This window comes from Promicromonospora noduliphila (assembly GCF_056951025.1).
In genome coordinates, this window is record NZ_CM167806.1 from 172,310 (window position 1) to 631,650 (window position 459,341).

General features: G+C 72.7%; 388 protein-coding genes, 5 tRNA genes, 3 pseudogenes and 1 riboswitch (2 of these 397 running past the window's edge). Of the genes and pseudogenes, 233 read left to right on the top strand and 163 right to left on the bottom strand.

The genetic code is table 11. The annotated features are described in order from the left end of the window. The 5 genes in view from AC0QU1_RS00725 to AC0QU1_RS00745 are tightly spaced (at most 56 nt apart) and all read left to right on the top strand, a layout consistent with a single transcriptional unit that may run on beyond the window. Positions 1–1,638, top strand: the 3' portion of a protein-coding gene (locus tag AC0QU1_RS00725; protein WP_483573753.1) for an outer membrane protein assembly factor BamB family protein. The gene continues 168 nt to the left of window position 1, outside the view; only the last 1,638 of its 1,806 coding nucleotides appear in the window; the start codon falls outside the window, past its left edge; its stop codon occupies positions 1,636–1,638. A gap of 30 nt (positions 1,639–1,668) precedes the next feature. Continuing rightward, a complete protein-coding gene (locus AC0QU1_RS00730; protein ID WP_483573754.1) occupies positions 1,669–3,309 on the top strand; it encodes an outer membrane protein assembly factor BamB family protein in 1,641 nt (546 codons plus the stop codon). Positions 3,310–3,351: 42 nt separating this feature from the next. Further along, a complete protein-coding gene (locus tag AC0QU1_RS00735) occupies positions 3,352–5,016 on the top strand; it encodes an outer membrane protein assembly factor BamB family protein (protein ID WP_483573755.1) in 1,665 nt (554 codons plus the stop codon). 47 nt (positions 5,017–5,063) lie between these two features. After that, positions 5,064–5,849 carry a deoxyribonuclease IV gene (locus tag AC0QU1_RS00740; RefSeq protein ID WP_483573756.1) on the top strand — a complete coding sequence of 262 codons (786 nt, stop codon included), beginning with the start codon at positions 5,064–5,066 and terminating at the stop codon, positions 5,847–5,849. Between the two features lie 56 nt (positions 5,850–5,905). After that, positions 5,906–6,769: an NAD-dependent epimerase/dehydratase family protein gene (locus AC0QU1_RS00745; protein ID WP_483573757.1), complete on the top strand. Its 864-nt coding sequence runs from the start codon at positions 5,906–5,908 to the stop codon at positions 6,767–6,769. A 96-nt stretch (positions 6,770–6,865) separates the two neighbouring features. Here the strand turns inward: AC0QU1_RS00745 and AC0QU1_RS00750 are convergent, their stop codons facing one another. Beyond that, a complete protein-coding gene (locus tag AC0QU1_RS00750) occupies positions 6,866–7,456 on the bottom strand; it encodes a TetR/AcrR family transcriptional regulator (RefSeq protein WP_483573758.1) in 591 nt (196 codons plus the stop codon). Between the two features lie 109 nt (positions 7,457–7,565). On the opposite strand from AC0QU1_RS00750, the gene AC0QU1_RS00755 reads away from it, so the two are divergent. Both AC0QU1_RS00755 and AC0QU1_RS00760 read left to right on the top strand, forming a co-directional pair. Beyond that, positions 7,566–8,120: a hypothetical protein gene (locus AC0QU1_RS00755; protein WP_483573759.1), complete on the top strand. Its 555-nt coding sequence runs from the start codon at positions 7,566–7,568 to the stop codon at positions 8,118–8,120. A 1-nt stretch (position 8,121) separates the two neighbouring features. Beyond that, positions 8,122–9,567, top strand: a complete 1,446-nt coding sequence (locus AC0QU1_RS00760) for a dihydrolipoyl dehydrogenase family protein (protein ID WP_483573760.1) — start codon at positions 8,122–8,124, stop codon at positions 9,565–9,567. Positions 9,568–9,670: 103 nt separating this feature from the next. Here AC0QU1_RS00760 and AC0QU1_RS00765 read toward each other — a convergent pair whose 3' ends face one another. After that, a complete protein-coding gene (locus AC0QU1_RS00765) occupies positions 9,671–10,555 on the bottom strand; it encodes a DNA/RNA non-specific endonuclease (RefSeq protein WP_483573761.1) in 885 nt (294 codons plus the stop codon). Between the two features lie 95 nt (positions 10,556–10,650). Between AC0QU1_RS00765 and AC0QU1_RS00770 the strand changes: the two genes are divergently transcribed. Next, positions 10,651–13,338, top strand: coding sequence for a phosphoenolpyruvate carboxylase (locus tag AC0QU1_RS00770; protein ID WP_483573762.1), 2,688 nt, complete (start codon positions 10,651–10,653; stop codon positions 13,336–13,338). 390 nt (positions 13,339–13,728) lie between these two features. Further along, positions 13,729–14,799, top strand: a complete 1,071-nt coding sequence (locus AC0QU1_RS00775) for a sirohydrochlorin chelatase (RefSeq protein WP_483573763.1) — start codon at positions 13,729–13,731, stop codon at positions 14,797–14,799. Between the two features lie 13 nt (positions 14,800–14,812). Here AC0QU1_RS00775 and AC0QU1_RS00780 read toward each other — a convergent pair whose 3' ends face one another. From AC0QU1_RS00780 to AC0QU1_RS00815, 8 genes are all read right to left on the bottom strand, one after another. Next, entirely contained in the window at positions 14,813–15,745 is a 933-nt protein-coding gene (locus AC0QU1_RS00780; protein ID WP_483573764.1) for a 5'-3' exonuclease, read from the bottom strand. Positions 15,746–15,927: 182 nt separating this feature from the next. Beyond that, positions 15,928–16,347, bottom strand: a complete 420-nt coding sequence (locus AC0QU1_RS00785; RefSeq protein WP_483573765.1) for a fluoride efflux transporter FluC — start codon at positions 16,345–16,347, stop codon at positions 15,928–15,930. Between the two features lie 4 nt (positions 16,348–16,351). Then, positions 16,352–16,819, bottom strand: coding sequence for a fluoride efflux transporter FluC (locus AC0QU1_RS00790; protein ID WP_483573766.1), 468 nt, complete (start codon positions 16,817–16,819; stop codon positions 16,352–16,354). A 50-nt stretch (positions 16,820–16,869) separates the two neighbouring features. Beyond that, positions 16,870–17,331 (bottom strand): universal stress protein, encoded by a 462-nt coding sequence (locus AC0QU1_RS00795; RefSeq protein WP_483573767.1) that lies wholly within the window; start codon positions 17,329–17,331, stop codon positions 16,870–16,872. Positions 17,332–17,430: 99 nt separating this feature from the next. Next, on the bottom strand, positions 17,431–18,453 hold the full coding sequence (locus AC0QU1_RS00800; RefSeq protein WP_483573768.1) for a sigma-70 family RNA polymerase sigma factor: 1,023 nt from the start codon (positions 18,451–18,453) through the stop codon (positions 17,431–17,433). A gap of 73 nt (positions 18,454–18,526) precedes the next feature. After that, positions 18,527–20,746 (bottom strand): SpoIIE family protein phosphatase, encoded by a 2,220-nt coding sequence (locus tag AC0QU1_RS00805; protein ID WP_483573769.1) that lies wholly within the window; start codon positions 20,744–20,746, stop codon positions 18,527–18,529. 113 nt (positions 20,747–20,859) lie between these two features. Then, positions 20,860–23,919 (bottom strand): helix-turn-helix transcriptional regulator, encoded by a 3,060-nt coding sequence (locus tag AC0QU1_RS00810; protein WP_483573770.1) that lies wholly within the window; start codon positions 23,917–23,919, stop codon positions 20,860–20,862. 65 nt (positions 23,920–23,984) lie between these two features. Continuing rightward, a complete protein-coding gene (locus tag AC0QU1_RS00815; RefSeq protein WP_483573771.1) occupies positions 23,985–24,203 on the bottom strand; it encodes a hypothetical protein in 219 nt (72 codons plus the stop codon). Positions 24,204–24,622: 419 nt separating this feature from the next. On the opposite strand from AC0QU1_RS00815, the gene AC0QU1_RS00820 reads away from it, so the two are divergent. The 5 genes from AC0QU1_RS00820 (at position 24,623) to AC0QU1_RS00840 (ending at position 29,547) form a co-directional block, all read left to right on the top strand. Then, complete coding sequence (locus tag AC0QU1_RS00820) at positions 24,623–25,243, top strand: hypothetical protein (protein WP_483573772.1); 621 nt, start codon at positions 24,623–24,625, stop codon at positions 25,241–25,243. A gap of 151 nt (positions 25,244–25,394) precedes the next feature. Further along, positions 25,395–25,766: a YciI family protein gene (locus AC0QU1_RS00825; protein WP_483573773.1), complete on the top strand. Its 372-nt coding sequence runs from the start codon at positions 25,395–25,397 to the stop codon at positions 25,764–25,766. Beyond that, positions 25,754–27,007: an RNA polymerase sigma factor gene (locus tag AC0QU1_RS00830; protein ID WP_483573774.1), complete on the top strand. Its 1,254-nt coding sequence runs from the start codon at positions 25,754–25,756 to the stop codon at positions 27,005–27,007. Before AC0QU1_RS00825 ends, AC0QU1_RS00830 begins: the two co-directional genes overlap by 13 nt. A gap of 119 nt (positions 27,008–27,126) precedes the next feature. Then, the gene (locus AC0QU1_RS00835) at positions 27,127–27,312 is read left to right on the top strand and encodes a hypothetical protein (RefSeq protein ID WP_483573775.1); all 186 of its coding nucleotides are present in this window, start codon (positions 27,127–27,129) and stop codon (positions 27,310–27,312) included. A 102-nt stretch (positions 27,313–27,414) separates the two neighbouring features. Beyond that, a complete protein-coding gene (locus AC0QU1_RS00840; protein WP_483573776.1) occupies positions 27,415–29,547 on the top strand; it encodes a penicillin-binding transpeptidase domain-containing protein in 2,133 nt (710 codons plus the stop codon). A 202-nt stretch (positions 29,548–29,749) separates the two neighbouring features. Here AC0QU1_RS00840 and AC0QU1_RS00845 read toward each other — a convergent pair whose 3' ends face one another. From AC0QU1_RS00845 to AC0QU1_RS00880, 8 genes are all read right to left on the bottom strand, one after another. After that, a complete protein-coding gene (locus AC0QU1_RS00845) occupies positions 29,750–30,217 on the bottom strand; it encodes a hypothetical protein (protein WP_483573777.1) in 468 nt (155 codons plus the stop codon). A gap of 210 nt (positions 30,218–30,427) precedes the next feature. After that, entirely contained in the window at positions 30,428–30,814 is a 387-nt protein-coding gene (locus tag AC0QU1_RS00850; protein WP_483573778.1) for an SHOCT domain-containing protein, read from the bottom strand. A 116-nt stretch (positions 30,815–30,930) separates the two neighbouring features. Then, entirely contained in the window at positions 30,931–31,608 is a 678-nt protein-coding gene (locus AC0QU1_RS00855; protein WP_483573779.1) for a response regulator, read from the bottom strand. Then, positions 31,605–33,122: a sensor histidine kinase gene (locus AC0QU1_RS00860; RefSeq protein ID WP_483573780.1), complete on the bottom strand. Its 1,518-nt coding sequence runs from the start codon at positions 33,120–33,122 to the stop codon at positions 31,605–31,607. Before AC0QU1_RS00860 ends, AC0QU1_RS00855 begins: the two co-directional genes overlap by 4 nt. A 180-nt stretch (positions 33,123–33,302) precedes the next feature. Then, positions 33,303–34,541 carry an amidohydrolase gene (locus tag AC0QU1_RS00865; protein ID WP_483573781.1) on the bottom strand — a complete coding sequence of 413 codons (1,239 nt, stop codon included), beginning with the start codon at positions 34,539–34,541 and terminating at the stop codon, positions 33,303–33,305. A gap of 73 nt (positions 34,542–34,614) precedes the next feature. Further along, positions 34,615–34,911, bottom strand: a complete 297-nt coding sequence (locus tag AC0QU1_RS00870; RefSeq protein ID WP_483573782.1) for a DUF4287 domain-containing protein — start codon at positions 34,909–34,911, stop codon at positions 34,615–34,617. Between the two features lie 113 nt (positions 34,912–35,024). Beyond that, on the bottom strand, positions 35,025–35,456 hold the full coding sequence (locus tag AC0QU1_RS00875; RefSeq protein ID WP_483573783.1) for an HIT family protein: 432 nt from the start codon (positions 35,454–35,456) through the stop codon (positions 35,025–35,027). A gap of 54 nt (positions 35,457–35,510) precedes the next feature. After that, positions 35,511–35,984 (bottom strand): group II truncated hemoglobin, encoded by a 474-nt coding sequence (locus AC0QU1_RS00880; protein WP_483616358.1) that lies wholly within the window; start codon positions 35,982–35,984, stop codon positions 35,511–35,513. A gap of 159 nt (positions 35,985–36,143) precedes the next feature. Between AC0QU1_RS00880 and AC0QU1_RS00885 the strand changes: the two genes are divergently transcribed. Beyond that, positions 36,144–38,216, top strand: coding sequence for an NAD(+) synthase (locus AC0QU1_RS00885; RefSeq protein WP_483573785.1), 2,073 nt, complete (start codon positions 36,144–36,146; stop codon positions 38,214–38,216). Positions 38,217–38,284: 68 nt separating this feature from the next. Then, a complete protein-coding gene (locus AC0QU1_RS00890) occupies positions 38,285–39,064 on the top strand; it encodes a copper resistance CopC family protein (RefSeq protein ID WP_483573786.1) in 780 nt (259 codons plus the stop codon). Positions 39,065–39,147: 83 nt separating this feature from the next. On the opposite strand, the gene AC0QU1_RS00895 is transcribed toward AC0QU1_RS00890, so the two are convergent. After that, the gene (locus tag AC0QU1_RS00895; RefSeq protein WP_483573787.1) at positions 39,148–40,593 is read right to left on the bottom strand and encodes an MFS transporter; all 1,446 of its coding nucleotides are present in this window, start codon (positions 40,591–40,593) and stop codon (positions 39,148–39,150) included. Positions 40,594–40,912: 319 nt separating this feature from the next. On the opposite strand from AC0QU1_RS00895, the gene AC0QU1_RS00900 reads away from it, so the two are divergent. Then, positions 40,913–41,194 (top strand): HU family DNA-binding protein, encoded by a 282-nt coding sequence (locus AC0QU1_RS00900; protein ID WP_119140759.1) that lies wholly within the window; start codon positions 40,913–40,915, stop codon positions 41,192–41,194. An 80-nt stretch (positions 41,195–41,274) separates the two neighbouring features. On the opposite strand, the gene AC0QU1_RS00905 is transcribed toward AC0QU1_RS00900, so the two are convergent. The 4 genes from AC0QU1_RS00905 to AC0QU1_RS00920 form a co-directional block, all read right to left on the bottom strand. Further along, a complete protein-coding gene (locus AC0QU1_RS00905) occupies positions 41,275–41,499 on the bottom strand; it encodes a helix-turn-helix domain-containing protein (protein ID WP_483573788.1) in 225 nt (74 codons plus the stop codon). Next, a complete protein-coding gene (locus AC0QU1_RS00910) occupies positions 41,499–41,999 on the bottom strand; it encodes a DUF2975 domain-containing protein (protein ID WP_483573789.1) in 501 nt (166 codons plus the stop codon). Before AC0QU1_RS00910 ends, AC0QU1_RS00905 begins: the two co-directional genes overlap by 1 nt. A gap of 69 nt (positions 42,000–42,068) precedes the next feature. Further along, on the bottom strand, positions 42,069–44,600 hold the full coding sequence (locus AC0QU1_RS00915; protein ID WP_483573790.1) for a flippase-like domain-containing protein: 2,532 nt from the start codon (positions 44,598–44,600) through the stop codon (positions 42,069–42,071). A 107-nt stretch (positions 44,601–44,707) separates the two neighbouring features. Further along, positions 44,708–45,499 carry a CPBP family intramembrane glutamic endopeptidase gene (locus AC0QU1_RS00920; protein ID WP_483573791.1) on the bottom strand — a complete coding sequence of 264 codons (792 nt, stop codon included), beginning with the start codon at positions 45,497–45,499 and terminating at the stop codon, positions 44,708–44,710. Between the two features lie 301 nt (positions 45,500–45,800). Here AC0QU1_RS00920 and AC0QU1_RS00925 point away from each other — a divergent pair, with 301 nt between their 5' ends. From AC0QU1_RS00925 to AC0QU1_RS00950, 6 genes are all read left to right on the top strand, one after another. Then, entirely contained in the window at positions 45,801–46,028 is a 228-nt protein-coding gene (locus tag AC0QU1_RS00925; RefSeq protein WP_483573792.1) for a hypothetical protein, read from the top strand. Position 46,029: 1 nt separating this feature from the next. Then, positions 46,030–46,539, top strand: coding sequence for a hypothetical protein (locus AC0QU1_RS00930; RefSeq protein ID WP_483573793.1), 510 nt, complete (start codon positions 46,030–46,032; stop codon positions 46,537–46,539). An 89-nt stretch (positions 46,540–46,628) separates the two neighbouring features. Next, positions 46,629–47,363 (top strand): hypothetical protein, encoded by a 735-nt coding sequence (locus tag AC0QU1_RS00935; protein WP_483573794.1) that lies wholly within the window; start codon positions 46,629–46,631, stop codon positions 47,361–47,363. Next, entirely contained in the window at positions 47,356–47,658 is a 303-nt protein-coding gene (locus AC0QU1_RS00940) for a transcriptional regulator (protein WP_483573795.1), read from the top strand. Before AC0QU1_RS00935 ends, AC0QU1_RS00940 begins: the two co-directional genes overlap by 8 nt. After that, positions 47,655–48,716 (top strand): ABC transporter ATP-binding protein, encoded by a 1,062-nt coding sequence (locus tag AC0QU1_RS00945; protein ID WP_483573796.1) that lies wholly within the window; start codon positions 47,655–47,657, stop codon positions 48,714–48,716. The genes AC0QU1_RS00940 and AC0QU1_RS00945 overlap by 4 nt, the downstream gene beginning before the upstream one ends. Beyond that, positions 48,713–49,588 carry an ABC transporter permease gene (locus AC0QU1_RS00950; RefSeq protein WP_483573797.1) on the top strand — a complete coding sequence of 292 codons (876 nt, stop codon included), beginning with the start codon at positions 48,713–48,715 and terminating at the stop codon, positions 49,586–49,588. Before AC0QU1_RS00945 ends, AC0QU1_RS00950 begins: the two co-directional genes overlap by 4 nt. 200 nt (positions 49,589–49,788) lie before the next feature. Here AC0QU1_RS00950 and AC0QU1_RS00955 read toward each other — a convergent pair whose 3' ends face one another. The 9 genes and pseudogenes from AC0QU1_RS00955 to hemE form a co-directional block, all read right to left on the bottom strand. Beyond that, a complete protein-coding gene (locus AC0QU1_RS00955) occupies positions 49,789–50,097 on the bottom strand; it encodes a heavy-metal-associated domain-containing protein (RefSeq protein ID WP_483573798.1) in 309 nt (102 codons plus the stop codon). 139 nt (positions 50,098–50,236) lie between these two features. Then, entirely contained in the window at positions 50,237–51,580 is a 1,344-nt protein-coding gene (gene hemL / locus AC0QU1_RS00960; protein WP_483576603.1) for a glutamate-1-semialdehyde 2,1-aminomutase, read from the bottom strand. 68 nt (positions 51,581–51,648) lie between these two features. After that, positions 51,649–52,596, bottom strand: coding sequence for a porphobilinogen synthase (hemB, locus tag AC0QU1_RS00965; RefSeq protein WP_483576604.1), 948 nt, complete (start codon positions 52,594–52,596; stop codon positions 51,649–51,651). Positions 52,597–52,768: 172 nt separating this feature from the next. Continuing rightward, a complete protein-coding gene (locus tag AC0QU1_RS00970) occupies positions 52,769–53,470 on the bottom strand; it encodes a uroporphyrinogen-III synthase (RefSeq protein WP_483576605.1) in 702 nt (233 codons plus the stop codon). Positions 53,471–53,680: 210 nt separating this feature from the next. Beyond that, a pseudogene (locus AC0QU1_RS00975) lies at positions 53,681–53,890 on the bottom strand (hypothetical protein); the annotation flags it as partial. Continuing rightward, entirely contained in the window at positions 53,887–54,987 is a 1,101-nt protein-coding gene (hemC, locus tag AC0QU1_RS00980; protein ID WP_483573799.1) for a hydroxymethylbilane synthase, read from the bottom strand. The pseudogene AC0QU1_RS00975 and the gene hemC, both read right to left, overlap by 4 nt. A gap of 158 nt (positions 54,988–55,145) precedes the next feature. Beyond that, positions 55,146–57,245: a protoporphyrinogen/coproporphyrinogen oxidase gene (locus AC0QU1_RS00985; RefSeq protein WP_483573800.1), complete on the bottom strand. Its 2,100-nt coding sequence runs from the start codon at positions 57,243–57,245 to the stop codon at positions 55,146–55,148. Further along, positions 57,242–57,427 (bottom strand): hypothetical protein, encoded by a 186-nt coding sequence (locus AC0QU1_RS00990; protein ID WP_483573801.1) that lies wholly within the window; start codon positions 57,425–57,427, stop codon positions 57,242–57,244. Before AC0QU1_RS00990 ends, AC0QU1_RS00985 begins: the two co-directional genes overlap by 4 nt. Next, entirely contained in the window at positions 57,424–58,509 is a 1,086-nt protein-coding gene (gene hemE / locus AC0QU1_RS00995; RefSeq protein ID WP_483573802.1) for a uroporphyrinogen decarboxylase, read from the bottom strand. The genes AC0QU1_RS00990 and hemE overlap by 4 nt, the downstream gene beginning before the upstream one ends. Positions 58,510–58,558: 49 nt before the next feature. Here hemE and AC0QU1_RS01000 point away from each other — a divergent pair, with 49 nt between their 5' ends. From AC0QU1_RS01000 to AC0QU1_RS01010, 3 genes are all read left to right on the top strand, one after another. Further along, positions 58,559–60,265, top strand: coding sequence for a glutamyl-tRNA reductase (locus AC0QU1_RS01000; RefSeq protein ID WP_483573803.1), 1,707 nt, complete (start codon positions 58,559–58,561; stop codon positions 60,263–60,265). Between the two features lie 171 nt (positions 60,266–60,436). Further along, on the top strand, positions 60,437–61,918 hold the full coding sequence (locus AC0QU1_RS01005) for a hypothetical protein (protein WP_483573804.1): 1,482 nt from the start codon (positions 60,437–60,439) through the stop codon (positions 61,916–61,918). Between the two features lie 251 nt (positions 61,919–62,169). Continuing rightward, positions 62,170–63,057: a hypothetical protein gene (locus AC0QU1_RS01010; RefSeq protein WP_483573805.1), complete on the top strand. Its 888-nt coding sequence runs from the start codon at positions 62,170–62,172 to the stop codon at positions 63,055–63,057. A 178-nt stretch (positions 63,058–63,235) separates the two neighbouring features. Here AC0QU1_RS01010 and AC0QU1_RS01015 read toward each other — a convergent pair whose 3' ends face one another. Then, positions 63,236–64,681 carry a CoA transferase gene (locus AC0QU1_RS01015; protein WP_483573806.1) on the bottom strand — a complete coding sequence of 482 codons (1,446 nt, stop codon included), beginning with the start codon at positions 64,679–64,681 and terminating at the stop codon, positions 63,236–63,238. 327 nt (positions 64,682–65,008) lie between these two features. On the opposite strand from AC0QU1_RS01015, the gene AC0QU1_RS01020 reads away from it, so the two are divergent. The 7 genes from AC0QU1_RS01020 to AC0QU1_RS01050 all read left to right on the top strand — a co-directional run bounded on the left by AC0QU1_RS01020 (position 65,009) and on the right by AC0QU1_RS01050 (position 75,719). Next, positions 65,009–65,833 (top strand): DUF5926 family protein, encoded by an 825-nt coding sequence (locus AC0QU1_RS01020; RefSeq protein ID WP_483573807.1) that lies wholly within the window; start codon positions 65,009–65,011, stop codon positions 65,831–65,833. A 195-nt stretch (positions 65,834–66,028) separates the two neighbouring features. Further along, complete coding sequence (locus AC0QU1_RS01025) at positions 66,029–66,826, top strand: glycosyltransferase family 2 protein (RefSeq protein ID WP_483573808.1); 798 nt, start codon at positions 66,029–66,031, stop codon at positions 66,824–66,826. A gap of 39 nt (positions 66,827–66,865) precedes the next feature. Next, positions 66,866–67,984 carry a diacylglycerol/lipid kinase family protein gene (locus AC0QU1_RS01030; protein WP_483573809.1) on the top strand — a complete coding sequence of 373 codons (1,119 nt, stop codon included), beginning with the start codon at positions 66,866–66,868 and terminating at the stop codon, positions 67,982–67,984. Between the two features lie 26 nt (positions 67,985–68,010). Further along, complete coding sequence (locus tag AC0QU1_RS01035; protein WP_483573810.1) at positions 68,011–72,540, top strand: hypothetical protein; 4,530 nt, start codon at positions 68,011–68,013, stop codon at positions 72,538–72,540. A 10-nt stretch (positions 72,541–72,550) separates the two neighbouring features. After that, on the top strand, positions 72,551–73,825 hold the full coding sequence (gene serS / locus AC0QU1_RS01040; protein WP_483573811.1) for a serine--tRNA ligase: 1,275 nt from the start codon (positions 72,551–72,553) through the stop codon (positions 73,823–73,825). A gap of 136 nt (positions 73,826–73,961) precedes the next feature. Continuing rightward, a complete protein-coding gene (locus tag AC0QU1_RS01045; RefSeq protein WP_483573812.1) occupies positions 73,962–74,765 on the top strand; it encodes an HAD family hydrolase in 804 nt (267 codons plus the stop codon). Positions 74,766–74,900: 135 nt separating this feature from the next. Further along, positions 74,901–75,719, top strand: a complete 819-nt coding sequence (locus AC0QU1_RS01050; protein WP_483573813.1) for an HAD family hydrolase — start codon at positions 74,901–74,903, stop codon at positions 75,717–75,719. Between the two features lie 116 nt (positions 75,720–75,835). Here the strand turns inward: AC0QU1_RS01050 and map are convergent, their stop codons facing one another. Further along, positions 75,836–76,612 carry a type I methionyl aminopeptidase gene (gene map, locus AC0QU1_RS01055; protein WP_483573814.1) on the bottom strand — a complete coding sequence of 259 codons (777 nt, stop codon included), beginning with the start codon at positions 76,610–76,612 and terminating at the stop codon, positions 75,836–75,838. Between the two features lie 276 nt (positions 76,613–76,888). Between map and AC0QU1_RS01060 the strand changes: the two genes are divergently transcribed. The 3 genes from AC0QU1_RS01060 (at position 76,889) to AC0QU1_RS01070 (ending at position 80,321) form a co-directional block, all read left to right on the top strand. Next, a complete protein-coding gene (locus tag AC0QU1_RS01060) occupies positions 76,889–78,277 on the top strand; it encodes an ABC transporter substrate-binding protein (protein ID WP_483573815.1) in 1,389 nt (462 codons plus the stop codon). A gap of 128 nt (positions 78,278–78,405) precedes the next feature. Beyond that, the gene (locus AC0QU1_RS01065; protein ID WP_483573816.1) at positions 78,406–79,398 is read left to right on the top strand and encodes a carbohydrate ABC transporter permease; all 993 of its coding nucleotides are present in this window, start codon (positions 78,406–78,408) and stop codon (positions 79,396–79,398) included. Next, a complete protein-coding gene (locus AC0QU1_RS01070) occupies positions 79,395–80,321 on the top strand; it encodes a carbohydrate ABC transporter permease (protein ID WP_483573817.1) in 927 nt (308 codons plus the stop codon). The genes AC0QU1_RS01065 and AC0QU1_RS01070 overlap by 4 nt, the downstream gene beginning before the upstream one ends. Before the next feature lie 95 nt (positions 80,322–80,416). Here the strand turns inward: AC0QU1_RS01070 and AC0QU1_RS01075 are convergent, their stop codons facing one another. The 9 genes from AC0QU1_RS01075 to AC0QU1_RS01115 form a co-directional block, all read right to left on the bottom strand. Next, positions 80,417–80,992, bottom strand: a complete 576-nt coding sequence (locus AC0QU1_RS01075) for a methylated-DNA--[protein]-cysteine S-methyltransferase (RefSeq protein ID WP_483573818.1) — start codon at positions 80,990–80,992, stop codon at positions 80,417–80,419. Between the two features lie 69 nt (positions 80,993–81,061). Further along, positions 81,062–82,873: a DNA-3-methyladenine glycosylase 2 family protein gene (locus tag AC0QU1_RS01080; protein ID WP_483573819.1), complete on the bottom strand. Its 1,812-nt coding sequence runs from the start codon at positions 82,871–82,873 to the stop codon at positions 81,062–81,064. 266 nt (positions 82,874–83,139) lie between these two features. Next, the gene (locus AC0QU1_RS01085) at positions 83,140–87,765 is read right to left on the bottom strand and encodes an SCO7613 C-terminal domain-containing membrane protein (protein ID WP_483573820.1); all 4,626 of its coding nucleotides are present in this window, start codon (positions 87,763–87,765) and stop codon (positions 83,140–83,142) included. A 91-nt stretch (positions 87,766–87,856) separates the two neighbouring features. Beyond that, entirely contained in the window at positions 87,857–88,873 is a 1,017-nt protein-coding gene (locus AC0QU1_RS01090; protein ID WP_483573821.1) for an alpha/beta hydrolase, read from the bottom strand. 14 nt (positions 88,874–88,887) lie between these two features. Further along, a complete protein-coding gene (locus AC0QU1_RS01095; protein WP_483573822.1) occupies positions 88,888–89,655 on the bottom strand; it encodes an LppM family (lipo)protein in 768 nt (255 codons plus the stop codon). Further along, positions 89,652–91,118, bottom strand: coding sequence for an MFS transporter (locus AC0QU1_RS01100; protein ID WP_483573823.1), 1,467 nt, complete (start codon positions 91,116–91,118; stop codon positions 89,652–89,654). The genes AC0QU1_RS01095 and AC0QU1_RS01100 overlap by 4 nt, the downstream gene beginning before the upstream one ends. Further along, positions 91,115–91,849 carry a winged helix-turn-helix domain-containing protein gene (locus AC0QU1_RS01105; protein WP_483573824.1) on the bottom strand — a complete coding sequence of 245 codons (735 nt, stop codon included), beginning with the start codon at positions 91,847–91,849 and terminating at the stop codon, positions 91,115–91,117. Before AC0QU1_RS01105 ends, AC0QU1_RS01100 begins: the two co-directional genes overlap by 4 nt. Before the next feature lie 456 nt (positions 91,850–92,305). Continuing rightward, positions 92,306–93,067 carry a sulfite exporter TauE/SafE family protein gene (locus tag AC0QU1_RS01110; protein ID WP_483573825.1) on the bottom strand — a complete coding sequence of 254 codons (762 nt, stop codon included), beginning with the start codon at positions 93,065–93,067 and terminating at the stop codon, positions 92,306–92,308. Further along, positions 93,064–93,813, bottom strand: coding sequence for a FadR/GntR family transcriptional regulator (locus AC0QU1_RS01115; RefSeq protein WP_483573826.1), 750 nt, complete (start codon positions 93,811–93,813; stop codon positions 93,064–93,066). Before AC0QU1_RS01115 ends, AC0QU1_RS01110 begins: the two co-directional genes overlap by 4 nt. Before the next feature lie 107 nt (positions 93,814–93,920). On the opposite strand from AC0QU1_RS01115, the gene AC0QU1_RS01120 reads away from it, so the two are divergent. Genes AC0QU1_RS01120 through AC0QU1_RS01130 form a run of 3 tightly spaced genes read left to right on the top strand, consistent with a single transcriptional unit; the run spans position 93,921 to position 98,049 of the window. Next, positions 93,921–95,243, top strand: coding sequence for an SLC13 family permease (locus tag AC0QU1_RS01120; RefSeq protein ID WP_483573827.1), 1,323 nt, complete (start codon positions 93,921–93,923; stop codon positions 95,241–95,243). Between the two features lie 5 nt (positions 95,244–95,248). Then, a complete protein-coding gene (locus AC0QU1_RS01125; RefSeq protein ID WP_483573828.1) occupies positions 95,249–96,622 on the top strand; it encodes a CaiB/BaiF CoA transferase family protein in 1,374 nt (457 codons plus the stop codon). Continuing rightward, positions 96,619–98,049 carry a carboxyl transferase domain-containing protein gene (locus tag AC0QU1_RS01130; RefSeq protein WP_483573829.1) on the top strand — a complete coding sequence of 477 codons (1,431 nt, stop codon included), beginning with the start codon at positions 96,619–96,621 and terminating at the stop codon, positions 98,047–98,049. The genes AC0QU1_RS01125 and AC0QU1_RS01130 overlap by 4 nt, the downstream gene beginning before the upstream one ends. Positions 98,050–98,066: 17 nt before the next feature. Here AC0QU1_RS01130 and AC0QU1_RS01135 read toward each other — a convergent pair whose 3' ends face one another. The 3 genes and pseudogenes from AC0QU1_RS01135 to cpt all read right to left on the bottom strand — a co-directional run bounded on the left by AC0QU1_RS01135 (position 98,067) and on the right by cpt (position 101,177). Then, entirely contained in the window at positions 98,067–99,137 is a 1,071-nt protein-coding gene (locus tag AC0QU1_RS01135; RefSeq protein ID WP_483569918.1) for an IS110 family RNA-guided transposase, read from the bottom strand. Between the two features lie 699 nt (positions 99,138–99,836). After that, positions 99,837–100,637 (bottom strand): sulfite exporter TauE/SafE family protein, encoded by an 801-nt coding sequence (locus AC0QU1_RS01140; RefSeq protein WP_483573830.1) that lies wholly within the window; start codon positions 100,635–100,637, stop codon positions 99,837–99,839. Continuing rightward, positions 100,621–101,177: pseudogene (cpt, locus tag AC0QU1_RS01145) on the bottom strand (chloramphenicol phosphotransferase CPT). Before cpt ends, AC0QU1_RS01140 begins: the two are co-directional and overlap by 17 nt. 119 nt (positions 101,178–101,296) lie before the next feature. Here cpt and clpB point away from each other — a divergent pair. Continuing rightward, positions 101,297–103,906 (top strand): ATP-dependent chaperone ClpB, encoded by a 2,610-nt coding sequence (gene clpB, locus AC0QU1_RS01150; RefSeq protein ID WP_483573831.1) that lies wholly within the window; start codon positions 101,297–101,299, stop codon positions 103,904–103,906. 300 nt (positions 103,907–104,206) lie between these two features. After that, positions 104,207–105,229: an ArsR/SmtB family transcription factor gene (locus tag AC0QU1_RS01155; RefSeq protein ID WP_483573832.1), complete on the top strand. Its 1,023-nt coding sequence runs from the start codon at positions 104,207–104,209 to the stop codon at positions 105,227–105,229. Here AC0QU1_RS01155 and AC0QU1_RS01160 read toward each other — a convergent pair. Together AC0QU1_RS01160 and AC0QU1_RS01165 are read right to left on the bottom strand one after the other, a co-directional pair. Beyond that, complete coding sequence (locus AC0QU1_RS01160; RefSeq protein WP_483573833.1) at positions 105,207–107,366, bottom strand: septum formation family protein; 2,160 nt, start codon at positions 107,364–107,366, stop codon at positions 105,207–105,209. The two genes, AC0QU1_RS01155 and AC0QU1_RS01160, sit on opposite strands and share 23 nt — an antisense overlap. Before the next feature lie 145 nt (positions 107,367–107,511). Next, positions 107,512–108,351 (bottom strand): exodeoxyribonuclease III, encoded by an 840-nt coding sequence (locus AC0QU1_RS01165; RefSeq protein ID WP_483573834.1) that lies wholly within the window; start codon positions 108,349–108,351, stop codon positions 107,512–107,514. 37 nt (positions 108,352–108,388) lie between these two features. Between AC0QU1_RS01165 and AC0QU1_RS01170 the strand changes: the two genes are divergently transcribed. The 8 genes and pseudogenes from AC0QU1_RS01170 (at position 108,389) to AC0QU1_RS01205 (ending at position 120,246) form a co-directional block, all read left to right on the top strand. Next, complete coding sequence (locus AC0QU1_RS01170; RefSeq protein WP_483573835.1) at positions 108,389–109,909, top strand: ABC transporter substrate-binding protein; 1,521 nt, start codon at positions 108,389–108,391, stop codon at positions 109,907–109,909. A 23-nt stretch (positions 109,910–109,932) separates the two neighbouring features. Beyond that, positions 109,933–110,880 (top strand): ABC transporter permease, encoded by a 948-nt coding sequence (locus AC0QU1_RS01175; protein WP_483573836.1) that lies wholly within the window; start codon positions 109,933–109,935, stop codon positions 110,878–110,880. 278 nt (positions 110,881–111,158) lie between these two features. Beyond that, a pseudogene (locus AC0QU1_RS01180) lies at positions 111,159–111,758 on the top strand (ABC transporter permease); the annotation flags it as partial. A 258-nt stretch (positions 111,759–112,016) separates the two neighbouring features. Then, on the top strand, positions 112,017–113,798 hold the full coding sequence (locus AC0QU1_RS01185) for a dipeptide ABC transporter ATP-binding protein (protein ID WP_483576606.1): 1,782 nt from the start codon (positions 112,017–112,019) through the stop codon (positions 113,796–113,798). A gap of 106 nt (positions 113,799–113,904) precedes the next feature. Beyond that, positions 113,905–117,387 (top strand): S8 family serine peptidase, encoded by a 3,483-nt coding sequence (locus AC0QU1_RS01190; protein WP_483573837.1) that lies wholly within the window; start codon positions 113,905–113,907, stop codon positions 117,385–117,387. A gap of 154 nt (positions 117,388–117,541) precedes the next feature. After that, the gene (locus AC0QU1_RS01195) at positions 117,542–118,360 is read left to right on the top strand and encodes an alpha/beta fold hydrolase (RefSeq protein ID WP_483573838.1); all 819 of its coding nucleotides are present in this window, start codon (positions 117,542–117,544) and stop codon (positions 118,358–118,360) included. A 273-nt stretch (positions 118,361–118,633) separates the two neighbouring features. Further along, positions 118,634–119,638 carry an isopenicillin N synthase family dioxygenase gene (locus AC0QU1_RS01200; RefSeq protein ID WP_483573839.1) on the top strand — a complete coding sequence of 335 codons (1,005 nt, stop codon included), beginning with the start codon at positions 118,634–118,636 and terminating at the stop codon, positions 119,636–119,638. Positions 119,639–119,826: 188 nt separating this feature from the next. Beyond that, on the top strand, positions 119,827–120,246 hold the full coding sequence (locus AC0QU1_RS01205) for a rhodanese-like domain-containing protein (protein ID WP_483573840.1): 420 nt from the start codon (positions 119,827–119,829) through the stop codon (positions 120,244–120,246). Positions 120,247–120,489: 243 nt separating this feature from the next. Here AC0QU1_RS01205 and AC0QU1_RS01210 read toward each other — a convergent pair whose 3' ends face one another. Beyond that, positions 120,490–121,269 carry a response regulator gene (locus AC0QU1_RS01210; protein ID WP_483573841.1) on the bottom strand — a complete coding sequence of 260 codons (780 nt, stop codon included), beginning with the start codon at positions 121,267–121,269 and terminating at the stop codon, positions 120,490–120,492. Continuing rightward, positions 121,266–122,684 carry a sensor histidine kinase gene (locus AC0QU1_RS01215; protein WP_483573842.1) on the bottom strand — a complete coding sequence of 473 codons (1,419 nt, stop codon included), beginning with the start codon at positions 122,682–122,684 and terminating at the stop codon, positions 121,266–121,268. The genes AC0QU1_RS01210 and AC0QU1_RS01215 overlap by 4 nt, the downstream gene beginning before the upstream one ends. A gap of 185 nt (positions 122,685–122,869) precedes the next feature. On the opposite strand from AC0QU1_RS01215, the gene AC0QU1_RS01220 reads away from it, so the two are divergent. Genes AC0QU1_RS01220 through AC0QU1_RS01235 form a run of 4 tightly spaced genes read left to right on the top strand, consistent with a single transcriptional unit; the run spans position 122,870 to position 126,773 of the window. Beyond that, entirely contained in the window at positions 122,870–123,871 is a 1,002-nt protein-coding gene (locus tag AC0QU1_RS01220) for a Bug family tripartite tricarboxylate transporter substrate binding protein (RefSeq protein ID WP_483573843.1), read from the top strand. Further along, on the top strand, positions 123,868–124,473 hold the full coding sequence (locus tag AC0QU1_RS01225) for a tripartite tricarboxylate transporter TctB family protein (RefSeq protein ID WP_483573844.1): 606 nt from the start codon (positions 123,868–123,870) through the stop codon (positions 124,471–124,473). The genes AC0QU1_RS01220 and AC0QU1_RS01225 overlap by 4 nt, the downstream gene beginning before the upstream one ends. Then, a complete protein-coding gene (locus AC0QU1_RS01230) occupies positions 124,466–125,980 on the top strand; it encodes a tripartite tricarboxylate transporter permease (RefSeq protein WP_483573845.1) in 1,515 nt (504 codons plus the stop codon). The genes AC0QU1_RS01225 and AC0QU1_RS01230 overlap by 8 nt, the downstream gene beginning before the upstream one ends. Positions 125,981–125,993: 13 nt before the next feature. Further along, complete coding sequence (locus AC0QU1_RS01235) at positions 125,994–126,773, top strand: SDR family NAD(P)-dependent oxidoreductase (RefSeq protein WP_483573846.1); 780 nt, start codon at positions 125,994–125,996, stop codon at positions 126,771–126,773. Positions 126,774–126,849: 76 nt separating this feature from the next. Here the strand turns inward: AC0QU1_RS01235 and AC0QU1_RS01240 are convergent, their stop codons facing one another. Then, on the bottom strand, positions 126,850–127,899 hold the full coding sequence (locus tag AC0QU1_RS01240) for a magnesium and cobalt transport protein CorA (protein WP_483573847.1): 1,050 nt from the start codon (positions 127,897–127,899) through the stop codon (positions 126,850–126,852). 131 nt (positions 127,900–128,030) lie between these two features. Here AC0QU1_RS01240 and pyrE point away from each other — a divergent pair, with 131 nt between their 5' ends. Further along, entirely contained in the window at positions 128,031–128,606 is a 576-nt protein-coding gene (pyrE, locus tag AC0QU1_RS01245; protein ID WP_483573848.1) for an orotate phosphoribosyltransferase, read from the top strand. Positions 128,607–128,687: 81 nt separating this feature from the next. Further along, entirely contained in the window at positions 128,688–129,416 is a 729-nt protein-coding gene (locus AC0QU1_RS01250) for a type III secretion system chaperone family protein (RefSeq protein ID WP_483573849.1), read from the top strand. Between the two features lie 31 nt (positions 129,417–129,447). Here AC0QU1_RS01250 and AC0QU1_RS01255 read toward each other — a convergent pair whose 3' ends face one another. Next, positions 129,448–130,221, bottom strand: a complete 774-nt coding sequence (locus AC0QU1_RS01255; protein WP_483576607.1) for an HAD-IIA family hydrolase — start codon at positions 130,219–130,221, stop codon at positions 129,448–129,450. 287 nt (positions 130,222–130,508) lie between these two features. Here AC0QU1_RS01255 and AC0QU1_RS01260 point away from each other — a divergent pair, with 287 nt between their 5' ends. The 3 genes from AC0QU1_RS01260 to fbaA all read left to right on the top strand — a co-directional run bounded on the left by AC0QU1_RS01260 (position 130,509) and on the right by fbaA (position 133,920). Further along, the gene (locus tag AC0QU1_RS01260; protein ID WP_483576608.1) at positions 130,509–131,297 is read left to right on the top strand and encodes a TrmH family RNA methyltransferase; all 789 of its coding nucleotides are present in this window, start codon (positions 130,509–130,511) and stop codon (positions 131,295–131,297) included. Positions 131,298–131,358: 61 nt separating this feature from the next. Beyond that, positions 131,359–132,597, top strand: coding sequence for an MFS transporter (locus tag AC0QU1_RS01265; RefSeq protein WP_483573850.1), 1,239 nt, complete (start codon positions 131,359–131,361; stop codon positions 132,595–132,597). Between the two features lie 303 nt (positions 132,598–132,900). After that, a complete protein-coding gene (gene fbaA, locus AC0QU1_RS01270) occupies positions 132,901–133,920 on the top strand; it encodes a class II fructose-bisphosphate aldolase (protein WP_483573851.1) in 1,020 nt (339 codons plus the stop codon). 113 nt (positions 133,921–134,033) lie between these two features. Here fbaA and AC0QU1_RS01275 read toward each other — a convergent pair whose 3' ends face one another. Then, complete coding sequence (locus tag AC0QU1_RS01275; protein WP_483573852.1) at positions 134,034–134,513, bottom strand: STAS domain-containing protein; 480 nt, start codon at positions 134,511–134,513, stop codon at positions 134,034–134,036. 336 nt (positions 134,514–134,849) lie between these two features. On the opposite strand from AC0QU1_RS01275, the gene AC0QU1_RS01280 reads away from it, so the two are divergent. Then, positions 134,850–137,111: a SpoIIE family protein phosphatase gene (locus AC0QU1_RS01280; RefSeq protein WP_483573853.1), complete on the top strand. Its 2,262-nt coding sequence runs from the start codon at positions 134,850–134,852 to the stop codon at positions 137,109–137,111. Between the two features lie 90 nt (positions 137,112–137,201). On the opposite strand, the gene AC0QU1_RS01285 is transcribed toward AC0QU1_RS01280, so the two are convergent. Next, positions 137,202–137,606: an STAS domain-containing protein gene (locus AC0QU1_RS01285; protein WP_483573854.1), complete on the bottom strand. Its 405-nt coding sequence runs from the start codon at positions 137,604–137,606 to the stop codon at positions 137,202–137,204. A 251-nt stretch (positions 137,607–137,857) separates the two neighbouring features. Between AC0QU1_RS01285 and AC0QU1_RS01290 the strand changes: the two genes are divergently transcribed. The 3 genes from AC0QU1_RS01290 to AC0QU1_RS01300 all read left to right on the top strand — a co-directional run bounded on the left by AC0QU1_RS01290 (position 137,858) and on the right by AC0QU1_RS01300 (position 141,399). Beyond that, a complete protein-coding gene (locus AC0QU1_RS01290; RefSeq protein WP_483573855.1) occupies positions 137,858–139,150 on the top strand; it encodes an adenylosuccinate synthase in 1,293 nt (430 codons plus the stop codon). A 32-nt stretch (positions 139,151–139,182) separates the two neighbouring features. Continuing rightward, positions 139,183–140,472: a phosphoribosylamine--glycine ligase gene (purD, locus tag AC0QU1_RS01295; RefSeq protein ID WP_483573856.1), complete on the top strand. Its 1,290-nt coding sequence runs from the start codon at positions 139,183–139,185 to the stop codon at positions 140,470–140,472. Positions 140,473–140,640: 168 nt separating this feature from the next. Then, positions 140,641–141,399, top strand: coding sequence for an alpha/beta hydrolase family protein (locus AC0QU1_RS01300; RefSeq protein WP_483573857.1), 759 nt, complete (start codon positions 140,641–140,643; stop codon positions 141,397–141,399). Between the two features lie 104 nt (positions 141,400–141,503). Here AC0QU1_RS01300 and AC0QU1_RS01305 read toward each other — a convergent pair whose 3' ends face one another. After that, on the bottom strand, positions 141,504–142,196 hold the full coding sequence (locus tag AC0QU1_RS01305) for a DUF8692 domain-containing protein (protein WP_483573858.1): 693 nt from the start codon (positions 142,194–142,196) through the stop codon (positions 141,504–141,506). A 208-nt stretch (positions 142,197–142,404) separates the two neighbouring features. Between AC0QU1_RS01305 and purS the strand changes: the two genes are divergently transcribed. Genes purS through AC0QU1_RS01320 form a run of 3 tightly spaced genes read left to right on the top strand, consistent with a single transcriptional unit; the run spans position 142,405 to position 144,734 of the window. After that, the gene (gene purS / locus AC0QU1_RS01310) at positions 142,405–142,683 is read left to right on the top strand and encodes a phosphoribosylformylglycinamidine synthase subunit PurS (RefSeq protein WP_483573859.1); all 279 of its coding nucleotides are present in this window, start codon (positions 142,405–142,407) and stop codon (positions 142,681–142,683) included. Continuing rightward, positions 142,683–143,432, top strand: a complete 750-nt coding sequence (gene purQ, locus AC0QU1_RS01315) for a phosphoribosylformylglycinamidine synthase subunit PurQ (RefSeq protein WP_483573860.1) — start codon at positions 142,683–142,685, stop codon at positions 143,430–143,432. Before purS ends, purQ begins: the two co-directional genes overlap by 1 nt. Positions 143,433–143,459: 27 nt before the next feature. Beyond that, complete coding sequence (locus AC0QU1_RS01320; protein WP_483573861.1) at positions 143,460–144,734, top strand: GNAT family N-acetyltransferase; 1,275 nt, start codon at positions 143,460–143,462, stop codon at positions 144,732–144,734. Between the two features lie 90 nt (positions 144,735–144,824). Here AC0QU1_RS01320 and AC0QU1_RS01325 read toward each other — a convergent pair whose 3' ends face one another. Beyond that, positions 144,825–145,889 (bottom strand): MBL fold metallo-hydrolase, encoded by a 1,065-nt coding sequence (locus AC0QU1_RS01325; protein WP_483573862.1) that lies wholly within the window; start codon positions 145,887–145,889, stop codon positions 144,825–144,827. 97 nt (positions 145,890–145,986) lie between these two features. Here AC0QU1_RS01325 and AC0QU1_RS01330 point away from each other — a divergent pair, with 97 nt between their 5' ends. Then, the gene (locus AC0QU1_RS01330) at positions 145,987–148,503 is read left to right on the top strand and encodes a glycoside hydrolase family 3 protein (protein ID WP_483573863.1); all 2,517 of its coding nucleotides are present in this window, start codon (positions 145,987–145,989) and stop codon (positions 148,501–148,503) included. 170 nt (positions 148,504–148,673) lie between these two features. Here AC0QU1_RS01330 and AC0QU1_RS01335 read toward each other — a convergent pair whose 3' ends face one another. Continuing rightward, positions 148,674–149,939 carry an O-succinylhomoserine sulfhydrylase gene (locus tag AC0QU1_RS01335; RefSeq protein ID WP_483573864.1) on the bottom strand — a complete coding sequence of 422 codons (1,266 nt, stop codon included), beginning with the start codon at positions 149,937–149,939 and terminating at the stop codon, positions 148,674–148,676. Beyond that, a complete protein-coding gene (locus tag AC0QU1_RS01340; RefSeq protein ID WP_483573865.1) occupies positions 149,936–150,439 on the bottom strand; it encodes a rhodanese-like domain-containing protein in 504 nt (167 codons plus the stop codon). Before AC0QU1_RS01340 ends, AC0QU1_RS01335 begins: the two co-directional genes overlap by 4 nt. Positions 150,440–150,695: 256 nt before the next feature. Then, positions 150,696–150,810, top strand: a riboswitch (SAM riboswitch). 30 nt (positions 150,811–150,840) lie between these two features. Here AC0QU1_RS01340 and AC0QU1_RS01345 point away from each other — a divergent pair. Continuing rightward, positions 150,841–152,277, top strand: a complete 1,437-nt coding sequence (locus tag AC0QU1_RS01345) for an aminotransferase class V-fold PLP-dependent enzyme (RefSeq protein WP_483573866.1) — start codon at positions 150,841–150,843, stop codon at positions 152,275–152,277. Between the two features lie 55 nt (positions 152,278–152,332). Here the strand turns inward: AC0QU1_RS01345 and AC0QU1_RS01350 are convergent, their stop codons facing one another. Next, the gene (locus tag AC0QU1_RS01350; RefSeq protein ID WP_483573867.1) at positions 152,333–152,929 is read right to left on the bottom strand and encodes a hypothetical protein; all 597 of its coding nucleotides are present in this window, start codon (positions 152,927–152,929) and stop codon (positions 152,333–152,335) included. Positions 152,930–153,032: 103 nt separating this feature from the next. Continuing rightward, complete coding sequence (locus AC0QU1_RS01355) at positions 153,033–154,571, bottom strand: amidase (RefSeq protein WP_483573868.1); 1,539 nt, start codon at positions 154,569–154,571, stop codon at positions 153,033–153,035. Between the two features lie 147 nt (positions 154,572–154,718). Between AC0QU1_RS01355 and AC0QU1_RS01360 the strand changes: the two genes are divergently transcribed. Beyond that, entirely contained in the window at positions 154,719–155,570 is an 852-nt protein-coding gene (locus tag AC0QU1_RS01360) for a mechanosensitive ion channel family protein (protein ID WP_483616361.1), read from the top strand. Between the two features lie 354 nt (positions 155,571–155,924). Here the strand turns inward: AC0QU1_RS01360 and AC0QU1_RS01365 are convergent, their stop codons facing one another. Further along, a complete protein-coding gene (locus tag AC0QU1_RS01365) occupies positions 155,925–156,821 on the bottom strand; it encodes an LLM class flavin-dependent oxidoreductase (protein ID WP_483573870.1) in 897 nt (298 codons plus the stop codon). A 27-nt stretch (positions 156,822–156,848) separates the two neighbouring features. Continuing rightward, entirely contained in the window at positions 156,849–157,847 is a 999-nt protein-coding gene (locus tag AC0QU1_RS01370) for a helix-turn-helix domain-containing protein (RefSeq protein WP_483573871.1), read from the bottom strand. A gap of 100 nt (positions 157,848–157,947) precedes the next feature. Here AC0QU1_RS01370 and AC0QU1_RS01375 point away from each other — a divergent pair, with 100 nt between their 5' ends. Continuing rightward, positions 157,948–158,808 carry an alpha/beta hydrolase family protein gene (locus tag AC0QU1_RS01375; protein ID WP_483573872.1) on the top strand — a complete coding sequence of 287 codons (861 nt, stop codon included), beginning with the start codon at positions 157,948–157,950 and terminating at the stop codon, positions 158,806–158,808. Between the two features lie 317 nt (positions 158,809–159,125). On the opposite strand, the gene AC0QU1_RS01380 is transcribed toward AC0QU1_RS01375, so the two are convergent. The 3 genes from AC0QU1_RS01380 to AC0QU1_RS01390 form a co-directional block, all read right to left on the bottom strand. After that, on the bottom strand, positions 159,126–160,268 hold the full coding sequence (locus AC0QU1_RS01380) for a MaoC/PaaZ C-terminal domain-containing protein (RefSeq protein ID WP_483573873.1): 1,143 nt from the start codon (positions 160,266–160,268) through the stop codon (positions 159,126–159,128). A gap of 128 nt (positions 160,269–160,396) precedes the next feature. Beyond that, the gene (locus AC0QU1_RS01385; protein WP_483573874.1) at positions 160,397–161,740 is read right to left on the bottom strand and encodes a 3-oxoacyl-ACP reductase; all 1,344 of its coding nucleotides are present in this window, start codon (positions 161,738–161,740) and stop codon (positions 160,397–160,399) included. 35 nt (positions 161,741–161,775) lie between these two features. Then, on the bottom strand, positions 161,776–163,098 hold the full coding sequence (locus AC0QU1_RS01390) for an acetyl-CoA C-acetyltransferase (RefSeq protein WP_483573875.1): 1,323 nt from the start codon (positions 163,096–163,098) through the stop codon (positions 161,776–161,778). A 165-nt stretch (positions 163,099–163,263) separates the two neighbouring features. Here AC0QU1_RS01390 and AC0QU1_RS01395 point away from each other — a divergent pair, with 165 nt between their 5' ends. Both AC0QU1_RS01395 and AC0QU1_RS01400 read left to right on the top strand, forming a co-directional pair. Then, positions 163,264–163,998 (top strand): TetR/AcrR family transcriptional regulator, encoded by a 735-nt coding sequence (locus AC0QU1_RS01395; protein ID WP_483573876.1) that lies wholly within the window; start codon positions 163,264–163,266, stop codon positions 163,996–163,998. Positions 163,999–164,059: 61 nt separating this feature from the next. After that, positions 164,060–166,174 carry an acyl-CoA dehydrogenase family protein gene (locus AC0QU1_RS01400; protein ID WP_483573877.1) on the top strand — a complete coding sequence of 705 codons (2,115 nt, stop codon included), beginning with the start codon at positions 164,060–164,062 and terminating at the stop codon, positions 166,172–166,174. 13 nt (positions 166,175–166,187) lie between these two features. Here AC0QU1_RS01400 and AC0QU1_RS01405 read toward each other — a convergent pair whose 3' ends face one another. Both AC0QU1_RS01405 and AC0QU1_RS01410 read right to left on the bottom strand, forming a co-directional pair. Further along, the gene (locus AC0QU1_RS01405) at positions 166,188–166,493 is read right to left on the bottom strand and encodes a hypothetical protein (protein WP_483573878.1); all 306 of its coding nucleotides are present in this window, start codon (positions 166,491–166,493) and stop codon (positions 166,188–166,190) included. A 309-nt stretch (positions 166,494–166,802) separates the two neighbouring features. Further along, positions 166,803–167,684 (bottom strand): DUF2599 domain-containing protein, encoded by an 882-nt coding sequence (locus AC0QU1_RS01410; protein WP_483573879.1) that lies wholly within the window; start codon positions 167,682–167,684, stop codon positions 166,803–166,805. A gap of 84 nt (positions 167,685–167,768) precedes the next feature. Between AC0QU1_RS01410 and AC0QU1_RS01415 the strand changes: the two genes are divergently transcribed. Next, positions 167,769–168,419, top strand: a complete 651-nt coding sequence (locus AC0QU1_RS01415; protein ID WP_483573880.1) for a hypothetical protein — start codon at positions 167,769–167,771, stop codon at positions 168,417–168,419. Here the strand turns inward: AC0QU1_RS01415 and AC0QU1_RS01420 are convergent. From AC0QU1_RS01420 to AC0QU1_RS01430, 3 genes are all read right to left on the bottom strand, one after another. Next, positions 168,385–169,560, bottom strand: a complete 1,176-nt coding sequence (locus AC0QU1_RS01420) for a T6SS immunity protein Tdi1 domain-containing protein (protein ID WP_483573881.1) — start codon at positions 169,558–169,560, stop codon at positions 168,385–168,387. The two genes, AC0QU1_RS01415 and AC0QU1_RS01420, sit on opposite strands and share 35 nt — an antisense overlap. A gap of 89 nt (positions 169,561–169,649) precedes the next feature. Continuing rightward, positions 169,650–170,300, bottom strand: coding sequence for a response regulator transcription factor (locus AC0QU1_RS01425; protein WP_483573882.1), 651 nt, complete (start codon positions 170,298–170,300; stop codon positions 169,650–169,652). After that, positions 170,297–171,406 carry a sensor histidine kinase gene (locus tag AC0QU1_RS01430; protein ID WP_483573883.1) on the bottom strand — a complete coding sequence of 370 codons (1,110 nt, stop codon included), beginning with the start codon at positions 171,404–171,406 and terminating at the stop codon, positions 170,297–170,299. The genes AC0QU1_RS01425 and AC0QU1_RS01430 overlap by 4 nt, the downstream gene beginning before the upstream one ends. A 236-nt stretch (positions 171,407–171,642) precedes the next feature. Between AC0QU1_RS01430 and AC0QU1_RS01435 the strand changes: the two genes are divergently transcribed. Further along, complete coding sequence (locus tag AC0QU1_RS01435) at positions 171,643–172,224, top strand: hypothetical protein (protein WP_483573884.1); 582 nt, start codon at positions 171,643–171,645, stop codon at positions 172,222–172,224. Positions 172,225–172,231: 7 nt separating this feature from the next. Further along, the gene (locus AC0QU1_RS01440) at positions 172,232–172,969 is read left to right on the top strand and encodes a phosphotransferase family protein (RefSeq protein WP_483573885.1); all 738 of its coding nucleotides are present in this window, start codon (positions 172,232–172,234) and stop codon (positions 172,967–172,969) included. A gap of 66 nt (positions 172,970–173,035) precedes the next feature. Here the strand turns inward: AC0QU1_RS01440 and AC0QU1_RS01445 are convergent, their stop codons facing one another. Then, positions 173,036–173,956: an EamA family transporter gene (locus tag AC0QU1_RS01445; protein ID WP_483573886.1), complete on the bottom strand. Its 921-nt coding sequence runs from the start codon at positions 173,954–173,956 to the stop codon at positions 173,036–173,038. A 221-nt stretch (positions 173,957–174,177) separates the two neighbouring features. Here AC0QU1_RS01445 and AC0QU1_RS01450 point away from each other — a divergent pair, with 221 nt between their 5' ends. From AC0QU1_RS01450 to purM, 9 genes are all read left to right on the top strand, one after another. Further along, complete coding sequence (locus AC0QU1_RS01450) at positions 174,178–175,053, top strand: glycoside hydrolase family 16 protein (RefSeq protein ID WP_483573887.1); 876 nt, start codon at positions 174,178–174,180, stop codon at positions 175,051–175,053. Between the two features lie 156 nt (positions 175,054–175,209). Continuing rightward, positions 175,210–177,534: a phosphoribosylformylglycinamidine synthase subunit PurL gene (gene purL / locus AC0QU1_RS01455; protein ID WP_483573888.1), complete on the top strand. Its 2,325-nt coding sequence runs from the start codon at positions 175,210–175,212 to the stop codon at positions 177,532–177,534. 120 nt (positions 177,535–177,654) lie between these two features. After that, positions 177,655–178,617: an endonuclease/exonuclease/phosphatase family protein gene (locus AC0QU1_RS01460; protein WP_483573889.1), complete on the top strand. Its 963-nt coding sequence runs from the start codon at positions 177,655–177,657 to the stop codon at positions 178,615–178,617. A gap of 48 nt (positions 178,618–178,665) precedes the next feature. Then, positions 178,666–180,807, top strand: coding sequence for an RNB domain-containing ribonuclease (locus AC0QU1_RS01465; RefSeq protein ID WP_483573890.1), 2,142 nt, complete (start codon positions 178,666–178,668; stop codon positions 180,805–180,807). A 102-nt stretch (positions 180,808–180,909) separates the two neighbouring features. Next, positions 180,910–181,269 (top strand): sterol carrier family protein, encoded by a 360-nt coding sequence (locus tag AC0QU1_RS01470; RefSeq protein WP_483573891.1) that lies wholly within the window; start codon positions 180,910–180,912, stop codon positions 181,267–181,269. 227 nt (positions 181,270–181,496) lie between these two features. Further along, positions 181,497–185,522, top strand: coding sequence for an ExeM/NucH family extracellular endonuclease (locus AC0QU1_RS01475; RefSeq protein ID WP_483573892.1), 4,026 nt, complete (start codon positions 181,497–181,499; stop codon positions 185,520–185,522). Positions 185,523–185,633: 111 nt separating this feature from the next. Next, positions 185,634–185,942, top strand: a complete 309-nt coding sequence (locus AC0QU1_RS01480) for a hypothetical protein (RefSeq protein WP_483573893.1) — start codon at positions 185,634–185,636, stop codon at positions 185,940–185,942. A 74-nt stretch (positions 185,943–186,016) separates the two neighbouring features. Beyond that, positions 186,017–187,564: an amidophosphoribosyltransferase gene (purF, locus tag AC0QU1_RS01485; RefSeq protein WP_483573894.1), complete on the top strand. Its 1,548-nt coding sequence runs from the start codon at positions 186,017–186,019 to the stop codon at positions 187,562–187,564. A gap of 29 nt (positions 187,565–187,593) precedes the next feature. Continuing rightward, positions 187,594–188,703: a phosphoribosylformylglycinamidine cyclo-ligase gene (gene purM, locus AC0QU1_RS01490; RefSeq protein WP_483573895.1), complete on the top strand. Its 1,110-nt coding sequence runs from the start codon at positions 187,594–187,596 to the stop codon at positions 188,701–188,703. Between the two features lie 57 nt (positions 188,704–188,760). Here the strand turns inward: purM and AC0QU1_RS01495 are convergent, their stop codons facing one another. After that, on the bottom strand, positions 188,761–188,973 hold the full coding sequence (locus tag AC0QU1_RS01495; protein ID WP_483573896.1) for a DUF3073 domain-containing protein: 213 nt from the start codon (positions 188,971–188,973) through the stop codon (positions 188,761–188,763). Positions 188,974–189,567: 594 nt separating this feature from the next. Here AC0QU1_RS01495 and AC0QU1_RS01500 point away from each other — a divergent pair. Continuing rightward, complete coding sequence (locus tag AC0QU1_RS01500; RefSeq protein WP_483573897.1) at positions 189,568–189,777, top strand: BldC family transcriptional regulator; 210 nt, start codon at positions 189,568–189,570, stop codon at positions 189,775–189,777. A 65-nt stretch (positions 189,778–189,842) separates the two neighbouring features. Here the strand turns inward: AC0QU1_RS01500 and AC0QU1_RS01505 are convergent, their stop codons facing one another. Next, positions 189,843–190,166 carry a DUF3618 domain-containing protein gene (locus tag AC0QU1_RS01505; protein ID WP_483573898.1) on the bottom strand — a complete coding sequence of 108 codons (324 nt, stop codon included), beginning with the start codon at positions 190,164–190,166 and terminating at the stop codon, positions 189,843–189,845. Beyond that, entirely contained in the window at positions 190,163–190,615 is a 453-nt protein-coding gene (locus AC0QU1_RS01510; RefSeq protein WP_483573899.1) for a phage holin family protein, read from the bottom strand. The genes AC0QU1_RS01505 and AC0QU1_RS01510 overlap by 4 nt, the downstream gene beginning before the upstream one ends. A gap of 843 nt (positions 190,616–191,458) precedes the next feature. Here AC0QU1_RS01510 and AC0QU1_RS01515 point away from each other — a divergent pair. After that, the gene (locus tag AC0QU1_RS01515) at positions 191,459–191,638 is read left to right on the top strand and encodes a hypothetical protein (RefSeq protein WP_483573900.1); all 180 of its coding nucleotides are present in this window, start codon (positions 191,459–191,461) and stop codon (positions 191,636–191,638) included. 226 nt (positions 191,639–191,864) lie between these two features. Here the strand turns inward: AC0QU1_RS01515 and AC0QU1_RS01520 are convergent, their stop codons facing one another. Continuing rightward, entirely contained in the window at positions 191,865–192,506 is a 642-nt protein-coding gene (locus AC0QU1_RS01520) for a 2'-5' RNA ligase family protein (RefSeq protein WP_483573901.1), read from the bottom strand. After that, positions 192,506–193,297, bottom strand: a complete 792-nt coding sequence (locus AC0QU1_RS01525; protein ID WP_483573902.1) for a GntR family transcriptional regulator — start codon at positions 193,295–193,297, stop codon at positions 192,506–192,508. Before AC0QU1_RS01525 ends, AC0QU1_RS01520 begins: the two co-directional genes overlap by 1 nt. Positions 193,298–193,448: 151 nt before the next feature. Here AC0QU1_RS01525 and AC0QU1_RS01530 point away from each other — a divergent pair, with 151 nt between their 5' ends. From AC0QU1_RS01530 to AC0QU1_RS01575, 10 genes are read left to right on the top strand one after another with little or no spacing between them, the layout of a single operon-like run. Further along, positions 193,449–193,826 carry a hypothetical protein gene (locus AC0QU1_RS01530; protein ID WP_483573903.1) on the top strand — a complete coding sequence of 126 codons (378 nt, stop codon included), beginning with the start codon at positions 193,449–193,451 and terminating at the stop codon, positions 193,824–193,826. After that, on the top strand, positions 193,826–194,089 hold the full coding sequence (locus tag AC0QU1_RS01535) for a hypothetical protein (protein ID WP_483573904.1): 264 nt from the start codon (positions 193,826–193,828) through the stop codon (positions 194,087–194,089). Before AC0QU1_RS01530 ends, AC0QU1_RS01535 begins: the two co-directional genes overlap by 1 nt. Beyond that, positions 194,086–194,331 carry a hypothetical protein gene (locus AC0QU1_RS01540; RefSeq protein WP_483573905.1) on the top strand — a complete coding sequence of 82 codons (246 nt, stop codon included), beginning with the start codon at positions 194,086–194,088 and terminating at the stop codon, positions 194,329–194,331. The genes AC0QU1_RS01535 and AC0QU1_RS01540 overlap by 4 nt, the downstream gene beginning before the upstream one ends. A gap of 14 nt (positions 194,332–194,345) precedes the next feature. Beyond that, positions 194,346–194,600 carry a hypothetical protein gene (locus AC0QU1_RS01545; protein WP_483573906.1) on the top strand — a complete coding sequence of 85 codons (255 nt, stop codon included), beginning with the start codon at positions 194,346–194,348 and terminating at the stop codon, positions 194,598–194,600. After that, the gene (locus tag AC0QU1_RS01550) at positions 194,597–196,255 is read left to right on the top strand and encodes an FtsK/SpoIIIE domain-containing protein (RefSeq protein WP_483573907.1); all 1,659 of its coding nucleotides are present in this window, start codon (positions 194,597–194,599) and stop codon (positions 196,253–196,255) included. Before AC0QU1_RS01545 ends, AC0QU1_RS01550 begins: the two co-directional genes overlap by 4 nt. 3 nt (positions 196,256–196,258) lie before the next feature. Beyond that, positions 196,259–197,011 carry a DUF2637 domain-containing protein gene (locus AC0QU1_RS01555; protein ID WP_483573908.1) on the top strand — a complete coding sequence of 251 codons (753 nt, stop codon included), beginning with the start codon at positions 196,259–196,261 and terminating at the stop codon, positions 197,009–197,011. Continuing rightward, a complete protein-coding gene (locus AC0QU1_RS01560) occupies positions 197,008–197,331 on the top strand; it encodes a WhiB family transcriptional regulator (RefSeq protein WP_483573909.1) in 324 nt (107 codons plus the stop codon). The genes AC0QU1_RS01555 and AC0QU1_RS01560 overlap by 4 nt, the downstream gene beginning before the upstream one ends. Next, the gene (locus AC0QU1_RS01565) at positions 197,331–198,929 is read left to right on the top strand and encodes a replication initiator (protein ID WP_483573910.1); all 1,599 of its coding nucleotides are present in this window, start codon (positions 197,331–197,333) and stop codon (positions 198,927–198,929) included. Before AC0QU1_RS01560 ends, AC0QU1_RS01565 begins: the two co-directional genes overlap by 1 nt. Before the next feature lie 13 nt (positions 198,930–198,942). Continuing rightward, complete coding sequence (locus tag AC0QU1_RS01570) at positions 198,943–199,140, top strand: helix-turn-helix domain-containing protein (protein ID WP_483573911.1); 198 nt, start codon at positions 198,943–198,945, stop codon at positions 199,138–199,140. Then, entirely contained in the window at positions 199,137–200,384 is a 1,248-nt protein-coding gene (locus AC0QU1_RS01575) for a site-specific integrase (protein ID WP_483573912.1), read from the top strand. The genes AC0QU1_RS01570 and AC0QU1_RS01575 overlap by 4 nt, the downstream gene beginning before the upstream one ends. Positions 200,385–200,487: 103 nt before the next feature. Here the strand turns inward: AC0QU1_RS01575 and AC0QU1_RS01580 are convergent. The 3 genes from AC0QU1_RS01580 to AC0QU1_RS01590 form a co-directional block, all read right to left on the bottom strand. Beyond that, a tRNA-Phe gene (locus AC0QU1_RS01580) sits at positions 200,488–200,560 on the bottom strand. A 51-nt stretch (positions 200,561–200,611) separates the two neighbouring features. Then, positions 200,612–200,685 (bottom strand) — tRNA-Asp (locus AC0QU1_RS01585). Between the two features lie 142 nt (positions 200,686–200,827). Beyond that, a tRNA-Glu gene (locus AC0QU1_RS01590) sits at positions 200,828–200,900 on the bottom strand. Between the two features lie 202 nt (positions 200,901–201,102). On the opposite strand from AC0QU1_RS01590, the gene AC0QU1_RS01595 reads away from it, so the two are divergent. After that, positions 201,103–201,447, top strand: a complete 345-nt coding sequence (locus AC0QU1_RS01595; RefSeq protein WP_483576609.1) for a metallopeptidase family protein — start codon at positions 201,103–201,105, stop codon at positions 201,445–201,447. A 71-nt stretch (positions 201,448–201,518) separates the two neighbouring features. Here AC0QU1_RS01595 and AC0QU1_RS01600 read toward each other — a convergent pair whose 3' ends face one another. Further along, positions 201,519–202,946 carry a M15 family metallopeptidase gene (locus AC0QU1_RS01600; protein ID WP_483573913.1) on the bottom strand — a complete coding sequence of 476 codons (1,428 nt, stop codon included), beginning with the start codon at positions 202,944–202,946 and terminating at the stop codon, positions 201,519–201,521. Between the two features lie 415 nt (positions 202,947–203,361). Here AC0QU1_RS01600 and AC0QU1_RS01605 point away from each other — a divergent pair, with 415 nt between their 5' ends. After that, positions 203,362–203,973, top strand: a complete 612-nt coding sequence (locus AC0QU1_RS01605) for an antibiotic biosynthesis monooxygenase (RefSeq protein ID WP_483573914.1) — start codon at positions 203,362–203,364, stop codon at positions 203,971–203,973. Positions 203,974–203,979: 6 nt separating this feature from the next. Here AC0QU1_RS01605 and AC0QU1_RS01610 read toward each other — a convergent pair whose 3' ends face one another. Continuing rightward, positions 203,980–204,828 carry a glycerophosphodiester phosphodiesterase gene (locus tag AC0QU1_RS01610; RefSeq protein WP_483573915.1) on the bottom strand — a complete coding sequence of 283 codons (849 nt, stop codon included), beginning with the start codon at positions 204,826–204,828 and terminating at the stop codon, positions 203,980–203,982. Between the two features lie 206 nt (positions 204,829–205,034). Further along, positions 205,035–206,483 carry an FAD-binding protein gene (locus AC0QU1_RS01615; protein WP_483573916.1) on the bottom strand — a complete coding sequence of 483 codons (1,449 nt, stop codon included), beginning with the start codon at positions 206,481–206,483 and terminating at the stop codon, positions 205,035–205,037. Between the two features lie 135 nt (positions 206,484–206,618). On the opposite strand from AC0QU1_RS01615, the gene AC0QU1_RS01620 reads away from it, so the two are divergent. After that, positions 206,619–207,272: a GntR family transcriptional regulator gene (locus AC0QU1_RS01620; RefSeq protein WP_483576610.1), complete on the top strand. Its 654-nt coding sequence runs from the start codon at positions 206,619–206,621 to the stop codon at positions 207,270–207,272. A gap of 110 nt (positions 207,273–207,382) precedes the next feature. On the opposite strand, the gene AC0QU1_RS01625 is transcribed toward AC0QU1_RS01620, so the two are convergent. The 3 genes from AC0QU1_RS01625 to AC0QU1_RS01635 form a co-directional block, all read right to left on the bottom strand. Continuing rightward, positions 207,383–207,766, bottom strand: coding sequence for a hypothetical protein (locus AC0QU1_RS01625; RefSeq protein WP_483573917.1), 384 nt, complete (start codon positions 207,764–207,766; stop codon positions 207,383–207,385). Between the two features lie 71 nt (positions 207,767–207,837). Continuing rightward, complete coding sequence (locus AC0QU1_RS01630) at positions 207,838–208,545, bottom strand: alpha/beta fold hydrolase (RefSeq protein WP_483573918.1); 708 nt, start codon at positions 208,543–208,545, stop codon at positions 207,838–207,840. A 312-nt stretch (positions 208,546–208,857) separates the two neighbouring features. After that, positions 208,858–208,930: transfer RNA gene (locus AC0QU1_RS01635), tRNA-Lys, on the bottom strand. Between the two features lie 225 nt (positions 208,931–209,155). Between AC0QU1_RS01635 and AC0QU1_RS01640 the strand changes: the two genes are divergently transcribed. After that, complete coding sequence (locus AC0QU1_RS01640; protein WP_483573919.1) at positions 209,156–209,440, top strand: iron-sulfur cluster biosynthesis family protein; 285 nt, start codon at positions 209,156–209,158, stop codon at positions 209,438–209,440. Positions 209,441–209,600: 160 nt separating this feature from the next. Here AC0QU1_RS01640 and AC0QU1_RS01645 read toward each other — a convergent pair whose 3' ends face one another. Beyond that, positions 209,601–210,368, bottom strand: a complete 768-nt coding sequence (locus AC0QU1_RS01645; RefSeq protein WP_483573920.1) for a M50 family metallopeptidase — start codon at positions 210,366–210,368, stop codon at positions 209,601–209,603. A gap of 187 nt (positions 210,369–210,555) precedes the next feature. On the opposite strand from AC0QU1_RS01645, the gene AC0QU1_RS01650 reads away from it, so the two are divergent. After that, entirely contained in the window at positions 210,556–212,127 is a 1,572-nt protein-coding gene (locus tag AC0QU1_RS01650; RefSeq protein WP_483573921.1) for a DEAD/DEAH box helicase, read from the top strand. Between the two features lie 298 nt (positions 212,128–212,425). Then, a complete protein-coding gene (gene msrB, locus AC0QU1_RS01655) occupies positions 212,426–212,824 on the top strand; it encodes a peptide-methionine (R)-S-oxide reductase MsrB (protein ID WP_483573922.1) in 399 nt (132 codons plus the stop codon). Positions 212,825–212,872: 48 nt separating this feature from the next. Here msrB and AC0QU1_RS01660 read toward each other — a convergent pair whose 3' ends face one another. From AC0QU1_RS01660 to mshD, 10 genes are all read right to left on the bottom strand, one after another. Next, the gene (locus tag AC0QU1_RS01660; RefSeq protein WP_483573923.1) at positions 212,873–213,451 is read right to left on the bottom strand and encodes a MarR family winged helix-turn-helix transcriptional regulator; all 579 of its coding nucleotides are present in this window, start codon (positions 213,449–213,451) and stop codon (positions 212,873–212,875) included. A 139-nt stretch (positions 213,452–213,590) separates the two neighbouring features. Next, positions 213,591–215,207, bottom strand: coding sequence for an MDR family MFS transporter (locus tag AC0QU1_RS01665; protein WP_483573924.1), 1,617 nt, complete (start codon positions 215,205–215,207; stop codon positions 213,591–213,593). Beyond that, entirely contained in the window at positions 215,204–215,707 is a 504-nt protein-coding gene (locus AC0QU1_RS01670; protein WP_483573925.1) for a MarR family winged helix-turn-helix transcriptional regulator, read from the bottom strand. Before AC0QU1_RS01670 ends, AC0QU1_RS01665 begins: the two co-directional genes overlap by 4 nt. Positions 215,708–215,882: 175 nt before the next feature. Next, positions 215,883–217,325 (bottom strand): sugar porter family MFS transporter, encoded by a 1,443-nt coding sequence (locus tag AC0QU1_RS01675; protein WP_483573926.1) that lies wholly within the window; start codon positions 217,323–217,325, stop codon positions 215,883–215,885. Positions 217,326–217,380: 55 nt separating this feature from the next. After that, positions 217,381–218,385: an inorganic phosphate transporter gene (locus AC0QU1_RS01680; protein WP_483573927.1), complete on the bottom strand. Its 1,005-nt coding sequence runs from the start codon at positions 218,383–218,385 to the stop codon at positions 217,381–217,383. A gap of 1 nt (position 218,386) precedes the next feature. Continuing rightward, the gene (locus tag AC0QU1_RS01685) at positions 218,387–219,004 is read right to left on the bottom strand and encodes a DUF47 domain-containing protein (RefSeq protein ID WP_483573928.1); all 618 of its coding nucleotides are present in this window, start codon (positions 219,002–219,004) and stop codon (positions 218,387–218,389) included. A 337-nt stretch (positions 219,005–219,341) separates the two neighbouring features. Then, the gene (locus AC0QU1_RS01690) at positions 219,342–219,941 is read right to left on the bottom strand and encodes a hypothetical protein (protein ID WP_483573929.1); all 600 of its coding nucleotides are present in this window, start codon (positions 219,939–219,941) and stop codon (positions 219,342–219,344) included. A gap of 82 nt (positions 219,942–220,023) precedes the next feature. After that, a complete protein-coding gene (locus AC0QU1_RS01695; protein ID WP_483616364.1) occupies positions 220,024–221,058 on the bottom strand; it encodes an NUDIX hydrolase in 1,035 nt (344 codons plus the stop codon). Beyond that, positions 221,055–223,553, bottom strand: a complete 2,499-nt coding sequence (locus AC0QU1_RS01700) for an RNA degradosome polyphosphate kinase (protein WP_483616366.1) — start codon at positions 223,551–223,553, stop codon at positions 221,055–221,057. Before AC0QU1_RS01700 ends, AC0QU1_RS01695 begins: the two co-directional genes overlap by 4 nt. A 56-nt stretch (positions 223,554–223,609) precedes the next feature. After that, positions 223,610–224,671 carry a mycothiol synthase gene (gene mshD / locus AC0QU1_RS01705; RefSeq protein WP_483573930.1) on the bottom strand — a complete coding sequence of 354 codons (1,062 nt, stop codon included), beginning with the start codon at positions 224,669–224,671 and terminating at the stop codon, positions 223,610–223,612. 193 nt (positions 224,672–224,864) lie between these two features. Here mshD and AC0QU1_RS01710 point away from each other — a divergent pair, with 193 nt between their 5' ends. Genes AC0QU1_RS01710 through AC0QU1_RS01740 form a run of 7 tightly spaced genes read left to right on the top strand, consistent with a single transcriptional unit; the run spans position 224,865 to position 232,820 of the window. Beyond that, positions 224,865–226,325 carry an amidohydrolase family protein gene (locus AC0QU1_RS01710; protein WP_483573931.1) on the top strand — a complete coding sequence of 487 codons (1,461 nt, stop codon included), beginning with the start codon at positions 224,865–224,867 and terminating at the stop codon, positions 226,323–226,325. A 44-nt stretch (positions 226,326–226,369) separates the two neighbouring features. Further along, complete coding sequence (locus AC0QU1_RS01715; RefSeq protein ID WP_483576613.1) at positions 226,370–227,101, top strand: ABC transporter ATP-binding protein; 732 nt, start codon at positions 226,370–226,372, stop codon at positions 227,099–227,101. Next, a complete protein-coding gene (locus AC0QU1_RS01720; protein ID WP_483573932.1) occupies positions 227,098–227,976 on the top strand; it encodes an ABC transporter permease in 879 nt (292 codons plus the stop codon). Before AC0QU1_RS01715 ends, AC0QU1_RS01720 begins: the two co-directional genes overlap by 4 nt. A gap of 32 nt (positions 227,977–228,008) precedes the next feature. After that, positions 228,009–229,199 carry a substrate-binding domain-containing protein gene (locus AC0QU1_RS01725; protein ID WP_483573933.1) on the top strand — a complete coding sequence of 397 codons (1,191 nt, stop codon included), beginning with the start codon at positions 228,009–228,011 and terminating at the stop codon, positions 229,197–229,199. A gap of 11 nt (positions 229,200–229,210) precedes the next feature. Then, on the top strand, positions 229,211–230,569 hold the full coding sequence (locus tag AC0QU1_RS01730; protein WP_483573934.1) for an FAD-binding oxidoreductase: 1,359 nt from the start codon (positions 229,211–229,213) through the stop codon (positions 230,567–230,569). Continuing rightward, positions 230,569–231,384 (top strand): creatininase family protein, encoded by an 816-nt coding sequence (locus AC0QU1_RS01735; protein ID WP_483573935.1) that lies wholly within the window; start codon positions 230,569–230,571, stop codon positions 231,382–231,384. Before AC0QU1_RS01730 ends, AC0QU1_RS01735 begins: the two co-directional genes overlap by 1 nt. Beyond that, on the top strand, positions 231,381–232,820 hold the full coding sequence (locus AC0QU1_RS01740) for an amidohydrolase family protein (RefSeq protein ID WP_483573936.1): 1,440 nt from the start codon (positions 231,381–231,383) through the stop codon (positions 232,818–232,820). The genes AC0QU1_RS01735 and AC0QU1_RS01740 overlap by 4 nt, the downstream gene beginning before the upstream one ends. Here AC0QU1_RS01740 and AC0QU1_RS01745 read toward each other — a convergent pair. After that, positions 232,789–233,388, bottom strand: a complete 600-nt coding sequence (locus AC0QU1_RS01745; RefSeq protein ID WP_483573937.1) for a helix-turn-helix domain-containing protein — start codon at positions 233,386–233,388, stop codon at positions 232,789–232,791. The genes AC0QU1_RS01740 and AC0QU1_RS01745 overlap by 32 nt on opposite strands. A gap of 136 nt (positions 233,389–233,524) precedes the next feature. On the opposite strand from AC0QU1_RS01745, the gene AC0QU1_RS01750 reads away from it, so the two are divergent. After that, positions 233,525–234,052: a flavin reductase family protein gene (locus tag AC0QU1_RS01750; protein WP_483573938.1), complete on the top strand. Its 528-nt coding sequence runs from the start codon at positions 233,525–233,527 to the stop codon at positions 234,050–234,052. A gap of 46 nt (positions 234,053–234,098) precedes the next feature. Here the strand turns inward: AC0QU1_RS01750 and acs are convergent, their stop codons facing one another. Beyond that, positions 234,099–236,129 carry an acetate--CoA ligase gene (acs, locus tag AC0QU1_RS01755; RefSeq protein ID WP_483573939.1) on the bottom strand — a complete coding sequence of 677 codons (2,031 nt, stop codon included), beginning with the start codon at positions 236,127–236,129 and terminating at the stop codon, positions 234,099–234,101. Positions 236,130–236,309: 180 nt separating this feature from the next. Between acs and AC0QU1_RS01760 the strand changes: the two genes are divergently transcribed. Beyond that, complete coding sequence (locus AC0QU1_RS01760) at positions 236,310–237,398, top strand: NADH:flavin oxidoreductase/NADH oxidase (protein WP_483573940.1); 1,089 nt, start codon at positions 236,310–236,312, stop codon at positions 237,396–237,398. 659 nt (positions 237,399–238,057) lie between these two features. Here AC0QU1_RS01760 and AC0QU1_RS01765 read toward each other — a convergent pair. After that, positions 238,058–238,888, bottom strand: a complete 831-nt coding sequence (locus AC0QU1_RS01765; RefSeq protein WP_483573941.1) for an HAD family hydrolase — start codon at positions 238,886–238,888, stop codon at positions 238,058–238,060. 285 nt (positions 238,889–239,173) lie between these two features. On the opposite strand from AC0QU1_RS01765, the gene AC0QU1_RS01770 reads away from it, so the two are divergent. The 10 genes from AC0QU1_RS01770 (at position 239,174) to AC0QU1_RS01815 (ending at position 246,713) form a co-directional block, all read left to right on the top strand. Then, a complete protein-coding gene (locus AC0QU1_RS01770; RefSeq protein ID WP_483573942.1) occupies positions 239,174–239,962 on the top strand; it encodes a CpaE-like family protein in 789 nt (262 codons plus the stop codon). Next, positions 239,959–241,119 carry a TadA family conjugal transfer-associated ATPase gene (locus tag AC0QU1_RS01775; protein ID WP_483573943.1) on the top strand — a complete coding sequence of 387 codons (1,161 nt, stop codon included), beginning with the start codon at positions 239,959–239,961 and terminating at the stop codon, positions 241,117–241,119. Before AC0QU1_RS01770 ends, AC0QU1_RS01775 begins: the two co-directional genes overlap by 4 nt. Beyond that, positions 241,113–242,258: a type II secretion system F family protein gene (locus tag AC0QU1_RS01780; RefSeq protein WP_483573944.1), complete on the top strand. Its 1,146-nt coding sequence runs from the start codon at positions 241,113–241,115 to the stop codon at positions 242,256–242,258. The genes AC0QU1_RS01775 and AC0QU1_RS01780 overlap by 7 nt, the downstream gene beginning before the upstream one ends. 153 nt (positions 242,259–242,411) lie before the next feature. Next, the gene (locus AC0QU1_RS01785; protein ID WP_483573945.1) at positions 242,412–242,630 is read left to right on the top strand and encodes a DUF4244 domain-containing protein; all 219 of its coding nucleotides are present in this window, start codon (positions 242,412–242,414) and stop codon (positions 242,628–242,630) included. Positions 242,631–242,633: 3 nt separating this feature from the next. Further along, positions 242,634–242,978: a TadE family type IV pilus minor pilin gene (locus AC0QU1_RS01790; RefSeq protein ID WP_483573946.1), complete on the top strand. Its 345-nt coding sequence runs from the start codon at positions 242,634–242,636 to the stop codon at positions 242,976–242,978. Continuing rightward, positions 242,975–243,574: an Rv3654c family TadE-like protein gene (locus AC0QU1_RS01795; protein WP_483573947.1), complete on the top strand. Its 600-nt coding sequence runs from the start codon at positions 242,975–242,977 to the stop codon at positions 243,572–243,574. Before AC0QU1_RS01790 ends, AC0QU1_RS01795 begins: the two co-directional genes overlap by 4 nt. 33 nt (positions 243,575–243,607) lie before the next feature. Continuing rightward, positions 243,608–244,618 (top strand): ABC transporter ATP-binding protein, encoded by a 1,011-nt coding sequence (locus tag AC0QU1_RS01800; protein ID WP_483573948.1) that lies wholly within the window; start codon positions 243,608–243,610, stop codon positions 244,616–244,618. Further along, entirely contained in the window at positions 244,615–245,481 is an 867-nt protein-coding gene (locus tag AC0QU1_RS01805; protein ID WP_483573949.1) for an ABC transporter permease, read from the top strand. The genes AC0QU1_RS01800 and AC0QU1_RS01805 overlap by 4 nt, the downstream gene beginning before the upstream one ends. 3 nt (positions 245,482–245,484) lie before the next feature. Then, positions 245,485–245,718: a helix-turn-helix transcriptional regulator gene (locus AC0QU1_RS01810; protein WP_483573950.1), complete on the top strand. Its 234-nt coding sequence runs from the start codon at positions 245,485–245,487 to the stop codon at positions 245,716–245,718. Between the two features lie 46 nt (positions 245,719–245,764). Continuing rightward, positions 245,765–246,713 (top strand): IS5 family transposase gene (locus AC0QU1_RS01815; RefSeq protein WP_483572811.1). Its coding sequence is split into 2 segments (ribosomal slippage): positions 245,765–246,133 and positions 246,135–246,713, totalling 948 coding nucleotides; the frame shifts between segments, so codons are not numbered across the junction. A gap of 13 nt (positions 246,714–246,726) precedes the next feature. Here AC0QU1_RS01815 and AC0QU1_RS01820 read toward each other — a convergent pair. Further along, on the bottom strand, positions 246,727–249,522 hold the full coding sequence (locus AC0QU1_RS01820) for a DEAD/DEAH box helicase (protein WP_483573951.1): 2,796 nt from the start codon (positions 249,520–249,522) through the stop codon (positions 246,727–246,729). A 108-nt stretch (positions 249,523–249,630) separates the two neighbouring features. Beyond that, the gene (gene ggt, locus AC0QU1_RS01825; protein ID WP_483573952.1) at positions 249,631–251,463 is read right to left on the bottom strand and encodes a gamma-glutamyltransferase; all 1,833 of its coding nucleotides are present in this window, start codon (positions 251,461–251,463) and stop codon (positions 249,631–249,633) included. Positions 251,464–251,737: 274 nt separating this feature from the next. On the opposite strand from ggt, the gene AC0QU1_RS01830 reads away from it, so the two are divergent. Together AC0QU1_RS01830 and AC0QU1_RS01835 are read left to right on the top strand one after the other, a co-directional pair. Further along, complete coding sequence (locus AC0QU1_RS01830; RefSeq protein ID WP_483616368.1) at positions 251,738–252,385, top strand: hypothetical protein; 648 nt, start codon at positions 251,738–251,740, stop codon at positions 252,383–252,385. 268 nt (positions 252,386–252,653) lie between these two features. Beyond that, positions 252,654–253,778 carry a hypothetical protein gene (locus AC0QU1_RS01835; RefSeq protein WP_483573954.1) on the top strand — a complete coding sequence of 375 codons (1,125 nt, stop codon included), beginning with the start codon at positions 252,654–252,656 and terminating at the stop codon, positions 253,776–253,778. 16 nt (positions 253,779–253,794) lie between these two features. On the opposite strand, the gene AC0QU1_RS01840 is transcribed toward AC0QU1_RS01835, so the two are convergent. From AC0QU1_RS01840 to AC0QU1_RS01855, 4 genes are all read right to left on the bottom strand, one after another. Then, the gene (locus tag AC0QU1_RS01840; RefSeq protein ID WP_483573955.1) at positions 253,795–254,343 is read right to left on the bottom strand and encodes a methylated-DNA--[protein]-cysteine S-methyltransferase; all 549 of its coding nucleotides are present in this window, start codon (positions 254,341–254,343) and stop codon (positions 253,795–253,797) included. 77 nt (positions 254,344–254,420) lie between these two features. Then, positions 254,421–254,681 carry a DUF6457 domain-containing protein gene (locus AC0QU1_RS01845; protein ID WP_483573956.1) on the bottom strand — a complete coding sequence of 87 codons (261 nt, stop codon included), beginning with the start codon at positions 254,679–254,681 and terminating at the stop codon, positions 254,421–254,423. 26 nt (positions 254,682–254,707) lie between these two features. Beyond that, positions 254,708–255,382, bottom strand: a complete 675-nt coding sequence (mobA, locus tag AC0QU1_RS01850) for a molybdenum cofactor guanylyltransferase (protein WP_483573957.1) — start codon at positions 255,380–255,382, stop codon at positions 254,708–254,710. After that, on the bottom strand, positions 255,379–256,917 hold the full coding sequence (locus AC0QU1_RS01855) for a molybdopterin molybdotransferase MoeA (RefSeq protein WP_483573958.1): 1,539 nt from the start codon (positions 256,915–256,917) through the stop codon (positions 255,379–255,381). Before AC0QU1_RS01855 ends, mobA begins: the two co-directional genes overlap by 4 nt. A 329-nt stretch (positions 256,918–257,246) precedes the next feature. Between AC0QU1_RS01855 and AC0QU1_RS01860 the strand changes: the two genes are divergently transcribed. The 3 genes from AC0QU1_RS01860 to AC0QU1_RS01870 all read left to right on the top strand — a co-directional run bounded on the left by AC0QU1_RS01860 (position 257,247) and on the right by AC0QU1_RS01870 (position 262,653). After that, positions 257,247–258,590 carry an MFS transporter gene (locus tag AC0QU1_RS01860; protein ID WP_483573959.1) on the top strand — a complete coding sequence of 448 codons (1,344 nt, stop codon included), beginning with the start codon at positions 257,247–257,249 and terminating at the stop codon, positions 258,588–258,590. A gap of 65 nt (positions 258,591–258,655) precedes the next feature. After that, entirely contained in the window at positions 258,656–260,929 is a 2,274-nt protein-coding gene (locus AC0QU1_RS01865; RefSeq protein ID WP_483573960.1) for a molybdopterin oxidoreductase family protein, read from the top strand. Continuing rightward, complete coding sequence (locus tag AC0QU1_RS01870) at positions 260,926–262,653, top strand: FAD-dependent oxidoreductase (protein WP_483573961.1); 1,728 nt, start codon at positions 260,926–260,928, stop codon at positions 262,651–262,653. The genes AC0QU1_RS01865 and AC0QU1_RS01870 overlap by 4 nt, the downstream gene beginning before the upstream one ends. A gap of 175 nt (positions 262,654–262,828) precedes the next feature. Here AC0QU1_RS01870 and AC0QU1_RS01875 read toward each other — a convergent pair whose 3' ends face one another. Next, the gene (locus tag AC0QU1_RS01875) at positions 262,829–263,524 is read right to left on the bottom strand and encodes a class I SAM-dependent methyltransferase (protein WP_483573962.1); all 696 of its coding nucleotides are present in this window, start codon (positions 263,522–263,524) and stop codon (positions 262,829–262,831) included. Positions 263,525–263,888: 364 nt separating this feature from the next. Between AC0QU1_RS01875 and nirB the strand changes: the two genes are divergently transcribed. The 6 genes from nirB to AC0QU1_RS01905 all read left to right on the top strand — a co-directional run bounded on the left by nirB (position 263,889) and on the right by AC0QU1_RS01905 (position 269,979). Further along, complete coding sequence (nirB, locus tag AC0QU1_RS01880; protein WP_483573963.1) at positions 263,889–266,528, top strand: nitrite reductase large subunit NirB; 2,640 nt, start codon at positions 263,889–263,891, stop codon at positions 266,526–266,528. Then, a complete protein-coding gene (locus tag AC0QU1_RS01885; protein WP_483573964.1) occupies positions 266,525–266,974 on the top strand; it encodes a nitrite reductase small subunit NirD in 450 nt (149 codons plus the stop codon). The genes nirB and AC0QU1_RS01885 overlap by 4 nt, the downstream gene beginning before the upstream one ends. Then, on the top strand, positions 266,971–267,816 hold the full coding sequence (cobA, locus tag AC0QU1_RS01890) for a uroporphyrinogen-III C-methyltransferase (protein ID WP_483573965.1): 846 nt from the start codon (positions 266,971–266,973) through the stop codon (positions 267,814–267,816). The genes AC0QU1_RS01885 and cobA overlap by 4 nt, the downstream gene beginning before the upstream one ends. A gap of 52 nt (positions 267,817–267,868) precedes the next feature. Beyond that, entirely contained in the window at positions 267,869–268,960 is a 1,092-nt protein-coding gene (locus AC0QU1_RS01895; protein WP_483576614.1) for a uroporphyrinogen-III synthase, read from the top strand. Positions 268,961–269,041: 81 nt separating this feature from the next. Next, positions 269,042–269,614 carry a helix-turn-helix domain-containing protein gene (locus AC0QU1_RS01900; protein WP_483573966.1) on the top strand — a complete coding sequence of 191 codons (573 nt, stop codon included), beginning with the start codon at positions 269,042–269,044 and terminating at the stop codon, positions 269,612–269,614. Further along, positions 269,611–269,979 carry a HepT-like ribonuclease domain-containing protein gene (locus AC0QU1_RS01905; RefSeq protein ID WP_483573967.1) on the top strand — a complete coding sequence of 123 codons (369 nt, stop codon included), beginning with the start codon at positions 269,611–269,613 and terminating at the stop codon, positions 269,977–269,979. Before AC0QU1_RS01900 ends, AC0QU1_RS01905 begins: the two co-directional genes overlap by 4 nt. 29 nt (positions 269,980–270,008) lie before the next feature. On the opposite strand, the gene AC0QU1_RS01910 is transcribed toward AC0QU1_RS01905, so the two are convergent. Next, positions 270,009–270,506 carry a GyrI-like domain-containing protein gene (locus AC0QU1_RS01910; RefSeq protein ID WP_483573968.1) on the bottom strand — a complete coding sequence of 166 codons (498 nt, stop codon included), beginning with the start codon at positions 270,504–270,506 and terminating at the stop codon, positions 270,009–270,011. A gap of 123 nt (positions 270,507–270,629) precedes the next feature. Between AC0QU1_RS01910 and AC0QU1_RS01915 the strand changes: the two genes are divergently transcribed. The 7 genes from AC0QU1_RS01915 (at position 270,630) to AC0QU1_RS01945 (ending at position 280,592) form a co-directional block, all read left to right on the top strand. After that, on the top strand, positions 270,630–272,450 hold the full coding sequence (locus AC0QU1_RS01915) for an RNA polymerase sigma factor (RefSeq protein ID WP_483573969.1): 1,821 nt from the start codon (positions 270,630–270,632) through the stop codon (positions 272,448–272,450). Between the two features lie 70 nt (positions 272,451–272,520). Further along, complete coding sequence (locus AC0QU1_RS01920; protein WP_483573970.1) at positions 272,521–274,362, top strand: RNA polymerase sigma factor; 1,842 nt, start codon at positions 272,521–272,523, stop codon at positions 274,360–274,362. A gap of 104 nt (positions 274,363–274,466) precedes the next feature. Continuing rightward, complete coding sequence (locus AC0QU1_RS01925) at positions 274,467–276,245, top strand: RNA polymerase sigma factor (protein WP_483573971.1); 1,779 nt, start codon at positions 274,467–274,469, stop codon at positions 276,243–276,245. 183 nt (positions 276,246–276,428) lie between these two features. Beyond that, a complete protein-coding gene (locus AC0QU1_RS01930) occupies positions 276,429–277,019 on the top strand; it encodes a sigma-70 family RNA polymerase sigma factor (RefSeq protein WP_483573972.1) in 591 nt (196 codons plus the stop codon). Next, complete coding sequence (locus tag AC0QU1_RS01935) at positions 277,016–278,776, top strand: hypothetical protein (RefSeq protein ID WP_483573973.1); 1,761 nt, start codon at positions 277,016–277,018, stop codon at positions 278,774–278,776. The genes AC0QU1_RS01930 and AC0QU1_RS01935 overlap by 4 nt, the downstream gene beginning before the upstream one ends. Before the next feature lie 212 nt (positions 278,777–278,988). After that, positions 278,989–279,540, top strand: coding sequence for a sigma-70 family RNA polymerase sigma factor (locus AC0QU1_RS01940; RefSeq protein WP_483573974.1), 552 nt, complete (start codon positions 278,989–278,991; stop codon positions 279,538–279,540). Beyond that, a complete protein-coding gene (locus tag AC0QU1_RS01945; RefSeq protein WP_483573975.1) occupies positions 279,537–280,592 on the top strand; it encodes a hypothetical protein in 1,056 nt (351 codons plus the stop codon). Before AC0QU1_RS01940 ends, AC0QU1_RS01945 begins: the two co-directional genes overlap by 4 nt. 16 nt (positions 280,593–280,608) lie before the next feature. Here the strand turns inward: AC0QU1_RS01945 and AC0QU1_RS01950 are convergent, their stop codons facing one another. Then, positions 280,609–282,024, bottom strand: coding sequence for an oxygenase MpaB family protein (locus AC0QU1_RS01950; RefSeq protein ID WP_483573976.1), 1,416 nt, complete (start codon positions 282,022–282,024; stop codon positions 280,609–280,611). A gap of 203 nt (positions 282,025–282,227) precedes the next feature. Here AC0QU1_RS01950 and AC0QU1_RS01955 point away from each other — a divergent pair, with 203 nt between their 5' ends. From AC0QU1_RS01955 to AC0QU1_RS01980, 6 genes are all read left to right on the top strand, one after another. Further along, the gene (locus tag AC0QU1_RS01955) at positions 282,228–282,824 is read left to right on the top strand and encodes a sigma-70 family RNA polymerase sigma factor (protein ID WP_483573977.1); all 597 of its coding nucleotides are present in this window, start codon (positions 282,228–282,230) and stop codon (positions 282,822–282,824) included. After that, on the top strand, positions 282,821–284,056 hold the full coding sequence (locus AC0QU1_RS01960; RefSeq protein ID WP_483573978.1) for a hypothetical protein: 1,236 nt from the start codon (positions 282,821–282,823) through the stop codon (positions 284,054–284,056). The genes AC0QU1_RS01955 and AC0QU1_RS01960 overlap by 4 nt, the downstream gene beginning before the upstream one ends. Positions 284,057–284,233: 177 nt before the next feature. Beyond that, the gene (locus AC0QU1_RS01965) at positions 284,234–285,559 is read left to right on the top strand and encodes a M18 family aminopeptidase (RefSeq protein WP_483573979.1); all 1,326 of its coding nucleotides are present in this window, start codon (positions 284,234–284,236) and stop codon (positions 285,557–285,559) included. A 406-nt stretch (positions 285,560–285,965) separates the two neighbouring features. Next, entirely contained in the window at positions 285,966–287,483 is a 1,518-nt protein-coding gene (locus tag AC0QU1_RS01970; protein WP_483573980.1) for a helix-turn-helix domain-containing protein, read from the top strand. Further along, positions 287,480–288,232, top strand: coding sequence for an HAD hydrolase-like protein (locus AC0QU1_RS01975; RefSeq protein ID WP_483573981.1), 753 nt, complete (start codon positions 287,480–287,482; stop codon positions 288,230–288,232). The genes AC0QU1_RS01970 and AC0QU1_RS01975 overlap by 4 nt, the downstream gene beginning before the upstream one ends. 186 nt (positions 288,233–288,418) lie before the next feature. Further along, positions 288,419–290,722, top strand: a complete 2,304-nt coding sequence (locus AC0QU1_RS01980) for a sodium-translocating pyrophosphatase (protein ID WP_483573982.1) — start codon at positions 288,419–288,421, stop codon at positions 290,720–290,722. Between the two features lie 181 nt (positions 290,723–290,903). Here the strand turns inward: AC0QU1_RS01980 and AC0QU1_RS01985 are convergent, their stop codons facing one another. Then, positions 290,904–291,485 carry a DinB family protein gene (locus AC0QU1_RS01985; protein WP_483573983.1) on the bottom strand — a complete coding sequence of 194 codons (582 nt, stop codon included), beginning with the start codon at positions 291,483–291,485 and terminating at the stop codon, positions 290,904–290,906. 302 nt (positions 291,486–291,787) lie between these two features. Between AC0QU1_RS01985 and AC0QU1_RS01990 the strand changes: the two genes are divergently transcribed. From AC0QU1_RS01990 to AC0QU1_RS02020, 7 genes are all read left to right on the top strand, one after another. After that, the gene (locus tag AC0QU1_RS01990) at positions 291,788–293,620 is read left to right on the top strand and encodes a M20/M25/M40 family metallo-hydrolase (protein WP_483573984.1); all 1,833 of its coding nucleotides are present in this window, start codon (positions 291,788–291,790) and stop codon (positions 293,618–293,620) included. 118 nt (positions 293,621–293,738) lie between these two features. Next, positions 293,739–294,020 carry a CD225/dispanin family protein gene (locus tag AC0QU1_RS01995; RefSeq protein ID WP_483573985.1) on the top strand — a complete coding sequence of 94 codons (282 nt, stop codon included), beginning with the start codon at positions 293,739–293,741 and terminating at the stop codon, positions 294,018–294,020. 79 nt (positions 294,021–294,099) lie between these two features. Continuing rightward, entirely contained in the window at positions 294,100–295,338 is a 1,239-nt protein-coding gene (locus tag AC0QU1_RS02000) for a hypothetical protein (protein ID WP_483573986.1), read from the top strand. 17 nt (positions 295,339–295,355) lie between these two features. Then, positions 295,356–296,939 carry a DUF7059 domain-containing protein gene (locus tag AC0QU1_RS02005; RefSeq protein WP_483573987.1) on the top strand — a complete coding sequence of 528 codons (1,584 nt, stop codon included), beginning with the start codon at positions 295,356–295,358 and terminating at the stop codon, positions 296,937–296,939. A 142-nt stretch (positions 296,940–297,081) separates the two neighbouring features. Further along, positions 297,082–298,035, top strand: a complete 954-nt coding sequence (locus tag AC0QU1_RS02010; RefSeq protein WP_483573988.1) for a LysR family transcriptional regulator — start codon at positions 297,082–297,084, stop codon at positions 298,033–298,035. A gap of 209 nt (positions 298,036–298,244) precedes the next feature. After that, on the top strand, positions 298,245–299,336 hold the full coding sequence (locus tag AC0QU1_RS02015; protein ID WP_483616370.1) for a S1 family peptidase: 1,092 nt from the start codon (positions 298,245–298,247) through the stop codon (positions 299,334–299,336). A 222-nt stretch (positions 299,337–299,558) separates the two neighbouring features. Next, positions 299,559–301,007 (top strand): S1 family peptidase, encoded by a 1,449-nt coding sequence (locus tag AC0QU1_RS02020; protein ID WP_483573990.1) that lies wholly within the window; start codon positions 299,559–299,561, stop codon positions 301,005–301,007. Between the two features lie 195 nt (positions 301,008–301,202). Here AC0QU1_RS02020 and AC0QU1_RS02025 read toward each other — a convergent pair whose 3' ends face one another. Beyond that, positions 301,203–302,249: a phosphatase PAP2 family protein gene (locus AC0QU1_RS02025; protein ID WP_483573991.1), complete on the bottom strand. Its 1,047-nt coding sequence runs from the start codon at positions 302,247–302,249 to the stop codon at positions 301,203–301,205. 228 nt (positions 302,250–302,477) lie between these two features. Here AC0QU1_RS02025 and topA point away from each other — a divergent pair, with 228 nt between their 5' ends. Then, entirely contained in the window at positions 302,478–305,303 is a 2,826-nt protein-coding gene (topA, locus tag AC0QU1_RS02030; protein WP_483573992.1) for a type I DNA topoisomerase, read from the top strand. Positions 305,304–305,412: 109 nt separating this feature from the next. Here topA and AC0QU1_RS02035 read toward each other — a convergent pair whose 3' ends face one another. After that, a complete protein-coding gene (locus tag AC0QU1_RS02035) occupies positions 305,413–305,814 on the bottom strand; it encodes a pyridoxamine 5'-phosphate oxidase family protein (RefSeq protein ID WP_483573993.1) in 402 nt (133 codons plus the stop codon). Between the two features lie 74 nt (positions 305,815–305,888). Here AC0QU1_RS02035 and tmk point away from each other — a divergent pair, with 74 nt between their 5' ends. From tmk to AC0QU1_RS02065, 6 genes are all read left to right on the top strand, one after another. Next, a complete protein-coding gene (tmk, locus tag AC0QU1_RS02040; RefSeq protein WP_483573994.1) occupies positions 305,889–306,593 on the top strand; it encodes a dTMP kinase in 705 nt (234 codons plus the stop codon). Then, the gene (locus tag AC0QU1_RS02045) at positions 306,590–307,726 is read left to right on the top strand and encodes a DNA polymerase III subunit delta' (RefSeq protein WP_483573995.1); all 1,137 of its coding nucleotides are present in this window, start codon (positions 306,590–306,592) and stop codon (positions 307,724–307,726) included. The genes tmk and AC0QU1_RS02045 overlap by 4 nt, the downstream gene beginning before the upstream one ends. 144 nt (positions 307,727–307,870) lie before the next feature. Next, positions 307,871–309,541 (top strand): enoyl-CoA hydratase-related protein, encoded by a 1,671-nt coding sequence (locus AC0QU1_RS02050; RefSeq protein ID WP_483573996.1) that lies wholly within the window; start codon positions 307,871–307,873, stop codon positions 309,539–309,541. Positions 309,542–309,674: 133 nt separating this feature from the next. Then, on the top strand, positions 309,675–310,370 hold the full coding sequence (locus AC0QU1_RS02055; protein ID WP_483573997.1) for a hypothetical protein: 696 nt from the start codon (positions 309,675–309,677) through the stop codon (positions 310,368–310,370). 63 nt (positions 310,371–310,433) lie between these two features. Continuing rightward, positions 310,434–311,972: an alpha/beta hydrolase gene (locus AC0QU1_RS02060; protein ID WP_483573998.1), complete on the top strand. Its 1,539-nt coding sequence runs from the start codon at positions 310,434–310,436 to the stop codon at positions 311,970–311,972. A 137-nt stretch (positions 311,973–312,109) separates the two neighbouring features. Beyond that, positions 312,110–312,182 (top strand) — tRNA-Thr (locus tag AC0QU1_RS02065). A gap of 95 nt (positions 312,183–312,277) precedes the next feature. Here AC0QU1_RS02065 and AC0QU1_RS02070 read toward each other — a convergent pair. Beyond that, a complete protein-coding gene (locus AC0QU1_RS02070; RefSeq protein WP_483573999.1) occupies positions 312,278–313,123 on the bottom strand; it encodes an SDR family NAD(P)-dependent oxidoreductase in 846 nt (281 codons plus the stop codon). A gap of 112 nt (positions 313,124–313,235) precedes the next feature. Here AC0QU1_RS02070 and AC0QU1_RS02075 point away from each other — a divergent pair, with 112 nt between their 5' ends. Next, positions 313,236–313,850: a TetR/AcrR family transcriptional regulator gene (locus AC0QU1_RS02075; protein WP_483574000.1), complete on the top strand. Its 615-nt coding sequence runs from the start codon at positions 313,236–313,238 to the stop codon at positions 313,848–313,850. 74 nt (positions 313,851–313,924) lie between these two features. Next, positions 313,925–314,614, top strand: a complete 690-nt coding sequence (gene def, locus AC0QU1_RS02080) for a peptide deformylase (protein ID WP_483574001.1) — start codon at positions 313,925–313,927, stop codon at positions 314,612–314,614. Positions 314,615–314,620: 6 nt separating this feature from the next. On the opposite strand, the gene AC0QU1_RS02085 is transcribed toward def, so the two are convergent. The 3 genes from AC0QU1_RS02085 to AC0QU1_RS02095 all read right to left on the bottom strand — a co-directional run bounded on the left by AC0QU1_RS02085 (position 314,621) and on the right by AC0QU1_RS02095 (position 316,831). After that, entirely contained in the window at positions 314,621–315,199 is a 579-nt protein-coding gene (locus AC0QU1_RS02085; RefSeq protein ID WP_483574002.1) for an alpha/beta hydrolase family protein, read from the bottom strand. A 145-nt stretch (positions 315,200–315,344) separates the two neighbouring features. Beyond that, a complete protein-coding gene (locus AC0QU1_RS02090; RefSeq protein ID WP_483574003.1) occupies positions 315,345–316,175 on the bottom strand; it encodes a hypothetical protein in 831 nt (276 codons plus the stop codon). 35 nt (positions 316,176–316,210) lie between these two features. Next, positions 316,211–316,831: a hypothetical protein gene (locus tag AC0QU1_RS02095; RefSeq protein ID WP_483574004.1), complete on the bottom strand. Its 621-nt coding sequence runs from the start codon at positions 316,829–316,831 to the stop codon at positions 316,211–316,213. 294 nt (positions 316,832–317,125) lie between these two features. On the opposite strand from AC0QU1_RS02095, the gene AC0QU1_RS02100 reads away from it, so the two are divergent. Then, positions 317,126–319,687 (top strand): ATP-dependent Clp protease ATP-binding subunit, encoded by a 2,562-nt coding sequence (locus tag AC0QU1_RS02100; RefSeq protein ID WP_483574005.1) that lies wholly within the window; start codon positions 317,126–317,128, stop codon positions 319,685–319,687. Between the two features lie 409 nt (positions 319,688–320,096). Here the strand turns inward: AC0QU1_RS02100 and AC0QU1_RS02105 are convergent, their stop codons facing one another. Further along, positions 320,097–321,140 carry an IclR family transcriptional regulator gene (locus tag AC0QU1_RS02105; protein WP_483574006.1) on the bottom strand — a complete coding sequence of 348 codons (1,044 nt, stop codon included), beginning with the start codon at positions 321,138–321,140 and terminating at the stop codon, positions 320,097–320,099. 81 nt (positions 321,141–321,221) lie between these two features. Here AC0QU1_RS02105 and eda point away from each other — a divergent pair, with 81 nt between their 5' ends. From eda to AC0QU1_RS02120, 3 genes are all read left to right on the top strand, one after another. Next, the gene (gene eda, locus AC0QU1_RS02110; protein WP_483574007.1) at positions 321,222–322,070 is read left to right on the top strand and encodes a bifunctional 4-hydroxy-2-oxoglutarate aldolase/2-dehydro-3-deoxy-phosphogluconate aldolase; all 849 of its coding nucleotides are present in this window, start codon (positions 321,222–321,224) and stop codon (positions 322,068–322,070) included. Then, complete coding sequence (locus AC0QU1_RS02115) at positions 322,067–323,167, top strand: sugar kinase (protein WP_483574008.1); 1,101 nt, start codon at positions 322,067–322,069, stop codon at positions 323,165–323,167. The genes eda and AC0QU1_RS02115 overlap by 4 nt, the downstream gene beginning before the upstream one ends. A gap of 318 nt (positions 323,168–323,485) precedes the next feature. Continuing rightward, the gene (locus AC0QU1_RS02120; RefSeq protein ID WP_483574009.1) at positions 323,486–324,481 is read left to right on the top strand and encodes an NAD-dependent epimerase/dehydratase family protein; all 996 of its coding nucleotides are present in this window, start codon (positions 323,486–323,488) and stop codon (positions 324,479–324,481) included. Between the two features lie 112 nt (positions 324,482–324,593). On the opposite strand, the gene AC0QU1_RS02125 is transcribed toward AC0QU1_RS02120, so the two are convergent. Further along, positions 324,594–325,610, bottom strand: a complete 1,017-nt coding sequence (locus AC0QU1_RS02125; protein ID WP_483574010.1) for a LacI family DNA-binding transcriptional regulator — start codon at positions 325,608–325,610, stop codon at positions 324,594–324,596. Positions 325,611–325,794: 184 nt separating this feature from the next. Between AC0QU1_RS02125 and AC0QU1_RS02130 the strand changes: the two genes are divergently transcribed. From AC0QU1_RS02130 to AC0QU1_RS02160, 7 genes are all read left to right on the top strand, one after another. Then, positions 325,795–326,718, top strand: coding sequence for an ABC transporter permease (locus tag AC0QU1_RS02130; protein ID WP_483574011.1), 924 nt, complete (start codon positions 325,795–325,797; stop codon positions 326,716–326,718). Beyond that, positions 326,712–327,656 carry a carbohydrate ABC transporter permease gene (locus AC0QU1_RS02135; RefSeq protein WP_483574012.1) on the top strand — a complete coding sequence of 315 codons (945 nt, stop codon included), beginning with the start codon at positions 326,712–326,714 and terminating at the stop codon, positions 327,654–327,656. The genes AC0QU1_RS02130 and AC0QU1_RS02135 overlap by 7 nt, the downstream gene beginning before the upstream one ends. A gap of 67 nt (positions 327,657–327,723) precedes the next feature. Beyond that, on the top strand, positions 327,724–329,367 hold the full coding sequence (locus tag AC0QU1_RS02140) for an ABC transporter substrate-binding protein (RefSeq protein ID WP_483574013.1): 1,644 nt from the start codon (positions 327,724–327,726) through the stop codon (positions 329,365–329,367). An 80-nt stretch (positions 329,368–329,447) separates the two neighbouring features. Then, positions 329,448–331,007: a GH39 family glycosyl hydrolase gene (locus tag AC0QU1_RS02145; protein ID WP_483574014.1), complete on the top strand. Its 1,560-nt coding sequence runs from the start codon at positions 329,448–329,450 to the stop codon at positions 331,005–331,007. After that, positions 331,004–333,217, top strand: a complete 2,214-nt coding sequence (locus AC0QU1_RS02150) for a beta-galactosidase (RefSeq protein WP_483574015.1) — start codon at positions 331,004–331,006, stop codon at positions 333,215–333,217. Before AC0QU1_RS02145 ends, AC0QU1_RS02150 begins: the two co-directional genes overlap by 4 nt. Beyond that, entirely contained in the window at positions 333,214–333,921 is a 708-nt protein-coding gene (locus AC0QU1_RS02155) for a DUF624 domain-containing protein (protein ID WP_483574016.1), read from the top strand. Before AC0QU1_RS02150 ends, AC0QU1_RS02155 begins: the two co-directional genes overlap by 4 nt. A 76-nt stretch (positions 333,922–333,997) precedes the next feature. Continuing rightward, on the top strand, positions 333,998–334,918 hold the full coding sequence (locus AC0QU1_RS02160; protein ID WP_483574017.1) for a hypothetical protein: 921 nt from the start codon (positions 333,998–334,000) through the stop codon (positions 334,916–334,918). Positions 334,919–334,986: 68 nt separating this feature from the next. On the opposite strand, the gene AC0QU1_RS02165 is transcribed toward AC0QU1_RS02160, so the two are convergent. From AC0QU1_RS02165 to AC0QU1_RS02180, 4 genes are all read right to left on the bottom strand, one after another. After that, positions 334,987–335,706, bottom strand: a complete 720-nt coding sequence (locus tag AC0QU1_RS02165) for an SDR family NAD(P)-dependent oxidoreductase (protein ID WP_483574018.1) — start codon at positions 335,704–335,706, stop codon at positions 334,987–334,989. 274 nt (positions 335,707–335,980) lie between these two features. Next, positions 335,981–336,856: a cupin domain-containing protein gene (locus tag AC0QU1_RS02170; RefSeq protein ID WP_483574019.1), complete on the bottom strand. Its 876-nt coding sequence runs from the start codon at positions 336,854–336,856 to the stop codon at positions 335,981–335,983. A gap of 22 nt (positions 336,857–336,878) precedes the next feature. Continuing rightward, complete coding sequence (locus AC0QU1_RS02175; RefSeq protein WP_483574020.1) at positions 336,879–337,790, bottom strand: MBL fold metallo-hydrolase; 912 nt, start codon at positions 337,788–337,790, stop codon at positions 336,879–336,881. Between the two features lie 84 nt (positions 337,791–337,874). Then, complete coding sequence (locus AC0QU1_RS02180) at positions 337,875–338,477, bottom strand: TetR/AcrR family transcriptional regulator (protein ID WP_483574021.1); 603 nt, start codon at positions 338,475–338,477, stop codon at positions 337,875–337,877. Positions 338,478–338,664: 187 nt separating this feature from the next. On the opposite strand from AC0QU1_RS02180, the gene AC0QU1_RS02185 reads away from it, so the two are divergent. Together AC0QU1_RS02185 and AC0QU1_RS02190 are read left to right on the top strand one after the other, a co-directional pair. Then, positions 338,665–339,360, top strand: a complete 696-nt coding sequence (locus AC0QU1_RS02185; RefSeq protein WP_483574022.1) for an NADPH-dependent F420 reductase — start codon at positions 338,665–338,667, stop codon at positions 339,358–339,360. 71 nt (positions 339,361–339,431) lie between these two features. Then, positions 339,432–339,917: an ester cyclase gene (locus AC0QU1_RS02190; protein WP_483574023.1), complete on the top strand. Its 486-nt coding sequence runs from the start codon at positions 339,432–339,434 to the stop codon at positions 339,915–339,917. Between the two features lie 85 nt (positions 339,918–340,002). Here the strand turns inward: AC0QU1_RS02190 and AC0QU1_RS02195 are convergent, their stop codons facing one another. Beyond that, on the bottom strand, positions 340,003–340,779 hold the full coding sequence (locus AC0QU1_RS02195; protein WP_483574024.1) for an NAD(P)H-dependent oxidoreductase: 777 nt from the start codon (positions 340,777–340,779) through the stop codon (positions 340,003–340,005). 70 nt (positions 340,780–340,849) lie between these two features. Between AC0QU1_RS02195 and AC0QU1_RS02200 the strand changes: the two genes are divergently transcribed. After that, a complete protein-coding gene (locus AC0QU1_RS02200) occupies positions 340,850–341,836 on the top strand; it encodes a GlxA family transcriptional regulator (RefSeq protein ID WP_483574025.1) in 987 nt (328 codons plus the stop codon). Here the strand turns inward: AC0QU1_RS02200 and AC0QU1_RS02205 are convergent. Continuing rightward, a complete protein-coding gene (locus AC0QU1_RS02205) occupies positions 341,792–342,133 on the bottom strand; it encodes a MerR family transcriptional regulator (RefSeq protein WP_483576615.1) in 342 nt (113 codons plus the stop codon). The genes AC0QU1_RS02200 and AC0QU1_RS02205 overlap by 45 nt on opposite strands. Between AC0QU1_RS02205 and AC0QU1_RS02210 the strand changes: the two genes are divergently transcribed. Both AC0QU1_RS02210 and AC0QU1_RS02215 read left to right on the top strand, forming a co-directional pair. Continuing rightward, positions 342,115–342,729: a serine hydrolase gene (locus AC0QU1_RS02210; protein WP_483574026.1), complete on the top strand. Its 615-nt coding sequence runs from the start codon at positions 342,115–342,117 to the stop codon at positions 342,727–342,729. The genes AC0QU1_RS02205 and AC0QU1_RS02210 overlap by 19 nt on opposite strands. Before the next feature lie 40 nt (positions 342,730–342,769). Next, the gene (locus AC0QU1_RS02215; RefSeq protein ID WP_483574027.1) at positions 342,770–343,276 is read left to right on the top strand and encodes a pyridoxamine 5'-phosphate oxidase family protein; all 507 of its coding nucleotides are present in this window, start codon (positions 342,770–342,772) and stop codon (positions 343,274–343,276) included. Between the two features lie 93 nt (positions 343,277–343,369). Here the strand turns inward: AC0QU1_RS02215 and AC0QU1_RS02220 are convergent, their stop codons facing one another. From AC0QU1_RS02220 to AC0QU1_RS02255, 8 genes are all read right to left on the bottom strand, one after another. Further along, on the bottom strand, positions 343,370–345,472 hold the full coding sequence (locus AC0QU1_RS02220; protein WP_483574028.1) for an acyltransferase family protein: 2,103 nt from the start codon (positions 345,470–345,472) through the stop codon (positions 343,370–343,372). Between the two features lie 118 nt (positions 345,473–345,590). Next, positions 345,591–347,672, bottom strand: coding sequence for an alpha-glucuronidase (locus tag AC0QU1_RS02225; RefSeq protein WP_483574029.1), 2,082 nt, complete (start codon positions 347,670–347,672; stop codon positions 345,591–345,593). 66 nt (positions 347,673–347,738) lie between these two features. Next, complete coding sequence (uxaC, locus tag AC0QU1_RS02230; protein WP_483574030.1) at positions 347,739–349,169, bottom strand: glucuronate isomerase; 1,431 nt, start codon at positions 349,167–349,169, stop codon at positions 347,739–347,741. Positions 349,170–349,243: 74 nt separating this feature from the next. Continuing rightward, complete coding sequence (locus AC0QU1_RS02235; protein WP_483574031.1) at positions 349,244–350,092, bottom strand: ABC transporter permease; 849 nt, start codon at positions 350,090–350,092, stop codon at positions 349,244–349,246. Then, positions 350,089–350,787: an ABC transporter ATP-binding protein gene (locus tag AC0QU1_RS02240; protein WP_483574032.1), complete on the bottom strand. Its 699-nt coding sequence runs from the start codon at positions 350,785–350,787 to the stop codon at positions 350,089–350,091. Before AC0QU1_RS02240 ends, AC0QU1_RS02235 begins: the two co-directional genes overlap by 4 nt. A gap of 115 nt (positions 350,788–350,902) precedes the next feature. Continuing rightward, a complete protein-coding gene (locus tag AC0QU1_RS02245) occupies positions 350,903–351,541 on the bottom strand; it encodes a response regulator (RefSeq protein ID WP_483574033.1) in 639 nt (212 codons plus the stop codon). Further along, complete coding sequence (locus tag AC0QU1_RS02250; protein ID WP_483574034.1) at positions 351,538–352,995, bottom strand: sensor histidine kinase; 1,458 nt, start codon at positions 352,993–352,995, stop codon at positions 351,538–351,540. The genes AC0QU1_RS02245 and AC0QU1_RS02250 overlap by 4 nt, the downstream gene beginning before the upstream one ends. Positions 352,996–353,095: 100 nt before the next feature. Beyond that, positions 353,096–353,314, bottom strand: coding sequence for a type II toxin-antitoxin system Phd/YefM family antitoxin (locus AC0QU1_RS02255; RefSeq protein WP_483574035.1), 219 nt, complete (start codon positions 353,312–353,314; stop codon positions 353,096–353,098). 141 nt (positions 353,315–353,455) lie between these two features. Between AC0QU1_RS02255 and AC0QU1_RS02260 the strand changes: the two genes are divergently transcribed. Genes AC0QU1_RS02260 through AC0QU1_RS02290 form a run of 7 tightly spaced genes read left to right on the top strand, consistent with a single transcriptional unit; the run spans position 353,456 to position 361,277 of the window. After that, on the top strand, positions 353,456–354,460 hold the full coding sequence (locus AC0QU1_RS02260) for a LacI family DNA-binding transcriptional regulator (RefSeq protein ID WP_483574036.1): 1,005 nt from the start codon (positions 353,456–353,458) through the stop codon (positions 354,458–354,460). Between the two features lie 55 nt (positions 354,461–354,515). Further along, positions 354,516–355,745: an extracellular solute-binding protein gene (locus AC0QU1_RS02265; RefSeq protein WP_483574037.1), complete on the top strand. Its 1,230-nt coding sequence runs from the start codon at positions 354,516–354,518 to the stop codon at positions 355,743–355,745. After that, a complete protein-coding gene (locus AC0QU1_RS02270; RefSeq protein WP_483574038.1) occupies positions 355,746–356,864 on the top strand; it encodes an ABC transporter ATP-binding protein in 1,119 nt (372 codons plus the stop codon). Positions 356,865–356,901: 37 nt separating this feature from the next. After that, on the top strand, positions 356,902–357,828 hold the full coding sequence (locus tag AC0QU1_RS02275) for an ABC transporter permease (RefSeq protein WP_483574039.1): 927 nt from the start codon (positions 356,902–356,904) through the stop codon (positions 357,826–357,828). Further along, positions 357,828–358,682, top strand: coding sequence for an ABC transporter permease (locus AC0QU1_RS02280; RefSeq protein ID WP_483574040.1), 855 nt, complete (start codon positions 357,828–357,830; stop codon positions 358,680–358,682). Before AC0QU1_RS02275 ends, AC0QU1_RS02280 begins: the two co-directional genes overlap by 1 nt. Then, the gene (locus AC0QU1_RS02285; RefSeq protein WP_483574041.1) at positions 358,675–360,165 is read left to right on the top strand and encodes a mannitol dehydrogenase family protein; all 1,491 of its coding nucleotides are present in this window, start codon (positions 358,675–358,677) and stop codon (positions 360,163–360,165) included. The genes AC0QU1_RS02280 and AC0QU1_RS02285 overlap by 8 nt, the downstream gene beginning before the upstream one ends. Beyond that, positions 360,162–361,277 (top strand): Gfo/Idh/MocA family protein, encoded by a 1,116-nt coding sequence (locus AC0QU1_RS02290; RefSeq protein WP_483574042.1) that lies wholly within the window; start codon positions 360,162–360,164, stop codon positions 361,275–361,277. Before AC0QU1_RS02285 ends, AC0QU1_RS02290 begins: the two co-directional genes overlap by 4 nt. Positions 361,278–361,328: 51 nt before the next feature. Here AC0QU1_RS02290 and AC0QU1_RS02295 read toward each other — a convergent pair whose 3' ends face one another. Beyond that, entirely contained in the window at positions 361,329–362,348 is a 1,020-nt protein-coding gene (locus tag AC0QU1_RS02295; protein WP_483574043.1) for a LacI family DNA-binding transcriptional regulator, read from the bottom strand. Positions 362,349–362,435: 87 nt separating this feature from the next. Between AC0QU1_RS02295 and AC0QU1_RS02300 the strand changes: the two genes are divergently transcribed. Continuing rightward, on the top strand, positions 362,436–362,819 hold the full coding sequence (locus AC0QU1_RS02300; RefSeq protein ID WP_483574044.1) for an L-rhamnose mutarotase: 384 nt from the start codon (positions 362,436–362,438) through the stop codon (positions 362,817–362,819). A 160-nt stretch (positions 362,820–362,979) separates the two neighbouring features. Here the strand turns inward: AC0QU1_RS02300 and AC0QU1_RS02305 are convergent, their stop codons facing one another. Then, a complete protein-coding gene (locus AC0QU1_RS02305) occupies positions 362,980–364,419 on the bottom strand; it encodes an APC family permease (protein ID WP_483574045.1) in 1,440 nt (479 codons plus the stop codon). A gap of 234 nt (positions 364,420–364,653) precedes the next feature. Here AC0QU1_RS02305 and AC0QU1_RS02310 point away from each other — a divergent pair, with 234 nt between their 5' ends. The 7 genes from AC0QU1_RS02310 (at position 364,654) to AC0QU1_RS02340 (ending at position 374,561) form a co-directional block, all read left to right on the top strand. Further along, positions 364,654–366,240, top strand: coding sequence for a sugar ABC transporter ATP-binding protein (locus AC0QU1_RS02310; protein WP_483574046.1), 1,587 nt, complete (start codon positions 364,654–364,656; stop codon positions 366,238–366,240). Then, positions 366,237–367,385, top strand: coding sequence for an ABC transporter permease (locus AC0QU1_RS02315; protein WP_483574047.1), 1,149 nt, complete (start codon positions 366,237–366,239; stop codon positions 367,383–367,385). The genes AC0QU1_RS02310 and AC0QU1_RS02315 overlap by 4 nt, the downstream gene beginning before the upstream one ends. Then, positions 367,382–368,443 carry an ABC transporter permease gene (locus tag AC0QU1_RS02320; protein WP_483574048.1) on the top strand — a complete coding sequence of 354 codons (1,062 nt, stop codon included), beginning with the start codon at positions 367,382–367,384 and terminating at the stop codon, positions 368,441–368,443. Before AC0QU1_RS02315 ends, AC0QU1_RS02320 begins: the two co-directional genes overlap by 4 nt. Before the next feature lie 11 nt (positions 368,444–368,454). After that, positions 368,455–369,471, top strand: a complete 1,017-nt coding sequence (rhaS, locus tag AC0QU1_RS02325; protein WP_483574049.1) for a rhamnose ABC transporter substrate-binding protein — start codon at positions 368,455–368,457, stop codon at positions 369,469–369,471. Between the two features lie 209 nt (positions 369,472–369,680). Beyond that, positions 369,681–370,856, top strand: coding sequence for an L-rhamnose isomerase (gene rhaI, locus AC0QU1_RS02330; RefSeq protein ID WP_483574050.1), 1,176 nt, complete (start codon positions 369,681–369,683; stop codon positions 370,854–370,856). Further along, positions 370,853–372,937, top strand: a complete 2,085-nt coding sequence (locus AC0QU1_RS02335; RefSeq protein ID WP_483574051.1) for a bifunctional aldolase/short-chain dehydrogenase — start codon at positions 370,853–370,855, stop codon at positions 372,935–372,937. Before rhaI ends, AC0QU1_RS02335 begins: the two co-directional genes overlap by 4 nt. 151 nt (positions 372,938–373,088) lie before the next feature. Beyond that, positions 373,089–374,561 carry a rhamnulokinase gene (locus AC0QU1_RS02340; RefSeq protein WP_483574052.1) on the top strand — a complete coding sequence of 491 codons (1,473 nt, stop codon included), beginning with the start codon at positions 373,089–373,091 and terminating at the stop codon, positions 374,559–374,561. Positions 374,562–374,858: 297 nt separating this feature from the next. Here the strand turns inward: AC0QU1_RS02340 and AC0QU1_RS02345 are convergent, their stop codons facing one another. Together AC0QU1_RS02345 and AC0QU1_RS02350 are read right to left on the bottom strand one after the other, a co-directional pair. Then, positions 374,859–376,259 (bottom strand): substrate-binding domain-containing protein, encoded by a 1,401-nt coding sequence (locus tag AC0QU1_RS02345; RefSeq protein WP_483574053.1) that lies wholly within the window; start codon positions 376,257–376,259, stop codon positions 374,859–374,861. Next, positions 376,256–378,184: a heparinase II/III domain-containing protein gene (locus tag AC0QU1_RS02350; protein ID WP_483574054.1), complete on the bottom strand. Its 1,929-nt coding sequence runs from the start codon at positions 378,182–378,184 to the stop codon at positions 376,256–376,258. The genes AC0QU1_RS02345 and AC0QU1_RS02350 overlap by 4 nt, the downstream gene beginning before the upstream one ends. A 190-nt stretch (positions 378,185–378,374) precedes the next feature. Between AC0QU1_RS02350 and AC0QU1_RS02355 the strand changes: the two genes are divergently transcribed. The 6 genes from AC0QU1_RS02355 to AC0QU1_RS02380 all read left to right on the top strand — a co-directional run bounded on the left by AC0QU1_RS02355 (position 378,375) and on the right by AC0QU1_RS02380 (position 385,638). Then, the gene (locus AC0QU1_RS02355; RefSeq protein ID WP_483574055.1) at positions 378,375–379,397 is read left to right on the top strand and encodes a hydroxyacid dehydrogenase; all 1,023 of its coding nucleotides are present in this window, start codon (positions 378,375–378,377) and stop codon (positions 379,395–379,397) included. Continuing rightward, positions 379,394–381,748 carry a DUF2264 domain-containing protein gene (locus AC0QU1_RS02360; protein ID WP_483574056.1) on the top strand — a complete coding sequence of 785 codons (2,355 nt, stop codon included), beginning with the start codon at positions 379,394–379,396 and terminating at the stop codon, positions 381,746–381,748. The genes AC0QU1_RS02355 and AC0QU1_RS02360 overlap by 4 nt, the downstream gene beginning before the upstream one ends. A 65-nt stretch (positions 381,749–381,813) precedes the next feature. Next, the gene (locus AC0QU1_RS02365) at positions 381,814–383,109 is read left to right on the top strand and encodes an ABC transporter substrate-binding protein (RefSeq protein ID WP_483574057.1); all 1,296 of its coding nucleotides are present in this window, start codon (positions 381,814–381,816) and stop codon (positions 383,107–383,109) included. After that, the gene (locus tag AC0QU1_RS02370; protein ID WP_483574058.1) at positions 383,109–384,062 is read left to right on the top strand and encodes a carbohydrate ABC transporter permease; all 954 of its coding nucleotides are present in this window, start codon (positions 383,109–383,111) and stop codon (positions 384,060–384,062) included. Before AC0QU1_RS02365 ends, AC0QU1_RS02370 begins: the two co-directional genes overlap by 1 nt. Next, positions 384,062–384,901, top strand: a complete 840-nt coding sequence (locus AC0QU1_RS02375; protein ID WP_483574059.1) for a carbohydrate ABC transporter permease — start codon at positions 384,062–384,064, stop codon at positions 384,899–384,901. The genes AC0QU1_RS02370 and AC0QU1_RS02375 overlap by 1 nt, the downstream gene beginning before the upstream one ends. Continuing rightward, the gene (locus AC0QU1_RS02380) at positions 384,898–385,638 is read left to right on the top strand and encodes a ferredoxin-NADPH reductase (protein WP_483574060.1); all 741 of its coding nucleotides are present in this window, start codon (positions 384,898–384,900) and stop codon (positions 385,636–385,638) included. Before AC0QU1_RS02375 ends, AC0QU1_RS02380 begins: the two co-directional genes overlap by 4 nt. Positions 385,639–385,978: 340 nt before the next feature. Here the strand turns inward: AC0QU1_RS02380 and AC0QU1_RS02385 are convergent, their stop codons facing one another. The 7 genes from AC0QU1_RS02385 to AC0QU1_RS02415 form a co-directional block, all read right to left on the bottom strand. Next, positions 385,979–386,875 carry a sugar phosphate isomerase/epimerase family protein gene (locus tag AC0QU1_RS02385; protein WP_483574061.1) on the bottom strand — a complete coding sequence of 299 codons (897 nt, stop codon included), beginning with the start codon at positions 386,873–386,875 and terminating at the stop codon, positions 385,979–385,981. After that, positions 386,872–388,098, bottom strand: coding sequence for a dihydrodipicolinate synthase family protein (locus tag AC0QU1_RS02390; protein WP_483574062.1), 1,227 nt, complete (start codon positions 388,096–388,098; stop codon positions 386,872–386,874). Before AC0QU1_RS02390 ends, AC0QU1_RS02385 begins: the two co-directional genes overlap by 4 nt. Before the next feature lie 79 nt (positions 388,099–388,177). Then, positions 388,178–389,308, bottom strand: coding sequence for a Gfo/Idh/MocA family protein (locus tag AC0QU1_RS02395; protein WP_483576616.1), 1,131 nt, complete (start codon positions 389,306–389,308; stop codon positions 388,178–388,180). 270 nt (positions 389,309–389,578) lie between these two features. Then, complete coding sequence (locus tag AC0QU1_RS02400; protein WP_483574063.1) at positions 389,579–390,856, bottom strand: LacI family DNA-binding transcriptional regulator; 1,278 nt, start codon at positions 390,854–390,856, stop codon at positions 389,579–389,581. A gap of 208 nt (positions 390,857–391,064) precedes the next feature. Next, positions 391,065–392,270: a glycosyltransferase gene (locus tag AC0QU1_RS02405; RefSeq protein WP_483574064.1), complete on the bottom strand. Its 1,206-nt coding sequence runs from the start codon at positions 392,268–392,270 to the stop codon at positions 391,065–391,067. Between the two features lie 70 nt (positions 392,271–392,340). Next, positions 392,341–392,997 (bottom strand): uridine kinase family protein, encoded by a 657-nt coding sequence (locus tag AC0QU1_RS02410; RefSeq protein WP_483574065.1) that lies wholly within the window; start codon positions 392,995–392,997, stop codon positions 392,341–392,343. Between the two features lie 39 nt (positions 392,998–393,036). Beyond that, the gene (locus AC0QU1_RS02415) at positions 393,037–393,861 is read right to left on the bottom strand and encodes a helix-turn-helix domain-containing protein (RefSeq protein WP_483574066.1); all 825 of its coding nucleotides are present in this window, start codon (positions 393,859–393,861) and stop codon (positions 393,037–393,039) included. Between the two features lie 50 nt (positions 393,862–393,911). Between AC0QU1_RS02415 and AC0QU1_RS02420 the strand changes: the two genes are divergently transcribed. Then, entirely contained in the window at positions 393,912–394,325 is a 414-nt protein-coding gene (locus AC0QU1_RS02420; protein ID WP_483574067.1) for a DUF2000 family protein, read from the top strand. A 10-nt stretch (positions 394,326–394,335) separates the two neighbouring features. Here AC0QU1_RS02420 and AC0QU1_RS02425 read toward each other — a convergent pair whose 3' ends face one another. Genes AC0QU1_RS02425 through AC0QU1_RS02435 form a run of 3 tightly spaced genes read right to left on the bottom strand, consistent with a single transcriptional unit; the run spans position 394,336 to position 397,450 of the window. Further along, positions 394,336–395,061, bottom strand: coding sequence for a LutC/YkgG family protein (locus AC0QU1_RS02425; protein WP_483574068.1), 726 nt, complete (start codon positions 395,059–395,061; stop codon positions 394,336–394,338). After that, positions 395,058–396,575 carry a LutB/LldF family L-lactate oxidation iron-sulfur protein gene (locus AC0QU1_RS02430; protein WP_483574069.1) on the bottom strand — a complete coding sequence of 506 codons (1,518 nt, stop codon included), beginning with the start codon at positions 396,573–396,575 and terminating at the stop codon, positions 395,058–395,060. Before AC0QU1_RS02430 ends, AC0QU1_RS02425 begins: the two co-directional genes overlap by 4 nt. Then, complete coding sequence (locus tag AC0QU1_RS02435) at positions 396,572–397,450, bottom strand: (Fe-S)-binding protein (RefSeq protein ID WP_483574070.1); 879 nt, start codon at positions 397,448–397,450, stop codon at positions 396,572–396,574. Before AC0QU1_RS02435 ends, AC0QU1_RS02430 begins: the two co-directional genes overlap by 4 nt. A 72-nt stretch (positions 397,451–397,522) precedes the next feature. Here AC0QU1_RS02435 and AC0QU1_RS02440 point away from each other — a divergent pair, with 72 nt between their 5' ends. After that, entirely contained in the window at positions 397,523–398,221 is a 699-nt protein-coding gene (locus AC0QU1_RS02440) for a FadR/GntR family transcriptional regulator (RefSeq protein WP_483574071.1), read from the top strand. Positions 398,222–398,350: 129 nt separating this feature from the next. On the opposite strand, the gene AC0QU1_RS02445 is transcribed toward AC0QU1_RS02440, so the two are convergent. Then, positions 398,351–398,845, bottom strand: a complete 495-nt coding sequence (locus AC0QU1_RS02445; RefSeq protein ID WP_483574072.1) for a MarR family winged helix-turn-helix transcriptional regulator — start codon at positions 398,843–398,845, stop codon at positions 398,351–398,353. A 117-nt stretch (positions 398,846–398,962) separates the two neighbouring features. Between AC0QU1_RS02445 and AC0QU1_RS02450 the strand changes: the two genes are divergently transcribed. The 4 genes from AC0QU1_RS02450 to AC0QU1_RS02465 all read left to right on the top strand — a co-directional run bounded on the left by AC0QU1_RS02450 (position 398,963) and on the right by AC0QU1_RS02465 (position 404,659). Beyond that, complete coding sequence (locus AC0QU1_RS02450) at positions 398,963–401,284, top strand: LLM class flavin-dependent oxidoreductase (RefSeq protein WP_483574073.1); 2,322 nt, start codon at positions 398,963–398,965, stop codon at positions 401,282–401,284. Positions 401,285–401,410: 126 nt separating this feature from the next. Further along, complete coding sequence (locus AC0QU1_RS02455) at positions 401,411–402,025, top strand: SprT-like domain-containing protein (RefSeq protein ID WP_483574074.1); 615 nt, start codon at positions 401,411–401,413, stop codon at positions 402,023–402,025. Positions 402,026–402,029: 4 nt separating this feature from the next. Beyond that, positions 402,030–403,070: a 3-oxoacyl-[acyl-carrier-protein] synthase III C-terminal domain-containing protein gene (locus AC0QU1_RS02460; protein WP_483574075.1), complete on the top strand. Its 1,041-nt coding sequence runs from the start codon at positions 402,030–402,032 to the stop codon at positions 403,068–403,070. Positions 403,071–403,258: 188 nt separating this feature from the next. Then, entirely contained in the window at positions 403,259–404,659 is a 1,401-nt protein-coding gene (locus AC0QU1_RS02465) for a Gfo/Idh/MocA family protein (RefSeq protein WP_483574076.1), read from the top strand. Positions 404,660–404,874: 215 nt separating this feature from the next. Here AC0QU1_RS02465 and AC0QU1_RS02470 read toward each other — a convergent pair whose 3' ends face one another. Genes AC0QU1_RS02470 through AC0QU1_RS02480 form a run of 3 tightly spaced genes read right to left on the bottom strand, consistent with a single transcriptional unit; the run spans position 404,875 to position 409,661 of the window. Next, on the bottom strand, positions 404,875–406,056 hold the full coding sequence (locus tag AC0QU1_RS02470) for an AEC family transporter (RefSeq protein ID WP_483574077.1): 1,182 nt from the start codon (positions 406,054–406,056) through the stop codon (positions 404,875–404,877). Positions 406,057–406,113: 57 nt separating this feature from the next. Next, positions 406,114–407,514 (bottom strand): Gfo/Idh/MocA family protein, encoded by a 1,401-nt coding sequence (locus AC0QU1_RS02475; RefSeq protein ID WP_483574078.1) that lies wholly within the window; start codon positions 407,512–407,514, stop codon positions 406,114–406,116. Next, positions 407,511–409,661 carry a DUF6807 family protein gene (locus AC0QU1_RS02480; RefSeq protein WP_483616373.1) on the bottom strand — a complete coding sequence of 717 codons (2,151 nt, stop codon included), beginning with the start codon at positions 409,659–409,661 and terminating at the stop codon, positions 407,511–407,513. Before AC0QU1_RS02480 ends, AC0QU1_RS02475 begins: the two co-directional genes overlap by 4 nt. A 268-nt stretch (positions 409,662–409,929) precedes the next feature. On the opposite strand from AC0QU1_RS02480, the gene AC0QU1_RS02485 reads away from it, so the two are divergent. From AC0QU1_RS02485 to AC0QU1_RS02505, 5 genes are all read left to right on the top strand, one after another. After that, the gene (locus tag AC0QU1_RS02485) at positions 409,930–410,853 is read left to right on the top strand and encodes a carbohydrate ABC transporter permease (protein ID WP_483574080.1); all 924 of its coding nucleotides are present in this window, start codon (positions 409,930–409,932) and stop codon (positions 410,851–410,853) included. Further along, positions 410,846–411,811 carry a carbohydrate ABC transporter permease gene (locus AC0QU1_RS02490; RefSeq protein WP_483574081.1) on the top strand — a complete coding sequence of 322 codons (966 nt, stop codon included), beginning with the start codon at positions 410,846–410,848 and terminating at the stop codon, positions 411,809–411,811. Before AC0QU1_RS02485 ends, AC0QU1_RS02490 begins: the two co-directional genes overlap by 8 nt. 49 nt (positions 411,812–411,860) lie before the next feature. Beyond that, positions 411,861–413,210, top strand: coding sequence for an ABC transporter substrate-binding protein (locus AC0QU1_RS02495; protein WP_483574082.1), 1,350 nt, complete (start codon positions 411,861–411,863; stop codon positions 413,208–413,210). A gap of 223 nt (positions 413,211–413,433) precedes the next feature. Further along, positions 413,434–415,011, top strand: a complete 1,578-nt coding sequence (locus AC0QU1_RS02500; RefSeq protein WP_483576617.1) for a UxaA family hydrolase — start codon at positions 413,434–413,436, stop codon at positions 415,009–415,011. A gap of 76 nt (positions 415,012–415,087) precedes the next feature. Continuing rightward, entirely contained in the window at positions 415,088–415,363 is a 276-nt protein-coding gene (locus AC0QU1_RS02505; protein WP_483574083.1) for a hypothetical protein, read from the top strand. A gap of 99 nt (positions 415,364–415,462) precedes the next feature. Here the strand turns inward: AC0QU1_RS02505 and AC0QU1_RS02510 are convergent, their stop codons facing one another. The 3 genes from AC0QU1_RS02510 to AC0QU1_RS02520 all read right to left on the bottom strand — a co-directional run bounded on the left by AC0QU1_RS02510 (position 415,463) and on the right by AC0QU1_RS02520 (position 421,440). Beyond that, positions 415,463–417,724, bottom strand: coding sequence for a pectate lyase-like domain-containing protein (locus AC0QU1_RS02510; RefSeq protein ID WP_483574084.1), 2,262 nt, complete (start codon positions 417,722–417,724; stop codon positions 415,463–415,465). After that, positions 417,721–419,130 (bottom strand): DUF1996 domain-containing protein, encoded by a 1,410-nt coding sequence (locus AC0QU1_RS02515; RefSeq protein ID WP_483574085.1) that lies wholly within the window; start codon positions 419,128–419,130, stop codon positions 417,721–417,723. The genes AC0QU1_RS02510 and AC0QU1_RS02515 overlap by 4 nt, the downstream gene beginning before the upstream one ends. A gap of 66 nt (positions 419,131–419,196) precedes the next feature. After that, positions 419,197–421,440 (bottom strand): discoidin domain-containing protein, encoded by a 2,244-nt coding sequence (locus tag AC0QU1_RS02520; RefSeq protein ID WP_483574086.1) that lies wholly within the window; start codon positions 421,438–421,440, stop codon positions 419,197–419,199. A gap of 311 nt (positions 421,441–421,751) precedes the next feature. On the opposite strand from AC0QU1_RS02520, the gene AC0QU1_RS02525 reads away from it, so the two are divergent. The 4 genes from AC0QU1_RS02525 (at position 421,752) to AC0QU1_RS02540 (ending at position 426,574) form a co-directional block, all read left to right on the top strand. Continuing rightward, positions 421,752–422,798 (top strand): LacI family DNA-binding transcriptional regulator, encoded by a 1,047-nt coding sequence (locus AC0QU1_RS02525; protein WP_483574087.1) that lies wholly within the window; start codon positions 421,752–421,754, stop codon positions 422,796–422,798. A gap of 207 nt (positions 422,799–423,005) precedes the next feature. Continuing rightward, entirely contained in the window at positions 423,006–423,923 is a 918-nt protein-coding gene (locus tag AC0QU1_RS02530; RefSeq protein ID WP_483574088.1) for a glycoside hydrolase family 19 protein, read from the top strand. Positions 423,924–424,071: 148 nt separating this feature from the next. Continuing rightward, the gene (locus tag AC0QU1_RS02535) at positions 424,072–425,127 is read left to right on the top strand and encodes an aldo/keto reductase (protein WP_483574089.1); all 1,056 of its coding nucleotides are present in this window, start codon (positions 424,072–424,074) and stop codon (positions 425,125–425,127) included. 211 nt (positions 425,128–425,338) lie between these two features. Continuing rightward, a complete protein-coding gene (locus tag AC0QU1_RS02540; protein WP_483574090.1) occupies positions 425,339–426,574 on the top strand; it encodes an NAD(P)/FAD-dependent oxidoreductase in 1,236 nt (411 codons plus the stop codon). 117 nt (positions 426,575–426,691) lie between these two features. Here the strand turns inward: AC0QU1_RS02540 and AC0QU1_RS02545 are convergent, their stop codons facing one another. Beyond that, complete coding sequence (locus tag AC0QU1_RS02545; protein ID WP_483574091.1) at positions 426,692–427,444, bottom strand: TetR/AcrR family transcriptional regulator; 753 nt, start codon at positions 427,442–427,444, stop codon at positions 426,692–426,694. Positions 427,445–427,550: 106 nt separating this feature from the next. Here AC0QU1_RS02545 and AC0QU1_RS02550 point away from each other — a divergent pair, with 106 nt between their 5' ends. From AC0QU1_RS02550 to AC0QU1_RS02570, 5 genes are read left to right on the top strand one after another with little or no spacing between them, the layout of a single operon-like run. After that, positions 427,551–428,036, top strand: coding sequence for a nitroreductase family deazaflavin-dependent oxidoreductase (locus tag AC0QU1_RS02550; RefSeq protein ID WP_483574092.1), 486 nt, complete (start codon positions 427,551–427,553; stop codon positions 428,034–428,036). Between the two features lie 4 nt (positions 428,037–428,040). Beyond that, positions 428,041–429,012 (top strand): NAD(P)-dependent alcohol dehydrogenase, encoded by a 972-nt coding sequence (locus AC0QU1_RS02555; RefSeq protein WP_483574093.1) that lies wholly within the window; start codon positions 428,041–428,043, stop codon positions 429,010–429,012. A gap of 35 nt (positions 429,013–429,047) precedes the next feature. After that, positions 429,048–429,716 carry a ThuA domain-containing protein gene (locus tag AC0QU1_RS02560; protein WP_483574094.1) on the top strand — a complete coding sequence of 223 codons (669 nt, stop codon included), beginning with the start codon at positions 429,048–429,050 and terminating at the stop codon, positions 429,714–429,716. Positions 429,717–429,772: 56 nt separating this feature from the next. Further along, positions 429,773–430,006, top strand: coding sequence for a ribbon-helix-helix domain-containing protein (locus tag AC0QU1_RS02565; protein WP_483574095.1), 234 nt, complete (start codon positions 429,773–429,775; stop codon positions 430,004–430,006). Then, positions 429,993–430,343 carry a type II toxin-antitoxin system PemK/MazF family toxin gene (locus tag AC0QU1_RS02570; RefSeq protein WP_483574096.1) on the top strand — a complete coding sequence of 117 codons (351 nt, stop codon included), beginning with the start codon at positions 429,993–429,995 and terminating at the stop codon, positions 430,341–430,343. Before AC0QU1_RS02565 ends, AC0QU1_RS02570 begins: the two co-directional genes overlap by 14 nt. A gap of 198 nt (positions 430,344–430,541) precedes the next feature. On the opposite strand, the gene AC0QU1_RS02575 is transcribed toward AC0QU1_RS02570, so the two are convergent. Next, positions 430,542–431,021: a tRNA (cytidine(34)-2'-O)-methyltransferase gene (locus tag AC0QU1_RS02575; protein ID WP_483576618.1), complete on the bottom strand. Its 480-nt coding sequence runs from the start codon at positions 431,019–431,021 to the stop codon at positions 430,542–430,544. 245 nt (positions 431,022–431,266) lie between these two features. Between AC0QU1_RS02575 and AC0QU1_RS02580 the strand changes: the two genes are divergently transcribed. After that, entirely contained in the window at positions 431,267–431,740 is a 474-nt protein-coding gene (locus AC0QU1_RS02580; protein WP_483574097.1) for a hypothetical protein, read from the top strand. A 204-nt stretch (positions 431,741–431,944) separates the two neighbouring features. On the opposite strand, the gene AC0QU1_RS02585 is transcribed toward AC0QU1_RS02580, so the two are convergent. Continuing rightward, complete coding sequence (locus AC0QU1_RS02585) at positions 431,945–433,879, bottom strand: phosphoenolpyruvate carboxykinase (GTP) (protein ID WP_483574098.1); 1,935 nt, start codon at positions 433,877–433,879, stop codon at positions 431,945–431,947. Between the two features lie 198 nt (positions 433,880–434,077). On the opposite strand from AC0QU1_RS02585, the gene AC0QU1_RS02590 reads away from it, so the two are divergent. The 3 genes from AC0QU1_RS02590 to AC0QU1_RS02600 all read left to right on the top strand — a co-directional run bounded on the left by AC0QU1_RS02590 (position 434,078) and on the right by AC0QU1_RS02600 (position 438,099). Continuing rightward, positions 434,078–435,622: a helix-turn-helix domain-containing protein gene (locus AC0QU1_RS02590; RefSeq protein ID WP_483574099.1), complete on the top strand. Its 1,545-nt coding sequence runs from the start codon at positions 434,078–434,080 to the stop codon at positions 435,620–435,622. A gap of 225 nt (positions 435,623–435,847) precedes the next feature. Then, positions 435,848–436,576, top strand: coding sequence for a hypothetical protein (locus AC0QU1_RS02595; RefSeq protein ID WP_483574100.1), 729 nt, complete (start codon positions 435,848–435,850; stop codon positions 436,574–436,576). 155 nt (positions 436,577–436,731) lie between these two features. Further along, a complete protein-coding gene (locus AC0QU1_RS02600) occupies positions 436,732–438,099 on the top strand; it encodes a phosphoinositide-specific phospholipase C-related protein (protein WP_483574101.1) in 1,368 nt (455 codons plus the stop codon). Positions 438,100–438,286: 187 nt separating this feature from the next. On the opposite strand, the gene AC0QU1_RS02605 is transcribed toward AC0QU1_RS02600, so the two are convergent. Together AC0QU1_RS02605 and AC0QU1_RS02610 are read right to left on the bottom strand one after the other, a co-directional pair. Further along, positions 438,287–439,585 carry an alpha/beta fold hydrolase gene (locus AC0QU1_RS02605; protein WP_483574102.1) on the bottom strand — a complete coding sequence of 433 codons (1,299 nt, stop codon included), beginning with the start codon at positions 439,583–439,585 and terminating at the stop codon, positions 438,287–438,289. Between the two features lie 16 nt (positions 439,586–439,601). Continuing rightward, positions 439,602–440,669 (bottom strand): Fic family protein, encoded by a 1,068-nt coding sequence (locus AC0QU1_RS02610; RefSeq protein ID WP_483574103.1) that lies wholly within the window; start codon positions 440,667–440,669, stop codon positions 439,602–439,604. A 324-nt stretch (positions 440,670–440,993) separates the two neighbouring features. Here AC0QU1_RS02610 and AC0QU1_RS02615 point away from each other — a divergent pair, with 324 nt between their 5' ends. The 3 genes from AC0QU1_RS02615 (at position 440,994) to AC0QU1_RS02625 (ending at position 442,777) form a co-directional block, all read left to right on the top strand. After that, a complete protein-coding gene (locus tag AC0QU1_RS02615; protein ID WP_483574104.1) occupies positions 440,994–441,332 on the top strand; it encodes a nucleotidyltransferase family protein in 339 nt (112 codons plus the stop codon). A 118-nt stretch (positions 441,333–441,450) separates the two neighbouring features. Next, on the top strand, positions 441,451–442,200 hold the full coding sequence (locus tag AC0QU1_RS02620) for a YqeB family protein (RefSeq protein ID WP_483574105.1): 750 nt from the start codon (positions 441,451–441,453) through the stop codon (positions 442,198–442,200). Next, positions 442,184–442,777 carry a TetR/AcrR family transcriptional regulator gene (locus AC0QU1_RS02625; protein ID WP_483574107.1) on the top strand — a complete coding sequence of 198 codons (594 nt, stop codon included), beginning with the start codon at positions 442,184–442,186 and terminating at the stop codon, positions 442,775–442,777. The genes AC0QU1_RS02620 and AC0QU1_RS02625 overlap by 17 nt, the downstream gene beginning before the upstream one ends. Positions 442,778–443,095: 318 nt before the next feature. Here AC0QU1_RS02625 and glpK read toward each other — a convergent pair whose 3' ends face one another. From glpK to AC0QU1_RS02640, 3 genes are all read right to left on the bottom strand, one after another. Next, on the bottom strand, positions 443,096–444,610 hold the full coding sequence (gene glpK / locus AC0QU1_RS02630; RefSeq protein WP_483574108.1) for a glycerol kinase GlpK: 1,515 nt from the start codon (positions 444,608–444,610) through the stop codon (positions 443,096–443,098). A 51-nt stretch (positions 444,611–444,661) separates the two neighbouring features. Beyond that, entirely contained in the window at positions 444,662–445,393 is a 732-nt protein-coding gene (locus AC0QU1_RS02635) for an MIP/aquaporin family protein (protein WP_483574110.1), read from the bottom strand. A 106-nt stretch (positions 445,394–445,499) separates the two neighbouring features. Then, positions 445,500–447,245 carry a glycerol-3-phosphate dehydrogenase/oxidase gene (locus AC0QU1_RS02640; RefSeq protein ID WP_483574111.1) on the bottom strand — a complete coding sequence of 582 codons (1,746 nt, stop codon included), beginning with the start codon at positions 447,243–447,245 and terminating at the stop codon, positions 445,500–445,502. 202 nt (positions 447,246–447,447) lie between these two features. Here AC0QU1_RS02640 and AC0QU1_RS02645 point away from each other — a divergent pair, with 202 nt between their 5' ends. Next, positions 447,448–447,978, top strand: coding sequence for an amino-acid N-acetyltransferase (locus AC0QU1_RS02645; RefSeq protein ID WP_483574112.1), 531 nt, complete (start codon positions 447,448–447,450; stop codon positions 447,976–447,978). 193 nt (positions 447,979–448,171) lie between these two features. Here the strand turns inward: AC0QU1_RS02645 and AC0QU1_RS02650 are convergent, their stop codons facing one another. Then, complete coding sequence (locus AC0QU1_RS02650; RefSeq protein WP_483574114.1) at positions 448,172–449,068, bottom strand: HhH-GPD family protein; 897 nt, start codon at positions 449,066–449,068, stop codon at positions 448,172–448,174. A 287-nt stretch (positions 449,069–449,355) separates the two neighbouring features. Here AC0QU1_RS02650 and AC0QU1_RS02655 point away from each other — a divergent pair, with 287 nt between their 5' ends. Next, the gene (locus tag AC0QU1_RS02655) at positions 449,356–450,186 is read left to right on the top strand and encodes a hypothetical protein (protein ID WP_483574116.1); all 831 of its coding nucleotides are present in this window, start codon (positions 449,356–449,358) and stop codon (positions 450,184–450,186) included. Positions 450,187–450,324: 138 nt separating this feature from the next. Here AC0QU1_RS02655 and disA read toward each other — a convergent pair whose 3' ends face one another. Both disA and radA read right to left on the bottom strand, forming a co-directional pair. Beyond that, entirely contained in the window at positions 450,325–451,407 is a 1,083-nt protein-coding gene (disA, locus tag AC0QU1_RS02660; RefSeq protein ID WP_483574118.1) for a DNA integrity scanning diadenylate cyclase DisA, read from the bottom strand. A 53-nt stretch (positions 451,408–451,460) separates the two neighbouring features. Then, positions 451,461–452,894: a DNA repair protein RadA gene (gene radA, locus AC0QU1_RS02665; RefSeq protein WP_483574120.1), complete on the bottom strand. Its 1,434-nt coding sequence runs from the start codon at positions 452,892–452,894 to the stop codon at positions 451,461–451,463. A 134-nt stretch (positions 452,895–453,028) separates the two neighbouring features. Here radA and AC0QU1_RS02670 point away from each other — a divergent pair, with 134 nt between their 5' ends. From AC0QU1_RS02670 to AC0QU1_RS02700, 7 genes are all read left to right on the top strand, one after another. After that, positions 453,029–453,682 carry a hypothetical protein gene (locus AC0QU1_RS02670; RefSeq protein WP_483574122.1) on the top strand — a complete coding sequence of 218 codons (654 nt, stop codon included), beginning with the start codon at positions 453,029–453,031 and terminating at the stop codon, positions 453,680–453,682. A gap of 74 nt (positions 453,683–453,756) precedes the next feature. Then, a complete protein-coding gene (gene proC, locus AC0QU1_RS02675) occupies positions 453,757–454,524 on the top strand; it encodes a pyrroline-5-carboxylate reductase (RefSeq protein ID WP_483616534.1) in 768 nt (255 codons plus the stop codon). A 46-nt stretch (positions 454,525–454,570) separates the two neighbouring features. Next, complete coding sequence (locus tag AC0QU1_RS02680) at positions 454,571–455,572, top strand: LacI family DNA-binding transcriptional regulator (protein ID WP_483576619.1); 1,002 nt, start codon at positions 454,571–454,573, stop codon at positions 455,570–455,572. A 330-nt stretch (positions 455,573–455,902) separates the two neighbouring features. Next, positions 455,903–456,691, top strand: coding sequence for a carbohydrate ABC transporter permease (locus AC0QU1_RS02685; RefSeq protein WP_483574126.1), 789 nt, complete (start codon positions 455,903–455,905; stop codon positions 456,689–456,691). After that, on the top strand, positions 456,691–457,551 hold the full coding sequence (locus AC0QU1_RS02690) for a carbohydrate ABC transporter permease (protein WP_483574128.1): 861 nt from the start codon (positions 456,691–456,693) through the stop codon (positions 457,549–457,551). Before AC0QU1_RS02685 ends, AC0QU1_RS02690 begins: the two co-directional genes overlap by 1 nt. 52 nt (positions 457,552–457,603) lie before the next feature. Next, entirely contained in the window at positions 457,604–458,947 is a 1,344-nt protein-coding gene (locus tag AC0QU1_RS02695; RefSeq protein ID WP_483574130.1) for an ABC transporter substrate-binding protein, read from the top strand. A 252-nt stretch (positions 458,948–459,199) separates the two neighbouring features. Continuing rightward, positions 459,200–459,341, top strand: the 5' end (the start) of a protein-coding gene (locus AC0QU1_RS02700; protein ID WP_483574131.1) for an RICIN domain-containing protein. Its footprint extends 1,262 nt past the window's final position; 142 of the gene's 1,404 nt are visible here — the first part of the coding sequence; it begins with the start codon at positions 459,200–459,202; the stop codon falls past the right edge of the window.

Genomic DNA, 459,341 nt, shown 5'->3' on the forward strand with positions numbered 1-459,341 from the left:
GCCGCCGGTGGGACCGGCCCCGACGGGACCGGCCCCGACCCGGCGGACGAGCCGGCACCCCGCGAGCCCGGCCGGGTGGCCGTGGCACTCGCGGGTGCGCGCACCGCCGTCGGGCAGACGGCGCGGCGTGGTGCGGCGGCGGCCCGACGGCGGATGCCCACCACCCGCCGGGGCAGGGTGCTGCTGGCCGGCGGGACGGCGGCCGTCGTCGTGCTCGCGGTCGTCGCAGGGGTGCTGGTGAACGCGGAGCTGCGCGAACGCGCGCTCCTCGCGGCCCCCGGTGGCGTGCGGAGCCTCGCCGAGGAGCCCACCGAGCAGTGGTCGATCGACCTCGACAACCCCCTCTCGGCGACCCTGGTGGCGATGCCTGGGGTGCTCGCGATCGCCGGCGACGCCAAGGTCCAGGGCGTGGACCCGGCGTCGGGCGACGTGCGGTGGACCGTGGACGTCGGGGAGAACCCCAACTGCAGCCCGACCACGCGCCTCGGCGTCGGCGGGCCGGGCGCTCAGGAGCCGGCCGACCCGCTGGTCTGCGTCAGCACTGCCGGCGACGGCGGGCAGCAGGTCACCGTCATCGATCCCGACGGGGCGGCGACCACCCGCGAGCTCGACCAGGACGCGATCGTCGCACCGACGGCCGGCGGTGGCCTGCTCACCTTCGAGCTCGTGGGCGGCGACCAGGAGGAACGGCCGGTGGTGGTCGACAAGCTGGGCGCCCCGCACCTGCCGAAGGGTTTCGTGGGGCCGGACCTGGTGGTCCGCGAGGAGCACGCCGCCACGGGGGACGAACGCTGGAGCGAGACCGTCGCCTTCGGGGAGCCGCGGCCCGAGACCTGCGTCTCCTACACCGACGACGACCCGGTGCTCGACGTCGCGGGCTCCCTCGGCTGGGAGCTGCACGACGACGTGATCGAGGTGCAGGGCTGCGGCGTCGCGGCGGCGTTCCTGCTCGACGGCACCCGCCTCGACGACCCGGAGGATCCGGCGGACCCGCCGGCCGACGGCGTGGACACGGCGTCGTTCGCGTCCTTGCCCGACGGCGGCTGGGTGGGTCCGGGTCCGACGCTCAACGACGCCGGGGTGCCCAACGACGTCGTCCACCTGCCGGACGGGGGCACCATCACGCTCGACGGCCAGGCCCTCGTACCGTGGGCCGGCGACGGCCGGGACCCGGGCCTGCTGCTGGAGAGCCTCGGCCGGCGCACCCACGCCTGGTCCACCTCCGGCGACGACGCGGGCGCCGGCCTGTGGTCGGCCCCCGGCCTTGCGGCGACGGTGCTGCTGGCCCGCGTGTACGGCACCGCGGTAGTGATCGACGACCAGGGCGCGGTGCGCGCGATCGACCTCGGCACCGGCGCGGACCGCTGGACCCTCGACCCGGAGGTCCTCGCGTTCGGCGACATGGCCTGGGCCGCGAGCTCGTTCGTCTTCGGGGCCTACACGGACGGCGACACCGTGCTGCTGCCGGTGTCGACCGACCCGGGCGGGGACGCGTCCGGGCTGCGGCTGCTCGCCGTCGACCTCCGGGACGGCTCGGTGCGCTGGGACCTCGAGCAGGACACCCCGTACACGCAGCTCGTGAGCGTCGACGGGTACCTGGCGCAGATCACGCAGCAGGGCGTCGTCGGGCTCGGCTGAGCCCACAGGCCGGGCGAGTAGGCTCCCGCCATGCCACGGCCCGACGAGCAGGAACCCGTTGTCTTCGACCTGGTCGAGGGCGACGGGCCGGATGCGGAAGCGGGCGGCTCGGAGTCCTGGTCGGTGTCGGCCGGCGCCGCCGCGGGCGGTCGGGCCGGCGCCGCCGCGGGCGACCCGGCCGGCCCGCCCGTTCGGCGGCTGCCCCGGCTTCCCCGCCTGTCGCGGCGCACCTGGCTCGTGGCGGCCTCCGTGGTCACCGTCCTTGCCGTGACGGTGGTCGCCGTCGACCTGGTGCGCGACCACCGGCGCGCGGAGCTGATGCGCACCTCGCCGCTCGGGGTGGCCTCGCTCGACGACCCGCCGGCGGAGACCTGGACGGTGCCGTTCGACGTCCCCGCCGAGGGCCTCGGTACCTTCGTGGACCAGCAGCTCGTGATCATGGACGGCCTCCTGGTGCTGCCGCCGGCGAGCGCGCAGAGCTACACCGTCGACCCCTCGACCGGGGCCACCGAGCCGATCGGGTTCGCGGACGTCACGGCCGTTGATCCCGGTTCCGGCGAGGTGGTCTGGCGGGTGGCGGTGGACGAGCGCCCGGTGTGCGGCCCGGCCGGCTACGACGCGTCGACGTCGACCGACGTGCTGGTGTGCGTGCACGGCCCCGACGACGCGCGCGAGGTGCTGACGATCGCGCCCGACGGCGGCACCCGGTCCCGGCCTGCCGACCTGGCCGACGGCGAGCAGATCTTCCCCGGCCCGGACGGCCTGGCCGTGCGGGTGGAGCGGGTCGGGCCGCCCGACGAGTCGGCCGAGTGCGACGCGTCGGGCCCCTGCGTGTCGTCGGTCCTCACCGGGGGGCGCGACGTGCTGGTCACCGCCGAGGACGCCGAGACCGGCGCGGAACGGTGGACGAGCACCGTCGAGTTCGCACCGGTGGACGTGGTCAACTGTCAGCAGTACGACCCCGTCACGGGCGAGGAGGCGGGCGTCGACCTGGACCAGGTCACCGTGTACACGGGGGCCAGGATGATCGACGTGGACGGCTGCGGCGCCCGGGCGACGCTGTCGGCACAGGGCGTGCGGCTCGATCTCGTGGGCCGTTCCGACGGCACGATCGCGTGGGTCACGGAGCTAGGCGGGGGCCGCTTCGCCGTGCACGGGAGCGGCGCCGACACGACCGTCGTCGACGAGGCCGGGGAGACGCTGCACGAGCTGGACGGCTGGGTGCAGACGGGCATGCAGTCGCCGGACGCGCCGGACGACCTGTGGTTCGTCGGCTCTCCGTCGGGTGACAGCGGGGTGGATGCGATGCGCGAGGACGGGTCGGTGGCCTGGACCGACCGGTACAGCCAGCAGGTGCTGCTCGCCGGACGGGACGTCGTGGTCATGGACCGCGGCAACCGGGTGGTGGGTCTCGACCGGACGACCGGCGACCAGCTCTGGGAGTGGAGCAGCGAGGAGACGCTCGGGCTGAGCCGATACCGCACGCTGACCGACGGCGAGACCGCCGCCCTGACGCACCTGTCGCAGGCAAGCCCGGGCGAAGGGCTGATCGTCGCCCTCGACCTGAGCAGCGGCGAGCAGCTCTGGGACGTGCCGACCGCCGGCTCGGTCGTCGCCGTGGACGGGCACCTCGTCGAGGTCTCGCCGGAGGGCCTGACCGGCCGGGGCTGACGCCGGAGCCCGTGTTTCCCGCCCGGGGTTACGCTCAGCCGCATGGCGCGGGACCCGGACGAGGGCGCTGCGTTCGTCTTCGACCTGGTCGACGACGACGCGGCCGACCCCGCCGCGCCGCCCGGCCCGACGGACGCCGACGGCGAGGTACTACCGGAAGGTGACCCGCCGCCATCGGGCGGCCTGGGGCTGGGCTGGCGGAGCGCCGCGCCGGTCGCGGCTGTCCTCGCGATCGCGTTGGGGACCGGGCTCGCGGTCGACGGCGCGCGCGACGCCGCCCGGATGGAGCGGATGCGGGACGTCCTCGGGGGTGTCACCGACCTGGCCTCGCGGCTCGACGTCGTGTGGACCTGGAGCGGCGAGGTGGACGTCGGCGAGGGGACCACCGACGTCGCGGTGCTCGGCGACGAGCTGGTGTTCGAGTCGGAGAGCGGCCTGGTCGCGCTGGACCCGGCGACGGGCGAGGAGGCCTGGACGGTCCCGCTCGGCGTGGACCCGGAGTGCGGGCCGACGGTCTCCCCGGTGTGGGACGACCCGGCGACATCGTCGCTGGTGTGCCTGCAGGGGCGCGGGCCGGAGCGCGAGGTGGTGGTGGTCGGGCCGGGCGGTACGACGTCGGCCCCGCGGCTGCTCGACGCCGCGGACACGGCCGCGTACGGGCCGCCGCACACCGGACCCGACGGGACGGTGCTGAGGGCGATGCGTGTCGGGCCCGTGTCGGCGGTGGACCGCGACGTGCGGTGCACGGACTCGGGAGAGTGCTTCGGGTCGGTCGAGAGCGGGCGCGACCTCGCGCTCCGCGCCGAGGACGCCGTCACGGGCGCGGAGCGCTGGAGCGTGACCGTGCCGTTCCGCTCCACCGACGCCGCGCTGTGTGCCAGCAGGTTCGGCGACGAGTGGGGCAGCTCGGAGAACCACGTCTACCTCAGCGGGCAGCTCGACCCCGACGGCTTCGGCGCCCGGGTCTGGGCCGACCTGGTGAACCTGGAGGGCTGCGGCATCCAGGCGGCGGTCACCCCGGAGGGCGTCCTGCTCGGCGCCGAGCTCGAACCGGGCATCGGCTTCGTGGACGGGCTCACCACGGGCGGCTACCTGGGGACCACCTGGGACGGCGTGGCGCGCACCGTCCTGTACGACGGCGCCGGCGAGACCGTCGACGAGCTGAGCGGGTACGTGATCGCCCCGCGGTCCACGGACGAGGCCGAGGCGGCCACCCTGCTCGCGATCGACGAGCCCAGGCGGCGGCTGACCGCCCACGACGTGGACGGGACGGCGCGCTGGGACGTCGCGCTCCAGTCGGGCGGTCAGGAGTTTCTCGCCCAGGTGGGCGAGACGGTGGTCGTCACGACGGGGGCCGGGACCGTGCGCGGGCTGGACCTGGCCACGGGCGAGCACCGGTGGACCTGGGACGGCTCCGAGAGTGGGCCGGACGCGCCGGGCGGGTACTTCGGGACCGCCTACGTGATCCAGACGTTCACCGACGGCGAGTTCGTGCTGCTGCGCACCGAGGGGGACGACGTCGACGACCGGGGCATGGTGGCGCTCGACGCGGGCTCCGGCGAGGTGATCTGGGAGCAGGCCGGTGCGGGCACCGCCGTCGACCCGCGCGACGGCGACCTGGCCGAGCGGGGCGTGACGGGCGACCTGGTCGCGGTGGACGGGCACCTGCTGGAGGTCACGCAGGTCGGCGTCCGGGGGCTGGGCTGAGCCCGTCGGCCGCCGTCGTGTCGGTGAGCCGTCCTAGGGTGGGGCCCATGGTGAAGATTGGCGCGCATGTCGACCTGACCGACGCGATCGGCGCGGCGAAGACGCTCGGCGCGGACACGGTGCAGGTGTTCCTCAGCGACCCGCAGGCCTGGAAGGTCCCTGACCTGCCCTACGAGGGCGGCGCGGAGGCGCTCCGGGCCGACGTCGCCGCGGCCGGCCTGGACCTCTACGTGCACGCGCCGTACGTGATCAACGTGGCGTCGACCAACAACCGGATCCGCATCCCGAGCCGCAAGCTGCTGCAGCAGATCATGGACGGCGCGAGCGCGGTCGGGGCCAAGGGCGTCGTCGTGCACGGGGGGCACGTCACCGCGAGCGACGAGCCCGCCAAGGGCTTCGACAACTGGCGCAAGGCGATCGACGCCCTGGAGACCGACGTGCCGGTGCTCATCGAGAACACCGCCGGTGGGGACTACTCGATGGCGCGCCGCCTGGAGCGGATCGAGCAGCTCTGGGCCGCCGTCACGGCGGCGGACGGCGGCGACAACGTCGGGTTCACGCTCGACACCTGCCACGCCTGGGCCGGCGGCTTCGACCTCGCGACGGCGGTCGACGACATCCGCGCGATCACGGGTCGCATCGACCTGGTGCACGCCAACGACTCGCGCGACCCTGCCGGGTCGGGCGCCGACCGGCACACCCACTTCGGCGAGGGCATGATCCCCGAGGATCTGCTGGTGGGCGTGATCGCGGCGGCGGGCGCGCCCGTCATCTGCGAGACCAAGGGCGACATGGCGCCGGACATCGCCTGGCTGCGGGAGCGTCTGGGCTGACGTCGGGTGCCGGGCGGCTCTCGGGGGCCCGCCGGAGACCTGGCAGGATCGGACGCATGGCAACGACGCAGCGAGTAGTGGTCACGGGCGCGAGCGGGAAGCTCGGCCGGTTCGTGGTGGAGCACCTGGTGGACTCGGGATACGTGGTGGTCGCGACCGATCGCGTGGCGCCCCCGTCCGGCAGCCCGGGCGACTTCACGGCGGCGGACCTGACCGACCTCGGCCAGGTGATCGAGCTGTTGTCCGGCGTGGACGAGCGGCGCCCTGCCGACGCCGTCGTGCACCTGTCCGCCATCCCCGCCCCCGGCCTGGCGACCAATGCCGCGACCTTCCGCAACAACGTGCCCAGCACGTACAACGTGCTGCGCGCCGCCCAGGTGGTGGGCATCCGGAACGTGGTGACGGCGTCGTCCGAGACGGTGCTGGGCCTGCCGTTCGACGTGCCGCCGCCGTACATCCCGGTGGACGAGGAGTACGACGTGCTGCCGCAGTCCACCTACTCGCTCGGCAAGTCGCTCGAGGAGGAGATGGCCAAGCACTTCACGCGCTGGGACCCGGCGCTGAAGGTGGCCGCGCTGCGGTTCTCCAACGTGATGCAGCCGCAGGACTACGCCAGCTTCCCGTCCTGGCAGGACGACGCGACGGCCCGGCGCTGGAACCTGTGGGGCTACATCGACGGGCGGGACGGCGCGCAGGCGGTGCGCCGCGCGCTGGAGGCCGACTTCACGGGGTTCGAGGCGTTCGTCATCGCCAACGACGACACGGTGATGGTGCGCGATTCTGCCGACCTGGCGGCCGAGGTCTTCCCCGATGTCCCGCTCAAGCGCCCGCTCCAGGGCCGGGAGACGCTCCTGAGCATCGACAAGGCCCGCCGCGTCCTTGGCTACTCCCCGGAACACCACTGGCAGGACGAGGTATAGGGCTCACGCCGCTGAACCCGCCCGCTCGGCGAATGACCATGCACTTGCTGCCAGGCAAGGCAGGATTCTGGCAGCAGGTGCATGGTCATTCGCCGGTCACGCTTCGGCAGGCCGGCGCGCCGCGCTGCCTATGACGGCCCGGCAGCTCCGGAGGAACGAGGCCCCTACCTTGGTGGGGTCGCCGAGGTAGCCGGCGACCATGACGCCGTCGCGGAGCAGCATGAGGTCGTCCGCGACCGCGGCGGGGTCGGCGAGGCCGAGCGGGGCGACGAGCCGCTCGAACGCGCTCACCCACCACGTGCGGTGGGCGTCGACCACCTTGCGGACGGCGCTGCCGGGGTCGGGGTACTCGGCGGCGGCATTGATGAACGGGCAGCCGCGGAAGTCGGGCTCGCACGCCATCATCCCGGTGTGCTCTGACATGAGGCGCAGCGTGGCGTCGACATCGCCGTCGCCGTGGGCGATGGCTGCCTCGACGCCGTCCCGCTCCGCCGCCGCGCGGTGCTCGAGGTAGGCGACGACGAGGTCGTCCTTGCTCTGGAAGTGGCGGTAGAACGTCACCTTCGTGGTGCCCGCGCGCTCGATGACCTTGTCCACGCTCACCGCGCGCAGCCCGTCCGCGTAGAACAGCTCGTTCGCCGCCTCGATGAGGCGGTCCCGTATGGACCCGTGCACGGTCGCGATCATACGTGCCTCCTTTCCGCGTTCCCTTGCGCCCCACAGCCGGCGCTGTGTACTGTCGCCACCGGTAGAGTTACTAGTCATTCTACCTAGACCATTCCGAGAAGGGAACATCATGACGACCACCGCGGAATCCTCCGCAGCCACCGCTACCGCACTGCGGAACCTGTACTTCGTCCGGTTCGGGTTCGCCGTCGTCTGGGCGGCCCTGCTGTTCCTCACGGGCTCCGTGCTCGGGCCGGTCAGCAGCACGCTGCTCGTGCTGTACCCGCTGTTCGACGTCGCGGCGGCCGTCGTCGACTTCCGCACCTCGAAGACGGCGCGCCCCAGCGTCGGCCTGTACCTCAACATGGTGCTCAGCCTGCTCGCCGCCGTCGGCCTGGTCGTCGCGGTGATGTCGGGGGTACCCGCGGTCCTTCGGGTCTGGGGCGTCTGGGCGATCGTCGCCGGAATCGTGCAGCTCGTCGTCGCGATCGGCCGCTACCGGCTCGGCGGGCAGTGGGCGATGATCCTGAGCGGCGGCATCTCCGTGTTCGCAGGCACGGGGTTCTTCATGATGGCCGGCGGTCCGAACGCGATGCTGACCTCGCTCGCCGGGTACGCCACGCTCGGCGGCATCTTCTTCCTCGTCTCGGCCGTGCGCCTGCACCGTGTCGCGAAGGGCCGCTGAGATGACCGGGAACACCTTCGACGTCGTCGTCATCGGCGCGGGCCCGGTCGGCGAGAACGTCGCCGACCGGGTGGTGCAGGGCGGCCTCACGGCCGTGATCGTGGAGCGCGAGCTCGTCGGCGGGGAGTGCTCCTACTGGGCCTGCATGCCCACCAAGGCGCTCCTGCGCGACGCCGCCGCGCTGCGCGCGGTACGCGCCCTGCCCGGTGCGGCCCGCGCGGTCACCGGGGAGCTGGGTGTCGCCGAGGTGCTGCGGCGCCGCGACGCCTTCGCCGCGACCTGGGACGACGGCGGCCAGGTCGCCTGGCTGGACCAGGCCGGCATCTCGCTGTTCCGGGGCGTCGGGCGGATCAGTGCGCCCCGGACCGTCGAGGTGACCGACGCCGAGGGACGCACGACCGTGCTCGAAGCGCGGCACGCCGTCGTGATCGCCACGGGCAGCAGCGCCCGTATCCCGGAGATCCCCGGGCTGGCCGACGCCGCGCCGTGGACCAGCCGCGAGGCCGCGGCCGCGCAGGCCGTCCCCGGACGGCTCGCGGTCATCGGCGGCGGTGTGGTGGGAGCTGAGATGGCCACCGCGTACGCGGCGCTCGGCGCACAGGTCACGATGGTCGCCCGCGACGGGCTGCTGCCCGCCGTCGAACCGTTCGCGAGCGAACGGGTGGCCGAGGCGCTGAAGGCGGCGGGCGTGGCGCTGCACCTGTTCACGGGTCCGCGGCGCGTCGGGCGGGACGACGACGGGACGGTGCACCTCACCCTCGCCGACGGCACCGTGCTGGACGCCGACGAGGTGCTGGTCGCGACCGGCCGCACGCCGAACACCGGCACGGTCGGCCTGGACAGCATCGGGCTGACTCCCGGGGACTGGCTGAGCGTCGACGGGTCCCTGCGGGTGCTCGGCGGCGACGGCGAGCCGGTCGGCGGCGGCTGGCTGTACGCGGCGGGCGACGTCAACCGCCGGGCGCTCCTGACCCACCAGGGCAAGTACCAGGCTCGGGCCGTGGGCGACGCCGTCGTGGCGCGCGCGAACGCCGCCGCCGTCGACGACTCGCCCTGGGGCCGGCACGCGGCGACGGCCGACGAACGCGCCGTGCCGCAGGTGATCTTCACCGATCCGGAGATCGCGAGCGTCGGCCACACCGCCGCCTCCGCTAAGGCGGCGGGGCTGCGCATCCGGTCCGTCGAGTACGACCTCGGCGCCGTCGCGGGTGCCTCGCTGCACGCCGACGGGTACGAGGGACGGGCCGCGATGATTGTCGACGAGGACCGGAAGGTGCTGGTCGGCTTCACCGTGGTCGGGCCAGACGTCGCCGAGCTGCTGCACGCCGCGACGATCGCGATCACCGCCGAGGTGCCGATCGACCGGCTGTGGCACGCCGTCCCGGCCTACCCGACCGTCAGCGAGGTGTGGCTCCGGCTCCTGGAGACGTACGGCCGGGCCGCGTGAGGGCGGTGGCCGGGTTGTGAGGGTCGACGGCTGGGTGGCCTGAGGCGGGCGACCGAGCGAGGCCGTGCCGGCCGCGCGGCGGCCGAGCGGGGACCGCGCCGCCTCAGCGGCCCGGCCCCGGCGGCCCCGGGAGGACGATCTGGTCGCGGGTCCGGATCTCCGTCCAGGCCCGCGCCCGGGGGAGGCGGTGGATGGTGATGTCGGTGGGCCGGGTGCCCGACGGCGCCGGCGGCAGCACCGCGAGCACGTCCGCCCCGGGCAGCGGGCCGAGACCCAGGCGGGTCAGCGCCGCGATGTCGGAGACCGGGACCTGATAGGTCCGGAACGGGCCGAGCGGCGGGATGTCGTCCCTGGCCAGGGCCTGGGCGGTGATCTCGTGGAGGCGGGCGTCCTCGAGCTGCGGGGTCTGGTCCAGCACGAACGCGGTCGCCTGCAGCGCGTCGCCCGGACCCATCCACGCGACGACCTTCCAGAACAGGCGCGGGATGCGCACGCCGCGGTAGAGCGGGTCGTCGTCGGTGAAGACCGGGCCGGTCTGGACCGCGAGGCGGTGGTCGTACGCGGCCGCGTACCTGAGCACGTGGTCCTCGAGCCCGTTCCACAGCTCCTTGGACTGGTTGAACCTGTTCACCTGGGGCGCCGCGTTGGTGTAGGTGAACGTGTCGCGGTTGGCCTGCGCGGCGGTCTCTGCATCACCCCAGACGGGGTCGAGGCGACGCACGAGATGGCCGCGGTCGAGCGGGTTGCGCGCGTAGAGCTCGCTGCCGGACTGCTCGCCGGTCGGGACGCGGCCGTCCAGCCGCCACCGGCCGGAGCGGCGCAGGGCCAGGAGGGCGGCGCCGTCGACGATGCAGGCCGTGGCTGCGGCGAGCCGGCGGCTCGGGTCGAGCAGGACCGAGAAGTGGGTGTAGTCGAGGACGCGTACCTCGACCGGCGAGACGGGGAGCGGGACGGTGAGACCGAGGAACTCGGTGTCGTAGCCGGTCACAGGGAGACAGCCAACCAGAGTCGGGCAGGTCATGGCCAGACCAACAATCGGACACGAGGAACAGGCGATGGCAATATCGCCATAGGCTCTGACCCGTGAGTGAATCAACTCAGACCGTCCGTGGCAACGCCCGGCACGAGGTACCCGACCCGCTCCGCGAGGACGTGCGCCTGCTCGGCGGCCTCCTCGGCAGGATCCTCCGTGAGGACGGCGGCCAGGGCCTGCTGGACGACGTCGAACGTCTCCGCGAGCTGACCATTCGCGCCTACGGTGACCCGTCGCCGCATGCGCTGGACGAGGCGGCCGCCGTGGTGGCGTCCTTCTCCGTGGAGCGCGCCGAACAGGTAGCCCGCGCGTTCACCTGCTACTTCCACCTCGCGAACCTCGCGGAGGAGTACCACCGCGTGCGCGTCCTGCGCTCCCGCGAGGCCGAGACACGAACGGGCCCCGCCGTGCTGGAGGGCACCATCCCGGCCGCGTTCGCCCAGCTCACCGAGGAGGTCGGGCGGGAAGAGGCGCTGCGCAGGCTCGACGAGCTGGAGTTCCGGCCGGTGCTCACCGCGCACCCGACCGAGGCGCGCCGTCGGGCCATCAGCGGGACCATCCGCCGCCTCGCGGACCTCCTGGCGGAGCGGGACACCCGCCGCCTCGGCGGCGTGAGCCTCGTCGAGAACGAGCGGCGCCTCCTGGCCGAGATCGACACCATGTGGCGCACGGCGCCGGTGCGGACCAGCAAGCCGTCCGTGCTCGACGAGGTCAAGACCGTCATGGGCGTGTTCGACGCCGTCCTGGTGGACGTCTTCGGCGAGGTGTACCGGCGGCTCGACGACTGGCTCCTGGCCGACGACGCCGGGCGCGCCACTCCCGTCGCCAAACCGTTCGTGAAGCTCGGGACCTGGATCGGCGGCGACCGCGACGGCAACCCGAACGTCACCGCCGAGGTCACGCGCCAGGCCGCCGCGCTGGCGTCGGACCACGCGCTCAGGGCGCTGGAGCGGCTCGCGGTCGAGACCGGGCGCAAGCTGACGCTGGACGCCGAGGGCACCGCGCCGTCGTCCGAGCTCAACGCGCTGTGGCGCCGGATCCGGCAGCTCTCGGAGGACGTGGCCCGGCGGGCCAAGGAGGCGTCGCCGAACGAGCCGCACCGCGCCGCCATGCTGGCGATCGCGGAGCGGATCGCGGCCACGCGGTCGCGCGACGCCGACCTCGCGTACGCGGACGCGGAGCAGCTCGAGGCGGACCTGCTCGTGGTGCAGGGCTCGCTCGTGGCGGCGGGTGCCGCGCGGGCGGCGTACGGGGACCTGCAGCGCCTGGTCTGGCAGGTGCAGACCTTCGGCTTCCACCTGGCGGAGCTCGAGGTGCGGCAGCACTCGCAGGTGCACGCGGCGGCGCTCGACGAGATCCGCGAGCTGGGGATCGACGGTGCGCTGAGCGACCGCACGCGCGAGGTTCTCGACACCTATCGTGCCCTCGGCGCCATCCAGCGGCGGTTCGGCGAGCGCGCCGCGCGCCGCTACATCGTGTCGTTCACGCAGGCGCCGGAGCACCTGGCCGCCGTGTACGAGCTGGCCGCCCACGCCTTCGCGGACGATCCGGAGGGCGGGCCGGTGATCGACGCGATCCCGCTCTTCGAGACCTTCGCCGACCTGCAGAACTCGGTGCCGATCCTGGACTCCATGCTCGCGCTGCCGGCGGTGCAGAAGCGCCTGGCGGAGAACGGGCGGCGCGTCGAGGTGATGCTCGGCTACTCGGACTCGTCCAAGGACGTCGGCCCGGTCGCGGCGACGCTCGCGCTGCACGACGCGCAGTCGCGCATCGCGGAGTGGGCTCGCGCCAACGACCTGAGGCTCACGCTGTTCCACGGCCGCGGCGGTGCGCTCGGCCGCGGCGGCGGCCCCGCCAACCGGGCGGTGCTCGCCCAGCCGCCGCACTCGGTGGACGGCCGGTTCAAGCTGACCGAGCAGGGTGAGGTCATCCTGGCCCGGTACGGCGACCCGGTCATCGCGTCCCGGCACATCGAGCAAGTCGCGGCGGCGACCCTGCTGGCGTCCGCGCCGTCGGTCGAGGCGGTGAACGAGAAGGCGGCGGCGAAGTTCGCCCCGCTCGCCGAGGCCCTCGACGCCACGTCCCGTGCTCGGTTCCACGAGCTGGTCCGCGCCGACGGGTTCCCGCAGTGGTTCGCGCAGGTCACGCCGCTGGAGGAGGTCGGACTGCTGCCGATCGGGTCGCGCCCGGCCAAGCGCGGCCTCTCGGTGAACTCGCTCGACGACCTGCGCGCCATCCCGTGGGTCTTCTCCTGGTCGCAGGCGCGCATCAACCTCGCCGGCTGGTACGGCCTGGGCACGGCCCTCGCCACCACCGGGGACGTCGAGCTGCTGCGGTCGGCGCGCGCCGAGTGGCCGCTGTTCGCGACCCTGCTCGACAACGTCGAGATGTCGCTCGCCAAGACCGACGAACGGATCGCCGCGCAGTACCTCGCCCTCGGCTCCCGCGACGACCTCGCGGCGATGGTGCTCGACGAGCTCCGGCTGACCCGCGAGTGGGTGCTGAAGATCAGCGGCAACGCGTTCCCCCTGGCGAACAAGCGGGTGCTCGGCCGGGCCGTGCAGCTCCGGTCGCCGTACGTCGACGCCCTGTCGTTGTTGCAGGTCCGCGCGCTGCGCGGCCTGCGCACCGGGTCCGACGGCGGCTCGGCGGTGGACGGCGACTACGCTGCCCGCCTGCAGCACCTGCTGCTCCTGACGGTCAACGGGGTCTCGGCGGGGCTGCAGAACACTGGGTGAGGTGGGCTGGTCTTGGGGTCTTGGGGTCTTGGGGTCTTGGGGTCTTGGGGCCTTGGGTCTCGGGGCCTTGGATGCTTGGTGGTGGTGGGGAGTTCGGTCGGTTGCCCTGGCCTGGGCCGCGAGTTCGGTAGGTTGCTTGGGCCTTCCCGCGAGTTCGGTTCTTTGCATCGAAATCGGTCCATTAATGGACCGATCTCGATGCAACCGACCGACCTCAGCGGAGTCGGGGGTGCAGATGACCGAACTCGCGAGGGTTGTGGGGGTGCCGGGTCGGGGCTTGGTGAGGGGATGCAGGGTCGATGACCGGTGAGGGGTGTCGGGGGCGGTGTCTGGCGGGCGTTTGCGGAGGTGCCTGGGAGGAATGACCCGAAGGACCGGATGGGAGAGACGATGAGCGCGACCTTGATCGGGACGTCCCACGGGACCGACGACCCGGCCGGCCAGGCAGCGGTGCGCGCACTGCTCGACGGCGTCCGGGCCGCGCGACCCGGCCTCGACGTGCGCGAGGCGTTCGTGGACGTGCAGCAGCCGGAGGTCGGCGACGTCCTGGCCGAGGCCGTGCGCGACGCCGGTGCGCCGAAGACTGCTGCCGACGAGGGCGCTGCGAGTACTGCTGCCGACGAGGGCGCTGCGAGTACTGCTGCCGACGAGGGCGCTGCGCGTGCTGGTGCTGGCGGGGCCGCGCTGAGTGGCGGTGAGGCGGCTGTGGGTGCTGCCAACACCGACGCTGCGGTCAGCGGTGCGAGCACTGCTGGCGCTGGTGGGGCCGTCGGCGGTGGGGCCGTCGGCGGTGGGGCCGTCGGTGGTGGGGCCGTCGTGCCGCGGGACGACGCGTCGCACAGCGAGCCGTCCTCGGGCGGGCCGGTCGCCGTCGTCGTGCCGCTGTTGCTGTCTACCGGGTACCACGTGCAGCACGACATCGCGCAGGCCGTTGCCGCCGTCAACTTGTCCGGTCGGGGTGTGGCCGATGAGGGTACTGCCGCCGACGGCGTGGCCGCTGCCGCCGAGCCGCTCGGGCCGCACCCGCTGCTCGTCGACATCCTCGCCGACCGGTATGCCGCGGCCGAGGCGGCGCGCGGCCCCTTCCACTCCGACGACGCCGTGGTGCTCGCCGCCGCCGGCTCCTCGGTGCCGGCCGCCGCGACCGCCGTCGAGGACGTCGCGAGTTCCCTGGCCCAGCGGCTCGGGCGACCCGTGACGCCGTCGTACGGGGCGGGCGCGGAGCCGCGGGTGCCCGACGCGGTGGCGGCCGCGCGGGCGGGTGCGCCCGAGTCGTCCGCCGCGCCGCGGGTGATCGTGGTGTCGTACCTGCTCGCGCCCGGATACTTCCTGGACCGGGTGCTGGAGGCGGGCGCTGACGTCGTGACCGACCCCGTGTGCGGCCCGGCCGGCGCCGCCAAGGCGGACCCCCGCCTGGTCCAGGTCGTGCTGGACCGCTACGACGCGGCGGTCCGAGGCTGAGTCAGTCGTCTGCTCAGGCCCACCCGAACGCCGTCCGTACCCGGTCCACGCTGGACCTCACGCCCCACTGGGCGGTCAGTGCCTCCAGTGCGGCCGGGTCGGCGGGCGCCGTCGGTATCGCCGGGTCGAAGGCGGGCAGGGGCGCGTCCCGCGCTACCTGCACCACGACGGGTGCGACCCGCAAGTAGTCGTCGGCCTCCTGCAGGCGCCGGCGCTGCGTCGTCGTCAGCCCCTTGTCGCCCGCGTCCCGGGCCGCGAGGATCCCGGCCAGCGTGCCGTACTGGGCGAGCAGCTTGGCGGCGGTCTTCTCGCCGACACCCGGCACGCCCGGCAGGCCGTCGCTGGGGTCGCCCCTGAGCGTCGCCATGTCGGCGTAGGCCTGCCCCGACGTGACGCCGTACTTCTCGGCGAGCTTCTTCTCGTTCACCACGTCGGGGTCCCGGACGCCGCGCGCGGGGTACAGCACGCGGACGCCCGCGGCGTCGTCGACGAGCTGGAACAGGTCGCGGTCACCCGTGACGATGTCCACCGGCCCGGCCCCCTGCTCGACGGCGCGCGCGGTCAGGGTGCCGATGACGTCGTCGGCCTCGTAACCGGGCACGCCCACGCGCGCGATGCCGAGCGCCGCCAGCAGGTCGACGATGACCGGTACCTGCGCGAGCAGCGCCTCCGGGACCTCTTCGATGCCGGTGGTGCCCGGCACCTCCTGCTTGACGCGGTGCGCCTTGTAGCTGGGGATCGCCTCGACGCGGAAGGCGGGCCGCCAGTCGTCGTCCCAGCACGCGACCATGCGGTCGGGACCGTGGGTCGTGGCGAGCCACGCGATCGTGTCCAGCAGGCCGCGGACGGCGTTGACGGGCATGCCGGTGGGCGCGCGCAGCGTGTCGGGCACGCCGAAGAACGCGCGGAAGTAGAGCGAGGCGGTGTCGAGGAGCATGAGGCTCATGCAGCGAAGCCTGCCACGGCTCACCGACATCCGGCTCGGGCGCACCGAAGCCCGGCTCGGCCTCGCCGGCGCCAGGCTCGGCATCAGCGCCCGCTCGGCACCTGCGCCCCGGCTCGGCACCAGCGCCCGGCTCGGGCGCACCAGCACCCACTCGGGCGCACCAGCACCCAGCTCCCCGACGATCAGCCCACCAGGCCGTCGACCAGGTTGCCCACGAGATCGCCCACCGCCACGCCCGCCGTCGCCGCCAGCACCGTCAGCAGCAGCGTGCCCAGCGTGTTCGCGAGGGCCAGCCGCATTCGGCCGGACTGGGCCAGCCGCACGGACTCCACGGTGGCTGTGGAAAAGGTGGTGAACCCGCCGCACAGGCCCGTGACCAGGGCGAGTTGCACCAGGAGGGCGGCATCGGTGGGCACGCCGTGCCGGGTGAGCGTGAAGAACAGCGCCGAGAACAGGCCGATGAGGAACGAGCCGGTCGTGTTCACCACGAACGTCCCCCAGGGAAACCCGCCGGCGTGGCGGGCGCGGATCTCGCCGTCGACCATGAACCGGGCGGCGGCGCCCACGCCACCGCCGACGGCCACCACGAGCAGTTCGATCATCCCGTCACCCGCGCTTCCGGCGTCGGTCGTCGCGCGCCGCGATCGCGATGCCGCCGAGGCACGCGGCGGTGCCGCCCACGAGGGTGAGCACCACGTAGAGCAGGGCGAGCCAGCCGAGCCCGTCGGTGAGCAGCCGTTGGGTCTCCAGGGCGAGGGTCGAGTAGGTGGTGTACCCACCGAGCACGCCCGTGCCGATGGCCAGGCGGATCTTGCGCCGCCGGACGGTCTCGCGGCCGCGGCGCGCGAGGGCCTCCAGGAGGTACCCCAGCGCGAGCGCACCCGTGAGGTTCACGACGAGCGTCCCGATCGGGAACCGGAGCAGCGTCTCGCCCACGTTCGGGAACAGGAGGGCCGGGGGCGTCAGCAGCACCGCCGACCAGGACCCCACGAGGTAGCGCGCGACCGAGCCGCAGGCGCCCCCGAGCGCGACGAGCCCGACGTACCGCCAGTCGCGGTGCGGTGCTCGCGTCACGCGGCGTGCCCCCTCCTGAGCGCCGGGCAGGTCTGGGAAGAACCTACCGCTCACGGGGCCGACGTCGTCTCGGGGAGCACCACCACGGGTCGCGGCTGGTTGTGGATGAGCCGCCCGGCGACCGTCCCGCCCACGAGGTTCGTGGTCCAGCCGCGCAGGCCGGCGCGCCGGGCGCCCACGACGATCATCGCGGCCTCCACCTCGTCGGCCACGCGGCCCAGCTCGGCGGCCGGGTCGCCGGCGCCGCGCAGGGCACTCCAGGGCAGGCCGACGTCGGCCATCGCCCGGTTCAGCCCCGCCAGGACGTCCGCCCCGTACGCGTCCGAGGACACGGCGATGTCCGGGTCCACCGACACGGTGAATCCCCGCGAGTCCGAGACCGCTGTCTCGTCGACCCACACGCACACGAGCTCGACCAGGCTGCCACCCAGCGACTGGACGAGCGACGCTGCCCGCCGAGCCAGGTCCGGGTGCTTGTGGTCCACGCCGACCACCACGGATCGCACAGTCACCCTGGTGAGGGTATTGCCAGATGCCCGGTCTCCACCATCCGTCGACCGAGCTTGTGGCTCCGCACCGGGCGGACGCCGCTCACCGGCCGCACCTACGGCTCAGTCGAGGTGGTCGGGCAGGCCGAACCGGGAGAACCACTTCTCCGTGTCGAGGAAGGTGGTGATGCCGGTGATGTGCGTGCCGTCGTTCTCCAGCACCACGATCCCCCACGGAAAGTGACCCCCTTTGGGGTCGGGCCGGTACTGGGCGAAGCCCGGGGTGCCGTTGACGTGGATCGGCACGCAGCGCGAGCCCTCGCACCCGTAGCCGGGCCCGGTCATCCACGCCTGGATGTTCTCGATGCCCTCCAGCCACATCGCGTACGGCGGCATGTTCATCACCGCGTCCTCGCGGAGCAGGTTGGCCAGCGCGGTCATGTCGTACCGCTCGAACGCCGCGACGTAGCGCTCCAGCAGCTCCGTGTCGGCCGTGGACGACTGCTCGGCCGGCTCCGAGGCCCCGGACCGGTCGGGGGTCTTCTCGGCCAGCGTCGCCCGCGCCCGCTGGAGCGCGCTGTTCACCGAGGCCACCGAGGTGTCGAGCAGCGTGGCGACCTCAGCGGCGGGCCAGCGCAGCACCTCGCGCAGGATCAGCACCGCGCGCTGCTTGGCGGGCAGGTGCTGCAGCGCGGCGACGAACGCGAGCCGGACCGACTCCCGCGCGACGGCGGTGTCCGCGGGGTCGCTCGCGCTGGGGAGCACGTGCTCGGTCGGGACCGGCTCGACCCAGGCGTACTCGGGCAGCACCGTCGCGAGGCTCTCCTCGACCGGCTCGACGGCGGCGCCGAGGCCCATGGGCCGCTCACGCTTGGCGCGGCTGGAGCCGAGCTGGTCGAAGCACACGTTGGTGGCGATCCGGTACAGCCAGGTGCGCAGCGAGGAGCGGCCCTCGAACCGCTCGTACGACCGCCACGCGCGTAGGAGGGTCTCCTGCACCGCGTCGTCGGCGTCGAACGCGCCGCCCAGCAGTCGGTAGCAGTATCCGGTGAGCTCGCGGCGGTACGCCTCGAGCTGCTCGGAAAGCTCGGCCCCGGCCAGGTCCTCACCGGTGCTCTGCTTGGGATCTGAAGCTGTCTGTGCCATAGCTCACACCGTACGCGGCACCACTGACACGCCGGGCCGGGATTCGATCCTGCCCGAAGTCGTCGGCCGGAATTCACCCGAGGTCGAGCTCGAACCAGACGGTCTTGCCCGCCCGCCGGCCCTGCCGCCCGCCCGTCCGCCGTCCGCCAGGCCTGTCGCCGGACCGGTCACCAGCCGGAGGCTCGCCGTGCCGGTCCACACCCCACCGGGACGCGAGCCGCTCGAGGAACTGCACCCCGCGCCCGCCGAAGTCGGTGACCGTCGGGTCGCGCAGCTCTGGCTGCGCCGTCGACGAGTCGCGCACGCCCACCCGCAGCCGGTCCAGGTCCACCTCGACCGTGGCGGTGAACGGCGCCTGCCCGTGGTCGACGGCGTTGGTCAGCACCTCCGACGTCAGCAGCATCACCGTGCGGCGCAGGGGCATCGGCACGCCGCAGCTCTCCAGCACGTCGTCGACCCAGATGCGGGCGGGGCCGACGTCGCCGAGCGACGGGGCCAGCTTGCGCTCCGCCGTCGCGGGCCGGCCGAGCGACGGCGGGCCCGACGGGGCCGCCGCCCGCACCCGGACGGCGAGCACGGCGACGTCGTCCCGCTGGTCGTCCGAGGCCAGGCGGCGCACGAGCGTGACGGGCAGCGCGGCGGTCGCGGTGTCACCGAGCGCCGCGAGGGTCTTCTGCAGGCGGTTGAGCCACTGGTCGGCGGTGGTGCCACGCTGCTCGGCGAGCCCGTCCGTGTAGAGCAGGAGGGTGTCGCCGGGGCGCAGCGTGGTGACGTGGTCCGTGCGCTTCACCGTCGGCCGCACGCCCAGCATCATGTCCGGCAGCACCGACAGGCGCTCCACCGTGCCGTCCTCGCGGAGCACGAGCGGCGGCGGGTGGCCCGCCGTCGACCACGTGAGCTGGTAGGCCCCCATGGCCCGTTCGAGCCGGGCCACGACGGCGGTGCCGCTGGCGAGCAGCCCGAGGCCCGAGTTGGCCTTGTCGAGCAGCGACAGCAGGGCCGACGGCGACTCGTCGTGGCTCCACGCGAAGGCGCGCAGCAGGGACCTGAGCTGGCCCATCTTCGCCGCGGCGCGCATGTCGTGGCCGGTCACGTCACCGATCATGAACATGGTCGTCTCGTCGTCCACCGCGACGGCGTCGTACCAGTCGCCGCCGATCTGGTCGGACCGGGTGGCCGGGGAGTACGTGGCCGCCATGTCGAGGTGCGGCACCTCGGGCAGGCGGCTGAGCATCGCGCGCTGCAGCGTCTTGGCGGCCTCGCGGCGCTCCTCCAGCAGGCGCGCGCGCTCCAGGGCGTGGCCCGTGTAGTGGGCGAGCCCGGTCTGGAGCGCGTACGAGTCCTTGTCCGGCCCGCGGTCGCGCTCCCACGCCAGCACGATGACGGCCACGACGGCGCCCGCCGTCACGACGGGCAGGAACGCCCGGGCCCCGACGTCCGGGTCGCAGAGCGGCCTGATCGCCGGGTACGCCGAGAACATCTCCTCGTTCGTCCGGAAGAACAAAGGCCGGCCGGTGCGGGCCGCCTCCGCCAGCGGTCGCTGCTCGTCCAGCTTGGCCTGCCGGAGCCGCTGCGGGAACTGCGGCTCCGCGTGGACGAGGGACCGGTAGGTGATGCCCCGCCCGTCGGCGTCGGCCACGGCGAACGCGCAGTACCGCGCGCCGATCCCCGCCGTGCCGACCTCGACGATGACCTCCTCGACCTGGTCCAGCGTGTTCGCGTTGGCGAAGGCCTCGCTGAGGGAGAGCAGGAACCGGCTGCGCCGGTTCGCGCGGACCGCCGTCTCCTGGATCCGGCGCGCGCGCTCCCGCTCGGCGCGCAGCCGCAGCTCGGCGGTGCAGGCGGCGGCGAGGTCGGCGAGGGAGGCCAGGTCGTCCTCCGACCACTCGCGCGGCTCGTCCACCACGGCGCACAGGGCGCCGACGGCGCGTCCGCGCAGGTCGAAGACGGGGTACCCGGCGAGCGCGACCAGGCCCATCTCCCGGACCAGGTAGTTGTCGTGCAGCACGGGGTCCTGCCGGGCGTCCGACACCACGACCGGCTCGCCGCGCGTGGTGATGACGCTGGTGAGCGTGCCCGGGTGCTGCAGCAGCCGGCTGGACTGCATGGGCTCCGGCACCCCGGAGGCCCCTGCGAGGACCTGTCCCTCGCGGACCACGAAGTAGACGACGGCGGCCGGTACCTTCAGGTGCCGTCGAACCAGACGGGCGAACCGATCGAACGCCTCGTCCGCGGTGGGAGCACCAAGACCGACGTGCTCGAGGTCTCGCAGCGCCTGGAGGTCCGTCGGCATCTACTCAGTATTGCGAGAGAAGGACCGGGGCGCGACAGATGGACCGGATGTGTCCCCTTTGTGCCGGGCGCGTAGCCTGCTTGTTCCGGCGGGTTGCCTGCCGCGCCCGCGGGTCACACCTCGAGCAGCCCTCGCTGGTGCGCGAGGCTGACCGCCTCGGCGCGCCCCGAGGCGCCGAGCTTGGCCAGCAGGTTGGACACGTGCACGCTCACCGTCTTGGTCGAGATGAACAGCCGCTCGCCGATCTGCCGGTTCGACATCCCCTGCGCGACCAGGCTGAGCACCTCCTCCTCGCGCCCGGTGAGGGTGGACACCGTGGCGCGGCGCACCCCGGGCAGGTCGAGCCGCGCCCGCCGGGCCAGCGCGCGGACGGCGTCGGCCAAGGGTTGTGCGCCCATCTCCTCCGCCTCCGAGAGCGCCTCGGCGGCCTCCACCTCCGCGGCCTCCCGCTCGCCGGCGCCGAGCAGGGCCTCGGCCCAGCGGTAGCGCGAGCGTGCCACCTCGTAGCGGTACCCGAAGTCGAACGCGTTCACGGTGTCCTGCCAGCTCGCCGCGGCCGCGCGCCACAGCCCGGCGGACGCCGGCCCGCCGCCCTCCGCGTCTGCCGGCCCTCGGTCCGCCGGTCCCTGGCCTGCCGCCCCCTGGAGCGGGCCGACGACGGCGTGCAGCCGGGCGTTCTCCGCCGCGGCCCGCTGCAGCCAGGCCTGCCCCTCGGGCCCGAGCACCCCGCCGCGCGGGCGGCCCCGCTGTGCGGTCTCCCGGGCGATCGCGAGGAGCGAGTCACCGCGGTCCAGCCGCTCGGCCGCGCGGGCCTCGACGGCCGTGGCGGCGGCCGAACCGGGAGCCCCGGCCCGCCCGGCGGACCGGTCGGCCTCCGCCGCGTCGGCCAGGGCGGCGATCGCGAGCGCAGACAGCCAGATCCGGCCGAGGAACAGCTCGGTCCACACCTCGCCGAGGTGGTCGGTGATCCGCACCGCCAGGGCCGCCGCGTCGTCGTACCGGCCGGCCCACGTGAGGGCGTCGACCAGGCTGCCGCCGCCGATCAGGGCGATCTGGCCGTCGCTGCGCCAGTGCTCGAACAGGGCCTCGCCGCGCGCGATCACGTCGTCGTCGCCGCGGGCCACCGCCGCGTACATCGAGGTGGCCTCCATGACCTGCTGGGACGTCGCTGGGACGCCCTCGGTCGAGCGCGCCCGCAGGTCGCCGTGGAAGTAGAGCATGATCTCCTGCAGGATCCGCAGGTTGATCGCGTGCATGCTCCCGCCCAGGCCGAGCTCCTCGGCCCTGGCGAGTCCGTCCAGCGTCTTCTCGGCCGCGGACTCGAGGTCGCCCGCGTAGAACCGGTTGGCCGCGGAGTTGTACAGGGTGCGCATCTCCGTGAGCACGTCCCCGGCCTCGGCAGCGGCGGTGCGCGCCTCGTCGAGGAGCGTCGCGGCCCGGTCGGGGTCGCCCACGTCGAGGATGGCGAGGGTGGCCAGCGCATCGGCGAGGGCGTCGGGCTGCCCCACCGTGCGCGCCTCCTCGACGGCGCACTCGGCGTGCTCGCGCGCCTCGGCGTCCCGGTCGAGGGTCAGCGTGACGCGGGCCAGCAGGGCGTTCGTCCAGATCCGCTCCGGGCTGCGTTCCGGCAGCATCTCGACGGCGGCCCGCAGGCTCACCACGGCGGCGGCGACGTCCCCGGCCTGGTCGTCCCAGGCCGGCAGGTCGAGGTACCGGCGCACCAGCACGTGCTCGAGCCCGGCCCGGCGCACGGGGTCGGCCACGGCGTCGGCCGCGCGCCGCGTGAGCTTGACCGCGCGCATCGGGTCACCCGCCCGCGCGGCCGCCTCCCCTGCGGCGAGCGCGACGTCGACCCGGTCGCGGCCCAGCCGCTCCTCGGCGTCCGGCACGGAGTCCCACAGGGCCAGCACCTGTTCCCAGTGCCGCAGCTCCTCCTCGGGAGCGAGCAGCCGGCGGGCCCGCAGGGCGGCGTCACGCGATGCGCTCAGCGCCGCGGGCAGGTCGTGTCCCTCGTAGGCGTGGTGGGCGCGTTCGGCCGCGCTGCCGATCGGCATGCCGTCGGGCCCGTCCTGCTCGATCACCGCGAGGTAGGCGCGGTGCACCGCCGAGCGCTCGCCCGGCAGGAGGTCGGCGTACAGGGCCTCGGCCAGCAGCGCGTGCCGGAACTCCAGGTGGGCGCCGGACACCACGAGGACCTGCTGGGTCACGGCCTCGCGCAGCGCGGCGTCGACGTCGAGGGCGCCCCACCGGGCGGCGGCCGCCCGCAGCAGCTCTTCACGCACGCGCCGTCCGGCGACCGCTGCGATGCGCAGCACCTGCTGCACCTCGGGGTCCAGCCGTTCCAGCCGGGTGCGGAGCACCTCGGTGAGCGTCCACGGCAGGCTGGCCGAGCCCGGGCCGGCGTCCAGGAGCTCCTCCGCGAAGAACGCGTTGCCCTCGGACCGGTCCAGCACCTCGGCGAACTCCGGCGGCAGCAGCGGCTTGCCGGCCAGGGCGGTCGTGAACTCGCGCAGCTCGTCCTCGTCGAAGGGCTGCAGGTCTGTGCGCTCGACGTGCTCCAGCCGGGACAGCTCGGCGAGCAGGGGGCGCAGGGGGTGGCGCCGGTCGACGTCGTCCGACCGGTAGGTCACCACGAGCAGCAGGTTCTCGGACCGGGCGCGGGCCGCGAGGAACCGCAGCACGTCGCGCGTCGACGCGTCGGCCCAGTGCGCGTCCTCGACCACCAGCACGAGCGGCCGTCCCGGCTGGCCGGCGACGGCGAGGCTGCGCGCGATGCCCTCGAAGAGCTGCAGCCGCTCGTCATGGTCGGCGTCGCCGCTCCCGCCGGGCTCCAGCAGGCGCCACAGCGCCGGCCGCTCCGCGACGAGCTCCGTGACCCGCGCGGCCGCCTCCGGTCCGGCGGCCCCGGCCTGGAGCTGGGTCAGGGCGTCGGTGAACGGCAGGTACGGGATGCCCACCTGCCCCAGGTCGACACAGTGCACGACGACGGCGCTCGCCCCCGCCCGCTCGGCCTCCTGGGTGACGTGGCCGATCAGCCGCGTCTTGCCCACCCCGGCGTCGCCGCCGACGAGCGCGAGACCGGGACGGCCCGCCGAGGCGCGCCCCACCGCCTGCAGGAGGGAGGCAACCTGCTCCTGCCGGGAGACCAGGGGGATTGTCGTGGACCGTCGCACCTGAACATCGTGCCACCGGTCACTGACACTCCCCCCGGTCTTTTCCGTCTCCGCGCTCACCTCGGTCATGCGAACAGGCCGTGCCGGGTGGCGGGCGCGGGCCGCATCCCCGCTATGCCCTCCTTGATCTGCTCCGCGCGGCTCGCGCGGGCGGAGCGCTTCTCCTGGCCACTGGCGCGGTCCGCACGGTCGGACCCGCTGGTCCGCCGTCCGCCCCACGCCTTCTTGGCCTCTTCCTGCCGGTACTCGATCTCCGCGTCGAGCGCGGGTCCCCACAGCGACATGATTCCTCCGGATGTCCCCGGCGGGCCGTGTGCCCGTCCGGCTGATGAGGAAGACACTCGTCCTGAGGGCAGGGCCTCCGGATCGGGAGGTCGGGCAGTCCTGGGCCGCCGGGTACCTCAGACCCGGTATCTGAGGTAGGCAGGTGGCCGTCTGAGGTGGCCTGAGGCACCCTACGAGCCGCCGTCACGCGCCCGGCGCCCCGCCGTCGCGCGTCCTGCCGTCGTACGGCGCAGACGAGCGAGATACAGGCAGTTCACAGGCTCACTATTGCGATCTGCGTCACAGGAGACGCACACTGGAACAAGCAGCGGACCCAATTCGGGGGTGGATCGTGACCGGAACCGAAGCTGGAACGTACGACATCTTGCCCATGCTCGGCCGTGGGAAGCACCGCAACCCAAAGAAGGGCGCGTGCTTCATGGAGCTCGCCTCCTTCCTCGCGGGCGAGAGGTGGAGCGACCACCCGGCCTGCACGCACCCGCTCATCGCCATGCTGGCTCGCGCGGTGAACGACCTGACGGCGGACCACGCGCGCCCGCAGCTCGCGCCGCTCATCCCGTCGGTCATCGGCCTGACCAGCACCGACCCGCGCTGGGACGTGCGCATCGCCCTCCGCGCAGCGCAGACGGCGCTGCCCGTCTCGCCGGCCGACCGGCAGCAGACGCTCGCCGTCGCGATCCTCGGCTCCGAGCGCATGCTCGACGTCCTGGAGGACCGCCCGGCAGGCACGCTCGCGCCGGAGAGCAAGGACGCGCTCGCGGCCGTGCCGAAGACGGCGGCCTGGGCCGAGCGGTTCTGCGCCGGCACCAGCGTGCGGCCCAAGCGGTTCGTGCGCGACGCCGCGCCGAGCGTGGTCTCCACGGCGGTGCAGGGCATCTCCGAGGCCTTCGTTCCTGACGTCGACGCGCGGCTCCGCGAGCTGCTCTCGTCGACGATCGCCGATGCGCGCCGCTGGGCCGGGATCGCGGACGACGAGGCCCGCGCGCTCGACCCGCTGGCGTGGGGCCCGGTCGTCAAGGCGGCGCCGACGAGCGCCTGACACACCTGGCCGGACAGGGGGAACCGGGTCGGGGCGCACCAGGGGGCGCCCCGGCCCGAGTCATGTCCGGTGCGTTCCGCGGACCTGTCGATCGGACACCCGCGAGATCGTCACCCCGGTGTCAGACAGACACCGACCGGAGGACAGAACCATGCGATACACGATCCTGCTGCACTACCCGGAGATGAAGCCAGAGGACCTCGCCCCGGGCGGCTGGGAAGAGGGGGAGCGCGAGTTCGACGCCTACGCGACGGCGCTCGACCAGGCGGGGGTGCTCATCTCGGCGGAGGTGCTGCAGCCGTCGTCGTCCACGACGACCGTCGCGGTGCGCGACGGCGAGCTGCGTATCCAGGACGGCCCCTTCGCCGACACGAAGGAGCAGCTCGGCGGCACCTTCGTGGTCGACGTGCCGGACCTCGACGCGGCGCTCGCGTGGGCGCAGAAGGCGCCGTCGGTCCAGTGGGGCACCGTGGAGGTGCGCCCGTCCGCCACCCACTTCGAGAACGGCGCGTGGACGCGCTGACCACTCCCGGTGAGGTGCGGGCCGCTGCGGAAGCGGCGGCCCGCACCTCGTACGGCCGCCTGCTCGCCCTGCTCGCGGCGCGCGACGGCGACATCCAGCGTGCGGAGGACGCCCTCGCCGAGGCCTTCGAGCGCGCCCTGCGTCACTGGCCCGACGACGGCGTGCCGCACAACCCCGACGGCTGGCTCCTCACCGTGGCCCGCAACCGGCTGCACGACCTGTACCGCTCCGCCGCGCACCGCACCACGGCCCCCGCCGACGCCGGGCCCGAACCCGCCGTCCTGCCCGAGGAACCCGACCCCGGCGCGATCGGCGACCGCCGCCTGGAGCTCATGTTCGTCTGCGCCCACCCCGCGATCGAGGCGGGCATCCGCACGCCGCTCATGCTGCAGACCGTGCTCGGCGTCGAGGCGCGGGACATCGCCGCTGCGTTCGCTGTCCCCACGCCCACGATGGCGCAGCGCCTGGTCCGGGCCAAGCGCCGGATCCGGGACGCACGCATCCCGTTCCGCATCCCGGGGCGGGAGGAGGTGCCCGACCGGCTGCCGCCCGTGCTGGAGGCCGTGTACGGCGCGTACGCGATCGACTGGCGCGGCGCCGCGCCGGAGGTCCGCGGATCGCTCACCGGTGATGCGCTCACCCTCGCCCTCCTGCTGGCGGACCTGTTGCCGGAGCCGGAGGTGCTCGGCCTGGCCGCACTGCTCTGCTTCTCGTTGGCACGCGCGGACGCACGCGAGGTCGACGGCGCGTTCGTGCCGCTCGACGAGCAGGACGTCGGCCGGTGGGACGCCGCGCTGATCGAGCGCGGCGAGGCGCTGCTCCGCCGCGCGCTCGGCGGGCCGGTGCCCGCCGGCCCGCTCGGCCGGTTCCAGCTCGAGGCGGCGATCCAGTCCGCACACTGCGCGCGGGCCCGCACCGGCCGGACCGACTGGCCGGCGCTCCTCACCCTGCACCGGGCGCTGCTCCGCGTTGCCCCGACGCTCGGCGGCCGGGTAGCGCTCGCGGCGGTGCTCGCCCGGGTCGACGGCGCGGCGGCGGGCCTGGCCGAGCTGGACCAGGTGGCGGCGTCGGACGACCGGGCGGCGGGCCGGTTCCAGCCGCTCTGGGCGACCCGTGCGCACCTGCTTGCCGAGGCCGGGGAGGCCGACGCGGCACGGGCCGCCTATGCCAAGGCGATCTCGCTCACGACCGACCCCGCCCTGCGCGCCTTCCTTGCGGACCGGAGCGCCGCGACCGGGTGAAGTCCGTCACGGTGGTCACAAGAGCCGGGCCGGCACCTCCCTCTCAACGAAACGAGCTCCTGGTTCGTCCTGTGAGCTGAGGGCCCTCGTCCGAGGGGGCCGGCGAACGGGGAACTGCCATGACGACCAGCACAGCGACGATCACCGGCGACGACGTCGGCGCCATCGAGCGCGATCTGCGGCGCATGGAGCTGCTCGTGCGCCGCGAGCACCGGATCCGGGCCGCCGGACGTCCGGCACCGATGGTGTCCTATCTCAAGCTCGCCACGCGCCCGCGTGACCGGTGGCGGCACCCGGATGCGTGACGCCGGGGCGGGGCCGCAGACCCAGGGGGTTCGGCGGCCCCGCCGCATTTCACCCTGGAAATTTCACGTGGCGATCGTGACCAGGCCCTTAGGCTCCTGGGCATGAGCGGATACCCGTCACCTCAGCTTCCGGCGGACGGTCACGCACCGGTGCCGCCACCGCCAGGTGGGTACGCCTCGATACCGCCGGCGGGCGATCCTCCGCCACCTGCCGAGCCTCCCCGCCGGCGCAGGGGGCGGACGGCGCTGATCGTCGTCGCCGTCGTGGTCGTCCTTGCGGCGGCGGGTCTCGGGGCCTGGTACCTGCTCCGGCCGCCGCCCATCCCGTCGCCCGAGCCGGCGGCCGAGGAGCTCGCGGCCGCGCTCCAGGCGGGGACGCCGGCGGACTTTCCGCTCACCATGGAGACGTCGGCCTCGCCGGACGAGCAGTACGCCCTGGTGTTCGAGCAGCTCCTGGCCGCCGTCGGCGAGGAGGAAGAGGGGAGCGTGACGGTCAAGAGCGTCACGCCCATGACGGAGGGTGACGACGGCACCGCCACCGCCACCGCGACGTTCTCCTGGAGCTGGCCCGTCACGCAGGACACACCCTGGGAGTACGAGACGGCCGTGCGGCTCACCTACCCGGGCCCGACGAACGGCGAGCCGGGCGTCTGGCAGGCCGCGTGGGACACCGGCGTCCTGGTGCCCGGCCTGGAGGCGGGCGAGCGGCTCGCCGTCGAGCGTACCGAGCCCGTGCGCGGCGAGATCGTCACGACCAGCGGCGAGACCATCGTGGGCCTCACCCCCGTGCACCACGTGGGCATCGACAAGACCCGCCCGGGCTGGAACACCGCCACGGAGCGGCTCGGGAGCCTGTTCGGCTTCGACCAGGCGACGATCGCCGACATCTCCGCGCAGGTCCAGGCCGCGGGCGACAAGGCGTTCATCGAGGTCATCACGGTCCGCGACAACGACCCGGAGTACGACTTCGACGCCGCCATGGCGATCGACGGCGTCGTCGGCATCCCCGACGAGCTGCCGCTCGCGCCCAGTCGCGACTTCGCACGGGCCGTGCTCGGCACGGTCGGCGAGGCGACGGAGGAGATCATCGCCGAGTCGGAGGGCGCGGTCGAGCAGGGTGACATGGTGGGCCTGTACGGCCTGCAGGCCGACTACGACGAGCAGCTCCGCGGCGTGCCAGGCCTCGCGGTGACGATCGTGCCCGCCGAGGGCGGCGAGGGCCGCGAGGCGTTCACCATTGAGAAGCAGGACGGCGAGCCGCTGGTGACCACCCTCGACCCGGCGACCCAGCTCCGCGCCGAGTCGGCGCTTGCCGACATCGAGGACCTCGCGAGCGCGATCGTCGCGATCAGGCCGTCCACCGGCGAGGTGCTCGCGGCGGCGTCCGGTCCGGGCTCCGAGGGGCTCAACACGGCCACGCTCGGGCAGTACCCGCCGGGTTCGACGTTCAAGATCGCGACGTCGCTCGCGATGCTCCGCGCCGGGACCACACTGGACACGACGCTGGCCTGCACCCCGACGATCAGCATCGAGGGCCGCGAGTTCCGGAACGTGCCCGGGTACCCGCAGTCGGCGATCGGCGACGCCGTGCCGTTCCGGACCGTGTTCGCGAACTCGTGCAACACCGCCTTCATCGCCCAGCACGAGACGATCACCCAGCAGCAGCTCCACGACGCCGCGGCGTCGCTCGGCCTGGGCGTCCAGCCAGAGGCCTTCGGCGCCGCCGGCGTGTTCGGCGACGTGCCGACCGAGGCGGGGGGCACCGAGCACGCGGCGTCGATGATCGGACAGGGTCAGGTGCTGGCCACGCCGCTGGCGATGGCGACCGTCGCCGCGAGCGTCTCCGCCGGGCACACGGTGTCTCCGTACCTCGTCGAGCCGTCGGAGCAGCCGTCGGACGAGTCCTCGGCCGAGCCGTCAGGCGAGCCGTCGGACGGCGAGACGGGCGGCGGGGCCGCCGAGGCGCCGCCGAGCGACCTGACCGCGGAGGAGGCGGCCGCGCTGCGCGAGCTCATGGGCGGCGTGGTGCGGGAGGGCTCGGCCACGGTGCTGCAGGACGTGCCGGGGATCGTCGGCGCCAAGACGGGCACCGCGCAGTTCGGCGACGGCACCAGGGCGCACGTCTGGACGGTCGCGATGACGGACGACCTCGCGGCGGTCGTGTTCATCGAGGAGGGCGAGCTCGCCTCGACGGACGCCGCCCCGGTGATGCGCGAGTTCCTCGCCGGGAGCTGACGTCGGCCTCGCCGTGGACTGACGTCGGCCTCGCCGTGGGCTGACGTCGGCGAGGTGGTCACCCGGGACGGCCGGGGCGCCTCGGCGTGTGGTGCTCCGGCCGGAGTTCTCCGGCCCTCGGCCGACGGCTCTCCGATGGGGGCTCAGCCCCGGAGCGGCAAGGGGGCGAGACTCAGCCCTCAGAGTGGCAAGAGGGCGAGACTCAGCCCTCGAACCCGGCCTCCGTGCACGTGGCCTGGTAGGCGGCGATCGCGTCGGTGACCGCGCTCGGGCGGGCGATGGAGCCGTCGAGCGCCTGGTCGAACGGTGCGCGCACCGCCTCGAGGTGAGCGATGCTGACCTCGTCGGCCTTGCCGATGATCAGGCCGATGTTCCGGCTGATGGAGGTCGCGGCGCCGGTCCGCTCCTCGTCGAGCGGGGCCTGGACGGCCTGTGCGAGCTGCTGGATGTTCGTCACCAGCGGGCCGCTGAAGAACACGTTGCACGCCTCGACGAGGTCGTACTCGCCCGTGCTGATGGGAGCCTCGATGACCGGCGACGGTGCCGCCTGCGGCACCTCCTCGCCGGACGGCGCGAAATCGCTGGCCATGTCCTCGAGAGCCGAGCATCCGGACAGCAGAAGTGCACAGGAGACCACAGCGACGGTCGCCCAGTTCTTGCTGGTGCTCACGATCTACTTCCCTCATGTCAACGGGGCAAAAATGTGCGGATCGGTCGCACTCGCCCGCTCGTCCGCGAGTCTAGCGTCACGGCCGTCGCGGAAGGCCAATCCCCAGGTGGCCATGATGGGGAGTAGTACCCGGCACTGCCGCCCGGGTCGGCACACGTCCGGCGCCCAGACCGCCCGAGGCGGTCTGGGCGCCGGAGCCTCCGGCGAGGGTCAGCGGTCGCCGTCGGTCGGCGGCTGGTCCTGCGGCGTCGGGCTCGCGGGGGGCGCATCAGTCGCTGTCGGCGTGGCACCAGGGTTGGCGCCTGCCGAGCGGAGGACGGCGAGCCGCGAGCGGTACTCGGCCTCGTCGATCTCTCCGCGGGCGAACCGGTTGCCCAGCAGCGTCACCGGGTCGGTGCCCGCCGACGCGTGCGTGGCCCACGGGCCACCCCAGCCGCCGCGCGGACCGCGCCGGGCACGCCGTGCGATCAGGAAGACCACTGTCGCGAACAGCAGGAACCACAGCAGCGGGAAGATGAAGAAGAACGGGCCGGGCCCGCCCCAGCCCCAGCCGTAGTGGGGCCCGTTGGCGAGGACCTCTGTCGTCGCGGTGAGCATGTCGACCTCCAGCATTCGGTTCGGCCGGTCGTTCCGGCCACACCATCAGGCTGCCGTCGTGCGCCGCCGGGGTCGTCACTCCCGCGTACCTGCTGCCCTACACCCGTGGTGCCGAGTCACCCCGTGCCTCCTCCGGCCCACCCGGGCCGCACCAGCCCCGCCTCGTACGCGAGCACCACGAGCTGCGCACGGTCGCGCGAACCGGTCTTCGTGAGGACCCGGGAGACGTGCGTCTTCACCGTCGACTCCGACAGGTACAGCTTGCCCGCGATCTCGTCGTTCGCGAGCCCGCCCGCCACCTCGACGAGCACCTCCCGCTCGCGCGGCGTGAGCTCGGCGAGCGCAGGCGCCGGCCGGACGGCGCGGGTCGCGTCCGCGACCTTGGCCAGCAGCCGCCGCGTCACCGTGGGCGAGAGCAGCGCGTTGCCCGACGCCGCCACGCGCACCGCCCGGACCAGCTCGGCGGGCTCGGTGTCCTTGACCAGGAACCCCGAGGCCCCGGCCCGGATCGCCTCGGTGACGTACTCGTCGAGCTCGAAGGTCGTCACGACCACCACGTGCACGCCGGCCGCCCGGGGCTCCGCGATGATCCGCCGCGTCGCCGCGAGCCCGTCCAGGCCAGGCATGCGGATGTCCATCAGCACCACGTGGGGCAGGTGCTCGAGGGTGAGCGTGACGGCGTCGTCTCCGGTGGCGGCCTCGGCCACGACGCGCATGTCGTCCTCGGAGTCGATCAGGGCGCGGAACCCGCCGCGGACCAGGGCCTGGTCGTCGGCGAGCAGGACGTCGATCATGCGGTCTCCCCGGTCTCCGGTGCGGCAGGTGGCGCGGCAGGCGGTGTGGTGGGCGGTGCGGTCCCGGCCGGTGGGCCCTCGGCGGACGCCGCGACCGGCAGGCTGGCCCGGACCTCCCAGCCTGTCCCGTCCGCGCGCGGGCCCGCGGTGAGCGTTCCCCCGGCGCCCTCGACCCGTTCGCGCATCCCGAGCAGCCCGTAGCCGGGCTCGACCGGCCCTGCGGGCCCCACGCCGTCGTCGGCCACCAGTACCTCGACGCCGTCGCCCCTGGTCACGCGGAGCGTGACCCGGCGGGCCGACGGCGCGTGCCTGCGCACGTTGGTCAGCGACTCCTGGACCACGCGGTGCACCACGCCGGCGAGGTGGTCGGGCAGGTCACCGACCTCAGGGGCCAGCTCGACGGTGACGTCGAGACCGTCGGCGCGGGCCTGGTCGGCCAGCCGGCGCAGGTCGGTGAGGTCCCAGGTCGGGGTGAGCGGCGCGGCGTCGCTCCACCCCAGCGCTGCGCCGGGGCCGACGGCGTCGTGCGACCCGGTCGGGCTCCCCGCCCCGCGGCGTGGACCCGCGGGTGTCCCGGCGGCGACCTCGTCGGACGGCGTGCCCGGCGCCGGCGAGGTGCCCTCGCGGACGATCCCCAGCACCGTGCGCACCTCGGTGAGCGCATCCCGGCTGGTGTCGCGGATGTTGGACAGGGCCTCGCGCGCCTGGCCCGGGTTCTTGTCGAGCAGGTGCAGCCCCACGCCGGCCTGCACGTTGATGGCGGACAGGGAGTGGGCCAGGACGTCGTGCAGCTCGCGCGCGATCCGCAGCCGCTCCGAGGCGACGGCGGTGCGCTCACGCTCGGCGGCCGTCTCCCGCGCCGCTGCCCGTGCGGCGACCCGGCGCGCGATCCGGTCCCGGGCCGCGCTCGCGATCAGCAGCACGACGGCGAGCCAGGCGGCTCCCCCGATAAGCCCTCCGGTGGTCAGGAACCATGAGCCGTCCCCGTCGCTCCAGTAGGGACCGTAGGAGCGTGGGCCGGGGCCCCAGCTCTCGTGCGGGCTCGCGGGCTGGTCGTTCAGGAACCGTTCCACGCGCGGGGCGAGCAGCGCGGCCGCGGCCCCGACACCCCCGGCGAGCAGCGCCGCGCCCGACCAGGCGATCAGCCGGGCCCGTCGCGCGTCGCCGCTGAGCATGACGCCCGCCAGCACGGCGACCGGTCCCAGCAGGACCGGGCCCCACGGGTACCCGGCCAGCAGGAACGTGAGGGTCGCCGCGACGGACAGGACCGTCGCCAGGGCAGGGCGGCGCGGCAGCAGGAACAGCAGCGCGACCGGCGCGACCAGCAGCAGGAGCGTGCCGACCAGGTCCGGCTCGTTCGCCCACGGCTGGCCGCGCGCGGCGCCGGCCGAGCCCAGGCTGGAGACGAGCGCCACGGCGACGGCGAGGAACATGCGCGGCCGCAGGCGGTCGAACGGCCCGGTGACGGGCGGCTCCGCGAGGGCGGCGCTGTTCGGACGGGTGGAGCCCAGCATGCTCGCACGCTACGCCGGGCGGAGGCCGGCCGCGTCGTCCCGGGGTGCCGAAGCGTGTCGCCCCGGGGTGCCGGGCTGGGCGGGCGGGGCTTGAGTGGTCGGCAAAATGTCAGGTGATCGGTAGTCCGAGTTGCCGATCACCTGACATTTTGCCGACCACCAGCCCAGGGGGCGCCCCCCTCAGGCGCTGAAGCGGGTTGCGCGTTCCAGGACGCGGCCCGCGCCGCGGCCGCCGTCGGCGGTGGGGTCCCAGGTGTAGACCTCGGTGCCGGTGATGAAGACGCGCTCGGCACGGGCGGTGGTGTCGAGCGGGTCGCCGGACCAGAGCACGACGTCGCCGTCGAGCCCCTCCCTGATCGCGCCCACCCGCTGGTCCAGGCCCAGGAAGGACGCCGGGTTGGTCGTGATCGCCGCCAGCGCCGTGGCCCAGGGCAGGCCGTCGCGGAGCGCGAACGTCGCCTGGTGCACCAGGAAGTTGATCGGGATGACGGGGTGGTCCGTGGTGATGGCGACGCGCACACCGGCGTCGGCCATCTTGACCAGGTTGCCGATGGAGCGGTCGCGGAGCTCGACCTTGGAGCGGGACGTGAACATCGGGCCGTAGATGACCGGGATGTCCTTCTCGGCGAGGACGTCGGCCACCTTGTGGCCCTCGGTGCCGTGGTTGATGACGAGCCGGTAGCCGAACTCCTCCGACAGCCGGATGGCCGTGGCGATGTCGTCTGCCCGGTGGGTGTGCTGGTCCCAGGCGAGCTCGCCGGCGAGGACCCGGGCCAGCGTCTCCTTGCCGAGGTCACGCTCGAACGGCTTGCCCTCGGCCGCCGCGGCGTCGCGCTTGGCGACGTAGTTCTGCGCGTCGACGAAGGCCTTGCGGATCACGGCGGCGACACCCAGGCGGGTCGACGGGAGCTGCTTCTTGTCCCCGTAGACCCGCTTCGGGTTCTCGCCGAGGGCGCTCTTGACGGACACGGCGTCGCTGACGACCTGTTCGTCCACGGTGCGGCCGCCCCAGGTCTTGATCGCGACGGTCTGGCCGCCGATCGGGTTGCCGGAGCCCGGCTTGATCACCGCCGTCGTCACGCCGCCGGCGAGGGCGTCGCGGAAGCCCTCCTCGTCCACGTGGATGGCGTCGAGCGCGCGAAATGCGGACCCGTCGGGGCCGGTCATCTCGTTGACGTCGTGGCCGGCCCACCCCTCGCCCTCCTCGTGCACGCCCAGGTGGCCGTGCGCCTCGACGAAGCCCGGCAGGAGCCACCTGCCCTGGGCGTCGATGGTCGTGATGCCCTCGGGAACCACGACATGCTGCCCGACGGCGGTGATCACGCCGTCCTCGATCAGGACCGTGCCGCCCTCGACGGGGTCGGTGGCGACGGGCACCACGTGGGCGTTGGTGATGGCGATGCTGGAGCGGGTTGTCATGGGTACATCATTGCCCAGGGTAATGACATTCCGGCACGGGCCCCCTACGGCCGTGGCAGCGGCCCGGGCGGCGTCAGCCCGACGACGCCGGGTTGGTCGCCTTGCCGTCGAGCCACAGGGTGTCGGACTCGTCGCGGTGCGAGCCCGAGGTGCCCACGTGCTTGGTGCTGATCTGCGGCCCCTTGGTGATGACGTGGACAAGGGCCATGCCGTGCCCGCGGCCCAGGCCGTAGTCCTCCTTGAGCCACTCGAGGATCGGAGTCGCCTTCGTGGACGCGTCGAACCCGCGCTCCTCCGCGAGCTTGATCAGCTCGCGTGGGGTGTGTCCCGTCTTGTCCTCGACGGCGTCGAGGTAGCCCTGGAAAGACATGAGCGGTCCTTTCACGTGAGGGTGTGCTGCCGGTCGGCAGCACGGTCCAGGAGGACAGACGCCGGCGGACGGCGGTACTCATCGGTGTGCCGCATCGACCCGACAGGCTCCGGTCAGACGGCCTGACGCAGGAGGTCCGCCGCGGCGGCGATGCGCGCTGGATCGCCCGGCGTCGGTGTCCACGGGAGGCGCAGTCCGTCCCGGTCGGAGTCGTCGAGGTAGCGGGGCACCACGTGGATGTGGAAGTGGAACACGGTCTGCCAGGCGGCCCCGCCTGCGCAGTTCAGGAGATTCACGCCGTCGGCTCCGAGCTGCTTCACGGCCCGGCCCGCGACGCGCTGCGCGGTCAGCGTGCACGCGGTGAGGTCCTCGGGCGCGACGTCGTGCAGGTCGCGGGCGTGCGCCTTCGGGATCACGAGCGCGTGCCCGTCGGACGCGGGGTTGATGTCCATGAAGGTGAGGGTGTGCTCGTCCTCGTCGATCTGGGCCGAGGGCAGCTCGCCTCGAACGATGCGGCAGAAGAGGCAGTCGGGTTCGTTGGCCATGAGCCGGGATGCTAGCGGCGGCACGGCGTCGGTGGCTCCACAAGTGCGCTTCTATCAGGCGTGCAGGCCCTCGCGGCCCCAGCGCGGCGTCGGCCCGGGGTCGCCGAGGTCCGTGCCGACCGGGTCCTGCGAGACCTCCTGCGCGATGGCGGTGCCCCACTCGAAGTAGGCCATGAGCGGGGCATGCAGGTCCGGCGAGTCGGGGAAGGTGTCCTCGACCGCCGCCGACATCAGCTCGAGCCAGCGCTGCCGGTGCTCGTCGCGGATCCCGAGACCGAGATGGCTGCGCAGCAGGGACTGGTGGCCGCCGAGCGACGTCGTGAACTCCGTGGGACCGCCGAACACCTCGCTCAGCCAGACCGCCACGTGCTCGACGTGGCGCGGGCTGAAGTTCGCGAAGACCGGCGCGAGCAGCTCGTCCGCGAGGACCCGCTCGTAGAACGCATCGCTGAGCCGGCGGAGGGTGGGCAGGCCACCCAGGGAGTCGTAGAGCGTGGGCTTTGGCTCCATGCCGGTCAGCCTACTCACGGGCATCCACGGTGCGGCGCCGTCGGTGAATCCAAGAGTGCGCTTCTACCCAGCGATTGGGTCCAGAACTCGCGACTGGATTGGGCCGAATCGCTGGGTAGAAGCGCACTCTCGCGGGACCACGACGAGCACAGAGCGCAGATCCATAGACTCGGGTACGTGGACTTCTACAACGCGTACGCCCAGGGTTTCGCCCGGGTCGCGGCCTGCACCATCCCCGTCGCCGTCGCCGATCCCGCGGCCAACGCCGCCGCGGTCCTCGACCAGGCGCGGCAGCTCCACGACGACGGCGTGGCCGTCGCGGTGTTCCCGGAGCTCTGCCTGAGCGGCTACGCGATCGACGACCTGCTCATGCAGGACACGCTCCTGGAGTCGGTCCTCGACGCCCTCGCCGACCTCAAGGCCGCGAGCGTCGAGCTCATGACGACGCTCGTCGTCGGCGCTCCCCTCCTGGTGGGCAGCCGCCTGCTGAACACCGCCGTCGTCCTGCACCGCGGGCGGATCCTGGGTGTGGCGCCCAAGTCCTACCTGCCGAACTACCGCGAGTTCTACGAGAAGCGGCAGTTCGCGAGCGGCGACGAGCACCGCGGCACCCTCACCCTGCTCGGCGAGGAGGTGCCGATCGGCTCCGACCTCATCTTCCGGGCCGACGACGTCCGCGGGCTGGCGATCCACGTCGAGGTCTGCGAGGACATGTGGGTGCCCGTGCCGCCCAGCGCGCTGGCGGCGCTCGCGGGCGCGAACGTGCTGCTCAACCTGTCGGCGAGCCCGATAACCGTGGCCAGGGCCGAGGACCGCCGGCTGATCGTGCGCAGCGCGAGCTACCGCTGCAACGCCGCCTACGTCTACACGGCGGCGGGCCAGGGCGAGTCCAGTACCGACCTCTCGTGGGACGGCCAGACCATGGTCTACGAGGCGGGTGACCTGCTCGGGGAGACCGAGCGGTTCCCCGACGGTCCGCGCGCCACGGTGGTCGACGTCGACCTGGACCGCCTGCGCCAGGAGCGCCTGCGGCAGGGCACGTTCGACGACAACCGGCGCGGCCTGGGTCTGGCGCCCGGCGGGACGGGCGCCGACGGCCCGGAGTTCCGCGAGGTCACCTTCACCGTGCACCCGCCGCAGGGTGACATCGGCCTCCGCCGCAAGGTGGACCGCTTCCCCTTCGTGCCGGACGACGCCGACCGCCTCGCCCAGGACTGCTACGAGGCCTACAACATCCAGGTGACGGGACTGGAGCAGCGCCTGCGCGCCATCGGGCAGCCGAAGGCGGTGATCGGCATCAGCGGCGGCCTGGACTCGACGCACGCGCTGATCGTCGCGGCCAAGGCGATGGACCGGCTGGGCCGGCCGCGCACCGACATCCACGCGTTCACCATGCCGGGCTTCGCCACGGGCAAGGAGACGAAGGACCGCGCGGTCCGGCTCGCCGAGGCCCTCGGCGTGACGTTCCAGGAGCTCGACATCCGCCCGGCCGCCGAGCAGATGCTTCGCGACCTGGACCACCCGTACTCCGCCGGCGCCGAGCAGTACGACGTCACGTTCGAGAACGTGCAGGCCGGGCTGCGCTACGACTACCTGTTCCGCCTCGCGAACCACCGCGGCGGGATGGTGGTCGGCACGGGCGACCTGTCGGAGCTGGCGCTCGGCTGGTGCACCTACGGCGTGGGCGACCAGATGTCGCACTACGCGGTGAACGCCGGCGTGCCCAAGACGCTGATCCAGCACCTCATCCGGTGGACGGTCGACAGCGGACAGTTCGCGCCGGAGGCGGACAGCCCGGTCAACGCGGTGCTCACCGAGATCGTCGAGCAGGAGATCACGCCCGAGCTGATCCCCGCCCAGGAGGGCGAGACGCCGCAGTCCACCGAGGCGATGGTGGGTCCGTACGCCCTCCAGGACTTCACGCTGTTCCACGTGCTGCGGCGCGGCTACCGGCCGTCCAAGATCGCGTTCCTGGCCTGGCACGCGTGGCGCACGGTGGACGACGGCGACTGGCCCCCCGGCTTCCCGGCCGCGCGCCGGACCGCCTACGACCTGGCGACGATCCGGCGCTGGCTGGACATGTTCGTGCGCCGGTTCTTCGCCTCGCAGTTCAAGCGGTCGGCCCTGCCGAACGGCCCGAAGGTCTCGGCGGGCGGCACGATGTCGCCGCGCGGCGACTGGCGCATGCCCTCGGACGCGACGCCGGCGGCGTGGCTCACGGAGCTCGAGAAGAACGTCCCGGAGGCCTGACCGGCGCTCGCCGTGCGGCCGGTCACCACGCCCCGTCCACCGCGATCCACCAGCGGTAGGGTTTCGTCATGCCTGCTGTCTCCGTTGCCCTGGCCCGGCCCGGGAGCCGTCGCCTCGTCCGCGTGCTCACCGTGTTCGCGGCGGTCCTGACCTTCGCGGCGCTGCTGCTGGCCGCGGGCCCGGCGAGCGCCCACGACCAGCTCCTGTCGTCCGACCCGAAGGACGGCGCCACGCTCGACGAGCAGCCGGCCAGCATCACGCTCACGTTCAGCGCCGCGCCGCTCGACACGGGTATCGAGGTGGCCCTGACCGGCCCGGACGGCACCACCGCCCAGGGCTCCGACATCCGGGTGGACGACGAGGTGGTGACCGCCCAGCTCCCCGCCGACCTGCCCCCGGGCGCGTACGACGTCGCGTGGCACGTGGTCTCGTCCGACGGCCACCCCATCGACGGCGAGTTCAGCTACGAGGTGGCGGGCGAGGCCGAGCCCACCGCCGACCCGAGCGACGAGCCCGAGACGTCCACGCCGGAGGCCGAGCCGACCGACACGGCGGACGCCACCGCTACCGCCACCGACGACGCGGGCGCCGAGGAGCCGAGCACCCCGACCGAGCTGGCCGGAGCCGGGGACGGCGCGGGCCCCAGCGGGCTGGCCATCGGCGGCGGAATCGTCGCTGCGGTGCTGGTCGCGCTGGGTGTCGTGGTGATGATGCGCCGCAAGATCCTGGAGAACGACCGGCTGCGCCAGGCCGACGAGCCCGACTCGGAGGAGCCGGGCACCGGGGCGCCGGGCAACGGCAAGTCCCACAACGAGAACCCGGACGACAAGGACCGGCCGAAGGGCTGAGGCGCGTGTCTTCCGGTCGCCCGGCGCCCGGGCGGCCTGGCAGATGCCGGCCGCTCCGAGCGGCCGGCATCTGCCGGAGCCGGTCAGGGCTGACGAGCCCGCGCGGCCAGGACGACCGTCACCACGGCGGGGGCCAGCAGGATGGCGCCCGCCGTGTTCACCACCTCGAACCCGCCCCAGGCGAGGAGCGGTCCGGCCAGCGCCGCGGAGCCCGCGCCGAAGTAGTTCATCAGCGCGTCGGTGGCGCCCTGCAGCGGCAACTTGACCTCCGGCTCCGCCACGGCCGCCAGCACCGCCGACGACGCGATCACGCACGCCGACCAGCCCAGCCCGAGCAGCACGAGCGCCACCGCCGTGAGCAGCTCCGTGTCGAGGGCCGGACCCGCGGCCCCGTGCCCCGCGTGCGCCTCGGCGTCGGGCGCCACGGCCGCTGCCGTGAACCCGAGGGCCACCGCGGCGCCCTGCAGCACCATCCCGCCGACGGCGACGCGCAGCGCGCCGAACCGGTCGGCCAGCCAGCCGAACACCGGGCTGAGCGCGAACATCCCGAGCACGTGCAGGCTGATCACTATGCCGACGAGCTGCAGCGACATCCCGCCGTGCTGCATGTGCACCGGCGTCATCACCATGACCATGATCATCACGCCGTGCGCCACCGCGGTGGTCACCACGGCGAACCGGGCCCGCGGGTGCGCCCAGGCCCACCGCAGCGCGGTGAGGGCCCCGGTCCGCCGGGGTTCGGCGCGCTGCGCAGCGCCGTCAGGCTCACGTCCGACGGCGGCGCGGGCACCTCGGCTCGCCGCCTCACCCTCGACCCGGCCCGGCGCCTCGTCCGCGACCGGACCTGTCGCCTTGCCCACAGCTCTGCCCACCCCACGGCGGACCGCGACGGCGGCGGCACCGATCGGATCCCGGTACAGCACCGCGAGCAGCAGCGCGGCCAGCAGGTACGCGACTACCGAGAACAGGTACGGCCCGCCGAGGTCCGGCACGCCGATCCCGCTGCCCACCACGGCGCCGGGCGCTGCGAGATTGGGCCCGACGACCGAGCCCACCGTCGTCGACCACAGCACTACCGACATGATGCTGGCGCGCGTGCCCGCCCCGGCGTTGTCGGCGGCGGCGTACCGGGACTGCAGGTTGGCCGCGTTCGCGACGCCGTAGAGCGCGAGGCCGACCAGCAGGACGACGAGCTGGCCCACCACGGCTGCCGTCACGATGAGCAGCGCGCCGACCGTGGACAGGGCGTAGCCGAACGAGAGGGCCCAGCGCCGTCCGCGGAGCTGGGCGAGCGTCGCCAGCGGGATCGAGGCGACCGCCGCGGCGAGCACGCCCACGGCCTGCGCGAGACCCGCCATGGACGTACCGCCGAGGCGCTCCGCGAGCAGCGCGCCCACGGCGGCACCCGACGCGACGCCGACGCCGGCCAGGAGGTTGCTGAACACGAGCACGACGAGGTTGCGGCGGGCGTGCGGGGTGCTCTCGGGGGCCGGCGCGACGGGCTCGGCCGCCGCTTCGGTGGTGCTCACGGCGCCCTCGACGGTGGCTGGAGGGTCAGACGGCGGATTCTCCACGATTTCCTCTCATTGGCGTTGCGCTCCCGGAACGGTAGACCGCTCTGGGTTGCGGAAGTCATCGATTAGTGCGGGGTGACACTGCCCCGGGCGGGGGTGCGCCGTCGTCGTCCACAGGCTCGTACACAGGTTCGCGTCCTCTGAGAGCAGAAAGTTACCCACGACTCGCCGGTCAAGGGCCCGTTCTCCGCGAATTCCTGCCGATCTGCTGGCAGTATGGGGCCTCGTCGTCGGGCGGGTACCGCCGCACGACGTGACCGAAGAAGGGAACCGCATGTCGCTCAACAAGTCCGAGCTCGTCTCGGCCATCGCCAGCAAGGCTGAGATCAACAAGTCCGAGGCCGAGGCCGCGCTCAACGCCTTCCAGGAGGTGCTGATCGAGTCGCTCGCCAAGGGCGAGGCCGTCAAGGTGACGGGCTTCCTCTCGGCCGAGCGCGTCGAGCGCGCCGCCCGCACGGGCCGCAACCCGCGCACCGGCGAGGAGATCTCGATCCCGGCGAACTTCGGTGTCAAGATCAGCGCCGGCTCGCTGCTGAAGAAGGCCGTCGCGAAGTGATGCTTCGCCGCTGATTCTTACAGCGACGCGCAGGCCCGGCTCCCGCATGGGGGCCGGGCCTGCGCGCGTGTGGGGTCCCGCTATGACTGCGTGTCGGGCTCGTCGGGGACCCAGCGCAGGACGTCGCCGGGTTGGCAGCCGAGGGTCTCGCAGATGGCGTTGAGGGTGGAGAAGCGGACTGCCTTGGCGCGGCCGTTCTTCAGGACGGCGACGTTGGCGGGACTGAGGCCGATGGCGTGGGCGAAGTCGCCGACGGACATCTTCCGCTTGGCGAGCTCGACGTCGATGTCGACGACGATGGCCATCAGATCACTCCCTCCATCTCGGTGTGGGTGCTGATGGCGCGCTTGAGCAGGGCGCGAACGACGAGTGCGACGCCGAGCAGGGCGGTCAGGACCAGGCAGCCGAGGCCGGAGAACATCCACAGGCCGAGGTCAGCCATGTCGTTCTCAGGAGGTGTGGGCAGGCCGAAGAAGGTCAGGAAGCCGAACAGCCCGATGACCAGGAGGGTCGCGAACCCGATGGCAGCGATGATCACGGTCATCCAGCGCTGTGAGCCGGGCTCGAAGAAGATGTCCTGGTCGGCGCGCAGGAGGAGCGCCCACAGGGCGACCAGGGTGACCTGCGCGCTGAACAGGAAGGCGATCCCGAGGGCGACCAGGGGAGCGGCGTAGGGCTGGTAGGCGGGGAAGTTGGCGACCTCGTCGGCCGCGGTCTGGGGCAGGATCACGGCTTGGGCGAACAGGGCCAGGACGAGGCCGAGCGTGATCAGGACGGTCAGGAGGATGAAGAGTGTTCGCGGCATGTGTCGATCTTCGCGTCAAATCTATCGATAGTCAATAGATCTCTGTCGATACTCGTGGACCGGTGAGCGCTACAGGTCGCCCTTGCGCTCCAGGTAGCGCATGGCAATCCAGCCCATCGGGACCCGGCCCCAGTACGTGCACAGGCGGTACAGGATCGTCGCGGAGAAGGCGATGGTGGCCGGGACCCCCGCGGCCGACAGGCCAGCGGTCAGTGCGCCCTCGACGCCGCCCAGGCCGCCCGGCGTCGGGATGAGCGCACCGAGCGCGTTGCCCACCAGGTTGACGAGCGCGATGTCGACCAGCGAGAGCGACTGTCCGAAGGCCGCGAGGCAGCACCACAGGGCGACGATGTAGCCGAGCGTCATGATGAGGTTCCCGGCCACGCCGAGGGCGAGGCGGCCCGGGTGGCTGAGCATCTGGGCCAGGCGCGGCCACACCTGGCGCAGCCGGGGCGCGATGAACCCCATGGCCCACCGCCGCACCTTCGGCACCAGCAGCGTGGCGACGACGGCGAGCGCGACGCCCGCCAGCGCCATCAGCACCGCCGGCGACGGCAGCTCCACGAGCGCGCCGGACCCCGTGAAGATCGCCAGCACCACGAGCAGCACCACCGTGACCACGAACTGCGACACCTGCACCAGCGCGACCGTGGCGACCGCCATGGACACCGTCACCCCGCGCTGGGTCAGCAGCCGCAGGTTCAGCGCGGCCGGACCGATCCCGGCGGGCGCCGCGAGGGCGACGAACGAGCCGGCGGCGGCCGTGAGCGTCGCGCGCCCGATCGGCACGCGGGCGGGCGAGAACGCGACGAGGGTGAGGCCCGCGCCGAACCAGGTGAGGACGGCGAGTGCGAACGCCACCGCCACCCACCACGGGTTCGCCTCGCGCACGGCCTGTGCGATCTCGTCGAAGTTGATGGTGGCGACCACCACGGCGATCACGACGATCATCAGCGTGGCGGTGAGCACGGTGCGCGCGCTGAACCGGGAGATGCGCTGCGGCTGGACGCTCGCCTCGGGCAGGCGCTCCACCAAGGCGTCCCGCAGCTCGCCCATGAGGCCCTGCGTCCGGCGCACCTCCTCGCGGGTGGTCCTGGGCAGGGCTATCGACTGGATCAGGGGCCCGAGGGCGGCGATCTCGGCGTCGGGCAGGGCGCGGACGGCGGAGGCGACGGCGCGACGCGGGCCGACCCGCAGCCCGATGAGCGCGAGCATCTGCACCAGGTCGAGGCGTCGCGACAGCGGCGAGGACGCGATGTCGCCCTGCTCCCAGCCCGTGATCCACACGTGCGGGCTCCCGTCGGCGTCCCGGTGCGTGAGCAGGACGTCCTGGGTGAGGGCGCGGTGGGTGAGGCCGCTGGCGTGCGCGCGGCCGAGCTGGTCCCAGGCCTCGGCCAGGACGTCGTCGTGCACCTCGCCGTCGGGCAGGTCGCGGAGCGACATGGCCTGGGAAGCGTGCTCGAGGACGAGCGCTATCGAGTCGCCGAACTCGCCGATCCCCAGGAGCCGGGGCGTGCGGACGCCGGCGGCGGTGGCGGCGTAGGACAGCAGCGCCGTGCGCTCGGCGACGGCCTTGAGCGAGATGGCGGCCCGCCCCTCGATGCCGCGCAGGCGCAGGGCTCGCCACAGGCGCGTGATGAGGCCGACGACCTGGCGGTCGCCGTCGAGCACCACGACGTCGCGGCGGACGTCGTCGGCGCAGTACAGGGCGTAGACGCGGTTGTCGCCGGTGCGGCCGAGGGCGAGCGCGGCCGGGTCGTCGGGCGTGCCCTCCTGGGCGGCTTGGGGGAACGCGACTGCGTGGTCGGACAGGGCGTGCACGCGGGCCAGCGACGTCGGCACGAACCCGGCGCGCCGCACGGCCGTGACCAGGTCGGCCCCGTAGGCCCGCTCGCTGCGGATGCCCGACACGTACTGCACGGCCGAGCCCGCGAGGCGGCCCAGCAGCAGCGCGACGAGCACGCCGGGCAGCGACACCTGCCCGGTGATCAGCACGATGAGCAGGGCGACGAACATCAGGTTCCACGAGATGCGGACGGTGCGGCGGCGGGTCGCCGGCCCGGCGACCGTGAGCATCGCCGTCAGCGCGACGGCGTACTCGGGGATGGTCAGCACGTACCCCGTGCCGCGTTCCCAGACCGACAGGCCGCGCACCAGCTCGTCCGAGCCCAGGTGGCTCACCATGAGCGTGGTCAGCCTGCCGATCAGCAGCCCGACGGCGCCCGCGACGATGGACTCGACGATCTGCCGGCCCAGGCGCCGCACGCCCAGCTCGATCATCACCGCGACCGGGGCGAACAGGCTGACCAGGCCCTGCAGCGCAGCGACCGGCACGAACAGGATCGTGGCCAGCAGGTCGTTGAAGCTCCGGACGTCCTCGGTGACGCCGGTGGTGGTGCCGTGCGCGACGACCGACAGGACCATGACGCCGGCCGTGCCGAGCGCGCACCCGATCATCCAGACCAGCGCCCGCGGGTGCCGCACGCGCTGCTCCGGGGTGTCGAAGACACGGACGAAGCCGGTCTCGTCGACGACGGCTGTCTGCGGTGCGTCGGCGACGTCGGCACCGGCGTCAGCCCGGCCGGTGCGCGAGTTGGACATACTCGGGATTCTATGGCCGTTGAGATGTACTTGACCTGGGAGCCGGCGTGGGCACCCGGATTGTCCGGCTCAGGCCGGGAGCTCCCCGGTTGTGGCCCGCCGCGCCGTCACCGGATGCCGAGGGCCTCGCGCCACTCGGCGGGCACCAGGGCGTAGCCGACGAACGCCACCACGTCGAGCAGCGTGTGTGCGACGACGAGGGGGACGATCCGCCGTCGTCCGCCGGGCTGGAACAGAGGTGACGTGTAGAACCACGAGAAGACCACGCCCATCACCACGTTCCCCAGGAACGGCCCGATACCCTGGTACAGGTGGTACGACCCGCGCAGGAGCGAGCTGGCCACGATGAACCGCACGCGGTTCCAGCCCAGGTCCCGCGTGCGCTCGTACAGGTAGCCGACGGCGATGACCTCCTCGAGCAGGCCGTTCTGGAACGCGCTGAGCAGCAGCACGGGGACGGTCCACCAGTGCGTCCCCAGGGCGCTCGCCTGCACCTCCACGGTGATACCGAGCGCACGCCCCAGGGCGTAGAACGCGAGGCCGGGGATGCCGATGGCGGCGGCGAGCGCGACGCCCCAGCCGACGTCGCGGCCCGGGCGGCTGCCGTCCAGGCCGAGGCTGCGGACGGCGCTGCGGCCGTGCCCGCCGAGCAGGTAGATCGCCAGGGCCACGGGGACCAGCGCGAACCCGATGCTCAGGAGCTGGTAGACGAGGTCGAGGTACGGGCGCTCCGACTGGCTCGCGTTGAGGGTGGCGGTCTGCTCGGCGAGCGGCGTGCCCGCCGTGAGCCGGGCGGCGATGTTGACGAGCGCGTACACCGCGGACTGGCCCAGGCTGAGCCCCAGCACGATCCAGGTCTCGGCGGCGACACGACGGCGGGAGGCGAGTTGCACGGTCACGTCCGGAACCTACCCCGCGTGCCTGGCAGTTCGCCGACCGCCGGTCAGCGGTTCGAGGCGCGCCGCACGAAGTCCGCCAGGTCCGCCGACTGGGCGACGCGACTCCGGGTGCACGTACATCATGTGCCCCGCCGGGTAGACGGGGGTCTGCTCCGTTGCGTATGAGCAACAAACGACTACTAATGATGCGAATCATCTGGAAAGACGGCAATATGCGGTGAGTAGTTCGACACCGCCAAGCAGTCCGCGAGTACGGCCGAACTGTTGGCAAACTCCAACGCGAGGGGTATGTTGCGAATACATGGTCAGTGCTGGGCGCCATCCGAAGAATCCTGTCAACGCGGTGATCTGCGACCTGCCGCAAGGCATCGAGGTAGTGCCGATCCACAACGGGCATCGCTGGGGCATGCTGGAATGCGGGGTGTGTGGCGCGACCGAGGCGATCTGGTCGACGCCGCGCGATGCCGACAACCACGCGCGGCGCCTGCTCAGGTTCGTCGCGCGGCACGTGCACGACGAGGAGGGCTGATATGCCGGTTTACGAGTTCACGATGGTCCTCGACCGAGACCTCTCGGACGGCGACTACGACCGGCTCTTCGAGGCAGGCCTCGATGACAGTTCTCCGGGCTCTGAGGGCGGTCGCGGGTACGTCGCCGTGACAAGGGAGGCGCCCCGTCTCCTGGATGCGATCGTGTCTGCCGTCCACGACGTCGTGCGCGCCGGACTGCGTCCGGTCGCGATCGCGGACGAGGATCTGGTCACGCTCGGGCAGATCGCCGAACGTTCCGGACGCACCCACGAATCCGTTCGGCTCCTAGCCGCGGGCCGCCGAGGGCCCGGTGGGTTCCCTGCTGCTGTGGGTTCGGGCAAGACCTCGCTCTACTCCTGGGCCGAGGTGTCGGACTGGTTCGCCGAGAAGCTCGGCGTCGTCGTCCAGCCGCACGATGCGGACGCGCGCCTGCTCGCCGCCGCGTCGCACATCCTGCGCGCTCGCGCACTGGCGCCGACGGAGGACCTCGCTCTGCTCGCTTCTGCCTGATCGCCCGCCTCGGGGAGATTTCCTTGCATCGTCCGAGTGCGTTCCGGCAGACTGGTTTGCAGTACAAACCAGTCTGAGAGGCAAGCGTCATGGCGAACGATCCGACGTCGGGCACACCGGCGGACCCTGAGCGGCCGGCCGGTCCGGAGGAGCCGGCCCACGCCGGCAGCCCGGCGGGCCTCAACCCGGCGGAGACGCTGCGGATGATCCGGCAGCAGCAGGAGGCGGCACGGGATGCCACCGAGCCCGACGGGCGCCTGCTGTTCGGCGCGTGGGGCCTCGCGTGGCTGCTCGGGTACCTGGCCATGTGGGTGACCGCCCGCGACACGGGGCGCCCGGAGGGCTGGGCCGGCTGGGTGCTCGCCGGGTGCATCGTCGGGGCGATGGTGTTCACGATCGTGCACAGCGTCAGCCGCACCGCCGGCCTGCGCGGCACGAGCGCGCGGATCGGCGCGCTGTACGGGTGGACCTGGTTCCTCTCCTTCACGGCCTTCGCCGTGGTGCTCGGCGCCATGGGCGACGCCGGCGCGTCGCAGGAGGTCCTCGCGGTCGCCGCGAACGGCTTCGCCTGCCTGATCGTCGGCCTCATGTACATCGCGGGCGGCCTGCTGTTCGGCGAGCTGCGCATGTCCGCCGTCGGCGCGTGGATGCTGGTCACCGCGGTGCTCGCCGCGCTCGCCGGGATGCCGACCACCTACCTCGTGATGGCCGTGGCGGGCGGCGGGGGGTTCCTGGCCATGGTCGTGGTGGAGCAGGTGTTCCGAGCTCGGCGCCGATCACCCGGGCCCGCCGAGAGGACGGAGGGCGGTGGCCAGGGTGCCTGAGGATCTCGACCCCGTGATCCACGCCCCCGCCCGGCTCCGGGTCGTCGCCTCGCTCGCGGCGCTGGGCCCTGGGGACGAGGTGGCGTTCCCCAAGCTGCGGAAGCTGCTCGACATGACCGCCGGAAACCTGTCCACCCATCTGCGCAAGCTGGAGGACGCCGGGTACGTGCGGGTCACCAAGACCCACGAGGGCCGGATGCCCGCTACCTACCTGGCCCTCACCGACACCGGCCGCACCGCGTTCGCGGACTACCAGGCGGCACTGATGGACCTTCTGAAGGGAGCACAGCGATGAGTGCGGTAGAGGTCAGCGGGGTGACGCGGCGCTTCGGCGACGTCGTCGCCCTCGACGACGTCTCGCTGGAGGTGGGGCACGGCGAGCTGGTGGGCCTGCTCGGGCCCAACGGGGCCGGCAAGTCCACGCTGCTGTCGCTGGTCAGCGGCCAGCGCCGGCCCGACACCGGGGTGGTGCGCCTGCACGGCCGCGACCCGCGGGACGCGAGGTCGCGGATGGTGCTCGGCCTGACCCCGCAGGAGACGGGGCTGCCCGCCACGCTGCGGGTGCGCGAGGTGGTCGACTTCGTGGGCGGCCACTACCCGAACCCGGTGCCGACCGACGAGCTGCTGGAGCAGTTCGGGCTCGCCGAGCTGGGCAAGCGGCAGACGGGCTCGCTGTCCGGTGGGCAGAAGCGGCGGCTCGCCGTCGCCATGTCACTGGTGGGACGGCCCGGCGTCGTGCTGCTCGACGAGCCCACCACCGGGCTCGACGTGTCCGGCCGCGCCGCGCTGTGGGACGCCATCCGGGCGTACCACGCCGGCGGGGGCACGGTGCTGCTCACCTCGCACTACCTGGAGGAGGTGCAGGCGCTCGCGGAGCGGGTGGTCGTGATCGACCACGGGACCGTCCTGGCCGACGACTCCCTCGAAGCCGTCCTGCGCCGCGTGGGCATGCGCCGCGTGCACGTGAGCACGCGCGCCGCCGACGTGTCGGACGCCCGGGCGGCCTCCGCGTCCGACGTGTCGGACGGGTGGGTGCGGCAGGAGCACCTGGTCGCCGACTCGGACGCCTTCGTCCGCGACCTGGTCGCCTCGGGCACGGAGTTCCGCGACCTGGAGATCCGCGGGGCATCGCTGGAGGAGGCGTTCGGGCAGCTCGTCGGTGGGGCGGACGGCGGGCGGGGCGCTGGGTCTGCGGGCAAGGTCCGGGCTGACGACGTGGGGCGGGAGGCCGGGGCAGCGTCCGACGTCGGGGCGGACGACGCGGCGCGGGAGGCCGGGTCGGCGTCCGAGGTCCGGGCGCAGGCCGCCGAGCCGGAGACACCGCGGCAGACAACGGAAGGAGCGGTGCGATGAGCGCCACCACGAGCACGAGCCTGGGTCCCCACGAAGATCCGCAGCGCGGTGAGGACGCTTCGCGGGGTGGGGCGGTGGGCTGGGCGGCCGGCTCGGATGAGGCGGACGCCGGACGCACCCAGCCCTTCCTCAAGCTGTCCTGGCTGCACCTCAAGTACCAGTTCCTGGAGACGGTCCGGATCCCCATCGCGGTGCTCGGGAACGTGCTGTTCCCCTCACTGTCCATGTTCTTCTTCGTGGTGCCGCAGACGGCGGTGGCGGGCAATCCGGAGCTCGCCACGACCGCCGTCGCCGGCCTCGGGCTGTTCGCCGTGTGCTCGGCGAGCCTCTTCACCTACGGCCTCGGCGTCGCGGAGGACCGGCAGCTCCCGTTCTACCCGTTCCTGCGGTCGCTGCCCGCCGGGCCCGGCCCGCAGATGGTGGCGCGCGTGCTGAACGGCGGGATCTTCTCGCTGTTCGGCCTGGTGCCGCTGATCCTCATCGGCTGGCTGTTCACGGCGGCCACGGTTACCGCGGGGCAGCTCATCGCGGGGGTCGGCACCATCCTGGCCGTGTCGGTGCCGTTCGTGCTGCTCGGCATGGCCATCGGGTACGCGCTGTCGGCCAAGGCGGCGCTGCCGGTGGTGCAGATCATCCTGTTCCCGCTGGCCTTCGCGGGCGGGCTGTTCCTGCCGCCCCAGCTCTTCCCCGGCTGGTTGGACGCCATCTCGCAGGCCACGCCGACTCGTGCCGGCCGCGACCTGCTGGTCCAGGCGGTGACCGGGGCGGACGCCTACTCGCTCGCGCTCCCGGTCCTGGCCGGGTGGACCCTGCTGTTCGCGGTGCTGGCGGTGCTCTCGTACCGCAACGACGAGGGCCGCCGCTTCCGCTGACGGCGGCGCCGAGCGTCCACTGTCGCTTTCGAGACCGAGGTTCTTCGCTGTGAGCCGGCCCCCAGCGCAGAACCTCGGTCTTGAAGGAGAGCAGCCCCCTTCGGCGGGCGGCCCGGTGAGGTCAGGCGGCCCGGTGAGGTCAGGGGGCCCGGTGAGGTCAGGGGGCCCGGTGAGGTCAGGGGGTCCGCTCGGGAAAGAGGTCAGGACGGGATGACCGGGAGCATCCGCTTGGCCTGGCGGGCCGGCGCCTGCGCGGCGGACTCGGCGGCCACAGCGTTCTCCAGCACGTCCAGGCCCACGACGGAGTAGCCGGCCTCGTCGACGGCGTCCCGCAGGGGCGCCTCGGCGAGCGGCAGCTTGGAGATCACGCGGACCAGCGAGGTGTCGCCCGCGCGCAGCTCGACGCTCACGTCCTGGACGTCCGGGACGCCCCGCAGCTCGTTGGTCACGGTGGACACGCAGTGTCCACAGGTCATACCGCTCACGGCCAGCGTGGTCACGGTGGTCATGTCGCCTCCTCGGTCGGTGGGTCAGGCTGAGACTAGTGCGCCGGAGGTGTTCGTGGGAGGTCGCGGTTCGCGGACGGTCGGGTCGGCGGCGCGCACCACGGCAGTGCGGTGACGGCGGCTCGCACTATCGGCGGCTCCGCTATGGCTGCGCGGCGGCAGCGGCCCGCGCCGCGCCGGGGAGCGCGTCCAGGATCCGCGACACCGCGGCGTCGTCGTGCGCGGCGGACACGAACCACGCCTCGAAGACGGACGGCGGCAGGTTGACGCCCGCCGCCAGCATCGCGTGGAACAGGGCCGTGTACCGGAAGGTCTCCTGCGCCTGGGCCTGCGCGTAGTCCCGCACGCCCGACGCGGCCGCCAGCGGCCCGAAGAACACCGAGAACAGCGAGCCGGCGCGCTGCACACGGTGCTCGACGCCCTCGGCGGTCAGCGCCTCGCCGACGGCGTGGGACAGCACCCCCGAGACCTCGTTCACCCGCGCGTACACGGCGTCGTCGGCCAGCCGGAGGGTCGCGAGACCCGAGGCGACCGCTACCGGGTTACCGGACAGCGTGCCGGCCTGGTAGACGGGTCCCAGCGGCGCCAGGTGGTCCATGACCGACGCCGCGCCGCCCAGTGCCGCCACGGGCATGCCGCCGCCGATGACCTTGCCGAACGTGAACAGGTCGGGGGTGTAGCCCTCGCCGCCCTGCGCGCGCAGCGCGGCGTTCTCCAGCCCCCACCAGCCGGATGGGCCCACGCGAAAGCCGGTGAGCACCTCGTCCATGATCAGCAGCGCGCCGTGCGCCGACGTGATCCGCCGGAGCCCCTCGTTGAAGCCCTCGACGGGCGGCACGACGCCCATGTTCGCGGGCGACGCCTCGGTGATCACCGCGGCGATCTGGGAGCCGTGCTGCGCGAACGCGGCCTCGACGGCGGCGAGGTCGTTGTAGGGGAGCACGAGCGTCTCGGCCGCCGCGGCCTCGGTCACGCCCGCCGAACCGGGTAGCGCGAGCGTCGCCACGCCCGAGCCGGCCTCGGCCAGCAGCCCGTCCACGTGCCCGTGGTAGCACCCGGCGAACTTGACGATCAGCGACCGGCCCGTGAACCCCCTGGCCAGGCGGATCGCCGTCATCGTCGCCTCGGTGCCAGTGGACACGAGGCGGACGCGTTCGGCGGCGGGCACCCGGCGTCGGACCTCCTCCGCGAGGTCGACCTCGGCGACCGTCGGGGCACCGAACGACAGGCCGTGTGCCGCGGCCTCCTGCACCGCCGCGACGACCTCTGGATGCGCGTGCCCGAGCAGCGCCGGGCCCCACGAGCCGACGAGGTCCACGTACTCGCGCCCCGCCACGTCGGTGACGTACGGGCCGCGGGCCGAGGCGAGGAACCGCGGGTCGCCGCCCACGCTGCGGTACGCGCGGACGGGCGAGTTCACGCCGCCCGGGATGGCGCCCTGCGCGCGCAGGAACGCCGCGTGGTTCGGCTCGGGGGCCCGCCGCAGGCCCTGGGCCTCTGCCCGGGTCGCGGTCTCGGCGGGCTCGTGCACCGGTTCAGACACCTGATCCATCCTCACTTGATCCACTCGGCGAGCTCGAGCGCCCAGTACGTGAGGATCACGTCGGCGCCCGCCCGCTTGATGCTCGTCACGGACTCCAGGACGGCCCGGTCCCGGTCGATCCAGCCGTTCGCGCCCGCCGCCTCGATCATCGCGTACTCGCCCGACACCTGGTACGCGGCCACGGGCACGTCGCTCCGGTCGGCGACGGCGCGCAGCACGTCCAGGTACGACCCGGCCGGCTTCACCATCACCATGTCCGCGCCCTCCGCGAGGTCCAGGTCGGCCTCGCGCAGACCCTCGCGGGCGTTGGCGACGTCCATCTGGTAGGTCTTGCGGTCGCCCGTGAGCTCCGAGTCGACGGCCTCGCGGAACGGGCCGTAGTACGCGCTCGCGTACTTGGCGCTGTAGGCGAGGATGCTCGTGTCCGTGAGGTCGGCGTCGTCGAGCGCGTCGCGGATCATGGCCACCTGGCCGTCCATCATGCCCGACGGCGAGATCACGTCGGCACCCGCCCGCGCCTGCGCCACCGCCATGGAGGCGTACCGGGCCAGGGTCGCGTCGTTGTCCACGGCCCCTTCGGGGGTCAGGACGCCGCAGTGGCCGTGGTCGGTGAACTCGTCCAGGCAGGTGTCGGCCATGAGGACCGGCGTGGGTGCGCCCGGGGCGAGGCCCTCGTCCAGCGCGGCCCGGGACGCCCGGAGCGCCCGCTGCAGGATCCCGTCCTCGGCGTCGGCCTGCGAACCGTGCGCGTCCTTGACCGCCGGGATGCCGAACAGCATGACACCGCCCAGGCCCGCGTCCCGCGCGGCCCGGACGGCCTCGACCAGGCTCTCCTCGGTGTGCTGCACCTGCCCCGGCATGCTCGCCAGCGGCGCGGGCTCGGTCAGGCCCTCCTTGACGAAGAGCGGCAGCACCAGGTCGGCGGGGTGCAGGCGGGTCTCGGCGACCAGGCGGCGCATGCCCGGCGTGGCGCGCAGACGACGCGGCCGGTACACGATCCCGGTGGTGCTCACGGTGTCCCTACTTTCTGTTGGGCTTGGGCTTGGGCTTGGGCTTCGGTTCGACTTCGGTTCGGTGACGCGCGTGTCGGACGCTGGGTCACCAGGATGACCTGGGCGTGGGACAGGTGCCTCAGGTTCTGACAAGTGCGGTGATCACGGCGTCGGCCAGGGCCGCGTCCGTGGGCCTCTCCGCGACGGCGAGCACCGTGTGCCCGACGGCGTCCGCCGCGCGCGCCGACGGCTCCCCGATCGCGACGACCCGTTGCGGACCGAGCTGGGCCGCGACCTGGCGGGCGGCCGAGTCGGAGGTGACCACGACGACGTCGTACCGCCGTCTGAGCTCCGGGTCCAGCTCGCGTGCGACCGTCCGGTAGGCGGTCACGGTGTCGACCGCCCAGCCCTTGGCCTCGAGGCCGGTACGCAGCGTGTCGGACGCGAGATCCCCGAGCGGGAGCAGCACGCGCGGCGGGAGCGGTTCGTGCGGCGGGAGCAGGTCGCGCGCGGGATCGCCTGGGCCGGCCGTGTCGGATGACTCGCCGGTCCTGTCTGACGACCCGCGGGTCTTGTCGAATGATCCGTCGTTCGTACCGGACGACTCACCGGCCGCGCCGCGATGCAGACCGTCGGGCGCCGCGTCGCGGTCTGGGCCGCCAGGCGTGGCATTGCGAGCCGGCCCGGTGGGCGCGGCGGGGAAGGCTGCGGCGAGTCCGGCGGAGGTTGCCTTCTCCGGAACCAGATCGACCGTGACGCCGTAGTCGGCCAGCGCGCGTCGTGTCGCGGGTCCGACGGCGGCCCACCGGGTAGATGCGGCCCAGCGAGTGGATGCGGACATATCGACGCGGGAACCGACTCTCTCGCGGACGGGTGTTGCACCGAGTAGACCGTGTCTACTTTCGGCAACATAGCTCCGGGAGGAACTCTTTCCGTCGAGAGCTGTCGGAGGCGTCTCCGCCTCCAAGGTCGTCCGGGGCGCTGCATCAGGCGGTGCATCGCCGAGCAGTGCGTCCACGGCGTTCACGCTCGTGATCACCACCCAGGCGTATGTGCCGGCTGCGATCCGCGCCCGGGCGGCGTCGAGCTCTGTCGGGTCCTCGACGGGTGCACGCTCGATCACAGGAGCGGCGACCGGGTCCAGCCCGCGCTCGCGCAGCAGCGCGAGGAGCCCGGCGGCCCGCGCCGGGGCACGCGCGACCAGGACGGACGGCCGCCCGTCCCGGAGACCTTCGACTGTTGGCGGGTCCGGCTCGGTCACGCCTTCTCCGGCACGGTCGCGCTCAGCGGGGCGAGCCGCTCGGCGCCGTCGGCCAGCAGGTTCTCCGCGACGGAGACGCCGAGCGCGCGGGCGGCGTCGTCGAGAAGCTCCGGCGCGACGTCCTGGGAGAGCAGCGCCTCCCCGCTGCGCGACATCTGCTCGGAGCCGTCCACGGCGGCCACGACGGCGCGCAGCTCGAGCACCGTGCCGGACACCGTGGCGTGCGCACCGACCGGGGCCGCGCAGCCGGCCTCGAGCCGCGCCAGCACGGAGCGCTCGGCGAGGACGGCGAGGCGGGTCGGGCGGTGGTCGAGCAGGTGGATGGCCTCGGCGAGGTCGGGCACGCGGGGCTTGGCACCGGCGTCCTTCCACGACGTATCCGCGGTGCGCTGCGATACCCCGCGGGAGTCCTCGGGTTCGGACATGATGTCCGCCGTGCGCACCTCGACGGCCAGCGCGCCCTGCCCGGGTGCGGGGGCGACGACGCCGACGTCGAGCAGCTCGCTGATCACCTCGGTGCGGCCCAGGCGGGCCAGGCCCGCGTAGGCGAGGACGACGGCGTCGAGGTCGGCGTCGGGGCCGAGCGCCCGGTTGAGGCGGGTGCCGACGTTGCCGCGGATGTCGACGACGTCCAGGTCGGGCCGGGCGGCGCGGATCTGCGCGGCCCGGCGGGGCGAACCCGTGCCCACGCGGCCACGTTGCGGGAGCGTCGCGAGGGTGAGCCCGTCGCGCGCGCAGAGGGCGTCGCGCGGGTCCTCGCGCTCGGGCGTCACGAACGTGAGGCCGGATGCGGGTGCGGTCGGGAGATCCTTGAGGGAGTGGACGGCGACGTCGCAGCGGCCGTCGAGCAGCGCCTCGCGCAGGGCCGTCACGAAGACGCCGGTGCCGCCGAGGCTCGCGAGGCTCCCCGTCTTCACGTCGCCCTCTGTCCTGATGTGCACCAGCTCGACTGGGCGGCGGGTCAGCTCCTCCAGGCGCCTGGCGACCAGACCGCTCTGGGTGGTGGCGAGGGCGCTCGCGCGGGTGCCGAGGCGGATCGGCGCGGCGCTGCCCTCGGTGTTTCCGGGGGTGCTGACGGACAGGGGGGCCGGGGTCACCAACCCAGTCTCTACCCGAACCCCCGCCGGGACGAAACCCGGGGACGCCTCACGGGCCGATCTCACAGGGTTGCTGGCGGGTTGTCAGATCGCGGGCGGCCGCCTTCGCGGCGTCCGCCCACGTGCAGCGGCTCCGGCGGGGCTGACCTCCCCTGGTCTCAGGCCGGTTCCTCCAGTCGCTCGGCAGTACGTTGCGCATGCCCGACGATCGCCGCGAGGCCGGTGCCCGCGATCCAGCCGCCGGTGACGTCGAGGCCCGGTTCGGCCCGTACTGCCTCCTCGAACTGCTTGATCGCGGCCCGGTAGGCCGGCGTCGGCGGGGGCAGCGAACCGTCCCAGCGCTGGTGCAGGCTGTCCCGGACGCGGCCGGTCAGGTCTACACCGAGCAGCACCGACGCATCGCGGGCTGCCTCCTCGGCGGTCGGGTCCGGCGTCGGCTCGCCGATGCGGCCGTAGCTGAGACGCACCACGTGCCAGCCTGGTCCGACGGCGTCGCGCACGCGCCGCGCCAGCCACGGCCACTTGGCCGTCGCGTGGGTCAGCGCCTTGGCTCGGACGTTGCTCGGCGATGTGGTTCCCCGGTCGGGGTCGTCCGGGGCGCGCGAGTCGTCCGACGACGTGGTATCCCGGTCGTGGTCGTCAGGGGCTTTGACGCGCCGGTCGTTGGGCGATGTGGTGTGCGGGTCGCGCGAGGGATCGGCGCGGTAATCGCCGAGCGTTGTGGTGCGGGGGTCGCCCGGGGCATCGCCGTCGTGATCGCCGGATGTTGTGGTGTGCGGGCCGCTCGATGTCGTGGTGCGTGCGTTGCCCCGCGTCGGCCCGGGGGCGACCAGCATCCCCGAACCGCGCGGCGCCGCGTCCAGCTCGGGCGCTTCAAGGAGCAGGGTCACCAGGCGGATGTCGGCGCCGCGCTCGGGCGCCGCCGGCGGAACAAGCGCGGGGGATGCGGTTGGCGCAAGTCCGGTCCGCTGCACGTCCGCGGACGCGAGGTCGGTCGTCTGCACGTCCGCGGTCGTGAGGTCGGTCCCTTGCAAGTCTGCGGTCGTGAGGTCGGTCGGTTGCATCGAGATCGGTCCAGCGCTGGACCGATCTCGATGCAACCGACCGACGTCGGCGTTGGCGCCCAGCAAGGGACCGAACTCGGTGCGCGTCGCCAGGACCACGCGCCGGGTGCGGAACACCTGACCGTCCTCCGTGCGCACCAGCCAGTCGCCGTGGGCTCCGCCGAGACCGGCGGCGCCGTCCTCGCCACCTGCGGCCTTCGCTCCGCCACCTGCGGCTTCCGCTCCGCCGCCTGCGGCTTCCGCTCCGCCACCTGCGGCCTTCGCTCCGCCGCCAGCGGCCCTCGCCTCGCCGCCAGCGGCCTTCGCCTCGCTGTCAGCGGCCTTCGCCTCGCTGTCAGCGGCCTTCGCCTCGCTGTCAGCGGCCTTCGCCCCGCCATCAATGGTCTTCGTCTCGCCGCCAGCGGCCCCCGCCCCGGCGACGGCGTTCTCGGTTCCGACCACCTCCGCCCGCAACCGCTCCACGCCAACCACCCGCGTCCCTACCCGCACGTCCAGCCGCTCCACCAGCGCATCCACCAGGGCGTGCACCCCGCCGTCGATCCCGCGCACCGCCGACCCCGGCGGAGCCGCCGCCCGCAGCGACGCCACGGCACGCGAGAGGGATCCGGTCCGCGCGTACGCGTCGAGCAGCCCGGGGGCGACGGCGGCGACGTCGAGCCGGTCGAGCGGCGCCGAGTGCACCCCGGCCGCCACGGGCGTGACCAGCCGGTCCGCCACCCGGGACCCGAGCCGGGACCGCGCGAACGTCCCGAGGTCGGTCGTGTCGACGATCCGGGCCGGCAGCACCCGGTCCAGCGCGCCGCGCAGCACGCCCGGCCAGCCGATCGCGCGCCGCACGTCCGCCGCCCACGGCCGTGAGGGGATGCCCAGCACCCCGGCGGCAGGCAGGGGGAACGCCCGACCGGCCGCATAACCCCAGGCAGAGAGGCCGGCGGGCGACTCGATCGTCAGCCCCAGCTCCTCGGCCAGCCGCTCGACGACCCCGCCCCGCACCGCGAACGACTCGGCCCCGAGGTCCAGGGGAACGTCCGGCAGGGACGCGAACGACCCGCCACGGATCGGCCCGCCCGCCCGGTCGGCGGCCTCCAGCACGACCACGCGCAGCCCCCGCGTCGCGAGCGTATGCGCCGCGACGAGCCCGCCGATCCCGGCCCCGACGACGACGGCGTCGGCCACCTGGGTCTGTCCGCTCACGGAAGCCCGCCGCCCACGACGTCAACCGCCGCCGAGCCGCCCGCCGCCGTCCCGCCCGCCGCGGTCCCGCCCGCCGTCGTCCCGCCCGCCGTCGTCCCGCCCGCCGTCGTGCCGCCCGCCGTCCCGCCGTCCGACGGCGCGCCGGTTCCGGCCCCGCACCGCCAACCGGCCGCCGGCGTCACAACGAGTGCACCAGCTCGACCACGCGGGTCAGCACCGTCGGGTCCGTCTCCGGCGGAACCCCGTGGCCCAGGTTGACCACGTGCCCCGGCGCCTTGAGCCCGCGGGAGACCACGTCCCGCACGTGCGCCTCCAGCACGTCCCACGGCGCGGCCAGCAGAGCGGGGTCGATGTTCCCCTGCAGCGGCACGCCGGGCAGCAGGGCGGCGGCCTCGTCCAGCGGGGTCCGGTAGTCGACGCCCACCGCGTGGTCCGCCACACCAGCCGAGACCAGCACCGAGCGCATGGCGGGCAGCAGGTGCCCGGTCCCGGTGCCGAAGTGGATGGCCGGCACGCCGGCGTCCGCGATGTGGGAGAGCGCCCGCGTGGACGACGGCGCGACGCGCGAGGAGTAGTCCGCGAGCGACAGCGACCCGGCCCACGAGTCGAAGAGCTGCACCGCGCTCGCCCCGGCCTCGACCTGCGCCCGGAGGAACTCCCCGGTGAGGTCGGCGGTCCACGTCACGAGCGCGTCCCACGTCGCGGGGTCGGCGTGCATCAGGGTGCGCGCGGCCAGGTGATCGCGCGAGGGCCGGCCCTCCACGAGGTAGGCGGCCAGCGTGAACGGCGCGCCGCCGAAGCCGATCAGCGGCGTCGGCCCCAGCTCCGCGACGGTCAGGGCCACGGCCTCGCGGATGGGCTCAAGGGCGTCGTCGTCCAGCGTGCGCGACACCAGCTGGGCGACGTCGTCGGGCGTCCGGTACGGCTGGTCCATCACGGGCCCGACCCCGGGCGCGATGTCCACGCCCACCCCGGCCAGCTTGAGCGGCACCACGATGTCCGAGAAGAAGACGGCGGCGTCCACCCCGTGCCGCCGGACCGGCTGCAGCGTGATCTCGGCCGCCAGCTCCGGGCGCAGGCAGGCCTCCAGCATGCCCGTGCCCTCGCGCGCCGCGCGGTACTCGGGCAGGGAGCGGCCGGCCTGGCGCATGAACCAGACGGGCGTGCGACCAGGACGTTCGCCTCGGAGCGCCTGCACGAGGGGTGCGGCAGAGGTCCGTCCGTCGGTGAGCGGGTGAGCGGGGGCGACCGTGGTGGACTTCACGCTTCCCGATTCTGCCCTGCCGGGGAGTGGTGCATAAAGTTGGGGCACTGTGGTTCTCCTCTCCCTCACCGCCAGCCACCGCGAGCTCGACCTCGACGCGCTGGAGCGCCTGTCCACGGGCTCGTCGTCAGTGGGCCGCGTCGTCGTCCGTACGTGCGGCCCGGTCGCGGGCGCCGTGGTGATCTCCACGTGCAACCGCTTCGAGCTCTACCTCGACGTGGACGCGCCGCTGAGCGGCGACAGCGTGCAGCACGCGACGCGGCACGTCGCCGAGCTGGTGGCGCACGCCTCCGGCGTCACGGGGGACGTCGCCGCCCGCAGCTTCACCGTGCGAACCGGGCCGGAGGTGACCGAGCACCTGTTCGCGGTGGCGTCGGGCCTTGACGCGATGGTCGTGGGCGAGCGCGAGATCGCGGGTCAGGTCAAGCGGGCTCTCGCGGAGGCCCGCGAGCAGGAGACCACGTCCAAGACGCTCGAGCTGCTCTTCCAGACGGCGTCGCGCACCTCCAAGCGGGTCGGCACCGACACCGAGCTCGGCGCGGCCGGCCGGTCCGTCGTCGCGCTGGCGCTGGACCTCGCCGAGCGCGAGCTGCCGCCGTGGGACGGCACCCGCGCGGTGCTCATCGGCACCGGCTCGTACGCCGGCGCGTCGGTGGCGGCCCTCCGGGCGCGCGGCTGCGACGACATCCGCGTCTACTCGCAGTCCGGCCGCGCCGCGGCCTTCGCCGAGTCGCACGACGTGCAGCCGGTGGACTCCCTCGTCGAGGCGCTCGCCGACGCCGACCTCGTGGTGAGCTGCAGCGGCGCCCGCGGGCGGGCGCTCGCCGTCCGCACGGACCACGCACTCGCGGCCCGGACGGAACACCCGCTCGCCGTGCGGACTGAACAACCGCTCGCCGTCCGCACGGAGCAGACCGAGCAGCGACGGCCCGGGTACCAGCAGGCAGAGCCGCCCGAGCGGCCGGCAGGACGGCCGCGTCAGCAGGCAGCGCGCACCGATCAGCAGGCAGAGCCGCACCGGACCGAGCAGCGGCCGGAGCCGCACCAGGCCGAGCAGCGACCGGAGCCCCACGACGAGCACTTCGCCGCGATGGTGGCGGGCAACTTCGGCGGCTCGACGACACTCCCGCACCTGACGACCGACGCCGGCCCCGAGGCGAGCCTCGGCCACGTGCTCGACGCCGCCGGGCTGGTCCGCGCCCGCGAGCGCGCGGCGGACCGGGCCGGCGACGAGCCGGAGCCGCGCCCGCTCGTGATCCTCGACCTCGCCCTGCACCGCGACGTCGACCCGCGGGTTGCCGACGTCGAGGGCGTGCTGCTCTTCGACCTCGCCACGCTGAAGGCGCACGCGCCGGCGGTGGCGCGCGACGTCGTCGCGCAGGCCCAGGGCATCGTGGACGCCGCCGCGCGCCGCTTCGAGGAGACGCGCCTTGGCCGGGAGGCCGACGCCGCCGTGGTGGCCCTGCTCGACGAGGCGGAGGTGCGCGTCCTGGCCGAGATCGACGCCGCCGTCGCCCGGCTCACGGACGAGCTGGCCGCGCGCGGCGAGCCGGGTCCCGAGGAGTCGGACGTCGACGTCATCGCCCGCGACGTGCGCAAGCGGGTGCATGCCGAGCTGCACGACAAGATCGTCGCCGTCCGCGCGAAGGCCACCGCCCGGGCGCGGGCGGCCGAGGCCGCGCTGGTCGAGGGCGCCGAGGCCCTGACGATGGAGGCGTCCGTCCAGCGGGACGCCGATCCGTCGGCCCGCCGATAACGTCCGGCGCGGGCCGACGGCGCAAGCCGGACGGACCGGTTTTCTGGGTCCAATTCGGCCATCGTTACACAATCGTAACGAGGGTGATTTTATTCACCCGGGGGTGAAGACTAAGTTCGGTGGCTCAAGGACCGAACGCGCATATGCGCATCTCGAGATGCTGGAGCAACTTTGAAGCACGCAGCACCCAAGAAGAAGACCGCATCGGCGGGCGCGCGGACCATCGCGACCGTCGCCATCGCAACCGCGGCCACGAGCATGGCCGCTCCGGCCATGGCCGCTGAGGCTTCGCCGCTGGACAACCTGGGCGACCTCGGCAAGACCGCCGAGGGCCTCACGCAGGGCCTCCCGGCCCTCTCGTCGACCTCGATCGACCTGAGCGAGCTCACCGACGCCGTCCCCGCCGTCGACGCGGTGACCAAGGAGCTCCCCGCCTCCATCGCCCCCACCACTGCTCTGGCGCCGAACTACCGGCCGGCGCAGTTCGTGTCCGGTGCCGTCCAGGGCGTTGCGCCCCAGGTCGTCTCCGGCGTCGTGGGCGGCGTGACCAACGGTTCCGTCGTCTCCGGCGTGACCGGCACCGCCCAGTCGGCGCTGCACAACGTGCTCGGCGGCAACGTCGTCGGCACGGCCACTGGTGTTGTGGGCACCGCCACCGGCGCTGCCTCCGGTGTTGTCGGCGGCGTGCTGCAGGGTGACGCCCTCGGCAACGTGCTTGGCACCGCCACGGGCGTCGTCGGCACCGCCACCGGCGCTGCCAACGGCGTTGTCGGCACCGCTACCGGTGTTGCCGGCGGTGTGCTCGGCACCGCCACGGGTGTTGTCGGCGGCGTGACCTCCGGCGGCGTCGTGTCCGACGCCACCGACGCCGTGACCGGCACGGCCGACGGCGTTCCGGCCACCGTGGCCGACGTGATCCGCAACGTGCCGAACATCCTGGGCGGCGTGACCGCTCCGGTCGCCGGCCTCACCGCCAACCTGCCGGGTGCGATCGGTGGCGTGGGTGGCGTTCTCAACAGCGTCGTCTCGAACGTTCCCGGCGTGGTCGCTGGCGTTCCGGGCGTCGTGGCCCAGGTCACCACCCCGGCCGCCGGTGCGGTCGAGACGGTCGTGGGCGACGTCGCCGTGGACGGCGTCGTCAAGCCGGTCGCCAACGACGTGGTCCCGGGTGCCGTCGGCTCCGTGACCGGCAACGTCGTTCCGGGTGTCACCGCGACCGTCGGCAACGTGACCGGCTCGGTCGTCCCCGGTGCCGTTGGCACCGTGACGGGCAAGGTTGTTCCGGGCGCCGTGAACGGTGTCGCCAAGCCGGTCGTCGAGGACGTCGTGCTCGACGGCGTGGTCGACGGTGTCGTCAAGGACGGCGTGGTCGACAACGTGGTGAAGCCGGTCGTGAAGGACACCGTCGTGGACGGCGTCGTGAAGCCGGTCGTCGAGGACGTCGTCGTGGAGGGCGTTGCCAAGCCCGTCGTGAAGGACGTCGTCGTGGACGGCGTGGCCAAGCCTGTCGTGGACACCGTCGGCAACACCGTCAAGGGTGTCGCAGGCAGCGCCGTGACGGACACCGTCGGTGGCGTGACCAAGACGGTCGACGGTCTCACCGGCGGCGTCGTGGGTGGTCTCACCGGCGGCCTGCTCGGCGGTCTTTCCTGACCTGACCTCCCCGAGAGGACCCCAGCCTCTTCGGTCTTGACGTAGCGGGGTGGAGTGCCATTGGCGCTCCACCCCGTTTTCGTTCTCTTCCGCTTTGAGAAGGTTCCATTGTTACGCCCGTTGTTATCGAATCGTTACCATCGCATCGGGTTTTTCCGATGCCCCCCTTTTTTCGGCTATTACCGATCCGGTAGCGTCGTCCCGTCCCCCGGGTTCCGGGCCGTTGTAGCCGACACGCTGGAGCAGCTCTCATGAAGCACGCCGCCATCAAGCCATCGTCCGCAGCCAAGTCCACGGCCTCGCGCGTCGTGGCGACGATCGCGCTCGCCACCGCGGCCACCGCCGTCGCCACCCCGGCGATGGCGCACGAGGGCCGCGGCCACGGCGGCTATGACGGGCACTCGGCCGGCTACGGCGGCGGATACGGGCACGGCGGTTCGTACGGCGGGCACGGCGGCGGGTACGGCTCGCACGGCGGTTCGTACGGCGGCGGCGACGACCGCGAGTACGAGGCTCCGCGCTCCTACCAGCCCACCAGCTACACGGAGCCGAACTACGACATGCCGCGGTACGAGTCCCAGCAGGGCGACTGCGACCGCGCCGAGACCAACGGCCACTACGGCGACTGGGACGAGAAGGACCGCGAGAAGGTGCGCGAGGCCATCGAGGACTACGTGAACGAGGCCCGGACGCAGACCCCGGCTCCCGAGCCGGAGGCCGAGCAGCCTGCCGCTCCTGCCGAGCAGACCGCCCCCGCGAAGACCGCACCCGCGGAGAAGGCCGCTCCCGCCCCCGCGGAGACCGAGACTCCCGCACCGGTCGAGGCGGCCGAGCCCCAGCAGCCTGCGGCGTCCGAGCCGCCGCTGGCGGTCCAGGACCCCGGGCAGCAGTGGGAGGGCCCGTCGAGGTCGGCCGACACCTCCGGGGCGGAGCTCACCGCCTTCGTCCCGAACGAGGGTGCGAGCGTCGACGCCATCGAGCAGGAGGCCTCCTCGCTCACCGACGCCACGCTGGACGCCCCGGTCCGGCTCGCCACGACCGGTGCCGAGGCCGCCGCGTTGACGGGTGCGGCGGGTGCCCTGGTCATCGGCGGTGCCGGCGCCCTCCTGCTCGCCCGCCGCGGCCGGGCCCGCGCCTGACCGACCGGGCCTGCGCTCCACGGGTCCGGTCCGCGCCTGACCGTCGGCTTGCGCCTTGCGGGTCGAGTTCGCGCCGTTGCTGATCGCGCCTGACCAGCGGCTCGCGCCTGACAGGTCGGCCGACCCGGCCTGGTTCGCGCCGGACCCTCGCGCCTCACCGACCCGTTCCGCGCCCCGCCTATGTCGCCGCGGTTCCGTCCTGGCGGAGCCAGGACGGCTCGTCGGTACCCCACGGATGCGCGGGGTGCGGGTAGTCGTCGTACCCCGGCAGGGCGGGCCGCGCGGTGGTCACCCGCCCGTGCGTCACGGTCTGGCTGCCCGACGGCGCCGCGGCGGCCGGGTGCACCGGGTCCCGTCCCGGCAGGTCCAGCAGCCAGGCGGCGGTCCGCGCGAGCGACACCGAGACATCGTGGCCCGGCCCGCCGTCCCGAAGGGTGAGCGCGTCGACGATTCCCGCGGCGAGCAGGTACCCCGAGGCGTGGTCGAGCGCCTGGGCCGGTAGCGCACCTGGTGTCCCCTCGTGGCCCTCCAGCAGCGCGATGCCGCTGGCGGCCTGCACTATCGAGTCGAACCCGCGTCGGCCGGCCCACGGCCCGTCGTCGCCCCATGCGGACACCCGCCCGGTCACCACGCCCGGCGGGACCCGGAGCCCGAACACCTTGACGGCTCCGGGCCGGTAGCCGGTCACGAGCACGTCTGCGGCGTCCAGCAGGTCCTGGGCGGTGCGGCGGTCCCTGGCGTCCCTGAGGTCCAGGACGGCGCTGCGCTTGCCCTGGCCCGTGTCGAGGTGCTGCCAGGCGATCTCCGCCGGGTCCGCCGGGTCCACGCGCAGCACGTCCGCACCGAGCAGCGCGAGCGTGCGCGTGGCGACGGGCCCGGCGATGACCCGGGTCAGGTCGAGCACCCGGACGCCGGCCAGGGGGCGCGCCGGGTCCATCACCTCGACGTTGGCCAGGGGCCGTGCCGGGTCCATCACCTCGACGTCGGCCAGGGACGCGCCGCCGAGGGTCGGGTCGATGCCGAGCCGTCCCGAGGCCGCCGCGGCCGGCTGTCCCGAACGTGGTGCGGGGCGCCCTGCCGAGCTCGCGGGGAGCTGCCGTCGTGAGTCCGCAGCAGGTCGTCGTCCTGCGCCCGAAGGGCCGAGCCGCGCCGTCGTCCGCACCACCGGGCCGGCCGCCGCAGCTCGTCCCGGCGCCGACTCCCGCCACTCCCGCTCGGTCCGGACCCGCGCCACGATCGCGCCGGCGTCGGCCGCGAGGTCCTCGAGCTCCTGCGCGGGGAAGTCCGCGATGCGGTGGGCGAAGGCGGGTCGCGCGACGTCGTCGGGCAGGCCGAGGAGGGCCGTCAGGCGCGACCGGTGGTGCGGGTAGTTCGCGTGCGTGCGGACCCAGCCGTCGGCGGCGGGGAAGAAGCCGGAGAGCGGGCCGAACCCGTCGACGGGTCGCCCGTCGAGCGCGAAGACCCGGTCGGAGGCGAAGGCGGCGGCGACCCGGCCCGGGTCGAGCGGGGCTAAATCCGGTCCGGCCGGGTCGAGCCTGGCCCGCGCCACCGCGCGCTGGACGGCGCGGACGGCGTCGAGCGCGAGGTCGAGCACGGGCAGGTGCGCGGCGAGCCAGGGTTCCACCGCCCCATCATCGCCCCGGGCCACCATCGCCCCGGGCCACCAACAGGTTGTCGAGTTCGGTCCGTTGATCGCCCACCTCGGCGAGTTCGGCCCGTTGCATCGAGATCGGTCAATCACTGGACCGATCTCGATGCAACCGACCGACCTCGCGTCAGTGGCTCAGCAACGGGCCGAGCTCGCGCCACACCGTCTCGGCAACCGGCCGAACTCGCGTCACCGGCTCAGCAACCGACCGAACTCGCCCTCACCACACGTCGCCGGACACCGCCCCCGAAACATCACCGGCCGGACAGATCAAGGGAGCATGCGCGTGGATACACTCGCCGCATGGCCAAGAACCCCTCCTCCGAGTTCGTGCTCCGGCCCTTCGAAGGTCTCCCCGGGGAGACCGACTGGGTGGCGATGCGCGAGATCGTCCCGTCAGCGACCGCGACCGCTCGCACCACCGCCGAGTACGGCTCCCGGGAGGTCACCGTGGTGACGCTCCTGCCGGGCGCCTGGACCGCGCTGCACCGCGCCGACGGCTCGATCCTGCTCGCCGTGCAGGGCATCGTCGGGTCGGGCGACGTGAGCCGCGACCTCGCCGCGGCGCTCCTGGAGGCCCTGGAGCTCGAGCCGGGCACCGCCGTCGAACCGGGTGACCTGCCGGGCGAGGGGCCGCGCCTCCAGGACGTGCTCGACCTGAGCGTCCCGTTCGAGGTCACGGTGCACGACACGTTCGACTACTGGCTCGACCCGAGCGCCGAGGTCACGCCGGAGCTCAAGCAGAACCTGGAGGACGCCGCCGACGGCGCGATCCCCACGGTCAAGGTGTCCTCGGTCGAGTCGGCCTACTGGTGCCGCATGACGCGCGAGTTCCTCCGCTGGGCACGACCCGAACCGGAGGACGACGTCATCGACGCGATCTCCCGGCTGCACGCAAAGCGCGAGTCAGGGCTCGCGGGTGGGAAGTTCGTGGGAGCGTTTCGTGCGTCCGGCCTGGTGGTCCCCGTGTGGGAGCTGCCGAAGGGCACAGAGGCGGCCGACCTGGAGGGGCCGGTGACGGAGCTCGGCGACCGGCTCGCGAAAGCACTTTCCATCAAGGAGCCGCTTGATGCGAACGAGCGACGCGCAAGAGCAGGTATCGTCTCCCGGCAGGTCACCCTGCGCTAGACCGGAGCACCCCGGCCGGGCTTCGCAGACGGCCCGGAACGCGTCGGCAGTCACCGCGGATCGCCACGAGCGACCCAGGTTTCGGCAACTAGCGGACCAAGGGAGTAGGATTCCAGGGGTAAACCTTTGCACTCGCCAAGCAAAGGACTATCCGGTCACCCACCACGGCAAATCGACGCTTGAGGCAGGACAGGTGTGAACGCTCTCCCGGTCGCGAAGACCACGCGTCCCGGCAATGCGCAGGCAGGCAAGAACGTCCAGCGGGTGGCGGCAGTCATCCCGGCCAAGGACGAGGCCGACCGCATTGCCGCTACCGTGCGCTCCGCGCGTGCGATCCCACACGTCGACCTCGTGCTCGTGGTCGACGACGGCTCCGAGGACGACACGCAGCACGTGGCGCGCGCCGCCGGCGCCGTCGTCGTGCGCCACTCGCACAATCGCGGCAAGGCCGCCGCGATGGAGACGGGTGCCGCGGTGGTGGCGATGCGCGACGCCGACGGGCGTCCACCGCGCCTGCTCATGTTCATCGACGGCGACCTCGGCGACACCGCCGTGAACACCGCCCCCCTCGTGCGCCCCGTCCGCGAGGGCGTGGCGGACCTCGCGATCGCGCTGCTGCCCAAGCAGGCGGGCGCGGGCGGTCGCGGCATCGTGGTGGGCGCGTCCCGGCGGGCGATCGAGGCGATGACGGGCTGGAGCCCGTCGCAGCCGCTGTCCGGCATGCGCTGCCTCACGCGCGAGGCGTTCGAGGCGGCCACGCCGCTCGCCCGCGGCTGGGGCGTCGAGACCGGCATGACGATCGACCTGCTGCGCAAGGGGTACGTCGCGGTCGAGGTGCCGTGTGATCTGAAGCACCGTCCGTCGGCGAACGACCTCAGGGGCCAGATCCACCGCGCGGCCCAGTACCGCGACGTCCTGCTGGCCGTGAACGCACGCAAGATGCGCGGCGCCGTCGACGCGGTGCGGCACGCGGGCTCGAACGTCCGCAGCTGATGGGCCCGCGCCTGCGGGTCGGCGCCGTACTCTGACCTCGTGGAGTGGCAGGTCTGGCTGGGGATCGTCGCGATCGTCGTCGCGGTGCTCGCGCTCGTCGTCGCCATCGGGGCCTGGTCGCAGCAGGCGTGGATGCGTCGGCGTTCTCCTCGGCGCGCCACCGCGCAGAGCGTCCAGACGGCCCCGCAGGTCGCGGTGATCGTGAACCCGTCGAAGCACAACACCACGGGTCTGCGCGACCGGGTGCTGGCGCACTCGGCGGAGCACGGGCTCCCCGAGCCCCTCTGGTACGAGACCACCGTGGACGACCCGGGCAAGGGACAGGCCCAGCAGGCCCTGGACGACGGCGCGGACATCGTGGTCGCGGCCGGCGGGGACGGGACCGTGCGGGCGGTGGCGGAGACCATGGTCGGCTCGGACAAGCCGATGGGGGTGCTGCCCGTCGGCACGGGCAACCTCCTGGCCCGTAACTTGGAGCTGCCGTTGACCAGCACAGAGGAGGCCCTCGACGTGATCGTGCGCGGCCGCACGCGCGCGATCGACGTCGGCTGGCTGCGGGTGACCGAGTTCGCGGACGAACCGCGCAACGGCGACCACCCCAACCAGCCCGACCACGAGCCCGACACCGAGCGTGAGCACATCTTCCTCGTCATCGCGGGCCTGGGGTTCGACGCCGCGATGGTGGCCACCGCCGACTCCGACCTGAAGAAGAGGGTGGGCTGGCTCGCCTACTTCGTGGCCGGGCTGTCGCACATGCAGGCCCGGCGCATGCGCGCGCACCTGGAGCTCGACGACCAGCCGCCGGTCGACGCCCGCGCCCGCTCCATCATGGTCGGCAACTGCGGCATGCTCCCGGGCGGCGTCACCCTGCTGCCCGACGCCGTGCTCGACGACGGGGTGCTCGACGTGGCCGCGGTCGACGTCCGCGGCGGCGTGTTCGGCTGGGCCCAGCTCACGCTGGAGATCGCCATGCAGGGCGTCGGGGTGCGCAACGACCTGCCGGAGAAGCTGGGCCGCATCGACCACACCAAGGCCCGCCGCGCGCGGATCCGGGTGCAGGGCGGTGAGGAGGCCCAGGTGGACGGCGATCCCCTCGGGCGGGCCGTCGAGATCGACGTGCGCGTCGAGCCGGGCGCGCTGCTGGTTCGTGCCCCTTGACCTCGCAGGCCATCTACCCTGGGCGGGTGAATCCCCGTTCCACCCGAGCACTGACCGGACCCGCGGTGCTGGTCGTGCTCGTCGCGGTCCTGCTGGGCCTGGTCGGCCCGACGACGGCGTCGGCGGCCCCGGGATCTCAGCCTGCCGCCGGGTTCGCGGCCGCCAGTGGTGGTGACCTCGCGTCCGGGTCCCGGCTTGTCGCCGGCGCCGGCGACAGCGCCGGATCTGGGACCGGATCCGAGCCCGCCGTCGGCGCCGCAGCCGGGTCCGGGCTCGCCGACGGCGCCGGGCTTGCGGCCTCGTCCGAGCCCGCCGAGGAGCCGGAACCGGCGGCGGAGCCCGCCCCCGTCGTCGTGGTCGGCGTCGCCGGGCTGCGCTGGACCGACGTGTCCCGCAGCACCACGACCAACCTGTGGCACCTGATCGGCGGCGGCTCCGTCGCCTCGATCAACGTCCGCACCGCGGCCCCGGCGACCTGCCCGCTCGACGCGTGGCTCACGCTCTCCGCGGGCAGCCGGACGGTCTCGGCGGGCAGCGCCGAACGCGCGGACGCGCCCGACGCCGGACGGGAAGGCCGGACGCCGGAGGCGCGCGGGGCGACGTCGTGCACCCCGGTGCCCGAGCCCTCGGCGGGGCAGCCGGTGGGCGACGGCGAGCCGACCACGGCGACGGTGGACGGCTGGGCCCAGCTCCCCGAACGCGAGGAGCGGGACGACGCGACCGCCGGGAGCGCGGCGACCCCGGCGCCCGGCCTCCTCGGCGAGCTGCTGGACGGGGCGGGCGCCTGCTCGACGGCGGTGGGGCCGGGTGCCGCCGTGATGCTCGCCCGCGCGGACGGCACGGTGAGCCGGTACGTCCCGTCCCTCGACGCGCTCCCGGCTGACGGTCCGGCGGGCGGTGGCGACGGCGCGACGGCGCGCGGCGACGTGCTCGCCGAGTGTCCCGTCACCGTGATCGACGCCGGAAGCCTGCCCGAGGGGCCGGACCGCGCGGCGGCGCTGGAGGCCCTTGACGACACCCTCAGCGGCCTGACGGGCGACCTGCCGACCGGGACACGGGTGCTCGTCGCGGGCATCGCTGACACGCCGCTCACGCAGCAGGGGCTGCAGGTCGTCGTCGACTGGGTGGTGGACGTACCCCGGGTGCGCTGGCTGACGTCGGACGCGTCGCGCAGCACCGGGTTCGTCCAGCTCACGGACCTGACGGCCACCGCGGCCGAGGCCGGCGGCGCCCTCCCCGACCCCGAGGCGGAGGAGCCGGGGCAGGGTCCGGCCGCCGAGGAGCCGTCGATCGAGGGCGCGCCGATCGAGGTGGGTGAACCGCGCCGTGCCACGGTCGCCCGCACGGTCGAGAACCGGCAGTACATCAACGTCCTCGCCGACACCATCCCCGCGCAGGTGCCGGCGTTCGCCGGCGCGATAGTCCTGTTCCTGCTGATCGCCGTCCTGGTGCTCGTGCTGCCGCGGCGTGCGGCGCGGCCGCGCCGGGAGCCCGGGCCCTACCGGAGACGGCTGGCGCTTGCCGCCGCGCTGCTCGCCGTGTCCGCGCCGGCGGGGGCGAGCCTGGCGTCGCTGGCCCGCTGGTGGGTGTGGCCGGCACCCGAGTTCGGCCTGGCCCTCTCGCTGACCGTGGCGACGGTCGCCGTCGCGCTCGTGGTGCGCGGCGTGACCGGCCTGCTCCCCCTGGTGCCGTGGCGCGGCGCCGTGGCGGCGGCCGGCGTCACGTGGCTGGTCTTCACCGTCGACGGTCTCACCGGGTTCACGCTGCTCCAGGCCTCGCTGCTGGGCCCGTCGCCGGCCACCGCCGTCCGGTTCTACGGGTTCTCCGACGCCGCCTTCGTGCTCTACGCGGCGGCCGGGCTGGTGCTGGCGGGTGGGCTGGCCGCCTACGTGGTGCGCCGGCGCGGATCGGGCGGCGCCAGGCCCACGCCGGCCGACGGCGCCCGCACGCGCGACACCCAGCCGACGGCCCGGCCGGTGTGGCTCGCCGCGGGTGTCGTGGCCGTCGTCGCGCTGGTGACCACGGCGGTCGACGCCGCGCCGCTCCTCGGGGACCGCCCGCGCGGGCTGGTGCTGCTCGTCCCGTTCGCCCTGGTCGCGGTGCTCGCGGCGCGGCCGGACCTGGTGGCGCGGTTCGACGGCGCCCGGGGGTGGCTGTCGCGGGTGCTTCACGGCGCGTCCTCGGGCGCGTTGCGGGTCAGGGGCCGAGCTGCCGAGTCGGACCGTGTTGCCGGGCTGGGCAGGGCCGAGCCGGTCCGGGGCGTGCCCTCGGCGGTGCTGGGCCTGTCCGGCGCGCTCCTGCTCAGCCTGCTGTTCGCGGCGGCCGCACTCCCGGCGCCCGGCGCCGAGGCGGCCGGCGAGGAGTCGGGTTCCCTCGGCACGGCCGAGCCGGTGGTGCCGCCGGGCGGCAGTCTTGTGGTGATCGGCACGCAGGGCCTGCGCTGGACCGACGTCCAGCCGTCCCCCGACACGGGCCGGGCGCCCGCGCCCACCCTGTACGGCCTGCTCACCGACGGCGCGGACGCCGCGGGCCTCACCCTGCCCAGCGGGCGGGCAGCACGCTGCCCGGACAGCGGCTGGCTCAGCCTGTCGTCGGGCCGCCTCGCCGAGGTGTCCGACGAGCGCGACGCCGACGACCACTGGATCTGCGACGAGATCTCGGTGACCCCGGCCGCCGACGGCGCGGGGGACGCGCCCGAGGACGCCCAGGACGGCGACGCAGCGGCCCAGGGCGACCGCCCCGCCGTCGTCGACCAGTGGGACCGGCTGACCGCGCTGCAGCGCGGCTCCGGCTACGCCGCGCGCCTCGGCACGCTCGGCGATGCCCTGGGCGACGAGTGCACGACGGCGGTCGGCCCGGGTGCGGCGGTGGCGCTCGCCGACGGCGAGGGCGGCGTGGGCCGGTACTACGACCTCGACACGGCCGTCGCGGACGGGTCGGGCGCGTGGGACTGCCCGGTCACCTTCGTGGACGCGGGCTCGGCCCTGCTGGACGTCGCCGAGCGCGCGGACCTGGAGGAGCGACCCGACGGCGATGAGCAGGTCGAGGCCCTGCGCGCCGACCTCGTCTCCGCCGTCGACCTCGCCGTGTGGCGCGTGCTGGACGCGGCTCCCGCCGACGCGACGGTGCTGGTGGTCGACGTCGCCACGGTGCCGGAGCAGCCCCTGGAGCTCGGCCTGGCGATGGTGCGGCCGTCCGCCGCGAACGACGGCCTGCCGCGCTACCTGGCCAGCACGGCGACCCGGACGGAGGGGGTCGCCCGCCTGACGGACGTCCCTGCGACGGTGCTCGACGCCGTCGGCGCGGACCTGCCCGCGGCCATCGACCCGACGCCGCTGCTGCGCGCCGGCGAGCGGCCGGCGTCCGCGTGGCTCACCGCCGACGAGCTGGCGGACCTGACCGCGCGGGACCACGTGCGCCGTGACGCGTACCTCTGGCTCGTGGACGTGCCGTTCTGGCTGGGCCTCGCGCTGGCGGCGGTGTGCTGGTGGGTGCCGCGCCGGCGTCGCGCCCGCGGGCTGGGCGAGGTGCCTGCCCGCTGGCGGCGCGCGGCCGAGGTGGGCGCCACCGCGCTGACCGCGCTCCCGGCCGGCGGTTTCCTCGTCTCCCTGACCGGCTGGTGGCGGTTCGGCCTGCCCGTGCTCGCGATCGTCGGCGCCACCCTGCTCGTGACGGCGGCCGTGACGGGGCTGAGCCTGCTCGCACCGCGGCGACCGCTGTGGGCGGCCCCCGCGGTGGTCGCAGGCATTACGTTCGTCGCGCTCACGGCGGACGCGCTGTTCGGCACCCCGCTCAACCGGGCGGCGCCCCTGGGCTCCGCCCCGACCTTCGGAGCGCGGTTCTACGGGTTCGGCAACCCGACGTTCTCGGTGTACGCGGTCGCGGCGATCGTGCTCGCGGCTGCGCTGGCGCAGCTTCTCGTGCGCCGCGGACGCCGGGTGCTGGCCACCCTCGCCGTGTCCGTCGTCGGCGTGATCGCGATGGCGGTCGACGTCTGGCCCACCCTCGGGGCCGACCTCGGCGGCGGGCTGGTGCTCGTGCCCGCGTTCGTGGTGGTCGCCACGGCGGCGTCCGGGCTGCGGCTCACGTTCTGGCGGTTCGCCGGCGTGGCGGCGGCCGGCGTCGGCGTGGTGGCCGTGGTGGGGATCCTGGACTGGCTGCGCCCGCCGGAGTCGCGCTCGCACCTGGGCCGGTTCGTGGCCCAGGTGGTCGACGGCGAGGCCGTGTCGACGGTGCTGCGCAAGGCCCTGTACGCGCTCGGCTCGATCACCGGCGGGCCCGCCGTGTGGGTCACGGTGCTGCTGCTGGTGCTGGCCGGGCTCGCGCTGTTCGGCCCGCCGGCGTGGCGTGAGCGGCTGACACCGGACTGGTTCGGGCGTGCGCAGGAGCGCTGGGAGTTCCTGCGGCCCGCGCTGGTGGCGATGTGGGTGATGGCCGTGCTGGGCTCCGTGGTCAACGACTTCGGGCTCCGGATCGCGATGATCGCGCTCATCCCGGCGGTGCCGCTGCTCACGATGGTCGCGCTGCGCACGAAATCGCTGGGGCAGCCCCGATAGGCTCTGCCTCGTGATCGATCTCCGACTTCTGCGCGACAACCCCGACGTCGTCCGCGCGAGCCAGGTGGCCCGCGGCGACGACCCCGACCTCGTGGACGCGGCCCTCGACGCCGACGCGCGCCGCCGCTCCTCCCTGACGGAGTTCGAGAACCTGCGCGCGGAACAGAAGTCCCTCGGCAAGCAGGTGGCGCAGGCGCAGGGTGACGAGAAGCAGGCCCTGCTGGCGCGCACCAAGCAGCTCGCCCAGGACGTCAAGAGCCACCAGGCCACGGCGACCGAGGCCGAGCAGGAGCTCGACCGGCTGCTGTACTCCATCGCCAACGTGATCGCCGGCGCGCCGGCGGGCGGCGAGGAGGACTACATCGAGCTCAAGCAGGTCGGCACGCCCCGGGACTTCGCGGCGGAGGGCTTCGAGCCCAAGGACCACCTGGAGCTCGGCGAGGGCCTGCGCGCCATCGACACCAAGCGCGGCGCCAAGGTGTCCGGGGCGCGGTTCTACTTCCTCACCGGTATCGGCGCGCGCCTGGAGCTCGCGCTGCTCAACATGGCGATGGACCAGGCCGTCGAGCAGGGTTTCACGCCCATGATCACGCCCACGCTCGTCAAGCCGGAGACCATGCAGGGCACCGGCTTCCTCGGCGCGCACGCCGACGAGGTCTACCGGCTGGAGAAGGACGACCTGTATCTGGTCGGCACCTCGGAGGTGGCCCTGGCCGGGTACCACAGCGACGAGATCATCGACCTGACCGACGGTCCGCTGCGCTACGCGGGCTGGAGCGCCTGCTACCGCCGCGAGGCGGGCTCGGCGGGCCGCGACACGCGCGGGATCATCCGCGTGCACCAGTTCCACAAGGTCGAGATGTTCAGCTACTGCGCCTCCGAGGACGCCGAGGCCGAGCACCAGCGGCTGCTGGGCTGGGAAGAGGCCATGATGGCCAAGGTCGAGCTGCCCTACCGGGTGATCGACACGGCCGCAGGCGACCTCGGCACGTCGGCGGCCCGGAAGTTCGACTGCGAGGCGTGGCTGCCCACCCAGGACCGTTGGCTCGAGCTCACCTCGACGTCGAACTGCACCACCTTCCAGGCCCGCCGGCTGGGCGTTCGCGAGCGGACGCCGTCGGGCGAGACGCGGAACGTCGCCACGCTGAACGGCACGCTCGGCACCACGCGCTGGATCGTCGCCATCCTGGAGAACCACCAGCAGGCCGACGGCTCGGTGCACGTGCCGACGGGGCTGCGGCCGTACCTGGGCGGGCTCGAGGTGCTGGAGCCGGTCAAGCAGTAGCGCCGTGCGGCCGCCGCAGAGCGGTCGGCAAGGCTTTCGGGGTGATCGGCGGCTCGGGCCGCCGATCACCCGACATTCCGCGGAACTCGTGTGTCTGGTCGACCGATGTTCATGTATCGGTCGGTAGGCTGCGAACGTGCTCCGCGACATCGATCGAAAGCTGGTGGCCCTCGACATCGACGGCACGCTCGTCACCTACGACGAGGTGCTGTCGGACGCGGCACGAGACGCGGTGGCGGCCGTGCGAGCCGCGGGGCACCACGTGGTCCTGGCGTCGGGGCGGTCGCTCATCGCGATGACGCCCGTCGCGGCGGACCTCAAGATCGAGGACTCCTGGATCGTCGCCTCGAACGGCGCCGTCACGGCGCGCCTCGACGCCACCGCCGACACGGGGTACATCCTCGACCGGGTCGAGACGTTCGATCCGGAGCCGGTGCTGCGCATGCTCAAGCAGGTGCTCCCGCATGCACGCTACGCGGTCGAGGATGTCGGCGTAGGCTTCCGGATGACCGAGCTCTTCCCCGAGGGGGAGCTCAACGGGGAGCACCGCGTGGTCGACTTCGAGGACCTGTGGGCCGGCGACGTGACCCGTGTGGTGGTGCGCAGTCCGGGCGAGACCAGCGCGGAGTTCCACGAGATCGCCGCGCGTCTGGGGTTCGACGACGTGACCTACGCCGTCGGCTGGTCCGCGTGGATGGACATCGCACCGCAGGGTGTGACCAAGGCGTCGGCGCTCGAGGGGGTGCGCAGGAAGCTCGGCGTCGCGGCCGAGAACACCGTCGCCGTCGGCGACGGCAGCAACGACATCGACATGCTGCGCTGGGCCGGGTGGGGCGTGGCGATGGGGCACGCGGCCGACAACGTGCGGGCCGCGGCCAACGACGTGACCGGCTCGATCGACGACGACGGCGTGGTGGAAGTGCTCCGTTCGCTGCTCTGAGAGCAGAAGAACCTACGGTCGACACCACAGGTGAAAGTTATTCGTGCAAAGGTATGGATCACTGGCCGGATACCTGTACATTTGGGCGCGATCCGTCGAGGGGTGACGGCGCTCACGGTGCCTTGGGGGAACGTGATGATCCTGGACGACCAACCGGTGTCCATGCGAGTGCGCAATGATGCGCCTCACCTGGTCGCCCTCGACATCGACGGGACCCTGTTGGTCACCGGGCAACGCGTGCCCGAGCCGACGGTTCTGGCCGTGCGGCTCGTGCGCGGCCGGAAGCACCACGTGGTCCTCGCGTCGGGCCGGTCGTTGACGGGAGTCCTGCCCGTGGCCAGGGAGCTCGGGATCACCGACGGCTGGGTGGTCGCCTCCAACGGTGCGGTGACGGCGCGGCTGTGCGATCCCTGTGCCGACGGCTACCGGCTCGAGAACGTGCTGACGTTCGACGTCGCCCCCGTGGTCCAGATGGCGCTGAGCCGGTTCCCCGACGTGCAGGTCGGCGTCGAGGAGATCGGCGTCGGCTACCGCGTGAACCGGCTGTTCGAGCCGCACGAGGTCAACGGCGCCCAGCGGGTGGTCAGCATCGCCGAGCTGGGCGCTATGCCCGCGTCGCGCGCGATCCTCCGCGGCCCGCACGTGCTGGACCTGCTCGGGCCGCTGCGCAGGCACGGCGTCACCGCCACGCCCGCCGGACCCGACTGGATCGACGTGACGCCGCGGCACCTGAGCAAGGCGACGTCGCTGGAGAACATCCGCTCGGCGCTCGGCGTCCCGCGGCACAACACGCTCGCCGTCGGCGACGGCCTGAACGACATCGAGATGCTGAACTGGGCCGCTCGCGCCGTCGCGATGGGGCACGCCCCCGACGAGGTGAAGGCGATCGCCAACGAGACGGTCGGCGACATCAGCCAGCACGGCGTGATCCAGGCGCTGAAGCCGCTGATCTGACGCCGGCCTGGCGCGGGCGCCGGTCGTCAGCGCGCGGTGCCCGTGCGGCGCGCTTCCTCGGGCTCCCCGGGAGTCCGGGCCTCGTCCCTCGGCTCGCACTCCCGGCTCGCCTGTCGTCAGCGCGCGGTCAGGATCAGCGGGCCGTCCTCGGTGATCGCGATCGTGTGCTCGGAGTGCGCGCCGCGCGACCCGTCGACCGACCGCAGCGTCCAGCCGTCGGGGTCGGTGAAGATCTCGTCCGTGGTCTCGAGGAACCACGGCTCCACCGCGATGACCAGGCCCGGCTTGAGCGGGAAGCCGCGTCCGGCGCGCCCGTTGTTCGGCACGTGCGGGTCACCGTGCATGGTGCGGCCCACGCCGTGCCCGCCGAAGTCGGTGTTGATCGAGTAGCCGGCGGCATGTGCGACCTCGGCGATCGCGGCGGAGATGTCGCCGATCCGCCGGCCCGGCTGGGCCGCGGAGATGCCCGCCTCCAGCGCGACCTCGGTGGTGCGGATCAGCTTCGCGTCGGCCTCGGCGCGGCCCGGCGCCGGGTTGCCGACCACGAACGACAGCGCGGAGTCGGAGACCCAGCCGTTCACGGACGCGGCGAAGTCGATCGACAGCAGGTCGCCCTCCCGCAGCGCGTAGTCGTACGGCAGGCCGTGCAGGACGGCGTCGTTCACTGACGTGCAGATGACCTTGCCGAACGGCATGGCGCCGAACGAGGGGTGGTAGTCGATGTAGCAGGACTCCGCGCCCTGGTCGCGAATCATCTTGTGCGCGACCTCGTCGAGCTCGAGCAGGTTCACCCCTACCCCTGCGGCCTCGCGGACGGCGAGCAGCACGTCGGCGACGAAGCGTCCCGCCGGGCGCATCTCCTCGATCTCGCGCGGCGTCCTCAGCTCGATCATGTCCGTCCTTCCGTAGGTGCACCAGTGATCCGGAGGCACAAGCCTACGTCCCGCCGCAGGCAGGCGAGTTGGCCCGTTGCGCGAGCACATCCCTGCCTTTCACCTGACATGGGCGACGGGTTCGATTGCAACGATTTCGTAATGCAAGGCGATGCTGTATGGGCTTGCATTGGACCGAGAACCACGGTTGCGTTGAGGAAGGGCAACCTGGCAGTGTGCCGGGCCGTACCCGCACGTCAGAGGGTCTGAGCCCACGAAGCAGTGGAGGAGCACGACATGACTATCCGGATGGCTGCTCGACGCCGAGGAATCGCCCTCGCGGCGACCGGCGCGAGCCTTGCCCTCGTCCTCGCGGCCTGTGCCGACACGGGCGGCGACGGTGACACCGACGGCGGCGGCGAGGCGACCGGCCCGTACGAGATCGACTGCGCCGCCTACGACGAGTTCGGCGACCTCGAGGGGACCACGGTCAGCGTCTACACCACGATCGTCGAACCAGAGGCGGAGACCCAGACGGCGTCCTACGAGCCGTTCGAGGAGTGCACGGGCGTCACCATCGACTACGAGGCGTCGCGCGAGATGGAGGCCCAGCTTCCCGTGCGCGTCCAGGCGGGCAACCCGCCGGACATCGCGATCCTGCCGCAGCCGGGTCTGCTGCAGACGCTCGTGCGCCAGTACGACGCCGTCCTGCCGGCCCCCGAGCAGGTCGAGGCCAACGTCGACGAGGGCTGGGCCCCGGAGTGGAAGGAGTACGGCACCGTCGACGGCACGTTCTACGCCGCGCCGCTGGGCTCGAACGTGAAGTCGTACGTCTGGTACTCGCCGGCCATGTTCGAGGACGCGGGCTACGAGGTCCCGGAGACCTGGGACGACCTGCTGGCGCTCACCCAGGAGATCGCCGACACCGGCGCCATCCCGTGGTGCGCCGGCGTCGAGTCCGGTGACGCGACCGGCTGGCCGGGCACCGACTTCATCGAGGACATGGTGCTCCGCTCGGCGGGCCCGGACGTCTACGACCAGTGGTACACGCACGAGATCCCGTTCAACGACCCGCAGATCGTCGAGGCGTGGGATATGGCGGGCGAGATCCTCAAGAACCCGGACTACGTGAACGGTGGCCTGGGCGGGGTCGACTCGATCGCGACGGCGCCCTGGACGGACGCCGGCTTCCCGATCCTCGAGGGCTCGTGCTGGATGCACCGTGCCGCGAACTTCTACCAGACGCAGTGGCCCGAGGGCACCGAGGTGGCGCCCGACGGCGACGTCTACGCGTTCTACCTGCCGGCCGAGACCACCGACGAGCGGCCGACCCTCGTGGCCGGCGAGTTCATCGGCGCGTTCACGGACCGCCCAGAGGTGCAGGCCTTCCAGACCTACCTGTCGAGCTCCGACTGGGCCAACGCCAAGGCGGCGGCCACGCCGGCCGGCGGCTGGGTGAGCGCCAACAACGGCCTCGACCCGGAACTGCTCGCCACGGACTTCGACCGGCTGTCGGCCGAGATCCTCGCCGACCCGGCGACGGTGGCGCGGTTCGACGCCTCGGACCTGATGCCGTCCGAGGTCGGTGCCGGAACCTTCTGGGCCGGTATCACCGAATGGTTCGCCTCGGACCTCAGCAGCCAGGAGGTCACGGACGAGATCGAAGCCTCCTGGCCCGAGAACTGACCCGTAGTTCTCGGCCTTGGTGACGCGCGGAGGCGCGGGACCTCGTGTCCCGCGCCTCCGTCGGCCTAGGCTCTGGACATGGTCTGGGCGATGACGGCCGGACCTGACGACCAGGATCTGGAGGATCCATGGACTGGTTTCTGAACGCCGGGGAAGACCCGGTACACAAATTCTTGCTGATGCTCATCGCGATCGCGCTCTTCGTCGTGGTGATGGCCGTGATCCTCTTCGCTGTGGACCGGCGGCGGAGCCCCTCGAAGTGGTTCATCGCGGGCGGGTTCGTCGGCCCGGCGCTGCTGCTCCTGGCAGCAGGTCTGCTCTATCCGGCAGTCGGCACCTTCGTGAACTCTTTCCAGAACCGCAACGGTTCCGCGTTCGTCGGCGTGGACAACTACGTCAGGGCGCTCAGTGAGCCGGCGTTCCTGCTCGTCCTCGGGAACACCGCGCTCTGGGTGCTGGTCGCGCCGATCCTGGCCACGTTCATCGGCCTGGTCTACGCGGTGGTGGTCGACCGCAGCCGGTTCGAGAAGTTCGCGAAGGCCCTCGTGTTCCTGCCCATGGCCATCTCCATGGTGGGCGCGAGCATCATCTGGCGGTTCGTCTACGAGTACAAGCCCGACCAGCCGGGCATCGAGCAGACGGGCCTCCTGAACCAGATCATCGTCTGGTTCAACGGCACGCCGGTGCAGTTCCTGCTCGAGCGGCCCGGAAACACCTTCCTGCTGATGGTCGTGCTCATCTGGATCCAGACGGGCTTCTCGATGACCCTGCTCTCGGCGTCGATCCGCGCCATCCCCAACGACATCGTCGAGGCAGCCCGCCTGGACGGCCTGTCCGGCTGGGGCATGTTCTGGCGCATCACGATCCCGAGCATCCGTCCGGCGCTCGTGGTCGTGCTGACGACGATCGCCATGACCACGCTCAAGGCCTTCGACATCGTCCGCACCATGACCGCGGGCCGGTACGGCACCTCGGTCGTGGCGAACGAGTTCTACGAGCAGAGCTTCCGGCAGAACAACGCCGGCATGGGCGCTGCCCTCGCCGTGCTGCTGTTCGTCATCGTCATACCGGTGATCATCTACAACGTGCGCCAGATGCGCCTGGCCGAGGAGGTCCGATGAGTGCCACAGAGGCGCCTGAGGCGGCCGGTGCGGTTCGGCAGCGGTCGACCGTCGGTGAACGGGCGCGCAAGGCAAGGAAGGCGCTCAGCTCGCCGTGGGCGAGCACGATCGCCATCGTGATCGCGGTCCTGTGGACCATCCCGACGTTCGGGCTGCTGATCACGTCGTTCCGGCCCGAGCTGGACATCCGGCGCAGCGGCTGGTGGACGGTCTTCGGCGACGCGCTCGCCGGCGAGGGCGTGTTCTCGCTGCGCAACTACGAGTCGGCGCTGTTCGACAGCTCGACCAACCTGCTCGACTACTTCGTGAACTCGTTCGTGATCACGCTGCCGTCGGTGTTCATCCCGATCACCATCGCGCTGCTCGCCGCGTACGGGTTCGCGTGGATCGACTTCAAGGGCCGCGACATCCTGTTCGTCGCGGTGTTCGCGCTGCAGATCGTGCCCATCCAGATCACGCTCATCCCCCTGCTGTCCGCGTACGTCGACACGGGGATCAACGGCACGTTCTGGCCCATCTGGCTGTCGCACTCCATGTTCGCGCTGCCGCTGGCGATCTTCCTGCTGCACAACTTCATGCGGGACATCCCGACGTCGCTCGTCGAGGCGGCTCGCGTGGACGGTGCCGGGCACGTGGGGATCTTCTTCCGGGTGATCCTTCCGCTGCTCACCCCCGCTATCGCGGCCTTCGGGATCTTCCAGTTCCTGTGGGTGTGGAACGACCTGCTCGTCGGTCTGGTCATGGGTTCCACCGACACGGCACCGCTCACGGTGCGCGTGGCGGAGATGGCGGGTTCGCGGGGCGGCGACTGGCATGTCCTGTCGGCCGGCGCGTTCATCTCCATCGTGGTGCCGCTGATCGTGTTCCTGTCGCTGCAGCGCTACTTCGTGCGCGGTCTCCTGGCGGGTTCGGTCAAGGGCTGACGTCCCACCCGCGGAAGCAGCTCCCCTTCGAGACCGAGCTTTCTTCGCTTTGAACGCCTCAAAGCGAAGAAAGCTCGGTCTCGAAGCGAAGCGGGCTACCGCGTCGACGCCTCGCGGGCCAGCAGGCTCTCCTTGATCGGCAGCCCGTAGCGGAACCCGCCGAGCGTGCCGTCGAGGCGCAGGATGCGGTGGCACGGCACGAACAGCGCGGCGGCGTTCATCGCGCACGCCCCCGCCGCCGCCCGTACCGCAGCGGGCCGACCGGTGCGCCGGGCGTACTCGCTGTAGGTCAGGCGTTCGCCGGCCTTCACCTCGCGCAGCACGTCCCACGCGTGCGTCCGGTACGGGCCGCTCGCCTGCCGCACGGGCACGCGCCCCGGCGCCCCGTGGTCACCGTCGTAGTAGGCGCGGACGGCGTCGGCCGCCTCCGCGAGCACACCGTCCGACGTCGACGACGGCCGGGCGAGCGGCTCGGCCCCGGCGGCGGGGCGCAGCGTGGGGTGGACGAGGGCGAGGAGGGCGTCGAGGTCGGCGGTCCAGCCGGCGGCGAGGATCGCCTCCGGGCCGGCGGTGGTGTTGTTGCCGGGGGTCTCGTCGCCGGCGGTCTCGGGGACGGCCGAGACGATGATGCTGAACGGGCCGTCGGGGGTGCTCAGGGTCGTGGCGTTCATGATCTTTCCTTCCGTGAGATCGAGTCGTCAGACGTGCGGGTCACTCGGGTGACCCGGAGGTCTGACACGTCAGGCGGCGCGCCAGAGGTGCATCGCGGCGTACGAGCGCCAGGGCGCCCAGGCCGCGCCGCGCTGGGCGAGCTCCTTGAACTGGCGGGGCCGGGGCAGGTCCGCCGAGACCAGGCCGAGGTTGCGTGCGCCGGCGAGCAGTGCGACGTCGCCGTCCATGAGGACGTCCGGGTCGCCGAGCACCCGCAGCGTCACGTAGCCGGCCGTCCACGGGCCGATCCCGGGCCGGGACACGAGGCGTCGCCGCAGGTCGTCGGGGTCGTCGCCGACGCTGAGTGTGAGGGTCCCGTCCGCCAGGTCCCGGCTCGCGTCGATCACCGTCGCCAGGATCCGGGCGGGCAGGCGGAGGTAGGCCCTGGCGCCGCCTGCGCCGTCCTGCGGATCCTCGCCGGTCCTTCGAGGACCGGCGATCTGGCCCGGCGTGGGGAACAGCCGGGTGAGGCCCTCGAACGCCGAGACGTACGGGGTGCCGACGCCCTTGGCGAGGCGCGAGAGGTGCGTTCGGGCGGCGGCGACACTGATCTGCTGGCCCACTATCGCGCGGATCAGGAGCTCCGCCGGGTCCAGCGTGCCGGGGACGCGGATCCCCGGGACCGCACCGACCGACGGCGCGAGCACGGGATCGGCCGCGAGGGCCGAGTCGACGGCGACCGGGTCGGCGTCGAGGTCGAGCAGGCGCCGCACCCGTGCGACGGCGACGGGCGCGTCGGCCAGGTCGGCGAGCTCGAGGTCCAGGTCCACCCGGCCGCTGCCCGGATGGGGCACCCGCACCTCGAACGCGCCGGGGCCGTGCGGCAGCGCCACGGTGCGCGCGTACCGGAGGACCCGCGGCCCGGTGCCGTCCGGTGCCTTCGTTCCTGCTAGCGCGTCCGCGTGTGCTCCGTCGGGGCCGAGGTCTGCCGACTCGACGCCGTCGACCGCGCGGACGGCCAGGAACTCGATGACTCCGCGCGCGTCGAACGGCTCGCGCACGGGAAGAGTGAGGGAGATCCGCACGTGCTGCTCGGCGGCGGCGCCGAGATCGGCACTCGCCTCTGCCTGAGCTCGGTCGGTTGCGTCGAGGTCGGTCGTTTGCGTCGAGATCGGTCCATCGATGGACCGATCTCGACGCAAACGACCGACCTCGCGGGCCGACCCGCCATCGGCACCGGCCGACCCACCACCGACTACGCCGCCACCGACGGGGCCAGCCCCAGCACCGCCAACGCCCGCCCGCGTTCCCCGGCCCGCTCGTCGCGCCCGCGCGCGCAGTTCCGACGGCGTCGCGCCGAAGACCTCGGCCACGGTGTCGTTGAACTGCCGGATCGAGCCGAACCCGGCGGCGAAGGCGACGTCGGCCAGGCGCAGCGAGGTGCCGACCAGGAGCGCGCGTGCCGTCTGCGCCCGCTGCGCCCGGGCCAGCGCCAGGGGCCCGGCGCCGAGCTCGCTCACGAGCAGGCGGTGGAGCTGCCGTTCGGAGTAGCCGAGCCGGGTCGCCAGCCCGGACACCCCCTCGCGGTCGACGACGCCGTCCGCGACCAGGCGCATCGCGCGGCCCGTCAGATCGCGGCGCAGGTCCCACGCCGGGGTGCCGGGGGCCGCCTCGGGCAGGCACCGCTTGCACGCGCGGAAGCCGGCCTCGTGCGCCGCCGCCGACGTCAGGTAGAACTGCACGTTCTCGGCCTTCGGCGTACGCGCGGGGCACGACGGCCGGCAGTAGATACCGGTCGTGCGGACGGCGGTGTAGAACTGCCCGTCGAAGCGGGCGTCGCGTGCCGCGATGGCGCGGTAACGCTCGGCGAACGCGGGGTCACGGAGCTCGACGTCGGTCATGGCCACCATCCTGCGCTCCGTGCGGGCGCGGCGGCTAGCGGGATTCGGACACGGCAGTGAGTGCCCTCAGACGCGTCGGCACACGGGCGTCAGGTGCGCCGGCACACGCCCTCAGGCTCGCTGGCGCCCGGCCGTCAGACTCGCTGGCGGCCCTCAGGCGCGTCGGCATCCGCCCTCGGACGCGCCGTCGCGCGGCCCTCGGGACGCCGCCTCGCACGGCCCTCGGGCGCGGCGTCGCACGGCCCTCGGGCGCGGCGTCGCACGGGTCAGCGCAGGTCCCGGAGATACGCCGCTGCGCCGCCGTAGCCCGCGGTGCGCCGCTCGTCGAGCGTGGCGATGATGAGCAGCACCCCGCCCGCCGCCGCGAGCGTGAGCATCCACGGCACGGCCGAGATCTCCGTCCCGAGCTGCGTGAGGAACACGATCAGCACCTCGACCGGCAGCACCCAGACGCCGATCAGGAACGGCGAGGCGAGCCGGAGCCGCGACCCCACGAGCACCCCGGCCAGCGCCACCCCGACCACGAGCACGGCCCGCCAGGTCTGCGGGTCCGTGAGGGTCGCGAGCACGGAGGGCCCGAGCAGGGCGAGGATGCCCGGCCCGAGCAGTGTCCACGAGCCCGGCCAGCCGACCGGCCAGCCGATCAGGGTGCGCCGCGGGGCCGGGGTGGAATCGGGCCCGCCGACCTTGGTCCACGCCTCCCACTCGCCGAGCGCGAAGCATCCGGCCACCACGAGCCCCACGCCGAGCGGCAGCGAGAACACCTCGACGCGCAGCTCACGCGGGCTCCACGCCGCGATGGCCGCGGCCAGCGCGGCGACCCAGACGGTCCAGGACGGGATGCCGGTGGTCAGCCCGCGCAGGAGCCGTCGCGCGACCAGCACGAGCAGCACCAGCAGCGCGACCTCCAGCGCCCAGAGGGTGGCGATGGCACCCCAGTGGGGCTCTGCGTTCGCCACCGCCCCGACCGTGAGGAACAGCAGCGCCGGCACGTGGCCCGCCGTGACGATCAGCCGCCGCAGGCGGGGCGACGCCGTCCCAGGCCGCACGCGGATCATCGCACCGAGCGAGATGGCCCCCGCCGCCAGCGCCCAGCCCAGGCCCACCGCGAACCGCATCCCTGGCTCACCGAGCGGCGACGCCGCGACCTGCAGCGACTCGATCGTCAGGCCCGCGCTCGCGAGCAGCGCGGCGCCGGCCAGTAGCGCGCGGGCGTCCGCGGTCCAGCCCGCCGAGACGACCGGCCACCTGCGCAGCCCGACGACCGCCAGCATGAGGACGAGCCCCGCCGCCAGCAGGATCCAGCCGCGGGGATCCCCCGGCCCGGAGGCGAGGGCCAGCGTCAGGTCGCTCGGCACCAGGGCGAGCACGACGCCGGCGGCGGCAAGCCGCCAGCCATGCGTCCGGCGGCCCGACGGCGGTGTGGGCTGGGCGGAACCCGTGCCCTCGCCGGACTCCGCCAGGTCAGCAGCAGCCTGATCCTCGCGATCAGTCGTGCGAGCGCTCGCGTGGTTCGTGCGGCCCGCCTTGTCGGCATCCGTACCGTCCCCGTAGCCGGCCAGGCCAGCGCCACCAACGCCGTCCGCCAACGCCGCTTGCCGCGCCAGCAGTGCCCCGACCAGCACCGCCGCCACCGCGGGCGGCAGGGTGTAGGCCTCGACCAGCCGGATGCCGCCGTCGGCCAGCGCGGTCCAGACCGCCGACGTCGCGAGGGCGGCGGCGAGCCACCAGACGCGGGCGCGGCCGGGCTCGCGGGCCACGACGCCCGCGCCTACCGCGAGGAGCAGCAGCACGGCGACGGCGATGTCGGGCCCGGCGGACGGGCGGCCGTAAGCCAGCCCGACGGTGATCGCGCCCGTGACCACCGCGCTCAGCTCAAGGGTGCCGCGCACCCAGGAGCCGACGACGCCGCCGTCCGGCACCCGTGCCGCGAGGAAGCCGGCGACGCGCGGCGCCCCGCCCGCGACGACGGCGACCGCCGCCGCGATGACCGGCAGCAGCACCGGCGAGCCGCTGACCGGCAGCAGCATCGCGCCGGCGCTCACGATCGTGACGGAGGCGGTGGGCAGCACCAGGCCCGCCGCGATCACCCGGACGGCCGGCGCGAGGCCCGTGCGCCGGGTGAGGAGCAGCACCAGCTCCAGGAGGAGCATCGCGGCGGCGGCCCCGGCCGACCACCACGTGCGTTCGCCCACCACCGTGAGCACACCCAGCGCGAACGGCACGGCCGTCACGCCGAGCACGGCGAACCACTCGTCGCGGGTGACCCTGGGGCCGAAGGTCACCGCCACGGCTACCAGGGACGCGACCGCCGAGACGGTGCACACGGCGGCGACCCAGCCGAACCCGAGCCACCCCAGCCACACCCCGCCCACGATCAGCGCATACGCGTACGCCCCGGCCACCAGAGCGGGATGCGTGGCGCGCGGCAGGGCCGCCCGCGCCGCCAGCACCAGCGGCACCACGACGACGGCGCCGGCCAGCACCGTCGGACGGCTCTGCCAGGACCCGAGCGTCAGCAGGGCGACGGCGACACAGGCGCCGGTCAGCGCGGCCCGGCGCCAGGAGGCGCCCTCGGCGGGCCCCATCGGCGCCCCGCCGAGCCAGTCCACGATCCGGGAGGCCTGGCGCACGCCGTCGAACCCGGACCGCACCCCGGAGACGACCGGGCGCAGCGGCCACCAGGACCGCTCCGGGTCGGCGCTCGCGGCGAGCAGCACCGCGGCGAGGGCGGCCAGCAGCGCGAGCGACGTCGCGGCCGGCAGGCTCGGGTGCACGGCGGCCGTGACCGCCAGGCCGGCCGTCACCCAGGGGGACAGGGCCCGCGCGGCCCGGACCACCGGCGCCACCAGGCCCGGCTCCGGGCTCGCCACGGCGCCCAGCCGCGATGCGGCCAGCACCAGCAGCGTCAGCACGACGATCCCGAGCAGGCTGGGGTCGCGCACCTCCGCCATCAGGATCCGGCCGCCCAGCGGGCCGTCGCCCAGGCCCGGCGTCGGGGCGCCTTCGAGCGCCCCGAGCAGCACCTCGAGGACGCGCGGCACCACGCACCACACGGCGGGGACGGACGCGAGCACCGCGACGAGCCAGGCGGCGAGCAGCAGGTCGGCGCGCGTGCCAGGGCCCGGGACGAGGCGGCGCACCCGCCCCGCCACCAGCACGGTCAGCGTCGCGGCGAGCACCGCCCACGCCGCGCCCGCCGCCGCGGGCAGGACCCAGAGGAACGCCGCGCCGTCCCACGGCGCGAGGAACGTGGCTGCCACGGCGCCGAGTGCGCCCGCGGTGAAGGTCCACCAGCGCCGGTGCGTGCCCTGGCGCAGCACGGCGGCCACCACGGCGGTCACCGCGAGCAGGACGGCGGTCTCGGCGTCCCCGGGCAGGGCGGCGAGGACCGCCACCGGCGGGACCAGGAGGGCCGCCCCGACGGCCACCACCACCGCCAGGGCCTGGGTCACCTCGAGCAGCCGCAGCTCGACGCGCAGGCCCGAGCCGACGCGCGGACCGGTGACGCGCGCGACCACCGGCCCACCCAGCGTCGCCAGGGCGACGAGCAGCGCCCCGGCACCGACCGCCCAGGGCCGTGCGACGGCGTCCTCCGGCAGGGCGAGCGCGGCGGGGAACGCCGCGAACGGCGCCATGACCAGGCCCGTCGTCGCCCAGGCGCGCACGGACAGCGTATGACCGAGCGCGACGGCACCGACCGAGACGAGCGCCCACCAGGCGGCGAAGGGCAGCGCGGCGAAGCCGGGCAGGGCCACGGTCGCGCCGAGCGCGGCGGGGACGGCGACGGTGCGGACGACGCCCAGCACCCTCGCCTCCCACCGGAGGGTGCCGCCGAGGCGCGCGCCGGCGCGCCGCAGGACGCCGGTCCCGGCGTGCGCCACGAGGGCCGCCGCGACCAGGGCGAGGATCCAGACCCAGGCGGCCAGGCCGACGTCGGACAGGCCCGCCGCGAGCAGCAGCGGGACGAGCGGCGCCGCGACGGTGCCCGCCGCGACCCAGGAGCGCACCGTGAGCAGGCTGCCCAGGACGACGAGGGCCGGGACGAGCAGGGCGAGCAGGACAGTCCGGGCGAGGAACGGGTTCACGCCGTCGAGCAGCCCCGCCTGCAGCCCGAGCTCCGCGCACACCCAGGCCAGCGCGACGGACAGGGCCGCCACCGCCTCGGCGGACGACCGCAGCCCGGCGCGCCGCATCAGCGCGGCCGCGACCACGGACGCGACGGTGACCAGCAGGGTCGCGACGGTGCGCAGGACGAGCTGGTCCGCGAGCGTGAAGAACACGAAGACCACCGCCGACACGGCGAGCAGCGCCGCGCCGACGCCGGCGAGGATCGGCTGGAGAGCCACCGCGGGACGCAGTGCGGCCGGGCCCGGGACGGCGGAGGGTGCGCCGGCCGGGTCGGGCGACGCGGCCGCCGTCGGGCGCCGGACCGCCGAAGCCGCGGCCGCCGAAGCCGCCGGGCCCGCTCCGGCCAGGCCCACCCCGGCCGAGCCAGCCCCGACCGAGCCAGCCCCGGCCGAGCCAGCCCCGCCACCTTCCGCGGCGCCGACTGCCCCGCCGTCTGCCGGCGCGGCGTCCGTCGCGACGGCGGCCGTCACCCCGTCGCCCACCGGCCGAACCCCGCCCGCCGCGAGCGCGCGGCCGTCGGCCATCCGGGCGAACCGGTCGGCCGCTGGCTGCTCGGCGCGCATCTCGTCGAGGATCCGCTGGCGGTCCCGGATCGCCCGCTCCACGGCGAGCGAGGCCTGGTGCAGCTCGACGCCGCGCCGCCCGCTGAGGTCGAGCGCGCAGCTCCCGCAGACGGCGGCGTGGAGGGGCGCGCCGCACGCCGGGCAGGACTGGGTGTCGGGCAGACGCCGCAGCGCGTGACTTACCCACGTCTCTTCCATGGGAGGAAGCCTGGCGGACCCGGGCAGCCGTAGGGTCTACGGCACGCGACGAATCGGTCACGTTTTCGTGCTAAATGTGTGTTTCGCGGGGTCAGGCCTTCGCGTCCAGCCAGTCGAGCACGGTAGTCAGGTACTTCTCCCGGGCCGGCCTCGGGGAGAGCGCCAGGTCGTGGGCGCCGCCCTCGATGATCGAGATGTCCACCGTGGTGCTCAGCCGCGGGGCGCGGGCATGCATGTGCGCCACGTCGAGGACGGCGTCCGTGCTGAGCATCAGGGCCGCCTCACCGCCGTCGGGCCCGGTCCGGTCGCTGGTGCACACGAGGACAGGGCACCGGACGGGCAGCCCGCGGCCGATCGCGCGGTGGCCACGGCGGACCGCCGCCAGCCATCCGGCGCGGACCGGGAACCCGCCGTGCGGCTTCCAGCGCAGGTCGTACTCCCACTCGCCGCCCGTGGCCCGGTGCAGCGCCCGGCCGTAGTCCTGGCCGGGCCGGTTCACCACCGTCCGGGGCGCGATCCGCCCGAGCACGTACACCGCCTGGGTGGTCACCGTCCGGTCGGACCAGCTCCCCTTCAGGTCGAACCACGGGCTGTTCAGCACGAGGGCCGTCACCCGGTCGGAGCGTGCGTTCGCGTACATCGAGGTGATGAGGCCGCCCGTCGAGTGCCCGAGGAGCACCAGCCCGGTGTGGCCCTCCGCGGCGATGGCGTCCGCAGCGGCGTCGAGGTCCTCCTGGTAGAGCGCCAGGTCGTTGACCATGTTGGCGTCGCCGCCCGCCCTGGTCCACGCGTCGATCGACCGCCCGTGGGCCCGCAGGTCGATGGCGTAGAACGGGTAGCCGCGCGCGGCGACGGCCTCGGCGAGGTGCCGCTGGAAGAAGTAGTCCGTGTACCCGTGCACGTACAGCACGGGCGGGCGGCCTACGCCGGGGCCGCCGTCCGGCACGTAGCGGACCAGGGTGGCCTCGGCGCCCTCGCTCGCCACGGAGCGGCCACGCCGCACCGCGAGCCTCCGCCGGGTGGGCGACGGCCCCGGCAGCCGCAGCGTGCGGGCCTCGAAGCCCGCGCCCAGCACGTCCTCGGTCCAGTCGTTCGCGGTCTCGTCCATGTCGCTCCCGTGCGTCAGGCCTGCGCGTGGTCAGCCGTGGTGCGCTGCCGTCGGCTGACCATATAGGCAACCAGCCCGCCGACCACGACCACCAGGAGCGTGGCGAGGGTGATCGGCGTGCCCCACGCGGAGATGATGCCGTCCGCCTCCTCTGGCACCGCGGTGGGCGCGGCCTCCGCCGTCGCCCGAGCGCTCGGCTCACCCGTCGCACCGGGGCCGACGCCGGCAGCCGTGGCCGGTCCGCGCGCCGACAGCTCCGTCGCCCGCTCGGCGTCGGGATGCCACGTGACCGTGCTGCCGTCGATCTCGCCGTTGGCCTCCGTGACCGGACCGGGGAAGGTGAGAGTGATGGTGGCCTCGACGGAGCCGAGCACGTCCTCCGGCGCGTTCTCGATGCCCTCGATGCGCCGGGACAGGTCGAGCACACCGGAGACCACGTACTCGTCCCCCTCGCGGACCACCTCGAGGTCGCCGCCGCTGATCGCGGCGAGCGTCGCGACGGGTTCGTCCTCGAACAGGTAGCGGGAGCCGGTGTAGCCGTCCTCGGCGTAGGGCTCCTCGGTCACGCTGTCCGGGACGTCGCCGACCGCCTGGTCCTTGTACTCGGCCCAGACGTCGGCGGGGTCGCCGAGCATCCCGGCGGCGTCGTCGGCCATGGCGACGACGAGCGCGCCGTTCGCGGTGCCGTGGTCGGTGAGGGTGGTCTGCAGGTCGAGGCGCACGCACCCCGAGAGCGCCAGGGCGACGAGCACCGCGGCGGCGAGGGCTCGGGCGAAGTTCACCCGGTCAGTGTGCCCGACATGCGTCGCGCGCGACCAGAGAGGAGGCGTTCCCGGCGCAGCGCGGGCAGGAAGCACAGGGCGCCGAGGGTGCTGAACGCGCCGCCGAGCACCATGGCGGCCTGCGTGGACAGCAGGTCGGCCGTCCAGCCGAGGGCCGGGGCGGCCAGCGAGTAGGCGGCGAACGAGAGCATCGACGCCATCGAGAGCACCGTCGACCGGTTCCTGGCCTCGGCCTCGCGGTGCAGCAGCGCCTGGTAGGCGGGCCCGCACGCGCCGTGCAGCCCGTAGGTCACCAGGTACGCGGTGACCAGGCCCACCGGGCCGAGCGCGAGCCCCATCCACACGGCCCCGAGCCCGTTCAGCACGCGCGCGAGGATCGCCGTGCGGGCCACCCCGAGGCGGGGCGTGGCCAGGCCGGTCAGCGCGGCGCCGCCCGCGAACACCGCCCACCCGGCGGCCGCCGCCGGACCGGAGACCGTCGCGGCCTCCTCGGTGCCACCGAGGAGCTCGGCCAGGCGGATCGGCTGGAACGTCTCGAACACCACCATGCCGGCGCCCCAGAACACCTCGACCAGGAGCAGCCAGCGCAGCACCGGGTTGTCCCGCGCCAGCCGCAGGCCGTCGCGGATCACCCCGGGCGCCTGCCGCGCGGACTCGGCCACCCGGGCGGCCACACCTTCGCGGCCCGACGGCGGAAGGGCCGGAGTCGGGCCGGGGCCGGTCGCTGCGGCTGCCTCGACGTGTGTTGCGGTATCGACCGCGGTTGTGGTGCCGGCTGTGGTTGTGGTGCCGGCCGTGGTTCCGGACTCGGGTGTCGGGCGGACGCCGCGTGCGGCCTCGGCCTCGATCCCGGCCGGACGCGCCGCGCCGCGGGGCGTCTCCCGGACCAGAGCCGTCACCGCGACGAGGTGCACCGCCGAGAGCACCGCATAGATCGCGTAGGGGAGCGTGAGCGCGGACCACTGGTCGAACGGGTGCCACCAGACGAGCCCGCCGGAGACCAGGGCACCGGCGGCTATCGACACCCCGAGCACGGTGCTGTGCGCGGCCAGCGGCCGGTCGACGTCGGCCCCCGGCTCGGTGGCGTGCACCGTGTCCACGAACCAGGCCTCCAGCGGGCCGGAGTCGAGCGCCCTGAAGACGCCCGTGACCGCCGCGGCCAAGGCGAACGCCCAGAACGTCTGCGCGGTGAGGAACAGGACGGCCGCCGCCACCTGCAGCACGCCGGCCGCGATGAGCAGCGGACGGCGGCCGAGGGAGTCGGCGAGGCCGCTGGTGGGCAGCTCGAGGACGAACACCGTGAGGCCCGTGAGGGCCAGCGCCGTGAGCGCCTCCGGCACCGACAGGCCGCGCTCGATCGGCAGCAGCGTGGTCACCGTGACCACCAGCCCGACGGGGAACCAGCGGGTCAGGGTCAGCAGCAGGAAGACCTGCCGGGCCCGCCGCGGCGTCAGGGGGGTCATGGTCCGTCGGTCCCGGCGTCGTCGTTTCTGCTGGTGCCGGTCCCGCTGGTGCCGGTCCCGCTGGTGCCGTTTCTGCTGGTGCTGGTCCCGTGATGGTCGCCCTTGGCGTTGTCGTCGGGGCCGATGTCGCCCGGGTTGTCGCCTTCGGCGTCGTCCGCGCCGGGGGCGTCGTCCAGCTCCAGCGGGAAAGCGACCTGCCAGATGCTGACCCGGCGGGCGCCGGGCCCGCCGCCCGCCCGGTCGTACCGGTCGAAGACCTCGTCGATGTCCTTGCGGAGCGCGGTGAGCTGCTCGGGGTTCACCTCGACCCAGCGGTCGCCCAGGCCCGCGGCGTCCTGCCACTCGCGGGGCCAGGCCTCCGCGACGTCGAGCCAGCGGCCGAAGTCGGTGCCGAGCAGGCGCAGGTAGTCGCGCTCCAGCCAGCCGAGCGCTGTCACGGCGTCCTCGTCGTGGGAGAGCTCGGAGGGCGCCCAGCTGTGCGAGCTCGTCGCCGCCCGCCAGAGGCGCTGCTTGCCCGCACCCTCGCCCGTGTCCGCCACGAGGCCCACCGACTCGAGCTTGCGCAGGTGGTAGCTCGTGGCACCCGAGTTGGTGCCGAGCGCCGCGGCCAGCGTGGTCGCCGTCGCCGGACCGCCGCGCCGCAGGGTGCCGAGCAGGCGCGAGCGCAGGGGGTGCGCGAGGACCTTGACGGCCTCCGGGGTGAGACGAAAGTTGTCCTGGGGATCGCTCATGCGTACACGATAACCATGCACACTTGCTATGCACAATAGTTGTGCACGGTTCTTCTGCGGCCGAGCCGCAAACTACCGATCCGGACGGCCACCGAACGGGACGGCCACAGAACGGGACGGCCACAGAACGGGACGGCCACCGAACCGGACGGCCACCGAACCGGACGGCCACCGAACCGGACGGCCACCGAACCGGACGGCCACCGAACCGGACGGCCACCGAACCGAAGGTTTGCCGACCCGGCGGACCTGCCGAACCGGCGGAGCCGCTGAACCGAAAGTTCCTCACACAACAAGCCGCCGAGCCGCAAGCTGCGTGTCGATGCGAGCGCGGATCGACGTGTCCGCTGCGGTTCGGCGGCCAGACGCACCAGGAAGTTTCGGTTCGGCGGTCAGACTCACCGGTAGGTTTCGGTTCGGCGGCCAGACCGACCAGTAGGTTTCGGTTCGGCGTGTTCAGAACAGCATGACGACGGCGGTGACCACGCCCGCGATGACCACCAGGACTCGGAACACCGTCGGCGGCATCCTGCGGCCCACCCGCGCCCCGACGTATCCGCCCACGATCGACCCGGCGGCGAGCAGTCCGATCGCCAGCCAGTCGACGTCGGCGACGAACACGAAGATGACGGTCGCCACGACATTCGCGGCGAGCAGCGACACGGTCCGCAGTGCGTTCACGACGTGCACCGGTAGGTCGGTGCCGAGCCCCAGCACCGCGGCCATCATGACCCCGGCCCCGGCCCCGAAGTAGCCGCCGTACGCGCCGGTCAGCACCGAGAAGACGACGGTCGCCGGGGACATGTGGTGGCGCAGCCGGGTCGGCTCGTCACGGGTGCGGCGCAGCCACCTGCTGATCCACGGCTGTGCGCCGACCAGCAGGCAGGAGATCAGGATCAGCCACGGCACCACCGCCTCGAACACACCCGGCGGGAGCGCCAGCAGCAGGACCGCCCCGGCCACCGACCCGATCGCGCAGGTCACGAGCACGACGCCCGTGACGCGCGGGTGCTCGCGCAGCTCCCGGCGGTAGCCGAACGAGCCGCTCACCCCCGCGGCCACGAGGCCCGCCGTGTTCGACGCGTTCGCGACGACGGGCGGTAGCCCGACGGTGAGCAGCACCGGGAAGCTCAGCAGCGATGCGACGCCGACCGTCGAGGAGAGGATCCCCGCGCCGAGCCCGGCGCCCAGGACGGCGAGCTGCTCCCAGCCGGTCATCGGTCCTGGCCCCGCTCGCGGTCCTGGCCCTGGTCGCGGCCCTGGTCCCGCAGCAGCGCGACGTCGCTCACCATCTCGACGTGCGCGTGCATCGCCGCCGCGGCCGCCTCGGGGTCGCGCGCCCGGATCGCGTCCGTGATCGCGCGGTGCCCGGCCAGGGAGTTGCGTGGCCGGCCGGGCTGCGAGAGCGACTCGATCCGGCTCTCCCGGATCAGGCTCGCGATCTCCCGCATGGTCTGCGCCAGGAGGTCCGAGTGCGCGGCGGCGGTCACCGCGGCGTGGAACTGCTCGTCGGCGTCGACGCCGCGGTCCCCGCCGTCGATCGCCGCCTCCATCGCGTCGAGGGCGGCGTCGATCGCGGCGAGGTCCGCATCCGTGCGGCGCTGCGCGGCGAGCGCGGCGATCTTGGTCTCCAGCGCGTCGCGGATGTCGATGATCTCGGGCAGCCGGTCAGAGTGCGCGCGGATGGCCTCGACGATGCGGCTCTCGCTGTGCTTGCCGGTGAGCACCGTGCCGTCGCCGTGCCGCACCACGACGACGCCGACCACCTCCAGCGCGACGAGGGCCTGGCTGAGGGTCGCGCGGCTCACGCCGAGGCGGGCGGTGAGCTCACGCTCGGGCGGCAGCCGGTCCCCTGCCGTGAGCCCGTTCTGCCGGATCCAGCCGGTGATCTGTTCGGCGACCTGCTCGTAGAGGCGGGTGCGGGCCAACCGGTTCGGCAGTTCGGCGGGAGCCTGTGGGGTCACGAGCCACAGACTACTTGACAGAACAGGCATTGGCTTATTGGCTAGGCCACTGATCCATCGTGCCGCGTCGGTCAAAGGTGATCGCCACGATGGGAAGAGGAGTTGTCATGGGTCCTGAGTGGATCGCGATCATCGCGCTCGTCGCGTTGTTCGTGGCCGGGACGGTGCTGCCGATCAACATGGGCGCGCTCGCCTATGTCGCGGCCTGGTTCGTCGGCGTCTTCGCCCTGCAGATGGATGAGAAAGAGGTGCTCGGCGGCATCAGCGCCGACCTCGTGCTCACCCTCATCGGTGTCACCTACCTGTTCTCCATAGCCAAGAACAACGGCACGGTCGACCTCATCGTGTCCAAGGCCGTCCAGGCGGTCGGGGGCCGGGTGGCGCTCATCCCCTGGGTCATGTTCGCCGTGACCGCGCTGCTCACCGCCATCGGCGCGGCCAGCCCCGCGGCCTGCGCCATCATCGGCCCGGTCGCGCTCGGGTTCGCCCGCCGCTACAACATCAACCCGCTCATGATGGGCATGTTCGTGGTGCACGGCGCCCAGGGCGGCGGGTTCTCCCCGATCAGCATCTACGGCACCATCACCAACTCGGTCATGGCCGACGTCGGCTACGAGGGCACCGAGCTCGGCGTCTTCATCGCGTCGCTCGCCATCAACACGGCGATGGCCGTGATCCTGTTCCTCGCGCTCGGCGGGCGCAGGCTCATGCACGAGCGGGTCGACCCCGCCGACGCGTCCGACCACCTCGTCGACGACCTGCACACGGGCGGCACCTCGGTCACGGTCAGCGGCCAGGGCGCCGGCGTCTCGACCACCACGCGCGGGCTCGGCGTGCGCCGCGACCACGTGCTCACCCTGGTCGCCTTCGCCGCGGTCGCGACGACCGCGCTCGCGTTCGACCAGAACATCGGCTTCGTCTCGATCACCGCGGCGGTCGCCCTGGCGATGCTGTCCCCGCACCAGCACAAGGACGCCGTCAAGCAGATCGCGTGGCCCACCGTGCTGCTGGTGGCCGGCGTGAGCACCTACGCGACCATCCTCACCGAGGCGGGGGCGCCCGAGTACATCGGCACCTGGGCCGCCGGCCTCGGCATCGCCGCCATCGGCGCGCTGGTCCTGTGCTACGTCGGCGGCATCGTCTCGGCGTTCGCGTCGTCGACGGCGCTGCTGCCGGTGATCATCCCCATCGCCGTACCGCTCATCGCCGGTGGCGGCGTGAGCGCCTGGGCCATGGCCGCCGCCCTGGCGGTCTCGTCGACCATCGTCGACGTCAGCCCCTTCTCCACGAACGGAGCCCTGATGCTGGCCAACCGCCCGGACACCATTCCAGAGCAGACCTACTACCGGCAGATCCTCAACTACGCCATCATCGTCACCCTCGCCGGGCCGCTGCTGGTCTGGGGCATCCTCGTGCTGCCGGGCTGGTGACCGCGATGACCGGACCCCTGGACGACGTCGTCGTCGTCGACCTGTCCCGGGCGCTGGCCGGGCCGCACGCCACGATGATGCTGGGCGACCTGGGCGCGCGCGTCGTCAAGGTGGAGGTGCCAGGGCGAGGTGACGACACGCGTGGCTGGGGCCCGCCGTTCGTCGGCGAGGAGGGCGCGCGCGAGTCGACGTACTTCCTGTCGGCGAACCGCAACAAGGAGTCGATAGCGCTCGACCTCAAGGCCGACGGCGACCGCGCGACCCTGCTCGACCTCGTCGACCGCGCCGACGTACTCGTGGAGAACTTCCGGCCGGGAGTGCTGGACCGGCTCGGCCTCGGCGTCGACACGCTGCTGGAGCGCAACCCGCGCCTGGTGGTGCTGTCGATCACGGGGTTCGGGCACGACGGCCCGGAGGGTGGCCGCGCCGGGTACGACCAGATCGCCCAGGGCGAGGCAGGGCTCATGTCCCTGACGGGTTCCGGTCCGGACGACCCGCAGCGCGTCGGGGTGCCGATCGGCGACCTGCTCGCCGGGATCTACGGCGCGTACGGCGTGCTCGCGGCGCTGCACGAGCGGCACACCACCGGCGTCGGGCAGGTCGTACGGACGTCGCTGCTGGCCGCCGTCGCCGGGGTGCACGCGTTCCAGGGCACCCGGTGGACGGTCGCGGGGGAGGTGGGGCACGCGCAGGGCAACCACCACCCTTCCATCGCGCCGTACGGTCTGTTCCGCTGCCGTGACGGCGCAGTCCAGATCGCCGTCGGGTCCGAGGCGCTGTGGCAGCGGTTCTGCCTCGCCTTCGGGCTCGACGCCGAAGCGGAAGGCATGCAGAGCAACGCCCAGCGGGTCGCCCACCGTGAGCGGGTCATCGCGGCGGTCGAGGACGCGTTCGGCCTGCTCGACGCCAATGTCCTGCTGACCCGGCTCGCCGACGCCGGCATCCCGGCGGGCCGGGTGCGGACCCTCGACGAGGTGTACGCCTGGGAGCAGACGGTCAGCCAGGGCCTGCTCGTGGACGTGAACCACACGAGCCTCGGCACGGTCACGCTGCCCGGCCCGCCGCTCCGGTTCTTCGCCGCCGACGGCGCGGAGGTCACCCGGCGCGACCACCGGGCGCCGCCGGTGCTGGACGAGCACGCCGAACGGATCCGGGCGTGGCTGGACGCGGAGCGGTCGGAGAGGGGCGCGCCCGAGGCGGATTCCTCCGCGACGGGTGCGCCGGGGGCCGATGCGCCGGTGGCGGGTGCGCCCGGGACCGACGGACGTGCGACGGGTGCGAGCGCGGCCGCGCCGGGGACGGACGCGGGCACGGCCGGGCCGGACGCAGCCCGTCCTGGGACTGGCGCGGCCCGTCCCGGGACGGACCCGGGCCGATGACCCGCCGCTGGACGGCGCGCGAGCTGCTCGACCTGGTCCTCGATGCGGGCAGCTTCGAGTCCTGGGACGAGCCGGTCGACACCTCCGGGCACCCGGCCGGCTACCGGGAGGTGCTGGCGGCTGCCGCGGAGAAGGCGGGCACCGACGAGTCCGTGCTCACCGGGCGGGGCCGCGTGCGGGGGCGCCCCGTGGTGGTCGTCGTCAACGAGTTCCGGTTCCTCGGCGGCTCGATCGGCCGTGCGGCGGCCCAGCGGATCACCGCCGCCGTCCGGCGCGCGACGGCGGAACGCCTGCCCGTCCTGGCGACGACGGCCTCAGGCGGCACGCGGATGCAGGAGGGCACGCCGGCATTCCTCCGGATGGTCGAGATCTCGCGCGCCGTCATGGCGCACCGCGGCGCCGGGCTGCCCTACCTCGTGTACCTGCGGCACCCCACGACCGGCGGCGTCTACGCCTCGTGGGGCTCGCTCGCGCACCTCACCGTCGCCGAACCGGGGGCGCTCATCGGTTTCCTCGGCCCGCGCGTGGTCGAGGCCCTGACCGGCAAGCCCTTGCCCGACGGCGTCCAGTCCGCCGAGAACCTCGCCGCCAAGGGTGTGCTCGACGGCGTCGTCGCCCCGGAGAACCTGCCGGCGCTGGTGGAGCGGGCGCTCGCGGTGCTCGTGGACCCGCCGACGCCGTCGGCCCTGCCCCGGCGCGAAGGCGAGCCGTCCGGGACGACGTCCGCCTGGGACTCCGTGCTGCGGACCCGGGCCGACGGCCGGGTGGGGGTGCGGGACCTGCTGCGGTACGGGGCGTCGGGGACGGTGCGGCTGTCCGGGACGGACGAGGGCGAGCGGGACGAGTCGATGCTCGTGGCGTTGACCAGGTTGGACGGGCAGCCGTGCGTGGTGGTCGGCCAGGACCGGACGCGCCAGTCGGACCGGACGCCGATGGGGCCGGCGGCGCTGCGCGTGGCGCGCCGCGCGATGGGGCTCGCGGAGGAACTGCGGCTGCCCCTGGTTGCGGTGATCGACACGCCGGGGGCCGAACTGTCGCAGGACGCCGAGGAGGGTGCGGTGGCCGGTGAGATCGCGCGCTGCATGGCCGCGCTCACCCGGATGACCGTGCCGACGCTGTCGGTGATCCTCGGCCAGGGCTGCGGCGGCGGGGCGCTCGCGCTGCTCCCGGCGCGAGTGGTGATCGCCGCCGAGCACGCCTGGCTGTCGCCGCTGCCGCCCGAGGGGGCGAGCGTCATCGTGCACGGGGACACCGCGCACGCGGCGCAGCTGGCGGAAGCCCAGCACATCCGGGCCGTCGACCTGCTCGCGGAGGGCGCGGTACAGCGCGTGGTCCCGGAGTACACCGGCGATACCGCGCGTGACGTAGCGGTGGCGGTGGCGGCGGAGTGCGCGGCGGTACTGCGGGAGATGCGCGCGGCCGGATGATCGGTAAAAGGACGCTCCTATGGTTGGTCAAGCTGTGAGGGGGCGTGTTCGAGGCGGCGGTAGAGGTCGCGGGCGATGTAGCGCTTGAGGCAGCGTTTGATCTCGCGGGGTGTCTTGCCCTCGCTGGTGCGGCGGGTGACGTAGTTGCGGGTGGTTTGGTGGTATCGGGTCTGTGAGACGGCGATGGTGTGCAGGGCGCGGTTGAGCTGCCGGTCGCCGTATCGGTTCAGGCGGTAGCGGGTGGTCACGTGCCCGCTGTTGGCAGGGATCGGTGCGGCTCCGGCGAGCATCGCGAACGCGGCCTCGGAGTAGACGCGGCCCGGGTGGGACCAGGCGCACAGGACCACCGCGGCGGTGATCGGTCCGACGCCGGGCAGGTCCAGCAGGTCCGGCCGCCAGGCACGGACCAGGGCCAGGATCGCTTGGGCGTGCTGGTCGGCCTCGGTGGTCAGGGTCTGGGCGCGGCGGGCCAGGGACCGCAGCACGGTCACGGTGGTGCGGGTCTCGACGTCCCAGGACGAGTGGACGCGCAGAGCGGCGGCGGTGGTGAGCATCTGCGGGACCTTCATCCCGCGGAACTTGTCGCGGATCTGCTCGGGAGCGGCGATGACCAGGCTGAACACCTGCCGTTGGGCGTTAGTGGATGCTTCGACGGCGGAGCGGCGGGCGGCCAGCAGGACCGACAGGGCCTGCCGGTCCCCGCCAGAACGCGGGGTCCCGAGTCGGGTCCGGGACAAGGCCTCTCGGGCGGCGCGGGCTGCGTCCAGCGGGTCGGACTTGGCGCCGTTGCGGCGGGCGGGCCGCTGGGGGCGGTCGAGCTCGACGACGACCTCACCACGGTCGGCCAGGACCCGGGCCAGGCCCGCGCCGTGGCCGCCGGTGCCCTCGATCGCCCACGCTCGCAGAACGCTGTGCTGGTCGGCCAGCTCGACCAGCCGGGCGTAGCCGGTCGAGGTGGTCTGGACGGCCAGCTCGGCCAGGACGCGGCCGGTGCGGGTGTCCATGACGGCGGCGGTGTGCGTGTCCACGTGGGTGTCGACGCCGATCACGACGTCGACGGCTTGACGTAGATCGGTAAGACTGGTCATGCGTTCTCTCCTGCCTGGGACGGGACGCGAGGGTTCCGGTCCGGGGCGGAGAACACGGCAGGACTGTGATGGGACACGCCCGGCGCCGCTAACGCCGGGCGGTCAAGCTCCTGATCAGGCCAGCTGCTCCGACCGGGCCGGGGCCGGCAGCCATGCGTGGACAAGTCCTTTTCAGGGCACGAAGCCAGTCAGTTGAAGAGTCACACGCACAGCCACCAGCCCACAGCCCAGCACCATCAGGCTGCGAAAGCGATCCTCACAGTCAGGTCATCGGCATTCCGAGCTGCCGATCACCTGACCTTTTACCGATCATCCGTGCCGTCAGATCGGGGGGCGCTTGGTCGCGGCCTCTTGCCGGGGGAGCGCCTTGCTCAGGAGGCGGAGCAGCTCTCGGCGGTCTGCCGTGGTGAGCGGGCCGAGCGGTGCACCGGCGATGATCTCGACCAGACGGCTAGCCTGCCGATCCTCGTTCGGGCCACCACAGGGGCTGGCGTCCGCTGGGGGCTGGTCAGCCGTGCGGCTCGACGTCGGCACCCTGCTATGTCCCCTCCGCCCAGGTCGGCAGTTGGCATCGAGATCGGCCCAGCGCTGGACCGATCTCGATGCCAACTGCCGACCTGAGCGAACGGGGCTTAGTGGACTGCCGACCTGGGCGAGCGCGGCTCAGCCAACTGCCGACGTCGTGAGCGTGGTTCGGCTCTAGTGCCGCTGCTTCTCCAGGGCCTTGCGGACCTGTTGGACCAGCGCGAAGACGAGCAGCGCGGCGAACGCGATCGAGGCGACCCGGTCGGGCATCACCACCGACAGGCTGGCCCCGCCGAACGAGAAGCCCGACGCCACCAGGCCGATGATCGCGGCGGTCTTCAGGTGGACCAGCCGGTTGCGGGCGTTGACCCAGGTCCCGGAGATCGCGGTAGGGATCATCGCGACCAGCGACGTGCCCTTGGCGAGCGCGGGCGCGAAGTCGAACAGGGCGGACAGGCCGGGCACCGCGAGCTGCCCGCCGCCGATGCCCAGCAGGCCGGACGCCACACCCATGACGAGCCCGAGCCCGACCATCCCCGCGCCGTCCAGCAGGCTGGGCAGACCTTCCGCGGTGTCCACCTCCGGCGGCTCCCCGAACCCGTCCAGCAGGGACCGCACGATCCCCGCGAGCAGCACTCCGACGAACAGCCAGCGCAGCAGCGCCTCCGGGACCCGGGCGAGCAGCCGCGCACCGACCACCGCACCGATCACCGAGCCCACGACCAGCAGGCCGGCGGCGATCAGGTCGACGGCGTCGTGCATCAGGTACGGGATCGAGCCGACGATCGCCGCCGGGAGGATCGCGGCCAGCGAGTACGCGCTGGCACGGCGCTGGGTCAGGCCGCCGAGCGAGGTCAGGAGCGGCACCATCACGATGCCGCCGCCGAGGCCGAACAGCCCGGAGAAGGTGCCACCGACGATCCCGACGAGGACGGAGCGGGAAGGGGTCAGGGAGTCGTCAGTCTGCGCGGTCACCCCGCGATGATCTCAGGTGTGCGGCGATGGTCCGCGCACAGTCCATCGACTCGGTGAACGTGGTGTCGACCTCCAGGTCGTAGGCCACGCCCTCGTGGACGACGTCGGCCTGCTTGGCGGCCATGCCGGCTACCCGGTCGCCGCGGGCGGCCTCGCGCTCCTCGGCGACCGCCGCACCGCAGTGCACACCCACCCAGAGCGTCGGCACGTCGCCCAGGGCGTCCAGCCAGCGTCGCTGCGATCCCGCGCCGCCGAGGAACACGTCGTCGACCACGATGTGCGCACCGGCGCGCGCCATGGCGACCAGCCCGGTGATCCACGCGTCCTGCAGCGCCATGAACTCGGGGCCGACGTCGACGCCGCCGTCGTCCGCGAACCCGATCCCGTCGCCGCCGGAGTCAGGCGGGCGGGCATGGCGTCGACGAGGGTGTCGACGCTGAGCGAGAGCCAGGCGTCGGGGAGGACGGCCTGCAGGCCGCGCGCGATCGCGGACTTCCCGGAGCTCGAACCGCCGTTGAGAACGATGACCTGGGTGTTCATGCGGTAACGGTACGAGTGTCGGTGAGGCGCGCTACAGTGATATTCCAAGTTGAGCGGAATAGGCTCAACTTTGCGGCGGTTTCATCCCGTGCAGACTTCAGCGCTCTCGGAGGGGCTTCATGGACACCAAGTTCACGACCATGTCGCAGCAGGCGATCGGCGACGCGATCCAGTCGGCGTCGGCCGCAGGCAACCCGCAGCTCGAGCCGGTGCACCTGCTCGCCTCGTTGCTGCAGCAGGAGCGCGGCGTGGCCGTCGGGCTGCTCGACGCGGTCGGGGCGAACGCGCAGGCCATCGGCCAGCGGGTGCGCGCGGCGCTGGTCGCGCTCCCCCAGGCCAGCGGGGCGAGCACGGCGCAGCCGAGCGCGAGCCGCGCGACGGCCACCGTCCTGGACCTGGCGGCGAAGGAGGCACAGGGCCTCGGCGACGAGTACGTCTCGACGGAGCACTTGCTCGTCGCCATCGCGGCGGGCCAGTCGCCCGCTGCCCAGATCCTCGTCGACGCGGGTGCGACCGCCGACGCGCTGCGCGCAGCGCTGCCCGCCGTCCGGGGCTCCGGCCGGGTCACCAGCCCCAACCCCGAGGGCACGTACAAGGCTTTGGAGCAGTACGGCACCGACCTGACGCAGCGCGCCCGTGACGGCAAGCTCGACCCGGTGATCGGCCGCGACTCGGAGATCCGCCGCGTGATCCAGGTGCTGAGCCGCCGCACCAAGAACAACCCGGTGCTCATCGGTGAGCCGGGTGTCGGCAAGACCGCCGTGGTCGAGGGGCTGGCCCAGCGCGTCGTCGCGGGTGACGTGCCCGAGTCGCTCAAGGGCAAGCGCCTCGTGGCGCTCGACCTGGCGAGCATGGTGGCCGGCGCGAAGTACCGCGGTGAGTTCGAGGAGCGCCTCAAGGCGGTCCTGGAGGAGATCACGGCGTCGGACGGCGAGGTGGTCACCTTCATCGACGAGCTGCACACCGTCGTCGGCGCGGGTGCCGGCGGCGACGGCGCCATGGACGCGGGCAACATGCTCAAGCCCATGCTCGCCAGGGGTGAGCTGCGCATGGTGGGCGCCACCACGCTCGACGAGTACCGCGAGCACATCGAGAAGGACCCCGCGCTGGAGCGCCGGTTCCAGCAGGTCTTCGTGGGCGAGCCGTCGGTCGAGGACACGGTGGCGATCCTGCGCGGGCTCAAGGAGCGCTACGAGGCGCACCACAAGGTGACGATCGCTGACTCGGCGCTCGTGGCCGCCGCGTCTCTCTCCGACCGGTACATCTCCGGCCGGCAGCTCCCCGACAAGGCGATCGACCTGGTGGACGAGGCCGCCTCGCGGCTGCGCATGGAGCTCGACTCGTCCCCGATCGAGATCGACGAGTTGCAGCGCGCCGTCACGCGCCTGGAGATGGAGGAGGTCGTGCTGTCCGAGTCCGCGGACGCCGCGTCCAAGGACCGGCTGGAGCGCCTCCGGGCCGACCTGGCGGACCGCCGCGAGGCCCTGGCCGCGCTCACCGCGCGCTGGGAGTCCGAGAAGGCCGGGCACAACCGCGTGGGCGACCTGCGGGCGCGCCTCGACGAGCTGCGCACCGACGCCGAGCGCAAGCTCCGCGAGGGCGACCTGGAGGGCGCCGCGCGCATCCAGTACGGCGAGATCCCGGTGGTCGAGAAGGAGCTGGCCACGGCAGAGCAGGAGGAGTCGGAGGTCGAGAGCCTGCCGTCCCCGGACCAGCCGATGATCGCGGACAAGGTCGGCGCGGACGAGATCGCCGAGGTCGTGGCCGCGTGGACCGGCATCCCCGCAGGGCGGCTGCTGCAGGGCGAGTCCGAGAAGCTGCTGCACATGGAGGAGGTCCTCGGGCGGCGCCTCATCGGGCAGAAGGCGGCCGTGGCTGCGGTGTCCGACGCCGTGCGGCGCACCCGGGCGGGCGTCTCCGACCCCGACCGGCCCACCGGCTCGTTCCTGTTCCTCGGCCCCACGGGCGTGGGCAAGACCGAGCTGGCCAAGGCGCTCGCGGACTTCCTGTTCGACGACGAGCGCGCCATGGTCCGCATCGACATGTCCGAGTACGGGGAGAAGCACTCGGTGTCCCGGCTCGTCGGCGCGCCCCCGGGGTACGTCGGGTACGAGGAGGGCGGCCAGCTCACCGAAGCCGTCCGCCGTCGGCCCTACTCGGTGGTGCTGCTGGACGAGGTGGAGAAGGCGCACCCGGAGGTCTTCGACATCCTGCTCCAGGTGCTCGACGACGGCCGCCTCACCGACGGTCAGGGCCGCACCGTCGACTTCCGCAACACGATCCTGGTGCTGACCTCCAACCTCGGCTCGCAGTTCCTCGTGGAACCGCTGCTGTCGGACGAGGAGCGGCGCGAGTCGGTGATGACGGCCGTGCGGGCCGCGTTCAAGCCGGAGTTCCTCAACCGGCTCGACGACGTGGTGATCTTCGACGCGCTGACGCTCGACGAGCTCGGCAGCATCGTGGACCTGCAGGTGGACGCGTTCGCGGAGCGGCTGGGGGACCGGCGCATCACGCTCGACGTCACCCCGGCGGCCCGCGAGTGGCTCGCCCTGGAGGGCTTCGACCCCGCGTACGGCGCCCGGCCGCTGCGCCGCCTGGTGCAGCGCGAGATCGGCGACCGCCTCGCCCGGCTGCTGCTCGCGGGTGACGTGTCCGACGGCGACACCGTGGTGGTGGACCGGGCGGACGGCGACGGGCTGTCCCTCGTCCGGAAGGTGCTGACCGCGTAGCGGGGTACTCCGCTCGACGTAGGCCTGCCTACGTCGAGCGGCCGACGCGGGACGCTCCCGGCCCTGCGATGCTCGGTCGACGGGGTGACGTCGCGGTCGGGTACCTGCGGGAATGCCCGCATGTGATGGTGTTGTGAAGGTGACCGCCAGTTCGTTCATAACTGGAAACCCCGCACGTCCCTCTGTGTGTGCGGGTGAATCTGTGCGCGGCGTGCCGCGCACCGCTCGGCACGGTCGTGTGGCGCGCGGGGGGCGAGCCGACGGGGCCACGGGGAGAGGCAGACGGTCAAGGAGGGCCCGGTGCTGCGGTTCCACTTCACTTCGGATGATCTAGCCCGGGTCCGCATCGCGGCGGGTCCGGACCCCATGTGGGAGGTGTTGCTCAGCGCTCACGTGGTGAACCAGCCCTCGGGCCCGCTGCTGTTCGGGGCCTGGCGTGAGCGGGTGCTGTCCGGGCTGCCGCCCGCGGCCCGGATGCTGCTGCGGCTGACGCCGCCGCGCGGCTACTCGCCGGACTTCCTGACCCCCGTCACCGGTGCCGACGACTTCGAGACGGGGCTCGACGCCGTGCTGTCCACGTCCAGGAACCAGCTCAGCCGCGACATCTCGCGGCTGCGGCACGGCCAGCCGCCGCACAGCTGGATGCGCGACCTCGCCAACGGCTCGGCCCCCGCCCTGCGCGGGCTCGGCGCCTCGATGAGCGCGTACTACGAGCACGCGATCGGGCCGTACTGGAGCGGGATCCGGGCCGCCGTCGACCTCGACCGGGCGGCGCGCACCCGCGCCTGGGTGGAGGGCGGCACCGAGCACGCGCTGCGCACCCTGCACCCCGCGATCCAGTGGGAGCACCCCGTGCTGTCGGTCTCGACGGCCGCCGAACGGGACGTCGACCTGGCCGGCCGCGGCCTGCTGATCGTCCCGTCGTACTTCTGCACCCGCGCCCCCATCTCGCTGGCTGATCCGGAGCTACCGCCGGTGCTGCTCTACCCGATCAGCCACGAGCAGGCCTCGGCCGACCGGGACGTCGAGGGACGGGCCGACGGCGGCCGCCCCCTCACGGCCCTCCTCGGCCGCACGCGGGCCGCCGTGCTGCGCACGCTCGGCACCGGGGCGACGACCAGCGAGCTGGCGCAGCGGCTGGCGATCTCGCCGGCGTCGGCCTCCGAGCACGCGACGGTGCTGCGCAACGCCGGGCTCATCGCGAGCGGACGCGAGCGCAACACCGTGATCCACGCGCTCACCCCGCTGGGCCGGAGCCTGCTGGACGGCCGCGGCGGGTGGGCGCCGGCCACGCTGACGGTTACTGCAGCAGATCCTGCGTGATCGGTTCCGGCGTGGTCGCCAGGCACAGGCCGACGCGGTCGCCGTCGGCCCACGAGTCCTCGCTGGGGCCCCAGACCACGTAGCTCACGGTGTTGACGACCGGGCTGGTGCGCGCGGTCGGGCCGAGCTGCTTGGTGCCGCAGACCTGCGCGATCCGCTCGTCGACGGCGTCGCGGCCCGGCCAGACGGCGGCGTCGGCGAAGTCGGTGCGGCCCACGACCTGCGCGGTGTGCGGGGCGTCGCAGGGGACGGCGCGCACCGCGGAGATCTCGCCGTCCGGCGGCACGCTCTCCACGCACGACCCGAGCACGAGCTGCAGCGGGTGCACGTCCCGCGGCTCGGCGATCATCGCGTCGATCGGCTCCCACTGCTGCCGGTTGGCCACGTTCACGACGACGGCGACGATCGCGACCACCGCGACCACGGCCAGGACCGCCCCGCCGACCAGGGCGAACCGGCGCCGCTTGGCGGTCTCGTCGGCCGGGGTGGGCGGGCGCCAGCCGGCGTAGGCGGCCTCCGGCGCGTAGTCGTGGACGGCGGGGAACGTGTGGGCCGTGCCGCCGCGTGCGGCCGGGAACGGCGACGGCGGGGGCTGCGGCGCGGACGGCTGGGCCTGCTCCGGCGCTCCCGGCCGGTGCTGCGTGGGCGCCGCGGGCGTGGGGAACGGGTTCGGCGGGGTCGGATCCGGCTGGGTGCGGGTCGTGGGGGACGCGAACAGCTCGGGCGACGCGGTGGGGATGTCCGCGGCCGGTGCTCCGGTGGAGTTCGCGCCCTCGGCGGGTGCCCGGCCGGCGGGTGCGTCCGCGGGCGAAGCCGTTGTCGCTGAGGTGTCCGTTGCGGATGCGCTCGTCGGTGCGTCGGTCTCGGGTGCGGTCGTCGCCGACGCGTTCGCGAGGGAGGCGGCGTCCTCGGTCTGCTGCGGCTCGGTGCCCTGGGGCTCGGTGCCCTGCGGCGTGGCCTCCGCTCCCGGAGTCTCCGCTCCCGGAGTCTCCTGCTCCTCGGGCTGCTTGGCCTCGCTCGCGACGGTCCGCGGCCCCAGCGCCTTCTTGTGCGCCGCGGAGATCGCCGCGAAGGACAGGGCCTTGAAGTCGAGCATGTCGTCGATGCTCGAAGACGCTCCGCCGCCTGAAGACGCTCCGCTGCCCGACGGCGTCGCCGCGGGCGGCTCGCTCGTACCCGCACCTGCTGGCGGTGCGGGCTGGTCGTCGCTGCTCGCGTCCGCCGGTGACTCGGGTTGGCCGGCTGCGTTGGTCTCCCCGGACCGCGCGGGCGTGGGTTCCACGGTGTCCGCTGGCCGGGCGGTGCTCGCCGGTTCGGTAGGCATCGTTGGAGTGGCAGGCGTGGTCGGAGTGGTGGGCGTCGCCGGTCCAGCGGGTGCTGCCGGAGCGGGTGCTGCCGGAGCGGGTGCTGCCGGACCAGGTGTTGAGGCAGGGGGCGCAGGTCGCACGGCCGGCGGGACGATCGCGATCTCTTCTGTGGGCGCCTCGTGACGCTTCGAACGGCCGGGGCGCCCGGGTGCTGTCCCTGGCCGTCCGGCGGCCGTCGGGGACGCCGCCGTCGCAGACGCCGCGTCCGCGGCGGGCTCCTCAGCAGTCGCGGCTCCGGAGTCGGGCTGAGTGGTCCCGGTCGGAGCCGAAGCAGACACCGTGCCGGTGTCGACCTCGTTGACCTCGTCGGCGCTGGCCGCCGTGGCAGCGTCCGCCTCGGGCTCCGGAGCGGACGAGATCGTCGTCGGCCCGTCGTCCTCGATCGAATCCGTCGCCGTCGCGTCCGTCGCCTCTGCGTCCGGCGTCTGCGCAGCGGGCACGCCCGCTGCAGGCGCCTCGGCAGCCGAGTCGGCGGCCTCGCTCACGGGCTCTCCGGCCCCAGGACCGCCTCCGCTCCCGGCACTGCCCCCGCTCTCGGGAGCGGCGTCGCTCTCGGGAACATCGTCGGCGTCCGGCGCCTCCTCGGCGCCCGGAACGTCACCGGCCTGCCCGGACGCCTCCGCGCCCGCCTCGCCGTCGTCCTCGCCAACAGGGCCGCCGGGTGCCGGATCCGGCACCGCCTCGGCCGCGGACGTCTTCGCGGCAGGATCCTCGGCAGAGTCCTCGGCGACTTCGGTGGCGGCCGGGTTCTGGTCGGGCGTCGACGTCATGCAGGTTAACTTACCGACATTCGGCAACGACCTTGCCACCGGGAAGGCGCCCGTTTCGAGTGCACTCGATTTGTGGACAATTTCACCCGCCGATTTCCCCATCTGGAATGGAACCTGCGCGCTGGAGGCCCGGACGCCGGCCGGTTCAGTCGGTCAGGTCGACGATCACGGGGACGTGGTCGGAGGCGCCCTTGCCCTTGCGCTCGTCCCGGTCGATCACGGCGCCCGCCGCGCGGTCCGTGAGCGCGGGCGAGGCCCAGCAGAAGTCGATGCGCAGCCCCTTGTTCCGCGGGAACGCGAGCTGCTGGTAGTCCCAGTAGGTGTAGGTGTGCTCCTCGGAGATGAACTTGCGGGTCAGCTCGGTATACCCGGCCTCGCCGAACGCGTCGAAGGCCGCGCGCTCCGGCGGGGAGACGTGCGTCTTGCCCGCGAAGTCCGCAGGGTCGTACACGTCGGTGTCCAGCGGGATCACGTTCCAGTCGCCCATGAGCGCGACGGCGTCGCCGGTGCCAGCGCCGTCCGTGGGCGCTGCCCAGGTCTCCGCCGCCGTACGCAGGGCGTCCAGCCAGGCGAGCTTGTAGGTGTAGTGCGGGTCGCCCAGCGCGCGTCCGTGCGGCACGTACAGGCTCCACACGCGGACGCCGCCACAGGTCGCGCCGATGGCCCGCGCCTCGATCGGCGGGTCGACGTCGAGCAGCGTCTCCGGGCCGTCGTCGAGCGCCTTCGCGAAGCCGGGCTGGCCGGGGAAGTGGGTGGCGACGTCGGCGAGGCCCACGCGGGACGCGATCGCCACGCCGTTCCACTGCGACAGGCCGAAGTGGGCCACCTCGTACCCGGCGGCCGCGAAGGCCGCCGTCGGGAACTGGTCGTCGCGACACTTGGTCTCCTGGATCGCCAGGACGTCGGCCTGGGACCGGTCGAGAAAGGCGAGCACACGGTCCAGCCGCGTGCGGATCGAGTTCACGTTCCAGGTGACGAGGCGCACAGGCTCAGCCTATGGTCACCCCGACTACCCTGGCCTCGTGCAGATCCTCACCAGGCGCTTCGCCGTCGGCACCGCCGTCGTCCTCACCGCCGGGGTGCTCGCGGCGTGCTCCGCCGGGAGCACGTCCGACGTGGGCACGGCAGGGGCGCGCACGGACGTCGTCGTCGGGCTGACCGGGGAGCCGACCAACCTCGACTTCACGACGACGTCGGGCTCGGCCATCCCGCAGCTCCTGATGAACAACGTGTACGAGGGCCTGGTGACCATCGACCAGGAGGGCGAGGTGCAGCCGCAGCTCGCCGAGTCCTGGGAGATCAACGGGGACCGCACCGTGTACACCTTCACGCTGCACGACGGCGTGACGTTCTCCGACGGCTCGCCCTTCACCGCTGACGACGTCGTGGCGTCGATCGGGCGCGTCCAGGACGACTGGACGCTGAGCCTCAAGTCGAAGATGGACGTGGTCGAGAGCGCGGAGGCCGTCAGCGACACCGAGGTGGCCGTGACGCTGCGGCACCCGAGCAACTCGTGGCTGTTCGACATGGGCACGTCCGTCGGCGCCATGTTCCCCGACGACCTGACCGCCGACCTGGCCACCGAGGCGGTCGGCACCGGGCCCTACACGGTCGAGGAGGTCGTCACCGGCGACCACATCACGCTCGCCGCCCGCGACGACTACTGGGGCGAGGCGCCCGCCATCTCCGACGTCACCGTGCGCTACTTCGCGGACGCGAACGCCCAGGCCAACGCCGTCCGCGCGGGCGACATCGACCTGGCGTACAACCTCCAGGCGCCCGACCTGCTGCCCAGCCTCGAGCAGGACGACGACCTGCGGGTGCTGGACGGCACGTCGACCGGTGAGGTGCTGCTGGCGCTGAACAACGCCGCGCCGCCCTTCGACGACCTGCGGGTGCGCCGCGCCGTCATGTACGCGATCGACCGCCAGGCGGTGCTCGACACGGCCTGGGCCGGGCACGGCGAGCTGATCGGCTCGATGGTGCCGCCCACCGACCCCTACTACGAGGACCTGACCGACGCCTACCCGTACGACCCGGACCGGGCGCGCGAGCTGCTGGCCGAGGCGAGCGCGGAGGACCTGAGCATCACGTTCGACGTGCCGACCCGCCCCTACGCGGAGGCCGTCGCCCAGGTGGTAGTGTCCCAGCTCGCGGACGTCGGCATCGACGCGACGATCGTCCCGGCCGAGTTCCCCGCCGTCTGGCTGGACAAGGTGTTCACCGAGCACGACTACCAGATGTCCGTGATCCTCCACACCGAGGCCAGGGACATGCTGACCATCTTCGGCGATCCCGACTACTACATCGGCTACGACAACCCGCGGGTCGCCGAGGTCGCGGAGGAGGCCGACCAGGGCAGCCCCGACCAGTACGTCGCCGGCATGCAGGAGGTCGCCCGGATGATCGTGGACGACGCCGCGAGCTACCCGCTGTTCCTCTTCCCCAACACGGTGGTGGCCGACGCCGGGCTCGAGGGCATCGCCGCCAACGCCACCACGGAGTCGATGGACCTCACCGGCCTGCGCTGGTCCGACAGCTGACCGGGCGCGACGCCGGAGACCCCGTGGCCAGACACCTCGCCTCGTATGTCGCGCAGCTCGTCGCCACGCTCCTCGTCGCGACGGCGGCGATCTTCGTGCTGCTGCGGGTGCTGCCCGGCGACCCCGCCGTCGTCGCCCTCGGGATCGAGGCCTCCCCCGAGGCGCTCGCGGCCTGGCGGGCCGAGCACGGGACGGACGGGCCGCTGCTCGTGCAGTACCTGGAGTGGGTGGGCGGGCTGCTCACCGGTGACCTCGGCACGAGCTACGTGACGTCGCAGGAGCTCACGCCCCTGGTCGCGGACCGCGTGCAGGTCACGGGCATCCTCGTGCTGCTCGGCATGCTGATCGCCCTGCTGGTGGCGGTGCCGGTGGGCACGCTGGCCGCCGTCTGGCACCGGAACGCGGGCGGTGTGGCTCTGTCCGCGGTGAGCCAGGTGGGGGTGGCCGTGCCGAACTTCCTGGTGGGCGTGCTGCTCGTGTCGCTGTTCGCGGTGCGGCTGGGCTGGCTGCCGTCCGGCGGCTGGACGGCGCCCGTGGACGGGCTCGCGGAGTTCTGGCGGCACGTGCTGCTGCCGGCGGTCGCGCTGGGCTCCGTGCAGGCGGCGATCATCACGCGGTACGTGCGCAGCGCCGTGCTGGAGATCATGCGCGAGGACTTCCTGCGCACCGCCCGCGCCAAGGGCCTCACCTTCACGGCCGCGCTGGTGCGGCACGGGCTGCGCAACGCCGGCGTGCCGATCGTGACGGTGGTGGGCGTGCAGATCGCGTCCATGCTGATCGGCGCCGTGGTGATCGAGCGGGTGTTCGCCGTGCCGGGGCTGGGCAGCCTGCTGCTGGACTCGGTGGGCAACCGCGACCTGCTCGCCGTGCAGTCGATCGTCGCGGTGCTGGTCGTGCTCGTGGTGCTGCTGAACTTCCTGGTCGACCTCGCCTACACGCTGCTGGACCCGCGGCTGAGGAGGGCGTCGTGACCGGTCAGGGTTTGGTGGGCGGGGCCGCCGTTGGAGGGGATGGCGCGCAGCCGGTGCCGGACCTTGGGGCGGGCGCCGCGGACCGCCGTCGGCCCGGTGTGCACCCGCAGCTCGTGCTCGGGGCCGTGCTCGTGGGGCTGGTCGTGGTCACGGCCCTGGTCTCGCTCGTCTGGACGCCCTACGACCCGGAGCACGCGGGCGCCGAGCGCCTCCTGCCGCCGGGAGCGGAGCACTGGTTCGGCACCGACCGGTTCGGCCGCGACGTGTTCTCGCAGGTCATGGCCGGTGCCCAGATCACGCTGCTGGTGGGGGTGGTGGCGGTCGGTATCGCAGCGGTGGCGGGCGTGCCGCTCGGTGTGCTCGCCGGGATGCGCGGCGGGCGGCTGGGCGCGTTCCTGATGCGGGGCAGTGACATCCTGCTCGCGTTCCCGGGCCTGCTGCTCGCGATCGTGCTGGGTGCTGTCTACGGCGCGGGCACGGTGACGGCGATGGTCGCGCTCGGCATCGGCTCGATCCCCGCCTTCGCGCGGGTGGCCCGCAGCGGCACGCTGCAGGTGATGCGGTCCGACTACGTGCTCGCCGCCCGGGCCGCGAACCGCGGGGAGCTCGCGATAGCCGTGCGCCACGTGCTGCCCAACATCGCGGGCACGGTGCTGGTGCAGTGCTCCGTGAACTTCGCGATCGCCGTGCTCGCCGAGGCCGGGCTGTCCTTCCTGGGCCTGGGCACACCCCCGCCGACGCCGTCGTGGGGCCGCATGCTGCAGGACTCGCAGCAGTTCCTCGGCGTCGCCGACCACCTTGCGGTCGCACCCGGGGTTGCGGTGGCGGTCGCGGTGCTCGGGTTCAACCTGCTGGGCGACGGGTTGCGTGATGTTTTTGACCCGCGGCTCGCGGCGGCCGGGGGTGCTACGGAGACGGGTTCTGCTGGGACCGGTTCGGGGGCGTCCGGTTCTGCTGGGTCTGGTTCTGTTGGCGGGCTTGGCTCTGCTGGTGGGCTCGGCTCTGTTGACGGGCCTGGTTCCGCCGCTGAGCCCGGTGCCGCCGCCGAGCCGGCCGAGCCGTCCCCGCCGTCCGCCACGGCCCCGCCGTCCGCCACGGCCCCGCCGTCCGCCGGCACATCGCCGTCCGCGCTCGACGTGCGGAACCTCACCGTCCGCACGGACGGCGGCCGCGCGCTCCTGTCCGACGTCTCGCTGCGCCTCGCCGCGGGCGAGCGCGTCGGCCTGATCGGCGAGTCCGGTTCGGGTAAGACCATGACCGCGCTCGCGGCGCTCGGCCTGCTGCCTGACGGCGTCGCGGCCACCGGACACGTCGGCCTCGCCGGGGTGCCCGGCAACCTCCTGGACCGGGGCGAGCGGGCGCTGGCCCGGCTGCGCGGCCGGGAGATCTCGATGGTGTTCCAGGAGCCGATGACCGCCCTGAACCCGCTGATGCGTGTGGGCCGCCAGGTGGCCGAGACGATGACGGTGCACGGGGCGACGCGCCGGGCGGCCCGCCGACGGGCGGCGGAGCTGCTGGCCGAGGTCGGCCTGCCCGACGGGGCCGCCCGCCGGTACCCGCACGAGCTGTCCGGCGGGCAGCGGCAGCGGGTGGTGCTCGCGATGGCGCTGGCCAACGACCCCGCCGTCCTCGTGGCGGACGAGCCGACGACCGCCCTCGACGTCACCGTCCAGCGCCAGGTGCTCGACCTCATGGTGCGGCTCGTCCGCGACCGGGGCGCCGGGCTGCTGTTCATCACCCACGACCTGGCCGTGGTCTCCCAGGTGTGCGAGCGCGTGGTGGTCCTGCTCGACGGCGCGGTGGTCGAGGAGGGCCCGGTCGCCGAGGTCTTCACCGCCCCGAGCCACCCCTACACAAGCCGCCTCCTGGCGGCGTCGACCCTGCCTCCGATGGTGCCCGAGGCTGTTGACCATGCGGTTGCTGCGGGATCGGGCGCCGTATCGCGCAGCAACCGCATGGTCGACGGCCAGGGTGACCGGGTCGTCATCCGGGTGGAGGGAGTGGCCCGCCGCTATCGGGGGCGGGGGGAGGTGGTGAATGCGTTGCGGGGCGTCTCCCTGGAGGTCCGGGAGGGGCAGCGGTTCGGGATCGTCGGCGAGTCCGGGTCGGGCAAGTCGACGCTGCTGCGCATCGTCGCCGGGCTCGACCGGGCCACGTCGGGCCGTGTCATGAGCGCGGGCGTGGACCTGAGCCCGGGCGTGGGGCAGGACGCGGCGCAGGGCGGCACCGACGGCGCGGGCAGCCAGCGTGGTGCCAACGGATCGCTTGGCGCGGGCGGCGCACGTGGTGCAGGGCCGGGCGGGCCGACGCCGTCGCGCGGGCTGGGTGATCTGCGCGCCGCCCTGCAGGTCGTGTTCCAGGATCCGTACGGCTCGCTCGACCCGCGGATGACCGTGGGGGACATCGTGGCGGAGCCACTCCTCAACCCGGCGAACGTCCGGGAGGACGGGTCGGTTCATCCCACAAGGCGTCCGCGCCTCGCGGGTCTTCGCCGCGGCCCCGAGGCGGCCGCCCGGCGCGAGGCCGTGCGCGAGATGCTGGACGCCGTCGGCCTGCCGCTCGACGCGGCCGACCGGTACCCGCACCAGTTCTCGGGCGGGCAGCGGCAGCGCATAGCGATCGCGCGGTCCCTGGTGTGCCGGCCGCGCATCCTCGTGGCCGACGAGCCGGTCAGCGCGCTCGACGTCTCCGTGCGGCGGCAGGTGCTGGACCTGCTCGCGCGGCTCACCGACGAGTACGCCCTGACGCTGCTGCTGGTGTCGCACGACCTGGGCGTCGTGCGGCACGTCTGCGACCACGTCGCGGTGATGCACGACGGCCTGATCGTGGAGCAGGGTCCGACCGACCGGGTCTACGACGACCCGCAGCACGAGTACACCCGCCGCCTCCGCGAGGCGACCCCGGTGCTGGTGCGCTGAGCAGGGAAGACGCCCCCCGCCGTCGTCCCCAACCCTTCTCCTCGCCTGTTCGTCGGGGCACGTGCGGCGGCACTTGCCGCCGGCTTCCTCACGAAGGAGACAGCAGATGCGCAGCAGAGCAGGCGCAGCAGCAGCGATCGCGGCGGCGATCGCGTTCGGCGCGGGTCTACCGGGGGCTGCGGCCCTGGGCCAGGGCACCGACGGCGCGCCGACCGTCCCCGGGACCGTGTCCGCGGCGGACCCGGGCGGCTCGACCGCCACCGTCACCCTGATCACGGGCGACCGCGTCACGCTCACGCAGGGCGCCGGCGGGCGCAAGGCGGTCACGATCGACGCCGGAGCGGGTCGCGAGGGCGTCGCGTTCCAGCGGCTCGTCGAGGGCGACCGGCTGTACGTGATCCCGACCGACGTGGCGGGCCTCGTGCCGCACCGCCTCGACCGGGCGCTGTTCGACGTCACCGGCCTGGTCGCCGCCGGGTACGACGACGCCGGCCGGGGCACCGTCCCGGTGATCGTGCAGGCGACCGGGGCCAAGGCGGCCCGCTCCGCTACCTCGGGGTCGGCTGGGCCCTCGGGGTCTGCCGCGTCGTCCGAGTCGTCCGCGAGCTCCGCGTCGTCCACGAACCCCGCGCCGTCCGCCGCAACCTGGGCGGCGCTGGGTCTGGAACCGGAGCGGACGCTCGAATCCGCCGACGCCGTCTCGGCGGACCTGGACCCGACCGAGGCCGCCGCACTGCTCGGCTCCCTGCGGGCACCCCGGACCTCGGCCCGCTCGGCCGCGGCCGGCTCGGGCCCGGCAGCGACCGCCTCCGGCGCAGCCGCGCCGTCGGACGTGAAGGTCTGGCTGGACGCCCCTGTCCGCGCGCTGGACGCGGACTCGATGCCGCAGATCGGCGCCCCGACCGCCTGGGAGGCTGGGTACACGGGCGAGGGTGTGACGGTCGCGGTGCTCGACTCGGGGGTCGACGCGACGCACCCGGACCTGGACGACGCCGTCGTCGGCGCCCAGGACTTCACCGGCCTCGGCGACACCGTGGACCGCTTCGGTCACGGCACGCACGTCGCCTCGATCGTCCTGGGCTCCGGCGAGGCCTCGGACGGCGCCAACCGGGGCGTGGCCGCCGGCGCCGACCTGCTGGTCGGCAAGGTCCTGAACGACGACGGCTACGGCGAGACGTCGTGGATCATCGACGGCATGGAGTGGGCGGCCGAGCAGGGCGCCGACATCGTGAACCTGAGCCTCGGCGAGGCGGAGCACTACACGGACGGCACCGACCCGGCCTCCCTCGCCGTCGACACGCTGAGCGCGCGGTGCGGCACGCTCTTCGTCGTCGCGGCGGGCAACGAGGGGTCCAACTACGGCACGGTGACCGCCCCGGGCGCTGCGGACTCGGCCCTGACGGTGGGCGCGGTGGACGACGCCGACGAGATCCCCTACTTCTCCAGCCGCGGACCACGCGCCGTCGACTACGCGATCAAGCCCGACGTCACCGCGCCGGGGGTGGAGATCATCGCGGCCCGGGCCGCTGGCACCAAGCCGGAGGCCGGGGACGGGCCGTACGTCGCGTGGAGCGGTACGTCCATGGCCACACCGCACGTCGCGGGAGCGGCCGCCGTCCTCAAGCAGGCCCGTCCCGAGCTGACCGGACAGCAGCTCAAGGCCGTCCTCATGGGCTCGGCCCGGCACACGAGCGGGACCGTCTGGGACGAGGGCGCCGGGCGCATCTACCTGCCCGCCGCCCTGGAGCAGCCGGTGACCGTCGCACCCGCCGCGCTCTCCCTCGGTGCGTTCGAGTACCCGCAGGAGGGGACCGTGACGCGGACCCTCACCTACGAGAACCCCACCGACGCCGCCGTCACCCTCGACCTCTCGGTCGAGGTGACGGACCAGGACGGCGAACCGCTGCCGGCCGGCGCCGTCACCCTCGGCGCCACCGAGCTGACCGTCCCGGCCCACGACACGGCGACCGTGGACGTCGCCGTCGACCCGACCGTCGGCGAGGTCGAGCGCCGCTACTCCGGCGCGGTCACCGCGACGGGCCCGGCCGAGCAGGAGATCCGTACCCCGCTCGGGTACTACAAGGAGCCGGACCTCGCCGACCTGAACCTGCGCGCCCTCGGCCGCGACGGCGCGCCGCACACGGGCGAGTCCACCGTCCACGTGGTGAACGTCGACGACCCGGAGCTGTTCAGCGAGCAGTTCGAGCTCGCCGACGGTGCGGCGGACCTGCGCGTCCCGCCGGGCAACTACTCGGTCACGGGCTTCCTGTGGAACACGGACGAGGAGTTCGCGGTCTCGGAGGTCACGGCGGCGCTGCGCCCCGAGGTGACGGTCGCCGACGACACCACCGTCGTCCTCGACGCGCGCGAGGCACGCGAGCTGACCGTGCGCACGCAGCGGCCCACCGACCTCCGGTGGCTCGCGCTCGAGACCACCCGGACGCCGGCCGGAGGCGGCGAGCCGTACGGCTTCGGCCTCGCGGTCACGGGGGACGCGACGGCATACGCGACGCCGACGGCCGCACCGGTCAGCGTGGGCAGCTACGACCTGCAGACCCACTTCGTGCTGGCGGAACCCGCGGCGGGTGGTAGCGCGCCGTCGTACACGTACGACCTGCTGTATGCGCAGGACGTGGTGGACACGTTCGACTTCCGTGCCAACGCGGGGAACACCGCGGCGATCACGACGGGCTACGCCACGCTCGGTGCCGGCTACCTGGCCGAGAGCGCGCGGGTCGGCTTCGCGCCGGGCCACCGCTGGGGCTCCGCGCTGTCGGCCCCGGTCGCGACGCCGGACCGGCGCACGGAGTACGTGAGCGCGAACGGCGTCGCGTGGGGCCACGAGGTGTACGCGGGGTCGGCCGAGGAGCCCCAGCAGGGCTACTTCGGCAGCACCGCCCGCGTCTACGAGCCGCGCGCGAAGGCCCGGGCGACCGTCGGCCGCGCGGTGCTGGGCACCCGGCTCGCCGACGGCGCCATCGCCGCCCGCGGGGACACGCTCGCCCTCGGTCTCGCGCCCTGGTGGGACGCCGCCGGGCACCCGTTCGACTCCTTCGGCGGCGACGACACCCGGCTGCGCGTGTGGCGGAACGGGCGGCCCGTCGCCGACAGCACCTACCCGAGCGCGGAGGTCGGGCTGCCGGACGGCGGCGCGGGCTACCGTGTGGTCCTGCAGGCGGCGCGCGCGGCCGCATGGTGGGACCGGTCCACGCGGGTGCGCACCGAGTGGTCGTTCCGCGCGGCGCCGGCGCGGAACCGGCCGGCGCCCGCGCTCGACGTCGCCTACGGCGTGCGGGGCCTCGACCTGCGGAGCTCCGCACCGCGGAGCACCCGGGTCACGCTCTCGGTGGGCCGCCAGGAAGGCAGCAGGACAGCGGGCGGCAAGGTCACCGCCGCGCGCCTCTGGTGGTCCGCGGACGACGGCGCCACCTGGCACCGCACGCCCCTCGCGACCGGGCGTGCCGGGACGTTCGCCGGGACGGTCACGGTGCCCCGCGGCACGGAGCACGTGTCGCTCCGCGTCCAGGCGCGGGACGCCTCCGGGGGGACGGTGCGGCAGACGGTGATCCGCGCCTACGGGGTTCGGTGAGTGCCATGGATCCGCTGAATGTCGGGAGTTCCGTGGGCGGACGCCTAAGGGCTGGCTGAGGTATGTGTCCGATCCACAGGTCGCTCGGGTGACCTGTGGATCGGACCCGTCCGCACGTTGGCGACGCGTGCGCCGGTGTACCCTCCTGCGCGACATGAGCGAGCACACGACCAGCGATGACGGCGGCCTGGGCGCCGACAATCTCTCGGGTCCGGACGGCGCGGCGGGCTCCGACGGCTCCCCTGGTGCCGGCGGCCTCTCGGGTGCTCGCGGTTCCTCGGACACCGACAGATCCTCCGACACCGACGATGTCCCGGGCGCGGACGGCGGTACCCCGCGCCCGCCGTCGGCGCGGGTCCCGGCCGTGCGCGCCGGGAAGCCGCCGATCCGGCTGATCTTCGTGCCGGGCCTGGGCGACCGGATACCGCCGGTGGTGCACCTCCAGCGCGAGGCGCTGCGCACGTGGCGCGCCCTCGGCGTGCGCACGACGATGTTCCGCGTGCGCTGGTCGTCGGGCGCGTCCTTCGAGGAGCGTCTGGACCGGCTCGACGAGATGGTCGAGCGGTTCGAGCAGCGGGGCGAGCGGGTGGCGTTGATGGGCGCGTCGGCGGGGGCCGGTGCGGTGCTCGCGGAGTTCGCCCGACGCCGCTCGATCGTCGCCGTCGTGATCATCGCGGGAAAGTTCCTCGAACCCGAGGACATCATCAAGCCAGTGCTCCTGCGCAACGTACCGTTCGCGCAGTCGATGTCGACGGTGCCCAAGCTGCTGGAGAGCCTCGGCCCCGAGGACCGCGCGAAGATCCTGAGCCTGCGCTCGGCCAGGGACGGCGTGATCGACGACGAGGACACGCTGCTCGAGGGCGCAGTGAACGAGACGATGCGTGTGGTGGGCCACGTGATCGCCATCGGGTACGCCTTGATGTTCCGGGCCCGCCGGGTTGTGCGCTTCCTGCGCGAGGTCATCACGGACTGACCGGACGCCGGGTCCCGGTCCGGGTGCTAACGTGGCGCGCATCGTGAGCGTCTTCACCTGTACCTGCTGTCGCTGAGCGGTCGCCGAAAGGCGATCCCCCGGCGCGATGTCTCGCGCCGCCGACAGCAGCCCCCCGCTCACATCGCATCCACGCGTACGCGCTGACCTGCGCCCGTCCTCCGGGACGGCCGAGGAGGCCGGCGGACTCTTCGACGGATGCCGGGGTCGCCGCCGTCGGCGCACCCACCTGGCACCCATCGAAAGGACCCTCCCATGTCCGGCATCCCCGTCCTTGACCTCTCGCTGCTCGACGGCGACCCCGCCGACCAGGCGCGCTTCCGTGACGAGCTGCGGCGCGCCACGCACGAGGTCGGCTTCTTCTCCCTGGTCGGTCACGGCGTCCCGCGCGACCTGATCGACCGTGCCTACACGACCGCCCGGGAGTTCTTCGCGCTCCCCGAGCACCAGAAGCGCGCGATCGAGAACATCAACAGCCCGCACTTCCGCGGCTGGACGCGCATGGGCGGCGAGCGCACGCTCGGCCGCGTGGACCAGCGCGAGCAGATCGACATCGGCGCCGAACGGCCGGAAGTACCGATCGAGCCGGGCACCCCCGACTACTGGATCCTGGAGGGCCCGAACCTGTGGCCCGAGTCGCTGCCCGCGCTGCGCGAGGTCGCGCGGGAGTGGCTGGACCGGCTCGACGGCGTCGCGACGCGCCTGCTGCGGGCGTGGGCGGAGGCGCTCGGGGCGCCGTCGGACACCTTCGACGCCGTGTTCGAACGGCCCTCGCCGCACCTGAAGATCGCGCGCTATCCGGGCATCGAGGCGACGGCGCCCGCACAGGGCGTCGGCGCGCACAAGGACCTGGGTGTGCTCACCCTGCTCTCGGTCGAGGACGGCAAGGCCGGCCTGCAGGTGGAGAAGGACGGCGCGTGGCTCGACGTCGTCCCGCCCGCCGGCGCGTTCGTGGTGAACATCGGCGAGCTGCTCGAGATCGCGACGAACGGCTACCTCAAGGCCACGCTGCACCGGGTGGTCTCCCCGCCGCCCGGCACCGAGCGCATCTCCATCCCGTACTTCCACGGGCCCGCGCTGGACGCGACCATCCCGACGATCGACCTGCCGCCTGCCCTCGCGGCCGACGCGCCCGGCGTGACGCTGGACCCGGCCAACCCCTTGCACGCGGTGTTCGGCGACAACTGGCTCAAGAGCCGGCTGCGTGCGCACCCCAACGTCGTGGAGGCGCAGCACCCGCGCCTGCTGCAGACCGCGTGACGGGCGGTCTCGGGATAACAGTTGCTCCCGAGGGTGGGTTGCGTGGAGTAGACAATGTTCACCCGACGCAACCCACCCTCGCGAGGGACTTTGCCCCGCCACGGGCTTAGCGCGGCTTACGGATGCTTCAGGAACAGTGCGCCTCCCGGCCCTTGTCCACCGTGCGTCGGCGTCCGCACACTCGGGCCATGACGATCTCCCAGGACACCTCCGCCGCCGTCGCCCACTTCGCCGGGCGGCTCGCCTTCGAGACCGACGTCAGCGACGTCCACACCGCGCTCGCGGCGGGCAGTCCGTTCACCCTGGTCGACGTCCGGTCGCCGGACTCCTGGAACCAGGGGCACATCCCCGGTGCGGTGCACCTGCCCGGCGGCAAGGTGCGCCTGCGGGCGGAGCAGACCATCGACCGGGAGCTGCCCGTCGTCGTGTACTGCTGGGGCCCGGCCTGCAACGGGGCGACCAAGGCGGCGCTCGAGTTCGCGAAGCTCGGCTACCAGGTCAAGGAGATGATCGGCGGCTTCGAGTACTGGGTGCGCGAGGGGTTCGCCTACGAGACGGCCTCCGGCCCCGTCCAGCCCGACGCCGACCCGCTGACCGCCCCGCTCTGAGCCCCACGAGCACGCCACTCGCGCCCATCGGCGAGCCCCGCCACGAGGCCCCGCCCGTGGTGAGTCCACCCGCGACGGGTCCGCTCGCGACGGGTCCGCTCGCGACGGGTCCGCTCGCGACGGGTCCGCTCGGAAAGTCCGCCGCGAGAATGCGATCAGGCATGACTTTGGCCCCGAAAGGGTGCACAACCGCGTTCTCGCGGCGGACCTTGTCGCGGCCCCGTTTGGTCGGGGCGGGGGGTGTTAGGTGGGGCGGTAGCGGTTCTCCGGGCGGCCCGTCGCTCCGTACCGGGGCGTGACCTGGGCGTAGCCCTCGGCGACCAGGTGCTCCAGGTAGCGCCGGGCGCTGACCCGCGACATCCCGACGGCCTCCGCGACCTCGGCCGCCGACGCGTCTGGCGCGAGCGCGCCGTTCGGCCCGACGGCGCCCGTCGGCTCACCGGCAGTCGCCGCACCGCTTGTCGGCCTAGCAGCGCCCGCCGCCGTGCCGCCCGGCTCGCACAGCCTGGCCAGCGCCTCGCGGACCAGGTCGCGGCTCCGCCCGGAGAGTCCCTTGGGCAGCCGGTCGGTGGCGGCGCGCGGACCGGCTAGGAGCTGGTCCACCTCGTCCTGGTCGAGCGTGTCCTGGGCCCGGCGCACGTCCTCGCGGTGCTGCCACACCTCGTCGAGCCGTTCGCGCAGCGCGGCGGAGGTGAACGGCTTGACCAGGTAGGCGAGCACGCCGCCGGCCATGGCCTGCCGCACGCTGTCGAGCTCCCGGGCCGCCGTGGTGGCGACGACGTCGACCGGCGGGCCGGGCAGCATCCGCAGCCGCTGGAGCACGTCGAGTCCGCCGATGTCCGGCAGGTGCAGGTCGAGCAGCACGAGGTCGGGGCGCAGGGCGGCGGCGAGGCGTAGCGCGTCCGCGCCGTTCCGTGCCTCGCCCACCACGACGAACCTGGGGTGGCTCTCCACGAAGCCCCGGTGCACGGTGGCGACCACCGGATCGTCCTCGACGACGAGGGTCCGGGCCGGCTCCGTCATGTCGCCGCACCCCCGCGAGCACCCGCCACACTTCCGCGCGCACCCGCCGCCGCCCGCGCACGTCCGGCCGAGGCGGAGGCAGGCACGGGCAGCTCGACGCTCACCCGCGCCCCGCCGAGGTCGCTGGTCCCCAGCACGATCTCGCCGTCCCGCCGGTCCACGACCCGCCGGACCAGCGCGAGCCCGATGCCCCTGCTGTGCTCCCGGTCGCCGGGCACCTTGGTGGAGAACCCGGCCTTGAACACCTGGTGCTGGAGCTGGGCGGGGATGCCGGGACCGTCGTCGTCCACCTGGAGGTGCAGGTGCGTCCCGTCCGAGCGCAGCAGCACGCGCACCCGGCCGCCCGTGTGGTCCCGATCGCCCCGCTCGCCCGTGTAGTCCGGACGGTCCCGGTGACCCGGCCCGTCCCGCCCCACGGCGTCCACCGCGTTGTCGATCAGGTTCCCGAGCACGATCAGCGCGTCCGTGTGCAGCGCCGAGGCGTCCGGCGTCGTCGGCGCGTCGAGCGCGGAGTCCTCGGCGACGTCGAGCGTGGCGCCGCGTTCGCGGGCCGTGATCGCCTTCACCAGCAGCAGCGCCGCGAGCTCAGGGGACCGCACGCCAGGGGCGACGGCGGAGGCGGTGAGCAGCCCGCCGTAGCCGGACCGCTCGATGAACGCGACGGCCTCCTCGGTGCGGCCGAGCTCCAGCAGGCCGGAGATCACGTGCACGGTGTTGGCGAACTCGTGCGACTGCGAGCGCAGGGCGTCGGTGAGGCCGCGGGTCTCCAGCAGGGTCGCGATGTCCTCGGGTTCGAGCAGGTAGATGCGGCGCCGCACGAGGCGGGTCACCCACGCGGCGCACAGCACGCCGACGACGGCGGCCGCCGCGAGCGCGCCGAGCAGCCAGCCGCGGTCCTCGTTCAGGTCGGCGCGCAGCTCGGACTCGAGGATCCCGACGCTGGCGGTGCCGATCACGGGGGCGGGCGAGGCGTCGTCGGCCGCCTCGCCGAAGACGGGCACCTTGACGCGCCACGACGTGCCGAGCGTGCCGGTCTGCGTGCCCGTCCACACCTGGCCGGAGAGCGGCACGGAGGGGTCGGTCGACACCATCTGCCCGATCTCCTCGGGGTCGGGGTGGGAGTACCGGATGCCGCGCTCGTCGGTGACCACCACGTACGTCACCTCTGACGCCTCGCGGATCACCTCGGCGATCGGCTGGATGGTGGCGGACGGGTCGTCGTCGTCGAACGCGTCGTGGATAGCGGGCAGGCGCGCGACCGACTGCGCCACCCCGGTCATCCGGTCCACGTAGGCCTCGCGGAGCTGGCGTTCCTGCAGGGCGGAGGCCACCAGCCCGGTGGTGCAGACGAGCACGAGCACGATGACGACCTGCAGCACCAGTAGCTGCGCCCGGAGCGTCATCGCTCTTCTCACGAACGTCAGTGTGCACCGGGTTGCGGGCCGTGCGGTAGCCGGGCGGCCGCGTTCAAAACGACCACAACGTTCGTTGCGACCAGAACCGCACGCCGCGGGGCACCGCTCCCTACGCTCGCGCCGAAGTGGACCGAGGACCGGCACAGTGGCCGGCCCGGGTACCCGCATCCGCTCGAGGAGGAGACATGCGCATCATCCGGACCGGGGCCGCCCCCGTCGGAATCGTCCTGGCACTGGCCCTGGCGGGCTGTTCCAGCCTGGAGCCGAGCGGTGGCGGCGGCGACGCTGCGATCGACGAGCTCAGCATCGTGGTCCCCGCGGGCCCCGGCGGCGGCTGGGACCAGACCGGCCGCGCGATGCAGGCCGACCTGCAGGAGGAGGGCCTGGTCGGCACGGCGACGGTCACCAACGTGGACGGCGCGGGCGGCACGGTCGGCCTGGCGAACATCGCCAACGCGACCGACCCGAACACCGTGCTCGTGATGGGCCTGGTCATGGTGGGTGCCGTCGAGACCAACCAGTCGCAGGCCCGCATCGAGGACACCACCCCGATCGCGCGGCTCACCGAGGAGCAGGAGGTCATCGTGGTCCCGGCGGACTCGCCGTACGAGACCATCGACGACCTCGTGGCCGACGTCGAGGAGAACGGCAAGGACGTCGCGATCACCGGCGGGTCGGCGGGCGGCACCGACCACATCCTCGCCGGCATGCTGCTCAAGGCCGCCGGCATGCCCGCAGCGGACATCGCGGACAGCCTGAACTACGTCGCCTACTCCGGCGGCGGCGAGTCCCTGGCGGCCCTGCTCGGCAACAACGTGGACGCCGGCATCTCCGGCGTCAGCGAGTACGCAGAGCAGGTCGAGGCGGGCGAGCTGCGGGCGCTCGCGGTCTCGGGCGGCGAGCGGGTCGACGCCCTCCCCGACACGCCGACCCTCACCGAGGCCGGCTACGACGTCGTGCTCACCAACTGGCGCGGCGTGGTCGCCCCCGGCTCGATCGACGACGCCGAGAAGGAGGCGCTGACCACCGCCGTCACCGAGCTCGCGGAGTCGGAGGCGTGGCAGGCCACGCTCGCGGAGAAGCAGTGGGACGACGCCTTCCTCGCCGGCGACGAGTTCGACTCCTACCTCGAGGGGAACATCGCCGAGATCCAGACGGTGCTCCAGGACATCGGGCTCGTCGAGTGAGCACCGACGGAGTGGCGCCCGAGGCGCCCACCGCACCGGGTGAGCCGACGGCGGAGGCCGGCCCTCCGCCGTCGGACGCCCCGGACCTGGTGGCCGGCGAGCCGCCGCGCCGCAGGTGGGGCGAGCTCGTGCTGGCCCTGGTCACGGCGGGCCTCGGCGCCTACGTGCTGGTGGCCGCCGGGAGCATCACGGTGCCGGGCTCGGCCAACACGCTCGGCCCGCGGGCGTTCCCCTACCTGGTGGGCGGCATGCTCGTCGCGGCGGGGGTCGCGCTGGTCGCGCTGATCCTGAGCGGCCGGGCCGGGCAGGAGGAGGGCGGCGAGGACGTCGACCCGGCCGTCCGGACCGACTGGCTGACCGTGCTCCTGCTCGTTGCCGCCCTGGTGGTGCACGTGTTCACCATCAACGTCATCGGCTGGCCGCTGGCCGCAGCGATCCTGTTCGCGGGCGCCGCCGTCGTGCTCGGCGCGCGCCCGTGGTGGCGCGCCGCCCTGGTCGGGCTCGTGCTGGGCCTGGTCGTCCAAGTGGTCTTCGGCGGGCTGCTGGGGCTGTCGCTCCCGGCCGGCCCGCTCCTGGAAGGGGTGCCGTTCCTCCGTGGATAACTTCTCCGCTTTGCTCGACGGGTTCGCCACCGTCCTGCACCCCGTGTACCTCCTGTGGGCGCTGTTCGGCGTGTTCATCGGGACGGCGGTCGGCGTGCTGCCGGGCATCGGCCCGGCCATGACCATCGCCCTGCTCCTGCCGCTCACCTACTCGCTGGAGCCGACGGCGGCGATCATCGTCTTCGCCGGCATCTACTACGGCGGCATGTACGGCGGGTCGACGACGTCGATCCTGCTGAACACCCCCGGCGAGTCCGCGTCGATAGTGACGGCGATCGAGGGCAACAGGATGGCCCGTGCCGGACGCGGGGCCGCCGCGCTCGCGACCGCCGCCATCGGCTCGTTCGTGGCGGGCACGCTCGCCACGGTGGCGCTGACGTTCCTCGCGCCGGTGATCGCCCGCTGGGCCGTCCAGCTCGGCGAGCCCGACTACTTCGCCCTCATGGTGGTCGCCTTCATCACCGTCGGCGCCCTGCTCGGGTCGTCGGTCCCGCGCGGCCTCGCGTCGCTGTCGCTCGGCCTGTTCTTCGGCCTGGTGGGCACGGACACCCTGACCGGCCAGCAGCGGTTCACCTTCGGCGTGCCCAACCTGGCGGACGGGATCGACGTCGTGATCGTCGCCGTCGGCCTGTTCGCCGTGGGGGAGGCCCTGTACGTGGGCTCGCGGCTGCGGCACGGCCCGGTCCAGGTGATCCCGGTCGAGAAGGGCTGGCGCACCTGGATGAAGCGCGACGACTGGCGCCGCTCCTGGAAGCCGTGGCTGCGCGGCGCCGCCATCGGCTTCCCGGTGGGCACCATCCCCGCCGGCGGGGCCGACGTCGCGACGTTCCTGTCCTACGCCTCCGAGCGCCGGCTCGCCGGGGCCCGGCGCAAGGAGTTCGGCAAGGGTGCGATCGAGGGTGTGGCGGGTCCGGAGGCCGCGAACAACGCGGCGGCGTCCGGCGTGCTGGTCCCGCTGCTCACCCTCGGCCTGCCCACGACGGCGACGGCGGCGATCATCATCGTCGCGTTCCAGTCCTACGGCATCCGGCCCGGCCCGCTCCTGCTGCAGAGCGAGTCCGCGCTGGTGTGGGCCCTGATCGCGAGCCTGTACGTGGGCAACCTGATGCTGGTGGTGCTGAACCTGCCGCTGGTGGGCATGTGGGTCAAGGTGCTGCGCATCCCGCGGCACTACCTGTACGCGGGCATCCTGATGTTCGGCGCGCTCGGCTCGTACGCGCTCAACTTCTCGCCCGTGGACGTGCTGCTCCTGGTGCTGATCGGCTTGGCAGGGTTCTTCATGCGCCGGTACGGCTACCCGGTGGCGCCCCTGGTGGTCGGCATGATCCTCGGCCCGATGGCGGAGGACCGGCTGCGCAGGTCCCTCGCGATCAGCCAGGGCGACCTGAGCTACCTCGTGACCAGCCCGTTCGCCGCCACCGCCTACGCGGCGATCGCGGTGCTGCTGGTCGTCGGCATCTGGCTGCGGCGCCGGGAGCGTGCGGAGGAGGCAGTGGCAGCGCAGTGACTACGCTCGGGAGATGGGCACAGCACTGATCACCGGCGGGTCCGCCGGCCTGGGTCTGGAGTTCGCGCGGCAGCTCGCCGCCGCCAAGCACGACCTGGTGCTGGTCGCGCGCGACGAGGCGCGGCTGAACGAGGTCGCCGCGGAGCTCCGCTCCGCCACGGGTGTGGCGGTGGAGGTGCTCCCGGCGAACCTCGCCGAGCCGGACGGCGTCGCGCGGGTCGCGCGGCGGCTCGCCGTCGTCGGCGGCAGGTCGGAGGACGGCGGCCTGCGGCCCGTCGGGCTGCTCGTCAACAACGCGGGGTTCGCCATGGGAACGAGCTTCGCGAAGAGCCGGATCACCACCGAGCGGCGCGGGATCGACGTCATGGTGAAGGCGGTCGTCGAGCTGACCCACGCCGCCGTCGGCCAGATGCTCGAACGCGACAGGGGCGCGATCCTCAACGTCAGCTCGGTCGCCGCCCTCACCGCCGGCGGCACGTACGCGGCGGCCAAGGCGTACGTGCGGACCTTCACCGAGTCGCTGGCGTCCCAGCTCAGGGGTACCGGCGTCACCGCGACGGTGCTGTCGCCCGGGTTCACGCACACCGAGTTCTTCGCGCGGGCGGGCATCAGCGAGCCGTCGATAGTCCCGGAGTGGGGCTGGCTCGACGCCGAGGACGTCGTCCGGGCCGCCCTCAGGGACGTGCGCCGCGGCGTCGTGCTGTCCACGCCGTCGGTGCGCTACAAGGTGGCGTCCGCGGTGCTGCGCATCGCGCCGCGCTGGGCGGTGCGCGCCGTGGGCTCGTACCGCTGACGGCGTGGGCGGTGCCGGACGACGACGGTGCGGGGCGGACGGCGGCGCGGGGGCGGACGGCGCGTGCGAGCCGCCGTCAGAGCCAGCCGACCCGCTTGAAGATCCAGTAGAAGACCCCGCCCAGCCCGACCATCACGGCCAGCGCGAGCGGGTACCCGAAGGCCCAGTGCAGCTCGGGCATGTGGTCGAAGTTCATGCCGTAGATGGTGCCGACCAGCGTGGGCGCGAACAGGATCGCCGCCCAGGCGGAGATCTTCTTCACCTGCTCGTCCTGCTTGAGGCCCTGCTCCGACATGCGGCGCATCTCCTCGTTCTGCTCCTGGGTGACCAGCGTGGAGTGCACGTTGAGGGCGTTCGTGAGCAGGGCGCGGAACGTGTCGGACGTCTCCGCGTGCTTGACGGCGTGGTCCAGCACGTTGCGCAGGTCGCGGTGCAGTTCGACGTAGCGGGGGTCGTGCGCGGTGCCGGGCTGCCCGGCCTCGTCGTCGTGCACCTGCCGCACGATGTCGACCAGCGGGTGCGTCGCCCGTTGCAGCCCGATCACCTCGCGCGTCACCTCGTAGATCCGCAGGGAGACCTCGGAGTCGCGGGAGAAGAGCTGGTCCTCGACGCGGTCGATGTCGCCGCGCAGCCGCGTCACCACAGGCCGGTAGGTGTCGACCACCTGGTCCAGCAGGGTCGCGAGGATCGCGGCCGGCCCCTGCCGCAGCACCTCGGGGTCGGCCTCGAGCTGGGCGCGCATCGAGGCGAGGTCGGGCGTGGCGGACCGCCGGATCGTGACGACGTAGTCCGGGCCGACCCACGCGTGCACCTCGCCGAACTCGACGCGGTCGACGAGGCCGTCGCCGTCGTCGTCCACGTTCCGCGCCGGATGGAGCACCACGTACAGGACGTCGTCGTACTGCTCGATCTTGGGCCGCTGGTGCGCGTGGATCGCGTCCTCGACGGCGAGGCGGTGCAGCGAGAACTCCTCGGCGACCGCGTGGATCTCCGCGGGTTCCGGCCACGCCAGGTCGACCCAGGCGATCCCGCCCCGCTCGCGGGTGGTCTCGCAGGTCTCCTCGATGCTCACCGGGTTGGCCGTGCGCCGGCCGTCCACGTACACCGCGTTGTCCATGATGCTCACAGCAGAACCCTCTCAGAGGTCGGTGGCAACCCGGGACGGTGCCCTGGACGGCGTCCCGCGCCGATGTCCTGGCTGATGCCGACGTCGCGGGCGCCCGACGGCCCGGCCGGCGTCCGACGTACCCTTGCACCGTGAACGCCGACTTCTCCCCGACCCCGCGCGAGCAGCTCGTCGAGCTCATCAAGGAGCTCGCCGTGGTGCACGGCAAGGTGACCCTGTCGTCCGGCAAGGAGGCCGACTACTACGTCGACCTGCGCCGCATCACGCTGCACCACCGAGCCGCGCCGCTCGTGGGGCACGTGCTCCTGGACCACCTCGAGGAGGTCGGGCTCGGCACGGCGGAGGTCGACGCCGTCGGCGGGCTCACCCTCGGGGCCGACCCGATCGCGGACGCGCTGCTGCACGCCGCGGCCTCGCGCGGCCAGGACCTGGACGCGTTCGTGGTGCGCAAGGCGGCGAAGGCGCACGGTATGCAGCGCCAGATCGAGGGGCCGGACATCGCGGGCCGCAAGGTGGTCGTCGTGGAGGACACGACGACGACGGGCGGGTCGCCGATCGCGGCGATCGAGGCGGCCCGTGCGGCGGGCGCCGAGGTGCTGGGCGTGGCCACGATCGTCGACCGCGCCACGGGCGCGCGGGAGAAGATCGAGGCGCTCGGCGTGCCCTACCACTACCTGTACGACCTGCAGGATCTCGGCCTGGCGTGAGGTCTGATACCGGCATGCGGGGCGTCTCGATATCACTCCCACGTGCAGACTTTTCCGTAGCGCTACGGTATCTTTAATCTCATGGGCACTTTTGTCGCTTTAGTCCTACTTGTCGTCGGCGTGGTCGTGTTCACGATCTTTGCCGTGCGGATGCTGAACCGCGATCGCTCGCAGGACGTCGCCCAGTGGGCCGAGGCGAACGGCTGGGAGTACGTGGGGCAGGACCCCACGCTCGCCCAGCGGTGGAGCGGCAGGCCGTTCGGCAGCGGCGTGGACCGCACGACCCGCGACGTCATCCGCGGGAACGTCGACGGCTACGACATGGTCTCGTTCACCTACACGTGGCGCGCGGGCTCGCCCGGCTCGGAGACGCGCCGTCCCGGCCTGCGCAACTCGGCGCACGTCATCGCGCTCGACGCGCTGCCGGGTGAGCCGGTGGTCGACCTGTCGCCCGAGGGCATCCGCGAGAAGTGGCAGAAGCTCTTCGGCGCCCAGGACGTGCAGATCGACAACCCTGCGTTCGACGGGCAGTGGCTCGTGCGGGCCTCCGACGAGGTGTTCGCGCGCCGCGCCCTGGACGCGCGCCTGGCCAACATCGTGATGCTGCCCGACTTCCACGGCTCCCGGCTGCGGATCGAGGGGCCGTCGGTGCTGCTGTGGCGGCCGGGCCGCACGGATGTCACGACCCTGACCGAGCGGGCCAAGCGCGTGGCCGACGTCGCGCGGATCGTGCTGCCGCTGGAGAAGGGTGGGCCGCGCTTCGAGACCGGCGGCACGATCGACGGGTTCGGGATCCCGGGCCTGACCTGACCGAGCCGCGTCCCTGGGGCCTGAGACCTGGTCAGACCCGGTCGATGATGTCCGCGATCGAGTTCACCACGTGGCTGGGCCGGAACGGGTACTTCTCGACCTCGTCCGCCGACGTCGATCCCGTGAGCACCAGGAACGTCTCCAGGCCTGCCTCCATACCGCCCAGGATGTCCGTGTCCATGCGGTCGCCCACCATGGTGGTGGACTCCGAGTGCGCGCCGATCAGGTTGAGCGCGGACCGGAACAGCACCGGGTTCGGCTTGCCCACGTAGTAGGGCTGCCGTCCCGTCGCCGCCGCGATCATCGCGGCCACCGAGCCCGCGGCCGGCAGCAGCCCCTCCTGCGACGGCCCGGTCACGTCCGGGTTGGTGCAGATGAACCGGGCGCCGTTCACGATCAGCCGGATGGCCTTGGTGATGGCCTCGAACGAGTAGGTGCGGGTCTCGCCGAGCACCACGTAGTCCGGGTCGGACTCGGTGAGCGTGAAGCCCGCCTGGTGCAGCGCCGTCGTCAGGCCTGCCTCGCCGATCGCGTACGCGCTGCCGTTCGGGATCTGGTCCGAGACGAACTGGGCCGTGGCGAGGGCCGACGTCCAGATGTTCTCCTCCGGCACGTCGATCCCGCTGTACGCGAGGCGGGCGCGCAGGTCGCGCGGCGTGAAGATCGAGTTGTTCGTCAGGACGAGGAACGGGAGGTCCTTGTCCCGCAGCGCCTTGACGAACTCGGGGCCGCCGGGGATCGCCGTGCCCTCGTGCACCAGCACGCCGTCCATGTCCGTGAGCCAGGCTTCGGTGGTCCGCTCCATCATGGGCGCCAGCCTAATGTGTCGGCCTGCGGCGATGCGCTGGCGTTGTTGCCTTGGCGTGCGGCGACGAGGGGCCGCACGTGGCTGGGGCAATCCCTTCGAGGGAGTCGGGGGCCCCGAGGGGGGCCTGGGAAAAGCATTCCCTCCCGGGGCTGTGTTACGGAGAGGGGACATTGTTCACTCTCCGTAACACAGCCCCGGGAGCAAGTGTTCTCCCGCAGGCCGCCGGTCGGCACACAATGGCGGGCATGACCTTGTCTGAGCATCCGGAGCCCGAGCCGCCGGAGATGTCTGCCGAGCACGCGGAGATGTCAGCCGAGCACGAGGTCGGTGTCGGGCCCTGGTCCGGTCCCCTGCCCGACGATCCGCGCTACGACCCGGAGCTCCTGGCCGACGGCGACCGCCGGAACGTGGCCGACCGGTACCGGTACTGGTCCGTCGCGGCGATAGTCGCCGACCTGGACACGCGGAGGCACCCGTTCCACGTGGCGATCGAGAACTGGGCGCACGACCTCAACATCGGCTCGGTGGTCCGCACGGCCAACGCGTTCAACGCGGCGGGCGTGCACATCGTGGGCCGACGCCGGTGGAACCGTCGCGGCGCCATGGTCACCGACCGGTACCTGCACGTGACGCACCACCCAGACGCCGATGCACTGGCGGCCTGGGCGGCCAGCGCATCGGCCGCCGAACCACGCACGGCGTCGGGTGCCGAACCAGGCACGGCGTCGGGTGCCGAACCAGGCACGGCGTCGGGTGCCGAACCAGGCACGGCGTCGGGTGCCGAACCAGGCACGGCGTCGGGTGCCAAGCCGGGCACGGTATCGGGCGCCGGCCGTGGCCGCCTTCCGATCATCGGTATCGACAACGTACCCGGGTCCGTGCCGATCGAGGGATACGCGCTCCCGCGCGAGTGCGTCCTGCTGTTCGGCCAGGAGTCGACCGGCCTGACGGCGCAGGCCCAGGCGGCGTGCGACGTCGTGCTGCACATCACGCAGTACGGCTCGACCCGGTCGATCAACGCGGGAGCCGCAGCGGCGATCGCCATGCACGCCTGGGCCACCCAGCACGCGTGAGGCGCCGGCCTGGCCGCGACGGACCGTTGCCTCGGGCCAGCTGCTCCGACAGGATCGTCGAGTGAGCGAACGATCCCTGTGGCGCGACCGGAACTTCGTCGTGTTCTGGGGTACCCAGACGCTCTCCGTGCTGGGCGGCTCGTTCTCGGCGATCGCGTTCCCGCTGCTGATGCTGGAGGCCACCGGGTCGCTGGTGCAGATGGGCCTGCTGACGAGCGTCATGGCGGCGGGCTCCCTCTCGATGGGGCTGGTCGGCGGGGCGATCGTCGACCGGTTCGACCGCCGTCGGCTCCTTGTCGCGTGCGACGTGGCGCGCCTGCTCCTGTTCGCGGCCGTCCCCGTCTGCTGGGCGATCGATCCGCAGGTGTGGCTGCTGTTCGTGGTCGCGGGCGTGGCGTCGGTGTTCGGGCAGCTCTTCCAGATCACCTACATCACGGCGGTGCCCAGCATCGTCGGCAGGGAGCGGGTGGCCGAGGCCAACAGCAAGCTGCAGGCGACGGCCTCGCTGGCCAGCATCGGCGGCCCCGCGCTCGCCGGGCTGGTCGCGGCGGGGTTCGGCGTCACCACTGCGATCGCCATCGACGCCGCGACCTTCGGCATCTCGGCGCTGGGGCTGCTCGCCGTCCGCCTGCCGCGGGTGGCGCCGGACGCTGCGGCGCCGGGCCGGCCGGGCCTCGGGCGGGACCTCCGCACCGGGTTCGTCACGGGCGCGCGGTTCCTGTGGCGGCATCCGGTGCTCCGGGTGCTCACGATCTTCCTGACGATCACCACGTTCTTCACCTATGGCCTGACCGATGTGGTCATCTACCAGGTGCGCAACGGCCTGGGGCAGAGCGAGAACGTCGTGGGGTACGTGATGGCGGCGGCCGGGATCGGCACGTGCGTGGCGGCGGCCATGTCCGCCTGGCTACGCCGGAGGCTCGGGTTCGGCACCTGCTGGCTTGCCGCCATGACCGTGTGCGGTCTTGCCTGCGTGGTCCTGGCCCTGAGCCGCGACGTCGTCGTCATCGGGGCCGCCGTCTTCGCCTTCTGGTTCGGGCTCATGCTGGCGGCCGTTTGCTCGATGTCGCTGCGCCAGCTCGTCACGCCCGACGCGCTGCTCGGCCGCGTCACCGCCGCGTTCTGGACGATCCACTACAGCATGGCGCCCCTCGGCGCCGCTGCGCTGACCGCCGCCGCCGACCGGCTCGGCGCCTCCGGGCCGCTGCTGGCCGTCGCGGTCGTCTACGTGGCGGTGGCCGCCGTCGGCGCCTTCACCCCGATGCGCGACCGGAGCCCGGAGGACCGCCCGGTCGCCTGACGCCGGACGGCGCCGCCCGAGCGGACGGCGCCGCCCGAGCCAGCGACACCGCCCGGGCCGGCGACGCCGCCCAGCGACGTCGCCCAGGCCAACGACGTCGCCCAGGCCGGCGACGTCGCACAGGGGGCGACGCCGCCGTCCGGCGAACGAAAAACGACGAAAAACACAGCGTTCGGGCCGTTCGATTGGCGAACAATCGCACACGGCCGCCTGTGGATCGTGGCAAGATCGAACGTGCATCCCCCGGGCGGCCTGGGACACTCTTGCGACCGCCCGTCTCACCAGTCGTTTGGAGTTTCGCAGATGCCCATCGCAACCCCTGAGGTCTACGCCGAGATGATCGACCGGGCGAAGGCCGGCAAGTTCGCCTACCCCGCGGTCAACATCACCTCGTCGCAGACCGTCACTGCCGCACTTCGGGGCTTTGCTGAGGCGGAGTCGGACGGCATCATCCAGGTCTCCGTGGGCGGCGCCGAGTACGCGTCGGGCTCGACGGTGAAGGACCGGGTCTCCGGCTCCCTCGCGCTGGCGGCCTACGCCACCGAGGTCGCCAAGGGCTACGGCGTCAACATCGCCATCCACACCGACCACTGCACGGCCGACAAGCTGGACTCCTGGGTCAAGCCGCTGCTCGCGATCGAGGCGGAGCAGGTCAAGAACGGCGGCCTGCCGACGTTCCAGTCGCACATGTTCGACGGCTCCACCGTGCCGATCGACGAGAACCTCGTGATCGCGGCGGAGCTGCTCGAGCTGTCGCAGGCGGCGCGCACGATCCTCGAGATCGAGATCGGCGTTGTCGGTGGCGAGGAGGACGGCCACGCCGCCGAGATCAATGACAAGCTGTACACGACGCCGGAGGACGGCCTGGCCACGGTCAAGGCGCTCGGCGCAGGCGAGCGGGGCCGCTACCTGACGGCCCTCACCTTCGGCAACGTGCACGGCGTGTACAAGCCGGGCGCGGTGAAGCTCCGCCCCGAGATCCTGCTCGACATCCAGCGGGCGGTCGGCGCGGAGATCGGCAAGGACATGCCGTTCGACCTCGTGTTCCACGGCGGTTCGGGTTCGACGGCGGAGGAGATCTCCGCCGCCGTCGACAACGGTGTGATCAAGATGAACATCGACACCGACACCCAGTACGCGTTCTCGCGTCCGGTGGCCGACCACTTCTTCAAGAACTACGACGGCGTGCTGAAGGTGGACGGCGAGGTGGGCAACAAGAAGGCCTACGACCCGCGCGCCTGGGGCAAGTCGGCGGAGGCCGGCATGGCCACCCGCATCGTCGAGGCCTGCGAGCAGCTCCGCTCGGCCGGCCACAAGCTGTGAAGTAGGCCCGGCAGGGGCCTCTCCCCGGGTGATCGGTAAAACGTCAGGTGATCGGCAGTTCAGACTGCCGATCACCTGACGTTTTACCGATCACCCAGATGCCTGGGTGGCCACTACGAAGCCGGCGGGCCGCCCACACCCGCTGGGGTCGGCGCGCCGCCTGCTGGCGGGCCCGCCGGGCCGTCGTCGTCCAGCTCGAAGCCCGGGTCCTCGTCCACGATGTCGAGGAGGTCACCGATCCGGGTGACCTCGAGCAGGAAGCGCACGGTCGGGGGCGCGCGCAGCACGCGCACCCGGTGCGGGCTGCGGCTCGCGAGGCGCGCGAGGAACGCGACGCCGGACGAGTCCATGAAGGTCACGTGGTGCGCGTCGATCTCGACGGGGAGGCGGGACTCCTCGGCCGCGGCCGTCGCCTCGTGCAGGTCGCCGCCGATGTCGGCGTCGATCTCTCCGGAGAGCACGATCCGGGCGCGTGAGCGGCCCACGATGACGTGGATGCTCGCGGGATCGCCGATCTCGGGGTTCTGCCGGTCTTGGTCCTGGGGGCTCCCGCCCTGCGGACCGCGCGGGGGGTCGTACGTTCCGTCCTGCACGGTTCTCCTTCCGGGAGCAGTGGTCGTGGCGCTGCAACGGTCCGATGATAGAGCTTGAGGTTCAGATCTCGGACCGTCCCAATCTACGGTTGAATGTCCTGCTGGAACAGCACCGCGCGCAATAGACACCGTTGGGAGGGCACTTTGACCGATACATCCGGTCTTACACCGTCCTCTCCTCCGCCGTGGCGTCCCGGCCGTCCGCAGTACGGGGCCGGCTCGGTCCAGAACGGTACGACGAACGGAATTCCGGGCGCGACGTCGAACGGAAACGGCTTCGCCGACGGCCGGCCCGCGCGGCCCGGCGCGAGCGTTCCCCCGGGCATCCCGGCAGGCATGGCCCCGAGCGGCACCCGCCGGGCGGGCGCGGACCACCGCTCGCGCGTGCAGGCGACGGGCATCCCGCGCACCCTTCCGCCGTCGATCGGCGACGTGGTGCTGCGCGCGGCCGTCAACGTGGGTATCCCGGTCTTCCTGACCGGCCCCACCGAGGACGGCATGCCCATGCTGTGGGCCAACCAGGCGTTCGAGCACTACGCGGGCGTCCGGTTCAGTGACTTCGCCGGGCACACGGTGCGCAGGCTCGGCGAGATGCTCGTCGAGCCGCAGGACCTGGAGCGCATGACGGAGCTGGTGAACGCCGGCCAGGAGGTGCACGCGACCGTGCGGTCCCACCTGCGCGGCGGCACGCACGGCTGGGCCCAGCTCACGCTCACGCCCGCCCGCGCCGGCCACGACGACCGCATCACCCACTGGGTCGGGTTCAGCGTCGACGTCTCCGACCACATGGAGCGGCACGCCGCGCAGCTCGCGAGCCTCGAGGTCGAGCGGCAGCAGCGCGAGGACCTCGACCTCATCGCGCAGACCACCGAGATCCTGACGGACCTCGAGTACCCCTACGCCCTGCGCGACATCGCGGAGCTGCTCCAGTCGATGGTCCGCTGGGCGGGCTTCTACGTGAACGACGACGGCCTCAAGCACGCGGCGGGCGTCGACGTCGCCGCACCGCCGAGCGGCCGCGGCCGCAGGCACGCCCGGTACATCGAGGGCGACAACATCGCGGACAAGTCGCTGCGCCGCCGCCCGCAGACGGACGCCCTCGGCGACTCCGTGACGACGGGCCCCATGCCGATCCTCGAGGTCGTCGACTCGGTGCAGGACGTGCTCGACGGCGTGCTCGACGGCCCGGTCACGCTGCACCTCGACATCCCGCACGCGCCGCACTCGGCGTCGGGCTGGCTGCAGCGCGACCTGACGCTGCGCCTGGCGGACGAGCTCGGCAAGGCGCCCGACTCCGTGGTGGTGCACCCGGTGGCCGGACGGCGCGACGTGCTCGGCCTGGTCGTGATCGTCCCGGACGAGGACGAGCCGGGCGACTACGTCGAGGCCGACGAGCCCGACACGCTGCGCACCGTGGTCGAGGTGGTGGCGCGCCGCGCGGGCAGCGCCATCGACAACGCGCGCATGTACGCGCGCGAGCACCGCCTCGCCGAGACCCTGCAGCGCGCCATGCTCCCCGAGCAGGCCGACGTCGCGGGCCTCGACGTGTGGACCTACTACGCCCCGAACGCCGAGCACGCCCAGGTGGGCGGCGACTGGTACGACGTGCTGCAGATCTCGCCGGAGCTGGTGGGCATCGTGATCGGCGACGTCGTGGGGCACGACGTCGAGGCCGCCGCCACCATGGGCCAGCTCCGTTCGGTGGTGCGCTCGTACGCGTTCGAGCTGTCGACGCCGAGCCGAGTGCTCGAACGCGTGGACCAGCTCGTCGCGGGCATGGGCATCCCGCGCTCGGCGAGCATGGTGTACGCCTCCCTCAAGCGCGAGCAGGAGTCGGAGGCCTGGAGCGTCGGCTACTCGCGTGCCGGCCACCTCCCGCCGCTCCTGCTCCGCGGCGGCGAGGTCATCAAGCTGGACGACGGCGGTGGTGCGCTCGTCGGCTTCGGCTCGCGGGAACGGAGCACCGGCGAGGTCAAGCTCCAGCCCGGCGACTCGCTGCTCTTCTACACCGACGGGCTCATCGAGCGCCGCGACCGGTCGCTGCGGCTGGGCCTGGAGGCCCTGCTGGAGACCGCGTCTGCGATCACCGCGCGCGACGCCGCCGGCGTCGGCGAGGAGCTGCTGTCCCGCCTGGCGGACGCCCCGGAGGACGACGTGGCGATCGTCGTGGTCCGCATCCCCGACCCGGCGGGCGACGCCACGGAGACCGCGCTGTCGCCGCGCTGGCGGCGCTGGATGCTGCCGAGCGAGCCGTCCTCGATCGGCCGCGCCAGGCACGCGGTGCTGCGCACCTGTCAGGCCTGGGGCATCGAGGAGTCCGCGCAGGCCGAGCTGGTCGTGTCCGAGCTGGTGGCGAACGGCGTGCTGCACGGCTGGGGGCACATCGCGCTGCGCCTGTACGACACGGGCGACGGGCTGCGCATCGAGGTCGAGGACAACAACCCGGCGCCGCCGGTGGCCACCGACGGACACCCGAACCGGTTGGGCGGGTTCGGCATGCAGATCGTGGACCGGCTGGCCGAGTGGGGCTGGCGCCCGTCCGGGTCCGGGAAGCTGGTCTGGGCGAAGCTGCGCCGTCAGCCGACGCCGCCGAAGTAGCCGGCCGCCCAAGTAGCAGGTCGCACCGCCCGGACCCTGGGCGACGTGTCGGACGCACGGATCACCGGACAGGGCCGCGGTGGATAACGTTTACGCAGTCGATACGTCGCGATGGGATATCGGGGATCCCTCGTCATCGCGGGACGTCATCACCGCGAACCCCGAGTCCGGCGCGGAGGGCTCGCACGAGTGCTCGTCGTCCACCCGGAAGAGCTCCATGGCGCCGCACACCTCGAGCACGAAGAGGTCGCGCTCGTCCGCGCCGCGGATGACGGTCGCGCCGCCGCGCTTGCGGCCGGCGTCGGCCAGCGAGATGAGGAACGCGGCCCCGGTGGAGTCCATGAACGTGACCCGGCACATGTCGATGACCAGGAGCTGTCTGCGCAGGCCGACGACGCGCGCCGCGATCTCCGGGAACTGGTCTCGTTCGGCAAGGTCGAGGTCGCCGGCGATCACGAGCGTCGTCGTCGTGGGAGACGTCGCGATCTCGATCATGTGTCGAGCGTAACGACTGTTGCTCGATCGCACCGGATGAAAGGCAAAATTCACCGTCAGGCCCAGTTGCAGGGGCAATCCTGTGCGTCCCCTTTGTCCGCTCCGTACCGTTCTTCGGGGGTGGGCCGACGCCTGTGGACAAGGTCCGCGCCCCGGCGTCCACCACGAAGTAGACTCGGGCGCGGCTCGCCGGCGCTCGTGGGAGGCGCATCCGGCGGAGCAATCACAGCTATCCGAGAAGGTGGAGATCCATGCCAGGCGTCGTGCTCGTCGGGGCCCAGTGGGGCGATGAGGGCAAGGGAAAGGCGACGGACCTGCTGGGCTCCCGCGTCGACTACGTGGTGAAGTTCAACGGCGGGAACAACGCGGGGCACACGGTCGTCATCGACGACGAGAAGTACGCGCTGCACCTGCTGCCGTCGGGCATCCTGTCGCCCGGCGTGGTGCCGGTCATCGCCAACGGCGTGGTGGTCGACATCGAGGTCCTGTTCGAGGAGCTGGACGCCCTGATCGAGCGCGGCGTGGACACCTCCCGCCTGCTGGTCTCGGGCAGCGCCCACATCATCGCGCCGTACCACCGCACCATCGACAAGGTGACCGAGCGGTTCCTGGGCAAGCGCCGCATCGGCACCACGGGCCGGGGTATCGGCCCGTCGTACGCCGACAAGATCAACCGCGTCGGCATCCGCATGTGGGACCTGTTCGACGAGAAGATCCTGCGCGCCAAGATCGAGGGCGCGCTCGACCAGAAGAACCACCTGCTGGTGAAGGTCTACAACCGGCGCGCCATCACGGTGGACGAGACGCTCGACGAGCTGCTCCAGTACGCCGACCGGCTGCGGCCCATGGTCACGGACACCGCCGTCGAGCTGAACAAGGCGCTCGATGCGAACAAGAACGTGCTGTTCGAGGCCGGCCAGGCGACGATGCTCGACATCGACCACGGCACCTACCCGTTCGTCACGTCGTCCAGCGCGACGGCGGGCGGCGCGGTGACCGGGTCCGGCGTCGGGCCCACCCGGATCGACTCGGTGATCGGCGTGATCAAGGCGTACACGACGCGTGTCGGCGAGGGGCCGTTCCCCACCGAGCTGTTCGACGACAAGGGCGAGTTCCTGCGCAAGACCGGCGGCGAGTACGGCGTCACCACGGGCCGTGCGCGCCGCACCGGCTGGTACGACTCGGTGATCGCCCGCTACGCGACCCGCATCAACGGGCTCACCGACCTCGTGCTCACCAAGCTCGACGTGCTCACCGGCATGGAGAAGGTGCCGGTCTGCGTGGCGTACGACGTCGACGGCGTGCGCTACGACGAGATGCCGACCGACCAGACGGCGTTCCACCACGCCACGCCGGTCTACGAGGAGTTCGACGGCTGGTGGGAGGACATCTCCCAGGCCCGGTCCTTCGAGGACCTGCCCAAGAACGCCCAGGCCTACGTGAAGGCGCTCGAGGAGATGTCGGGCACCCGGATCTCGGCGATCGGCGTCGGCCCGAAGCGCGACGAGATCATCCCCGTCCACGACCTCATCCACAGCCGCTGAGTCCGTACCCACCAAGAGAGCCCTCCGCCACAGTGAAGATCCTCGTCATCGGGACCGGTGCCCGCGAGCACGCCATCGTCCACTCCCTGCACCGGGAGACCACGTCAGGGGCCGCGGTCCACGAGCTGCACGCGGCGCCCGGCAACCCGGGCATCGCCGCCGTGGCCACGCTGCACGAGGTCGACCCGCTCGACGGCGCCGCCGTGGCCGCGCTCGCCGGGTCGCTCGGCGCGGAGCTGGTCGTCGTCGGCCCGGAGGCACCGCTGGTGGCTGGTGTGGCCGACGCCGTCCGGGCGGCGGGCATCCCGGTGTTCGGCCCGTCCGCCGAGGCGGCCCGGCTGGAGGGTTCCAAGTCGTTCGCCAAGGAGGTCATGGCCGCGGCGGCCGTGCCGACGGCGATGGCGCACGTGTGCACCGACGCGACGGAGCTGGCCGCCGCGCTGGACGCGTTCGGCGCCCCGTACGTGGTCAAGGACGACGGCCTCGCGGCGGGCAAGGGCGTCGTCGTGACCTCCGACCGGGCCGAGGCGCTCGCGCACGGCGAGGCCTGCCTCGCGCACGTGGACGGCCGCGTGGTGGTCGAGGAGTACCTCGACGGCCCGGAGGTCTCCCTGTTCTGCGTGTGCGACGGCGCCACGGTGGTGCCCCTGGTCCCCGCGCAGGACTTCAAGCGCGTCGGCGACGACGACGCGGGCCCCAACACCGGCGGCATGGGCGCGTACACCCCGTTGGACTGGGCGCCGTCGGGGCTGGTGGACGAGGTGATGTCCCGCATCGCCCAGCCGACCGTCGACGAGATGGCCCGCCGCGGCACGCCGTTCTCCGGCGTGCTGTACGTGGGGCTCGCGCTCACCAGCCGTGGCACCCGCGTGGTGGAGTTCAACGCGCGGTTCGGCGACCCGGAGACCCAGTCCGTGCTGGCCCGGCTCGTGACGCCCCTCTCGGAGGTCATGCTCGCGGCGGCCCGCGGCGAGCTCGCCGGCCTGGAGCCGCTGCGCTGGCGCCCGGAGGCGTCCGTGACGGTAGTGGTCGCGTCGGAGGGGTACCCGGCGTCGGCCCGCTCGGGCGACCCGGTCACGGGCATCGAGGACGCCGAGGCGCTGCCCGGGGTGCACGTGCTGCACGCGGGCACCGGCCGGTCCGCCGCCGGGGAGCTGGTCAGCGCGGGCGGCCGGGTGCTGTCGGTGGTGGCGCTGGGCACCGACCTGGCGGACGCCCGGCGTCGGGCCTACGAGGGCGTGGCGAGGATCGAGCTCAAGGGTTCGCACCACCGCACCGACATCGCGCTGCGGGCGGAACGCGGCGAGGTCACGGTCCCGTAGCACGGGTCGGGCCCGAACCGAAGGTTGTGGGTCTGTCGGGTCGTCGAACTGAAGGTTGCTGGTCCAGAACGGCGGTGATCGACCTGTGCCTTGCGGTTCGGCGGCGGTAGCCGGCCGGGCCCATGATCAGGGACGCTAGGATCGCCGCCTGTCGACAGGGAGCGGGTAGTGGCTGAGCGCGTCTGGTTCGAGAGCACGTCGGGTCCGCGGCTGGCGGGCCTCGTCGACCTGCCCGAGGGCGAGGTGCGCGGCTGGGGCGTGTTCTCCCACGGGTTCACGCTGGGCAAGGACTCGCCGGCCGCCGCGCGCATCTGCAAGCAGCTCGCGAGCGAGGGCATCGGGATGCTCCGCTTCGACAACCTGGGCCTCGGCGACTCCGAAGGGGACTGGGGCGACGGCTCGTTCACGCACAAGGTCGCCGACACCGTGCGGGCCGCCCAGTTCATGGCCGACGCCGGCCGGCCGGTGCACCTCCTGGTGGGCCACTCGTTCGGCGGCGCCGCCGTCATCGCCGCCGGCGCGGACATCCCGGGGGTGCAGGCCATCGCGACGATCGGCGCGCCCGTCCAGCCGCGGCACGCTGAGCACAACTACGACGCCGTCCTCGGCAGGGTGTTCGACGAGGGGCACGCCCAGTGGATGGTGGGCGGCCGCGCGCTGACGCTGAAGCGGCACTTCGTGGAGGACGTCCGGCGGGCCGAGCTCCGGTCGAAGATCCGGGAGCTCGGGTCGCCGCTGCTGGTGATGCACTCGCCGACGGACCAGACCGTGGACATCTCGAACGCCGGGGAGATCTTCCGCGAGGCCAGGCACCCGCGCTCGTTCGTGTCGCTGGAGGGCGCCGACCACCTGCTCACCGCGCCAGGCCAGGCCAAGCGCGCGGCCCGCATCATCAGCGCGTGGGCGGACCAGTACCTGACGGCCTGAGGCCGTCGTCCGCGACCGAGGCGGGCCGGTCGCCAGCGCGACCGACGACGGCCCGTCGGCCGCACCGATGACGGCCTGCCGGCCGCGTGCCCGGCACCGGCCCGTCAGCCGCGCACCTGCCGCCGCAGCGTCTCCGGCGTCGACCGGTGCCCGCAGAACGCCAGCCCGTAGAGGAACGTGACGACGACGGCGAGCATCAGCACCTCCCCGCCGTCCTCCAGGGCGCTGAGGACCACGTGCCAGACGCCGCGGTTCGTCGTGAAACCGTGCACGGCGTCGATCCCGACGCCGCACAGCACGAGGAGCGCGAGCAGCACCGTGAGCACGCGGGACGTGGCCCGCCACTCGGGCGCGGCGAACCGGTACGCGACGGCGATGGCCGCCAGCAGCACCAGTCCGGCGAACGCGAGCCACACGATCTCGCCGACCGGCTGCCCGTAGGGGTAGGGGACGGTGATGTTCGCGGAGACCACCTTGGCCATGCGCTCGTGCAGCATGAAGTAGTCGTCGGCGAGGAGCACGGCGAAGACCGCCGCCCAGCTCGCGAGCACCGCCTGCCGGTGCACGACGGCGAGGTAGAGCGCCAGCGCCGTCGCCCACGCCGCGAACACGTACCCGACCACCTCTGGAACGCTGCGCTCCATCGCGAACCGGAAGCCGGTCCACTCGGGGATCCCGAGGAACGAGTGCGTGAGGAAGATCAGGTTCAGGCCGAGGGCCACCATGACCAGCATGCCGAAGAGGCCCGCGACGGGGCGGTGGTCCAGTCCGAGGGCTGCGGCGGCTCGCGTGTGCACTGAGGTCTCCTTCGACGTGCGGTGAGGCGGATGCGCCTACGCTGCCGTCGCCGGATGAGGCCGGGAGGAGAAGGTGATGAGAGTCCTCTCATCCACGACGCCGGGGGAGCGCGGCGCGGGTCACTCCCTCTGGACGGCGGGGCACCCCGGGGCGCCAGTAGACTTTCCCCGGAGATTCGCTCGCCATCCCCCTCAGCAAGGAGCCTTCGTGGGACGCGTCGTCGTCGAGGTCATGCCCAAGCCCGAGATCCTGGACCCCCAGGGCAAGGCCGTGGTCGGGGCGCTGCCGCGCCTCGGTTTCACCCAGTTCTCCGGCGTGCGGCAGGGCAAGCGGTTCGAGCTCGAGGTGGACGGCGAGGTGACGCCCGAGATCCTCGCCGCCGCTCGGGAGGCCGCGACCACCCTGCTGTCCAACCCGGTGATCGAGGACGTCGTCTCGGTGACCGACGCCTCCGCCGAGGCGGCCGACGCCCCGGTGAGCGCGTGATGTCGGCGACCGAGCCGACGTCCGGCACCGTGGCGGCGCGAGCGATCGACGGCGCCCGGATCGGCGTCATCACGTTCCCCGGCACGCTCGACGACCGGGACGCGGCGCGGGCCGTGCGCCTGGCCGGCGCAGAGGCCGTGTCGCTGTGGCACGCGGACGAGTCGCTCCAGGACGTCGACGCCGTGGTGCTGCCCGGTGGGTTCTCCTACGGCGACTACCTGCGTGCCGGGGCGATCAGCCGGTTCGCGCCCGCGATGGGAGCGGTCGTGGACGCCGCCAAGGGCGGCATGCCGGTGCTCGGCATCTGCAACGGCTTCCAGGTGCTCACCGAGGCGCACCTGCTGCCCGGCTCGATGGTCAAGAACGACCACCTGCACTTCGTGTGCCGCGAGCAGTCGCTGATCGTCGAGAACGCGCGCACCGCCTGGACCAACGAGTTCCGGCGCGGGCAGCGGATCACGGTCCCGCTCAAGAACCAGGACGGCCAGTTCGTCGCCGACGAGCGCACGCTCGACGAGCTCGAGGGCGAGGGCCGCGTCGTCTTCCGCTACGACGGCTGGAACCCGAACGGGTCGCGCCGCGACATCGCGGGCATCACCAACGACCGCGGTAACGTGGTGGGGCTCATGCCGCACCCGGAGCACGCGGTCGAGCCGGGCTTCGGGCCGGCGTCGGCCGAGGGCCCGCGCGCCGGGACCGACGGGCTGACGTTCTTCACGTCGGTGCTGTCGTCGCTGGTCCACGCGTGACCGGCGGTTCGGCCGAGGCAGGCGCGCATGTCCGCTGAGGTCCTGGCGGGGACCAGCATCGAGACGGTGGCCTGGGACCACGCCGACGCCGTCCGCCTGCGCGAGGAGCAGCAGCGCGAGATCGACCTGCGGTACGCGGAGCCGGGTGAGCACGGGGCGACCGGCGTCCCGGAGTCGGACCCGCGCGACCGTGTGGACCCCTCGAACGTGTTCGCGACGCTCCTGCTCCGGGTCGACGGCGAGGCCGCCGGGCACGCGGCGATGCGCGACCTGTCGGGACGCGACGACCACCAGGGCGGCCTGCACCCCGGGGGCACCGCCGAGGTCAAGCGGGTGTACGTGGCGCCGGCCTTCCGCGGCCGTGGGCTGTCCCGCACGCTGATGAGCGCGGCAGAGGACGTCGCGCGCGCCGCCGGCGTGCGGCACCTGATCCTGGAGAGCGGGGTCATGCAGCCCGAGTCGCTCGGGCTGTACCTGCGCATGGGGTACGACCCGGTCGAGCCGTTCGGTGTGTTCTCGGACGAGCCGGGGTCGCGGTGCTTCGGCAAGTGGTTGGTTCCGGCGCCGGGCGGTCGGGGTGGTGTGGACGACGGCGTTGTGGTCGGCGGTGCCTCGACTGATGGCGTTGCGACTGATGGTGTCGGGACCGACGGCGGAGTGGCCGACGGCGCCGCGACAGGCGGCGGCACGACCGGCGAGGCCGCTGCCGCTGGTGCACACCGGCCCGCCCCGTCGTCGGCTCCGGAGATCCGTGAGGTGCCGTGGGACGACGCCGACGCGGCGGCGCTGCGGCGCCGGATGAGTGCGTTCCTGGGCGAGCTCTACCCCGGCCTGGCGCAGGACGTCGAGGCGCGCGGCGGGCACGACGTCGTCGACGCCGAGCACGGGCGTATCGCGCGGGTGACCTTCCTGGCGACGCTCGACAGCCGGCCGGTGGGCTGCGCGACGCTCGCTGCGGCGCGAGTGGGCCCGGCGCACCTCACCGCGGACCCGCTGGGCGGCTTCGCCGCGCTCGCCCCGGTCGGTGCGGACCTCAGCGCCGACGACCCCGGCGGCTACGAGGTCCGGAGCGTGTTCGTCGACCCGTCCGTCCGGCGGGCGGGCGTCGCGACGGCGCTGGTCCGGCAGGTCGAGGACGCCGCCCGCCGCCGCGGCGGACGCGCCCTGTATCTCGCGACCGGCGTGCGGCAGCCCGAGGCGCTGCGGCTCTACGTGAAGCTGGGCTACCGTCCGGTGCTGCCGTTCCCGCCGCACGACGACCCGCAGGACGACATGCTCCTGGTGCTGGGCAAGGCCCTCTGAACGGTCGGCTCGGAGGGCAAGGCCCTCTGAACGGTTGGCTCGGCCCAGGCCGCGAGGCCGGCGCTGGCGGGTTGATAGGCCCCGGCGGGCTCAGCGTCCGCGCAGGTACTCGAGCTGGGCGCGCACCGACGAGCGGGCCGCGACGAGCACCGAGGGGTCGACGTCGGTGTAGACCGCGCCGGTCACCGCGTTCAGCAGAGCGTCCGGGAGCGGCACCGCGGCGGCGGGCAGCTCCCCGAGGCGTGCCAGCGCCGAGCGCACCTGGTCCAGCCGGTCCAGGCGGTGCTCGCGGTAGGCGCGCACGGCCGCGCCCAGGTCGGGGATCACCGGCCCGTGTCCGGGCAGGCCGAGCACGGGGTGCGACGTCGGACCTTCGACGCCGGTGCCGCCGTCCCCCGTGGTGCCGTCGGCCGCCGTCGACGCCGTAGCCAGCGCGGCCAGACGTGACTCGATGCGGTCCAGCGACGCCAGGTAGTCGCGGAGCGAGCCGTCCGGTTCGGCCAACACAGTGGTCCCGCTGCCCAGCACCGTGTCCCCGGTGAGCACCACCGTGTCCGACGTCGTCCCGGTCGCCTCTCCCAACGGCTCGCCTCCGGACGGCCCGCCTCCGGAGACGTCCGCCGACACCACGAAGCACACCGAGTCGGCGGTGTGCCCCGGCGTGGCCAGCACCTCGATGCGCAGGCCGGCGACGGCGAGGACCTCGCCGTCGGCCAACGGGCCGCTACCGGCGGCGCTACCGCCGCGACTGGCCGCGCCACCACCCGCCCCGCCGTCAGCCCCGCCACCACCCGCCCCGCCGTCAGCCCCGCCACCACCGGCCTCACCGCCGACGCCGCTTGCCTGAGCGCCGCCGCCGCCATCACCCGCAGCGCAGAACTCCGGCAGCACACCGCGCGACGGCGCCCCGGTCAGCTCCCGGAACCGCGCCAGACCGCCGGTGTGGTCGGCGTGCCGGTGGGTCACGAGCACCAGGTCCACCGGGCCGGCACCGGCCAGCGCGGTCAGGTGCGGCTCCAGCTCGGGGCCGGGATCCACCACCACGCAGCCCGGTGAGCCGGGCGCGCGCAGCACGTACGACCGGGTGCCGTCGAGCGTCATCGGGCCGGGGTTGTCGGCGCGCAGCATCCTCGCAAAGGGGGCAATGAGGTCCACCGACTCACCCTATCCAGCGGTCAACAGGGCTTGTGCGCAGGCGGACTCCGGTGTGTGATCGGTAAATCACCTCCCAATGACGAGAGGAATCCCCAGGATGTCCGCCAGCTCCGGCCCGGCTCAGCACCCCCGTGCCCGCAGAGTCCCCGCCCTCCTCGCCGTCGCGGCGCTCGCCACGACTCCCCTGCTCGTCTCCGCCCCCGCGGCCGCCTCGGCCGAGATCGTCGTCAGCGCGGACCCCGTCGTCTTCGTGGACGACGGCGGCACCGCGACCGTCACCCTCACGCTCGAGGCGTCCGACGGCGCCCCGCTCGCCGAGCCGGTCAGCGTCGACTGGGGCACGGGCTCCGGCACGGCCACGGCCGACGCGGACTACGCGGCCCGGTCCGGCACCGTCGAGTTCCCGGCGGGCACGCCGTCCGGCACCGTGCGCTCCATAGCGGTCACCACCCTGGAGTCGAGGGCAGGCGAGACGGCGGAGACGGTCCCGGTGATCCTGGAGTCACGGGACGCCGAGGTCTCCGGCGAGTCCGCCGTCGTCGTGCGGGCGCACGACCTGCCTTATCTCAACCCGCGCCTGTCCACGCGCAAGCGCGTGGCGGACCTGCTGAACCGCATGACCCTCGAGGAGAAGGTCGGGCAGATGACCCAGGCGGAGCGCGGGAGCGTCGCGGGCGACCCGGCGGTCATCACCGAGCTGGGCCTCGGCTCCGTGCTCAGCGGCGGCGGCTCCACGCCCGCCGAGAACACGCCGGAGGGCTGGGCAGACGCTATCGACGGCTTCCAGACGCAGGCCCTCGCGACCCGGCTGCAGATCCCGCTGATCTACGGCGTGGACTCGGTGCACGGGCACGGCAACCTGGACGGGGCCACGATCCTGCCGCACAACATCGGGCTCGGCGCCACGCGCGACCCGCTGCTCGTGGCGCGGGCCGAGCGCATGGTCGCGGCGGAGACGCGCGCCACCGGCATCCCGTGGACGTTCGCCCCCTGCCTGTGCGTGGTGCGCGACGACCGCTGGGGCCGCACCTACGAGTCCTTCGGCGAGCACCCGGCGCTCGCGAGCGTGCTCGGCGCGGCCGCCGTCGTCGGGTTCCAGGGACATCGCCTGGACAGCAGCAAGTCGGTCCTCGCCACGGCCAAGCACTTCGTGGCCGACGGCGACACCGCCTACGGCACCGGCGAGGGCGACTACACGGTGGACCAGGGCATCACGCAGCAGAGCCGGGAGCACGTCGAGGCGGTGGACCTGCCGCCGTACGAGGCGGCGCTCGCGGTCGGCGTCGGCTCGGTCATGCCGAGCTTCTCCAGCATCGACTGGACCGACGACGGCCTCGGCAACCCCGTGAAGATGCACGCGAACGAGGAGCTGCTCAGCGGGTGGCTCAAGGAGGACCACGGGTTCGACGGCTTCGTGATCAGCGACTGGCAGGGCATCCACCAGATCCCGCCGCTGGCCGCCGACTCCCCGACCACCGAGCAGATCGTCACCAGCGTCAACGCGGGCGTCGACATGTTCATGGAGCCGTCGCAGTTCGAGCGGTTCCACACACGGCTGGTCGCCGCGGCGCAGGCGGGCGCGGTCACCGAGGAGCGCATCGACGACGCCGTGTCCCGGATCCTCACCGCGAAGTTCGAGCTCGGGCTGTTCGAGGAGCCGTTCGCGGACCGGTCGAACGCCGACGAGATCGGCTCGGCCGAGCACCGGTCGATCGCCCGCAAGGCCGTGGCGGAGTCGCAGGTGCTGCTCAAGAACGCGCACCGCGCGCTGCCCCTGGACGCCGACGAGAGCGTGTACGTGGCCGGCCGCAACGCCGACGACCTGGGCAACCAGGCCGGTGGCTGGACCGGCACGTGGCAGGGCTTCTCCGGCGACGTCACCGAGGGCACCACGATCCTGGAAGGCATTCGGGCCGCGGCGGACGACGTCACGTTCAGCGAGGACGCCTCCGCGCCGACCGACGGGGCCGACGTCGGCGTCGTCGTGGTGGGCGAGACCCCGTACGCGGAGGGGTTCGGCGACGTCGGCGGGCCCGAATGGGCCTGGGACCCGGCCGACGGCGGGGTGTTCCGCGAGGAGAAGTCGATGTCGCTGCAGCCCGGCGACGTCGAGGTCGTGGAGAAGGTCTGCGCCGAGATCGAGACCTGCGTGGTCCTCGTGGTGTCGGGGCGGCCGCAGGTGCTCACCGAGCAGCTCGGGTCGATCGACGCGCTGGTCGCGTCGTGGCTGCCGGGCACGGAGGGCGCCGGCGTCGCCGACGTGCTGTTCGGCGAGCGGCGGTTCACGGGCAGGCTGCCGGTCTCCTGGCCGCGGTCCGCGGACGACCCGGTCGTGAACGTCGGCGACGCGGACTACGACCCGCTGTTCCCGTTCGGCTGGGGCCTGTCGACAGGCGGCCGGCACTCGGCCTTCGACCGGCAGCGGTTCGAGCTGCAGGACGCGGTGCTCGACCCGGCGCGCGGGGTCCCGGCGTCGTCGTCGCAAGCGATCGCGAAAGCGGACGTCGCGCTGCTGGAGGGGCGCGGAGGCCTGGCGCAACGGATCCTGAGCTCGGCGGACTCGGCGGACTCGGCGGACTCGGCGGACTCGGCGGACTCGGCTGACGGGTCCTGACGGAGCTTGTCGAGAGCCCGTGCTGAGGGCAACCGGCTGGTCCTCGACCTCCGTCGAACCCGTCGGGAGAAACGTCCTCGCGGGGGTGTGTTGCTTGGCGTCGACATCGTCTACGCAGAGCAACACACCCCCGCGAGGGAAGTTGATCCCAGGCCTACTTCGTGGAGGGCCTACTTCGTGGACGCGAGGGCCTGTTCCACGTCCTCGACGAGGTCCCGCGCGTCCTCCAGACCGACCGAGAGCCGGACCGTCGTCTCCGCGATGCCGACGGCGGCCCGGCCCGCGGCGCCGAGCTTGCGGTGCGTCGTCGTCGCGGGGTGCGTGATCAGGGACTTCGCGTCTCCGAGGTTGTTCGAGATATCGATCACCCGGAGCGCGTCGAGGAACGCGAACGTGCGCTTCTTCGCGGTCTCGGCGTCGGTGTCCTCGGGAACCGCCAGGTCGAAGGTCACCACGGTCCCGCCGCCGCTCATCTGCGCCCGCGCCAGGTCGGCCTGCGGGTGGGAGTCGAGGAACGGGTACCGCACGGCGCCCACGCCGGGCAGCTCCTCCAGGGCGTGCGCCACGGTGAGCGCGCCGGCGCCCTGCGCCGCCACGCGCACAGGCAGCGTCTCCAGCCCCTTGAGCAGGGTCCACGCGTTGAACGGCGACAGCGACGGCCCGGTGTTGCGGATGAGCGTCTGCACGGGCCCGGTCACGTACTCGGTCGAGCCGAGGATCGCGCCGCCCAGCACCCGCCCCTGCCCGTCGATGTGCTTGGTCGCCGAGTAGACGACGACGTCCGCGCCCAGCTCCAGCGGCCGCTGCAGCAGCGGGGTCGCGAACACGTTGTCGAGCACCACGGTCGCCCCTGCGGCATGCGCCAGGCCGACGACGGCGCGCACGTCCACGATGTCCTGCATCGGGTTGGACGGCGTCTCGAAGAACACGACGTCCGCCGGCGTCGCCAGGGCCTCCTCCCACTGGGACAGCACGTGCCCGTCCACGTAGTCGGTGCGCACGCCCCACTTGGCGAGGATCTCCTCGAAGATCACGACGGTCGACCCGAACAGGGCCCGAGCCGCCACGATCCGCGACCCCGACTTCACCAGCGCGGCCAGCGCGGTGAACACCGCCGACATCCCGGTAGCAGTCGCGTAGCAGGCCTCCGCGCCCTCCAGCAGGCGCAGCCGCTCCTCGAAGGTGTGCACCGTCGGGTTGCCGTAGCGCGAGTAGACGAACCGGTCGAGGTCGCCCTTGAACGCGGCCTCGGCGTCGGCCGCCGAGTCGTAGACGTAGCCCTGGGTGAGGAACAGCGCCTCGCTCGTCTCCTGGAACTCGGTGCGCTGGTGCCCGCCGCGCACGGCGAGCGTCGCCGGCCGGACGCCGTCCGGGAGCGGCTTGCGGCCGGACCCGCCCGGGTTGGCGTCGGGCGGGAAGGCCCCGGTGACGGTCACCGGCCGGTCTCCGATGCGGGCGTCTCCGACGCGGGCGTCTCCGCCACCGCTGCCGCCCCGTCCGGCGACCACGGCAGGCCCGCGACCTTCCAGCCCTGCTGGTCGCGGACGCCGTCGGCCCCCGGAGCACCCTCGAAACCCTCCAGCACGTTGTACGACGGCGTGATGCCCGACGCCGTGGCGAGCCGGGCCGCGCCGATCGAGCGCTGGCCGGACCGGCAGAGGAACACGACGGGGCCGCCCGTGACGCCGGCCGCCTTGAGCTCCGCGAGGAACTCGGTGTTGGGGCGGCCGCCCGCGTGCACCCACTCGCTGAACACGGGCCGCTTGTCGAGCGACGCCGTGTCGGGGACGCCGATCGTGCGCCACTCGCCCTCTGTGCGGACGTCCACCAGGGTGGCCTCCGGGTCGGCGGCGAGCAGGTCCCATGCCTGCTGGGGCGTGATGTCGCCGGCGTAACCGTCGGCGGGGTGGGCGTCGGGGTGCGCGGGATCGCTCATGGTGGTCCTCCATCGGTCGTGGCGGTAGCACCCTCGTCCGCCCTCGCCGCGGGGCGGGGCGCTGGGTTGCTGCGGCGTCGTCGTGCCACGTCACTCGGCCGCTCGGGATGGTCGCCTGCCAGCCTACGACACGTGTCCGGTGGGTGGAACAGCGTCTCGACATACGAACGGGCTCGGTCGAGGCATGACCGGATCGTGGGACCAGCATCTGAGACGCCCGTTGACGCGCGTTGGCCAGCACCACAGGATGACTCCAGGTCATGAGCGCCAGCGCCAAGCCCCGGCTCGCTGGCCGGCAACCCTCCCTCCGCGGTGGGGTGCCCCGGGTGACGACCTGGCCGCACGCAGACCGCGTGCGGCAAGCGCGGGGGACCTCCCCCAGGACTGTGCTGGAGGACGCCATGTCTGCACCCACTCTCACCCGTGACTCGGCTCTCCCGGACGCACCGGTCACCGACGTCGCCCCGCTGCGCCCCGTCGTCGGTGGTGCGACGGCCGTCCCGCTCGTCGACGGCACGCAGGTCTCGTACGCGAACCTGGACGTCGCGGCGTCCGCCCCCGCGCTGCAGGCGGTGGCCGACCGCGTGGCCGAGGTGCTCCCCCTGTACGCGAGCGTGCACCGCGGCGCGGGATACCTCTCCCAGGTGAGCACGGCGCTCTACGAGACGGCTCGCCGCACCATCGGCACGTTCGTCGGTGCGCGCGAGGACGACCTGACGATCATCACGCGCAACACCACCGACTCCCTCAACCTCCTCGCCGGCTGCATCCCGGCGCAGGCCGACGGGGCACCCGGCCGCGTGCTGGTGCTCGACGTCGAGCACCACGCCAACCTGCTGCCCTGGCAGCGGGACACCGAAGCGACCGTGCTGACCGGCGGCCGCACCGTGGCCGAGACCCTCGCCCAGATCCGCGAGGAGCTGGTCGACGCCGCCGCTGCCGGCCGGCCGTTCGCCCTCCTCGCCCTCACCGGCGCCTCCAACGTGACGGGCGAGTCGCTGCCCGTCGAGGACATCGTCGCCGTCGCCCACGAGCTGGGGGCGCGCGTGGCGCTCGACGGCGCCCAGCTCGTGCCGCACCGCCGCATCTCCCTGGAGTCCACCGGCGTCGACTACCTCGCCTTCTCCGGGCACAAGACCTACGCCCCGTTCGGCGCGGGCGTCCTGGTGGGCCGCCGCGACTGGCTCGACGCGGGCACGCCGTACCTCGCGGGCGGCGGCGCCGTCCGGCGCGTGCGGGTCGCCGGCACCGACTGGCACGAGGGCCCTGCCCGTCACGAGGCCGGCTCGCCCAACGTGATCGGCGCCGTGGCGCTCGCGGCGGCGTGCGAGGAGCTGGCCGCGCTCGACCCGGCCGACGTCGTGGCCCACGAGAGCGCGCTGCGCCGCCGGCTCGTCGCGGGGCTGGAGGCGATCGACCGCGTCGAGGTCGTGCGGGTCTGGGCCGACGCCGTCGACCCCGTCGGCGTCGTCACCTTCACCGTGGCGGGCTACGACCCCGGCCTCGTCGCCGCCTACCTGTCCGCCGAGCACGGCATCGGCGTGCGGGACGGCCGGTTCTGCGCGCACCCGCTGCTCGGCCGCCTCGGGTTCGATGCGGGGGCGGTGCGCGCGTCGGTCGGCGTCGGCACCGCGGGCGAGGAGGTCGAGCGCCTGATCGCGGCGGTCGGCCGCCTCGTGGCGGAGGGTCCGAGCGCCGGGTACGACGTCGTCGACGGGCTCTGGGTGGTGACCGACGACCCGCGCCCCGTCCCGGAGGGTTCCGGCCTCGCGGGCCTCCTGGCGACGGCCGCCCTCGGCTTCGACGAGGACTTCGGCTGCCTTCCCGACGAGTCGTAGCACTGGCCGGGCGTACCGGTCACCTGAGCGACCCGTACGCCTGACCGGTGTGCCGTCACAGAGCGAGCGCCACGCAGAGGCCGCCCATGGTCACGTCGAGCCCGATGCACCACAGCGCCAGCGAGCGGTTGACCACGATGTCGCGCCGGTAGTGCACCAGGTCCCAGCCGGCGTGCGCGGCCAGGGTGAGTCCCGCGAGGGCGAGCCCCAGACGCGGCTCCAGGTACAGCGCGACGGCCGCCACCCCGAAGTAGCCGACCATGGCGGCGGTCTGCGGCCACGTGGCGCGACGCCGCAGCGCCAGGCCTATCCCGGCCAGAACCACGCCCACCAGCGCGAACGTGATCCAGCGCGGCGAGCCGGTCAGCTCGGACACGACGGGGATCGCCGACGCCGGGACCACGGCCAGCCAGCCCGCCCAGCGAACCCCGGTCACCGCCGCGGCCAGGTAGCACAGCGCTGCGACGCCGACGGCGGTGGTCGGGTCCTCGGCGGCGGCGTCCTGCCAGGCGCCGCCGGCAAGCGCCGTCCCGCTGACCAGCAGGCCGAAGCCCGTGACCGCCCCGAGCACTATCCACGCGGCGTTCGTGGGCCAGGTCCCGGTCCAGCGGCTCGGCCGTGCGGGGGCGGCCGTCTCGAATGTCTCGGTCATCGTTCCAGTCCTCTCGTACCGCGTCGGTATACCCCCAAGGGGTATGCAACCACCGGCGCTGGAACGAGCGGAACCCCTTTCGGGCAGAACCGAAGGTGGGTTTTCAGAGGGGGAACGCCCGCGGGCGAGGCAGCGCCGCCTCGAGCTGCGCGGCCAGCGCCAGCAGCGTCAGCTCACCGCCCGGCCGGCCGATGAGCTGTACCCCCATCGGCAGCCCGGCGGGCGCCTCGGGGGTAGGCGCGGTCCAGTGGATGGGCACGGTGATCGCGGGCAGCCCTGCGACGTTGAGCATCGACGTGAACGGCGTGTACTGACACTGCTGCTCGAAGTTCCGCTCCGGGTCCTCCGCGTCGTACCACCCGATGGGCCGCGGCGTGAGCGCGAGGGCTGGCGTCATGACGGCGTCGTACGCGCTGACCTGCGCGACCAAGGACCGCTCGAAGTCGGTGAGCGTGCGCACGGCCTCGGCCAGCCGGCGCGCCGGCACCTCGCGGCCCGACCGGATCAGCCACTGGGTCAGGGGCTCCAGCTTGGCGAGCGTCTCGGGGTCGTCGATCGGCACGGCCGACGCGCCGCCCATCCACAGGGCCCGGAACGCCGGTGCGTACTCGGGCGCCTTGGCCAGCGACATCTCGTCGATCTCGTGGCCGAGCCCGGCCAGCGCCCGCGCACCGGCGTCGAGCCCGGCCCGCGCCTCCGGCGAGACGGTGATGTCGTAGAACCCGTCCCACGCCGACGAGGTGGTCACGCCGATCCGCGCGACGCCGTCCGCCGTCCTCGCCCCGAAGTCGGGGACGCCGTCCGCCGTCCCCGACTCCGGGGCGGGCAGAGCGGCGCGCTGCGCCGCCGCGAGGTACGCCCCCGCCGCGTACGACGGCGCGCGGAGCGTGTACGGGTGCGCGACGCCGCCCCCGGCGCGCCTCGGCAGCATCGCCTCGAGCAGGAGGGCCGCATCGGCGACCGTGCGCGCGATCGGCCCGTTCACCACCAGCCCGCCCAGCGAGTCGACGCCGCTGCCTGCGGGCAGCAGCCCGCGCGTCGGCTTGAGTCCCACGACGCCGCAGGCGGCGGCGGGGATGCGGATCGAGCCGCCGCCGTCGGACCCGGGGGCGAACGGCAGCATGCCTGCCGCGACTGCGGCGGCCGCCCCGCCGCTGGACCCGCCCGCGCCGCGCGTCAGGTCCCACGGCGTCCGCGCGGGCGGGGCGCCCACGGGCTCGGTGTAGGCGGGGAAGCCGAGCTCTGGCGCCGTGGTCTTGCCGAGGCTGACGATGCCGGCGGCATCGAGCACCCGGACGATCTCGTCGCTCTCCTCGGCCGGCGGCATCCCCGCGAAGGCCCGCGAGCCGAACCCCGTCGGCACCCCCGCGCGGTTCCACAGGTCCTTGTCCCCGGTGGGCACGCCCCACAGGCTGGCCGACGGCGGCGGCGTGCCGTCGTCCGGGACGTCACCGCGCGCCTGCTGGAGCGCCGCGGCCCGCTTGCGGGCGAGCTCCGGTGTGACGGTGGCGAAGGCGCCCACCGCCGGGTTCAGCCGTTCCACGCGGGCGAGAAAGTACTCCGTGACCTCGGCGGGGGTGAGCTCTCCGGCGGCGAGAAGGTCGCGGAGCTCGATGGCGGTCAGCTCGTGCAGGGCATCCATCCGCCCAGGCTAGACGCTCCCGTGAAAGACCCAGCGCGCGCAGAATGCGCTTCTCCGGCCTATGTTCGTGAGATGCCAGCGCTTTTCACGGTGCGTCAACGTGGCGTGTCCGAGGCGTCGAGAAAGGTCTCGTAGGGGGAGAGAACCATGTCATTCACCAATGCAGGTCTCGTCGTTCCGAACCAGGTCGACTGGCTCGAGCCGCTCACGAGCGCGCTGAGCTCGGTCGCGACCTTCATCCCGCAGCTCCTCGTGTTCCTGGTCATCTTCCTGATCGGGTACTTCATCGCCAAGGCGATCGCGCGGTTCGTGGGAATGATCCTGACGCGGGTCGGCTTCAACCGGGTGCTCGAGCGGGCGGGGGCCAACCGGCTCCTCGCCGGGTCCGGGATCGAGCCGATCACGCTGCTCACCAAGATCATCTACTACTTCATCCTGCTCATCACGCTCCAGCTCGCGCTGAGCGCGTTCGGGCCCACCAACCCCGTGAGCGCCATCGTCAACGACATCGTGGCCTGGCTCCCGAGCCTGGTCGTCGCGATAGTCATCGTGGTGATCGCCGGCGCCATAGCGAATGCGGTGAAGGACCTGATTCTCAACACCATGGGCGGCGTTTCCTACGGCTCGCTCGTGGCGAAGATCGTCTCGTTCTTCATCATCGCGCTGGGTGTCATTGCCGCCGTGAACCAGATCGGCATCGGAACCACCGTGACAATGCCGGTGCTCGTGGCATTCCTGGCCACCGTCGCCGGAATTCTGATCGTCGGCGTGGGCGGTGCACTGATCGGCCCCATGCGGTTGCGCGTCGAGGGTTTCCTGGACAATCTCTCGGGCGGCGGCGCCGCTGCCGCGCCCGTTCCGGAGCCCGAGGTGCCCGGCGCGGCGCCCTACACCGACGCCGGAGCGGCGCCCCGCACCGACCTGGGTGCGGCGCCTGGTGACCCCGGTGCTGCGCCCCGTACGACCGGTTCGTTCGCCCCGCCGCCGCGCGACATCTGATCGCCGTCCCGCCCTACAGACGCCGAACCGCAAGCTAGAGGTCGCCACGGGCGCCGAACCGCAAGTTCCACGTCGTCACCGGCGCCGAACCGCAAGTCACACGTCGATCTGGCCGCCGATGGACCATCTTCTTTCGGTTCGGCGCCGGTGGGGACGTTCAGCTTGCGGTTCGGCGCGGGTGGCGACGTGGAGCTTGCGGTTCGACGCCGGTGGGGCATGGAACCTGCGGTTCGGCGCCCGTGGCGACGTTCAGCTTGCGGATCGACGCCGATGGGCGACGTGGAACTTGCTGTTCGAGACCGGGGGCGACGTGGAACTTGCGGTTCGGCGTGCGGATGAGGGCCTCGCCGCCCGTCAGGCCTCGTCCAGCAGCTCCTTCGCCTCGCCCACCACCGCGGCGAGACGTTCGAGGTCCGGGTCGTCCTCCGTCGGCTGGATCGCCACGGTGTCCGCGCCGGCCGCGCCGAACCGGCGCACGCCGTCGGCCACCGCCTGGGCCTCGCCCCATATCGCGTAGGTCGCGAGCCGCTCGTCGTCGGCCACGTCCTGGCCCCAGGCGGTGAGCTCTGTTCGCAGCCGGGCGGCGGCATCGGGCCCGGTGCCGCCCGACACGAACTGGATCACCGGGAAGGCGTCGGCGGCGTCGGCACCCGCGGCCGCCCTGCCCTCGGCGATCCGCTCCAGCGCGTCGGGCAGTCCGGGCAGGCCCACGGACCCCTCCAGCACCACGCCGTCGCCCACCTCGCCAGCGAGGGTCAGCGACCTGGGCCCCGTCGCGGCGACCGGTACCCGCACGGGCCGGGCGGGCGGCCAGTCCAGGGCCACGTCGTCGAGCGACACGTACCGGCCCGACGTCGTGACGCGCTCACCGGCGAGCAGCGCGCGCAGCGCCGTCGAGTACTCCCGCATCAGCGTGAGGGGCGAGGCCGCCTTGGCCCCCACCTGCGCCATCCACGACTGCACGCCGTGCCCGATCCCGGGGATGAGCCGGCCAGGGAACATCCCGTCGACCGTCGCGACCTCCATCGCGGTGAGGGCCACGTTGCGCAGCGGCGTCGGCATCACGCCGATCCCCACGCGGACGCGTTCGGTGGCGGCGAGGATCGCGCTCGCGGCCGAGATCCCGCCCGTCTGGAAGCAGTCCTCCCAGAGCCAGATCTCCTCGATGCCGGCGGCCTCGGCCGCGCGGGCGAGCGGGATGACACGGGACGGCGGGGTCGATGGGCGGATGATGTACGCCAGTGTCGTCATGGCCACACGCTGTCACGGAGCGCCGCGTCAGAGCCAGCCCTTACGCGCGGCGTGCCAGCCGAGCTGGATGCGGGTGGAGACCCCCGCGATGTCCATCAGCACCTTGACCCGCCGCTGCACGGTCCGCAGGGAGAGGCCGAGCTGGTTGGCCAGGGACTGGTCCGTGAGGCCGGCGAGCATGAGCCCGAGGATCCTGGCGTCCTGCGGGTCGAGGTCGCCGTCCGGCTGCTCGCCCGGCCGCGCGAACGGGGTCGCGTCCCGCCACACGCTCTCGAACAGCGCGATCAGGGCGTCCAGCAGCCCCGACGGGTGGATGACCAGCGCGCCCACCAGGTCGGGCGCCACGCCGGAGCCCTCGGCACCGGAGTCGACGACGGTCTGGATCGGCACGAACGCGAGCCGGCGGTCGATGATGAACAGCTTGATCGGCACCCGCTCCGAGAACCGCACGTCCTCGCCGTTCTCGATGGCCTCGACGACGTCGTCGACCCGCAGCACGCCGGTGTCGAGGAAGACCCGGTCGATCACCACCCGGTACCGGACGCCGCGCGCCACCGCCTGGTCCTCCGCGGTGTTCTCGTCAGCGGGCATCACGAAGACCGGCGGCTTGGTGAACGACTCGACGGTCTCGCGCGCGCCGAGCTGGAGCTGGATGATGCGCTGCTTGACGGCGTCGGCGCCGCGCACCACGTCGACGACGTCGGTCGCCGGCCGCAGCGCCGACGACCGCCGGAACTCCTCCTCCAGCTCGATCAGCTCGATCTGCGCCGCGCGGATCTCGTCGTTCCGGCGGGCGAGCACGGCGCCCAGCGCGATCTCGGGCGGCGCGGCCTGGAAGCGGGAGTCGTCGGCGCTCTGCCGCGTCGCGAGGCCGTGGCCCTCCAGCGCGCGCAGCACGTCCAGCGCCTCGCCCTGGTCGCACCCGAGCCGGTGCCCCAGCTCCGCCGCGTCGAGCGAGGGTGACCCCACGAGCTCCCGGTACGCGAGCGACTGGGACCTCGTCAGGCCGAGCACATCGCCGAGCATGGCATCCTCCCGCCGGATGAATTCACCGCGCCGTGGCGAGGATACGCCGTGGCACCACGGCCGACGCCGGCCGCGTGGTCCGGTTGGTAGCCTCCGGCACGTGACCACAGAGGACGTGCGTTTCTCCGCCGACGGCGGCCAGCCCGTCGCCGGCCGCTGGTTCCTGCCGGACGGCGCACCGGCCGGCGTCGTGGCGATCGCACCCGCCATGGCCATGCCGATGCGGTTCTACCGGCACCTGGCGGCCTGGCTGGCGGAGCGGGGCTTCGCGGTGCTCACGTTCTCGTACCGCGGCTCGGAGCCGGAGCTCTACGGCCCGTTACGGACCTCCACGGCGACCGCCCTCGACTGGTACCACGACGCCGAGGCCGCCGCCGTCCACGCCGGCGCCCGAGCCGCCGCATCCGGCGCTCCGCTGACCTGGATCGGCCACTCGTTCGGCGGCCAGAGCCTCGGCTTCCTGTCCGACGTCGGGGTGGACCGCTGCGTCATGGTGGCGTCCGGGACGGGCTGGCGGGGCAAGGCCGCACCGCGGATCAGGATCTGGTCGCCCCTGCTGTGGCGGGTCATCGCGCCGGCGGCGATCGCGCTGGTCGGCTACTACCCGGGCCGACGGCTCCGGATCCTGGACGATCTGCCGGGCGGCGTCATGCGCCAGTGGGGCCGCTGGTGCCTGCACCCGGACTACCTGTTCAGCGAGTACCCAGAGCTGCGGGACCGCTTCGCGAAGGTCGCGACGCCGGTCACCGCGCTCTGGACCGCGGACGACGAACTGCTGACCCCCGACTCGATCCGCTACTGGAGCAGGGAGTTCCCGGGCACGGACATCGAGCTCGTCGAGATGCGCGCCGCCGACCACGGCCTGAGCCACATCGGGCACTCGGGCTTCTTCCGCCCCAAGCGCGCGGTCCTCTGGGAGAAGGTGCTGCTCCCCCGGCTCGCCCGCGGGGTTCCGGCCTGACCGACCGCGGTTCAAGCGCGGGCAGGTTCTGGCTCATGGCGAGCACCGCGACGGCGAGGAGGGCGGGGCCTCTGCGGGTGCGTGGGTGCTGAGCCTGGCCGGGCCTCGTGGACATCCTGGCGCGTGCGAAGGCCGCGGGGGAGCAGTGCAGTGGCGCTGCGTGGGTATGCGGGCGTCCCGTGGTGCATCTACCTGAGCGTGGGTATGTGGATATGCGGAGGCGCGGAGCAAGTTGCCCCGCGGGGGTGTGTTGCGCCAGGTAGACAGGGTCTACACGGTGCAACACACCCCCGGGAGCCAAACGTTTCCGGCCGAGCTCACAGAGGCGTGATCGTGCCCCGGAAGTGCCGGGTGTCCTTTCCGGACCTCCAGCCGTCGTACACGAACGCGGTCCTCGCGCCCGCTCCGACCTTCGAGTCGGTAGCGCTGGCCGAGCTCGCACCAGCGGAGCGCGCGCCAGCGGCCGAGCCAACAGCGCCGGCTGAGCCGGTCGAGGCCCCCGGCACATCGGCCGCGTACCGGATCGCCACGTCGACCGTCCCCGGCAGCAGCACGGGCTTGAAGAACTCGACGGTCCACTCGTAGGCCTCGCTCCGCCGCGCGGGCCCAACCTCCGCCAGCGCGCGCGCCGCCGTGTACATCCCGTGCGCGATGGTGCGCGGGAAGCCGAACGCCCTGGCGCCCAGGTTCGACGTGTGGATCGGGTTCACGTCGCCCGACACCGCGCCGTAGGCCCGTCCGACCCCGCCGCCGAGCTTCCAACGCGCCGTCGGCAGCGGCGCCGTCCACTCCGCGCGCGGCGCGTCGCCAGCACCCGCGGTGTCGCCCGCGCCGGCCGCGCCGGCAGCGTCGTCCGCACCCGCCACGTCACCCGCTCGCGCCGTCGTGCCCGGCGCCGTCCCGTCGTCATGCGCCCCGTCGTCGTCCGCCCTGAAGCCCTTGGCGAGGTACGTCGACACGCCCCGGTAGGCGAGCTCGCCGTCCACCAGGACCTCTGCAACCAGGTCCACCTGGACGCCTCGGCGGTGGGCGCGGGCGTCCTGGGCCCAGGCCCGCACCTCGAGCGTGTCGCCGAGCCGCACCGGCCGGAGCACGCGCGCCACGTTCTTCAGGTGCACCAGGCCGGGCAGCGGCAGCGGGAAGTCCCCGCGCACCATCACGGCCGTGGCCAGCGGGAACGCCAGCACGTGCAGGAACCCGGCCGGCAGCACCTCCGACGGCGGCTCGCCCAGCAGCCGCTGGTACGCCGCCAGGTGTGCCGCCTCGCCCGTCGTGTCCACGTGGGCCACGCGGTAGGTCACCGCGGGCAGCCGGACCGCACCCTTCGGGCGCTTGCCGGCCGACCCGGCCATGCCCCGCGCGAACAGCCCGCCCAGCTTCGGCAGCGCAGGCAGCTCGCTCACCTCGTACGACGACGGCGTGCCCGCCTCAGGCGCGTTCGTCACCTCGTCGCCGCTCACCGTTGCCACCTCCGCGCCACCACGACGCTCCGTTGCGGCTGTCGCCCCACCACGATGCTCCGCTCCCGACGTCGCCCCACCGCGACGCTCCGCTGCCGCCCCACCATGACGCCCCGTTCCCGACGAGCTCACTTGCCCACCAGGTGCTGACCGCACACGCGGAGGGTCTGCCCGTTGATCCCCGCTGCCGGGTCGGACGCGAGGAAGCAGATGGCCTCGGCGATGTCGACGGGCAGCCCGCCCTGGCCGAGCGACGGCATCCGGCGCGCCACGGCGCGGGTGAGCGCGGGCACCTTCGCCGTCATCTCGGTCTCGATCCAGCCGGGAGCCACGGCGTTCGTGGTCCCGCCGACGGCCGCGAGCACCGGTGCGCCGGCGGCGGCGTTGGCGATCACGCCGGCCTTCGTGTAGCCGTAGTTCGTCTGCCCCCGGTTGCCGGCCAGGCCGGTCGTCGAGGCCAGGGAGACGATGCGCAGGCCCTCGACGCCGGCCGCGAGCAGCCGCTCGTTGATCCGGAGCTGCGCCGTGAGGTTCACGGCGATGACCGGGTCCCACCGGTCCGGCGTCATGTTGGCCAGCAGCTTGTCGCGCGTGATGCCCGCGTTGTGCACGAGGATGTCCAGCCCGCCGAGCGGCTTGGCCGCGGCCAAGATCTTGTCGGCGGCGTCGTCGGCGGTGATGTCGAGCTGGAGCGCCACGCCGCCGATCTCGTTCGCGACCGCCGCAAGGGACTCGCCGGCGGGCGGTACGTCGATCACGACCACCTTGGCGCCGTCGCGGGCCATGGTCCGGGCGATCGCCGCGCCGATGCCGCGCGCGGCGCCGGTGACGACGGCGACCTTGCCGGCGAGGGGCTGCTCCCAGTCCACCGGCCCGGCCGTGTCGGACGGCCCGACGGGCAGGAGCTGGCCGTCCACGTACGCCGACTTGGCGGACAGGAAGAAGCGCAGCGTCGCGGCCGCAGAGGGGGAGTCCACCCCGGCACCGCCCGTGAGCTGGATCCCGTTGGCGGTGGAGCCGCCGCGCAGCTCCTTGCCGAGCGAGCGGACCAGGCCCTCGACCCCGCCGCGAGTGGCGGCGAGGACGGGCGCGTCTCCGGCCTCCGCGGCGCGCGAGATCGTCACGACCCGGCCGTTCCCAGCCAGCCGGCGCAGGACGCCCGCGGCGGTGAGCACGGGCGCCGACACCGCGTCCGGGGTCTCCGCGCCGGTCAGCACCAGCACGACGGCGCCGAACCGCTCGCCCTCCGCGGTCTCCGGGCTGCGGCGCACGTCGACGTCCCAGCCGGACAGGGCCTTGGCCACGGCATCGGCGTCGGCGGCCGAGGCGTCGTCGGACACCACCAGGACCGGGCCGACGGTGAGCGGGCTGCCCGGCCGGTAGCGCCGGAGGATGGCCGGCTGGGGCAGGCCCAGCCTCTTGATGACGGGCTTGAGCGTTCCGTTGGCCAGGTTGAGATAGCTGTCGGTCACGATGTCCTCTATCGATTGCGGTGGGACGGGCGGGCTCAGACGGACTCGACGATGGCGGTGGCGCCGAGGCCGCCGGCGGCGCAGACCGAGATCAGCGCCCGCGCGGGCTGTCCGGTCTCCGCGGCCTTCGCGGCCACCAGCTTGGCCGCGGTCGCGATGATGCGGCCGCCGGTCGCCGCGAACGGGTGGCCGGCGGCGAGCGAGGAGCCGTTCACGTTGAGCTTGCTGCGGTCGACCTTGCCGAACGCGCCGTCGAGCCCGAGCTCCGTGCGGCAGTACTCCTCGTTCTCCCACGCGGCGAGCGTGGTCAGCACCGTGGAGGCGAACGCCTCGTGGATCTCGAAGAAGTCGAAGTCGTCGAGCGTGAGGCTGTTGCGGGCCAGCAGGCGCGGGACGGCGGCCACCGGGGCCATGAGCAGCCCCTCGTGACCGTGCACGAAGTCGACGGCGGCCGTCTCGGCGTCCACGAACTTCGCCAGGACCGGCAGCTCGCGGTCCTCCGCCCACTCGCGCGAGGCGAACAGGACGGCGGAGGCGCCGTCGGTCAGCGGTGTGGAGTTGCCCGCGGTCATCGTGGCCTCGTGGTCGAGCGAGGTGCCGAACACCGGCTTGAGCTTGGCGAGCTTCTCGGGCGACGTGTCCGCCCGCAGGTTGTCGTCGCGGGTCAGCCCTTTGTACGGCGTGACGAGGTCGTCGAAGAAGCCGGACTCCCATGCACGGGCCAGGTTGCGGTGCGAGTTGTACGCGATCTCGTCCTGGGCCTCGCGGGTGATGCCCCACTTCGCCGTCGTGATCGCCTGGTGCTCGCCCATCGAGAGGTGCGTGCGCGGCTCGCCGGTGCTCGGGGAGACCGGGGCCAGGTCCTTCGGGCGGATCTGGAGCAGCGCCCTGATCTTCGCGCCGGTGGTCTTGGCGTGGTTGGCGTCCAGCAGCGCGTTGCGCAGCCGGTCGCTGACGACGATCGGCGCGTCGGACACGGTGTCCGTGCCGCCGGCGATCGCGGACTCGATCTGGCCCAGCTTGATCTTGTTGGTCACCGCGATGGCGGCCTCGAGGCCGGTGGCGCAGGCCTGCTGCACGTCGTAGGCGGGGGTGGTGGGTGAAAGTGACGAACCCAGTACGCTCTCGCGGATCAGGTTGAAGTTCTTGCTGTGCTTGAGCACGGCGCCGCCGACGACCTCACCCAGGCGCTCGCCCTGCAGGCCGAAGCGGGCGACCAGGCCCTCGAGGGCAGCGGTGAACATGTCCTGGTTGCTGGTCCGGACGTACTTCTTGCCGGCACGGGAGAACGGGATGCGGTTGCCGCCGATGATCACGGCTTCGCGCGTGGACGGTACGGGGGACGGGGTAGTGGACACGTCGCTGTTCCTTCTCACTTCATCGTCGGGCGGTGCATGGTCGGGCGAGTGCGGGCGGCGACCCGTTCGCGCGGGGTGGTGCCCAGGACTCACAGTACCTGATACTCTCAGTCTCGTGAGACGAATCACAAGACCTCTAGCGAGTGACGGTGGGGAGGCGGGCCGATGAGCATCGGAGTCGACGGTCGTTCGACCCGCTGGGACGACCACCGCACCGCCCGCAGGGCAGAGCTCGTCCGGGCGGCGCGCAAGGCCGTGCACCGCCTCGGGCCCGCGGTCTCGATGGACGAGATCGCGGCGGCCGCCGGTACGTCCAAGTCCATCGTCTACCGGTACTTCGACGACAAGGCGGGCCTGCGGCTCGCCGTCGCCGAGACCGTGGTGATGCAGATGCACGACGCCCTGCGCGCCGCCGCGCAGGGCGCGGACAGCCCGGAGATGGCGCTGCGCGAGATGGTACGGGTCTACCTCGAGATGATCGAGAGCTCGCCCAACGTCTACTGGTTCGTCACCCGCACCTCGATCGGCGGCAACGAGCCGGCACCCGCGGAGAACGGCCGCCGCGGTCGTCGTCCGGCAGCGCCCGCTGCCGACGACGCGGCGTCGGGCGCCCCGGGGGACCTGCACCCGCTCGGTGCCTACCTCGACTCGGTGATCGAGCTCGTCGCCGAGCCGTTCGCGCGGGCCACCGACGTCCCCCACGCCGATGCAGCGGCCTGGGCCGCGGGCGCCGTCGGCTTCGTACGCGGCTCCGGCGAGTGGTGGCTCGGCCACCGCAACGTCGGGACCGACCCGCTGACCCGCGAGGTGCTGACCGAGCGCGTGACGCTCTGGCTCTGGACCGGACCCGTCGGCGTGCTGCACCACAACCGTCCCGGCACCGCACCGGCTACCGCCTGACTCCGACCCGACCTCCCGACATCCAGCACCCGGCCCGCCGGCCGAACACCGAGGAGAACCGATGACGACCACCTCAGAGCCCGTTTCCACCGCGGCCGCCCCGCAGGCCGCCGCGCCACTGCCCGAGGCGACCCGTCCGGCGTCGGGCACCCGTGTGGACGTCCCAGCGCTGCAGCAGCTCCTGCTCGGCCGCTGGCCCGAGGTGCGGGCGGAGGCGCGCCGCATGGTGGCGGAGCACCCAGAGCTCTGGAAGAAGGAGGGGATCACCAAGGAGGAGCACCGGGAGATCGCCCTCGCGCAGATGAAGCAGATGGTGCCGTACGGCCAGGTGCTGCGGGCCTTCCCGGAGCGGCTCGGGGGCCGCGACCAGGCGGGCGCCAACCTGGTGGGCTTCGAGGAGCTCGTCGCCGCCGACCCGTCGCTCCAGATCAAGTCGGGCGTGCAGTGGGGCCTCTTCGGTGCGGCGATCCTGCACCTCGGCACCGAGGAGCAGCAGGACCGCCTGCTGCCGGGCGCGATGGACCTGACGGTCCCCGGCGCGTTCGCGATGACCGAGACGGGCCACGGCTCCGACGTCGCCTCGATCGGCACCACCGCGACGTACGACCCGGAGACCGAGGAGTTCGTCATCAACACCCCGTTCCGCGGGGCGTGGAAGCAGTACCTCGGCAACGCGGCGGTGCACGGCGTCGCCGCGACGGTGTTCGCACAGCTCATCACCAACGGCGTGGACCACGGCGTGCACTGCTTCTACGTGCCGATCCGCGACCCGCAGACGATGGAGTACCTGCCGGGCGTCGGCGGTGAGGACGACGGCCAGAAGGGCGGCCTCAACGGCATCGACAACGGCAAGCTGCACTTCACGAACGTGCGCGTGCCGCGGCGCGACCTGCTCGCCCGCTACGGCCAGGTGGCCGCGGACGGCACGTACACCTCCCCGATCGACAGCCCCGGCCGGCGCTTCTTCACCATGCTCGGCGCGCTCGTGCAGGGCCGCGTGTCCCTCGACGGCGCGTCCATCGGCGCGGCCAAGATCGGCCTCGCGATCGCCACGAAGTACGCAGCGGAGCGCCGCCAGTTCTCGCCGTCGGCGGGGGCCGACGAGCTGACGCTGCTCGACTACGCGACGCACCGCCGTCGGCTCTTCCCGCGGATCGCGGAGGCGTACGCGATGCACTTTGCGCACGAGGAGCTGCTGGAGCTGTTCGACGCCGTGTTCTCGGGCCGCGAGGACACCCCTGCCAAGCGCGAGGACCTGGAGACGACGGCGGCAGCGCTCAAGGCGACCTCCACCTGGTACGCCCTCGACACGCTGCAGGAGTGCCGCGAGGCCTGCGGTGGCGCGGGCTTCCTCGCCGAGAACCGGTTCACCGGCCTGCGCGCCGACCTCGACGTCTACGCCACCTTCGAGGGTGACAACCACGTGCTGCTGCAGCTCGCCGCCAAGCGCCTCGTCGGCGACTACGGCAAGCGGCTGGCCAAGGTCGCCAAGTCCCCCGCCGGCATGGCGGGCATCGTGGCAGGGCAGGCGAAGGACGCGGTGCTGCACAAGCTCCCGCTGCGCAGGCTCGGCCAGTCGGTGGCCGACGGCGGTGGTGCGCGCGCGGCGGGCCGCCTGCTGGACGCCGACGTGCAGCGCGGGCTGATCGCCGGTCGCTACGAGGGCATGGTCGCCGCGACCGCGCTGGGCATGCGCCCGGCGCTCAAGGCCGACTCGATCAAGGCGCAGGAGATCTTCGACGACAACCAGGTGAGCCTGCTCGGGTCCGCGGCGGCGTGGGCCGAGCTGGTCCGCTGGGACGCGTTCACCAAGGCCATCGGCACCGTCTCCGACCCGGGCAACCGCGCGGTGCTCACCCTGCTCCGCGACATCTACGGCCTTACCGTCATCGAGCGCCACCTCGACTGGTACCTGACCAACGGCCGCCTCTCGACCGGGCGGGCCAAGGCCGTGACGGCGACGATCGACCGCCTGCTCAAGGAGCTGCGCCCGCACGTGCTCGATGTCGTCGACGGCTGGGGCTTCACGCAGGAGCACCTGCGTGCCCCGATCGCCGACGGCTCCGAGAAGGTCCGCCAGGACGAGGCGCGCGCGTACTACCGCGAGCTGCGGGCGAGCGGCACGGCGCCGGTCAGCGAGAAGGAGCTGCGCAAGCAGCAGGCCAGGACCGCCTGACGCCGCGAACGGGTCAGGCGGCGTCGGGCACCGCCGCGACGACCGGGACGGGGAGCTGCTCCACCGGGGCCGGGACGGGCTCGGTGGCGGACTCCTCGTCCTCGTCGTCGGCGGGTCGCGCGAGCGGCCCGCCGAGGGTGACCGACGCGCGCACGGCCGGTGCGGGTTCCGGTGTGGCGCGCACGACGAAGAAAGTGCCCGCCAGTCCGAGGAGGACGGCGAGCACGATGAGCGGTACGAGCTGGTACGCGAGTGTGATGCCGAGAAGTGCGCCGCAGCCCACGGCGACTATCGATCCGAGGACGAGTACACGGGTCATCAGGAGCCTCCCTGCCAAGGTGTCTCCGAGGAGAAATGCCTGACCCCAGGGGGAACTGCCGTACGTGCCGGGCTCCGGCCGAGGCCATTCGGGCGTCTGGGAGCGCACGAGGGCGAGGACCGGGAGTCCGGCTGAGCTGGGGCTCATCGATTGTCGGCGAGCCTGCCTCGCCGTCGTTCCAGCAAACCCCAACCGGGGCGGCTCCGCACCTCGAACCGCACCGGTCCTGGTCACGACTGGGTCACGACCTGGTACGGGCGGGCACGCTCACGCGCCGGGCGGGCACGTTCATGCGCCGGGCCGGCGCGCTCACACCGGGTTGCAGTGCGCGGTGGCCGTGAGGATCAGGCCGACGTCGGGCCGCCAGGGCTCGAGGTTCCAGGTGCCCTTGTCGGGGGCGCCCACCGCATGGCACACGAGCTGGTCGTCCATGGTCGAGCTGCCCGCCTCGGGTTCTGCCGCCACGAGCTGGGTGCGGATCAGCTCGAGCCCCGCCTCGCCCGCGTACCTGGCCCAGTCCGTCGGGTCGACGGCGAGCGAGCGCCCGCCCTCGTTCTCTCCCCAGACGGTGTCCTCGATCGCGTCGGTGCCGACCACGAGCGTGACCCGCACCGGCTCGGCGCGGGCCGGCTCGTCGTCGGCGCCGAGGGCCGTCCCGCCGAGCCGGTCGTCGATCTCCAGCCGCGCGTGGGTCGCGTCCGTATCCGTCACCTCGATCCGCGGCGCGTCGTCCGCGCTGCCCGACGGCGGCTCGGGCGGGCCGATCGCCGCGACGGGTGTGCCGCCGCCGTCGAGCACGGCGATGCTGCCGTCGGAGTCGACGTCGAGGGCGCCGGGCGAGGCGAGCGCGAGCCGGGCTGAGCCGCCGGGGGCGAGGGTCAGGGTGACCGTCGTGGTGCCCGGCCCGCGTTCGTCCGCGCGCACGACGGCGGGTTCCTGCGCCCCGACGCGCAGGACGACGTCGCCGACGGTGACCGTGCTGGTGTGCAGGTTCGCGGCCGGGTCGGCCGGCGGCTCCGGCGATGTCAGTGGCGAGTGTGATGCTGTGGGCGTCGGCTCACCCGGGCCGTCCGAACCCCCGGCGCGCTCGGTCAGGCCGCAGCCGCTCAGGGCGAGGAGGGTGGCCGCTGCGGCGCACGCGGCGAGGGCCTGAGCGGCGGCTGGTCGGGCGAGGGCTGATCGGATCGGCACACGCCCATTGTGCGGGTAGCGGGTGGCGGGCACCGGTCGCCATGCCGGGTGGCGCGTGTCGGTGTCACCCCCTATGGTTAGAACATGCGTTCGAACAAGGTCCTGGTGGCTCGCGGTCCGGCCGACGTGCCGGGCCGGTCTTCGCGTGGTGTGGCTGCGCCGCGTGAGTCGGGGTTCGCGAGCGGTTTCGCGAACCTCACGGAGGCGGTCGACGCCGTGGTGGCGGTCGACGCGCTTCTCGCATCGCTCGCGGCGTCGCGTGCCGTGCTCATGGAATCGGTCCGGGAGTGGGTGGCCGACCAGCCCGAGCTCTTCGAGACCGCGGACGTCGAGGCGGACGATCCCGCCGGCCTGGCGACGGAGCTGGTCGAGCGGCTGGCGAAGGCGCTGCGGGTGCCGGAGGGGTCGGTCGTCGCGCTCATCGAGGAGTCCCGGGCGCTGGTGCACGAGCACCCGCGCACGCTCGCGGCGCTCCGCGGCGGGCACATCACGCACGCGCACGCGCAGACGATCCTCGGCTACACCGACGGGCTGCGCCGGGCGAACCGGCTGGCGCTGGAGACCCGCCTGCTCAAGCACGCGCGGACCAGCACGCCCGGAGAGCTGAGCATGGTCGCCCGGGACGAGCGCAAGCGTCGGCTCCGGCCGGAGCGGATGGCCGAGCCGCAGCCGGCGCATCCGAGGCGCGGGCGGCAGCGGATCAGCGCTTACCCCACAGGTCGTCCCACGCGGTGAACGGGTCGTCGGCGGGTGGCGCCTGCTGGTGACCGCCGGCAGGCGCCGCCTGTCCGCCCCACGCGGGAGCGTCCCACGTGGGTGCGGCCGGGGCCGGCTGGTCCTGGCCGGCACCGTACGGGGCCCAGGTCTGCTGGGCGTACGGTCCGCCCGGCTGATCGGCCGCGCCGGCCGCGGGCTGCTCGGCACCGTACTGTCCGGTCGCGTACTGCTCGGCCGCATAGTGGTCGGTGGTGTACTGCCCGGTCGTGTACTGGTCCGGGTCCGCGGCGTAGGACCCGGAGGCGGCGGGATAGGACGAGTCGTACGCGGCCTCGTGCCCGTCGGACGGGGTGGCGGCCTGGGCCGGCCGGTGCGGCTCCAGCCAGGGCTGCGCGGACTCGGTCTGCCCCGACCAGAGGGGGCCGCCCGCGTTCTGCCCGGACCACGGCCGTGCGCGCCCGGGCGTCCCGAGGTCCTGGGCCCCGCTGCTCTCGGCACCGTGGCTCTGCGTGATGTACGGGGTCCGGCCGCCCCGGTCCGGCTCGCGCCGGGGCGACGGGTAGCCGTCGTCGTTCCGCCGCGGGGCGGCGACCGCCGCGAAGGTGCCCGTTGCCAGGTACTGCTCGAACGGGACGTCGAAGGTCTCGTCCTCCGACCACGCCGGGTCCCAGGGCTGGGCGACCGGGGGAGCCGCCCTGCGGCCGCCGTCCGGCATGGGGGGCAGGCGGATCTCGCCCGAGCTGTGCAGCACCCGGTCGTGCATCTGCCCCACCCAGTTGAGCGCGAGCTCGAAGCGCATGGTGCCGAGGCCGTTGACGCCCAGCTCGCCGCCCAGGGCGGGGTGCGGGTTGAAGGTGTAGACGTCTTCCTCGTTGAGGCGGATGCCGCGGCTCCGGGCGTCGCGGACCAGGTCGTCCATGAGGTAGGTGGCCCGGCCCTCGGCCGACTCCAGCTCCTCGTACATGGTGACGGCGGAGTTCCAGCGCAGCTCGAGCGTGCCCTCGACCGTGTCCAGGAACCACCAGCCGTCCAGCGACTCGAGGAAGATGTCGCCGAAGCAGGTGGCGAAGCGCGGGTTCTGCTCACGAAGCCCCAGCCACTGCCACGAGGCAAGCCCGAACTCGAAGGCAACCTTCGGGAAAGTCCGGAGCAGCTTCATGTCCGAATGAAACCACTATCGGGTAAACGTCGGGAAGCCCCACGTGACATCTTTGTTTCACCCTGCGCGCGGCCCCGCGCGCCGCGCACTCAGGCCAGGCCGGACTGGTAGGCGAACACCACGAGCTGGGCGCGGTCGCGGGCCGAAAGCTTGACCATCGCGCGCGACACGTGGGTCCGGGCGGTGGCCGGGCTGAGTACCAGCTCTGCCGCTATCTCGTGGTTGCTCATGCCCTGCGCCACCAGGCCGACGACCTCCCGCTCGCGGTCGGTGAGATCCCCGATCCGGGGGTGCGGCTCCAGGGCGCGTGGGGACGCAGCGGTGAACTCCCGGATCAGCGTCCGCGTGGCCGACGGCGCCAGCAGCGCGCCGCCGTCGTGCACCGTGCGGACGGCGGCCACGAGGTGGGCCGGCGGCGTGTTCTTGAGGAGGAACCCGCTGGCCCCGGCGCGCAGGCCGTCGACGACGTACTGGTCGTGCTCGAACGTGGTGAGCAGTACCACGCGCGTGCCGGTGAGGTCCGGGTCCTCCGCGATGCGCCGCGTCGCCTCGATGCCGTCGATGCCGGGCATCCGGATGTCCATGAGCACCACGTGCGGCCGCACGCGGCGAGCCTCGGCGACCGCGGCGATGCCGTCGGCGGCCTCGCCGGCCACCGCCATGTCGTCCTCCCCCGAGATGAGCGCGCGCAGGCCCATCCGGACGAGGTCCTGGTCGTCCACGAGCAGCACCGAGATCATGCGATAACCTCCGCGGGCAGCGCGGCCCGCACCTCGAAGGACTCCTCGACGGGTCCGGCCTCCAGCCGCCCGCCCAGGGACTCGACACGGTGCCGCATCCCGGTGATGCCGAAGCCCGCGACGAACGCGCCGTCGGCGGTGCGCGGGTTGCGGACCGCGAGCCGGACGGCGTCCGGCTCGTAGGCCACCTCGACCTGCGCCGCCGCGCCGGCGCCGTGCTTGACCACGTTGGTCAGCGACTCCTGGAGCACACGATAGGCGGCGAGGTCCACGGCGTCGGGCAGCGGCCGGGGCGTGCCGGTGACCACGAGGTCCACCGAGACGCCCGCCGAGCGGACGCGCTGCGCGAGCGCCTCCAGGTTGGCGAGCCCGGCCGTCGGCGCCCGCTCTGGGCCGCCGCCGGCACGCGATCCGGGCCGGATCTCCGCGAGCGTGGTCCGCAGCTCGGTCAGGGCCTCGTTCGCCGCCTTCGAGATGGCCTCGAGCGCGGCGGTGGCGTCCTGCGGCCTGCCGAGGTGGAGGGCGATGTCCGCCTGCATCTGGATGGCGGCCAGGCCGTGCCCCACGACGTCGTGCACCTCGTGCGCGAGCTGCAGCCGCTCGTCGTCGCGGGCCTGCTGCTCCGCCGCCGCACGCTCCGCCGACCGCGCCTCGTACCACACGCGCCGGGCCACGCCGATGCTGAACGGCACGGCGACGAAGGCGGCCGCCGGCACCAGGCCGGCCGGGATGCCCAGCCCGGCCGGATGCGTGAAGACGTGCACCACGAGCAGCAGCAGCGTCGGCGCGGCGTACAGCAGCGCTGGACGGAGCGGACGGCGCCGGGCCAGGGAGTAGACCGCCACCCCGAGGCACAGCATCACCGGCCCGTACGGGTAGGCGAGCAGCAGGTAGCCGACGGTCGCGCCGACCACGACGCCCAGCGTGAGCACGGGCCGGCGGGTGCGGAACAGGGTGCCCACCGCCGCGGTGAGCGCCAGCGCGTAGCCCAGGGCGTCGACCGGGCGGTCCACCGTGGACGACCCGTCCAGGAACGGCAGCGAGACCAGCACCAGCGCCGTGAGCACCGCGGTCACGCCGACGTCGACCAGACGCGGCTTGCCCATGTTCCTCACCTCCAGCCCCACTGTGCCTCGACAGCCCCCACTGTGTCCGACGTCGGACGGCGCGTCACCCCCTGCCCGCCGTAGCCGCGGTTACGTCAGGGGACGTAGCTGCCCGGCGCGCGCCGACGTCGGACGGCGCAGCGCGGGTGCCGCCCCGCGGCCGATTCCCCACCTGCGCCAGGCAGGGACGCTGGGACGCGGTGGGCGCCGCCGGGTGCCCGAGGAGGGACGGGACCATGAGCTCCAGGGGAACGGTGCACCTGCCGCCGCGCGTGCGGAAGGCGGTGCTGACCCTGCACATCGTGTCGGCGGGCGCGTGGGTCGGCGTCGACGTGCTGGTCGCGGTGCTCGTCGGGGTGGGCCTCTCGGGCGGTTCGGACGCCGCCCGCGGGCTGGCCCTGCGCGCGCTCGCCGAGTACGTGGTGACCCCCATGCTGACGTCGGCGCTGGTCTGCCTCGGCTCCGGCCTGCTGCTCGGGCTCGCGACGAAGTGGGGGCTGGTGCGCTACTGGTGGGTGGCGGTCAAGCTCGTCATGAACCTGGTGCTGTGCACGCTGATCCTGCTGGTGCTGCGGCCGGGTATGCCCGACGTCGGCGCGGCCGGGCTCGCGGTCGAGGCCGGCCGGGTGCCGCTCACGGACCTCTCGTCGCTGGTGTACCCGCCGACGGTGTCGCTGACCGCGCTGACCGTGGCGATGGTGCTGTCCGTGTACAAGCCGTGGGGGCGGGTGCGCCGGGGGTCCGCGCGGCCGGCCCCGCGGGAGAAGGCCGTGGCGCGGGAGAAAAGCCGTGCGACGCCGATGGCCGTCTCGCGATGATGTCCGCATGGCAGAGGTGGAGGTCGTCGTCGCCCATCAGGCCTGCGCGACGCTGCGCGTCGGCGACGTGTTCCTGAAGATCGACGGCGACCAGACGCGCACCGACGTCGAGGTCGAGGCGATGGCCAGGGCGCCGATCCCGACGCCGGAGATCCTGTGGCGCAAGCCGCCGGCGCTCGCGCTCGCCGCCGTCCGGGGGGCGGCGCTCGGCCGCCTCGGCGAGCCGTCGCCCGCCTCGGCGGCGGCGTGGGCCGCCGCCGGCGCCGCGATCCGGACGCTGCACGACGCCCCGCTGCCGCCCTGGCCCGGCAAGGGCCTCGACGAGATCGTCACGCACCTCGACGCCGAGTGCGAGTGGCTCGTCGCCAGCGGCGTCCTGCCCGCCGAGCTGGTCACGCGCAACCGCGAGGTCGCTGAGGCCGCGCTCCGGCCGTGGACCCCGGTCTTCGCGCACGGCGACCTGCAGCTCACCCACGTGTTCGTCGACGGCGACGAGGTCACGGGCGTAATCGACTGGTCGGAGGCCGGTCCTGGCGACGCGCTGTTCGACCTCGCGATCCTGACGCTCGGGCACGAGGAGCGGCTGGACGACCTGCTCGCGGGCTACGGCACCGACGTCGACCTGGACGTGATCCGCGGGTGGTGGTCGCTGCGCAGCCTGGGGGCGATCCGCTGGCTGATCGAGCACGGGTTCGACCCGGCGATGCCGGGGGCCGAGATCGACGTGTTGATGGCGCGGATGTGAGGCTGCTGCGCGACAGGGCCGTGGCGGAGGCTGCTACGTGCCCGGCCCGGGCTGTAGCGGAGCGTGCTACGCGCCCGTGCTGAAGCGCGGCCGGCCCGGCCACCGCAGCAGCCCCGACGTGATCGCCACCCCCAGGAGCAGCAGCAGCCCTCCGCCGGCCTCGGCCAGGTTCGGCACCTCGCCCTGCACGAGCCAGGCGGCGGTCATGCCGACCACGGGCACCAGCATCGTGAACGGCACCACGGCGCTCGCCCGGTAGCGGGCCAGCAGCGTGTTCCAGATGCCGTAGCCCACCAGGCTCGCGAGCCAGGCGGTGAAGAGGGTGGACAGCACGGCCGCCCAGGTGGGGTGCGTGAGCGAGTATCCGACGGCCGCCGGACCGTCCAGCACGAGGGCCAGCGCGAACATCGGCACCGGCACCACCAGGGCCGACCACACGGTCATCGACAGGCCGGCCAGCGGACCCGGCCGGGTTCCCGTCGTGTGGGTCACGGACCCGAGCCGCCGCACGATCACGTTGCCGGTCGCCCACGACGCCGCGGCCGCGAGGGTCAGTAGGAACGCGATGCCCGGCGTCGCCGCCGACCGGCCGAGGCCCACGACCACCAGGCCGACCGCGCCGAGCAGCACGCCGACGAGCTGCGGCGTCGTCGGGCGCTCGCGGAGGGCGACGCTCGCGAACAGGACCGTGAACACCACCTGCGCCTGGAGCACGAGCGAGGCGAGGCCCGGCGGCATGTCGAGCCAGATCGCCGTGTACATGAGCCCGAACTGGCCGAGGCTGAGGAAGACGCCCACCACCAGCACGTCCTTCAGCGCCGCCGCCGGGCGCGGGACCAGGAAGATGGCCGGGATCAGCACCACGACGAACCGGATGGCGACGAACAGCACGGGCGGCACGTCGTCGACGCCGATGTCGATCGCGAGGAAGTTGGTGCCCCAGATGATCATGACGAGCACGGCGAGGAGCGAGTGGCGCAGGGGCATGCGGTCATGGTCAGGCGCGCCTACCCGGTCAGTCCATCGCGTATCACTGGCTGACTGTTCAGCGAGGCTGAACGGTGGACCCGTCACGACTACGGGTTTTCACCATCTTGTTCCACCGAGCGGGTGAAAAGTAGCGTCGCGTCGTCCCTGCCAGTGCGATCGACCGCACGCCCGGCGCGCCTACCCGTGCGGCGGGCGACCTGTTCGCGAAGGAGCGTCCGATGCGTAGCACCAGACACCGCACGATCCGTACCACCGTCACGGCGGCCGCCGCCGCGACGCTCGTCCTGTCCGCCTCGCTCGTCGCCTCCGCCGCAGCGCCCCAGGCGCCGGAAGCCGGCTCGGCGCCGGCCGCCGCTCCCGCCGCCGTCGGCGCCCTGACCTGGTCGGACGAGTTCGACGGCCCGGCCGGCAGCGCCCCCAACCCGGCCAACTGGAACCAGGAGACGGGTGGCGGCGGCTGGGGCAACAACGAGCTGCAGGTCTACACCAACTCCCGGGACAACTCGGCGCTGGACGGCAACGGCAACCTCGTCATCACCGCCCGGCAGGACGGCAACGGCGGCTACACCTCGGCCCGGCTGACTACCGCCAACAAGGTCGAGCCGCGGTACGGCCGCCTCGAGGCCCGGATCCAGATCCCGCGCGGCCAGGGCATCTGGCCGGCGTTCTGGATGCTCGGGAGCCAGATCGACAACGGTGTCCCGTGGCCCAACTCCGGTGAGATCGACATCATGGAGAACGTCGGCTTCGAGCCCCACATGGTGCACGGCACCCTGCACGGCCCCGGCTACTCCGGCGGCAACGGGATCGGCGCCGCCTACACGCACCCGCAGGGCTGGTCGTTCGCCGACACCTTCCACACCTTCGCCATCGACTGGCAGCCCGGCCGGATCACCTGGTCGGTGGACGGGACCGTGTACCAGACCCGCACCACGGCCGACGTCGGCGGCAACCAGTGGGTCTTCGACCAGCCGTTCTTCTTCCTGCTGAACGTGGCGGTGGGCGGCAACTGGCCGGGCTACCCCGACGGGACCACGCAGTTCCCGCAGCGGATGGTCGTCGACTACGTGCGCGTCTACGACTCCCAGCTCTGACCCGGCGCCCGCCACGTGTCAGACGCTCAGGTCACGGGGGCGACCTGAGCGTCTGACATGTGGCGAGAGCCCCGGGGACCGCCCCTCCGCGCGACGCGTCGTAGACTGGCTGGGCGCTCCGGCGCCCAGAAACCCACCCCGCCCGCGAGGAACTACATGACCGCGCCCGCGTCCCAGGCACCTTCCCGCCCGCAGCTCGACACCGTCGACGTGGCGGCCGCCACCCCCGACGAGGTGCAGCCGTACGGAGAGCTCGGCCTCAAGGAGGACGAGTACCAGCGCATCAAGGACATCCTGGGCCGCCGCCCCACCGCGGCCGAGCTCGCGATGTACTCCGTGATGTGGAGCGAGCACTGCTCGTACAAGTCGTCGAAGGTGCACCTGAGCAAGTTCGGCGAGAAGGTCACCGACGAGATGAAGGAACACCTCCTCGTCGGCATCGGTGAGAACGCCGGCGTCGTCGACATCGGCGACGGCTGGGCCGTCACCTTCAAGGTCGAGTCGCACAACCACCCGTCGTTCGTCGAGCCCTACCAGGGTGCCGCGACCGGTGTGGGCGGCATCGTCCGCGACATCATCTCGATGGGTGCGCGCCCCGTCGCGGTCATGGACCAGCTCCGGTTCGGCGACGTGAAGCACCCCGACACCGCGCGCGTCGTGCACGGCGTGGTCTCCGGCGTGGGCGGCTACGGCAACTCCCTCGGCCTGCCGAACATCGGCGGCGAGCTCGTCTTCGACGGCTCCTACCAGGGCAACCCTCTCGTCAACGCGCTCTGCCTCGGGGTGCTGCGGCACGAGGACATCCACCTTGCCAACGCCTCGGGCCTCGGCAACAAGGTGGTCCTGTTCGGCGCCCGCACGGGCGGCGACGGCATCGGCGGCGCCTCCATCCTCGCGTCGGAGACGTTCGAGGACGGCGTGCCCGCCAAGCGGCCGTCGGTCCAGGTAGGCGACCCCTTCATGGAGAAGGTGCTCATCGAGTGCTGCCTCGAGCTGTTCTCGGCCAAGGTCGTGGAGGGCATCCAGGACCTCGGCGCCGCGGGCATCTCCTGCGCCACCTCCGAGCTCGCCTCCAACGGCGACGGCGGCATGCACGTGGACCTCGACGACGTCCTGCTGCGCGACCCCACGCTCAACGCCGGCGAGATCCTCATGTCGGAGTCGCAGGAGCGCATGATGGCCGTGGTCCGCCCCGACCAGCTCGACGCGTTCCTCGCGATCACGCGCAAGTGGGAGGTCGAGACCGCCGTCATCGGCGAGGTCAACGACTCCGGCCGCCTCACGATCGACCACCACGGCCAGCGGATCGTCGACGTCGACCCGAAGACCGTCGCGCACGAGGGACCCGTCTACGAGCGGCCCTATGCGCGTCCGGCCTGGCAGGACGGGCTGCAGGCCGACACGACGGCGGCAGCGGGCCTCGCCCGCCCGGAGACCGGCGACGAGCTGCGCGAGACCGCGCTCACCCTGCTGGCCTCGCCGAACCTCGCGTCCAAGGCGTGGGTCACCGACCAGTACGACCGCTTCGTCCAGGGCAACACGGCCCTCGCCCAGCCCGACGACGGCGGCGTCGTCCGCGTCGACGAGACCACGGGCCTCGGCGTCGCGCTCGCGACCGACGCCAACGGCCGCTACGGCAAGCTCGACCCGCGCGCGGGTGCCGCGCTCGCGCTCGCGGAGGCCTACCGCAACGTGGCCACCACGGGCGCCACGCCGCTGGCCGTGACGGACTGCCTGAACTTCGGCTCGCCCGAGCACCCGGACTCGATGTGGCAGCTCGTCGAGGCGATCGAGGGCCTCGCCGACGCGTGCCAGGAGCTCGGCGTCCCGGTGACCGGCGGCAACGTCTCCCTCTACAACGGCACGGGCGAGCCCGGCCAGATCGACTCGTCGATCCACCCCACCCCGGTGGTCGGCGTGCTCGGCGTGCTCGACGACGTGAGCACGGCCCTCGCGTCCGGCTGGCAGACCGAGGGCCTGTCGCTCCTCCTGCTCGGCACCACGCGGGACGAGCTCGACGGCTCGGCCTGGGCCGATGTCGTGCACTCGCACCTGGGTGGCGTGCCGCCGCGGGTGGACCTGGCCGCGGAGAAGGCGCTGGCCTCGGCCCTCGTCGAGGCGCGGAAGGCCGGCCTCGTCGCCGCCGCGCACGACCTGTCCGAGGGCGGGCTGATCCAGACGCTGCTCGAGGCGTCGCTGCGGTTCGGGGTCGGCGCGTCGGTGGCGCTGGAGGGTGTGACCGGCCGCGACAAGGTGGACCCGTTCGTCGCGCTGTTCTCGGAGACGACCGGCCGCGTGGTGGTCGCCGTCGACCCCGAGCACGAGGGCGAGCTGACCCACCTGGCCGAGGACGCCGGCGTGCCGGTGCTGCGCCTCGGCACCACGGGCGGCGACGCCGTGGTGGTCGAGGGCCAGTTCGAGCTTCCGCTGGACGAGGCGCGCGAGGCGTTCGAGGGGACGCTCCCGAGGATCTTCGGCTGACGCAGGCAGGGCGCTCGCTTGGTCCCCGCGCCGTCGAGCGGCGGGTGAAATCCGGGCGGGTGCTCTGGTGATCCTCGCGGGCCGCAGCCTCCGTCACCCCGCACCCGGTAGGGTCCGGGGGTGCGATTTGTCCATGGCCTCATCTCCGTCGTGCTCTGGATCATCGCGATCCCGCTGCTCCTCGTGGCGTTCGCCAGGGTGCTCCCGTTCGACAACGTGGTCCCCCTGCCCCAGCTCGTGGCGTTCACGCCCTGGGCGGCGCTGGCGACGCTGCCGCTGCTGATCGTCACGCTGTTCTCGCGGCGCTGGGTGCTGACCGTGCTGCTGGCGGCCTCGCTCGCGGGCTTCGTGTACTGGACGCTGCCCTTCTTCCTGCCGCCGCAGACGTCCGCGACGGCGGATCCGGCCGACGCCGGCACGCTGCGGGTCATGACGATCAACGCCCGGTACGGGCAGGCCGACGCCGAGACCGTGGTCGACCTCGTGGAGTCGCAGCACGTCGAGGTGCTCTCGGTCCAGGAGCTGACCCCCGACTTCGAGGAGGCCCTCGCCGACGCCGGCCTGGGCGACCTGCTGGGGCACAGCTTCACCGTCCCCGCCCCGGACAGCCCCGCCGGCAGCGGGCTCTGGTCGGCCACGCCGCTCACGGACGAGGAGCAGCTCAGGGGCACCAGCTTCGCCATGCCGTCGGCCCTGGTCGCGGTGGGCGGCACCGACGTGCGGGTCACCGTCGTGCACCCGTACCCGCCGATGCCGGCCGAGGTCACGACGTGGCGCACCGAGCTGGTCGAGCTCACCGAGCAGGCCCGGTCGGACAGCACGCCGCAGATCCTGGCCGGCGACTTCAACGCCACCTACGACCACGCGACCTTCCGCGACCTGCTCGGCTGGCGCTTCTCCGACGCCACCCGCGAGTGGGGCGCCGGACCGACCGTGACCTGGCCGGAGGGCAGCAGGGTGCCGCCGCTCTTCGCGCTGGACCACGTGGTCGTGGAGAACGACATGGCGGTCTCCGACGTCGTCGCCATGGAGGTTCCCGGGACCGACCACCGGGCGCTCGTGGCCACCGTCGTCGTCGAATAGCACAGCGACACCGCGCGGGGAGCGCGGAACCGGCCTATGTTCGCAGTTGTGCCGACCCGTCAGATGCGCCTCGCGCCCGCTGCCCCCGAGTCCGTCAGCGATGCTCTCGCGGCGCTCCGCGCCGAGGTCGGCCTGCCCGCGATGTTCGCGCAGGACGTGCTCGAGGAGGCGCGGGCCGCCGTCGGACGGGACTTCACCGCCGGCCGCGCCGACCGGCGCGAGGTCGAGTTCGTCACCATCGACCCGCCCGGCTCCATGGACCTGGACCAGGCGGTGCACGTGGAACAGTCGGGCGAGGGGTACGTGGTGCACTACGCCATCGCGGACCTCGGCGCGTTCGTGGTACCCGGCGGAGCCCTCGACGCGGAGGTGCACCGGCGCGGCATGACCGTCTACGGGCCCGACGCGCCCACCCCGCTGCACCCGAAGGTCCTGTCCGAGGGCGCGGCGAGCCTGCTGCCCGACGGCGACCGCCCGGCGGTCCTGTGGACGATCACGCTGGACGCGCGCGGCATCATTACCGGCGCCTCGCTGGAGCGCGCGCTCGTGCGCAGCCGGGAGCGGCTCACCTACGCGGAGGTGCAGTCCAGCCTCGACGCCGGTACGGCGAGCGAGTCGCTGCAGCTCCTGGCCGACGTCGGGCGGCTGCGCCAGTCGCTGGAGGCCGCGCGGGGCGGGGTGTCGCTGGAGGTGCCGGAGCAGGAGATCGAGCGCCGCGACGACGGCACGTTCGCGCTGTCGTTCCGCCGCAACCTGCCGGTGGAGGAGTGGAACGCCCAGATCTCGCTGCTCACCGGCATCGCGGCCGCCCACCTCATGCGGCAGGCGGGCATCGGCGTCCTGCGCATCCTCCCGGAGGCCGACCCGCGCGACCTGGCCCGCCTGCGCCGCACCGCCGCGGCGCTGCGCATCGAGTGGCCGGACGACGTCCCCTACGCGCGCCTCGTCCCCACCCTCGAGTCGCGCATCCCTGAGCACGCCGCGTTCCTCAACGAGGCCACGACGCTCTTCCGCGGCGCCGGGTACGTCGCGTTCGGCATGCGCGGGCCCGACGGCGCCGTCGTGCCGCCTCCCGAGAACACCCGGCACGCCGCGATCGCCGCGGACTACGCGCACGTCACGGCGCCGCTGCGCCGCCTGGTGGACCGCTACGCGACCGAGATCTGCCTCGCGGTCTCCGCCGGGACGGCGGTGCCCGCGTGGGTGCTGGCGGCCCTGCCCACTCTGCCCGCCGTCATGGCGGAGACCGGCCGCCGCGCGTCGTCGTTCGAGCGCGAGTGCATAGACATCGTCGAGGCGTCGCTGCTCGCCGGCCGGCTGGGCGACGAGTTCGACGGCGTGGTGGTCGACGTCGACGACCCCGCCAAGGAGCCGCAGCGAGGGCAGGTCGTGCTGCGCGACCCGGCCGTGCGGGCGCGGGTGGTGGGGCAGCGGCTGCCCCTGGGCTCCGACGTGCGGGTCACGCTCACCGAGGCCGACGTGTCGGAGCGGCGCGTCACGTTCACGCTGGGCTCGGTCTCCGTGGACCCGGGGGCCGGCCGGTCTGCTCTCGGGGCGGTGACGGGGGTCCTCGGGTCGACGGCGGGGACGGCGGGCGCTGCCGGTCATGCCGATCCGCGCTCGCCGGAGACGCTGCGTTCGCCGGAGGTGCTGGGTTCGTCGGAGGCGGTGCGGCCGTCGGCGGGTGGAGGTCGCCGGGCCGCCGCGCGGAACCTGCGGCCGGAGCCGACGTCGCGGCCCGAGCCGACGCCACGGCCCGAGCCGACCGCGCAGGCGACCCCACGGCCGGAGCCGAGCCCGACCCCGCGGCCCCAGCCGACTCCCCGGCCCGCCCCGCAACCTCGCCCCGAGCTTTCCTCGCAGCCGCCGCGCGGCGTCGGCCCGGCGGCATCCGTGCTGCCGCGGCACGGACGCGGTGTGAGCCACCCGCCGGTGAGCCGGCCCGTGCGTCCCCAGGTCAGGGACGAGATGCCGCTTTCGGAGCCCTGGCCCCGGCATGCGCCGACCACCGGGCCGACGGAGCGGCCGGAGCCGGCGACCCACGCCGGAGCCCCGGGCCTCGCGCAGGTGGCCGACTACCCGCCCGTGTCGTCGCTCGAGCTGCCCATGGTCGTGGCGGCGGACCTGTTCGCGGTCGAGGGCACCACGGCGGACGAGTACCGGTACCGGCACGGCGGTCCGCGATACTGACCCCATGACCGATGCTGTTCCCGGCGCCGCCCCGCTCGTTCCCGGCGCCGCCCGGAGGGCGCGCGCCGTCGCCGTGCCCTGCGACCTCCCGGCGGTGCGCTAGTGCCCCCGCGGCGCCGGACGGATCCGGCGGCCGGACGCGCGGCCGTCGCCGCGTGGGCGCGCGGCGAGGCCGAGCGCCGGGAGGTGACGACGGCGGTGCGCTTCACCCTGGAGGAGCTGGCCGACCTGGCACCGGGCAACTCCGTGGAGGTGCGGGTGCCGCCCGCCGGCGCGGTGCAGGCGGTCGCCGGGCCGCGGCACACGCGCGGCACGCCGCCGAACGTGGTCGAGACCGACCCGGAGACCTGGCTCGGCCTGGCCACCGGCACCGTCACCTGGGCGGACGCCGTCGGGGACGGGCGGGTGCACGCATCGGGCGACCGCTCCGACATCTCCCACCTGCTGCCGTTGGGTCAGTAGCGCGGGCGTGTTTGCGGGCGCCCTGTCGGTGGCTCGCGCTAGTCTCGGCCCGCGCGCTCCTCGACGAGCCGCGGCGAGCACAACGATCGGTGCGCTGCCCGGGTGAGATCGCCGGAGTTTCTCCGCGAGAATCTCGCCGGTAACCGTGCATTCATCGTGCCGTGGTTGGTTGACTGCGCTCCTGGCTTGAGCTGAGCACCCCCTTTTCCACTGCAGAAGGAGTCAGCGTGGTTCCCAGCACGCTCCGATCCTCGCCGCCGTCCACCCGGACGGTCCGCACCGCCGTCGCCGCGGCGCTGACCGCGGCCCTCGCGGTCCCGACCACCGTCGTCGGCCTGGCGCCCGCACAGGCGCTGGACGTCACGCTGATCGCCGACATCCAGGGCACCACCGACGCCAGCCCGCTGGTCGGCCAGACCGTCACCACGCGGGGTGTCGTCACCGCCGTCTACGCGACCGGCGGCTTCAACGGCTTCTACCTCCAGACGGCGGGTACGGGCGGCGACGCCGCGGACACCACGCCCGGTGCGTCGGACGCCGTCTTCGTCTACTCCTCCGCCGCTGCCGCCGCCGTGTCGATCGGTGACCACGTCGAGGTCACCGGCGCCGTGTCGGAGTACAACGGCCTGACGGAGCTCACGCCGGCGTCGGGCGGCTGGACCGTGCTCGACACGGCCGCTGCCGTCGAGCCGACGTCCGCCGCCTGGCCTGCCGACGCCGCGGGCCGTGAGGCGCTCGAGGGCATGCTGCTCGCGCCGCAGGGCGAGTTCACGGTGACGGACAACTACGACACCAACTACTACGGCACGGTCACCCTGGCCGCGGGCGACAGCCCGCTGGTGCAGCCCACCACCGCGGGCCGGCCGCTGTCGGCGGAGTACGACGCGCAGATCGCGGACAACGCGGCGCGCCGCGTGGTGCTCGACGACGGCGCGTCCACGAACTACAACTCGAACGCCAACAAGTCGAAGCCGCTGCCGTACTTGACCGGCGGCGCCCCCGTGCGGGTGGGTGCGGGGGTCACCTTCACCACGCCGGTGATCCTCGACTACCGGTACGACGCCTGGAGCTTCCAGCCGCTGCGCCACCTGACGCCCGACGTCGCGGCGACGGTGCAGCCGGCCACGTTCGAGAACACGCGCGAGGACGCGCCCGCCGAGGTGGGCGGTGACCTCAAGGTCGCGACGTTCAACGTGCTCAACTACTTCAGCACCACGGGTGACGAGCTCACGGGCTGCACCTACTACACCGACCGCACGGGCGACCCGGTCACCGTCTCCGGCGGCTGCGACGCCCGCGGCGCGGCCGAGGAGGAGGACCTGCAGCGCCAGCAGACCAAGATCGTCGCGGCGATCTCGGCGCTCGGCGCCGACGTCGTCGCGCTGCTGGAGATCGAGAACACCGCGGCGCTGGGCGGTCCGCGGGACGAGGCCCTCGGCAACCTGGTGGACGCGCTGAACGTGGCGCAGGGCGCGGGCACGTGGGCCTACGTGGCCTCGCCGGCCCAGGTGCCGGAGTCCGAGGACGTGATCCGCAACGCCTTCATCTACCGGACGGCGACGGCGGAGCCGGTGGGCGACTCGACCATCCTGGTCGGCGACGAGGCGTTCCAGAACGCCCGCCAGCCGCTGGCCCAGACCTTCCAGCCCGCCGGCGGCGCGGCGGACGCCACCGACGACGTCGTGGTGATCGCCAACCACTTCAAGTCCAAGGGCTCGGCCGGCCCCTGGCCGGGCGACCCCGACCAGGGCGACGGCCAGGGTGCCTCGAACGAGTCCCGCACCCGGCAGGCGACCGCGCTCGCGACCTTCGCGGAGGCCCAGGCCACCGCGGCGGGTACCGACAAGGTCCTGCTGGTCGGCGACTTTAACGCCTACGAGCAGGAGGACCCGATCAAGGTCCTCACCGACGCCGGCTACACCGACCTCGGCCCGACCACCGGCGAGTACACGTACAACTTCGACGGCATGGTCGGCTCGCTCGACCACGTGCTCGCCTCCCCGGCCGCCGCCGGGCTGGTGACCGGCACGGACATCTGGAACATCAACGCGTACGAGCCGGTGGCGAACGAGTACAGCCGGTACAACTACAACGCGTCGATCCTCTACGACGAGACGCCGTTCCGGTCGTCCGACCACGACCCGGTGCTGGTCGGCCTCGACCTCGCAGGTACCACCGAGCCCGGTTCGGTCGACCTGGACCTGGTGGCCATCAACGACTTCCACGGCCGCATCGACGCGAACACCGTCAACTTCGCGGGCACCGTCGAGGAGCTGCGGGCGCAGAACCCCGACGGCACCGCGTTCGTCTCGGCGGGTGACAACATCGGGGCCTCGCTGTTCGCCTCCGCGCTGCAGCAGGACCAGCCCACCATCGACGTGCTGAACGCGCTGGGCCTGAAGACCTCGGCGGTCGGCAACCACGAGTTCGACCAGGGCATGGCGGACCTCACCGACCGCGTGGTCACCGCCGCGGAGTTCAGCTACCTCGGCGCCAACGTCTACGACGAGGCCACGGGCGAGCCCGCCCTGCCCGAGTACGACGTCGTGCCGGTGAACGGCGTCGACGTCGGCTTCGTCGGTGTGGTCACGCAGGAGACGCCCACCCTGGTCACCCCGGCGGGCATCGCGGGTCTCGAGTTCGGCGACCCGGTCGAGGCCATCAACCGCGTCACGGACGAGCTGCTCGACGGCGACGCCGCGAACGGCGAGGCGGACCTGGTCGTCGCGCTCGCGCACGACGGCGCCGGTGCCGGCACGCCGGACGGCTCGACGCTGGAGGAGGAGGTCGCCGCCGGCGGCCCGTTCGCCGACCTGGTGCAGAACACCGACCCGCGCGTCGAGGCCATCTTCACCGGCCACACGCACAAGCAGTACGCGTGGGACGCCCCGGTCCCCGGTGCGGCGGGGGAGACCCGGCCGATCATCCAGACCGGCAACTACGGCGAGTTCCTCGGCCACGTCTCGCTGACCGTGGACACGGCGACGTTCGACGTCACGGCCTACGAGGTCGAGAACGTCGCGCGCACCACCACCCCGGCCGCCGAGCTGATCGCCACCTACCCGGTGGTCGCGGAGGTCGACTCGATCGTCGACGCCGCGCTGGCGGAGGCCGAGGAGATCGGCGCGCAGCCGGTCGGCGAGGTCACCGCCGACGTCACGACGGCGTTCTCGGGCGGCTCGTACACGAACGGCGTCTACACGGGCGGCAACCGCGACGACCGCGCGTCGGAGTCGGCGCTCGGCAACCTCGTGGCGAACTCGCTGCGTGACTCGCTCGCGAGCGAGGAGCGCGGCGGCGCCGACATCGGCGTCGTCAACCCCGGCGGCCTGCGCAACGAGCTCTACTTCGGCCAGGACGGCGTCATCACCTACGCAGAGGCCAACGCCGTGCTGCCGTTCGTCAACAACCTGTGGACGATCACGCTGACCGGCGCGCAGCTCGACACGCTGCTCGAGCAGCAGTGGCAGACGGACGTCAACGGCAACCGCCCGTCGCGCCCGTACCTGGCGCTGGGGCTGTCGGACAACGTGTCCTACACCGTGTCGACCGCGGACCCGAACGCGACGCCCGGCAACAACGTCTCGTCGATCACGGTCGACGGCGTGCCGGTGGACCCCGCCGCGGAGTACCGCATCGCGACGTTCTCGTTCCTCATCTCCGGCGGTGACAACTTCCGGATCTTCACCGAGGGCGCGAACGGCCGCGACTCGGGCCTCGTGGACCGCGAGGCCTGGATCGCCTACCTGGAGGGCTCCTCGCCGATCACGCCGAGCTTCGCCCGCACCCGCACGGTCACCACGGCCCTGCCGGGCACGGTCAAGGCCGGCGCGTCGACCACCGTCGGCCTGTCGGGCCTGAACCTGACCTCGCTCGGCTCGCCGCAGAACACCGCGGTCGAGACGTTCCTGGTCCCGTCGGGCGGCGAGGCCGCGGAGGGCGTCTCCCTCGGCACCGCCACGGTGACGGACGGCGCGACGTCGTCCTCCGTCACCATCCCGGCCGGCACGACGCCGGGCGCGTACCAGCTCCTGGTGACGGCGTCGCCGTCGGGCACCACCGCCCGCCTGCCGCTGACCGTCGAGGCGGCCGACCCGGAGGTGCCCGACGCACCCGCCTGGCGGCCGTTCAAGCTCTACTGGTGGGGCGACCTGGTGACCTACAAGGGCTCGGTCTACGAGGCCACGCGGCCGACGATCCTCCAGATCCCGGGCGTCGGTGGTAAGCGCAGCCCCTGGAAGCTCGTGGGGTAGCCCACAGCCAGAACTGCTGAGGTGCCGGAGGCCCAGGTCACTCGAGTGGCCTGGGCCTCCGGCACCTCAGCGGGTTCTTCGGCTGCGGCGGGCGGCGCGTACCCTGGTCGCGTGAGCGAAACCCAGGCCCCGCACGACTCCTCGGACAACGTGGACGACGTGGAGGTGCGTGACGTCATCGACCCGGCGACCGTGCGCCGCGCGCCGCGGTACACGGCGTTCTTCCTGACGGGCGCCGTGGTCGGGATCGTCGTCGGGCTGCCCCTGGCGCTCTACCTCGTCAACTCGCCGTCCGGCCAGGGCATGATGAAGCCCGGCGTCTACATCACGGTGCTGACCGCCTTCGTCACCATGGTCACGACCCTCCTGGCCGGCCTGTTCGCCGTGATCGCGGACCACCGGAGCCTGCGCGGGCGCTGACCGGCGCTGGCGCTGACGCGGAGGTCACAGGCCGTGGCGGCCCCTGCGTTCCGGCCGCATGGGATACTCGGAACATGCCTCTGCGCGGAGACGGCCGCCTCAACCACGACCTCATGCCCGGCGAGAAGGGCCCCCAGGACGCATGCGGCGTCTTCGGGGTCTGGGCACCCGGCGAGGAGGTCGCCAAGCTGGCGTACTTCGGCCTGTACGCCCTGCAGCACCGCGGACAGGAGTCCGCGGGCATCGCCACCAGCAACGGCGAGCAGATCCTTGTCTACAAGGACATGGGACTCGTCTCCCAGGTTTTCGACGAGACCGCCCTGAACGCGCTGACCGGCCACATCGCCGTCGGACACTGCAGGTACTCCACCACCGGCGGGGTCACCTGGGAGAACGCCCAGCCGACGCTCGGCGCGACGGCGTCCGGCACGGTGGCGCTCGGCCACAACGGCAACCTGACCAACTCCGCCGAGCTCGTCAACCTCGTGGCCGAGCGCTACGGCGCGCAGCGCCGGGGCGAGCTCGCCCGCGGCAACACCACCGACACCGCCCTCATCACGGCGCTGTTCGCCGGCGATGCCGACCGCACGCTGGAGGCGACGGCCCTCGAGGTGCTGCCGCGCCTGCGCGGTGCGTTCTCCCTGGTCTTCATGGACGAGAACACCCTGTACGCCGCGCGCGACCCGCAGGGCGTGCGGCCGCTCGTGCTCGGCCGCCTCGACCGCGGCTGGGTGGTCGCGAGCGAGACCCCCGCCCTCGACATCGTGGGCGCCTCCTACGTGCGCGACGTCGAGCCCGGCGAGCTCATCTGCATCGACGCCGACGGCATGCGCTCGGTGCGGTTCGCCCAGGCCGAGCGGGCCGCCTGCGTCTTCGAGTACGTCTACCTGGCGCGCCCGGACAACACCCTCAACGGCCGCTCCGTGCACGCGTCCCGGGTCGAGATGGGCCGGATCCTGGCCCGCGAGCACCCCATCGAGGCCGACCTCGTGATCCCGACGCCGGAGTCGGGCACGCCGGCCGCCGTCGGCTACGCGGCGGAGTCCGGCATCCCGTTCGGGCAGGGCCTCACCAAGAACGCCTACGTGGGCCGCACGTTCATCCAGCCCTCCGACACGCTGCGGCAGCTCGGCATCCGGCTCAAGCTCAACCCGCTGCGCGAGGTGATCAAGGGCAAGCGCCTGGTCGTGGTCGACGACTCGATCGTGCGCGGCAACACCCAGCGCGCCCTGATCCGGATGCTGCGCGAGGCGGGCGCGGCGGAGGTGCACGTGCGTATCTCGTCGCCGCCGGTGAAGTGGCCCTGCTTCTACGGCATCGACTTCGCGTCGCGCGCCGAGCTGATCGCCAACGGCCTGGCGGTCGACGAGATCGGGCAGTCGCTCGGCGCCGACAGCCTCGGCTACATCAGCACCGAGGGCATGATCGCCGCGACCGAGCAGCCCAGCTCGCAGCTCTGCGCGGCCTGCTTCACCGGCAAGTACCCGATCGAGCTGCCCCCGGACGACCAGCTCGGCAAGCACCTCCTCGAGCAGGCGGAGCTGCCGCTCGGCCAGCCGGAGGACGGACTCAAGCAGCTCACCGTGAGCGCGGGCGGCTCGACGGCGCTCGACCACCCGTGACCGCGCCCTCACCACTCCATGGAGCACCAGTGACATCCGAAGGTCTGACGTACGCCGCCGCCGGCGTGGACACCGAGGCGGGCGACAAGGCCGTCGAGCTCATGAAGGACGCCGTGCGGCGCACGCAGGGCCCGGCCGTGCTCGGCGGGGTCGGCGGCTTCGCCGGGCTGTACGACCTGTCGGCGTTCCGGGGGTACCGCGCGCCACTGCTGGCGACCTCCACCGACGGCGTCGGCACGAAGGTCGCCATCGCCCAGGCGATGGACAAGCACGACACCATCGGGTTCGACCTGGTGGGCATGGTCGTGGACGACATCGTCGTGATGGGCGCCAAGCCGCTCTTCATGACCGACTACATCGCGACGGGCAAGGTGGTGCCGGAGCGGATCGCGGACATCGTGCGCGGCATCGCGCAGGCCTGCGAGGTGGCGGAGACGGCGCTGGTGGGCGGCGAGACCGCCGAGCACCCGGGCCTGCTGGACCCGGACGAGTACGACGTCGCCGGCGCGGCCACGGGCATCGTGGAGGCCGACAGGGTGCTGGGCCCGGACCGGGTGCAGCACGGTGACGTGCTGATCGCGATGGCGTCCAGCGGTCTGCACTCCAACGGGTACTCCCTGGTGCGGGCCGTGATCAAGCAGGCGGGCTGGTCCCTGGACCGGCACGTGGACGAGCTGGGGCGCGCCCTCGGCGAGGAGCTGCTGGAGCCCACGCGGGTCTACGCCACCGGCTGCCTGGCGCTCGCCGCCGACGACGCGGCGCAGGTCCACGCGTTCACGCACGTGACCGGTGGCGGGCTCGCGGCGAACCTGGCGCGGGTGCTCCCGGAAGGCCTCGTGGCGACGGTCGACCGGGCGTCCTGGGACGTGCCCGCCGTGTTCGGCATGGTGCGCGACCTCGGCGGCGTACCGCGCCGCGACCTCGAGAACACGCTCAACCTGGGCGTCGGCATGGTCGCGGTCGTGGGCGCCGACGCTGCCGACGCAGCCCTCACTCGGTTGTCCGCGCTGAGTGTGCCCGCATGGACACTCGGCAGTGTGGACACACTGGACGGCTCGACGGCGCAGGAAGACCTGGTCGCGGGAACGAAGGGTGTGTCCGGCGGTGCGGTCAGGCTGGTGAACGACTACCGCTTCTGACGGCGGCGGGTCCGGCCGAGGACCGGGCGCGGGGCCGGCGCGAAGGCGCCGGCACCCTCAGCGCTTGTTGCCGTCTTGCTCAGCCCAGTCGGAATACCTGTTGTCGTACTCCTCGTCCTCCGGGGAGTCCCACCGTGACTCTGTCGCCACATCCGTGTGGGAGTTCCCGCTGAGCTCCTGCTCGAGGGCGTGATAATTGGTCTCCGGGCTGTAGTACTTCAGCGCGCGAGCAACCTTGGTCTGCTTTGCCTTCTGACGGCCGCGGCCCATGGCTCCGACCCCCTCAACGTAGGAGCGGGGCGGCACCGTGCATGGACGTGCGGCCCCGTAGCGTTTCGTCTGTCCAGGTTCCAACGGTACATGCTGGTACGGCGTTTCTTCCAGTCCGTGGACGTGATTCGTCCCATCCTCCGGTGTGACTTTGGGGTCGGGTGGCCGCCTTCGGTGCCTGTTGTGGCGGCCAACTGTGTGGTCAAGACTTGACTATTACTTTACATCGAAGGCATCCTGGCGGCAGCCCGGTCACGGGCTGTGGTTGCCGTCACGGCAATCACATTCGTATGCCCAGGGCATCCGACTCTGCCACTTTGCCGACTCCTGGGTGACGGGCGGTTGCGGCCCGAGCGCGACGCGGTGACCAGCGGCGCGTTGTGGCGGCATGGCGCGGGATCGCATGGTCGGCGTGTCGCACGTGTCCGAGACTCGCCCGAAACGGGCGCGCGTGGCGAGCCGCAGAGAAAGTGAGGAAATAAACCGCGTCCCCAAGTCGCCTAAATCCCGTTTGCTGCTAACAATGGTGCAAGAGCGGGTGTCGTCAACCGCCTGGTACGGCCAGGCCGGCACCGTTCCGGAGGAGGTGCGGGGATGTCCATCCACGGAGAATCCGAGGTCCTGCTCACGCCTGCCGAGGTAGCGAGCTTGTTCCGTGTTGACCCAAAGACGGTAACGCGTTGGGCAAAAGCGGGAAAGCTTTCGTCGATCCGGACACTTGGCGGTCACCGCCGCTACAAGGAGTCCGAGGTTCGGGCGCTGCTCGGTGCGGCGGCGGACAGCACGGGCGAGTCCGACAACTAGTCGGACGTCGTTGACGGATTGGTCGGCAGGTAGGGACGAAGGCGCGCCGGGTGCTGCCCCCCAGCTCAGCCCCGCGCGCGCCTGAGCACAGCGGTGACGACAACGACGGTACCGATGGCCACGAGACCGACCGTGGCTCCGATCAGGACCTTGGCGTTGCGGGCCCGGCGCGGATCTTGCGCCGGGCCGTTCTTGTCGCCGAAGGCGCCGGTGGCCATCGCGCCGGCGTCCCGCGCGGCCTGCTTGGCCTCACGCGCGATCCGCGCCGCCTGGTAGCCGGGGCTGAGGCGGGTGGTCAGCTCGTCGATGGCCGCCGCGAGGTCCGCGCGGGTGCGGAGCACCTCAGCCTCGAGCTCGCGGCTGCTGGGTGGCGGGGTCGGAGTGCTCATCGGTGCATCCCCTCCTTGATCGACGCGATGTCGTCCTTGACGCGCTGGACGCTCTCCGGCGGCGTGGTGGCCTTCTTCAGCAGCATGGCGCCCACGAGCGCCAGGATGATCGTGACGAGCAGCATGAAGCCGCCGATGGCGAGCGCCGACAGCCAGAGCGGCCACACCGTGCCCAGGCCGTAGACGGCCGCCAGGAGCAGCACGCCGACGGCGTAGACGAGGATCAGGAGCCCCACGACCAGCAGGCCGGCGCCGATGCCGGACTGCTTGGCCTTCTCGGTGAGCTCGGCCTTGGCGAGCGCGATCTCGGCGCGGACGAGCCGCGAGGCCTGCTCGGAGATCTGCTCGACCAGCCTGCCGATGGAGGCCTGCCTGTCGGGTCCCGGCGCGTCCGTCGGGGCTGCGCCCGCCACCCCCGTCTGGCCGTCGATCCTCGCGTCCTCGGTCATCTGCCCTCCCGTGCCGCCGGTTTCGGCCTACGCCGCTGGAGACAACTCAACAGGTCAAGAGCACATGGGGCAATTCCTGGCCCGGCGTGGCTTCGAGGAAAAGGTATGAAGGGCAGCTCGCGGCAATGCGAAATTGCTGGAAGGAATTGCCTTGGAGGTGCCCTGGGGATGGTGTTCACGGCGACTGAGAAGACCGGATTACTCCGCCGGCCACGCGGGCCGTTCCGAAACGCCGACGGGCCGCACTCCCGAGGAAGTGCGGCCCGTCGAGATCGCTCGATCCGGCGATCCCTGGCTGTGGCTCCGACCGGCGTCGATCCGGTGACCTTTCGATTTTCAGGCGCTCTAGACGCTCCCTGGCGGGTCTGGAGCCCAGTGTTTGAGCGGGTCGAGTGTCCACCGACGACGGTGCGTGGAAGCCGGTGCTGCCGGGCAACCACTAACTGTTTCGCTAACTGCGGGTCCTCGCTCTGGCGCGTTCGGGGTGGGGCGTCGTCCGGCTCCCTGCGACGCTCTTTGTCGGCGTGGTGCCGGGTCAAGGCTGGCGCTTGCGCCATCACGTAGTGACGCGGAGCGGCCTTGACGTGGTGCCGTGTCGATAAAGATCCTCCGAGAGCCGAACGTCGTTCCCTGGTGAGATGACCGCCCGGCCCCTGCTCGTGATCGCGTCCGCCGTCGGGTGGTCTGGCACGATGGCGTCAGGCGGGCGGTTGCTAGGCGGGTGCTCGACGTAGCCGACTACGGGCGCCGTCCGCCGTGACCGTCCGCGATCTACGGCGGCAACCAGAAGATCACCCCACCCACGGATTGCCAGGCACGCAAAGGTGGACACAGGCTCGGTTCATGGATGACAAGGCTGCCGCTGTGTTCCGGGAACTCGACGCGTCATGGACTCAATACAGGCCGATGCTCGAAGGCTCGCGGGTTGACAGGGATCGGTTCGAGGCCGCGCAAGTGCGGTTCCACGAGGCGGAGAAAGCCGTCGTTGACCTGCTGCGGCTCCCTGGCGACGACATCGTGTAGTGAACAGCGAGAGAGACGGTCCTGGCTATCGATCCAGGACCGTCTCTGTCATGTGTGGGCCCGCGTGGCGGTGGGGTGCGACGGGGGTGCGCGAGGGCCGCTTGCGGCCCGGAGCGCGGGGGTCCCTGTCGCGGGGCCCCGCCGCAGGCGCGGGCCCGCGCGCCGTCAGGCGCGCCTTGATCTTATAGAGGTCAATTCGGCAGCCGGTCCTGGCGACGACTCGTGATCAGCCGAGCGAGACGGCCTGGACGGTTTCCCACTCATACATCCGGTGGTCGCGGTGCATGCGGATCAGGGCGACGTGGGTATAGGTGGCGTGCGCGGGCGTCGAGGGCTGGGCGCGGTCGAGTGCTTCGCGGATGGGCCGGGCGTCAGCGTCGGCATTGCTGTAGGCGGCCGACACGTGTGCACGGAAACCGGCTTCGGCTTCCGTGCATCCTCCGAGGGCGTCCGTGATGCCCTGCCGGATCGCGCGGCGTACCCCGGCGAACGCCTCGGGGTCGGCGGGCGGGAGAATCACGGCTTCGCGCGAGATGTGTGCGCGCTGGTAGCTCGTCGTTACAGGTGCGAGTCCCCGGAGCCGATCAGCAACGGCGGCGGTCACGTTGTCGATCATCGTCGGGTCGATGTCCTCGACGTGCCCGACTCCCTGCAACGTCATGTGTAGCCACTGATCGGGGACCGGATCGAGAGTGCTGATCGTGCTGACGGCGTCGCGGTACTGGTGCACCAGGTCGCGGACCGCTGGTTGGTCTTCCTGGGTGATGTGCCAGGAGTAGAACCTGGTTCCGACCTGCCAGCCGGGACGCCACCACCAGTGGTCGGACATCGTGCCTTGGTCTGCATAGAGCGTGGCGTAGTCGGTCATTAGATGTCCGACTTTAGGGCCTCGGGCTCGGCATGGGCAGGGATCTCGTACTCATCGATGAACGAGAGTCGATCGGCGGGCCAGATGCTCTCTGAGACTTCGAGGACGCCGCCGTCCTCGTCGGTGGCTGTGTGGACGATGTGCACGACGTACGCCCCGAGTGGGAGCCCGAACGCCTCGGCTTCCTCGACGGCGGCCGGTCGCGCGATCCAGTGATCGACGGCGTATGCGTAGCGCCGCCCGGTCAGATCCTCGACGCACCGAAAGAGGGCCTTGGGCACCACCTTCGGTTCGGCGAGGTAGGTACCTGCGGCAAAGTCGGCGGGCAGGTAGGAGGCGCCTATCTCCTGGAGCTCGTTCCTCTCGTCGTACAGGTCCCGCCGTCGAACTATCACGTCCTTACCCGTGGGGATGCCCATCGCCTGCGCAATGCGCTCCGGCGCTGGCTCGGGTCCGGCGCTGATGATGTCGTGCCGGAACGTGTCGTTCAGGAGGCCCGTACGGGCGCGGGCGGCGCCGTAGCGGTGGCGGGACCGTCGTTCGAAGCGCCGGGTCTCGCGGACGAAGGTCCCGATGCCCTGGCGAGACTCGATCAGGCCTTCCGCGCGAAGTACGCCCATCGCCTGGCGCACTGTCGGCACGCTGGTGTTGTAGTCCTCGGCTATCGCTGTCTCGGCAGGAAGTTTGCTGCCGATAGGCATGCCTCCTTCCCGGATCTGGGACCGGATCGCGTCCGCGATCTGGTGGTACTTCTTCACGCGCGAGGTGGCGCGTGATCCGACGTCTGCCACGTGGAATCTCCTTCGGTTCGCGATGCGGCCCGCTGAGCGGGCGACCCGTTTCAACTGTAGTCCTCATTAGGACTTGACGACCGTAGCCACCCTGTGCTTCTCTGGCATTGCAGGTCCTAATGAGGACCTTAGGACAAGAGGAGAAGATGAGATGGCGACGTTCGCTGTGGACAGCAACCGACAGCAGATGGTGGCGACCGGTGTTGTGGAGCCGGTCATGGAGTGGATCGAGACGGCGGACGGCAAGCGTCGTCCGGGTGAGAACCAGGCCCGGCAGGAGGGCACCGGCCTTCCGCTGTGGGGCGTGGAGGTCGTCTACCAGTCCGAGACGTGGGGCCGGGTCTCCACGGAGTCGGTCAAGGTGACGGTGCCGTCGCAGGCGATGCCTGCGCCGTCGCTGTTCACCCCGATCCAGTTCAACGACCTGGTGGCCTCGGTGCGGGTGGACCGCCGCAACGGCGGCCTGACGACCTCGTGGGAGGCCGCTTCCATCGCGCAGATGGCCGACGCCAAGAAGGCGGCCGCGTGATGAGCACGCCGCGTCATGCCTCGGGGGTGGCGGGGGCTTCGGCTCTCGCCCCCTCGTGCCCGGTACGCCGGGCCCTGAGCCTGACGGCCCGGGTCACGTGGTGGCTGGCGATGGCGGGTCTGCTCGTGTTCTTGGGCGGTGCGCTGACCGGCACGGTCTGGCTGATCGGCCTCGGCGTCGCCGGGTTCCTGACCGGGACCGGGGCGCTCCTGCCGGTCGTGGTTGCCCTGTCGTGGCTGGGTCGGGCGGGTGGTTCCCGATGAGCCGCGCCGAATCGCTGGCCTCGGCCGCAGACAACCTGTTCAAAGCGGTCAACGGGCTGGAGAGCGCCGCGAAGACGCTGGACGCCGCCGGGGTGCTGGGTGCTGCCGACCAGGCCCGGGGCTTGCACGACCGGACCAAGGACCTGCACGCCGAGATCCGTCACGCGGCCCGGGTCGCGCACCGGGCCGAACGCCCCGAGTTCTACGACCAGGACGGCCGCTGGGTCGGTCGACCGGACTGAACGGAGAGGTACCGATGGCACGCACCAAGAACACCACCCGCCGGGTCAACCGCCGCGTGGTGGAAGCCCTGCGGACCGCGACCACTGCGACTGAGCGCGGCATGGACGAGCTGCGCAAGGCCGCCAACGCCATGGACGTGGTGCAGGCCGAGACCCGGTTGCACGACGACCTGGCCGAGACCGTGAACCTCACCTGGGTCAACGCCTCTGACCTCGGATTCGACCTGCGCGCCCGGCTGGCCGCTGAGCAGGACGGAGACGGGCGATGAACCCCCGCGCTGCGTTCCGTGACTACGACGCCCGGGCTCGGGCCCGGATCATCGCCGCGACCACCGGTCGCCCCGGCCGCCTGGGCCTGGCCTGGCGGATCGTGACCCGGATCATGCGGTTCACCGGCCGCCGGTCCTGGCAGTTCACCCGTGCCCTGGGCGTCTGGGCGGGCAGGAACCCTCTGCCGGTCGTGCTCGGTCTGCTGCTCGCGCTGGGCTGGTGGGGTGCCCTGACCCTGGCCGAGTGGCCCGGCGACCGCACCACCGGCCCCCTGGTGCTCCTGGCCGTATTCCTGTCCCCGGGGCTGTTCCTCGGGGCCTGGGCCGCCATCGCGCCCCGGCACTACCGGCGTGCGAAGAACGCCCGCGACATCCGCCGGGCCTGGACCACCACGGCCGACGCCTGCGGCCTAGGCCGCAAGGAACCCGATGGCACCTCCCGGGTCTCCCGGCTGCGCAAGGTCATCCACACGCCCGGCGCCGTGACCCTGCGCGTGGAGACGTTCCCGGGGCAGACGATGGACACCCTGCGCCGCGCCGCCCCTGCGCTGGCCACCGCCTACGGGGCACACGGGTACGACACCGCGCAGGTCTCGCCCCGGGTCCTGGACCTGGTCCTGTTCACCACCGCCCGCCTGGCCCCGCGTGACGCGGTGCTGCCCTCGCCGGACGCGGTCACCACGGATGCCGTGCCGGTCGGCCGGACCCGGGGTGGCCAGCCCTGCACGCTCGTGGTCCGGGGTCGGCACACGCTCGTGGTCGGTGCCTCCGGTGCGGGCAAGGGCTCGGTGCTGTGGTCGGTTGTCGGCGGTCTCGCCCCGGCCGTGCACGCCGGACTGGTGCGCCTGTGGGGCGTAGACCTCAAGAAGGGCCTGGAAGTCGAGACCGGCCGTGCCCTGTTCGGGCACGTCGCCTACACCGCCGCCGATGCCGTGGACGTCCTGCGTGCCCTGCTCCAGGTGATCGACGAGCGCGGCGCGGCCATGCGCGGGGTATCCCGCCTGCACGTCCCCACGGCCGGTGACCCGCTCCACGTCCTGGTCGTGGACGAGCTCGCCGACCTGATGGCCTACGCCGACTCCGATATCCGGCGTGAGGCCGAACGCCTCATGTCCAAGATCCTGACCCAAGGCCGCGCCCTCGGCGTCGTCGTCTTCTCGTGCGTGCAGAACCCCCGCCAGGAGGCCGTGGGCGGCACCCGGTCCCTGTACACGCAGAAGATCGCCCTGCGCCTGGACTCCGAGACCGAGACCGACATGGTGCTCGGCGGGCTGGCCGACCTCGCCCCGGCACACACGATCAACCGCACCGACCCCGGTACCGCCTACCTGGTCACCGAGGACGGGTCGCCGGTCCTGGTCCGGTTCGACTACTGGCCAGACAACCTGATCCGGGCGACAGCACTGCACTACCCGGCACCCGCCGACCACACCGCCGTCGCCCCTCGCTCGGGCCTGGACGCCGCCAACGCGTGGGCTGCCGCTGGCGGTCGCCTGGCCCTCGTCGAGACACCGGACGAGGCATCACCGGACGAGCCCGACGACACCCCTGCCGTTCCGGCACCGGTCCGCAAGCGCAAGCCCAGGAGTTCCCGCAAACCCCGGCCCACCGCCACCCCCGCCGCCGCACCGGCCACCGAGTCTGAGGAGGACTGACCCATGACCCGCACTACCCGCCCTGCTGCTGGGCCGGTGGCCAGGATCGCGGCCGACTCTCGGCCCGTGCTCGTGTTCACCGTGGCGCTGACTGTCGCCGTCGCCCTGGCGTCGTTCGCGCTGTCGTTCTCGTCCCTGCGTGACGCCGCGCTGTGGGGTCGGGTGCCTGAGGCCTTGGCGTTCCTCGTGCCGGTCGTCATCGATGCGAGCGTGCTCGTGTACGGGCTGGTGGCCCTCGTGCTGCGTGCCCGGGGCCGCTCCAGCGCGTGGGCCTGGACCCTGATGTTCCTGTTCACGGTGGTGTCGATCGCCGCCAACGCCGCGCACGCCTACGACGTGCCGCCCGCCGTCAAGGTCCTGGTGGGCGTGGTCCTGGTCGCCCTCGCGCCGCTGTCCGTGCTCACCAGTACGCACGCACTGGCCTCCCTCGTCGTGGCCGCCGACCCGGTACCGGTCCGCAAGCCCACGACCACGAAGCCCAAGACCACGGGCACCCGCAAAGCCCGCCCGGCCGCTCGCAAGGCCCGCCCGGCCGCTCCTGCTGTGGTGGAGGCACCCGCACCCGTTCCAGCCATCGAGCCCCCGCCAGCTCCCGTGCGAGTGCCTGTGGCTCCGCCGGCCGAATCGCCCGCCGCTGCCCCGGTCCCGGTCCTTGGCCCGGTCCGCTCCTCCTCGCGCCGCACGCGCGAGCCGGTCTCGCCCATGGCCATGCAGAGCACGCTGCCCGGCCTGGACCTGCCCGGGGTGACGGCATGAGCACCAACCGCCTGACCGGCGCCCTCTGCTCGACAGACCAGCACCGGGGCCTGCCCTGGACCGACGAGAACCCCTCGGCCGCATCCCGGGCCCGCATGTTCGGCGTCTGCGCCACCTGCCCGGTGGCTGCCGCGTGCGCCCGCGAGGTGGCCACGAAGGAGACCACTGCCGGTTTCTGGGCCGGTGCCGACCGCACCCTGTGGCGCGAGCGGCCCGTGTCCGGCCTGTTCCAAGACCTGCTGACCGGGCTCCCGGTGCAGGGCACCCTGCCCCTCAACCTGCCGGGCCTCGACCCTGATCCTTCGGAGGTGGCTGCCTGATGGTCTCGTTCCGCACCAACCTCGACACCCACACCACCGGTCTCGCCGCCGACGACGCTGCTCGTGCTGCACGGGAGTTGGCGCGGGCTGGTGCTGAGGCCAACGGGGTGTGCACGTCGCCCGTGGTGCGGGCCGTGTTCGACCGTCAGACCGGTGTCACGCACCTGGTACCGATCCCGTGCGGCTCCACGAGGGAGTCCAAGTGCAAGGGCTGCGCCGACAAGGCCCGCCGTCTTCGCATGCACCAATGCCGCGAGGGCTGGCACCGCAACGACGAACCCGACCTACCCCCGGCACCGGCTCCGGCCGAAGAGGACGACGACGAGAAGGACGACGACGCTCCGGCTCCTGAGCGTGCCGTGCGCTCCACCCGCCGTCGTCCCGATGTCCCGGACCTGCCCACCCGGGAGATGACCAGCGGGACCCTGGGGCGCACCTTCACCGACCCCCGGACCGGGCGCACGTTCCGGCCCTCGATGTTCGTCACCCTGACGCTGGGCTCGTATGGGCGGATCACGCCCGGCACCGGGGTCCCCGCCGACCCGGCCCGGTACGACTACCGCACCGCGGCCCTGGACGCGCTGATGTTCTCCCGCGTGGTGGACCGGTTCATGCAGAACCTGCGGCGGTGCGCCGGGTACAACGTCCAATACTTCGCCGCCGTCGAACCACAAAAGCGCCTGGCACCGCACCTGCACGCCGCGATCCGGGGCACCATCCCCCGCGCCATCGTCAAGCAGGTCGCCGCCGCGACCTACTTCGCCGCCTGGTGGCCACCCTGCACCGACGCCGACGTGGTCTACGGGGAGCACGACGACGCCCCGGTCTGGGACGAAGAGTCCGCGAGCTACCTCGACCCGCATACCGGCAAGGCCCTGCCGACGTGGAAGAAAGCCACCTCGCAGCTGCAAGACCCCGCACACGTGGTCCGGCTCGGCAAGCAAGTGGACATCAAGGGCCTGTTGGGTGGCACCACGGACTCTGACCGGGCGGTGCGGTACCTGTGCAAGTACCTCACCAAGTCCATAGCAGGCACCTACGCCGCTGGTGACGACGCCGCCGACAGCGCCGCCCGCGTCGAGTACGACAAGCACATTGACCGGCTCCACGCCCACGTCCGGGTGCTGCCCTGCGGGCCGGACTGCGCGAACTGGCTGCGGTACGGGGTGCAGCCCAAGCACCCCACCCCCGGGATGAAGCCCGGCGGGTGCATGTCCCCGGCGCACGACCGGGAAAACCTCGGCCTCGGCGGTCGCCGTGTCCTGGTCTCCCGGGGGTGGTCGGGCAAGACCCTCACCGAGCACCGTGCCGACCGGGCCTCCGTCGTCCGCCAGGCCCTAGAGGCCGCCGGGATCGAACCCGACGACGCCGACCGGCTCTCGACCACCCAGGAGACCACGGACGGGCATGCCCGGTACGTCTGGCGTGAACCTGAAGCGGGCTCGTTCACCTACACGGCTGTGATCGCCGCGAGCCTGCACGAAACCTTGCGCCGTCGCGAGCAGTACGACGCGGCGAAACAAGTCCTCGGCCTGGTCCCACCCGGGCCACCCGGGCCTGTGGATAACCGTTCGGCAACCGCCACCGTGGCGGCTTGAGGGAGGGGTGGGGATGGAAACGCATGAAGTAGTGGAGCGGCTCGTCTACACGGTGGATGAGGCTGCATCGGCACTGTGCCTCTCGCGCGCAGGCATCTATGAGTTGATCCGATCGGAGCAGGTGCGTTCGATCAAGGTCGGCCGTCGTCGGCTGGTCCCCGTCGACGCCCTGCGCGAGTACATCAATGCTGCGATGGGTGGTGCGGCATGACTGAGGGAGAGCGCACGGCCAAGGTGAAGCTGCCACATGGTGAGGGCACCGTGTTCTGGGATGAGCGGCGTCAACGGTATGTCGCTCAGAAGACGGTCGGCTACGACGGTCGCGGCAAGGCCATTGTGAAGACGGGTATCTCCAAGAAGGAGACGGCTGCCGTCGAGAGCATGCGCAAGAAGGTCAAGGCTTATGAGGCTGGGCTGGTCGCAGGCTCCGACCGTTACACCGTGAAGGACGCGGTGACGGACTGGCTCACCTACGGCCAGGGCAAGACGGGTGATAACACGTGGGAGGGGTACCGGTTCATCTGTGACCGGCACCTGTTGCCAGCGCTCGGCGCACGGAAGTTGAAGGATCTGACGGCGACGGAGGTCGAGAAGTGGCTACACGGTCTCACCGGTGCGCTGGGCCGTTCCAGCCTGAAGCAACTGCACTCGTGCCTGAATCGCTCGGTGAAGCGTGCCTACGCCCGTGGTCTCGCTCCGCGCAATGTGGTCGAACTGGTCGACGTGCCCGAGGGGCGGGAAGGCCGTGCGTCGCGGTCGCTCACGATCGAGCAGGCGGAGGGCGTGCTCACCCTGACGAAGCCGGATCCGATCCACGCGTACATTGTGGTGTCGATCTTGACGGGCCTTCGCACTGAAGAGGTCCGGGCTCTGCGCTGGGACCATGTCGATCTGGACGGCGACCCTGGGGCAGTGCCACCAGTGCCGCCGAGCGTCATGGTCTGGCGGTCGGTCCGGGAGGGCAGTGACACCAAGACGAAGAAATCCCGCCGGACGCTCGCGCTACCTGTGGGCGTGGTTCAGGTGCTCCGACGCCACAGAGAGAAGCAGGCGGCTCGGGTGGCCAAGGCAGGTAAGCGCTGGGACCCGAACGGGCTGGTCTTCGCGACGCAGAACGGAACGGAGATGGATGCTCGGAATGTGGCCCGGGACTTCCGTCGTGCCTTGGCGCTCGTGCCGGGGATCGATCCAAAGGAATGGACTCCACGGGACCTGCGGCACTCGTGTATCTCGGCGTTGTCCGCGTCCGGCGTTCCGATCGAAGAGATTGCCCGCGTGGCTGGGCACAGCGGCACTGCGGTGACGGAACTGGTGTACCGGCATGAACTGCGGCCGGTGATCCAGACGGCGGCAACCGCGATGGATCGCATCTTCGCGTCCGAGGACTTCGCGTCCGGCTGGTACATGGAACCGCTGTTCGGCGCGAACGAACTTCGCCGGGACGATGCTGGGTGAGTGGCGCTGTTCACTAACTGATTTACTAACCGGTCATTTCGTCGCCCTGACCAGAGGAAATGAAAAACCCCCGGACCTCAATGGTTCCGGGGGTTTTTCGCTGTGGCTCCGACCGGCGTCGATCCGGTGACCTTTCGATTTTCAGTCGAACGCTCTACCAACTGAGCTACAGAGCCCTAGCGCGAACGCCCGGATAGTCGAGACCGACAACCCGGGCGCCTCTCGCGCGACCCTGACGGGACTTGAACCCGCGACCTCCGCCGTGACAGGGCGGCGCGCTAACCAACTGCGCTACAGGGCCTTGATCGCTACCCACGACCTGGGGGCTCGCTTCGAACCGTGAGGATCCTAACCCACCGCGGGCCAGAACCTGAAATCAGATTCCTGCACCGCCGTGATGACCTGCCTCACAGCAACCGGCACGGCTCGTACGAGCCCCTTCGTACCCCCAACGGGATTCGAACCCGTGCTACCGCCGTGAAAGGGCGGGGTCCTAGGCCGCTAGACGATGGGGGCTGGGACGCGGCAAGTCTACAGGCGCCCGGGGGTCCCGCCGCACGGTCCACGCGGGGCATCGGCCACAGTCCACGCCGGGCACCGACCACGGCCCGCGCCGGGCATCGACACGGTTCACGCCGGGTCACGAACCACGGTCCACACCGGCCACAGCCGTGCCACGGCCGTGGCGCAGGTCGGGGATGATGGGGCGGTGGTGGAGATGACGCGGGAGGACTTCGAGACGGCCGTCAGCGAGGGGCTGGACCTCGTTCCGCCGGATCTCGCGGCGCAGATGGACAACGTGGTGGTGCTCGTCGAGGACGACGCGCCGGCGCACGATCCCGAGCTGCTGGGCCTCTACGAGGGTGTGCCGCTCACCGAGCGCGACCACATGTGGGCCGCGGGCGCGCTGCCCGACCGCATCACCATCTTCCGCAACCCGACGCTCGCGATCTGCGAGACCCGCGAGGACGTCGTCGAGGAGGTGGCCGTCACCGTGGTGCACGAGATTGCCCACCACTTCGGGATCGACGACGACCGCCTGCACGAGCTGGGCTGGGGATGACGGGAGCCCCGGGCCACGCAGCAAGCGCTGCGTGGCCCGGGGCTCCTCGACCCGCGGGTCAAGCCCGCAGGTCAGTACGACGTGCCGTACTCCCAGTGCCAGGGCTCCGGCTTGGTGCCGCCCGCCTGGGCCCAGCCCGGGAGCTTCCAGCCGTACCTCCCGGCGTTGGCGGCCATCCAGTTGTGCTCGGCGCTGCCGAACGACTCGATGCCGCCGGACAGGTCGACCGCCTGGCCCCAGCCGTGGTTCGACGTGCCGGGCACGGCGGCCAGGCCGCCCCTGCTGGCGGCGACGGCCACCTGCTCCGCGTACGAGCGGTAGCCGTCGGTCACCTCGAGGTTCCGGCCGAATGCTGCTCGGAAGGCGCCGTTCAGGCTCTCGAGCGCGAGCGCGGCGTCGCACCGGAGCTCCTCGCCCGACGTCCAGCTCAGCCCGCACAGCACGCTGGACGGGATCTGGCCGTTGCCGTAGTTCTTCGCGGCCTCCGCCATCGCCCTGGCCTCCGCCGCGCGCTCGGCGGCTTCCTGCCGGGCCTTGGCGGCCGCACGCTCGGCGGCGCGGGCCGCACGGGCGGCCCGCCGCTCCTCGGCGGCCTTCTTGGCCGCGGCGATCTCCTCGGGCGTCGGTCCCGCCTTGACGGACACGACCGCGTCGCCGTCGGTCTTGACGATGAGCCGCCGGAGCGACGTGGTCTCCTTCTCGATGCGTTCGGCCGACGGCGCCGTGGCGGCCGCTGGGGACCGCTCGGCGTCCGAGGCCTGCTCGTCGGCCTCCCGGGCCTCCGCGGTCTCCTCGACCGAGTCGGCGACCGAGTCGGCGAGCGGGGTGTCGAGGACGGGAAGGTCCTCCGCCTCCTGCTCGCTGATCGGGGTGACTCCCGCTGCCGCGCCGGCCAGGTTGGTCGGTGCGGCAGCATCGGCCGTCGCGGCGGGCTCGGTGGCGCTCTCCGCGGTCGCCGTGCGCTCGACGTCGGCCGCTACCGCACGCTCGGCGAGCGACTCGCGGTCGCTGCTGCGGGAGGCTGCGGCGGTCTGGCGCAGCGCGACCGCGGCGGACGCGGACCCGCGCGCCTCCTCCAGCATCGCGCGCAGCTCCTTGGCGGCCGCGCGGAGCCGCTTGCGGTCCTTGACGGTCAGGTCGCCCTCACGCGTCACGTAGTCGGCGTCGGTCAGGACGGCGTCCGCCTTTTCGGCGGCGGACCGCAGCTCCGCGTCGGTGACGAGGGCGCTGCCGATGGCCACGGCCGTTGGCCGTGCGGTCGGCTCGGTGGCCGCCGTGGCGTCCGCCGGGCCGGCGGCGCCGGCGTTCCCGGTGAAGCTGACCGCCGCTGTGGTGGTCAGGGCTACCGAGGTCAGTGCGGCGGCGATCGCGAAGGACGAGCGGCGCACGATCCGGCCGGGCCGGGCGGGGTGTCCGGCCGCGGGGACGGCCGCGTGCGCACCCTGTGCGCCCGGGCGCCGGCTACGACGGGGGACGAGGGTGTGGTTGTCGAGCGTCAAGGACGGTCCAGACACTCGGGGACAGGGACAAGGCACACGGTGCGGTGCGCGACGGGGTTCGGCGTCTGGGGCACGCTGGACTTCCGTTCTGCGGCTGGGCACGGGCGGCACCGTGAGGGACGGTTCCCTCGGGCGGACGGCGACGAGCGCTCCGGCTGCTGTCTGGCCACGGCGCGCGCGACGTGTCGCGGAGTCATGGCAAGTGCCGCGGAGAACCGGGCTCGAAGGCCCAGGGGGTCGGTTCTTCGCGGCAGCGTTCAATATTGAACGACCGTCCAAGAGTTATGTAACCCCCTGTGCGGAGGCATGCCTCACAAAAACTGGGCAGAGGCGGTGGCGCAGACGTGAAGGGGGGACAACCCGGGGTGTGCGCGCTCACATTGAGGGGTGCGGGGCCATGGGTGAGACTTCGGGCATGGCCCATCACGACCAGGCCGCGAACGGGTCCGTGCCCACCCCCGCCGGACAACCCGTGACCGTGTCCATCCACCGCATCGTCAGTCCCGACCACGTCCCGGAGGTCACCCGCTGGGTGCAGTCGGGCGTCAACCTCGCGAACCGCTGGGACGGCTTTCTCGGCTCGGGCTGGATCCGGGCCGCCGAGGGGTCACGGGACTGGCACATGCTCTACCGCTTCGCCGACGCCGACCGGCTCGCCGCCTGGGAGCAGTCCGCCGAGCGCCGCGAGTGGCTCGCGCAGGGGACGGGGCTGGTCGAGGAGCTGCGCTACCAGCAGCGCACGGGCATCGAGGGCTGGTTCGACGATCCGGCGCGCACCGACGAGCCCGCCGACGTCGCCGCCGTCGTCGTGCCGCCGCGCTGGAAGCAGGCCACGAGCATCTGGCTCGGGTTCTTCCCGGTGAACCTGCTGTTCACGGCCCTGTTCACCTACCTGGTGCCCGGCTGGGACGATGTGCCGCTCGTGCTGCGGGTGCTGGTCTCGACGCTGATCCTGACGCCGATCATGGCGTACTGGGTGCTGCCGTGGGTGACCCGTCGTCTGCACGGCTGGCTGCACCGGGCATAGCGGCCGTCAGACGCGGCCAGCGGCCACGCGCTGGACCTGCGGGTGCCGCGGTCGCCGCAGCCGGATGCCGCCCCGGCCCGGAACCGGCTGGGCCGCGGCGTGCTCGGCCCGGCCGTCGAGCCATCCCGCGAGCCGCTCCGGCCGGTCGGTGATGACGGCGTCGACGCCCACGCCGCCGTCGGCGGTCACGAGGGTGGTCCAGGCGGCCGGGTCGTTCGCCGTCCACGACATGACCTGCAGGCCCGCGGCGTGCAGGCGGGACACGAGCCGCGGACTGGCCGCGACCGTCGAGACGGACGGGTTGCAGGCGACGACGCGGAGCCGCTCGCACAGGCGCAGCAGGCCGGGCGGGTCGAACGAGACGAGCAGGCCGCCGCGCAGGTGCGGTGCGACGTCGCGCACCGTGGCGACCGTGCCCGGCCAGAAGCTCTGCACCAGGACGCGGTGGTCGAAGCCGGCGGCGGCGATCGTCGCGGCCACGCGCTCGACCTGTTCCGAGTTCCACGAGCCCTTGAGCTCGAGCAGCAGGTCGGTGTCGGGGTGCCGCGCCAGCACGCCCAGCACGTCGTCGAGCGTGGGGACACGCTGCCCGGAGAACGCGGGGGCGAAGCTGGATCCGGCGTCGAGCCCGAGGACCTCGGCCGAGGTGAGGGAGGAGACCTTGCCGGTGCCGTTGGTGGTGGCGTCGACGGTGTCGTCGTGGATCACGGCGCCCACGCCGTCGGCGGTGGGCTGGAGATCGATCTCTACGGCGTCCGCGCCCGCGCGACACGCGGCCTCGACGGCGGCGAGCGTGTTCTGCGGGGCTACCGCGGAGTACCCGCGGTGGGCGACGACTGCGGGACGAGCGGCCATGCTGACCTCCGGTTCTGCGGCTTCTGTCGCCACGCTAAGCCGCCGTCGGAGCCCTTCCCAGGGTCGTGGTGCGAGTTCGGGGAGAGTTCCAGGACAGTTCACCGGGCGGCCCCGGAGGCGCCGTGTCGGCCACCCGGGCGAAACCCGCCGGATGCGCAGTTCTCCTGAGCAGGTGTGTGCGGCGGTTCGGCCTGCCGCCGGGGGCCTCACGGAGCAGGAGAAACCCTGCTGACCTCCTCGAAGATCCCCTGGCCCGGCGTGAGCACCCGGCGCGGGTCGTAGCGGTTCTTGGCTCGCAGCACGGCCGGCCAGCGGTCCCCGTAGTGGGCGCGCCAGTCGGCGGGGCTGAGGTGCAGGGCGTTGACCGGGTACTGGGTGCCGCCCGCCGCGAGCACCCTGGCGTACAGCGCGTCGTTCTCGGCAATCAGGCGCTCGGCCTCCGCGTCGTCGGGCGGACTGACCGCGCGCAGCAGCGCGAGGAGGAAGAAGACGTCGCCGTCCGGGACGATCACCTGGGGCCGCGTGATCAGCCCGCTGGTGACCGGGTAGAGCAGGGCGACGCCGCCCGCGTCGGTCGGGGTGAGCGTGGTCAGGAGCTCGGTGACGATCTCGTCGGTCGCGGCGTCCGGGAGGAGCACGTTGAGCCAGGGCCCGGGCAGGCGGAGCGCCTCGATCTGCTCGACGGTCTCGTAGATGCGGTTCAGCCACTCGAAGTAGGGGACGTCGACGACGTCGACGCCGGCGGGGTCGAGCCCGGTCAGCATGGTCTCGTCGTCGGGCGGCACGGCGGTGAACCATGCCCCGCCCTCCAGGACGAACGTGAAGTCGTCGTCGTCCGTGGGGACGAGCTGGCCCTCCAGGTAGTCGAACCGGCCGTCGGCCAGGGCGGTGCGCTGGGCCGCGGTCAGGTCGGTGACCCGCGGATACGTCAGCGTGTAGACGCGCGCCGTCGTGGGAGCGGGCACGAGCCGCACCGTGGCGCGCACGATGACGGCGAACTGGCCCAGCCCGCCGAGCACGGCCTCGAACAGGTCCGGCTCGTGGTCGGCGGAGCAGGTGACGAGCCGGCCCTCGCCCGTGACCACCTCCAGCTCCAGCGTGTTGTCGACGAGCAGCCCGAAGTGCTGCGAGGCGCCGCCGATCCCGCCCACGCAGAGCGTCCCGCCCACCGAGAGGCCCAGGTAGTCCGTGCTGACGGGCGGCGCGACGCCGTCGGCCAGGGTGGTGCGGACCAGGTCGAGCCACTGGACCCCGGCGTCGACGACTGCCCGGTCGGGCGCGATCCGGTGGATGGTGGCCAGGGTGCGCGAGTCGATCACGACGCCGCAGTCGGCCTGCGCCTGGCCGTAGGTCGAATGGCCCTGGCCGCGTACGACCACCGTGATCCGGTGCTCGTTCGCGAACCGTACGACGGCGACGACGTCGTCGACCGAACCGGGCCGCAGCACCGCTCGCGGGCGGTGCCGGACCAGGTGCCCGTAGTCGGTGGCGGCCAGGGTGAGCGCCTCGTCGGAGGTGACGAGCTCACCGTCGAGGTGGGGGAGCTGAATCGCTGTGGAGTTCTCGGGGAGGCTGGTGAGCCAGCGCGAGGTCACGGGATCGAATGCGACGACGGCGGCGCCGGCCAGAAACGTACGGCGGTCGAGCTGTGCCATGTGAGCCCCTAGCGTTCGGGTGGGCGACCACGGTACCGGTCGGAGCGCGCTCGGGGTGGGGACGTTTTCGGTGGATGTGGCGTGGGCACCGGCGGAGGGAGTTGCAACCTGCGCCGGCGGCGCGCAATATATTGCATGCCCATCCCCCAAGACGCCCAGTCGATCGGTCGGCGTCTCCTGCGCGACGACGTCTACCACCGGCTCCGCGACGCCATCGTCGACGGCACCTTGGTGCCGGGTGAGCAGTTGCGGGACGCTGAGCTGGCGACCTGGCTCGGGGTCAGCCGGACCCCGATCCGTGAAGCACTGCTGCGCCTGGCAGAAGCAGGCCTGGTCTCGGCCCTCCCCGGGCGCTCCACGACGGTGAGCTCCCTGGACGCGCGCGACATCCGGGAGGCTCGAGATGTCGTCGCGGCCATGCACCAACTGGCCGTTCGCGAAGCCGTCGGCAATCTCACCGACGCCGACCTGGACACGATGCGCGAGGCCAACGCCCGATTCCGCGCCGCGATCGAGGAAGGCGACATCGAAGCGGCGCTGCGCGCGGACGACGACCTGCACAACGTTCCCGTGGCCGTGGCATCGAACCAGGCGCTGTCGACAGTTCTCGACCAGTTCACCCCCGTACTACGGAGGGCAGAACGCCTCCGGTTCTCCTCGCTGGGCGGGCAGGATTCAGTGGCGCGGCACGACGAACTCATCCGGCTGTGTGCACTCGGTGACGCGGACCGTGCCGCCGAGATCGCGTTCGGCACCTGGAACACGCTGTCGGCCGTCAGCGAGGAGTGATCGCGAGACGTGCTGCGCGCGACCGGTACCGGTGCGGCTGACACTGCACGCCGCCGGCGTGCGTCGCACTCAGCTCCGCCCGCTCGCGATGCCCGGCCGGGTCGATCGGCTCACCGTTGCGGAGTGTTCGGACGCCGACGGTGCAGCGCGAACTGCTCGGGGAAGGTCCAGTTGAAGCGGACGGCGGCCAGGCGCACGAGGGAGGTCGTCACTACGCAAGCGACTCCCGCGATCGGGATGGGCGTGCCGAGTTCGGCGAGGAGGATGAACACTCCGGTGCCGGCACCCGCAGCGACGGCGTAGAGGGTGCCCACGTGCAGGACGGAGAACGGCAGGCTCAGGATGACGTCGCGAGCATCCCGCCGCCGATGGCTCCGATGACGCCGACCATCAGTGCCCCTGACGCCCGCGGCGAAGAGCGCTCCTTGCAGGCCGCCGAGTCCTGCGGCCAGGAGCTCGACCCAGAGCGTCACCTGGAACGGGGTGATCGGCATGTGTTCTCTCCGGGGCTGAGCCGGCGCGCGACCAGCGCGCGCCGGCTCCAGGCAGGTAGCGGATCAGCGGCTCACCGACCGGTGCGCGAGGCGCCCTTCGCGGCGTCGTCGATGGTGTCGGAGACGACGCCGGCCTGCGTCATGAAGAGGGCGTGGCTGGCGGACACGTTGGTGATCTTCGCGCCGCTCCGCGTCGCCATGTGCTGCAGCATGGCCTGGTCGAACGACCTGTCCTCCGTGGCGATGACGGCCCAGGTGGGCTTGTCACGCCAGGCCGCGTTCTTGACCGGCGTGTCGAAGACCGACATGTTGATCGGGACCTGCGTGTCACGCAGGAAGGCGGCGTCCGCGTCGCTGGCATCGTGGGCGAATCCGGCCTTGAACTTGTCGTGGTTGAGGAACCCGTATCCGTCGTCGACGACGTCGATGACGAAGTCCGGCGTCTCCGCGAAGCCCTCGTACTGCTGACCCGTCGTCTCGCCGGCGTCAGGTGCCAGAGCGGAGACGTAGACCAGGCCGGCCACGTTCGGGTGGACACCGGCTTCGGTGATGACCGTGCCGCCCCAGGAGTGGCCGACGAGAATCGTCGGGCCGTCCTGCTGATTCAGAATCCGAGTGGTCGCCGCGACGTCGTCCTCCAGCGAGGTGAGCGGGTTCTGCACGATCGTCACCCTGTAGCCGCGCGCCGTCAGGTTGTCGTACACACCACGCCATCCCGAGCCGTCAGCGAATGCGCCGTGCACCAGCACGACGTTCTTGATCTCCTGGTCGCTGCTCATGATCTGGTTCTCCTTCCCGCACCGGGTCTTTTCCGCCCGGATCCTGTGCAGAGCTCGGCGGTCGCCATAGCGATGTCCAATATATTGCATGCAGAACGCGCGGACCAGGCTCCATCAGATCTCGGGACACAGGTAGCTGCCGCCGTTGTACGGGCTTGGGCGACCGGCACGGCATCGGTTGTTCGTCGCTTTCAGGCGTTCCAGAAGGGGGACGCATGACAGACGGAGCAGGCGCGGTACGAGACCGTGCGCGCTGGAGTGGCCACAGCGACGAGGCTCAGGGCGATCGGTCACACCGGTGCCGATCGAAGGTGGGCCCCCCGGGGATCGAACCCGGAACCCGCTGATTAAAAGTCAGCTGCTCTGCCAATTGAGCTAGAGGCCCCGCGTGACCCGGATATCCGGGCCGCGCGAGTAGAAAGCCTACCGGTCGGGGACTTGTCCGGTGTGCGGGCCTTCCGAGCGGGGCACCCTATGACTTCCGATGGCGGCTGTCACGCGCTGTCCCACCCAGTGGGAGATATGGGACCAAACGCGTCTCACGCTTGCGGTGAGCGGGCGGTCTTGGTTCGGTGGACGGGACCGCGAGAACCAATGTGAGGAGCTCATCGTGCTCACCGTGACCGAAAACGCCCGTACGGCTGTCCAGGACCTCGCTCAGCAGGCTGGAGTGCCGGTCCAGGGCGGGCTGCGCATCGCGCAGGCCTCCGGCCAGCCGGGAAACTTCGAGCTCGCGCTGGTCCCGGCGCCGCAGCCCGACGACCAGGTCGTCGACTCCTCCGGTACCACCAACGTGTTCGTCGAGGCCCAGGCCGCCCCCGCTCTGGAGACGCTGACTCTCGACACCGACCCCCGCGCCGAGGGCCCCGGGTTCGTGCTCACGCCCACGGCGTGACCCTCCGGCGTCCCTGACCGGGCGTCGCACCACCGGCGAGCCCCCGGGACACTGCCTGCCAGGCGGGATCCCGGGGGCTCGTTGTTGCCCAGGCAGTCCTGGGCAGGCCTGTCGCCCGGCAGGTCCCTAGCTCGGCCAGGCCCCGCCTGCCGGGCCGGCCCTAGAGCGCCACCCCGAGGATCCACGACCCGCCCAGCGCCAGCGCACCCAGGGTGACCAGCAGGAACATCGCCACCCAGAAGAAGCCGCCGACTCCGGTCAGGCGCGCGAGCATGTCGGCGTCGGACGTCCTGGCGTGGCCGCGGGAGCGCTGCACCTGCAGCTCGAACACGGGGCGCACGGCGCCGAGCAGCAGGAACCAGGTCACCGCGTAGGCGACGGCGCTCTGCACCTCCGGTTCGAGGAACCACGTGACGAAGACGAGCGCGGTACCGCTCACCAGGATCGACCAGAGCCCGAACCAGTTGCGGATCTGCAGGAGCAGCAGCGCGAGCAGCGCAACGAGCAGCCACAGCAGGCCGACGGCGTAGCCGAGCCTGAGCAGCCACGCGGCACCGAGGCCGATGAGCCCGGGCCCCACGTACCCGGCGAACGCCGTGATGATCATGCCTGGCCCGCGTGGCTTGCCGCGCGACACGGTCAGGCCGGAGGTGTCGGAGTGCAGCCGGATGCCCTCGAGCTTGCGCCCCGTGAGCAGGGCGCCCAGGCCGTGCGACGCTTCGTGGGCGATGGTGATGACGTGCCGCGTCGTGTGCCACAGGGGCCGGAAGAGCACCACGACCAGTGCGATCGCGGCCATGCCGAGCACCAGCAGGTTCGACGGCGGGTCGACCGGCGTGACCGCATTGGTCCAGATGGTGCCGAGCACGTCGCCGATGGTGGCGAACGGCCCGGCCGAGCTGGTCGTCGCGGAAATCATGCGCCACATAGAACCACACCGGACGTGACGTGCGCCGCAGCCGGCGGCCCGGCGGACGTGAGAGACTAACCAGCCGTGGGCCGCTCCAGCGGCCCGACGTCGTGGCCCGGCCCGGGTTGGCATCCCAGCCGCCGGTGTGAGCACGGCGGACCACCGGCGCGGGACGCGCCGCCACCGAGCCCGAGAGGCCCATCCCTTGACCACGTTTGCCGACCTCGGTCTGCCCGCGCCCGTCGTGCGCGTTCTGACGGACCGCGGCATCACCACGCCGTTCCCCATCCAGACGGCATCCCTGCCGGACTCCCTCGCCGGCCGCGACGTGCTCGGCCGCGGCCGCACCGGCTCGGGCAAGACCCTGGCCTTCGCACTGCCGGTCGTGACCCGCCTCGCGAAGTCCGCCGCGCGCTCGGCCGCGGCGGGACAGCCCCGCCGCGTGGCCGGACGGCCTCGTGCGCTGGTGCTGGCCCCCACGCGTGAGCTCGCCAACCAGATCGACGAGACGGTGGCGCCGCTCGCGCAGGCGCTCGGCCTGAAGACCACCACGATCTTCGGCGGCGTGGCGCAGTCGCGCCAGGTCACCGCGCTGAACGAGGGCGTGGACATCGTCATCGCCTGCCCCGGCCGGCTCGAGGACCTGCTCGGCCAGCGGCACCTCACCCTCGACGACGTCGAGATCACCGTGCTCGACGAGGCCGACCACATGGCCGACCTCGGGTTCCTGCCCGGCGTGAAGCGCATCCTCGACAAGACCGGCGCGCGCACCCAGCGCCTGCTGTTCTCGGCCACGCTCGACAACGGCGTGGACGTGCTGGTCAAGCGCTACCTGCACCAGCCCGTCACGCACTCCGTGGACGAGGCCGCCGCGCCGCCCCCGCAGATGACGCACCACATCCTCGGCGTCGCCGACAAGGAGGCGAAGAAGAGCGTGGTGCACCAGCTCGCGCAGGGCACCGGCCGCCGCGTCCTGTTCACGCGGACCAAGCACCAGGCCAAGAAGCTCGCCAAGCAGCTCACGGCGGCGGGTGTGCCCGCCGTCGACCTGCACGGCAACCTCGGCCAGGGCGCGCGCGAGCGCAACCTCGCCGCGTTCTCGTCGGGCGCCGTCAAGGTGCTGGTGGCGACGGACATCGCCGCCCGCGGCATCCACGTGGACGACGTCGAGCTCGTGGTGCACGTGGACCCGCCCGCCGAGCACAAGGCGTACCTGCACCGCTCCGGCCGGACGGCGCGCGCCGGCTCCGGCGGCGACGTCGTGACCATCATGCTGCCCGAGGAGCGCGGGGACGTCCGCGACCTGACCCGCAAGGCGAAGATCACCGCCCGCCCGCAGGACGTCGCCCCCGGCGACGCCACGGTGACCGGTTTGGTCGGCGAGGTGGCGCCGTACGTGGAGTACGTGCCGCCGGCCCCGCCGCAGCAGGGCCGCCAGGGGCAGGCCCGGAAGCAGGGCGGTCGCTCGCGGTCCGGTCGGGGCGACGGCGGCCGTGGTACCGGGCCGAGCAACGGCGGCCGGGGCAATGGCGGGCAGGGCGGTCGGCAGGCCGGCGCCCAGCCGGGTCAGGCCGGCGGTCAGGGCCAGCCGCGCGGACAGGTCCGCGGTCAGGCCGGCGGTCAGGGTCCGGCGCAGCGCGGGGTCGCGCGTCCGGCGTCCAGCACCGGCCGTCCCGGCGACCAGGGGCCGACGGCGGACGGCGCACCGCGCCGGCGTCGTCGGCGGGGTGGCCGGGGACGCGGCGCGGGCAGCGCGAACGCTCCTGCCGCGAGCTGAAACTCCTAGTAGCGGCGTGAACGCTCCTTTCGTGAGCTGAGCCCGAGCGCGAACGTTCGTGCTGCGAGCTGAGCCCCGAGCGCGAACGTTACTGCTGCGAACTGGGCCACAAGCGCGAACGCTCCTGCTGCGAGCTGAGCCCCGGCGTCGGAAGCGGGGGCCGAGCTCGGCGCCGGAACACGGAGGACTCCGCGAGCGATCGCAGGGTCCTCCGTGTTCCGTGAGAACGGTCTTACGTGTTCGTAAGAAGTGGAACACCGGTGCCCGGCCGCAAGTTGCTCTGTGCGGAGGTGTTGAGATGACGTACAAGATCTCGCGGACCGACCAGGAGTGGCGCGAGCGGCTGTCGACCCAGGAGTACGCGGTGCTGCGCCAGGCGGGTACTGAGCGGGCGTGGACGGGTGAGCTGCTCGACGAGGAGCGCACCGGCGTCTACCGCTGTCGCGCGTGCGACGCCGAGCTGTTCCGGTCGGAGACCAAGTTCGACTCGCACTGCGGGTGGCCGTCGTTCTACAGCCCGCTGGCGGGTGACGCCGTCGAGCTGATCGAGGACCGGTCGCTCGGCATGGTGCGCACGGAGGTGCGCTGCGCGACCTGCGGGTCCCACCTGGGGCACGTGTTCGACGACGCGCCGCAGACGCCGACGGGCGACCGGTTCTGCATGAACTCGGTGAGCCTCACGTTCGAGGAGCGCTGAGGCCGGGTCCGCTGGCGCCCGTCCGCTGACTGGAGAGGCAGGGCGGGCTCAGCGCCCGCTCTGCTTCCAGGCCACGATGTCCGCCGAGTAGCGGTTGAGGAGCTGGGCGAGCCGGGCGACGTCGTCGGTCTTCCAGCTCGCGAGCGCTCCCTGCAGCATGGCGACCCGGCTGGTCCGCGCCCGCTCGAAGCGGGCGCTGCCGTCGGGCGTCAGGGTGATGCGCTGACCACGGCTGTCGTCGGGGTCGACCGTGCGCTCGACCAGCCCCAGCTCGACCAGGCGGCTGAGCTGCCGCGACACGGTCGCCCGCCCGACGCCGAAGAACGTGGCGAGGTCCGAGCCGCGTGTGCCCGGCCGCTCCGCGATGTGCGCCAGCAGCGGGTACGCGCTGGCGTCGAGCTCCGGGTGGACCCGCCGGGCGATCGATGCCCCGTTGGACTGCGCGCGGCGGATCACCAGCCGGACCTCACGTTCCAGGCCCTCGAACGGTCCGGGGTCCGTACCGCCGTCGTCGGCCGTTCGGTGGCCGGCCGCCTCGTGACCGAGGGTCTCGTCGCCGACGCCGTTGTCGGCGACGAGACCGTCCTCGGACGTGTCGGTGCTGGGCCTGCCTCTACTCGCGAGCATGCGCCCATGATGACGCCTGATGCGCCCGCATCACACCCCTGCCCCCCGAAATCCCCCTGGCTAGTCGCTGAGATCTGGTGTTCGCGGCGAGATCTGGTGGCGCACCACCAGATCTCGCCGCGAACACCAGATCTCAAGGTCAGCCCTGGGCCCGGTCGAGGTCCTTGAGCTGGTCTATGCCCGAGCGGTGGCCCAGCGGGACCTCCTTGATGAGGGACACGCAGAGCAGCGCGATCAGGGCGAGCGGGACGGCGGCGAGGAAGATGTCCGCGATGCCGTTCGCGTACGCCTTCTCGACCACCTCGACCAGGACGGGCGGGAGCGTCGAGAGGTCGGGCAGCGTGCCGCCGCCGGACTGCAGCGCCGTCGGGTCGATCCCCTGCTTCGCGAGCTGCGGGGCGATCTGCGTGATGCCGTCGCGCAGGTTGTTCTGCACGCTGTGCCCGAGGATCGCCCCGAGCGCGGAGACGCCGATCGCGCCGCCGAGGGACCGGAAGAACGTCACGGTGGACGTGCCGCTGCCGGAGTCCTTGATGTGCAGCGTGTTCTGCGTCGCCAGCACCATGTTCTGCATCAGCAGGCCGACGCCGGCGCCCAGGACGAACAGGTAGACCGACACCAGCACGAACGACGTGTGGTAGTCGAGTGTCGACAGGAGCAGCAGGCCGGCCGTCAGGAGCACGCCGCCGACGACCATGTACGGCTTGTACCTGCCGGTCCGGGAGATGAGCTGTCCGCCGACCGTCGACGACAGGAACAGGCCGACGACCATCGGGATGGTGTACAGCCCGGACTCCGTCGGCGTCATGCCGCGCGAGAGCTGCATGTACTGGCTGAGGAACACCGACGAGCCGAACATCGCGACGCCCACGGCGACCGAACCCACGACGGCGAGCACCAGCGTCCGGTTCTGGAACAGGTACATCGGGATGAGCGGGTTCTCCACGCGCAGCTCGACGAGCACGGCGGCCACCAGGAGCGCGAGGGAGCCGGCGACCATGGCCGCCGTCTGCCAGGAGAGCCAGTCGTACTCCGTACCCGCGAACGTGACCCACAGCAGCAGGGTCGCGATGCCCGCCGCGATCAGGGTGGCACCGACGACGTCGATCCTCGCGGAACCGCGCGGCCGCTTGGGCAGCCTGAGCGTGAGCTGCAGCACGATGATCGAGGCCACCGCGAACGGCAGGCCCACGAAGAAGTTCCAGCGCCAGCTGATGGCGTCCGTGAGGAAGCCACCGAGGATCGGGCCGCCGACCATGCCGATGCCCATGATCGAGCCCATGAGCCCCATGTACCGGCCGCGCTGGCGCGGGCTGATGATGTCGGCGATGAGCACGGCGGCGAGGGACTGCAGGCCGCCCGCGCCGATGCCCTGGAAGGCGCGGAACGTGATGAGCTGGCCGACGTCCTGCGCGAAGCCCGCGGCCGCGGCGGACAGCACCGAGATGATCAGGGCGATCTGGATCAGCGTCTTGCGGTTGGTGAGGTCGGCGAGCTTGCCCCAGATCGGGGTGGAGATCGTCGAGGTCAGCAGGGTCGCCGTCACCACCCAGGTGAAGGACGACTGCCCGCCCTCGAGGTCGGTGATGATCTTCGGCAGGGACGAGGAGACCACCGACATGGCGAGGACCGAGACGAACATGCCGAGGAGGATCCCGGACAGCGCCCGGAGGACCTCGCTGTGCGTCATGGCGGGCGGTTCGCCCTGGAGGTGGTCGGGTTCGACCTCCACGGACGGGGTGCTGGTACTGGTCATGCGTACTCCTGCTGGTTCTGGGGCGATCTCCGGTGCGTGGTGTACGCACTGATGCTCTCGACGAGGCGGTCCAGCGTGCTGGTCGCCTCGGCGAGGTCCTCGGGCGACCAGGCGGCGAACGCCTGGTCGATCACGTTCGTGTACTGCTCCGCGGCCTCGGCAGCGAGCACGCGCCCGGCGTCCGTCAGCTCGACGGTACGGACCCGCCGGTCCTCCGGGTCGACGGTCCGGACGACGTACCCGCCGTCGGCCAGGGTGCTGACCTGGCGGCTCGCGACCGAGAGGTCGACGCGCAGCCGCGCCGCGACGTCGGTCAGGGAGACCGGGCCGCACCTGACGAGGATGCGCAGCACCGCCATGCCGGCCCTGGGCCAGCCGCGGTCGTGTGCGACGCGCGCCGCCGCCTCGCGCTGGGCGCGCGAGAGGTTCTCGAGCGCGGAGATCAGGGCGACGGCCGGAACTTCGGTGCCGGACGGCGTCCGGCTCGCCTGGGTGGACATGGCGCCTCGTGCTTGCCTTGCGTTGCCTGGGACGGGCTGCTTGGTTGCCCGCTCTAATTGCTTAAGGCAACTATATCTCGATGGTTGCCCTGTGCAAGGGTTTCTCCGGGAAACGTTTCGAGAACGGGGTGTGACCTGCGCGACAACGCGCGTGCGCCGGAGTCAGGCGCCGGCGTCAGGCGCTGGCGCGGGACGCCTCGCCCATGTCCTCGAGCTCCACGCCCTTGGTCTCGGGCACCCTGGTGAACACGAAGAAGAAGCTGAGCGCCGCGAAGGCCGCGTACATGAGGTACGGCACGCTCGCACCGAAGGTGGACAGCAGCGGCGGGAACGTCATGGTGATCACGAAGTTGGCGACCCACTGCATCGCGGCCGCGACGCCGAGGGCCGCTGCGCGGATGCGGTTGGGGAACATCTCGCCGAGCAGCACCCAGACGAGCGGGCCCCACGAGGCACCGAAGAAGACGACGAACGCGTTGGCGCAGACCAGAGCGATCACGCCCCACGGGCCGGCGAGCGAGATGTCGCTGCCGGAGCCGGTGGCCTGCGTGAAGGCGAGGGCCATGAGGCCGAGCGAGACGGTCATCCCGGCGGAACCGATGAGCAGCAGCGGGCGGCGGCCCACCTTGTCGATGAGCGCTATCGCGATGAACGTGACCGCGACGTTCGTGACCGAGGTGATGGTGGAGACCAGGAACGCCTGGCTCTCGTCGAACCCGACGGCCTGCCACAGCGTGGTCGAGTAGTAGAAGATCACGTTGATGCCGACGAACTGCTGGAAGACCGACAGCAGGATGCCCACCCAGACGATCGGCTTGAGGCCCAGCGTGCCGCCGCGGAGCGAGCCGCGGGCGGCGTTGGCCTCGTCGACGGCGATGCTGCGGTGGATCTGGGCCAGGCGGTCGTCGATGTCCTCCTCCGGGCCGAGCACGCTGGCCAGGACGGTGCGCGCGTCGTCGTCGCGCCCCAGGGCGGCGAGGTAGCGGGGCGACTCGGGGATGCTCAGGGCGAGGAGGCCGTACACGGCGGCAGGGACGACGGCCACCAGGAACATCCAGCGCCAGGCCTCCCAGCCGAACCACAGCACGTTGGCGGCGCCGCCGGCCGACTCGGCCAGGAGCTGGTCCGAGAGCAGCGCGGCGAAGATGCCGATGGTGATCGCGAGCTGCTGCAGCGAGCCGAGGCGGCCGCGCATCGCGGCGGGCGCGATCTCCGCGATGTAGGCGGGTGCGATCACCGAGGCGATGCCGATGCCCACGCCCGCCATGAAGCGCCAGACGGCGAGGTCCCACGCGGTGAACGCGATGGCGGACAGGATCGAGGACACGAAGAACAGGACGGCGCCGAGCACCATGACGTTGGTGCGGCCCCAGCGGTCGGCCAGCCGCCCGCCGGCCCACGCGCCGAGCGCGCACCCGAGCAGCGCGATGGCGACGACGAGGCCGGTGACGGACGGGTCGAGCGAGAACTGGCCTTCGATGGCGTTGACCGCCCCGTTGATCACCGAGCTGTCGAAGCCGAACAGGAAGCCGCCCACCGCCGCGGCGAAGGCGAGGGCCGTCGCCTTGCGGTGGGCCGAGCGGGCGTCGGCGGCCGAGGCGGGTGAATTCGGGCTCATAGGCCGATGCTAAGTCGGCCGTGGTGGTGGTCGCGCGCGGAGCCGTCCGGCCCGGTCAGGCCAGGAACGGCCGGAGCGCCCAGGTCGCCAGCGCGGCCACCAGGGCGGCCGCCGGGATGGTGAGCACCCAGGCCAGGACGATGTTCGTGGCGACGCCCCAGCGCACCGCCGAGAGCCTGCGGGTGGCGCCGACGCCCATGATCGCCGAGGTGATCGTGTGCGTCGTCGAGACGGGGGCGTGCAGCGCGAACGCGTTGACGTACAGCACGAGGGCCGAGACAGACTCGGCGACGAAGCCGCGGGCCGGGTCGAGCTCGATGATCTTGCGGCCCAGCGTGCGCATGATGCGCCAGCCACCCGCGTAGGTGCCGGCGGAGATGGCGGCGGCGGCGCAGAGCTTGACCCAGAGCGGGATGCCCTGGGCCGGGTCGGCCCAGCCCACAGTGAGCAGCGCCAGGTAGATGACGCCCATCGTCTTCTGCGCGTCCTGCAGGCCGTGGCCGAGCGCCATCGCGGAGGCCGAGGCGGTCTGCGCGATGCGGAACCGCCGGTGCGCCCTGGCCGGGGTGGCGTTGCGGAACAGCCACAGCACGGCGACCATCACGGCGAAGGCGAGCCCGAAGCCGACCAGCGGCGAGATGACCATGGGCAGGACCACCTTGTCCACGATCTCGGACCAGTACACGCTCATGCCGCCGGCGATCCCGGCCCCGACCAGCCCGCCGATCAGGGCGTGCGTGGACGACGACGGGAGGCCGAACCACCACGTGACGAGGTTCCACGCGATCGCGCCGAGCAGCGCGCACAGCACGACCGCGAGCTCCGCGTGGGGGTCGGCGCCGGAGAGGTTGACGATCGAGGTGGCGATGGTCTCGGCGACCTCCGTGCCCAGCAGCGCTCCGGCGAAGTTCATGACGGCGGCCATGAGGACGGCGATGCGTGGCGTCAGCGCCCGCGTCGACACCGACGTGGCGATGGCGTTGGCGGCGTCGTGAAAGCCGTTCGTGTAGTCGAAGCTCAGGGCGAGAGCCACGACGAGGACGACGAGGGCGACCTCCACCTCAGGACTCCTTGAGGGCTATCGTCTCGACCAGGTTCGCCACGTTCTCGAAGCTGTCGGCGGCGTTCTCCAGGACCTCTACGATCTCCTTCAGCTTCATGAGCTGGACCGGGTCGTGCGCCAGGTCGTCGAAGAGCTGGGCGATGAGCTTGCGGTGCAGCTTGTCGGCCTGGTTCTCCAGGCGGTTCACCTCGACCCAGTAGTCGGCGAGCTTGTCCATCGAGCGCAGGCGGGGCATGGCCTCCGCCGTCAGCTCCGCGCACCGCTGCAGCACCTGGACCTGCTCCGACACGCGGTCCGGCAGGCCGTCCACCTTGTACAGGACGATGAGGTCGGCGGCCTCGTCCATCTCGTCCATGCAGTCGTCGAGGGCCGAGGCAAGGGCGGAGATGTCCTCCCGGTCGAACGGGGTCACGAAGGTCTGGTTGAGGCGGCGCATGACCGAGTGCGTGGCATCGTCGGCGAGGCGCTCGACGTCGTGCATCTCCTCGGCGAGCTTCTCGCGGCCGGCCTTGTCAGCGCCGAGCAGCTCCGCCAGCAGGGACGCGCCGTGGACGAGGTGCTGGGCGGAGGCCGCGAGAAGATCGAAATAGGCTGTGTCGCGCGGAGTGAGGCGCACGAGGGCTCCCGTTCTGAGGGCTCTGGAACAGGCTCAGCGTAGGGCTGTTGCCGATCATCGCCAATTTGCAAGGTCGCACTTTGGTAACTCGTGACAATGGGCACAGACCCGCGGGCAGGCCTGTGCCGCCTGCCTTTTCAGCAGGGAGACGAGGAGGGAAAGCGACGCCGAACCGGGAGCGCCTCTCGGCGCGGGGCCGCTCGTAGCGGCTTGAGGTGGAGCCCGGGGCTACCGCAGCCCGGCGTCGCCTGAACCATCCTAGTCGCGTGCGCGGATCTGCCAAGGGGGTCGGACGTCACAGGGCGTCCGCGCGACGCGGGGTCGACACGGCCCCCGCCTACTCCAGGGAGCCGGTTCTCCACAGGTCAGCAGCGCGTTCCAGCTCCTCGGCGGTACGCAGCAGGGAGCTCGCGCTGCGGGTCATCCGGGTGGCGCCGGAGGGGTCGGCGACCTCACGGGAGTCGGCGTCGAACGCGGCTCCGGTCGACAGGATGCGGCAGAACGCGCCGGCCCGTTCCAGGGCGACGGCGAGGTCGCCGGTGAACACGCCGGACAGGACGGCGTCGGCCAGAATCTGCAGGTCGCCGGGCTCCGGCGGGCTCGGCACACCCGCGACGGCCTCCTGCACCGGGGCGGCTTCCACACCGAGTCGATACCTGAGCATGACGGTCGGCATGTCGCGGCGGACCCACTCGCGCAGCACGTACAGCCGCCAGAGCGAGCCGGGCAGGGAGACGGCGGCGGCGTCCGCCCACAGGCCCGCGACCGTGTCGAGGCCCTCGTTCTCGACCAGGTGGATGAGCCGTTCCACGACCGTCGGGTCGTCGGTGGTGCGGGCGCGGTCCACGAGCGCGCGGGCGGTCGCGTGCGCCACCTCGTCGCGCAGAGCAGGGTCCACCTCCCCCGGGAGCGCCTCCGCGTTCCGCGGGTCCAGCATGGCCGGCCGTCTCGGCGGTCGTTGGTCGCTGCTCATGGTGACCGATAGTGCGCCGAAGTCGAGCAACTGTCCACCATCACGATCACCAGACCTCCGGACTCACCTTCTCGGTGGCCACCACCCGCGGTCCCGTCGGCGTGTCCGCGACGTGCGCGACGAGCACCTCGCCGGGTTCGAGGAACGGGTCCTGCACCGGCAGGCCGTCCGCGACCGTGCGCGGCGCGTGCTGGGCGAGCACGTCCAGCACGGTGGGCAGAACCGGGCGGTGGGTGCAGATCACCGACGACTCCTTGGTCTCCTCCAGCAGCTCGCGCACCGTGGCGGCCACGCGCGACGGCGACCGCTCGTGCTGGGCCTCCGTGAGGTACTCGCTGTAGCTCGGGCGCAGGCTCGCGGACCGCACGTACGGGTCGATGGTGGTGGCGCACCGCTCCCACCGCGAGCTGATCACGTGCTCGACGCCGTACGCGGCCAGCACAGGCACCAGCGCCGCGGCCTGTCCGTGCCCGAGCGGGGTGAGGGGACGGTCGCGCTCCACGCCGTGCCAGGACGTGCGCGACACCGCCTGCCCGTGCCGCGCGATGACGAGCGCGCGGGTGTCGAGCACGCCCTCGGACTCGGCGGCCACCAGGGCGTCCAGCGGGCCGCGGTCGGACGTCCGGGTGAGGCGCACCGCCGCCTCGTCGACGTCGAGCCACTCGACCCGGTCGACCTCCTCGCGGTCGACGGGTGCCACCGGGGCGCGCGCCGTGAGGGACGGGGTGTCCCGTCCCCTGCGGGCGCGCCGCGACGCCCAGTAGTGCACGCGCTTCACGCGGCCCTCCGGCGTCAGGTACTGCAGGCCGGGCAGCGGGCGGCCGAGCACCACCTCCTTGCCCGTCTCCTCGCCGACCTCGCGGATCGCGGCACCCTGGAAGGACTCCCCGTGCTCGAGCTTGCCCTTGGGCCAGGACCAGTCGTCGTACCGCGGCCGGTGCACGAGCTGCACCTGGAGCCCGCCGCCGCGGCGGCGCCAGACGATCCCGCCGGCCGTCATGACGACAGGGGTGTGCGCCCCCGCGGCGGGCGAGGCCGCCGCCGTCGGCTCCGTGCCCACCACGGACCTCCGGTCCGTCACCGGACGGGCTCGAGCCGACGCCGCTGCCGCTGGATCAGGACCGACTGCAGGTCGCGGAGGCCGTTCCCGTCCGGGCCCGAGGCCGGGCGTTCCCACCGGCCGTCCGGCAGGAGGTGCCACGATGCCGTCGCGTCCGCCATGGACTCGTCGAGCAGGCCGAGGAGCTCGCCCACGTGGCCGGGGTCGGAGATCCGGATGAGCGTCTCGACGCGGCGGTCGAGGTTGCGGTGCATCAGGTCGGCCGAGCCGATGAACACCTCGGGGCCGGACTCGGGGCCCTCGCCGATGGCGGGCCCCATCGAGTTGGCGAACGCGAAGATGCGCGAGTGCTCGAGGAAGCGGCCGAGGATCGAGCGCACCCGGATGTTCTCGCTCAGGCCGGGCACGCCCACGCGGATGGCGCAGATGCCGCGGACGACGAGGTCGACCTGCACGCCGGCCTGGGAGGCGCGGTACAGGGCGTCGATCACCGTCTCGTCGACGGCCGAGTTGACCTTCATCTTGACCCACGCCGCACGGCCGGCACGGGCCGCCCTCGCCTCGCGCTCGATGCGCTCCACCAGGCCGGAGCGCACGGCGCGCGGCGCGACGAGCAGGCGGTGGAAGGTCGACTTCGGTGCGTACCCGGAGAGCTGGTTGAACAGGCGGGTCAGGTCCTGGCCCACGTCCGGGTCGCAGGTCAGCAGGCCGTGGTCGGTGTACAGGCGCGCCGTCTTGGGGTGGTAGTTGCCCGTGCCGACGTGGCAGTAGCGCAGCAGGGAGCCGTCGGGCTCCTGGCGCACCACGAGCGAGAGCTTGCAGTGCGTCTTGAGGCCGACGATCCCGTAGACCACGTGGACGCCAGCCTCTTCGAGCTTGCGCGCCCAGGAGATGTTGGCCTCCTCGTCGAACCGGGCCTTGATCTCGACCAGGGCCAGCACCTGCTTGCCGGCCTCAGCGGCGTCGATCAGCGCGTCCACGATGGGCGAGTCGCCCGACGTCCGGTACAGCGTCTGCTTGATCGCCAGCACCTTTGGGTCGGCGGCCGCCTGTTCGAGGAACGTCTGGACGCTCGTGGAGAACGAGTCGTACGGGTGGTGCAGCAGGATGTCGCGGCGCCGGATCGCGGCGAACACGTCCGTCGGCTTCGAGCTCTCCACCTCCGCGAGGTGCCGGTGCGTCGAGGGCACGAACGGCGGGTAGTGGAGGGAGATCAGGTCGAGGTCCGCGATCAGGTTGAGGCCCGTGAGGTCCAGCAGCGCGGGCAGCTCGTAGACCTCCTCCTCCTGCACGCCCAGCTCCCGCACGATCAGCTCGCGGATGCGCGGGCTGATGTCCTTGGCGATCTCCAGCCGGACCGGCGGGCCGAACCGGCGCCGCAGCAGCTCCTTCTCCATGGCCTGGAGCAGGTTCTCAGCGTCGTCCTCCTCGACCTCCACGTCCTCGTTCCGGGTGACGCGGAACGTGTGGCTCTCCCGCACCTCCATGCCGGGGAAGAGGTAGTCGAGGTGCTGCGCGATGACCTCTTCGAGCGGCACGAACGAGAGCGGCCCGCGCTGCGGGTCCGCCTTCTTGGTGCCGGGCCGACGCGGCTTGCCCGACGCGTCCACCGCGATGAAGCGCGGCAGCAGCGGCGGAACCTTGACGCGGGCGAAGTGCTCCTTGCCCGTCGCCGGGTTCGCCACCACCACGGCGAGGTTCAGGCTCAGTCCGGAGATATAAGGGAACGGGTGGGCCGGGTCCACCGCCAGCGGGGTGAGCACCGGGAAGATCTGCTTGCGGAAGAACTTGTGCAGCCGCTCCTGCTCCTTGGTGTCCAGCTCGCCCCAGTGCACCAGCGTGATGCCCTCTGCGGCCAGCGCGGGCTGCACGTCGTCCTCGAACACGCGCGCGTGCCGCTCCATGAGCACGTGCGCCTCCTCCGAGATCCGCGACAGCGCCTGGCGCGGGCTGAGGCCGGAGGCGCTCGTGACGGCGATGCCCGTCGCGATGCGGCGCTTCAGGCCGGCGACGCGCACCATGAAGAACTCGTCCAGGTTGGACGCGAAGATCGCCAGGAACCGGACGCGCTCGAGCAGGGGGATCCGCGGGTCCTCCGCGAGCTCCAGCACCCGCTGGTTGAACGCGAGCCAGCTCAGCTCACGGTCCGCGAACCGGTCGACGGGCAGCGGCTCGCCCAGCCGCGGGTCGAGCAGGGCGGTCTCGTCGGACGTCTCCGCGATGTGCTCGGCGATGTGCGCCGCCAGGCTCGGGTCGAGCGTGCTCGACCCGAGGATGCCGTCGGCCGACGTCTCGTCCACCCTCGGCTCCGACTGCGCCGTCACCCCGGGGGCCGCCTGCGGTCTCACCGTGACGGCGGGCGAAGCACTCTCGGCGGAGCCGGCACCGTTGCCTGACGCGTCCCGGCCGGCGTCGGCCTTGCCGTTCACGGGTTCGGTACTTGCCGTGCTCTGCTTCACGAATCGGCCGTTCCTGTCCCGGGTCCTGACGGAGGTGTTCGCAGCGCTGTCCTTCATGGGTTCATGGTGTCACCGTTCGGTACACAGTGGGTGTCCCTCTCGGAGAGCGTTCGTCACGGGCGGGCATACTGCACGTGTACAGCAGCTCGTGTGAAACCGGCGCGCTCGTACGTGGCCAGGGCCGGCGTGTTGTCGCCCTCCACGTACAGCACGGCCCGCGTGGCTCCGGCCCGCGCGAGGTGCGCCAGCCCGACGTCGGTCAGCAGCCGGCCCAGGCCTTTGCCCTGGTGGTCCGGATCCACGCCCAGGACGTAGATCTCGCCGTCGCGGGCATCGTCGGGCTGGTTCGGCTCGGTCTTGGTCCACAGGAAGGCGACCGGGTCGGGGGAGTTCTGGCTGTTGTCGCTGTCGTGCTCCGTGGCGTCGCCCTCGGGGGCGTTCTCCGGGACGAGCAGGAAGAAGTCCTCGGCGTCGAACCACGGCTCGGCCTGGCGGGCGCGCAGGTCGTCGAGGGTCATCCGGCCCTGCTCCGGATGGGTGGCGAACGCGCGCGCGTTGACGCGGAGCCAGGCGGCGTCGTCGGCGCCGGGGCGGAACGTGCGGAGGCGGTAGCCGGCGGGCGGTGCCGGGAGCTCCGCAGCCGGGGGCTGCGCCTCGGGGAGCCGTGATTCCCGAGCGCTTGATTCGGGAACGCCTGGCTCCGGAGCGTCCGGCGCCGTCAGCGGGCGCGCGAGGAACAGCAGCTCGCGCACCGGGCGCAGGCCCGTCGCGCGGGCGAACTCGCGGGCCGGCTCGAGGTCGCCGTGCGCCCAGACCCGGAGCTGCTTGCCGTGCTGGCCCGGCTCGCCCGAACGGGACGGCAGGGTGGCGTCCCGCTCGGCGGTCCGCAGCAGCACGCGGCCCCTGCCGTTGCGGCGGTGCTCGGGGTGGACCACCAGCTCGGCGCCCGCGGTCTCGCCCGAGCGGTCGATCTGCACGTAGCCGATGGTGCTGCCCGCCGTGGTGTGCGCGACGACGTGCGTGATCCACTCCGCGTCCGTGCCCAGGTTGAGCAGCGGCTGCTCGGACAGGGGCGCTACGCCGTCGTGCGCCTCGGCGGCGGCGGCCAGGTCCCGGACGGCCTGCTGGGCGTCGGCGTCGAGCGGGCCGATCTCGATGGGGGCGGCGATACGCATGCGCCCATCTTGCTCCATGCGCCGAGGGGAGAAACTGTGGCGGTTCTGCCCCGCCGTTGTCCTCCTTCGGCAAGCGACGACGTTCACAAGCCCGCGCCGCACCGGACACGCGGTGGAAACAGGTCGCCCCTAGCGTTCTGAATGTTCCTCTGATCAACATTTTCTGCCGCCGAGGCTCAGGAGAGGAGACGCCGTGCAGCACGATGCCACGAGTCCCGCGCACCTCCCGGTCGGGATGCCCGACGGCGCGGCGCGGCTCGCGGGCGCTCAGGTGTCCGCCCTGCGGGGCGTGCGGACGGCCGACGGCGCGCTCGTCGACGTCGAGATCGCCGGGGGCCGGGTGGTCGCCGTGGCGGAGAGCGGGGCGCTCGCCGCCCGCGATGCCCCCGGCCGGGAGGCCGACGGCGTGACCCGGCTGGATGCCGACGGCGTGACCCGGCTGGACGCCGACCGCGCGACTCGGCCGGACGCCGGCGGGGCTACCCGGCTGGACGCGAGCGGCTGGCTCGCGCTGCCGGCCGCGTGCGAGCCGCACGCTCATCTCGACAAGGCGCTCACCGCCGGGCGCTTCCCCGCCGGCACGGGGGAAGACCTCGTGGGCGCCGTCGCCCGGTGGCGCGAGCTGGCTCCGCACATCGACGGCGCCGACGTCCTGCGCCGCGCGCGGGCCGCCGTCGAACGCTACGTCGCGCGCGGCATCACGGCCGTCCGTACCCATGTCGACGCGCCCGCCGACGGCGACCCGCTGCGCATGCTGGACGCCCTGCTCACGCTCCGCGAGGAGCTCGCGGGGTCCGTGACGCTCCAGGTCTGCCTGCTCGGCGGGTGGCACACGCCCACGGAGGTCTTCGCCGAGGCGGCCGCGCGCGGCGTGGACGTGCTGGGCGGCTGCCCGCACCTCGCGCCCGACCCCCGCGCGGAGATCACGCGCGTGCTCGACCTCGCCGAACGCACCGGCCTGCCGGTCGACCTGCACGCCGACGAGCAGACGGAGCTGCCGGACGGCGGGGCGCTCGACGTGGTCGAGCTCGCCCGGCAGGTGCTCGCGCGTGGCCTGACCCAGCGGGTGACGGCGAGCCACGTCGTCCGGCTCGGGTCGCTGCCGCCGGACCGCCTCGCCCCCGTCGTGGACCTGGTGGCGCGCGCCGGCCTCGGGGTGGTGACGCTGCCGATCACCAATCTCTACCTCCAGGGCCGCGACGCCACGCACCTCGTGCCGCGGGGCCTCACCGCCCTGCGGGCACTGCTGGACGCCGGCGTGCCCGTGGCCGCGGGGGCGGACAACCTCCGCGACCCCTTCAACCCGGCGGGCAGCGGCGACCCGTTCGAGACGACGTCGCTGCTGATGACCGCCGCGCACCTGTCGGCGGCGGAATCGCTCGACGCCGTGACCACCGGGGCGCGGACGGTGCTCGGGCTGCCGCCGGCCGGCCTGACCCCCGGCGACCGCGCCGACCTCGTCCTCGTGCCCGACGTGCCGCTCGGCGACGTGCTGGCCGGCGCGGAGCACTCGCGCATCGTCCTCGCGGGTGGCCGCGTCGTGGCGGACAGCCGGGTACACCGCGACCTCGCCCTCGGGCCGGCCGGGCCGTCGGCCGGGCTGCCCCGTCCGGCCGCCACCGAGACACCCGACCCCGACCTGCTCGTGAGGTGACACCAGTGAGCACAGTGAGTACGACGACCCCACGACCGAAGTCCATGACCCGCACGCTCGTGCTCGACGACGTGACGAAGGCGTTCCCCACCGGCACGGTGGCGCTGGAGGGGGTGAGCCTCGTGGTCACGGCCGGCGAGTTCGTCTCCGTCGTCGGCCCGTCCGGGTGCGGCAAGTCCACCCTGCTGCGCCTTGCCTCGGGGCTCGACCAGGTGACCGGCGGGACCATCGAGGTGAACGCCACCTCGACCTCCTACGTGTTCCAGGAGCCGACGCTCCTGGAGTGGCGCAGCGCGCTGCGCAACGTCGAGCTGGCCGGCGAGCTCCGCGGCGTCCTGAAGGCGGACCGGCGGCGGCGTGCCCAGGAGGCCCTCGACCTCGTGGGGCTGTCCGGCTTCGAGAAGCAGCACCCCCGGCAGCTCTCCGGCGGTATGCGGATGCGGGTGTCGATCGCCCGTGCGCTCGTCGCGGAGCCGGACCTCGCGCTGTTCGACGAGCCGTTCGGTGCGCTCGACGAGATCACCCGGCTGCGCATGCAGACGGAGCTGCAGAGCCTGTTCGCGCTCAAGAACTTCGCCGGCCTCTTCATCACGCACTCCGTCTCGGAGGCGGTCTACCTGTCGACGCGCGTCGTCGTCATGAGCGGGCGGCCCGGCCGGGTGGTGGCCGACCTCCCCGTCCGCTGGTCCTACCCGCGCCCGCCCGAGCTGCGGTACGAGGCGGAGTTCGCGGCGCTCACCGGCAAGGTCTCCGCGGCGCTCGGGGAGCACTCGTGAGCGCCGCGGCGGTGCAGGAGAGCACCGCGCACGTCCGGGACGAGGCCGGTCGGCAGGGGGCCGCCGGGCGGTCGCCCCTCCGACGCCGGCTGCTTGCCGCCGGTGCCCGGGTCGGCCCGCTGCTCGCCGCCGTCGCGGGCATCGTCGCCGTCTGGTACGTCGTGACGTACCTGGTCCTCACTCCCGAGCGCCGGTTCCTGCTGCCGCCGCTGCACCAGGTGCTCGGCACGAGCCTCGGCAACCCGAACGTCATGGTGCCCATGCTCGACGCGCTCTGGCAGACCGTCGGCGTCGCCCTGTCCGGCCTCGGGGTCGCCGTCGTGCTCGGCATCGCGTACGCCGTGGTCATGGCGCAGGCGGGCTGGGTCGAGAAGATCCTCTACCCGTACGCGGTGATCCTGCAGACCATCCCGATCCTCGCCCTCACGCCCCTCATCGGGATCTGGATGGGCTACGGGTTCGGCGCCCGCATCGTGGTGTGCGTGATCATCGCGCTGTTCCCGATGATCGCGAACACGCTGTTCGGGCTCCAGTCCGCCACACCGGCCGCGCACGACCTGTTCACGCTGAACCGGGCCACGCGCGCCCAGCGGCTGCTCAAGCTCCAGTTCCCGGCGGCGCTCCCGTCGATCTTCACGGGCCTGCGCAACGCGGCGGGCCTGAGCGTCATCGGCGCGATCGTCGGCGACTTCTTCTTCCAGCAGGGTTCGCCGGGGATCGGCGGCCTGCTGCGCACCTACACGCTGCGGCTCAACATGGACGCCCTGTTCACGGCCATCATCCTCACCGCGCTGTTCGGGGTGGTCGTGTTCTCCGTCTTCGCGGCGCTGGACCGGGCCGTCATCGGCCGCTGGTACGGCCGCGGCGCGCCGTGACCTTGCTTCCCCCACCGATCTCAGGAGTCAGCATGTACCTCACCAGACCTCGACGGCTCGCGCTCGCCGTGCTGTCCGTCGTCCCACTCGTCGCCCTGACTGCGTGCGGCGGCGCCGGCACCGCCGCCGAGGCGGGCGGAGCGGCCCCGATCGACGTCCCGGCGGCGGAGGCCGACGGCCCGCTCGACCTCTCCGGCGTATGCCCCGCGACCGTCGTCCTGCAGCAGGACTGGCAGCCCGAGGCGGAGCACGGGGCGATGTACTCGCTGGTCGGCCCCGACCACACGGTGGACACCGAGGCCAAGTCGGTCACCGGGTCCCTCGTGGCCCAGGGGGTCGACACCGGGGTGGACGTCGAGGTGCGCCCGGGCGGGCCGAACGTCAACTTCCAGCCGGTGCCGTCGCTCATGTACCTGGACGACTCGATCATGCTCGGCGCGGTGACGACGGATGCGCAGATCACTGCCTTGGCGGACAACCCGGTGGTCACCGTGGCCTCCCAGCTCACCGTCAGCCCGCAGATCGTCATGTGGGACCCGGCCAGCCACGACGGCGCCACCACCATCGAGGAGGCCGCGGCCGACGGCGACCCGCTCGTGTCCGCGGGCGACGTGTTCCCCCGCCTGCTGGCCGCCCAGGGCATCATCGACGACGCGCAGATCGACCTCAGCTACGAGGGCACGCCGCAGCGGTTCGTCTCCGACCCCGCGATCCTGCAGCAGGGGTTCGCCACGGCGGAGCCGTACATCTACGAGAACGAGATCCCGCAGTGGGGCAAGCCGGTCGGATACCAGCTCCTTGCCGACGTCGGCTACTCGGTATACCCGGAGGCGCTCGCCGTGCGCGCCGACAAGGTCGAGGAGCACGCCGACTGCCTCGCCAAGCTCGTGCCGATCATGCAGCAGGCGCAGCTCGACTACCTCGACGACCCGCAGGCCACGAACGAGCTGATCGTCGACCTGGTGGACCAGTACCAGACCGGCTGGACCTACTCGCTCGGCGTGGCGGACTACTCGGTCCAGGCCCAGCAGGACCTCGACCTCGTCACCGACGACCCGGCCTCCGGGGTGTTCGGCCGCATCGACCCCGACCGCATGGCCGAGATCGTCGACACCTTCGCGCCGATCCTGGTGGACGCCGGCCAGATCGACTCAGCCGACATCGACCCCGAGTCCCTGTACACCAACGAGTTCATCGACGACTCGATCTCGATGGGGAGCTGAGGAGCACACCGATGACGACCACCACACCGACCAGCTCCGAGCGGGCCGCGCTGGCCGCGGCGGAGATCGCCGCCCGGTTCGGCCCGGAGCTCGTCTCCACCGATCCGGAGCTGCTGCTCAAGACCTCGTCCGACTGGTCCCGCATGTCACCCGTGCTGCAGGAGAAGGTGCCGGCCGGCCGGTACCTGCCCGACGCCGTCGTCCGCCCCCGCTCGGCGCAGGAGGTAGCGGAGGTGCTGCGGATCGCCTACGAGCACGACGTCCCCGTGACGCCCCGCGGGTCCGGGACGGGCAACTACGGGCAGGCGACGCCGTTCGACGGCGGGTTCGTGCTCGACCTGCGCGGCCTCGACGCGATCCGGGTGAACGACTCGGGCACGGTGACCGCAGGGGCGGGTGCGAAGATCACGGCGATCGACGCTGCGGCGCGCGCGGCGGGCCGGGACATCTGGATCTACCCGTCCACCAAGGGCTCGACGATCGGCGGGTTCGTCGGCGGCGGGTCGGCCGGGACGGGGACGATCGAGCACGGGTCCACCTCCGACGGCTTCGTGCTCTCCCTCACCGTGGCGCCCATGGACGGCAGCGGCGCCACGTTCACCGTGTCGGGCCCGGACGTCATGCCGTACGTGCACGTGTACGGGGTGACGGGAGTGATCGTCGAGCTGGAGATCGCCACCGATTCAGCACGCGACTGGGTGGCGGTCTACGCCGCCTTCGACGACTGGGCGTCGATGACGAGCGTGCACCGCTCGCTGCTCGACCTGCCCGCGCTGCCCCGGCTCGCGTCCGCCGACCCGCCGGCGCTCGTGCCGAGCCTGCCCGCCGCCGTCCCGCTCGACCCCGCGCGGCACAGCCTGCGCGTGATCGCGGAGGCGTCGACGGTGGCAGAGATCGAGGCGCGGGTGGTCGCAGCGGGCGGCGACGTCGTGGCGAGCCTCGCGGACTACGCGGAGACGGACAAGCTGTCGTCGATGTCGTACAACCACCCGGTGTACTACCTGCAGAAGGCGCATCCCGAGCGGACGTGGTTCCACATGGAGACCGGCGGGCTCGGGCACTGGGACCGGCCCGAGGACGTCCGCGCGGTGTACGACGGCGACGTACACCTCCACCTGGAGCTCATGGGCAAGGCCCCGCTCGCGATGGTCGTGGCCGACTACGTCTCCGAGGAGCACACGCTCGCCGGGATCGAGCGCCTCGAGGCGCTCGGCCTCGGCGTGCACTCGCCGCACCAGTGGTACGTGGACCGGAACGTGGACCTCGCGCGGGAGGTGGCCCGGACCATGGACCCGAAGGGCCTGCTCAACCCCGGAAAGCTGGTCGACGAGCCGCCGGTGGACACCCGTGTCAACATCGGGGTGCGCTGATGGGCACCCTCCGTTTCGCCGAGCTGACCTGGCGGGAGATCGAGGCGCTCCCGGCCGACACGGTGGCGGTGCTGCCGCTCGGCGCGGTCGAGCAGCACGGGCCGCACCTGCCGGTGTCGACCGACCTGGTGACGGCGACCGAGGCGGCGACGGCGGCGGCCGGGGCCGTGGCTGCCTCGGGCGAGGCGTCCGTCGTGCTGCTGGAGCCGCTCGCGTACACGAAGTCGGACGAGCACGCGGGGTTCCCCGGCACCATCTGGCTGTCGTGGGACACGCTCATGCGCGTCCTGGTCGACGTCGGGCGCTCGCTGGCCGCGTCGGGTATCACCCGGCTGCTGTTCGTCAACGGCCACGGCGGCAACTCCGCGCTCGGCCAGGTAGCGAACCGGGAGCTACGACGCCGGTTCGGGCTGCGCACGTTCTTCGCGCACGTCGCGACGCCGCGCGACCAGGGCGGCGTCCCCGTGTCTGGCGACGAGCACGGGCTCGGTGTGCACGGCGGCCACGCCGAGACGTCGCTCATGTTGCACCTGCGGCCCGACCTGGTCCGGATGGACCTCGCGGAGCGGCGCGTGCCGGAGGACCTGCTCGCCTACGAGCAGATCGGTTTCGGCCGGGCGACGTCGTTCGGCTGGCTGTCGAGCGACTTCGGCCCGGACGGGCACGTGGGGGATCCGACGACGGCGACGGCGGAGGTGGGCAAGGAGCTGTTCGAGCGCGCCGTCGGGCACCTCACCCGGACGCTCGTCGAGGCCTCGCGGTTCACGACGCCGGCGGACGGCGCGGCGGGGCTGGGCGTACGGGACCGCGGGTGACGGGGGCCGGGGCCGGAACCGAGGTGGCGCCGCGGCTGGTCGTGCGCGGGGCGCTCGCGGTGCGCACGGGGCCGGGGGCTGGGCCGGATGAGCCGAGGCCAGGGGCGGTCGAGCCCGGCGGCGACGTCGTCGTCGGGGTGGACGGGCGGGTGCTGGCGGTCCCTGTCCCGGGGAACCGGGCGGGGGCGGGCTTGGCCCGCTCGGCCGAGCCTGCCGCCGCGCCGGCTGGCGCCGAGGTGGAGGTGCTCGATGCGACCGGGTGCGTGGTCACGCCGGGCCTGGTCAACGCGCACCACCACCTGCTCCAGACGGCGTTCCGGACGCTGCCCGGCACCCGCGGGGTCCCGATGCGGCAGTGGCTCACGCTGATGGCCGCGGCGTACCAGCGCGCCTCCGTCGATGCCGAGCTCGTGGGCGTCGCGGCGCGGGCGGGCCTTGCCGAGGCCCTGCTCAGCGGGGTTACCACCGTTGCCGACCATCACCTGACCTGGCCCGCCGCGCTCGGTCCGGCCGACACCGTGGACCTCGCCCGCGCGACCGCCGCCGCGGCCGACGAGCTCGGGGCGCGCCTCGTGCTGGTCCGCGGGACCGCTGGCGACGATCCGGAGACCGCGGCGCTCAGTGCCGACGCCGTCGCGGCCGCGCTGGTCGGTGATGCGCCGGGCGGCGTGCGGGCGGGCGGCGGCGTGCAGGTCGCCGTCGGCCCCGCCGGCGTGCACAGCGACGGCGAGGCGACGTTTCGGTTGCTCGGGGAGGTGGCGGCGCGGCGCGGGCTGCGGCGTCGCACGCAGGCCAACGAGCAGGTCGACGTGGTCGCGGCGCTGGAGCGCTACGGCAGGCGCCCGCTGGACCTGCTGGACGAGTGGGGCTGGCTGGCCCCCGATGTCACGGTCGCGCACCTGTGCGACGTCACCTCCGACGAGATCGCTCGCATGGCGGCGTCCGGGGCGTCCGCGACCCATGCCCCGGGGTGCGACGTGCCGATGGGCTGGGGCGTCGCGCCGGTCGCGAAGCTGCTCGCCGCGGGCGTCGTGGTGGGCCTGGGCACGAGCGGCGGGGGATCGAACGACGCCGGCCACCTGCTCGCGGACGCGCGGCTCGGCATGCAGGTCTCCGCGCTGGTGGGTCGCCAGCTCGCGGCGCGCGAGCTCCTGGACGCCGCGACCGCCGGGTCGGCGGACGGGCTCGGCAGACCGGAGCTCGGGCGGCTCGACCCGGGATCGGCGGCGGACCTGTGCGTCTGGGACGTCGGCGGGGCGGCCGACGCCGGGGTGGCCGATCCGGTGGCCGGCCTGCTCTGGGCCGCGCCGGGCCGGCGGCCGCGCCACGTCGTCGTCGGGGGACGTGTCGTGGTGCGTGACGGCCGTCTGGTGGCGGCGGACGAGCGCGAGGTGGCCCGCGGGCTCAGCCGGCGTCTGGCGCGAGTCGCTGCTTGACGACCAGCAGACGATAGGCGTCGCCGTCGGCGCTCGCCCAACGATGGCGCGTCCCCGCGCGGTAGAAGGCGGAGTCACCGGGGCCCAGGTGCTCCAGCGTGCCGTCGAGGTCGAGCAGCACCTGCCCCTCCACCACGTAGACGAACTCGTCCTCGTCGTGGGCCCAGTACGGGCCCGGCTCGCGTGCCGTGCCCGTGAACTCCATCGGGTCGAACGGGCGGTCCCCGGCCGGCGCCAGGGCGCGGACCATACCGCCGCCCGCCGACGTCGCCGACGCGTCGTCCGTCCGGCGTACCACGGGCGTGCTGCCCGCGGGCGGTGCCGTGGCCTCGGCGAGCAGGAGCTGCTGGCTGGTGCCGAGCGTTGCCGCGACGCGGAACAGCGACGACATGCTCAGCCGCGCCCGGCCCCGCTCGACCTGGCTGAGGAACGAGTGCGAGAGCCCCGTCGCCTCGGCGAGCTGGACGAGGGTGAGGCCCTGGGAGTGCCGCAGCGCGCGGATCCGCTGGCCCAGGCGGGCGACCGAACGACCGAGCGGATCGGTCTCCTGGTCGATGGTCGCGTCCATGTCCCGATGTTAGGGGACCACGGTGGTCCGACGGCGTGTGCCGCCGGGTTTCCCGACGCTCGGGCCAGCCGTAACAGAACCCGCGCGCCGGGGTGATCGGGCCGAAACATCGAGCACCGACGATGGAGATATGTTGATGTCATCAACATCGCACGGTGGGTCCGTCAGGGACGCCTTCCGGGACGCGATGGCCGGGCTGGCGAGCGGGGTGTGCGTGGTGACGACGACGGCGGGCGGCGTCCCCGCCGGGCTGACGACCACCGCCGTGATGAGCGTGAGCCTGGATCCGCCCCTGGTCGCGGTAGGGGTCGGGAGGTCCAGCAGGACGCTGGCGCCGCTGCGCGAGGCCCGGCGGTTCGCCGTGCACGTACTGCCGCACGACCGCGAGGAGGTGGCGACCGTCTTCGCCTCCAAGGCGCCGGACAAGTTCGCCGGCCGCGCGATCAGCGCCGGCCAGGGCGGCGTTCCCGTGCTCGCCGACGACGCGCGGCACGTCCTCGAGTGCGAGACGTGGGCGGAGTTCGAGGCGGGAGACCACGTGCTGCTCGTCGGCCGGGTCGTCGTGGTGCACGCCTCCGCGGCCGACGACGGACGCGCGCTGGTGCACTTCGACCGGGCGTACCACCGGGTCGGTGCGGCCCGCGACAGCCCTCTGCCGAAGTAGAACCGTGGCGTTCTGCCGCGCCACGGTTCTACTTCGGCGGGGCGGGTCAGTCCTCCGAGGCGGCCGACGGCGCCTGCAGGCCCGCCGTGATCAGGTCCATCACAGAGGAGTCGGCCAGCGTCGTGGCGTCGCCGACGGCCCGGTCCTCGGCGACGTCGCGCAGGAGGCGGCGCATGATCTTGCCGGACCGGGTCTTGGGCAGCTCCGGCACGACGAGGATCTTCTTGGGCTTCGCGATGGGGCCGATCTCCTTGCCCACGTGGTCGCGCAGCTCCTTCTGCACCTCGGCGGCACCCTCCGGCGTCGATGCCCGGCCCGCGTGGCTGCCGCGCAGGATCACGAACGCGACGACGGCCTGGCCGGTCGTCTCGTCCGCGGCACCGACGACGGCAGCCTCGGCCACGATCTCGTGCGACACCAGCGCCGACTCGATCTCCGTCGTCGACAGGCGGTGCCCGGACACGTTCATCACGTCGTCCACGCGGCCGAGCAGCCAGATGTCGCCGTCCTCGTCCTTCTTCGCGCCGTCGCCGGCGAAGTAGAGGCCCTCGAACCGCGACCAGTACGTCTCCTTGTACCGCTCCAGGTCGCCCCAGATGCCGCGGAGCATGGAGGGCCACGGCTCGGACAGCACGAGGTAGCCGCCCCCGCCGTCGGGCACGGGCTTGGCCTCGTCGTCGACGACCGTCGCCTCGATGCCGGGCAGCGGAACCTGCGCGGAGCCGGGCTTGGTGGCGGTCACGCCGGGCAGCGGGCTGATCATGATGGCGCCGGTCTCCGTCTGCCACCACGTGTCGACGATCGGCGCCTTGTCGCCGCCGATGACGCGGCGGTACCACATCCAGGCCTCGGGGTTGATGGGCTCGCCCACCGAGCCGAGGACGCGCAGCGAGGACAGGTCGAACCCGCCGGGGATGTCGTCGCCCCACTTCATGCAGGTACGGATGGCGGTGGGCGCGGTGTACAGGATCGAGACCTTGTACTTCTCGATCAGCTCCCACCAGCGGCCGCGGTGCGGGGTGTCGGGCGTGCCCTCGTACAGCACCTGCGTGGCGCCGTTCACGAGCGGCCCGTAGACGACGTAGGAGTGGCCGGTGACCCAGCCGACGTCGGCGGTGCACCAGTAGACGTCGGTCTCGGGCTTGAGGTCGAACACGTTTCGGTGCGTGTACGCGGCCTGCGTGAGGTAGCCGCCCGTGGTGTGCAGGATGCCCTTCGGCTTCCCCGTGGTGCCGCTCGTGTACAGGATGAACAGCGGGTGCTCCGCCTCGACGGCCACCGGCTCGTGCTGGTCGGAGGCGGCGGCCAGCGCCTCGTGCCACCAGACGTCGCGGCCCTCGACCCAGTCGACGTCCTGCTCGGTGCGGCGGACCACCAGCACCTTCTGCACGGTCGTGGCCGGAGCGCCCTCCTTCGGCGCGAGGGCCTCGTCCACGGCCGGCTTGAGGGCCGACGGCGCGCCGCGGCGGTAGCCGCCGTCGGCCGTGATGACCAGGGTCGCCTCGGCGTCGGCGACCCGGCTGCGCAGGGCGTCGGCGGAGAAGCCGCCGAAGACGACGGAGTGCGGGGCGCCGATGCGGGCGCAGGCCAGCATCGCGACGACCGACTCGACCAGCATGGGCAGGTAGATGACCACGCGGTCGCCTGTCCTGACCCCGAGCGCGGTCAGGGCGTTCGCCGCGCGGGACACCTCGCGCTGCAGGTCGGCGTACGTGACGGTGCGGGTGTCGCCGGGCTCGCCCTCGAAGTGGACGGCCACCCGGTCGCCGTTGCCGGCCTCGACGTGGCGGTCCACGGCGTTGTACGCGGCGTTCAGCGTGCCGTCGGCGAACCACCGCGCGACGGGTGCGTTGCTCCAGTCCAGGGTCTCGGTGAACGGCTTCGTCCAGGTCACGAGCTCCTTCGCCTGGTCGGCCCAGAAGCCCAGGCGGTCCGCCGAGGCCTTCTCGTAGAGGTCGGCCTTGGCGTTGGCCTGAGCCGCGAACTCCTCGCTCGGCGGGAAGCTTCGGGTCTCGTGCAGCAGGTTCTCCAGGCTGGGGCTGGATGCCGAGCCCGACGTCGGGTTGGTGTCTGTCACGGTGGCCTCCGGTGCGCGTCTTCGCGTTCGTTCGGGCAGGTGCATGGGACTGCCTTGACGTTCTCTCTGCCCGGGAGTGTAGTCCCGGACGGTGACACCCCTCACAATCCGATGTCACTTCCTGAGATGACGGCCGTGCGCCGCGGAATGGCACGGCGACCGGCCACGTTGCTCGCTGACGTGAGCCTCCTCCTCGAGCCGGTCGCGCTCCGTGACCTGACCGTCCCCAACCGCGTCTGGCTGTCGCCGATGTGCGAGTACTCGGCCGCCGACGGGGTCCCGAACGACTGGCACCTCGTCCACCTCGGCGCCCGGGCCGTCGGCGGGTTCGGGCTCGTCATGACCGAGGCGACCGCCGTCGTGCCGGAGGGGCGCATCTCGCCGCAGGACACGGGCATCTGGAACGACGAGCAGGCAGCGGCGTGGCGGCGCATCGTCGACTTCGTGCACGAGCGCGGCGCGCGCATCGGCATCCAGCTCGCCCATGCGGGGCGCAAGGCGTCGACCTTCCGCCCCTGGTCGTCGGTCAAGGGCACGGTCCCGCTGCCCGACGGCGGGTGGCCGACCGTCGCGCCGTCGGCCACCGCCTTCCCGGGGTACGACGTGCCGGCGGAGCTGACACCGGACGAGGTGGCGGACGTTCCCGAGCGGTTCGCGGCCGCCGCGCGCCGGGCGCGCGAAGCCGGGTTCGACGTCGTGGAGGTGCACGCGGCGCACGGATACCTGCTCCACCAGTTCCTGTCGCCGCTGGCCAACTCCCGGACGGACGAGTACGGCGGCTCGGCCGCCGGCCGGGCACGTCTCGTGGAGGAGACGGTAGGGGCCGTGCGGTCGGTGTGGCCCGACGAGCTGCCCGTGCTGGTACGGCTGTCCGCGACCGACTGGCTCCCCGGCGGCCTGGGCGTGGACGACGTCGCGGCGGTCGCCGGCCGGCTGGGCGCGCTCGGCGCGGATCTGATCGACGTGTCGACCGGCGGCGTGGCCCCGGCGACGACCGCCGTCGGGCCGGGCTACCAGGTGCCGTACGCCCGGCGGGTGCGCGAGGTGTCCGGGCTGCCGGTCAGCGCGGTCGGGCTCATCAGCGAGCCGGCCCAGGCCGAGCAGATCCTCGTGGAGGGCTCGGCGGACGCCGTGATGCTCGGGCGGGCGGCCCTGCGCGACCCGTACTGGCCGCTGCGTGCGGCCCAGACCCTGCGCGAGGAGATCGGCACGGTGCCCGTGGACTCGGGGGTGGGCGTGCAGCCGCAGTACTCGCGTGCGAAGTGGTGATCATTCGTGGCGGTGGCTGTGCGGTGAACGCGAGTCCCGGTGTTTCAACTCGACCGAGGAATGCCGGGGTGGTGATTCTTTTCCGGCCGGTGCGCTTTCCGCGAAACGATTCGCCGTGCGGCCGGGCTCCTCGCGATCTCCGATCAGGATCCGGAAATGCGAGGGCCCGGCCACTGCGGTGGCGAGATCTCGGCCCACGAGTACGGAGTCCGGGAGCATCCTCAAGCCGGATACCGCTCTCACCAGTTCGGCGGGGTGACCGCGCACTTCGCTCGCCGTCGATCAGGCCTGGACCCTCTCGACTCCCAGGGCGCGGTCCCTTCCGCCCTGAATACTTCCTGTGAACACAATCACACTGCCTTCTGGATACAAAAGCAACCTGGGCGGACTGATCTTCACAATTGCCAATTCCTGTCATGTCGCCAATTGGCCGCGAAAATCTTCGGCCTTACCGTTGCTTGACCTGATATGGCTGCTCGGTCGACCCTGGCGGGCCTCCCGGGTGTTTGATCTCAACGGCCGGCTATGGGGCCGGTTTCTGGGGACGTTCGGGGCTCGGTGATGGTGCGGGCCTCGCGATGGCGCGGCGCTCAGCGGTGGCGTGAGCCCCGGCGCCGGTGCGGCCCCGCGATGGCGCGGGCCTCGCGATGGCGCGGGCCTCAGCGGCGGCGCGACCGCCGTCGGGCCGCACGCCAGACGAGCCAGACCGTGACTCCGACCGCCACCACGCCCGCCACCGCGAGGAGCGGCATCGGCTCGATGTGCGGGCGCAGCGCGATCGGGCGGTTGAACGCGAGCACGCCCCAGCCGGACTGCGCCGCCCGGCGCCTGAGCACCCGGTCCGGGTTGACCACGTAGGCGTGGCCGACCGCCGACAGCATCGGGGCGTCCGTGATGGAGTCGGAGTAGGCGAAGCTCCGCGCGAGGTCGTAGTCCTCGCGCGCGGCGAGCCTGCGGACGCCCACCGCCTTGTTGTCGCCGTAGTTGTAGAAGTCGATCTCGCCCGTGAACCGGCCGTCCTCGACCGTCATCTGCGTGGACAGCACGTGGTCCGCGCCGAGCACGGCGGCGATGGGCTCCACCAGCACCGCGGCCGACGCCGACACGACCACCACGTCCCGGCCCGCCGCGTGGTGCTCCGCGATGAGCTCCACCGCCTCCGCGTAGACGTACGGGTCGATGAGCTCGTGCACCGTCTCGGTGACGATCTGCCGGACCTTCTCCACGTCCCAGCCCGTGACGAGCGCCGACAGGTGCGCGCGCATCCGCTCCGTCTGGTCGGCGTCCGCGTTGCCGATCATGAAGACGAAGTGGGCGTAGGCGCTGCGCAGCACGTCGGCATGCGAGAGGAGCCCGCCGGCGAGGAACGGCTTCGAGAACGCCGCCGACGAGCTGGTCGCGATGATCGTCTTGTCGAGGTCGAAGAACGCGGCGGTGCGCTGAGCCTGCGGTAGCGGTCGAGAAGCGATCTGGGGAACCTGCTCGGTCACGCGACGAGCCTAGCGGGGCGGCCTCTCGTGGGGGCCTTGTTGACGTGATGTCCCGCCGCCCGGATGAAACTCGTCCGTTCGGACGACAGACCCTGTTCGCGGTGGCACCGGCGCGCGAGCGCGACCACAGGCACGATTTTGCGCCGTTCGTGCACAGCCGCCCCGGCGCGGGGCACTCCGGGTCGGCGCCGAGCGCCCAGCCTGGTTCCGGAGCCCGGGTGGAGTGCCCGGGCCGGCCGGGTTTCCCGGCGGAGGCCCGGGGCAGTCCGGGCGAGGGAGGCGCAGATGGTCAGCACAGTGGGCGGCGTCCGGCCGGAGTCGGGGCGCGTGATCGGGGTGGTCGGGGCGTGCGGCGGGGCGGGTACGTCCGTCGTGGCCGCGTGCGCGGCGCACGGGCTGCGCCGCGCGGGCGAGCGCGCGACGCTCGTGGACCTCGACGCACACGCGCCGGGCACGGACCTGCTCCTCGGGTCCGACGGCGGACGCGGCGCGCGCTGGCCGGACCTCGGCGAGGCGCGCGGGGAGGTCGAGGGCGTCGGGCTGGTCGCCGCGCTGCCTCGCTGGGGTGCCGTGCCGGTACTCAGCGGAACGGCATCGGGCGCTCCGCCGGACGACGACGTGGTGCTCGACGTCTGCCGCGGGCTGGTGCGAGCCGGCGAGACCCTGGTGCTCGACCTGCCCCGGCCCGGCGCCTGGGGGAGCGCGACCCGGCGCGGCTCGGGGCCCGCTGCCGAGGCGCCGGGGAGCGCGGGCCTTGCCGTCCGGACCCTGCTCGCGGGGTGCGAGACGGTGCTGCTCGTCGTGCCGCTCACCCTGCCGGCCACCGTCGGCGCGCAGCGGGTGCGCGACGCGGTGCGGGGAGCCGGCGTCTCCGACGTGCGCATCGTGGCGCGTGGTCCGGCGCCGGGAGCGGTCGACGAGGACGACGTCGCCGCAGCCCTCGGCCTGCCCGTCGTGGCGACCGTGGGCCGCGACGCCGGGCTGGCCCGCGCGATCGAGCGCGGCGAGGGTCCCGCGATGTCGCACCGGGCGGTGCTCGGCCGGTGCGCCGCCGACCTGGCGGACGCCCTGTGAGCCTGCCGACGGCCACCGTGTCCCTGCTCGACGACGTCCGTGCGCGGCTCGCGACCGGCGGCTCCGGTGCCGACGCCGCCGTGCGCGACGCGGTGCGGGACTCCGGACGGGTGCTCGGCTCGGACGCACTCAGGGACCTGGAGCGCGCCGCACGCGCCGAGCTCACGGGTGCCGGTCCCCTGCAGCCGCTCCTCGACGCGCCAGAGGTCACGGACGTGCTGGTCAACGGCCCGCACGACGTGTGGATCGACCGGGGCGCGGGACTCGAACGAGTCCCGGTGGACCTGGCGTCGCCGGCCGAGGTGCGGGCGCTCGCCGTCCGGCTGGCCGCGCTCGGCGGGCAGCGGCTCGACGACGCGTGCCCCACCGTCGACGCGCGCCTGCCCGACGGGACCCGCCTGCACGCCGTCCTGGAGCCCCTGGCCGAGGCGGGCGCCGTGGTCTCTCTGCGCGTGCTGCGCACCAGCGCGTTCACGCTCGACGAGCTCGTGGCCGGCGGCGCACTGCCCGGCCAGTGGGCCGGACTGCTGCGATCGCTCGTCCTGGGACGGGCGAACGTCCTGGTCAGCGGCGGTACCGGCAGCGGAAAGACGACGCTGCTGGCCGCCCTGCTCTCCCTCGTGCCCCATGACGAGCGCATCGTGACCGTCGAGGAGGCGCGCGAGCTGCGCCCCACACACCCGCACGTGGTGCACCTCGCCGCCCGGCGCGCCAACGTCGAGGGCGCCGGCGCGGTGGACCTGGCCGACCTCGTGCGGAACGCGCTGCGCATGCGACCCGACCGGATAGTGCTCGGGGAGTGCCGCGGCGCCGAGGTGCGCGAGGTGCTCATGGCGATGAACACCGGGCACGACGGCGGCCTGGCGACCCTGCACGCCAACGCCGTCGGCGTTGTGCCCGCCCGGCTGGAGGCGCTCGCGGGGCTGGCCGGGATGACCAGGGAGGCGGTCGCCGCGCAGGCGGCCGGCGCGCTCGATGTGGTGCTGCATCTCCGGCGGTCGCACGGCGTGCGGTACCTGGCAGAGGTCGGGCTGGTGGGGCGTGCCCTGGGCGGGGAGCTGGAGGTGCGGACGGCGGCGCGCTGGGACGGGAGCGGTGCGTCCGAGGTCGAGCCGCGCGCGTGGGGCGAGCTCGTCGGGAGGTACGGGCCGTGGTGAGGGTCGCGGAGTCGCTCGGTGTGGGGTTGCTGGTCGCGGTCGGGACGTGGCTGCTGCTGGCCCGGGGTGGTCGTCGCGTGCGGGAGGTGCTGGCGCCTCGTGGCTCTGTCCCTGGTACTGGCGCGGGGCCAGTCGTGGGCGCGGCTCCAGAGGTGGCGCTGGGGCCGGACGGCTCGCGCTCGGCGTGGCGCCGCAGACGACCGGCGGGACGCGGTCCGGGTGGCGACGTCCGGGTGGTCGTGCTGCAGGTGATCGCCCTGCTCAAGACCGGGTCGCCGCCCGGGGCGGCCTGGTCGCGCGCGGCTGGCGTGCGCGCTGACCTCACGGGCGTGCCCGACGCCGAGGCCCTCGCCCGGGTGCTCGGCGACCGGCACGCGCAGGCGGTGGTCGCGGCGACCAGGCTCGCCCTCGACGTGGGGGCGCCGCTCGGACGGGTTCTGGAGCAGGTGGCCGGAACGCTCGTCGCGGAGGCGGAGGCGCAGGCCGAACGGGACGCGGCGCTCGCCGGTCCTCGGACGACGGCGCGGCTGCTCATGTGGCTGCCGGTCGCCGGCGGGTTCCTCGGCTGGGCCCTCGGCGCCGACCCGGTGGCCACCGCGACGGACGGCGGTATCGGCACCGTGGCGGCGTGCGCGGGTCTGGCGCTGCTCGTGGCCGGGCGGGTCTGGTCGGACCGGCTGGTGGCCGCTGCCCGCGGCGTGAACCAGCCCGGGGTGGACATCCAGGTGGTGCTGGAGCTCGTGGCTGCCGCGATGCGGGCGGGGGCCGGTGTGCCGCGGGCGCTGGCGGCGACCGGTGCGGCGATCGGCGGGGCCGACGGCGAAGCACTCACCCGGGCGGCCAACGCCCTGGTGCTCGGCGCGGCGTGGGCGCGGGCGTGGGCCCACGCCCCGCCCGCGCTCGGCCCGATGGTCGGTGCGCTGCGCGGTGCCTGGCTGGACGGCGCCGCACCGGGTGAGGCGCTCCGGGCCGCCGGTGAGGAGGTCCGGCACGAGCGGAGCTCGACGGCGCGGACCGCGGCCGCTCGGCTCGGGGTGCGGCTCGTGCTGCCGCTGGGTGCCTGCTACCTGCCGGCGTTCGTGCTGGTGGGCCTGGTTCCGGTGCTGCTGGCGCTGGGGATCGACCTGCTCACGGGCTGAGAGGAGTTCGGCGTGCTCGCGCGCGCCGGCGTCGTCCGCCACACGGCGGACCGGGCCCGCTGCGGCGGGTCGCACAAGGCCTGCATACGGGCCGGGATGCCCGGGTGCGGGCAGACAAGGTGCCCGGCGACGGGCGGAGTAGAAGGAGGAGACATGACGATGACGACGGCGGAGGCCTGCCCTGAACCGGAGGGTGGGTCGCGGGCGGAGGTCGACGAGCGCGAGTCGGAGAGGGGGCTGGCCACTGCCGAGTACGCGATCGCGACGCTCGCCGCGGTCGGCTTCGCGGGCGCGCTGATGGCCATCCTCAGGGGTGGCGACGTGAAGGCGATGCTCACGTCGCTGATCCAGTCGGCGCTCTCGACCGGCTGACCCATGACGGAGCGTGAGTCGGAACGGGGCACGGTCACGGCGGAGCTGGCCATCGGGCTGCCGGTCGTGGTTCTCGTCCTCGTCGCCGTGCTCACCCTCGCGGCCGCGTCCACGGCGCAGATGCGCGCCCTGGACGCGGCCCGTGCAGGGGCGCGCGCGGTGGCGATCGGGGAGCAGGAGACGGCGGTGGCGGCGGCCGTGGCGCGGGTGGGCGGGCCGGAGGCCGAGATGTCGCTCGCGCACGAGGGCGACTGGGTGCGGGTGACCGTGACGCGGCCGGTCTCGGGGGGCTGGATGTCCGGGCCGTTGCGGGCAACGGGAACGGCGTCGGCATGGGTAGAGCCGTGAGGGGCAGGCGGCCGGGCGTCGAACGTCGAGAGGCTGGGCGGCCGGCCGGTGCTTGGCCGGATCGCGAACGGCGCGTCGGGACGTGGGGGGCTGGGCGGCAGCCGGACTCCGAGCCGCCGGACTCCGAGCCGCCGGACGGCGAGCGAACAGGTCCCGAGCGAACAGGTCCCGAGCGAACAGGTCCCGAGCGGGCCAGTTCCGGGCGGCCGGATGCCGAGCGCGGCGCGGGTACGGTCCTGATCCTCGGGATCGTCGCCGCCGTCCTGCTGCTGGCGCTCGGGATCGCCGCGCTCGGCGCTGCCCAGAACGCCCGGGGTGCGGCTCAGGCGGCGGCCGACCTCGGCGCCCTCGCCGGCGCCACCGCCCTGCGCGACGGGTTCGATCCGTGCGGGACGGCGGGCGCCGCGGTGGCACGCAACGATGCAGAGATCGTGTCGTGCGAGGTGCTCGGCGGGGGCGTGGTGCGGGTCGTCGCGACGCGTACGGCCCTGGGCCCGGGTGGCGAGTTCGGCGGTGCGCTGGGCCGGGCGCAGGCGTCAGCGCGGGCCGGGCCACGAGTGGGTGACTTGCTCGCACCCGAGCCGGAAATGGGATGACATGGCTTCGGTACGGATCGTAGTATCTCTGCTATGGATAGTACGGAGGATGCGATGAGCGCGCAGGGTGCGCCTCCGCCGTCGGGCGACGTGGCGCTCGACGTGCGCGACCTACGGATGCGGTACGGGACCAAGGACGTCCTCACGGGGGTGTCGTTCACGGCGAACCGTGGTGAGGTCCTTGCCCTGCTCGGGCCCAACGGCGCGGGCAAGACCACCACGATCGAGATTCTTGAGGGCTTCCGCATGCGGTCGGCCGGCGAGGTCTCGGTGCTCGGGCAGGACCCGGCGCACGGTGACGAGGCATGGCGGGCACGGCTGGGCGTCGTGCTCCAGTCGTGGCGCGACCACGGCAGGTGGCGGGTGCGGGATCTGCTCGGATATCTCGCGCGGTTCTACGGCCCGTACGCGACCGCTGAGGTCTCCCGGCCGTGGGACGTCGACGAGCTGATCCAGGTCGTGGGCCTGGCGGAGCAGGCGAACGCGAAGGTGCAGGCGCTGTCGGGCGGTCAGCGGCGGCGTCTGGACGTGGCGATCGGGATCGTCGGCCGGCCGGAGCTCGTGTTCCTCGACGAGCCGACGGCGGGCTTCGACCCGCACGCCCGGCGGGAGTTCCACGACCTGGTGCACCGCCTGGCTGACTTCGAGAACACGACGGTCCTGCTCACCACGCACGACCTCGACGAGGCCGAGAAGCTGGCCGACCGGATCCTCGTCCTCGACCGGGGCACGATCGTCGCCAACGGGTCGGCCGACCAGCTCGCCCGCGAGCTGGCGACGCAGGCCGAGGTGCGCTGGACGTCCGGCGGGCACCGGCAGATCCACGCCGTCAGTGACGGCGACCCGACCGGGTTCGTCCGCGAGCTGCTCGCGCGAGACCCGGACGCCACCGACCTCGAGGTCAGGCGGGCCAGCCTCGAGGACACCTACATGTCGCTCGTCCACCGCGCAGAGGTGGGTGGCGCCGATCAGGGCCGAGACGGGCAGCCGAGCGCGTCCGGCCGGGCGGAACAGGTCGCGCAGACCGAGGAGGTCCAGTCATGACCACGGCAACCAAGACCGACGCGCGACGGGCGGCCGTGCGCGCGGGGCTCTCCCGGGGCTGGCTCGAGACCAAGTACTCGCTCTCGGAACCGGCTGACGTCATCTGGTACCTGGCGTTCCCCGTCATCTATGCCGTGGTGCTGCTGTTCATGCGGGGCAGCACCGTGCCAGGCACGGACTTCGCGCTGGGTGCCATGGTGCTGCCGAGCCTCGTGGGCATGTCCATCGCGTTGGGTGGGCTGACCGGGGCGGCGAGCACCATCGCCGTCGACCGGGAGGACGGCACGCTGCTGCGGGCGAAGGCGACGCCGAACGGGATGATCGGGTACCTCGTCGGCAAGATCCTCATGTTCACGCTGACCACGGCGGTCAGCCTCCTCGCCCTGGTCATCCCGGGCTTCACGGTGGCGGGCGACCTCCGGCTCGACGCGCGGACGTGGGTGCTGCTGGTGCTGATCTTCGTGGTCGGCATGGTCGCGACCGTCCCGATCAGCGTGGCCATGGGGTCCTTGTTCAAGACCTCGTCGCAGACCGGCCTGCTCTTCCTCGCGTCGATGCTGCTGATCATCCCGTCCGGGATCTTCTACCCGATCACCGCGCTGCCCACCTGGCTCCAGTGGGTGGGGCAGGCGTTCCCGTACTACTGGCTGGGCCTGGGCGCCCGGTCGGCGATGCTTCCGGAGGACCAGGTCGTTGCCGAGATCGGCGAGTCGTGGCGCACCTTCGAGATGTTCGCGGTGCTCGGCGTCTGGGCCGTCGTGGGTATGGTGCTGGCGCCGATCGTGCTCCGCAGGATGGCTCGCCGGGAGTCGGGTTCCACGGTGGCGGCGGCGCGAGAGCGCTTCATGACCAAGGGGTACTGAGTGGTGGCAGAGCAGTCCGACGTGGTCCACAACCGCATTGCGATGCTGCGTGCCGAACGCGGCATCTCGCGGCGTGAGCTCTCGGAGGCGCTCGGAGTGCACTACCAGACCGTCGGGTACCTCGAGCGCGGTGAGTACAGCCCTTCGCTGCACCTCGCGTTGCGGATCGCCGAGTACTTCGGCGTCGCCGTCGAGATCGTGTTCTCGACGAGCCCCTTCAAGCGGCTGGGCGACTAGGGCGTGTCTCCCATATGTGGGCTGAGGTGTGCGGCAGCCTGATCGGGTGACTTCTTCGCGGTATCGGGTGTTGTCGGATGAGCAGTGGGGGCGGATCGAGCCGTTGCTGCCCTCGAACGCGGGCCGGCGCGGGCATCCGTTCTGGGACAACCGGCGGGTAGTGGAAGGGATCATCTACCGCTACCGGGCCGGGATCCCGTGGCGGGACCTGCCTCGTGAGCACTTCGGGTCGTGGAGGACGGTCTGGAAGCGGCACCGCCGCTACGCCGACGACGGCACCTGGGACAAGGTCCTGGCCGGGCTGCTGGCCGCGGCGGACGCGGACGGGAAGATCGACTGGAACGTGAGCGTGGACGCCACGATCAACCGTGCTCATCAGCACGGCACGAACACCACGCGTCCCGAGCGGGACACAGGGGGCGAGAGCGAATCACACGAAACTCCCTGAGGGGTTCGTCCCCAGCCCGCTCGGCGGGGAACGTGAACCGGCAGGTCATGGCATCGGTAAGTCACGTGGCGGCCTGACCAGCAAGATCCATCACGCGGTGGACGGTCATGGACGCCCGCTGGCCGCGATCGTCACGGGCGGGCAGCGTAACGACGGGGCCATGCTGGCCGAGGTCCTAGCCGACATCCGCGTCCCGCGCCAGGGACCGGGCCGCCCGCGCACCACCCCTGATGCGGTGATCGCCGACCGCGCCTACACCAGCGGCGTCAACCGCAGGATGCTCGCGGCCCGGCACATCCAGACCGTGATCCCGCAGAAGAAGGACGAGATCGCTGCCCGCAAACACAAAGGCTCAGCCGGAGGACGACCACCAGCCCTGGACGCCCGGACCTACAAGCGACGCAACGTCGTGGAACGCTCCTTCGCCCTGACCAAGCAATGGCGCGCCCTGGCGACCCGCTACGACAAGCTCGCCATCACCTACCGCGCCGCCGTCGTCCTATCCGCCTGCACCATCTGGGCACGCCATATGGGAGACACGCCCTAGACGTATCGAGCCGTCAGGACGGTGAGGCTGCGGCGGGCGGCCTGGGGTCGTGGGACAGCACGGCGTCCAGGAGCCGCACCGCCGCCGCCTTGTCGAGCGGCGCGTTGTACGAGCCGCACTTGGGCGACTGCACGCACGCCGGGCACCCGTCGGCGCAGGGGCACGCCTCGATCGCGTCGCGGGTGGCTCGGAGCCAGGTCGCGCCCAGGTCGTAGGCGCGCTCAGCGAAGCCGGCGCCGCCGGGGTAGGCGTCGTAGACGAAGACGGTGGCCTCACCGGTGTCCGGGTGCAGCTCGGTCGACACCCCGCCGAGATCCCACCGGTCGCACGTTGCCAACAGCGGCAGCAGCCCGATCGACGCGTGCTCGGCGGCGTGCAGCGCGCCCGGCGTCTGCTCGGGGGAGATATCGGCGGCCCGCAGCACGAACTCGGGCACCGACCACCACACCGCCACTGTGCCGAGGGTGTGCTCCGGCAGCTCGAGCTGCTCCGTCCCCAGCACCTGCATGTCCGGGATGCGGCGGCGCTGAAAGCTCACCACCTGCGACGTCACCTCGACCGGGCCGAGGCCCCAGGTGATCGGGCCCCATTCCCGGGTGACCAGGTCGTGGCCCGTGCCGTCCTCCCCCGGGGAGGCGGCGCCGTTCTCACGTGACGGGTGGGCGCCGCCGGTCTCGCCCGGGCGCCCGGTAGCACCGGTTTCGCCGGGGCGCCTGGCGCCGCCGGTCTCACCCGGGCCCCCGGCAGCGCTGGTCTCGTCCAGAGACCCGGCAGCGGCCCCGGAGCCCTGGTCCCAGCCCTCGATCGCCACCGACATGACCGAGCGCGACCACGTCCCGTAGTCCAGCCGCCGCCGCTGCACGACGGCGGTGTGGTCGGCCAGGTCGAGGTGTGTCACCACGTAGGTGGTGCCCTGGTGCACGTACACCGCGCCGTCGTGCACCTGGCCGTCCGCCGACGCCGCGTCGACCGTGCCGAGCATCCGGCCGGTGCCCTGCTCCACCACGCGGACGGGGGATCCGCCTGCGCCGCGCAGGTCGGTGAGGCCGGTGGCGGGCTGGTGGTGGGTCCAGTACCACCCCGACGTCCGACGCCGGAGCGCGCCCCGGGCGACCAGCACGTCCAGGATCCCGCGCACGTGGGCGGGATTGCCGAACGCCGCGAGGTCCTCGGACCGGAGCGGCGCCTCCTGGGCTGCCGCGCACAGGTGCGGCGCGAGCACGTGCGGGTTCGCCGGATCGAACACGGTGGCTTCGAGCGGGGCGTCGAACACCGCCTCGGGATGGGTCACGAGATAGGTGTCGAGCGGGTCCTCGCGCGCGACGAACGCGACCAGGCCGTCCGCACCGGCTCGCCCGGCGCGGCCCGCCTGCTGCCACAGCGACATCCGGGTACCCGGCCATCCGGCGATGAGCACCGCGTCGAGGCCGGAGATGTCCACGCCGAGCTCGAGCGCGTTCGTCGTCGCCAGGCCGAGCAGGTCGCCGGTGCGGAGGGCCTGCTCCAGCTCGCGGCGCTCCTCCGGCAGATAGCCGCCGCGATAGGCCGCGATGCGGCGAGCGGCGTCGGGGACATGGCGCAGACGGTCGCGGGCCTGCTGCGCCACCGACTCCGCACCTCGGCGGGACCGGGTGAACGCGAGGCCGCGGGCGCCGGCGGCGGCAAGGTCGGCGAGCAGGTCGGCGACCTCGGCGGTCGCCGATCGGCGCGGATGCTCGGGTGCTGCCTCGGCGGCGACGGGCTCGGCCTCGGGATCGGGTTCCGGCGCGCTCTCCAGGTGGACCGTCGGGTCAGCTTCGGCACCAGATGGGGGAGTTACCGGAGGCAGCGCCCACGGGTCAGGCTCCGTGAGGTCGGCACGCTGCATCGAGATCGGCTCATCGCTGGACCGATCTCGATGCGAGCTGCCGGACTCAGCGGTCGCGCCAGTAGGGGGACGCCAGCCCACGATCTCCGGGGGCTGCCACAGGACCACGGTGCGGCGTCCCGAGGGTGAGGCGTCCTCGGTGACGGCGGCGATGTCGTCGGGCCGCACGCCGATGAGACGAGCCGCTGTGACGGCGGGCTCCGCCGTCGTCGCCGAGGCGATGACGAACGTGGGCGAGCCCTCCCCGTACCGCGCCGCGAGGCGCGCGAGCCGCCGCAGTACGAGCGAGACGTGCGCGCCGAAGACGCCGCGGTAGGCGTGGCCCTCGTCGACGACGACGTACCGCAGCCCCTTGAGCAGCCGTGACCAGCGGCGATGGTTCGGTAGCAGCGCGTAGTGCAGGAAGTCGGGGTTGGTGAGGACGACGTCGGCGTGGTCCTGCACCCAGGAGCGCTCCTCGCGTGAGGTGTCGCCGTCGCACGTCGCGACGCGGACGTCCCGCGTGCCGGCCGCATCGAGGACGCGCTCCAGCGCGCTGAGCTGGTCGGCCGCCAGCGCCTTGGTGGGGCTGAGGTAGACGGTCGTGGGGCGCACGCGCGCCGCCTCGATGTTCCCCGGGTCGAGCGTGCCGGCCGCCGCGGCGGCCCGGACCGCGGACAGCGCGGGCAGCCAGAACGCGAGCGACTTGCCCGATCCGGTGGACGTGGCCAGCGCGGTGTGCCGACCTTGGCGGACGAGGTCGGCGGCCACGGCCTGGTGCGTCCACGGGCGGTCGACGCCGAGCCGCCGGTACCCCTGCACCACGGTCGCGTCCGCCCAGGTGGGCCAGTCCGCGTGCTCGGCCGTGCGCTCCGGGAACGTGCGCGACGCCGTCAGCCGCTCGGCGCGTGCGCCACCGGCGAGGAGCACGTCGAGGAGGGGATGGGTGGAGACGTCGGGCACGCAGGACAGTGTCGCACCGGGTGGCGCGACGGGGCGTAGGCCGGCTCGGATCCGGTGCTGTTCAAGTGGTGTGAGGGCTTGGTCGAGCGTGATGTCGCCAGGTTCCGGTCAGGACCGCGCCGGCCACACCACCCGCGCCGACCCGCCCCCGAGCCGTGTCGGCTCCGCCACGGCGGTGAGCAGACCGCCCGGGCCGATCTCGATAGCGGTCGCCGCGCCGATCCCCGTCCCCGGGGCGACCGGCGTGAGCGTGTGCCCGTAGCCGGTCAACGCCGTGCCATAACTGGCGATGAAGCCCGGCTCCGCGGGAGTCCTCGCCCCGTTCTGCGCCGCGGCCCGGGGCGCGGCGATCGCCTCCTGGATCGTCCTGCCCAGGTCGATCCGATGGATCAGCATCTGCGTGACCGTCGAGATGATGTTCGACCCGCCCGGCGATCCGAGCGCGAGCACAGGGCGGCCGTCGGCCAGCACGATCGTCGGCGCCATGGACGAGCGCGGGCGCTTGCCCGCCTGGATCCGGTTCGGGTCGTCGGCCTCGTACTCGATGCTGAAGTCCGTGAGCTCGTTGTTCAGCAGGAATCCGCGGCCGGGCCCCACGATCCCCGACCCGCCGATCTGCTCGATCGTCAGCGTGTACTCGACCACGTTGCCCCACCGGTCGACGGCGGTCAGGTTCGTTGTCGACGTGCTCTCGGTGTCCTCGGGTTCGGTACCCGGCGCGGCGGGCTCGCCGCACCCGCCGTCGTACGACCTGGGATCACCGGCTGCCACCGGCTTGGTTGGCGCGACCTGCGGGTCGAGCAGGCAGGCCCGCTCCTGCGCGAACCTGTCGTCCAGCAACCCGGCCACCGGCACGTCCACGAAGTCGGCGTCGCCCAGGTAGGCGGCGCGGTCCGCGAACGCCAGGGCGCTCGCCTCGATGTAGTGGTGCATCGCGGCCGGGTCGTCCAGAGACTCCAGGTCGAACCGCTCCAGGATGTTCAGCGCCTCACCCACGGTGGTCCCGCCCGACGACGGCGGCGCCATCCCGTAGACGTCGTACCCGCGGTACGAGACGACGGTCGGGTCCCGGTCCACGACCTCGTACGACGCAAGGTCCTCTGCGGTCATCGATCCGACCGGCACGGGAAGCTCGGTGCCGTCCGCGACGGGCGGCGCCTGCACCGCGTCCGCGATCTCGTGCGCGAGCGCCCCCTCGTAGAACGCGTCGGCACCCCCGCGGGCGAGCGTCCGGTACGTCGCCGCGAGGTCCGGGTTGCGGAACACCGACCCGACCTCCGGCGCCTCGCCGTCCGGCAGGAACAGCTCGCTGGTGGAGGTCAAGGCCTCGAAACGCTCCTGATTGACGACGGTCTGGTCGTGGAAGAGCTGGTCGACGACGAAGCCCCCGGCCGCCACGGCCGTCGCGGGTCGCAGCGCCTGGCTCAGCGACGTCGTGCCCCACCGCTCCAGCGCGCGTTCCCAGGTGGCGGGCGTTCCCGGGACGCCGACGCTGACGCCGCCGGTGACCAGGTCAGGGAAGAACGGGTACGGCTCCCCGGTCGCCGGGTCGAGGAACGCGTCGTGCTCCATCGCGGCCGGCGCCGTCTCGCGCCCGTCGATGGTCTCGACCTCGCCGGTCGCCGCGTCGTAGTGCACGAAGAACCCGCCACCGCCGATTCCGGCGCTGTAGGGGTCGGTCACCCCGATCGTCGCCGCCATCGCGACTGCGGCGTCGGTAGCGTTGCCGCCTCGCCGCAGCACGCCGAGGCCCACCTCGGAGACGACCGGGTCGAGGGAGCTCACCGCGCCGCCGTACCCGACCGACGTCGGGACTCGCGGCGGGTAGTGCTCCGGGCCCGCGGCCGCGGCGTCGGCCGGGCTCGCTGCGACGGCGCCGGCCAGGACCAGGGCCAGGGCACCTGTGACGGCCGACGACCGAACGACGAATCTCCTGCTCATGGGCACGTGTACTCCTCCGTTGCGCGTCTCTGCCCGCCATGGGATGGCACGACTATGACGCGCGGACCCGCAGATGCGTTGCTTATCGGACCGGCGCGTGGCGCCGCGTCGAGAATCCGCGGCACACCAAGGTGCGGTCAGGCCGGTACAGCCGATCGGTAGACATCTCCCCACGTCGGACGAGTTCACCCGCGAAATGGCCAGATGACGCGCCTCGGCGCGGGTAGGTTCACGCCGTCACACCGGTTCGAGTGGTCACTGCGGGAGAAACATGATGAGACGCGCCCTGATGGCAGGAGCTACGGCGGTCGGGATCCTGGTTGCTGCGTTCGCGGCACCCGCCGCGGTCGCGACGTCCGTTGAAGGATCGCTGGTTCCCGCGGTCGAGTGCTCCGGTGCCGCCCGGGGCGAGGCGGCGGCCGTGGAACTCGCCGCCGCGTGCGGCGAGGACGTCGAGGTGTCCCGCGCCGCCGAAGATGGCACAAGGCTCTTCGCGGAGCCGGACGGCGAGATGCGATTCGAGGTATCGAGCATCGACCCGAACATCTCGACGCAGCCGACGGCGCGCACCGTCCTCCGGCGGACCGGAAGCTCGGGCTACAACTGGACCGGCACGCAGTGGGTCGGCTACTGCGACCCCGCTGAGTACGCCGACGGCTGCGCCGCCGCAGGGGTGCAGCGCCTGGTCTGGCAGTTCGACGGCGTCGAGATCCTTCGCGACCTGCGGCCCAGGGACATCACGTCGGCCGAGTTCTTCCTCAACGGCGCCGTGGCCTGGCTCGACGACGTGAACTGCATGCCGAGCCGCCTGGACCTCTACGACGTGCCGCGTATCTCGTCGTGGGTCGGGGCAGTCGTGCACGGTCGAGAGAGTCGTGCGGACGACGTCCCCGTACCTGTCTGCGGACATCAGGGATCCTGACCCGGACAACGGAACCAGCGATCCCGGCGCGACCGCCCCGGTCACCGCCATGTTCCGTGTCGCCAGAGCAGATGCGCCCGACGTTGCGCTGTGGGAGGGGCCAGAGTCGGACTCGTACGAGAACCGGCATGGTCTTTCAGTGCCCTCCGGCATTCTCGAGGGTGGTGCTCGCTATGTCTGGTCGGTGTTCGGGACCGACGAGGGCGGCTTGGTCGGCCCTGCTGCGTCGTGCACCTTCGCCATCGACATCGAGAGTCCAGCGGTACCTGTGGTCACTCCCCTTGTGGGCGGGCAGGCGGTGTATCTCGAGCGCAGAGTGCGCGGTGGCCTGGGAGTCCCCGGTGCGTTCCTGCTGACAAGCACGTCCGACGATGTCGCCAAGTACCGGTACGGCATCAACACACAGGCCCCGGTGAACGAGGTTGTGGCCACAGAGAACACGGTGTTGGGTATCACGCCACCTCGGACGGGCCTCAACTACCTATGGATCGAGGCGGTCGACAAGGCTGGCAACCGCAGCAGGGAAGTCATCTACGAGTTCTACGTCTCGTTCGACGCGCCGGTGCCGACACCTCCGGCAATCACCGTGGCCGGTCCGACGTCGTACACCTTCGGTGATGTCGTCACCGCGTCGGTGACCTTGAGCGAGGACGCGGTCACCCCCTACGGCACCGTGACGGTCAGGTCCGGCTCGACGGTTGTCGGACGCGCGACCTTCGACGAGCGCACCGAGGAGCTGCAGCTCGACGGCCAGGCCCTTGGCGCGGGAACCAAGACACTGACCTTCACCTACCAGGCGTTCCCGGGTGCCCCGGCATGGAGCACCGAGCGCACGATCACGGTCGAGCCACTGGTGTTTTCCGCCGTCGGCGCGCCGTCCATCTCCGGTACCGCTCAGGTCGGTAAGACCCTTACGGCGGCCAGCGGGACCTGGACCCCGACACCCACCACGACCAGGTACCAGTGGCGTCTGGACGGCCAGGCCGTCTCCGGTGCGACGTCGCGCACATGGACGGTTCCGGCGTCGGCCAAGGGCAAGCGGGTCACGGTTGCGATCACCGGCTCGAAGACCGGGTACACGACCAGGACCGTGGTCAGCCCCGCGACGACGACGGTGAAGGCGGGTGCGTTCGTCGCGCCACGTCCGACCATCACGGGCACCGCGAAGGTCGGCTCGACGCTGAAGGCCGTGCGCGGCGCATGGACGCCGCAGCCGAGCACCGTGAAGTACCAGTGGAAGGTCGGCGGTGTGGCGGTCAGGGGCGCGACCAGCTACTGGTTCAAGGTGCCGGCCTCCGCGAAGGGCAAGCGCGTCGCCGTCGTGGTCACCGGCTCGAAAGCCGGCTACGTGACCCAGACAGTGGTCAGTCCGCTGACCAGCGTGATCCGCTGAGCCGGCCTGGGGCAGCTCACAGGTCGAAGAGCGTGGGCTGCTCCAGGTAGACGCCCTCCGTCTCCAGCATGCGGAGCTTGGTGCGTGGGCCGCCGCGGGCGGAGAACCCGCCGATGCGGCGGCCCGCGGCCAGCACGCGGTGGCACGGCACGATCGGCGGGAACGGGTTGCGGCCCATCGCCTGTCCGACGGCCTGGGCCGCGCCCGGCGAGCCCAGCTCGGCCGCGACCTCGCCGTACGTGCGGGTCTCGCCGGGCGGGATCGCGCGCACCACCTCGTACACGCGGCGGTCGAAGTCGGGCACGGCGCTCATGTTGAGGGTGATCTCGGCGAGGTCCCCGACGCCGTCGGCCAGCAGGCGGGTGAGCGCAGCGGCGGCGGGCGCCACCGGGGTAGGCGGGGCCTCGACGGCGCCCGGATACCAGCCGCGCACGGCGCCCCGCACCTGGTCGGCGCTGCCGTGGGGCAGCGCCGATCCGACGATCTCCGCGTCCTCGTTCCAGACGAGCGCGCACTCGCCGATCGCCGTGGGGATCACGGCGAACTCGAGCCTGTTCCGGTCCATGCGCCACACGATAGGCGGGACCACTGACAACGAGACCCGCGATACCGCGAGGCGCTGGCTCGGGTCGGTCGGGTGGTTCAGTCGGCCACCCAGCGCGCCGCGAGGTCGCTCGCCTTCTGCGCGGCGTCCGGCCCGCCGCTCGTCTCCGCGGCGAGCGCGCCCGCCGCGGCAAGGCCCGCCGCATAGCCGACGGCGTAGGTGGTGACCGGTGCGGCCGGCCGGGCGACGGCGTGGGCTGCGTCGCGAGCGAGGTCGAGCACCTCTCCGACGTCGACCGTTCCCGGGGGCAGGCCGAGCTCGGCCTCCAGTGCCTCCACCCAGCCATTCAGGTCTGCCATCTCGCGTCCTTTCGGGGTCGTGGGCGTCATCGGCCCGGGTCCGCGCCGACGGGCGGTGTTCCGATGATGCGGGTCCCGACGACGCGCACGCCGAGGCGGGCCGCGTCGGCGAGGGTGTCGACGTCGTCGCTCCAGCCTGCCCGGTCGGGGACCTCGGCGCAGCGAAGCCCGCCGATCAGACGCTTCATCGGCGCCCCGTCCGTCTCGATACCGTCGAGCGCTGCGTCGAGGGCCGAGCGCCGGTAGAGCCCGACCAGCCACTGGGCCCTGCCGTCCCGCACCAGGTAGGCGCCGTCCACCGGTTCACGTGAAACGGCCTGCTCCAGAGCCGCGACCGCCCTGCCCGCACGCGGCACGTCCACGGCCAGGAGCAGCACCCACTCCGCGCCCGGCTCCGGCAGGGCGCGCAGCCCGGCGGCGAGGCCGGCGACCGGCCCGCCGAACGGCGGATCCTCTCGGGTGAGACCGGGCGCGGGACCCGCGTAGCCGGACGCCGGATCGCGCGCCGGGAGCGCATCGGCCAGCTCGGGCGGGCCCACCACCACGACCCGGCGGGCGCGCGAGCTCGCCGCGAGCGCCCGGTCGAGCAGTCGCGCGCCGTCGACGACCAGACCCGCCTTGGACGTACCGTCCAGCCGCGATGCGCGCCCGCCCGCCAGCACGACGGCGTCGTACCCGATCTCCCGTCTGGTCCCGGTCACCGCAGCATCAGCACCCGGACGAGGTCCCCTGCGCGCACCTTCTCGACGTCGGGCGGGACGAGCGCGACGCCGTCGGCAACCGCGAGTGCGGACAGGGCGTGGCGTGAGCCGCAGGGTTCGACGCCGAACCGGCCAGCAGCGGCGTCTGTGCCGGTGACGCCGAACTCGCCGGCCGCGGCGTCTGTACCGGTGGCCATGCTGCCCCCGGCGGTGCTGACGGTGCCTCCGGTGGCGGCTGTCGCGCTGTCAGGCAGCGGGACCAGCCGAACCGGTACGACGAGCAGCCGGCCGGGCGAACCGGACCAATCGACTGCGGCGGAAAGTGTTGCTCCGCGGGGTGTGTTGCTCTCCGTAGACGCTGTCGACGCAGAGCAACACACCTCCGCGAGGCGGTCTTGTCCCGGAGTCCTCTCGCCACGCAGGCGTCCGATCGCGGGCCGCACGAACAGCTCGAAGGACGCGTACGCTCCGACGGGGTTGCCCGGCAGCGCGAGCCACGGCACCCCGCGCCAGCGGGCGAGCGCCTGCGGCTTGCCGGGGGACAGCGCGACGGCGGCCACATCGACATCCGTCGCTGCGGCGCCGCTCCTCGGTTCGGGCGTCTCGCCCTCCGGTTCGGGGACGCCGCCCCCGGGCGTCTTGCCCTCCGGCTCGAAGGTCCCGTCTTCCCGCTCGGAGGTGCCGCCTCCCGATCCCGACGACGCTGCCGCCAGCACCTCTCGCACCACGTCGGCCGCGCCGGCTGATACGCCTCCGGCAGTGACGATCAGATCGACGCCTCGACCAGCACGCACCGCAGCATCGAGCGCCGCCCGCAACGCCGAAGGATCGTCAGGCACCGGCCCGAGCCGGACGACGTCGGCCCCGGCCGCGCGCGCCCCGGCCGCGAGCATCGGCCCGTTGGAGTCCGTGATCTGCCCCGGTCCGAGCACCCTGCCGACCGGCACCAGTTCCGATCCGGTGGAGATCACGGCGACTCGCGGCCGCCGTCGGACAGGAACGTGCACCGCGCCGGACGCAGCCACCGCACCCAACACCGCCGCCGTCACCACGGTCCCTGCGGCCGCGAGGAGCTGTCCCTCGCGGACGTCCTCACCCGCGGGCCGGACGTGCGGCCGGGGCCGGCGCGCGAGCGTGACCGAGGACTCCGCCCGGGGGGCACCCGCGACGAACCGGCCGGTCGAGGTGTGCTCGACGGGGACCACGGCGTCGGCTCCAGGCGGCAGCGGGGCGCCGGTCATGATGCGCGCGGCCTGCCGCGGCCCGATCGCTGCCACGGGATCGGCGCCTGCGGCGACGTCGCCCGTGACCTGGAGCGTCACCGGTGCTCCGTCGGCCGGCAGGTCCGCCAGCCGCACGGCGTACCCGTCCATCGCGGCGCTGTCGAAGGGCGGCACGGAGACGGCGGCGTGCAGGTCCTCGGCGAGGACCTGCCCCTCGGCGTCGGCCAGACCCAGCGAGACGACGGGCAGCGGCGCGACGAGCGCGACCACGCGCTCCACGTGCTCGGTGACGCTCCGCAACCTGGACTCCATGAGACGACGTTAGGCGAGCCGCGTTCGAACGGGATTTCCTCTGTCTCACAGCACGGTACCGGTCCGCGTGAGGCTGGTGAACGCGCCCCGGACCGCCGACCGACCGCCGACCGACCGCCGCGGCAAGGCCGCGCCGACCCCTCACACCCGCGCCCGGCGCCCTGTGCGTTCTTCCTTACGGTCGATTAACTGCTCTTTGTCTGGCGATGAAACACCGTCTTCCTAGGTTCCTACCCGTCGGTCCGACGTCGGGCCGGCCCCGGATCCGGCACCCGTCGGTCCGGGCGCGCCCGGCGTCGTCGGGCATACGCCCACGCAGGGAGGACGACATGTCCACTCCGACAACACGTGACGACCAGGCCTCCGGCACGGCCGAGGTCGCCGAGAAGTCCGCGGTCCAGCGCCACACCGGACGGTGGATCGAGCGCTGGGACCCCGAGGACAAGGTCCTCTGGGAGGACGGCGGACGCCGGACCGCGCGGCGCAACCTCGTGCTCTCGATCTTCGCGGAGTTCCTCGGCTTCGGCGTCTGGGCCCTGTGGTCGATCGTCGTGCCGCAGCTTCCCGCAGCGGGGTTCGACCTGACCGTCGACCAGATGTTCTGGCTCATCTCCGTGCCCAGCCTCGTCGGCGCGACCCTGCGGATCCCCTACACGTTCGCCGTCCCCGTGTTCGGCGGCCGCAACTGGACCATCGCCTCGGCGCTGCTCCTCCTGCTGCCGACGGGCGCGCTGATCCTCACCGTCGGCGACCCGACGACGCCGTTCCCCGTGCTGCTCGCCGCTGCGGCGCTCGCGGGCCTCGGCGGTGGCAACTTCGCGTCGTCGATGGCGAACATCTCCTTCTTCTTCCCCGAGAAGGAGAAGGGCGCGGCCCTGGGCTGGAACGCAGCGGGCGGCAACATCGGCACGGCGGCCGTGCAGCTCGCGGTGCCGCTCGTCATCGTGACCGGTGCGGGCGTGGCGCTCGACCGGGCCGGCCTCGTCTTCATCCCGTTCATCCTGCTCGCAGCCTTCCTCGCGTGGCGCTGGATGGACAACCTCGCGACGGCCAAGGCGGACCCGCGCTCGTTCGGCGTCGCCGTCCAGGACAAGCACACCTGGGTGATCAGCTTCATCTACATCGGCACGTTCGGGTCGTTCATCGGCTACGCGGGCGCCTTTCCGACCCTCCTCGCGGCCGAGTTCCCGCAGGTCGCACTACCGCTCGCGTTCATGGGCGCGCTCGTGGGCTCGGTGGCACGGCCGCTCGGCGGCATCCTCGCCGACCGCGTGGGCGGCATGGCCGTGACCCTCGGTGCCTTCGGCGTGATGGCGCTCGGCGCCATGGGCGCGATCTGGGCGCTCGGGACGGGCAGCTTCGCCCTGTTCTTCGGCTCGTTCCTCGGCCTGTTCGTCGCGACGGGCGTGGGCAACGGCTCCGTCTACCGGATGATCCCCGCGGTCTTCCGGGCGAGCGGCGCGACGGCGAAGGCTGCCGCCGGGTGCATCGGCATCGCCGGGGCCGTCGGCGCGTTCGGTGGGTTCCTCATCCCGCGCGGGTTCGCGCTCTCCACCACCGTCGCCGGGTCGATCGTGCCGGCGCTGTGGCTGTTCGTCGGCGTGTACGCGGTGATGGCCCTGGTCTGCTGGCTGGTCTACGGGCGCGGCGCCATGGCAGAGGCCCGGGTCTGACGATGCTTGCCTCCCCCGGAACCCCGGTCGACTCGCACTGCCCTTACTGCGCGCTGCAGTGCGGGATGTCGCTGACGCGCCCGGCGGACGTGCGCGCCGTCGGCACGTCCCGCGCCGTCGGCACGCCCGCACCGCCGACGGCGCCCCAGGTGCAGCCGCGCGACTTTCCCACCAACCGGGGCGGGCTGTGCCAGAAGGGGTGGACGTCGGCGGCGGTGCTCGGGGCGTCCGACCGGATCGTCACCCCGCTGGTCCGGGGCGCCTCCGGGGAGCTCGAGCCGACGAGCTGGGACGCGGCGCTCGACCTGATCGCGTCCCGGCTCGGTGCCGTCGCCGCCGAGCACGGGCCGGAGGCGGTGGCCGTGTTCGGGGGCGGCGGGCTCACCAACGAGAAGGCCTACGCGCTCGGGAAGTTCGCCCGCACCGTGCTGCACACCCCGAACATCGACTACAACGGGCGGTTCTGCATGGCGTCCGCCGCGGCGGGGATGAACCGGTCGTTCGGCGTCGACCGTGGCTTGCCTTTCCCGCTGGCCGACCTCGGCGGCGCGCAGGCCGTCCTGCTCCTCGGCTCGAACCTCGCGGAGACCATGCCGCCCGCCGTCCAGCATCTCGCCGGGGCGCGGGCGGCGGGCGGGCTCGTCGTCGTCGACCCGCGGCGGTCCGCGACGGCCCGGCTCGCCGACGATCCCAGCTCGGGACAGCCCGCCGACGGCGTGCATCTCGCCCCCGTGCCGGGTACCGACCTCGCGGTGCTGCTCGGGCTGCTGCACGTCGTGCTGGCCGAGGGCCTCGCCGACCGGGCGTACCTCGAGGAGCGCACCACCGGGTTCGACGACGTCGCGCGGTCGGTCGCCGGCTGGTGGCCCGAGCGCGTCGAGTCCGTCTCGGGCGTGCCCGCCGGCGAGCTGCGGCGTGTGGCCCGCCTGCTGGCCGCCGCCGCGCCGGTGCACGGTGGCCGGGGCGCGTACGTGCTGACCGGACGCGGCGTCGAGCAGTCGACGCAGGGCACGGCGACCGTCACCGCGGCGATCAACCTGGCGCTCGCGCTCGGCCTGCCCGGCCGGGTCGGGTCCGGCTACGGCGCGATCACCGGGCAGGGCAACGGGCAGGGCGGCCGCGAGCACGGGCAGAAGGCCGACCAGCTCCCCGGCTACCGCAAGATCGACGACCCGGCGGCGCGCGAGCACGTCGCCGCGGTGTGGGGCGTGGACCCGGAGACGCTGCCCGGCCCCGGTGTGCCGGCGGTGCAGCTCCTGCGGTCGCTCGGTACGCCGGGCGGGCCGCGGGCCCTCCTGGTGCACGGCTCCAACCTCGTGGTGAGCGCCCCGAACGCCGGCGGCGTGATCGACCGCCTGAAGAGCCTCGACCTCCTGGTGGTCTGCGACTTCGTCCCGAGCGAGACGGCGCTGCTGGCCGACGTCGTGCTGCCCGTGACCCAGTGGGCCGAGGAGGAGGGCACGATGACGTCGCTCGAGGGCCGCGTCATCCGCCGTCGGGCCGCCGTGGCGCCGCCGGGCGAGGCGCGCTCCGAGCTGTGGATCCTCGCCGAGCTGGCGCGCCGCCTGGGCGCGCCGGAGGCGCTCGCCTTCCCGACCGACCCGGCCGTGGTGTTCGACGAGCTGGCCCGTGCCTCCGCGGGCGGCCCCGCGGACTACTCGGGCCTGTCCCACGCCCGCCTCGACGCCGATGAGGCGGCCGGCGGCCCGGGCCTGTACTGGCCGGTCCCGGCGGGAGCTTCGGTCTCACCGGGGCCCGACGTGGCAGCCTCAGCAGCTCGCGCGGCCGGCACGGCCGAGCATGCCGGGACGCCCCGGCTCTTCCTCGACAGCTTCGCGACGCCGGACGGGCGGGCGCGCATGGTCGCCGTCGACCACGTGGGGCCGAGCGACGACGTACGCCCCGGCGCACCGTTCTACCTGGTCACGGGCCGGGTGCTGCAGCACTACCAGTCAGGCGCGCAGACGCACCGCGTCGCCGAGCTGGAGCGCCTCGTGGCCGAGCCGTACGTCGAGCTGCACCCGGTGCTGGGCTTCCGCATCGGCGTGCCCGACGGCGCCCGCGTGCGCCTCACCAGCGCCCGCGGTCGGGTCGAGGCGACGGCCCGGTGGACCGACGCCGTGCGCCCCGACACCGTCTTCATGCCGTTCCACTGGAGCGGCATCGGCTCGGTCAACCAGGTGACGACGGACGCCACCGACCCGATCTCTGGGATGCCGGAGTTCAAGGTCTGCGCGGTGGACGTCGCCGTGGTCCCGGCCGCAGACGAACCCCATCCGGCCGCCGGCGAGCCCGCCCGGGCGCCGCGGCCGGCGTTACAGAAGGAGCTGTCGACATGAACCTGCGTGTCCCCGTGAAGGTCGTCGTGGTGGGCTTCGGGATGGTCGGCTCGCGGCTCGTCGACGAGCTGCTGCGCCGCGAGCCCGAGGCGTTCGACATCACCGTGCTCGGCAGCGAGCCGTACGAGCCCTACAACCGGGTCCTGCTCAGCGACGTCGTGGCCGGGCGCACCGACGTCGCCGCCATCACGATGCCCCTGCCCGACGGCGCCCGGGTCAGCGTGCTCCGCGGCGTCACCGCCACCTCGATCGACCGGGAGTCGCGGGTGGTGCTCGCCGACGACGGCAGCTCGCACCCGTACGACCACGTGGTGCTCGCGACCGGTGCGGCTGCTCGCATCCCGCCCATCCCGGGCCTTCGTACGCCCGACGGCGGCCTGCCCGCCGGCGTGCACGCGCTGCGCACCCTCGACGACGCCCGCGAGATCGTGGCCGCCACCGTCAACTCGCCGCGCGCCGTGGTGGTGGGCGGCGGCGTGCTGGGGCTGGAGGCGGCCGTCGGGCTCGCGGGCCGTGGCCTGAACGTGACGCTGATCCACAACGTGCAGTCCCTCATGGAGCGCCAGCTCGACCCAGAGGCCGCCGACGTCGTCCGGGCCGGCCTGGAAGCGCAGGGCATCACGGTGCGGCCGAACAGCCTGTCCAGCGAGGTGCTCGTCGCGGGCGGGCGCGCCGTCGGCGTCCGCGTCCGGGACGACGGCGGGCGGTCCGCCGACGAGGTGGTCGCGGCGCGGCTCATCGTCTTCTCGGTCGGCACCATCCCCGAGACCGGCCTCGCCGCCGCGGCGGGGCTGACGACGGACCGCGGCATCGTCGTCGGGTACGACCTCGCCAGCCCCGACGACCCGCGCGTCCACGCGATCGGCGACTGCGCCCAGCCGCCGAACGGCTCGCGCGGGCTCGTCGCCGAGGGCTGGGACCAGGCGCGCCGGCTGGCCGAGCACCTGGTGTCGCTGGTCGAGCCGGCCGGTCCGGCCGGTGCGTCGTCGGCCGCGTCCTCGCTGGTCGCGTCGGCAGCGGACGGGTCGGCGATGGCTGCATCGTCGGTGGCCGACCGGACGGCCTCGAAGCAGCACGTGACGACCGGCCCCCCGGCGCCGCACCTGCGGCTGCCGCGCGACGGCGCCCAGCCCAGCATGGCCGTGCGCCTGGGGGCGCTGCTGACGAGCGGCGCCACGAGCCGCGCGCAGTCGGACCAGGGGATCGACACGCGGGGCACCGACGTCGTCAAGGTCAAGGCCGGTGCGCTGAGCGTCACGACGATGGGGGTCTGCGGGCCGTCGCGTCCGGACGGGCTGACGCAGCGCGCCGTCCGCCTGGCCGACCCGAGGGCGGGCCGGTACATCGAGGTGGTGGTGTCCGACGGCATCCTGGTGGGCGCCACGTGCGTGGGCGATCCGCGCGTCGCCGCCGACCTCACTGCCGCCTACACCCGCCGGACGCCGGTCCCGGTGGACCCGGCGTTCCTGCTGCTGACACCCGTGATGCCGACGGCGGCGCCCGCCTCCTCCCCCGAGCACATGCCGGACGACGCCGTCGTGTGCCGCTGCAACGGCGTGACCAAGGGCGACATCGCGAGCTCCTGCCCGCCGGGCGCGCACTCGGTCGAGGAGGTCGTCCGCGAGACCCGGGCGACGACGGGCTGCGGCTCGTGCAAGGACGCCGTCTGCGGGCTGGTGGACTGGCTCAAGGAGAACCAGGAGGCGGTCCCGGAGCCGGCGTGACGAGACTGGCGGGGAGATTCTCCTCGCGGGGGTGTGTTGCCGTGTGTGGACACCGTCTACGCACAGCAACACACCCCCGCGAGGCAACTACTTCCGTCGGCCGCTCCTGCGCAACGCACCTCGGCAGGGCGCACCTCGGCAGGGCACCGACCCGGGCCGACCGATCCCCTCCCGCTCAGGGCGCCGACGGCCTGGTCCACTCCAGCGTGTACCGGAAGAACAGCCGACGGCGGAGGCGGGCTCCCGGCAGCACCTCACCCGCGGTCCGCGAGATCTCGGCGAACGTCTCCGTGGCGTCGCGCACCGGCATTGCGGGGCCGCCGTCGTCCACAGGCTCCGCGACCGGCCGTGGATGCTTGACCATCCCGACCAGCGGGTTGAGCAGCGAGGACACGACCTCCCAGACGAAGTCGGTCACCGCGTCCGGTCGCGCCAGGCCGACGACGAGCAGCCGCCCACCGGGCTCCAGCAGCTCGGACGCGTGCCGCAGGGCTGCCTCCAGCGGCATGTGGTGCAGCACGGCGATCATGGTGATGGCGTCGAACGTGCCGTCGACCTCCTCGAACCGGGCGTGGCGCACGCTCACCGCAGGGTCACCCGTGAACCGCTCGGCCGCGACGGCGGCCATGGCGGCGTCGGCGTCCACGCCCAGCACCTCGTCGAAGCGCCCGGCTGCCGGGTCGGCGAGGCGCCCGAGCAGGAGACCGGCGCCGCAGCCCACGTCGAGCGCTCGGTGCCGTAGGGCCGGCAGCCGTCGCAGGATCCAGCCGTGGAAGTGGTCGTTGTGGCTCCATGGGTGCCGCTGGTTGACCCGGTGCAGCCAACGGCCGCCCGCTCGGACCAGCGGGTTGGGCACGGTCCGGATGTCCATGCGGCCCCACGGTAGCGGCGCCCTGACGCGCGATGTGGCGTCCTTTCGGTAGCCTGAATCCGCGACCAGGTAAGTATCATTCATGATACTTACATTCGTGATACAGACCTGCGAGGCAGGGCGATCGAACCGATCATCCGGGAGTCGATCGCGCGGATGCCCCATGCAGAGCTGCAGGTATCCGCCGACGCGCACCCCCGTTATTCCAAGTTTCGCCGGAACTTGGAATATGGAGGCCGACTACTCCAAGTTCCGCCTGACCCGAGCGCACTCACCGGGTCGTCCTCCGGCCTGTGAGGAAGAGTTTCGGCCCGGGTAACCACGGACGCACCAGCGCGAAAAACCGGCGACCTACGGTCAAGACATGGTCAACTCCGGCACACCTCAGCGCCTCGTCGTGGTCGGCGGCGGTATGGTCGCGCAGCGGCTCGTCGAGGCGCTCCGCGCCCGGGACGACGCCGGTCGTTACCACGTCACCGTCTTCGCGGAGGAGCCCCGCGCGCCCTACGACCGGGTGGGCCTGACCCGCTGGTTCGAGGAGGGCGCGGAGGGCATCACCCTCGGCGACCCCGGCCTGTGGGCCGACCCGCTCGTCACCCTGCACACCGACCGCAAGATCGAGTCGATCGACCGCGCGGCGAAGACCGTCACGGACCGCCTCGGCCACGTGCACCCCTACGACGAGCTCGTGCTCGCCACCGGGTCCAGCGCCGCGATGCCCCCCATCCCGGGCAACGACCTGCCGGGCGTCTTCGTGTACCGCACCATCGACGACGTCGCGGCGCTGCGCGGCTGGGTCGAGGAGAAGCGCCGCAGCTACCCGGCCGGCAAGCCGGTACGTGGCGCCGTGATCGGCGGCGGCCTGCTCGGCCTGGAGGCCGCCGGCGCGCTCACCGCGCTGGACGCCCACGCCACCGTGATCGAGTTCGGCACCCACCTCATGGGCGTGCAGGTCGACCTCGGCGGCGGCCAGGCGCTCAAGCGCCTGATCAACGGCAAGGGCATCGGCGTCCGCGCGGAGACCGCGACCAGCCAGATGCGCCCGCACCGCCGGACCGGCCACGTGGGCCGGCTGGACTTCGCCGACGGCGGGCGGCTCGACGTCGACGTCGTCGTGGTGGCCACCGGTGTGCGGCCGCGCGACGAGCTGGCCCGCGCCGCCGGGCTGCCGATCGGGGAGCGCGGCGGCGCCGTCGTCGACCTGTCGTGCCGTACCGAGGACCCGCACATCTGGGCCGTCGGCGAGGTGGCCTGCATCGAGGGCCGGTGCATCGGCCTGGTCGCGCCCGGCAACACCATGGCAGAGGTGGTCGTGGACCGGCTGCTCGGCGGCCTAGCCGAGTTCCCCGGCGCGGACACTGCCACCAAGCTCAAGCTCTCCGGCGTCGACGTCGCGTCGTTCGGCGACGCGCACGCCCGCACCGAGGACGCCGTCGAGGTGGTCTGGGCCGACCCGGTGGCCGGCGTCTACAAGAAGCTCGTCCTGTCCGACGACGCCCGCACCCTGCTGGGCGGCGTCTTCGTGGGCGACGCCGCGCCGTACGCGAGCCTGCGCCCCATGCTCGGCGCGGAGCTGCCCGGCGACGACCCGAGCGCGTTCCTGCTCCCGGAGGGCGGCGGTGGTGCCCCGGGCCTGGAGCTGCCCGACGACGCCAACGTCTGCTCCTGCAACAGCGTCTCGGCCGGCGCCATCAGGGGCGCCGTCACCGAGCACGAGTGCACCGACGTCCCCGGCGTGAAGGCCTGCACCCGCGCCGGCACCACCTGCGGCGCCTGCCTGCCGCTGGTCAAGAAGCTCGTGGACACCGAGCTGGAGCGCGCGGGCATCGAGGTCAGCACGGCCCTGTGCGAGCACTTCGACATGTCCCGCGCCCAGCTCTTCGACGCCGTCCGCGTCGCCGACCTGCACTCGTTCAGCGAGATCGTGGCGAGGTTCGGGACGCGCCCGGAGGGCGCACCCGCCGAGGCCGGGCATGCGGGCAACCGCGGCTGCGACATCTGCAAGCCGGTGGTCGCGTCGATCCTGGCGAGCCTCGGCAACGGCCACATCCTGGCCGGCGAGCAGTCCACGCTCCAGGACACCAACGACCACATGCTCGCCAACCTGCAGAAGGACGGCACCTACTCGGTGGTGCCCCGGATGCCCGGCGGCGAGGTCACGCCCGAGGGGCTCATCGTGGTCGGCGAGGTCGCCCGCGACTTCGGCCTGTACACCAAGATCACCGGCGGCCAGCGCATCGACATGTTCGGCGCCCGCGTGGAACAGCTTCCCGACATCTGGCGGCGGCTGGTCGACGCCGGGTTCGAGTCCGGCCACGCGTACGGCAAGTCGCTGCGCACCGTGAAGTCCTGCGTCGGATCCACGTGGTGCCGCTACGGCGTGCAGGACTCCGTGGGCATGGCGGTCGAGCTGGAGCTGCGCTACCGCGGCCTGCGCTCGCCGCACAAGCTCAAGCTCGGCGTCTCCGGCTGCGCCCGCGAGTGCGCAGAGGCGCGCGGCAAGGACGTCGGCGTCATCGCCACCGACAAGGGCTGGAACGTGTACGTGGGCGGCAACGGCGGGCAGACGCCGCGGCACGCCAAGCTGCTCGCCGAGGACCTGACCTCCGAGGAGCTGATCCGCACCATCGACCGCTTCCTCATGTACTACGTGCGCACTGCCGACCGGCTGCAGCGCACCGCGCCGTGGATCGAGGAGGTCGACGGCGGCCTGGACGGCGTGCGCGAGGTGATCATGGAGGACTCGCTCGGCATCTGCGCCGACCTGGACGCCGCGATGGCCCGCCACGTCGAGAACTACGAGGACGAGTGGAAGGCCGTGCTGGAGGACCCGGAGAAGCTGCGCCGGTTCTCGTCGTTCGTCAACGCCCCCAAGGATGCCGACCCGTCCCTCGCCTACGTGACCGAGCGCGGCCAGCGCCGTCCGGCCACGGCCGAGGAGCGCGCGTCGGGAGCGGCGCGGGGCGTCGTCATCGCGGGGCCCAAGCTGGAGGTGCGAGCATGACCGTTCCCGACGTGTCGGAGGCCCAGGTCGCTGGAGCGACCCTGGTGTCGGACGGCCCGGTCCGCTGGGAGCGGGCCTGCCTGCTCACCGACCTGTTCCCCGAGCGCGGTGCGGCGGCGCTCTTCGGCGACGTCCAGGTGGCGCTCTTCCGGCTGCCGGATCCGTCGGACTTGGGACAGGCGCCCGACCTCGCGGCCGGCGGGCGGGTCCACGCCGTCCAGAACCTCGACCCGTTCTCGGGGGCGCACGTCATGTCGCGGGGGATCGTCGGCACGCGGGGCGGCGAGCCCACGGTGGCCGCTCCGGTCTACAAGCAGGTGTTCTCCCTGGTGACGGGCGTCTGCCTGGTCACGGCGGACAAGCAGCCCAAGAACGGGCTGACCCCCGACCTCGTGGTGTACCCGGTGGAGGTGCGCGACGGCGTCGTCCACGTGGGGCTGCCGTGAACCGGTCGGAGACCCGGCCCACCCTTCGGGCCGGGGCCGGGCGGGTGACGCTCGTCGGCGGCGGGCCAGGGGCCGCCGACCTGCTCACGGTCCGCGCCTGGCGCGCGCTCCAGGCGGCCGACGTCGTGGTCGCGGACCGGCTGGGTCCCGTCGAGATCCTCGCCGACCTCCCGCCCCATGTCCGGGTGGTCGACGTCGGCAAGGCGCCCGGCAGCCATCCCGTACCGCAGGAACGCATCAACGAGCTGCTCGTCGAGCACGCGCGGGCGGGCGCCCACGTGGTCCGGCTCAAGGGCGGCGACCCGTTCGTGCTCGGGCGCGGGGGCGAGGAGGTCGCCGCGTGCGTGGCGGCCGGCGTGCCGGTCGAGGTGGTGCCCGGCGTGACGTCCGCCGTCGCCGTGCCGGGGCTGGCCGGGATCCCGCTCACCCACCGCGGGGTCACCACGGGCTTCCACGTCGTCTCCGGCCACTGCGCCACGGACCGGTCCCACGCCCCGGTCGCCGAGGTGAATTCGGGCCCGTCCGGGCCGCTCGACGCCGCCGCCCTGTCCTGCGTGCGGGATGCCACGGCTACGCTTGTCGTACTGATGGGGGTGCGGTCCCTCGGCGCGATCGTGGCGCAGTCCCTGGCCGCAGGCGCCGACCCCGGTACTCCCGTGGCGATCGTGGAGAACGGTTCCACGCCGGAGCAGCGTGTCACGCGAGCCCGTCTCGAGGAGGCGGCCTCCGTGGCGGCGGCCCGAGGTGTGCGGTCCCCCGCGGTCGTGGTCATCGGCCATGTGGCCGCGGCAGGGCTTCTGGAGGGTACGAGTGAACGACGTCTGGCAGGTGCCGGTGTCTGACGTCGCAGCGCCCGCGCAAGCACAGGCGGCCCACCCGACGCTGGGTCAGGTCATGGCCGGCGCGACCGTGCTCGTCACGGCCGAGCGCCGGGCCGCCGAGCTCGCCGCCGCCCTGGAGCGGCGCGGCGCCACGATCCGGCACGCGCCGGCGCTCAGCATGATCCCGCACGTGGACGACGAGACGCTGATCGCAGCGACCCGCGCCATCGTCGCCGCGCCGCCCGACGTGCTGGTCGTGACCACCGGGATCGGCTTCCGCGCGTGGATCGAGGCCGCCGACGTGCACGGGCTCGCCGAGCCGCTCCTCGACATGCTCGCCGGGGTCCGGCTCGTCGCGCGCGGCCCCAAGGCGCGCGGCGCGATCCAGGCCGCCGGCCTGCAGGCCGACTGGGTGGCCGAGTCGGAGACGTCCGCCGAGGTGGCGGAGGTGCTGCTCAGCGAGGGTGTGCAGAGCCTGCGTATCGCCATCCAGCACCACGGGGCGGGTGCCGACGGGCTGGACGACGTGTTCGAGAAGGCCGGCGCGCAGGTGGCCAGCCTCGTCGTCTATCGGTGGGGTCCCGCGCCGGATCCGGCGGCGGTCCGCGACTCGGCACATGCGGTGGCCGACGGCGAGATCGACGCCGTGGTCTTCACGTCGGCCCCCGGCGCCGAGGCCTGGCTGCGGGCCGTCGAGGCGGAGGGCCTCATGGACCGGGCCCGCGCCCGGTTCGTCGACGGCGGGACGGTGGCCGCCGCCGTCGGGCCGATCACGGCGCAGCCCCTGGAGCATCGCGGGATCGTGTCGCTGCAGCCCGAGCGCGGGCGGCTCGGGGCGCTCGTCCGGGCGTTGGTGGGGCACTACGAGCACATCGAGTCGGTGGCGCTGAACACCATCGCCGGGTCGCTGGTGATCCGCGCGCGCGTGGCGGTGCTGGACGGGCAGGTGCTGCCGCTGTCGCCGACCGGCGTCGCGGTGCTGCGTCTGCTCGCCGCCGCCGAGGGCGACGTCGTGCCGCGCGAGCAGGTGCTCGCCGCGCTGCCGGGCGACTCGCAGGACACGCACGCGGCCGAGGTGGCGATTGCCCGGCTGCGCGAGGCGGCGGGGCGGCGGGATCTGATCCGGACGGTGGTGAAGCGGGGGTATCGGATCGAGCTGGCGTGACGGGTTCGGCTCCTTGCACCAGCGACTCAGGTCCTGTCGGCATGTTGTATCGCTCACAATGTGAGCGATACAATGGCGCGCATGTCGCGAACTGCCTCGTTCTTCCGCTCCGATCTTCAGGAGTCGGTGCTGCGCGCGCTCTTTCAGTCGGACGAACCGCTGTCCTCGGCCGAGATCGCGCGCATCACGGGTGAGCCGGCGTCGTCGGTCTCCCGTGAAGTCCGCGCCCTGACCAAGGCCGGTGTCGTGAGGACCAGATCGGTCGGGCGGCGGTCGCTGGTCTCGTTTGACGAGTCATCTCCCGTGGTTCCCGGAATGCGCATGATTCTCAGCGCGACAGCGCCTCGCGGGTTCCGGCCGCGGTCGAGACTCGGGTGGGTCGTCGCGTCGCATCGGAGGGCACTCGTCGCTCTCGCAAGGGAGCACGGACTGCACCGGCCGCGGCTTTTCGGCTCGGCTGCGCGCGGAGAGGACGGTCCAGGTTCCGACGTGGACATCCTGGTTGACGTTGCACCGGGCCATGGGTTCGGCGACCTTGCTGCGTTCGCTTCCGCCGCTACCGAGCTCCTCGGCGTCAAGGTCGACGTCGCGGATGCCGCTGCTCTGATCCCCGATGTCGTCCGTGAGGTCGCGCGCGAGGCGGTGCCCTTGTGAATGCTGCCGCGCGCAGAACGCCGGTATGGCATGTTCGACGGGCACTGGACCACATCGCGACGCTCCGAGATCATCTCGGCCGGGGACTCGACTTCGACGACCCCCTGCTCCAAGACGCCGTCGCCATGCAGCTAGCATCGGCGATCGATGCTCTGAAGGCGGCCGACTCGGCCGGAGGCGGCACGGTCGCCAAGGCGTTCGGTGACGTGTGGCCGAAGATTGCCGGCATGCGCAACGTCCTTGCCCACGAGTACTTCGGTGTCAACGTCCGGGTGCTGGAGGCGACCGTTGTCAACGAACTTGACGGGCTCGAATCGACGGCGCGTGAACTTGTCGCCGAGTGGGACGAAGTCGAGAGCGGTTGACGTGCCCAGCGGCCTGGTCGCAGCAGGGCTCAGTCCGCCAGCTTGAAGGCCAGCTCCGTGTCCCACTCGGCCATGTCGGGCTGCTCGGCCGGGTCGGTGAGGTAGAACTCGAACCGGCCCGCCCAGGCATCGCCGGCGTCCGTGTCGTGCCGGTCGAACGTGAGCCCCTCGGCGGCCGCCCACCGCAGGAGCGCGCCCGTGGCGTCGATCAGCCCGTCGGGGTGCCCGTGGTGGACGGTCGTCACGTACCGTCCAGCCGGGATCGTGCTCACGGTGACGTCGCCCGCGGAGGTGAGCGAGACGTCGTCGGGCACGGGGAAGCCGACCTCGACGACGAGGTGGGCCGCCATGTCGATCACGTGGTAGCGGAAGAACGGTGCGCCGACCGGGTGCGTGCCGCGCTCGGCGAGCCAGCCGACGATCTCGGGGATGCGGTCGGCAACCTTCTCGAACTCCGTCATGGTGATGGTGCCCGTGATGCCGGCGGTGGAGACCTCGGGGCGTGCCTCGATGCGGTAGTCGCTCATGCGGGGTGGACTGGCCGAGGACACGCGACTCATCGGTGAGCCGCACAAGATCTCGTCATGGCCCGGACTCAACGTTCTCCGTTCGCCGCGCGTTACAGGCGGCGGGACGAGAGGAGCACGAACATGGCGCAGTGGGAGGCCGAGCTCACGGAGCTCGTGATGCGGCGCAGCGGCGCGCTGGTGGGGTACGCGTACTCGCTGACGCGCGACAAGCCGCAGGCCGAGGACCTGGTCCAGGACGCGCTGGTCAAGGTCTACTCCCGCCTGCGCCGCCCGTCGGCGGCGGGTCAGGCCCGCCTCGACCTGGACCGGCCGGAGCCGAACAACAACGCGGAGGCGTACGTGCGGCGCGCGATCCTGACGATCTACCTGGACGGATACCGGCGGCGGAGCCACTGGGCGGGCCTCAAGCACCTCCTGGCCGACGACGCCAGCGCGCCCGGGGCGGACCGCGTCGCCACCGCGCGGGTGGACGTGGGCGCCGCGCTGAAGCGGCTCGCCCCGCGGCAGCGCGAGGCCGTGCTGATGCGGTACTTCGAGGACATGACCGTGCCGCAGATCGCGGCGGCCCTCGGGACGAGCCAGGGGACGGTCAAGCGGCACCTGTTCGACGCGACGGCCGTGCTGCGCCAGGCCCTGGCCGAGGCCCCGGTGCCCGAGGTGGACACCGACCTGGACGAGCGGCTGGACGCGGTGGCGGGTGCGGTGCGCCGCCGTCGGACGGCGAAGGTGGCGGCGGTGGCCGGTGTCTCGATGGTCGTGGCCGTCACGCTCGCCTGGGGAACGTTCGCGGCGCGGCCGTGGATCCGGTCGGAGCCGCTGCCCGCCGAGAACGTCCAGTACACGCCGGGCTATGTACCGGCCAACTGGTCCCGGGACGCCGGGGTGTACTGCGGCATGCCGGTCGAGGAGTTCGACGCCCTGGCCAGCGGCACCTTCGACATCGAGATCACCGACGACCTCGGGCCACGGTTCGCCGGCCTCGCGGCGGGCTGGGAGGTCCCGGTGACGGTCACGGGTGCCGTCCCCGACGACATGCCCGAGGAGGAGCGTGGGTACTTCGTCACCTCGCCGCTGATCGTGTGGGCACACGAGGGCAGGGTGGTCGACCTGGGCGCCGGATGGCGTGAGGCCGACCCGGAGGTCTCCCGCGCTCTGTTCGAGGACGGTGTCTGGAGCGGGCCGGCGATCGCGCCCAACTCGACGGCGTGCCGGGAGGAGACCCTCGTTCCCAACAGCCTGGGCAACTACGACAACGAGCGGCAAGGGGCCGGCTACGAGCTGCGCGTGGTGATGTCGGACGGCTCGACGGCGGCGCGGACGGACGGCCGTGATGACCTGGTGATCAGTGAGCCGATCACGGTGGACCTGGACAGCGGCGTCGCGCCGGAGCCGACGTTCCCTCCGCCGTCGGACGACTGCAGCGCGGCCGCCTATGCAGGACGGGACCTCAAGGCGGAGGGCCTCTCGGACGGCGTCCGGGCCACCGCGACCGAGATCCTCGAGGCGGTCACCACGTGTGACGCGCACGGAGTGGCCGCGCTCGGCGGCGAGGTGCAGACCGAACCGCACACCGACTGGTCCACGCCGTCGGTCAACCAGGTGTTCGCACTCCCCGAGCCGGAGGGGCGTACGCCCTACGCGACGGTCGCCCGGCTGCTGACGGAGACCACGCCGGTCACCGATCAGTTCGGGGAGAACCAGACCTGGCCGCGGGTGACCAAGTGGGTCAACGACGACGCGGCCTGGCAGGAGGCAATGGACGCCGGTGCCATCACCGAGGAGCAGGCCGCGCTCGACCGCGCCGAGGGCGTCTACACGGGCTGGCGGCTCTCCGTCGAGAGCAGGCTCAGCCCGCCGGAGATGGTCTGGACCTCGTTCTACGAGGGCGATGATAGCTGGTGCTCCCGTCCAGAGGCCGACACCGATCCGGAGTGCGCATAGCGCGGCCGACAGCATCGTTTCCTCGTCCCCGCCCGTCAGGGAGCATGAACAGGGAGAGGAGGCGTCTTCGATGGCGCAGTGGGAGGCCGAGCTCACGGAGCTCGCGGCGAGACGCGGTGACGCGCTGGTCGGGTACGCGTACTCGTTGTGCCGGGACCGGGGCCGGGCCGAGGACCTGGTGCAGGACGCGCTGGTCAAGGTGTTCTCCCGCCTGCGTCGCCCGTCGGGGCCGGTCGGCGGCGGGCAGCACGTCGTGGACCTGGACCAGCCGCGGCTGACCAACGCGGAGGCGTACGTCCGGCGGGCCATCCTCACGATCTACCTGGACGGTTACCGACGGCAGGCGCACTGGTCCGGCCTGAGGCACCTGCTGGCCGACGACGCCAGCGCGCCAGGGGCGGACCGCGTCGCCACGGCGCGGGTCGACGTCGGCGTGGCCCTCGCCAAGCTCTCGCCGCGCCAGCGCGAGGCCGTCGTGCTGCGGTTCTTCGAGGACCTGACCGTGCCGCAGATCGCGCAAGCCCTGGGGACGAGGCCGGGCACGGTCAAGCGGTACCTGTCGAACGCGATCGAGGTCCTGCGCGGCTCGCTCGCGGAGATCGCGGCGCCCGAGGTGGACACCGACCTGGACGAGCGGCTGGACGCGGTGTCGGGCGCGGTGCGCCGCCGTCGGACGGCGAAGGTCGCAGCGGTGGCCGGTGTCTCGATGGTCGTGGCCGTCGCGCTCGCCTGGGGTGCGTTCGCGGTGAAGCCGTGGATCCGGTCGGAGCCGCTGCCCGCGATCGACAGGATCGAGTACACGCCGGGGTACGTGCCGGTGAGCTGGTCGGCCGACACCGGCGTGTACTGCGGTATACCCGTCGAGGACCTGGCGGCGATGGACACGGGCACCTTGGACGTGGAGATCGCCGGGGATCTCACGCCCGACCCGCGAGGGGAGACCTCGTACTGGAAGCTGCCGGTGACGATCTCCGGCGAGCCGCCGGCCGGTGTGTTCAACGAGGAGTTCGACTACATGACCTGGCCGCTCATCGTCTGGGCGCACGAGGGCCGGATCGTCGACCTCCCGGACTACTGGCGCGAGGCCGACAACGACGAGGCACCAGGGGAGCTCGTCGAGCACGGGACCTGGACGGGGTTCGCGTATGCCGGCAACGCGTCGTCCTGCCGCGCGGACACCCTGGTGGAGGAGGAGAACGAGCCGCTCTCCAGCTACTACGACAACGAACGCGCGGGTGGGCGGTACGAGCTGATCGCGATCGTCGCCGACCCCGACCAGGCCGCCGACCCGGAGGACAGCGCGCGGCGCCTGCTCGTCAGCGACCCGGTCACCGTGAACCTGAGGAGCGGCGTGGCTCCGGGGCCGGAGTTCGCCCCGCCGTCCGACGACTGCAGCGGGGCCGCGTACGCGGGGCGGGACCTGGTCGCTCCGGGCACCCCCGAGGGGGTGCGGTCCGCCGCCGCGCGCCTGCTGGAGGCGGTCACCACGTGCGACGAACGGCTCGTCGTCGAGCTGGCCGGCACCGAGCTGGAGACGGTGCCGACGCCCGACCAGGAGGAGCTGTCGGTCAACGACGTCTTCGCGCTCCCCGAGACGGGTGGCCGCACCCCCTACGCGACGATCGCCCGGCTCCTGACCGAGACCCGGCCGGTCAACTGGGAGCGCGGGAGGACCACGACCTGGCCCCGGGTGGCCACCTTCACCAACAACGACGCCGCATGGCAGGAGGCCGTCGCCGCGGGAGCCGTCAGCGCGGAGCAGGCCGACGTCGACCGCGCCGCCGGGAAGTACACGGGGTGGCAGCTCAGCATCCGGGAGTACACGAGGGACGAGCCGACCTGGGCGGCCTTCTACGAGGGCGACGACGAGTGGTGCAATCCTTACGACTACAACGACGCCGACTGCGCTTAGGTCCGGCGGCGCCCTGAGCAGATTCGCGCGCCGCGGTGCCATCACGACCATGGTTCTCACCTCTTGGTGTGTCAGGGACCGTGGGAGGAAGGGGACCGTCCGACATGGCGCAGTGGGAGGCCGAGCTCACCGAGCTCGCGACGAGCCGCGGTGGCGCGCTGGTGGGGTACGCGTACTCCCTGACGCGGGACAAGTCGCAGGCCGAGGACCTGGTGCAGGACGCGCTGGTCAAGGTGTTCTCCCGCCTCCGGCGTCGGCCGGCGGCGGACGGCCCGGCGCGGCACGACCTGGACCAGCCGGAACGGACCAACCTCGAGGGATACGTCCGGCGCGCCGTCCTGACCATCTACCTGGACGGCTACCGGCGGCGCAACCACTGGTCCGGCCTCAGGCACCTCCTGGCCGACGACGAGCACGCACCCGGTGCCGACCGGGTCGCCACGGCCCGGGTGGACGTGGGCGTCGCGCTGCGACGGCTCTCCCCTCGGCAGCGCGAGGCCGTGACGCTGCGCTTCTTCGACGACCTGACGGTGCCGCAGATCGCGACGGCCCTCGGGACGAGCCAGGGCAACGTCAAGCGGCACCTGTTCGACGCGATGGCCGTGCTCCGCGAGGCCCTGGCCGAGGTCTCCGTGCCCGCCGTGGAGACCGACCTCGACGAGCGGCTGGACACGGTGGCCGGCGCGGTGCGGCGCCGTCGGACGGCGAAGGTCGCCGCCATCGGTGGTGCATCCCTGGTGATCGCCGGGCTGCTCGCGATCGCAGCGGCGCTGGGGCCCGGGCGGTTCCTCTCGGAGCCGGTGCCGCCGGCCACCCCGAGCCCCGATGCGGCGGTCGGCGGTGCACAGGTACCCGACGCCTGGCGCTCGCAGGGCCCGCAGTACCACTGCGGCATGGAGGTGACGGAGCTGGTGTCGTCCTCCGACACCGTCCGCGTGGAGCTCACCGGCGATATCGGGCCGGCGGACACGGGGTCCGCGGACAGCGGCCTCGCGGCGCCCGTCCGGATCACCCGCACCGACGCCGAGGGCCCGAGGCTCGACGGTGGGCAGCCCAAGCTGGTCTTCGCGCGGGACGGCCAGGTGGTCGACCTCGGCCGTGGCTGGCACGGCCAGGGCTACCGCCTGCCGGACGCCGGCCGGTCCGCGGACGACGTCGCCGAGGCCACTGCCGCTACCGCCTGCGGGAGGTGGACGACCTACGCGGGGATCAGGTCGGACTGGGAGCAGTACGTGGACCCGCGTCCGGCGGGCACCTACGACGTCTACGCGGTGCTGCCGTGGAGCGACCCCGACGGCACGCGGGGCATCTCCGTCAGCGAGCCGGTCACCATGGAGGTTCCCGCCGTCGAGGTGTCGGCGGGCCGGCCGCAGACCGTGAACATCCGTGACGGCTACCAGCCGCCGTGGCTGGAGGGTACGAGCCTCGCGTGCGGTGCCTACGCGTCCGACATCCCCGGCGGCCCGCAGGTGGCCTCGGAGCGGTCCGGGCTGAGGCTGTCGGCCGAGGCGACCGGCAGAAGCGACCTCGCCGACTCGGTGACGGTCACGTTCACCGAGACGGAGGGAAGGGCGGTCGACACGACCCGCACGCCGGTCACGCTGGTCTGGCTCAACTGGGGCCGGGTGGTCGGCGTCGGCAGCGACGTCTGGTCCGAACCCGCCGAGGACCTCACGATCGGCGCGGACGGCGCCGTGTCGGTCGACCTGCCGATCGAGCCCGACCTGACCTGCCTCGTGGACCCCGATGCAGGGATGCCGACCCGGCGCCAGGGCAACTACAACTACGAGGTGTACGCCCTCGTGGAGCTCGATCCCGGCTCGGGTGGCGAGCGGCAGTTCATCTCCGTGGCCCAATCGTCCCAGTACGCCGTCGGGGGCTGACCGTCCCTGAGGGTGACGCGTTCACCCAGCTCGACCCCGGTGCGGACGGCGAGCCGCAGTTCGTGGCCGTGGAGGCGGTGCTCGGCTACCTGGTCGGCGAACCGTAGACCAACGAAACCTCCCCGGTGCGCGTCATGGTGGATGTGGAGACGATGACGGGACACACGCGCCGGGGAGGTGGACATGGCGGCATGGGAGGCCGAGCTCGATGAGCTCATGAGGACGCGAGGAAACGCCCTCGTCCGCTATGCCTACATGCTCTCGGGCGACCGCGGGCTTGCCGAGGACCTGGTGCAGGACGCGCTGGTCAAGGTCTACTCGCGGCTGCGCGGCAGCCCCGGCAAGGGCCGGTCGGTGGGCGCGGTAGCGGGAAGCCAGGCGCACGACCTCGACTTTCCCTCCGAGTCGCCGTTCACGAACGCCGAGGGCTACGTGCGCCGCGCCGTCCTGACCATCTACCTGGACGGCTACCGCAAGCGGCTGCGCTGGGCCGGGGTCCGGCACCTGCTGGCCGACGACGCCAGCGCGCGCGGCGCGGACCAGGCGGCGTCGGCCCGGGTCGACGTGATGGCGGCGCTCGCCAAGCTCGGCGCCCGCGAACGAGCCTGCGTGGTGCTGCGCTACTTCGAGGACATGACGGTGCCGCAGATCGCCGAGGTGCTCGGCACCGCCCAGGGCACGGTCAAGCGCTACCTGTCGGACGCGACCAAGAACATGCAGGAGTTCCTGCGCCCCGATGATTTCCGACCGGCCGAAGGGAGGGCCGCCCGATGAGCGACGACGACTGGACCGAGAACAACGACTTTCTGAGCGGCGCGCTCCGCGGCGCCGCCGACGAGATGCCCGGTGGGGAGGTGGACGACCTGCACGTCTCATTCGGAGTGGTACGAGACCGGGTGCGGCGCCGTCGCGCCGCCAAGATCGGCGGCCTCGCCGGCGGGAGCCTCATGGTGGTCGGCGTGCTCGCCTTCGGCGCCACGCAGACGCCGCTGTGGAACAGCACCGAGCCGATCACCCCGGGGGAGTCGACGAGCGCGTTCGTGAGCCCGGACGAGAGCCCGAGCCCGGGCCCGGAGGCGATGTCGACCGGGCCGACCGATGCGGCCGACGCGCCGGGGCCGAGCGCCGTCGACGTCATCCAGGACGGGTACCAGCCGTCCTGGCTCGAGTGGAGCGACCTGACCTGCGGCATGGACGTGGCCGACCTGCGGTCCACGGCACCGGGCTGGACGGCGGCAGCGGCCGGTGACATCTATGCCAGGACCTCCGACTTCGAGGGCGTGCCCTCGACGTCGTGGGGGATGGCGGCGACGGTCCAGGGGGACGAGGGTTCGCTTGATCTCGCTCCCGTGCTGGTGTGGAGCCAAGACGGCAGGGTGGTGGACGTGGGGTCGAACGTCTTCGAGGCGCCCGGCGTGCAGACCGAGCCGCTGCTCGGCGGCGGCGAGGGGGCGATCGAGGCAACGGGTAACGCGCTCACGACCTGCGCGCCGACAGACACCGAGACCAGACCCGTCTACGAGACACCTCTGCCCGACGGCGACTACGAGGTGCGGGTGGTCGCCTACCCGCAGCTCACCTCGGGCCAGTGGGCGACGGCGGTGAGCGAGCCGGTCCCGGTCCGCCTCGACGCCGACGGCGCACACAGCGCCGTCGGGTCCCGTGGCGGCGCCGCGACGATCGAGCCGCCTGAGCCGGTCGAGGGCGAGCTGACGCGGTTCGTGCTGGACCGCAGCACGGACTGGGTCACCGCCGAGCAGACGCAGCGCGGCTACGTGACGACCGGCGTGCCGGCGGTCACCGCGCAGTGCGAGAGCTCGAACCCGTCGGACAGGGTGTCGTTCGAGGTGGTGCAGCCCTCCACCAACGACGTGCTGGTCTCCGGCGAGGTCGCCTGCGACGGCATCGAGTCCGTGTCGCCCACCGTCGTCGGCGGCGGTGAGGAGGTCGCCGACATCCGGCTCGGCAGCGTGCCCGACGGCGTCGCCCGGTTCTGGGCGTCCCTCGCCCCGGTCGACAGCGGCGGGGGCGGAGGCGGCGGAGACCCGGTTGCCGAATGCTCGGCGAGCGGCCTCGGCATGGTCTACGACCCGGCGAACGCGCCGAGCGAGGGTGCGGGAGGGACCGCCGGCGCCATCGTGGACGCGGCGCTCGCCTGCGACTCCGACCAGATGATCGCACTGGCCACCGAGGACGGCACGGAGCTCATGTTCGGCGGCGAGACCCCGGAGCAGACCTTCGGCCTGCCCGAGAACGACACGCTGCCGTACGAGACGCTGGTTCGCCTGCTGGCCGGGACGGGTGGCCAGATCAGTGGCGGGGACCCGGGGAACCAGACGGTGGTGTGGCCCCGGGTCTCGACCGAGGAGTTCGCGGACTCGGACGAGGCCTGGCAGGAGGTCGTGGACGCCGGCCTGCTCACACCGGCCGAGGCCGAGGCCCAGCGGGCGGACGAGGTGTTCGGCTACACGGGGATGGTGGTCGGCATCGCCGAGGACGGCACCTGGCGGTACTACTCGCCCAGCGAGTGACGTGCCCGGCGCACGGTCCGCGCGGCGACCGGCTCGCGAAACCGTCCGCCCGGCGACCGGTCCGTACGGAAGCCCGCCGGCTGAAAGAAGTCCGGCTCATGTCCCAACGGTTCCCGTGCCCTGCTCGTATCACACTGATAGCGGGGCACAGGGCCGCGCCGGGGCAAGGGGACGGACCAGGTGGCCGCAGTGAAGCTGGACAGGGGCGCGTGATGAGCGCCCGCTGGGACGACGAGCTCACGGAGCTCGTGACGCACCGAGGGCGTGCCCTCGTGGGATACGGCTACGCGCTGACGGGCGACGTGCGCGCGGCCGAGGACCTGGTCCAGGACGCGCTGGTCCGCGTCTTCCGGCGGTTCCGCCGCCCCGAGGCGGCGGGCACGGCCGGCCGCACCGAGTTCCCCCTGCACGACGGCGGCAGTCACGCCGGCATCGAGGCGTACGTGCGCCGGACGATGCTCAACCTCTACCTCGACGAGACCCGCCGGTTCGCGCTGTGGCGCAAGGCCCAGCCCAAGGTGGCGGTGGAGGACCGGGTGGGCGCTCCGGCGTCGGACATCACGGCCCGTGCGGACGTGACGGTCGCGCTGCGCGGCCTGAGCCCACGCCAGCGCGCGTGCGTGGTGCTCCGCTACTACGACGACCTGACCGTGCCCCAGATCTCCGCGACGCTCGGCATCTCGCAGGGCACCATCAAACGACACCTGGCCGACGGGATCCGCGCCTTGCGCGGCGTGCTGGTGCCGGAAGGAGGGCTCCTGTGAGCGCCCACGACGACTTCGAGCTCGACGCCGACCTCGGCCCCGGCCGCGACGTCCTGAAGCAGACCATCGGCGCGCTGGTCGACGGCGCCACGCCCGTCGGCGTGCCCAGCGCACCCGAGGAGAACCTCGGTTTCCTGCGCCGCAGGGTGCGGGCCTGGCGGATCGCCAAGGCGGGCGCGGTCGGCCTGGGCACCGCGGTGGTGGTCAGCGCGCTCGCGTTCAGCGCGGCGCAGGCCACCACGTGGAACCGGTCCGAGCCGCTGCCCGGCCGCCCGACCATCCACAGCACCGAGCGCGGGCCGGTGCCGTCGGAGATCCCGACGACCCGCCTGTCGCCGAGCCCGACGGCTTCAGCGAGCCCGTCGCCGTCCCCCTCGCCGTCGAGCACCCCGAAGGTGGAGCCGACGCCGGAGGTGAGCGGTTCGCCCGCGGTGGGGGAGCCGGAGCCGGAGCCGTCGGCCTCGGACGCACCGGAGGCGGCGTGGCCGCCGTTCGAGCCGTTCGACGAGGGGTACCTGCCGTGGGCGTTCGACGCGTCGCCGGTCGCGTGCGGCATGTGGATCGACGACCTGCCCACGGATCCGGTCCGGTTCACGGTCGAGCCGAACGACTCACCGGAGGACCTGCGCGTCACTACGGGATTCACCATCACCGAGGTGGCGGGCGAGTCCTACGAGCTGTCCAACGGCGCCGAACCGGAGTATCTCCTGTTCCAGGACGGGCGGCTCGTGGGTTCCAGCGTCGGTGCGCGGGACGCGGGCTACTGGGGGGACGACATCCAGGAGCGCGAGCACGAGGACGGCTATACCGCCGTCTACGAGGTGACGTCGCCCGGCCAGGTCTGGCAGGTGGCGGAGGACACCACCTACGGCATCTACGAGATGTCGACGTGCGGCGAGCGGACCGAGTACGACGACCGACCCGCCGCGGAGTTCTCGACGCGGCTCCCGGCCGGCGACTACGACATCGTGTACGCGGCGCCGTATCGGTTCGTCGACAGTGACACCTGGGAGATCGCCTTCAGCGAGCCGTACCCGGTCACCCTGCCGTGATCCGCTGGTCGGACGCTCAGGTCACTCGATCGGCCTGGGCGTCCGACCCGGCACGGCGTTCCGGCAGGTAGCTCGCGAGGATCGCGTCGCTCCGGCGTCGGCCCCAGCGCTCCAGGCGCTCCCGCCCCCAGCGGGTGCGCCCCAGCAGGTGGTACCGCCACACGTTGAGCGGGATCAGGTACGCGTGCGCCCACGGCGGGCGCAGCGGCAGGCCCAGCTCACGCATGCTGCGCGCGCCGAGGAACACCGTCAGCATCGACAGCAGCCGCTCCCGCTCGAACCGCGCCCGCCACGGCTGCCACCACGACGGTCCGCGGTAGACCCGGTCGGCCTGCGCGTCGACGACGGCCCGTGCGAGGCGCGGCCCCGCGTCCGAGATCCCGGCCTGCGCGAGCAGCACGTGATAGTTGATGTGGTGGCGCGCCCATTCGTCGTCGACCAGGAAGTCCGGGTGCACACCCATCAGGTGTCCCACCCACTTCCACAGGTGCATCAGCGCCCGGCTGTCCGACGGCGAGATGCGCACCCCCAGCGCCCGGCACCCGATGATCAGGGCGCCGTCGAACAGCCCGAGCGTCGCGGCCTGGTCGGCCTGGTTGATCGGGAGGCCCCAGCGGGCGGTGTCCCAGCGGCCGGCGCCGGGCGGTCCGGGGCGCGTCGGATCGGTGAACGAGGCGCTGACCAGGGCGTGCATCGCCCGGACGTGCACAGTGGCTCGCCAGGCCGGGCCGTACGGCCGCAGGGCCCCGGGCTCGGACAGCCCGACCGTCCACTCCTGCGTCTCCGCGAGACGGCGCAGCGTCCCGCCCGTGAGCGCGCCGGTCGCCGCGAGCAGGTCGGTAGGCCCGCCGAACCGGTACCCGCCCACGAGCGAGAGCTGCAGCAGCACGTCACCCGCGTTCTGCCCGAGCCGGCGCTGCACCGCGGCGCCGGCCTCGACAAGGTCCCAGTCCACCCAGTCGGGCACGGCGGTGACCTCCGCGAGAAACCGCCGCAACGCCTCGGGTCCTGCCGCGCTGAGCTCGGTCATATGTTGGCGCCCTACGTCGAGGTCGGTCGGTTGCATCGAGGTCGGTCCATCGATGGACCGATCTCGATGCAAAGGACCGACTTCAGCGTCGGTCCTGTGCAACAGACCGATCTTGGCATCGGCCCGGTGTGATGGGCTGGCCGCGAGCGCCCGCCGGAGCTGGGCGTGGGTCACCCGTCCCGGGGTCCTGGCGGGGAGGCGCATCGCGGCGGCCAGCGCCGCCCCGACCTCGTCCTCCTCGAAGAACGCGCGGCCGATCCGGTCCAGGAGCGCCTCGTCCACCCCGCGCACGCGCCCGAGCGCCCGCAGCGGCCGGCCGATCCGTGCCCCGCGCGCCTCGGCGGCACGGAACCGAAGGGGGTACGCGGGCGTGGTCTGCCCGACGTCGTCCACGGTGGCCATGTCTCCATCCTGACCCGCCCGTACGCCGTCCGACAGAGAAAGAAGACGCCGGCCTACGGCCGAGGACATCCGGCAACGAGCGTCCCGCCACGGAACCCCGCCACGGAACGCCCGACCAAGCGCCAGAACTGGTGCCCCCACAGCCCCAACCTCCCGGCGGGTCGGTTCGTCGGTACGTTCAAGATGGCAGGAAGGAGCCGGCAATGGGCTGGCACGAAGACCTGGAGACGCTTGTCGCACAGCGCGGCACGGTGCTCGTCGGGTACGCGTACACGCTGTGCGGCGACGTCCGGCAGGCCGAGGACCTGGTGCAAGAGGCACTGGTCAAGTACTGCTCCCGCCTGGTGCGGCCGGGCGGACGGCGGGCGCGGGCGGCATCGGGCATGCGCACGATGTCGTTGGAGGACACTCCGAGGAGCCGGTCGGACCACGCACCGGTGGAGTTCGCCGAGGCGTACGTGCGGCGCACGGTGCTGAACCTCTATCTGGATGGATGGCGCCGCAAGAAGCGGTGGGCCGACATCGAACCGAGGGTCGCCACGGACGACCGGGTGAAGTTCGACGACTCGGGTGTCACCGCGCGGGCGGACGTGGTGCATGCGCTCACCCGGCTCACGCCCCGGCAGCGGGCGTGCGTGGTGCTGCGGTACTTCGAGGACATGACGATCGACCAGGTGGCGGAGACGCTCGGGAACGCCCCGGGCACCGTCAAGCGCCACCTGCACGACGGGTTGCGCGCCCTGCGGGACGTGCTCGATCCGACGGGGGCGCCGGCGAGCGTGGAAGGAGAGCTCCGATGAACCAGCACGACGATGTCCGTGGCAAGGACCACGGCTGGGTCGACCCGGTGGGGACCGGCCTCCTGGCCCAGACCCTCGGCGCGATGGCGGCGGGCGTCGACCCGGCGTCGCCCACGGGACCCGCTGCGGCGCTGCCGGTCATGACCCGGCGGGTGCGCCGCCGTCGGACGGCGAAGGTGGGCGGCCTGGGTGGGGGCGCGCTGGCGCTCGCGGCCGTGCTGGTGCTGGGGGCCTCGCAGCTCACGCCCCCGGACCGGTCCGAGCCGCTGCCGGGGACGCCTTCGCCCTCGCCGTCACCGTCGGCGTCGGCCGAGATCGAGCTCCGGGAGGGCTACCAGCCGGAGCTGCTCAACGGGACGGACCTGGCCTGTGGTGTGCAGTTCGTGGACGTCGAGCTGTCGGACGAGATCCGGTTGGAGGCCACGGCCCCTCTCCTTACCCGAGCGGGCGGCTCGGTGGACGACTGGTCGTACAGCGAGTCGGTTCCCGTCCGGCCCGTTGATCCTCAGGGTCAGGAGCTGTCCGGGAACGATCTGAACTGGCCCTCGCTCGTCTGGGTCGACGAGGCCGGCACAGTAGTGGACGTCGGCTTCGGGGACACGTGGTGGGATTTCAACAACACAGAGGGCACCCCGACGACCAACGCCTACGACGACCGGACGTCGTCGTGCGTTGTCGAAGGCGCCGACCCCGCCCTCCCGGACGGCTCGTACGACGTGTACGCCATGACCCAGCAGTCCCCGACGGGGGCGCTCGTCGCGAGCGACCCGATGTCGGTTGTCGTCCAGGGGGGAGAGCGCCTGCTCGCTCCGGGCCAGCGGCACGCTGCGAACCCGTTCCCGGTTCCGGGGGACCCTGACGACTCGATCGTCCGGGACGGCGGACTGAACAGTGTGGTGCTCGACCGCACCGGCGAGTGGGAACGCTGGATCTCCTACCATGTCGCGCAGGCCGAGGACTTCCTTCCGACCGACCAGTACGCCGTCGAGGCCCGGTGCAGCGCGACCGAGGCCGGTACCAGCATGGGATTCGAGCTGGTCGGCGACTGGGTGGGCGACGACAACTCCGGAAGCGTTGCCTGCGACGGCGAGCAGCACGTCATCGGTGGCTGGATCAACGGCGGTCTTCCGCTGTCTGCTGCAGGTGGCACCTGGGTGGAACTCTCGGACGTGCCGGACGCCGTGGCCCTCGCCTACGTCCGCCTGGTCCCGGAGACCTCGGCCGAGGGCTGAGCCCGTATCCCCTCGGTTCGTCGGACGGGCTTGCCGAGACCACCTGGTCTCGGCAAGCCCGGCCGACCGGATCCCGGCGTGGCCGGCCGATCCGGACTCGGCCGGCCGACACGTGCCACGCGGTCCGGGCTCGTCCGTCGACCGGGACGCCGTCGCCAGGGGCGACATAATGGCCCGGTGACCGCCCAGACCACTCCCGTCCAACCCACGTCCGCCGTCCCCGAGGAGGCTCGCCGCCACACCGAGGACCTGGGCGCGTTCGTGACGGCGTCGCCGTCGTCCTACCACGCGGCGGCCGAGGTGGCCCGGCGCGCGCGGGCGGCCGGCTTCACCCTCCTGGCCGAGGACGCGGAGTGGGCCGTCACCCCGGGCGGGCGCTACGTGGTGGTCCGCGACGGCTCGGTCATCGTCTTCACCGTGCCCGACGCCGCCGGCCCGACCACCGGCTTCACCATCGTCGGCGCCCACACCGACTCCCCTGGGTTCAAGCTCAAGCCCCGGCCGACGACGCACGGCGCCGGCGGCTGGTGGCAGGCCGGGGTCGAGGTGTACGGCGGGCCGCTGCTCAACTCGTGGCTCGACCGCGAGCTGGAGCTGGCCGGGCGGGTCGTCCTGCACGACGGCACCGAGCACCTGGTGCGCACGGGCCCGCTGCTGCGCATCCCGCAGCTCGCGATCCACCTGGACCGGGCCGTCAACGACAGCGGGCTCACCCTGGACAAGCAGCGGCACACGCAGCCCGTCTGGGGGCTGGGCGACGCGCAGAGCGCGGACCTCCTGGCGGCGGTCGCCGCGGACGCCGGCGTCGACCCGGCGGAGATCGGCGGGTACGACCTCGTGCTGGCCGACACGCAGCCGGCCCGCGCCTTCGGCGCCGGCCAGGCGCTCTTCGCGTCGGCCCGCCTGGACAACCTGCTCTCCACGCACGCGGGGCTGACGGCGATCCTCGGCCGCGCGGACGACGCGGGCTCGACCCGCATCGAGATGTTCGCGGGCTTCGACCACGAGGAGATCGGCAGTGCGTCCCGCTCCGGCGCGGCCGGGCCGTTCCTGGAGGAGGTGCTGGTCCGCATCTCGAACGCGCTGGGCGCCACCGCGGAGGACCGCGCCCGCGCGTTCGCCGCGTCGCTGCACGTGTCGTCCGACGTCGGGCACGCCGTGCACCCGAACTACCCCGAGCGGCACGACCCGGCCAACCATCCCGTCGCAGGTGGCGGCCCCATCCTCAAGATCAACGCGAACCAGCGCTACGCCACCGACGCGCACGGCGCGGCGGCCTGGGCGGTGGCCTGCCGGACCGCCGGCGTGCCCACGCAGGAGTTCGTCTCCAACAACGGGCTGCCGTGCGGATCCACGATCGGTCCCATCTCGGCGACCCGGCTCGGCATCCGCACTGTGGACGTCGGGGTACCGATCTTGTCGATGCATTCGGTGCGTGAACTGACCGCCGTCGTCGATCCGTGGTACCTGTCGCGGGCCATGAGAGCCGTCCTCGGACGCTGATCCGTCGAATCCTCCCGGATCGGGGTGAAACCGAGGGGTTCATCGGAGCGACCTGCGGTTTTGCATGTTTTTGTTTGATCCGTCCTGGTCTACAATTGACACAATTCGGACAGAAGTTGGACGAGCGTCCAAAACTGGTCTCGCCTGACCTGGGAAAACGCCTTAGCGGGGTCGCGCCACGGTCTGGAAGAAAATACCTAGTACCGTCCGGATGCATGGACCTCGTGGGGGTGATACCACTGTGGTCATCCAGAGCCGTGAACTCGGCAAAAGAGAAATGCCGGACCCTCAGGAGCCCCCTGTGCCTCGTGCAACCGTTCGCACCTGCGCCCGATGCGGCTGTGTCCTCAGTCGTTACAACTCCGAAGCCCGCTGCGCCGCGTGCCGGCGCACAGAGTCAGTCCCCGTGGTGTCGCTGCCCAGCGTCCCGTCGCGGGTCTGGCAGGACGAAGCAGTCCGCTCGGCGCTCGCCGACTGGGACTTCGGCCAGGTCAGCCGCATGGTGCGGCAGCTCGTTCCACTACGCCAGGAGGACGTGGCGGCCCTCACCGGGCTGAGCCAGTCCTACCTCTCGATGCTCGAGTGCGGCGACCGTCGCCTCACCGACGTCTCCCGCGTGGTCCAGTTCCTCACGGGGCTGGGCACGCCTCCGGACCTCGTCCGCCTCCCGCTCCCCGGAATCACCCCCCTGCCCGACGCCGCGGCGTCCGGGCGCACCGCGACCACCGGCTCGACCGCGAGCGCGCCCGAGGTCGTGACCCCCACGGCACCCGACCCGGCCCTGCCGTGGACCGTGGACCGCATGCTCACCGCGCTCCGCCTGGCGCACGTCGCCGACAACACGGCCGACTGGCTGCCCGCCGACGCCAACGGCCCGGTCACGGCCACGGCGATGAGCGACGTCGCGGGCAGCGACACCCCGCGCCCGGCGTCGGGCATCGCGCTGAACACGATGATCCAGCGCTGGGACGCCGAGCAGGCGGAGCCGCTGCGCCGCGCCACGGCGGGCACGCGGGTGTCGCTCGAGCTGTGCGGGCACCTGCAGGGCACGCTGGACGAGCTGCGCGTCATGGACAAGGGCTCGGGCAGCGGGGCGGTGGCCGACCTGGCCCGCGCCCACCTCGCCCTGGTGGTCCGCGTCCTGGAGCGCAGCACGTACGACGAGGTCACGGGCCGCCGGCTCGCCGCCGTCGCCGCGGACACCGCCACGCAGGCCGGCTGGTTCGCGTTCGACGCCGGACGGCCGGACGCCGCCCGCGCCTACATGCTGGCCGGGCTGCGGGCCGCGCACGCAGCGGCCGACGACCGGCTCGGCGCCGGCGCGCTGTCCTACCTCGCGATCCACGGCTACTCCAGCGGCGACCCGCGGGACGCCGTCCGCGCGGCCGAGGCGGGCCGACGCCGGATCGCCCGCCTTGACGCGCCGCACCTCGCCGCGACGCTGCTCACCCGGCAGGCCCGCGGCCACGCGGCGGCGGGCGAGGGCGAGGCGGCGCGCCGGGCACTTGGCGAGGCTTCCGAACTGTGCGCGAAGGGCCGCGGCGACGACGACCCGCACTGGCTGTACTGGATGAACGAGGGCGAGATCCACGGGCAGTCCGGGTCGGCGCACCTCGCGCTCGGTAACACGGCCCGCGCCGTCGAGAGCTTCGGCCACGCGATCCAGGCGGACCGCGCCGGCGAGCGCCGCACGCACGGGCTGTTCCTCAGCCGCGCCGCCCAGGCTCACGCCAGGGCCGGCGACCTCGACGCGGCCTGCGCCGTCGGCGAGGAGGCGGTCGGCATCGCGGAGACCGTGCAGTCGGCGCGGCTGCGGGAGCACCTGCGCGACCTGTCGGCGGACCTCCGCCGCGGCGGCTCGACGCGGCGCACCGGGGTCGGGGCGCGCGTGCTGACCGAGCGGATCGCGGCCCTCGCGTCGTGACCGCGCCGGTCACCTCCCGCGGTGCTGCCAGGGCCCTCGTGCTCTGGGACATCGATCGGACCCTCGTCTACGTCGGGGAGGTGGACCGGACGGCATATCGGGAGGCGTTCGCCGAGGTCGTGGGACGGCCCGCCGAACGCCTCCCGGCCAAGGGGACCGGCGTGACCATGCCGCTGGCGATCCGCGGTCTCCTGGAGGACAACGGGGTCACCGAGCGCGAGGTGGACGACCTGCTGCCCCGCATGCTCGAGGCCGTGCCGCTCCGCTTCGCCGCGCACACCGAGGACGTGCGGCGGCTCGGCACCGTGCTCCCCGGCGCCGTGCGGGCGCTCAAGGCCGTAGCGGCCGAGCCGGACCTGGTGGCGACGGTCCTCACGGGCAACCTCAAGCCGAACGCCCTGATCAAGCTGGGTGTCTTCGGCCTGGACCGGTACGTCGACGCCGCGGTCGGCGGCTACTCGTCCGACGACGCGCACCGGCCGGCCCTCGTCGCCGTCGCCCAGCGCCGCGCGGGAGACCGGTACGGTCACGCCTTTCACGTGGGCAACACGGTGATCGTCGGGGACTCCCTCGAAGACGTGCGCACCGGCCTGGAGGGCGGGGCCCGGGTGATCGCCGTGGCGTCCGGCACGACGCGCGCGGACCAGCTCGCCGCGGCGGGCGCCGACGTCGTGCTGCCCGATCTCATGGACTCCGAGCGGCTGCTCCAGGAGATCCGCGGGCTCACCGGCGGTGCGGAGCTCCGGTAGCGCGACCGGTCGCGGCGCGGTGCCGGGCCCTTCGACATAGTGACTGCCGTCACATGTGGGTAGACTCTGGCTTCTTCCCGCCATCGACGATGCTGGTGGGGCACATCATCCTTGTGCAGGTCAAGAGGGTACAGGGCAATACATATATCTGGGGGGAACTGCCCCGGAGCTCGTCGAGGAGGACGAATGCTCGAAGACGGCATTGTTTTCGGCGCAGGCAGCTACACCACGGTGGGGGTGATCGCCCTCATCGCGGTTGCCGCGCTCGGGTGTGCGTTCGTGCTGCGTCGCCAGGTGCTCGCCGCGCCTGACGGAACCGCCAAGATGCAAGACATCGGCCAAGCCGTGCAGGAGGGCGCATCCGCCTACCTGAGACGACAGCTCCGCACCCTGGTGCTGTTCGCGGTGGTCGTGTTCGGCCTGCTCTTCCTGTTGCCGGGGGACGGCGGCGTGCGCGTGGGGCGCTCCGTCGCGTTCTTGTTCGGCGCCGGGTTCTCCGCCGCGATCGGCTACCTGGGTATGTGGCTGGCGGTCCGGGCGAACGTGCGTGTCGCCTCGGCGGCGACCCGGCCCGGCGGGCGGGCCGAGGGCGCGCGCATCGCCTTCCGCACCGGCGGTGTAGTAGGTATGTCGGTGGTGGGCCTCGGCCTGCTCGGTGCGGCGCTCGTCGTGCTCGTGTACGACGTCGACGCGCCCGCCGTGCTCGAAGGGTTCGGCTTCGGCGCCGCGCTGCTCGCCATGTTCATGCGGGTGGGCGGCGGCATCTTCACCAAGGCGGCCGACGTCGGCGCCGACCTGGTGGGCAAGGTCGAGCAGGGCATCCCCGAGGACGACCCGCGCAACGCCGCGACCATCGCCGACAACGTGGGCGACAACGTGGGCGACTGCGCCGGCATGGCGGCCGACCTGTTCGAGTCGTACGCCGTGACCCTGGTGGCCGCCCTGATCCTCGGCAAGGCCGCCATGGGCGAGGAGGGCCTCGTCTTCCCCCTGATCGTCACCGCTATCGGCGCCTTCGTCGCGCTGCTCGGCGTGTTCATCACGCGCGTGCGCGGGGCCGAGAGCGGGCTCGCCGCGATCAACCGCGGCTTCTACGTCTCCGCCGTCGTCGGCGCCGTGCTGGCCGGGGTCGCTGCCTTCGTCTACCTGCCGTCGTCGTTCGACCAGGTGCCCGGCACCGCTGACCTCTCCGGCGTGACCGCCGACCCGCGCGTCGTCTCCGCGCTCGCCGTGCTCATCGGCGTGGTGCTCGCCGGCGTCATCCTCTGGGTGACCGGCTACTTCACCGGCACCGACAAGAAGCCGACGCTGCACGTGGCCGAGACGTCCCGGACCGGCGCCGCGACGGTGGTGCTCTCCGGTATCGGCGTGGGCTTCGAGTCCGCCGTGTACACCGCCGGCATCATCGCCGCCGCGATCTGCGGCGTGTTCCTGCTGGCCGGGGGCTCCGTCTCGCTGGCCCTGTTCCTCGTGGCCCTCGCGGGCTGCGGGCTGCTGACCACGGTCGGCGTCATCGTCGCCATGGACACGTTCGGCCCCGTCAGCGACAACGCGCAGGGCATCGCCGAGATGTCCGGCGACGTCGACGAGGAGGGCGCCCAGATCCTCACCGACCTGGACGCAGTCGGCAACACCACCAAGGCCATCACCAAGGGCATCGCGATCGCCACGGCCGTGCTCGCGGCCACCGCGCTGTTCGGCTCGTACGCCGACGCCGTGTCGCACGCGCTCGCCCAGGTCGGCGACGTCGGCTCGGGCCTGGTGACCTCGATGCTCAGCTACGAGATCATCTCGCCGGTCACGCTCGTGGGCGTGATCCTCGGCGGGGCGACGGTGTTCCTGTTCTCCGGCCTCGCGATCGACGCCGTGACGCGCGCGGCGGGTGCCATCGTGTTCGAGGTGCGCCGCCAGTTCCGCGAGCACCCGGGCATCATGACCTTCGACGAGCGCCCCGAGTACGGCAAGGTCGTCGACATCTGCACCCGCGACTCGCTGCGGGAGCTCGTCACCCCGGGCCTGCTGGCCGCGTTCGCGCCCATCGCGGTGGGCTTCGGGCTCGGCGTCGGGCCGCTGGCCGGGTTCCTGGCCGGGGCCATCGGGGCGGGCGTGCTCATGGCGATCTTCCTGGCCAACTCGGGCGGCGCCTGGGACAACGCGAAGAAGATCGTCGAGGACGGCAAGTTCGGTGGCAAGGGCTCGGACGCCCACGCCGCGACCGTCATCGGCGACACCGTGGGCGACCCGTTCAAGGACACCGCCGGGCCGGCGATCAACCCGCTGATCAAGGTGATGAACCTGGTGGCGCTGCTGATCGCCCCCGCGGTGGTGGCGATCAGCGTGCCGTCGGACGCCAACCACGCGCTCCGCATCGGCATCGCGGTTCTCGCGGCGGCCGTGGCGTTCGGGGCCGTGATCTGGTCCCGCGTGCGCGCCTCCCGCGTCGACGCGGACCAGCGGACCGAACAGGACAGGGCGCCCGCGGCGGTCTGAGGTGCGGGGGTCCGGCGTCGGCCTGAGGTGCCGCGTTCGACCTTCGGGGAAACAGTTGCTCCCGGGGCTGTGTTGCTGAGAGTGGACCTTGTCCACCGTCAGCAACACAGCCCCGCGAGGCGTTCGCTCCCGGCGCGCTACGCGACCGGCCACCGCAAGGGCGAACGCGGGCTAAGCCTTCCTACTGGCCCACGCGGCCGTCGATGCACTCGCGCAGCAGGTCGGCGTGGCCCACGTGCCGGGCGTACTCCTCGACCATGTGTACCAGGATGTCGCGCACCGGAATCTGCTTGCCGCGGCGCTCGACCGTCTCGCCCAGCCCGTCCTCGGCGAGCGTCTCCATCCAGGCGTCAGCGGCCCTGACCTCGCCGCGCCAGCTCTCCCACGCCTCCGCGACGACCGCAGGGTCCGGCACCGCACCGTCGAAGTCGATGTCCACCGTCGGCGACGCCGGGTCGTAGTACAGCGGCGGCAGGCTGTCCCGGCCCACGAGCACCTCCTGGAACCAGCCGCGCTCCACCTTGGCCAGGTGCCGCACCAGCCCCAGCAGCGACATGGTCGACGGCGGCACCGACCTGCGCGCCATCTGCTCGGCGTCGAGCCCGTCGCACTTCATCTCCAGCGTGATCCGGTAGTGCTTGAGGTAGTTCCAGAGGGTCTCCTTCTCCCCGACGGGACTGCTCAGCGCCTCGCGTGGATCGTCGTCCGGGTCAACCCACATATCGGGGTAGACGGTGGCGGAACTCCATCGTTCAGTTGTCATGGCGATCAGTGCACTGTCTGGGCTTTGCCCTGGTCAACCGGTTTGTGGGCGGGTACCACCAAGCCGACAGGCAGATTGCCGCCCTATCCGGCAAAGTAGGACACGCGCAGGGGGTTCGCGTTCGGTACTTCGGTCTTCTTCGGCACCCGGTTCTCAGCATCACCAGGGGTCTGTGGAAAACCGAGTGCGCCCGCTATCGTCTGCGGTGTTGTGCTCCCGAACGCCCCGTGGTCCGCGGGTGTGCGCGAGAGCCCCGACGCAGGAGCCCCCGACGTGGGAGACCCGGAGCAGGAGAAGGTCCCGTGAGTGCCGACATCGACCCGACCGAGGCCATTCCTCAGGTCACGGCCGAAATGATCGCGAAGGCGGCGGCGCAGCCGGCCCCGTCGCCCGCCGTCGAGCCGACACCTTCAGCGCGGCAGCAGGCGGCGCCCGCCGAGTCGCGTGCGGCGACATCCGCCGAGTCGCGCGCAACCGCGCCCGCCGATCCGCCGGCAGCGGCGGCCACCGAGTCGCGAGGGGCGGCGCCGACGCGGCTGTCGGCCACGCGCCCGGACACGTCGCTCGCGCAGTCCGTACGGGCGGCGTCGGCGGTGTCCGTGACGCCGACCGCCCGCGAGACGCCCGCCGTCCGCGAGACGCCTGGCGCGCCGGGGCAGAGCGCACGGGAGGAACAGGGCCGGCCGGTCGCGGAGCAGCCGGCGGCACCGGACGCCGTGCTGCCGGAGCAGCCGGGCTCCTCGTCGTTCGTCCCGGCGGAGCAGTACAGCGACCGTCATGTCGCGGCGGGCCACATCGCGGCGGCGCACCTGTCCTCGCTCGTGCAGCTCCCGACGGTCTCCTCCTGGGATCCCGAGGACGTCGACCACGAGGCGTTCGCCCGGCACCGGACCGCGCTGGCCACGTTCTACCCGCGCGTGCACGCCCTGCAGAGCGAGCCGGCTGGCGACCACGGCCTGCTCTACCGCTGGCCCGGCCGCGGGCGCCAGGAGGTGCTGCACCCGTACCCGGTCGTGCTCGTGGCGCACCAGGACGTCGTCTCGGCCGAGGGCATGGACTGGACGGAGAACCCGTTCTCCGGCGAGATCCGCGACGGCGTCGTGCACGGGCGCGGCACGCTGGACGGCAAGGGCTCGCTCGTCGCGGTGCTCGACGCCGTCGAGACGCTGCTCGGCGAGGGCTTCGTGCCGGAGCGCGACATCTGGCTGTTCTTCGGCGCGGACCAGGAGACCGGCGGGGCGTCGGCGAAGGCCGCCGTCCGGCGCCTGTACGAGCTCGGCGTGCGTCCCTGGCTCGTGATCTCCGACGGCGGCGCCGTCGTCACCGACGTGCTGCCCGGCCTGGACCGGCAGACGGCCATGGTGGGGGTCGCGGAGAAGGGCGTGATCGGGGTCAACCTGTACACCACCGACGTCGGCGGCCACGCCGCGACGCCCAGCCGCCGGTCCGCGACGGTGCGCCTCGCGCGCGCGGTCATGCGTGCGGGCCGACGCCGGTTCGCGGTGCGGGTGGACGCGCCGACCGTCGAGCTGCTGGAGCGGGTCGCTCCGCACGCCACGGGCGTCAAGGGAGCGGTCCTCCGGCTGATGGCCAAGGTCGCCTCCGGGCCGGTGAGCAAGCCAGCGGCCTGGGCGCTGGCCGGTGGCGGCCCCGAGGCGGCGGCGATGGTCCGCACCACGGTGGCGGTCACAGAGCTCGAGGGCAGCGCGGGAGCCAACGTCGCAGCGTCGGCGGCCCGCGCGCACCTCGACGTCCGCGTGGCGCTCGGCGACACCGTGGACCGGACGGTCGCGCGGCTGCGGCGCGCCATCCGGGACAAGAAGGTAGAGATCGAGGTCGTGGAGAGCGGTGAGCCCAGCGAGGTCTCGCCGTCGGACAGCCAGCAGTTCACGCTGATCGGTGAGGCGATCGGCGCGTCGTACCCGGACGCCGTCGTGGCGCCGCACGTGCTGCCCACCGCCACCGACGCCCGCCTGTTCACGCCGATCAGCGACCACGTCTACCGGTTCAGCCCGTTCGCGATGACGCGGGAGCAGCGGCAGTCGATTCACGGTTCGGGGGAGCACCTGAGCGTCGATTCCCTGGGCCGCGGTGTGCATTTCTATCGTGAGGTACTGCGCAAAATACCCGGCTGACCAGCGCATTCAACAAACCGCCAAAAGTGGACTAAGTTCTCCCTCTACATAGGTGAGGGGGACCGTCATGAGCAGTTCCGCTGTACCGCCCGTCGGCCCGGGCAGGTCGCGTGCGCCCGTGAACGTCAACGTCCACACCTATCCGGCGCAGCTCCAGTACCCGCCGCGCTCGTATCTCGTGTTCGCCATTCTGGTGACCATCTTCTGCTTCTGGCCCACCGGAATCGTCGCCCTCGTGAACGCGCTGCGCGTCAATTCCCTGTGGAAGGCACAAGAGCACGACAAGGCGCGCAAGGCGTCCCGCCGCGCACGCAACTGGGGGCTGCTGACGCTCGCCATCGGTATCGTCGCGGTCGTCGCCGTGGTCCTCTGGGCGAGCATCGTCTACCTGAACGGGTAGCAACTTCACCCATCGTTCGCCGCCTATCACACGATTGCCCCTCCTGTCTTGCCCGGTGTTGCGGGTAAAGTTCGCGGCTATGAGTGCGACACGGCGCAAGGGCTCGCGGGGTGGTCGTGCTGCGTCCCGCGCTGGAGGCCCACCGGTCAGCAATGCGCTCACGTGGGCGGAGAGCCTCGCCTCAGGGGAAGCCGCACCCGGCCCCAGCGCGCTCGAGTGGGCAGAGGGGCTCGCCCAGAAGGAGGCGGCGCCCAGCCCGTGGGGCAGTGCGGCGGCCGCCCCGGTAGAGCCGGCCCCCGTCGAGGAGAGCAGCGGCGCCCACTGGGGACCGGTGCCGGCGCCCGCGGTGGCCGACGGCGCCGGCGACCCCGAGGGTGACGCCAACCCGTGGGGCTCCGTCGCGGCGGCCGAACCCGCCGTGAGCCGGGGGCGCAGCAAGAACGCCGGCGGCAAGGGCGGCAAGTCCCGGTCGAGGTCCAGGGGCAAGGGCGCCAAGTCCGGCGCGAAGGGCGCGCCCAAAAGCGACTCCGCGCCGACGCCCGCCGGCGGCTTCCCGCTGAACGCCGGCCCGGTGGTGGAGCCTGACGTCCCCGCACAGCTCCCCGACGAAGCGCCGACGTCCTGGGCCGGCGACGACCTCCCGCCCGCCCGGCTCCCCGACGACGTCGGGCCCGCCCCCCTGCCGGACGACGCACCGCCCGCCCGGCCGGGCAAGTCCGGGTCGAACACGGCCGCATCGAAGCGGTCCGGCGGCAAGAAGTCCGGGTCGAAGAAGGGGGGCAAGGGCCCGGCCGGGCGCATCCCCACGCCCAGCACGGCGCAGCAGCGCCAGATCAAGCGGACCCTGCGCCGCGGCCTGCCCAAGGTGCTCGACAGGCCGACGGTGCTGGTGCTGGCCGGCGTCGTGGCCGCGGTGCTGGGCCTGGGCACCGGCTGGGGCATGAACCTCCTCCAGACGGGCGGCTCCCTGCCGACGGCGGACGCCGCGTCGTGCGCGCAGACCCAGATGGCGTGGACGCAGGCCGCCAACGCGCAGTCGGGGATGGTCGAGGACCAGCCCGACACCCTGCGCAAGGGGTTCGTCAACGCGCGCAACGCGATGGAGGGTGTGACGCCGCCCGAGGCGATCGCCGCGGAGTGGGCCGTCGCGTTCACCTACTACTCGACGGTGGCGAACAACATCGAGAAGGTGAAGTCCAACGACGGCCCCGCCGTGATCTCCGCGGTGGGCGGCGCGCAGCAGGAGCTCGACACCGACGCCATGGTCACCGCGTTCGAGGCCATCTCCGCCTACGTCAACTCGAACTGCAACCAGTAGCCCGCAAGGATGGGGTCGTGCAGCCTCTCGTGACCGACCCCGTCCTCGTCGCCACCCTCCGCGACGACCTGCTGTCCGCCGCCTACGACGTCGACGGCGTCGAGGACCTCCTCGGGCCGCTCGCCGCGGCCGCCCTGCACCGGGAGCAGTCGCTGCCTGCCCGCCGGGCCGTCGCCGCGGCGGTCGACGGCAAGCCGCCGTCGGACCGGGACCCGCGGGCGACCCTCGCCGCCCTGTTCCTGCTGGGCGAGACCGTGCCGCGCGCCGCGCTGGACCGCGCCCTGCCGGCGACGGGCTCGGCGAGCGCCGCGCGCCTCGGCCTGGTCACCGCACAGGGCACGGGGGACGACGACGAGGTGCGCGCCGTCGTGGACCTGCGCCCCTACTCGTCGGTCGACGCCGTCGGCGACGCGCGCTGGTGGCTGGCCTCCGACCTGGGCGAGCTCGCGACCGGCGACCGCCTCGCCACCGACCACGTGCTCGGCGCCGGGGGCGCGTCGCTGACGCTGGCGCAGGTCACGGTGCGCAACCCGACCGGGCGGGTGCTCGACCTGGGCACCGGCTGCGGTATCCAGGCCCTGCACGCCGCGCGGCACGCGCGCCACGTGGTGGCTACCGACATCTCGCGGCGCGCGCTGGCGTTCGCCCGGTTCAACGTCGCGCTGAACCGGCCCGCGGAGGCCGAGCCGGAGCTGCGGCACGGCTCGATGCTGGAGCCCGTGGCGGGCGAGCGGTTCGACCTCGTGGTCTCCAACCCGCCGTTCGTCATCACGCCGCACGCCGGGCCGGCCGGCCGCGCGGTGGCGGAGGCGCTCGGCGACTACGAGTACCGCGACGGTGGCCGGGCCGGCGACGACCTGGTGCGGGACCTGATCCTCGGCGTCGGCGACGTGCTCGCGCCGGGCGGCACCGCCCAGCTCCTGGCCAACTGGGAGCAGCGCAGGGGCGAGCCATGGACCGAGCGGGTCGGCGCCTGGCTCGACGAGGCAGGCCTGGACGGCTGGATCATCCAGCGCGAGGTGCTCGACCCCGCAGAGTACGCCGAGACCTGGATCCGCGACGGCGGCACCACCCCCGACCGCGAGCCCGACGCCTGGGCCGCCGCCTACGGCGCGTGGCTCGACGACTTCGCCTCGCGGGACGTCGAGGCGGTCGGCTTCGGGATCGTCACCCTTCGCCGCCCGGCGTCGGGTGCGCCGACGCTGCGGCGGCTCGAGGAGCACACCGGGTCGGTGCGCCAGCCGCTGGGCGCCCACATCGCCCGCAGCCTCGCGGGACACGACTGGCTCGCGTCCCGCGACGACGCGGCGCTCGCCGCGTCGCGCCTGGTCACGGCCGCCGACGTGACGGAGGAGCGGTACCTGACGCCGGGTGCGGCCGACCCGAACGTCGTGGTCCTGCGCCAGGGGGACGGGCTGGGACGGGGCGTGCACGCGTCGAGCCCGCTCGCGGCCCTGGTCGGCGCGTGCGACGGCGAGCTCACGGTGGGGCAGATCGTCGGCGCGCTGGCGTCGCTGTTCGACGTCCCGGCGGACGCCCTGGCCGCCGAGCTGCTCCCGGCGGTCCGCGGCCTGGTTCGTGACGGTTTCCTGGAAGAGTGACTGGAAGAGTGCAACCAACCTTCACCAACTGCCCCGTACCGCATGAGATGCCCGTTTCCAGGACGTAACGGTCGGTGGCATGAACCGATAAATCTGGTCGATACCAGAGACATCTGGGGCTATGACAGATATTTTCCACCGTGTGGAACTCGACATGCGGCACTTGCGGATGGTTGTCGCGGTCGCCGAGTCGGGCAGCGTCACAAAGGCGGCCGCTGCCCTCGGCATCGCGCAGCCGGCGTTGACTGCGCAGCTCAACCGCATCGACCGGGCGCTGGGCGGGAACGTCTTCGTCCGCGACCGGTTCGGTGCGCGACCGACAGAGCTCGGTGAGCTGGTCCTGAGGCACGCTCGCGTGCTGCTCCCCGCCATGGCGGCGCTGGCCGATGACGCCGAACGCCTCGTCAACGGCGACGTGGCCCACGGCGAGACCGTGCGGGTGGGCATCACCGGGACCGGGCTGGGCGGCCTGTTCGTCAACCAGCTCCACATCGGCATCCCCGGCGCCGAGGTCATCACGGCCATGCCCCACCTGCCCGACGACGTCGCGTCCCGGCTCGCCCGCGGCACCATCGACGTCGGGCTGGTGGGGATGTGCTCGGAGGTCTCGCCGCCCGCTGCGGTCGAGGTCGCCTGGACCCGAGTCTGCACCGACCCGATGTTCGTGCTGCTCGACGAGCACCATCCGTACGCGGGCAAGCCGGAGGTCTCGCTCGGGGAGCTGGCCGAGGAGCAGTGGCTGTGCGTGCCGTCGTACGGGTGTCTTGAGGAGTGCTTCGTGTCGGCGTGCGTGCGCGCGGGCTTCACGCCGCGCGGCATGGGCGAGGCCGAGTGGACCACCGCCGTCGACCAGGTGCGGGCGGGGCGCGCCGTGGCGCTCGTGGAGCCAGGCCAGCCCGACCCGCCGGGCGTCGTGGCGGTCCCGCTGGCCGGGGCGCCCCTGCGGCGCACCCACTACCTGGGCTGGCGGCACGACGCCGACCTGCGGGTGGACCTCGAGGCCGTCGAGGGTGCGGCGCACCGCGCCCACCGCGATGCCGTACGGCGCAGCCCGCAGTACGAGCAGTGGCTGGCGATGTACGGCATGCTCGGCTGACCTGCGCGGTGCCTCGGCCTGCCGGGTGAACCCTTACGTGGTTTGCCCTCCATAGGAAATATGTATGACCTGAGTGTGATCTGGGCGTGACGTCCGCCTCCTCCTACAGTGTCGCTGCGGGTGAAAAGTCGCCCGTGGGTGCACCTTTCACCCGCTCTCGACACGAGGAGTCGCTGGAGATGAGACGCACTTCCCTCCGGGGTCTCGCCGTGGCAACCGCCACCGTGGGCCTCTTTGCCGGCACCATCAACGCCGTCGCCGCTGCATCGTCCGACGCCGAGACTGCTGCGGCGGGCTACGCGCCGGGCCTCGTCGCCGCGATGGAGCGCGACCTGAACCTCAGCACGGCGGACGCCGTGGCCCAGCTCGAGGCCCAGGAGATCCTGGCGGACACGCAGCACGGCCTGGCGAAGTCGCTCGGTGCGTCCTACGCCGGCGCCTGGGTCGAGGGTTCGGACACGCTGCACGTCGCCGTGACCGACGCCGCGCAGGCCGCCGAGGTCCGTGCGGCCGGGGCGACCCCGGTGACCGTGGAGAACTCGCTGCGGGCGCTGGACGCCTGGACCGCCGACCTGGCCGGTGCGCTGTCCTCGTCCGACGTGACGTCGTACCACGTGGACGTCGAGACCAACCAGATCGTCGTCGACGTCGTCGAGGGCGCCCGCGCCGACGTCGCGGCCGCGGTGGCGGAGGCCGGCGTGCCCGCCTCCGCCGTCGCCCTGACGGCAGCGGCGGAGCGGCCCCGGACGCTCGCCGACGTGATCGGCGGCGAGGCCTACTTCATCGACGGCAGCGCCCGCTGCTCGGTGGGCTTCGCGGTCACCGGCGGCTTCGTGTCGGCCGGACACTGCGGTTCGGTGGGCTCCTCGGCGAGCGAGCCGAACGGCACCTTCGAGGTCTCCGAGTTCCCGGGCAGCGACTACAGCTACGTCTCGGTCGACACGGACACCCCGGTCGGCGTCGTGGACGACTGGGCGGGCGGCACGGTCGCCGTCGAGGGTTCGACGCCCGCCGCCGTCGGCGCCGCCGTCTGCCGGTCCGGTTCGACGACCGGCTGGCACTGCGGCACGATCGAGGCGCTCAACGCGACGGTGAACTACGCGGAGGGCACCGTCACCGGTCTCATCCAGACCGACGTGTGCGCGGAGCCGGGCGACTCGGGCGGCTCGCTGCTCGCGGGCTCGCAGGCCCAGGGCATGACGTCCGGCGGCTCGGGCAACTGCTCGTCCGGCGGCCAGACGTTCTTCCAGCCGGTCGGCGAGGCGCTGAGCGCGGCAGGGGTGTCGCTCCTGACGAACTGACCGACTGATCCGCCGGCGCGCGCCGCCGGCCGGCCGTCAGGCCACGGAGCACCGGCCGGCCGTCAGGCCACGGAGCAGGTGGGGAAGCCCCTACCTGCTTCGTGGCATGTCCGCATAATGCTCCGATATGTCTAAAAAGGTATCTGGGAGTCACCTGAAAGCGACCCTACGCTTTGCCGCACTGGGTGAATCCATTGCCCCGACGACAAGGAGTCGCTGGAGATGAGACGCACATCCTTCAAGGCGATCACCGTGGCCACAGCCGCGGTGACGCTTCTCGCCGGCAGCATCACCGCCGCTACCGCAAGCGCAGCCGCCGGATCGGACGAGCCGGAGGTGTCCAGCTACGCCCCCGGCATGGTCGCCGCCCTGGAGCGGGACCTCGGCCTGACCACCGCGCAGGCCGTGGACCGCCTCAAGACCGACGAGGCCCTGTCCGACAAGCAGCACGCCATCGCCAAGGCCCTCGACAAGGGCTACGCGGGTGCGTGGGTGGAGGGCAGCGAGCTGTTCGTCGCCGTGACCGACAAGGCAGGGGCCGCAGAGGTCCGTGCAGCCGGTGCCACCGCCGTCACCGTCGACAAGTCACTGAGCCAGCTCGACCGGCTCGCCACCAAGGCCTACCAGGCGGCTCCGAAGGCGCAGCTCGCCGCGGCCTACGTGGACGTGGAGTCCAACGCCGTGGTCGTGGAGGTGGCCGAGGGCGCGAAGGCCGCCGTCACCGCCGCCGTCAAGCGGGCCGGCATCCCGGCGGGCTCGCTCTCCGTCGTCGAGGTGGCGGAGCTGCCGCGTACGTTCATCAACGTGATCGGCGGCAACGCCTACTACATCGGCAGCTCGCGCTGCTCGGTCGGCTTCTCGGCCACCAGCGGCTTCGTCACCGCCGGCCACTGCGGCAACGTCGGCAACACGACGTCGTCGCCGAGCGGCACGTTCCGGACGTCGTCCTTCCCCGGCAACGACTACGGCTACGTCAACACGGGCACCGACGACACCCCGGTGGGCGCCGTGAACAACTACTCCGGCGGCACCGTCGGCGTCGCGGGCTCGACCGCCGCCGCCGTCGGCGCGACCGTCTGCCGGTCCGGTTCGACGACCGGCTGGCACTGCGGCACCATCCAGGCGCTGAACGCCTCGGTCACCTACGCCGAGGGCACCGTCACGGGCCTGATCCGCACCAACGTGTGCGCGGAGCCGGGCGACTCGGGCGGCTCGCTGCTCGCGGGCTCGCAGGCCCAGGGCATGACCTCCGGCGGTTCGGGCAACTGCTCCTCCGGCGGTACCACCTACTTCCAGCCGGTGAACGAGGCGCTCAGCGCAGCGGGCGTCTCGCTGGTCACCGGTGGCGGCGGCACGCCGACGGGCTGCACCGGCTACGAGTCCACCTTCAGCGGCACCGCCGCAGCGGGCTCGGCGTACGGGGAGCCGTCGGCCAGCGGGTTCTCGGCCGGCTCCGGCACGTTCCGCGGCTGCCTGGACGGGCCGTCCGGGGTGGACTTCGACCTCTACCTGCAGAAGCTGAGCGGCGGCACCTGGTCCACGGTGGCCCAGGGCATCACCTCGGCCCCTGACGAGACGGTCACCTACTCGGGCACGTCGGGCACCTACCGCTGGGTGGTGGACGCGTACTCCGGCTCGGGCTCCTACACGGGCGGTTACGACACGCCGTGACCCCTACCGCGTGACGGGTCAGACGCCCAGGTCGCTCCGGCGGCCTGGGCGTCTGGTGCGTCGGCGGGCGTTCGGGCGGGGCATTCGGCAGCGTCGCGTGCGGCGTCCGGTCGGCCCGGCCGCAGCGTCCGCCCTGGCGCAGCGTCCGGTCCGCCCGGCCGCGGCGACCGGTCCGCCCGGGCACCGCCGGGGCCGTCAGGGCCGGGCCGTCGACTGGCGGACCAGGAGCAGCAGCGCGAACGAGCCGAGGGTCACCGCCACCACCCCGAGCATCCCGCCCATGTACGCGGTGAGGTCGCCGCCGACCGGCAGCTCCCAGCCGTACCCGCGCACGCTGCCGAGCGCGCCGAGGGCCAGCACACCGGTGCCGACGGCGCCGACGAGCAGCAGGCCGGCCGCGCCGGACGAGCCGGGCTCCACGCCGCCGCGCGGCTCGTCCAGGGACGACGACGCGCTCAGCGCGCAGACGCCGGCGCCCCAGGCGAGCACCACGAGGAGCGCCGCGACGACGTCGGACGGCCGGTGCCACTGCCCGATCAGCGTGGACAGCCCGGTGGCCCCGGTGTAGGCGGCGCCGGCCACCGCGACGAACGGCCGCCAGTGCCGCGGCACCGCGATGAGGAGGCCCGCCGCGATGGAGGCTGCGACCGTCGTGTGCCCGCTGGGCAGCGTGTTCACGTCGGCGCGCACGACGTCGAGCAGCGGGGGCCGGTCGAGCACCACGTGCTTGAGCACCTGCGTGGTGAGGTTGGCGCCGGTCACCAGGATCGCCACCTGCGCAGCGAGCCACCAGCGCCCGCGGGCCAGCGCGAGGACCACGGCCACCGCGAGGCCGAGGCCCACGAACGAGTTCGACACCACACCGAGCACGGGCTCGGCGAGCTCCCACAGCACGCCCTGGCCGCGCGCGGCGCCGTCGAGCGCGAGCTGGTCGGCGCGCTGGCCGCGCTCGGACGCCACGAACGTGTCCCACGTGGCCCACACGCCCCACAGCGCGAGCAGCGCCACCACGGCGGCGGCGATGCGCGGCCCCGACCGCGGCTGGAGGCCCCGTGCCCGGCCGGGCATCGGGTGCCCGGCCGGGCCGTCCGACGGCGGGCGCGGGCTCGCCGTCCGCACCGGGCTCGTCCTGCGGGCCTTCGGCGTCGGCGGCGCCGGCTGCGTGTACCCCTTGGCCGTGCCGACGACGCGGGCCCGCGCGGGCCGCGGCAGCTCGGGCAGGGGGAGGGTGCGGTCGGTCATGGCGTCCACCGTAGGCGAACGGCCTGAAGAGACCGTGTGCCAGATGTGGCAGATGTGCGGCTCCACTGTCGGTCACGCCACGGGTGAATATCACCACGGTCATGTGGAACGACCGGGCGACCCGCTGTCGGCCCGGATAGGGTGCGATCCGGCGCGCCTGGCGTACCGTGAACTCTCCAACGCCGCTCGGCGCCCTCCCCAGACCCAGCAGGAAGCAGGCAGGACCGGATGTCCCAGGCACGCAAGCTCGTGATCGTCGAGTCGCCGACGAAGGCTCGCAAGATCCAGAGCTATCTCGGCGACGACTACGAGGTCGAGGCCAGCGTCGGGCATATCCGTGACCTGCCGCAGCCCAAGGACCTGCCGGCGGAGATGAAGAAGGGCCCGTACGGCAAGTTCTCCGTGGACGTGGACAACGGGTTCGACCCCTACTACGTGGTCCACGCCGACAAGCGGAAGAAGGTCAGCGAGCTCAGGAAGGCCCTGAAGGACGCCGACGAGCTCTTCCTCGCCACCGACGAGGACCGCGAGGGCGAGGCCATCGCCTGGCACCTGATCCAGGAGCTCAAGCCCAAGGTCCCGGTCAAGCGCATGGTGTTCCACGAGATCACCAGGGACGCGATCCTCCGCGCGCTGGAGAACACCCGCGAGCTGGACCAGGACCTCGTGGACGCCCAGGAGACGCGGCGCATCCTCGACCGCCTGTACGGCTACGAGGTGTCGCCGGTGCTGTGGCGCAAGGTGCGGCAGGGCCTGTCCGCGGGCCGTGTGCAGTCGGTGGCCACGCGCCTCGTGGTCGAGCGGGAGCGCGAGCGCATGGCGTTCGTCCCGGCGGACTACTGGGACGTCGCGGGCACCTTCGCCGTCGCGGACGAGGGTTCGCCCGACGGCGGCGCGGCCGCCTCCGGCCAGCCGTCCTTCCGCGCGCGGCTCACCCAGCTCGCCGGCGACAAGGTCGCCTCGGGCCGCGACTTCGACGACCGGGGCCGGCTCAAGGTGCGCACCGGCGTCGTCCAGCTCGACGAGGCGACGGCGAACGCCGTCGTGGCGGGGCTGGAGGCCGCCGACTTCTCGGTCCGCAGCCTGGAGACCAAGCCGTACACGCGCCGTCCGGCCGCGCCGTTCACCACCTCGACGATGCAGCAGGAGGCGGGCCGCAAGCTGCGGATGTCGTCGCGGCAGGCGATGCGCACCGCGCAGAGCCTGTACGAGAACGGCTACATCACCTACATGCGTACGGACAGCCCGTCGCTCTCGTCGGAGGCGACCGAGGCGGCGCGGCGGCAGGCGGCCGAGCTGTACGGGCCCGAGTACGTGCCGGGCGCGCCTCGGCTGTACCAGTCCAAGTCGAAGGGCGCCCAGGAGGCGCACGAGGCGATCCGCCCCGCCGGCGACTCGTTCCGCACGCCCGCCCAGGTGGCCGGCGAGCTGAGCGGCGACCAGTTCCGCCTGTACGAGCTGATCTGGAAGCGCACGGTCGCCTCGCAGATGGCGGACGCGAAGGGGTCGACGGCGTCCGTCCGGCTCGGCGCCGTCGTGGTGGGCGGTGCGCTGGACGGCAAGGAGGCGGTGTTCTCGGCGTCGGGCACGGTGATCACGTTCCGCGGGTTCCTCGCCGCCTACGAGGAGGGCGCCGACGCCGACACCGAGGCGGCGGAGGGCGCTGCGGCGCGGGAGACCCGCCTGCCGACGATGTCGGAGGGCGACGCGCTGCTCGGCACCGACCTGGCCGCGGACGGCCACTCCACCACGCCGCCCGCCCGCTACACCGAGGCGTCGCTGGTCAAGGCGCTGGAGGAGCGCGGCATCGGCCGCCCGTCCACCTACTCCGCGACCATCTCGACCATCCAGGACCGCGGCTACGTGCACACCAGGGGCCAGGCGCTCGTGCCGACGTGGCTCGCGTTCGCGGTGATCCGCCTGCTGGAGGAGCACTTCGACCGGCTCGTCGACTACGACTTCACGGCCACCATGGAGGAGGACCTCGACCAGATCGCGGCGGGTGCGCGCGAGCGGGTCGCGTGGCTGCGGGAGTTCTACTTCGGCGAGGTTCCCGGCAACCTCGGCACGTCCGACGAGCTCGGCGTCGACAGCGAGGGCGGGGGCCTGCGCGCGCTCGTGGAGAACCTGGGCGAGATCGACGCAGCGGCGATCAACTCGGTCGACATCGGCGAGGGCATCCGCGTGCGCGTGGGCCGCTACGGCCCGTACATCGAGGACCTCGCCGCGGAGGTTCCAGAGGGCAAGAACCCGCCCCGCGCGTCGGTGCCCGACGACGTCGCGCCCGACGAGCTGACCGTCACCAAGGCCCGCGAGCTGCTCGCGGCAGGGGCCGACGACGGCCGCCTGCTCGGGACGCACCCGGAGAGCGGGAACCCGATCGTGGCGAAGAACGGCCGGTACGGGCCGTACGTGACGGAGCAGCTCCCCGAGCCGGACCTCGACCCGGACCTGTCGGCCGCGGCGAAGAAGCGGGCGCTGGCCGCCCTGCCCAAGCCGCGGACGGCGTCGCTGCTCAAGACGCAGGCGCTCGACACCGTGACGCTGGAGGACGCGCTGCAGCTCATGTCGCTGCCGCGGGTCGTGGGCGTGGACCCGGAGTCGGGCGACGAGATCACCGCGCAGAACGGCCGCTACGGGCCCTACCTCAAGAAGGGCACGGACTCGCGCACGCTGCCGACCGAGGAGGCCATGTTCACGGTCACCCTCGACGAGGCGCTGGAGATCTACAAACAGCCCAAGCGCGGCCGCGGGCGGACGGCGACGCCGCCGCTGCGCGAGCTCGGCGACGACCCGAACAGCGGCAAGCCGATCCAGGTCAAGGACGGCCGGTTCGGCCCGTACGTGACCGACGGCGAGACCAACCGCACCCTGCCGCGCGACGTCACGCCGGAGTCGATCACTGCGGAGCGGGCCATCGAGCTGCTCGCCGAGAAGCGTGCCCAGGGCCCGGCGAAGAAGCGCACCACCCGGTCGACGGCGGCCAAGAAGCCTGCCGCGAAGACCTCCGCCAAGAAGCCGGCCGCCAAGAAGGCGTCGACCTCGAAGAAGTAGCCGGTGTCAGGCGTGCGGGTCCCCTGGGTGGCCCGCACGCCGGGCGACCGCGCGGGGCTCGGTGGCGTCGAGGGCTTGCCGGCGTCAAGGGCTTGCCGGCGCCAAGGGTTCAGCGGCGCAGCCGGCGGCCCGTCACAGCGGTGGGCGTGACGCGCACCCAGGTGTCCCGCGTGTCCTCCAGGTAGCTGATCAGGTTGGTCGCCTCGGCCGCCGCGATGTCGGCGTCGGTCTCCAGGATCTCCGCAGTACCCTTCACGACGACGCTGTACGCGATCTCCGGGCCCCACTGGTCCACCTCGAACGCGACCTTCTCGTTGATCGCGACCTCGGCGACCTTGGTGCCGGGGATCGTGTGGAAGTAGATGGCCCGGTCCGCGACGGCGAAGTTCAGGGGGAAGATCTCGGGTTCGCCGGCGACGGCGGTGCCGAGGCGCCCGATGGGCTGCATCGAGAGGAACTCCCAACACTCGTCCTCGGTCATCGGGGTGATGCTCTGCACGGTGTCGTCCATATGTCCATCGTGCGCCGTACGCGCGGGTCACGCCCGGCGAGATCGATGTCGGTGGTCGCGGTTAGGGTGGCCGCGTGAACGCACCGGGCTACTTCATCTCCTTCGAGGGCGGCGAGGGCGTCGGCAAGTCGACCCAGTCGCGCCTCCTCGGCGACTGGCTGGCCGACCTGACCGGCCGCGAGGTCGTGCTCACGTTCGAGCCGGGCGCCACCGCGCTCGGCAAGGAGCTGCGGGCCGCCGTCATGCACGGCCAGGACATGGGCCCGCGGGCCGAGGCGCTCATCTACGCGGCGGACCGCGCCCACCACGTCGAGACGGTGGTGCGGCCCGCGCTGGGTCGCGGCGCCGTGGTGATCACCGACCGCTACCTCGACTCGTCGGTCGCCTACCAGTCGGGCGGCCGGAACCTGCCGGACACCGAGGTGGAGCACCTCTCCCTGTGGGCAACCAAGGGCCTGCGGCCGGACGTCACGATCCTGCTCGACCTGGAGCCGAGGGCCGCGGCGGCCCGGCGTGCGGCGGCCGAGGGCAAGGGCGCGCTCGACCGGCTGGAACGCGCGGGCATCGAGTTCCACACGCGCGTCAGGGACACCTTCCTCCGGCGTGCGGCGGCGGACGCGGAGCGCTGGGTGGTCATCGACGCAGGTGCGCCGGTCGACGACATCCAGGCGCAGATCCGGGTGGACGTCGCCGCCCGCCTGGGCCTCACGCCCGTCGTCACCGAGGCCACCGGCATCACGGGGCTCGGCTCCGAGCCCGGCGGCGAGGACCCGTCATGACGGTGTGGGACGACGTCGTGGGGCAGGAGTCCGCCGTCGCGGCGCTCCAGGGCGCCGTGGCGAACCCGGCGGCGATGACGCACGCGTGGCTCGTGACCGGCCCGCCCGGGTCCGGCCGGTCGGTGGCGGCGCGCGCCTTCGCGGCGGCCCTCCAGTGCGAGCGCGGCGGCTGCGGGGTGTGCCAGGCGTGCACCACCACCATGGCCGGCACGCACCCGGACGTCACGCTGCTGGCCACCGAGAAGGTGGTCATCGCCATCGACGAGGTGCGGGACCTGATCATGACGTCGTCGCGGTCGCCGTCCGCCGGCCGGTGGCGCGTGATCGTGATCGAGGACGCGGACCGCATGGCGGAGCGGACCACCAACGTGCTGCTCAAGGCCATCGAGGAGCCGCCGCCGCACACGGTGTGGGTGCTGTGCGCGCCGTCGGCCCAGGACGTGCTGCCGACCATCCGGTCGCGCTGCCGCGGCGTGGTGCTGCGCGTGCCGCCGCCGCAGGCGGTCGCCGACCTGCTGGTGCGGCGTGACGGCGCGGACCCGGCGATCGCGCTCGGCGCCGCCCGCGCGGCCCAGAGCCACGTCGGCCTGGCCAAGCGGCTGGCGCGCGACGCCGGGGCACGCGAGCGGCGCACGGCGGTGCTGAGCATCGCGCGGCGCATCCGCGGCGTCGGCGACGCCGTGCTGGCCGCCGGCGAGCTCGTGGACGTGGCCAAGGCCGAGGCAGTCTCGGCGACGCAGGAGCGGGACGCCGCCGAGAAGGCCGAGCTCCTGCGCGCCCTGGGCGCCGCGGACGGTGAGACGCTGCCGCCGCGCCTGCGCTCGCAGCTCAAGCAGCTCGAGGACGATCAGAAGCGGCGCGCCACGCGCCACCAGCGGGACGTGCTCGACCGTGCGATGGTGGACCTGCTCTCCCTCTACCGGGACGTCCTCGTGGTGCAGCTCGGGGCGGAGGTCGAGCTGGTGAACGCGGAGCTCGCCGAGACGGTGCGCGCGCTCGCAGCCGACTCCACCCCGGAGCAGACCGTGCGCCGCATGGACGCGATCGGGGTGGCCCGCACCCGCCTGGACGGCAACGTGGCGCCGCTGCTCGCGCTGGAGGCGATGGCGATAGCCCTGCGCCCGCAAGGGTGAGTACCAGCCGACGTGGTCCGAGGCCTGTGAAGATTTCGCACGGGTGATCTTGAACCACCGAGGCACATTGTCCCGATTGCCGTCCCTGGCTAGGCTGCGGGGCGCCCCCAGAGCTGTTCCGTGCGACAAGGAGTCCACCGCCCGATGAGGATCCTCCTGCTGGTTTCTGCCTTCAACGGTCTCACCCAGCGGGTCTGGTGCTCCCTGCGGGAGCAGGGGCACGACGTCGGCGTCGAGATCGCCCCGACGTTCGAGTCGGGCGCGGCGATGACCCGGGCCGTCGAGCGAGCCGACCCCGACCTGATCCTGTGCCCGTTCCTCAAGCACCGCGTGCCGGACACGATCTACGACCGCTGGCCGACCGTCATCGTGCACCCCGGTCCGGTGGGCGACCGCGGGCCCTCCTCGCTCGACCACGCGATCCGCGACGGCAGGGACCGCTGGGGCGTCACCGCCCTGTCCGCGGTCGAGGAGCTGGACGCCGGCCCGGTCTGGGCCACCGCCGTGTTCGACATGCCGGAGCAGCCGATCGCCAAGAGCGCCCTCTACAACAGCCGCGTCGCGGACGCCGCGATGGCCTGCATCGGCGAGGTCATCCGTAAGGTCGCCGACGGCGAGCGGCCGATCCCGGCCGAGGCCTGCCTGCGCATCGTCCCCGTCAGCGGCGAGCTGCCGCTGCTGCGCCGCGAGGACTTCCGCGTGGACTGGAGCCGCCCCGCCGCCGAGCTGGAGCGGCTCATCGCGGCGGCCGACGGCGCCCCGGGCGCCCCCGCCGGCGTGAACGGCCGGTCGGTCTGCGTCTTCGACGCCGTCGCGTCGCCCGAGCACACCGGCGCGGCGCCGGGCACGGTGGTGGGCCGCAACCTCGACGCCGTCGCGATCGCCTGCGGCGTCGGCACGCTCTGGATCGGCTACGCCGCCGAGCTGAGCGGCCGCCGCGGCCCCAAGCTCCCGGCCGCCCAGGTGATCGACGCGAGCGACGCCCCGTTCCGTCGGGTCCCTGACGCGCTGGCGGAGACGTCGTACGTGCGTGACGGCGCCGTCGGGTACCTGACGATCCGCTCCTACAACGGCGCGATGTACACGGAGCAGTGCCGCCGCCTGACGAGCGCCGTGGAGAAGGCCCTCACCGAGGACACCCGGGTGCTCGTCATCAAGGGCACCGAGCACGCGTTCTCCAACGGGATCCACCTGGGCACCGTCGACGCCTCGCCGGACCCGGCCGCCGAGGCGTGGGACAACATCTGCGCCATCGACGAGCTGTGCCTCACCATCGCGACCGCCGAGCAGCTCACGGTCGCCGCCTTCACCGCGAACGCCGGCGCGGGCGGCGTCATGGCCGGGCTGTGCGCCGACGTGACGCTCGCCCGCGAGGGTGTGGTGCTCAACCCGTACTACGACATGGGGATCTACGGCTCCGAGCTGCACTCGTGGAGCATGCCCGCGCGCGTGGGGGACCACCGCGCGTCGCTGCTCCTGTCCCGCAAGCTGCCGATCTCGGCGGCCGAGGCGGCCCGCATCGGGCTGATCAGCGCCGTCGGGCCGCGGGAGTGGGGCGAGTTCACCACCTGGCTGTCGTCGGCCGCCCAGGGCTACGAGGAGCCCGCCACGCTCGGCTGGATGCTCGCCGCGCGCGCGGAGCGCCGGGCGACGGACCGTCCGCTGTCGTACTACCAGACCATCGAGCTGGCCGAGATGGCGCGCGACTTCTTCGACGACCGCAACGCCTTCTCGGTGCACCGCAGGGCCTTCCTGCGCAAGACCGCCGCCGACGCCACGCCGGAGAAGCTGCGCTTCTCCACCGCCCGCGTCTGACCTCTTTCCGGTCGCCGATGTCTTGCCGACCTCGTGCAAGACCCGCAGGATTCGCGACATGACAGGAATGGAGGCGTCGCACTCGTGCGACGCCTCCACCAGGTGGTGTCGGAGTCGAGCGGAAGGATCTGGCATGAGGATCAGGCGGATGAATCGGTCGGGCCACGGGTCGGGCGCGGCGGCGCGGGCACTGGCCCGCGCGGGCGCGGCAGCCCTCGGCATCGGCATGACGGCGGCGCTCGCCCTGTCCGGGTGCGCGCAGTCCGACGTCGGCGGGTCCGGTACGGGGGAGCCGACGGCGGAGACGTCCTCTGTCCCCGACGACCGGGACACCACCAGCCCCTCGGACGGCGCGAGCGAGGGTGAGACCGAGGCGGGCGACGGCGAGGACGGCCGACTCCCGGAGGCGGCGGACATGGAGATCGTGGCGGGCAGCTCGGGGCGCGGGCTGCCCCCGGGCGTGAAGGGCAGCACCAACTCGCCGGCCGGCGTGGCCTGGGCGCCCGAGCCCGGCCTGCTGTACGTCGTGACGAACGGCTCCAGCTCGTGCCCGACGATCGCCGAGCCGACGGCGACCTTCGGCTCCGGCTCGGGCGACAAGGGCGCCGGCGTCGCTGCTGCCGACGGCGTGCTCGCGGTGACGTTCCTGCCCCCGAGCAGCGAGATCTGCACCATGGACTTCGTGCCGACCACGACCGTCGTCGAGGCACCGGCGGAGGCCGACACGGGGCAGCCGGTGCCGGTCATGCTGGGCGACAAGGGCCGGGTCGAGCTCCAGCCGCGCACCGCCGACGGCGAGCCCGGACCGGTCGCCTGGCTCGACTCGTGAGGGTCGCGTGTCGGTTCGTCAGCGGGTAAGAAATCTACCGAGCACAACCGGTAGGTTGTCCGGGTGATCCGCCCCGCTCGCCGTCGTCTGCCCGCGGCCGTCGCCACGCTGCTCACCGCCGTCCTCCTGCTTGCCGCCTGCGGCGCGCCGCCCAAGGTGCAGACGGCACTGGAGGACGTCGGCAAGTCCGACGGCTCGGCGACGGAGGGCGCACCGGAGGGTTTCGAGGACTACTACGGCCAGTCGCTGGAGTGGACAGAGTGCGGCGAGGGCTTCCAGTGCGCCACGGCGTCCGCCCCGCTCTCCTGGCACGACCCGGGGGCCGGCAGCATCGAGATCGCGCTCAAGCGGATTCCCGCGTCGGGGCAGAAGATCGGGTCGCTGCTGGTCAACCCGGGCGGGCCGGGCGGGTCCGGGGTGGACTACGTGGGCGACCCCGCGCGGTTCGGCCAGCCGCTGCGCACGTCGTTCGACATCGTGGGCTTCGACCCCCGCGGCGTGGGGCAGTCGACGCCGGTGAAGTGCTACGACGACGCGGGCAAGGACGAGTTCCTCAGCACGGACTACCCGTACACGCCGGAGGGCCTGGCGGACCGGCAGGACGCCGTCCGGGACTGGGGCCAGGCCTGCGCCGAGAACACGGGTCCGCTGCTGGAGAACGTGGACACGCAGTCCGCCGCGCGCGACATGGACATGCTCAGGGCCGCGCTCGGCGACGACGAGCTCAACTACCTCGGGTTCTCCTACGGCACCCAGCTCGGCGCCACCTACGCCGGGCTGTTCCCCGACCGGACGGGGCGCCTGGTGCTGGACGGCGCGCTCGACATCACGCTGGACTCCGACGAGGTGGCGCTGCAGCAGGCGGAGGGCTTCGAGAGCGCGCTGCGCGCCTACGTGACGGACTGCCAGGCGAGCAGCGAGTGTCCCCTCACCGGCGGCGTCACCGAGGGCCTGCAGCAGATCCAGGCCATGGTCGAGGACGCGGAGCCCAACCCCATCCCGACGTCGTCCGGGCGCTCGGTGACCAAGAAGCTCGCGTTCTACGGCGTGGCCGTGACGATGTACGACGAGGCCTCCTGGTCGTTCCTCACGCAGGCCCTGCAGGAGGTCTTCTGGGAGGGCACCGGCGACGACCTGCTGTACCTGGCGGACGTCTACAACGACCGCAACGATGACGGCACCTTCAAGTCCAACAGCGAGGAGGCGTTCCGGGCGATCAACTGCGCCGACGCCCGCGCCGAGGACGACATGGCGAAGATGCGGGACCTCGCGGAGGAGATCGAGGAGGCGGCGCCGACGCTCGGCGAGTCGTTCGGGTACTCCGGCATCGAGTGCACGGACTGGCCCTACCCGCCCGCCGAGCAGGAGTTCGACACCGCCGCGAAGGGTGCGCCGCCGATCGTCGTCATCGGCACCACGAACGACCCCGCCACCCCGTACCGCTGGGCGGAGTCGCTCGCCGACACGCTCTCGTCGGGCGTCCTGGTCACGTACGAGGGGGAGGGCCACACGGCGTACGGCCGGTCCAACACGTGCATCGGCGGGGCGGTCGAGGAGTACCTGGTGGAGGGCACGGTCCCGGAGGACGGGCTCACCTGCTGACCGCCTGTTGACCCGCGCTCCGGCCCGGATCCACGCGGTCGACGACGTCACACGGTTTCGCTTTGAAACCTGGGCCTCGCATTGGGTACAGTGAGGCCCGCTCACCCATCCGGTTGTCGCCGGTCGGTGGTGCGCACGCCGCCTTAGCTCAGTCGGCAGAGCGATTCACTCGTAATGAATAGGTCGTCGGTTCGATTCCGACAGGCGGCTCCGAAAGGCCAGGTCAGAAGCAACTTCTGACCTGGCCTTCCTGCGTTGCGGGCGCGCACCGGCCGGCAGCGCGCCCGGTGCCGGGCACCGCGGCCCTACCCCTGCGGCGCCGGGACGGCCTCCTCGGCCGCGCGGCTCACCTCTTCCCACTCCGCCCAGGTGCGCCGCCGCTCCTCGGTGACGGCGAGCGCGACGTCGTAGACCATGCCGCCCAGCAGGAGCCGCCGGGGCGGGTTCTCGCTGGCGACCAGCTTGAGGATCGCCTCGGCGGCCAGGCGGGGGTCGCTGTCGACGCTGTTCTCCGCGAACTGCGCGGCCAGGCGGTCGCGCAGCGCGTTGTACTCCGGCAGCGGCGTCGACGTCTCCATGGCGGTGTAGAGATCGGTCCAGTACCCGCCGGGCTGGACGATGGTGACGGCGACGCCGAACTCGTCGAGCTCCTGGGCCACCGCCTCGCTGAGGCCCTCCAGCGCGAACTTGCTCGCGCTGTACAGGCCGCTGCCGGCGAACCCGGCCAGCCCGCCGACGCTCGAGATCTGGACGAGGTGGCCCGACCGCTGCCGGCGCAGCACGGGGGCGACGGCCTGGGTGACCCAGACGGCGCCGAAGAAGTTGGTCTCCAGCTGGGCCCGGACCTGCGCCTCCGTGAACTCCTCCACGAACCCGTACGACATGGTGCCCGCGTTGTTGAGCACGATGTCGAGGCGGCCGAAGGCGGCGACCGCGCGGTCGACGGCGGCGTGGACCGACGCCGGGTCCCGCACGTCGGCGGCGATCTGGAGCAGCCCGTCCCTGGTGTCGTCCTCGTGGACGGTGCGGGAGACCGCCGCGACCCGGTCGCCGGCCGCCAGGGCGGCGTCGGTGAAGGCGCGGCCCAGGCCGCGGCTGGCGCCGGTGATGAACCAGGTGCGGGGCTCGGTGGTGCTGGACTCGGTGGTCATGGCGATCCCTTCGACGATTGTCGAGACGGTTCGTCTCGACAAAAGACGATGGCAGGCCAGGTCGAGGTTGTCAAGACGAAACGTCTCGTCTTGCCTTGATAGGCTGCCGCCCATGTCGACCGTCTCGCCGCCCTCGACGGGCCGCCGCCGTAACCCCGCGACACGCGCCGCCATCCTCGCCACGGCCTTCGACGTCGTGGCAGAGCTCGGCTACGCGCGGCTGACCATCGAGAAGGTGGCCGCCCGGGCCGGCGTCGGCAAGCAGACGATCTACCGGTGGTGGCCGAACAAGGGCACCCTGGTGCTCGACGCGGTGCTCGAACGGTCCGTCGGCGCGGCGGAGAGCGCGGAGACCGCGGAGCTGCCCGATACGGGCGACCTCGAGGCCGACCTCGCCACCGTTCTCGTGGCGACGGTCGAGGAGCTGGCCGACCCCACCTTCGACCGTGCCCTGCGCGGCCTCACCGCGGCGATCATCGAGGACCCGGAGCTCAACCGGCAGTACCGGGAGCGGCTGGACGGTCCCATGCGGGACCTCAAGAAGCGGCGGCTGCGCCGGGCGCAGGAGGCCGGCCAGCTCGGCGCGGACGTCGACCTGGACGTCGCCGTCGACCTCGTCTGGGCGCCCGTCACGTGGCGCTGGCTGGAGCGGTCGGGCACCCTGACCCCCGACACGGCGCGTGCGCTCGTGCGGCACGCGCTCAGCGGGCTGACGGCGTCCGACTGACCGGGCTGACGCCGTCGCACCGGGCGGGTCGGCGGCGTCGGAGCGACGGCGGCGCCGCAGGTACCCTCTGAGCCATGGCATGGACCACCGCCCGACGGCGCAAGCCCGTCACCTACCTGCTCGGAGAGCCGGTCGAGGAGTATCCGGCGACGGCCCCCGAGGTGGCTCGCGGCCGTGTGCTGCGCATCACCGAGATCGGCGAGCCGGTGCTGCACACCCCGGCCCGAACCGTCGAGACGTTCTCCACCCCGGAGCTCGCCCGTCTCGTCGACGACCTCTTCGCCACGATGGAGTCGGCGCAGGGCGTCGGGCTCGCGGCCCCGCAGGTGGGCGTGGACCTTCGGGTGTTCGTGTACGACCTCACGGACTCGTCGGGCGACCGGCACGTGGGGCACGTCGTGAATCCAGAGCTGGAGATGGACCTCGATGCGGAGCCCGCCACCGAGGAGGAGGGCTGCCTGTCCGTGCCCGGCGCGTACGAGCCGCTCGAACGGCCGGGCGCGGCGACCGTGCGGGGTGTGGACCAGCACGGCGCGCCCGTGCAGCTCTCGGGCACGGGGTATCTGGCGCGCTGCTTCATCCACGAGTCGCAGCACCTCGAGGGCACGCTGTACTGGGACCACCTGAGCGCCGACCTCCAGGCCGACGCGCTGGAGCAGCGCGACGAGGAGCGTCCGCACATCATCGCCGAGCGGCGCGAGATCGCCATCGAGCTGGACAAGACCCCGCCGGACTACCCGGAGAAGCCCGCGGGCGGCCGCTGACGCGTCCTAGAGCTTCGCCACCCAGTCCGCGACGGCGTCCGCCACCGCCTGCTCCCGTCCGGCGCCGCGCATGTCGTGCGCGCCGGACAGCGTCACTGTCGTCACCGGGCCCGGGATCGCCGCGACGTGCTCCGCGAGCTCGTCGGGCGTGCCGAACGGGTCGTTGTCGCCCGACACGAACAGAGTGGGCACCTCGATCCGCGGAAAGTGCTCGACGCGCAGCTTCTCCGGCCGCCCCGGCGGGTGCAGCGGGTAGCTGAGCAGCACCAGGCCCGCCGCGGGCAGACCCTCCGCGACGGCCATGGAGCACATCCGCCCGCCGTACGACCGCCCGCCCAGGAGCAGCCGGTCCGTCCCGGTCCCGAGCTCGCCCGCCCACGCGGCGGCCTCGGCCCGCAGGTGTTCGACGGCGACCGGCGCCCGGTCCGGCATGCGGCGTCCCTCCAGGCGGTACAGGAAGTCGATGCGGCGCACGGGGAGCGGCGGGTCGGCGTCGGCCAGGGTGCGCTCGACCGTGACGAGCGCGGGGCTGTCGCTGCTCGCGCCCGCGCCGGGCGCCAGGAGGAGGCCTACGGGTGTGGTCACCAGCCCAGTCTGCCTTGGGGCGCCTCGGGGCGGCCGGGTACGTCGGACCGTGGTGCCGCCGGGAAACCGAGTACGTCGGGACGGCCAGGCGCGTTCGCCCGGCCAGGTGGCCGGGTCGGACGTCGGAGAAGCCCGGCGCCCCGGCTCAGGTGAGGCGGCGCCAGAGCAGCAGGGCGCCGCCCGCGGTGAGCAGTCCGCCGCCGCCGAGCACGGCCACCCAGCCGAGCGGTGAGATGATTTCTTCCTCCGCCGCGGCGGCGTCGTGCCTGGTCCGGACCGCCGGCTGCTCCCGCAGGTTCTGCATCAGCGCCGCCTGCGGCGAGGTGTGCGACGGCGAAGGGGTCGGTGTGCTCGACGCCGTCCGGGACGGCGTCGAGCTGGGCGTCGGGGACGGGCTGGGCGTCGGGGTGGGGACCGGCGTCGGCGCGGCCTGCTCGGTCGGCTCGGCGGGCTCGGCCGGCTCCGGCTGGCCGCGCGTCGGCGTGACCCTGGGTGCGGGGTCCTTGTCCTTCTTCGTGGGGGTCGGCGTCGGCGTGGGCGTGGTCGACCCGGCGACCGTGCACGCGGTGGACCTGCCCGTCGCGCGCCAGGTGCTCGCGTCGTCGACCTCCACCCACACCACGCAGTAGCCGTCCGGATAGGCCGAGCGCGCCTCCCAGAACCCGGCCCAGCCGGCGTCCTGCTCGTCCCAGGTGAGCTCGCGGGAGAACGACCGTTCGCCGTCGGACCCCGCCGGCTCGACCACATAGGTGACCACGTCGCTCCGGCGGCCGCCCTCGAACGTGACGCCGTCCGCGTTCACCCAGATCTCGTCGTCGTCCCAGTCCTCGTAGGCCGCTGCCCGCTGCCCGACGGCGGATGTGCCCACCAGGGCGAGCATCGTCAGCAGGAGCGTGGTCAGCAGGAGCGGACGGCGTGCCGTGGCGCGGTGCACCGTCAGCCGCGGTGCAGCGGCGGAGGCAGTGGCACGGATCACAGCGGTGATCCTACCGCCGCGGCCCGCCGTCCCGGTCAGAACCGGGGACCCTCTTCGCCGTGCAGGAGGTTGCGGATGGGCCGGGTGATGATGTCGATGCGGTCCACGAGGTCGGTGGGCCCCGTGACGACCACCGCGCGGTCGGCGGCAGGGGAGTAGACGGCGGTCACGTTGCGCACCGTGACGCGCATGCAGCGCCGGCCCGTGCCGTCGACCCGGAACTGGCGGGTCTCGCACGGGACGTCGTCGACCTCCGCGACGATCGCGCGCATCGCGCTGCGGTAGTCCTGGTACGACTCGGCCAGGTCGGCGACGTCGGCCACCTCGGGCGGGGCGGCCGGATCGACGTCGGCGTGCAGCGGGGCGACGAGGGCGCCGCTGCAGGCGGCGCGGACGATGTCCTCGATCTGGGCGGGTGTCGCGGGCACGCGGAGGGTCTCCACCTCGACGGTCTCGCCGGAGAACGTGCGATAGGAGCGCAGGAAGCGCTCCTCGGTGGGGTCCGTGCTGTCGGACACCCCGGTGACCTCCTCCTCGACGAGGTCTAGTCCCCAGGTCAGGGGGTCGTCAACCTCACCGACCACGCCCGAGAAGCGTGCGAAGCGCGCGACGATCTGTTCCCAGGACTCGGGGGTCGGGCTCGATTCGTCCGCCATGTGGCCTCCCCGGGACGGGTGCGGGTCTGACAACGAGACTGCCGGGTGTGTGCGGAGGCGTCAACGACCTTCGCCAGAATAGGCCCGGAATCAGCCCGGACTCGCCATCAAGACTCCCTGCCCGGGCGTGTCGTCGCGCGCGGAGCCCTCAGGGCCGTCGAGGGCGGTTCATCGTCACGCCCCTGGCGAACATGGGCATCAACCGTCCCATGGGCACGTTGTCAGCGCATAGAGTCGTTGCGGTCAGGCCTCGTACCGCCGGTGCAGGTGTACGCCGCTCGTGAGGAGCAGCACATGTTCGAGAGATTTACGGATCGCGCACGTCGCGTCGTCGTCCTCGCCCAGGAAGAGGCGAGGATGCTGAACCACAACTACATCGGCACGGAGCACATCCTGCTCGGCCTCATCCACGAGGGTGAGGGCGTAGCCGCCAAGGCGCTCGAGTCCCTCGGGATCTCGCTCGACGGCGTCCGCACCCAGGTCACCGAGATCATCGGTGAGGGCCAGCAGGCGCCGAGCGGGCACATCCCGTTCACGCCGCGTGCCAAGAAGGTGCTTGAGCTGTCGCTCCGCGAGGCGCTGCAGCTCGGCCACAACTACATCGGCACGGAGCACATCCTGCTCGGCCTCATCCGCGAGGGTGAGGGCGTGGCGGCACAGGTGCTCACCAAGATGGGTGCCGACCTGAACAAGGTGCGCCAGCAGGTCATCCAGCTCCTGAGCGGCTACCAGGGCAAGGAGCCCGTCTCCGCCGGTGGGCCGCAGGAGGGTCAGCCCGCGGGCTCGGCCGTGCTCGACCAGTTCGGCCGGAACCTCACTCAGGCCGCGCGCGAGGGCAAGCTGGACCCGGTCATCGGGCGCACGCAGGAGATCGAGCGGGTCATGCAGGTGCTGTCCCGCCGCACCAAGAACAACCCGGTGCTGATCGGCGAGCCCGGCGTCGGCAAGACCGCCGTCGTCGAGGGGCTTGCGCAGGACATCGTCAAGGGCGATGTCCCGGAGACGCTCAAGGACAAGCAGCTCTACACGCTGGACCTGGGAGCGCTGGTCGCCGGCTCGCGCTACCGCGGTGACTTCGAGGAGCGCCTCAAGAAGGTGCTCAAGGAGATCCGCACGCGCGGCGACATCATCCTGTTCATCGACGAGATCCACACCCTGGTGGGTGCGGGTGCCGCCGAGGGTGCCATCGACGCGGCCTCGATCCTGAAGCCCATGCTGGCTCGCGGTGAGCTGCAGACCATCGGCGCCACCACGCTCGACGAGTACCGCAAGTACGTCGAGAAGGACCCGGCCCTGGAGCGTCGCTTCCAGCCGATCCAGGTGTCCGAGCCGTCGCTCGAGCACGCCATCGAGATCCTCAAGGGCCTGCGCGACCGCTACGAGGCGCACCACCGCGTGTCCATCACGGACTCCGCGCTGGTCTCGGCGGCCACGCTCGCCGACCGGTACATCAACGACCGGTTCCTGCCGGACAAGGCGATCGACCTGATCGACGAGGCCGGCGCCCGCCTGCGCATCCGCCGGATGACGGCGCCCCCGGAGCTCAAGGAGCTCGACGAGGGCATCGCGGAGGCGCGTCGCGAGAAGGAGTCGGCGATCGACGAGCAGGACTTCGAGAAGGCCGCAGGGCTGCGTGACAAGGAGAAGCAGCTCACGCAGGTCCGCGCGGACAAGGAGAAGGCCTGGAAGTCGGGCGACCTCGACACGGTCGCTGAGGTCGACGACGAGCTGATCGCCGAGGTGCTGGCGATGTCCACGGGCATCCCGGTCGTCAAGCTCACCGAGGAGGAGTCCAGCCGCCTGCTCCACATGGAGGAGGAGCTGCACAAGCGGGTCGTCGGCCAGGAGGCCGCGATCAAGGCGCTGTCGCAGGCCATCCGCCGTACGCGGGCCGGCCTCAAGGACCCGAAGCGTCCGGGTGGCTCGTTCATCTTCGCCGGCCCCACGGGTGTCGGTAAGACCGAGCTCGCCAAGGCGCTCGCCGAGTTCCTGTTCGGTGACGAGGACGCGCTCATCCAGCTCGACATGTCCGAGTTCTCGGAGAAGCACACGGTCTCGCGGCTGTTCGGCTCCCCGCCCGGATACGTCGGCTACGACGAGGGTGGCCAGCTCACCGAGAAGGTGCGCCGCAAGCCGTTCTCCGTGGTCCTGTTCGACGAGGTGGAGAAGGCGCACGCCGACATCTTCAACTCGCTGCTGCAGGTGCTCGAGGACGGCCGCCTCACCGACTCGCAGGGTCGGGTGGTCGACTTCAAGAACACCGTGATCATCATGACCACCAACCTGGGCACGCGGGACATCGCCAAGGGCGTCCAGACCGGCTTCAACGCCGGCGGCGACCTGGTGACCTCCTACGAGCGCATGAAGGCGAAGGTCAACGAGGAGCTCAAGCAGCACTTCCGGCCGGAGTTCCTCAACCGCGTCGACGACGTGGTCGTGTTCCCGCAGCTCTCGCAGGACGAGATCATCGAGATCGTCGACCTGGAGATCGCGAAGCTCGACCGTCGCCTGCGCGACCGGGACATGGGCATCGAGCTCACCCCCGCCGCGAAGCACCTGCTGGCGGAGAAGGGCTACGACCCGGTGCTCGGCGCCCGTCCGCTCAAGCGGGCGATCCAGCGGGAGATCGAGGACACGCTGTCCGAGAAGATCCTGTTCGGCGAGCTCACCTCCGGTCAGCTCGTGATCGTCGACGGCGAGGGCGAGGGCATCCTCGGCGAGTTCTCGTTCCGCGGCGTGGAGCGCGACGAGCGCCGTCGTCCGACCCCGGCCGAGCCCCAGTCGGTGCCCGCGGGCGCCGGACTGGTGCCGCGCGACCTGCCGCCGTCGGGCCAGATGGCGGCCGGCGGGGCGTGATCGCCCGGTAGGACTCGGTCCTGACAAGGCCCGGCCACCCTGAGAGGGGTGGCCGGGCCTTTGTCGTGGCTGGTGCCGGGAGGTATGGGCTGCTAAGTCCTGCCAGGTCGGCAGTTGGCTCGTGAGGTCGGCAGTTGGCATCGAGATCGGCACAGGCCTGGACCGATCTCGATGCCAACTGCCGACTTGGTGGGGCGGACTGCCGAAGGGGACAGCGGACTGCCGACGTCGGCGGGCAAGCGACCATGCCAGGCGAACTGCCGGTCTCGCGGGCGCCCGGAAGGTGCTCTTCTACCCAGCGATTGGGCCCAGAACCTCAACCGTTTCTGGGCCCAATCGCTGGGTAGAAGAGCACTTCAGTCCGGGGCCACGGCCAGATCAGCCAGCCCGCGACCTCGCCGCCGCCAGATCAGCCAGCCCGCGACCTCGCCGCCGGGGGCACGGTCAGGCCCGGCGGGAGCAGGGTCGGCAGCAGTTCTCGCAGGGCGTCGACGCGCTCCGTCCGCGCCGCACCGCGCAGCCGCTCGACCGGGGCCGTGATGCTCACCGCCGCGACGGCGCGGCCCGCCCGGAGCAGCGGCACCGCGACGCAGGCGATGCCGGGCTCGTTCTCCTCGGTCTCGCGCGCGACACCGGTGCGCCGGGCCTCGGCCAGGACCTCGCGGAGCCGTCGCACGGGCTCGTCACCCGCGACGCCGGAGCCTGCCGGCGTATCCGCCCCGCGAGAACCTGCCCCGCGGGAACCTGCCGCCGCATCTGCCCCGCGGGAACCCGGCCGGCCGGAGCCCGCCGGCGTATCCGCTCCGCGGGAGCCCGCGACGCCGGAGCCTGCCGGTGTATTCGCCCCGCGGGAACCCGGCCCGCGGGAACCTGCCGGTGTATCCGCCCCTCGGGAGCCCGCCGCCGCATCCGCCCCGCCGAAACCCGCCCCGCTGGAACCCGCCGTAGCCCCCGCGCCGACGCCCCCACTGCGCGCGAACCGCTCCAGCGCCTCGTCGTCCAGCTCCTGGACCGAGAGCAGCGCGCGGCCGAGTGCCGTCGTCGCCGCGGGGCGCCGTCGTCCGACCGCCGACCAGACGCGGACCGCGCGCTGTGGCTCGACCTTGTCCAGGTAGACCACCTCGCGCCCCGCGAGCACGCCCAGGTGCACCAGCTCGTCGACCTTCTCGCTGAGCGCGGTCAGGGCCGGGTGCAGCAGCGCGGGCAGGTTCTCCTCGGCCAGATAGGTGCTGCCGAGCGCGAGAGCGGCGGGCCCCAGGCGGTAGGCGCCGTCCGGCGTCTGCTCGGCGTAGCCCCGGTGACGCAGCGCGGCGAGGGTGCGGTGCAGGGTCGGCTTGCTGACGCCGAGGGTCCGGGCCAGCGCGGCCAACGGCGCCCCGGCCGCGCCGAACCCCGCGAGGGCGTCCAGGGCCAGCAGCGCCTTGTCGACGCCGCCCAGCGGACTGGCTTCCATCCGGTCCCTCCCGTACCATGCGTTTCGCGGTGGACAACAGGCGTTCACCATAGCGGAACGTATCCTAACCGAAGGAGCCCGATGTCATCCGCGGACAGCACAGTCCTCGACACCCTCGCCGCGCACCGGCTCGTGCCGGTCGTCGTGGTGGACGGCGCCGATGAGGGCGCCCGCCTGGCGGACGCGCTCGTCGCGGGCGGCCTGCCCGTCGCCGAGATCACGCTGCGGCTCGCGGGCGGCCTCGACGCCATCCGCGCCGTCGCCGAGAACCAGCCCGACGTCGTGGTCGGCGCGGGCACCGTCACCACGGTGCGGCAGGTGGACGACGTTGTCGCGGCCGGCGCCCGCTACATCGTCTCCCCCGGGCTGTCGGCCGCCGTCGTGCGGCGGGCGCAGGAGCACGGCGTCCCTGTGCTGCCCGGCGTCGCCACGCCCTCGGAGATCATGGCCGCGCTCGACCTGGGGATCGACGTCGTCAAGCTGTTCCCGGCGTCCGTCGTCGGCGGGCCCGCCGCGATCAAGGCGTTCTCCGCGCCCTTCCCCGGCGTGCGGTTCGTGCCGACGGGCGGCGTCAGCGCCGCTAACCTCGGCGACTACCTGGCCCTGAAGCCCGTGCTGGCCGTCGGCGGGTCATGGATGGTCGACCGCAAGCTGGTCACAGCGGGCGACTGGGCCGAGATCACCACCCGCACCCGTGAGGCCGTGGGGCTCGTGTCCCAGCTCGCGTCGGCCGGAGCGGCTCAGCCCGCGACGGGCGCAGCGGCTCAGCCCACGACGGCTCAGCCCGCCACCGGGACTGCCGCGCCGACGCCCACGGCGGCCGAGTCCACGCCAGCGCCCGCGCCCACAGAGCCCACGCCCACAGCGGCCCAGCCGACGGCCACGCCCACGGCGTCCCAGTCCGCATCCACCCAGGAGGAAGCCCGATGAGCTCGCTCACCATCCGCCCCGCCGCCGAGTGCGCGTACGACGTCGTCGCCCTCGGCGAGGTGATGCTCCGCCTCGACCCGGGTGACCGCCGCGTGCGCACCGCCCGGCGCTTCGACGTGTGGGAGGGCGGCGGCGAGTACAACGTGGCCCGCGGCCTGCGGCGGTGCTTCGGCCTGCGCGGCGCGATCGTCACGGCGCTCGCCGACAACGAGATCGGCCGCCTGGTCGAGGACTTCATGCTGACCGGCGGCCTCGACACGCAGTACGTGCGGTGGGTGCCGTACGACGGGATCGGCCGCGAGGTGCGCAACGGCCTCAACTTCACCGAGCGCGGCTTCGGCGTGCGGGGCGCGGTGGGCGTGAGCGACCGCGGCCACACCGCCGCCGCGCAGATGAAGCCGGACGACGTCGACTGGGACGCGCTGTTCTCCCGCGGGGTGCGCTGGCTGCACACGGGTGGCATCTTCGCCGCCCTGTCGGAGTCGACCGCCGACGTCGCCGAGGCCGCGATGGCCGCCGCCCGCCGGCACGGCACGGTCGTGTCCTACGACCTGAACTACCGGCCCTCGCTGTGGAAGGGCATCGGCGGCGAGGAGCGGGCGCGGGAGGTCAACCAGCGGCTCGCCCGGCACGTCGACGTGATGATCGGCAACGAGGAGGACTTCACCGCCTCGCTCGGCTTCGAGGTCGAGGGGGTGGACGAGAACCTCACCGACCTGGACACCGGCGCGTTCCGCGCGATGATCAAGACGGCGTCGGAGGCGTACCCGAACTTCCAGGTGATCGCGACGACGCTGCGCGGGGTGCGGTCGGCGTCGCGCAACGACTGGGGTGCCGTCGCCTGGTCGCGCGAGGAGGGCTTCGCCGAGGCCACGCACCGCGCCGACCTGGAGATCTTCGACCGCGTGGGCGGCGGCGACTCGTTCGCCTCCGGGCTGGCGTACGGGCTCATGGAGCTCGGCTCGCTCCAGGAGGCCGTCGAGTACGGTGCGGCGCACGGCGCCCTGGCCATGACGACGCCGGGCGACACCACGATGGTCACGCTCGCCGAGGTCGCCAAGCTGGCCGGCGGCGGCAGCGCGCGCGTCCAACGTTGACTTGATCGTCGTCGCGGGCGTGGTCACTGGCGTCGAGCCGCAAGAAACTCGTCGGCGCGGGCGTTCGAGGACCCACAAGTTGCGGCTCGGCGCAGGAACAGGTGACCAACCTTCGGTTCGGCACCGCCACCGGCGGTCAACCTTCGGTTCGGCACCGCCACCGGCGGTCAACCTTCGGTTCGGCGCAGTCACCAACGATCAGCCTTAGGTTGGGCGCAACCACCGACGATTAACCCGCGGTCCGGCTCCAAGGATGCCCGGGCGAACTTGTGGCCCGACGTCCAGCCGGGAGCCGACTGACCTGCAAGGATTGGCGGCATGTCGTCCAAGAGCATTCTGTTCGTCGGTGGAAGCGGAATCATCAGCCACGCCTCGGTGGCGCGGGCCGCGCGGCTCGGGCACCGGGTGACGGTCCTCAACCGAGGCAGATCCTCGACCCGCCCCGTCCCGGCGGACGTCGAGACGCTCGTCGCCGACGCGAACGACGCCGACGCCGTCGCCGCTGCCCTGGGCGGCCGGGAGTTCGACGTCGTGGCCCAGTTCCGGGCGTTCGGCCCGGAGCACGTGGCGCGCGACGTCGCGCAGTTCGCCGGGCGGACGGGGCAGTACGTGTTCATCTCGTCGGCCTCGGCGTACCAGACGCCGCCCGCGCGGCTGCCCGTCCGGGAGTCGACGCCGCTGCGCAACCCGTTCTGGCAGTACTCGCGCGACAAGATCGCGTGCGAGGACCTGCTGGTCCGCGAATACCGGGAGAACGGGTTCCCGATGACCATCGTGCGGCCGTCGCACACGTACGACCGCACGCTGCTGCCGACGTCGGGCGGCTGGACCGACGTGGCCCGCCTGCGCGCGGGCAAGCCGGTCGTCGTGCACGGCGACGGCACCTCGCTGTGGACGCTGACGCACACCGAGGACTTCGCCGTGGGATTCGTCGGGCTGCTCGGCCACCCGCTCGCCGTGGGCGAGGCCTTCCACATCACCGGCACGCACGCGCCGACCTGGGACCAGATCTACATGTGGCTGGCCGAGGCCGCCGGCGTGCGCAGCCCCGACCTGGTGCACGTGGCGTCCGAGACGATCGCCCGCGTGCTGCCCGACGTCGGCCCGGGCCTGGTGGGTGACAAGGCGCACTCGATGGTCTTCGACAGCTCCAAGGTGCGCACGCTGGTGCCCGAGTTCGGCACCACCATCACGTACGACGTCGGCGCCGAGGAGCAGATGTCCTGGTTCGACGCCCACCCGGAGGCGCAGGTGGTGGACGCCGGGCTGGACGCGGCGTTCGACCGGCTCGTGGCGCACGCCCGCTCGGTCTGAGCCGCATCGGGTTCGGCGGCGCACCGCCGAGCCCGGCCGCCGGTCACTGCACCGTCGAGCCTGGCCACTGGCCGCCACAGCGGCGCCGCCGGTCACCGCACCGTCGAGCCGGTCACCGCAGCGGCGCCGTCGAGTCCCGTACCACCAGCTCGGTCGCGAGGTTGAGCCGGCGCACCTTCGGGGCCCGGCCGCGCGCGATGTCGAGCAGGATCTGGGTGGCGGCCGCTCCCATCTCGGCGAGCGGCTGCCGCACGGTCGTGAGGGGTGGGCCCACCCAGGACGCCAGCGGCAGGTCGTCGTAGCCCACCACCGACACGTCCTCCGGCACGCGCAGGCCGAGCTGGTGCGCGGCCCGGAGCAGGCCGAGGGCCTGCATGTCGGAGCCGGCGAACACCGCCGTCGGCCGGTCGGGCAGGGTCAGCAGGTCCAGGCCCTGGTCGAAGCCCGCCTCGACGTAAAAGTTGCCCTCGCGCACCAGCGCAGGGTCGACGGCGGCGCCCACCTCCTCGTGCGCCGACCGGAACCCGTCCACGCGCGCGCGGCTGCACAGCATGTTCCACGGCCCGGTGATCATCGCGATGCGGCGGTGCCCCAGGGCGAGCAGGTGCCGCGTGGCCTGCAGCCCGCCGTTCCAGTTGTCTGAGCCCACCGAGGCGACGTCGGCGGGCGGCTCGCCGTCGGTGTCGATCACCACGTACGGGATGCTGCGCCGGTCGAGCTGCTGGTGCTGCGCCTCCGACAGGTTCGCGGCCACCAGCAGCACGCCTAGCGGCGGCCGCGCGATGGTGGTGTCGAGCCACCTGGCGGGCGGCCGGTGCTCGCCGCCCAGCTCGGACAGGATCACGCTGGTGCGCGACTCGGCGGCCGCCGCCTCGACGCCGCGGATGATCTCCATGGACCAGCCGGAGCCCAGGCGGTGGAAGACGAGGTCGATCAGGCCGGTGCCCGGCGGTGCCGTCGCGAGCCTGCGCCGTCGGTACTGGTGCTTCTCGAGGGCCGCCTCGACCCGGTCGCGCGTGGCGGGCGCGACGTCGGCCCGGCCGTTGAGCACCTTGGACACGGTCGGTACCGACACGCCGAGCTCGCTCGCGATCGACGCGATGGTGGGGACCGGGCGCACGTCGCTCATACCGTCCGCCTTTCGCTCGTCGTGTCGGAACTTTCGAACCGAAGGTACACCGTAGCGAGATCGTGACCCACCAGGTGATGGGACCGCCTTGACGATCAGATGTCACCCACCCTACTGTCCCAGACGACAAGCACTGTCGGCACGGACGCCGATAGTTTCGAAAACGTTCCACAACGAGGTGGGGATGGCCACAGAGCTGCGCGGCAAAGAGACGTGGGGCCTGGCCCTGCGCAAGCACTGGCGCCTGTACACCCTCGCGATCCTGCCGGTCCTGTGGTTCCTGGTGTTCCGCTACCTGCCCATGGCCGGCAACATCATCGCCTTCCGCCGGTTCGTGCCGGGCGGCTCGATCTTCGGCGAGGAGTGGGTCGGGTTCTACTACATCGAGCGGTTCATCCAGGACCAGGCGTTCTGGCAGGCGTTCCAGAACACGGTGATCATCGGCGCGCTGACGCTGGTGATCGTGTTCCCGCTGCCGATCATCCTGGCCCTGCTGCTCAACGAGCTCCGGTCGCGGCTGTTCAAGCGGTTCGTGCAGACGGTCAGCTACCTGCCGCACTTCATGTCCATCGTGATCGTCGCCGGCTTCGTGTTCGAGCTGACGGCCCTCGACGGCACGGTGAACCGGCTCGTCGAGCTGTTCGGCGGCGACCCGATCTCGTTCATGCAGCGGGCGGACTGGTTCCGCACCATCTACGTGTCGTCGGAGATCTGGCAGACCGTGGGCTGGGGCACGATCCTGTACCTCGCCGCGCTGACCACCATCGACGCGCAGCTCTACGAGGCCGCCCGGATCGACGGCGCCAACCGCTGGCAGCAGACGTGGCACGTCACGCTGCCCGGCATCCGGCCCACGATGATGGTGCTGCTCATCCTGAACATCGGCCAGTTCATGCAGGTGGGCTTCGAGAAGATCTTCCTGCTGTACAACACCCTGACGCAGCCGACGGCGGACGTGATCTCCACGTACATCTACCGCGTCGGCCTCACCTCGGGGCAGCTCAGCTACGCGACGGCGATCGGCCTGTTCGAGGCCGTGATCGGCCTGGTCCTCGTCTTCTCCGCCAACGCGATCTCGCGCCGAGTCACCGGGAGCTCCCTGTGGTGAACACCGTCCCGACCGTCGAGCCCGTCGGCAGCACCGTCCCCGACCTGTCCCGGCCCCGCCCGGAGACCACCACCGTCAAGGACACGCCCGGCTACACGGTGTTCCGATGGGTCAACGCCACGATCCTGGTGCTGGTGGCCGCCGTCACGCTGTACCCGTTCCTCAACCTGGCGGCGCGGGCGTTCAGCTCGGAGGCCGCGATCCGCAGCGGCGACGTCACGGTCTGGCCCATCGGCTTCAACACCACCACGCTCATGTCGGTGCTGGAGCAGGACCTGTTCTGGCGCAACTACCTGAACACGGTGGTCTACACCGTGGTGGGCACCGCCATCGCGATGGCGCTGACCACGACCTTCGCCTACGTGCTGTCGAAGAAGTACCTGAAGGGCCGCATGCTGCTGATCGGCTTCGCGGTCTTCACCATGTTCTTCACCGGCGGCCTCATCCCGAACTACATCCTGGTCAGCGAGCTCGGCTTCAAGAACACCATCTGGGCCATCGTCGTCCCGCAGGCGATCAACGTCTTCAACCTGCTGGTCATGAAGTCGTTCTTCGAGAACTTCCCGACGGAGCTCGAGGAGGCCGCCGCCATCGACGGCCTCACCACCTACGGCATCTTCTTCCGCGTCGTCCTGCCGCTCAGCAAGGCGGTGCTCGCCACGATGGTGCTGTTCTACGCGGTCTGGTTCTGGAACTCGTGGTTCCCCGCGTTCCTGTACATGGACGATCCGGAGCTGTACCCGGTGACCGTGTTCCTGCGGAACATCATCGCCGGCGCCACCGGCACGGGCGAGGGGCTGAGCGACATCGCCGTCCAGATCGGCGCCAACGTCAAGGCCGTGACCATGCTGCTCACCGCCCTGCCCATCGTGTGCCTCTACCCGTTCGTGCAGAGGTACTTCGTGTCCGGCGTGATGCTCGGCTCCGTCAAGGGCTGAGGCGCACCGGACACCCCTCGACCCCATCCGCCGTCGAACGACGACGTTCATCCCCCGGAGGAGAACCATGAGGATCACCCGTAGAAAGGCCGTCGCGGCGACCGTCGTCGCCGCGCTCGGACTCGCGCTCACCGCGTGCTCGTCCGGCGGCGACGACGGCGAGACCGTCGACGTCGCCGACCAGACGACCGGCGCCATGGAGGACTACGGCGTCGGCACCACCTTCAAGGCGACCGAGCCGCTCGAATTCGGGCTCATGTACCGCGACCACCCGAACTACCCGCTCAAGAACGACTGGTCGATCCTGAAGCGCCTGGAGGAGGAGCACAACGTCACCTTCGACATCCAGTCGGTGCCGCTGGCCGACTGGGAGCAGAAGCGGTCGCTCCTGATCAGCTCGGGCGACGCGGCCGACCTCATCCCGTCCACCTACGCGGCCGACGTCGAGACGCTCACCTCGGGCGGCGCCCTGCTGCCGGTCTCTGACTACCTCGACTACCTGCCGAACTTCCAGGACAAGGTCGAGAAGTGGGGGCTGCAGGAGGACCTGGACCGGCTGCGCCAGGCGGACGGCAAGTTCTACGTGCTGCCGGGCCTGCACGAGAACCCGAAGCCCGGCTACTCCATCGCCATCCGCGAGGACTGGTGGGAGGACGCCGGCCTGGAGGACCCCAAGACCTGGGACGAGTTCGCCGACCAGCTCGAGGTCATCAAGGAGGAGCACCCCGAGCTGGACTACCCGTACACCGAGCGCTGGTCCATCAACGGGCCGATGGAGGCCACCCTCCAGGCCGCCGCGGGCAACTTCGGTACCGAGGCCGGCTGGGGCTACGGTGACGGCGTGACCTGGAACGGCTCGGAGTACGAGTACACGGGCGCGTCCGAGGGCTACCGCGAGCTCATCACCTACTTCGCCGACCTGGTGGAGCGCGGCCTGCTCGACCCGGAGGGGCTCACCCAGGAGGACGACCCGGCCAAGGCGAAGTTCACCACCAGCAAGGTGGCCGCCATCGGGTCGAACGACCAGGAGGCCGTCGTGTACCGCACCGGCTTCGAGGAGGCCGGCAACGACGAGGCCAGGGTGAAGCACATAGTGGTCCCCGCCGGCCCGGCGGGCAACATCATGGACGCCACGACGGGCGGCCAGTTCGAGTCCGGCATCGCCATCTCGTCGAGCGCCGCCGAGCGGGACGACTTCGTGGCGATGCTGCAGTTCGTCGACTGGCTCTACTACTCCGACGAGGGCCTGGAGTTCGCCAAGTGGGGCGTCGAGGGCGAGACCTACACCAAGGACGCCGACGGCACCCGCAAGCTGGCCGACGACGTCGACTGGGGCGGCCTCAACCCGGGCGCCTCGAAGTTCCTGAACACCGACTACGGCTACTACAACGGCGTCTGGACGCTGGCCCACGGCTCGACGGCCGACCTGGTCAAGTCCACGCTCACGCCCGAGGTGCAGGAGTTCCTCGACGAGATGAACCAGAAGGACGTCGCGGAGAACGGCCCGGGCATCGCCATGGACCAGATGCAGCGCGAGGAGGCCTCGCTGGTGCAGACCAACCTGCAGGACCTCGTCATGACCGCGACGTCCCAGTTCATCCTGGGCGACCGGCCGCTCGACGAGTGGGACGCGTACGTCGCAGAGCTCGAGGCGGCGGGCATGTCCACCTACGTCGACACCGTGAACGACGCAGCGGGCGTCACCGAGTAACCATCGGTCGAGTGCGGGATTGTCGCTCTCCGCGTACCCGGAGGGCGACAATCCCGCGCCCGACGAGGCAGAGGAGTGTTGTGGACCGGGTCTTTGTTCCAGGTGCGGGCAGCGGGGTGCTCGGGGACGCGTGGCGGACGTGCGTGGGCACGGGGCGGTTCAGCCTCGCGCTGCGGCGCGACTACCAGGACTCCCTGGCCCTGGCACAGCGGGAGATCGGCTTCCGGTACATCCGGGGGCACGGCCTGCTGCATGACGACGTCGCCGTCCACCGCCCGTACGACGCCGGGGGACACCGGGGTACCGTCTACGTGTTCACCTACATGGACCAGGTGGTCGACGCCTACCTGGACCTGGGGATCAAGCCGTTCCTCGAGCTCGGGTTCATGCCGAAGGGGCTCGCCTCCGGGGACCAGACCGTGTTCTGGTGGCTCGGCAACGTGACCCCGCCGCGCGACCACGCCGAGTGGGCGGACCTGGTGCGCGCCCTGCTGCGGCACCTCATCGACCGGTACGGCCTCGCCGAGGTGCGGACCTGGCCCGTCGAGGTGTGGAACGAGCCCAACCTCACGGTGTTCTGGAAGGACGCGGACCAGGAGGCCTACTTCCGCCTCTACGAGGCGTCCGCGCGGGCGGTCAAGGAGGTCGACGCCGAGCTCCAGGTGGGCGGACCGGCCATCTCCCCTGGCGCGGACGACTGGTGGGAGCCCTTCGCCGAGTTCGTCGCCGCGCGCGACCTGCCCGCCGACTTCGTCTCCGTGCACGCCTACAGCTCAGGTCCCGCTCAGCACGTGCCGTTCGGCACCTACCAGGCGATGCACCGCCCGCAGTACCTGCTCGACCAGTTCGCGGCGCCCCGCAAGCTCCTCGCCGGGACGGCGCTCGCGGACCGGCCGCTGCACATCACGGAGTTCAACACGAGCTACCGGCCCGACAACCCCGTGCACGACACCGCGTACAACGCCGCCTACCTCGCCCCGGTCCTCGCGGCCGGCGGCCAGCACGCCGACTCGTTCTCCTACTGGACGTTCAGCGACGTCTTCGAGGAGGAGGGCGTGCCGGCATCGTTCTTCCACGGCGGGTTCGGCATGCTGGCCCACCGGCAGGTGCGCAAGCCGACGTTCCACCTGTACACGTTCCTGGCGCGGATGGGGCAGGAGGTGCTCGCCCGCGGCGCCGACCACCTGGTCACCCGCCATCCCGCGACGGGGCAGGTCACCGTGCTCGCCTGGCAGCCGGTGGGCGGAACGGAGGACCCGGCCGAGCCTGACCGGCACGAGCTGCGGCTCAGCCTTCCCGTGCTGCCGGGCACCGGGGCGGTGCGAACTTCCGGCCCGTCGCGGGTGTTCGGCATGCGGTACGACGTCGACGAGACCGCGGGGAACGCCTGGGCGGCATGGCGGGAGATGGGGCGGCCCGCCTCGCCGTCGGGCAGACAGGTCGATGCGCTGCACGAGGCGAGCGAGCCCGCCCGGCGCGCGTTCTCGCTCCCCGTCGTCCCGACGGCGGACGGCGGGCGGGTGGAGCTCGACCTGACGATCGGGCGGCACGGCGTGACGCTGGTGACCCTCGACCCGGTGCGCGACGAGACTCCCGCGTGGCTCGACGATGCGCGGATCCTGGGGCGGGGCGACGCGTGACCGATCCCAAGATCCGGTACGGCGGCGACTACAACCCCGAGCAGTGGCCGCGGGACGTCTGGGAGCAGGACTACGCGGCGTTCGACCTGGCCTCGATCGACACGCTCACGCTCAACGTCTTCTCCTGGGCCACGCTGCAGCCCGACGAGGGCACGTACGACTTCGCGCTGCTCGACGAGATCGTGGCGCGCGCGGTCGCGGGCGGCCGGGACATCGTGCTGGCGACGTCGACGGGCGCGCTGCCGCCGTGGCTTGCGCACCGGCATCCGGAGGTGGAGCGCACCGACTTCCAGGGCAGGCGGCACGGGTACGGGCAGCGGCACAACGCGTGCCCGAGCTCGCCCGTCTACCGGCGGCTGTCGGCGGAGCTGGCGGGGCGGATCGCCGAGCGCTACGCCGGCACGCCCGGCCTGGTCGCGTGGCACGTGGGCAACGAGTACGGCGGGTTCGACGGCGGCTGCTGGTGCGATCTGTGCGCGGCGGGCTTCCGGGACTGGCTGCGCGAGCGGTACGGCACGCTGGACCGGCTCAACGAGGCGTGGAACGCGACGTTCTGGTCGCACACGTTCACCGACTGGGCGCAGATCGTGCCGCCCAACATGCTCAGCGAGCACTGGCGCGGGCCGGACCACACCGCGTTCCAGGGCATCACGCTCGACTACCGGCGGTTCATGTCGGACGCGATGCTGCGCAACTACCGCGACGAGAAGGCGCGCATCCGCGAGCACGACGCGACCACGCCCGTGACGACCAACTTCATGGGCTTGTTCCGGCCCATCGACTACCACCGCTGGGCCGCCGACCTGGACTTCGCGTCCTGGGACAACTACCCGCCCGGCCCGCGCGAGCACGCCCGCATGGCGCTCGCCCACGACCTGATGCGCGGCCTCAAGGACGGCGCACCGTTCTGGGTCATGGAGCAGACGCCGACCATCACCGCCTCCCGGGACGTGAACCCGGTGAAGCGGCCGGGTGTGCTGCGGCTGTGGTCCTGGCAGGCGGTCGCACACGGGGCCGACGCCGTCCTGTACTTCCAGATGCGGCAGTCCCGGGGCGCCTCGGAGAAGTACCACGGCGCCGTGCTCGACCACGCCGGGCGGACGGACACGCGCTCGTTCCGCGAGGTCGCGGCGCTGGGCGCGGAGCTGGCCGGGCTCGGGGACGCGGTGCTCGGCGCCCGGACCCCCGCCCGGGTCGCGCTCCTGTTCGACTGGGACTCCTGGTGGGCCGCCGAGATGACGGACGGCCTCAACCGGCACGCCCGGTACGTGGACACCGTGCTGACGTACTACCGCGCGCTGTGGCAGGCGGGCGTCCAGGTCGACGTCGTGCCCGTGACGGCGGACCTGGCTCGGCACGACGTCGTCGTGGCGCCGATGCTGCACGTCCCCAAGGGTGCTGTGGCCGACCGTCTCAAGGCCGTGGCGGAGCGTGGCGGGTCGGTGCTCGCGTCGTTCTGGTCGGGGCGCGTGGACGAGGACGCCAACGCGTACCTCATGGACGCCCCCGGGCCCTTGGCGCCGCTGTTCGGTGTCCGGGTCGAGGAGACGGACTCGGCCGAGCCGGGGGTCGTCAATCCCGTGACGCTCCGGCTGCCGGACGGCGGGGCCTCGGACGGCGCGGAGCCGGCGGCCGGGCTGGTCTCCGCGGCGGAGCTCGTGTTCGAGGTCCTGGTGCCGGAGGGCGCCGAGGTGGTCGGCACCTACGGCGCCGAGTTCTACGCGGGCACGCCCGCGGTGACGCGTCACCGGCCGCAGGGGTCCGACGGCGAGGCCTGGTACGTCGCGACCGGCCTGGACGACACCGGGGTGGACTGGGTGGTGCGCCGCGTGCTCGACCGGCACGGGCTCGTCGGTCCTTACGCCGACGCGCACGACGTCGAGCTTGCCGTGCGGTCCAAGGACGGCGTGCGGTTCGCGTTCCTGCTGTCGCACGCGACCGAGCCGGTGGAGGTCACGGCGCACGCCTCCGGCGTCGACCTGCTGACCGGCCGGACCGTGCACCGGGGCGAGGTGCTCCGGCTGGACCCGACCGATGTGATCCTGCTCCGGGAGGACGCGGTGGACGAGGGTGCGGTGGACGAGGGCGCTCCGGCGGCGGGCGTTCTGGCGGCGGGCGCACTGGGGGCGGGTCGCCCAGCGCCGGGTGCCTCGGCAGCAGATGCCTCGGCAGGCGCCTCGGCAACGAACGGACCAGGAGGCCCGGCGTGAGCTCCGGCGAGCGCGGCCAGGACGGCGGCGTGCGGCGCGAGTTCGGGGACGGCGTCCTCGGCCGCGCGACCGCCGTCGTCTACTGGTACCTGATCGTCGAGGTGCTGCTGGTGGTCGCCGTCCTGCCGGGGGCCGTGGCGTCGCTCCTGCTGGAGCGGACGCCGGGCAACGCCCCGCTGTTCGCGCTGTGCCTGCTGCCGGTGGGGCCGGCGGTGTCGGCGGGGCTGTTCGCGCTTCGGGACCGGACCAAGGCGGAGGGACTCGCCCCGGCGTCGTCGTTCTGGCGCGGGTACCGGCTGAACTGGGCCGACGCCCTGAAGGTGTGGGTGCCCGGGCTCGTCGCGGGCGTCGTCATCCTGCTCGGGCTGGCGAACGTGGGTGCGGGCGGCGTGCCCGGCTGGTACGCGGGGGTGCTGGTCGTCGTGGCGGGCGGCGTCGCCCTGTGGATGGTGAATGCGCTGGTCATCGTGTCGTTCTTCGGGTTCAGGACCCGGGACGCCGCGCGGCTCGCCGCGCACTACCTGGGCGCGCGGCCGCTCGTCACCCTCGGCACGCTCTCGCTGCTGGTGCTCGGTGCCGGGGTGGTGGCGCTGACCACGGAGGCGGTGTTTGGCCTGCTCGCGGTGGTGTGGCTCGCCCTGGTGCTGCGCAACGTGCAGCCCGTGCTGGCCGACGTCGAGGAGCGGTTCACCGCCGCGGACTGACCGCCGCATGCCCTCGTGTTGACGATATGGCGGGGCAACATTGTCCGTTCTGGGCATCTTGCGCCAAGGTGTGCGCATGGCTATCAAGCAGGGGGACCCGGTTCTACTGACCTACCGCTATCTACGGGTGGCGATCGTTGCGGTGGTGCTGGTGCTGTTCGTGTCGCTGACCATGCAGATCGTCGCCGACCACGGGCGGCTGGACTCGGGCGAGGAGTGGTGGCACGCCTCGATCAGCGCCTACTTCTACTCGCCGGTGCAGAGCATCTTCGTCGGCGCGCTGGTGGGCATCGGCACGTGCCTCATCGCGATCAAGGGCCGGCGCGGCGCCGAGGAGGTGCTGCTCAACTTCGCGGGCATGTTCGCGGTGGTCGTGGCACTGGTGCCGACGCCGCTCGACGCCGCGATGTGTACCGACGAGCCGTACTGCCTGGACGTGCCGGAGCGGGTCGACAACAACATCGGGACGCTGCTCCTGGTCGGCGGCCTCGTGCTGCTGCTCTCGACCTGGCCGCGGCGGCGCGACCTGGGCCGGCGCGAGGGCTGGGACCTGTGGCTCACCTGGCTGACGTGGGCGGCGACCGGCGTCTGGCTGCTGGTGTGGCCGGGCAGCTTCCTCGCGGTGGCGCACTATGCGGCGGCCGTCCTGCTGTTCGCCTGCCTGGTCGCCGTCGCCTGGATCAACGGCTCGGACCTTGCCGTCGCCGCCCAGGCGCTGGAGCGGCTGCGCGGCATGTCGGCGGCCGCGTACCGGGTCTGGTACCGGTGGATCGCCGTCGCGATGGCGGTGGTGATGGTGGTGGGTCTGGCGACCATGGCCCTGCTCGACCGGTTCGCCCCGGAGTTCTTTCCGCAGACGCTGTTCGTGGTCGAGACCGTGATGATGCTGATCTTCGCGCTCTTCTGGGTGCTGCAGACCATCCAGTTCTGGGACGTCGGCCTGCCGGCGCGCGCCCGCGTCGCGGAGCGCAAGGTCCCGGGGGACACGCCGGTGTAGGAATCCGGCCGATGCCGGCCCGGCACGAGACCTTCGTGCCGGGCCGGTCCGCGCTCCGGCGCCAGGAATCAGGCGCCCATGGCAGGCATCCCGCCACCCACGGACAGCACCGCGCCATTGACATAGCCCGCGGCGGGGGTGGCGAGGAACGCGATGACGTCGGCGACCTCCTCGGGCTCGGCGATGCGCCGAAGTGCCACGGACTCGGCAGAGGCCTCGAACCCCGCACCGAACGCGGCAGTGCCCTCGGTGCGGGTGGGGCCAGGGGCGACGACGTTGAACCGGACCCCGGACGGCCCGTACTCCGTCGCCCAGATCCGGGTCAGGGATTCCAGGGCCGCCTTCGACGCCCCGTAGATGCCGTTCCCCTGGCCGGGCACCGTCGCGGAGCCGCTGCTGACGTTGACGACGGCGCCGGCACCGCGCGCCGCCATCCGCGGCGCGAGCTCCTGGACCAGCAGGAACGGCGCGCGCAGATTGACGTCGATGTGTACCGAGAAGGTGTCGTCGTCGACGTCGGAGGTCGGGGAGAACCGGAAGATCCCCGCGTTGTTGACGAGGACGTCGACCTCGCCGGACTCCTCGGCGAGGCGCCGCACCTCGACGGGGTCGGCCAGATCAGCGGTGACGAAGCGCGCATCGCCCCCGCGGGCCGCGATGCGCGCGACGGTATCGGCTGCGCGGTCCGGGGAGCGGCCGTGCACGACGACGGCGGCGCCGAGGTCGGCGAGGGCCAGGGCGGTGGCCCGTCCGATGCCCGCGGTGGCGCCGGTGACCAGAGCGGTCATGCCGGAAAGGCCGGTGTGCACAGGTGTCCTCCATGAGCTGCTGCCCGCACGGGTTGCGGGCCTCGCTCAGCCTGCGACTTCATGTCGACATGAAGTCAATTCCTGCCGGCGCCCGGTGCCGTCACGCCCCTGACCCCCGGGGGGCGTCGGTGAGCGTGGCATCAGCCGGACCAGCACTCGCATCGTGGGCTCAGTCCGGGCTTCGGAAGACGCCCGGGGACGAAGGTGCAGGTCCGACTTCGAGCTCACTGTTGAGAGGGGACCACTGCCAGTATCAGGAGTTCGGATTCGATCTCTCCTGCTGGCGGTCGGCACGGTGCTGCTGCCGGTAGCGGCCGGCTGAGATCCCGTACTCGCGTTTGAATGCGTCGGCGAAGGCATACGCGGAGCCGTAGCCGCTGCGCTGCGCGACGGCGGACAGCGGGACGTCGGTCGTCTGGAGCAGGCGGGCCGCCATGGTGAGCCGCCACCACGTCAGATAGGTGAGCGGCGGCTGCCCCACCAGGGCGGTGAACCTGCGGGCGAAGGCGGCACGGGACAGGCCCGCGTGCGCGCCCAGCGACTCCACGGTCCAGGGGTCGGCGGGGCGTTCGTGCATGGCACGGAGTGATCGCGCGACGTGCTCGTCGTCCAGGGCGGCGCACCAGCCGGTTGCCCGCAGCCCCGCGCGTTCGATCAGGCAGGCCCGGACCAGGTGCACGAGGAGCACTTCGAGCAGCGCCGGCAGCACCAGGTCCCTGCCCTGCATCTGTTCGCCCAGTTCGCTGAGCAACAGGTCGATCGACGCCTGGAGACCCGGGTAGCGATCCGCCCGCGCGGGAAGACTCACCAGATCGGGGAGGTCCTGGAACAGCGGGTGTGGGCGGGCCCGCTCGAGCCGGTAGGCGCCGGACAAGAACTGGGCAGTGCCGTCGGTGCCGTTCACGAGCGTGTGCGCGGTCCCGTGCGGGAGCAGCACGGCGTCGCCCGGCTGCACGGTGACGGCCGTCCCGTCCGGTGTTGTTACCCGGATACACCCTGTCGTGCCCACGTAGAACCGGGCGCCCTCGAAGGTCTGCACCTCCTTCTCCCACGACGGGTCCGCCACGTCCAGTGACAGGCAGGGGCGCCCCACGCGCATGCTGCCGATCGCGTCGCTGAGCACGTCCATGGCCGAATCTTCCCTGACTGCGTCAGGCGTCCGAGAACGGCGCCCATCGCTTGATCGAGACGGCCCCGTTCGATCGCACGACTTCGGCGGCACCCGCTCCGCCCAGGTGCGCCGGCACGACCAGGCTGTTCGTCGCGGCTGCCCGCTCCAGGACGCGACGCCGGGACCGGGTGGCCTCGGTCTGGTCCTCGCTCAGGCAGGTGTCGTGATCGGGTTCGATCATCTGCAGCGGGGTATGGACGAGGTCGCCGACGAACACTGCTCGTTCGGTGCCGGACTCCAGCCGCAGCACCGCCGAGCCGGGCGTGTGACCGGGGGCCAGCTCCAGAACCAGGTCCTCGTCGATGCGGTGGCTCTCGCCCTCCCACAGCACCGCCTGACCGGCCTGATGGACGGGCAGGACGCTGTCGTCGAACGTGACCCCGGTGTTCGAGGCGGACTGGAACGGAGACCTCGGGACGTGGCCGTTGACGGGGTTCCAGAAGTCGAAGTCGGCCCGGCTGATCAGATATCGCGCATTGGGGAACGTCGGCACCCACTCGCCGTCGACCAGCCGGGTGTTCCACCCCACGTGGTCGTTGTGCAGGTGGGTGTTGACGACGAGATCCACGTCCTCCCGCCGCACCCCGGCCGCCGCCAGCCGGTCGAGGAAATCGCCGCCGCGTCCGTTGAACACCTCGACCTCGCGTTGCTTGTCATTGCCGAGACCGGTATCCACCAGAATGGTGCGGCCCGCGCTGCGCAGCACCCAGGTCTGCACGTTTGCCTGCCACGCACCGGTCGTGGAGTCCAGAAAGTCGGGCGCCAGCCAGGACTCGTGCTGGCGCCACAGCTCGCCGGGCACGGACGGGAACAGGACATCGGTGGTGGCGAAAGGACCCTGCCACTCGACCACCCGCGAGAGCTCGACATCACCGAGAACGATCTTCTTCACCCCGTCACCGTAGGAACGGATGGTGAGACGCGAAATGCTCCGACGTCTCGCTTTGTTAAGGCAGCGTCTCGCGTAAGTCCCCGGTTACCGCTTCGTCGTGGAGCCGGCGGACCCGGCCAGGCCGTCCATGGCCACGGTGAATACGCGTTCGCGTTGCGCGTCGTCAGTGAAGCTCGTGCCTGCGATGCCGTTGATCAGGTGGCGGACGTCCTCGAAGCTCACGTCGCCCCGGGCACGGCCCGCCTCCTGGGCGTTGGCCAGCAGGGGTTCACCGGCCTGGTGGATGCGCTCGATGCAGGCGGCCAGCAACGGCGAGTCGAAGTTGAGCGCTTCGTAGATCGCCTTCTTGGTAGCCGCATACTCGACGAAGCGGCGCAGCCAGATGGCCAGCGCATCCCACGGGTCGTGGTCGGTCAGGCCCTCGGCGACCTGAGCGAGCGCCTCGACCTCCTCCACGTAGACGGCTTCGAGCAGAGCCTGCCGGTTCGGGAAGTTCCGGTAGAGCGTGCCGATGCCGACGCCCGCACGCCGCGCGACCTCCTCGAGCGAGGCATTGATGCCGTCCCGGGCGAACACCTCGCGTGCGGCGGCGAGAAGTGCATCCGTCTTCTGTCGACTGCTGGCGCGCTGTGGACGACGGGCGGAAGCCGGGGCAGGGACGCTCGCCGTGGGCTTGGTGGTGGCCATCAAGGATCCTCTCGTTCGGGTGCTCACGCGCCGCCGGCTCGGCGCATCGGTGGCATCACATTGCACACGGAGGCACCCCTCCGCTACGGTGGAGGCACCCCTCCGCGGAGGGGTGCCTCCACAGGATTCCACTATAGCGAGGAAGGGCACGCCGAACGGTGCCCCGACGATCAGAGAGAGCACACGGATGAACGATCCAGGAACACGTGACACACAGCCGGCCACTGTCGGGGTCATCGGGGCCGGACGAGTCGGCGGGACCATCGCCCGGCTGGCCGCGGCGGCCGGCTACCCGGTGGTGATCGGCAACTCACGAGGTCCCGAGTCCTTGGCCGGCCTGGTCGCCGAGCTCGGCCAGAACGTCAGGGCCTCCAGCGTCGCAGGCGTGGCCGACGCCGGCGATCTGGTCGTCGTGTCGATCCCGGTGCGGGCCTACCGGACGCTCCCGGCCGGGCCGCTCGCCGGAAAGACGATCGTCGACGCCCTGAACTACGACCCCCGGCTGCACGGCAACGTTCCCGAGCTGGACGCCGCACCGGTCACCACCAGCGAGCTCGTGCAGGAACACCTGCCGGCCTCGAGCGTGGTGAAGGCGCTCAACAACATCTTCTTCCAGGCGCTCGGCGCGCTGCCCCGTCCGGCCGGGGCGGCCGACCGCACGACGCTGCCGATCGCCGGCGACGACGCGGCGGCCAAGACACGCGTCTCCGCATTCCTGGACGCCGTCGGCTACGACGCCCTGGACGCCGGTCCGCTTGCGGAGGGCTGGCGCTGGCAGCCGGGCACGCCCGGGCACCACGTCTACGCCGGCAACACGGTGCACGAAGCCGTTCCCGGCGACGCGGCGAAGGTGCGTGCAGCACTGGACGCTGCGACCCGCTGAGCGGCACGCCGCCACCCCAAAGCTGCAGTCGGAGTCCGCGCACGCCGACCTGCCACCGAAAGGAATCCACCATGAGTGAGACGACCAGGAACGAGACCGCGATGAGCGAGACCACGCTGAACCAGACCGCAATGCACGACGGGCCCCGCGTCTACGGCGCCCTCGACGACGAACGACGCCTCGTCGAGAACCTCTACCGGGCGATCGGGGGTGAGTCCGACCTCCTGGACGACGTGCTCGCGCCCGACTGGGAAGACATCCCCAGCATCCCCGGTCAGCCGACAGGGCCGGCGGGCATGAAGCCGCACGTCGAGGAGTTCCAGCGCAGCTTCGAGAACGGCCGGGTCATCGTGCACGAGATCATCGGAGCCCCCGGGCGTGTCGCCGTCCGGGGCGAGCTCACCGGTATCCACCGCGGCGAGTTCCTCGGCGTCGCCCCCACCGGCAAGCCGGCCTCGATCACCATCCACGAGTTCCACCAGATCGAGAACGGGCGCATCGTCCGCAGCTGGCACCTGGAGGACCTCCACGGCTGGATGCAGCGCGCGAGGGCTTGAAAACTAGGTCCTGACGAGCGCGGCCGGACCCTCGCGGACAAGTGGTGGGGGTCCGGCCAGCACTCCGGCCGTGGCGATGAACCGCTCAGCGACCCTCGTCCGGAAGGCGGTGCACGCCGAGACCCGAGACCGTGGGAGCGACCTCGTCCCGAAGCACGAAGTGGTCGTAGTCCCCACCGGCCTGCGTCCGGTACGGAATCGGTTCGGTCGTCGCGATCGTCCGAAGGCGTTCCCGGAGCTGTTCGGCGGCGAGAGCAGACTCCTCCGCCGTCCACCGGTCCACGCCGAACGTCAGGAACGGCGGCAGCACCTCGGCGCCGGCGTAGAACAGCACGCCGTGCTGCAGCGGGAAGAGCAGGTCGTCCACCGAGCCGTGGATCCCACGTTCGCCGTACATGAAGGTCGGACCGCCCAGGGTGGCGACCACCATCGCGCGCTTTCCTGCCAGGAAGCCATCGCCATAGCCGACCCACTCGCCGTTGGGGCCGGGGTTCCCGTAGGCGTAGCCCTGATGCCACACGCGGTCGAACCAGCCCTTGAGGATCGCCGGCATGCCGAACCACCAGAGTGGAAACTGCAGGATGACCGCATCGGCCGCGTCCAGCTTCCGCTGCTCGGCCCGGATGTCGTCAGCCACGGTGCCGGCGAGGTGCGCCGCCTTCGCGGCAGCGGCCACCTGGAGTCGTGCTGTGACGTCGTGACCGTAGCTCCGGCCGTCGACGACGGGGTTCCAGCCCATTGCGTACAGGTCCGACGTCGTCACGGCGTGGTTCGCATCGCGAAGGTACTGCTGCCCCTGTTCGGCAAGAAAGCCGTTGAGCGAGCGAGCTTCGGGATGCGCGGAGACCCAGAGGATGTTCATGCCACAACTCTGTGTGGCCCCTCCCCGACGCGATAGTGGCCGGGAGGACATCATCCACTAAAATCGGGCCATGCCTGTCGTGCGGGAAACGGCCGTTCACCGCGTGGTCGTCCTCGTTCGACCGCGGGTGCTGTCGTTCGAGCTGAGCCTGGTACACCGTCTCTTCGGACAGGCGCGCTCCAGCGGCGGCGAGAAGCTGTACGAGGTGGTCACGTGCACGACCGCGCCGGGGCCGGTGACGACGGACTCCGACTTCACCGTGGACGTCGGCGATGGCCTGGACCTGCTTGCCTCGGCGGACACGGTCGTCGTGCCCGGGGCACAGACCGACTTCGGCGCAGAGGCGCCCTTCGCGGAGCCGGAGGTGCTCGAGGCGATCGCTCGGTGCCATCCTGCAACGCGGGTGGTGTCCATCTGCTCGGGCGCGTTCGTCCTCGCAGCGGCCGGCCTGCTCGACGGCAGGCGTGCGACGACGCACTGGCGGTCCGCCGACCGCTTCCGCGAGCTCTTCCCCGGCGTGCTGCTGGACGCCGACGCGCTGTACACCGAGGACCATGGGGTGCTCACGTCCGCCGGCGCAGCGGCCGGCATCGATCTCTGCCTCCACATCATCCGCAGCGACCATGGGGCCGCAGTCGCGAACGACGTGGCCCGCGGGACGGTCGTCCCGCCGCACCGCTCGGGTGGTCAGGCGCAGTACATCACTCGTCCCATGCCCACCACCGGCGTCTCGTCCACGAGTCGCGCCCGAGAGTGGGCACTGGCGAACCTGCACCAACCGATCACGCTGCGAGAGCTCGCGGCTCAGGAGTCGACCAGTGTCCGCACGTTCACCCGACGTTTCCGTGAAGAGACCGGCGCCTCGCCGGGCGAGTGGATCGCTCGGCAACGCCTGGAGAGAGCCTGCTCCTTGTTGGAGCGCACAAGTCTCTTGATCGACGAGGTCGCGTCCTCCGCGGGCTTTGGCAGCGCCGCCTCGCTGCGCGTGCACTTCCAAGCAGCGCTCGGCGTCTCACCATCGGCCTACCGCGCCACGTTCCGCGGACGGTCCGCATGAGCGACGTGGCCGCCGCTCGGATCTTGTCCCGGGTTCGGCGAAGCGGCTGACTCCTGGGCGGAGAGTTCTTCGGCCAGTTGCATGCAGCGCAGGCGGGCCGGAGAGAGGTCGAAGGGCATCTTTCCGATGGCTCCGAACGCACTCATGCTCTTCTGCTCCTTGCCAGAGTGTTGGCCGACCTCGTTCTCGGAGCAGACCGATCTCGTGGTAGTGACGGATCGCCCGCGGTGTGACGCCGACGAAGGCCGCCGCGTCACCGATCTTGACCCGGCGAGACCGTGCGCCGGGCCACCGGATGGTCGCTGTCGTGGTGGCTCCGGACGGCCGTCACGCGGCCGCTCGACGTCGAGGGTGACGTGCACTTCGGCGTCGCCCCGGAGTTGTTGGGCCGGGTGGCGAGGCAGGTGCCCGGGTCCGTACCGCCGTCGGCCCCTGAGCCGGGCTCGCCCGCCGACCGGGCGCTGCCGCCCGGGATCCGGCCGGACGCCACCTTCGCCAACCGGCGGGACGTGCTCACGAGCGACATACCTTCCGAGGGCACGATGACGGCCCGAGGGGCGGCCCGGGTGTTCGCGGGCCTGCTCGGGCAGGGGGCCGTCGCTCTCGTGTCGCCGGCACGCCTGGCGGAGCTGGCTCGGCCCGCGTTCGAGGGGCCGGACGAGGTGATGGGCATGCGGTCGTCGTGGGCGTTCGGGTTCGCCCCGCTGCGCCCGAGCGGGGTCACCTTCCGCCCGGGATCGGCCTTCGGCATGCTGGGTGCCAACGGCTCAGGCGTCTGGGCCGACGTCGACTCCGGGGTCGCCGTTGCGGTCCTCCGCAACCGGTTCACCCCGGACTGGACGGCGGTCGGTGCGATCGACGGGCTCGTCGCGGAGCTCTTTCCGGCCGAATGAGTCGCGGAGCCCGTTCCAACCGAACAAGAGGAGCAGAAGCATGGACGACCCTGTGACCACCCTCGACGCGCGGTTCAGCGACGCCGGCGTGCAGCCGACCGCCTGGGAGGAGACCCGAGGGGTGCTGGAGAACGCCCAGCTCACCTGGCTGACCACCGTGCGGGCGGACGGACGCCCGCACGTCACGCCGCTGGTCGCCGTCTGGCTGGAAGGGGCGCTGCACTTCACCACCGGCCCGGAGGAGCAGAAGGCCGTCAACCTGGCCGCCAACCCGAACGTCGTGCTGACCACCGGCGACAGCACCTGGAACAAGGGGCTCGACGTCATGGTCGAGGGCCCGGCCCGGCGCGTCACGGACCAGGCGACGCTGGAGCGGCTCGCCGCCGCGTGGCGCACCAAGTGGGACGGCCAGTGGCAGTTCGAGGTGGGCGACGGCGCCTTCCGCAACGACATCGGCGGCGTCGCCCTCGTGTTCGCCGTGCAGCCGGCCAAGGTGCTGGCCTTCGGCAAGGGCACGTTCAGCCACACCCGGTACACGCCGCGCTAGCCGCCCGGCAACCCGGCCCGGCCCGCCGCACCCGCGTCGCACTACCCGCGGCGCCACCGCCGACGGCGCCGCCCACGCCGCGCTAGCCACCGCTCAGTACAGCCACGGCGCCGCCCGCCGCACCGCCTTCGCGAGCGCCGGTGTGAGCGTGCGCAGGTAGGTGGCCGTGAGGTGCGAGCCGTCCCGGTAGACCATCACGTTCCCGATCACGGGCGGGCACAACGTCGGCTCGCAGATCACGTCCGACAGGTCCACGTGCCCCGCCGTCGTGGGCATGCCGGGGAAGCTCTCCACCGGGTTGCCCGCCACGAACACGTCCGACCGGTCCAGCGCGCAGCGTGCCGAGTCGCGCCCGTTCCCCTGCACGCAGTTCGGCGGGCTCCAGGCGAACCGCGGGTTGTCGCGGATCGTGACCACGGGGATCCCGGCGGCGTCGAGCTGCCGCCAGGCCGCCACCTCGGTGGGGATGACCACCTCTGGCTTGTCCTCGTAGGTGTGCGTGCCGGTCACGAACACGGCGTCCGGGCGCAGGGCGACGGCGTCGGCCAGGAGGTTCGCGCTCCAGCGCTCGCAGTCGTCGGTCGGCGTGGGCACGTACTTCACGCGGCACTGCCCCTTGCCGGCGAGCAGTACCCGCCAGCCGTTCTTCGCCGCCACCCGGTTGATGGCCGGCGCCCACTGGTAGGTGTGCGAACCGCCGGCGACGAGCACCGTCCGGGTCGGCTCGTCCGGGTTGAAGAGGGTGCACATGCGCACCTGGTCGAGACCGGGGCCGTCGCCGTGCTCCTGGATGCAGTCCTCGTCGTGGTCCACCCGCGTGTAGTCGGTCTTCGCGAGCTCTGGATCGGGCCGCACGGGTGCGCTGCCTACCACCGGGCGGGTCGTGATGGACGGCGCGGGCACCGGACCGCGCCGCTGCTGTGCGGCCAGCGCCTCCGCCCCCGTGTACTCGACGCCGAGGTGCTGCAGCGCCTCGAGCTGGGCCGCCTCCCGCTCCTCGACCCGGATGCTGGCCGCGACCGTCGGCACCACGACGAGCGCCGTCGCGACGCCTGCCGCCACCAGCGCGGCGGCGGCCCGCGGCCGGGTCAGGGTGCGCGGCACCGCCAGACCGACCGGACGCGCGACCACCTGCCGGGTGACCCAGGCCAGGACCAGGGAGACGGCCAGCACCAGGGTCGCGCCGCGCCAGCCCACGGCCGGGAAGTCGCGGACGGCCAGGTAGAAGACGAGCACGGGCCAGTGCCACAGGTACAGCTCGTAGGAGATGTTCGCGACGAACCGGAGCGGCGCGAGGTCGAGCAGGCGGCGCGGCCCCCACGACGCCGTTGCACCCGCGCCGGCGAGCACGAGCAGCGCGCCGAGCACGGGCCAGAGGGTCCAGACGCCGGGGAAGAGCGCCCCGCCGTCGAGCAGGAAGCCCGAGGAGACGATGAGGCCGAGGCCCACCCACGCGCCGAGCGTGCGCAGGGCGACCGCGCCGCGCAGCGGGACGAGCGCGAGCAGCGCGCCCGCGCCCAGCTCCCAGAACCGGGCGCCGGTGTGGAAGTAGGCCATCGGCTGCAGCACGTCGGTGAGGTACAGCGCGTAGCCGAACGAGGCGGCGGACGCCACGGTGACGAGCGCCAGGATCCGCCGTCGGACCCGGGTGCGCGCCCGTCGGCCCAGCCAGGCCACGACGAGCACCACGAGCGGCCAGGCCAGCAGGAACTGCCCCTGCACGGACAGCGACCAGAAGTGCTGGAGCGGGCTGGCCGCCGGGCCGGCCGCGCCGTAGGCGAGCTCGTTCCCGATCAGGTCCCAGTTCTCCACGTAGGCGGCGGACGCGACCACCTGCCGCCACACGTCGAGCCAGCGCCCGGTGGGCAGCAGCGTCCACGCGGCGAGGGCGACGGCCCCCAGCACCACGAGGGCCGACGGCGCGAGGCGCGCCGCGTTCCGCGCGTACACCTCGCCGAGCCGGAGGCTGCCCGACTCGGCCCTGCGCACGAGCGAGCCGGTGACGAGGAACCCGGAGATCACGAGAAAGACGTCGACGCCCCCGGAGACGCGGCCTCCGCCGAAGAGGTGGAACAGCACCACGAGCAGGAGCGCGAGGCCGCGCAGGCCGTGCACCTCGTGGAGGTGCGGACGGGCCGACGGCGGAGCGGGCGGGGCGGGGGGCGCCGGCGGGGCGGCCAGGACAGCGGCAGGCATGGGGACCACCAGGTGTGTCGGAACGCTCTGACACTCCTGGGACGCCGCCCCGGGTCGAATCGTTGGAGTAGCTCACCGGAGATCACCCGCTCTGGAGGAGATCGCCGGTACGGGTGGCCTAGTAGATCGTGCGCCCCTGCTCGTCCGGGATGCCCGACTTCCGGAGGAAGTAGGTGTTCACCTGGTCGCGCCACTCGGTGGCGCTGCGGAGCTGCTCGGCGAGCCGCTCCGAGATCCGCTCGGAGAGCCGGGGATCCACGAGCGTCGAGACCGCCGACCACGCCTCGATCATCTTCTCCACCCGGGACACGCCCTCGAAGTGGGTGTCGTAGATGTGCTGGATCACGGTCTTGCCGCTGTGCAGCACGTGCGTGTAGGGCACGTGGTGGAAGAACAGCAGCAGCTCGTCGGGGCACGTCGACGGCAGCTCGTAGGTGAGCGACCACGGCGCCGGGTACTGGCCCGCGTAACCCGTGCCGGTCCTGACCGTACGGTCCACGCCGATGCCGTCCCGGTCCGCGAAGTGGTACGTGCCCCACGGGGTGTACTCGTAGCCGTCGACGTCGGGTCCGTAGTGGTGCCCTGGACGCACCATGAAGCCCACGCCGAGCGGCGCCGTGTACTGCTCGTAGGTCTCCCACGACCGGTCGAGCACCGCGTGCACGGCCTGTCCGACGGCGGCCGGCGCACCCGGGAAGGTGAGGGCCACCCACTCGTCGAGCAGCGCGGCGGGGTCGAGCGTGGGATCCCAGCACAGCCGCCCGTACGCGTAGAGGTTGGCCTGGGCGAGCGGGTGCCCGGTCCAGAACTCGTCGTCGCCGACGTTGGAGACGGCGGCGAAGCCGCCGGCCGGCTTGCGCCACGTGCCGGTGCCTGGGTCCTCGACGGCCTTGCCGCGGCCGGTGGCGAGGTCGGCGACGGTGGGCGAGCCGCCGTCCACGCCGTCGGACTCCCAGAAGCGGAAGCGGAGGAGCTGGCTCCACTGCGGCCCGAGGTAGACGGCGTGCTGCTGCTGGCCGGTGTACTCCTGGGTGACCTGGAGCTCGAGGGCGACCCGGGTCTGCGGCATGGCCGCAAGGACCGGGGAGAGCGGCTCACGCACCTGGAAGTCGAGCGGGCCGTACTTGACCTGCACGATCACGTTGTCCGAGAACGCGCCGTCCAGCGGGTGGAAGTGGTCGTACGCGGCGCGGGCGCGGTCGGTCGACCGGTCGCGCCAGTCCTGCCGGTGGTTGTAGACGAACGCCCGCCAGTGGATCAGGCCCTCGTACGGCTCGACGGCCGCCGCGAGCATGTTCGCGCCGTCGGCGTGGGTGCGGCCGTAGGCGAACGGGCCGGGCTGGCCCTCGGAGTCCGCCTTGACCACGAACCCGCCGAAGTCCGGGATGGCGTCCCACACCCGCGCGGCCGCGCGGACCCACCAGTGTGCGACGTCCTGGTCGAGCGGGTCGGCGGTGCCGAGCCCGCCGAGCGTGATCGGCGCGGCGAACGACACCGACAGGTGCACCCGGATCCCCCACCGCCGGAAGACGGCGGCGATGCGGACGACGTCGCCCAGGTCGTCGGTCAGCAGGTGCGCCTCGCGCTCGTGCACGTTGACGTTGTTGATCGCCACGCGGTTGATCCCGACCGCGGCCAGCAGCCGGGCGTACCGCTCGACGCGCGACAGGTCGGCGTGCACGAAACCGTTGTCGTAGAAGATCGATCCGCCGGAGTATCCGCGCTCCACCTGGCCCATGATCGGGTGCACGTCCACGTTGTCCCAGTGGTCCAGCATCCGCAGGTCTGCGGCGGGGGTGTACGTCTCGTCGATGTCGGGCCCCGCGAAGGCGGCCTCGCCCAGGCGCACCACGTGGAACAGCCCGTACAGCAGCCCCACGTCGCTCAGCGCCTGCACGACGACGGCGCCCGCCTCGCGCGTGAACCGGAAGCTCTCGTCGGCGGCGCCGGTCCCGTCGAGCGAGACCTCGATGGAGCTGACCGGCGACGACGCGGCCAGCGTCAGCACCAGGTCGGCGTCCGCCACGCCGTCGCCCACCTCGAGGCGGGAGAACGCCCCGCCGAACCGGGCCGTCGCCGCCGCCACCTCCTCGGCGACGGTGCCCGTGAGCACGCCGTCGCCGGCCACCACTACCCGGCGGCTGCCGATCGCGGCGAACGCGTCGTCGGGCAGCCAGGCCGCGTGGGGTACTTCAGTCATGGACCGTCCCGTCCGTCTTGCGGTTGATGGGCAGGTTTTACCCTAGCGCCGACGGCGAGCCCGCCGTCAGCGGGCCGCGTACGCCGCCTTCGGCAGGTGGTAGGCCAGGTCGGCGGCGGTGTCGACCGCCTCGTCCAGGTCGAGCCGGTGCTCGGCGACCAGCCGGGCGAGGTAGCCGGCGTCGACCCGGCGGGCCAGGTCGTGGCGGGCGGGGATGGAGCAGAACGCACGTGTGTCGTCGACGAAGCCGGACATGTTCGAGAACCCGGCGGTCTCCGTCGCGGCCTCCCGGAACCGGCGCATGGCGTCGGGCGCGTCCAGGAACCACCAGGGCGCGCCCAGCCGCAGCGCCGGGTAGACGCCGGCCAGCGGCGCGAGCTCGCGCGAGTACACGTCCTCGTCCACGGTGAAGGCGATCATCCGGAAGCTCTCCGAGCTCCCGAACGCCTCCAGCACGGGCCGCAGGCCACGGGCGAACTCCGTGACGACGGGGATGTCGTACCCCTTGTCGGGCCCGAACGCCGCGGCGACGGCGGGGTCGTGGTCGCGCAGCACGCCCGGGTGGAGCTGCATGACCAGGCCGTCCTCCGCGGACATCGCTGCCATCTGGAACAGCATGTGGGCGGAGAAGGCCGCCTCCTCCTCGGCGGTGATCCCGTCTCCGTCCGGGCCGCTGCCGAGGGCCTTGTCGAAGAGGGCGGCCGCGACGTCGTCGGGCAGCGGGGTGGTGTCCGCGCTGAAGTGGCCGTGGTCCGTGGCCAGGCCGCCCGCCGCCACGAAGGCGGCGCGGCGCTCGCGGAGCGCCGCCAGGTAGCCCGCGTAGGTGTCGGTACCGATGCCCGACGCCGCCGCGAGCCGGTCGAGATCCTCCCGCCAGGCCGGCCGGGCCGGGTGCAGCAGCGGGTCCGGCCGGAACGTCGGCAGCACGCGGCCCGGCAGGTCGGCGGCGAGGCGGGCGTGCTCCTCCAGGGTGCTCCACGCGGGGTCGGTGGTGCCGATGACCTCGATGCTGAACTGGTCGAGCAGGGCGCGCGGGCGGAAGCCCGGGTCGGCCAGGCGCTCGGCGACCTGGTCGTAGACCTGGTCCGCGGTGTCCGCCGACGGGCGCACCGTGACGCCGAAGATCTCGACCAGCTCGTGCTCCAGCCAGTACCGCGTCGGCGTGCCGCGGAAGTGCTTCCAGCCCGCGCAGAAGCGGCGGAAGATCTCGCGAGGGTCCGTCTCGAACCCCGGCCCGCCCGCCGGGCCCACGCCCAGCTCCGGGAGCTTCGCGCCCTGGGACACGAGCATCCGCGTCAGGTAGTGGTCGGGGACCACCAGGAGCTGGGCGGGGTCGCCGAACGGCTCGTCGTCCGCGAAGGCGGTGACGTCGACGTGGCCGTGCATCGACACGATCGGGAGGTCCCGCACCGCCAGGTAGATCTCGCGGGCGATGGGCCGCGTCACGGAGTCCGCGGGCAGTGCCCGGTCGGGGTGCAGGGTCCAGGTGTCGGTCACGGGGTCCTCCTGAGGCGTCGTCGCCGGTCGGGTGAGCGCTCTGCGCGGTCATCGTAGAGCGTCGTGCGGGCGGCTCACGCGTCCCGACGCCGGATCACCAGCACCCCCGTCACGACGAACGCCGCGATCCACGCCAGTGTCGCGATCACAGCGGGGGCGAGTGGCAGGTAGCCCTCGCTCCCCGGTACGGACAGCCCGGACAGGCTCTCGATCAGGGCTCCCGGCATCCACCGCGGTACGGTCTCGCCCCACGCCTGCGGCAGGTACTGCGCGGTGACCACCGGCAGCAGCGAGCCGAGGAACAGGATGATCGCCGCAGCGGCGGGCCTGCGGACCACCACGCCGAAGAGCAGCGCGAAGCTGCCCCAGACCAGCATCTGCACCGGGATAAAGACGAGCATCACCCGGAGCAGTCCCGGGTCCGACAGGGACAGGGCCGGGTATCCCGCCAGCCGGAGCATGCCCTGCGTGATCGCGAAGTCGGCCGCCGAGATCACCAGCCCGGCCACCACCCCGATCCCGCTCACCACCACGAGCTTCGCGAGCAGCACGCGGGCCCGGTTCGGCGTGGCCAGGAACGAGTAGTTGACGACGCCGCTGCCGAACTCGCCAGCGCTCACCGTCGCGCCGAAGAACGCGTAGGCCCACACCGCGAGGGTCGGCCCGAAGAACAGCACCTCGTAGGTGCTGCCGCCGCCGTCGGCCTGCCGCTCGTAGAGCGCATCGGCGCCGCCGGCCGCGGTCACCACGGCGGTGAGCCCCACGGCGATCGCCAGCGTGACGAGCAGCAGCACCCAGAGGCTCGGGCTGTGCCGCACCTTGATCAGCTCCGCACGGACGGTCGCGCCGAAGCCGGGCGGGGTCGCCCTGCGGGTCGAAGCAGCGCCCGAGCCTGGTGCGCCGGTCTGTCGGGCGGTGTTCATCGTGCCTCCTGGGTGACGTCGAGGTAGGACTGCTCCAGCCCGCGCCCGGCGCTGAGCTCGGCGAGCGTGGCGTCCGCCGCGATGCGGCCGTCGTTGATGACGACGATGTGCTCGGCGAGCTGCTCCACCTCCAGCAGGAGGTGCGTGGACAGGAACACGGTGCGGCCGTCGGCGGCCAGGCCGCGGAGCAGGTCGCGTAGCCACCGCATCCCCGCCGGGTCCAGCCCGTTGGCGGGCTCGTCCAGGACCAGCACCTCCGGGTCGGCGAGCAGCGCGCACGCCAGGCCGAGCCGCTGCCGCATCCCGAGGGAGTAGCCGCTGATCTTCTTGTCCGCCGCGCCTGCCAGGTCCACCTGGGCCAGGACGGGGCCGATGCGGGCCGTGTCGATCCCCGCGGCGGTCGCGTACCACTGCAGGTGCCGCCGCGCGGTGAGGTAGCCGGGCAGGTCCTCCGGGTCGAGGAGCGTGCCGACCCGCGCGGCGGCAGCAGGCAGCTCCGTATACGGGGCGCCGAGCACAGAGGCGGTGCCCGTCGTCGGGCGTGTCAGCCCGACCAGCATCCGCATGGTGGTCGACTTGCCCGCTCCGTTGGGCCCGAGGAACCCGGTGACCTGTCCGGACGGCGCGGTGAACGACACGTGGTCCACCACCGCGCGGTCGCCGTATCTCTTGGTCAGTCTCTTGGCTTGGATCATGCTTCCAGCCTCGGCGGGGCAGAGCTGGCGCAACAGCGCCGTCGGAACCGGACGGGCCCGTCTTTCGTCGGTCGTTCGCCACTACTTCAGCACTGTCGCGGGGACCCGCGGCGCGTCAGGCCGACCGTTGCGCCAGGACCGCGAGCTGGGTGCGGTTCGTGCAGCCCAGCTTCTCCATCAGCCGGGACACGTGTCCCTTGACCGTGCTCTCCGCCAGGTAGAGTGACCGCGCCACGTCGGCGTTGGAGTGCCCCTCGCCGACCAGGTGCAGCACCTCGCGCTCGCGCTCGGTGAGCGCGTCCACGCGGGGGTCCGACGCCGGACGCGGCTCGGCGTCGGCCAGACGGAGCAGGCGCTGCGTGGCCTCGGGCGAGAGCACGTCGACCCCGCGCGCGGCCGCGCGGATCGCCTCGATGATCGTTCCCACCGGCGCCGTCTTCAGCGTGAAGCCGCGCGCTCCGGCGCGCAGGCCCGCGACGAGCGCCTGGTCGGAGTCGACTGTGGTCATGAGCACGACGGCGGGGCCGTCGTCGGACCGGGTCAGGGCCGCCGTCGCGTCGATCCCGTCCACGCCGGGCATCCGGATGTCCATCAGCACGACGTCGGGGCGGGTGCGGGTCGCGAGGTCGACGGCCTCCGCGCCGTCCCGCGCGGTGTCGAGGACGCGCACGCCGTCGACGGCGTCGAGCTCCTGCCGCAGGTAGCCGCAGACGAGCGGGTCGTCGTCGACGAGGAGCACGGTCACGTCGGTCATGAGCCCGATCCTGCCGCCGCGCCCGACGGCGGCGCCACCTCGGCGGGCCGCAGCGGGACGGATACCCGGAGGCGGAACCGGTCGCCGGTAGCGCCGGCGGTCAGCTCGCCGCCGAGCATCTCCGCCCGACGGCTGATGCCGAGCAGGCCGGTGCCGGAACCGCTCCGGGCCAGGCTGTCGTCTTGTCCGATCGTGTCCTCTCGGCCATCGGCTCCGTCTTGTCCGGTGGTGCTCTGCCTGGTGGTGTTCTGCCTGTCCACGCCGTCGGGCCCGTCGGCGTTGCCTTCCTCGCGCGTGTCGTGGGGCCCGCGCGTGTCGCGCTGAGTCCTGGTGTCGCCCCAGCCGTTGCAGCTCAGCGGGTTCTCGACCACGACGGCGCAGCGGCCCGGTTCGAGCTCCAGCCGCACGGTCACCGGGGTGCCCGGGGCGTGCTTGGCCGCGTTGACGAGCCCCTCTTGGACTGCCCGCACCAGGCAGCGGCCGGCGGCTGCCGAGACGCTGGCGTGTGACAGGTCGGTGTCCGGCAGGCCGGCGTGCGAGAGCCCGCCGTCCGGCAGCCCGCCGTCCGAACTGGTGCCCATCTCCGGGGCCAGGGTGAGTTCGATGCGCTGTCCCAGATCCCGACCCGCGACCACCAGCTCCTCGATCTGCCGAACGGTGTCGCCCACCGGCACGGCGCCGTCGTCGTGCCGCCAGGGGTCGTCCTCGACGCGGACCGCGCGCAGGAAGTCCCGCATCTGCTCCAGCGCGTCGGTCGCGGTCGCGGCGATCTCGCCCGCGGCGAGGCGGACGTCGTCGGCCCGGTCCGGGCGGGCGAGGTTCCTGGCCTGGAAGATCACGCGCACCATCTGGTGCGTTACCAGGTCGTGCAGCTCGGCGGCCATCCGGGAGCGCTCGTCGGCCACGCGCTGGCGGGCCAGCAGCTCCCGCTCGCGAGCCAGGGCGGCTATCCGGTCGCGGCGCGCGTTGCGCAGCCGCGCCCACAGCGCGAAGCAGGCGCCCGCCAGCGGCGGGGAGGCCGCCCCGAGCATGCTCAGCAGCGTCGCCGGCTGGGGACCCGGCGGGCCCGGCATCAGCCAGGGCGGCGCGGCGAGCAGCAGCACCAGCGCGACCACGAGCACCGCGCCGAGCACGATCTCGGCGCGCCGCCGGACGCCGGCCACGAGCCGTGCGGTGGCGTACGCGGACATGATGGGGATCCACGCCGTGAGGTCGTAGTCGAAGACGATCCGCCAGCCGATCGGCGCGTAGACCAGGATCACCGTGACCGTGACGACCGTCAGGACCGGGCCGACCGCGGACTGCCACCGGACGATCACGACGGTGGCCACCACCTGGATCAGGAGGCCGAGCGCGGCCTGGGCCGGCCCGAGCGACGGGAAGATCAGCCAGGCCACCACCGACGTGAGGACGGCGACGGCCAGGGTGATCGACAGGACCCAGCGAGTGGACATGCCCCAGGCTAAGCAGGCCGACGCCGGCGGGGGACCCGACAAAAGTCGGTCCGCGCCCGACGAACGTAGGGGGCGTGGTCGAACCAGGCTGCCTTCACCCTCAGGCGCCAAGCTCCTTCTCATCGAGCGAGTCAAAGAAGAACCCGTCCGGAACGGCGAGGGGGAAGGTGCCGAACGTCCGCTCTGCCACGGGCTCCACCGGCGTCAGTCGGACTGCGGGCTTTCCGAAACGCACGACGACGATCTCGTCGCCGTTCTGTGCGCGCGAGATCAGCCGCGAGAGATGGGTCTTCGCTTCCTGGACGTCGACGAGGGTCATGTAACAGATGATGGGCCGGTCAAGATGACCAGACCAGGTGATACCCCGAGCAAGCCGGAGTGAAAACTGAGAACGTTTGCGACCAACCGTGCGATAGGGTGCAAACGTTCGCAGAGCCGCGAATCACCCGGGGGAGGTGTCATGGTCACGGCACACGACGTCGCGCGCGCCGCTGGGGTGTCGATCTCCACCGTGTCGCGCGCCCTCGCGTCGCCCGAGCGGGTGGCCCCGGAGACCCGCGACCGCGTGACGCGCGTCGCGGCGGAGCTCGGCTATCGGCCCAACCGTGCGGCGAGCGGCCTGCGGATGGGGCGCACGCACGCCGTCGGCCTGGTGGTGCCCGACCTGGAGAACCCGTACTTCGCGTCCGTGACCAAGGGTGTGCAGGCCAGGGCGCGCGCCGAGGGTTACGAGGTGTTCGTCGCCGACTCCGACGAGGACGCCGCCGTCGAGCCCGAGCTGATCGACGCGCTCGCCGCGCGCACCGACGGTCTGATCGTCGCGTCGCCTCGGTCGGGCGAGGCGGAGCTGCGCGCGGCCCTGGTCGGCGTGACGGCGGTGCTGGCCAACCGCGAGCTGCCGCCTGGCGCGGAGGCGGAGGAGTTCCCGTTCGTCGCGGGGGACGACGCCGACGGCGTGGCCCAGGTGCTCGGGCACCTGCACGCGCTCGGCCACCGGACGGTGGGCATCGCCGCCGGGCCGGCGTCGTCGTGGTCGGGCCGACGGCGGGTCGCGGGCCTGTTCGCGGCGGCCGAGCGCTGGGACGTCAAGCTGGTGGAGCTCGGCAGCTTCCGGCCGCACTTCGCGGGCGGCATCCAGGCGGCCGACCATGCCCTGGCGGGCGGCGTCACCGCCGTCGTCGCGTTCAACGACCTCATGGCCCTCGGCCTCCTGGACCGCCTGCGGCACCGGGGCGTCGACGTGCCGGGCGAGATGTCCGTCGTCGGGTTCGACGACGTCCAGCTCGCCACCCTCGTCTCGCCCGCCCTGACCACCGTCCGCACACCGCTCGCCCGGCTCGGCCGGCGAGCGGTCGACCTGCTGCTCGAACGCCTGCGCGGCGGGACGCCCGCGAGTGCGCAGCTCCCGGTGGAGCTCGTCATCCGCGGGTCGTCCGGACCCGTACCTCCCGGGACGGCCGACTGACGTCCGCCCCGGCAACCGAAACCCCGGGCGACGGCGCCCGAGAGAGGAAGGCACCATGCGCACCTCGAAGAAGGCGGCGGCGCTCGTCGGCGTCGCGGCACTGGCCCTGCTCACCGCGTGCACTCCCCCCGCGCCCCCTGGCGGTGCGGGCGGCCCCGCGGTGACCGACCCGGCCGACGTGCCCGACACGCCGTCGGAGCCCGTCACCCTGAACATCCTCGACGTCGCGGGCAACCAGCGCCTGACCGAGGGCATGGTCGACGAGTTCGTCGAGAACAACCCCGACGTCATCGAGTCGGTGACCTGGGAGACGGGTGGCGCACCCGACGTCACGGGCCTGGTCAAGCCGCAGGTGGACAGCGGGAACCTGTCCATCGACGTGGTGTTCACCGGCAACGACGGGCTCGCCGCGGGCATCAGCCAGGACCTGTGGATCCCCGTCGTGGACGACTACGGCGACCGCCTGACCAACCAGGAGAACTACCTGGAGCAGGCGGCGAAGATGCAGGAGCTGGCGCAGGGGTACGGCGTCGTGACGACGTACTACCCGTCCGGGCCGCTGCTGCAGTACGACCCCGAGGTGGTGGAAACGCCGCCCGCGAACCCGCAGGAGCTGCTGGAGTGGGCGGAGGCCAACCCGGGCAAGTTCGGGTACGCCCGCCCCGCGAACTCCGGCCCCGGCCGCACCCTGCTCATGGGCCTGCCCTACCTCCTGGGCGACGAGGACCCGACCGACCCGGAGAACGGCTGGGACAAGACCTGGGCGTACCTCAAGGAGCTCGGCCAGTACGTCGACACCTACCCGACGGGCACCGGCCAGGTGATCACCAACATGGCCGACGGCACCTGGAGCATGGTCCCCACCACCACCGGCTGGGACATCGCGCCGCGCGCGGAGGGCACACTCCCGGGCCGGCTGGAGGCCGCCGCGTTCGACGACTTCACGTGGGTCACCGACGCGCACTACGCCGCGATCCCGAAGGGGCAGAGCGCCGACAAGATCAGCGCGATCCTGCTCCTGCTGCAGGACATGCTCACCCCGGAGCAGAACGCCAAGGCGTACGACGCCGGCTACTTCTACCCGGGCCCGGCTATCGAGGGTGCGACGCTCGACCTCGCGCCGCAGGAGTCGCAGGACGTGATCGAGGAGTTCGGCCGTCCCGAGTTCGACGAGCTCATCGAGTCGCAGGACGCCGTCGTGCCGCTCGACGCCGAGTCCATGGTGACCGCCTTCGACATCTGGGACCGCGAGGTCGGCGGCGGCAAGGTGGAGGAGGAAGCTTAAGTGAGTGACTTCGAGTCGCTGGAGCTGCGCGGCGTCGGCCGGCGGTTCGGCGGGGTGGACGCGCTGTCCGGGCTGGACCTGACGATCCGGTCGGGGGAGTTCGTCGCCCTGCTGGGGCCGTCGGGCTGCGGCAAGTCGACGGCGCTGAACTGCCTGGCCGGCCTGCTCCCCCTCACGCACGGCGAGATCCTGATGGACGGCAGGCGGATCGACACGCTGCCGCCCGAGCGCCGCGGGTTCGGCATGGTGTTCCAGTCGTACGCGCTGTTCCCGCACCTCACGGTGGAGAAGAACATCGCGTTCGGCCTGCAGATGCAGGGGCGGCCGCGCGCGGAGGTCGACACCCGGGTGCGCGCGGCGATCGAGCTCGTCAAGCTCGGCGAGCACGCCAGGAAGCTGCCCGGCCAGCTCTCGGGCGGCCAGCAGCAGCGGGTCGCCATTGCGCGCGCCGTGGTGCTCGAACCGTCGCTCGTGCTCATGGACGAGCCGCTGTCCAACCTCGACGCGAAGCTCCGGCTCGACATGCGCACCGAGATCCGCCGCCTGCACCAGTCGCTCGGGCTCACCACGATCTACGTGACGCACGACCAGGAGGAGGCGCTGTCCCTGGCCGACCGCCTGGTCGTGCTGCGCGACGGGCGCGTGCAGCAGGTCGGCACGCCCGACGAGCTCTACGAGAGCCCCACGAGCTGGTACGTCGCCGACTTCATGGGGTACCGGAACATCCTGCCCGCCACGGTGGCCTCGGCGTCCGGCGGCGAGGTGGTGGTCGAGCTGCCCGGACCGACGGCGGACGGCGTCCGCCTCACCGGCCGCGCGGTGGGCACCCTCGCCGTCGGGGACCGGGTGCGGGTGGCGATCCGGCCGGAGGACTTCACCGTGGTGCCGGGCGGCTCGACCGGCGGCTCGGGCGGCTCGATCCTCGGCACCGTGTCCGTGGTCGAGTACCACGGGCGCGAGCACGCCGTCGGCGTGCAGGCAAGCGACACCATGCTGCACGCACGCGCGACGACGGCGCCGGACGTCGGCAGCGCGGTCGCCCTCACCGCGCCGGTCGAGCGCGTGCTGGTGTTCCCGGAGGCGCTGGACGCCGTCGTGCCGCAGGAGGTGGCGGCGTGAGGCGCGCTCCGCGTCGCTGCAGTTGCGAGGGCGCGTCGTGACCGCCACCGCGCAGCGGCCCGAGCGGGCGACGGCGAGCCTGCGGCACCGCCTGGCCGAGCGCGGCGTCGACACGGCGCTGCTCCTGCTCGTGCCGGGGCTCGTGGTCGCGGTGGCGCTGTTCGTGTACCCGTTCTCGTACGGGATCGGGCTCACGATCCAGCCGACGGCGGCGATGCAGAAGCAGTGGGGCGGCGGGATCCTCGCCAACTACGTGGCGTTCTTCAGCGACCCGTTCATCTTCGACTCCGTCGGGCTCACGATGCGGCTCGCCCTGCCGGCCGCCCTGTTCAACGTGGTGGCGTCCATCCCGGTGGCGATGGTGCTGCGGCACAAGTTCCGCGGCAAGCGGCTGCTGACGTCGCTCCTCGTGCTGCCGATCACGCTGGGCACCGTGCTGACCGCGCAGGGCCTGCTCATCTTCGCGGGGCGGCAGGGCTGGCTCAACCGGGCGCTGCTCGGCGCCGGCCTGATCGACGAGCCGCTCCAGCTCGTGAACAACTACCTGGGTGTGATGTTCTCCCTGGTCATCACCGGCTTCCCGTTCGCGTTCCTGCTCATCTCGTCCTACCTGTCGGGCATCGACCCGTCGCTGGAGCAAGCGGCGAAGACGCTCGGCGCCGGCTGGTGGCAGCGGTTCCGGCGGGTCGTCCTGCCCCTGCTCGCGCCGGGGCTGGCCACCACGTTCGTGCTGACGTTCGTGCTCGCGTTCTCCGTGTTCCCGTCGGCGCGGCTGGTCGGTGACGCCATGGGCGAGACCCGGGTCATGTCGCTCATGGCGTTCCGGGCCTTCGGGGAGCAGAACGACTACGCGATGGCGTCCACCATCGCGCTCATGATGGGCGCCGTCGAGCTGGTCGTCGTCGTGGCGGTGCTCGGCCTGCGGTCGCTGCTCTACCGCGGGTCCACGGGAGGGAAGGGCTGATGGCCACCTCGACACTCGAACGGCCGCTTGCCGCGCGGCCGTCCACCTGGTTCGTCTGGGCCGGCATGACCGCGTTCGGGGTGTTCCTGGTCGGGATCCTCGTCGCGGTGGTCGTCGACTCGTTCGGCCGCCAGTGGTTCGACACCTGGCTGCCCGACGGCTTCACCACCGAGCGCTACGCCGAGGCCTGGGACCGGTTCGCCCTGGCCGAGGTGGTCGGCGTCACCGTCGGCGTCGCCGTGCTCGTCGTGCTGATCTCCGTGGTCGTCGGCGTGCCCGCCGCCTACGTGCTGGCCCGCCGCGACTTCCCGGGCAAGCGCGTGGTCATGCTGCTGTTCCTGCTGCCCGTGCTCATGCCGCCCATCACCTACGGCATCCCGCTCGCCACCGTCATGTACTCGTTCGGGCTGGGGCGCACGCTCGCCGCCGTCGTACTGGTCAACCTCGTGCCGTCGGTGCCGTTCGTGATCCTGACGATGACGCCGTTCATCGAGCAGATCAACCCGGCCATCGAGTCGGCCGCCCGGATGTGCGGAGCCCGGACCCGCCAGGTGTTCACGCGGATCCTGGCACCGCTGCTCGTGCCGGGCATCCTCGCGGCGGGCATCCTGGTGCTCGTGCGGACGGTCGGTCTGTTCGAGCTGACCTTCCTCGTGTCGGGTCCTGGATCGGACACACTCGTCGTGGCGATCTACCGTGGCATGACAGCAGCCGGCGGTGGCGAGGCGAGGCAGCTCATCTCGGCCATGTCGGTGATCTACACCGCGACCATGCTCGTCATGCTCGTGGTGGCGCTGCGGTTCGTGAACCCGACGCAGCTCGTGGCACAGGTGAGGGAGACACGCGATGACTGACGACCGCCTGCACCGGGACCGCGTCCCGGTGGGCATGGACGCACCCGTGACGCCGACGGCGGTGGGCGTCGTCCACCTCGGGATCGGCGCGTTCCACCGGGCGCACCAGGCCGTCTACACCGAGCGTGCCGCCATCGCGACCGGTGACACCTCCTGGGGCATCCTCGGCGTGACCCAGCGGTCCGCGACGGTGCGCGACCAGCTTCGTCCGCAGGGCGGGGTGTACGCGGTGCTCACCGCGGGCGAGCAGGAGTCGTCGGTCGAGCTGATCGGGTCGGTGGTCGACGTCGCATACCCCGCCGAGGAGACCGAGCGGGTCCTCGCGGCGCTCGCGGCGCCGTCGACCCACGTGGTCACGCTGACGATCACGGAGAAGGGGTACGCGCGGCGGGCCGACGGGTCGCTCGACCTCGACGCCGTGGCCGAGGACCTGGCGGCGCTGCGGGCCGACCGGGAGACGGGGGAGCCGGTCCGGCCGGCGACGTCGGCGATCGGGCTCCTGGTGCGCGGGCTCGCGGCGCGTGCGGCGTCCGCGGCCCCGATCACTGTCCTGACCTGCGACAACATGGTGGACAACGGGCGCGTGCTCGAACGCCTCGTGCGGCAGGCGGTCGAGGCCGGCCTGCCGGACGCCGAGGGCGACGCCCTGCGTGGGTTCCTCGACGCGCGGGTCACGTTCCCGTGCTCCATGGTCGACCGGATAGTGCCCGCGACGACGCCGGAGCAGCGCGACCGGGTGGAGCAGGCGCTCGCGGTGCGGGACGAGGGGCTCGTGGTGGGCGAGCCGTTCGCGCAGTGGGTGATCGAGGACCGGTTCGCCGGGCCGCGCCCCGCCTGGGAGGCGGCCGGCGCGACGCTGACCAAGGACGTCGCGCCGTTCGAGCAGGCCAAGCTGCGGCTGCTCAACGGGACGCACTCGCTGGTTGCGTACGCGGGCTGGCTCGCAGGGCACACGACGATCGCGGCGGCGGTGGCCGACCCGGCGATCGCCGAGCGCGCCCGCCAGTACCTCTTCGAGGACGCGCTGCCCACGCTCACTCCGCCCGACGGCCTGGACCTGCACCAGTACGGCGAGCAGATCCTGACCCGCTTCGCCAACCCGCACACCGGGCACACCACGGTCCAGGTGGCGATGGACGGCACGCAGAAGATCCCGTTCCGGTGGGGCGGCGTGCTCGCGGACGCGCTGGCCGCGGGCTGGGAGCCGCGCGGCGTGGCGTTCGCCCTGGCCGCGTGGGCCCAGTTCGTCCGACGGCGGACGCTGTCCGGGGAGGGCGTCGACGACCCGCGGGCCGAGGAGCTCGCGGCGCTGGTCCACGCGCACGAGATACCGGGCGGCGCCGACGGCCTGGGCGACGTCGAGGGGCTGGCCGGCGCGGAGGAGGACGTCCGGGCGCTGCTCACGCTGCCGGGGCTGCTGCCCGCCGGGACCCCGGAGAGCTTCGTGGACGCGGTGGCCGTCGAGATCGGCGCCCTCGCGTGAAGGTGACGATCCTGGGGACCGGCGGCATCGCCGGGGCCCACGCGGGCGCCGTCGCGCGCCTGTCGGAGCACGGGGTCGACGCCGTCCTGGCCCACGCCGTGGACCTCGACCCGGTGCGGGCCGAGGAGTTTGCCCGGAAGCACGGCGTCCCCTCGCACGGGACCGACCTGGAGAGCGTGCTCGCCGAGACGGACGTGCTGCACGTGTGCACGCCGCCCGGCGCGCACACCGACGCGGCGGTGGCCGCGCTCCGGGCGGGGGTGCACGTGGTGGTGGAGAAGCCCGCCACCCTGTCGCTCGCGGAGATCGACCGCATCGCCCGGGCCGAGGCCGGCTCGACGGCGTCGTTCACGCAGATCGTGCAGCACCGGTTCGGGGACGGCGCGCGCCAGCTCCGCCGGCTGCTGGACGACGGCGCGCTGGGCCGGGCGCTGGTCGCGACGTGCGACACCCTGTGGTTCCGCGGGCCGGAGTACTTCGAGGTGCCGTGGCGCGGGCGGTGGGACACCGAGGGCGGCGGCCCGACGCTGGGCCACGGGATCCACCAGTTCGACCTGCTGCTGGCGGTGCTCGGGCCCTGGTCAGAGGTGACGGCGATGGCCGGCCGCCTGGCCCGGCACGTGGACACCGAGGACGTGTCGATGGCGATCGTCCGCTTCGCCAGCGGTGCGCTGGCGACCGTCACCAACTCTCTGCTGTCCCCCCGGGAGACCTCGGACCTGCGGTTCGACACCGAGGCGGCGACCGTCGAGCTGTCGCACCTGTACGGGTACACCGACGCCGACTGGACGTTCACGCCGGCGGCCGGCCGGGACGACGTCGGACGGCTGTGGCAGCCGGATCCCGAGGCGCTGCCGTCGGGACACCTCGCCCAGCTCGTGCCGACCTACCGGGCGTTCGCGGCGGGCGAGGCGCCGCCGGTGGCCGTGGCGGACGCCCGGGAGACGCTCGAGCTGGTCGCCGCGATCTACCGGTCCGCGTTCACGGGCACGGTGGTGCGGGCCGGCGAGATCGGGGTGGGCGACCCGTTCTACGAGTCCATGCGCGGCACGGGCCCGGACTGGGCACCGGTCAAGGATGCGGGTGCTGTGCGGGCGGCGGCTCAGCGGTGAGCGGCAGCAACTGACCGAAGTGGCGTGCAGGCCAAGTGGGCTGGCCCGGGGCTAGGACGCCCGCGAGGACCGGCGCACCACCAGCGTCGGCTGGAACATCACGTGCTCCGCCGCCGTGTCGGGCCCGCCGAGCAGGAGGTCCGCCGCGCGCGCCCCGAGCTCGTGGGTCGGCTGGCGCACCGAGGTGAGGGGCGTGGACAGCTCGGCCGCGAACGCGACGTCGTCGTACCCGACCACTGCCATGTCGGTCGGGACGGCGATGTTCTCGGTGCGCAGGGTGCGCAGCACCCCGAGCGCGACGAGGTCGTTGACGCAGAAGACGGCGGTCGGCCGGTCGCCCGACTCCAGCAGCCCGCGGATCGCCGCCTCGCCGCCGTCGGCGTTCAGGCTGGTCACGGTGGTCTCCACCAGCGCCGACGCCGGATTCAGCCCGGCCGCGACCAGCGCCTTGACCACGCCGGCGTGCCGGTCGGCGCACTGCCGGATGGTGTGCGGCCCGTTGAGGAACGTGATGCGGGTGTGCCCCTGGTCCAGGAGGTGCCGGGCGGCCAGCTCGCCGCCGCGGACGTCGTCGACGGCGACGGACGAGATGCTCGGGTCGGACGACGGCCGGTCCAGCAGCACGACGCCGGTGCCGCGCCGGCGCACGGCGAGGAGGTGCTCGATGTCGTCGGTGGCCGGTACCACCATGACGCCCTGCACGCCGTGCTCCTCGAAGAGGCGCAGGTAGCGCTGCTCGCGGTCGGGGTCGTCGTCGGACGACGCGACCATGAGCGTGAAGTCGTCCCGGTCCAGCCGCTCCTCGATGCCGCGGGCGACGTCGGTGAAGAAGGGGTTGGCGATGTCCAGCACGATGGCGCCGACCGTGGTGATGGTCCCCGCCCGGAGCTGCCGGGCCGAGCCGTTGCGCACGAAGCTCAGCTCGTCGATCGCGGCCTCGACCCGCTCGCGGGTTCCCGGCAGCACGCGTTCGGGCCGGTTGAGCACGTTGGAGACCGTGCCGACGGAGACGCCGGCGGCGCGGGCGACGTCGGCGATGGATGCTCGGCGGTGAGCGGCCGGCTGGGTCATGGAGCGCCTCCTTGCTTCGGGCTACATTATGAACCGTTTCATGGCGGAGGTCGCCCTTCGCCGGGCCCAGGAATCCGGAGGACCGACATGTCGAAGGCGACGACGGGCGGGCGGGTCTGCTTCACGTCCCGGGTGCGGGCGGACCGGCTGGACGAGTACCGGGCGGCCCACGCCGCCGTCTGGCCCGAGATGCTGGAGGCGCTGCGGGACACGGGCTGGCGCGACTACCACCTCTTCCTGCGCGACGACGGGCTGCTGGTCGGCATCCTGGAGACCGACGACTACGCGGCCGCGCAGCGCCGGATGGCCGCGACCGAGGTGAACGCGCGGTGGCAGGCCGCGATGTCGGGCTTCTTCGTCGACGAGGGCAACCCGGACGAGGGTTTTGTGCTGCTGGACGAGGTGTTCCACCTGGAGGCCCAGCTCGCGGCGCTGCCTGCGGTGCCAGAGGGCGACACTCCGGGAGATTAACTGCTCGCGGGCGTGTGTTGCTGTGCGTGGACATCGTCTACGCACAGCAACACACACCCGCGGGGCAAATTCCTCCGACACCTCGGACCGGCACCCCCACGGAGCTGGTGCCGCCGCGCATCGCTCGGGCGCGTGACCACCCGCTACGGATCGAGATGCCTCAGTTCACGCCGCCCTCGCGTTCGCTGATCGCGTCGAGGTCGGTGATCTCGGTGGGGTCGGGGCGGTTGAACGCCCAGGTGATGAACCACAGGACCACGCCGATGAGCAGGAGCCAGCCCGCGATCTGGTACTGGAGCGGGTCGCGTCCGGTCCATGGTCCGACGAAGAACGCGCAGAGCAGCGCGCCCAGGATGGGCAGGATGGTCGGGGCCACGAAGTGGTTCCGCTCCACGGTGTTGCTGCGCAGCTTGAGCACCGCGACGTTCACGATGGTGAACACCGCGAGCAGCAGGAGCGACGTGGTGCCGCCCAGCGCCGCGATGACGCTGGCCTCCTCCTGCAGCGTCACGAGCACGATGAGCCCGAACGCGATCAGGGTGGTGAACAGGATCGCCCCGGTCGGCGTCCGCCGCCGCGGTGAGACCCGCCCGAGGAACGGCGGCAGCACCCGCTGCTTGGCCATGCCGTACAGCAGACGCGAGGCCATCAGCATGTTGATCAGCGCCGAGTTGGCGACGGCGAAGATCGTGATGAACGGGTAGATGGCGCCGATGGGGAAGCCGGGCAGCGCCCGCTCGACCACGAGCGTGAGTGGCGTCTCGCTGTCGCCGAGCTCGCCGACCGGCACGATCGCCACCGTGAAGATCGCGACCAGCACGTAGATGACCCCGGTGATGCTGATGCCGGTGATCATGATGCGGGGGAAGTTCTTCACCGGGTCGTGCGTCTCCTCGGCCATGTTGACGGCGTCCTCGAAGCCGACCATCGCGAAGAAGGCGAGCGACGTCGCTGTCGTCACGGCGAGGAAGGCGGACTTGTCGTCCGGGCTGTCGAACACGATCACGCGACTGAAGTCGGCCTGCCCGCCGAACGCGGCGAAGAACCCGACCAGGATGATGAAGAGCAGGCCGGAGAGCTCGACGAGCGTGAGCACGATGTTGGCCTTCACCGACTCGCCGACGCCGCGCAGGTTCACCAGCGCGACCAGGGCCATGAAGACCAGCGCGACGCCGACGACGGCCCAGGTGTTGGGCTCGTCGAAACCGAACCCTGCGAAGAGGTTGGCCCCGACGGCCCGCGCGGCGGTCGACGCGGAGGTGATGCCGGAGCACATCACGGTGAAGCACACCATGAACGTGAGGAAGTGGACGCCGAACGCCTTGTGCGTGTAGAGCGCGGCGCCCGCGGCCTGCGGGTACTTGGTGACCAGCTCCAGGTACGAGAACGCGGTGATGAGGGCGACGGCGAAGGCGATGATGAACGGCGCCCATGCCGCACCACCGACCTCGGCGGCGACGTCCCCCGTCAGGGCGTACACGCCGGTCCCGAGGATGTCCCCGATGATGAAGAGCAGGAGGAGCCGGGGCCCCATGACCCGCTTGAGCTCCGTCGGTTCCTCGCCGAGGGCGGCACGCCCGTCGGCAACAGGCTGGGTCATGGTGGCACCTCCGTGACGTGCGGTGGGCAAGTTCACCCCTGAATGAACCAAGAGTTCCCTATTCGGCCATGTCACGGCAACGTTTGTGTTGCGCACGGGTCTCGGGTCTTGACGCCCTCACCTGCTGCGACTAGCGTCCCGGGTACGGCTTTTAACGATTCAATACCGCCCCGGTCCAGCCGGGGCGCCGCCTCGCGGTCACCGCCGACCGCCCGCACAGCTCGACGGAGAGACATGCCGAACGCCGCACCGACGCTGCGCCTGGAGGGGGTCGCCAAGTCCTTCGGGCCGGTCGCCGCGCTCAGATCGGGCACCCTGACCGTGCACCCGGGCAGCATCCACGCCCTCGTCGGAGAGAACGGCGCGGGCAAGTCCACGCTGGTCAAGATCGTGGGCGGGGTGCACCGGCGGGACGCGGGCACGTTCGAGCTGGACGGCACGCCGCGCGACTTCGCAGGCCCCGCCGAGGCCAAGGCCGCCGGCGTCGCCGTGATCCACCAGGAGCCCGTGAGCTTCCCGGACCTGACGGTCACCGAGAACATCTTTCTCGGCCGCGAGCCGCTCGACCGGTTCCGGCGGATCGACCGCCGTGCCATGCGGGCCGGCGCCCGCGCCCTCTTCCGGGACCTCGGCGTCGACCTCGACCCCGACCGTCCGGCGGAGGGTCTGTCCATCGCGGACCAGCAGATCGTCGAGATCGCCAAGGCAATCTCCCTGGACGCCCGCCTCCTGGTCATGGACGAGCCGACGGCGGCGCTGAGCGCCGTCGAGGTCCGCCGCCTGTTCGCCGTCGCCAGGGGCCTGCGCGACGCCGGCCGCGCCGTCGTCTTCATCTCGCACCGCCTCGACGAGGTGGCCGACCTCTGCGACACCGTCACCGTCATGCGCGACGGCGAGCACGTCTCGACCGACGCCGTCGCCGACGTCACGCCCGACGAGCTGGTGCGGCGCATGGTGGGCCGCGCGGTCTCCGACCTCTACCCCAAGGTGCCGAGCACACCAGGCGAGGTGGTGCTGCGGGTCGAGGGGCTGGAGTCCACCGGCACCTTCCACGACGTGTCGTTCGAGGTGCGGGCCGGCGAGATCGTCGGGCTGGCGGGCCTGGTCGGTGCCGGGCGCAGCGAGATCGCGCGGGCGGTGTTCGGCGTGGACCGGTACACCGCCGGCCGCGTCGTCGTCGGCGGGCGGAGCCTGCGACCCGGTGACCCGGCGGCGGCCATCGCGGCGGGCCTGGCCCTGGTCCCGGAGGACCGGCGGCTCCAGGGCCTGGTCACCGAGTCGTCGGTCGCCAGCAACGTCTCGTCGGTATCGCGGAGCCGCCTGGCCCGCCTCGGCATCCTGCTGCCCGACGCCGAAGCGCGCCTCGCGCGCGACTGGTCCGGCCGGCTCGCGGTGAAGGCCGGGGCGCTGGACGCGCCCGCCACCACCATGAGCGGCGGCAACCAGCAGAAGGTCGTGCTGGCGAAGTGGCTGGCCACCGGCCCGAAGGTGCTGATGGTCGACGAGCCGACCCGCGGCATCGACGTCGGCACCAAGGCCGAGGTGCACCGGCTGCTGTCCACGCTGGCCGCCGAGGGGCTGGCCGTCCTGATGATCTCGTCCGAGCTGCCGGAGGTACTGGGTATGGCCGACCGCGTGCTCGTGGTCCGCGAGGGGCGCATCGTCGCCGAGATGAGCCGGGCGGAGGCGGACCCGGAGGCCGTGATGCGCGCAGCGACGCCGGGGGCGTCGGGCGCCCCGTCCGAGGAGGGGCCGGGTGCGACCGAGGCCCCGTCCGGCACCGCATCCCCGGGCACGGCCGGACGGGACGGTGCGGCATGAGCACCCTCCTCCGCCGTCGCGAGGCCGGCATCGCCCTCGCCCTCCTCATCGTGATCGGCGTGACCACCGCGGTCCAGCCCGGCTTCCTGCTCAGCGCGGGCGGCTGGCGCGACCTGCTGCTCACGCCCGCGATCCTCGTGGTGCTCGCCGTGGGCCAGGCGGTGGTGATCATCACGCGCAACGTGGACCTGTCCGTCGGATCGGTGCTGGGCCTGACTGCCTACCTCACCGGCTGGCTGTTCATCGAGGCGCCGGGCCTGCCGACCGCCGTGGTGGCGCTGGCCGCGATCGCGGCCGGGACGGTGCTGGGCCTGGTCAACGGGGTGGTCGTGGCGTTCGCCCGGGTACCGGCCCTGGTCATCACGCTCGGCACCCTGTACGTCTACCGCGGGGTGACGCTGACCTGGGCGGGCAGCGACCGGATCGACGCGGGCGACATGCCGCGCGGCTTCCTCGCCCTGGGCACGCGGCAGGTGCTGGGCGTGCCCGTGCTGACCATCGTGGCCGCCGTCGTCCTCGTGGCCGTTGGCTACTACATGTACACCGCGCGCGGTGGGCGGCAGCTCTACGCCATCGGGTCCGACCCCGACGCCGCCGCGCTGCAGGGCCTGGCTGTCCGACGTCGGCTGCTGGGTGCGTTCGCGCTGGGCGGGGCCCTCGCCGGGCTGGCCGGCGTGATGTTCGCGGCCCGCTATGGCACCGTGTCCTCGGGTGCAGGCACCGGCATGGAGCTGCAGGTCGTGGGCGCCGTGGTGGTGGGCGGCGTCGCGATCTTCGGCGGCAGCGGCACCGTGGCCGGCGCGGCGCTCGGCGCGATGCTGCTGCTCACCATCAACCGGGCCCTGCCCGTCGTGGGCATCCCCGACTTCTGGCAGCGCGCCGTGGTGGGCGCGCTCATCATCGGCGCCATCGCGCTGGACCGGGTGCTCGCGACCCGCCGCTCGCGCCGGCTGGCCGCCGAACGAGATGCCGGTCCCCCGGACGCGGGCCCGCCGGATGCCGGTCACCCGCATCCGAGGCCGGACGGCACCGCCCCGCCGGACGCAGGCCCGGACGCCGTCGGCCCGGCCGGCTCAGCCCCGGCCAGTGGCGCAGACCCGGCCGACGGCGCCGGCCCGACCCACCGCGAGGAGGCGACCGCATGAGGACCCACGCCCGCCCGTGGTGGCAGCGCGTGCTGCTCACCCGCGAGATGCTGACCATCGGGATCCTCGTCGTGGCCTGGGTGGTCGCCGCCTCGGTGGTGCGCGGCTTCGACGGCCCGCTCACCATCACCTACCTGGTGCTCGACGTCGCCCCCGTGCTGCTCATCGCCCTGCCCATGACCCTGATCATCGCGACGGGCGAGATCGACCTGTCGGTCGCGTCCGTCGTAGGACTCTCCAGCGTGACGTTCGGGCTCCTGCACCGGTCCGGGTTCGACCTGTGGCCGGCCCTGCTGGTGTCGGTGCTGCTCGGAGCGGTGTGCGGGGCGGTCAACGGGGCGCTCGTCGCGTACGTGGGCCTGCCGTCCCTCGCGGTCACCATCGGTTCGCTCGCCCTCTACCGCGGCCTCGCCGTCGGCCTGCTGGGTACGACGGCGGTCACCGACTTCCCCGAGGCCTGGACCGACGGCGCCACCGCGAACCTGGGCGAGTCGCCCTACCCGGTGATCACGCTCGGGCTCGTGCTGCTGATCGGCGTGTTCGCCGTGCTGCTGCACGCCACGCCGTTCGGCCGGAACGTGCTGGACATCGGCCGCAGCAGCGAGGCCGCGCGGTTCTCCGGCGTCGACGTCAAGCGGACCCTGCTGATCCTGTTCGTGCTGTCCGGGGTGGTGTCGGCGCTCGCGGGCGTCTACTACACGCTCCGGTACGGCAGCGCCCGCGGCGACAACGCGACCGGCCTGGAGCTGCAGGTGGTCGCGGCGGTGCTGCTCGGCGGGGTGTCGATCTTCGGCGGACGCGGCGCGATCCACGGCGTGGTCGCGGGCGTGCTGCTCATCGGCGTGCTCGGCAGCGCGCTGCGGCTGGAGAGCGTCACCGTCAACGTCATCAACATCGTGATCGGCACGGCTCTGGTCGTGTCGGTGGTCGCACCGCGGTTCGCGGGCGGCCTCAGTGTCCGACGGCGGAGCACCGCCCCACCCCCCGAGCCCCCTCGCGTCAGTGCGGGGGCTTACGAGGACCCCGATGGCGGCTCCGCCGTCGGCCAAGGAACCTAGGGAGACGAACGATGAAGTTCACATCTGTGCTCGCGGCCGGCACGGCCGCCGTGCTGGCGCTGGGGCTGACCGCCTGTGGCTCCGGAGGCGACGGCGGGGGTGGCGGCGGCACCGAGGACGTCAGCATCACCATGCTGCCCAAGAACCTGGGCAACCCGTACTTCGAGGCGTCGACGGCGGGGGCGCAGGAGGCGGCGGAGGAGCTCGGCGTCACCGTGGAGGAGGTGGGGCCGGACGCCGCCTCGCCGGACGCCCAGGTGCCGTTCATCAACACCGCCGCCCAGCAGGGCGTGAGTGCGCTGGTCGTGTCGGCCAACGACCCGACCGCGATCGGCGACGCGCTGGAGGAGGCCCGTTCGGCGGGCACCAAGGTGGTCACGTTCGACTCGGACACCGAGCCGCAGTTCCGCGACCTGTTCGTCAACCAGGCCTCCGCCGAGGGCATCGCGGACAAGCAGCTCGAGCTGATCTCCGACCAGATCGGCGGTGCGGGCGAGATCGCGATCCTCTCGGCGTCGGCCAACGCGACCAACCAGAACGCGTGGATCGCGCTCATGGAGGAGAAGCTCGCGTCCGACTACCCGGACATCGAGCTGGTCGAGACCGTGTACGGCGACGACGACGACCAGACCTCGTTCGACAAGACGGCGGCGCTGCTGCAGTCGCACCCGGACCTCAAGGGCGTCGTCTCGCCCACGACCGTCGGTATCGCGGCGGCCGCGCGCTACGTGTCGACGTCGGAGTACAAGGGCAAGGTGGCGGTGACCGGCCTCGGCACGCCGAACCAGATGCGCGAGTACGTCGAGGACGGCACGGTCGAGGCGTTCGCGCTGTGGAACCCGACCGACCTGGGCTACCTGGCGACGCAGGCGGCGGCCGCGCTCGCGGCGGGCGACATCACGGGCGAGGAGGGCGACACCTTCGAGGCCGGCCGCCTGGGCGAGTTCACGGTGGGTGCCGACGGCGAGGTGCTCCTGGGCGAGCCGTTCGTCTACGACGAGACCAACATCGCGGACTTCGACTTCTGACCGCTCGCCTGGTAGCGGGGCCCGAGCGGCCCCGGGTGGTCGGTAAAAGGCCAGGTGATCGGCAACTCGGAATGCCGATCACCTGACCTTTTACCGACTACACCCCCAACCTCGACCACACAGCCTTGACCAGTCGGCGGGGGCGGCATAGGGTTTCAGTGAATCGTTTCAAGGTGCGCACGAGGGTGTGCGCGGAGAGGGAGGACGCCATGGCGGCATCCACACGTGTCGAGGCGGCCAAGGCAGCGCTCCGGCAGCAGACGATCGAGCTGCCGTCGTGGGCCTTCGGCAACTCGGGCACGAGGTTCAAGGTCTTCAGCCAGCCGGGCGTGCCCCGCGACCCCTTCGAGAAGCTCGCCGACGCCGCCCAGGTGCACCGGTACACCGGCGTCGCCCCCCGGGTGAGCCTGCACATCCCGTGGGACCTCGTCGACGACTTCGGGGCGCTGGCCCGGCACGCCGAGGACCTGGGCGTGCAGATCGGCATGATCAACTCGAACGTCTTCCAGGACGAGGACTTCATGCTGGGCTCGCTCGCGCACCCCGACCCGCGCGTCCGCGCCAAGGCGGTCGACCACCACAAGCAGTGCATCGACGTCATGCGGGCCACGGGGTCGAAGGACCTCAAGGTCTGGCTCTCGGACGGCCTCAACTACCCCGGCCAGGACTCGATCCGGGCCCGCCAGGACCGGATCGCCGAGTCGCTCGCCGAGATCTACGCGGCGCTCGACGACGACCAGCACATGGTGCTGGAGTACAAGTTCTTCGAGCCCGCGTTCTACGTGACCGACGTCCCGGACTGGGGCACGTCCCTGCTGCACGTCATGGCGCTGGGCGACCGGGCCAAGGTGGTGCTCGACACCGGCCACCACGCCCCCGGCACCAACATCGAGTTCATCGTGGCGCAGCTCCTGCGCCAGGGCCGCCTGGGCGCCTTCGACTTCAACAGCCGCTTCTACGCCGACGACGACCTCATGGTCGGTGCCGCCGACCCGTTCCAGCTCTTCCGGATCATGCACGAGATCGTCTCCGTGGGAGCGCATGCCCCCGACAGCGGGGTCAACTTCATGCTCGACCAGTGCCACAACATCGAGCCGAAGATCCCGGCCCAGATCCGGTCCGTGATGAACGTCCAGGAGGCGACGGCAAAGGCGCTGCTCGTCGACGCCGAGGCCCTCGCGGCGGCCCAGCGGTCGGGCGACGTGCTCGGCGCGCACGCCGTGCTCATGGACGCCTACGACACCGACGTCCGGCCGCTCGTCGCGCAGGTGCGCGAGGAGCAGGGCCTGGACCCGAACCCGACGGCGGCCTACGCGGCGTCGGGCTATGCCGAGAAGATCGCGAGCGAGCGCGTCGGTGGCGCGCAGGCGGGATGGGGAGCATGAACGACGTCGTCGAGGCCGGTGCGGCCGGTGTGGTCCAGGACCTGGTGAGCCGGTCGAACCGGCTGGGCTCCGACCCGCGGGTGACCAACTACGCGGGCGGCAACACGTCCGCGAAGGGGACCGGCACCGATCCCGTGACGGGTGAGCCTGTGGAGCTGCTGTGGGTCAAGGGCTCCGGCGGCGACCTCGGCACGCTCACCGAGCGGGGCCTTGCCGTGCTGCGGCTGGACCGGATGCGCGCCCTCGTGGACGTGTACCCGGGTGAGGAACACGAGGACGAGATGGTCGCCGCGTTCGACTACTGCCTGCACGGCAAGGGCGGTGCCGCGCCGTCGATCGACACCGCCATGCACGGCCTGGTCGACGCGCCCCACGTGGACCACCTGCACCCTGATGCCGGCATCGCGATCGCCGCCGCGGCCGACGGCGAGGCGCTCACCCGCGAGATCTTCGGCGACGAGGTCGTGTGGGTGCCGTGGCGCCGGCCGGGCTTCCAGCTCGGCCTCGACATCGCGGCCATCAAGGCGGCGAACCCGCAGGCGGTCGGGTGCATCCTGGGCGGGCACGGCATCACCGCCTGGGGCGACACCTCGGCCGAGGCCGAGGAGCGGTCGCTCGGGATCATCCGGCGGGCCGAGGAGTTCATCGCGGCCCGCGCTGCGGCCCGGGGCGTACATCCGTTTGGGTCCCCGCGGCCCGGTTACGAGGCGTTGCCCGACGACGAGCGGCGGGCCCGTGCGGCCGCGCTCGCGCCGGTGATCCGGGGGCTGGCGAGCCTCGACGCGCCGCAGGTGGGCCACTTCACCGACTCCGACGTCGTGCTGGACTTCCTGGCGCGTGAGCGGCTGCTGCCGCTGGCCGAGCTGGGCACCTCGTGCCCGGACCATTTTCTGCGGACCAAGGTGAAGCCGCTGGTGGTCGACGTCCCGACGTCGGCGACGGTGGAGGAGACCGTGGCCGCGCTGCGGGCCGCGCACGAGGCCTACCGCGCGGACTACGCCGCCTACTACGAGCGGGGTGCGGCCGCCGCGCGGGCGCGCGGTGAGGAGCCGCCCGCGATGCGCGGCGCGGACCCGGCGATCGTGCTGGTTCCCGGCGTCGGCATGTTCTCGTACGGGCGGAACAAGCAGACGGCGCGCGTGGCCGGCGAGTTCTACGTCAACGCGATCAACGTGATGCGCGGTGCGGAGACGGTCTCGACCTATGCGCCGATCGCGGAGGCCGAGAAGTTCCGCATCGAGTACTGGGCCCTGGAGGAGGCGAAGCTGCGGCGCATGCCCGCGCCCAAGCCGCTGGCGACCAGGGTCGCCCTGGTGACCGGGGCGGCGTCGGGCATCGGCAAGGCGATCGCGACGCGGCTCGCCGCCGAAGGCGCGTGCGTGGTGGTCGCGGACCTGGACGCGGGGAAGGCGGCGGAGGTGGCGGCCGAGCTCGGCTCGGCCGATGTCGCCGTCGGTGTGGCCGCTGATGTGTCGTCGGAGGCGGCCGTGCGGGCCGCGGTGCGGGAGGCGGTGCTGGCGTTCGGCGGGGTCGACCTCGTGGTGAACAACGCCGGGCTGTCCCTGTCCCGGTCGCTGTTCGAGACCACCGAGGCCGACTGGGACCTGCAGCACAACGTCATGGCCAAGGGGTCGTTCCTGGTTTCACGTGAAGCCGGGCGGGTGCTCGTGGAGCAGGGAATGGGCGGCGACATCGTCTACATCTCCTCGAAGAACTCGGTCTTCGCGGGCCCGAACAACATCGCCTACTCCGCGACCAAGGCCGACCAGGCGCACCAGGTGCGGCTGCTGGCGGCCGAGCTGGGCGAGCACGGGATCCGCGTGAACGGCGTGAACCCGGACGGCGTGGTGCGCGGGTCGGGCATCTTCGCCGGCGGGTGGGGCGCGCAGCGGGCGGCCGTCTACGGGGTGCCGGAGGAGAAGCTCGGCGAGTTCTACGCCCAGCGCACGCTGCTCAAGCGCGAGGTGCTGCCCGAGAACGTGGCCGCCGCCGTCTTCGCGCTGTGCACCGCGGACTTCTCGCACACGACGGGCCTGCACGTCCCCGTGGACGCGGGCGTGGCAGCGGCGTTCCTGCGATGACTACCTCTGCGGAGCTGTGCTGGTGTCGACCATGCGGTTGCTCGGGACGATGCGGTCGCTCGGCATCGGGGGGTTGCTCGGCATCGTGCGGTTGCTCGAGAAGGGCGGCGCCGCTTCCGCAGGGGGCGCACGACCGTCGGGGTGAGCCGCGGTGAGCCGGGCGGGGTTTGTTGCCGTCGACCTCGGGGCGACGTCGGGCCGGGTGATGCTCGGTGTGCTCGACGGCGGACGGGTCGAGCTGGTCGAGTGCGGCCGGTTCCCGAACGGTCCCGTGGACTCCGGCGACGGCCTGCGCTGGGACATCGAGACGTTGTGGGCCGGGATTCTCGACGGGCTGCGCTCAGCGGGCGTCCTGGCGGGCACGGCCGGGGTCGAGGTCCGCGGGATCGGCGTGGACTCGTGGGCGATCGACCACGGGCTGCTCGGCCCCGACGGCAAGCTCGTGGGGGACCCGTGGTGCTACCGGGACGCCCGGACCGAGGGCGTCGCGGACGGCGTCTACGAGCGGATCCCCTTCGCCGAACACTATGCCGTGAACGGCCTGCAGCACCTGCCGTTCACCACGGAGTTCCAGCTTGTGGCGGGGGCCGACGGCGGGCCGGGCTCGGCCGAGTGGGCACACGCCGCTCGGCTGCTGCTCGTGCCCGACCTGATCACGTACCGGCTGACCGGGCGGCAGGCCGCCGAGGTGACGAACGCGTCGACGACGGGACTGCTGGACGCGCGGTCGCGGACCTGGGCCTCCGGCCTCCTGGACCGGCTGGGTGCCGAGTACCCCGGGCTCGCCGGGCTGGGCGAGCTGCTCCCCGAGCTCGTGGAGCCCGGCACGCCGGTCGGCCCCCTGACGGACGCAGTGCGGTCCGTGACGGGCCTCGGCCCGGTCCCGGTGTTCGCCGTGGCCTCCCACGACACCGCGTCCGCCGTCGTCGGCACGCCCCTGCCGGACGACGGGGCCGCCGCCTACATCTCGTCGGGGACCTGGTCCCTGGTCGGGGTGGAGCTGCCCGGACCCGTGCTCACCGACGCGAGCCGCGCGGCGAACTTCACCAACGAGCTCGGCGTCGACGGCACCGTCCGGTACCTGCGGAACGTCATGGGCCTGTGGGTCCTGGACGAGTGCGTCCGGGAGTGGACGGCGGACGCCGCGCGGGGCGGAGGCCCTCCGGTCGATCTCGGCGTGCTGCTGAGCGAGGCAGCGGCCGAGCCGGGCGGCCGGTGCCTGGTCGACGTGGACGGCGACGAGTTCCTGGCCCCCGGCGACATGCCGGCCCGCGTGCGTGCGGCGATCCGGCGGTCCGGGGCCGACGTCCCCGACACCCGGGCAGCGCTGGCGCGGGTGGTGCTGGACAGCCTCGCGGACGCGTACGCCCGCGTGGTCCGGCAGGCCGGCGAGCTGGCCGGGACGGAGATCCGCGCCGTGCACGTGGTGGGCGGCGGCTCGCGGAACGAGCTGCTCAACCGGCTCACGGCAGAGGCGACCGGGCTTCCGGTGATCGTGGGGCCCGCCGAGGCGACTGCGCTCGGCAACGTCCTGGTCCAGGCGCGTGCGTCCGGCGCCGGGCCACGGACGCTCGCCGGCCTGCGGGCCGTGGCTCGCGACAGCACGGACCTGCGCACGTTCTGACCCGAGTCCAGGGAGGGCCAGGCCATCGGACAGCGACGTTCGGCGGTCCGGTACGGCGGGGTCCGGTGCACGGGCCAGAGCTGGCGAGTCGGAGCTGGCGAGTCAGAGTTGCGGGGTAGGGCGCGGGGAAATGCCCGCCGCGAGGGTGTGTTGCGTGCAGTGGACAACGTGCACTCTGCGCAACACACCCACCGGAGCGAGTCTTTCCCCCCGGCTCGCGGGTAGCTACCGCTTGGTGTCCACGTTGGTGTTTACGCGCGGTGCCACCCGCTGTTTGCGCGCGGCGCCACTCGGTGTTTATGCGCGGGCGCCACTCGATGCGCGCACGACCAGGTGGGCGTTCAGCTCGACGCGGTGCACCGGGCGGCCGTGTGGGGCGTCGTCCGCGCCGTTGCCGTGGTTCTCCCCGCTGCCGGCCCCGAGCCGTCGTGTCAGGAGCTCCACGGCGCCCGCGCCGATCGCGGCCTTGGGTGGCCGGACCGCGGTGAGCGGGGGGTCGGCCAGGCCGGCCACCTCGTCGTCGTAGGCGACGACCGCAAGGTCCGCCGGCACCCGCACACCGCGCTCCTGCGCCTGCTCCACCAGCGAGATCGCCTCCCGGTCGGAGTGTACGAGCAGCGCCGTCGCCCCCGCCTCTGCCCACTTGTCCAGCACGGCGGCGGCTTCGCCGGCCCAGCCGGCGTCGGACAGCGGCACCGTCTCCAGGTCCAGCACGACGTCGAGTCCCAGCTCGTCCGCGACCGTGAGGAAACCGCGGCGGACGGCGGCCGACGTCGGGCTGGTCCGCGACGTCACCAGCCCCACCCGCCGGTGCCCACGCTCCGCGATGTGCCGCGCCGCCATCCCGGAACCCAGCGCATGGTCGGTGGCGACCGACTCCAGCGGCTCGCGGTACGGCCCCGCCGACAGCCGCCGCTCCATCAGCACGACCGGCAGGTTCAGGCCGGCGAGCCACTCGCCCAGCTCGGCGGCGTCGGGCCCGTCGACCGGTGGCGCCACGAGCAGGCCGTCCACGCCGTGGCCGCCGTCGTCCCCGATGAGCGCCGTGACCTGCCGTCGCACCTGATCCACGTCGTACGACGCGCCGCGCAGGATCAGCCGCGCCGCCCCGTGCGCTGCGCTGCGCGCGCCCCGGATCACCTCGGGCCAGTAGTAGTCGAGCGACGGCACGACCATGCCGATCGTGAGCTGTCCGGTGTCGGCGGGCCTCGTCCTGGGCATGCCGATGCCGGTCGTCGCGCCGGTGCTCAGGCCGGCTGATCTTGTACCGGCTGATCCTGTGTCGGCCGCCCCTGTGCTGGCTGATCCTGTGCCGGCCAGTCCCGCGCCTGCCGCTGCCCTGCCTGCCGCTCCGGTGCCCGCCATGCCGGCTCCGCCCATGCCGGCTCCGCCCATGCCGGCTCCGCCCAGGTCCGCGTCGGCCGGCCGCGCGCTTGCCACTCCGGCGTCGGCGAAGCCCGCGCCAGTCACGCCCGTGCCACCCGCTCCCGGGCCGGCCTCGCGGGCCGGGATCCGGGCGCCGCCGTGCACCTTCTCCAGCGTGCCGTCGGCCACGAGCAGGGCGAGGTCGCGGCGCACGGTCACGGGCGTCACCCCGAGCACGCGCGACAGATCGCTCACCCGAGCCGACCCGGTCTCCCGTACGCGTGCGACCAGGCGCGCCCGACGCTCGCTCGGCAGCGGCGCTTCCTCCGTCATGCAGCCTCCTGCGGTCGCGACCCGACGGGCCTCGGGGTCGTGGGTCTCGAAGTGGTGGGTCTCATCGTCACTCGGAATGTGCCCGACGGTGGCTCTGCGCGCGCTGTGAGCCGCAGCCGCGTCAGATGTTCACCCCAGACGTCGGACAGCTCCGGGTCGTCCAGCACACGCACGTCGAGCTCGGCGTCGACGGCCTCAGGATCCCAGGTCAGAGCCAGAGCGCGGCCGGGCCCGGAGTCCGGTTCGTCGGTGCTGTCTGGCGTGAACTGGACGACCGCTCGGCCCGAGGCAAGCGCGACCTCACCCGCGAGCAGCCAGTGCCAGGCGGTCCGCCCTCCGGCCTCGGATGGGTTCGAGAAGGACCAGGAGTCCTCGACGGTCACCGCCTCGGCTGCCGGGTCCAGCGTGACCTCCCGCCACCAGTGCTCCAACCCGTCCACGGGATAGGCCCCGGCCAGGTCGAGCCGCGCCGACCAGCCGTCGGTTGTCCCGCTGACGGTCGTCCCGCCGTCCGACACCTCGAAGCCCCGCGCCGCGAACTCCGGACCCGGCGCCTGTTCCACTCCGCGCACCCGGGGGACGTTGTGCCAGTCGCCGCGGACCGCCCACAGCTCGTACCGGTCCGGTCCGAAGGTCCCGGCACGGTAGGTCGGCTTGCCCGCGTCGACCACGACGGGCACGCCGTCGAGCGCCACGATGACCGAGCCGACGTCCACGTGGTTGTGGTTCTCGCCGTTGTGGCCGCCTTTGACCGACACCACGACACCGCGCTCGGACCCGGCGGCGGAACGCGCGACGGCCACCCCCGTCGTCGGGAAGAAGGCGCGGCCCACCAGCGGTGTGGTCGAGGCGGGGGCGTCGGCCCATCCGGCGTCCGCCAGCATGCGGACCGCGCGCGGGAGGGAGGCGCGCTCGTCGAACAGCCCGCCCGGCCGCCCGCGGTACGACGCCGCGTGCCGCGCGGCGTCCGCGTCGCCGACGCGCACGGCCCAGCCGTGCAGCACGTTCCAGGGCCAGGTCGCGATCGGCCGTGCCGGTCCGTCGGCGACGTTGACGTACCAGTCGCCGCCGAGATGCATGGTGTGCGGGAAGGCCACGGTGGCGCGGATCCGGTCCAGCGCCTCGGGTTCGGGCTCGATCCCGGCGAACCCCAGCAGGTCCTGCGCCTCGAGGGCCCTGGCGGCACCCTGCCACCAGTAGTGGTAGCCCTCGTCCACCCCGCCGTCGGAGGGCAGGGACGCCCAGTAGGCGGCGATCCCGTGCGCGACGAGCGCCGTGACAGCCCAACGCCGACCGGGGTCCTCCTCCAGCGCGAGGTTCGCGGCCAGCACGTTGCCCTGGATCCAGGGGCTCCAGTTCATGATCGGGTGGCCGGCGCCGAGCCACCACCAGTCGCGCCGGTCCGTGAAGGGCCGCAGCACCCGGGTCCGCGCCTCCTGCCGGATGCGCCAGCGCACGCCGGGGGCGCGCTCGTCGAGCGCCGGTCCGAGCAGATGGTCGATCCAGGCGAGCTGTGCGGCGACCTCGCCCGCGCCGAGGTCGAGGTACGGCTCGGTGACGGTGGGCGTGATGCGGCCGAAGCGGGCGAACGTGTCGTCGTGCGCCGCCCAGCACCAGGTCGACTGCTCGCACAGCAGCAGCACGCCGTCGACCACCTCGTCGATCCGGTCGGCACTCGGGTCGAGCAACGCGGCCAGCGTGGCGCGGGTCAGGCGCGCATGGCGTGCGGCGACGTGCGCCTCGTAGACCGTGCGGTCGCCGTCGCGGAAGAACCTGGCGTACTGCGAGGCGAGGGTCTGCGGCCAGGGGGTGCCGCGCTCGGCGTCGGCGGCCGCGAGCGTGGGTGCCAGAGCCTCGGCCACGCGGTCGGCGGCCCAGAAGCCCCGGTCCGTGACGTCGGGCGCGGGCAGCGGCGCTGCTGACACGTGCACACCTCCTTCGCTGGGACCCGTCGATGATCGAAAATGATCGTATCGGATTCCTTCGCCGCGGGCCAGGGGGTTGCCAACACCCGGACACTTGGGCTTCAATGACGGTCGTCCGATCGTTGATGATCGGAATTGTTCGTCTGGATGATCAAGCGAACGTGACAACTCGAGGGAGAGGAGCGCGGTGGTGCGGCAACCTGAGGCCCTGCTCGTCATGGACGACCGGGCACGGCGCATGCAGTTCGGTCCTTCCGAGGACGCCCGCCTGCGCGCGCTCGCGACGCTCGGTGAGCCGGTCTGCGTGACCGCCTACGACACCCCCGAGGCCAAGTCCCGGCTCGCCGACGTCGAGGTGCTCCTCACCTCGTGGGGCGCGCCACGGGTCACCGCCGACGTGCTCTCCCTCGCCCCGAACCTGCGCGCCGTGCTGCACTGCGCCGGATCGGTCCGGTCGCTCGTGTCCGACGCCGTCTGGGACCGCGAGCTGCTCGTCACCAACGCCGTGGCCGAGAACGCCCTGCCGGTCGCGGAGTTCACGGTGGCCGCGATCGTCATGGCGGGCAAGAAGGCGCCCTTCCTCGCGAACATCGCCCGCACGCGGCGCGCGGACTGGTCCTACCTCGACGAGCACGGCGTCCTGTCCAACCGCGACCGGACTATCGGGATCGTCGGCTTCTCGCGGACCGGCCGGCAGGTGGTGGCACGGCTCACCGTGCCGGGTTCCGGCCCAGAGGCACGCGAGATCCTGGTCGCGGACCCGCTCGCCGACCCCGCCGCCGTGGCCGACGCCGGTGCGCGGCTGGTACCCCTCGACGAGCTGCTGGCGGCGTCCGACATCGTCTCCCTGCACGCGCCGGAGCTGCCCTCGACGCGTCACCTGATCGGCGCGCGCGAGCTGGCGCTGCTGCCCGACGGTGCCACGCTCATCAACACGGCGCGCGGTGCCGTGGTGGACACCGCGGCCCTCGAGGCCGAGTGCGTGACCGGCCGCATCTACGCGATGCTCGACGTCACCGAGCCGGAGCCGCTGCCGGCGTCGTCCCTGCTGTACGACCTGCCGAACGTCGTGATCACGCCCCACATCGCCGGATCGCTCGGGACGGAGGCCCGGCGGATGACCGCCGCAGCGCTCGACGAGCTGGAGCGGTACGCGCGGGGCGAGGCGCCCCGGAGGGTCGTGACCAGGGCGGACATGGAGTTCGTCGCATGACCGGCCGGGCACCTGAGCGTCACGTGTCAGAAGCACCAGCCACATCCGGGTCTGACCGGCCGGGAGAGTCCGGGCAGGAGGCCCGCGCCTGGCTCGCCGCCTACGCCGACCGGCTGCTGGACGCCGTCCGGCCGTACGCCTCGCCGAGCGGCTCGCTGATCACGCTGCCGGGCGAGCCGGGCGGGTACGGCACCGCCGTCGACGGGCTGGAGGGCTTCGCGCGCACCTTCCTGCTGGCCGGCTTCCGGCTCGCGGGCGAGGACGGAGCGGACCCGGACCACCTCGCCGAGCGGTACGCGGCAGGGCTGGCCGCCGGCGCGGACCCGGCCCACCCCGAGCGCTGGGTCCGGCCCGACGAGCACGGCCAGGCCAAGGTCGAGGCCGCGTCGCTCGCCCTGATCCTCGACCTGACCCGGCCCTGGATCTGGGACCGGCTCGCGCCGTCCGCCCAGGAGCACGTGGTCGAGTACCTCGGCTCGGTGGTGGGAGACCCCGACTACCCGGACAACAACTGGGTCTGGTTCCGCATCGTCGTGGAGACCTTCCTGCGGTCGGTCGGTGGTCCCTTCTCCGCCGACGACGTGGCCCACGACCTCGCCGCCCACGACCGGTTCCGCCGTCCGGGCGGCTGGTTCGCCGACGGCCCCGAGCGCAGCTTCGACCACTACACCGGCTGGGCCCTGCACCTGTACCCCGCGCTGTGGGCACGGATGTCCGGGGCGTCCGACGTCGCAGCGGCCGCCGGCGACGACCTGGCCGCGCGCTCGGCGTCCGACCGCGAACACCTGGCCCGCTACCTCGACGACGCGCTGGCCCTCGTCGGCGCCGACGGCGCCCCGTTGCTGCAGGGCCGCAGCCTCACCTACCGCTTCGCGGCGGCGGCGCCGTTCTGGGCGGGCGCCATCGCGGGCGTCGGCCGGCCGGGGCAGCTCCGCGAGGCGGCGACCCGCATCGTGCGCCACTTCGCCGACCACGGCGTGCCCGGCTCGGACGGGCTGCTCACGCTCGGCTGGCACCACCCGTGGCGCCCCATCGCGCAGCGGTACAGCGGCACCGGCTCGCCCTACTGGGCGAGCAAGGGCCTGCTCGGGCTCGCGCTGCCGGCCTCGCACGAGGTGTGGACGGCGGCCCCGGAGCCGCTCCCCGTGGACGACGGCGACGTGCTCACCGTCGCAGCCGCCCCCGGCTGGGCCATCAGCGCCACGCACGACGACGAGATCGTGCGCGTGATCAACCACGGCACCGACCATGCGCTGCCCTGGTCCGACGGTCTGGCCCGCGGCGTGGTTGCCTCATCGTTGGATGCCGCGGGGGTGCGGTCGCCTGCGGGTGCGGCAGGGAGTTCGGGGGCCTCGCCCGACGGTGTTGCTGTTTCGCTACCGGTCGCCGCCGGGGCCTCTGGAACCGCACCCCACGACGTCGCTCCGACGCAGGGGAGGGCGGGCACCCCAAGAGCCCAAGGGATAGGGGACTCACCCCTGTACGCGCGGCTCGGCTACTCGACGGCGACATCGCCGCTGCTCGATGCCGATGCCTGGCGATCCCCGCTGGACCAGTCGGTCTCCCTCCTGAACGCCGCCGGCAATGCGACGCACCGCACGGGCTTCGTCCCCCTACAGGTCGACCTGGCAGAACTGGAATCCCCAGCCGAACCGGGACCCCGAGATCGGTCGGTTGCCTCGAGATCGGTCCATCAACCGACCGATCTCGACGCAAGGGACCGAACTGGCGGCGGCGGCGCGGCAAGGGACCGATCTCGTTCGGGTTATGCCGTTGCCTTGGGGTCCGTGGCTGATGCGCACTGGGTCGAGCCCGACCCGTCCGCGCCCGACCACGGTTCCGGGCGGCCCGGCGTCGCGACCTCGGCGGGGTGGATCACCACAGTCTCGATCGTCCGCGGAGCGTGGGAGGTCCGGCTCGTGCGGGTTGCGGGCGCCTCGGCCGATCCAGCTCGCGCGGCCGGTTCGGGTGGCGCGGCGGGTTCGGCTCGCGCGGCCGGTTCAGCTGACGCAGGCAGTGGCCCAGCAGGTTCGGGCGGCCCACCCGACGCCAACGCCGTCGCGCTGCGGATCGGCGGGTGGGCCGCAGGGCCGGGCCTCGTCTCGACCCTGGTGCCGCTGGCCGGCGACGTCGCGCCCGTCGCCGGCGAGACGACGTCCGACGACGCCACTCCCCTCGCCGGCCCGACCACCACCCCCTGGCTGCGGTACGCGCCGGTCCCGGACGGCTGGGTGGGCGTCGGCGTCCACCTGGGGCGGACGCCGTCCGACCGCCCGCTGCTCGAGCTCACCGCCGGACAGGCCGCCGTGACCTGGCCGGACGGCGTACGGACCACGGCAACCCTGCCCTGACCACCCAGCGCTCCCGAAGGCCGCGGACGCGGCACGGGACCGGAGTTACTCGAAGGAGAGTAGGAATGAACCGCAAGATCATGAGCACGATCGGCGTCGCGGCCGTCGCGTCGCTGGCGCTGACCGGGTGCGGCGGCGGGTCCGAGCCCGCGGCCGCCGAAGGTCCCGTCACCATCACCCTGGCCGGCTGGGACTTCGCGTCCACGCCGGAGTTCCAGACGCTCGCGGACGCCTATCACGAGGCGAACCCCGACGTCACCGTGGAGCTCAAGGAGTACCCGGCGGGCGACGACTACGACACGGCCCTCACCGCCGACCTGGCCGCCGGCACGGCGCCCGACGTCTTCATCGTGAAGAACCTGAAGAACTACGTCACGTTCACCGAGGGCGGCACGCTGCTCGACATCTCCGACGTCGCGGCGGAGCTCGACCCGGCGACGGGCGGCCTGGAGCCGATGGCGGTCGACGGTGCGACCTACGCCGTCCCGTACCGCCAGGACTCGTGGCTGCTGTACTACAACAAGGAGCTGTTCGAGAAGGCCGGCGTCGACCTGCCCGACGGGTCCTGGACCTGGGACGACTACGCGGAGGCCGCGGAGCGGCTGACCGAGGACATCGGCGAGAAGGAGGTCACGGGCACGTACCTGCACAGCTGGCAGTCCACCGTGCAGGGCTTCGCGCTCGCGCAGACCGATGGCGCCTCGCTGGACGGCGGCGACTTCTCGTTCCTCGCGCCGTACTACGAGCGTGAGCTGACGATGCAGGACGCGGGCGCCCAGCCGTCGTACGCCACCGTGACCACGAACGAGCTGACCTACCAGGCACAGTTCGGCACCCAGAAGGCGGCGATGCTGCCGATGGGCTCGTGGTACATCGGCACGCTGGTGGCCGAGCAGGCGTCGGGTGCGGCGGACACGTTCGAGTGGGGCATCGCGCCCATCCCGCAGCTCGACGAGTCGACGACCGGTACCGAGAACACCCCCGTCACCTTCGGCGACCCGACGACCATGGGCATCAACTCGGGGATCGACGAGGCGAAGGTCGAGACCGCCAAGGACTTCCTGAGGTTCGCAGCCGGCCCCGAGGGCGCCGCCGCGCTCGCGGGCATCGGCATCACGCCGGCCCTGATCGACGACACCGTCGCCGACACGATCTTCGCGCTCGACGGCGTGCCCCGGGACGACCTGTCCCGGTTCGCCTACACCACGCACGAGACCCTGCCGGAGAACCCGGTCGGACAGGACACGGCGGCCATCCAGACCATCCTGGGTGAGACGCACTCGGCGATCATGTCGGAGTCCACGCCGGTGGACGAGGCGATCACCGAGGCCGAGGAGCGCGTCGCCAACGAGGTCGGCTGATGGCGACACCGGCCGTCGGTGAGCAGCGGACGCTCGGGTTCTCGCGACCCGGGCCTCCGCCGCCGCTCAGGACCCCGCGGACGTCGCTCAAGCTCCGGAACGCGCTGATCGGCTGGACGTTCATCCTGCCGAACTTCGTCGGTTTCGCGGTGCTTACCCTCGTGCCGGTGCTCACGCTGTTCTACATCTCGCTGACGAGCTGGAACATCTTCGGCGCCGCCCAGTGGGTCGGGCTCGACAACTTCGAGCGGCTGATCGGCGACAGGAGCTTCCACACAGCGCTCGGGAACACGTTCTACTACGCGGCGCTGCACATCCCGATCACCATCGTCGTGTCCCTCGGCCTCGCGCTGCTGCTCAACCAGAAGCTGCGCGGCGCCGCGTTCTTCCGCACGGTGGCGTTCTTCCCCTACATCACGTCGATCGTCGCGGTCGCCGTGGTGTGGAACATGCTGTTCAGCCCAGAGTTCGGGCCGATCAACCAGTTCCTGAGCCTGTTCGTCGACGGCGACCTGCCCGGCTGGACCGTCTCGAAGGACTGGGCGATGCCCGCGGTGATCATCGTGGGCACGTGGAAGGACATGGGCTACTACATGCTCCTGTTCCTGGCCGGCCTGCAGACCGTGCCCGGTGAGCTGCACGAGGCCGCCCGGATCGACGGCGCGAACGCCTGGCAGCGGTTCTGGAACGTCACGCTGCCCTGCCTGCGGCCCACGATGTTCTTCGTGACGGTCATGGTCACCATCCAGAGCTTCAAGGTCTTCGACCTGATCCTCGTGATGACCGCCGGCGGTCCGGGCCAGGCGACCCTCGTGCTCTCGCAGTACATCTACCAGAAGGGCTTCGAGCAGTTCGAGTTCGGGTACGCCTCGGCCGTCGCCGTCGTGCTGTTCCTCATCTGCATCCTCGTGACCGTGGTCCAGTTCCTCTACAACAAGCGGAAGGAGGCGTGATGGCCGCCCGCCCGTCCGCGCTCCGGAGGTCCGGCCGGGTGCTGCTCTACGCGGTGATGATCCTCGCCGCGGCGGGCATCATGCTGCCGTTCGCCTGGATGGTGATCTCGTCACTGAAGCAGAACAACCAGGTGTTCACGGCGCCCGTGGAGTGGATCCCCGACCCGGTGCAGTGGCGCAACTACCTCGACATCTGGGTCAAGGCCGACATGGTCACCTGGGTGCGCAACACGCTCGTCCTGTCCGTCGCCGTGACGTTCCTGCAGGTGCTGACCGGCAGCTTCGCCGCATACGGCTTCGCCAAGATGCGCTTCCCCGGCCGCGACGCGCTGTTCCTGCTGTACATCGGGACGATCGCGGTGCCGTGGCAGTCCTACATGATCCCGCAGTTCCAGATGCTCTCGGGCTGGGGGCTCAACAACACCCTGTGGGCGATCATGCTGCTGCAGGCGTTCGGCGCCTTCGGCGTGTTCCTCATGAAGCAGTACTACGAGTCCATCCCCGACTCGCTCTCGGAGGCGGCACGCATCGACGGGCTCTCCGAGTACGGCATCTGGTGGCGCATCATCATGCCGCTCTCGGTACCGGCCCTGGCGTCGCTCACGATCATCACGTTCGTCTCGACCTGGAACGACTACCTCGGTCCGCTGATCTACCTGCGCGACCGCGAGCTGTGGACCATCCAGCTCGGCCTGCAGTCGTTCATCGGGGAGTACAACGCCGAGCACGCGCTGATCATGACCGGCTCCGTGCTGTCGGTGCTGCCGATCGCGCTCGTCTTCCTGCTCGGCCAGCGGTACTTCGTGGAGGGCATCGCGACGACGGGCGTGAAGGGATGAGCGCCGTGGGTGCGGCGGGGTCCGTAGGGGCGGCAAGATCGGCCGGCACGGCGAGTACCGCGCCCGGGCGCCGTCGGCCGCTGATCGCGCCCGAGACGTACGAGCTGGTGTTCGGCACCGTCTACACGGGGCTCATGACGAACGTGCTCCTCGCGGTCGCGTGCCTGCCCCTGCTGGTGCTGGTCGTGGCGACGGACCTCACCGCGACCTGGCCGCTGGCCGCCCTGACGGCGCCGTTGCTGGGACCGGCCCTGGTCGCGGCCTTCGCGGTGTTCGGCGCCTTCAGCTCCGACGGGTCGACGGCGGTCGTGCGCACCTTCGCGCGCTCCTGGCGCCGGCACCTGCGGCGCGGGCTGGCGATCGGGGCGCTCGCGACCGGAGCGGTTGTGGTGTCCGCCGTGGACGTGGCCTTCTTCTGGGGCCGCACGTCCGGGGCGGTAGCGATCCCGGTGCTGGTCACGCTTGCCGCCGGAGCGGTGGCGACCGCCGTCCTTGCCCTGGCCGCCGTGCCGGAGATGCCGGGCGCGCGCCTGCGCGACGTACTGCTCGCGGCCCTCGTGCTCGGAGCGCGGCGCTGGTACCTCTCGGCGGGGATGCTGCTCGTGCTCGGCCTGCTGGTGTCCGTCGTGGTGGCGCACCCCACGGTGGGCCTCGGCTTCGCCGCCGCACCGCTGCTCTACGCGGTCTGGGGCGCCTGCCGCTTCGCCCTCCGCTCGCCCGGCATCTCGCGCCGGTAAGAACCGAGACCTCGTTCGTGAAGACCGGGACCTCGTGTCCGGTAGGGATCGGTAGCTCGCGTTCGGTGAGTACCGGGACCCTGCCTAGGTAAGGATCGAGACCGCCGGGGAAACGTGCCTCGCGGGGGCGTGTTGCTGACAGTCGACAAGGTCTACCGAGAGCAACACACCCCCGCGAGGCACATTTCCCTGGGCGCTACCGAGTTGCCGCGCGCGGGTGCCGTCTCCGGACAACGGGGTTCGCGCCCTGCACGTTTCGCCATGTGCATAGGTCCCGTCCCCGGGCGGTCTCATGGAACAGGGCCACGCCTCACGCGTCGTCGACCCGCACCTGGATGGCTCAGAGGTGCGGCGCCACGTGCTTCTCGTACCGGTCCAGCACGGTCGCCGCGGTCTCCGAGGCCGGGCGCGCCCAGATCTCCTCGTTGAAGATCTCGGTCTCGATGTCGCCCACGTAGCCGGCGTCGCGCACCCAGCCCGTGATCGTGGCGAAGTCGATGTACCCGTCGCCCACGTGCCCCCGCGAGTTCAGCGGCTCCGCAGCGAGCGGCAGCACCCAGTCGCAGACCTGGTACGACGCGATGCGGTCCTCCCGCCCGGCCCGCGCGATCGACCGGCGCAGCGCCGGGTCCCACCACACGTGGTAGGTGTCGACCACCACTCCCACCTCGGACGGCGCGAACGGCGCGGCCAGGTCCAGCGCCTGCGCCAGCGTGGAGATCACGGCCCGGTCGGCGGCGAAGATCGGGTGCAGCGGCTCCAGCACGATCCGTACCCCGTGCTCGGCGGCGAACGGCACCAGGTCGGCGATCCGGTCGGCCACCCGGCCGCGCGTCGCCACCAGGTCCCGGTCCACGTCCGACGTCGGGGCGCCGCCTGGGGTCGACCCCACCAGCCCGCCGACCACGAAGACCAGCTCCGAGGTGCCGATCGTCGCCGCCTCCTCGATGGCCCGCCGGTTGTCGTCGAGCGCGGCGCGGATGCCGTCGTCGTCCGCCGTGGTGAGGAAGCCGCCGCGGCACAGGGACGATGCGCGCAGCCCGGCGTCGGCGATGATGCGCGCCGCGCGCGGCGCCCCGACGGCCTGGACGACGTCCCGCCACGGACCCACCGCGCCGAACCCGGCGGTGGCCGCCGCCTCGCACGCCTCGGCGAGCGAGGCGTGCTTCACGGTGGCGGTGTTGAGCGACGCCCGCCTCGACCGGTCGGGCGTGGTACTTGGCACCGGCGTGCTCATGCGGTGACCCCGTTCGTCGTCAGGAATGCGCGCAGCCGAGCGGCCGCCGGCTCCGGGTCGAGGAGCATGCCGCAGCCGTCGGCCAGGCGGGCCAGCTCGACCAGGTGCCGCAGCGACCGTCCGGAGTGCAGCCCGCCCACCAGCGAGAACCCGGGCTGGAACCCGTTCAGCCACGACAGGAACGCGATCCCGGTCTTGTAGTAGTAGGTGGGCGCGGCGAAGATGTGCCGGCCCAGCGCCTCGGTCGAGGCCAGGATCTTGTGCCCGCAATCGGTGTCCCCGGCGTCGAACGCCTGGAGCGCCGTGGAGGCCGCCGGGTAGATCGCCGCGAAGATGCCGAGCAGCGCGTCGGAGTGGCCCTGCTCGTCACCCGCGATGAGCTCCGGGTAGTTGAAGTCGTCGCCGGTGTACAGGCGGGGCCGCGTCCCGTCGTCCGACGGCGGCAGTGCCGCCAGCGATCGGCGCAGGCCCACCTCGTGGGCGGCGTCGAGCAGCGACACCTTGACGCCGTCGATCCGGGGCTGGTGCGCGCGGATCAGGTCGAGGAACGTCGCCGTCGCGGACTCCACGGAGTCCGAGCCCCAGTAGCCCGCCAGCGCCGGGTCGAACATGGTGCCCAGCCAGTGCAGGATCACCGGCCGCTCGGCGTCGGCCAGCACGGCGTCGTACACGCGCGCGTAGTCCTCCGGGCCGCGCGCGACCCGCGCCAGCGCGCGGGAGGCCATGACGATGACCTGCGCACCGGCGTCCTGCACCACCTGGACCTGCTCGCGGTAGGCGTCCGCGACGGTGGCAAGCCCGGCGTCGCCCGGCTCCAGCGCCGCCACGACGTCGGGCGCGAGCTGGTCGGTGCCCGCGCCGCACGCGACGCGCGCGCCGACGGCGGCCGCCTCGGTCGCCGACCGCCGGACCAGCTCCTGGGTCGCCGCCCAGTCCAGGCCCATGCCGCGCTGGGCGGTGTCCATCGCGTCGGCGACGCCGAGCCCGTGCGCCCAGATCCGGTGCCGGTAGGCGAGCGTCGCATCCCAGTCGACGACGGCGGGCGCGCCCGGCACGTTCTCCGCCCCGACCTGGGGCACCACGTGGGCGGCCGCGAAGGCGATGCGGGAGGTGATCGGGCCCGACGGCGTCGTCCACGGACCGGGGGAGCTGAGGGTGACTGCCTCCGAACCGGTCACCCGGCCCTCGGCGTCGAACAGGGGGAGAGCGATGTCCGTGCTCACAGGATGTCCTCTCGGCGCTGGTCCTCGTGGTTCGCTCCGGACGCGTGGCTCGCACCCGCGCCGTGCATCGCACCCGCCGTCACAGCGTGATCTCCGGGATGTCGATGCGCCGTCCCTCCGCCGACGACCGCAGCCCCAGCTCCGCGAGCTGCACGCCGCGCGCGGCCGAGAGCAGGTCGTAGCGGTGCGGGCGCCCGGCCACGACGTCGCGCAGGAACTCCTCCCACTGCAGCTTGAAGCCGTTGTCGAGGTCCGCGTTCGCGGGCACGTCGAGCCACTGGTCGCGGAACGGCTCCGTGACCGGCAGGTCCGGGTTCCACACGGGCTTGGGGGTGTGCGCGCGGTGCTGGGCGCGGCACTGGCGCAGCCCGGCGACGGCGGAGCCGTGCGTGCCGTCCACCTGGAACTCGACCAGCTCGTCGCGGAACACCCGCACGGCCCAGGACGAGTTGATCTGCGCCACGACGTCGTCCCCGCCGGGCGTGGTGACCTCGAAGATGCCGTACGCGGCGTCGTCGGCGGTCGCGGCGTACTCGCGGCCCTGCTCGTCCCAGCGGGTCGGGATGTGCGTGACCGTCTTGGCGGTGACCGTCCTGACCTGCCCGAGGATGCCCTCCAGCACGTAGTTCCAGTGGCAGAACATGTCGGTGGTGATGCCGCCGCCGTCCTCGGCGCGGTAGTTCCACGAGGGGCGCTGGGCGGGCTGCGAGTCACCCTCGAACACCCAGTAGCCGAACTCGCCGCGCAGCGACAGGATGCGGCCGAAGAACCCCTCGTCCACGAGCCGGCGCAGCTTCACCAGGCCCGGCAGGTACAGCTTGTCGTGCACGACGCCGACGGTCACCCCCGTCTCGGCCTGGAGCCGCGCGAGCTCGATCGCCTCGGCGAGGGTCTCCGCCGTCGGCTTCTCGGTGAAGACGTGCTTGCCCTTGCGCATCGCCTTGCCCAGCGTGGCCGGGCGCAGGTTGGTCATGGCGGCGTCGAACACGATGTCGGCGTCCACGATGGCGGCGTCGAGGTCGGTGGTCCAGTGCTCGACGTCGTGCAGCGCCGCCAGCTCCTTGAGCTTGTCCGCGTTACGGCCCACCAGCACCGGCTCGACCTGGACCCGCGACCCGTCGGGGAGCGTCACGCCGCCCTGGTCGCGGATCGGCAGGATCGAGCGCACGAGGTGCTGGCGGTAGCCCATGCGGCCGGTGACGCCGTTCATGGCGATGCGAAGTGTTGTCACGGGCGGGACTCCATCGTCGTGGGAATGCGCTTTCCGGGGCAGCCTAGCGCACGGGACGGCGGGGAGTACATGCGCGCTCGACACTTGGCACGGCTGGGTTCGGCAGCCTCCTGCGGAAATCGGCGGTCTGCTCGGTGAGGTCGGCAGTTGGCATCGAGATCGTGACAGGCCTGTGCCGATCTCGATGCCAACTGCCGACCGCGCTAGGAGACTGCCGAACCCGGCGCCGGCACCGCGCACACCGACGCCCTAGGACGGCCGCTCCGGGGTGGACTCCCGGAGCACCACCTCGCCGTGCACCCTGGTACGCGTCTCGGCCGAGCGGCCGAGCGCCAGGTCGGTCGCCAGCGCGCCGATCTCGGCGAGCGGGATCCGCACCGTCGTGAGGCCCGGCGAGACGTCGCGCAGCGTGTGGATGTCGTCGAAACCGGCTACGGCGACGTCGTCGGGCACGCTCAGGCCCGCGTCGCGGACGGCGGCCATCGCGCCCACCGCCATGACGTCGTTCACGGCGAACACCAGCTCGGGCAGCCCGCTCCCGACGGCGGCCGCGCCCGCTGCGCCGGCCGCCACGCTCGCCTCACCGCTGGTTGCACCGACGTTCTCCGCGCGAGCCGCCCTGGTTGCGCCGCCGTCCGCCCCGTACGCCGCCGTACCGCCGCCCCCCGTGCGGGCCGTTGGACGCAACCCGGACCGTTCGATGAGCCCGCTCATGGCCGAGTAGCCCCCGTCGCGTGTGAACGCGCAGCTCAGGATGTCGCCCGCTGCGACGGGGCTGTCGAGGTCGGCCAGCGCTCCGGTGAAACCGTCCGTACGATCCGCGGCCGTGCGGTGGCCCGCCGGGCCGGCGAGCACGGCGAACCGCCGGTAGCCGAGACCGTGGAGCGCGCGGGCGAGATCGGCAGCACCGTCGGCGTTCGCCACCTCGACCACGGGGAGGTCGCCCACGGGCTGGCCGATCACCGCCACGCCGCCCCCGGCATCCTGGAACGCGGTGAGGGACGACTCGAGTGCCTGAGCCTTTCCCGCTGTCTCGGCGACGACGTCCTCGGGAGGTGACCCGCCGGCGCCGTCGGGCATCGCGCCGCCCGCGCTGTCGGGCATCGCGTCACCGGCGCCGTCGGGCACCGCGATCCTGCTGCCCGCGAGGATGATCGCGCGAGACCGCTGGCGCCGCGCGAGCTCGACGAAGGCGAGCTCGCGGTCGGGGCCGAGCTCCGTCGAGGCCAGGGTGACGATGAGGCCCTCGCGCTCGGCGGCGCGGGCCACCCCGGCGGCGATCGTGGAGAAGTACGGGTCGGCGATGTCGTGCACCACGAGCCCGAGCGCCGTGGTGCGGCCGCGGGCCATGGCCTGCGCGCTGGGGTCGGGTGAGTAGTCGAGCCGCCGGGCCGTCGCCAGGACGCGCTCGCGCAGGTCCTCGCGGACGCTGCGGGTCGCGCTGCCGTTGATCGCGCGCGACGCCGTGGCGAGCGATACGCCGGCCTCGCGGGCGACCTGGCTCAGGGTGACGGGGGCGTCGGGCATGAGGTCATCTTGCCGTGTCCGGCGTCCCTGTGGTCGCGCAAGCGGCGGCCGGAAGGGAGAAGCGACCTCCGCGCGGATGCGTTCACGGGCCCCAGGGGCCCTCCACTCCGGGAGCAGATACATCCGCGCGGGGGTCATTTCTTCCTTCCGGCCGCCGCCTGCGCTCGGGCGGGCCTGGTCGGACGCGAAGGGCTCTTACGGCTGCGGGTCAGACGCGGAGGGGCTTTAAGCCCGCGTCGCGGTGCGTGCGCTCGATGACGCTCGAGTACCCGGCGATCATCCGGACGTGGCTGAACCGCGGCCGGACGGCGGTCCGCGCCGACTCCAGCTCCTCGCGCCGGTCCGCCGCCTCGATCCAGGTGGCGGCGATCTCGGTCGGGTCGAACGACGTCACGAACCCGATGCGGTCCACGATCGACGGCGCGTCGCCCACCGGGGTCGTGACCGGGACGGCCCCGCACATCGAGCCCTCGATGAGGCACAGTGGCGCGGCCTCGCCGAACGCCGAGGTGAGCGCGACGACGTCCGCCGTCGCGTAGATCAGCTCCATGTCGTGCCGCACGCCCAGCAGGTTGAGGCGCTCCAGCAGGTCCGGCCGGTCGCCGAAGATGCGGGTGAGGTCGTCGGCCAGGTCCGGGTTGTTCGCCGTCATGCCGGCGCCGCACATCAGCACGTGGCCGTGGGGTTCGAGGGCGAGGAACGTGCGAGCCGAATGGAGGAACAGCTCGGGGTTCTTCATCTCGTCGTACCGCGCGGCGTAGACGACGACCGTCCCGTCGCTCGGCACCCCGGCGGCGCCCCGCAGGGCGAGCCGGCGCGCGCCCTGGACCGGGCGGAAGCGGGCGAGGTTGATGCCGTTCGGCACCACGCGCAGCAGGTCGGCGGGCACGCCGGCCTCGCGGTACGCGTCCCGCGTGGACTCGGCGCAGCAGACGACGGCGGAGAGCCGGCCGCGGTTCGCCGCGGTCAGCAGGTCGCCGAGGGCCTCGCCCTGGTGCTCCGGGTCGGACCGGTGCAGACAGGCGATGACGGGGCGCTGCGGGAACGCGTCCTGGTTCACCAGCCGGAGCGGCTGCTCCTTGAGCGACAGCACCACGTGCGAGCTCTCGACGTGGCGGGCGGCACTCGCGAGCTCTGCCTCGGTGAACACCCGCGGGTCGTGGTTCGCCTCGGTGCTCCGGCCCAGCGACGCGACGCGGACGCCCGCCGCGCGCAGGGCACGGTAGCGAGGGTCGTCCTCCATCCGCTGCAGGGTGGCCTCGCGCCGGACCTCGTGGTGCAGACTCAGCACGGAATGCTGCTGACGACCGCCCTGATGCAGACCGGCGACCACCGTCGAGTGCAGGACACGAGCCCCGCCGCTGAAGAAGCCCTCGTACAGCGAGAGCACACGCAAGCCATTGCGCTGGATCACAGACACCACCTCCTGGGCCCAGAGTGAGCCCCACTCATGTGGGGTGCGTGGCAGTTCGGTTACACGGGGATTACGTGTTCGAGGACATTTGAGCGAGCAGGTCCCGGATGTCTTTCTCGGCCTGCGCGGGTGATACCTCGCGGCAACCCAGCGCAACCCATCGGTCGATCATGGCAGGCTCGGCCCGCAACAGCGAGACCCCGCGACGCAGCAGGGTGCCGATCGGCTTGCGCGCCTCCGCGACGTCGCGTAGGAGCCGGAACCAGAAGGTGACCAGGCGTGACCGGGAGAGGCAGATCGCGTCGGCGAGCAGCCCCTCGGCGCGGCAGTCCGCGACGAGCTGCGCCGCGAAGATCCCCTCGGCCAGCAGGAGCGGCGCGTCGCCGATGTCGAGCCGGCGCATCCCCGTGCGGCGCGACGTCGGGATGTCGTAGACGGGCACGTCGGTGCGGCCCACCGTGGCCAGCTCCTGCAGCGCCGCGAGCGCGCCCTTGCCGTCCCAGCTCGCCGGGCTGTCCCAGTCCACGCTGCCGTACCGCTGCGGCAGGCCCGGGTGGTCGATGTCGAGGTAGAAGTCGTCGAGCTGCACCACCGGCAGGCCGAGCCGCTGGGTGAGCGACGTCTTGCCCGAACCGGACGGCCCGGTCAGCAGCACCACCCGCGTCCGCGGCCGCCGGGCGCCGGGCGGGAGGTCGAAGAGGGTGGGCTCTGGTGCTGGATCGGTCACGAGAGGCCATTCTCCCGCACGCCGGGCACCCCCACGAGGTCACCCAGCGCGAGTCAGGTCGCCCAGGCCGCGCTGGTACCGCCCCGGCGTGGTGCGCAGCAGGCGGCGGAAGTGCCGGGTCAGGTGCGCCTGGTCGTGGAACCCCGTGGCGGTCGCGACGTCGGCGGCGGGCTCGCCCGCGAGCAGCCGGCGTCGGGCCAGGTCGAGGCGCCGCCCCACGAGGTACCGGTGCGGCGGGAGGCCGAGCTCGCGGGTGAACGCGCGCACCAGGTGCGGCACGGTGACGCCGAGCTCGTCGGCGACCTCGGCGAGCCGCACCGGCCGCGCGGGGTCGGCGTCGAGCAGGTCGCGGGCGCGCCGGGCGGTCGAGGCGGCCTGCGGTTCGCGCGGCGGCGTCGGACGGCCGGACAGGTGCCAGGCCAGACCCTCCGTGACCAGGGCGAGCAGACCCTCGGCCGCGAGGTCCTCGCGTGCGGTGAGCGCCCGGTCGAGGCCCACGAAGCGGGCGCGGAGCGCGTCGTCCAGCACGAGCGGGGCGTCGACGGCCCGGCCTACCAGGCCGCTGTCGAGCACCGTGTTCTCCAGGTAGACCACGCGCTTGCGGAAGCCCGCCGCGGTGACGGACCGGCCGTCGTGCACCACGCCGGGCGGCAGCACGGTCACGCCGGTGCGCTGCGCCGCATGCTCCTGGCCGTCCAGGCCGTAGCCGATCAGCCCCCTGTCGACGATCAGCACCGCCCACGTGTCGTGCGTGTGCGCGGGGTAGGCGTGCTCGTGCCAGGCGGCGTGCAGCACCTCGGCGACGCCGGGTACCTCCGGCCGCCAGGCGCGCACGACGTCCGGGGTGGCATCGAGCGAACGCATGTCAAGAACGTACAAGATCCGCGCTGCCGCCCGCCCGCACCCTGGATGGCATGACCTTCGAACAAGCCAAGATCGTGATCGTGCTGCGCGACGACCTGCTCGCCTGGCAGGAGAACAACGTGACGGCGTTCCTGTCCAGCGCCGTCACCGCCGCGTACCCGGAGCTGGTCGGCGACACCTACCGCGACGCCGACGGGCGGGAGTACCTCGCGATGCTCGGCATGCCGGTCATGGTCATGATGGCCGACGGCGCCGGGCTCGCCACGATCCGCGAGCGCGCCGACACGCGGGGGCTGCGCATCGGCGTCTACACGGCCGATCTGTTCGCCACCGGGAACGACGTCGACAACCGGGCCGCCGTCGCCGGCGTCGCCACCGCGAAGCTCGACCTGGTGGGGATCGCCGTGGCGGGCGAGCGGCGCGTCGTGGACAAGGTGGTCAAGGGCGCGAAGCTGCATCCGTGACGGGCCGGCGTCAGGACACCAGCACCACGTGCAGCGTTCGGGGCCCGTGCACGCCCTCGACCCGGTCGAGCTCGATGTCGCTCGTGGCGCTCGGCCCGCTGATCCAGGTCAGCGGGCGCTCGGGATGTTCGCCGAGCAGGCGCACGGCCTCCGGGACGGTCTGCACCACCTGGTCGGCCCGGACCACGCACACGTGCACGTCCGGGACCAGGGAGATTGCGCGGCGGCCCTGGTCGGGCTCGCCGTCCAGCACGATGGTGCCGGTCTCGGCGACGGCGACGCGGGCCGCCGTCACCACGGCGTCGACCTCGTCCAGCTCGCCCGCCGACAGCGGCGCGTCCCGCGAGTCGATCCGCACCTGAACGCCGCTGACCGCGCTCACCCAGACCCCCTCCAGCCCAGCCGGCACGACGACGGCCCCCGGCGGCGCGCCCTCCCGAGTGGTCGGTAAAACGTCAGGTGATCGGTAGTCCGAGGTGCCGATCACCTGACGTTTTGCCGACCACTCGGGGATCAGCGTGGCCAGCAGCGCCGGGAGCTCGGCAGGTCGGGTGCGGTGGACGTGCGCCCTGTAGTCCACGAGGCGGTCCACCAGCAGGTCCAGCACGACGGCGGAGCCGGGGGCGTGCTCGCCGGCCGACCGGTACTCGCGGGGGGCTGGCGCCGAGCCGGTACCCTCCTCCGGCCCCAGCGCCGCCCGGATGCGGGACAGGATCTCCGTCCTGGCATCGGTCATCGCCCGTCCTCCCGTCCGGCCCACCAGTCGTGGAACGTCTGCCGCGGCGGCTCCATCAGGTCCCGGGACCGCGTCCACAGCGAGCCGGGGAACGGCAGCCGCCGGATCACCCCGTTGCGCGAGATCGCCCGCAGCAGTCGCGGCATCCGGGCGGCCCGGCGGAACCGCGCGCCGTCGGCCATGGCGAAGGACGCCGCCTTCATGGCGGCCTTCCAGACGCGGTCCGGGACCTCGGGTGACGCGCCCGCGAGGGACACCTCGCGGGCGCGCAGCTCCACGAGGATCGACGGGATGTCGATCTTGACGGGGCACACCTGGTAGCACGCGCCGCACAGCGTGGAGGCGTACGGGAGGTCCGACTTCTCGCCGGTGAGCTGCGGGGTGAGGATCGCGCCGATCGGGCCGGGGTAGACCGAGCCGTAGGCGTGCCCGCCCACGCGCTCGTACACGGGGCAGACGTTCAGGCACGCCGAGCAGCGGATGCAGTGCAGGGCTGAGCGCCCGGCCTCGTCGGCCAGGACACTAGTGCGCCCGTTGTCGAGCAGCACGAGGTGGAACTCGGTGGGCCCGTCCCCGGGCGTCACGCCCGTCCACATCGAGGTGTACGGGTTCATCCGCTCGCCCGTCGAGGAGCGCGGCAGGAGCTGCAGGAATACCTCCAGGTCCCGGTGCGTGGGGATCAGCTTCTCGATCCCCATCACGGTGATCAGGGTCTCGGGGAGCGTGAGGCACATGCGTCCGTTGCCCTCGGACTCGACCACGGCGAGCGTCCCGGTCTCCGCGACGGCGAAGTTCGCGCCGCTGACGGCGACCTTCGCCGAGAGGAACTTGCGCCGCAGGTGTGCCCGGGCGGCCATCGCGAGCTCGCGCGGCACGTCCGTCAGGTCGGGCGGGGCGTCGGCCATGCGCTCCAGGAAGATGTCCCGGATCTCGGTGCGGTTGCGGTGGATCGCCGGCACCAGGATGTGCGACGGCATGTCGTCGGCGAGCTGCACGATCAGCTCCGCGAGGTCCGTCTCGACCGCCGCGATGCCCTGCTCGGCGAGCGCCTCGTTCAGCCTGATCTCCTGGGTGGCCATGGACTTGACCTTGACCACCTCGTCGGTGTCCTTCGCGCGCACCAGGTCCGCGACGATGCGGTTGGCCTCGGCGGCGTCGCGCGCCCAGTGCACCACCCCGCCGCGCGCGGTCACGTTGCGCTCGAGCTCCTCCAGCAGCTCCGGCAGACGGGCCATGACGTCTGCCTTCAGCGCCGAGCCGGCGTCGCGCAGCGCCTCCCAGTCGGGCACCTCCCCGACCACGCGTGCCCGCTTGGCCCGGATGGTCGACGTCGCCCGGCCCAGGTTGCGGCGGAGCTGCTCGTTGGCGAGGGCGGCCCGCGCGGCGTCGGGGAAGGAGGCGCCCCAGTGCAGGGGATCCTCCGGGCGGCCGATCCCCGCGAGGGTGTCCGGCGCGGCATCGGGGCTGGGCCCGCGGCCGCCGCGCGTGGCGGGCATGCCCAGGAACGTGCTCATCGGCCCCTCACCCCCTTCGCCTCACGATCGACCGTGTGCGGAATGGTGCCATGCGCCTCTGACACTGCCGGGTCGCCCGAGGTGGGACGAGTATTCGAGGCGAGCCGGGCGTCGTCGGCCAGCGTGGGCGACTCCCGTGTCGAGGCGAGGATCTCCGCCAGGTGCATGGGCCGCACGCCGGCCCCGCCGCGCGAGAGGCCGCCGCCGATGTGCATCAGGCACGACCAGTCACCCGCGGTGAGCACCTCGGCCTCGGTGTCCACGACGGCGGCCACCTTGTCCTGCAGCATCGCCGCCGACGTGTCGGCGTTCTTCAGCGAGAACGTCCCGCCGAACCCGCAGCAGCCCTCCGCCTCCGCGAGCGGCACGAGCTCCAGGCCCTCGACCGCGCGCAGCAGCCGCTCGGGCCGGTCCCCGACGCCGAGCATCCGCAGCGAGTGGCACGTGGGGTGGTAGGTGACCCGGTGCGGGAACCACGCGCCGACGTCGGTCACGCCCAGCACGTCGACCAGCAGCTCGGACAGTTCGTACGTGCGCTCGGCGACGGCGGTGGCGGCCCGAGCCTCGCCGGGCAGGCCCGCCCGGTCCAGCACCATGGCCTGCTGGTGCCGGATCGAGCCGGTGCACGACCCGGACGGCACCACGACGGCGTCCCACTCGCCGTCGGCCACGGGGGCGAAGGTGCGCACGTGGTTGCGGACCACCGGGACGGCCTCGGCGAGGTAGCCCGTGTTGACGTGCATCTGGCCGCAGCACGCCTGCCCGGCCGGGAACACGACCTCGTGCCCCAGCCGCTCCAGCAGCGTGACGACGGCCTGCGGGGCCTGCGGAAACATCGCGTCGGCGATGCAGGTGGCGGCCAGGGCGATGCGCATGGGCACTCTCTCCTTCGAGGTCTGTCCACACCATAGCCCACTGTGGACAGACCACTGAAGTAGCATGGCCCGGTGCGAACCCACGAGCGCGTCCTGGCCCAGATCGAGTCGGGCCTCACAGCGGGCAGGTGGCCCATCGGCGAGCGGCTCCCGGCGGAGCGGGCGCTCGCGGAGGAGCTCGGCGTCTCCCGCCCGTCCGTGCGTGAGGCCATCCGGATCCTCGAGGCGATGGGGCTCGTGCGCACCGCCGTCGGCTCCGGCCCCAGCGCGGGCGCCACGGTGATCGACCGGCCCGCGGCCGGCCTCGGTGCGGCGGTGCGGCTGCACGTCGCGTCCGGCACCCTGCCCGTGTCCGACGTCGTCCGCACGCGCGTGCTGCTGGAGACCGGAGCCGTGCGCGACGCCGCGGAGCGCCTGCCCGACGAGGCGGCGCTGGAGCGCGTCCGCGAGCACCTCGCGGCGATGGCCGACCCCGGACTCGACGTCGAGGACTTCGTGGAGCACGACCAGGACTTCCACATCGAGCTGGTCCGCCTGGGCGGGAATCAGCTCGTCGAGGCGATAGTGAGCGGCATGCGGGCCGCGGTCGGCTCGTACGTGATCGCGGGCGCGCAGGCGGTCGAGGAATGGGCGACGACGGCGGCGCGCCTCCGTACCGAACACCGTGAGATCGTCGCCGCCGTCGCCCGGCACGACGGCGACAAGGCGGCCCGCCTCACGCGCGAGCACATCGAGGGGTTCTACCGGGAGGCGGGTCTCGGCAAGCCCTGAGGAACGAGCCCTGGAAACAGTTGCTCCCGAGGGTGTGTTGCCAGGAGTAGACAATGTCTACTCGCGGGAACACGCCCCCGCCTCGTCATGTCTTTCCGGCCGTGTCGCGACCGACGCCCTGGTCGAGCCTCAGGGCCGCCTCGTCGCCTGAACCACGGTGCGGCACGGATCCTCGTCGTGGCCCGCGCCGGTGGCGGCGCGTTCCAGCAGCTCACGGAGCATCGCGCGCTGCTCCGGCGCCAGGCCCGAGAGCAGCTCGTCCTCCGCCGCGGCGACGCGCGCGTCCATCGTGGCGAGCACCTCCAGGCCGCGGTCCGTCGCCACGATGCGCCGCGTGCGCCGGTCGGCCGGGTCCTGCTGCCGTTCTACGAGCCCGCAGCTCTCGAACGTGTCGAGCAGGTAGGTCATGACGGTGCGGTCGATGCCCAGCGTGGCGGCGAGCGCCGCCTGGCTCGGCAGGTTGCCGTGCACCACGGCGGTGAGGAGCTGGTAGCCGCGGGGGCCCTGCGGCAGGTCGTCGGCCGCCGCGTCGACCCGTGCGCTCCACTCGCGCAGGAGTGCGGCGAGCGACCAGCCGAACAGGGAGTGCCGGCCGGTGGGGGTCTCGGTGGTCGCGGTGCTCATGCGCTCATCCTACGAGGAATGCGTGGTTGGTGAGAAGAGTTGTTCGTAATATCATCTGCTCAACAGACGATCTGCCGCGCCGCGCGGCGGACGATGCGACACGAGGGAACCGCACGCATGACCGACTACGGGCACGAGCTGCTCTTCGGCACGTTCATCACCCCGACCAACAGCGACCCGCAGGTGCCGGTCCAGCTCGCCCGGCTCGCCGAGCAGCTCGGCCTCGACCTCGTCACCTTCCAGGACCACCCGTACCAGCCCGCCTTCCTGGACACGTGGACGCTGCTGTCCTGGGTCGCCGCGCAGACCGAGCGCATCCACGTCTCCGGGAACGTGCTCAACCTGGGCATGCGGCCGCCCGCCCAGCTCGCCCGGGCCGCCGCGAGCCTCGACCTGCTCAGCGGCGGCCGGTTCGAGCTGGGCGTCGGAGCGGGCGGCTTCGGGGACGCGATGGCGGCCATGGGCGCCCCGCGCCGCACGCCCGCCGAGGCCGTCAGCGCCCTCGAGGAGGGCATCGAGGTCATGCGCGGCATCTGGGACGCGACGAACCGCACCCCGCTGCGTGTGCACGGCGAGTTCCACCGGGTCGACGGCGCCAAGCGTGGCCCGGCCCCCGCGCACGACATCCCGATCTGGCTCGGCGCGTACAAGAAGCGGATGCTCCGGATCACCGGCGCGAAGGCCGACGGCTGGCTGCCCTCCCTCGGCTACATGAAGGACGGCGACCTGGCGCGGGGCAACGCGACGATCGACGAGGCGGCGGAGGCGGCAGGCCGCTCGCCGAGCGAGATCCGGCGCCTGCTCAACGTGGGCGGCGTCATCACCGACCGCTCGACGGGCCAGCTCCAGGGCCCCGCGGACCAGTGGGTCGAGGAGCTCACGCACCTGGCCGTCGAGGACGGCGTCAGCGCGTTCATCGTGGCCAGCGACGACCCGGACCAGATCCGCGCGTTCGCGCAGGACGTCGCGCCCGCCGTCCGCGAGGCGGTGGCGGCCGAGCGGCGCTCCACCGGGACGGTGCCTGCGGCGGCCCGGCGCGGCACGACGGCGCTGGCCGCGCGCCGGCCAGGCATCGACTACGACTCGCTCCCGCCCGAGCTGGCGGCGCGCGCCGTCGAGCCCGGTGACCGCGAGTACGCCGCCGTGCGGCACAACTACCTCCGCTCCGGCGCGCCCGGCCTGGTGCTGCGGCCGCGGGGCGTGGAAGAGGTCGCGTCCGGGCTCGCGTGGGTGCAGAAGCAGGACGTGGAGTTCGCGGTCCGCTCGGCCGGGCACGGCATCTCCGGCCGGTCTACCAACGACGGCGGCGTGGTGCTCAGCCTGAGCGGTATGCGGTCGGTCGAGGTGGTCGACGAGGCCACGCGCCGCGTGCGGATCGGCGCGGGGGCCACCTGGGGCGAGGTCGCCGCGACGCTGGCGCCGCGCGGCTGGGCCATCACCTCCGGCGACTACGGCGGCGTGGGCGTGGGCGGGCTCGGGACCACGGGCGGCATCGGGTTCCTGGGCCGGCTGCAGGGTCTGACGATCGACCACGTGGTGGCCGCAGAGGTGGTCACGGCCGACGGGCGCGTGCTGCACGCCTCGCGCGACGAGCACCCCGACCTGTTCTGGGCGCTGCGCGGCGCGGGCGGCAACATGGGCGTGGTGACCTGGCTGGAGATCGAGGCCGGCGCCGTCGGGGACGTCGTCTTCTCGCAGATGACGCTCGACGCGACCGACACAGCGGGGCTCCTGGAGAAGTGGGGTGCCACCGTCGAGGCGGCGCCGCGCGGGCTCACGTCGTTCATGATCCTGGGCTCGGGACGGCGCGGGCAGCCGCCGATGGCGCAGCTCATGACCGTGTTCGCGGCGGAGGGCGCCGACGCCGACCCCGACGAGGCGATCGCCCAGCTCGAGCTGCTGGCCGACGCCGGACCGCTGCTCGGGCACCAGGCGCAGCTCCTGCCGTACTCGGGGGTGGTCCGCCGGGAGGACGCGCACCACTCGGGCGGCGGGGACCCGTCGGCGCGGTCCGGCCTGCTGACGCACCTGGACCAGGGCACGAGCCGGGCGATCGAGCGGCTGCTCAACTCGGGCGAGTCGTACTTCACCTCGATCCGGGCCACGGGCGGCGTCGCGCACGACGTCGCGCCCGACGCCACGGCGTACGCGCACCGGCACCAGAACTTCGCGCTCTCGGCGCTCGCCTCGAACCAGGACCGGCTCAACCAGGCGTGGGACGCGGAGATCGGGCCCGTGATGGACGGGTCGTACCTCTCGTTCGACACCGACAGCCGGCCCGAACGGCTGCTCGAGGCGTTTCCGGAACCGACGTTCACGCGACTGCGGACGGTGAAGGCGGTCTACGACCCGTCGAACGTGTTCCGGACGAACTTCCCGATCCCGCCGGCCGGCCCGGCGCCTGACCCCGTGTCCGACCCGGCGGGGAGCGAGGCCTGACTTCCGCCGTCTGACCTGCGGGTTGTGGACAACCTCGCGTGGGTGTCGGTGAGAACCCTTAGGTTCGACAGCGTCCGGGACAGCCGGACGCTGTCACTCTCGCTCACGATCACCGCAGGGGTATCCATGAACCTTGTCGCCGCCTCGCGCCTTGCGCGCGACCTGATGGACCAGCACGGGCTGAGGGCCTGGACGTTCGAGTTCGACGACGCCGTCCGGCGCGCCGGGATGTGCAGCTACACCAAGCGCCGCATCAGCTTGTCCGCGCCGCTGACCCGCATCCACGACGAGCGGGAGGTGCGGGACACGATCCTGCACGAGGTGGCGCACGCGCTCGCGGGCGCGAAGGCGAAGCACGGGCCGGCGTGGCGCGAGGTGGCGGTACGGATCGGGTGCTCGGGTCAGCGGTGCGTCGACCCGTCGGCGCCGTCGATCGACGGGCCGTGGGTGGGGTCGTGCCCGGCCGGTCACCGGACCACGCGGTTCCGGCGTCCGCCGGGCATCATGTCCTGCCGCTCGTGCGGGCCGCGGTTCGACCTGGCCAACCTCGTCGCGTGGACCTACAAGGGCCGCAACGCGGCCATGGGCGAGCGGTACGACGCCCAGCTCCGCGGTGCGTTCCTCGAGGTGGGCGAGGTCCCTGACACGGGGCCGGGCGCCGAGGAGCGCATCTCGCGGGCGGCGCGGGAGCGGGTCCCCGGACTGCTCGTGGAGCCGTTCGACCTGGGCGCGCTACGTTGACCTCATGGTCACGTCGCGCACTCTCACCCTCCCGCCCGGCGCTGCCGGCTCCCGCATCGTCGGTCTGGGGCACCACCAGCCGCCGAAGACCCTCACGAACGACGACATCGCCGAGCTGGTCGAGACCAACGACGAGTGGATCCGGTCGCGCACCGGCATCGTCACCCGCCACGTGGCGGCGGACGACGTGACCGTGGCCGACATGGCCACAGCGGCCGCGGTGCACGCCCTGGCCAACGCCGCCGTCGCGGCGGACGACGTCGACCTGGTGGTCGTCGCGACGACCACCAACGACGACCGTTCGCCGAACACGGCGGGCCGGGTCGCGTACGCGCTGCGCACGGGCGTCCAGCCGGGTGCGTCGACGCCGGAGGGCGAGGAGGTGCCGGACCTGCGCAACGTCGTGGGTCCGGCGGCGCTGGACCTCAACGTGGCGTGCTCGGGGTTCGCGCACGGGGTCGGGGTGGCCGACCAGGCGATCCGGGCGGGCTCGGCGCGCACGGCCCTGGTGATCGGTGCGGAGAAGCTCACCGCGTACACCAACTGGACCGACCGTTCCACGTGCATCCTCACCGCCGACGGCGCGGGGGCTGCCGTGCTCCAGGCCACGGACGCGCCCGCCGTCGGGCCGGTGGTGTGGGGCACGGAGCCGGAGCTGACGCCGGCGGTGCGCATCGAGGCCCCCGACGTGAAGTTCGAGCAGGACGGGCGCGCGGTGTTCAAGTGGGCCATCACCCGGGCCGCCGACCGCGCGCGGGACGTCGTGGCGCGGGCCGGGCTGGGCCTCGACGACATCGAGGTGCTCGTGGCGCACCAGGCCAACCTGCGGATCATCGAGCCGCTGGCCAAGGCGCTCGGCCTGGAGGAGAAGGTAGTGGTCACCGACATCACGGAGTCGGGCAACACCTCGGCCGCGTCGATCCCGCTCGGGCTGTCCAAGTGGTGGCACGCGGGCCGGATCCCGGCGGGTGCGCCCGCGCTGCTGTTCGGGTTCGGCGGCGGGTTCGCCTGGGCCGGCCAGGTGGTGCTGACGCCCGAGCGGTGACCGTGGCCGGCGGGTGGTGACCGTGGCCGGCGGGTGGTGACCGTGGCCGGGCTCGTGGTGACCGTGGCCGGGCTCGTGGTGACCGTGGCCGGCGGGGTGATGAGCGGGCGTGGACAGCGCTTTCCCGGAGCCGTATCGTTGCCGTCGCGTCCACCGACGTCGACGACGACCGAAGGAGCTCATCACCGATGCCCGAGCCCACCACCGAGCCGATCACCGGTCCGACGCACGAGCCCGCTCCGCCGTCGGGGCCGCTGCCCGAGGGGCGTCGCCGCTATGCGGTCGTCGGGACGGGCCACCGCGCGTCCATGTACATCAACGCCCTGATCGGCACGCACGCACCCGACGGCGAGATCGTCGCCTGGGTCGAGCCGAACCCCGTGCGGGCGGCGGTCCACGAGGCCCGCGTCGCGGCGGCGCTCGGCGGCGTCCGCCCCGTGTACGGGCCGGACGACCTGGAGAAGGCGATCGCCGAGCAGTCGGTGGACCGTGTGATCGTCACGTCGGTCGACCGCACGCACGGCGACCTGGTCGCCCGGGCGCTACGCGCCCGAGCCGACGTCGTGGTGGAGAAGCCGATCGCGGCGCACCCCGACCAGGCGCGGCAGATCGTGGACGCGGTGGCCGAGACCGGCCGCGACCTGGTCACGACGTTCAACTACCGCTACTCGCCCCGCAACACCGCGCTGCGCCGGGTCATCGCCGACGGCGAGATCGGCAGGGTGCTGTCCGTCCACTTCGACTGGGCCCTCGACACCGTGCACGGCGCCGACTACTTCCGCCGCTGGCACCGCGAGAAGGTGAACAACGGCGGCCTGCTGGTGCACAAGTCGAGCCACCACTTCGACCTGGTCAACTGGTGGATCGACGGCGTGCCGCAGCGCGTCTTCGCCACGGGCGGCCGCCGCTTCTACGGCGACGACGGCGCGCACGAGACCGACTACGAGGCCACGGCGGGCGAGCGAGCGCTGAACGAGCGCGGCGTCGACCCGTGGGCGCTCTCGGTCGAGAAGAACGAGTGGCTGTCCGCGCTGTACGGACCAGAGGCTCAGGCGGTGGACGGCTACGTGCGCAACCGGTCGGTGTTCGACCGGGGCATCACCACGGAGGACACGCTCGGGCTCGTGGTCGAGTACGAGGGTGGCGCGCTGCTGACCTACTCGCTCACCGCCCACGCGCCCTGGGAGGGCTACCGGGTGGTGGTCAACGGCACGCGCGGCCGGGCCGAGCTGGAGGTCACCGAGCGCGGCTCGGTCGAGTTCGGCGGCAACGGCGCGGCGATCCTCGACCCGAGCGCCACCGAGGTGTTCGCCAAGGATCCGGTGCGGCCGGTCGGGGAGCGGCTCGTGGTGCAGCGGCACTGGGAGCGCGCGCAGGAGCGGCCCATCGTGCGCGGCGGTGGCGGGCACGGCGGCGGCGACGCGCTGCTGCTGGCCGACGTCTTCACCCCGTCGGCGACGCCGGACCCGCTCGGCCGCGCCGCCGGGTACGTCGACGGCGTCCGGGCTTCCTCGGTCGGGTACGCGGGCAACCGCTCGCTGGAGACGGGCGAACCGGTCCGCATCGAGGACCTGGATCTGGGCGTGTGACGCAGGGCCGCTCGGGCTTGGCTCCCGAGGTCGGCATATTCCTTGTGGGTTCGGCAGTTTGCATCGAGATCGGTACAGGCCTGTACCGATCTCGATGCAAACTGCCGAACCCAGCGTCCGACCTGCCCAACTCGCTGTGCGGACTGCCGAACCTGCCGTGCGAACTGGCTGACCTTGTGGCGCAAGTGCCGACCTGGGTCCCGCCTCGGGAGGGATCAGCCCAGGAGGGCGCCGGTCGCCACCAGGGCCGGGATGCAGAGCGCCGTGGTCCAGATGGTCGCGCGGGCGGCGACGCCGTCGAACACGCCGTACCGGGTCGCGTAGGTCGTGACGTTGACCGCCGTGGGCAGCGCAGCCATGGTGACTACGACGGCGAGGGCGGCCCCGTCGAGACCGAGCGCGGTCCCGAGGGCCCACGCCGCGAGCGGGTGCAGCAGGTTGCGCACCAGGACGGCGAGCGCGATCACGGCCCGCACCAGCAGGCGGTTCCGACCCACCCACCAGGGCCGGGACGCCGACCCGCGCCGCGTGCTCCGGGGCGGACCGGCGTCGGCCGCCAGCGCCTCACTCCCGCCGGATCGCGGGTCGTCGCTCCCCCCGGACCGCGGGTCGTTGTCGCTCCCGTCGGACCGCAGGTCACCGCCCGACGGCGGGGTGGGCGCTGGCATCGGGACGGCGAGCGTCATCCCGAACGTCAGCAGCCCCAGCGGCGGGGCGGCCGCGCCGATCAGGTCGAAGGGGATGAGGACGACGTCGGGCAGCCGCGCGCCGGTCAGCTCGCTCACGACCGCGACCAGCAGGCCCGCGAGCGTGCCGAGCGTGATCGGATTACGGATCGCGGCGAGCAGCACGTGGACCACCGAAGTCCAGCCCGCCGAGGCCGCCGTACCCGTGGCGCCGTCGCCCCGGGCGCCGCCGCCCGAAGTCCCACCCGGCGCACTCGACCGGTCCAGGACCGCCAGTGTGAACGGAGCCAGCACGAGGAGCTGGAAGAGCAGGGTCGGCACCACGGCGAGCGCGTCGTCGAAGAGGTAGACCGCCAGCGGGATGCCGATGTTCCCGCCGTTGACGTAGACGGCGGCGAGGGTCGTCACGGCGGCGGGTCCCGCGGGCAGCCGCAGCACCCACCGGGCCACCGCGGCCGTGACCAGGGCGAGCGCGGCGGTCGTCGTCCAGGTGACCACCGCGCCGCGCGACACGACGTGCGCGAGGTCGGTCGCGGCGAGCGTGCTGAACATCAGCGCGGGGGCGCAGATGGTGAAGGACAGCGTCGCGAGGATGTGGCGGGCGCCCGCCCCTCCGTCCGAGCCGTCCAGCCGTGTGCCGCGCGGCAGCGTGCGGCCCGAGAGCAGGCCGCGCCGCTGGATCACCCAGCCGAGCGCCACGACGCAGGCCATGGAACCGATGGCAGTCAGGACGGACAACACCCCAGCACCCTGCCACGGACGGGCGCCCTATTTCAGGACTGTCCAGGGGGCGCCCAGCTCCGTGAACGTGCGCTGCTCGCGGGCGGCCCGCTCGCACCACGCCGCGACGTCGCGCACCACGGGGTGCCGGGTGTCGCCCTCGGGATTGCCCTGACCGACGCCGCCGGATCCGCCCGGCCGGACGCCCGACTCGGCCGGTCCGGCGCCGAGCCCGCCCGGTCCAATCTCGGACCCGCCCGGTCGAACGCCCGTCCCGCCAGGCCCACCGCCGGACCCGCCCGACCGGACACTCGACTCGCCCGGTCCGACGCCGAGCCCGCCCCGCCCCAGCTCGGACCCACCCGGTCCGACGTCGGGCCCGCCGGCCCCAGCCGCTCCCGCACCGTCCACCCAGTCCACGAACTCATCCCCGATCGACGCCGGATCCGCCGCGGTCCGCACCGCGTCCAGCACCCGCATGAACGCCCCGGTATCCCGCACATCGCACAGGAGCCGCCGCCCGCTCCGCCCCGCGGGCACCCCATCGGCGGCCATGCCTGACCGAGCGACCAGCAGGTTCTCCAGCAGCCCCACCCGCTCGTACCGCTTCTCCGCGACCACGCGCTGGGTGCGCAGGCGCACGAGGTCGTGCTCGTACTCGAGCTCGATCTCGCCCTCGGTCCCCCGCACGATCACGCGCGCCGGCGTGCGCTCCGCCGCGCACAGCGTGAGCCCGAACCCGTATCGCATGCCGTCGGCGCCGACGACCCGCAGCGACGAGGTGTCGTCGGCCTCGATCCGGTTGGCCCGCCACAGGTCGGTGTGCACGTAGGCGACGTCCGCGCTGGTCCGGGCGCCGCCCACCCACAGGGCGGTGGCCACGGCGTGCGCGAGCGGGTTGGTCACCACGCCGTCGACCACCGCGCGGTCGCCCATGCGCCTCCGCCCCGCCCACAGCGAGCGCGTCCAGTAGGCGGCGGTCCGCACCCAGGTGCCGACGGCGCCGATCCCGGTCACCTGGCCGACCTCGCCGCGCGCGATCATGTCGGCGACGGCGGGCAGGGCGTGCGACCCGAAGGTCTGGAACCCGACCTGGCACAGCCGCCCCGTCCGTTCGGCGACGGCGACGAGCTCGGCGTGCTCGGCCAGCGACGCCGCGGTCGGCTTCTCCAGCAGCACGTCGATGCCCGCCTCCATCGCGGCGCGCGCGAGCGGCAGGTGCGTGTGGATGGGCGTGGCGAGCACCACGACGTCGGGCAGCGCGTCGGCGCCCGCGGACAGGAGGTCGCCCAGGCTCGCGAACCACGACGCCGGGGCGTCGGCGGGCTCGCGCGGGTCGACGACGGCGCTCAGCCGCACCAGGCCCCTGGTCTCCAGGTCCGCGACCGTGCGCAGGTGCGAGCCGCCATGGCCGTGGATGCCGACCACCGCCACCTTGGGCAGACTCACCGCCGGCCGCCGTCGGTGAGGCCCGCGGCGAGCGCCTCCGCCGTACCGGCCGTGAGCGCGGCGTCCAGGAGCACGGCGACGAGGTCGAGCTGCACGGAGCCGCCGTCCGGCACGAGCAGCGGCGCGTCCCAGGCGAGCGCGGGGCCCGCGCCCGGGTACTCGGCACTCCGCAGGAACCACGGCCGGACCTGGCCCGGCTGCACCAGCAGGAGCGTCGTGGACCGGCCGCCCTGCTGCTGCACGAACGCCACCCACGGCGACGTGCTGCCGTGCGCCCGGGTCTCGCCGGTGCCCGCCGTGGACAGGACGGTGGTGCTCTCGGCGATCGGCAGGCGCCAGAACAGGCCGCCGTACCCGGCCCCGGGCCGGCCGTTGGTGGCGGGGGAGCGGATCTCGAGCGGGCCGTGGTCGGCGTGCAGCATGGAGCGCCAGTCGAGCACCCAGGCCGGTCCGACGTCGGACCCGGGAGCCTGAGGGAGCAGGCGCGCCGAGATGCGGCGCTCTTCGCGGAGCTGGGGCTCGCCGTGCTCGTCGGACCACAGCACGTCCTCGACCAGCGTCTCGCCGCCGGCGCCGGCCGGGCTCCCGCCCTCGGCTCGGGCAATCGCCGAAGTCCCGCCCTCGGCTCGGGCGATCGCCGAAGCCCCGCCCCCGGCGCGGGCAACCGCCGACGTCCCGCCCCCGTCGACCTCCCGCTCGACCCGAAGCCCGACCGAGACCTGCCGCCCGTGGTTCTTGAGCAGCGTCGGGCCCACGTCCTCGATGAACGTCCGCCCGCCCCAGTAGCTCGTCCCGTTCACGTCGGGCACCGCGATGCTCACGCCGTAGTGGTGCCGGTGGTCCACCGGGCTCAGGTCGGTGAGCGGGACGCCCGCCAGCGTGTGCACCGGATGCAGGTATGGCCGCTGCGCGTGCACCTTCGGCATGCGCTCGCCCGCGTCGCGCCGCACGAGCTCCAGGCCGTCTCCGCCGGTCAGCACGACGGCGTCGGCGTCGGGATCCGCGGGGAGCGACCAGGCCGGCGCGGCGACAGCCGCCGCGGCCGTGGCCTGGTCCGGCTGCCCGACGGCGACGTCGTCCTCGTCCGTGATGTGTACGCGCTCCCGGCCCTGCAGCACGGGTCCGGTGCTGGCGCGCACCTCCAGGCTGGGCGTGAATCGGGCAGAGCGTGCGGGGTGGGCGTCGTCGTCGATCACGGCGTGCAGCTCCCTCCAGGCGTGTCGGCCGAGCTCGGCCTGCGGCACCGCGACCGTCGTCAGCGCGGGTGTGGCGTAGCGGGACAGCTCGATGTCGTCGAAGCCGGCCACCGAGATGTCGGCTGGTACGGCCACCCCGGCCTCGTTCAGGCCCGCGAGCAGGCCGAACGCGACCAGGTCGTTGAAGGCCACCGCGGCGGTCGCGCGCGTGGCGAGGACGGCGGGCGCCGCGGCGTGGCCCGCCTGGATGTCCGGCCCGGCGGGCAGGTCGAGGATCTCGAGGTCCGGGTGCCGCTCACGGGCCCGGGCGAGGCCGACGCGGCGCAGTTCGTCGGAGGCGCTCCGCACGGGACCGCCGAGGTAGACGATGCGGCGGTGGCCGAGCGAGACGAGGTGCTCGACCACCTGGACCGCGCCGTCCTCGTAGTCCACGACGAGGCTGGGCGCTGCCCCGCCGGTCTCCCGGTTGACCAGCACCACCGGTTCGACGTCGGCGACGAGCGCGCTGAGCTCGGCGTCCCCGATGCGCGGCGACACCAGCACGAGGGCATCGCAGCGCATACGGGCCTCCAGTGCGATGGCGCCCTCCTGCTGGTCGTCCTCCACGGTGTCCGCGACGAGCACGCGGTAGCCGTCCTCGGCGGCGCCGTCCATCACGCCGCGCAGGATCTGCTGGAACACCGGGTTGCCGAGGTCGGGCACCACCAGGGCGACGGTCTGGGTGCGGCCGAGGGCCAGGCTGCGCGCGGCGTTGCTGGGCCGGTAGCTGAGCTCCGCGGCGGCGTCCCGCACCCGCTCGGCGATCGCGGCGTCCACCGTGCTGCGTCCGTTCATGACGCGGGACACGGTGGCCCGCGAGACCCCCGCCGCGGTGGCGACGTCCCCGATCGTGGCCACGGCGCGGCGCTGACCTGCGCGCTGACCTGTGTCTCGTGCGCTGCCGCTGACCATCTGCCCTCCGTCCGTCACCGCCGGCCGACGACGCGCGAGGCGTCAGGGCCCCTTCGCGGCGCGGGGAGCCCGCTGCCGGTTCCCGAAGTGACCGTACACCATGGGAAACCGGTTCCTCGTATGATACGTTCCTCCCCCAGAGACCGGTTTCTCACCGACGACGACCGGGGATCGACGACGATCCGGAGGACAACGCGATGCGCTACCCGAACCGCGAGCCCGGACCCTGGCGGTCCGAGCTCCCACCCGTCCGCGCGGGGGTGAACCCGTGTCGGTGATCCAGGAGCTCTCCCGGAACAGCCGGCGCGTGAGCCCTCGGAAGAAGGGCGACGGGCGCTGGGCGCTGCTGTTCCTCGCGCCGTGGTTCGTGGGGCTCGCGCTCATCACGGCCGGCCCCATGGGGGCGTCGCTGTACCTGTCCTTCACGGACTACGACCTGCTCTCGCCGCCGCAGTGGGTGGGTATCGAGAACTACACGCGGATGTTCGACGACCCGCGGTTCCTCAAGTCCCTCGGCGTCACGTTCATCTACGTGTTCGTGTCGGTGCCGCTGCAGCTCGCCGCGGCCCTCGGCCTGGCGCTGCTGCTCGACAGGGGCCTGCGCGGGCTCGCGCTCTACCGTTCCGTGTACTACCTGCCGTCCCTGCTCGGCGGGTCGGTGGCCATCGCGATCCTGTGGCGCCAGATCTTCGGCGCGGACGGCCTGGTCAACCAGGTCCTCGCCCTCTTCGGCGTGCAGGGGCAGGGCTGGGTGTCCCACCCCGACTACGCGCTCGGCACCCTCATGGTGCTGAACGTCTGGACGTTCGGGGCGCCCATGGTGATCTTCCTCGCGGGCCTGCGGCAGATCCCGCAGATGTACTACGAGGCGGCGGCGATCGACGGCGCGGGCCGGTGGCGGCAGTTCCGGTCCATCACGCTGCCGCTGCTCACCCCGATCGTCTTCTTCAACCTCGTGCTGCAGCTCATCGAGGCGTTCCAGTCCTTCACCCGCGCGTTCGTGGTGAGCGGCGGCAACGGCGGCCCGTCCGACTCGACGCTGCTGTACACGCTGTACCTCTACCTCAAGGGGTTCGGCGCGCTCGAGATGGGCTACGCCTCCGCCATGGCCTGGTTCCTGCTGCTCATCATCGGCGGCATGACGGTCGTCAACTTCCTCGCCTCCAAGTACTGGGTCTTCTACGATGACTGACGCCTCCGCACAGACCGTTCCCACGACGCCGACGGCGGTGCGACCGCCGTCCGACAGGGTGGGCAGCTCAGGGCGCAGCGGGGCGGGCGACCGCCGTCCGGCCGCCGTCCGCCCGCGTGGGCCGCGCCTGCGCGCCCGGGTGAGCAGCCTGCTCAAGCACGCGGGCCTGATCGCCTTCGGCTTCGTCATGCTGTACCCGGTGCTGTGGATGCTGGCGAGCTCGTTCAAGCCGAACGCGCTGATCTTCCGCGAGCCGGGGCTCATCCCCACCGACATCGACCTGTCCAACTACACGGACGGGTGGAACGCGCTGCTGCACCCGTTCAGCCACTACCTGATCAACTCGGCGCTCGTGGTGCTGGGTTCGCTGCTCGGCAACCTGCTGTCCTGCTCGATGGCGGCCTACGCGTTCGCGCGGCTGGAGTTCCGGGGCAAGCGGCTGTGGTTCGCGATCATGCTGATGTCGATCATGCTGCCGATCCACGTGGTGATCGTGCCGCAGTACGTGCTGTTCTCCCAGCTCGAGTGGATCAACACGTTCCTGCCGCTGATCGTGCCGAAGCTGCTGGCCACGGACGCGTTCTTCATCTTCCTGATGGTCCAGTTCTTCCGCGGCATCCCGCGCGAGCTGGACGAGGCCGCGACCCTCGACGGCGCGGGCCACCTGCGCATCTACCTGCGGATCATGCTGCCGCTGTCGATGCCGGCGCTCGCCACCACGGCGATCTTCACCTTCATCTGGACCTGGAACGACTTCTTCAGCCAGCTCATCTTCCTGACCCGGCCGGAGATGTACACCGTGCCGATCGCCCTGCGCACGTTCGTCGACTCCACGGGCAACAGCTCGTGGGGATCGCTCTTCGCGATGTCGATCGTGTCGCTGATCCCCGTCTTCATCGCCTTCCTGTTCGGACAGAAGTACCTGGTCAAGGGCATCGCGACCACCGGAATCAAGTAGCAGGACCCGCGATGCGACAACGACGTCACCGTCACCGAAGGAGAAACCTATGAGCACCACCGGCAAGGCACCAGCAACGAGGCGCGGCAAGCGCCTCGCCGCCTCGGCCGCGGGCCTCGCGGCCGTCGCGCTGACCCTCGCGGCCTGCGGGGGCGGCGACTCCGGCCTCGGCGGGGGCGGCGACGAACCGCCGCCCGCCGCCCAGGAGTGCCCGTGCGAGATCCGGTTCGCATGGTGGGGCTCGGACACCCGCCACGCGTCCACGCAGCAGATCATCGAGGCGTTCGAGGTCGAGAACCCCGACATCACCGTGGTGCCCGACTTCACCGACTGGGACGGCTACTGGGACAAGCTCGCCACCTCCGTGGCCGCCGGCGACACCCCCGACGTCATCACCCAGGAGGAGCGCTACATCTCCGACTACTCGACCAAGAACGTGCTCGCCGACCTGGGCACCCTGGACATCGACACCTCCCAGGTGGACGACGGCGTCCTGGCCGGCGGCCAGATCGACGGCACGCAGTACGGCATCCCGACCGGCCTCAACGCCTACGCGCTCGTCGCCGACCCGGAGCTCTTCGCCGAGGCGGGCGTCGAGGTACCCGACGACACCACCTGGACGTGGGAGGACTACGTCACCACGGCGAACGCCGTCTCCGACGGCGCGGGCGACGGCGTGTGGGGCACGCAGGACTACGGCTTCAACGAGGCCGGCCTCAACGTGATGGCGCGCCAGCGCGGCGAGACCCTGTTCACGGCCGACGGCGAGCTCGGCGTCTCCGAGGAGACCGTCGCCGACTTCTTCCAGGTCTCCCTCGACCTGATGGCCGGTGGCGGCCAGCCGGACGCCGCGCGCACGGTCGAGTACCAGGCGGCCGGGCCCGAGGGCGGTCTGCTCGGCACCAACCAGGGCGCCATGGGCGTCTGGTGGACCAACCAGCTCGGCGCGCTGAGCGAGTCGTCCGGGCACGAGCTGGAGCTGCTGCGGCTGCCCGGCGAGTCCGAGGGTGAGCGCACCGGGATGTACTACAAGCCGGCGATGTTCTACTCGGTCTCGGCGGACACGGAGTACCCGGAGGCCGCGGCCAAGTTCGTGGACTTCATGCTGAACTCGCAGGAGGCGGCGGAGATCATGCTGACCGACCGTGGGCTGCCTGCCAACACCGAGGTGCGCGAGGCGGTCCTGGGCGACCTGCCGCCCACCGAGCAGAAGGTTGCCGAGTTCATGGCCGACCTCGAGGACGAGATCGTCGACAACCCGCCGGTCCCGCCGCACGGGTCCGCCGAGCTCGCGGACATCATGGAGCGCATCAACACCGACGTGCTCTTCGAGCGGATCACGCCGCAGGAGGCGGCCACGCAGTTCATCGAGGAGGTCAACGCGGCGATAGCGGGCTGACGCCGCCGGGCTGACACCGTCCCGGCGCCGGTCTGGCGTCGCGCAGGTCCGCTTCGAGAATGTACTTGGGCACGGATGAGGGCGGGTTTCGGTGCCCGAAGCCATTCTCGAAGCGGACCATGGCCGTGTCGAGTCGTCGGCACGGCGTGGCGGCCAGATGTGGGCACCGGCATAGGGTGATGGAAATCGGTGATCGGAGGGGTGGAAGGTGCACGAGCTCCTGATGCTGCGGGAGGGCGACGACGTCGCCGTCGCGACCCGCGACCTGAGCCCGGGCGACGAGGTCTCCGCCTCCGGGACGGGCCCGGTCGCCGTCGGGCAGCCGGTACCGCGCGGGCACAAGATCGCCCTGCGGGCCGTGCCGGCGGGCGGGCACGTGCGTAAGTACGGGCAGGTCATCGGGGTTGCGACCACCGACATCGCGCCGGGCGACCAGGTGCACACCCACAACCTGGGGTTCGAGGACGGCGTGCGCGACGCACCGCTGGGCGGCACGCACACCGAGCTTCCGGTGCCCGACGGCGCCCGGCCCACCTTCCGTGGTTACCGCCGGGCCGACGGCCGGGTCGGCACCCGGAACTTCATCGCGATCCTGACCAGCGTGAACTGCTCGGCCTCGACGGCAAGGATGATCGCCGACCAGTTCCGCGGCGCGGCGCTGGACGAGTTCGAGAACGTCGACGGCGTCATCGCCCTGACGCATACCTCTGGCTGCGGTCTGGTGCCGGACTCCGAGGGCGGGCAGGTACTGCTGCGCACGCTGCGCGGTTACGCGGCCCACCCGAACGTGGCCGGCCTGCTGGTGCTGGGGCTGGGCTGCGAGATGGTGCCGGGAGCCGCGCTGTCGTCCCGCTCGGGGCAGGTGGCCGACCTCGGGATGCCTACCATCGGGCCCCCGGACGAGTCCGGGTCTGGGCTGCTCGCCGCGATCCCCGACGACACCCTGGTCCGGTCGCTGACCATCCAGGAGACCGGCGGTGTGCGGGCCTCCGTGCGGGCGGGTGTGGCCGCCGTCCGCGAGCTGCTGCCGCTGGTCAACCAGCGTGAGCGAGTCGAGTGCGACGTGTCCGAGCTGGTGCTGGCCCTGAACTGCGGCGGGTCGGACGGGTACTCCGGGATCACGGCCAACCCGGCGCTGGGCTGGGCCTCGGACCGCCTGGTCGCCTACGGCGGCACGTCGGTGCTGGCCGAGACTCCCGAGGTGTACGGAGCGGAGCACCTGCTCACCGCCCGGGCCACCGAGCCGGCCGTCGCCAAGAAGCTGCTGGACCGCATCGACTGGTGGCGCGGCTACGTCGCGGCGGGGGGCGGCACGCTGGACAACAACCCCTCGCCCGGCAACAAGGCCGGCGGGCTCACCACCATCCTGGAGAAGTCCCTCGGCGCGGTCGCCAAGGGCGGCCAGGCGGACCTCGGCGCCGTGTACGAGTACGCCGAGCCGATCACCGAGCGCGGGTTCGGTTTCATGGACACCCCCGGCTACGACCCGGTGTCGGTGACGGGCCTGGTCGCGGGCGGCGCGAACGTCGTCGTCTTCACCACGGGCCGGGGTTCGGTGTTCGGGTGCCGGCCGACGCCGTCGATCAAGGTGGCCACCAACACGCCGATGTACTCGGCGATGTCCGAGGACATGGACCTCAACGCGGGCGTCATCGTGGACGGCACCGCCACCGTGGCCGAGGTGGGCCGGCAGATCTTCGACACGATCCTCGCCGTCGCCTCGGGCGAGCGGACGGTCAGCGAGGAGCTGGAGATCGGCGCCGAGGAGTTCATCCCGTGGCACATGGGCGCCGTCACCTGAGCGCCTGACCTCGCCGACTTTGGTGGCCGGCCCCTGGAAGTGCGTGGTTACTCTCCTGGTCATGGAGATATTGGTGATGTCGGTGATCCTGCTGCTGATCCTGAACTGGATCTCGGCGAGCGGGCACCGGAGGACGCAACAGCGCGCTCTGGACAAGCTTCAGACCAAGCTCGACCTCGTCATGACGCAGCTCGGTGTCGCCGTGCCCGAGCCGGAGGGGATGTCCGAGGTCGACGCGCTGATCCGCGAAGATCAGAAGGTCCAGGCGGTCAAGCGCTACCGCGAGCTCACGGGCGACGGCCTGCTCGAGGCCAAGGAAGCGGTGGACCGCCGCGCCGAGACCCTCCGCTGAGCCGGATCGGCCCGCAGATGACCATGCACCTGCTGCCAGGATCGGGCCCCGCCTGGCAGCAGGTGCATGGTCATCCCGGCCGCTCAGCCGGCCGCTCGGCTACGGGTAGCTCACCACCTTGGCCGGGATGGTCTCCGTCCCGGCGGCGCGCGGGCCTACACCGTTGATGACGTGCTCGTACGTGCCCACCCCGCCCAGCGACACCGTGAGCAGCGAGTGCATCCGCACCTCCGGCGTCCGGGGCACCTCGAAGCCGTTGTCGGAGGTGATCGACGCGTCCGAGGTGAACACACAGTACGAGCCCAGCCCCCACGCCTCGTGCTGCGTCACGTGGTCGGCCACCTTGTACGCCGCCCAGCCCCGGACGCCGTCGTGGTTCCAAGCCGCCTGGTTGGGCGGGTCGTACGGCAGCTCGTTCTGGTAGAAGACCGTGCGGCCGCGCTCCCCGTTCCACAGGGTGTTGTACTCCTGGTAGTGCTCGACGAAGAGGCCGTACCCGTCCACGTCGTCGCCGTTGACCACCAGGCCGTTGCGTGCGGTGTTCACGGTCCAGCCCACGCCGTCGCCGTGGTCGGCGCGCCACGACCAGATGTGGTCCACGATCGTGTCGTCCGCGTTCACCACGATCGCCTGGTCCACCCGGCCCACGTGCGCCCCGCCGACCCGCACGAACACGTCGTGCAGCGAGATCGGGTCGTCGGCGTGGTCCGCCGTCGACCCGGCCGTGCCCACCGTGAGCATGGACGGCGACTCGGCACCACCGGCGTCGAACAGCACACCCGCCACGCGGACGCCGTCCACGTCGCCCACCTGCATCGCCGTCTGTCCGGCAGTGGGCACGATGGTGGCGTACCCCAGCCCGAGCACGACCGTTCCCGCGCGGTCCACCTCCACCGTCTGGTCCAGCTCGTAGATCCCGGGCGTGAGCAGCAGGTGCAGGCCCTGGTCCAGGGCCTGGTTGATCCGCGCCGCGGAGTCGCCCGGCCGGGCCACGTAGAACCGGTCGAGCGGGATCGAGGTGCCGGACGTCGTCCCGCCGTCCCAGGTCGCGCCCCGCGTCCCCGACCGGGTCGAGGGCACGAACACCGCGTAGTCCTCCCCGTCGAGGTAGAGATAGGGCTTCTCCCGGATCATGCCCGTGGTGTCCAGGGTGGTCACGGCGGGTTCGGGGAACGACGTCGGCGGCGCGTTCTCGACGCCGGAGAACACCATGTTCCACAGCGTCCCGGCCCAGCCGCCTCTCAGGTCGGTGTCGCGGGTGTACCACTGCTGCTGGGTCCAGGCGCGGACCTGCCCGTCGACCACCGAGTCGGCGATGTAGCCGCCCGACGCCCAGCCGTACCGCGACGAGTGCAGCATGAGGTTGCCCCTGACGTGCACCCGCCGCATCGGCGCGGCCTGGGAGACCGCCCATCGCATGTCCCCGCCCGACGGCGTCACGGCCAGGTTCTCGACCGACCGCCAGAAGTTCTGCGTGGCGTTCCCCTCGAACCACTCGGCGTCGGCCCAGACGCCGCCGGTGATGTTCACGTCGTCCGGCCTCGTCCCCAGGCCGGAGATCGCGGTGTGGAAACCGGCGTTGACGTGCACAGGGTAGGTGCCCGGCTCGAACAGGAACTGGTGCCGCCCGTCGCCGAACTGGTCGGCCTCCTGCTGGTCGTAGACCGCGTCGACGGCGGCCTGCACCTGGCTCGCGGAGGTGCCCGGGCCGAACACGTGCACGTTCGGCCCGAGGTCGCCGCCGCCCGGGATCGGGTCGCCGGGGTCGCCGCCGCCGGTCTCGCCGGTGAGCACGCGCAGCTCCCAGAGCGAGTAGCCGTAGCCGGTGCCTCGCTCGGTGCCCGTGACCCGCACGTAGCGGCCAGCCCCGGCGACGTCGAAGCCCTGCGCGCCGCCGGTCCCGTCGGTGACCGTTCTCAGGGTGCGCCAGGTGACGCCGTCGTCGGACGCCTCGATGCGGAAGTCCCTGCCGTACGCGGTCTCCCAGACCAGCTCGACGCGGCACAGGTCCTGCACCGAGCCGAGGTCCACCCGGATCCACTGCGGGTCGCTGAACTCGCTGGCCCAGCGCGTGCCGAGGTCGCCGTCCACGGCCGAGGCCGCGACGAACGGCCCTTCCGTGGACGACGCCGTGGCCGGCCTCCCGAGCGCGGCGTTCGTGGTGCAGGCGGCCGCCGCGGCGGATTGCGCCCCGTCGGCACGGGCCGACGTCGAGGCGGTCGCGGAACCCGCCGCCGACGCCGTCAGACCCGCCGCCGTCGAACCCGAGCCCGATGCCGGGGCCGCGACCACCGTCAGCGGGGCGGCCACGCAGGCCGCGACTGCGGCGACGGCCAGCCAGCCCCGCCGTCGGCCACTCACGAAGCCACCTCCTCGCGTGCTGCGGCCGGCTCCGGCACGAGCTGGTAGTTCTCGTCGAGCACGGTGCCTCGGTGCGGCTTGTACAGGTCGTAGCCGCGCGGGTTGCACTGGAGGCCGCCGTTGATGCAGTGCTCCACGAGCCGGCGCAGCACCTCGGGGTCCCAGGCGTTCACGAAGTCGTAGTGCCACGACTGGTCGGACCCGCTGACGAGCGCGACGTCCGACATGTCGCCGCTGACGGGCCAGGCGATCTTGAACTCCAGCATCGGCACCGCGACCGGGTGGCTCATGGGGCACTGGCCCGCGACCGGGTACGCCATGTGCGAGCCGTGGCCCATGTGGGCGGACTCCTCCGGCGTCAGGTGCATCCCGTCCCAGCAGCTCGGGGCCTGGTACCGGATGTTGAGCTGGGTGCCCTCGGGGCAGTGGGCCGGGATCTCCCAGCTCTTGGAGATGTCGCCGCACTCCCAGCCCTCGACGGCGCCCGGGGCGGTACGGAACTCGTCGACCGTCGCCATCATGTCGCCGGCCACGAACTGGAGCCCGGCCGGGAACGGCACCACGTCGCGGTAGTCCTCGATGCCCGACTTGTAGTAGACGGTCAGCGGGATGTTCGGCTCGACCGGCACGCCGGCCTTCGTGATGGCCGGGAACCAGTACGCCGACCGGTCCTGCGGCACCGTGCACGTGCTCTCCGGGTTGGCGAGCAGGCTGGCGGGCGTGGTGAAGGCGTCCGTCGAGCGGTTGCCGATGAACGTGTGCAGGTGCGACCGGCCCGGCTGGTTGGGGTACACGATCGAGTCGTCAGGCAGGAAGTGCGAGAACGTGCAGTTCGCCTGGAACTCGTGGTGGGTCACCTCGTCACCGGGGAACGGCGGCGGGTCGTCGGGGTCGCCCGGCTCGCCGTCGCCGAACACCTGGAACTCGAACAGGGAGTAGCCGTAGCCGGTGCCCCGGGCGGTGCCGACGAGCTGGACGTAGCGTCCGGTCGCGGTGACGGGGTACACCTCCGTGCCGCCGTTGCCGGCGGACTCGGTAGCCACGGTGGTCCAGTTCTGGGCGTCCGACGAGACCTGGAGCGTGAACGCCGCGCCGTACGCGGCCTCCCACTCCAGGGCGATGTGGTCCAGGGCGTACGACCGGCCCAGGTCGATCCGGATCCACTCGTTGTCCGTGGGCGTGCTGGCCCAGCGGGTGCCGCGGTCGCCGTCGACCGCGAACCGCGGGCCGAGGCCGGCGGACTCCGAGCTGGACGCCGCCGTGAGCGCGCCCTGGGAGAGGAGCGTGTTCGGCTCGGCGGCGGCGCTGAGTGTGCCGATCGCGCCGCTCGCGGTCAGGGTCGAGGCGAGCAGTGCCGTGGCGAGTGCGCCCGCGAGGGCGCGGGGTGTGCGGAGTGCTGTGCGCATGGTTCCTCCTTCGCTGCTGGTGCTTCACTGCTGTGGCGTCGCGGGCGCGACGTCACCAACGACGGCTCACCGCCGGTAGACGCCGAACTCGTAGAGGGAGTAGCCCCACTCCGTACCGCGCTCGGTGAGGTTCAGCCGCACGTAGCGGCCGGAGCCGGAGACGTCGAGGCTGTCGACCCCGCCGTTGCCGCCCGTGACGGTCCGGACCGTGGTCCAGGAGGCGCCGTCGTTCGAGGTCTGCACCTGGTACGACCGGCCGTAGGCGGTCTCCCAGACGAGCTGGAGGTGGTCGAACGACTGCACGGAGCCCAGGTCGACCTGGTACCAGGCGGTCGGGCCCCACTCGCTGGCCCAGCGGGTCGTGACGTCGCCGTCGACGGCGCGGCCGGGCGTCCAGTCGCCGTTCCACGGGTCGAAGCTCGACGCCGTCGCGGTCTTGCCCCGCGCGATGTTCGTGCCCTCGACCTGCGGCGCGACGACGCGGAACGACCGGGTCTCGACGCCCACGTTCCCGCGGCCGTCCTCGGCGAACACGTAGACCTTCCAGACGCCGAGCATCTCGGGCGCCGTGACCCGGAAGGTGCCCGGTGCCGTCTGCGTGAACTGCGCCTGCGCGAGCCCGCCCGCGTTGTTGACGTACTTGCTGTTCAGCATGACGTTGGCGTCGACGGGGTCGCCGTCCGGGTCGCTCATGGTGACATCGACCGTGAACTGCTCGCCGGCCTCGACCGCCGTCGAACCCGGCACGTTCATCGCGGTGATGCGCGGCGGGGTGTTCATCCGGGAGGTGTCCACGCCCCAGGCCCGCGCGATCGAGTAGTAGCCGAGACGCTTGTTGTCCCCGGGGATCACGTTGAACCACACGCCGCCGAAGTCGCCCTCGATGCCGTAGTGGAAGAACGTGGCGCCCAGGGCGACGCCGTCGTGCTCGCGCAGGCACCGCCACGAGTCGACGTACGCCTGCTCCTTCTCCAGGTCGGTCGGCTCCTCGGGCACGCCGTTGACGTCGTCCGGTACCTCCCACTCGCCGGCCGCGCCGCCCTCGGTGATGAGGTACGGCCGGTCGTAGCCGCCGGCCCGCCACGCCGCGGGGACGTTGCACAGGTCGCCGTACGCGTTGACGGAGAGCAGGTCCAGGTCGGGCGCGTTCCGCTCGATGTACGGCCAGGCGCCCACCCAGGCATCGGTGCTGGTGGTCGGGTGGTTCGGGTCGGCCTGGTGGACGGCGACGCTCACCTCGTTCACGAAGGCCGCGTAGGCGTTGCGGATCGCCTCCAGCTCCGCGCCCGAGTAGCAGTTCTGCAGGCCGAGGAGCGACTCGTTGCCGATGTTCCACATGAGCACGCCGGGGTGGTTCTTGTAGGCCTCGACCTGGCTGAGTATGTCGGCCTTGGTGGTCGCCTTGTAGTTCGTGTCGGTGCGGTAGTCGATGCAGCCGCCCGAGCCGGGACCGCCGCCCGGCAGGAGCCAGAAGCCCATCACCACGCGGACGTCGTGCGCGGCGGCCGAGTCGAGAAGCTGGCGGGTGTCCGCCCCGGTGCCCCAGGTGCGGATGGTGTTGGCGCCCATCGCCGTGAGGGTCGGCATGTAGTGGTTGGCCGTGCTGAACGCCGGGCCCCACGTGAAGCCGCGCACGGTGTACGGCTGGCCGTCGACCCGCAGGTCCCAGTCGCCGTTGCCGCCCACCACCTCGACGTCGCTCGGTCCGGAGTCCCGTACGGGGACGTTCGGGTGGCCCGGGTTCACGTAGCTCGGGTCGCCGGGGTCGCCGGGGTCCGAGCCGCCGGCCTCGCCGAAGACGCGCAGCTCCCACAGCGAGTTGCCGTAGCCGCCCGAGCGCGCGGTGGACAGCAGCCGCGCGTAGCGGGCGGTCCCGTCGACGGCGAAGGTGTCGGTGCCGCCGTCGCCCGAGCTGGTCGAGTACACGGTGGACCACGAGGACGCATCGGCCGAGACCTGGAACTGGTACGCGGTCGAGTACGCGGCCTCCCAGAGCAGCTCCACGTGGTCGAGGTCGGCGGACCGGCCCAGGTCGACCTGGATCCACTGGGGGTCGCTGAACTCGCTGGCCCAGCGGGTGGTGAGGTTGCCGTCGACGGCGGCGCGTGCCGGTGTGTAGTCAGGGTTCTCCTCGGAGGAGGCCGTGGCCGGCCGCCCCTGGGACAGCAGGACCGGTTCGGCCTGGGCCGAGCCCGCCGGCACGACGAGCGCCGCCGCGGCCAGCAGGCCGGTCGCCAGGGCGGCGGCCCCCGCGCGCCGGCGTCGCCTTGGCCTGGGGGTCCGCGCGCCGGACGATCTGGTGCTGAGCATGGTGGTCTTCCTCTCCGTCCGCTCGTCGGCCGGGTGCGGTGGCCGGTAGCGCGGTTCGTCGTTGAGCCTGCTTCGCGGCGCATCGGTGCGTCGCCGGTTGGGAGAGCGCTCTTACGCGGCCCATCCTTGACCCGCCGTCGGCGGGCCGTCAAGGGTTGGTCGGTCGCTTCTCTCTGACGTTTTGCTGCTCATCGATCGCTTTTGAGCGCTGAAGGCACCTCTTCTGCCCGACGGCGGAACCGCGCGAAGGGGCCGCATGTCACCCGGCCGAGGTCCGTGAGAGAGCGCTCTTACTCTGTTACCGTCGGCAGATGGCCAAGGATCTGCGGCGTGCGGCGCCGACCCTGGAGGACGTGGCGAAGGTCGCCGGCGTCTCGCGCGCGACCGTGTCCCGCGTGATCAACGGCAAGAACAAGGTCGCGCCCGCGGTGCAGGAGGTCGTGCTCGAGGCGGTGGCCGAGACCGGCTACGTCCCCAACCGGGCCGCCCGGTCGCTGGTCACCCGCCAGACCGGCACGGTCGCCGTCGTCATCTCGGGCGCCGACGCCGACCCCGACAGCGAGCTCGACCTGTCCGGCGTGTTCTCCGACCCGTTCTTCGGGCGGGTGGTCGGCTCCCTCGTGCGCACGCTCCGCCCGCACGACGTGCACCCCGTGCTGATGTTCGCCGACAACGACCAGACCAGGGGCCAGGTGGTCTCCTACCTGCGGTTCGGCAACGCCGACGGCGCCCTGCTGGTGTCCACCTACGCCGACGACCCGCTGCCCGAGGAGCTGCTGGGCACCGGCCGCCCGATCGTGCTCTTCGCCCGGCCGGGCCACGCGATCCCGGCGAGCTACGTGGACCTCGCCAACGCCGACGGCGCCCGCCTGGCCGCGAACCACCTGCTCGACCGGGGCTGCCGCAAGCTCGGCGTGATCTCGGGGCCGGTCGACGTGCCGGCCGCCCGGGACCGGCTCGACGGCTTCCGCGACGCCGCGGCGCGGCGCGGGCACGCCTTCGTCCCGAGCGCCGAGGGATCCTTCACCTTCGAGAGCGGCGAGACCGCGATGACCGAGCTCCTTGCCGCGGCCCCCGACCTCGACGGGGTCTTCGTCTCGAACGACCTCATGGCCCAGGGCGCCATCCACGTGCTGCAGACGCACGGCCGGCGCGTGCCCGACGACGTCGCGATCGTCGGGTTCGACGACAGCCCCGTGGCGGCGCAGACCCGCCCCCGGCTCACGACCGTGCGCCAGCCGGTGGAGAAGATGGCCGAGGAGATGGCGCGAATGCTGCTGGACCAGATCGACGCCGACGAGCCGGCCGTGCGGTCGGCGATCTTCGAGCCCGCGCTGGTGGTCCGCGACTCGGCGTGAGCGGCGGTGAAGGTCCGCTCCGAGAACGCGATCCGGCATGGTCGGGGCGCCGTTTCCATGCCCGATCGCGTTCTCGAAGCGGACCTTGCGTACGGGGCGTTCGTGTGGGAATCACTCATGCCCGCGGCCGCGGCATCTTGCTAGGTTCCTGAACAAATCGGTCGTCGATGTCGACGACGGCCCAGGACCCGAAGCGAGGTGGTTCCCGTGAGATCTCGTCGCGCACCGTTCCTAGTCGCAGCTCTCGTCGCCGTGATCCTGACGGCCGGGGCGGCCGTCGTCCCCGGCCTGGCGGCCCAGGCCGCCGTCGCGGACTGCAGCGCGCCCGCCTGGAACAGCAGCTCCGTCTACGTCGGCGGCAACGTGGTCACCCACAACGGCGCCGCGTGGCGGGCCAAGTGGTGGACCCAGGGCGAGACGCCGGGCACCACCGGCCAGTGGGGTGTCTGGGAGCAGGTCCAGACCTGTGGCGGTGGCGGCGACCCGACCGACCCGCCCGGCAGCGAGGCGTTCCCCGTGAGCGAGGCCCAGTTCAACCAGTTCTTCCCGAACCGGAACTCGTTCTACACCTACTCGGGTCTCATCAACGCGCTGAGCGCGTACCCGGGCTTCGCCAACACCGGCAGCGAGACCGTGCAGAAGCGCGAGGCCGCAGCGTTCCTCGCCAACGTCTCGCACGAGACCGGCGGCCTGGTCCACATCGTGGAGCAGAACACCGCGAACTACCCGCACTACTGCGACACGACCCAGCCGTACGGCTGCCCGGCGGGCCACGACCAGTACTACGGCCGCGGCCCCATCCAGCTGAGCTGGAACTTCAACTACAAGGCGGCGGGTGACGCGCTCGGCATCGACCTGCTGAACAACCCGCGCCTCGTGCAGACGGACTCGGCCATCTCCTGGAAGACCGCGCTCTGGTACTGGAACACCCAGAGCGGGCCGGGCACGATGACGGCGCACGCCGCGATCGTCAACGAGGTCGGGTTCGGCGAGACCATCCGCAGCATCAACGGCAGCATCGAGTGCAACGGCGGAAACCCGGGCCAGGTGGAGAGCCGGGTCAACAACTACCTCCGCTTCACGAGCGCCCTCGGCGTCGACCCGGGCGGCAACCTGCGCTGCTGACCTCCGCGAAGTGCGCTTCTACCCAGCGATTGCGCCCGAAATCCCCGTACGTTTCGGGCACAATCGCTGGGTAGAAGCGCACTTTCCGATCCCGCGGCCGCGAGCTGCATGGTCGATCGGCCGGATCCGCCCGTGCCACGATGAGCGCATGCCTCTCGCACCGCGGTACCTCGCCGCCGCCGACCGCTACGACACGATGACCTACCGCCGCACCGGGCGTTCCGGCCTCGACCTGCCCGTGCTCTCGCTGGGCCTGTGGCACAACTTCGGCGGCACCGACTCGTTCGAGACGCAGCGCACCGTGCTGCGCCGCGCGTTCGACCTGGGCGTGACGCACTTCGACCTGGCGAACAACTACGGCCCGCCGTACGGGTCGGCCGAGGAGAACTTCGGCCGCCACCTCGCGGCCGACCTGAGGCCCTACCGCGACGAGCTGATCCTCTCCACGAAGGCCGGCTACGACATGTGGCCGGGGCCGTACGGGGACCACGGGTCGCGCAAGTACCTGCTGGCCAGCCTCGATCAGTCCCTCGCTCGCATGGGGCTCGACTACGTCGACGTCTTCTACCACCACCGCCCGGACCCCGCCACGCCGCTGGAGGAGACCATGGGCGCGCTCGCCTCGGCGGTCCAGCGGGGCAAGGCGCTGTACGTGGGCGTCTCCAACTACTCGCCGGCGCGGACGCGCGAGGCCGCGCGCATCCTCGACGACCTCGGCGTCCCGCTGCTCATCCACCAGCCGTCCTACTCGATGTTCAACCGGCACGTCGAGGACCCCGCCCACGAGGACGTGTACGACGGCAGGCAGAGCGAGTCCCTGCTCGACGTCGTCGAGGAGCTGGGGGTCGGGACCATCGTGTTCTCCCCGCTCCAGCAGGGCCTGCTGACCAGCAGGTACCTCGGCGGCGCCGCGCCGGAGGGCTCCCGGGCCGCGCGCCCCGACTCGCCCTTCCTGTCCGACCGGGCGCTCACCGAGGACTACCTGGGCCGGGCCAAGGCGCTCGACGAGATCGCCGCCGGCCGCGGTCAGACCCTCGCGCAGCTCGCCCTCGCCTGGGTCCTGCGGGACGCGCGCGTGACGTCGGCGCTGATCGGTGCGTCGTCGGTGGCGCAGCTCGAGGACAACGTCGCGGCGCTCGCCGCGGGACCGCTCACCGAGGAGGAGGTGGCGGCGATCGAGCCGCTCGCACGGCCGCTCGGCTGAGCGGGGCCGACGGCGGACGGCGTCGAACAGCCGGGCGGGGCCGACGCCGGACCGCCCGGCCCGGCGTCGAGCAGCCCAATCCACACCGCGCGTTCCACCGCACTTCACGGAGTTGTCGCGCTGAATCGATCCGCCGGGCGGACGATGATCTCGTCCGCCGCTCGACGGGGAGGGGTACTGAGAAGTACTGCACTCGGAGGGGAGCACGAACATGCCAGAGACGAAGTCCGCGATCGTGGTCGGGGCCGGCATGGTCGGCCTCGCGACCGCCTGGCACCTGCAGGAACGTGGCGTGGAGGTGACGGTCCTCGACCGCGACGGCGTCGCCGCCGGATCGTCGTGGGGCAACGCGGGCTGGCTCACCCCCGGCATGGCCATGCCCCTGGCCGACCCGTCGCTCTGGGCCTACGGCCCCAAGGCGCTGCTCGACCCCGGCGCGGCCCTCAGCGTCCCCTTCCGGTTCGACAGCGCGCTGTGGGGCTTCGTCGCCCGGTTCATGGCGCACGCGACGCCGGGCGCGTGGCGGCGCGCGATGGCGGCCCTCACCCCGATCGACCGGCTCGCGCTCGAGGCCTACGACGAGCTGGAGGCCGGCGGCGTGCACGCGACGTCGTACCCCAGCCACTGGGTGGTCGGGTTCGAGAACGAGCGCGAGTCACGCCCGTTCGTGCACGAGATCCGCGGCGTGATCAGGGCGGGCCAGGACGTCCCGCTGTCCAGGCTGCCCGACGGCGTCCGCGTGCCGCACCTCTCCCCGGCGGTGCGGTCCGTGTGGATGCTGGAGGGGCAGCGGTTCATCGAGCCGGGCCCGTACGTGGAGGCGCTCGCGACGTCGGTCAGCGCTCGCGGCGCGAAGGTGCTCACCGATGCGCGGGTCACGGACATCCAGCCGGTGCCGGGCGGCGCGGAGGTCACCGTCCGCGACCACTCCCTCATGCGGACCGACGCCGTGGTGATCGCGACCGGCGCGTGGCTCCCGGACCTGGCGCGGCGGTTCGGCGTCCGGACCCGGGTCCAGGCCGGGCGGGGCTACTCGTTCAGCGCGCCCGTGACCGGCCCGCCGATCGACCACCCCGTCTACTTCCCCGCCCGGCGCGTGGCCTGCACGCCGTACCAGGGGCGGCTGCGGGTCGCCGGGACCATGGAGTTCCGCGGTCCGGACGAGCCACTCCAGCCGAGCCGCATCCGGGCCATCGTGAACTCGGTGCGCGGGCTCTTCGAGGGCGTCGACCTGGACTCGCGCGAGGACGAGTGGGTGGGCTCGCGCCCCGTGACGCCGGACGGGCTGCCGCTGGTGGGCCGGACCACCGCACCCGGCGTCTACGTGGCCGGCGGCCACGGCATGTGGGGCATGGTGCTCGGCCCGGCGACGGGGCGGGCGCTCGCGGCGCAGATCACGACGGGCCAGACGCCGGCCGAGATCCGGCCGTTCGACCCGCTGCGCTGATCCTGTCCGGTCGGACCTCGCCGGAGCCGACCTCGCCCGAGCCGACCCCGCCCGAGCCGACCCCGCCCGAGCCGACCCCGCCCGAGCCGACCCCGCCCGGCCCCGGCACCGGCAGGGTCAGCGCGCCTCGCGCTCGGCCAGCCGCTCCAGCCCGTCCAGGACGAGGTCGAGCCCGAACTCGAACTCGGTCTGGTCGTCGCACCAGCCCAGCGTGCTGTCGGGTCCTTCGTGGGCGACCTCGGCCAGCATCTCCACGATGTGCGGCACCTCGGCGGCCATCTGCTCCAGCATCTCCGTGGCGGCGTCGTCGGCGCCCTCCATCGCGGCGCCGCCGGGTGCGGAGCCGGCGGTCGCCCCGTCGGGCTCGAAGAGCTCCTGCGAGAACCCGAACGCCCGGCTGCCCAGGGCGTGCATGGCGTGGTGGATCAGGTCGTAGGAGAAGCCGCCGCGGCGCATCAGCCCCAGCAGCGAGTCGCAGTACCGGATGATGTGCAGGTTGAAGGACGTCCGGGACTCCAGGACGGTGGTGGCCCAGGGATGCCGCAGCAGCACGCCCCGCGCCGTCAGGATCTGTCGGCGCATGGCGGGCTTCCACGCGGACGGCGGCGCGTCGTCGGCCAGCGGTTCCAGCCGGCCGACGGCGTCCTGGATCTCCGCCGCCACGACGTCCACCACGCCGTCGAGCAGGTCCTCCTTGTTGGCGACGTGGTGGTAGAGCGACATGGCCTCGATGCCCAGCTCGCGGGCCAGGCTGCGCATGGTGAGCGCGCCCAGGCCCTCCCGGTCGGCCAGGGCGACCGCAGAATCCAGGACGCGGGCGCGCGTCAGGGCGCCGCGTGTCGTCGTGCGTGTCGTCTGGGGTGAAGTCATGGTCCAGCGATCCTACGTCGGCGAAACCCTTGACGGGCGGTGCGCCCGGACCTACCTTACGACGTAAGGCTTACGCTGTAAGCCTGGACGGGGAAGGAGGGACGTCATGTGGGGCTGGATCCTCTGGACGGTCGTCGGGCTGGTGGCGCTGGGCGTCGTCGCGCTCCTGGCGCTCGTGCTGGTCATGCGGACCAAGAACCAGCGAGGGCTCACCGCGATCCGCAGGTTCACCCGGTGGGCCAGCCGGCGGGCGGGCGAGCCGGGCGGGGACGCGACATACGTGCGGCACGTCGGGCGCAGGTCGGGCACGCCGTACACGACGCGCATCGACGTGTACCCGATGGACGACGGCTTCCTCGCCTTCCTCCCGTACGGCACGGGCACCGACTGGGTGCGCAACGTGCGCGCGGCCGGCGCGGCGGAGCTGGTGGTCCGCGGGGACGCGCATCAGGTCGTTGCCCCGCAGGTCGTCGGGCCGGACGAGGCGTGGCCGTACCTGTCCGCGGGGGACCGCTGGGTCGCGCGCGTCTTCGGCGTCACCGACTTCCTCGTGCTGCGGCGTGCGGCGGTCGCCTCGGACGGCGGCCGGTGAGGGCATGAGGGCTGTGGTCCACGACCGGTACGGGCCGGTCGACGTCCTGCGGATCGCGACGGTCGAGCCGCCTGTCCCGAGGCCCGGCGAGGTGGTGGTCCGGGTCCGGGCGGCGTCGCTGAACATGGCGGACCTCGACCACCTGCTGGGCCGCCCGCGGATCGCCCGCCTGGCCATGGGTCTGGCCCGGCCGACGAACGGCGGGGTAGGCCTCGACGTCGCGGGGACCGTCGAGTCCGTCGGGCCGGACGTGACGGGGCTGCGGCCGGGCGACCGCGTGTGGGCCGACCTGTTCGACCACGGGCACGGATCGCTCGCCGACCGGGTGTGCGCCCCGGCGTCGGCCCTGTTTCCACTCCCCGGCGGCATCTCGTTCGAGGACGCCGCGACCGCGCCCCACTCGGGTGCGCTCGCCGTGCAGGGGCTGCGCGCCACCGGACCGATCCGGCCCGGCGAACGGGTGCTGATCAACGGCGCGGGCGGCTGCGTGGGGCCGTTCGCGGTGCAGATCGCGCGGGCGCGGGGCGGGGTGGTCACCGCCGTCGACCACGGCGACAAGCTCGACTTCCTCCGCGAGCTGGGCGCTGACGAGGTGGTGGACTACACCCGCGAGGACATCACGCGCGGCGGACGCCGGTTCGACGTCGTGCTCGACATCGCCGACACCCGGTCCGTGTTCGCGTTCCAGCGGTGCCTGGCCCGGGGCGGCCGGTACTCGCTGGTCGCGCGGCGGCTCAGCTCGCTCGCGGAGAAGGCGCTGCTCGGTCCGGTGGTCGGCGGGCTGACCGGGACCCGGATCGGCACGTTCTCCTGGCGGCCGAACAAGCGGGCCGACCTCGACGAGCTGGCGGGGCTGCTGCTCTCCGGCGCGGTGCGTCCGCGGATCGACCGGCGCTACGGGCTCGACGACGCCGTCGAGGGGTTCCGGCGGCTGGAGTCGGGAGCGGCGCGGGGCAAGGTGCTGGTGGTGCCGTAGGCAGAGGCCATCCGGCGTCGTGGCAGGATCGCCGTATGACGCAGCGCCGCATCCTCGTCCTCTCCGGCCGCGGACGCTACGAGGACCCCTGGCACGACCACGCAGCGACGTCGCACGCGGTGGCCGACATCCTCGGTGACCTGGCCGCCGTCGAGGTGCGGGGGACCTTCCGCGACGCGCTGGACGACCTGGACTCCGCGGACCTCCTGGTGGTCAACGGCGGCTCGGGCCGCAAGGACGCGGGTTTCGACGGTTCCGACGACGACTGGGCCGGCTTCCACGCCCGGCTGGCGGGCTGGGCGCGGGCCGGGGGCGCCATGCTCGGCCTGCACCAGGCGGCGAACACGTTCTCCGACGCGCCCGACTGGCCCGCCGTGCTCGGCGGGCGGTGGGTACCGGGCGAGTCGATGCACCCGCCGATCGGCACGGCGCGCTTCGAGCTGGCCCCGAGGCACCCGGTCACGGACGGCCTCGCCGACGTCGAGGCCTTCGACGAGCGGTACTGCCGCCTCCGGGTGGCCCCGGGCACCCGGATCCTCGGCACCACCCTGGACGACGACGGCGCGCCGCACCCCGTCCTGTGGGTCAACGACGCGCACGGCGGCCGCAGCGTGTACTCGGCCCTCGGCCACGACGTGCGCTCGTTCGCCTCGGCGGGGCACCAGGAGCTCCTGCGCCGGGCGGCGTCCTGGCTACTGTTGTAAGCGCCGTGAGTACTACCTCTGGCGGAGCTCATGAGACCAGGGGTAGTATCAAGGGTATGAAGGTGAGTGTGAGTATTCCGGAGCAGGATCTACGGTTCCTGGACGACTATGTGGTGGACAAGGGGCTCGGCTCGCGGTCCGCCGGAGTCCACGAAGCGATCGGTGCGCTTCGACAGATGGCGCTCACGCTGGAGGCCGAACAGGCGATCGCAGAGTGGTACGACTCGGGCGAGGCCGAGGTGTGGGACGTGACTGTGGCTGACGGGTTGGAGTCCGATGTACCGCGGTGAGATCTGGTACGCCGACCTCGACCCCGTGCGCGGTTCCGAGGCAAACAAGGTCCGGCCGGTGGTGATCGTGTCGAACGACGCGTACAACGCGGCGGCGCGGCGACTCGGGCGTGGGGTGCTGACGATCGTGCCACTGACGAGCAACGTCAAACGGGTGCACTCGTTCCAGACACTGGTCTCGAAGCGTGGCTCAGGGCTCTCTGTTGACTCCAAAGCGCAGGCGGAGCAGGTGCGTGCCGTTGATATGGCCCGTCTGGTCAATCGTGTCGGAAAACTGTCCACAGAGGAGTCCGCGGCGCTCGACGACGCTCTGTTGGTGCACCTCGGGATCTCCTGATCCACAGGTCGCTTGACCTCAACCAGCGTTGAGGTTGTTGGCTGGGCCGCATGGAGATCATCAGCGTCGGCACGATGACCGTTCGGTGCTGGAAGTCATCGCGCGCCGTGATCTCGCCCAGCCGCTGAGTGCCGGGCACGCGCCGGGTGCGAAGGCCTCAAGCCCGCACGCGTCCGGCACTCAGCTTATCCAGCCGCGTCACGTCCCGTCGGCGAACCCCGCCTGGCGCCATACCTCGTAGACCGCTATCGACGCCGCGTTCGTCAGGTTGAGCGACCGGCGTCCCGGGAGCATCGGGATGCGGAGCTCGTCGGTGACGCGCGGGTGGCCGAGGGCCTCGGGCGGCAGGCCGGTGGGCTCGGGACCGAACAGCAGCACGTCGCCCGGGCGGTACTCGACGTCGGTGTAGCGGGTGGTCGCGCGCGTGGTGAAAGCGAAGACCCGCGCGTCGGGCAGGGCGTCGAGCGCCACGTCGAGCGACGGGTGCACGTCCATGACGGCGAGGTCGTGGTAGTCGAGGCCCGCACGCTTCAGCTTGGCCTCCGAGAGGTCGAAGCCGAGCGGCTCCACGAGATGCAGCCGTGCGCCGGTCACGGCGGCGAGCCGGATCGCGGACCCGGTGTTGCCGGGGATGCGGGGTTCGAAGTACACGACGTGGGCGAGGGGCGGCTCGGGCAGCGCGGGAGCGTCAGCGGGGTGCGGCACGGGTTCATTCTCGCTGCCCGACGGCGGTGCGGCGGAGTCGGCGGGCGTCACGGTCCGATCCTCTCAGCCCGGGATCGCGCGGTCCGCACCGAAGTCCCCGGTGATCGGTCGGACGCCACGCGACCACCCCGCCGTCGTTCACCGGGAGGGGTCCCGGTCGGCGTCGCTACGGTGGGCGCGCGTGCCAGAGGCACGCGTGTCGATCGAAGGAGACGGACATGATCACTGCACTTCGGGGGCCCTGGGGCAAGCGGACCATGGCGCTGGTGGCCGCGCTCTCCCTTGCGCTGCCCGTCACCGCCGCCGTGCCCGCGGCGGCAGCACCGGCGCTGCCGGCGGTCCAGGCGGCGCCGACGGCGGCCGCGGCGGGGATCGGCTGCGGCGACCGCATCGCGCACAAGGGCATCCACGCCGGTGACCGCCGGGTCGCCTGGCTGGACGTCTACTACAACCGCAGCACCGGCGCCAAGTGCGCGGTGACGGTGCACACCGGCCCGAGCTGGGGCGTGGTGGCCAACACGGCGGTCCGCCTGCGGGGCGGCGGCGTCAGCGTCGGCGCGGGCGCCACGGTGGCCTACCGGACCAACCGCGTGGTGATCAGCAACGCCGACGGCGTGTGCGTCGCCGGGCAGGGTGGCATCTACTGGCGCGGCGCCTGGCGGACGACCACCGTCCGGGGCCTCTGCGGCTGATCGGGCCTGTGCTGCAACCTTTCGAGACCGAGGTTTCTTCGCTTTGAACCTGCTCAAAGCGAAGAAACCAAGGTCTCGAAGGGATGAGGCCCAAGAGGATCCCCGGCCGGGATGCCTCAATAACCCGGCCGGGGAGTGTGGTTCGGACGGCCGACGGCGCGACGGGCAGCCACCCGGAAGAGCCGCGCCGTCGACCGCCCGAAGTCAGTGGGCCAGCCGCTCCTTGAGCGCGTCGAGCTGGGCGTACAGCGCGGCCGGCGTGTGGTCACCGAACCGGGCGAAGAACTCCTCGGTCAGCTCGGCCTCGGCCAGCCACGGCTCGGTGGGGATGTCGAAGAGGGCCGCCAGGTCGTCGTCGGACACCTCGATGCCGGCCAGGTTCAGCGTGCCCGGCGCGGGCAGCAGGCCGACGGGGGAGGCGACGGCGGCGTCGTCGGACCGCAGGCCGCGGCCCGCCTCGACCTGGCCGACTATCCACTCGATGACGCGCGAGTTCTCGCCGAACCCCGGCCACAGGAAGCGGCCGTCATCGCCCTTGCGGAACCAGTTGACCTGGAAGATCCGCGGGCGCTTCGACTCCTCGATGCCGGCGCCCACCTTCAGCCAGTGCGCCCAGTGGTCGGCCATGTTGTAGCCGCAGAACGGGAGCATCGCGAAGGGGTCGCGGCGCAGCTCGCCGAGCGCGCCCTCGGCGGCGGCCGTGCGCTCCGACGAGATGGTGGCGCCCATGAACACGCCGTGCTCCCAGCCGAACGACTGGGCCACGAGCGGCACGTTGGTGGCGCGGCGGCCGCCGAACACGATCGCGTCGACCGGCACACCGGCCGGGTCCTCCCAGGTGTCCGCGATGGTGGGGCACTGAGCAGCGGACACCGTGAAGCGGGAGTTGGGGTGCGCCGCAGGGGTCTCGGAGGCGGGCGTCCAGTCGTTGCCCTGCCAGTCGGTCAGGTGCGCCGGCGCCTCGGGCGTGAGGCCCTCCCACCAGACGTCGCCGTCGTCGGTCAGAGCGACGTTGGTGAAGATGGTGTCGCGCTCGAAGGTCGCGACGGCGGTCGGGTTGGTGTCGATGCCGGTACCCGGCGCGACGCCGAAGAAGCCGGCCTCCGGGTTGATCGCGCGCAGCGTGCCGTCGGGGCCGGGGCGCATCCAGACGATGTCGTCGCCCAGGGTCTCGACCTTCCAGCCCGGGATGGTGGGCTGCAGCATCGCGAGGTTCGTCTTGCCGCACGCGCTCGGGAACGCGGCGGCCAGGTGGTACTGGCGCTGCTCGGGCGACGTGATGCGGATCAGCAGCATGTGCTCGGCGAGCCAGCCCTCGTCGCGCGCCATCGCCGAGGCGATCCGCAGCGCGAAGCACTTCTTGCCCAGCAGGGCGTTGCCGCCGTACCCGGAGCCGTACGACCAGATCTCGCGGGTCTCCGGGAACTGGACGATGTACTTGGTGTCGTTGCACGGCCAGGCGACGTCGGCCGCGCCGTCGGCCAGCGGGGCGCCCACCGAGTGGACGGCGGGGACCCACTGCTGCCCGGCGTCGATGAGGTCGACGACGGCGGCGGACACGCGTGTCATGACGTGCATCGACACCACGACGTACGGCGAGTCGGTGAGCTCGATGCCCACCTGCGAGATCGGGCCGCCCACCGGCCCCATGGAGAACGGCACCACGTACATGGTGCGGCCCTTCATCGAACCCTCGAAGACGCCCTCCAGCTCGGCGCGCATCTCGGCGGGGGGCACCCAGTTGTTGGTGGGGCCGGCGTCCTCCTCCTGCTCCGAGCAGATGAAGGTGCGCGACTCGACGCGGGCGACGTCGGCCGGGTTGGAGCGGGCCAGGTAGGAGCCGGGCCGCTTCTCCTGGTTCAGCTCGAGCAGGGTGCCGGCGGCCAGCATCCGGTCGATGAGGCCCTGCTTCTCCTCGGCGGAGCCGTCGCACCAGACGATGTCGTCGGGCTGGGTCAGCTCGGCGATGCTCGCGACCCAGGCCCGCACGTCCTGCTGCCCGACGCGCGGTACGGCGTGCGCGGTCGCCTCCGGGTGCGCGGTCGCCTCCGGTGCGGTGGCGGAGCCCTGGTCGGTGGCCGCGTCGGAGACGAGCTCGGCGACGAGCCTGGTTCGGCGGGGGTTCGCGAGGACGGACATGTGCGCTCCGATCGTCAGACAGCTGGCCGAGGTGGCGGGCTTGCTTCCACTCTCATGTGCGGATCGCCGCGAATTCCAGTCCTTGGCCTGTCAAGAATCGCTGATCTTCACGTAGTGTGAAGGAGCGGGTTCTTGTCGGCCCGTCCCGGGTGTCTCCCGGGTGACCGGGGCCATCACCCCGACCGGACGGAGGGCGACATGCCGAACCCGGGCAAGGCGAAGCGCCAGTCCGCGCGACGTTCCGGTTCCGCCGCGACGTTTCACGGGGATCCGGGCGAGCCGGGCGGCGAGACCGACCTCATCACCCTGGGGCGCCGCATCCGGCACCTGCGCACGGCGCAGGGGCTCACGCTGGACGCGCTCGGTGAGAAGGTGGGCTCGGCCCCGAGTCTGCTGTCCCTCGTGGAGAACGGACGGCGTGAGCCGCGCCTCGGGCTCCTCCGGTCGATCGCTGAGGCGCTCGGCGTGCCGATGGGCGAGCTGCTCAGCGCCGAGCCGCCGTCGCGCCGCGCGGCCCTGGAGATCGCGCTCGACCGGGCGCAGCGCGGACCGCTGTTCACCACCCTCGGCGTGCCCACCGTCAAGCCCAGCCAGAAGCTGCCGATCCCCGTGCTCGAACAGCTCGTGGGCCTGCACGAGGAGCTGGCGCGGCGCGAGCAGCTCGCCATCGCGACGCCGGAGGAGGCGCGGCGGGCGAACACCGAGCTGCGGCTGGAGCGCGAGGCGCGCGACAACCACTACCCGCAGTTCGAGGCGGTGGCGGAGCAGATGGTCAAGGCCGCCGGGTACACGGGCGGGGCCCTGACGCACCGCACGGTGGCGCGGATGGCGGAGCAGATGGGCTTCACCCTGCTGCACGTGGACGACCTGCCCCGCTCCGCCCGCTCGGTGACCGACCTGCACAACGGCCGCATCTACCTACCCCCGGCGTCCACCCCGGGCGGGCACGGGCTGCGGTCGCTGGCGCTGCAGGCGCTCGCGCACCGCGTGCTGGAGCACGACCGGCCGCGCTCCTACGGCGAGTTCCTGCGCCAGCGCGTCGAGATCACCTACTTCGCCGCCGCCTGCCTCGCGCCCCAGTTCGTGGCGGTGCCGTTCCTGGAGGCCCGTAAGCGCGACCGCGACCTGGCGGTCGAGGACTTCCGCGACGCCTTCGGCATCACGCACGAGGCCGCTGCGATGCGGCTCACCAACCTCGCCACGCACCACCTCGGCATCCCGCTGCACTTCCTGCGCGTGGGGGCCGACGGCGCGCTGTTCCGGGGCTACGCCAACGACGGCCTGCCGTTCCCGCAGGACGTGACCGGCGCCATCGAGGGGCAGCTCATCTGCCGGCGGTGGGCCGCGCGCGAGGCGTTCGAGCGGCGCGACCGGGCCACCGAGTTCTACCAGTACACCGACACCCCGGCCGGGACGTTCTGGTGCTCCACCCAGACGGGGTCCATGTCGCCGGTCGGCGGGCCGGACGGCGGCACAGGGGCGTTCTCGATCACGGTCGGCGTGCCGTACGCGCACGCCAAGTGGTTCCGCGGGCGGGACACGCAGGTGCGGCGCGCCTCGACGTGCCCGGACCCGGCGTGCTGCCAGCGTCCGGCACCGGAGCTCGCCGAGCGCTGGGCGGGTGAGGCCTGGCCGTCCGGGCGCATGCACCAGCAGATCCTCGCGGCCCTGCCGCGCGGCGCGTTCCCCGGCGTGGACGACGCGGAGGTGTACGCGTTCCTGGACAAGCACGCTCCGGAGTGACGGGCGCCGTGTCGGGGTGTACGGGGTGCCGAGGCGCGGCCCGCTGCGGTGGGCCCTCACTCCGGGGGCCCGCTGCGCCGGGCCACGCGCACCCTGGCCGACGGCGCCGTGTCGACCGTACGGGCTACCCGGCTGACCGGGTAGGTCCGACGTATGCCGAGACATCTGACAACGGTGTAATTTTCGCCGAGTCGTTTGCGCGGCGCCGGGTTAGCGTAGGCAACCGTGGCATCGAACCTGGCTTGCATCGGACTGGACGTCTGGCGACGTAGCGACTTTCGCGACCTGGTGGCGGCCGCCCGCTCGGAGGCGGAGACGATCGCCAAGGACGGCGAGGTCGGCGTGCACATCTGGACCGACGCCTCCGGCGCGCGCCTGATCATCACCACGGAGGGCGACCTGGTGCGCGTGGTCACGCCCACGTTCCACGCGGCGCCTGGCGCCATCCTCTCCGAGCCGCAGGCGGTCGACGGCGGGCTCGTGCTCGCCGAGCTCGTGAACCAGCAGGACGAGGTCATCACCGAGATCGCCTGCCAGCTCGAGGAGCTGGCCCTGCTCGGCTCGGCGCCGCCGCCGGTCGAGGGCCCGGCGTCCGTCGTCGTGCTGGGCAACTCCGCTCAGGTGGTCGGGCGCGTCGACGGCGTCGGGTGGGCCGACGGCGTCGGGCGCATCGACGGTGGCGGGCGGGCCGACGGCGTCGTGCCCGACCTGGTCTTCGAGCCCACCGGGGCGTATGCGGCCTCGACCGATGCGCTCGCACGCCTGACCGGCATCGTGCTGGCGGTCGAGCACCGCGCCGTCGCCCGCACGGGCCAGGCCTTCACCGCCGCGCGCGTGCAGACCGACGGCTTCCAGGTCACGCTCTGCGTCCCGGCGGGAGCCCCGCCGCTCGCGGCCGGCGACGTCGTCGAGGTGGACGGGTACGTGGTCGCGTCGGTGCCGGCGCTGCGCTGAGCCGGGGACGGTCCCTCGTCGCCTGCCGTTCGCCTTTCCTTCGCCTGCCGTGAGGGAAACCACTGATGACAGCGCCCGCGCCGGGCTGGTGTGATTCACCCGGCCGGGGTTCGTGCGACCGGTCTCGCAGCCCAGCCCCGAGGAAGGTCAGGCCGATGAGAACCTCCCGAGTCCTGCTCGCCGTCGTGGCGGCCCTCGCGTCAGCCGCCGTCGTCGTGCCGCCGACGCTTGCCGCGGTCGAAGCCGCGCCGCCCGGTGGCGCCTACTACGTGCAGAGCGCCACCACCGGGCTCAATGCGGCGGATGCCGCGGGCGCCGTCGAGCAGCACCGACCGAAGGGCGACGAGGACCACCAGCAGTGGACGCTCCGGGCCGCCGGAGCGGCGCACGTCCTGGAGAGCACGGACGCGGCGGGCACCTGCCTCGGCCGCTCGGGCGGCCAGGCCAGGACCGTCGGCTGCTCGGGGCCGGACGCCGCCTGGGAGGTCGTCGACGCCGGCGCCGACCGGTACCGGCTCAAGGTGCCCGGCGCCGAGAGCTACCTCGCCGTCGGCGCCAAGCCGTCCGGCCAGAACTACCCGGCGCAGCTCGTCGTGGGCGGCAGCGGACCGCTCGCGGAGTGGTACCTCACGCCGGTGGGGCCGGTGACCAACCCGATGCCGCCCGCGGACCAGCGCACGCTGGACCAGATGTCGTTCCTCACCGCGCACAACGCGTACGCCAACGGCGTGGACGGCGGCTTCGCCCCGCCGTTCATCAACCTCGTGCCCAACCAGGTCCGCGGCATCAGCCAGCAGCTCGCCGACGGCGTGCGCGGGTTCCAGCTCGACATCCACCAGACGCCCGACGGCGCGATCCTCTGCCACAACAGCTGCACGCTGGTCAGCAGGCCGGTCGCGCTGTGGGTCGACCTGCAGCGGATCGTCGACTTCCTGGCGGCCCACCCGGACCAGTTCGTCACCGTGTTCCTCGAGGACTACGTGGACCCGGGCGTGCTGCGCAGCGAGCTCGGCCGCGTCACGGGGCTGTCGGACGTGCTCTACCGCCCGAACCTCACCGGCGTGCGCGAGAACGGGTGGCCCACGATGGCCCGGCTGATCGCCGACAACGACCGGCTGCTGATCTTCAGCGACCACAGCCGGTCCGCCGACGAGGCCGCCGGCCTCACGCGGGAGAGCTTCGGCGTGCTGTACCAGCGCGAGTGGACGGTCGAGAACTACTGGTCGATGGGCTCCGGCGTCGGCACGTCGGACTGGTCGTGCTACAGCCGCTGGTACGACGCCGGCACCAACATCCCGCTGACGCAGACCGGGGGCCGGTTCCGGCCGCTGTTCGTGATGAACCACTTCCGGGACACCCCCATCGAGGCGACCGCCCGGACCGACAACGAGCGGCTGCTCAACCGCGCCCAGCGGTTCTGCCAGCCGGCCGCCCGCAAGAAGCCGACGTTCGTGGCGGTCGACCGCTACGACCTGGGCAACCCGGCCGCGGCGGTCGCCACGCTGAACACGTACACGTACTGACCCGGCAGGATCCGCGGCCGCGGACAGCCGGCCGGCGCCGCCCGGACGACGGGAGGGTCCGGCAGGCTGACCCCGAAGGGGTCCGCTTCGAGAACGCGATCAAGCCTGGCTCTGGGCCAGAATCCATGCCTGATCGCATTCTCGAAGCGGACCTTTCTTGACCGGCCGCCCGGCCGCCGCGCCGTCGTCAGTCGTGGAGGGGGCCGCCGCGCGCGTCGAGGCGGTCCAGGAGCCGGGGCAGGACGTCGCCGAGGCGCAGCCCGTCGTGCTCGAACTCGTTGGTGACCCACGGCGCCACGTTGCCGACGTGCGCCGCCGTCTCCAGGGAGAGGGAGGAGTCCACGAACATGTCGTCGAAGTACACCGCCGCCTCGACCGGGATGTCGTTGTCCGCGAGGCGGCGCAGGTCGTACAGGTCGCTCCAGTCCTGCCGCTTCGCGAGGGCGTGCGCGGCGGCCTCGAACGGCCGCAGGGCGTTGATCTCGGCGAACATCCAGGGGTAGATCATCTCGCCGGTCATCAGCAGCGGCCGGGCCTCCTCGCCGAAGGCGGGGTCGGCGTCGCGCACCGACTGGGCCGCCCACGCCGTCGGGCCGGTGTGGGACTGGGCGTAGATCGACTCGTGCAGCACCGCGTACAGGGGGTTGGTCGCGAACGACGTCTCGGCGGCGACCGTGGCACGGAACGTGTCGCTGAGGGGGCCGCCGTGCGGAGAGTCGAACGCCTCGTCGAGGATCCAGTGCACGCGCTCGAAGCCGGGCTGCATGCCGAAGTCCATGCCCAGCGTCTGGAACCGCCGGACGGTGAGGACGTCGCCGCCCGGCTCGGTCGCGTCGCCAGTGGCGAGCCGGTCGGCGATGCGAGCCAGGCCCCTCGCGATGTGCGGGTAGCGCGCGCGGAACCGCTCGTTCTTGGCGATCACGCGGGGCTGGGTGCGCTCGTAGACCTCCCGGGCCGACGCCGTGAGGCCGGGCAGCCCGCCGGTCACGAGGCTCGCGTTGAGGCCCTCGGGGGCGAACGAGAGGTAGGTCATCGTGATGAAGCCGCCGTACGACTGCCCCAGCGACGTCCAGCGCCGGCCGTCGAACAGCGTCTTCCGGACGTGCTCGGCGTCGCGCACGATGCTGTCGGCGCGGAAGTGCGTCAGGTACTCCGCCTGCTGCTCCGGGGTGCCGACGGCGTTGAGCGCGGCCGCCCGGACGGCGCTCGACCGTCCGGTGCCGCGCTGGTCGAGCAGCACCACCCGGAACCGCTTCAGGGCCGTGCCGAGCCAGCCCTCCGGCCCCGTGGGACGCGGCCCCTTGCCGCCGGGGCCGCCCTGGAGGAACACGAGCAGCGGCAGGTCCTCGGTGCGCCGGGTGGGGTCGACGAGCTCGCGCGCGAACACCGAGATCGTGGACCAGTCGTCGGGCCGGGACCAGTCGAGCGGTACGTCGACGGAGTGGTCGGTGACATGGACGCCGGGAAGGGTGTAGCTGATGGGCACGGGGTCACGCTATCGCTCAGGCTCGGCGACCAGCGCGCTTTGCGAAGGCGTCCATTGCCGTCAGTACCGACGACGCCTGCCACACCCGACGCCGTAGCTGGGAGGTGGTTGGGGAGAGGATGCCGTCTCGCTCAAGAACGGCGATGGCGTTGCGCGCGGCCCGGTCGGTGACGTCCAACGTGGTTGCGACGTAATCGGCATTGACGACGGGCTGCGCGAATAGGGCGTCGGCTAGTCGCCACGCCGCCGAGTCGGACCGTGCCGCGATCTGCGAAAGCCAGGAGGTGCGGATGCCGACGACGTCGCGGGCGAGCCGGCGACCGTTATCGGTGGCGAGGAGTGCCGCTTCGGCGACCTGGACCACTATCGGATCAGGGTCGCCGGCCCGATATGCGGTCAGGGCATCGAAGTACCGCTCCGGATCGCGCAGGAGGCCGGCTGAGACAGGCACCGTGGTGGTCCGGATGAGGCCGTGTCGACGCAGCACGGACTGCAGCAGAACACGTCCAGTGCGGCCGTTGCCATCGACAAAGGGATGGATGGTCTCGAACTGGGCGTGCACGAGTGCCGCATGTACGAGCGCAGGGATGTCGTCCCGCGCGGCGAAAGCGGTCAGATCGGCGAGAGTCTCCTCGAGTCGCTCGTGGTGCGGTGGAATGAAATCGGCGTCGTGCGGGCTCAGGGCGCTCGACCCCACCCAGACCTGTTCGGATCGCCAATGCCCGGCGACGTCGAGGTCCGACGACGACAGCAGGGCTCGGTGGATCGCGAGGATCGACTCGGGTGTCACGGCGTCACCGATACGGAGTGCCTCAGTCATTGCACGAACATTGGCAGCGACGAGCTCGGCGTTCTGTTTCGCTCCGACGCCCAGGCTTGCCATCGCGAGATTACGAGCGTTCGCCGTCAGGTGTTCGATCTGCGAGCTGGACGACGACTCCGAGCGCAGCAGCACGGCGGGCATCGTGACAGGCAGCGCGGCCATCTGCGCATCGAAGCGGGCGATGTCCGCTGTGGCCTTCTCGGCCTCCGCAGCTGTTGCGTCGGACAGCCGCGGGACGAGTTTCGCGATCTGCGGAAGCACGGCTGCCTGGTATGGGCGGGAGAACCGATGCCGCTGCCAGACGTCAAGGTGTCCGTCGTCCCGCGCGGCGGTCCACTCGCGGGGTTCCCTTGTGATCGCGGGCCATCGTGCCGCCGTCGGCTCACTCATATCCTTCAACACCGCCTCTCCTTGTTGAAGGCTATCGCACCAGCCTTCAACAAGTGGCCTCTTTGTTGAAGGCTATGACGGTAGCCTTCAACAAGGAGAGCCGGCATTGAAGGATCTGTCTGGGATGGTGCGACCGGGCTGCTCCGGGTGCTGTCCGGTCCCGAGAGTGCCGATCGCTGGTCGATGGTGGTGGGCATGGGGAACGACGGAAGCGATCTCCGGCCTTCGATCTTGCTGGAGAGTGCACTCGCGCACGTCCTGGAAGTGCTGGCTCGGCACCACGTGACCAACCCGCGCATCTTCGGTTCCGTGGCGCGAGGTGAGGACACGGTGGAGTCGGATGTCGACCTGCTGGTCACGACCCCGCCGGACTTCGACATCTTCGACAAAGCCCTGCTGACCGAGGCGCTCGAGGAAGCGCTCGGCGTGCACGTGGACGTGGTTTCGGACGATGCGCGCGGACCTGCCCTTGTGCGTGCGGAGGCCGAAGCGGTGCCGCTATCGCAGGTGGTATCGCTGTATCGGCGACGGTGAAGGCGTCGACGACGAGCTCGTGTGGCGCGCCCTGGAGAAGCGCGTGCCCTGGATGGTCGGGGAGCTGACCGACGGTGATTCGTTGCATTAGTGGAGTCGCTGCTCTAATAATTGAGGCATGACGATCACAGAGGTGCGCCAACACCCGGCACTACCGGCTCTGCTCGGCCTGGGCACGCTCGCGATCGGCCTCGTGCTGGGCTGGTTCGCGCCCGCGCTGGCGCGGGGCCTGGTCGACCTGATCGAAGCGACGCCGCTGCCCACGCCGGGCGTGGTCCGGGTGATCGGGACGCTCACGCTGCCGTGGTCGCTCGGCATCCTGGGTGGGCTCGGGCTGTTCGGCGGCGCTTTCCTCGCGTTCATGACCGTGGGAGAGGCGCCCCGGCTCACCGTCGCGGACGACCACCTCGAGCACGCGCAGGAGGAGCGCGAGGTGTGGATCGAGCGGTCCGACGTCGGCGCCGCGTTCCGCGACACGCGGTACCTGGTGCTCCTGCGGCCCGACGGCGGCCTGCGCGCCCGCCTCGACACCGACACGCTCTCGCGCTCCGCCGTCGTCGACGCCCTGCGGGCGCATCGCTGGCCGTGGCACGACGAGGACCCGCACGAGCAGGAGTTCGAGCGCTGGGTCGACGGGCGGCCGGGCTTCACGGCGGCCGAGCACGAGGTGCTACGCCGTCGGCTCGCGGAGCGCAAGGACGCCGACGCGTGCCGCAAGGCGGACGAGGACCTGGCCGCGCTCGGACTGGTCGCGCGTGTCCGGGACGATCGGATCCAGGTGCGCCGGACGGCGCCGTCCGGCAATCCGGCCCGCGGCCAGGCCAGCAACCGGCGGGCCGACAAGGACGCGCGTGGCGCGGACCGTTGACCCGGCGCGCCACGAGGCGCGCAGGCTCGTCATCATCGACGCGGCCCTCACGGTCTTCGCCGAGCACGGGTACGACGGCACCACGACCGCCGCGATCTGCCGGCAGGCGGGCATCGGGTCGGGCACGTTCTTCCACTACTTCCCGACCAAGCTGGACCTCCTCCTGGCGATCCTGACGATCGGCATCCAGGAGGTCCGCGAGGCCGAGGCCGCCTACGCGGACCGGACCGACCCGCTCGGCGTCCTCCTCGACATCGTCGCCCAGGGCGCCGACGACGCCGCGGACCCGCGGATACCGGGCTTCGTCCGCGCGGTGGCCGGCGTCATGCACCAGCCCGACGTCGCGGCAAAGCTCGCCGAGGACACCCAGGCCCAGCGCGCCCTGATCCTGCCGTGGGTGGAGAAGGCCCAGCGGGCGGGCGAGATCCGCACCGACCTGACGCCGGCCCGAATCACGTCCTGGCTCTACCTCCTGACCGACGGCTTCCTGGAACGAGTAGCGGTAGACGAAGACTTCACGGCCCAGGCCGAAAAGCCAACCCTCGTAGAAACGGCCCGCCGCTTCCTAGCCCCCTGACCGGTCCTGACCTGTCGCCCCTTCCGCCAGTCCCCGGGTCCTTGTCCCTGGGTCCTGTCCCCGGGTCCTTGTCCCCAGATCCCCGTCCCCAGACTCCTGGGTGGACGAGCCCGCCGAGAAGGCGACGTAAGCACGGAGCGGAGGGCAAGGAAGGCCCTGTCCGGCAGTATCTTTTCCCGAAGTGGAGCGCCCCCTGGGGCGCGTGAACGCTGCCGGACAGGGCCTTCCTTGCCCTCCGCGGACGCAACCGAAGCACCCGAACTGAGGACGCAACCGAAGCGCCCGAACTGAAGACGCAACCGAAGCACCCGAGACAACCTACGAGACGTCCGAGTCCACCCAGTCGAACGTCTTCGTCACCGCCTTCTTCCAGCTCCGGTACAGCCGCTCCCGGTCGTCGTCCCCCATGGCGGGCGACCACCGCCGGTCCTCGGCCCAGTTCGCCGTGACGTCCGACTCCCCCTTCCAGAAGCCGACGGCGATGCCCGCCGCGTACGCCGCGCCGAGCGCCGTGGTCTCGGCGACCACGGGCCGGACGACGTCGACGCCGAGCTGATCGGCCTGGAACTGCATGAGCAGCTCGTTGGCGACCATGCCGCCGTCGACCTTGAGCTCGGTGAGCTCGACGCCGGAGTCGGCCTTCATGGCGTCCATGACCTCGCGGGTCTGGTACGCCGTGGCCTCCAGCGCGGCCCGCGCGATGTGGTTCCGGTTGACGTACCGGGTCAGGCCAACGAGGGCGCCGCGCGCGTCGGGCCGCCAGTACGGCGCGAACAGGCCGGAGAAGGCCGGCACGAAGTAGGCGCCGCCGTTGTCCTCGACCTTGCGGGCGAGCCACTCGACGTCGGGCGCATCGGTGAACATGCCCAGGTTGTCGCGGAGCCACTGGACCAGCGAGCCGGTGACGGCGATGGAGCCTTCGAGCGCGTAGATCGGTGCCGCGTCGCCGATCTTGTAGCAGACCGTGGTGAGCAGGCCGTTCTCGGACGGCACCTTCTCCGTGCCGGTGTTGAGCAGCATGAAGTTGCCGGTGCCGTAGGTGTTCTTCGCGGTGCCGACGTCGAAGCAGGCCTGCCCGAACGTCGCCGCCTGCTGGTCGCCGAGGATGCCCGCGATGGGCACACCCGGCACCATGCCGCGCGGCCGCCCGTGCCCGTACACCTCGGAGGAGGAGCGGATCTCGGGGAGCATCGACAGCGGGATGCCCATGTCGGCGGCGATGTCCTCGCGCCAGGACAGGGTGTCGAGGTCCATGAGCATGGTGCGGGAGGCGTTGGTGACGTCGGTGACGTGCACGCCGCCGTCGACCCCGCCGGTCATGTTCCACAGGACCCACGCGTCGGTGTTGCCGAACAGCAGGTCGCCGCGCTCGGCGGCCCCGCGGGCGCCCTCGACGTTGTCGAGGATCCACTTCACCTTGGGACCGGAGAAGTAGGTGGCCAGCGGCAGGCCGACGACCGACTTGTACTTGTCCGGCCCGTCCGACCCGGCGAGCTCGTCGACGATCGCCTGCGTCCGCGTGTCCTGCCACACGATGGCGTTGTAGACCGGCTTGCCGGTCGTCCTGTCCCACACGACGGTGGTCTCGCGCTGGTTCGTGATGCCGACGGCGGCGAGGTCGCTGTGGTTGATGTTCGCCCTGGTCAGCGCGAGTCCGACGACCTGGCGGGTGTTGTCCCAGATCTGGTCCGGCTTGTGCTCGACCCAGCCGGCCTTTGGAAAGACCTGGTCGTGCTCGAGCTGGCCGCTGGACACGATGGTCCCGGCGTGGTTGAAGACGATCGCCCGGGTGCTCGTGGTGCCCTGGTCGATCGCGAGTACGTAGTCAGCCATCGGTTCTTGACTCCCTTGTCTGTGTCGAGTCTGGGTCGAGGAACGGCGGGCCTACGCGACTGCGGCGGCCAGCAGGCCGCCCAGCGCGCCGCCGACCAGCGGGCCGACCACCGGGACCCACGAGTAGGCCCAGTCGCTGGAGCCCTTGCCCGGGATGGGCAGCACGAAGTGGGCGATGCGCGGGCCGAAGTCACGGGCCGGGTTGATGGCGTACCCCGTGGGGCCGCCGAGGCTCGCGCCGATGCCGAGCACCAGGAGGGCAGCGGCCAGCGGACCCAGGTCGCCCGGCCAGTTGCCGAACGACAGGATGACGAAGACCAGCATGAACGTACCGATGACCTCGGTGACGAGGTTCCACGTGTACGAGCGGATCTCCGGCCCCGTCGAGAAGACGCCGAGCTTGACGGCGGGGTCGGCCTCCTGGTCGAAGTGCTGCTTGTACGCCAGGTACGCGAGGACGGCGCCCACGAAGGCGCCGAGGAGCTGCGCGACCCAGTAGACGAGCAGGTTGACGAAGTTGGCGGGGATCCCCTCGGCGAACTCCTCGGCCCCGCTGGAGAGGATGCCGAGCGTCACGGCGGGGTTGATGTGCGCGCCCGACGCCATGGACACGAACACACCGGCGAAGACGGCGAGCCCCCACCCGAAGTTGATCATCAGCCAGCCGCCGTTGAACCCCTTGTTCCGGGGGAGGATGGCGTTGGCCACGACGCCGGCGCCGCCGAGGATCAGGATCATCGTCCCGAGGAACTCCGGCACCATGATGTCCGTGAATGCGTTCATCGCTGACTCGCTCTCTGCCGACCACTCTGTCGGCGTACGGAGGTGAATCCGGCGGCTCCCCTGGGGCGGCCCGTCGGCGCTTGATAGTTGGTTTCTCTTGGTTTCCTTAGTGTCGAAGCGGCTGCATGGCCGCGACGTCCGGTGTGGTCAGGCGCGCCCGTTCGGCGGCCTCGTCGTCTGGTGCCTCCTCGGCGTGGCGTTCCGCCTCGATGCGCGCCTCCCACGCGCGCACCTCGCGTTCGGCGTCGGAGGCGTCCCAGCCGAGCAGCGGGCCGACGACGGCCGCCACCTCTTCCGCCGCCGCCGTGCCGCGGTCCGGGACCTCGTAGACCAGCCGCGTGCGGTGCGCGAGCACGTCCTCGAGGTGGAGGGCGCCCTCGTGGCTCACCGCGTAGTACACCTCGGCGCGCAGGTAGGCGGCCGCATGTTCGAGCGGCTGGGCGAGCGACGGGTCGGCGTCGCACAGCTCGACGATCTCGGCGAGGTTGGCGCCGTACCGGTGCAGCAGGTGGTCGATCAGCGGGGGAGACCAGCCGAACCGCTTGCCCCACGTGCGCGCCTGGCGCTGCACGGCGCGCAGGCCGACGGCGCCGGTGAGCGGGATCTGGTGCGTGATCGACGGGAGCGCGGCGGCGCGCTGCCCGATCGCGAAGTCGACGGCGTCCTTGGCCATGATCCGGTACGTCGTGAGCTTGCCGCCCGCGATGACGGTGAGCCCGGGCATCGGCGACGCGACGGTGTGCTCGCGGCTGACCTTCGCGCTGCTCGTGCCCGCCTTGGTGCCCGGCTGGAGCAGCGGGCGCAGGCCCGCGTACGTGCCGATGATGTCTTCCCTGGTCAGGGGGTGCGCGAGCACGGCGTTGGCGTGGTCGAGCACGTAGTCGATGTCGGCGCTGGTGGCCACCGGGTGCGTCGGGTCGAGGCTCCAGTGCGTGTCGGTGGTGCCGATGATCCAGTACCGGCTCCACGGGATGACGAACAGCACCGACTTCTCGGTCTGCAGGATCAGGCCCGCGTGGCCGCGGATCCGCTCGCGCGGAACGATGAGGTGCACGCCCTTGCTGGCGAGCACGCGCAGCCCGCCCTCCGAACCCGCGAGGGCCTCGGTCTCCTCCGTCCACACCCCGGTCGCGTTGATCACCGCGCGCGCCCGCACGGTGATCTCCTGGCCGGTCTCGAGGTCCACGATGACCGCGCCGTTCACCGCGCCCGTCGCGCCCTGCGTCAGGCTGACCACCTGGGTGCGGCTCGCGGCGTGGGCGCCGTAGCTGGCGGCGGTGCGGATCAGGGTGGCGACCAGGCGGGCGTCGTCGACCGAGGCGTCCCAGTACTGGACGGCGCCGACGGCGGCGTCGTGCGCCAGGTCCGGGAACTTGGCCTCCATCCGGTTCTTGCTCAGGTGCCGGTGGAACGGCATGGGGCGGCGGCCGGGCGTGAGCGTCGCCAGGATGTCGTACATCGCGATGCCCGCGCCCACGTAGGCGCGCTCCCAGACGCGGTGCTCCAGCGGGTACAGGAACGGGACCGGCCGCACGAGGTGCGGCGCCAGGTCCCGCAGCAGGAGGTCGCGTTCGGTGAGGGCCTCGTGCACCAGCTCGAAGTCGAGCATCTGCAGGTAGCGCAGGCCGCCGTGCACCAGCTTGCTGCTGCGGCTGGAGGTGCCCTGCGCCCAGTCCTGCGCCTCGACGACGGCGGTGGACAACCCGCGGGTGACCGCGTCAAGGGCGATGCCGGCGCCCGTGACACCACCCCCGATCACCAGCACGTCGAGCTCTGCGGAGGGGCTGACACTGGCTTCCAGCGCAGCCAGCGCCTGCGTCCTCGCCTCTGCGGTCAGCCGTGTCGATGCCATGCGCCAAACTCACCACGCATTCCGTGACTTGGCAAGACTTTGCCCTGCCTGCGGCGGTGTGTCGCGAGATTCTCTTGCTCACACCTTCGTTTCGTCTGCTCGGCTCGCCTGGTGGGCACCCGTCCGGTGGGCGCTCTTCCGATGGCGCTCGTCCGGTGGGCGCTGCGGGCGCTGCGGCCGTGCCCGGCCGTAGTGTGTCGCCGTGACGACACCCGGGGCGCCGGCCGCGCCCGTGATCCGGCCCGCCCTCCCCGCCGACGTGCGCACGATCCGCGACCTCGTCGAGCCGCTCAGCCAGGAGCGCATCCTGCGGCCGTACGAGATGGTGGGGTACTACGAGGCGGTCCAGGAGTTCCTGGTCGCCGTCGACCCCGGCTCGCCGGAAGGCGCCGTCGTCGGCTGCGGGGCGCTGCACGTGATGTGGGACGACCTCGCCGAGGTGCGCACGCTCGCGGTGCACCGCGACTGGCGCGGCCGCAAGGTGGGGCACGCCTTGCTGGAGGCGCTGGTCGAGCGGGCGCGGGCGCTCGGGCTGCGGCGTGTGTTCTGCCTGACCTTCGAGGTCGGCTTCTTCGCGGCGCACGGGTTCCGCGAGATCGACGGCACGCCCGTGACGCCGGACGTGTACGCGGAGCTGCTGCGTTCCTACGACGAGGGTGTGGCCGAGTTCCTCGACCTGGCGCGCGTGAAGCCCAACACGCTGGGCAACTCCCGGATGCTGCTGGAGCTCTGACGGGGCTGGTGCGGTCCACCTGGGGCGGCCGACCTCATCGGCCGTAGGGCTCGGCCGTGTCGCAGCGCCGGCTGGGCCGGAGTGGCCGGACTGGCCGACGGGACTGGCCGGCTGGGCCGGAGTGGCCGGACTGGCCGACGGGACTGGCCGGCTGGGCCGGAGTGGCCGGACCGGCTGGGGCTGTGCCGGAGCCCTACCGTGGCAGGTGGAGGCGGCCGGCCTCGTCCTGCTCGGCGAGGCCGTCCTCGACCAGGCCGGCGATCGCGCGGTCGAGCTGCGGCTGGTCGGACCAGAGGCCCGCGAGCAGGGCGCGGTCCACCGGCTCCGCCGCCTGCCGGAGCTCCGCCATGACGCGCCCGCGCGCCTGCCGGTCGGTGCCCACCCAGGCCTGGGTGCGGCGCTTGTCGGCGTGCGCGTCCGGGGGTGAGCCCGCGGCCCGCCACGCGCACAGCCCGGCCACCGGACAGGCACCGCACTTCGGCGCCTTGGCAGTGCAGACCAGCGCGCCCAGCTCCATCGAGGCGGCCGCCCAGCGCGCGGCGTCGGCGTCGCCGTCGGGGGCGAGCGCCGTCGCCAGCGCACGTTCGGCGGCGGTGTACGACGGCGCGGGTAGCGCCGCTCCGCCGACGACCCGGGCCAGCACCCGGCGCACGTTGGTGTCGACCACCACGGACCGCTTCCCGTACGCGAACGCCAGCACCGCGGCCGCCGTGTACTCGCCGATGCCGGGCAGGGCGCGCAGCTCGGCCTCGGTGCGCGGCACCACGCCGTCGTGCCGCTCGACGATCGCCCTGGCGCACTCCTGGAGGCGGAGCGCACGGCGCGGGTAGCCGAGGCGGCCCCAGGCGCGCAGCACGTCGGCGGTGGGAGCCCGCGCCAGGTCGGCCGGCGTCGGCCACTGCTCCAGCCAGGCGCGCCAGGCGGGTTCGACCCGCACGACGGGGGTCTGCTGCAGCATGACCTCGCTGACCAGCACGCCCCACGCCGTGCGGTCGGGCGACCGCCAGGGCAGGTCGCGCGCGGCGCCGTCGAACCACCGCACGACGCCGGAACGCACGGCGGTGCGTCGCGTCGCCTCCAGTGCTGTCACGGGGACTCATCCTGCCGCACGGGTTCGCCTCGGCCGAACCTGACGTGTGAGGCTGACCATGCAGTTACTGCCAAACCGGGCCGTGTTCTGGCAGTAACTGCATGGTCAACCTGCCTCCTTCGCGTCGACCGCCGTCGGGTGGAGTCGGACGGCTGACCGACTTGGCGGCGCGGCTGCCGTGGGGGCCGGGCGCGACGTCGTACGTTGGTGCCGCGGGTGTCACCGCACGTCAGGCCGTAGGTTTCGGAACGGGGTTTGCGGCAGCTCTCAGCGAAGGGGTCGAGCAGGTGGTCAGTGCGCCGGAGCGGGCGGGGCGGCTCCCGGGCCGGGACGCGGAACGGGCGCCCGACGGCCGGCGCCCGCGGAGGCTGGGCCGCGTGCTGGTGGTGCTGGTCGTCCTGGCGCTCGGCGGGATCGCCGTCGCGGTGACCTGGCCGGAGGCCGACCCGCCGATCGTGTCCGACAAGGTGAGCCCGCCTGACCCGGTGGACCCGAACGCCGCGGCGGCGCCGTGCACCCGCCAGGACCTCGACATCGGGCTGGCGGCTGACCGCCTGTCGGTCACCCCTGGCGTGCCGGTCCGGTTCACCGTGTCGGTGCGGAACACGGGCCAGGTGCAGTGCCTGGTCGACGGTCCGCGGCACAGCCTCGCGGTCACCGTGTACCAGGGCGAGGTGGGCGAGCCGACGGCGGAGCGGGCCTGGTCGTCCGCTGACTGCGCCGACCCGGACGAGGAGCGGCTGCTGCTCCTGGGTCCCGGCGACGTCGACGTCACGACCGTGAGCTGGTCCGACTCCCGGTCCGTGCCCGGCTGCGAGCCGGGTCAGCCGAGGCCGGCCGCCGGCGAGTACACCGCGCAGGTCACGCTGGCCGACGTCGAGGACGTGTCCAGCGAGGTGGTGCGGCTGACGTACACGATCCCGGAGCCGTCGCCGACGCCGTCCGCGAAGCCCTCGGGGGAGGCGTCGGCCGAGCCGAGCGCGGGTGCGGGCGCCGAGCCGAGCGGTGGCCTCGGTGCCGACGCGAGCACCGACCCGAGCGGTGGCCTCGGTGCCGACGCGAGCGCCGGCCCGGGGGCGTCGGACGGTGCGAGCAGCGAGCCGAGCGGGATGCCCTGACCTTGTCGACGGTCTGGACCTGTGGCGGCAGGGGAACCGTCGTCGACATCGGAACCCCCGAAGGTCAGCACCCCGCTGAGGTCTCAGACACCCGGAACACCCGAGCGGCCCGTACGTCCGACACCCGGCGGGCAGGGGTCAGACGTAGCGTTCGAGGATGCTCGACTCCGCCAGCCGGGACAGCCCCTCGCGGATCGTCCGGGCGCGCTGCTCGCCGACGCCGTCGACCGACATGAGGTCGTCGACGCTCGCGGCGAGGAGCTTCTGCAGGCTGCTGAAGTGCCCGACGAGCTGTTCGATGGTGCTGTTCGGCAGCCGCGGCACCTTGGACAGGAGCCGGTAGCCGTGCGGCGCGACGGCGGCGTCGAGCGCGTCCCCGCCGCCGGGCAGGTCGAGGATCCGGCCGATCTGGCCCATGTCGAGGAGCTGCTGCGACGTGAGCCCGGACAGCTCGGCCTGGACCTCGGGGAGCGTGCGCTCCTTGCGGCCCAGCACGTAGTCGCGGATCACGAACTCGCGGTCCGAGCCGACGTCGCCGATCAGCTCGTCGAGCTGGAGCGCCAGCAGGCGGCCGTCCACGCCGAGCTCGATCACGTACCCCGCGATCTCGTCGGAGATGCGGCCCACCATCTCGAGGCGCTGCACCACCGAGCACACGTCGCGCACCGTGACCAGGTCCTCGATCTCCAGCGCCGACAGCGTGCCGGACACCTCGTCGAGGCGGGCGCGGTAGCGCTCCAGCGTCGCGAGCGCCTGGTTGGCGCGGCCGAGGATCGTGTCGGAGTCCTCGAGCACGTGCCGCTGCCCGCCCACGTAGAGCGCGACGATCCGCATGGACTGGCTCACCGAGATGACGGGGAACCCGGTCTGCTTGGCGACCCGCTCTGCGGTGCGGTGGCGGGTGCCGGACTCGGTGGTCTCTATGGTCGGGTCGGGCAGGAGCTGCACCGCCGCCTTGCGGATGCGGGTGGCGTGCCGGTCGAGCACCACGGCGCCGTCCATCTTGGACAGCTCGCGCAGGCGCGTCGCCGAGAAGTCGACGTCGAGCGAGAAGCCGCCGGAGCAGATCTGCTCCACCGTCGAGTCGAGACCGAGCACGATGAGCGCGCCGGTCCGGCCGCGCAGGATGCGTTCCAGTCCGTCGCGAAGCTCGGTCCCGGGCGCGACGGCGGCCAGGGTCTCACGGAGCAGCTCGTCAGGGTGCGAGGAGGTCGTGGCCACGAAGAAATCCTACGCTGTGCACTGGGTCACAAGCAGTTCGTTTCACCGACCGGTCACCTGTCGTCCATCTGGTCGCCAGTTCCGGGACCTACGGACTGCGCCCATTCCACCGCATCGCGGATGTGCACGGCCTCCACCAGCCGGAGTCCGGCGGGCGCCTTGACGCCAGTCCCGTGCGGTACGACGGCGTGCGCGAACCCCAGGCGTGCGGCCTCGCCCAGCCGGCGGTCCAGCCCGGCGACCGGGCGCAGGTCGCCGGCCAGGCCCACCTCGCCGATGGCGACGGTGGCGCCGGGCAGCGGCCGTCCCGTGCGCGCCGACACGAGGGCGAGCGCGGCCGCGAGGTCCGCCGCCGGCTCGGTGATCCGGGCGCCGCCGACCGTCGAGGCGTAGACGTCCTGGTCGGCGATCCGCAGCCCGCCGTGCCGCTGCAGCACGGCGAGGATCATCGCGAGCCGGCTGGAGTCGACGCCGCTGGTCGCCCGGCGCGGGTTGGTCAGCGGGCTCGGCGCGACGAGACCCTGCACCTCGACGGCGAGCGGACGCCGTCCTTCGAGCGTGACCGTGATGCACGATCCGGCGACGCCCGCGCCGGCCTGCGACAGGAACAGGCCGGACGGGTCGGGCAGCCCGACGATCCCGTCCTCCGACAGGTCGAAGCAGCCCACCTCGTCCGTGGGACCGTACCGGTTCTTGACCGCACGGATCATGCGCAGGCGCGAGTGCCGGTCGCCCTCGAACTGGCAGACCACGTCCACCAGGTGCTCGAGCGTGCGGGGTCCGGCGACCGAGCCGTCCTTGGTCACGTGCCCCACGAGGATCGTGGGGATCTGCCGCTCCTTGGCCACGGCGATCAGCGCGGCGGCGACCTCGCGGACCTGCGACACACCGCCCGGAGCCCCGTCCACCTGCGCGGACGCGATGGTCTGCACCGAGTCGACGATGAGCATGTCGGGCTGGTTCGCCTCCAGGTGGCCGAGCACCGTGCCCAGGTCGGTCTCCGCGGCGAGCAGCAGCGTCCGCGACAGCGCGCCGATCCGCTCGGCCCGCAGCCGGACCTGCGCAGCGGACTCCTCGCCGGTCACGTACAGCACGGTGCGGGGCGACTCGAACCCGTCGGGCCCGAGGGCGCCGTCCGCCACGTTGCTCGCCACCGCGAGCAGGAGGGTCGACTTGCCGACGCCCGGCTCGCCCGCGAGCAGGATCACCGCCCCCGGCACCAGCCCGCCGCCGAGCACCCGGTCGAGCTCGCCGACGCCGGTCGGGTTGGCGCGCGCCGACTCGACGTCGATGTCGGCGATGGGCCGGGCGGGCTCGCGTGCGGCCGAGACGGCGGCCGTGCGGGGGGCCGCCTGCGCGGGCCCGTCCTCCGCGACGGTGCCCCAGGCCTGGCACTCCCCGCAGCGGCCGACCCACTTGACGGTGGTCCAGCCGCACTCGGTGCAGCGGTACGCGGGCCGGGCCCGCTTCGAGGTCGATGAGGTCACGGGCGCCACCGTACGTGGGGTCACTGACACGGGCGCGGACGGGCGTGCCTGATGCCGAATGTCAGTGGTGCGACATAGGGTTTCGGCTGAGCCACCGTGGCGTATCCGGTGGACGGAGCACGGGGGAGCCAGACATGACCGACCAGCGCGGGAACTCGTCGCGCACCGGCGCGACAGCATCGGTCGCCGGGAAGAAGGCGTCGCCGGCCGTGTACCGCCGCCGTCGGCTCGTCGTGGCCGTCGGCGCGCTCGTCGTGGTGCTCGCCCTGGTCCTCGTGGCGGGTTTCCTGTGGCCGGGCTTCTGGCGTGCCGAGGCGACGCCGCAGCCGGTCCCGACGGTGACCGTCACGGCCCCGGTGCCGACGCCGACGGTCAAGGCCATGGACCGCAGCGGCGACGAGACGGCCTTCCAGAAGGCTCTCCCGTCGACGGTGCTGCAGTTCGCGCTCGGCGCGCTCGCGGAGGCCAAGGAGCCGAAGGGGCAGGGCGCGCTGGAGGCGTGGCAGGCCGAGTACGCCGACGGCGACACGGGCGAGGTGGCGCTGGTTGCGGGCCAGTGGGCGACGTCGAACGAGGCAGCGGAGGCCGCAGAGGCCTGGACCGCCGCCGCCGGCGACGCGGAGCGCGAGGGCGACGTGAAGGTCGGCAACAAGGTCGTGGGGCGATACGCGATAGTGCCGGACAAGGGCGGGAAGGCCGTCGTCGTCTGGCAGAACGGGACCGCCGTGCTGCAGGCGACCGGCCCGGCGGACGCCATGGAGGACTTCTACGCGGCGTTCCCCCTGTGACCGGTCGGGCGAGCGACCGTTCGGGGGAGAATGGCGCGGTGAACCAGCGACTAGCGGTGCTCGGGGCCGGGAACATGGGCGAGGCGGTGCTCGCGGGCGCGCTCTCGGCGGGCTGGGCGGCGTCCGACGTCGTCGCCACCGTGCGGACCGAGGCGAAGGCCCAGCGCCTGCGCGAGACCTACCAGGTGGCCACGACCAGCGATAACGTGGCGGCGGTCCGCGGCGCGGGCCTCGTCCTGGTGGGGGTCAAGCCGAAGGACGTCGGCGCGCTGCTCGACGAGATCGCGTCCGCGATCGAGCCCGGTGCCGTCGTCGTCACGGTCGCGGCCGGCCATCCGACGGCGTTCTACGAGCAGCGGCTGCCCGCCGGCACGCCCGTCGTGCGGACGGTGCCCAACACGCCCGCCGCGATCGGCGCAGGCATCACGGCGATCGCGCCCGGCGCCGCCGCGACGGAGGCCCACCTCGCCGCCGTCGAGCACCTGCTCGCGGGCACCGGCGCCGTGGTGCGCGCCGCGGAGAAGGACCTGGACGCCGTCTCGGCCATCTCGGGCTCCGGCCCCGCGTACGTCTTCTACGTCGCCGACGCGCTCGCCGAGGCCGGCGTCCTGCTCGGGCTCACGCGCGACGTCGCGCGCCGCCTCGCCACCCAGACCCTGCTCGGCGCCTCGCGCCTCATGGACGAGTCGGGCGAGCACCCCGTCATCCTCCGGGAGAAGGTCACCTCGCCCGGCGGCACCACGGCGGCCGCTCTGCGCGCCATGGACGACGGCGGCGTGCGCGCCTCGTTCCTGGCTGCCGCGACCGCGGCGCGTGACCGCGCGCGCGAGCTGGGTGGATGATCCTCCTGTGACCATCTCTCGACCCGCGACGACGCGGCCGCCCGCCATGGCAGACGTGGCGGCGCTCGCCGGCGTGTCCCACCAGACCGTCTCGCGCGTGCTCAACGGGCACCCGAGCGTGCGCCCGGCGACGCGGGAGCGGGTCCTCGAGGCGATCGCCGAGCTCGGGTACCGGCGCAACAGCGCCGCACGCGCCCTGGTCACGGCGCGGTCGGCCACGGTGGGCGTCGTCACCACGGGGTCGCCGCTGTTCGGCCCGTCGAGCACGCTGATCGCCGTCGAGGAGGCGGCACGCGAGCAGGGCTGGTACGTCAGCGTCGCGACGCTGCGGCAGTACGACGCCGCCACCCTGCACAAGGCCCTCGAGCACTTCATGGACCAGGCGGTCGAGGGCATCGTGGTCATCGCGCCGCACACCGACGTGGCCGACGCCGTCGAGTCGTTCCGGGCGCCCGTCCCCGTCGTCCTGATCGCCGCGCGCGAGCTCAAGCCCGACGTGCCGACCATCCCGCTCGCCGTGGACCAGCGGGCCGGGACGCGGCTCGCCGTCGAGCACCTGATCGAGCTGGGGCACCGGCAGATCCTGCACGTCGCGGGCCCGCCGGACTGGCTGGACGCCGTCGAGCGCGCCGACGAGTGGCGCGGGGTCCTGGCCGAGCACCGCCTCCCCGTGCCCGAGCCGGTGATCGCGGGCTGGACCGCGGACCGCGGCTACATGGTGGGCCTCGACCTGGCCCAGCGGGTCAGGGCGGGCGAGGGGCCGACGGCGATCTTCGCGGCCAACGACCAGCTCGCCCTCGGCCTGCTGCGGGCCTTCTGGGAGTGCGGCGTCTCCGTACCCGGCGACGTCTCGGTGGTCGGCTTCGACGACATCGACGGCTCGGGTCACTTCATCCCCCCGCTGACGACCGTGCGGCAGCCGTTCGTCGACCTGGGCCGGCGCAGCGTGGCCATGCTCCTCACCGCGGTCGACGGCGGCAAGCCGGCCGCCGAGCTGATCCCGCCCGAGCTGGTGGTGCGCAGGAGCGCGGCGGCGCCACGCGCCTGACCAGGCGCTCCGGCTCCACCGGGCGCCGCCTTCCGGCTCCATCCGGCACGGCCCTCCCACACCGCCCGGCACGGCCGAGGGGCGTTGACACGTTCGCGAGGCAGTGGCAGAGTCACCGCGCACGAGGATGTTTACGTTCACATTCCGTCGTCGGACCAGCGTCCGGCGTGTTCCAGGACACAGACGTCCAGGGGAGTCCGGACGCCGTAGTCCGGGGAAAGGGGTGTGCCAGTGCCTGGTCGCCGCCCACCAAGCCTCCGTGTCTCCGCGGCCGGTTGGAGCTTCGTCACACCGTTTCTGGCCGCTTTCGCCTTCGCGTTCCTCGCGCCGGTGCTCTACTCGCTGTACCTGAGCCTGTTCCGCGACCAGCTCATGGGCGGCAACCAGTTCGTGGGGCTGGAGAACTACTCCGCAGCGCTCACCGATCCCAAGTTCTGGGACGGCGCCGGCCGCGTGCTCCTGTTCCTCGTGGTGCAGGTGCCGATCATGCTCGCCGTGGCTCTGGCCGCGGCCCTCGTGATCGACAGCGGCCGGCTCTTCGGCAAGCGTTTCACGCGGATCGCGCTGTTCGTGCCCTACGCGGTGCCCGGGGTCGTCGCCGTGCTGATGTGGGGCTTCCTGTACGGCGAGCGGATCGGCATGGTCGGCTGGCTCAACGAGACCGTCGGCGCGCAGGTGCTCGACCCGTTCTCCAAGGAGTGGATCCTCGTCGCGATCGGCAACATCGTGACGTGGGAGTTCGTCGGCTACAACATGCTGATCCTCTACTCGGCGCTGCGCACGGTGCCCGGTGAGCTGTACGAGGCGGCCGCCATCGACGGCGCGGGCCAGTGGCGTGTGATCTCGGCGGTGAAGCTCCCCGCCCTGCGCGGCGCCCTCGTCATCGCCACGATCTTCTCGATCATCGGCAGCTTCCAGCTCTTCAACGAGCCGAACATCCTCGAAGACCTCGCGCCCACGCTCATCTCGTCGTCGTACACACCCAACATGTACGCGTACAACCTGAGCTTCCGGGGCCAGCAGGTCAGCTACGCGGCGACCGTCGCGATCATCATGGGCGTGCTGACCGCGGTGATCGCGTACGTCGTCCAGCTCCGCGGGACCAGGAGGGACAGCTGATGGCGGGCTCGTTCGCACGACCGCGCAAGTCGGTCGTCCTCACGGTGCTCATGGCGGGCCTGGTCGCCTACTCGCTGATCCCGCTGCTGTGGCTGCTGATCAGCGCGACCAAGACGCAGGACATGCTCGGCGACTCGTTCGGGCTGCTCCCGGCGGGACCGTTCGCGCTGTTCGACAACATCTCGCAGGTGCTGACCCACCAGGACGGCATCTTCGTGCGCTGGTTCGGCAACACCGTCGTCTACGTGGTGGCGGGCGCGGGCGGGGCCACGCTGCTGGCCACCCTCGGCGGGTACGGGCTGGCGAAGTACCGCTTCCGCGGCCGCTCGGTGGTCTTCGCCACGATCATCGGCGCGGTCGCCGTGCCGGGCGCGGCGCTCGCGGTGCCGACGTTCCTGATGTTCAGCGAGCTCGGGCTCACCAACACGATGTGGTCGGTCATCCTGCCGACCCTGGTGTCCCCCTTCGGGCTCTACCTGATGTGGGTGTTCGCCACGGAGGCCGTTCCGAGCGAGCTGCTGGAGGCGGCGCGGGTCGACGGCTCGGGCGAGTGGCGCACGTTCTTCACCATCTCGCTGCGCCTGCTCGCGCCCGGCATCGTGACCGTCGCGCTGTTCGTGATCGTGGCCACGTGGAACAACTACTTCCTGCCGCTGATCATGCTGTCCGACAAGAACCTGTTCCCGCTCGCGATCGGGCTGGCGAGCTGGAACGCCGACGCGATCGGCGTGGGGGCGGCCCCCGTGTTCCACCTGGTCATCACGGGTGCAGTGCTGACGATCCTGCCGATCGTCATCGTGTTCCTGCTGTTGCAGCGGTACTGGCAGTCCGGCCTGAGCGCCGGGAGTGTCAAGGGATGAACGACGTCGACGAACCACTCGACGCGATGAACTACCTCAAGGAGGAGGAACGATGAGAAACACACGCAGCCGCGTCGCGGCGGGCGCCGTCATCACGCTGCTGGCCACGACCCTGGCCGCCTGCTCGGGTGGTGACAACGCCGGAGGTGGCTCGGGCGAGGGCGCGAGCGCTGAGGAGATCGAGGCCGCGCTCCAGGAGGGCGGCACCATCGACTACTGGACCTGGACGCCGCAGGCCGAGAAGCAGATCGAGGCCTTCGAGGCGGCGTACCCGAACGTGACCGTGAACCTCACGGACACGCAGGGTGCGGAGGACCACAACACGGCGCTGCAGAACGCGATCGCCGCCGAGAAGGGCATCCCGGACGTCGCGCAGCTCGAGTACCAGTCGGTGCCGCAGTTCCAGCTTCCCGGACAGCTCACCGACCTGACCGGGTACGGCTTCGGCGACCTCGAGGACCTGTACACGCCGTCCACCTGGGGTGCCGTGTCGCAGAACGGCGGCATCTGGGGGCTGCCGCAGGACTCGGGCCCGATGGCGCTGTTCTACAACGCTGAAGTCTTCGAGGAGAACGACCTCGTGGTCCCGGAGACCTGGGACGAGTACATCGAGCAGGCGCGCAAGCTCAAGGAGTCCGACCCGGACAAGTTCCTGCTCAACGACGACGGCAACGGCCCGGGCACCGTCACCTCGCTGATCTGGCAGGCCGGCGGCAAGCCGTTCCAGGTGGACGGCGAGACCGTGACGGTGGACCTCGCCGACGAGGGCACGCAGAAGTTCGCCGAGATGTACCAGACGTTCATCGACGAGGAGCTGGTCGCGAACATCACCGGCTGGAGCGAGGAGTGGTTCCAGGCGCTCGAGGACGGCACCATCTCGGCGATCGTGGTGGGCGCCTGGATGCCGGGCGTCTTCGAGGACGGCTCCCCCGGTGGCTCGGGCAAGTGGCGCGTCGCGCCCATGCCGACGTACGACGGCACGCCCGTGAACGCCGAGAACGGCGGCTCGTCGGAGGTCATCCCCGCCGGCTCGGACGACAAGCTGCTCGCCGCCGGGTTCCTCAAGTGGCTCAACTCCGACCCGGAGAGCATCCGGGTGTTCATGGACACGGGCGGCTTCCCCGCCACCGTCGCGGAGCTGGAGTCCGACGAGTTCCTGGGCTACGAGTCCGAGTACTTCGGCGGGCAGAAGATCAACGAGGTGCTGTCCGCCGGCGCGGACAACGTGGTCGAGGGCTGGCAGTACCTGCCCTGGCAGTCGTACGCGAACAGCATCTTCTCGGACACCGTTGGCCAGGCCTACCTCGACCAGACGTCGCTGCTGGATGGGCTCGCCGCGTGGCAGGAGGAGAACGTCCGGTACGGAGAGGAACAGGGGTTCACGGTCAACGGCTGACGCCGGCCGCTGATCCCTACTGAGCGAGCGGGGGTCCCGGGCTCCGGGATCCCCGCTCGGCCCCGGCACGCGCACAGCGTCGCCGGCACCGCGTCACCCGCGCCGCGTGCACCGCCGTCCCCGCACTGAGCGCACAGCACCACCCGCACCGCACAGCGTCACCGTTCCGCACCACCGCACCAACGCTCTACAACCGAAATCCCGCACCAAAGTCCTGCACCGTCCTGCACTGCGATGAAGGAGTGTGGTCCCGTGAGGCGTCTTTCTGCTGCCCTCGCTGCTCTTGCCTGCGCCTTGACGACGGCCGTCGGAGCGGTCTCCGCCCAGGCCTCACCCGAGACGGTGGTGAACGCCACCCAGTTCACCGACACGTCCGGCAACCCGCTGCACGCCC

Excerpts from the sequence above, each read along its gene's own strand:
- AC0QU1_RS00730 (WP_483573754.1), top strand. The coding sequence starts at position 1,669 with ATGCCACGGCCCGACGAGCAGGAACCCGTTGTCTTCGACCTGGTCGAG.
- AC0QU1_RS00735 (WP_483573755.1), top strand. The coding sequence starts at position 3,352 with ATGGCGCGGGACCCGGACGAGGGCGCTGCGTTCGTCTTCGACCTGGTC.
- AC0QU1_RS00740 (WP_483573756.1), top strand. The coding sequence starts at position 5,064 with ATGGTGAAGATTGGCGCGCATGTCGACCTGACCGACGCGATCGGCGCG.
- AC0QU1_RS00745 (WP_483573757.1), top strand. The coding sequence starts at position 5,906 with ATGGCAACGACGCAGCGAGTAGTGGTCACGGGCGCGAGCGGGAAGCTC.
- AC0QU1_RS00750 (WP_483573758.1), bottom strand. The coding sequence starts at position 7,456 with ATGATCGCGACCGTGCACGGGTCCATACGGGACCGCCTCATCGAGGCG.
- AC0QU1_RS00755 (WP_483573759.1), top strand. The coding sequence starts at position 7,566 with ATGACGACCACCGCGGAATCCTCCGCAGCCACCGCTACCGCACTGCGG.
- AC0QU1_RS00760 (WP_483573760.1), top strand. The coding sequence starts at position 8,122 with ATGACCGGGAACACCTTCGACGTCGTCGTCATCGGCGCGGGCCCGGTC.
- AC0QU1_RS00775 (WP_483573763.1), top strand. The coding sequence starts at position 13,729 with ATGAGCGCGACCTTGATCGGGACGTCCCACGGGACCGACGACCCGGCC.
- AC0QU1_RS00780 (WP_483573764.1), bottom strand. The coding sequence starts at position 15,745 with ATGAGCCTCATGCTCCTCGACACCGCCTCGCTCTACTTCCGCGCGTTC.
- AC0QU1_RS00785 (WP_483573765.1), bottom strand. The coding sequence starts at position 16,347 with ATGATCGAACTGCTCGTGGTGGCCGTCGGCGGTGGCGTGGGCGCCGCC.
- AC0QU1_RS00800 (WP_483573768.1), bottom strand. The coding sequence starts at position 18,453 with ATGGCACAGACAGCTTCAGATCCCAAGCAGAGCACCGGTGAGGACCTG.
- AC0QU1_RS00805 (WP_483573769.1), bottom strand. The coding sequence starts at position 20,746 with ATGCCGACGGACCTCCAGGCGCTGCGAGACCTCGAGCACGTCGGTCTT.
- AC0QU1_RS00815 (WP_483573771.1), bottom strand. The coding sequence starts at position 24,203 with ATGTCGCTGTGGGGACCCGCGCTCGACGCGGAGATCGAGTACCGGCAG.
- AC0QU1_RS00820 (WP_483573772.1), top strand. The coding sequence starts at position 24,623 with ATGGAGCTCGCCTCCTTCCTCGCGGGCGAGAGGTGGAGCGACCACCCG.
- AC0QU1_RS00825 (WP_483573773.1), top strand. The coding sequence starts at position 25,395 with ATGCGATACACGATCCTGCTGCACTACCCGGAGATGAAGCCAGAGGAC.
- AC0QU1_RS00835 (WP_483573775.1), top strand. The coding sequence starts at position 27,127 with ATGACGACCAGCACAGCGACGATCACCGGCGACGACGTCGGCGCCATC.
- AC0QU1_RS00840 (WP_483573776.1), top strand. The coding sequence starts at position 27,415 with ATGAGCGGATACCCGTCACCTCAGCTTCCGGCGGACGGTCACGCACCG.
- AC0QU1_RS00850 (WP_483573778.1), bottom strand. The coding sequence starts at position 30,814 with ATGCTCACCGCGACGACAGAGGTCCTCGCCAACGGGCCCCACTACGGC.
- AC0QU1_RS00855 (WP_483573779.1), bottom strand. The coding sequence starts at position 31,608 with ATGATCGACGTCCTGCTCGCCGACGACCAGGCCCTGGTCCGCGGCGGG.
- AC0QU1_RS00860 (WP_483573780.1), bottom strand. The coding sequence starts at position 33,122 with ATGCTGGGCTCCACCCGTCCGAACAGCGCCGCCCTCGCGGAGCCGCCC.
- AC0QU1_RS00865 (WP_483573781.1), bottom strand. The coding sequence starts at position 34,541 with ATGACAACCCGCTCCAGCATCGCCATCACCAACGCCCACGTGGTGCCC.
- AC0QU1_RS00870 (WP_483573782.1), bottom strand. The coding sequence starts at position 34,911 with ATGTCTTTCCAGGGCTACCTCGACGCCGTCGAGGACAAGACGGGACAC.
- AC0QU1_RS00875 (WP_483573783.1), bottom strand. The coding sequence starts at position 35,456 with ATGGCCAACGAACCCGACTGCCTCTTCTGCCGCATCGTTCGAGGCGAG.
- AC0QU1_RS00890 (WP_483573786.1), top strand. The coding sequence starts at position 38,285 with ATGCCTGCTGTCTCCGTTGCCCTGGCCCGGCCCGGGAGCCGTCGCCTC.
- AC0QU1_RS00900 (WP_119140759.1), top strand. The coding sequence starts at position 40,913 with ATGTCGCTCAACAAGTCCGAGCTCGTCTCGGCCATCGCCAGCAAGGCT.
- AC0QU1_RS00905 (WP_483573788.1), bottom strand. The coding sequence starts at position 41,499 with ATGGCCATCGTCGTCGACATCGACGTCGAGCTCGCCAAGCGGAAGATG.
- AC0QU1_RS00910 (WP_483573789.1), bottom strand. The coding sequence starts at position 41,999 with ATGCCGCGAACACTCTTCATCCTCCTGACCGTCCTGATCACGCTCGGC.
- AC0QU1_RS00915 (WP_483573790.1), bottom strand. The coding sequence starts at position 44,600 with ATGTCCAACTCGCGCACCGGCCGGGCTGACGCCGGTGCCGACGTCGCC.
- AC0QU1_RS00925 (WP_483573792.1), top strand. The coding sequence starts at position 45,801 with ATGGTCAGTGCTGGGCGCCATCCGAAGAATCCTGTCAACGCGGTGATC.
- AC0QU1_RS00930 (WP_483573793.1), top strand. The coding sequence starts at position 46,030 with ATGCCGGTTTACGAGTTCACGATGGTCCTCGACCGAGACCTCTCGGAC.
- AC0QU1_RS00935 (WP_483573794.1), top strand. The coding sequence starts at position 46,629 with ATGGCGAACGATCCGACGTCGGGCACACCGGCGGACCCTGAGCGGCCG.
- AC0QU1_RS00945 (WP_483573796.1), top strand. The coding sequence starts at position 47,655 with ATGAGTGCGGTAGAGGTCAGCGGGGTGACGCGGCGCTTCGGCGACGTC.
- AC0QU1_RS00950 (WP_483573797.1), top strand. The coding sequence starts at position 48,713 with ATGAGCGCCACCACGAGCACGAGCCTGGGTCCCCACGAAGATCCGCAG.
- AC0QU1_RS00955 (WP_483573798.1), bottom strand. The coding sequence starts at position 50,097 with ATGACCACCGTGACCACGCTGGCCGTGAGCGGTATGACCTGTGGACAC.
- hemB (WP_483576604.1), bottom strand. The coding sequence starts at position 52,596 with ATGCGCCGCCTGGTCGCCGAGACCCGCCTGCACCCCGCCGACCTGGTG.
- AC0QU1_RS00970 (WP_483576605.1), bottom strand. The coding sequence starts at position 53,470 with ATGTCCGCATCCACTCGCTGGGCCGCATCTACCCGGTGGGCCGCCGTC.
- AC0QU1_RS01010 (WP_483573805.1), top strand. The coding sequence starts at position 62,170 with ATGAAGCACGCCGCCATCAAGCCATCGTCCGCAGCCAAGTCCACGGCC.
- AC0QU1_RS01020 (WP_483573807.1), top strand. The coding sequence starts at position 65,009 with ATGGCCAAGAACCCCTCCTCCGAGTTCGTGCTCCGGCCCTTCGAAGGT.
- AC0QU1_RS01050 (WP_483573813.1), top strand. The coding sequence starts at position 74,901 with ATGATCCTGGACGACCAACCGGTGTCCATGCGAGTGCGCAATGATGCG.
- map (WP_483573814.1), bottom strand. The coding sequence starts at position 76,612 with ATGATCGAGCTGAGGACGCCGCGCGAGATCGAGGAGATGCGCCCGGCG.
- AC0QU1_RS01060 (WP_483573815.1), top strand. The coding sequence starts at position 76,889 with ATGACTATCCGGATGGCTGCTCGACGCCGAGGAATCGCCCTCGCGGCG.
- AC0QU1_RS01065 (WP_483573816.1), top strand. The coding sequence starts at position 78,406 with ATGGACTGGTTTCTGAACGCCGGGGAAGACCCGGTACACAAATTCTTG.
- AC0QU1_RS01070 (WP_483573817.1), top strand. The coding sequence starts at position 79,395 with ATGAGTGCCACAGAGGCGCCTGAGGCGGCCGGTGCGGTTCGGCAGCGG.
- AC0QU1_RS01075 (WP_483573818.1), bottom strand. The coding sequence starts at position 80,992 with ATGAACGCCACGACCCTGAGCACCCCCGACGGCCCGTTCAGCATCATC.
- AC0QU1_RS01080 (WP_483573819.1), bottom strand. The coding sequence starts at position 82,873 with ATGACCGACGTCGAGCTCCGTGACCCCGCGTTCGCCGAGCGTTACCGC.
- AC0QU1_RS01085 (WP_483573820.1), bottom strand. The coding sequence starts at position 87,765 with ATGGAAGAGACGTGGGTAAGTCACGCGCTGCGGCGTCTGCCCGACACC.
- AC0QU1_RS01090 (WP_483573821.1), bottom strand. The coding sequence starts at position 88,873 with ATGGACGAGACCGCGAACGACTGGACCGAGGACGTGCTGGGCGCGGGC.
- AC0QU1_RS01100 (WP_483573823.1), bottom strand. The coding sequence starts at position 91,118 with ATGACCCCCCTGACGCCGCGGCGGGCCCGGCAGGTCTTCCTGCTGCTG.
- AC0QU1_RS01105 (WP_483573824.1), bottom strand. The coding sequence starts at position 91,849 with ATGAGCGATCCCCAGGACAACTTTCGTCTCACCCCGGAGGCCGTCAAG.
- AC0QU1_RS01110 (WP_483573825.1), bottom strand. The coding sequence starts at position 93,067 with ATGACCGGCTGGGAGCAGCTCGCCGTCCTGGGCGCCGGGCTCGGCGCG.
- AC0QU1_RS01120 (WP_483573827.1), top strand. The coding sequence starts at position 93,921 with ATGGGTCCTGAGTGGATCGCGATCATCGCGCTCGTCGCGTTGTTCGTG.
- AC0QU1_RS01125 (WP_483573828.1), top strand. The coding sequence starts at position 95,249 with ATGACCGGACCCCTGGACGACGTCGTCGTCGTCGACCTGTCCCGGGCG.
- AC0QU1_RS01130 (WP_483573829.1), top strand. The coding sequence starts at position 96,619 with ATGACCCGCCGCTGGACGGCGCGCGAGCTGCTCGACCTGGTCCTCGAT.
- AC0QU1_RS01135 (WP_483569918.1), bottom strand. The coding sequence starts at position 99,137 with ATGACCAGTCTTACCGATCTACGTCAAGCCGTCGACGTCGTGATCGGC.
- clpB (WP_483573831.1), top strand. The coding sequence starts at position 101,297 with ATGGACACCAAGTTCACGACCATGTCGCAGCAGGCGATCGGCGACGCG.
- AC0QU1_RS01160 (WP_483573833.1), bottom strand. The coding sequence starts at position 107,366 with ATGACGTCGACGCCCGACCAGAACCCGGCCGCCACCGAAGTCGCCGAG.
- AC0QU1_RS01190 (WP_483573837.1), top strand. The coding sequence starts at position 113,905 with ATGCGCAGCAGAGCAGGCGCAGCAGCAGCGATCGCGGCGGCGATCGCG.
- AC0QU1_RS01195 (WP_483573838.1), top strand. The coding sequence starts at position 117,542 with ATGAGCGAGCACACGACCAGCGATGACGGCGGCCTGGGCGCCGACAAT.
- AC0QU1_RS01200 (WP_483573839.1), top strand. The coding sequence starts at position 118,634 with ATGTCCGGCATCCCCGTCCTTGACCTCTCGCTGCTCGACGGCGACCCC.
- AC0QU1_RS01205 (WP_483573840.1), top strand. The coding sequence starts at position 119,827 with ATGACGATCTCCCAGGACACCTCCGCCGCCGTCGCCCACTTCGCCGGG.
- AC0QU1_RS01210 (WP_483573841.1), bottom strand. The coding sequence starts at position 121,269 with ATGACGGAGCCGGCCCGGACCCTCGTCGTCGAGGACGATCCGGTGGTC.
- AC0QU1_RS01220 (WP_483573843.1), top strand. The coding sequence starts at position 122,870 with ATGCGCATCATCCGGACCGGGGCCGCCCCCGTCGGAATCGTCCTGGCA.
- AC0QU1_RS01235 (WP_483573846.1), top strand. The coding sequence starts at position 125,994 with ATGGGCACAGCACTGATCACCGGCGGGTCCGCCGGCCTGGGTCTGGAG.
- AC0QU1_RS01250 (WP_483573849.1), top strand. The coding sequence starts at position 128,688 with ATGGGCACTTTTGTCGCTTTAGTCCTACTTGTCGTCGGCGTGGTCGTG.
- AC0QU1_RS01255 (WP_483576607.1), bottom strand. The coding sequence starts at position 130,221 with ATGGAGCGGACCACCGAAGCCTGGCTCACGGACATGGACGGCGTGCTG.
- AC0QU1_RS01260 (WP_483576608.1), top strand. The coding sequence starts at position 130,509 with ATGTCTGCCGAGCACGCGGAGATGTCAGCCGAGCACGAGGTCGGTGTC.
- fbaA (WP_483573851.1), top strand. The coding sequence starts at position 132,901 with ATGCCCATCGCAACCCCTGAGGTCTACGCCGAGATGATCGACCGGGCG.
- AC0QU1_RS01280 (WP_483573853.1), top strand. The coding sequence starts at position 134,850 with ATGGCCCCGAGCGGCACCCGCCGGGCGGGCGCGGACCACCGCTCGCGC.
- AC0QU1_RS01285 (WP_483573854.1), bottom strand. The coding sequence starts at position 137,606 with ATGATCGAGATCGCGACGTCTCCCACGACGACGACGCTCGTGATCGCC.
- AC0QU1_RS01290 (WP_483573855.1), top strand. The coding sequence starts at position 137,858 with ATGCCAGGCGTCGTGCTCGTCGGGGCCCAGTGGGGCGATGAGGGCAAG.
- purQ (WP_483573860.1), top strand. The coding sequence starts at position 142,683 with ATGTCGGCGACCGAGCCGACGTCCGGCACCGTGGCGGCGCGAGCGATC.
- AC0QU1_RS01320 (WP_483573861.1), top strand. The coding sequence starts at position 143,460 with ATGTCCGCTGAGGTCCTGGCGGGGACCAGCATCGAGACGGTGGCCTGG.
- AC0QU1_RS01330 (WP_483573863.1), top strand. The coding sequence starts at position 145,987 with ATGTCCGCCAGCTCCGGCCCGGCTCAGCACCCCCGTGCCCGCAGAGTC.
- AC0QU1_RS01340 (WP_483573865.1), bottom strand. The coding sequence starts at position 150,439 with ATGAGCGATCCCGCGCACCCCGACGCCCACCCCGCCGACGGTTACGCC.
- AC0QU1_RS01345 (WP_483573866.1), top strand. The coding sequence starts at position 150,841 with ATGTCTGCACCCACTCTCACCCGTGACTCGGCTCTCCCGGACGCACCG.
- AC0QU1_RS01350 (WP_483573867.1), bottom strand. The coding sequence starts at position 152,929 with ATGACCGAGACATTCGAGACGGCCGCCCCCGCACGGCCGAGCCGCTGG.
- AC0QU1_RS01355 (WP_483573868.1), bottom strand. The coding sequence starts at position 154,571 with ATGGATGCCCTGCACGAGCTGACCGCCATCGAGCTCCGCGACCTTCTC.
- AC0QU1_RS01360 (WP_483616361.1), top strand. The coding sequence starts at position 154,719 with ATGTCATTCACCAATGCAGGTCTCGTCGTTCCGAACCAGGTCGACTGG.
- AC0QU1_RS01365 (WP_483573870.1), bottom strand. The coding sequence starts at position 156,821 with ATGACGACACTGGCGTACATCATCCGCCCATCGACCCCGCCGTCCCGT.
- AC0QU1_RS01370 (WP_483573871.1), bottom strand. The coding sequence starts at position 157,847 with ATGCTCGGCGATGTGCTCGGCCTGACGAGGTCCCAGTCGCTCGCGTAC.
- AC0QU1_RS01395 (WP_483573876.1), top strand. The coding sequence starts at position 163,264 with ATGAGCATCGGAGTCGACGGTCGTTCGACCCGCTGGGACGACCACCGC.
- AC0QU1_RS01400 (WP_483573877.1), top strand. The coding sequence starts at position 164,060 with ATGACGACCACCTCAGAGCCCGTTTCCACCGCGGCCGCCCCGCAGGCC.
- AC0QU1_RS01405 (WP_483573878.1), bottom strand. The coding sequence starts at position 166,493 with ATGACCCGTGTACTCGTCCTCGGATCGATAGTCGCCGTGGGCTGCGGC.
- AC0QU1_RS01415 (WP_483573880.1), top strand. The coding sequence starts at position 167,769 with ATGCGTTCGAACAAGGTCCTGGTGGCTCGCGGTCCGGCCGACGTGCCG.
- AC0QU1_RS01420 (WP_483573881.1), bottom strand. The coding sequence starts at position 169,560 with ATGAAGCTGCTCCGGACTTTCCCGAAGGTTGCCTTCGAGTTCGGGCTT.
- AC0QU1_RS01425 (WP_483573882.1), bottom strand. The coding sequence starts at position 170,300 with ATGATCTCGGTGCTGCTCGTGGACGACCAGGACCTCGTCCGGATGGGC.
- AC0QU1_RS01430 (WP_483573883.1), bottom strand. The coding sequence starts at position 171,406 with ATGGGCAAGCCGCGTCTGGTCGACGTCGGCGTGACCGCGGTGCTCACG.
- AC0QU1_RS01435 (WP_483573884.1), top strand. The coding sequence starts at position 171,643 with ATGAGCTCCAGGGGAACGGTGCACCTGCCGCCGCGCGTGCGGAAGGCG.
- AC0QU1_RS01440 (WP_483573885.1), top strand. The coding sequence starts at position 172,232 with ATGGCAGAGGTGGAGGTCGTCGTCGCCCATCAGGCCTGCGCGACGCTG.
- AC0QU1_RS01445 (WP_483573886.1), bottom strand. The coding sequence starts at position 173,956 with ATGCCCCTGCGCCACTCGCTCCTCGCCGTGCTCGTCATGATCATCTGG.
- AC0QU1_RS01450 (WP_483573887.1), top strand. The coding sequence starts at position 174,178 with ATGCGTAGCACCAGACACCGCACGATCCGTACCACCGTCACGGCGGCC.
- purL (WP_483573888.1), top strand. The coding sequence starts at position 175,210 with ATGACCGCGCCCGCGTCCCAGGCACCTTCCCGCCCGCAGCTCGACACC.
- purF (WP_483573894.1), top strand. The coding sequence starts at position 186,017 with ATGCCTCTGCGCGGAGACGGCCGCCTCAACCACGACCTCATGCCCGGC.
- AC0QU1_RS01495 (WP_483573896.1), bottom strand. The coding sequence starts at position 188,973 with ATGGGCCGCGGCCGTCAGAAGGCAAAGCAGACCAAGGTTGCTCGCGCG.
- AC0QU1_RS01500 (WP_483573897.1), top strand. The coding sequence starts at position 189,568 with ATGTCCATCCACGGAGAATCCGAGGTCCTGCTCACGCCTGCCGAGGTA.
- AC0QU1_RS01505 (WP_483573898.1), bottom strand. The coding sequence starts at position 190,166 with ATGAGCACTCCGACCCCGCCACCCAGCAGCCGCGAGCTCGAGGCTGAG.
- AC0QU1_RS01510 (WP_483573899.1), bottom strand. The coding sequence starts at position 190,615 with ATGACCGAGGACGCGAGGATCGACGGCCAGACGGGGGTGGCGGGCGCA.
- AC0QU1_RS01515 (WP_483573900.1), top strand. The coding sequence starts at position 191,459 with ATGGATGACAAGGCTGCCGCTGTGTTCCGGGAACTCGACGCGTCATGG.
- AC0QU1_RS01520 (WP_483573901.1), bottom strand. The coding sequence starts at position 192,506 with ATGACCGACTACGCCACGCTCTATGCAGACCAAGGCACGATGTCCGAC.
- AC0QU1_RS01530 (WP_483573903.1), top strand. The coding sequence starts at position 193,449 with ATGGCGACGTTCGCTGTGGACAGCAACCGACAGCAGATGGTGGCGACC.
- AC0QU1_RS01535 (WP_483573904.1), top strand. The coding sequence starts at position 193,826 with ATGAGCACGCCGCGTCATGCCTCGGGGGTGGCGGGGGCTTCGGCTCTC.
- AC0QU1_RS01540 (WP_483573905.1), top strand. The coding sequence starts at position 194,086 with ATGAGCCGCGCCGAATCGCTGGCCTCGGCCGCAGACAACCTGTTCAAA.
- AC0QU1_RS01545 (WP_483573906.1), top strand. The coding sequence starts at position 194,346 with ATGGCACGCACCAAGAACACCACCCGCCGGGTCAACCGCCGCGTGGTG.
- AC0QU1_RS01550 (WP_483573907.1), top strand. The coding sequence starts at position 194,597 with ATGAACCCCCGCGCTGCGTTCCGTGACTACGACGCCCGGGCTCGGGCC.
- AC0QU1_RS01555 (WP_483573908.1), top strand. The coding sequence starts at position 196,259 with ATGACCCGCACTACCCGCCCTGCTGCTGGGCCGGTGGCCAGGATCGCG.
- AC0QU1_RS01560 (WP_483573909.1), top strand. The coding sequence starts at position 197,008 with ATGAGCACCAACCGCCTGACCGGCGCCCTCTGCTCGACAGACCAGCAC.
- AC0QU1_RS01565 (WP_483573910.1), top strand. The coding sequence starts at position 197,331 with ATGGTCTCGTTCCGCACCAACCTCGACACCCACACCACCGGTCTCGCC.
- AC0QU1_RS01570 (WP_483573911.1), top strand. The coding sequence starts at position 198,943 with ATGGAAACGCATGAAGTAGTGGAGCGGCTCGTCTACACGGTGGATGAG.
- AC0QU1_RS01575 (WP_483573912.1), top strand. The coding sequence starts at position 199,137 with ATGACTGAGGGAGAGCGCACGGCCAAGGTGAAGCTGCCACATGGTGAG.
- AC0QU1_RS01595 (WP_483576609.1), top strand. The coding sequence starts at position 201,103 with ATGACGCGGGAGGACTTCGAGACGGCCGTCAGCGAGGGGCTGGACCTC.
- AC0QU1_RS01605 (WP_483573914.1), top strand. The coding sequence starts at position 203,362 with ATGGCCCATCACGACCAGGCCGCGAACGGGTCCGTGCCCACCCCCGCC.
- AC0QU1_RS01610 (WP_483573915.1), bottom strand. The coding sequence starts at position 204,828 with ATGGCCGCTCGTCCCGCAGTCGTCGCCCACCGCGGGTACTCCGCGGTA.
- AC0QU1_RS01615 (WP_483573916.1), bottom strand. The coding sequence starts at position 206,483 with ATGGCACAGCTCGACCGCCGTACGTTTCTGGCCGGCGCCGCCGTCGTC.
- AC0QU1_RS01620 (WP_483576610.1), top strand. The coding sequence starts at position 206,619 with ATGCCCATCCCCCAAGACGCCCAGTCGATCGGTCGGCGTCTCCTGCGC.
- AC0QU1_RS01625 (WP_483573917.1), bottom strand. The coding sequence starts at position 207,766 with ATGCCGATCACCCCGTTCCAGGTGACGCTCTGGGTCGAGCTCCTGGCC.
- AC0QU1_RS01630 (WP_483573918.1), bottom strand. The coding sequence starts at position 208,545 with ATGAGCAGCGACCAGGAGATCAAGAACGTCGTGCTGGTGCACGGCGCA.
- AC0QU1_RS01645 (WP_483573920.1), bottom strand. The coding sequence starts at position 210,368 with ATGTGGCGCATGATTTCCGCGACGACCAGCTCGGCCGGGCCGTTCGCC.
- msrB (WP_483573922.1), top strand. The coding sequence starts at position 212,426 with ATGACGTACAAGATCTCGCGGACCGACCAGGAGTGGCGCGAGCGGCTG.
- AC0QU1_RS01660 (WP_483573923.1), bottom strand. The coding sequence starts at position 213,451 with ATGCTCGCGAGTAGAGGCAGGCCCAGCACCGACACGTCCGAGGACGGT.
- AC0QU1_RS01665 (WP_483573924.1), bottom strand. The coding sequence starts at position 215,207 with ATGACCAGTACCAGCACCCCGTCCGTGGAGGTCGAACCCGACCACCTC.
- AC0QU1_RS01670 (WP_483573925.1), bottom strand. The coding sequence starts at position 215,707 with ATGTCCACCCAGGCGAGCCGGACGCCGTCCGGCACCGAAGTTCCGGCC.
- AC0QU1_RS01675 (WP_483573926.1), bottom strand. The coding sequence starts at position 217,325 with ATGAGCCCGAATTCACCCGCCTCGGCCGCCGACGCCCGCTCGGCCCAC.
- AC0QU1_RS01690 (WP_483573929.1), bottom strand. The coding sequence starts at position 219,941 with ATGCTGGACCCGCGGAACGCGGAGGCGCTCCCGGGGGAGGTGGACCCT.
- AC0QU1_RS01700 (WP_483616366.1), bottom strand. The coding sequence starts at position 223,553 with ATGAAGGACAGCGCTGCGAACACCTCCGTCAGGACCCGGGACAGGAAC.
- mshD (WP_483573930.1), bottom strand. The coding sequence starts at position 224,671 with ATGCGTATCGCCGCCCCCATCGAGATCGGCCCGCTCGACGCCGACGCC.
- AC0QU1_RS01715 (WP_483576613.1), top strand. The coding sequence starts at position 226,370 with ATGACCCGCACGCTCGTGCTCGACGACGTGACGAAGGCGTTCCCCACC.
- AC0QU1_RS01725 (WP_483573933.1), top strand. The coding sequence starts at position 228,009 with ATGTACCTCACCAGACCTCGACGGCTCGCGCTCGCCGTGCTGTCCGTC.
- AC0QU1_RS01730 (WP_483573934.1), top strand. The coding sequence starts at position 229,211 with ATGACGACCACCACACCGACCAGCTCCGAGCGGGCCGCGCTGGCCGCG.
- AC0QU1_RS01735 (WP_483573935.1), top strand. The coding sequence starts at position 230,569 with ATGGGCACCCTCCGTTTCGCCGAGCTGACCTGGCGGGAGATCGAGGCG.
- AC0QU1_RS01745 (WP_483573937.1), bottom strand. The coding sequence starts at position 233,388 with ATGGACGCGACCATCGACCAGGAGACCGATCCGCTCGGTCGTTCGGTC.
- AC0QU1_RS01750 (WP_483573938.1), top strand. The coding sequence starts at position 233,525 with ATGTCATCAACATCGCACGGTGGGTCCGTCAGGGACGCCTTCCGGGAC.
- AC0QU1_RS01770 (WP_483573942.1), top strand. The coding sequence starts at position 239,174 with ATGGTCAGCACAGTGGGCGGCGTCCGGCCGGAGTCGGGGCGCGTGATC.
- AC0QU1_RS01785 (WP_483573945.1), top strand. The coding sequence starts at position 242,412 with ATGACGATGACGACGGCGGAGGCCTGCCCTGAACCGGAGGGTGGGTCG.
- AC0QU1_RS01790 (WP_483573946.1), top strand. The coding sequence starts at position 242,634 with ATGACGGAGCGTGAGTCGGAACGGGGCACGGTCACGGCGGAGCTGGCC.
- AC0QU1_RS01800 (WP_483573948.1), top strand. The coding sequence starts at position 243,608 with ATGGATAGTACGGAGGATGCGATGAGCGCGCAGGGTGCGCCTCCGCCG.
- AC0QU1_RS01805 (WP_483573949.1), top strand. The coding sequence starts at position 244,615 with ATGACCACGGCAACCAAGACCGACGCGCGACGGGCGGCCGTGCGCGCG.
- ggt (WP_483573952.1), bottom strand. The coding sequence starts at position 251,463 with ATGAGCAGGAGATTCGTCGTTCGGTCGTCGGCCGTCACAGGTGCCCTG.
- AC0QU1_RS01830 (WP_483616368.1), top strand. The coding sequence starts at position 251,738 with ATGAGACGCGCCCTGATGGCAGGAGCTACGGCGGTCGGGATCCTGGTT.
- AC0QU1_RS01840 (WP_483573955.1), bottom strand. The coding sequence starts at position 254,343 with ATGGACCGGAACAGGCTCGAGTTCGCCGTGATCCCCACGGCGATCGGC.
- AC0QU1_RS01845 (WP_483573956.1), bottom strand. The coding sequence starts at position 254,681 with ATGGCAGACCTGAATGGCTGGGTGGAGGCACTGGAGGCCGAGCTCGGC.
- AC0QU1_RS01855 (WP_483573958.1), bottom strand. The coding sequence starts at position 256,917 with ATGGAGTCCAGGTTGCGGAGCGTCACCGAGCACGTGGAGCGCGTGGTC.
- AC0QU1_RS01860 (WP_483573959.1), top strand. The coding sequence starts at position 257,247 with ATGTCCACTCCGACAACACGTGACGACCAGGCCTCCGGCACGGCCGAG.
- AC0QU1_RS01865 (WP_483573960.1), top strand. The coding sequence starts at position 258,656 with ATGTCGCTGACGCGCCCGGCGGACGTGCGCGCCGTCGGCACGTCCCGC.
- AC0QU1_RS01870 (WP_483573961.1), top strand. The coding sequence starts at position 260,926 with ATGAACCTGCGTGTCCCCGTGAAGGTCGTCGTGGTGGGCTTCGGGATG.
- AC0QU1_RS01875 (WP_483573962.1), bottom strand. The coding sequence starts at position 263,524 with ATGGACATCCGGACCGTGCCCAACCCGCTGGTCCGAGCGGGCGGCCGT.
- nirB (WP_483573963.1), top strand. The coding sequence starts at position 263,889 with ATGGTCAACTCCGGCACACCTCAGCGCCTCGTCGTGGTCGGCGGCGGT.
- AC0QU1_RS01885 (WP_483573964.1), top strand. The coding sequence starts at position 266,525 with ATGACCGTTCCCGACGTGTCGGAGGCCCAGGTCGCTGGAGCGACCCTG.
- AC0QU1_RS01895 (WP_483576614.1), top strand. The coding sequence starts at position 267,869 with ATGGCCGGCGCGACCGTGCTCGTCACGGCCGAGCGCCGGGCCGCCGAG.
- AC0QU1_RS01900 (WP_483573966.1), top strand. The coding sequence starts at position 269,042 with ATGTCGCGAACTGCCTCGTTCTTCCGCTCCGATCTTCAGGAGTCGGTG.
- AC0QU1_RS01910 (WP_483573968.1), bottom strand. The coding sequence starts at position 270,506 with ATGAGCGACTACCGCATCGAGGCACGCCCCGAGGTCTCCACCGCCGGC.
- AC0QU1_RS01915 (WP_483573969.1), top strand. The coding sequence starts at position 270,630 with ATGGCGCAGTGGGAGGCCGAGCTCACGGAGCTCGTGATGCGGCGCAGC.
- AC0QU1_RS01920 (WP_483573970.1), top strand. The coding sequence starts at position 272,521 with ATGGCGCAGTGGGAGGCCGAGCTCACGGAGCTCGCGGCGAGACGCGGT.
- AC0QU1_RS01925 (WP_483573971.1), top strand. The coding sequence starts at position 274,467 with ATGGCGCAGTGGGAGGCCGAGCTCACCGAGCTCGCGACGAGCCGCGGT.
- AC0QU1_RS01930 (WP_483573972.1), top strand. The coding sequence starts at position 276,429 with ATGGCGGCATGGGAGGCCGAGCTCGATGAGCTCATGAGGACGCGAGGA.
- AC0QU1_RS01935 (WP_483573973.1), top strand. The coding sequence starts at position 277,016 with ATGAGCGACGACGACTGGACCGAGAACAACGACTTTCTGAGCGGCGCG.
- AC0QU1_RS01940 (WP_483573974.1), top strand. The coding sequence starts at position 278,989 with ATGAGCGCCCGCTGGGACGACGAGCTCACGGAGCTCGTGACGCACCGA.
- AC0QU1_RS01950 (WP_483573976.1), bottom strand. The coding sequence starts at position 282,024 with ATGGCCACCGTGGACGACGTCGGGCAGACCACGCCCGCGTACCCCCTT.
- AC0QU1_RS01955 (WP_483573977.1), top strand. The coding sequence starts at position 282,228 with ATGGGCTGGCACGAAGACCTGGAGACGCTTGTCGCACAGCGCGGCACG.
- AC0QU1_RS01960 (WP_483573978.1), top strand. The coding sequence starts at position 282,821 with ATGAACCAGCACGACGATGTCCGTGGCAAGGACCACGGCTGGGTCGAC.
- AC0QU1_RS01980 (WP_483573982.1), top strand. The coding sequence starts at position 288,419 with ATGCTCGAAGACGGCATTGTTTTCGGCGCAGGCAGCTACACCACGGTG.
- AC0QU1_RS01985 (WP_483573983.1), bottom strand. The coding sequence starts at position 291,485 with ATGACAACTGAACGATGGAGTTCCGCCACCGTCTACCCCGATATGTGG.
- AC0QU1_RS02000 (WP_483573986.1), top strand. The coding sequence starts at position 294,100 with ATGAGTGCGACACGGCGCAAGGGCTCGCGGGGTGGTCGTGCTGCGTCC.
- AC0QU1_RS02020 (WP_483573990.1), top strand. The coding sequence starts at position 299,559 with ATGAGACGCACATCCTTCAAGGCGATCACCGTGGCCACAGCCGCGGTG.
- AC0QU1_RS02025 (WP_483573991.1), bottom strand. The coding sequence starts at position 302,249 with ATGACCGACCGCACCCTCCCCCTGCCCGAGCTGCCGCGGCCCGCGCGG.
- topA (WP_483573992.1), top strand. The coding sequence starts at position 302,478 with ATGTCCCAGGCACGCAAGCTCGTGATCGTCGAGTCGCCGACGAAGGCT.
- AC0QU1_RS02035 (WP_483573993.1), bottom strand. The coding sequence starts at position 305,814 with ATGGACGACACCGTGCAGAGCATCACCCCGATGACCGAGGACGAGTGT.
- AC0QU1_RS02045 (WP_483573995.1), top strand. The coding sequence starts at position 306,590 with ATGACGGTGTGGGACGACGTCGTGGGGCAGGAGTCCGCCGTCGCGGCG.
- AC0QU1_RS02050 (WP_483573996.1), top strand. The coding sequence starts at position 307,871 with ATGAGGATCCTCCTGCTGGTTTCTGCCTTCAACGGTCTCACCCAGCGG.
- AC0QU1_RS02055 (WP_483573997.1), top strand. The coding sequence starts at position 309,675 with ATGAGGATCAGGCGGATGAATCGGTCGGGCCACGGGTCGGGCGCGGCG.
- AC0QU1_RS02070 (WP_483573999.1), bottom strand. The coding sequence starts at position 313,123 with ATGACCACCGAGTCCAGCACCACCGAGCCCCGCACCTGGTTCATCACC.
- AC0QU1_RS02075 (WP_483574000.1), top strand. The coding sequence starts at position 313,236 with ATGTCGACCGTCTCGCCGCCCTCGACGGGCCGCCGCCGTAACCCCGCG.
- def (WP_483574001.1), top strand. The coding sequence starts at position 313,925 with ATGGCATGGACCACCGCCCGACGGCGCAAGCCCGTCACCTACCTGCTC.
- AC0QU1_RS02095 (WP_483574004.1), bottom strand. The coding sequence starts at position 316,831 with ATGGCGGACGAATCGAGCCCGACCCCCGAGTCCTGGGAACAGATCGTC.
- AC0QU1_RS02100 (WP_483574005.1), top strand. The coding sequence starts at position 317,126 with ATGTTCGAGAGATTTACGGATCGCGCACGTCGCGTCGTCGTCCTCGCC.
- AC0QU1_RS02105 (WP_483574006.1), bottom strand. The coding sequence starts at position 321,140 with ATGGAAGCCAGTCCGCTGGGCGGCGTCGACAAGGCGCTGCTGGCCCTG.
- eda (WP_483574007.1), top strand. The coding sequence starts at position 321,222 with ATGTCATCCGCGGACAGCACAGTCCTCGACACCCTCGCCGCGCACCGG.
- AC0QU1_RS02115 (WP_483574008.1), top strand. The coding sequence starts at position 322,067 with ATGAGCTCGCTCACCATCCGCCCCGCCGCCGAGTGCGCGTACGACGTC.
- AC0QU1_RS02120 (WP_483574009.1), top strand. The coding sequence starts at position 323,486 with ATGTCGTCCAAGAGCATTCTGTTCGTCGGTGGAAGCGGAATCATCAGC.
- AC0QU1_RS02125 (WP_483574010.1), bottom strand. The coding sequence starts at position 325,610 with ATGAGCGACGTGCGCCCGGTCCCCACCATCGCGTCGATCGCGAGCGAG.
- AC0QU1_RS02130 (WP_483574011.1), top strand. The coding sequence starts at position 325,795 with ATGGCCACAGAGCTGCGCGGCAAAGAGACGTGGGGCCTGGCCCTGCGC.
- AC0QU1_RS02140 (WP_483574013.1), top strand. The coding sequence starts at position 327,724 with ATGAGGATCACCCGTAGAAAGGCCGTCGCGGCGACCGTCGTCGCCGCG.
- AC0QU1_RS02160 (WP_483574017.1), top strand. The coding sequence starts at position 333,998 with ATGGCTATCAAGCAGGGGGACCCGGTTCTACTGACCTACCGCTATCTA.
- AC0QU1_RS02165 (WP_483574018.1), bottom strand. The coding sequence starts at position 335,706 with ATGACCGCTCTGGTCACCGGCGCCACCGCGGGCATCGGACGGGCCACC.
- AC0QU1_RS02170 (WP_483574019.1), bottom strand. The coding sequence starts at position 336,856 with ATGGACGTGCTCAGCGACGCGATCGGCAGCATGCGCGTGGGGCGCCCC.
- AC0QU1_RS02180 (WP_483574021.1), bottom strand. The coding sequence starts at position 338,477 with ATGGCCACCACCAAGCCCACGGCGAGCGTCCCTGCCCCGGCTTCCGCC.
- AC0QU1_RS02185 (WP_483574022.1), top strand. The coding sequence starts at position 338,665 with ATGAACGATCCAGGAACACGTGACACACAGCCGGCCACTGTCGGGGTC.
- AC0QU1_RS02190 (WP_483574023.1), top strand. The coding sequence starts at position 339,432 with ATGAGTGAGACGACCAGGAACGAGACCGCGATGAGCGAGACCACGCTG.
- AC0QU1_RS02195 (WP_483574024.1), bottom strand. The coding sequence starts at position 340,779 with ATGAACATCCTCTGGGTCTCCGCGCATCCCGAAGCTCGCTCGCTCAAC.
- AC0QU1_RS02200 (WP_483574025.1), top strand. The coding sequence starts at position 340,850 with ATGCCTGTCGTGCGGGAAACGGCCGTTCACCGCGTGGTCGTCCTCGTT.
- AC0QU1_RS02215 (WP_483574027.1), top strand. The coding sequence starts at position 342,770 with ATGGACGACCCTGTGACCACCCTCGACGCGCGGTTCAGCGACGCCGGC.
- AC0QU1_RS02220 (WP_483574028.1), bottom strand. The coding sequence starts at position 345,472 with ATGCCTGCCGCTGTCCTGGCCGCCCCGCCGGCGCCCCCCGCCCCGCCC.
- AC0QU1_RS02225 (WP_483574029.1), bottom strand. The coding sequence starts at position 347,672 with ATGACTGAAGTACCCCACGCGGCCTGGCTGCCCGACGACGCGTTCGCC.
- AC0QU1_RS02235 (WP_483574031.1), bottom strand. The coding sequence starts at position 350,092 with ATGAACACCGCCCGACAGACCGGCGCACCAGGCTCGGGCGCTGCTTCG.
- AC0QU1_RS02240 (WP_483574032.1), bottom strand. The coding sequence starts at position 350,787 with ATGATCCAAGCCAAGAGACTGACCAAGAGATACGGCGACCGCGCGGTG.
- AC0QU1_RS02245 (WP_483574033.1), bottom strand. The coding sequence starts at position 351,541 with ATGACCGACGTGACCGTGCTCCTCGTCGACGACGACCCGCTCGTCTGC.
- AC0QU1_RS02250 (WP_483574034.1), bottom strand. The coding sequence starts at position 352,995 with ATGTCCACTCGCTGGGTCCTGTCGATCACCCTGGCCGTCGCCGTCCTC.
- AC0QU1_RS02255 (WP_483574035.1), bottom strand. The coding sequence starts at position 353,314 with ATGACCCTCGTCGACGTCCAGGAAGCGAAGACCCATCTCTCGCGGCTG.
- AC0QU1_RS02260 (WP_483574036.1), top strand. The coding sequence starts at position 353,456 with ATGGTCACGGCACACGACGTCGCGCGCGCCGCTGGGGTGTCGATCTCC.
- AC0QU1_RS02265 (WP_483574037.1), top strand. The coding sequence starts at position 354,516 with ATGCGCACCTCGAAGAAGGCGGCGGCGCTCGTCGGCGTCGCGGCACTG.
- AC0QU1_RS02280 (WP_483574040.1), top strand. The coding sequence starts at position 357,828 with ATGGCCACCTCGACACTCGAACGGCCGCTTGCCGCGCGGCCGTCCACC.
- AC0QU1_RS02285 (WP_483574041.1), top strand. The coding sequence starts at position 358,675 with ATGACTGACGACCGCCTGCACCGGGACCGCGTCCCGGTGGGCATGGAC.
- AC0QU1_RS02295 (WP_483574043.1), bottom strand. The coding sequence starts at position 362,348 with ATGACCCAGCCGGCCGCTCACCGCCGAGCATCCATCGCCGACGTCGCC.
- AC0QU1_RS02300 (WP_483574044.1), top strand. The coding sequence starts at position 362,436 with ATGTCGAAGGCGACGACGGGCGGGCGGGTCTGCTTCACGTCCCGGGTG.
- AC0QU1_RS02305 (WP_483574045.1), bottom strand. The coding sequence starts at position 364,419 with ATGACCCAGCCTGTTGCCGACGGGCGTGCCGCCCTCGGCGAGGAACCG.
- AC0QU1_RS02310 (WP_483574046.1), top strand. The coding sequence starts at position 364,654 with ATGCCGAACGCCGCACCGACGCTGCGCCTGGAGGGGGTCGCCAAGTCC.
- AC0QU1_RS02315 (WP_483574047.1), top strand. The coding sequence starts at position 366,237 with ATGAGCACCCTCCTCCGCCGTCGCGAGGCCGGCATCGCCCTCGCCCTC.
- AC0QU1_RS02320 (WP_483574048.1), top strand. The coding sequence starts at position 367,382 with ATGAGGACCCACGCCCGCCCGTGGTGGCAGCGCGTGCTGCTCACCCGC.
- rhaS (WP_483574049.1), top strand. The coding sequence starts at position 368,455 with ATGAAGTTCACATCTGTGCTCGCGGCCGGCACGGCCGCCGTGCTGGCG.
- rhaI (WP_483574050.1), top strand. The coding sequence starts at position 369,681 with ATGGCGGCATCCACACGTGTCGAGGCGGCCAAGGCAGCGCTCCGGCAG.
- AC0QU1_RS02335 (WP_483574051.1), top strand. The coding sequence starts at position 370,853 with ATGAACGACGTCGTCGAGGCCGGTGCGGCCGGTGTGGTCCAGGACCTG.
- AC0QU1_RS02345 (WP_483574053.1), bottom strand. The coding sequence starts at position 376,259 with ATGACGGAGGAAGCGCCGCTGCCGAGCGAGCGTCGGGCGCGCCTGGTC.
- AC0QU1_RS02360 (WP_483574056.1), top strand. The coding sequence starts at position 379,394 with ATGACCGGCCGGGCACCTGAGCGTCACGTGTCAGAAGCACCAGCCACA.
- AC0QU1_RS02365 (WP_483574057.1), top strand. The coding sequence starts at position 381,814 with ATGAACCGCAAGATCATGAGCACGATCGGCGTCGCGGCCGTCGCGTCG.
- AC0QU1_RS02370 (WP_483574058.1), top strand. The coding sequence starts at position 383,109 with ATGGCGACACCGGCCGTCGGTGAGCAGCGGACGCTCGGGTTCTCGCGA.
- AC0QU1_RS02375 (WP_483574059.1), top strand. The coding sequence starts at position 384,062 with ATGGCCGCCCGCCCGTCCGCGCTCCGGAGGTCCGGCCGGGTGCTGCTC.
- AC0QU1_RS02380 (WP_483574060.1), top strand. The coding sequence starts at position 384,898 with ATGAGCGCCGTGGGTGCGGCGGGGTCCGTAGGGGCGGCAAGATCGGCC.
- AC0QU1_RS02385 (WP_483574061.1), bottom strand. The coding sequence starts at position 386,875 with ATGAGCACGCCGGTGCCAAGTACCACGCCCGACCGGTCGAGGCGGGCG.
- AC0QU1_RS02395 (WP_483576616.1), bottom strand. The coding sequence starts at position 389,308 with ATGAACGGCGTCACCGGCCGCATGGGCTACCGCCAGCACCTCGTGCGC.
- AC0QU1_RS02400 (WP_483574063.1), bottom strand. The coding sequence starts at position 390,856 with ATGCCCGACGCCCCCGTCACCCTGAGCCAGGTCGCCCGCGAGGCCGGC.
- AC0QU1_RS02415 (WP_483574066.1), bottom strand. The coding sequence starts at position 393,861 with ATGCGTTCGCTCGATGCCACCCCGGACGTCGTGCGCGCCTGGCGGCCG.
- AC0QU1_RS02420 (WP_483574067.1), top strand. The coding sequence starts at position 393,912 with ATGACCTTCGAACAAGCCAAGATCGTGATCGTGCTGCGCGACGACCTG.
- AC0QU1_RS02425 (WP_483574068.1), bottom strand. The coding sequence starts at position 395,061 with ATGACCGATGCCAGGACGGAGATCCTGTCCCGCATCCGGGCGGCGCTG.
- AC0QU1_RS02430 (WP_483574069.1), bottom strand. The coding sequence starts at position 396,575 with ATGAGCACGTTCCTGGGCATGCCCGCCACGCGCGGCGGCCGCGGGCCC.
- AC0QU1_RS02435 (WP_483574070.1), bottom strand. The coding sequence starts at position 397,450 with ATGCGCATCGCCCTGGCCGCCACCTGCATCGCCGACGCGATGTTTCCG.
- AC0QU1_RS02445 (WP_483574072.1), bottom strand. The coding sequence starts at position 398,845 with ATGAGCACCGCGACCACCGAGACCCCCACCGGCCGGCACTCCCTGTTC.
- AC0QU1_RS02450 (WP_483574073.1), top strand. The coding sequence starts at position 398,963 with ATGACCGACTACGGGCACGAGCTGCTCTTCGGCACGTTCATCACCCCG.
- AC0QU1_RS02455 (WP_483574074.1), top strand. The coding sequence starts at position 401,411 with ATGAACCTTGTCGCCGCCTCGCGCCTTGCGCGCGACCTGATGGACCAG.
- AC0QU1_RS02460 (WP_483574075.1), top strand. The coding sequence starts at position 402,030 with ATGGTCACGTCGCGCACTCTCACCCTCCCGCCCGGCGCTGCCGGCTCC.
- AC0QU1_RS02465 (WP_483574076.1), top strand. The coding sequence starts at position 403,259 with ATGCCCGAGCCCACCACCGAGCCGATCACCGGTCCGACGCACGAGCCC.
- AC0QU1_RS02470 (WP_483574077.1), bottom strand. The coding sequence starts at position 406,056 with ATGGCCTGCGTCGTGGCGCTCGGCTGGGTGATCCAGCGGCGCGGCCTG.
- AC0QU1_RS02480 (WP_483616373.1), bottom strand. The coding sequence starts at position 409,661 with ATGGTCAGCGGCAGCGCACGAGACACAGGTCAGCGCGCAGGTCAGCGC.
- AC0QU1_RS02490 (WP_483574081.1), top strand. The coding sequence starts at position 410,846 with ATGACTGACGCCTCCGCACAGACCGTTCCCACGACGCCGACGGCGGTG.
- AC0QU1_RS02495 (WP_483574082.1), top strand. The coding sequence starts at position 411,861 with ATGAGCACCACCGGCAAGGCACCAGCAACGAGGCGCGGCAAGCGCCTC.
- AC0QU1_RS02500 (WP_483576617.1), top strand. The coding sequence starts at position 413,434 with ATGCTGCGGGAGGGCGACGACGTCGCCGTCGCGACCCGCGACCTGAGC.
- AC0QU1_RS02505 (WP_483574083.1), top strand. The coding sequence starts at position 415,088 with ATGTCGGTGATCCTGCTGCTGATCCTGAACTGGATCTCGGCGAGCGGG.
- AC0QU1_RS02515 (WP_483574085.1), bottom strand. The coding sequence starts at position 419,130 with ATGCGCACAGCACTCCGCACACCCCGCGCCCTCGCGGGCGCACTCGCC.
- AC0QU1_RS02520 (WP_483574086.1), bottom strand. The coding sequence starts at position 421,440 with ATGCTCAGCACCAGATCGTCCGGCGCGCGGACCCCCAGGCCAAGGCGA.
- AC0QU1_RS02525 (WP_483574087.1), top strand. The coding sequence starts at position 421,752 with ATGGCCAAGGATCTGCGGCGTGCGGCGCCGACCCTGGAGGACGTGGCG.
- AC0QU1_RS02535 (WP_483574089.1), top strand. The coding sequence starts at position 424,072 with ATGCCTCTCGCACCGCGGTACCTCGCCGCCGCCGACCGCTACGACACG.
- AC0QU1_RS02540 (WP_483574090.1), top strand. The coding sequence starts at position 425,339 with ATGCCAGAGACGAAGTCCGCGATCGTGGTCGGGGCCGGCATGGTCGGC.
- AC0QU1_RS02545 (WP_483574091.1), bottom strand. The coding sequence starts at position 427,444 with ATGACTTCACCCCAGACGACACGCACGACGACACGCGGCGCCCTGACG.
- AC0QU1_RS02550 (WP_483574092.1), top strand. The coding sequence starts at position 427,551 with ATGTGGGGCTGGATCCTCTGGACGGTCGTCGGGCTGGTGGCGCTGGGC.
- AC0QU1_RS02555 (WP_483574093.1), top strand. The coding sequence starts at position 428,041 with ATGAGGGCTGTGGTCCACGACCGGTACGGGCCGGTCGACGTCCTGCGG.
- AC0QU1_RS02560 (WP_483574094.1), top strand. The coding sequence starts at position 429,048 with ATGACGCAGCGCCGCATCCTCGTCCTCTCCGGCCGCGGACGCTACGAG.
- AC0QU1_RS02565 (WP_483574095.1), top strand. The coding sequence starts at position 429,773 with ATGAAGGTGAGTGTGAGTATTCCGGAGCAGGATCTACGGTTCCTGGAC.
- AC0QU1_RS02570 (WP_483574096.1), top strand. The coding sequence starts at position 429,993 with ATGTACCGCGGTGAGATCTGGTACGCCGACCTCGACCCCGTGCGCGGT.
- AC0QU1_RS02580 (WP_483574097.1), top strand. The coding sequence starts at position 431,267 with ATGATCACTGCACTTCGGGGGCCCTGGGGCAAGCGGACCATGGCGCTG.
- AC0QU1_RS02585 (WP_483574098.1), bottom strand. The coding sequence starts at position 433,879 with ATGTCCGTCCTCGCGAACCCCCGCCGAACCAGGCTCGTCGCCGAGCTC.
- AC0QU1_RS02590 (WP_483574099.1), top strand. The coding sequence starts at position 434,078 with ATGCCGAACCCGGGCAAGGCGAAGCGCCAGTCCGCGCGACGTTCCGGT.
- AC0QU1_RS02600 (WP_483574101.1), top strand. The coding sequence starts at position 436,732 with ATGAGAACCTCCCGAGTCCTGCTCGCCGTCGTGGCGGCCCTCGCGTCA.
- AC0QU1_RS02615 (WP_483574104.1), top strand. The coding sequence starts at position 440,994 with ATGGGGAACGACGGAAGCGATCTCCGGCCTTCGATCTTGCTGGAGAGT.
- AC0QU1_RS02620 (WP_483574105.1), top strand. The coding sequence starts at position 441,451 with ATGACGATCACAGAGGTGCGCCAACACCCGGCACTACCGGCTCTGCTC.
- glpK (WP_483574108.1), bottom strand. The coding sequence starts at position 444,610 with ATGGCTGACTACGTACTCGCGATCGACCAGGGCACCACGAGCACCCGG.
- AC0QU1_RS02635 (WP_483574110.1), bottom strand. The coding sequence starts at position 445,393 with ATGAACGCATTCACGGACATCATGGTGCCGGAGTTCCTCGGGACGATG.
- AC0QU1_RS02640 (WP_483574111.1), bottom strand. The coding sequence starts at position 447,245 with ATGGCATCGACACGGCTGACCGCAGAGGCGAGGACGCAGGCGCTGGCT.
- AC0QU1_RS02670 (WP_483574122.1), top strand. The coding sequence starts at position 453,029 with ATGACCGACCAGCGCGGGAACTCGTCGCGCACCGGCGCGACAGCATCG.
- proC (WP_483616534.1), top strand. The coding sequence starts at position 453,757 with ATGGGCGAGGCGGTGCTCGCGGGCGCGCTCTCGGCGGGCTGGGCGGCG.
- AC0QU1_RS02680 (WP_483576619.1), top strand. The coding sequence starts at position 454,571 with ATGGCAGACGTGGCGGCGCTCGCCGGCGTGTCCCACCAGACCGTCTCG.
- AC0QU1_RS02690 (WP_483574128.1), top strand. The coding sequence starts at position 456,691 with ATGGCGGGCTCGTTCGCACGACCGCGCAAGTCGGTCGTCCTCACGGTG.
- AC0QU1_RS02695 (WP_483574130.1), top strand. The coding sequence starts at position 457,604 with ATGAGAAACACACGCAGCCGCGTCGCGGCGGGCGCCGTCATCACGCTG.